This is a genomic window from Polaribacter sp. Z022 (assembly GCF_023555495.1).
Classification (GTDB): Bacteria; Bacteroidota; Bacteroidia; order Flavobacteriales; family Flavobacteriaceae; genus Polaribacter.
This window is the reverse complement of record NZ_JALCZO010000002.1, coordinates 57,672-519,044: the sequence shown is the minus strand read 5'-3', so window position 1 is coordinate 519,044 and position 461,373 is coordinate 57,672. Positions and strand designations below refer to the sequence as shown.

The 461,373-nt window shown below is 27.9% G+C and carries 397 protein-coding genes, 2 tRNA genes and 2 pseudogenes (2 of these 401 running past the window's edge); 198 read left to right on the top strand and 203 right to left on the bottom strand.

Translation table 11 applies throughout. The annotated features are described in order from the left end of the window. Positions 1–1,722: the 3' portion of a DUF3987 domain-containing protein gene (locus MPF13_RS06035; protein ID WP_249981433.1), read on the top strand. The gene continues 48 nt to the left of window position 1, outside the view; 1,722 of the gene's 1,770 nt are visible here — the last part of the coding sequence; its start codon lies beyond the left edge, outside the window; the stop codon is at positions 1,720–1,722. A 1,537-nt stretch (positions 1,723–3,259) separates the two neighbouring features. Beyond that, positions 3,260–4,009, top strand: a complete 750-nt coding sequence (locus tag MPF13_RS06030; RefSeq protein WP_249981432.1) for a LytR/AlgR family response regulator transcription factor — start codon at positions 3,260–3,262, stop codon at positions 4,007–4,009. Positions 4,010–4,128: 119 nt separating this feature from the next. On the opposite strand, the gene MPF13_RS06025 is transcribed toward MPF13_RS06030, so the two are convergent. From MPF13_RS06025 to MPF13_RS05970, 13 genes and pseudogenes are all read right to left on the bottom strand, one after another. Then, positions 4,129–4,335, bottom strand: coding sequence for a hypothetical protein (locus tag MPF13_RS06025; RefSeq protein ID WP_249981431.1), 207 nt, complete (start codon positions 4,333–4,335; stop codon positions 4,129–4,131). Between the two features lie 527 nt (positions 4,336–4,862). Then, positions 4,863–6,860 (bottom strand): tetratricopeptide repeat-containing sensor histidine kinase, encoded by a 1,998-nt coding sequence (locus MPF13_RS06020; RefSeq protein WP_249981430.1) that lies wholly within the window; start codon positions 6,858–6,860, stop codon positions 4,863–4,865. A gap of 393 nt (positions 6,861–7,253) precedes the next feature. After that, positions 7,254–8,597 (bottom strand): peroxiredoxin family protein, encoded by a 1,344-nt coding sequence (locus MPF13_RS06015; protein ID WP_249981429.1) that lies wholly within the window; start codon positions 8,595–8,597, stop codon positions 7,254–7,256. Between the two features lie 14 nt (positions 8,598–8,611). Next, positions 8,612–8,809: pseudogene (locus MPF13_RS15675) on the bottom strand (hypothetical protein); the annotation flags it as partial. Positions 8,810–9,013: 204 nt separating this feature from the next. Further along, positions 9,014–9,373, bottom strand: coding sequence for a four helix bundle protein (locus MPF13_RS06010; protein ID WP_249981428.1), 360 nt, complete (start codon positions 9,371–9,373; stop codon positions 9,014–9,016). Then, positions 9,337–10,545: an RNA-directed DNA polymerase gene (locus MPF13_RS06005; protein ID WP_249981427.1), complete on the bottom strand. Its 1,209-nt coding sequence runs from the start codon at positions 10,543–10,545 to the stop codon at positions 9,337–9,339. The genes MPF13_RS06010 and MPF13_RS06005 overlap by 37 nt, the downstream gene beginning before the upstream one ends. Before the next feature lie 36 nt (positions 10,546–10,581). Continuing rightward, complete coding sequence (locus MPF13_RS06000; protein ID WP_249981426.1) at positions 10,582–11,133, bottom strand: hypothetical protein; 552 nt, start codon at positions 11,131–11,133, stop codon at positions 10,582–10,584. 145 nt (positions 11,134–11,278) lie between these two features. Further along, the gene (locus MPF13_RS05995; protein WP_249981425.1) at positions 11,279–12,172 is read right to left on the bottom strand and encodes a phage tail-like protein; all 894 of its coding nucleotides are present in this window, start codon (positions 12,170–12,172) and stop codon (positions 11,279–11,281) included. 257 nt (positions 12,173–12,429) lie between these two features. Continuing rightward, positions 12,430–12,996, bottom strand: a complete 567-nt coding sequence (locus MPF13_RS05990; RefSeq protein ID WP_249981424.1) for an outer membrane beta-barrel protein — start codon at positions 12,994–12,996, stop codon at positions 12,430–12,432. A 27-nt stretch (positions 12,997–13,023) separates the two neighbouring features. Continuing rightward, on the bottom strand, positions 13,024–13,209 hold the full coding sequence (locus MPF13_RS05985) for a hypothetical protein (RefSeq protein ID WP_249981423.1): 186 nt from the start codon (positions 13,207–13,209) through the stop codon (positions 13,024–13,026). Positions 13,210–13,214: 5 nt separating this feature from the next. After that, a complete protein-coding gene (locus MPF13_RS05980) occupies positions 13,215–14,756 on the bottom strand; it encodes a T9SS type A sorting domain-containing protein (protein WP_249981422.1) in 1,542 nt (513 codons plus the stop codon). Between the two features lie 218 nt (positions 14,757–14,974). Continuing rightward, the gene (locus MPF13_RS05975; protein ID WP_249981421.1) at positions 14,975–15,721 is read right to left on the bottom strand and encodes a LytR/AlgR family response regulator transcription factor; all 747 of its coding nucleotides are present in this window, start codon (positions 15,719–15,721) and stop codon (positions 14,975–14,977) included. Positions 15,722–15,912: 191 nt separating this feature from the next. Further along, the gene (locus MPF13_RS05970; protein ID WP_249981420.1) at positions 15,913–17,214 is read right to left on the bottom strand and encodes an OmpA family protein; all 1,302 of its coding nucleotides are present in this window, start codon (positions 17,212–17,214) and stop codon (positions 15,913–15,915) included. Between the two features lie 291 nt (positions 17,215–17,505). Here MPF13_RS05970 and MPF13_RS05965 point away from each other — a divergent pair, with 291 nt between their 5' ends. From MPF13_RS05965 to MPF13_RS05905, 13 genes are all read left to right on the top strand, one after another. Then, a complete protein-coding gene (locus tag MPF13_RS05965) occupies positions 17,506–19,587 on the top strand; it encodes a Piwi domain-containing protein (RefSeq protein ID WP_249981419.1) in 2,082 nt (693 codons plus the stop codon). A gap of 282 nt (positions 19,588–19,869) precedes the next feature. Next, positions 19,870–21,603, top strand: coding sequence for a hypothetical protein (locus tag MPF13_RS05960; protein WP_249981418.1), 1,734 nt, complete (start codon positions 19,870–19,872; stop codon positions 21,601–21,603). Between the two features lie 59 nt (positions 21,604–21,662). Next, positions 21,663–24,698 carry a DUF8426 domain-containing protein gene (locus MPF13_RS05955; protein ID WP_249981417.1) on the top strand — a complete coding sequence of 1,012 codons (3,036 nt, stop codon included), beginning with the start codon at positions 21,663–21,665 and terminating at the stop codon, positions 24,696–24,698. Between the two features lie 2 nt (positions 24,699–24,700). Continuing rightward, positions 24,701–25,951 carry an McrC family protein gene (locus MPF13_RS05950; protein WP_249981416.1) on the top strand — a complete coding sequence of 417 codons (1,251 nt, stop codon included), beginning with the start codon at positions 24,701–24,703 and terminating at the stop codon, positions 25,949–25,951. A 1-nt stretch (position 25,952) separates the two neighbouring features. After that, positions 25,953–26,792, top strand: a complete 840-nt coding sequence (locus tag MPF13_RS05945; RefSeq protein WP_249981415.1) for a hypothetical protein — start codon at positions 25,953–25,955, stop codon at positions 26,790–26,792. 48 nt (positions 26,793–26,840) lie between these two features. Next, positions 26,841–27,164: an STAS-like domain-containing protein gene (locus MPF13_RS05940; protein ID WP_249981414.1), complete on the top strand. Its 324-nt coding sequence runs from the start codon at positions 26,841–26,843 to the stop codon at positions 27,162–27,164. Between the two features lie 8 nt (positions 27,165–27,172). Then, entirely contained in the window at positions 27,173–27,778 is a 606-nt protein-coding gene (locus tag MPF13_RS05935; RefSeq protein WP_249981413.1) for a PIN domain-containing protein, read from the top strand. Positions 27,779–28,541: 763 nt separating this feature from the next. Beyond that, positions 28,542–29,273, top strand: coding sequence for an SOS response-associated peptidase (locus tag MPF13_RS05930; RefSeq protein ID WP_249981412.1), 732 nt, complete (start codon positions 28,542–28,544; stop codon positions 29,271–29,273). Between the two features lie 508 nt (positions 29,274–29,781). Beyond that, positions 29,782–30,204 (top strand): DUF6943 family protein, encoded by a 423-nt coding sequence (locus tag MPF13_RS05925; RefSeq protein WP_249981411.1) that lies wholly within the window; start codon positions 29,782–29,784, stop codon positions 30,202–30,204. Between the two features lie 131 nt (positions 30,205–30,335). Then, complete coding sequence (locus MPF13_RS05920) at positions 30,336–30,977, top strand: DUF6266 family protein (RefSeq protein ID WP_249981410.1); 642 nt, start codon at positions 30,336–30,338, stop codon at positions 30,975–30,977. Positions 30,978–31,162: 185 nt separating this feature from the next. Beyond that, a complete protein-coding gene (locus MPF13_RS05915; protein ID WP_249981409.1) occupies positions 31,163–31,528 on the top strand; it encodes a YchJ family protein in 366 nt (121 codons plus the stop codon). 154 nt (positions 31,529–31,682) lie between these two features. Continuing rightward, positions 31,683–32,204, top strand: a complete 522-nt coding sequence (locus MPF13_RS05910) for a hypothetical protein (RefSeq protein WP_249981408.1) — start codon at positions 31,683–31,685, stop codon at positions 32,202–32,204. 31 nt (positions 32,205–32,235) lie between these two features. Continuing rightward, positions 32,236–32,595 carry a hypothetical protein gene (locus MPF13_RS05905; protein WP_249981407.1) on the top strand — a complete coding sequence of 120 codons (360 nt, stop codon included), beginning with the start codon at positions 32,236–32,238 and terminating at the stop codon, positions 32,593–32,595. Between the two features lie 104 nt (positions 32,596–32,699). On the opposite strand, the gene MPF13_RS05900 is transcribed toward MPF13_RS05905, so the two are convergent. The 3 genes from MPF13_RS05900 to MPF13_RS05890 all read right to left on the bottom strand — a co-directional run bounded on the left by MPF13_RS05900 (position 32,700) and on the right by MPF13_RS05890 (position 35,771). Next, entirely contained in the window at positions 32,700–33,368 is a 669-nt protein-coding gene (locus MPF13_RS05900; RefSeq protein ID WP_249981406.1) for a bifunctional 4-hydroxy-2-oxoglutarate aldolase/2-dehydro-3-deoxy-phosphogluconate aldolase, read from the bottom strand. Between the two features lie 20 nt (positions 33,369–33,388). Beyond that, positions 33,389–34,606, bottom strand: a complete 1,218-nt coding sequence (locus tag MPF13_RS05895; protein WP_249981405.1) for a 6-phosphofructokinase — start codon at positions 34,604–34,606, stop codon at positions 33,389–33,391. 118 nt (positions 34,607–34,724) lie between these two features. Continuing rightward, positions 34,725–35,771, bottom strand: a complete 1,047-nt coding sequence (locus MPF13_RS05890) for a sugar kinase (protein WP_249981404.1) — start codon at positions 35,769–35,771, stop codon at positions 34,725–34,727. Positions 35,772–35,927: 156 nt separating this feature from the next. On the opposite strand from MPF13_RS05890, the gene MPF13_RS05885 reads away from it, so the two are divergent. Beyond that, positions 35,928–36,956 (top strand): LacI family DNA-binding transcriptional regulator, encoded by a 1,029-nt coding sequence (locus tag MPF13_RS05885; protein ID WP_249981607.1) that lies wholly within the window; start codon positions 35,928–35,930, stop codon positions 36,954–36,956. A gap of 51 nt (positions 36,957–37,007) precedes the next feature. Further along, positions 37,008–37,658, top strand: a complete 651-nt coding sequence (locus MPF13_RS05880; RefSeq protein ID WP_249981403.1) for a peptidoglycan-binding domain-containing protein — start codon at positions 37,008–37,010, stop codon at positions 37,656–37,658. Positions 37,659–37,689: 31 nt separating this feature from the next. Here MPF13_RS05880 and MPF13_RS05875 read toward each other — a convergent pair whose 3' ends face one another. The 16 genes from MPF13_RS05875 to MPF13_RS05800 form a co-directional block, all read right to left on the bottom strand. Beyond that, a complete protein-coding gene (locus tag MPF13_RS05875; RefSeq protein WP_249981402.1) occupies positions 37,690–37,923 on the bottom strand; it encodes a hypothetical protein in 234 nt (77 codons plus the stop codon). A gap of 39 nt (positions 37,924–37,962) precedes the next feature. Beyond that, positions 37,963–38,247 (bottom strand): hypothetical protein, encoded by a 285-nt coding sequence (locus tag MPF13_RS05870; RefSeq protein ID WP_249981401.1) that lies wholly within the window; start codon positions 38,245–38,247, stop codon positions 37,963–37,965. A gap of 174 nt (positions 38,248–38,421) precedes the next feature. After that, positions 38,422–39,123, bottom strand: coding sequence for a peptide chain release factor H (gene prfH / locus MPF13_RS05865; RefSeq protein WP_249981400.1), 702 nt, complete (start codon positions 39,121–39,123; stop codon positions 38,422–38,424). Between the two features lie 253 nt (positions 39,124–39,376). Further along, the gene (locus tag MPF13_RS05860) at positions 39,377–40,768 is read right to left on the bottom strand and encodes an RtcB family protein (protein WP_249981399.1); all 1,392 of its coding nucleotides are present in this window, start codon (positions 40,766–40,768) and stop codon (positions 39,377–39,379) included. Between the two features lie 54 nt (positions 40,769–40,822). Beyond that, a complete protein-coding gene (locus MPF13_RS05855; protein WP_249981398.1) occupies positions 40,823–41,014 on the bottom strand; it encodes a hypothetical protein in 192 nt (63 codons plus the stop codon). A gap of 47 nt (positions 41,015–41,061) precedes the next feature. After that, entirely contained in the window at positions 41,062–42,177 is a 1,116-nt protein-coding gene (locus MPF13_RS05850) for a PcfJ domain-containing protein (protein WP_249981397.1), read from the bottom strand. An 861-nt stretch (positions 42,178–43,038) separates the two neighbouring features. Then, positions 43,039–45,153: a glycoside hydrolase family 97 protein gene (locus MPF13_RS05845; RefSeq protein WP_249981396.1), complete on the bottom strand. Its 2,115-nt coding sequence runs from the start codon at positions 45,151–45,153 to the stop codon at positions 43,039–43,041. A gap of 3 nt (positions 45,154–45,156) precedes the next feature. Continuing rightward, positions 45,157–46,818: an alpha-amylase family glycosyl hydrolase gene (locus tag MPF13_RS05840; RefSeq protein WP_249981395.1), complete on the bottom strand. Its 1,662-nt coding sequence runs from the start codon at positions 46,816–46,818 to the stop codon at positions 45,157–45,159. A gap of 12 nt (positions 46,819–46,830) precedes the next feature. Further along, entirely contained in the window at positions 46,831–48,708 is a 1,878-nt protein-coding gene (locus MPF13_RS05835; protein ID WP_249981606.1) for an alpha-amylase family glycosyl hydrolase, read from the bottom strand. 10 nt (positions 48,709–48,718) lie between these two features. Then, positions 48,719–51,145: a TIM-barrel domain-containing protein gene (locus MPF13_RS05830; RefSeq protein WP_249981394.1), complete on the bottom strand. Its 2,427-nt coding sequence runs from the start codon at positions 51,143–51,145 to the stop codon at positions 48,719–48,721. Between the two features lie 2 nt (positions 51,146–51,147). Further along, on the bottom strand, positions 51,148–52,116 hold the full coding sequence (locus tag MPF13_RS05825) for an alpha/beta hydrolase (protein WP_249981393.1): 969 nt from the start codon (positions 52,114–52,116) through the stop codon (positions 51,148–51,150). Positions 52,117–52,198: 82 nt separating this feature from the next. Continuing rightward, positions 52,199–54,130 (bottom strand): glycoside hydrolase family 13 protein, encoded by a 1,932-nt coding sequence (locus tag MPF13_RS05820; protein ID WP_249981392.1) that lies wholly within the window; start codon positions 54,128–54,130, stop codon positions 52,199–52,201. A 10-nt stretch (positions 54,131–54,140) separates the two neighbouring features. Beyond that, positions 54,141–56,447: a maltose phosphorylase MdxK gene (mdxK, locus tag MPF13_RS05815; protein WP_249981391.1), complete on the bottom strand. Its 2,307-nt coding sequence runs from the start codon at positions 56,445–56,447 to the stop codon at positions 54,141–54,143. A gap of 1 nt (position 56,448) precedes the next feature. Beyond that, positions 56,449–57,102 carry a beta-phosphoglucomutase gene (gene pgmB, locus MPF13_RS05810; protein WP_249981390.1) on the bottom strand — a complete coding sequence of 218 codons (654 nt, stop codon included), beginning with the start codon at positions 57,100–57,102 and terminating at the stop codon, positions 56,449–56,451. Between the two features lies 1 nt (position 57,103). Beyond that, a complete protein-coding gene (locus MPF13_RS05805) occupies positions 57,104–58,447 on the bottom strand; it encodes an MFS transporter (RefSeq protein ID WP_249981389.1) in 1,344 nt (447 codons plus the stop codon). A gap of 187 nt (positions 58,448–58,634) precedes the next feature. Continuing rightward, complete coding sequence (locus MPF13_RS05800) at positions 58,635–59,657, bottom strand: LacI family DNA-binding transcriptional regulator (RefSeq protein WP_249981388.1); 1,023 nt, start codon at positions 59,655–59,657, stop codon at positions 58,635–58,637. 199 nt (positions 59,658–59,856) lie between these two features. On the opposite strand from MPF13_RS05800, the gene MPF13_RS05795 reads away from it, so the two are divergent. The 7 genes from MPF13_RS05795 to MPF13_RS05765 all read left to right on the top strand — a co-directional run bounded on the left by MPF13_RS05795 (position 59,857) and on the right by MPF13_RS05765 (position 71,167). Then, on the top strand, positions 59,857–62,769 hold the full coding sequence (locus tag MPF13_RS05795) for a SusC/RagA family TonB-linked outer membrane protein (protein WP_249981387.1): 2,913 nt from the start codon (positions 59,857–59,859) through the stop codon (positions 62,767–62,769). A 10-nt stretch (positions 62,770–62,779) separates the two neighbouring features. After that, complete coding sequence (locus MPF13_RS05790) at positions 62,780–64,669, top strand: RagB/SusD family nutrient uptake outer membrane protein (RefSeq protein ID WP_249981386.1); 1,890 nt, start codon at positions 62,780–62,782, stop codon at positions 64,667–64,669. Between the two features lie 10 nt (positions 64,670–64,679). Next, the gene (locus tag MPF13_RS05785) at positions 64,680–66,002 is read left to right on the top strand and encodes a SusE domain-containing protein (RefSeq protein WP_249981385.1); all 1,323 of its coding nucleotides are present in this window, start codon (positions 64,680–64,682) and stop codon (positions 66,000–66,002) included. A 63-nt stretch (positions 66,003–66,065) separates the two neighbouring features. Continuing rightward, positions 66,066–68,849 (top strand): alpha-amylase family glycosyl hydrolase, encoded by a 2,784-nt coding sequence (locus MPF13_RS05780; RefSeq protein ID WP_249981384.1) that lies wholly within the window; start codon positions 66,066–66,068, stop codon positions 68,847–68,849. 16 nt (positions 68,850–68,865) lie between these two features. Continuing rightward, a complete protein-coding gene (locus tag MPF13_RS05775; RefSeq protein WP_249981383.1) occupies positions 68,866–69,279 on the top strand; it encodes a hypothetical protein in 414 nt (137 codons plus the stop codon). Positions 69,280–69,564: 285 nt separating this feature from the next. Further along, on the top strand, positions 69,565–70,974 hold the full coding sequence (locus tag MPF13_RS15650; RefSeq protein WP_249981382.1) for a DUF8693 domain-containing protein: 1,410 nt from the start codon (positions 69,565–69,567) through the stop codon (positions 70,972–70,974). 22 nt (positions 70,975–70,996) lie between these two features. Further along, entirely contained in the window at positions 70,997–71,167 is a 171-nt protein-coding gene (locus tag MPF13_RS05765; protein WP_249981381.1) for a hypothetical protein, read from the top strand. A 64-nt stretch (positions 71,168–71,231) separates the two neighbouring features. On the opposite strand, the gene holA is transcribed toward MPF13_RS05765, so the two are convergent. Beyond that, entirely contained in the window at positions 71,232–72,233 is a 1,002-nt protein-coding gene (holA, locus tag MPF13_RS05760) for a DNA polymerase III subunit delta (protein ID WP_249981380.1), read from the bottom strand. 17 nt (positions 72,234–72,250) lie between these two features. Between holA and MPF13_RS05755 the strand changes: the two genes are divergently transcribed. Both MPF13_RS05755 and MPF13_RS05750 read left to right on the top strand, forming a co-directional pair. Beyond that, a complete protein-coding gene (locus MPF13_RS05755) occupies positions 72,251–72,694 on the top strand; it encodes a type I restriction enzyme HsdR N-terminal domain-containing protein (protein ID WP_249981379.1) in 444 nt (147 codons plus the stop codon). A 67-nt stretch (positions 72,695–72,761) separates the two neighbouring features. Further along, the gene (locus MPF13_RS05750; RefSeq protein WP_249981378.1) at positions 72,762–73,760 is read left to right on the top strand and encodes a glycosyltransferase family 2 protein; all 999 of its coding nucleotides are present in this window, start codon (positions 72,762–72,764) and stop codon (positions 73,758–73,760) included. A 34-nt stretch (positions 73,761–73,794) separates the two neighbouring features. Here MPF13_RS05750 and MPF13_RS05745 read toward each other — a convergent pair whose 3' ends face one another. The 10 genes from MPF13_RS05745 to nusB form a co-directional block, all read right to left on the bottom strand. Next, the gene (locus MPF13_RS05745) at positions 73,795–74,358 is read right to left on the bottom strand and encodes a DinB family protein (protein ID WP_249981377.1); all 564 of its coding nucleotides are present in this window, start codon (positions 74,356–74,358) and stop codon (positions 73,795–73,797) included. A gap of 52 nt (positions 74,359–74,410) precedes the next feature. Continuing rightward, positions 74,411–74,947, bottom strand: a complete 537-nt coding sequence (locus MPF13_RS05740; protein ID WP_249981376.1) for a Crp/Fnr family transcriptional regulator — start codon at positions 74,945–74,947, stop codon at positions 74,411–74,413. A gap of 22 nt (positions 74,948–74,969) precedes the next feature. Further along, positions 74,970–75,590 (bottom strand): L-threonylcarbamoyladenylate synthase, encoded by a 621-nt coding sequence (locus tag MPF13_RS05735; RefSeq protein WP_249981375.1) that lies wholly within the window; start codon positions 75,588–75,590, stop codon positions 74,970–74,972. Positions 75,591–75,660: 70 nt separating this feature from the next. Beyond that, a complete protein-coding gene (locus MPF13_RS05730; protein ID WP_249981374.1) occupies positions 75,661–76,362 on the bottom strand; it encodes a response regulator transcription factor in 702 nt (233 codons plus the stop codon). 11 nt (positions 76,363–76,373) lie between these two features. Beyond that, entirely contained in the window at positions 76,374–77,942 is a 1,569-nt protein-coding gene (locus tag MPF13_RS05725; RefSeq protein ID WP_249981373.1) for a sensor histidine kinase, read from the bottom strand. Positions 77,943–78,045: 103 nt separating this feature from the next. Then, a complete protein-coding gene (coaE, locus tag MPF13_RS05720) occupies positions 78,046–78,642 on the bottom strand; it encodes a dephospho-CoA kinase (protein ID WP_249981372.1) in 597 nt (198 codons plus the stop codon). After that, the gene (locus tag MPF13_RS05715; RefSeq protein WP_249981371.1) at positions 78,643–79,581 is read right to left on the bottom strand and encodes a CdaR family protein; all 939 of its coding nucleotides are present in this window, start codon (positions 79,579–79,581) and stop codon (positions 78,643–78,645) included. A 104-nt stretch (positions 79,582–79,685) separates the two neighbouring features. Beyond that, positions 79,686–80,003 carry a preprotein translocase subunit YajC gene (yajC, locus tag MPF13_RS05710; protein ID WP_249981370.1) on the bottom strand — a complete coding sequence of 106 codons (318 nt, stop codon included), beginning with the start codon at positions 80,001–80,003 and terminating at the stop codon, positions 79,686–79,688. A gap of 2 nt (positions 80,004–80,005) precedes the next feature. Beyond that, the gene (locus MPF13_RS05705; RefSeq protein WP_249981369.1) at positions 80,006–80,470 is read right to left on the bottom strand and encodes a DUF1573 domain-containing protein; all 465 of its coding nucleotides are present in this window, start codon (positions 80,468–80,470) and stop codon (positions 80,006–80,008) included. Between the two features lie 51 nt (positions 80,471–80,521). Next, on the bottom strand, positions 80,522–81,460 hold the full coding sequence (nusB, locus tag MPF13_RS05700) for a transcription antitermination factor NusB (RefSeq protein ID WP_249981368.1): 939 nt from the start codon (positions 81,458–81,460) through the stop codon (positions 80,522–80,524). A gap of 144 nt (positions 81,461–81,604) precedes the next feature. On the opposite strand from nusB, the gene MPF13_RS05695 reads away from it, so the two are divergent. Both MPF13_RS05695 and MPF13_RS05690 read left to right on the top strand, forming a co-directional pair. Further along, complete coding sequence (locus MPF13_RS05695; RefSeq protein ID WP_249981367.1) at positions 81,605–83,359, top strand: ABC transporter ATP-binding protein; 1,755 nt, start codon at positions 81,605–81,607, stop codon at positions 83,357–83,359. 81 nt (positions 83,360–83,440) lie between these two features. Continuing rightward, the gene (locus MPF13_RS05690) at positions 83,441–83,800 is read left to right on the top strand and encodes a PUR family DNA/RNA-binding protein (protein ID WP_249981366.1); all 360 of its coding nucleotides are present in this window, start codon (positions 83,441–83,443) and stop codon (positions 83,798–83,800) included. A gap of 125 nt (positions 83,801–83,925) precedes the next feature. Here MPF13_RS05690 and MPF13_RS05685 read toward each other — a convergent pair whose 3' ends face one another. Beyond that, complete coding sequence (locus MPF13_RS05685; RefSeq protein ID WP_249981365.1) at positions 83,926–84,972, bottom strand: chorismate-binding protein; 1,047 nt, start codon at positions 84,970–84,972, stop codon at positions 83,926–83,928. A 13-nt stretch (positions 84,973–84,985) separates the two neighbouring features. Continuing rightward, on the bottom strand, positions 84,986–85,402 hold the full coding sequence (locus MPF13_RS05680) for a PaaI family thioesterase (RefSeq protein ID WP_249981364.1): 417 nt from the start codon (positions 85,400–85,402) through the stop codon (positions 84,986–84,988). Positions 85,403–85,473: 71 nt separating this feature from the next. Between MPF13_RS05680 and MPF13_RS05675 the strand changes: the two genes are divergently transcribed. From MPF13_RS05675 to MPF13_RS05650, 7 genes are all read left to right on the top strand, one after another. After that, on the top strand, positions 85,474–85,974 hold the full coding sequence (locus MPF13_RS05675; RefSeq protein ID WP_249981363.1) for an IS1096 element passenger TnpR family protein: 501 nt from the start codon (positions 85,474–85,476) through the stop codon (positions 85,972–85,974). 2 nt (positions 85,975–85,976) lie between these two features. Next, complete coding sequence (locus MPF13_RS15565; protein WP_284041147.1) at positions 85,977–86,108, top strand: hypothetical protein; 132 nt, start codon at positions 85,977–85,979, stop codon at positions 86,106–86,108. A gap of 134 nt (positions 86,109–86,242) precedes the next feature. Beyond that, positions 86,243–87,142, top strand: a complete 900-nt coding sequence (locus MPF13_RS05670) for an ABC transporter ATP-binding protein (RefSeq protein ID WP_249981362.1) — start codon at positions 86,243–86,245, stop codon at positions 87,140–87,142. 22 nt (positions 87,143–87,164) lie between these two features. After that, entirely contained in the window at positions 87,165–88,010 is an 846-nt protein-coding gene (locus MPF13_RS05665) for an ABC transporter permease (RefSeq protein WP_249981361.1), read from the top strand. 44 nt (positions 88,011–88,054) lie between these two features. After that, positions 88,055–90,934, top strand: a complete 2,880-nt coding sequence (locus MPF13_RS05660; protein ID WP_249981360.1) for a T9SS type B sorting domain-containing protein — start codon at positions 88,055–88,057, stop codon at positions 90,932–90,934. Positions 90,935–91,037: 103 nt separating this feature from the next. Continuing rightward, positions 91,038–93,026: an excinuclease ABC subunit UvrB gene (gene uvrB, locus MPF13_RS05655; RefSeq protein WP_249981359.1), complete on the top strand. Its 1,989-nt coding sequence runs from the start codon at positions 91,038–91,040 to the stop codon at positions 93,024–93,026. Between the two features lie 147 nt (positions 93,027–93,173). Beyond that, a complete protein-coding gene (locus tag MPF13_RS05650) occupies positions 93,174–94,403 on the top strand; it encodes a hypothetical protein (RefSeq protein WP_249981358.1) in 1,230 nt (409 codons plus the stop codon). 55 nt (positions 94,404–94,458) lie between these two features. Here the strand turns inward: MPF13_RS05650 and sucC are convergent, their stop codons facing one another. Further along, entirely contained in the window at positions 94,459–95,655 is a 1,197-nt protein-coding gene (sucC, locus tag MPF13_RS05645) for an ADP-forming succinate--CoA ligase subunit beta (RefSeq protein ID WP_249981357.1), read from the bottom strand. 243 nt (positions 95,656–95,898) lie between these two features. Between sucC and MPF13_RS05640 the strand changes: the two genes are divergently transcribed. The 8 genes from MPF13_RS05640 to MPF13_RS05605 all read left to right on the top strand — a co-directional run bounded on the left by MPF13_RS05640 (position 95,899) and on the right by MPF13_RS05605 (position 104,708). Further along, positions 95,899–98,322, top strand: a complete 2,424-nt coding sequence (locus MPF13_RS05640; protein ID WP_249981356.1) for a DUF5916 domain-containing protein — start codon at positions 95,899–95,901, stop codon at positions 98,320–98,322. Between the two features lie 92 nt (positions 98,323–98,414). Further along, on the top strand, positions 98,415–99,074 hold the full coding sequence (locus MPF13_RS05635; protein ID WP_249981355.1) for an ABC transporter ATP-binding protein: 660 nt from the start codon (positions 98,415–98,417) through the stop codon (positions 99,072–99,074). A 47-nt stretch (positions 99,075–99,121) separates the two neighbouring features. Then, on the top strand, positions 99,122–99,670 hold the full coding sequence (locus MPF13_RS05630; protein WP_249981354.1) for a CPBP family intramembrane glutamic endopeptidase: 549 nt from the start codon (positions 99,122–99,124) through the stop codon (positions 99,668–99,670). A 1-nt stretch (position 99,671) separates the two neighbouring features. Further along, positions 99,672–100,436: a TIGR02757 family protein gene (locus MPF13_RS05625; RefSeq protein WP_249981353.1), complete on the top strand. Its 765-nt coding sequence runs from the start codon at positions 99,672–99,674 to the stop codon at positions 100,434–100,436. A 76-nt stretch (positions 100,437–100,512) separates the two neighbouring features. Then, positions 100,513–102,462 (top strand): BatA domain-containing protein, encoded by a 1,950-nt coding sequence (locus tag MPF13_RS05620; RefSeq protein WP_249981352.1) that lies wholly within the window; start codon positions 100,513–100,515, stop codon positions 102,460–102,462. Continuing rightward, a complete protein-coding gene (locus MPF13_RS05615; protein ID WP_249981351.1) occupies positions 102,459–103,715 on the top strand; it encodes a dihydroorotase in 1,257 nt (418 codons plus the stop codon). The genes MPF13_RS05620 and MPF13_RS05615 overlap by 4 nt, the downstream gene beginning before the upstream one ends. A gap of 4 nt (positions 103,716–103,719) precedes the next feature. After that, positions 103,720–104,046 carry a DUF4870 domain-containing protein gene (locus MPF13_RS05610; RefSeq protein WP_249981350.1) on the top strand — a complete coding sequence of 109 codons (327 nt, stop codon included), beginning with the start codon at positions 103,720–103,722 and terminating at the stop codon, positions 104,044–104,046. 20 nt (positions 104,047–104,066) lie between these two features. After that, complete coding sequence (locus MPF13_RS05605; protein WP_249981349.1) at positions 104,067–104,708, top strand: alpha/beta hydrolase; 642 nt, start codon at positions 104,067–104,069, stop codon at positions 104,706–104,708. 64 nt (positions 104,709–104,772) lie between these two features. Here MPF13_RS05605 and carB read toward each other — a convergent pair whose 3' ends face one another. Together carB and rpmH are read right to left on the bottom strand one after the other, a co-directional pair. Further along, a complete protein-coding gene (carB, locus tag MPF13_RS05600; protein ID WP_249981348.1) occupies positions 104,773–107,628 on the bottom strand; it encodes a carbamoyl-phosphate synthase large subunit in 2,856 nt (951 codons plus the stop codon). Between the two features lie 107 nt (positions 107,629–107,735). Further along, the gene (gene rpmH, locus MPF13_RS05595) at positions 107,736–107,897 is read right to left on the bottom strand and encodes a 50S ribosomal protein L34 (protein WP_026775082.1); all 162 of its coding nucleotides are present in this window, start codon (positions 107,895–107,897) and stop codon (positions 107,736–107,738) included. Positions 107,898–108,125: 228 nt separating this feature from the next. On the opposite strand from rpmH, the gene pyrG reads away from it, so the two are divergent. The 4 genes from pyrG to MPF13_RS05575 all read left to right on the top strand — a co-directional run bounded on the left by pyrG (position 108,126) and on the right by MPF13_RS05575 (position 117,483). After that, the gene (gene pyrG / locus MPF13_RS05590) at positions 108,126–109,739 is read left to right on the top strand and encodes a CTP synthase (protein WP_249981347.1); all 1,614 of its coding nucleotides are present in this window, start codon (positions 108,126–108,128) and stop codon (positions 109,737–109,739) included. 139 nt (positions 109,740–109,878) lie between these two features. Then, entirely contained in the window at positions 109,879–111,765 is a 1,887-nt protein-coding gene (yidC, locus tag MPF13_RS05585; RefSeq protein WP_249981346.1) for a membrane protein insertase YidC, read from the top strand. Positions 111,766–111,980: 215 nt separating this feature from the next. Next, a complete protein-coding gene (locus MPF13_RS05580) occupies positions 111,981–115,502 on the top strand; it encodes a hypothetical protein (RefSeq protein WP_249981345.1) in 3,522 nt (1,173 codons plus the stop codon). 175 nt (positions 115,503–115,677) lie between these two features. Beyond that, entirely contained in the window at positions 115,678–117,483 is a 1,806-nt protein-coding gene (locus tag MPF13_RS05575; protein WP_249981344.1) for a hypothetical protein, read from the top strand. Between the two features lie 281 nt (positions 117,484–117,764). Here the strand turns inward: MPF13_RS05575 and MPF13_RS05570 are convergent, their stop codons facing one another. Further along, positions 117,765–118,946: a THUMP domain-containing class I SAM-dependent RNA methyltransferase gene (locus MPF13_RS05570; protein ID WP_249981343.1), complete on the bottom strand. Its 1,182-nt coding sequence runs from the start codon at positions 118,944–118,946 to the stop codon at positions 117,765–117,767. 164 nt (positions 118,947–119,110) lie between these two features. Here MPF13_RS05570 and MPF13_RS05565 point away from each other — a divergent pair, with 164 nt between their 5' ends. The 5 genes from MPF13_RS05565 to MPF13_RS05545 all read left to right on the top strand — a co-directional run bounded on the left by MPF13_RS05565 (position 119,111) and on the right by MPF13_RS05545 (position 123,874). Next, positions 119,111–119,836 carry a class I SAM-dependent DNA methyltransferase gene (locus MPF13_RS05565; protein ID WP_249981342.1) on the top strand — a complete coding sequence of 242 codons (726 nt, stop codon included), beginning with the start codon at positions 119,111–119,113 and terminating at the stop codon, positions 119,834–119,836. Beyond that, positions 119,833–120,510, top strand: coding sequence for a ZIP family metal transporter (locus MPF13_RS05560; protein ID WP_249981341.1), 678 nt, complete (start codon positions 119,833–119,835; stop codon positions 120,508–120,510). The genes MPF13_RS05565 and MPF13_RS05560 overlap by 4 nt, the downstream gene beginning before the upstream one ends. A gap of 104 nt (positions 120,511–120,614) precedes the next feature. After that, positions 120,615–121,283, top strand: a complete 669-nt coding sequence (locus MPF13_RS05555; RefSeq protein WP_249981340.1) for a hypothetical protein — start codon at positions 120,615–120,617, stop codon at positions 121,281–121,283. A gap of 4 nt (positions 121,284–121,287) precedes the next feature. Beyond that, a complete protein-coding gene (locus tag MPF13_RS05550; protein ID WP_249981339.1) occupies positions 121,288–123,171 on the top strand; it encodes a sensor histidine kinase in 1,884 nt (627 codons plus the stop codon). 61 nt (positions 123,172–123,232) lie between these two features. Next, a complete protein-coding gene (locus MPF13_RS05545) occupies positions 123,233–123,874 on the top strand; it encodes a response regulator (protein WP_249981338.1) in 642 nt (213 codons plus the stop codon). Here the strand turns inward: MPF13_RS05545 and MPF13_RS05540 are convergent. Beyond that, positions 123,871–126,054 carry an ATP-dependent DNA helicase RecQ gene (locus MPF13_RS05540; RefSeq protein ID WP_249981337.1) on the bottom strand — a complete coding sequence of 728 codons (2,184 nt, stop codon included), beginning with the start codon at positions 126,052–126,054 and terminating at the stop codon, positions 123,871–123,873. The genes MPF13_RS05545 and MPF13_RS05540 overlap by 4 nt on opposite strands. A 138-nt stretch (positions 126,055–126,192) precedes the next feature. Between MPF13_RS05540 and MPF13_RS05535 the strand changes: the two genes are divergently transcribed. From MPF13_RS05535 to lptB, 4 genes are all read left to right on the top strand, one after another. Further along, positions 126,193–127,161: a KpsF/GutQ family sugar-phosphate isomerase gene (locus MPF13_RS05535; RefSeq protein ID WP_249981336.1), complete on the top strand. Its 969-nt coding sequence runs from the start codon at positions 126,193–126,195 to the stop codon at positions 127,159–127,161. Next, positions 127,161–127,982, top strand: coding sequence for a twin-arginine translocase subunit TatC (tatC, locus tag MPF13_RS05530; protein ID WP_249981335.1), 822 nt, complete (start codon positions 127,161–127,163; stop codon positions 127,980–127,982). The genes MPF13_RS05535 and tatC overlap by 1 nt, the downstream gene beginning before the upstream one ends. Then, positions 127,966–128,313, top strand: a complete 348-nt coding sequence (locus MPF13_RS05525) for a carboxymuconolactone decarboxylase family protein (RefSeq protein WP_249981334.1) — start codon at positions 127,966–127,968, stop codon at positions 128,311–128,313. Before tatC ends, MPF13_RS05525 begins: the two co-directional genes overlap by 17 nt. A gap of 113 nt (positions 128,314–128,426) precedes the next feature. Next, positions 128,427–129,164: an LPS export ABC transporter ATP-binding protein gene (lptB, locus tag MPF13_RS05520; RefSeq protein ID WP_249981333.1), complete on the top strand. Its 738-nt coding sequence runs from the start codon at positions 128,427–128,429 to the stop codon at positions 129,162–129,164. On the opposite strand, the gene MPF13_RS05515 is transcribed toward lptB, so the two are convergent. Beyond that, complete coding sequence (locus tag MPF13_RS05515) at positions 129,161–129,535, bottom strand: VOC family protein (RefSeq protein WP_249981332.1); 375 nt, start codon at positions 129,533–129,535, stop codon at positions 129,161–129,163. The genes lptB and MPF13_RS05515 overlap by 4 nt on opposite strands. Then, entirely contained in the window at positions 129,513–130,268 is a 756-nt protein-coding gene (locus MPF13_RS05510) for a CDP-alcohol phosphatidyltransferase family protein (RefSeq protein ID WP_249981331.1), read from the bottom strand. The genes MPF13_RS05515 and MPF13_RS05510 overlap by 23 nt, the downstream gene beginning before the upstream one ends. A 92-nt stretch (positions 130,269–130,360) precedes the next feature. Here MPF13_RS05510 and MPF13_RS05505 point away from each other — a divergent pair, with 92 nt between their 5' ends. The 3 genes from MPF13_RS05505 (at position 130,361) to MPF13_RS05495 (ending at position 133,663) form a co-directional block, all read left to right on the top strand. Next, the gene (locus tag MPF13_RS05505; RefSeq protein WP_249981330.1) at positions 130,361–131,344 is read left to right on the top strand and encodes a YheT family hydrolase; all 984 of its coding nucleotides are present in this window, start codon (positions 130,361–130,363) and stop codon (positions 131,342–131,344) included. A gap of 70 nt (positions 131,345–131,414) precedes the next feature. Continuing rightward, the gene (locus tag MPF13_RS05500) at positions 131,415–132,485 is read left to right on the top strand and encodes a putative type IX sorting system protein PorV2 (RefSeq protein WP_249981329.1); all 1,071 of its coding nucleotides are present in this window, start codon (positions 131,415–131,417) and stop codon (positions 132,483–132,485) included. Between the two features lie 5 nt (positions 132,486–132,490). Next, entirely contained in the window at positions 132,491–133,663 is a 1,173-nt protein-coding gene (locus MPF13_RS05495; protein ID WP_249981328.1) for a lipoprotein N-acyltransferase Lnb domain-containing protein, read from the top strand. On the opposite strand, the gene MPF13_RS05490 is transcribed toward MPF13_RS05495, so the two are convergent. From MPF13_RS05490 to aroQ, 29 genes are all read right to left on the bottom strand, one after another. Further along, a complete protein-coding gene (locus MPF13_RS05490; protein WP_249981327.1) occupies positions 133,643–135,022 on the bottom strand; it encodes an exopolysaccharide biosynthesis polyprenyl glycosylphosphotransferase in 1,380 nt (459 codons plus the stop codon). The two genes, MPF13_RS05495 and MPF13_RS05490, sit on opposite strands and share 21 nt — an antisense overlap. Continuing rightward, positions 135,019–135,762 (bottom strand): glycosyltransferase family 2 protein, encoded by a 744-nt coding sequence (locus MPF13_RS05485; RefSeq protein WP_249981326.1) that lies wholly within the window; start codon positions 135,760–135,762, stop codon positions 135,019–135,021. Before MPF13_RS05485 ends, MPF13_RS05490 begins: the two co-directional genes overlap by 4 nt. Continuing rightward, complete coding sequence (locus MPF13_RS05480; RefSeq protein ID WP_249981325.1) at positions 135,755–137,044, bottom strand: phenylacetate--CoA ligase family protein; 1,290 nt, start codon at positions 137,042–137,044, stop codon at positions 135,755–135,757. The genes MPF13_RS05485 and MPF13_RS05480 overlap by 8 nt, the downstream gene beginning before the upstream one ends. Beyond that, positions 137,044–138,051 (bottom strand): glycosyltransferase family 4 protein, encoded by a 1,008-nt coding sequence (locus tag MPF13_RS05475; protein ID WP_249981324.1) that lies wholly within the window; start codon positions 138,049–138,051, stop codon positions 137,044–137,046. Before MPF13_RS05475 ends, MPF13_RS05480 begins: the two co-directional genes overlap by 1 nt. Beyond that, positions 138,041–139,369, bottom strand: coding sequence for an O-antigen ligase family protein (locus tag MPF13_RS05470; protein WP_249981323.1), 1,329 nt, complete (start codon positions 139,367–139,369; stop codon positions 138,041–138,043). The genes MPF13_RS05475 and MPF13_RS05470 overlap by 11 nt, the downstream gene beginning before the upstream one ends. Further along, complete coding sequence (locus MPF13_RS05465; protein WP_249981322.1) at positions 139,369–140,439, bottom strand: glycosyltransferase; 1,071 nt, start codon at positions 140,437–140,439, stop codon at positions 139,369–139,371. Before MPF13_RS05465 ends, MPF13_RS05470 begins: the two co-directional genes overlap by 1 nt. After that, on the bottom strand, positions 140,436–141,560 hold the full coding sequence (locus tag MPF13_RS05460) for a glycosyltransferase (protein ID WP_249981321.1): 1,125 nt from the start codon (positions 141,558–141,560) through the stop codon (positions 140,436–140,438). Before MPF13_RS05460 ends, MPF13_RS05465 begins: the two co-directional genes overlap by 4 nt. 19 nt (positions 141,561–141,579) lie before the next feature. Then, the gene (locus MPF13_RS05455) at positions 141,580–142,689 is read right to left on the bottom strand and encodes a glycosyltransferase (RefSeq protein ID WP_249981320.1); all 1,110 of its coding nucleotides are present in this window, start codon (positions 142,687–142,689) and stop codon (positions 141,580–141,582) included. Between the two features lie 69 nt (positions 142,690–142,758). Further along, complete coding sequence (locus MPF13_RS05450; RefSeq protein ID WP_249981319.1) at positions 142,759–143,901, bottom strand: glycosyltransferase family 4 protein; 1,143 nt, start codon at positions 143,899–143,901, stop codon at positions 142,759–142,761. After that, positions 143,901–145,313: a hypothetical protein gene (locus tag MPF13_RS05445; protein WP_249981318.1), complete on the bottom strand. Its 1,413-nt coding sequence runs from the start codon at positions 145,311–145,313 to the stop codon at positions 143,901–143,903. Before MPF13_RS05445 ends, MPF13_RS05450 begins: the two co-directional genes overlap by 1 nt. After that, a complete protein-coding gene (locus MPF13_RS05440; protein WP_249981317.1) occupies positions 145,310–145,972 on the bottom strand; it encodes an acylneuraminate cytidylyltransferase family protein in 663 nt (220 codons plus the stop codon). The genes MPF13_RS05445 and MPF13_RS05440 overlap by 4 nt, the downstream gene beginning before the upstream one ends. Next, positions 145,973–147,106, bottom strand: coding sequence for a UDP-N-acetylglucosamine 2-epimerase (neuC, locus tag MPF13_RS05435; RefSeq protein WP_249981316.1), 1,134 nt, complete (start codon positions 147,104–147,106; stop codon positions 145,973–145,975). Next, positions 147,099–148,139, bottom strand: coding sequence for an N-acetylneuraminate synthase family protein (locus tag MPF13_RS05430; RefSeq protein ID WP_249981315.1), 1,041 nt, complete (start codon positions 148,137–148,139; stop codon positions 147,099–147,101). Before MPF13_RS05430 ends, neuC begins: the two co-directional genes overlap by 8 nt. Positions 148,140–148,192: 53 nt before the next feature. Then, entirely contained in the window at positions 148,193–148,831 is a 639-nt protein-coding gene (locus tag MPF13_RS05425) for a CatB-related O-acetyltransferase (protein ID WP_249981314.1), read from the bottom strand. A 3-nt stretch (positions 148,832–148,834) separates the two neighbouring features. Next, complete coding sequence (locus MPF13_RS05420) at positions 148,835–149,851, bottom strand: glycosyltransferase (protein WP_249981313.1); 1,017 nt, start codon at positions 149,849–149,851, stop codon at positions 148,835–148,837. A 5-nt stretch (positions 149,852–149,856) separates the two neighbouring features. Beyond that, positions 149,857–151,005, bottom strand: a complete 1,149-nt coding sequence (locus tag MPF13_RS15645) for a glycosyltransferase (protein WP_249981312.1) — start codon at positions 151,003–151,005, stop codon at positions 149,857–149,859. Continuing rightward, positions 151,002–151,943, bottom strand: a complete 942-nt coding sequence (locus tag MPF13_RS05410; protein WP_249981311.1) for a glycosyltransferase family 2 protein — start codon at positions 151,941–151,943, stop codon at positions 151,002–151,004. The genes MPF13_RS15645 and MPF13_RS05410 overlap by 4 nt, the downstream gene beginning before the upstream one ends. A 3-nt stretch (positions 151,944–151,946) precedes the next feature. After that, positions 151,947–152,828 carry an FkbM family methyltransferase gene (locus MPF13_RS05405; protein WP_249981310.1) on the bottom strand — a complete coding sequence of 294 codons (882 nt, stop codon included), beginning with the start codon at positions 152,826–152,828 and terminating at the stop codon, positions 151,947–151,949. Positions 152,829–152,867: 39 nt separating this feature from the next. Further along, positions 152,868–153,863: a glycosyltransferase family 2 protein gene (locus MPF13_RS05400; RefSeq protein ID WP_249981309.1), complete on the bottom strand. Its 996-nt coding sequence runs from the start codon at positions 153,861–153,863 to the stop codon at positions 152,868–152,870. Next, positions 153,860–154,810: a glycosyltransferase family 2 protein gene (locus MPF13_RS05395; protein WP_249981308.1), complete on the bottom strand. Its 951-nt coding sequence runs from the start codon at positions 154,808–154,810 to the stop codon at positions 153,860–153,862. Before MPF13_RS05395 ends, MPF13_RS05400 begins: the two co-directional genes overlap by 4 nt. Then, positions 154,810–155,706 (bottom strand): glycosyltransferase family A protein, encoded by an 897-nt coding sequence (locus MPF13_RS05390; protein WP_249981307.1) that lies wholly within the window; start codon positions 155,704–155,706, stop codon positions 154,810–154,812. Before MPF13_RS05390 ends, MPF13_RS05395 begins: the two co-directional genes overlap by 1 nt. A 16-nt stretch (positions 155,707–155,722) precedes the next feature. After that, the gene (locus MPF13_RS05385) at positions 155,723–156,757 is read right to left on the bottom strand and encodes an acyltransferase family protein (RefSeq protein WP_249981306.1); all 1,035 of its coding nucleotides are present in this window, start codon (positions 156,755–156,757) and stop codon (positions 155,723–155,725) included. A 36-nt stretch (positions 156,758–156,793) separates the two neighbouring features. Further along, positions 156,794–157,747, bottom strand: a complete 954-nt coding sequence (locus MPF13_RS05380; protein WP_249981305.1) for a glycosyltransferase — start codon at positions 157,745–157,747, stop codon at positions 156,794–156,796. Continuing rightward, positions 157,740–158,843 carry a DegT/DnrJ/EryC1/StrS family aminotransferase gene (locus tag MPF13_RS05375; RefSeq protein WP_249981304.1) on the bottom strand — a complete coding sequence of 368 codons (1,104 nt, stop codon included), beginning with the start codon at positions 158,841–158,843 and terminating at the stop codon, positions 157,740–157,742. The genes MPF13_RS05380 and MPF13_RS05375 overlap by 8 nt, the downstream gene beginning before the upstream one ends. Then, positions 158,836–160,029 carry a formyltransferase family protein gene (locus MPF13_RS05370; RefSeq protein ID WP_249981303.1) on the bottom strand — a complete coding sequence of 398 codons (1,194 nt, stop codon included), beginning with the start codon at positions 160,027–160,029 and terminating at the stop codon, positions 158,836–158,838. Before MPF13_RS05370 ends, MPF13_RS05375 begins: the two co-directional genes overlap by 8 nt. After that, the gene (locus MPF13_RS05365) at positions 160,026–160,427 is read right to left on the bottom strand and encodes a sugar 3,4-ketoisomerase (RefSeq protein WP_249981302.1); all 402 of its coding nucleotides are present in this window, start codon (positions 160,425–160,427) and stop codon (positions 160,026–160,028) included. The genes MPF13_RS05370 and MPF13_RS05365 overlap by 4 nt, the downstream gene beginning before the upstream one ends. Then, on the bottom strand, positions 160,424–161,683 hold the full coding sequence (locus MPF13_RS05360; protein ID WP_249981301.1) for an ABC transporter ATP-binding protein: 1,260 nt from the start codon (positions 161,681–161,683) through the stop codon (positions 160,424–160,426). The genes MPF13_RS05365 and MPF13_RS05360 overlap by 4 nt, the downstream gene beginning before the upstream one ends. Before the next feature lies 1 nt (position 161,684). Then, positions 161,685–162,557, bottom strand: coding sequence for an ABC transporter permease (locus MPF13_RS05355; protein ID WP_249981300.1), 873 nt, complete (start codon positions 162,555–162,557; stop codon positions 161,685–161,687). A 155-nt stretch (positions 162,558–162,712) separates the two neighbouring features. Beyond that, on the bottom strand, positions 162,713–163,126 hold the full coding sequence (gene aroQ / locus MPF13_RS05350) for a type II 3-dehydroquinate dehydratase (protein WP_249981299.1): 414 nt from the start codon (positions 163,124–163,126) through the stop codon (positions 162,713–162,715). A 42-nt stretch (positions 163,127–163,168) separates the two neighbouring features. On the opposite strand from aroQ, the gene xerD reads away from it, so the two are divergent. Next, the gene (gene xerD, locus MPF13_RS05345) at positions 163,169–164,065 is read left to right on the top strand and encodes a site-specific tyrosine recombinase XerD (protein WP_249981298.1); all 897 of its coding nucleotides are present in this window, start codon (positions 163,169–163,171) and stop codon (positions 164,063–164,065) included. A gap of 50 nt (positions 164,066–164,115) precedes the next feature. Here the strand turns inward: xerD and rny are convergent, their stop codons facing one another. The 3 genes from rny to MPF13_RS05330 form a co-directional block, all read right to left on the bottom strand. Beyond that, positions 164,116–165,681: a ribonuclease Y gene (gene rny / locus MPF13_RS05340; protein WP_249981297.1), complete on the bottom strand. Its 1,566-nt coding sequence runs from the start codon at positions 165,679–165,681 to the stop codon at positions 164,116–164,118. Between the two features lie 232 nt (positions 165,682–165,913). After that, positions 165,914–166,204, bottom strand: a complete 291-nt coding sequence (locus MPF13_RS05335; RefSeq protein WP_249981296.1) for a cell division protein ZapA — start codon at positions 166,202–166,204, stop codon at positions 165,914–165,916. Between the two features lie 13 nt (positions 166,205–166,217). After that, positions 166,218–166,508, bottom strand: coding sequence for a coiled-coil domain-containing protein (locus MPF13_RS05330; protein ID WP_249981295.1), 291 nt, complete (start codon positions 166,506–166,508; stop codon positions 166,218–166,220). Between the two features lie 149 nt (positions 166,509–166,657). Between MPF13_RS05330 and MPF13_RS05325 the strand changes: the two genes are divergently transcribed. Both MPF13_RS05325 and MPF13_RS05320 read left to right on the top strand, forming a co-directional pair. Next, positions 166,658–168,361, top strand: a complete 1,704-nt coding sequence (locus tag MPF13_RS05325) for a M23 family metallopeptidase (RefSeq protein ID WP_249981294.1) — start codon at positions 166,658–166,660, stop codon at positions 168,359–168,361. Between the two features lie 62 nt (positions 168,362–168,423). Then, positions 168,424–170,817 (top strand): TonB-dependent receptor, encoded by a 2,394-nt coding sequence (locus tag MPF13_RS05320; protein ID WP_249981293.1) that lies wholly within the window; start codon positions 168,424–168,426, stop codon positions 170,815–170,817. 125 nt (positions 170,818–170,942) lie between these two features. Here MPF13_RS05320 and bcp read toward each other — a convergent pair whose 3' ends face one another. Beyond that, positions 170,943–171,395, bottom strand: coding sequence for a thioredoxin-dependent thiol peroxidase (bcp, locus tag MPF13_RS05315; RefSeq protein ID WP_249981292.1), 453 nt, complete (start codon positions 171,393–171,395; stop codon positions 170,943–170,945). A 115-nt stretch (positions 171,396–171,510) separates the two neighbouring features. On the opposite strand from bcp, the gene MPF13_RS05310 reads away from it, so the two are divergent. Then, entirely contained in the window at positions 171,511–172,164 is a 654-nt protein-coding gene (locus tag MPF13_RS05310) for an endonuclease III domain-containing protein (RefSeq protein WP_249981291.1), read from the top strand. A 504-nt stretch (positions 172,165–172,668) separates the two neighbouring features. On the opposite strand, the gene MPF13_RS05305 is transcribed toward MPF13_RS05310, so the two are convergent. Beyond that, the gene (locus MPF13_RS05305; RefSeq protein WP_249981605.1) at positions 172,669–173,253 is read right to left on the bottom strand and encodes an RNA polymerase sigma factor; all 585 of its coding nucleotides are present in this window, start codon (positions 173,251–173,253) and stop codon (positions 172,669–172,671) included. A gap of 219 nt (positions 173,254–173,472) precedes the next feature. Between MPF13_RS05305 and uvrA the strand changes: the two genes are divergently transcribed. The 7 genes from uvrA to MPF13_RS05270 all read left to right on the top strand — a co-directional run bounded on the left by uvrA (position 173,473) and on the right by MPF13_RS05270 (position 182,694). Then, positions 173,473–176,265 carry an excinuclease ABC subunit UvrA gene (gene uvrA / locus MPF13_RS05300; protein WP_249981290.1) on the top strand — a complete coding sequence of 931 codons (2,793 nt, stop codon included), beginning with the start codon at positions 173,473–173,475 and terminating at the stop codon, positions 176,263–176,265. Position 176,266: 1 nt separating this feature from the next. Next, positions 176,267–177,403 carry a MauE/DoxX family redox-associated membrane protein gene (locus MPF13_RS05295; RefSeq protein WP_249981289.1) on the top strand — a complete coding sequence of 379 codons (1,137 nt, stop codon included), beginning with the start codon at positions 176,267–176,269 and terminating at the stop codon, positions 177,401–177,403. A 106-nt stretch (positions 177,404–177,509) separates the two neighbouring features. Further along, positions 177,510–178,604 (top strand): hypothetical protein, encoded by a 1,095-nt coding sequence (locus tag MPF13_RS05290; protein WP_249981288.1) that lies wholly within the window; start codon positions 177,510–177,512, stop codon positions 178,602–178,604. Between the two features lie 86 nt (positions 178,605–178,690). Next, positions 178,691–180,664 (top strand): sensor histidine kinase, encoded by a 1,974-nt coding sequence (locus MPF13_RS05285; protein ID WP_249981287.1) that lies wholly within the window; start codon positions 178,691–178,693, stop codon positions 180,662–180,664. A 6-nt stretch (positions 180,665–180,670) separates the two neighbouring features. Continuing rightward, complete coding sequence (locus tag MPF13_RS05280; RefSeq protein ID WP_249981286.1) at positions 180,671–181,516, top strand: metallophosphoesterase; 846 nt, start codon at positions 180,671–180,673, stop codon at positions 181,514–181,516. Between the two features lie 2 nt (positions 181,517–181,518). Continuing rightward, on the top strand, positions 181,519–182,268 hold the full coding sequence (locus MPF13_RS05275; RefSeq protein WP_249981285.1) for a LytR/AlgR family response regulator transcription factor: 750 nt from the start codon (positions 181,519–181,521) through the stop codon (positions 182,266–182,268). A gap of 63 nt (positions 182,269–182,331) precedes the next feature. After that, positions 182,332–182,694 (top strand): helix-turn-helix domain-containing protein, encoded by a 363-nt coding sequence (locus MPF13_RS05270; protein ID WP_249981284.1) that lies wholly within the window; start codon positions 182,332–182,334, stop codon positions 182,692–182,694. Positions 182,695–182,913: 219 nt separating this feature from the next. On the opposite strand, the gene MPF13_RS05265 is transcribed toward MPF13_RS05270, so the two are convergent. After that, positions 182,914–182,989, bottom strand: a tRNA-His gene (locus MPF13_RS05265). Between the two features lie 54 nt (positions 182,990–183,043). Further along, on the bottom strand, positions 183,044–183,760 hold the full coding sequence (gene bshB1 / locus MPF13_RS05260; protein ID WP_249981283.1) for a bacillithiol biosynthesis deacetylase BshB1: 717 nt from the start codon (positions 183,758–183,760) through the stop codon (positions 183,044–183,046). 310 nt (positions 183,761–184,070) lie between these two features. Between bshB1 and MPF13_RS05255 the strand changes: the two genes are divergently transcribed. Next, a complete protein-coding gene (locus MPF13_RS05255; protein ID WP_249981282.1) occupies positions 184,071–185,909 on the top strand; it encodes an SLC13 family permease in 1,839 nt (612 codons plus the stop codon). A gap of 77 nt (positions 185,910–185,986) precedes the next feature. Here the strand turns inward: MPF13_RS05255 and MPF13_RS05250 are convergent, their stop codons facing one another. After that, on the bottom strand, positions 185,987–187,144 hold the full coding sequence (locus MPF13_RS05250; RefSeq protein ID WP_249981281.1) for a trans-sulfuration enzyme family protein: 1,158 nt from the start codon (positions 187,142–187,144) through the stop codon (positions 185,987–185,989). 74 nt (positions 187,145–187,218) lie between these two features. Between MPF13_RS05250 and MPF13_RS05245 the strand changes: the two genes are divergently transcribed. From MPF13_RS05245 to MPF13_RS05230, 4 genes are read left to right on the top strand one after another with little or no spacing between them, the layout of a single operon-like run. Further along, positions 187,219–187,914, top strand: coding sequence for a Rossmann-like and DUF2520 domain-containing protein (locus MPF13_RS05245; protein WP_249981280.1), 696 nt, complete (start codon positions 187,219–187,221; stop codon positions 187,912–187,914). Beyond that, complete coding sequence (locus MPF13_RS05240) at positions 187,904–188,431, top strand: KdsC family phosphatase (protein WP_249981279.1); 528 nt, start codon at positions 187,904–187,906, stop codon at positions 188,429–188,431. The genes MPF13_RS05245 and MPF13_RS05240 overlap by 11 nt, the downstream gene beginning before the upstream one ends. Position 188,432: 1 nt before the next feature. Next, positions 188,433–188,861, top strand: coding sequence for a DUF2147 domain-containing protein (locus tag MPF13_RS05235; RefSeq protein WP_249981278.1), 429 nt, complete (start codon positions 188,433–188,435; stop codon positions 188,859–188,861). A gap of 10 nt (positions 188,862–188,871) precedes the next feature. Next, positions 188,872–189,300, top strand: a complete 429-nt coding sequence (locus tag MPF13_RS05230) for a DUF2147 domain-containing protein (protein ID WP_249981277.1) — start codon at positions 188,872–188,874, stop codon at positions 189,298–189,300. A 124-nt stretch (positions 189,301–189,424) separates the two neighbouring features. Here the strand turns inward: MPF13_RS05230 and MPF13_RS05225 are convergent, their stop codons facing one another. Next, a complete protein-coding gene (locus MPF13_RS05225; RefSeq protein WP_249981276.1) occupies positions 189,425–190,066 on the bottom strand; it encodes a protein-L-isoaspartate(D-aspartate) O-methyltransferase in 642 nt (213 codons plus the stop codon). 184 nt (positions 190,067–190,250) lie between these two features. Here MPF13_RS05225 and MPF13_RS05220 point away from each other — a divergent pair, with 184 nt between their 5' ends. The 3 genes from MPF13_RS05220 to MPF13_RS05210 all read left to right on the top strand — a co-directional run bounded on the left by MPF13_RS05220 (position 190,251) and on the right by MPF13_RS05210 (position 192,901). After that, on the top strand, positions 190,251–191,210 hold the full coding sequence (locus tag MPF13_RS05220; protein WP_249981275.1) for a Gfo/Idh/MocA family protein: 960 nt from the start codon (positions 190,251–190,253) through the stop codon (positions 191,208–191,210). A gap of 158 nt (positions 191,211–191,368) precedes the next feature. Next, entirely contained in the window at positions 191,369–192,256 is an 888-nt protein-coding gene (locus MPF13_RS05215; RefSeq protein ID WP_249981274.1) for a 3-hydroxybutyryl-CoA dehydrogenase, read from the top strand. 3 nt (positions 192,257–192,259) lie between these two features. After that, positions 192,260–192,901: an acyloxyacyl hydrolase gene (locus MPF13_RS05210; protein ID WP_249981273.1), complete on the top strand. Its 642-nt coding sequence runs from the start codon at positions 192,260–192,262 to the stop codon at positions 192,899–192,901. Between the two features lie 53 nt (positions 192,902–192,954). Here the strand turns inward: MPF13_RS05210 and MPF13_RS05205 are convergent, their stop codons facing one another. Beyond that, the gene (locus MPF13_RS05205) at positions 192,955–193,425 is read right to left on the bottom strand and encodes a Dps family protein (protein WP_249981272.1); all 471 of its coding nucleotides are present in this window, start codon (positions 193,423–193,425) and stop codon (positions 192,955–192,957) included. 107 nt (positions 193,426–193,532) lie between these two features. On the opposite strand from MPF13_RS05205, the gene MPF13_RS05200 reads away from it, so the two are divergent. Continuing rightward, positions 193,533–194,474: a hydrogen peroxide-inducible genes activator gene (locus tag MPF13_RS05200; RefSeq protein WP_249981271.1), complete on the top strand. Its 942-nt coding sequence runs from the start codon at positions 193,533–193,535 to the stop codon at positions 194,472–194,474. A gap of 64 nt (positions 194,475–194,538) precedes the next feature. On the opposite strand, the gene MPF13_RS05195 is transcribed toward MPF13_RS05200, so the two are convergent. After that, the gene (locus tag MPF13_RS05195) at positions 194,539–196,158 is read right to left on the bottom strand and encodes an ABC-F family ATP-binding cassette domain-containing protein (RefSeq protein ID WP_249981270.1); all 1,620 of its coding nucleotides are present in this window, start codon (positions 196,156–196,158) and stop codon (positions 194,539–194,541) included. A 186-nt stretch (positions 196,159–196,344) separates the two neighbouring features. On the opposite strand from MPF13_RS05195, the gene MPF13_RS05190 reads away from it, so the two are divergent. Beyond that, complete coding sequence (locus tag MPF13_RS05190; protein ID WP_249981269.1) at positions 196,345–197,736, top strand: hypothetical protein; 1,392 nt, start codon at positions 196,345–196,347, stop codon at positions 197,734–197,736. Positions 197,737–197,868: 132 nt separating this feature from the next. Next, positions 197,869–199,692 carry a DEAD/DEAH box helicase gene (locus MPF13_RS05185; protein ID WP_249981268.1) on the top strand — a complete coding sequence of 608 codons (1,824 nt, stop codon included), beginning with the start codon at positions 197,869–197,871 and terminating at the stop codon, positions 199,690–199,692. Positions 199,693–199,748: 56 nt separating this feature from the next. Here the strand turns inward: MPF13_RS05185 and MPF13_RS05180 are convergent, their stop codons facing one another. From MPF13_RS05180 to MPF13_RS05160, 5 genes are all read right to left on the bottom strand, one after another. Next, positions 199,749–199,919, bottom strand: a complete 171-nt coding sequence (locus MPF13_RS05180; protein ID WP_249981267.1) for an Fjoh_0651 family PID-CTERM protein — start codon at positions 199,917–199,919, stop codon at positions 199,749–199,751. 169 nt (positions 199,920–200,088) lie between these two features. Beyond that, positions 200,089–209,628: a DUF8693 domain-containing protein gene (locus MPF13_RS05175; RefSeq protein ID WP_249981266.1), complete on the bottom strand. Its 9,540-nt coding sequence runs from the start codon at positions 209,626–209,628 to the stop codon at positions 200,089–200,091. 212 nt (positions 209,629–209,840) lie between these two features. Continuing rightward, complete coding sequence (capB, locus tag MPF13_RS05170; RefSeq protein ID WP_249981265.1) at positions 209,841–211,088, bottom strand: cysteate-C-fatty acyltransferase; 1,248 nt, start codon at positions 211,086–211,088, stop codon at positions 209,841–209,843. An 81-nt stretch (positions 211,089–211,169) separates the two neighbouring features. Then, a complete protein-coding gene (gene capA, locus MPF13_RS05165; protein WP_249981264.1) occupies positions 211,170–212,165 on the bottom strand; it encodes a cysteate synthase in 996 nt (331 codons plus the stop codon). Positions 212,166–212,290: 125 nt separating this feature from the next. Beyond that, positions 212,291–214,405, bottom strand: coding sequence for a S9 family peptidase (locus tag MPF13_RS05160; protein WP_249981263.1), 2,115 nt, complete (start codon positions 214,403–214,405; stop codon positions 212,291–212,293). Positions 214,406–214,536: 131 nt separating this feature from the next. Between MPF13_RS05160 and MPF13_RS05155 the strand changes: the two genes are divergently transcribed. Together MPF13_RS05155 and MPF13_RS05150 are read left to right on the top strand one after the other, a co-directional pair. Further along, positions 214,537–214,860: a YbaB/EbfC family nucleoid-associated protein gene (locus MPF13_RS05155; protein ID WP_249981262.1), complete on the top strand. Its 324-nt coding sequence runs from the start codon at positions 214,537–214,539 to the stop codon at positions 214,858–214,860. A 157-nt stretch (positions 214,861–215,017) separates the two neighbouring features. After that, a complete protein-coding gene (locus tag MPF13_RS05150; protein ID WP_249981261.1) occupies positions 215,018–217,612 on the top strand; it encodes an AsmA family protein in 2,595 nt (864 codons plus the stop codon). Positions 217,613–217,672: 60 nt separating this feature from the next. On the opposite strand, the gene MPF13_RS05145 is transcribed toward MPF13_RS05150, so the two are convergent. The 3 genes from MPF13_RS05145 to MPF13_RS05135 form a co-directional block, all read right to left on the bottom strand. Beyond that, positions 217,673–218,113, bottom strand: a complete 441-nt coding sequence (locus MPF13_RS05145; RefSeq protein WP_249981260.1) for a DUF5362 family protein — start codon at positions 218,111–218,113, stop codon at positions 217,673–217,675. Between the two features lie 107 nt (positions 218,114–218,220). Further along, positions 218,221–219,465 (bottom strand): ornithine--oxo-acid transaminase, encoded by a 1,245-nt coding sequence (gene rocD / locus MPF13_RS05140; RefSeq protein WP_249981259.1) that lies wholly within the window; start codon positions 219,463–219,465, stop codon positions 218,221–218,223. 140 nt (positions 219,466–219,605) lie between these two features. Continuing rightward, on the bottom strand, positions 219,606–219,980 hold the full coding sequence (locus MPF13_RS05135) for a DUF6768 family protein (protein ID WP_249981258.1): 375 nt from the start codon (positions 219,978–219,980) through the stop codon (positions 219,606–219,608). Positions 219,981–220,141: 161 nt separating this feature from the next. Here MPF13_RS05135 and rlmD point away from each other — a divergent pair, with 161 nt between their 5' ends. After that, positions 220,142–221,596 carry a 23S rRNA (uracil(1939)-C(5))-methyltransferase RlmD gene (gene rlmD, locus MPF13_RS05130; protein WP_249981257.1) on the top strand — a complete coding sequence of 485 codons (1,455 nt, stop codon included), beginning with the start codon at positions 220,142–220,144 and terminating at the stop codon, positions 221,594–221,596. Between the two features lies 1 nt (position 221,597). Here rlmD and MPF13_RS05125 read toward each other — a convergent pair whose 3' ends face one another. Further along, positions 221,598–221,909 carry a hypothetical protein gene (locus MPF13_RS05125; RefSeq protein ID WP_249981256.1) on the bottom strand — a complete coding sequence of 104 codons (312 nt, stop codon included), beginning with the start codon at positions 221,907–221,909 and terminating at the stop codon, positions 221,598–221,600. Between the two features lie 35 nt (positions 221,910–221,944). After that, complete coding sequence (locus MPF13_RS05120; RefSeq protein ID WP_249981255.1) at positions 221,945–222,289, bottom strand: hypothetical protein; 345 nt, start codon at positions 222,287–222,289, stop codon at positions 221,945–221,947. Positions 222,290–222,432: 143 nt separating this feature from the next. On the opposite strand from MPF13_RS05120, the gene MPF13_RS05115 reads away from it, so the two are divergent. From MPF13_RS05115 to MPF13_RS05065, 11 genes are all read left to right on the top strand, one after another. Next, positions 222,433–222,729, top strand: a complete 297-nt coding sequence (locus tag MPF13_RS05115) for a 4a-hydroxytetrahydrobiopterin dehydratase (protein WP_249981254.1) — start codon at positions 222,433–222,435, stop codon at positions 222,727–222,729. A 1-nt stretch (position 222,730) separates the two neighbouring features. After that, positions 222,731–223,186, top strand: coding sequence for a DUF6452 family protein (locus tag MPF13_RS05110; RefSeq protein WP_249981253.1), 456 nt, complete (start codon positions 222,731–222,733; stop codon positions 223,184–223,186). After that, positions 223,167–223,904 carry a DUF6048 family protein gene (locus tag MPF13_RS05105; RefSeq protein WP_249981252.1) on the top strand — a complete coding sequence of 246 codons (738 nt, stop codon included), beginning with the start codon at positions 223,167–223,169 and terminating at the stop codon, positions 223,902–223,904. The genes MPF13_RS05110 and MPF13_RS05105 overlap by 20 nt, the downstream gene beginning before the upstream one ends. A gap of 63 nt (positions 223,905–223,967) precedes the next feature. Further along, positions 223,968–224,915: an isopenicillin N synthase family dioxygenase gene (locus MPF13_RS05100; protein ID WP_249981251.1), complete on the top strand. Its 948-nt coding sequence runs from the start codon at positions 223,968–223,970 to the stop codon at positions 224,913–224,915. Positions 224,916–225,129: 214 nt separating this feature from the next. Next, the gene (locus MPF13_RS05095) at positions 225,130–225,453 is read left to right on the top strand and encodes a translation initiation factor (RefSeq protein ID WP_249981250.1); all 324 of its coding nucleotides are present in this window, start codon (positions 225,130–225,132) and stop codon (positions 225,451–225,453) included. A gap of 41 nt (positions 225,454–225,494) precedes the next feature. Further along, complete coding sequence (locus MPF13_RS05090; RefSeq protein WP_249981249.1) at positions 225,495–226,439, top strand: DUF1835 domain-containing protein; 945 nt, start codon at positions 225,495–225,497, stop codon at positions 226,437–226,439. Next, positions 226,440–227,309: a nucleoside phosphorylase gene (locus MPF13_RS05085; RefSeq protein ID WP_249981248.1), complete on the top strand. Its 870-nt coding sequence runs from the start codon at positions 226,440–226,442 to the stop codon at positions 227,307–227,309. Beyond that, positions 227,310–228,170, top strand: coding sequence for a substrate-binding domain-containing protein (locus MPF13_RS05080; RefSeq protein WP_249981247.1), 861 nt, complete (start codon positions 227,310–227,312; stop codon positions 228,168–228,170). Positions 228,171–228,188: 18 nt separating this feature from the next. Beyond that, on the top strand, positions 228,189–228,329 hold the full coding sequence (locus MPF13_RS05075; RefSeq protein WP_249981246.1) for a hypothetical protein: 141 nt from the start codon (positions 228,189–228,191) through the stop codon (positions 228,327–228,329). Between the two features lie 292 nt (positions 228,330–228,621). After that, complete coding sequence (locus tag MPF13_RS05070; protein WP_249981245.1) at positions 228,622–229,500, top strand: UDP-2,3-diacylglucosamine diphosphatase; 879 nt, start codon at positions 228,622–228,624, stop codon at positions 229,498–229,500. Positions 229,501–229,506: 6 nt separating this feature from the next. Further along, positions 229,507–230,520: a glycosyltransferase family protein gene (locus MPF13_RS05065; protein ID WP_249981244.1), complete on the top strand. Its 1,014-nt coding sequence runs from the start codon at positions 229,507–229,509 to the stop codon at positions 230,518–230,520. Here MPF13_RS05065 and MPF13_RS05060 read toward each other — a convergent pair. After that, entirely contained in the window at positions 230,504–231,169 is a 666-nt protein-coding gene (locus tag MPF13_RS05060; RefSeq protein ID WP_249981243.1) for a uracil-DNA glycosylase, read from the bottom strand. The genes MPF13_RS05065 and MPF13_RS05060 overlap by 17 nt on opposite strands. Before the next feature lie 36 nt (positions 231,170–231,205). On the opposite strand from MPF13_RS05060, the gene MPF13_RS05055 reads away from it, so the two are divergent. From MPF13_RS05055 to MPF13_RS05045, 3 genes are all read left to right on the top strand, one after another. After that, positions 231,206–233,413: an endonuclease MutS2 gene (locus MPF13_RS05055; RefSeq protein ID WP_249981242.1), complete on the top strand. Its 2,208-nt coding sequence runs from the start codon at positions 231,206–231,208 to the stop codon at positions 233,411–233,413. 105 nt (positions 233,414–233,518) lie between these two features. Beyond that, complete coding sequence (locus MPF13_RS05050) at positions 233,519–235,492, top strand: hypothetical protein (protein WP_249981241.1); 1,974 nt, start codon at positions 233,519–233,521, stop codon at positions 235,490–235,492. Next, a complete protein-coding gene (locus tag MPF13_RS05045; RefSeq protein WP_249981240.1) occupies positions 235,458–235,919 on the top strand; it encodes a helix-turn-helix domain-containing protein in 462 nt (153 codons plus the stop codon). The genes MPF13_RS05050 and MPF13_RS05045 overlap by 35 nt, the downstream gene beginning before the upstream one ends. Here MPF13_RS05045 and MPF13_RS05040 read toward each other — a convergent pair. From MPF13_RS05040 to MPF13_RS05025, 4 genes are read right to left on the bottom strand one after another with little or no spacing between them, the layout of a single operon-like run. Further along, the gene (locus MPF13_RS05040; protein ID WP_249981239.1) at positions 235,894–238,959 is read right to left on the bottom strand and encodes a type IV secretory system conjugative DNA transfer family protein; all 3,066 of its coding nucleotides are present in this window, start codon (positions 238,957–238,959) and stop codon (positions 235,894–235,896) included. The two genes, MPF13_RS05045 and MPF13_RS05040, sit on opposite strands and share 26 nt — an antisense overlap. A 4-nt stretch (positions 238,960–238,963) precedes the next feature. Then, positions 238,964–239,548 (bottom strand): hypothetical protein, encoded by a 585-nt coding sequence (locus MPF13_RS05035; protein ID WP_249981238.1) that lies wholly within the window; start codon positions 239,546–239,548, stop codon positions 238,964–238,966. A gap of 45 nt (positions 239,549–239,593) precedes the next feature. Next, the gene (locus MPF13_RS05030) at positions 239,594–240,472 is read right to left on the bottom strand and encodes a bile acid:sodium symporter family protein (RefSeq protein ID WP_249981237.1); all 879 of its coding nucleotides are present in this window, start codon (positions 240,470–240,472) and stop codon (positions 239,594–239,596) included. After that, positions 240,469–241,329 carry a sterol desaturase family protein gene (locus tag MPF13_RS05025; protein ID WP_249981236.1) on the bottom strand — a complete coding sequence of 287 codons (861 nt, stop codon included), beginning with the start codon at positions 241,327–241,329 and terminating at the stop codon, positions 240,469–240,471. The genes MPF13_RS05030 and MPF13_RS05025 overlap by 4 nt, the downstream gene beginning before the upstream one ends. A gap of 123 nt (positions 241,330–241,452) precedes the next feature. On the opposite strand from MPF13_RS05025, the gene MPF13_RS05020 reads away from it, so the two are divergent. Together MPF13_RS05020 and MPF13_RS05015 are read left to right on the top strand one after the other, a co-directional pair. After that, on the top strand, positions 241,453–243,471 hold the full coding sequence (locus tag MPF13_RS05020; RefSeq protein ID WP_249981235.1) for a tetratricopeptide repeat-containing sensor histidine kinase: 2,019 nt from the start codon (positions 241,453–241,455) through the stop codon (positions 243,469–243,471). Then, positions 243,468–244,139 (top strand): response regulator transcription factor, encoded by a 672-nt coding sequence (locus tag MPF13_RS05015; RefSeq protein ID WP_249981234.1) that lies wholly within the window; start codon positions 243,468–243,470, stop codon positions 244,137–244,139. Before MPF13_RS05020 ends, MPF13_RS05015 begins: the two co-directional genes overlap by 4 nt. 41 nt (positions 244,140–244,180) lie before the next feature. Here MPF13_RS05015 and MPF13_RS05010 read toward each other — a convergent pair whose 3' ends face one another. Further along, complete coding sequence (locus MPF13_RS05010) at positions 244,181–244,351, bottom strand: hypothetical protein (RefSeq protein WP_249981233.1); 171 nt, start codon at positions 244,349–244,351, stop codon at positions 244,181–244,183. A gap of 216 nt (positions 244,352–244,567) precedes the next feature. On the opposite strand from MPF13_RS05010, the gene MPF13_RS05005 reads away from it, so the two are divergent. Continuing rightward, positions 244,568–248,323 carry an NACHT domain-containing protein gene (locus MPF13_RS05005; RefSeq protein ID WP_249981232.1) on the top strand — a complete coding sequence of 1,252 codons (3,756 nt, stop codon included), beginning with the start codon at positions 244,568–244,570 and terminating at the stop codon, positions 248,321–248,323. A gap of 43 nt (positions 248,324–248,366) precedes the next feature. Here MPF13_RS05005 and MPF13_RS15670 read toward each other — a convergent pair. Further along, positions 248,367–248,687: pseudogene (locus MPF13_RS15670) on the bottom strand (IS982 family transposase); the annotation flags it as partial. A gap of 238 nt (positions 248,688–248,925) precedes the next feature. Here MPF13_RS15670 and MPF13_RS05000 point away from each other — a divergent pair. Beyond that, positions 248,926–250,026 (top strand): SDR family oxidoreductase, encoded by a 1,101-nt coding sequence (locus tag MPF13_RS05000; protein WP_249981231.1) that lies wholly within the window; start codon positions 248,926–248,928, stop codon positions 250,024–250,026. Here the strand turns inward: MPF13_RS05000 and MPF13_RS04995 are convergent, their stop codons facing one another. Next, the gene (locus tag MPF13_RS04995) at positions 250,027–251,859 is read right to left on the bottom strand and encodes a C25 family cysteine peptidase (protein WP_249981230.1); all 1,833 of its coding nucleotides are present in this window, start codon (positions 251,857–251,859) and stop codon (positions 250,027–250,029) included. Between the two features lie 157 nt (positions 251,860–252,016). On the opposite strand from MPF13_RS04995, the gene MPF13_RS04990 reads away from it, so the two are divergent. The 12 genes from MPF13_RS04990 to MPF13_RS04935 all read left to right on the top strand — a co-directional run bounded on the left by MPF13_RS04990 (position 252,017) and on the right by MPF13_RS04935 (position 262,546). Continuing rightward, entirely contained in the window at positions 252,017–252,898 is an 882-nt protein-coding gene (locus MPF13_RS04990) for a T9SS type A sorting domain-containing protein (RefSeq protein WP_249981229.1), read from the top strand. Further along, positions 252,895–253,659, top strand: coding sequence for a hypothetical protein (locus tag MPF13_RS04985; protein WP_249981228.1), 765 nt, complete (start codon positions 252,895–252,897; stop codon positions 253,657–253,659). The genes MPF13_RS04990 and MPF13_RS04985 overlap by 4 nt, the downstream gene beginning before the upstream one ends. Further along, positions 253,656–254,573 (top strand): matrixin family metalloprotease, encoded by a 918-nt coding sequence (locus tag MPF13_RS04980; protein ID WP_249981227.1) that lies wholly within the window; start codon positions 253,656–253,658, stop codon positions 254,571–254,573. The genes MPF13_RS04985 and MPF13_RS04980 overlap by 4 nt, the downstream gene beginning before the upstream one ends. A 182-nt stretch (positions 254,574–254,755) precedes the next feature. After that, the gene (locus MPF13_RS04975; protein ID WP_249981226.1) at positions 254,756–255,613 is read left to right on the top strand and encodes a hypothetical protein; all 858 of its coding nucleotides are present in this window, start codon (positions 254,756–254,758) and stop codon (positions 255,611–255,613) included. Further along, positions 255,614–256,399 (top strand): phosphoenolpyruvate carboxykinase (ATP), encoded by a 786-nt coding sequence (locus MPF13_RS04970; protein ID WP_249981225.1) that lies wholly within the window; start codon positions 255,614–255,616, stop codon positions 256,397–256,399. Then, positions 256,396–256,671 carry a PqqD family protein gene (locus MPF13_RS04965; protein ID WP_249981224.1) on the top strand — a complete coding sequence of 92 codons (276 nt, stop codon included), beginning with the start codon at positions 256,396–256,398 and terminating at the stop codon, positions 256,669–256,671. The genes MPF13_RS04970 and MPF13_RS04965 overlap by 4 nt, the downstream gene beginning before the upstream one ends. A gap of 16 nt (positions 256,672–256,687) precedes the next feature. Next, the gene (locus tag MPF13_RS04960; protein WP_249981223.1) at positions 256,688–257,107 is read left to right on the top strand and encodes a S24/S26 family peptidase; all 420 of its coding nucleotides are present in this window, start codon (positions 256,688–256,690) and stop codon (positions 257,105–257,107) included. After that, positions 257,085–258,158 (top strand): nucleotidyltransferase family protein, encoded by a 1,074-nt coding sequence (locus MPF13_RS04955; protein WP_249981222.1) that lies wholly within the window; start codon positions 257,085–257,087, stop codon positions 258,156–258,158. The genes MPF13_RS04960 and MPF13_RS04955 overlap by 23 nt, the downstream gene beginning before the upstream one ends. Then, positions 258,134–259,747, top strand: a complete 1,614-nt coding sequence (locus tag MPF13_RS04950) for an ATP-binding cassette domain-containing protein (protein WP_249981221.1) — start codon at positions 258,134–258,136, stop codon at positions 259,745–259,747. Before MPF13_RS04955 ends, MPF13_RS04950 begins: the two co-directional genes overlap by 25 nt. Positions 259,748–259,753: 6 nt before the next feature. Then, positions 259,754–261,130 (top strand): glycosyltransferase family 2 protein, encoded by a 1,377-nt coding sequence (locus MPF13_RS04945; RefSeq protein WP_249981220.1) that lies wholly within the window; start codon positions 259,754–259,756, stop codon positions 261,128–261,130. Then, positions 261,120–261,638 carry a hypothetical protein gene (locus MPF13_RS04940; protein WP_249981219.1) on the top strand — a complete coding sequence of 173 codons (519 nt, stop codon included), beginning with the start codon at positions 261,120–261,122 and terminating at the stop codon, positions 261,636–261,638. Before MPF13_RS04945 ends, MPF13_RS04940 begins: the two co-directional genes overlap by 11 nt. Beyond that, positions 261,635–262,546 carry an endonuclease/exonuclease/phosphatase family protein gene (locus MPF13_RS04935; RefSeq protein WP_249981218.1) on the top strand — a complete coding sequence of 304 codons (912 nt, stop codon included), beginning with the start codon at positions 261,635–261,637 and terminating at the stop codon, positions 262,544–262,546. The genes MPF13_RS04940 and MPF13_RS04935 overlap by 4 nt, the downstream gene beginning before the upstream one ends. 42 nt (positions 262,547–262,588) lie before the next feature. Here the strand turns inward: MPF13_RS04935 and MPF13_RS04930 are convergent, their stop codons facing one another. From MPF13_RS04930 to MPF13_RS04890, 9 genes are all read right to left on the bottom strand, one after another. Further along, positions 262,589–263,029 carry a hypothetical protein gene (locus tag MPF13_RS04930; protein ID WP_249981217.1) on the bottom strand — a complete coding sequence of 147 codons (441 nt, stop codon included), beginning with the start codon at positions 263,027–263,029 and terminating at the stop codon, positions 262,589–262,591. Further along, positions 263,016–263,684 (bottom strand): primase-like DNA-binding domain-containing protein, encoded by a 669-nt coding sequence (locus MPF13_RS04925; RefSeq protein ID WP_249981216.1) that lies wholly within the window; start codon positions 263,682–263,684, stop codon positions 263,016–263,018. The genes MPF13_RS04930 and MPF13_RS04925 overlap by 14 nt, the downstream gene beginning before the upstream one ends. 68 nt (positions 263,685–263,752) lie before the next feature. Next, on the bottom strand, positions 263,753–264,349 hold the full coding sequence (locus tag MPF13_RS04920) for a hypothetical protein (protein ID WP_249981215.1): 597 nt from the start codon (positions 264,347–264,349) through the stop codon (positions 263,753–263,755). Beyond that, complete coding sequence (locus tag MPF13_RS04915; protein WP_249981214.1) at positions 264,339–264,560, bottom strand: hypothetical protein; 222 nt, start codon at positions 264,558–264,560, stop codon at positions 264,339–264,341. The genes MPF13_RS04920 and MPF13_RS04915 overlap by 11 nt, the downstream gene beginning before the upstream one ends. A gap of 20 nt (positions 264,561–264,580) precedes the next feature. Beyond that, positions 264,581–264,862, bottom strand: a complete 282-nt coding sequence (locus MPF13_RS04910) for a DNA cytosine methyltransferase (RefSeq protein ID WP_349666021.1) — start codon at positions 264,860–264,862, stop codon at positions 264,581–264,583. A 165-nt stretch (positions 264,863–265,027) separates the two neighbouring features. Further along, positions 265,028–265,888 carry a DNA cytosine methyltransferase gene (locus MPF13_RS04905; protein ID WP_249981213.1) on the bottom strand — a complete coding sequence of 287 codons (861 nt, stop codon included), beginning with the start codon at positions 265,886–265,888 and terminating at the stop codon, positions 265,028–265,030. A gap of 1 nt (position 265,889) precedes the next feature. Continuing rightward, positions 265,890–266,687, bottom strand: a complete 798-nt coding sequence (locus tag MPF13_RS04900) for a DNA adenine methylase (protein WP_249981212.1) — start codon at positions 266,685–266,687, stop codon at positions 265,890–265,892. A gap of 46 nt (positions 266,688–266,733) precedes the next feature. Continuing rightward, the gene (locus MPF13_RS04895) at positions 266,734–267,201 is read right to left on the bottom strand and encodes a JAB domain-containing protein (RefSeq protein WP_249981211.1); all 468 of its coding nucleotides are present in this window, start codon (positions 267,199–267,201) and stop codon (positions 266,734–266,736) included. Between the two features lie 68 nt (positions 267,202–267,269). Continuing rightward, positions 267,270–268,448 carry a type IV secretory system conjugative DNA transfer family protein gene (locus tag MPF13_RS04890; RefSeq protein WP_249981210.1) on the bottom strand — a complete coding sequence of 393 codons (1,179 nt, stop codon included), beginning with the start codon at positions 268,446–268,448 and terminating at the stop codon, positions 267,270–267,272. A 176-nt stretch (positions 268,449–268,624) separates the two neighbouring features. On the opposite strand from MPF13_RS04890, the gene MPF13_RS04885 reads away from it, so the two are divergent. From MPF13_RS04885 to MPF13_RS04835, 11 genes are all read left to right on the top strand, one after another. Continuing rightward, positions 268,625–269,203, top strand: coding sequence for an ATPase (locus MPF13_RS04885; RefSeq protein ID WP_249981209.1), 579 nt, complete (start codon positions 268,625–268,627; stop codon positions 269,201–269,203). Beyond that, positions 269,193–269,369 carry a hypothetical protein gene (locus tag MPF13_RS04880; protein WP_249981208.1) on the top strand — a complete coding sequence of 59 codons (177 nt, stop codon included), beginning with the start codon at positions 269,193–269,195 and terminating at the stop codon, positions 269,367–269,369. Before MPF13_RS04885 ends, MPF13_RS04880 begins: the two co-directional genes overlap by 11 nt. Before the next feature lie 175 nt (positions 269,370–269,544). Next, positions 269,545–269,736, top strand: coding sequence for a hypothetical protein (locus tag MPF13_RS04875; protein WP_249981207.1), 192 nt, complete (start codon positions 269,545–269,547; stop codon positions 269,734–269,736). Between the two features lie 36 nt (positions 269,737–269,772). Further along, positions 269,773–270,069 (top strand): hypothetical protein, encoded by a 297-nt coding sequence (locus MPF13_RS04870; protein WP_249981206.1) that lies wholly within the window; start codon positions 269,773–269,775, stop codon positions 270,067–270,069. Continuing rightward, positions 270,062–270,823, top strand: coding sequence for a hypothetical protein (locus tag MPF13_RS04865; RefSeq protein WP_249981205.1), 762 nt, complete (start codon positions 270,062–270,064; stop codon positions 270,821–270,823). The genes MPF13_RS04870 and MPF13_RS04865 overlap by 8 nt, the downstream gene beginning before the upstream one ends. A 94-nt stretch (positions 270,824–270,917) precedes the next feature. Then, the gene (locus MPF13_RS04860; protein ID WP_249981204.1) at positions 270,918–271,862 is read left to right on the top strand and encodes a HamA C-terminal domain-containing protein; all 945 of its coding nucleotides are present in this window, start codon (positions 270,918–270,920) and stop codon (positions 271,860–271,862) included. After that, positions 271,859–274,039, top strand: a complete 2,181-nt coding sequence (locus tag MPF13_RS04855; RefSeq protein WP_249981203.1) for a DEAD/DEAH box helicase — start codon at positions 271,859–271,861, stop codon at positions 274,037–274,039. Before MPF13_RS04860 ends, MPF13_RS04855 begins: the two co-directional genes overlap by 4 nt. A 72-nt stretch (positions 274,040–274,111) precedes the next feature. Further along, the gene (locus MPF13_RS04850; RefSeq protein ID WP_249981202.1) at positions 274,112–274,360 is read left to right on the top strand and encodes a hypothetical protein; all 249 of its coding nucleotides are present in this window, start codon (positions 274,112–274,114) and stop codon (positions 274,358–274,360) included. After that, entirely contained in the window at positions 274,357–275,253 is an 897-nt protein-coding gene (locus MPF13_RS04845) for a hypothetical protein (protein WP_249981201.1), read from the top strand. The genes MPF13_RS04850 and MPF13_RS04845 overlap by 4 nt, the downstream gene beginning before the upstream one ends. A gap of 6 nt (positions 275,254–275,259) precedes the next feature. Further along, positions 275,260–275,838 carry a hypothetical protein gene (locus MPF13_RS04840; RefSeq protein WP_249981200.1) on the top strand — a complete coding sequence of 193 codons (579 nt, stop codon included), beginning with the start codon at positions 275,260–275,262 and terminating at the stop codon, positions 275,836–275,838. A 3-nt stretch (positions 275,839–275,841) separates the two neighbouring features. Beyond that, on the top strand, positions 275,842–275,988 hold the full coding sequence (locus tag MPF13_RS04835; RefSeq protein WP_249981199.1) for a hypothetical protein: 147 nt from the start codon (positions 275,842–275,844) through the stop codon (positions 275,986–275,988). A gap of 131 nt (positions 275,989–276,119) precedes the next feature. Here the strand turns inward: MPF13_RS04835 and MPF13_RS04830 are convergent, their stop codons facing one another. Next, the gene (locus MPF13_RS04830; RefSeq protein WP_249981198.1) at positions 276,120–277,841 is read right to left on the bottom strand and encodes a recombinase family protein; all 1,722 of its coding nucleotides are present in this window, start codon (positions 277,839–277,841) and stop codon (positions 276,120–276,122) included. Positions 277,842–278,239: 398 nt separating this feature from the next. Between MPF13_RS04830 and MPF13_RS04825 the strand changes: the two genes are divergently transcribed. The 3 genes from MPF13_RS04825 (at position 278,240) to MPF13_RS04815 (ending at position 280,095) form a co-directional block, all read left to right on the top strand. Further along, the gene (locus MPF13_RS04825; protein WP_249981197.1) at positions 278,240–278,689 is read left to right on the top strand and encodes a replication protein; all 450 of its coding nucleotides are present in this window, start codon (positions 278,240–278,242) and stop codon (positions 278,687–278,689) included. 582 nt (positions 278,690–279,271) lie between these two features. Then, positions 279,272–279,604 carry a hypothetical protein gene (locus MPF13_RS04820; RefSeq protein ID WP_249981196.1) on the top strand — a complete coding sequence of 111 codons (333 nt, stop codon included), beginning with the start codon at positions 279,272–279,274 and terminating at the stop codon, positions 279,602–279,604. A gap of 113 nt (positions 279,605–279,717) precedes the next feature. Then, positions 279,718–280,095, top strand: a complete 378-nt coding sequence (locus MPF13_RS04815) for a hypothetical protein (protein WP_249981195.1) — start codon at positions 279,718–279,720, stop codon at positions 280,093–280,095. 78 nt (positions 280,096–280,173) lie between these two features. Here the strand turns inward: MPF13_RS04815 and MPF13_RS04810 are convergent, their stop codons facing one another. Further along, positions 280,174–280,407: a DUF8108 domain-containing protein gene (locus tag MPF13_RS04810; protein ID WP_249981194.1), complete on the bottom strand. Its 234-nt coding sequence runs from the start codon at positions 280,405–280,407 to the stop codon at positions 280,174–280,176. 1 nt (position 280,408) lies between these two features. Beyond that, complete coding sequence (locus MPF13_RS04805; protein WP_249981193.1) at positions 280,409–281,155, bottom strand: hypothetical protein; 747 nt, start codon at positions 281,153–281,155, stop codon at positions 280,409–280,411. 116 nt (positions 281,156–281,271) lie between these two features. Between MPF13_RS04805 and MPF13_RS04800 the strand changes: the two genes are divergently transcribed. The 6 genes from MPF13_RS04800 to MPF13_RS04775 all read left to right on the top strand — a co-directional run bounded on the left by MPF13_RS04800 (position 281,272) and on the right by MPF13_RS04775 (position 295,531). Next, complete coding sequence (locus MPF13_RS04800; RefSeq protein WP_249981192.1) at positions 281,272–281,520, top strand: helix-turn-helix domain-containing protein; 249 nt, start codon at positions 281,272–281,274, stop codon at positions 281,518–281,520. A 119-nt stretch (positions 281,521–281,639) separates the two neighbouring features. Continuing rightward, positions 281,640–283,115, top strand: a complete 1,476-nt coding sequence (locus MPF13_RS04795) for a recombinase family protein (protein ID WP_249981191.1) — start codon at positions 281,640–281,642, stop codon at positions 283,113–283,115. A gap of 167 nt (positions 283,116–283,282) precedes the next feature. Continuing rightward, positions 283,283–289,735: a DUF8202 domain-containing protein gene (locus MPF13_RS04790; RefSeq protein ID WP_249981190.1), complete on the top strand. Its 6,453-nt coding sequence runs from the start codon at positions 283,283–283,285 to the stop codon at positions 289,733–289,735. 138 nt (positions 289,736–289,873) lie between these two features. Then, a complete protein-coding gene (locus MPF13_RS04785) occupies positions 289,874–294,820 on the top strand; it encodes a DUF8693 domain-containing protein (protein WP_249981189.1) in 4,947 nt (1,648 codons plus the stop codon). A 34-nt stretch (positions 294,821–294,854) separates the two neighbouring features. Further along, on the top strand, positions 294,855–295,058 hold the full coding sequence (locus MPF13_RS04780; RefSeq protein ID WP_249981188.1) for an Fjoh_0651 family PID-CTERM protein: 204 nt from the start codon (positions 294,855–294,857) through the stop codon (positions 295,056–295,058). Positions 295,059–295,084: 26 nt separating this feature from the next. After that, on the top strand, positions 295,085–295,531 hold the full coding sequence (locus MPF13_RS04775; protein ID WP_249981187.1) for a hypothetical protein: 447 nt from the start codon (positions 295,085–295,087) through the stop codon (positions 295,529–295,531). A gap of 52 nt (positions 295,532–295,583) precedes the next feature. Here the strand turns inward: MPF13_RS04775 and leuB are convergent, their stop codons facing one another. The 4 genes from leuB to leuC form a co-directional block, all read right to left on the bottom strand. Next, a complete protein-coding gene (leuB, locus tag MPF13_RS04770) occupies positions 295,584–296,639 on the bottom strand; it encodes a 3-isopropylmalate dehydrogenase (RefSeq protein WP_249981186.1) in 1,056 nt (351 codons plus the stop codon). 111 nt (positions 296,640–296,750) lie between these two features. After that, entirely contained in the window at positions 296,751–298,271 is a 1,521-nt protein-coding gene (locus MPF13_RS04765) for a hydroxymethylglutaryl-CoA lyase-like TIM-barrel protein (protein WP_249981185.1), read from the bottom strand. A 120-nt stretch (positions 298,272–298,391) separates the two neighbouring features. Further along, positions 298,392–298,991: a 3-isopropylmalate dehydratase small subunit gene (gene leuD / locus MPF13_RS04760; RefSeq protein ID WP_249981184.1), complete on the bottom strand. Its 600-nt coding sequence runs from the start codon at positions 298,989–298,991 to the stop codon at positions 298,392–298,394. A gap of 11 nt (positions 298,992–299,002) precedes the next feature. Continuing rightward, positions 299,003–300,403, bottom strand: coding sequence for a 3-isopropylmalate dehydratase large subunit (gene leuC / locus MPF13_RS04755; RefSeq protein ID WP_249981183.1), 1,401 nt, complete (start codon positions 300,401–300,403; stop codon positions 299,003–299,005). 399 nt (positions 300,404–300,802) lie between these two features. Here leuC and MPF13_RS04750 point away from each other — a divergent pair, with 399 nt between their 5' ends. After that, positions 300,803–301,429 carry a Crp/Fnr family transcriptional regulator gene (locus MPF13_RS04750; protein WP_249981182.1) on the top strand — a complete coding sequence of 209 codons (627 nt, stop codon included), beginning with the start codon at positions 300,803–300,805 and terminating at the stop codon, positions 301,427–301,429. Between the two features lie 67 nt (positions 301,430–301,496). Continuing rightward, positions 301,497–301,709 (top strand): YgaP family membrane protein, encoded by a 213-nt coding sequence (locus tag MPF13_RS04745; RefSeq protein ID WP_249981181.1) that lies wholly within the window; start codon positions 301,497–301,499, stop codon positions 301,707–301,709. A 52-nt stretch (positions 301,710–301,761) separates the two neighbouring features. Here MPF13_RS04745 and MPF13_RS04740 read toward each other — a convergent pair whose 3' ends face one another. Continuing rightward, positions 301,762–302,169, bottom strand: coding sequence for a DUF2721 domain-containing protein (locus tag MPF13_RS04740; RefSeq protein ID WP_249981180.1), 408 nt, complete (start codon positions 302,167–302,169; stop codon positions 301,762–301,764). A 104-nt stretch (positions 302,170–302,273) separates the two neighbouring features. Here MPF13_RS04740 and MPF13_RS04735 point away from each other — a divergent pair, with 104 nt between their 5' ends. The 10 genes from MPF13_RS04735 to MPF13_RS04690 all read left to right on the top strand — a co-directional run bounded on the left by MPF13_RS04735 (position 302,274) and on the right by MPF13_RS04690 (position 314,992). Continuing rightward, on the top strand, positions 302,274–303,689 hold the full coding sequence (locus MPF13_RS04735) for a hypothetical protein (RefSeq protein ID WP_249981179.1): 1,416 nt from the start codon (positions 302,274–302,276) through the stop codon (positions 303,687–303,689). Between the two features lie 41 nt (positions 303,690–303,730). Beyond that, positions 303,731–304,411: a tRNA (guanosine(37)-N1)-methyltransferase TrmD gene (gene trmD, locus MPF13_RS04730; RefSeq protein WP_249981178.1), complete on the top strand. Its 681-nt coding sequence runs from the start codon at positions 303,731–303,733 to the stop codon at positions 304,409–304,411. Next, positions 304,404–305,882 (top strand): ArnT family glycosyltransferase, encoded by a 1,479-nt coding sequence (locus MPF13_RS04725; protein ID WP_249981177.1) that lies wholly within the window; start codon positions 304,404–304,406, stop codon positions 305,880–305,882. Before trmD ends, MPF13_RS04725 begins: the two co-directional genes overlap by 8 nt. Positions 305,883–305,993: 111 nt before the next feature. After that, on the top strand, positions 305,994–306,344 hold the full coding sequence (gene rplS / locus MPF13_RS04720) for a 50S ribosomal protein L19 (RefSeq protein ID WP_249981176.1): 351 nt from the start codon (positions 305,994–305,996) through the stop codon (positions 306,342–306,344). An 857-nt stretch (positions 306,345–307,201) separates the two neighbouring features. Next, the gene (locus MPF13_RS04715) at positions 307,202–309,421 is read left to right on the top strand and encodes an NADP-dependent isocitrate dehydrogenase (protein ID WP_249981175.1); all 2,220 of its coding nucleotides are present in this window, start codon (positions 307,202–307,204) and stop codon (positions 309,419–309,421) included. Between the two features lie 147 nt (positions 309,422–309,568). After that, positions 309,569–311,947: a TonB-dependent receptor gene (locus MPF13_RS04710; RefSeq protein WP_249981174.1), complete on the top strand. Its 2,379-nt coding sequence runs from the start codon at positions 309,569–309,571 to the stop codon at positions 311,945–311,947. 4 nt (positions 311,948–311,951) lie between these two features. Then, positions 311,952–312,782 carry a DUF4249 family protein gene (locus MPF13_RS04705; RefSeq protein ID WP_249981173.1) on the top strand — a complete coding sequence of 277 codons (831 nt, stop codon included), beginning with the start codon at positions 311,952–311,954 and terminating at the stop codon, positions 312,780–312,782. A 158-nt stretch (positions 312,783–312,940) separates the two neighbouring features. Continuing rightward, positions 312,941–313,753 carry an N-acetylmuramic acid 6-phosphate etherase gene (gene murQ, locus MPF13_RS04700; protein WP_249981172.1) on the top strand — a complete coding sequence of 271 codons (813 nt, stop codon included), beginning with the start codon at positions 312,941–312,943 and terminating at the stop codon, positions 313,751–313,753. Further along, entirely contained in the window at positions 313,750–313,992 is a 243-nt protein-coding gene (locus MPF13_RS04695; RefSeq protein ID WP_249981171.1) for a DUF6095 family protein, read from the top strand. The genes murQ and MPF13_RS04695 overlap by 4 nt, the downstream gene beginning before the upstream one ends. A 4-nt stretch (positions 313,993–313,996) precedes the next feature. Then, the gene (locus MPF13_RS04690; RefSeq protein WP_249981170.1) at positions 313,997–314,992 is read left to right on the top strand and encodes a DUF6695 family protein; all 996 of its coding nucleotides are present in this window, start codon (positions 313,997–313,999) and stop codon (positions 314,990–314,992) included. Here the strand turns inward: MPF13_RS04690 and MPF13_RS04685 are convergent. Continuing rightward, positions 314,978–315,475, bottom strand: coding sequence for a DinB family protein (locus MPF13_RS04685; RefSeq protein ID WP_249981169.1), 498 nt, complete (start codon positions 315,473–315,475; stop codon positions 314,978–314,980). The genes MPF13_RS04690 and MPF13_RS04685 overlap by 15 nt on opposite strands. A 245-nt stretch (positions 315,476–315,720) precedes the next feature. Here MPF13_RS04685 and MPF13_RS04680 point away from each other — a divergent pair, with 245 nt between their 5' ends. Beyond that, positions 315,721–316,611 carry a hypothetical protein gene (locus MPF13_RS04680; RefSeq protein WP_249981168.1) on the top strand — a complete coding sequence of 297 codons (891 nt, stop codon included), beginning with the start codon at positions 315,721–315,723 and terminating at the stop codon, positions 316,609–316,611. A 176-nt stretch (positions 316,612–316,787) separates the two neighbouring features. Here the strand turns inward: MPF13_RS04680 and MPF13_RS04675 are convergent, their stop codons facing one another. From MPF13_RS04675 to MPF13_RS04600, 16 genes are all read right to left on the bottom strand, one after another. Next, positions 316,788–318,098, bottom strand: coding sequence for an OmpP1/FadL family transporter (locus MPF13_RS04675; RefSeq protein WP_249981167.1), 1,311 nt, complete (start codon positions 318,096–318,098; stop codon positions 316,788–316,790). 129 nt (positions 318,099–318,227) lie between these two features. Continuing rightward, positions 318,228–319,919, bottom strand: a complete 1,692-nt coding sequence (gene ettA / locus MPF13_RS04670; protein WP_249981166.1) for an energy-dependent translational throttle protein EttA — start codon at positions 319,917–319,919, stop codon at positions 318,228–318,230. A gap of 57 nt (positions 319,920–319,976) precedes the next feature. Beyond that, entirely contained in the window at positions 319,977–320,159 is a 183-nt protein-coding gene (locus MPF13_RS04665; protein WP_249981165.1) for a CAL67264 family membrane protein, read from the bottom strand. 93 nt (positions 320,160–320,252) lie between these two features. Further along, complete coding sequence (locus MPF13_RS04660) at positions 320,253–320,798, bottom strand: hypothetical protein (protein WP_249981164.1); 546 nt, start codon at positions 320,796–320,798, stop codon at positions 320,253–320,255. Positions 320,799–320,839: 41 nt separating this feature from the next. Then, positions 320,840–321,826, bottom strand: a complete 987-nt coding sequence (gene lpxD, locus MPF13_RS04655; RefSeq protein WP_249981163.1) for a UDP-3-O-(3-hydroxymyristoyl)glucosamine N-acyltransferase — start codon at positions 321,824–321,826, stop codon at positions 320,840–320,842. A gap of 100 nt (positions 321,827–321,926) precedes the next feature. Next, positions 321,927–322,514: a hypothetical protein gene (locus tag MPF13_RS04650; protein WP_249981162.1), complete on the bottom strand. Its 588-nt coding sequence runs from the start codon at positions 322,512–322,514 to the stop codon at positions 321,927–321,929. A gap of 82 nt (positions 322,515–322,596) precedes the next feature. Continuing rightward, entirely contained in the window at positions 322,597–324,621 is a 2,025-nt protein-coding gene (locus MPF13_RS04645) for an NADPH-dependent 2,4-dienoyl-CoA reductase (protein ID WP_249981161.1), read from the bottom strand. A 156-nt stretch (positions 324,622–324,777) separates the two neighbouring features. Continuing rightward, positions 324,778–325,044 (bottom strand): hypothetical protein, encoded by a 267-nt coding sequence (locus tag MPF13_RS04640; RefSeq protein WP_249981160.1) that lies wholly within the window; start codon positions 325,042–325,044, stop codon positions 324,778–324,780. Between the two features lie 64 nt (positions 325,045–325,108). Next, positions 325,109–326,089 (bottom strand): deoxyhypusine synthase family protein, encoded by a 981-nt coding sequence (locus MPF13_RS04635; protein WP_249981159.1) that lies wholly within the window; start codon positions 326,087–326,089, stop codon positions 325,109–325,111. Positions 326,090–326,220: 131 nt separating this feature from the next. Beyond that, positions 326,221–327,162, bottom strand: a complete 942-nt coding sequence (gene speB, locus MPF13_RS04630; RefSeq protein ID WP_249981158.1) for an agmatinase — start codon at positions 327,160–327,162, stop codon at positions 326,221–326,223. Between the two features lie 16 nt (positions 327,163–327,178). Beyond that, positions 327,179–328,627, bottom strand: a complete 1,449-nt coding sequence (locus MPF13_RS04625; protein ID WP_249981157.1) for an arginine decarboxylase — start codon at positions 328,625–328,627, stop codon at positions 327,179–327,181. 595 nt (positions 328,628–329,222) lie between these two features. Beyond that, entirely contained in the window at positions 329,223–330,092 is an 870-nt protein-coding gene (locus MPF13_RS04620) for a pirin family protein (protein ID WP_249981156.1), read from the bottom strand. A gap of 85 nt (positions 330,093–330,177) precedes the next feature. Continuing rightward, positions 330,178–330,615, bottom strand: coding sequence for a MarR family winged helix-turn-helix transcriptional regulator (locus MPF13_RS04615; protein ID WP_249981155.1), 438 nt, complete (start codon positions 330,613–330,615; stop codon positions 330,178–330,180). Positions 330,616–330,619: 4 nt separating this feature from the next. Then, the gene (locus MPF13_RS04610; RefSeq protein ID WP_249981154.1) at positions 330,620–331,153 is read right to left on the bottom strand and encodes an NADPH-dependent FMN reductase; all 534 of its coding nucleotides are present in this window, start codon (positions 331,151–331,153) and stop codon (positions 330,620–330,622) included. 105 nt (positions 331,154–331,258) lie between these two features. After that, entirely contained in the window at positions 331,259–331,666 is a 408-nt protein-coding gene (locus MPF13_RS04605) for an OsmC family protein (protein ID WP_249981153.1), read from the bottom strand. Then, a complete protein-coding gene (locus tag MPF13_RS04600) occupies positions 331,659–332,018 on the bottom strand; it encodes a DoxX family protein (RefSeq protein WP_249981152.1) in 360 nt (119 codons plus the stop codon). The genes MPF13_RS04605 and MPF13_RS04600 overlap by 8 nt, the downstream gene beginning before the upstream one ends. A gap of 158 nt (positions 332,019–332,176) precedes the next feature. Here MPF13_RS04600 and MPF13_RS15640 point away from each other — a divergent pair, with 158 nt between their 5' ends. Continuing rightward, positions 332,177–333,127 (top strand): bifunctional helix-turn-helix transcriptional regulator/GNAT family N-acetyltransferase, encoded by a 951-nt coding sequence (locus MPF13_RS15640; protein ID WP_349666020.1) that lies wholly within the window; start codon positions 332,177–332,179, stop codon positions 333,125–333,127. A 178-nt stretch (positions 333,128–333,305) separates the two neighbouring features. Here MPF13_RS15640 and MPF13_RS04585 read toward each other — a convergent pair whose 3' ends face one another. The 5 genes from MPF13_RS04585 to MPF13_RS04565 form a co-directional block, all read right to left on the bottom strand. Further along, positions 333,306–334,997: a hypothetical protein gene (locus MPF13_RS04585; protein ID WP_249981151.1), complete on the bottom strand. Its 1,692-nt coding sequence runs from the start codon at positions 334,995–334,997 to the stop codon at positions 333,306–333,308. Positions 334,998–335,157: 160 nt separating this feature from the next. Beyond that, positions 335,158–335,670, bottom strand: a complete 513-nt coding sequence (locus tag MPF13_RS04580; RefSeq protein WP_249981150.1) for a hypothetical protein — start codon at positions 335,668–335,670, stop codon at positions 335,158–335,160. 41 nt (positions 335,671–335,711) lie between these two features. Further along, on the bottom strand, positions 335,712–336,947 hold the full coding sequence (locus tag MPF13_RS04575; protein WP_249981149.1) for a DUF6638 family protein: 1,236 nt from the start codon (positions 336,945–336,947) through the stop codon (positions 335,712–335,714). A 1-nt stretch (position 336,948) separates the two neighbouring features. Further along, complete coding sequence (locus MPF13_RS04570; protein WP_249981148.1) at positions 336,949–337,536, bottom strand: NUDIX domain-containing protein; 588 nt, start codon at positions 337,534–337,536, stop codon at positions 336,949–336,951. Next, a complete protein-coding gene (locus MPF13_RS04565; protein ID WP_249981147.1) occupies positions 337,526–339,487 on the bottom strand; it encodes an AAA family ATPase in 1,962 nt (653 codons plus the stop codon). The genes MPF13_RS04570 and MPF13_RS04565 overlap by 11 nt, the downstream gene beginning before the upstream one ends. Before the next feature lie 231 nt (positions 339,488–339,718). Here MPF13_RS04565 and MPF13_RS04560 point away from each other — a divergent pair, with 231 nt between their 5' ends. Continuing rightward, positions 339,719–342,853 (top strand): hypothetical protein, encoded by a 3,135-nt coding sequence (locus MPF13_RS04560; RefSeq protein ID WP_249981146.1) that lies wholly within the window; start codon positions 339,719–339,721, stop codon positions 342,851–342,853. A 10-nt stretch (positions 342,854–342,863) separates the two neighbouring features. Next, positions 342,864–343,508 carry a T9SS type A sorting domain-containing protein gene (locus MPF13_RS04555; RefSeq protein ID WP_249981145.1) on the top strand — a complete coding sequence of 215 codons (645 nt, stop codon included), beginning with the start codon at positions 342,864–342,866 and terminating at the stop codon, positions 343,506–343,508. Between the two features lie 3 nt (positions 343,509–343,511). Here the strand turns inward: MPF13_RS04555 and MPF13_RS04550 are convergent, their stop codons facing one another. Both MPF13_RS04550 and MPF13_RS04545 read right to left on the bottom strand, forming a co-directional pair. Further along, positions 343,512–344,561 (bottom strand): hypothetical protein, encoded by a 1,050-nt coding sequence (locus MPF13_RS04550; RefSeq protein WP_249981144.1) that lies wholly within the window; start codon positions 344,559–344,561, stop codon positions 343,512–343,514. 154 nt (positions 344,562–344,715) lie between these two features. Next, the gene (locus MPF13_RS04545) at positions 344,716–346,056 is read right to left on the bottom strand and encodes a coiled-coil domain-containing protein (protein ID WP_249981143.1); all 1,341 of its coding nucleotides are present in this window, start codon (positions 346,054–346,056) and stop codon (positions 344,716–344,718) included. A gap of 203 nt (positions 346,057–346,259) precedes the next feature. Here MPF13_RS04545 and MPF13_RS04540 point away from each other — a divergent pair, with 203 nt between their 5' ends. The 5 genes from MPF13_RS04540 (at position 346,260) to MPF13_RS04520 (ending at position 357,831) form a co-directional block, all read left to right on the top strand. Further along, positions 346,260–351,806 carry an FIDD domain-containing protein gene (locus MPF13_RS04540; RefSeq protein ID WP_249981142.1) on the top strand — a complete coding sequence of 1,849 codons (5,547 nt, stop codon included), beginning with the start codon at positions 346,260–346,262 and terminating at the stop codon, positions 351,804–351,806. A 106-nt stretch (positions 351,807–351,912) separates the two neighbouring features. Next, entirely contained in the window at positions 351,913–353,541 is a 1,629-nt protein-coding gene (locus MPF13_RS04535) for an acyl-CoA carboxylase subunit beta (RefSeq protein ID WP_249981141.1), read from the top strand. A gap of 136 nt (positions 353,542–353,677) precedes the next feature. After that, positions 353,678–355,771, top strand: coding sequence for a phosphate acetyltransferase (gene pta / locus MPF13_RS04530; protein WP_249981140.1), 2,094 nt, complete (start codon positions 353,678–353,680; stop codon positions 355,769–355,771). Position 355,772: 1 nt separating this feature from the next. Then, complete coding sequence (locus MPF13_RS04525; RefSeq protein WP_249981139.1) at positions 355,773–356,957, top strand: acetate/propionate family kinase; 1,185 nt, start codon at positions 355,773–355,775, stop codon at positions 356,955–356,957. Between the two features lie 154 nt (positions 356,958–357,111). Then, positions 357,112–357,831 (top strand): YebC/PmpR family DNA-binding transcriptional regulator, encoded by a 720-nt coding sequence (locus tag MPF13_RS04520; protein WP_249981138.1) that lies wholly within the window; start codon positions 357,112–357,114, stop codon positions 357,829–357,831. A gap of 118 nt (positions 357,832–357,949) precedes the next feature. Here MPF13_RS04520 and lpxK read toward each other — a convergent pair whose 3' ends face one another. Beyond that, positions 357,950–358,963, bottom strand: coding sequence for a tetraacyldisaccharide 4'-kinase (gene lpxK, locus MPF13_RS04515; protein WP_249981137.1), 1,014 nt, complete (start codon positions 358,961–358,963; stop codon positions 357,950–357,952). Between the two features lie 76 nt (positions 358,964–359,039). On the opposite strand from lpxK, the gene MPF13_RS04510 reads away from it, so the two are divergent. Both MPF13_RS04510 and MPF13_RS04505 read left to right on the top strand, forming a co-directional pair. Next, the gene (locus tag MPF13_RS04510) at positions 359,040–360,134 is read left to right on the top strand and encodes a Nif3-like dinuclear metal center hexameric protein (protein WP_249981136.1); all 1,095 of its coding nucleotides are present in this window, start codon (positions 359,040–359,042) and stop codon (positions 360,132–360,134) included. Between the two features lie 2 nt (positions 360,135–360,136). Then, positions 360,137–360,910: a zinc ribbon domain-containing protein gene (locus tag MPF13_RS04505; protein WP_249981135.1), complete on the top strand. Its 774-nt coding sequence runs from the start codon at positions 360,137–360,139 to the stop codon at positions 360,908–360,910. Positions 360,911–360,980: 70 nt separating this feature from the next. On the opposite strand, the gene MPF13_RS04500 is transcribed toward MPF13_RS04505, so the two are convergent. From MPF13_RS04500 to MPF13_RS04485, 4 genes are all read right to left on the bottom strand, one after another. Next, positions 360,981–362,891, bottom strand: coding sequence for a DUF349 domain-containing protein (locus tag MPF13_RS04500; RefSeq protein WP_249981134.1), 1,911 nt, complete (start codon positions 362,889–362,891; stop codon positions 360,981–360,983). Positions 362,892–362,996: 105 nt separating this feature from the next. Continuing rightward, positions 362,997–363,755 carry a shikimate dehydrogenase family protein gene (locus MPF13_RS04495; protein ID WP_249981133.1) on the bottom strand — a complete coding sequence of 253 codons (759 nt, stop codon included), beginning with the start codon at positions 363,753–363,755 and terminating at the stop codon, positions 362,997–362,999. Next, positions 363,736–364,743 (bottom strand): DUF368 domain-containing protein, encoded by a 1,008-nt coding sequence (locus MPF13_RS04490; protein ID WP_249981132.1) that lies wholly within the window; start codon positions 364,741–364,743, stop codon positions 363,736–363,738. Before MPF13_RS04490 ends, MPF13_RS04495 begins: the two co-directional genes overlap by 20 nt. Next, positions 364,744–365,667, bottom strand: a complete 924-nt coding sequence (locus MPF13_RS04485) for a polyprenyl-phosphate transporter (RefSeq protein WP_249981131.1) — start codon at positions 365,665–365,667, stop codon at positions 364,744–364,746. Positions 365,668–365,853: 186 nt separating this feature from the next. Here MPF13_RS04485 and MPF13_RS04480 point away from each other — a divergent pair, with 186 nt between their 5' ends. Genes MPF13_RS04480 through MPF13_RS04465 form a run of 4 tightly spaced genes read left to right on the top strand, consistent with a single transcriptional unit; the run spans position 365,854 to position 367,813 of the window. Continuing rightward, the gene (locus MPF13_RS04480; RefSeq protein ID WP_249981130.1) at positions 365,854–366,159 is read left to right on the top strand and encodes an ArsR/SmtB family transcription factor; all 306 of its coding nucleotides are present in this window, start codon (positions 365,854–365,856) and stop codon (positions 366,157–366,159) included. 47 nt (positions 366,160–366,206) lie between these two features. Next, positions 366,207–366,443, top strand: a complete 237-nt coding sequence (locus tag MPF13_RS04475) for a thioredoxin family protein (protein WP_249981129.1) — start codon at positions 366,207–366,209, stop codon at positions 366,441–366,443. Positions 366,444–366,448: 5 nt separating this feature from the next. After that, positions 366,449–366,823 (top strand): rhodanese-like domain-containing protein, encoded by a 375-nt coding sequence (locus MPF13_RS04470; RefSeq protein WP_249981128.1) that lies wholly within the window; start codon positions 366,449–366,451, stop codon positions 366,821–366,823. Positions 366,824–366,835: 12 nt separating this feature from the next. Continuing rightward, positions 366,836–367,813, top strand: a complete 978-nt coding sequence (locus MPF13_RS04465) for a permease (protein ID WP_249981127.1) — start codon at positions 366,836–366,838, stop codon at positions 367,811–367,813. A 70-nt stretch (positions 367,814–367,883) separates the two neighbouring features. On the opposite strand, the gene MPF13_RS04460 is transcribed toward MPF13_RS04465, so the two are convergent. Then, positions 367,884–369,254 (bottom strand): tetratricopeptide repeat protein, encoded by a 1,371-nt coding sequence (locus tag MPF13_RS04460; RefSeq protein WP_249981126.1) that lies wholly within the window; start codon positions 369,252–369,254, stop codon positions 367,884–367,886. A 194-nt stretch (positions 369,255–369,448) separates the two neighbouring features. On the opposite strand from MPF13_RS04460, the gene pyrR reads away from it, so the two are divergent. Genes pyrR through MPF13_RS04430 form a run of 6 tightly spaced genes read left to right on the top strand, consistent with a single transcriptional unit; the run spans position 369,449 to position 373,290 of the window. Next, positions 369,449–369,988 (top strand): bifunctional pyr operon transcriptional regulator/uracil phosphoribosyltransferase PyrR, encoded by a 540-nt coding sequence (gene pyrR, locus MPF13_RS04455; protein ID WP_249981125.1) that lies wholly within the window; start codon positions 369,449–369,451, stop codon positions 369,986–369,988. Between the two features lie 2 nt (positions 369,989–369,990). Then, entirely contained in the window at positions 369,991–370,920 is a 930-nt protein-coding gene (locus MPF13_RS04450) for an aspartate carbamoyltransferase catalytic subunit (RefSeq protein ID WP_249981124.1), read from the top strand. A 3-nt stretch (positions 370,921–370,923) separates the two neighbouring features. Next, positions 370,924–371,256 (top strand): hypothetical protein, encoded by a 333-nt coding sequence (locus tag MPF13_RS04445; RefSeq protein WP_249981123.1) that lies wholly within the window; start codon positions 370,924–370,926, stop codon positions 371,254–371,256. An 11-nt stretch (positions 371,257–371,267) separates the two neighbouring features. Beyond that, positions 371,268–371,588, top strand: coding sequence for a T9SS type A sorting domain-containing protein (locus tag MPF13_RS04440; RefSeq protein ID WP_249981122.1), 321 nt, complete (start codon positions 371,268–371,270; stop codon positions 371,586–371,588). Further along, the gene (locus MPF13_RS04435) at positions 371,585–372,499 is read left to right on the top strand and encodes a ribonuclease Z (protein ID WP_249981121.1); all 915 of its coding nucleotides are present in this window, start codon (positions 371,585–371,587) and stop codon (positions 372,497–372,499) included. The genes MPF13_RS04440 and MPF13_RS04435 overlap by 4 nt, the downstream gene beginning before the upstream one ends. 20 nt (positions 372,500–372,519) lie before the next feature. After that, positions 372,520–373,290, top strand: coding sequence for a LuxR C-terminal-related transcriptional regulator (locus tag MPF13_RS04430; RefSeq protein WP_249981120.1), 771 nt, complete (start codon positions 372,520–372,522; stop codon positions 373,288–373,290). 170 nt (positions 373,291–373,460) lie between these two features. Here MPF13_RS04430 and MPF13_RS04425 read toward each other — a convergent pair whose 3' ends face one another. After that, positions 373,461–373,823 (bottom strand): CoA-binding protein, encoded by a 363-nt coding sequence (locus MPF13_RS04425; protein ID WP_249981119.1) that lies wholly within the window; start codon positions 373,821–373,823, stop codon positions 373,461–373,463. A gap of 98 nt (positions 373,824–373,921) precedes the next feature. Here MPF13_RS04425 and MPF13_RS04420 point away from each other — a divergent pair, with 98 nt between their 5' ends. From MPF13_RS04420 to MPF13_RS04405, 4 genes are all read left to right on the top strand, one after another. Beyond that, entirely contained in the window at positions 373,922–376,366 is a 2,445-nt protein-coding gene (locus tag MPF13_RS04420) for a TonB-dependent receptor (protein WP_249981118.1), read from the top strand. A 142-nt stretch (positions 376,367–376,508) separates the two neighbouring features. Next, complete coding sequence (locus tag MPF13_RS04415; RefSeq protein ID WP_249981117.1) at positions 376,509–378,923, top strand: TonB-dependent receptor; 2,415 nt, start codon at positions 376,509–376,511, stop codon at positions 378,921–378,923. Between the two features lie 671 nt (positions 378,924–379,594). After that, positions 379,595–382,411: a PQQ-binding-like beta-propeller repeat protein gene (locus tag MPF13_RS04410; RefSeq protein WP_249981116.1), complete on the top strand. Its 2,817-nt coding sequence runs from the start codon at positions 379,595–379,597 to the stop codon at positions 382,409–382,411. 81 nt (positions 382,412–382,492) lie between these two features. Continuing rightward, positions 382,493–384,088, top strand: a complete 1,596-nt coding sequence (locus MPF13_RS04405) for a sulfatase (RefSeq protein ID WP_249981115.1) — start codon at positions 382,493–382,495, stop codon at positions 384,086–384,088. Between the two features lie 65 nt (positions 384,089–384,153). On the opposite strand, the gene MPF13_RS04400 is transcribed toward MPF13_RS04405, so the two are convergent. Both MPF13_RS04400 and MPF13_RS04395 read right to left on the bottom strand, forming a co-directional pair. Next, a complete protein-coding gene (locus MPF13_RS04400) occupies positions 384,154–385,161 on the bottom strand; it encodes a 3-oxoacyl-ACP synthase III family protein (protein ID WP_249981114.1) in 1,008 nt (335 codons plus the stop codon). 89 nt (positions 385,162–385,250) lie between these two features. Further along, a complete protein-coding gene (locus MPF13_RS04395; RefSeq protein WP_249981113.1) occupies positions 385,251–386,678 on the bottom strand; it encodes an aldehyde dehydrogenase family protein in 1,428 nt (475 codons plus the stop codon). 269 nt (positions 386,679–386,947) lie between these two features. On the opposite strand from MPF13_RS04395, the gene htpG reads away from it, so the two are divergent. From htpG to MPF13_RS04375, 4 genes are all read left to right on the top strand, one after another. Further along, on the top strand, positions 386,948–388,852 hold the full coding sequence (gene htpG, locus MPF13_RS04390; RefSeq protein WP_249981112.1) for a molecular chaperone HtpG: 1,905 nt from the start codon (positions 386,948–386,950) through the stop codon (positions 388,850–388,852). Between the two features lie 142 nt (positions 388,853–388,994). Then, positions 388,995–389,357, top strand: a complete 363-nt coding sequence (locus tag MPF13_RS04385; protein WP_249981111.1) for a hypothetical protein — start codon at positions 388,995–388,997, stop codon at positions 389,355–389,357. A 72-nt stretch (positions 389,358–389,429) separates the two neighbouring features. Further along, a complete protein-coding gene (locus tag MPF13_RS04380) occupies positions 389,430–389,606 on the top strand; it encodes a hypothetical protein (RefSeq protein ID WP_249981110.1) in 177 nt (58 codons plus the stop codon). Between the two features lie 66 nt (positions 389,607–389,672). Continuing rightward, positions 389,673–390,062, top strand: a complete 390-nt coding sequence (locus MPF13_RS04375) for a hypothetical protein (RefSeq protein WP_249981109.1) — start codon at positions 389,673–389,675, stop codon at positions 390,060–390,062. A gap of 29 nt (positions 390,063–390,091) precedes the next feature. On the opposite strand, the gene MPF13_RS04370 is transcribed toward MPF13_RS04375, so the two are convergent. From MPF13_RS04370 to hemA, 14 genes are all read right to left on the bottom strand, one after another. Continuing rightward, positions 390,092–392,248 carry a DUF5916 domain-containing protein gene (locus MPF13_RS04370; RefSeq protein ID WP_249981108.1) on the bottom strand — a complete coding sequence of 719 codons (2,157 nt, stop codon included), beginning with the start codon at positions 392,246–392,248 and terminating at the stop codon, positions 390,092–390,094. A gap of 4 nt (positions 392,249–392,252) precedes the next feature. Beyond that, positions 392,253–392,681, bottom strand: coding sequence for a nuclear transport factor 2 family protein (locus MPF13_RS04365; protein ID WP_249981107.1), 429 nt, complete (start codon positions 392,679–392,681; stop codon positions 392,253–392,255). Between the two features lie 102 nt (positions 392,682–392,783). Then, the gene (locus tag MPF13_RS04360; RefSeq protein WP_249981106.1) at positions 392,784–393,887 is read right to left on the bottom strand and encodes a helix-turn-helix domain-containing protein; all 1,104 of its coding nucleotides are present in this window, start codon (positions 393,885–393,887) and stop codon (positions 392,784–392,786) included. Between the two features lie 32 nt (positions 393,888–393,919). Further along, entirely contained in the window at positions 393,920–394,663 is a 744-nt protein-coding gene (locus MPF13_RS04355; RefSeq protein ID WP_249981105.1) for a DUF6263 family protein, read from the bottom strand. Between the two features lie 106 nt (positions 394,664–394,769). After that, positions 394,770–396,104 (bottom strand): dihydrolipoamide acetyltransferase family protein, encoded by a 1,335-nt coding sequence (locus tag MPF13_RS04350; protein ID WP_249981104.1) that lies wholly within the window; start codon positions 396,102–396,104, stop codon positions 394,770–394,772. A gap of 530 nt (positions 396,105–396,634) precedes the next feature. Continuing rightward, the gene (locus MPF13_RS04345; RefSeq protein ID WP_249981103.1) at positions 396,635–397,912 is read right to left on the bottom strand and encodes a S41 family peptidase; all 1,278 of its coding nucleotides are present in this window, start codon (positions 397,910–397,912) and stop codon (positions 396,635–396,637) included. A gap of 187 nt (positions 397,913–398,099) precedes the next feature. Continuing rightward, the gene (gene hemF, locus MPF13_RS04340) at positions 398,100–399,005 is read right to left on the bottom strand and encodes an oxygen-dependent coproporphyrinogen oxidase (protein ID WP_249981102.1); all 906 of its coding nucleotides are present in this window, start codon (positions 399,003–399,005) and stop codon (positions 398,100–398,102) included. Further along, a complete protein-coding gene (locus MPF13_RS04335; RefSeq protein ID WP_249981101.1) occupies positions 398,986–399,741 on the bottom strand; it encodes an EI24 domain-containing protein in 756 nt (251 codons plus the stop codon). Before MPF13_RS04335 ends, hemF begins: the two co-directional genes overlap by 20 nt. Positions 399,742–399,751: 10 nt before the next feature. Then, on the bottom strand, positions 399,752–400,096 hold the full coding sequence (locus MPF13_RS04330; RefSeq protein ID WP_249981100.1) for a 5-carboxymethyl-2-hydroxymuconate Delta-isomerase: 345 nt from the start codon (positions 400,094–400,096) through the stop codon (positions 399,752–399,754). A 1-nt stretch (position 400,097) separates the two neighbouring features. Next, positions 400,098–401,126, bottom strand: coding sequence for a uroporphyrinogen decarboxylase (gene hemE, locus MPF13_RS04325; RefSeq protein WP_249981099.1), 1,029 nt, complete (start codon positions 401,124–401,126; stop codon positions 400,098–400,100). Between the two features lie 2 nt (positions 401,127–401,128). Further along, entirely contained in the window at positions 401,129–402,418 is a 1,290-nt protein-coding gene (hemL, locus tag MPF13_RS04320; RefSeq protein WP_249981098.1) for a glutamate-1-semialdehyde 2,1-aminomutase, read from the bottom strand. A 56-nt stretch (positions 402,419–402,474) separates the two neighbouring features. Beyond that, a complete protein-coding gene (gene hemB, locus MPF13_RS04315; protein ID WP_249981097.1) occupies positions 402,475–403,440 on the bottom strand; it encodes a porphobilinogen synthase in 966 nt (321 codons plus the stop codon). Positions 403,441–403,519: 79 nt separating this feature from the next. Next, positions 403,520–405,112 carry a hydroxymethylbilane synthase gene (hemC, locus tag MPF13_RS04310; RefSeq protein ID WP_249981096.1) on the bottom strand — a complete coding sequence of 531 codons (1,593 nt, stop codon included), beginning with the start codon at positions 405,110–405,112 and terminating at the stop codon, positions 403,520–403,522. 10 nt (positions 405,113–405,122) lie between these two features. Next, positions 405,123–406,358 carry a glutamyl-tRNA reductase gene (hemA, locus tag MPF13_RS04305; RefSeq protein ID WP_249981095.1) on the bottom strand — a complete coding sequence of 412 codons (1,236 nt, stop codon included), beginning with the start codon at positions 406,356–406,358 and terminating at the stop codon, positions 405,123–405,125. A gap of 205 nt (positions 406,359–406,563) precedes the next feature. Here hemA and MPF13_RS04300 point away from each other — a divergent pair, with 205 nt between their 5' ends. The 5 genes from MPF13_RS04300 to MPF13_RS04280 are packed head-to-tail and all read left to right on the top strand — an operon-like array spanning position 406,564 to position 410,926. Continuing rightward, positions 406,564–407,448: an AraC family transcriptional regulator gene (locus MPF13_RS04300; RefSeq protein ID WP_249981094.1), complete on the top strand. Its 885-nt coding sequence runs from the start codon at positions 406,564–406,566 to the stop codon at positions 407,446–407,448. 2 nt (positions 407,449–407,450) lie between these two features. Next, positions 407,451–407,954 carry a TrmH family RNA methyltransferase gene (locus tag MPF13_RS04295; protein WP_249981093.1) on the top strand — a complete coding sequence of 168 codons (504 nt, stop codon included), beginning with the start codon at positions 407,451–407,453 and terminating at the stop codon, positions 407,952–407,954. Between the two features lie 12 nt (positions 407,955–407,966). Then, entirely contained in the window at positions 407,967–408,983 is a 1,017-nt protein-coding gene (hemH, locus tag MPF13_RS04290; RefSeq protein WP_249981092.1) for a ferrochelatase, read from the top strand. Positions 408,984–409,037: 54 nt separating this feature from the next. Further along, positions 409,038–409,640 carry a CopD family protein gene (locus tag MPF13_RS04285; RefSeq protein ID WP_249981091.1) on the top strand — a complete coding sequence of 201 codons (603 nt, stop codon included), beginning with the start codon at positions 409,038–409,040 and terminating at the stop codon, positions 409,638–409,640. A 35-nt stretch (positions 409,641–409,675) separates the two neighbouring features. Then, positions 409,676–410,926 (top strand): TCR/Tet family MFS transporter, encoded by a 1,251-nt coding sequence (locus MPF13_RS04280; RefSeq protein ID WP_249981090.1) that lies wholly within the window; start codon positions 409,676–409,678, stop codon positions 410,924–410,926. Between the two features lie 494 nt (positions 410,927–411,420). On the opposite strand, the gene recR is transcribed toward MPF13_RS04280, so the two are convergent. Continuing rightward, the gene (gene recR / locus MPF13_RS04275; RefSeq protein WP_249981089.1) at positions 411,421–412,038 is read right to left on the bottom strand and encodes a recombination mediator RecR; all 618 of its coding nucleotides are present in this window, start codon (positions 412,036–412,038) and stop codon (positions 411,421–411,423) included. A 99-nt stretch (positions 412,039–412,137) separates the two neighbouring features. On the opposite strand from recR, the gene MPF13_RS04270 reads away from it, so the two are divergent. The 6 genes from MPF13_RS04270 to MPF13_RS04245 all read left to right on the top strand — a co-directional run bounded on the left by MPF13_RS04270 (position 412,138) and on the right by MPF13_RS04245 (position 417,366). Next, entirely contained in the window at positions 412,138–413,571 is a 1,434-nt protein-coding gene (locus MPF13_RS04270) for a sodium:solute symporter (protein ID WP_249981088.1), read from the top strand. Beyond that, complete coding sequence (locus MPF13_RS04265) at positions 413,568–414,056, top strand: hypothetical protein (RefSeq protein ID WP_249981087.1); 489 nt, start codon at positions 413,568–413,570, stop codon at positions 414,054–414,056. Before MPF13_RS04270 ends, MPF13_RS04265 begins: the two co-directional genes overlap by 4 nt. A 24-nt stretch (positions 414,057–414,080) precedes the next feature. Continuing rightward, positions 414,081–414,728, top strand: coding sequence for a pyridoxamine 5'-phosphate oxidase (pdxH, locus tag MPF13_RS04260; protein ID WP_249981086.1), 648 nt, complete (start codon positions 414,081–414,083; stop codon positions 414,726–414,728). Positions 414,729–414,762: 34 nt separating this feature from the next. Then, positions 414,763–415,251, top strand: coding sequence for a SixA phosphatase family protein (locus MPF13_RS04255; protein WP_249981085.1), 489 nt, complete (start codon positions 414,763–414,765; stop codon positions 415,249–415,251). Between the two features lie 7 nt (positions 415,252–415,258). Then, positions 415,259–416,155: a Ppx/GppA phosphatase family protein gene (locus tag MPF13_RS04250; RefSeq protein WP_249981084.1), complete on the top strand. Its 897-nt coding sequence runs from the start codon at positions 415,259–415,261 to the stop codon at positions 416,153–416,155. Between the two features lie 110 nt (positions 416,156–416,265). Continuing rightward, positions 416,266–417,366: an OmpA family protein gene (locus tag MPF13_RS04245; protein WP_249981083.1), complete on the top strand. Its 1,101-nt coding sequence runs from the start codon at positions 416,266–416,268 to the stop codon at positions 417,364–417,366. 58 nt (positions 417,367–417,424) lie between these two features. Here the strand turns inward: MPF13_RS04245 and MPF13_RS04240 are convergent, their stop codons facing one another. Next, positions 417,425–417,898 (bottom strand): thioredoxin family protein, encoded by a 474-nt coding sequence (locus MPF13_RS04240; RefSeq protein ID WP_249981082.1) that lies wholly within the window; start codon positions 417,896–417,898, stop codon positions 417,425–417,427. A gap of 288 nt (positions 417,899–418,186) precedes the next feature. Between MPF13_RS04240 and MPF13_RS04235 the strand changes: the two genes are divergently transcribed. Continuing rightward, entirely contained in the window at positions 418,187–419,449 is a 1,263-nt protein-coding gene (locus MPF13_RS04235) for a helix-turn-helix transcriptional regulator (RefSeq protein WP_249981081.1), read from the top strand. Here the strand turns inward: MPF13_RS04235 and MPF13_RS04230 are convergent. The 11 genes from MPF13_RS04230 to MPF13_RS04180 all read right to left on the bottom strand — a co-directional run bounded on the left by MPF13_RS04230 (position 419,444) and on the right by MPF13_RS04180 (position 429,570). Further along, the gene (locus MPF13_RS04230) at positions 419,444–420,487 is read right to left on the bottom strand and encodes an AMP-binding protein (protein ID WP_249981080.1); all 1,044 of its coding nucleotides are present in this window, start codon (positions 420,485–420,487) and stop codon (positions 419,444–419,446) included. The genes MPF13_RS04235 and MPF13_RS04230 overlap by 6 nt on opposite strands. Before the next feature lies 1 nt (position 420,488). Beyond that, positions 420,489–421,448: a CPBP family intramembrane glutamic endopeptidase gene (locus MPF13_RS04225; protein ID WP_249981079.1), complete on the bottom strand. Its 960-nt coding sequence runs from the start codon at positions 421,446–421,448 to the stop codon at positions 420,489–420,491. A 26-nt stretch (positions 421,449–421,474) separates the two neighbouring features. Further along, positions 421,475–422,524, bottom strand: a complete 1,050-nt coding sequence (locus tag MPF13_RS04220; protein ID WP_249981078.1) for an o-succinylbenzoate synthase — start codon at positions 422,522–422,524, stop codon at positions 421,475–421,477. A gap of 9 nt (positions 422,525–422,533) precedes the next feature. Next, complete coding sequence (locus MPF13_RS04215; RefSeq protein WP_249981077.1) at positions 422,534–423,049, bottom strand: SRPBCC family protein; 516 nt, start codon at positions 423,047–423,049, stop codon at positions 422,534–422,536. A 2-nt stretch (positions 423,050–423,051) separates the two neighbouring features. Then, positions 423,052–423,729 (bottom strand): metal-dependent hydrolase, encoded by a 678-nt coding sequence (locus MPF13_RS04210; RefSeq protein ID WP_249981076.1) that lies wholly within the window; start codon positions 423,727–423,729, stop codon positions 423,052–423,054. A gap of 18 nt (positions 423,730–423,747) precedes the next feature. Beyond that, positions 423,748–424,668, bottom strand: a complete 921-nt coding sequence (gene menA, locus MPF13_RS04205; RefSeq protein WP_249981602.1) for a 1,4-dihydroxy-2-naphthoate octaprenyltransferase — start codon at positions 424,666–424,668, stop codon at positions 423,748–423,750. After that, positions 424,668–425,276, bottom strand: coding sequence for a hypothetical protein (locus MPF13_RS04200; protein ID WP_249981075.1), 609 nt, complete (start codon positions 425,274–425,276; stop codon positions 424,668–424,670). The genes menA and MPF13_RS04200 overlap by 1 nt, the downstream gene beginning before the upstream one ends. An 8-nt stretch (positions 425,277–425,284) precedes the next feature. Further along, the gene (locus MPF13_RS04195; RefSeq protein WP_249981074.1) at positions 425,285–426,064 is read right to left on the bottom strand and encodes a (Fe-S)-binding protein; all 780 of its coding nucleotides are present in this window, start codon (positions 426,062–426,064) and stop codon (positions 425,285–425,287) included. Positions 426,065–426,133: 69 nt separating this feature from the next. Further along, positions 426,134–427,450, bottom strand: coding sequence for a 4Fe-4S dicluster domain-containing protein (locus MPF13_RS04190; protein ID WP_249981073.1), 1,317 nt, complete (start codon positions 427,448–427,450; stop codon positions 426,134–426,136). Positions 427,451–427,482: 32 nt separating this feature from the next. After that, positions 427,483–428,433, bottom strand: coding sequence for an MlaD family protein (locus MPF13_RS04185; protein ID WP_249981072.1), 951 nt, complete (start codon positions 428,431–428,433; stop codon positions 427,483–427,485). A gap of 54 nt (positions 428,434–428,487) precedes the next feature. Continuing rightward, complete coding sequence (locus tag MPF13_RS04180) at positions 428,488–429,570, bottom strand: N-acetylmuramoyl-L-alanine amidase family protein (protein ID WP_249981601.1); 1,083 nt, start codon at positions 429,568–429,570, stop codon at positions 428,488–428,490. 93 nt (positions 429,571–429,663) lie between these two features. Here MPF13_RS04180 and MPF13_RS04175 point away from each other — a divergent pair, with 93 nt between their 5' ends. From MPF13_RS04175 to MPF13_RS04165, 3 genes are all read left to right on the top strand, one after another. Continuing rightward, positions 429,664–432,342 carry a putative LPS assembly protein LptD gene (locus MPF13_RS04175; RefSeq protein WP_249981071.1) on the top strand — a complete coding sequence of 893 codons (2,679 nt, stop codon included), beginning with the start codon at positions 429,664–429,666 and terminating at the stop codon, positions 432,340–432,342. Positions 432,343–432,495: 153 nt separating this feature from the next. Next, a complete protein-coding gene (locus tag MPF13_RS04170) occupies positions 432,496–432,813 on the top strand; it encodes a hypothetical protein (protein WP_249981070.1) in 318 nt (105 codons plus the stop codon). Next, positions 432,810–433,190 carry a RidA family protein gene (locus tag MPF13_RS04165; protein ID WP_249981069.1) on the top strand — a complete coding sequence of 127 codons (381 nt, stop codon included), beginning with the start codon at positions 432,810–432,812 and terminating at the stop codon, positions 433,188–433,190. Before MPF13_RS04170 ends, MPF13_RS04165 begins: the two co-directional genes overlap by 4 nt. A 78-nt stretch (positions 433,191–433,268) precedes the next feature. Here MPF13_RS04165 and gap read toward each other — a convergent pair whose 3' ends face one another. From gap to MPF13_RS04150, 3 genes are all read right to left on the bottom strand, one after another. Beyond that, positions 433,269–434,270, bottom strand: coding sequence for a type I glyceraldehyde-3-phosphate dehydrogenase (gap, locus tag MPF13_RS04160; RefSeq protein WP_249981068.1), 1,002 nt, complete (start codon positions 434,268–434,270; stop codon positions 433,269–433,271). Between the two features lie 26 nt (positions 434,271–434,296). Beyond that, on the bottom strand, positions 434,297–435,280 hold the full coding sequence (gene pfkA / locus MPF13_RS04155) for a 6-phosphofructokinase (RefSeq protein ID WP_249981067.1): 984 nt from the start codon (positions 435,278–435,280) through the stop codon (positions 434,297–434,299). 230 nt (positions 435,281–435,510) lie between these two features. Continuing rightward, entirely contained in the window at positions 435,511–439,587 is a 4,077-nt protein-coding gene (locus tag MPF13_RS04150; RefSeq protein ID WP_249981066.1) for a translocation/assembly module TamB domain-containing protein, read from the bottom strand. A 538-nt stretch (positions 439,588–440,125) separates the two neighbouring features. Here MPF13_RS04150 and tsaD point away from each other — a divergent pair. The 3 genes from tsaD (at position 440,126) to MPF13_RS04135 (ending at position 444,221) form a co-directional block, all read left to right on the top strand. Then, positions 440,126–441,151 carry a tRNA (adenosine(37)-N6)-threonylcarbamoyltransferase complex transferase subunit TsaD gene (gene tsaD, locus MPF13_RS04145; RefSeq protein WP_249981065.1) on the top strand — a complete coding sequence of 342 codons (1,026 nt, stop codon included), beginning with the start codon at positions 440,126–440,128 and terminating at the stop codon, positions 441,149–441,151. A 4-nt stretch (positions 441,152–441,155) separates the two neighbouring features. Continuing rightward, positions 441,156–443,012 carry an LTA synthase family protein gene (locus MPF13_RS04140; RefSeq protein WP_249981064.1) on the top strand — a complete coding sequence of 619 codons (1,857 nt, stop codon included), beginning with the start codon at positions 441,156–441,158 and terminating at the stop codon, positions 443,010–443,012. A gap of 183 nt (positions 443,013–443,195) precedes the next feature. Next, on the top strand, positions 443,196–444,221 hold the full coding sequence (locus MPF13_RS04135) for a redoxin family protein (protein WP_249981063.1): 1,026 nt from the start codon (positions 443,196–443,198) through the stop codon (positions 444,219–444,221). A 77-nt stretch (positions 444,222–444,298) separates the two neighbouring features. Here the strand turns inward: MPF13_RS04135 and MPF13_RS04130 are convergent, their stop codons facing one another. From MPF13_RS04130 to MPF13_RS04100, 7 genes are all read right to left on the bottom strand, one after another. Further along, positions 444,299–445,252: an acetyl-CoA carboxylase carboxyltransferase subunit alpha gene (locus MPF13_RS04130; protein ID WP_249981062.1), complete on the bottom strand. Its 954-nt coding sequence runs from the start codon at positions 445,250–445,252 to the stop codon at positions 444,299–444,301. Between the two features lie 73 nt (positions 445,253–445,325). Further along, positions 445,326–446,240 (bottom strand): DMT family transporter, encoded by a 915-nt coding sequence (locus MPF13_RS04125; protein ID WP_249981061.1) that lies wholly within the window; start codon positions 446,238–446,240, stop codon positions 445,326–445,328. Next, positions 446,227–447,318 carry an LptF/LptG family permease gene (locus MPF13_RS04120; RefSeq protein WP_249981060.1) on the bottom strand — a complete coding sequence of 364 codons (1,092 nt, stop codon included), beginning with the start codon at positions 447,316–447,318 and terminating at the stop codon, positions 446,227–446,229. Before MPF13_RS04120 ends, MPF13_RS04125 begins: the two co-directional genes overlap by 14 nt. Positions 447,319–447,339: 21 nt before the next feature. Then, entirely contained in the window at positions 447,340–448,470 is a 1,131-nt protein-coding gene (gene tgt / locus MPF13_RS04115; protein ID WP_249981059.1) for a tRNA guanosine(34) transglycosylase Tgt, read from the bottom strand. A gap of 336 nt (positions 448,471–448,806) precedes the next feature. Next, entirely contained in the window at positions 448,807–449,697 is an 891-nt protein-coding gene (gene rluF / locus MPF13_RS04110) for a 23S rRNA pseudouridine(2604) synthase RluF (protein ID WP_249981058.1), read from the bottom strand. Between the two features lie 43 nt (positions 449,698–449,740). Next, the gene (gene bamG / locus MPF13_RS04105) at positions 449,741–450,985 is read right to left on the bottom strand and encodes a BamG family beta-barrel-assembly machinery protein (protein WP_249981057.1); all 1,245 of its coding nucleotides are present in this window, start codon (positions 450,983–450,985) and stop codon (positions 449,741–449,743) included. 1 nt (position 450,986) lies between these two features. Continuing rightward, positions 450,987–452,306 carry a DUF4270 family protein gene (locus MPF13_RS04100; RefSeq protein WP_249981056.1) on the bottom strand — a complete coding sequence of 440 codons (1,320 nt, stop codon included), beginning with the start codon at positions 452,304–452,306 and terminating at the stop codon, positions 450,987–450,989. Between the two features lie 230 nt (positions 452,307–452,536). Here MPF13_RS04100 and MPF13_RS04095 point away from each other — a divergent pair, with 230 nt between their 5' ends. The 3 genes from MPF13_RS04095 to MPF13_RS04085 all read left to right on the top strand — a co-directional run bounded on the left by MPF13_RS04095 (position 452,537) and on the right by MPF13_RS04085 (position 455,472). Continuing rightward, positions 452,537–453,559 carry a Kelch repeat-containing protein gene (locus MPF13_RS04095; protein ID WP_249981055.1) on the top strand — a complete coding sequence of 341 codons (1,023 nt, stop codon included), beginning with the start codon at positions 452,537–452,539 and terminating at the stop codon, positions 453,557–453,559. 150 nt (positions 453,560–453,709) lie between these two features. Next, entirely contained in the window at positions 453,710–454,768 is a 1,059-nt protein-coding gene (locus MPF13_RS04090; protein ID WP_249981054.1) for a sensor histidine kinase, read from the top strand. Further along, complete coding sequence (locus tag MPF13_RS04085) at positions 454,765–455,472, top strand: LytR/AlgR family response regulator transcription factor (RefSeq protein ID WP_249981053.1); 708 nt, start codon at positions 454,765–454,767, stop codon at positions 455,470–455,472. The genes MPF13_RS04090 and MPF13_RS04085 overlap by 4 nt, the downstream gene beginning before the upstream one ends. Positions 455,473–455,474: 2 nt before the next feature. Here MPF13_RS04085 and MPF13_RS04080 read toward each other — a convergent pair whose 3' ends face one another. The 3 genes from MPF13_RS04080 to MPF13_RS04070 form a co-directional block, all read right to left on the bottom strand. Continuing rightward, positions 455,475–456,077: an alpha-ketoglutarate-dependent dioxygenase AlkB family protein gene (locus MPF13_RS04080; protein WP_249981052.1), complete on the bottom strand. Its 603-nt coding sequence runs from the start codon at positions 456,075–456,077 to the stop codon at positions 455,475–455,477. 90 nt (positions 456,078–456,167) lie between these two features. Continuing rightward, positions 456,168–457,364 (bottom strand): glycine C-acetyltransferase, encoded by a 1,197-nt coding sequence (gene kbl, locus MPF13_RS04075; RefSeq protein WP_249981051.1) that lies wholly within the window; start codon positions 457,362–457,364, stop codon positions 456,168–456,170. A gap of 11 nt (positions 457,365–457,375) precedes the next feature. Beyond that, the gene (locus tag MPF13_RS04070; protein WP_249981050.1) at positions 457,376–458,332 is read right to left on the bottom strand and encodes an NAD-dependent epimerase/dehydratase family protein; all 957 of its coding nucleotides are present in this window, start codon (positions 458,330–458,332) and stop codon (positions 457,376–457,378) included. A gap of 167 nt (positions 458,333–458,499) precedes the next feature. Here MPF13_RS04070 and MPF13_RS04065 point away from each other — a divergent pair, with 167 nt between their 5' ends. Beyond that, positions 458,500–458,961, top strand: coding sequence for an Lrp/AsnC family transcriptional regulator (locus MPF13_RS04065; protein ID WP_249981049.1), 462 nt, complete (start codon positions 458,500–458,502; stop codon positions 458,959–458,961). 55 nt (positions 458,962–459,016) lie between these two features. Here MPF13_RS04065 and MPF13_RS04060 read toward each other — a convergent pair. Further along, positions 459,017–459,101: transfer RNA gene (locus MPF13_RS04060), tRNA-Ser, on the bottom strand. A 242-nt stretch (positions 459,102–459,343) separates the two neighbouring features. Here MPF13_RS04060 and aroC point away from each other — a divergent pair. Further along, a complete protein-coding gene (gene aroC / locus MPF13_RS04055; RefSeq protein ID WP_249981048.1) occupies positions 459,344–460,408 on the top strand; it encodes a chorismate synthase in 1,065 nt (354 codons plus the stop codon). A 37-nt stretch (positions 460,409–460,445) separates the two neighbouring features. On the opposite strand, the gene MPF13_RS04050 is transcribed toward aroC, so the two are convergent. Next, positions 460,446–460,757, bottom strand: coding sequence for a DUF3467 domain-containing protein (locus MPF13_RS04050; protein ID WP_249981047.1), 312 nt, complete (start codon positions 460,755–460,757; stop codon positions 460,446–460,448). 132 nt (positions 460,758–460,889) lie between these two features. Beyond that, positions 460,890–461,373 carry the final stretch of a DNA-directed RNA polymerase subunit beta' gene (rpoC, locus tag MPF13_RS04045; protein ID WP_249981046.1) on the bottom strand. It continues 3,791 nt past the right edge of the window, so only the last 484 of its 4,275 coding nucleotides appear in the window; its start codon lies beyond the right edge, outside the window; it ends in the stop codon at positions 460,890–460,892.

Sequence of the window (461,373 nt, the reverse complement as noted above, 5' to 3'; positions counted from 1 at the left end):
AATAATGCAGAAAAGGTAAGTAATAACAGGGCAACTCATAATAAAACACCCATTTTCTCAGATACTAATAACAATATAGAAAACTACATTACATTAATAGAGCAATCGGGTATAGATATTACAAACAACTATACAAATTGGCTAAATATTGGTTTTGCTATCGCAGATAAATACGGAGAATCAGGTAGAAATTATTTTTGTAGAATAAGTAAAAATCATCCTAATTTTAACCAAACAGAATGCAATACACAATTCACAAAATGTTTAAATGCTAAAGGACATGGAATTACTATTGCAACTTTCTATCATCTTGCTCATCAAGCAGGTATAAAAATTATAGACAATAATCTAGAATCTACAAATACTGCTTCTAATACTATAGAAACCGAACCAATAAAAGAGATACTACCTACAATTAACAATAAAGTATATAAAACAATACCAGAGTTTTTAAAGCAAATTGTAAAACCTGCTACAAGTTCAGAAGAAAGAGATATTTTACTATTAGGTGCACTCACTACTTTTAGTGCTTGTTTACCTAAATTATTTGGTATATACGACCAAAATAAGGTTTTTAGTAATTTATACCTGTTTGTAACAGCTCCTGCTTCTGCAGGTAAAGGAAGATTAAACAAAGTCAAAAACTTAGTAAACCCTGTTCATAAAATAAAACGAGAACAAGCAAAAGTTTTAAAACAGCAATACCAATCTGAAATGGCTACTTATAATTTTCAAAAAAAGAAAAATGACAATTCAGAAAAACCTTCCAAACCTCCAGAACAAATGTTATTCATTCCTGCAAACAATAGTGTAACTGGTGTGTATCAATTAATTGCAGACAATGAAGGTAGAGGATTAATATTTGAAACGGAAGGAGATACTTTAGCTCAAGCGTTTAAAAGTGATTATGGTAATTATTCAGATGGTTTTAGAAAAGCGTTTCATCACGAAACAATTAGTTATTACAGAAGAACCGATAGCGAATATGTAGATATAGAAAAACCTTGTTTATCTACAGTTTTGTCTGGTACTCCTAAACAAGTAGCTACATTAATTCCTAATGCAGAAAACGGGTTATTTAGTAGGTTTATGTTTTATTATATGAATATAAAACCTACTTGGAAAAATGTATTTCAAAATAGCAACAATATAAACTTAGACGATTATTACAACAACTTGGGTAATGATTTTTTAGAATTATACAAAACACTCAAACACAATCCTGCTATAGAAATTCGATTAACTCCAAAACAACAAAATCAATTCAATTCTTTTTTCGAAACGTTACAAACTAAATATCTAAACTTACAGCCTCAAGAATACATAGCAACTGTAAGAAGATTAGGACTAATTGCATTTCGCATCATAATGATTTTCTCTGTATTTAGAATTATGGAAGATGGAGATGTAAATACGATAAAACTTGCAGAAAAAGAAGATTTTAAGAATGCTTTATCAATAATCAAAACAATTGTAAAACACAGTAGTAAAGTCTTTAATGATTTACCTTTAGAAACTAAAGTCAATAAAAGAAAAAACAGAAAAGAACGTTTTTTAGAAACTTTAACTAAACATTTTACTAGGCAACAGTATTTACAAGTAGCTAAAAACTTAAACATCCCAAATAAAACAGCAGAAGGGTATATAACAGCTTTTGTAAAATCTGGCTTAATTCATAGAGAAAAACAAAACACATATACCAATACCACAAAAGAAGAATAAGGATACTCAGGTTATCAAGGATACTGAGGATAAAATGCCAACTCCCATTGTTATTTCCTCAGTTCCTTGAATCCCTCAAAAACCTGAAAGTTAATTTTGTAAATAAAATATTAAAAAAAGAGGGCTTTAAAATTTCGGGGGAAAGATTTAAAGAATTACAATTTAAAATCTTAAATGTAGAAAAGATTAAATCAACCTCTTTATTGAAAAAAAAAATACTTCTATATATAGATGTAACAAATAACAATTAACAACGAAAATCTATAATACATATTAACAATACAAAAATCAATCTTTTTATTCAATTTAAGAACAGCAAATAAATAAGTGAGCCTATATTAAAATAAATGATTCTTTTAATTACTGTTAAATATAAACTACAAATTATACACATTCTTAAATGCTAATTCTCTATTACATTTTTTTTTACACCTTTTAAATGAGACAATCAATAGTTTCCAAAATTATTTAATAATGTCACTGCTAAAACTTTAATATTTTGAACTAAAAAATTCTTAATACCAATTGCCAAAACCCATTATCAGGTATAATTATTCCTTCCTTATAATTTGTTATCTTTTTTTGGCAATTATAAATCTTACTTACATCAAAAGAAAAACATATTGTTGCATCTTTTTTTATCAAAAACAATTCAATATCTTTAAATTTCTGGGGTATAAATATTGTTTCTCCTCCTTTTAAATAACCCAAATTCTGTACATAAAACGCCATAAATAAGTTTAGTTATTCAATTCTTATATTCACTATTCCTTATTCTATAAGGTATAAACCAATAACACCATTTTAAATATTTAGATTCACAGTTATAACATTTATAAGCTTTACTAGAGTAAATTAATTTAAAAAAAAGTTTCTTTTAATTCTTGTTTGTAAAATTGATTTCCCTTTGCATACAGGACATTTCATTTTTAATGAGTTTTATTATTGTTTGTTTAATAGAGCTTATAGTACTCTTTAAGTAGTCTAATTAATATTGCGTTTTAATAGAGGTTACAAACTTTAGTCATTATACAGAACACTCTTTTAAAAGTAAATGGTGCTGATAAAGAACCTAATAATAATTAGAAAAGAACCAAGTAAATTGTAAGTAATACCTTTATATACTTATTGCGGTTTTGTTATAAAGCATAGAAAATTATAAACACACATAAGTATTGAATAATTGTAATACTTGTATCTTTTTAAAAAACTATAATTATTTTATAAAGTGTATAAAAAATTATAGTTAGATGTCTTCTTAAATATCTTTAACAATATTTGTTTTATCTTTTTAAAAAAAACACTTTACCCAGGTATTCTTTTAATTACCATCAAAGGGTAATAAATAAATTATGAATTTCATTTTTAGAATTATTTTTTTGTTTAACAGTAACAAAAGTCAACAATAATTTTCAACAAACACATTACAAATGAGCAAGTGTATAAATACAGGAATAAGTGATGATATATGGTGTTTTTTTTTTATTTTAGAAGTATTATTATAAGACTATTTTAATTCTTTATAAAAATATTTGCTTTGATTACTTATAAAACACTCATAATAGATGATGATACTGAGAATATAAATATTCTAAGTATATATTTAAAAAAATACCTCCCTATGATCAACATTGTTGCTGTGGCTAATAATGTAAATCAAGGAATAACAGAATACCTTAAAACACAACCAGATATTTTGTTGTTAGACATAGATTTAGGTAACGATACCATTTTTAGTTTTATAGATAACATTGGTTCTATTACTGGAGAAATTATTTTTATCAGTTCTCACCCAGAATTTGGTGTAAAAGCTGTCAATTACAATGTTACAGGTTTTATTGTAAAACCAATTAATGTTCTAGAATTACAAAAAACAATTAACAAAGCCATAACAAACATCCAAAACAAAAGAAGCATTTCAAATAATAGCACCCCTCAAAGTAATGCAATAATAAACTACCCAACAAACATTGCAATACCTACTGTAAATAAAATAGAGTTAATTCCTGTTTCTACAATAATGTACTTAGAAGCTAATGGCAAATACACTATTTTTCATCTTACAAATAATAAAGAAAAAATAGCTAGTAGAAACTTAGGAGAATTCGAAAAAATTTTAGACCCTATTATATTCTTTAGAGTTCACCATCGTTATTTGGTTAATATTAAAATGGTGTCTAATATTTATAAAACAGATGGTAATTATTGCGAGTTAAATAATGGTAAAAACATACCAATTGCAAAAAGAAGACAAGAACTGCTAAATAAATTTTTAAGGCTTAAATAAACCTATATTTAGGTTAATTGCAAAAATTCCATCAAAAAGTAAAATAATTTACAATTCCAGCAACAAATTCAATCAGTAATTCACATATATAAATAATAAGTTTAATCAAACTTTCTATATTATTTTATACCAATCTTAATAACCTTATCAGAAGTATCAAATTTAATATACAAATAACATTTAAATAAAAAAATTCTTCTTCGTTTACCAATATAATAAGTCCAAGTATCAGAGTTAATATCATTAAACTCAAAACCCAAAAGTTGTAAAACTTCAGTTTTTAACAACCCATCTAATAGTTTATGCTCTATAATCGAGTCAACCATATAAACACGTTGCTCCCTACAAATTAACCATTTTTGTTTATCAAATTTAACTTTTCTAAATTTTAAATTAAAAACCATAGTATTATATAAAAAAGATTTGAATCATAACACCTTTTAATTATCTAAATATATGAGAGAATATTCAAAGCTTATTACTTTTAATTTAATACATAAACTTTAAAATCACAAGGAATACAGTAATCTGAAATACCCCTAAATATATCAAAACCGCATTATACAATAGTATTGAGTAGAATGTATAAATAAATCCTTGTGATATAAAGTTTATTCCCAAACTTAATAATACTCAAATATGCATACTTAATTCTAATATCTAACAAGTAAATAAATAAATGCTATTAATTAAGAATAAGTGTTATAAAACAAAAGATGTAAAAGAAAATACACACAACCAATCCTACTAAGTAATTTAGTAATTTACAATAAATATAACAGAAATAAACTTATATTTAAACCTACTTAATTAAGTAATAAACAACTTAAAATTGTTAAAATACCAGATCATTTTAAGCAAACTCTAAAGAAACAGAAGTTCCAAAATTAGCTTTACTTTGTATTTTAAGATTACCCCCTGCAAGTTCTAAAAACTCTTTAGAGATTATCAAACCAAGTCCAGAACCTTTTTCATTATTTGTACCTTTAGTGGTATTAGATGTATTTAAATGAAACAATGTCTTCAATTTTTCTTTACACATTCCTACCCCTTCATCTTTAATTTCTATTGTTTTTATTTCATTAGTAATTTTAGAACTTATAAAAATGTTATGATTTGCTTTCGTAAACTTTACGGCATTAAAAAATAAATTTCCAATTACTGTTTTTAGAATATTCTGATCAGCATATAAATGGGTAAATTCAAAGTCATAAATAATTTTTATATTTTTCTTTTTTGCATATTCTAAATAAGGCGTTATAGCATTGTCTATTAAACTATTTATTGTTAGTTCTTCATTTTTTACAACAATTCTATTTTGTTGAGACCTAGACCAATCTAAAAGATTTTTAACCAAAATATGGTTTTTCTTAGAGGCTTCATTAATCACCTTTACTATTTCTATTTTTTCTTCTTCTGTAAAATACTCAAAATCTTCCAGTAATAAATTAGTGTAACCAATTACAGTATTAAATGGGTTTATTAAATCATGAGCAATAACTCCAAAAAGTTTTTCTTTTGTTTTATTAGCCAATTCTAGTTTATCATTAACTTGTTTAGAATAACCCAAAGCCTTTTGTAAATCTTCTTTTTGCAGCTCTATTATGGTGTTTTTCTCTGTTAAAACATTTTTAGTCCTAACGTTTTTTCGATACCTATAATTACCATATAACAACAATAGTAACGTTAAAAACAATACTAAATATAAATAACTCTTATACCTAGCTTCTTTTAAAAGAGTTAATTCTTTAATGCTAATTTCTTGTTTTAATATTTTATTCTCTTGGGCTTTTATCTCAGATTCATATTTTCGTCCATATTCTAAATAAGCATTGTTATGTTTTTGTTTGTTAACAGAATCTAAATAAACATGTTTCTTTTTTAAGTTAATATTAGCATTTTTAAAATCATCTAAAGCTTCATATATAGCAATTTTCATGTCTAATATTTCATTGATTCCTACAGATAAATCTACATTGTTTTTTTTGCAAAAACTCTCTAAAGAATCAATATACTTTAAAGAATAATCATAGTTTTCTATGGTTCCATAAACTCGAGCTAATTGAGTATAATTTTCTAATATTGAATGGGTATAGTTAACTTCTTTAGAAAGGAACAAAGATTTCTTATAAAACTTTAAAGCTTCATTATATTTTTTATTTAAAAATAATGTTCTAGCTTTAGATGATAAAGCTACAATATAACGCATACTTTTAATTCCGTCTTTCTTTGCATATACAACAGAACTATCTGCATATTTAATGGCTTCTTTTGCACTACTAGATGTCAAAGATAATCCTTCAAACATAGCATAAAGTGTTTTAGTACTAAGTATATTAGGGTTAGCTACATGGTATGCTAACACTTCTAATAATATACCTTTAGCCAATTCTGGTGTACCATTTTTGTGTTCTAAATATAAGGTCCCTAAATTTATTTTTGTAAACATTTTATCTTCAGGTTTCTTTGCATAGGTAATAGCTTTTTCATAATATTTAATAGCATTATTAAAATCTTTCTTCCTTCTATAACTAGCTGCAATAATTTTATTACCCATCATTTTAAAACCTGGTAAATCAATATTCTTTAAATAATCTAAACACTTATTCGCTATTATTGTTCCATTTTCAAAATCTTGTTTGTAAAAATAACCAAGCCCTAATGTGATATAAGAAGAAGATACTAAAGATGTATCTTTCTTAATCAAACTTAATCCTAAAGCTTTTTGGCTATAAAAAATAGTAGAATCCAAGTTATTAAATTTACTAGCTTTTATTAAAAGGGCTCCTATTTCTCCTTCTTTTGACAAATCAAAACCATAGTCTTTTGTTGAATTTTGACTATAATTCATCTGTATAAAAAAAAAGATCAAAACTATTGAAAAGAAATTCTTACTACTCATAATTATTTGGTATAAATTATAATTCAAAAATACAAAAACAACAAGCTAAATACCTTTATATCATTATAACAATTCAATTAAAATAATATTTAAAGAACAAGTGCCACATATACAGTATAACCGTTATCTTAATACTATTCCTACCCATTATAAAAAATTACTAAAATAAATAAGAGTCCTTTCTATTTCATTTAATATTGATGCTCCCTCTTAAATTACAGTATAACCTCTATTTAATTATTAAAAAATGACCAATTCGGTAGGATTTTTCATTTCTACAAGAACAATTTCTATGAGTGTGAGCTTTCAGCGTAACAGTTGGAATATTGATATCTAACACTTTTACATCTTATAATTAATCCAAGAATCTGCGTGAAGTAACGTTTTTGCCCTTACCAAGATTGTATTATTTGCATCTAATAAATAATAGGTGGGTGTACCTGTTATATAATAATCTTTTACAGCTTGAGTTTCCCAGCCTTTAAAATCGCAATATGTTTGTTGCCAAGGTAAATTTTTATAGGTATTTTTAAATGCAGCTTGGTCTGTGTCTATACTTATATACACAATTTCTACATTTTTATCTTTCCACTTTTTATAATTTTCTACCAATTTAGGAATCTCTTTTGTACAATGAGGACACCAACTTGCACCAAAAACTACCAATTTATTGGTTTTTATATCGCTTATTTTTTTATTGTTTTCAAAAACTATTTCTGGTGCTATATTGCCAGGTTTCATTTTTCTGTAGCTTTCTAATTTTGCAGCTACATCATCATTTAAAGCACATTGCTGTGTGGTTAATAATTGTATTGATAAATATTCTGATGCTTTTATTAAGCTACGTTTTTCAAAATAATTATATAAATTATCTGCTACTGTATTTAATAAACTATCGTTTTCTTGTAGGTTGTCTATAAGATATTTAGAGCTTAAATTCATTTGTACATTACTACTATCTAAAGATTGCCCCATGTTTTCTAGCAACATATAATGCCCTTCTACAAACTCTTTAAATAAACCACTGGTTTTAAAGTTAGGGTGGTTAAAATCTGTGCTTCTAAAAAAAGAAATGGCATTGGGTATTTGGGCTGTTTTTTTTCTGACAATAACTGGCATTTCTTGTACCATTTTACGGTAGGGTATAAACCAACGTGTATAACTCTCTTTATGCAAATTGGCAACAAATTGGGCGTCTTCTTTTTGTAAACGAGTTTGTTCTTTTTTAAGATTTTTTAAAAACTTTTTTTGTTTGGCAAACAACGGTTTGTTATTGTATAGTGGCTCTAAAAATGCAAAAGCAGATAACGCATTGCTACGCAAACTTTGGTCTTTGGCATATTTTAGAAAATTGATGTTTTCTTTACTATTTATAAATTGCAAACTATCTGTTTCATTTAAATGTGTACCTTTTATATGTATACTAGGTTCTGTTAAAACAAACACCAAGCTACTATTGTCTTGGGTGTTTAAAATTGCCATACCTTTGTAGTTTTTTGGGTAGTTTAGGCTAAAGTTACCTAGGCTGTCTGCCACAGTTGTAGCTAAATTTACTGTTTTGTAGTAGTTAAAACCTGTTAAGGTTATTTGTTGCCCTTTATGTTGCTTTAGTGTGCCGTTTAAGGTTTGGGCTTGGACTAACAGTATGTTTGTTAGTAAGAGTGTAATTAGTAATACGTTTTTCATTTTAATATTATTTGTTATTTAATAGCATAGCAAAAATTGTTTTCCTTAATGCAACGAACAGAGTTACCGTTAGCCCTATTGTTAGTATTGATGTTAGCATTACTACTATTGAAGTTGAGGTTACGTGCGTTAGTACCACTAACCGTACTTGACCAATAGTTGCCGTTACTACCAACATTGTTAAGCGTACCATTACTGTTGTTACGGTTACCTGCTGCGGTTAATTAAACACAAACTTGTATTTTACAAAAAATGTAAATGACCAAATAGTCTTGTCCTTATTTTATATTATTACTTATATGAGAATACCAATTTTAACTAAAAACGTTAAGTATTTATTACTTAAAGTAATTGCTAATAAATAAGGGCTGTGTTAGGAATAAAAAAGCACGCCTAATACCAAACCTTTTTTAGATTTATGCATTAGCTCTGGCTGTATATTTTTGCCATGCTGTTAATTGTTTAGATAGTTCTTCAATTTTTAAATTAATGTTTACATACGTTTTGCCTCCTATTACGTTTATATCTTTTGTTACCCTAAAGAGCAATCGTATTGTTTCTAGATGTTCTCTGGCTGTACCAATAGTGTTTAATCTAATTTCTTTTTTGCTTTTATTAGCCTTATAAACTTGTATTAACAATTGTATGCTCTCTTCTTTTAATTTTTCGCCCAAAGTATATTTATGTTCTCTTGTAAAAGATTTTGTTATTTTGTGTATTTGTATTAACACATCGTAACCTAATTTATAAACGGGTAAGCTAGTGAATAATGCCATTGCCAATAATCTGTTTTTATATAAGACTTAGAGTAACTTTTAGTAAAACCAAAAAAATAATGAAACTTACTGTTTAATTGTTGCAATGCTTTTACAATTAAATTGTATGTTTTTGCATGACTTAATGTACCTAAATAAGAGTTTAATGTTGCTCTTATTTGTTTCATTACTGTCCATTCTATTTTAAAAGTTGCATCTAATAACTTATTAATTTGTTTTATAGCTTTGTAGAAATTATTTTTTGTACGATTGCTAATATATGTACGATACGGTTTTATATAATGCCCTAAAAATAAAGCTCCTTTACTATAATGCTGAAGGTATATTTTTTTAGGGTGTATAGTTAAGCCTATTTTATTTAATTCTGCCTGTATTAAAGGTACTGCTTTTTTTAAAACATTTTTATCTTTATGTACAAACACCATATCATCTACATACCTGCCATAATACTGTATATTTAAACTGTTTTTTATATAATAATCTATTTCATTTAAAAAAATATTACCAAAAATTTGCGATGTTAAATTACCTATGGGTAAACCTATACCTTTTGGTTTACTAAATAAACTTTTGTCTTTAGGTAAGGTTTTCCAATTAGAACGGTTTCCTTTAATTTTACAATTTAAAGCTACATTAGTAAAAATAGTTTTTTGTAAAAGAAAATTTAAAGTAGCATAGTCTATACCCAAATACCGTATGTTTGGGTTTAAAAACTTAATTACTTTATTATATAGTATGCTATGACTCAGGTTCATAAAATACCCTTTAATGTCTAATTTTAAAATATAGGCATCTTGTGTATAATTGTTTGAACAAGATTTTATAAAATAATTTAACCTTTTTGCACCATGTAAAGTGCCTTTACCTTTACGACAACTATAACTATCTGGTATTAAAAAAGGATCTATGTGATCTTGATAAATACATCTATATATTAAGTGATGCACTACACGGTCTGAAAAATCTGCAGCAAAAATTTCTCGTTGTACCGGTTTATACACCATAAAAGCAATACTTGGTTTAGGTATATATGTTTTATTAACAATCTGTTTAGCTAATGTATATAATTTGCTTTCTACATCTATCTCGAAAGCTAATTGATTGTTTGTATTACGTTTATTTTTACGTGCTTCTAGGTAAGATAAATAAAGTTGGTAATATAGATTTTGCATTTGCTTTATGGCTTACTGTTTTATTTTCCGGTATTTTTATTGCTTACTCTTGTGTTTCTTACTCTTGTGTTTTTTACTCTTTGTTTCTTGCTCTTGTGTGAGACCTTTACAGGGTAACAAACAATACGCTTTTAATTTTGCTATAAACTCCATAGCTTGTAGCGGTGTTTTGTTTGCTAAATCAAAATTTTTAAGTTCTTGTTGTATTGTTAAACTACTACTAGGTTTTGTATTTTGTTTAATTATATTGCTATTAAGTGCTACTATTTTAGTACACCAATTTATAAATTCTTTTTCTTGGTTAATATTACTAATTTTATAGGCTGTAAAACTTTGTGTTTCTTCTATTTTTTGAAGTTGTTTGTTTTGATAACTTAAACCATTTTTTAAAATTAAACTGTATGGAAAACCTAAACTAAATACTTGTTGGTTTACAGCTTTAACAAATTTACTATTTACCTTATACCGTTTTATATGCTGTGTAAACCACATTGCATTTTGGTTATATACTTTGCAAAACATACCTTCTTTAAAACAATACAATTTATTGTTTTGGGTAGCTAGTGCTATTTTCTCTTTAGTGGTCATTACTAAACTTATTAGCGTTTTTAAGATGTAATAGTATAATATTTAAAAATTTTTTTGACCGCTTACGCGGTTTTAAAGTAAAAACCTGCCACCCTAAAGGGATGGCAGGTTAAAGTGCCAAAGTGCACAAATACATACAAAGTGTCTATTCCTTAATGCAACGAACAGAGGAACCGCGAGCCCTATTGTTAGTATTGACGAAAGCATTACTACTAAGAAAGTGGAGGCTACGTGCGTTAGTACCACTAACCGTACTTGACCAATAGTAGCCGTAACTACCAACAACGCTAAGCGCACCATTACTGCGGCTACGGCTACCTGCTGCGGGTAAAGCTAAAGCACTACTAGCTGCTCCAGCTGCATTGTTAGAGCTAAATGCTGAACGCTCGTTATCTAACTCTGTTTCTGTAGGTATTCTATAACCTGTTGGGCAAGGATCGTTTAAACCAGATTGCCATAAACCATCTTCACCTGCAAAGTTTGTCCAGTTATTATCTGTTGTAGCATCTGTTAAGATAAAGTCTCCATGTCCAGGGTCTGCACTTGTAACTGTACTTGGTGCTGCCACAGTAGAAGAAGTTCTAATTTGGTGTCCGTCTGCTGCTCTACCCCATTGGTATAAATCTCCGTAAGATGCAGCATCTGTACTACTTGTTGCTTGTTGTGTAGCGCCTAGGTTACGATCCATCCAAATTGTACCGTTTTGCCCTGCAACTTCTACTACTGTAGTTGTTGTATCACTAGGAGGTCCTGCTGCTGCAGATGCGCTAGCACCACTAGCAACATTAACAAACTCGTTACCATTGTTTACATATAATCCTTTTGTTGTACAGTCTAAACAATACACTATTAAACCTTCTGCTGGAGAGGCAATGGCATTCATTTGTACTTGTGTCATACGTGGTGGTAAAAAACCTTTTGTTGTGCTTTCTACATCTAAAGCTGCAGACGCATCTGGGTTTGTTGTACCTACACCTACTTGTGCAATACTTGTAAAACTTGCTGCAATAAATGCAACGCTTAATAATATTTTTTTCATAATTTTAATATTTGTATTAATGTTTAATTGTTTTTTTTAAAAACGTTTAATTATTTAATTGTGTTAATGTTTAATTGTTTTTGAGATTTCTCCGCAAGGTCGAAATGACATTGGTTTTAGAGTATTTCTCGTTTTTTTTTTGAGATTAATTACTCTTTATTAACAGATTGCTTTACTTCGACTTCGCTCAGCACAAGCTCAAGCCTCGCAATGACAAAAGCAGTGAGATTTCTCCACAAGGTCTAAATGACATTTTATTATAATTTATATCTAAGTCCTACCAAAATTTGGTTGTGGTTAACCATATAGTCACTCTCTACAAATTTGTAAGTGTCTCTAATAGTTAACCCAAAATTAGATTGGTTTAACCAAAAGATAAACCCAACTGTGGTATTAATAGAATAACTGCTGTCTGCATTTGGTAATGTGTTTGCAGCATTTATATAACTACCTCCAATTGCAACATAAGGCACTACAAAAGGTTTTGTAATTTCTTTTAATTTAAATCTATACCCAACATCTGCATTTACAGAAAAGTAGGTTAAAGGGTTTTCGTATAACTCACCTAATTCTTTACCAGAACTAAAACTTACCCCTGCATTTAAAAATAAATTGTTTTTAAATTTTCTAGTACCTTCTACTGTAAACCCTATATTAATGTTGTCTTGTACGTTAACAGTGGCAGTATTATCAAAATTAATAGAGCCAAATAAGGCGGCTATTTCCCAATTACCAGTATGTAAATCAAAAGATCTTTCTCTTTCTTGCGCCATTGCTAAAAAGCTAAATAGTACTGCACTTAGTGTAATAATTGTTTTTTTCATTTTTCTCATTTTTATTCCTAATTAATATTAGAAGAATCCACCGTTTGTACCTGGGTCATCTGCTACACTAGAAGCTTGCGCTTTTTGTGGATTTAAAATCATATACGTACCTAGTGCTGTTAGGGCTGCATATTTACCGTAAGTACCTATTTTTTTAATAGCATCTTTACGTGTAATGTCTTCGGCTTTCTTGTTTTTATCTGTTGTATTCATAAAAATTATTCTATAATTATTTTTTTAGTAAACTCAACTTTATCAGAAATAACATTCACAACGTAAATACCTGTAGCTAAGCTTTTTGGTAAAGCAATGTCTTGTACGTTTTGTGCACTAAATTGTTTAGCTAATACTTGTTTACCAGTTATACTATACATGTTAATAGTAGTATTTGCTTGGTTTTGTAAACCAATAACTCTAAGTGTACTATTGTTAGTTTTATAAAGATTTAAAGCATTTGTTAAAAGATTATCTTCTGTACTTAACACACTAGAAGCAGTATGTAAATAAAAACGACCAATTCCATTTAGTGCTTCTGTAGGTATAACATTGTAGGTACCTGTAGAAATATCTGTAATAGTATTGGTAACTTTATCTTCTATATATACATTAATACCTTCTGGCAAATTAGCTGTTGTTGTACTAAAAGCAAGTGTTTGGTTTGCTTTTGCAACTACAGATAATGGTACTACAGAAGATTGGTAATTAAAATTAGGTAAGCATTGTAAAGTAAAATTAATACCATTACTACCAGATACTAAATGAGTATCTAAAGCAAACGTAGGGTTTGAATCTTGGTATGTACCAGCATCCCAACCACTATCTAAACCAGTAGTTGTATTATTAAAATACTTAAGACTCGTTGTTTTAGTATCTTTACCACTCTTTAATTTTACAGTAATTTCTGGAGTTGCAGCTGTTCTGTAAAAAGTAGCAGTAGCTTCTTCTTGTATAGATTGTAAACTTTTAGTAAATGTAAAAGTTACATTATTTTGTGCAGGGTCTACCATAAAAGCTTGTCCTGGTGCAATTTTTGCAGGATTAGCAAAATTAACTACTTGGTAATCACTACCATTCCAAACATTTAATTGATTGTAGTTAGGGTCTAAATTACTTTGGTTTGCTGTTAAAAGGGCAGCACCATTTATAAAAGATGGGTAAGGATTACCAACAACACTCCATAAATGGTTGGTAGATACATCTGGTAAAATAGCATTTGCAGGTATGGTTATACTTACATCTGTAGTGGCCATTTCACCTGTAAAAGTGTAAATACCATCAGAATCTCTAAAGTTAGAATACCCTTTTCCACTTACAAAATCTCCAGCAGTAGAAGCTCCTAAAGCTCCAGCAGCTACTGTATAATACTGCCAACGAGTTCCTTGGGCATTGTCATTTTTGTAAAATGAAATCCCATAATTACCTGTACTACTTACACCAACATCATTGGCTGCCTCTGTGGCAAAATCACCAATTGCTTGGGTAGTTACAGGGGCAGATACAAAATGCCAACGGTTACCTGTTACATAGCGTTGGTAACTAATATCTCCAGAAGCAGAACCTGTTACCAAAAAAGAGCCACTATGGGTAGCATCAGAATTTATGGTGAGATCCCCACCACTTACAACGTCAACGTCATCGTCAACGTAAACATAACTTTCGGAAGACACATACATTGCTCCCCCAGAAGCTACGTGTAACTCTTGAGACCACCCCTGTAGGGCAATGGAAACAAAGAGCATAAAACACATAATTTTCTTCATAATTTTATTAATTTTATTTAATATTTAAAGCAAATCTCACAATATTAGTGGGGTTTTCAACGAGGAAATAAATAAGTGGTCGATATAAGGTATAAGTGAGTAGGCTTTCTTTTATAATTGATTGTAAAAGAGAATTAATGAATCATTTTAAGCAATAAATGTTTTTTGTAATGTAATTTTTAACAACCAACAAACACAGATAGGTCTGAGTAAAAAATTTATTTTAAATGCAAAAATTTCCTAAGATTGTCTATCCTTCTTTTGGCAATAGACAAAGATTTTCCGTTTTTCAACATACAATAATCGCCATCGGTTCTTTGAATACTAATTACCTTTTTAAGATTCACAATATATTTATGGTGTATTCTAAAAAATAAATGCTTAGGCAAATAAGTTTCATAATGTCCAATATTTTTAGACACAACTATACTTGTATCTTTCACTAAATGAAAAACAGTATATTTCCCATCGGCTTCTAAATACAAAACATCTTTAGCGTCAACAAGATTTACAGAATTTAGGTTAGGCAAAGCAATAATACTATCTAGTGGCTCAATATTTTGCAGTCTTTCAGAAAATGCTTTTTTATACTGTAGGTTTTTTATAACAGTTTCTACTGCTTTTTTCAACTTTATAGTACTAATGGGTTTTACAATATAACTAGATACATGATATTCATTAATGGCTTTTATAGCATAATCTTTATGTGAACTGGTAATAATAATTTCGCAATCTATTTCACCTATTTCATGTAAAATTTCTAAGGTGTTTCTTTTCTCTCCAATATCAATATCTAAAAAAAGAAGATCTGGTTTTAAAGCTAAAAGCCTATCTATAAACTCTATAGAATTTTTGGCTTCTCCTATAATTTCAATCTCTTCACAATACTTATTCAATAAAAGGGTTAGAAGCCTTATACTTACAGCATCGTCTTCAACAATTAAGGCTTTAATTTTTTCAGGCATATTATTCGAGTCTTAGATAATTTTTTATTTTAAAAAGGATACTTATTAGGGGCTTTTTACAAAAGTTCTAAAAACCAAAAAGCCAACCATCCAAAAAGGAGGTCACTTTAAAATACAGCTAAAAACACAACAATAAGAACACCATCTTCTTTACATTAAGAAAATGGTGCTTAACAATAGGAATTTTGATATTATTGAACTTTTAAAACTACTCTCCTATTTAATTTTCTTTGTGCTCTTGTTACATTAGCATTTATTGGTTGAGTTTCTCCATAACCAATTGCTTGTATCTTGTTGCTTTCTATACTGCTATTTTTAACCAAATAGGCTTTTATAGCATCTGCTCTTTTTTGGGAAAGTACTTTATTTACATGTGCAGCACCCACATTATCTGTATGTCCTTCAACTATAATAATGGCATTTGGGTAAGGTTTTAGCACAGTAATTACTTCTTCCAATATCAATAAAGTTTCTTTGGTAAATTCAAATTTCCCGGTTTCAAATAATACTACTTGGGCATAATCCTCTAAAAGGGTATTAATTGCATTTAAGTTTTCTTCTTTTTCCACTACAATTTCTTTAGGTTTAGGGCATCCTTTATAACTTAAATCTCCTATTACTTCAGGACAAGCATCATCTTTGTCTAACACACCATCCTTATCAGTATCTTTATAAGGACAACCATTATTTTCTTTTGGGCCAAATGTGTTTTTACAATTATCTAAAGAGTCTATTACACCATCTTTATCAGTATCTGGACAACCATTAAACGCCTTTAAACCTGCAACATTTGGGCAAGCATCTTCAGAATCTTTAATACCATCATTATCAGCATCAGGGCATCCTTTAAATGCTACCAACCCAAAAGTATTTGGGCATGCATCTTCTTTATCTACCACTCCATCTTTATCGCTGTCTTTTTTTCCAAGTCTAAAAGTAATTCCCGCAAAATGCTGAAAATGATTAGAATCATATTGTACATCATTTTCTGTAGTAAATTTCGCTACACTTTCTAAAGTAACACCAAAAGAATCGTTTAACCAATACACCAATCCTCCTCCAAAATTTAAAGACAGCGTATTATCTACTATTTTAAACATACCTACACCACCTGATAAATACATATTAAACCTATTTAATTCATTGGTTGCACTTCTTAAATAATATTTCATACTCAAGTCTGTGGCAAAATAATCCAAATCCATAGTAATAAATTCACCATCTAATTCAGCATCAGGTGCTTTAAATTTATTGATGCTTAAAAATAATCCTGCAGACCAATGTTTATGAAAACGATACTCCAAGCCTCCAGCAATATTGTTAGAAAAACCCATCTTCTTCAATTCAAAACCGTTAAAAGGGTTCGTATCTCCAGAATTATCCACAATATTTGCTCCTACTTTAAACAACCATTTACTGTAAGTTGTTTCTTTGTTTTGCGCCATAGATATTATGGAAAAAAAGCAAAACACTAAAATTGTAATTTTTTTCATTTTTTTTGTATTAATTTTTGTTTTTAATTTTTTGTTCAACAACCACAAAGAAAATGCAAAAAAAGACCTAACAACTAACCTAAGTAATAAGTGACCTTATTTAAAGATAAGTGGTAATATAAACCGCTTTTACTTTTAATTTATTCGATCCTACCCATTACTATTGTAAATAAGTATATTTGAAACAATTAAGCAACAAGCTATTAATAAGCGTTTTAAAAAACCTTTTATAGTAAATAGGGCTGCTATACCCTCTCAAAAAAAACATATGAACAAGAAAAAAAACACTGCATGTCAAAAAATCTATCCTTTAATATCTTATCTTTCAATTGGCCTAAAAAACAACCAATCTTCTATTTTACAATACAAGAAACGTTAAACAGCCATCCCATTCATAAATACAAATGGTCTTCAAAAATTTTAAATGCATTTCCTGAATTAAATAATACAGAAACAGAGCATATTTATACAACCTTTACAACTCAAACAAAAGGGGCTATTGCTATAGAAATAGAAATGTATAAGAAAGACTTGCTCATTTATAAGCAGTTCTTAAAACACCAAATAAGAAGCTATTTTAAAGAAAAAGGGTTCGTTGTTACTAAAAATTTCATCAGAGATACTCAAGTATGGTTACCTGCAAAAAAAGCAACAAATGCTTTATACCAACAGTATTATAAATTTTCACTAAAAATTCAATTTGCGAAAGTTTCTAAGCATCCAGAATTAATGATTTCTTTTGATGGCATTGCTAAAGTAATGAACATCCCTATTTCAGAAATAGAAGACACTACTTTAATAAAAAGAACAGTATATAAAAATTCGGTTTTCAATTATCAAAAATTAAACGACCCTAACAAACAAGACTTTTACAACAGTTTAGAGTTTAACAAAGCTTTCCCTTTATTGCGTAGAGAGTTAGCAAAAATTTACAATATACCAGATTCCAAACCTGAGCGTAGTAATAGATATCGTAAATATTTAGAGAATATTACCTCGTTTGCAAAAGCTTACATACTTACAGATCAATTTAAAGAAATCATTCCTATATACGGTAACGATTTTTTAAAAGTGCCTACAAAACTTTTAAATGGTATAAATGCTCAAAAAGGAGCCTTAGAATATGCCAATAAAAACAAAGGACTATTTCCAAAAAAAGAATTAGGAAAATTCAAACCTTATCGCAGACCAGAAAAACCAAACATCAAATTCTTTTTCATTCATCATAAAAGTCATCAAGAAAAAATAAAAATTCTCTATAATTATTTAACAAAAGGTACGGGTAATAAAACCTACTACCAAGGCTTAGAAAAGTATATCAATATAAAAGTAAAACTGTCTAACGAGCATTTTATCGAGTATCAAAATAGTTCAAACCCAATTCCAGAAATCATAAAACAATTAGAGCAAATGGAATTTGACCATGACAATGTGCAATATGCAGTTTTTTATATCAGTCCGTTTGATAAGTTTACCCCCAACAAAGAAGATAGAATGGTCTATATAAAAGTAAAAGAACTTTTACTCAATGAGAGCATTGTTACGCAAGCAATAGATTATAATAAAATGCAAAAAGAGGTAAACAAACCAAATAGTTATCAATATACATTACACAACATATCTTTAGCAATGCATGCAAAATTAGGAGGTGTTCCCTGGAAATTAGCAGTAACCGAAAAAAAAGAACTCGTAATTGGTGTAGGTGCATTTATGTTTCAAGATGAAAACAGAAGATACATTGCAAGTGCTTTTAGTTTTCAAAACAACGGACTCTTTAGAGGCTTCGATTATTTCTCAGAAAACAACAATCTAGATTTAGCAGGGAGCATTTGTAGAAAAATAAGAGAATTTTCGGCACAAATAGAACCCCATAAAGTAGTAATACATTTCTATAAAGACATGAGTGATAAAGAAATAAAACCCATAAAAGAAGGAATGCAAAAACTCGGTTTAAACATACCATTATATATTTTAAACATAAATAAAACAGAAGCACAAGACATCATTGCATATGACAAAGATTGGCAGGAGTTAATGCCAAAAAGCGGGTCTTATATTAGAATAGGTTATAATAAATTCTTGCTATTCAACAATGCAAGATATAGCAATCATAATAAATATTCAGCATCAGAAGGTTACCCCTTCCCTATTAAAATAGGTATATCAAGTCCAGACAAAGACGCATTTGAAGATGCAAACATCACTTTAGAATTACTAACACAAGTATATCAATTCAGCAGATTGTATTGGAAATCATTAAGGCAGCAAAACGTACCTATCACAATAAAATACCCAGAAATGGTAGCACAAATAGCCCCACGTTTTCAAGGAAATATACCAGATCACGCAAAAGATAAACTATGGTTTCTTTAAAAAAATCAATTAATATTTATACTTTTATATTTCTAAAAATTGCTAATTAGAATATGTCATTATATCAAACTTCAGTATTAAAAAGTTATATCAACTTACAAGAAGAAGATCTGAGTTAAATTAAAGTTGTTGAGAATTCTTAATGTCATTACCATTAAATAAGTCATTGCGAGGACAAAGGACAAAGCAATCTCAAATACAATTAGACAAACAAAAGTCATTGCGAGGACAAAGGACGAAGCAATCTCTTATAAATTAAAATAAAAAAAAATTGCTACTGCTATGGCAAAAGAAAAAAAAGAAGACTATAAAAGTGATTGGGCTTATTCAAAAAAACACAAAAAAAACATTCATATATCTGAAGCCGAAAGCGGTTTAAAAGGATATAGGTGTTTAGGATGTCACGCACAAATGGTAGCTAACATTCAAAAGAAAAACCCTAATTGGCTTTCTTATTTTAGTCATTACGCTTCAGATGTTAATAAGGAAAAAGTTGAATGTGTAAGAGCAAGTAAAACTTATCGTGAGATAATAGCACGTTCAATATTAAATGAACTAAAATACGTAAATGCTCCTGCTATATATAAATACCCTCCTTTAGGTTCTGATGAGAATTTATTTCCAATGAAAATTGAAAGTAAAAGGAAAATTGAAGCAACTTATACAAAAGCAGAATTATCCTTTTACGAAAATGAAGATGGTGTAATTAAGTGGGGTAAAAACCCTACGATTACTGCTAAAGATCTATTGATTAGACCAGATGTTACTTTTTTTAATAAAGATAATAAACCAATATTATTTATTGAATTTATTGTTTACAGTAAAATAAAACCAGATAAATTTTTAAAATTATCAAGATTAGGTATTGATACACTTCAAATAAATATTCCAAGAAAATCTGAAGCAGACATTGAAAAAGCATTAAAATCATCAAGAACATATAAATGGGTTTATAATGAAAAAGAAGCAAACAGAGAGTACATTCCAGTATTCAGAAAAGATACAGAAGACTTACCACAGATTAACGATAACGAAAGAATCTTTTTTGAAGAAGATTTCAAATGTAGACAAGCAGAAATTAATTGGCTCATACGTAGCATTAAAAGAAGTTTACAATCTGAACAATACAGAACAATTGAACTCGGACTTAACCAGCAAATACAAAAGGTTGAGAGAAATACAGAAACTGCAAACCAGAGATTGGGAGATTTGGAAGAATCAAATAGAAGAGACGCACTTGGAAGAAATTCAAACGAAGAAGACAAAGAGAATAAAGAATACGCAGATTTGGAAAAAAGATATTTTGCAAAAAAAAGAAGACTTGAAGATGCTATCAACAGCGCAAGTGTCGACCAAGAGTTTAGAGCAGAAATTATTGCAAATATCAAATCAGAAGAAGTTGAAATTAGAAGAATTGAACAAGAATCAATTGACTTTGAGACTAAAATTAGAGAAAGAGTACAAAATGAATTTAGCTGGCGTATTAGAGGAGAAAAAGAAGAAGTCGACAAACTTGAAGAAACAATACGAGACTCCATTAATAGAGAAATATTTGCTACAAACAGCACTATCTCATCACTTGGAGTATTGTACAATGATATACCAAGAGAAGTTTCAAAGAGCTTTAGATTTGAAGACATCCTTATTGAAGCAAAAATTGAAGCAGTTAGAAAAGAAGAAAGAGATCTTGAGGAAACCATTTGTAAAGGATTTGGAAGAAAAATCAAGTTTGAAGAATCAGAAATTAAAAGAATTAAACAAGAAGAAACTGAATTCTTGGAAAATACAGAATCAGAAAAAAAACGAATTAGAAAGGAAGAAGGAAATATTGAAGAATCAGCTAGAAAAGAATTTGAAAGAGAAATTAAAAACAATGCCAGAAGACTTCCCAAAGAATTTACAAATTTATTGGAAGTCCAAGGAGTGGGAAACAATTACAAAGAGCTTAAACTCCTTGAAAATAGATATAAAGCAGCACGAAAATTTCTTGCAAAGAGAACTTGGGAAAAAGAATAAAACTTTAGATTGGTTTATGGAAACTTATAAAGATGAAATAGAAAAAAATTTAGACAGCTATGAGTAACATACCTAATAATATTAATAAAGAACATATAATTTCTGCCATACAAGAAATAGATAATAAAGGTATCTATAATTCAAGAAGAAATGCTACAGAATATGCTTTATTGTTCAGTAATAAAGAATACCCTCCTAAATATGTAATTTCTATTGCAAATAAATACGTTAATAATGAAGAATTGAATTCTAATGATTTTAATTCTATTCAATCACGTACTTTTCTAACTAATTTAGGTTTTGAGTGTATTAAAAAAACTAATTCTCTTAAAAGAAATTTTGCGAAATGGTTATTAGATAAAGGGCAAACTTCTTACAAGCAATATTTAGGTGACACTATAAAAAGTGTAGAATTTAGATTAGATGAAATAGACAATTTCTTTCTTGAAAAGGATTTATTCTTACCTAATAAGAATAATTTTGATGAGATAAAAACATATATTTCTTATATTATCTACGGTAAAAGCAGAAGCATAAACGAAGCTTTTTTTGAATATAATGATAGGAATGGGAATGGAATTCCACAAGCTATTTTAGGCAGACAAAATTACTTTGCTTTTTTAAACGAAAGAACAATAAATAAAAGTGAAGATAAATTCACTTGGGTTAAAACACATTTGGCAATAGCTAATTATTTAAAAGACACAGAAAATGAACAACCTAAATTAATAGAGGTTTTAAAAGATGCAGGTGTAACTGGTTTTTCAGATAGAGATGCTAATAACGTTGATATAGATTTAGAGGTTATAGATCCTTTTACTTTCTTCTGCTACATAAATAAATATGGAGATAGTCGTAGATTACAAATATTACAAAACATTTCAGAACAATTAAATATTCATTATCCAAAAGATGAATTTGGAATTCCTTCTTCTAATGCTCAAAAAGTATGGATGTTTCCTTACAAAGAATTAAGAGTTAATAATGAAATTGAGCGTTTATGGTCTTTCTTCTTTCAAGTTTTAAATGATGAAATTAATAATGATTCTTTTGAAGACTTACTACAAATAAGAGGTATTGCAATAACAAAACTAACAGAAGCCTTATTTAATGTAAATCCAATAAAATACTTTCCAATAAATGGGCCAACAAAACCATATTTAAAAAGTGTATTTAGCATCAATCCTAAATTTAAAACATTCGATGATTATAAAAACATTTTAAAACAACTGCAATTAAAAACAGACAAACCTTTTTATCAACTCTCTTACGAGGCTTGGTTATGGAATGAAGAACAAAAAAATAACAATATAATGGAAGAGAATACAATTTCATCTTTAAAAGAAGAATATATAGAATATTTAGATGGTTACGCTGATTCAACAATAGATATATACTCTACTAATTTTGTAGCATATTTAGAATATTATGTAAAGAAAAAGAATATTTCAACATTCAATCAAGAAAACTTTATTGAATTATCAAAAGTAAGTAGGTTTGAATTTGGTAGAAGAACTTCTTTTGAACACAAAGGAAAAGGGTATTCTAATTTCATACCATTTTTTAATGAAAAATTAGCTAACAGTCAAGATTTAAATTCAGCACCAGTAAATCAAATTCTATATGGTCCTCCAGGAACTGGTAAAACTTACAAAACAAAAGAATTAGCTATAAAGATTATTGACAATACAACTCATAAAAGTAGAACAACTTTAAATAATAGATATAAAGAGTTGGTTGAACAAGGTCAAATTGTTTTTACAACATTTCACCAATCTATGAGTTATGAAGATTTTGTTGAAGGCATAAAGCCAAAAACAGAAAACAACAATGTTACTTATGAGGTTGAAGATGGTATTTTTAAACTTTTGTCTAACAAAGCAAAAGGGGTTGAAGGTACTATAAAAACAAACTTAAATAATGTAGATTTTAAGAACTGTAATTACTTTAAAATGAGTTTGGGTGGTAAAAATCGTAAAGACGTTCACGATTGGTGTATAGACAACAACCAAATTGCATTAGGTTATGGAGGTAATAATGATTTAAATAAAATTACATCAAAAGATTGGAAAAACTACAAAAAAGAGTTTCAAAACTTATTTCCAGAAGAAGTAGAAAAATCCTCCTATAGTTTAACAGCTACACACGCTTTTAAACATTGGATGAAAGAAGGTGATGTAGTATTAGTTTCTCTAGGAAATAACATTATTGATGCAATTGGAGTTATAGAAGGTGATTATGATTATAAAGAATCTTCAGATTTTCCATATCATCATTTTCGTAATGTAAGATGGATTGCAACAAACTTAAATGCAAATCCAAGTTTATTTGTAGATAAAAAAATATCTCAACAAACTATTTATCAATTTAATAATGATGATATTAATATTGATTATTTAGAAAATACGTTTACAAATAGAAATACAGAGGAGAAGAATTCTAATTATGTTTTAATTGTTGATGAAATAAACAGAGGTAATATCTCTTCTATTTTTGGTGAATTAATTACGCTTCTTGAAGAAGATAAAAGGTTAAAATCAAGAGAATCAATTACTGTAAAACTTCCATATTCTAAAGATGAATTTGGCATACCTAAAAATCTTTACATTATAGGTACAATGAATACTGCAGATAGAAGTGTAGAAGCATTAGACACAGCTTTAAGAAGAAGGTTTTCTTTTACAGAAGTCGCTCCAAATTCAACACTTTTAGAGGGTAAAAAAATTGAAGAGATAGAATTAGAAATACTATTAACAACTATTAATGATAGAATAGAAATCCTAATAGACAAAGACCATAAAATAGGACATTCATATTTTTTAAACATTGAAACTCTTGATGATTTAAAAGATACTTTTAAAAACAAAGTAATACCATTATTAGAAGAATATTTCTTTGGCGATTATGGAAAAATTGGTTTAGTATTAGGAGACAAATTTATTAAACTAAAAGAAGAAAGCGATAAAGTTTCATTCGCTAAAAACTTTACAGAAAAATATGAAGACGCTGAAAATTTAAGAGAGAAAGCGGTATATGCTTTTACAGATGAAGATAGTTGGAAAGCAAGTTCTTTTACTTCAATTTATGATCAATAATTGTGGGTAAGAAAAACCTCATACAAGTCTTTGAATATCAAAAATTAAAGTTTGATAGTAAAGAAAATGATTTTACAGAAAGTCATTTTAATGCTATGGTAAAGTTTAATGAAAAGAACGATAACAAATATTATACAATAATTCACAAAGGAATAAAATTCAATAGTTATGTTGGTGTAATACAAATTAACGGTTTAACAATTGAAATTCTACCTAAAGCAGATAAAGATACTTCCAATTCAGAAACCCAAAAAAAGACTTGGCAAAATGTCTTATTAAATATGCTTAAAGTATGTAAACATATCAATGTAGATAATATATCTGAAACTGCTTTAAAAAAGAGATACAACTCAATTTTAGAAGTGTATTTTGAAATGTATTTAAATGAAATTGAAGAACTCATTCAAAAAGGGTTGATAAAAAAATATAGAAGAGTTCAAGAAAATCAATTAGCTTTAAAAGGGAAGTTAGTTTTTACAAAAAATATTCAAAAGAATATTATACATAAAGAACGTTTTTATTGTGAACATCAAGTCTATGATAAAGATCACTTATTGCATCAAATATTATTTAAAGGCTTACAAATTTTAGATAGTTTTATTACAGGGATTTTAAAAGACAAATTAAATAGAATACTTTTTCATTTTTCTGATTTTAAAGAAGTAAATATTAATAGTATTCATTTTTCAAAAATAATACCAAATAGAAAAACACAACCTTATAACAAAGCAATTGATATTGCTAAAATGATAATATTAAATTATTCTCCTAATCTTAATTCTGGTAATGATAATATGTTAACATTATTATTTGATATGAATAAATTATGGGAAGAATATGTATATAGAATATTACAGAAACATAAGCCTAAAAATTATTATGTATCTCCACAAAACTCAACACAGTTTTGGGAAACTAAAAGAATAAAACCAGATATAGTAATTAAACATAATGAAGAAACCTATATCATAGATACAAAATGGAAAATAGTAAGTTCTTACAAACCATCTGACGATGATTTAAAACAAATGTTTGCTTACAATCTATATTGGAAAGCTGAAAAGAGTATGTTGCTATACCCTAAAATAGATCAAAAAGATAGTGAGTTCGGTAATTATCATCATACTCCAAATGAAAATAAAACGAATCAATGTAAATTAGGTTTTATAAATATTATTAATGATAATGGTTTAAGAGAAAGTAATAATATTGCAAATGAAATATTTAGTAAGTTTAAAGAGAAAGTAATTTAATATGGAGAGTAAGATTGTTTATGAATTATCAGGAAATATAAGTACCAATTTCGCTGGTACAAAAAAATTATTTGAATTTTATAAGTCAGCTTCAGACTATTATAACGAAACTATTTATTTAGACTTTTATCATTTAAACTGGTTTGACGCCAATTTAAGCGCATTATTTGGAAGTATTTTAACTAAACTAAACAAAGAAAATAATTTAGTTTTTTCAACAGACATAAACTATTTAAGAGAGCATTTTGATGTTTTATTTAGAAATGGTTTTTTTAAGAATGGCACTAAAATTGCTGATGAACAGCAGTCTACCATTAATTATAAAAGTATTTCTCCAAATGATAAAATTGGCTTTATTGATTATATCGAAAATGACTTATTAAATCATAGAGGTATGCCAAATTTTTCTGAAAAGGAAAAAGACGAAATTTTAGAATCCCTTATTGAGGTTTTTTGTAACATACAAATTCACTCAAAATCTACCGAAGACTTCTATGTATGTGGTCAATATTATCCAGAAAAGAAAATCTTAACTTTTTCGATGGTAGATATAGGTATTGGGTTTTTACCTGCAATAAAAGAAAGAACAGAAAATGTTATAAATAATGATTACGATGCAATAAAATGGGCTTTAAAGAAAAGAAATACAACTAAAAGCTCTCCAGGCGGTTTAGGTTTATATGATTTAAATTCGTACTTTAACCGAACAAAAGGTAATTTACAGATAATTACTGGTGATACTTTTTGGAGTACTGAATTAGAAAATGCTGTAATAAAAAAATTTACATTTCAAACCCCTTATGTTGGGTCAATATTAAATTTGTTTTTTAATTATAATTAAAATACTTTTGCACACCTTATTAAAATATTTTTTTAGTAACTTTACAATATGAATATCAATATTTTAGATATTATAAAATCAGATTTAGCAATAAATCTTACTGATGGCTCTTCCCTTTATAAAGCTATCAAAAACTACAAGCCATCAGAGATTGTCATTTCTTTTATTGGTATAAAACGTATTTCTACTGCTTTTTTAAACGAGTCAATTGGCTGTTATGCAATTAATAATTCAAATGAAATTCAATATTTAAAATTTGAATACCCTTCTGATAAAGAATTATTTTCGTACAAAGTAAATGATGTAATTGAGAACGCTTTAATGGGTGATGAGTATGATGCTTTAGTTGATAATGCTCTTCAATCTCTTTAAAAGCTAGTATGTCTTTTCATTATTCAAAAGCATCTTCTCATTCAATAAATAACAGTGAAAATTATTTCCTTGATGCAAATATTTGGCTAAAAATATTAGTTCCAAAGAATAATCAATCTTATAAAGATAAAAATTATCTCTTATTTTTTGATAAAATACTAAAGAACACAAAAGTTAGGATTGTTGTTTCTGCTCTTGTTATTTCAGAAGTAATTAATAGAATTATTAGAGATGTTTATTATGCTAAACACTTAAAAAAAACAAAACAATTACAGCCAAATTTTACACCTTCAAAAAGTTACTACAAAGATGTTTTTAGATGTTCATTAGAATATAAAATAGCTTACAATTTGATTTGTGACGAAATAAAAAATTACCATTCATCAATTGATTTAATTAATGATGAATTTGGTTCTACATTTAAATTTAAACATATCCTTAAAGACCCTCCAAAAAATTTAGATTTTAACGATTATTATTACTTTAATCTTTGCAAAAAAAAAGGATATTATTTAGTTACAGATGATAAAGATTTTTGGGTTGAAGATGTTAATATTGTAACAATGAGTCCTACACTATTAGATAAACACATTGCTACACTAATTAAAGTATAATTTTCCTTGTTGATATTAGTATTGGTTTTTAATAATCAAGCACAACACAAAACCCAGTTTTTTCACGACTCAAAACCCTCTGTCTTTTGTATTGTTCCGCTTTCCAATACTAGTTTAGCATTTTAATATTCTAGTGGTACTTGCATTTTACAGCTTGTTTCATTCGTAAATTCATTGCACAACTATAAAAAGCAATCTTTACTATTGTTTTCATAAAACACAAAACTCTCCAAAGCTATATTTACATAATGAGCAGTTATATACACATTCATTTAATTTCTGGTCTATAACGCCATTATGTAAAATAGCGGCTCATCCAACGCTCACGTAGTTACATAATAGGATACTATAGTTATTTAATAAAGATTCTAACACTGTTGCATTGTTTTTATAAGTGCTTTTATCGTCTTCATAAAACAAGGTAAACTATCATAATAAAGTTGAAGTATCTATAATAATTTCTAAGCACCTATAAAATCAAGAAAAGCCAATAAGAATATACCTGTTTATTTGTCAAATAATTACAAGTAAATTAGTCTCACTAAAAGCGGATGCTCATTTGGTTTTATTAATAGTTAGTAATAACATATAATAATACTTTAGGTAAAAGGTAATTTATAGCAACCGCTTTTAACAAAACCAATAATAAAAAAAGAACAATACAAATAAAAAGGCATACACTTATTTTCGCTTCTGCCAGCGCACTAGGTAATTTAATATTATTTTTTTATAGTATCTTTAAATAAAAAGTATTTCTATGTGTATGCATATTTCTTTAACTAAATCAAAAGAAGACATTGAGAAAAAGTCTAAAATGATTTTTAATTACCCCGATTCTTTTGAATCCTATTTTCATTTTAATGGATGGGAAAATAAAAATTTAGTGATTGCAAAACAAGACGACCCAGAGTTATTGGAGTTAGCAACTTGGGGTTTACTGCCAACTGAATACGATATAAATAAAAGAAAAGACTTTTTAATTAAGACAAATACTCTTAACGCTACTAAAGAAAGGCTATTTCATAGTAATTTATACAGTCAGTTTATAAATTGGCAGAGGTGTTTAATTTTTGCAGATGGTTTATTTGAACCACATACAATTTCGGGAGTAAAAAGAAAAGTGCCTTACTATTTTAAGGAAAAGAACCACGATTTACTCGCTTTTGCAGGTATTTATTCTGTTTTAGATGATAATTCACAAAGACCTATTTATTCAGCTTCTATTATAACAACAGAGGCAAATAAGATGTTTAAGGAAATTCACAATAAGCCAAATAAATTAGGGAGTTATAGAATGCCTTTAATATTAGATCCCTCAAATTATTGGGAATGGTTAAATGCAACAGATTTAAAAAATGTAAAAAGACTATTAAATTCGTTTACAAATCAAGAATTAGTAACCTATCCAGTTTCACAAGATTTATTTTCAAATAAAATTAATACAAATGTACCTAGTATAATAGAAGAAACTCCTACTCAAAAAAGTTTGTTTTAAAATAGAAAACCCACTTCTATGAGAGGTGGGTAAAAATTGCTATGAAAAAGAATGTGAGCGTAAACTCACAATAGAAAAGATATTAAATTTTAAAAAAACATTTTTAGTTTATTATTTCTTATCTCATTCATCTGCACAAAACCATCGCTAAAGCCTGTATTGAGCGTAGTCGAAATATCCAAGTATTCCTTATCTCAAGTCTTTGTTTGTTTCATTTCACTAAAAAAAATAATCCTAAAATAACAACATTTAGAACGGTAAAATAAAAAATAGCAAATATAAGTGCCTTGCATCACCCAACGCTTTAAGCCTGTAATGGTCAAGCCCTAAGGGTTTTGAATAAAACTTTTTCTAATATTTTTTTCAATTTCATTTTACCTTCTAACACAAAAAACTTTTACCCAAAAACCTTGACAACCTATCCAAAGGCACTAGTCTAAGGCATATCTCTTTTTACTTCCAAAAAAATGTGCGAAGCGCAGCGAAGCATAATTTTAATTGGATACCTATGTCAACTTTTGAAATCAAGACCCATCAGATTGGGCGCACTTACTCAAACCCTCACTTTTTTATACTAAACAAAGGATTAAACAGTGGAAAACCATTAGATCTCCCCTGCCCTAATTGTTTTGTAATAATGTTAAAAAATGAAGAAGATAAAAACACACTATATCATTTATCTATGATGCTTCAAATAGGCGGATTTTATGCATATTATTTAAAAGGCAGTGTTATTCCTTTTATTTCTATAAACGATTGTAAAAACACTTTATTAAAAGGTTTTGAATCAAGTAAAGATTTAGAAATTATTAAGCATATAAAAGCTGTCAGTATAATTTCTAAAAAAGAAAAAGAGTTACAGAATGTCATTAAAAAAATGTCACTTTTAAAAATAGCATATATCAAAAATGCCTTTAAAAACGCAAATTAGGGCAACAAAGGGCAACAAAAATGAAACGCTCTTTATTGCATAAAATTTGCGATATATTACTATAGTTGGTACAAGTTAAAACCAAATCCGTACCAACTCCAAATGTATATTAATATTTAAATCGAAGTAAAATGGGAAAAATTTCACAAGGTATTTTAGGTGGATTATCTGGTAAGGTTGGAAACGTTATCGGAGGAAATTGGAAAGGAATTGATTATTTAAGAATCAAACCTTCAAGTGTTAGGAATCCTCGAACAGAGGGACAAGTTAATCAACGTAATAGATTTTCTATTACATTGGAATATTTACAACCAAATTTAGGGTTCATTAAATTAGGCTATAAGTCGTTTGCAACAAAAAAGACTGAGTTTAATGCAGCAATGTCTTATGTATTGAATAATGCAGTTGGTGGTACTGCTCCAAACTTCACAATAGATTATTCTTTAGCATTATTAAGTAGAGGAAATTTATCAAGTGCTCAAAATGGATCAACTGATTTAACTACACCAGGTGAAGTTAATTTCACATGGGATGATAACTCTACTGACGGAAATGCTAATACTAATGACAAAGCTATGGTTTTAGTATATAACCCAAGTAAAAAAGAATCAGTATATATTTTAGATGGAGCTGATAGAACTACAGGAATACAAAATGTTTCAATACCAAGTTCTTATGCAGGAGATACCATCCATCAATTTATTGCATTTATTTCTGCTGATGGTAGTATAGTTTCAAATAGTACTTATTTAGGCTCTGGATTAGCTAATTAATAATTGTTATCTGTATTTAAAAACCGCTCATTTGAGCGGTTTTTTTTGTGCTATATTTGTTCTTTAATCTATTGTTATTTATTCTTTAGTTTCCTTTAATATGTATAATTTGTATCCTATTTGTTGCCCTATCACTTCAAACCCACTAAAATCAAGGATAGTTAAATATTGTATTGGAAAGTAAAATGAAATGTCCCTGTAATCCTACTAAACTTTATGAAGATTGTTGTAAAAAAGCACATCAGAATATACACTCTGTAACTACTGCAGAAATTTTAATGAGATCTAGATATAGTGCATTTGTTTTAGCTAATATTAATTATTTACAAAAAAGTCATTATAGTTTAACAAGACCTTCTAAACTAGAAAAAAAAGAAATATTATCTTGGACAAAATCTGTTGAATGGGTAAAATTAGAAATATTAAAATCAACAGAAAACTCAGTTGAATTTAAAGCTTATTTTTTTGAAAACACATCATTAAACTTTATACATGAAACTTCTTTTTTTATAAAAGAAAATGATCATTGGGTATATAAAAATGGTCTTTAAAATATATAATTCCAATTTTATAACCTTAAATAATTGTGTTTAAATTAAAAAAACAAAAGATAATTTTTCTTTTTAATAAAGAATAACATTTGTCATGTTTCTTAGATAAAAGTCAACATAAATTTGCTGCTTATTAATAACAAATTAAGTAGTTTTGAAAAAAATAATTCTTATAACTTCACTTATTCTGTGTAGTTATATTGCATCTTCACAAGAAAACAAACACGATCATTTTAAACATTTTAGAGTAAGCCCTGTAATTAGTCATACATATATACCTATGGCTACAAATGAAGGAGATAAAACTGTAATAGTACCTTCTATTGGTTTAGATTTAGAATATTGGGTTAATGAAAAATGGGGTTTTGGTTTCCATAATGATTTAGAATTAGAAACATTTGAAATAGAAAAAGATCATCAATTATTTGTTGAAAAAGAATTTCCTGTTGTATTAACTTTTGATGCTCTTTATAAATTAGATGAAAATTGGATTTTAGTATTGGGTACTGGAGTAGAATATGAAAAAACAGAAAACCTTTTTATAATTAGAGCAGGTATAGAATATGAAGTTGAATTTGGTAATCATTGGGATGTAGCTCCAACAGTTTTTTACGACCATCGTTCTCATAATTTTGGAACTTGGTCTATAGGTATTGGTATTGGAAAACGTTTTTAGTACATTTAAAAATTAATTTTTAAATGTACATATGACTATTAAAGATTTAGTTGGTAAGTTTTCTATTATTGGTAACAATCAAGATGAAAATAATGATTCTTATAAAGGAGAACTGCACTTAACTTTAAATGAAAATAACCGAATCAATGCCAAATGGATAATTAATAATACCCAAGAACAATTTGGTGAAGGTTTTTTTAAAAACAATATCCTTGTAATAAATTTTAAATACTATGGTTATGAAGATAAAACTTACAAAGGTGTAGTTGTTTATAAATGTTTAACTAAAGATATATTAGAAGGTTTTTGGTCTGAAGAAGAAGGAAACCCTCTTTATTTAGGAAAAGAAAATTGTTTTAGAATAACAAATGACAAAACTAATGTTTGCTAAAGTTAAAATATCTCTTTCTTTATTTAATTAATCTTTAAAAATAAAACATAAAAAACTCCAACTTAAAAAGTTGGAGTTTTTTTATTCAATTAATTTACTCTTATTTATTTTCTAACAGCTTTTACAATTGCTAAAGCATCTTTTACATCTTGCTCTAATTTTGCATAATCTTTGTTAGCTATAATTTCTTTAGAAATTAATTTAGATCCCATACCTACACAAGTTACACCTGCATCAAACCATCCTTTTAAGTTTTCTTCAGTTGGTGCAACACCTCCAGTTGGCATTACACTTGTCCAAGGTTGAGGACCTTTAACTCCTTTTACAAATTGAGGACCATAAATATCACCAGGGAATAATTTTACGATTTCACATCCTAATTCTTCTGCTCTAGTAATTTCTGTTAAAGTACCACATCCAGGAGACCATAATACTTTTTTACGATTACATGCAATAGCAATGTCTTCTCTTAATACAGGAGTTACAATAAAATTAGCTCCTAAAGCCATGTATAATGAAGCTGCACCTGCATCTGTTACAGAACCAACACCCATAATCATTCCTGGTAATTCAGCAATAGCATATTTAGTTAATTCACCAAAAACTTCGTGAGCAAAATCACCACGTGCAGTAAACTCCATTAAACGAGCCCCACCATCATAACATGCTTTTAAAACTTTTTTACTTAATTCTATATCACTATGAAAAAATAAAGGAATCATTCCTGTTTCTTTCATTACTTGTGCTACTTCTAATCTTGAAAATTGTGCCATAATATTATTTAATTTAATTTTTAATTCCAGTTTAATATTTTTTTGAAATCGTATGCTTCTGGGTTTGGTAAATATTTTTTTGCTTCACTATAATCCTTTTCTTTAATGTAAAAAAGGTTTTTAATAAACAATTGTGCCATGTCAGAATTTATATCAACTAATCTAGGAGGTATTTTTCCTTCATTGTCTTCAAAATCTTTTAAATATAATGGCATTATATCTCCATTAGAATTAGCACTTACAATACATCCTGAAACACCATCATCATATAATTTTTTTACACCTATACCTAATAAAGTACATAAAGTTAAGTCAAATGCAATTGGTTTAGAACATCTTAATTCATATCCTAATTCAACTGGTCTAGATTTTATTTCTAATCCTAGTTCTTTTAACTTAATTTGTAATAAATAATTAAATATATGTGATTTACTAACGTTTCCTAATTCTGGATGACCATGATCATCATAAGTAAAATTAATTCCAGAATTTATAATTTCATCTTCATCCATAAAGTGAAATACTCCTTCACTAACTAAAGCTACACCATATTCAATTCCTTGAATTTTACATTTAACAATAGATGAGATAATCATATTAATAATTTTCTCAAATGTAATTTTTGTTTTGTTAAACATTTCAGGTATAATCATCATTTGATAATGACATGCAGATGCAATACCAAAAGCCAAATGTCCTGCAGAACGTCCCATAGCTGCTACTACAAACCAATTTTCACTAGTTCTTGCATCTTCATAAATTGTATTCCCAATACGAACTCCTTCATCTTTTGCTGTATGAAACCCAAAAGTTGGATTTCTATCAGGTAATGGTAAATCGTTATCTATAGTTTTTGGTACATGAACATGAGCAACATCTAAATCTTGACTATTTACATATTTAGTTAATCTATTAGCTGTAGAAGCTGTATCATCTCCTCCTATTGTAACTAATAATTTTACATTATGTTTCTTAAAAAAGTCTGCCTTAAAATCACTGTCTTTAGGCTTAAATCTACTCATAATTAAAGTAGATCCTCCAAGGCTAAAAATTCTGTCTGCTCTATGAAAATCGAAAAAAACTATTGAAGGGTCCTCAGAAAGTAACCCTTTATAACCATGATGAACACCAATAACATTATAACCATCTTTTAAAAAAGTTTTGGCCAAAGTACTTATAACTGTATTTATACCTGGAGCAGGACCTCCACCACACATTATGGCTATTGATTTTTTCATTTTAATACTAATGTTTAAGGATTGGTTATAATATTTAATGAAACCTACAAGGTAAAAGCTAATAGAATTATCAGCATTAAACCTTGTAGGTTATTTACAAACTTAATTGTTTGTTATTTTATCTTGCTACTCTTCCAGATGCATCACCACCCATTAGTTTTTCTACTTCAGCAACAGTTGCTAAGTTAGCATCACCTTTAATAGTGTGTTTTAATGCAGATGCAGCAACAGCAAAATCTAATGCATTTTGGTCATCTTCTGGGAATTGTAATAATCCATAGATTAAACCTCCCATAAATGAATCTCCTCCACCTACTCTATCTACGATATCAGTAATTTGGTATTGACGAGTTTGGAATAAAGTTTTACCATCATATAAAACTCCTGCCCAAGTATTATGAGATGCAGAAATAGAACCTCTTAAAGTAGTAATTACTTTTTTAGCTCTTGGAAACTTTTTCATCATTTGCTCACAAACAGATAAAAACGCTTCAGCTTTAACATTATGTCCTTCAGTTTGAACTGAAATTCCTTCTGGTTTAATACCAAAGTGCATTTCAGCATCTTCTTCATTACCTAAAACAATATCACAGTAAGAAGTTAATTCTGTCATAATAGACTCTCTATGAGCAGCGTCACAGAAATTCCATAATTTTGCACGGTAGTTTAAATCTGTAGAAATAGTAATTCCTTTTGCGCTAGCAGCTTTTACAGCTTCTAAACACACATCTGCAGCTCCTTGAGAAATTGCTGGTGTAATACCTGTCCAGTGAAAAAACTCACATCCTTCAAATACAGCATCCCAATCAATCATTCCTGATTTTATTTCAGAAATTGAAGAATGAGCACGATCGTAAACAACTTTAGAACCTCTAGATACAGCTCCTGTTTCTAAGAAATAGATACCTAAACGATCTCCTCCATAAACAATTTTATCTACGTTTACACCTCTTTTACGCATTTCCATCATTGCACACTCACCAATATCATTCTTTGGTAAACGAGTTACGAAATCTACATCTACTCCGTAATTTGCTAATGAAACTGCTACGTTAGATTCTCCACCACCGTAAACAACATCAAAATTGTTAGCTTGTGAAAATCTTAAAAATCCCTGTGGAGCTAATCTTAACATGATTTCTCCGAAAGTTACTACTTTACCCATTTTAATTCTTATTTAATATTTTTAGTTAATTGCTTAAACGTTTAAGCGGTTTGATAAAATAAAATCAAAAGACTATATTTTGACTATCTTCTTTTGATTATAAAAAATATCGCACTATATTTGCTTTAACGATTAAGCAAAGATATAAAAAAAAATATTATCAAAAAAAAAACCACAATAAAAGATATTGCAAATGTTCTAAACATTTCACCAGCAGCAGTATCTAAAGCACTTCATAACGACTCAAGAATTAGTGAAAAAACTAAAACTGCAGTAAAACAGGTTGCTAAAAATTTAAATTATCAACCAAATCATTTAGCTAGTGCTTTAAGAAGTGGAAAAAGTAAATTAGTGGGTGTTATTGTTCCTAGAACAAATAGTAACTTTTTTTCTTCTGTACTTCAGAATTTAGAAGAAGTGTTGAATAAAGAAGGATATAATATTATAATTACGCAATCTAATGAATCTTATAAGAAAGAATGTGATAGTATTGATGCGTTATTATATACTCAAGTTGATGGTATTATAGCTTCTATGGCTAATGAAACTGTAGATTTATCGTATTATGAAAAAATTAAATCGAAAGGAATTCCTTTAATACTTTTTGATCGTGGAGAAAATGATTTAAACGTAGATTATATAGGAATTGATGATTATAATAGCAGTCATTTAATTGTAAACCACTTAGTTAGTCAAGGTTGTAAAAGAATAGCACACATAGGTGGTTTTAAACGTACTAGAATATTTAACAATAGAATTAGAGGATATATTAATGCTTTAGAAAAACATAATTTACCCTTAAATGATGAACTTTTAATTGAATGTAATTTAACAATTGATGCAGGTAGAGAAAAAATGTTAGAATTACTTTCTTTAGAAAATAGACCAGATGCAGTTTATGTTGCTGGAGATTATGCTGCATTAGGTGCTCTACAAGTTTTAAAGGAACAAAACATAAACATACCTAATGAAATTGCTTTAGTTGGTTTTGGAAATGAACCATTTAGTTCTATGGTTACCCCATCTATAACAAGTATAGAACAACATAGTAAAGATATTGGAAAAAAAGCAGCCATAGCATTTTTACAACACATAAAAAACAATACTGTAAAACAACAATTAACTAAAACTATTTTAGATGTTGAGCTTTTAATTAGAGATTCTTCTAACAGAAACAATAGTTAAGATTCTTTTTAGAAACTTTTACCTATTTTTGTTTTAACCAAACAAATTCTTATGAAACAACTAATCATTTTTCTTTTACTAATTATCGCATTTATAATTGGTTATGGAAAATACTCTCAATATAAAAGATATAATTCTCCTAACGTAGATTATAAAACGGACAAAAAAATAGATTTAGAATATCATAACCAAGAATTGGTTTTAAATTATTACAAAGCTATAGAAGATTTAAATAGCTATGTTATGATGCAATGGTCTACTAATGGTATTGATGTTAGAACTCCTGAAGATGATAATGAAGAAACTAAAATTGCTGTTAAAAAATATTCTAATAAACTAGCTACAATAAAATATTACGAATCTAAATTAGAAAAATCTATTTCTTTAAAAAATAAAGGAGCTTCTAATAAAGAAATAAAATTTTTAGAACAAACAGGTACTGATTTACAATCTCATTTAAAATCTATAGCTATAAAGAAAATTAAAAGTATGTTTGACCCTAAAGAAAAAATGATTTACGGTCAAAAAAATGCTTTGATTTTTGAAGTCCAAAAAAGATTAATTTCTAAAGGTATTATTGTTGTTAATGATGGTCTTTATAAAATCGAAACCTTAAATGCTATTAAAACTTTTGAAGAAAAAAACAATCTTTATCCTGATGGTATTTTAGATGTTTTAACCTTGGATGCTTTGTTTAAATAAAAAAGATGTTGATTTAAAACCAACATCCTTTTTAGAACAAGAAACCAAATCTTCTCTTAATATTTTCATTTGGAGCTTCAGTTTCTTTCTCATTTATTGAATCTTCTTTTATAAAACTTTTAGTTTTAATTCTTTCTTTTTCAGATTTTAAATATTCAATAAATTCATTATTAAAAGCATATATATGAGCTAATTTAATAGTTTCTAATGCTTTAGTATATTCTTTTGTGTGTTCATATAAATTTGCCTTTTTTAAATATAACATCGCTTTATCCGATCCTTTTACTGTTAATGCATAATTGATTTATTCTTCAGCTTCATTATAATTTTCATTCCATAATAAAGCATTTATATAATGAGATTGAACCTCTAAATTATTAATATTTTCTGCTAACACTAACTTGTAATTAGCAATTCCTTCTTCGTAATTGTTTAGAATCTCTGCATATACTCTTCCCATTAAACTCAATGCCATTTCATCGTTTTCATTATATGATAATGCATAATTTAATGCTTCTATACATTTTTCTAATTCATATGGATAAGCATCTAATGCTTTAAACACATAATTGCTATTTATTGTTGTCATTTTTTTTATTTTTTTTCATTGCGAACAGAGTGAAGCTAACTGCTCTTAATTAATGAGATTACTTCGTAAACTCGTAATAACTGTCTTTTTATTCCAATTGTTTTCGTTTGTCATTTCGACCTTGTGGAGAAATCTTAAAACAAGACCTTTCGACTGCGTTCAAGGTGACATTGGTTACTCTAATTGTTTTCTTAAATCATTTTTAAGTTGGTTTCTCTTACTTTTAAATGATTTGTCTTTTTTTACAGCTTTAAAATCTGTTCCTTTAAAAACTCTCACAGGATTTCCTCTTTCTAATGTTTGATGATTTTCCCACTGATTTTTTAATTGTTCTTTAGCTTGATCAACTGTAAATTCTTCCAACTTTTCTTGTAGCCTTTTTATAGCTGTTTTTTTATTCTGATGTTGAGATCTGCTGTCCATAACCAAAACTTGAATTCCTGTTTTTATGTGTTTTGCTCTAATTGCAGAACTTACTTTATTTACATGCTGACCTCCTGCCCCAGAACTTCTTATGGCTTGAAATTGAATGTCTTTTTCTAGGATTGTTTTTCCTGATAAATTAGTAACCTCATCAACATCAAAACAACCTATAAACCAGTTTTTACGTTTATGAAACTTTCTAAATGTTGAAGTACCAATCCATTGAATGGTGCCCAACCAGTTTTTTAAAAAATCAGCAGGTTGGTTTCCTTTTAGCTGAATACTTACAGATTGTATAGTGCCATTTTCTATTCCTGTTTCTCTGTTGAGAATTGTATAATCAATCTTATTGCTTATCAATTCTAACAAGAATATTCTGAACACTTTTGCTACTACATATTCACATTCTGCTGGTCCTTTTCCTGCTGATATTTGTATTATTTTAGTTTTCATTTTTTTCTATTTTCTGTCATTTCGACTTTATGGAGAACTCTCATAATCTTTTAAAAGAGATTTTTCGACTTCACTACGTTTCACTCAAAATGACAAACTTTTTAGTTTTTTAATATGCTTTTAGCTTTTGGCTATTTGCCTTTAGTTGACAAATACGATTGCGTTAGGGATTGAAGCATTTGTTTGAGCTCTTTTTTCTTTTTCAGAAAAAAAGCGAGTGCGTAAATCCCGACCTTTAGGGAACGCCCAAATATTACTTATCCATTCTTACAATTTTTGGTGTAAATGTGCCTAACACTTCTACCAATTCTTGCTGATTTGCCATCACTTTTCTGATATCTTTATAAGCCATTGGTGCTTCATCAATTCCACCACCAATTAGTGTAACATCGTTCATTTTTAATTGATGTTTGATATCACTTTTAGTGAACTTTTCTTTACACTTTCTGCGAGAATGTTTTCTGCCTGCTCCATGTGAAGCCGATTGCAAACTCGCCGAATTTCCCAAACCACGAACGATAAAACCTGGTGCTGTCATAGATCCTGGAATGATACCCAACTCGTTCTTTTTAGCGGGTGTTGCTCCTTTTCTATGCACAATGCATTCTTTATCATTTACGGTTTCTTTCCAAGCAAAATTGTGATGATTCTCAATTTTTGCTACAGGTTTTGAACCTATTAATTTTGCAATTCTGGAGTGAATATCATCGTGACAAGCTTTGGCATAATCGCCAGCTAAATTCATAGCTTGCCAATATTCTTGACCATCGTGCGTATTTAAATCTAACCAAGCCAAATGCTGCACATTTTTTGGTAAATGGCATTGTTTTGTTGCCAAATACGTGTAATGTTTTGCAATATTTGAGCCCAAACCACGTGAACCACTGTGAGATAAAACACCTATATATTCGCCAGTTTGCAATCCGAATTCATTGTTGTTTTCTGTGATAGCAATTGTTCCAAATTCCACAAAATGATTGCCACTTCCTGAAGTTCCTAATTGTTTATATGCTTTGTCTTTTAAGCGTTTTATCAACGGAATTTCTGTAAACTCTTCTCTATAAAATATTTCATGATCGTTTTTTTTAGCGTGCGTTTCTCGCATTCCGAATTTTGTATGATCTTTTAAAATATTTTCAAATTGATGTTGTTTCCCTTTCAAAAATGAAACCGGAATTGGATAAACCGTCAAACACATTCTGCAACCAATATCTACACCTACTCCATAAGGAATTACTGCATTATCTGTGGCTAAAACTCCGCCAATTGGCAAACCATAACCATAATGTGCATCTGGCATTAAAGCACCTTGCACAGCAATGGGTAATTTTAGAGCATCATACAGTTGATACTTTGCTTGTTCGTCAATTTCATTTTCGCCATAAATAGAAAAAGGCACTCTTGTATTTTTTAGTTGATGCATTTTAACTTCAACTGGTTTTACCAAACCTTCTGCAACTTTTCCCCAAATCGCATTTCCTTGAAACTTTTCAGGAGCTAATAAAACTTCTTTAGCTTCTTCTAAGATGCGCTCTTTCTTTTCTCTTTTTCTGTATCTATTAATTTGCCCTAAAGCAATATTGATACTATTATTCTTTGGAAAGCCTAATTTTATTAGGTCTTTTCCTTTTAGTTTATTTCCCATGATATTTTATCTTTTATTAAGAGAAGATGATATAAACTGTTATCACCTTCTCTTTTATCTACTTAATAGGATTGCTTTGATAATGAAAAATATAATCCAAAAAACGATTCTTGCTTTTGCATCGAAATCTTCATCTGAATTTACATGATTCGCATTTTCAATTGCTGCTGCATTCATATAATTTTCATATTCTACAGCATCATAACTCCCTTTTATTTGTGAATTATTAACCCACAAATCTATCATCTGTAAAGATTTTTCATCTGGCTCTTCATTAAATTTGGCTTTTGCTTCTATAATTTTTTTTTTCTTAAACCAACTTCAATTGTTGCCAAACGTTCTGTCAATTTATTTTCAGAAACTCTTTGTAAAGAAAAAATTGTACTTACACCTTCCTTACAATCTTTATCATAATCTGCAACACAGTGATGCATTGCATTACCTTCATCAAAAAGAGCAATTGAGTTTAATAATTCAATTGTTTTATAAACAACCTTCTCTCCATTTTCGTTTTTTTCTAGATTTAAAGGTGTAATTCCAGAAGTTTTCCAGTTTAAAATCTCTCCAATTTCTGCTTTATACACATTCTTCTCCCATTCTAAAGCCTGAAATATCAATGCTCTTTGCGTTCTATTTTTCATAGAGAATTTTTTATTTTCTCTATATTTATACATCAAAAACTCTAAGATTTTATCCAAATCTTTTGCATTTACATTTGTTTCTTTTGCAAAAAACAGAACTACAGTTTCCCAAAATTTTTCTTCGTTTTCATTTATGTTAGACAACTTAGAAAAACCGATAACTTTAGCCGTTTTTATAGAAGCTCCAAAACCTAAAGCTTGGGCAAAACGCAATGCTTCATTAGGTTTAAAAATATTAGGAGCATTTTTAAATTCGTGAGCCATTTTATTAGTTAAATGTATTGGCATTTGAGATAAATCTTTTACACTTTTCCCTTTACCTAATTGTAAATACCAAAGCATAAATTTTTTATCAAATTCAAAAAATGTGTTTTCTAAGAATACTGGTGTTTCATAAATTGCAAAACTGTGTCTAATTAAAGATCTTAATTGCTCTTCTTTGTCAAAACCTTTTCTTTCCCAACTTTCAATATTTCTAACCATTTGATTACCAAAAGAACTAATGTTGTGCAAAACTTCTACACTTTTATAATCTCTAAGTAATCCATAACATTTTTGTTTGTATGCATGGATTAATAACCTTTTAAAAGTTGCTCTTTTCCATATGTATTTCTTCTTACTTGTTTTTCCAAAAAACTCAAGAAGCATCGTTTCTATAGTTCCTTTATAACGTGTTGGTTTGTTATTTGATTTATCTATTTTATCAACAAGTTTTAAAAAACTATTTTCACGGATATTTATATTTTTTGTGTTCCAATTCGGTTTCATTTTAAAGTTCTTTACGAGGTGATTAACTCAGTAAAGCCTTATAATTTGGCAAATACTCTTTCTTTCAGAAAAATCAAGACAATTTGTATTTCTTAATTATTCTGTTGATAAATGCTGGTTAAACAGCATATTTATCTGTTTTTGAGTTTCGAACTTTTGTTTAGACTATTGTTGGTAAGACATAAAAAAATCCGAAACTTTAATTTAGCTTCGGACTTTTCATATATAATAAAATATTGCTATTTAAATTTGTGAAAGTCGCGAAGTAAACAAGAAACAAAACCTAGTTCTGTTTGTATGTTTTTGTTTAATGGATAACTGAACATTGTACTTCGTTTTTAAATTTAATTTGTTGCTTAATTGCGATGCAAACCTAAAACGTATTTTTGAATTACACAAATAAAATTTTAATTTATATTGTTGATAATCAGTAGTTTAAATAAAATTTAGGTAATAGATTTCTTATCCGCTTTTTAGCAGAAATAGTGAGTTTAGGTAACTCTTTGAAGTTGTGATATGTAACTAAAAACTACACTTTGAATTAGCATTTATAAATTTTTGAAAAAAATTATAAAAAAAACGTCCAAAAAATGAATTTTGGACGTTTTTACTATTTTATTTAAAGTTTCTAACTAGAATATATACTTCAATAGTCGCAAATTGCGTCCGTTTTTTATGTGATTACTATATATATTCATTCGTATTTTACTTTTTATTGTCTTATTTTGAGCTACAAAGATGCAAAAAAATAAACAAAAAAGCACTCAAATATAAAATTTGAGTGCTTTTTAAGGCTGTAAATAAGATTTATTTTTAAATTCAAATCTATTTAGAACACCAATATTGAGGGCTTTATATATTTTATTTCTTAATTAAACTTATTGCCAAACCACCACCTTCAGCTAAATTAAATTTTACTTTTGATTCCTTTTTTACAGTAAAAGTATCAAATTCTATATCTAGAGGATTTTTATCCCAATGAGCAGATTTTCCATCTTTATATACTTTTGCTTCATAAATAGCATTATCATCTAAAAAACTAAAATCTATATTTATTTCTCTTGATTTTTCATCAGTAATACTACCTAAGAACCAGTTTTCTGATTTTCTTTCTTTTCTTGCAATTGTAACAAATTCTCCTACTTCTCCATTTAAAACTTTGGTTTCACTCCAATCTACACCTACATCTTTAATAAATTGTAATGGTTTTGGATTTGCTTCATAATGTTCTACTAAATCTGCTGCCATTTGAACTGGACTATAAATAACAACATACAATGCCAATTGATGAGCTAATGTTGTATTTACTTGGTTATCTTTTTTATACTCATTAAACTTAATATTAAAAATACCTGGAGTAAAATCTACAGGACCTGCAAGCATTCTAGTAAAAGCAACTATTGATAAATGTTCTGGTGGATTTCCACCATCTCCAGACCAAGCATTAAATTCTTGTCCTCGTAAACCTTCTCTAGAAATTATATTTGGATATGTTCTTCTTAAACCTGTTGCTTTAATAGGTTCATGAGCATTTACAGCAACTTGATATTTTGCCGCTTTAATTGCAGCGTTATTATATTGATTCACCATATTTTGTCCATGATGAAATTCTCCTTTTGGTAAAATTTTGCCAACATAACCAGATTTAACTGCATGCATACCATATTTTTGCATTAATGCATACGCTTTGTCTTGTTGTTTTTCATAAGTTTTAGTTGCTGCAGAAGTTTCATGATGCATAATAATTTCTACACCTTTTTCTTTTGCATAAGCAGTAACCTCATTTAAATTATAATCTGGATAAGGAGTTACAAAATCGAATACTCCTTCTCTATCTTCAAAACCAATCCAACGTTCCCAACCAGTATTCCAACCTTCCACAAGAACACCTCCAATATTATTTTTTGCAGAAAAATCTATAAAACGTTTTACATTTTCTGTAGTTGCTCCATGTTTTCCATGAGCTTTTCCTGTATCTGTCCATTTTCCATTAACCATTTCCATTCCATAATCCCAAGAAGACTTTCCTAAATGCATTTCCCACCAAACACCAGTGTATTTCATTGGCTTAAACCAAGAAAGATCACCTAATTTATTAGGTTCATTTAAATTTACAATTAAATTAGATGCTATTAAATCTGGAGCATTATCTGTAATTTGAATTGTTCTCCAAGGTGTATGAAAAGGTAGTTTTCTTTTAACTTTATAAGTTGTATTTCTAGAGCCAACTAAATTACTTTTAAAAGATAAATTCTTAGGATCAACTTTTAATGTCATACCAGAGTAATCTACCAAGGCAGCTTCATGAAAACTTAAATGTATACCTTCTTTACCTACCAAAGTTACTGGTGTATTTACCGCATTTTCTGGGATACTTGTTTGTGCTAAAGCATCATTTACCTTGTAATTTAATGCGTCAATTTCTGATAGTTTTGTGGTACTATACAAATGTTCATAAATATCCCAATCTCCTGGAATCCAAAAGGTTTTATAATCTTCAGTTAAATTAAATTCTGTATTTTCTTCTTTAATTAAGGCTTCTTTAAAGTTTTTTTGTTCAGGAAATTCATATCTAAAACCTACTCCATCATTATAAACTTTAAAAACAATATTTAATTTTCTTTTCAATTCTGATTTTTCTTGAAGCTCTACTATCAATTCGTTATAATGATTGACAACATCTATTTGCTCTCCCCAAGGTTTTTGCCAAGTTTCATTAAACTCTTTTATTGAAGAATTCATTACTTCAAAATTATCAGAAAAAGGATTTGTATTTTCAAAATCAAAACCTAATGATGATTTTTTTATAATGGTAGAATTCTTATAAAAAACTTCATAATGAGGTTTGCCAGATTTATCTAAATAAAAATCTAACATTATATTTTCGTTTGGAGAAACTAACATCATTTCTTGTTCTATAAAACAAGAAGAAAATACCCCAAAGCACGCTATAATTAAAAAAAATCTAATTTTCATAACCTATTTTCCTTCTAATAAAACAATATCAAAACCTGAATTAACAACTACTTTTCCTTCTTTTACAATTAATTCTTGACCAGAATAAAAATCATTAATTTTTTGTCCATCTTTAAAAACTGATGATACATTTATTTCTTTATTTCCTATTGGTAAGTTAATACCAGCTATAATTTTATCGTTGTTTCTTAGTCTAGAAAAAACCAATCCTTTTTCATCAGAGATGATAGTGTGATTTCCTGAACCAACAGCCATATGATTGTTTCTAAATTGCCCCAATTTTTGCCAATGTTTTAATATTTTTTGAGTTTCTTCTTTTGCTTCAATGTCATTCCAATTCATGTTAGATCGTAAAGTAGCATCTCCAACTGTACCCTCTATTATTAAACTTCTTGCAGATTCATCTCCATAATATATTTGTGATGCACCTGAAGTTAACAACAACATTGTTGCAGTTTTATATGGTAATTTTCTTTCTTTATCAAAAGGCTGACCATCATCATGAGATGTTAAATAATTTAAAACACTAAAGCCTTTTAATTCATTTTGAAGTATAGCATCGTATTTAGTAAACACATCTTTTTCAGGCATTTGTTTCACATTCCACTTAAATTCAAAATTAATTTGACTTGTAAACATATTGTCAAAATAATTTACTTTTTTGTCTCCAAAGTCATAATATTTACCACCACTAATTCCATAATTATAAACTTCACCTACTAAATAAAAGGGATTATTATCTAATACTTTTTCTGGATTGTTTTTTTTGTATTGTGCAAAAGCATAATCGCATTCAGTTTTAAATTCACTCCAAACATTTTCTTCTGTATGCTTTACTGTATCTGCTCTGTAACCATCAATTCCAAATTCTGTTATATAATCTGTTAGCCATTTCATTATATAAAAACGAGGAGCTCTTGGATGTCCTGTTCTTTCAAAAAAGGCATCTAATTCTTTTACTTCTTGCTCATATCTTCCTTCAGCTTTCCATTTTGCAACTAATTGAGGAGGCAATTCTACGTTTTCATTACTTTCAGTTTTAATATCTGGTAAATTTTTAACTAACGTACAAGAAATAGTGTTTTCATAATTGCTATACTTACAATTAGGACTTGTTCTTACCCAATCTGATGGCCATACAGGATCTTCTTTTGTAACTGGACCTGTATGATTTATTACAGCATCTAAAAGAACTCTAATTCCGTTTTTATGAGCAATTGCAACCAACTCTTTTAAATCTTCTTTAGTTCCATAATTAGGGTCAATTTTAGTCCAATCTTTTGCCCAATAACCATGATAACCGTAAGAAACTCCTGTACCTTCATCTGTAGATCCATGAATTTGTTCTACAATTGGAGTCATCCAAATTGCATTTATACCAAGTTTTGTAAAATATCCTTCTTTTATCTTTTGAGTTATTCCTTTTATATCTCCTCCTTCAAAACCACGTAACTTACCTGTTTTGTTTGTTCTTTTTATATTAAAATCGTTTGAAGAATCTCCGTTATTAAACCTGTCTGTTAAAAGAAAATATACATTAGCTCCTTCCCAAACAAATTCTTTCTTTTCCATTTTATTTGCAGTTTTTGAAGATGTTTTATTGGTTGTTTTATTATTACAACTAAACAACATTACTAAACTGATTATTAAGATACTATTTTTCATAATTCCGTTTTTTTAGCTTTTAACTTTTAAAATAAACGATTCTAAAGGACTTAATTTTAAAGTTATAAATCCTTTTCCTTCAATTACATTAAGTTTAAATGATTCTTTATTATACAATTGATCAAGGGTATCATAATCACCATCATTTAAATTCCATTTTTTAATGATATCTGAAGGAATTTCTAAAACAAACCTATGATGATCATTTGCATCAAAGTTTGAAACAATTATTAATTTTTCATTTTCAGACCAACGTACAAAAGACAATACTTTGGTATTATAATTCAATGTTTTTTCTCTATTATATTGATGAATATCTTGATAATTGCCCATTAAAGCATCACTTTTAATTGTAAAGTTTAGCAAACGTTTGTAAAAATCTCTTAAATTTAATTCATCTGTAGTAGATTGACCACCATCAAATTGTTTGTTATTTACCCATCTTTGATGTGAAGGAACTCCTACATAATCAAAAATTGAAGTTCTAGAAGGTGTACCAAATCCTGCATTTTCAGAACCATCTTCACCAAATTCTTGACCAAAATAAATCATAGTTGGTGATGTAGATATAGTTGCAGAAACAACCATTGCAGGTTTTCCTTTTAATGAATTTCCTGCAAATTCTGGACTTGCAATTCTTTGTTCATCATGATTTTCTAAGAAATGTAACATATGGTGTTCTATATCTTTTAAATCTTCTTGTATTTGAGGAATGTTGTCTGTTAAGCCATGACCTTGCATTACGTGTTTTATAGTATCATATAAAGCTACTTTGTCATACAAATAATCCATTTTACCTTTTTTAATATAATCTCTATATAAATGAGGTTGATAAACTTCTGCTAAAAGAAAAGCATCTGGGTTTTTCATTTTTATAGAAGAATTCATAAAACTCCAAAACTCAACTGGTACCATTTCTGCCATGTCATATCTAAAACCATCAACTCCTTTATCTATCCAATACAGAGCAATATCTCTAAATTTTATCCAAGAATTTGGTACTTTTTTATCTTTCCAAAATTCAAAATGTTTTTTATAATTTTCATTATCAAAACCTTCTGGTAATTCATCAAAATCTTTTTTCCCTTCTGGTGATATTCCATAATTTACCTTTACAGTTTCATACCAATCATAAAAACTTGGTTTTACAGATCTTGAACCATTTCCTGTCCATTTTGCTGGATTTTCATCAAAAAATTTATCCGATAATGGATTCTTTTCTCCTCCTAAAGGTTTATAATCATTTAAAAAATCTGGTACTTGAAAAGCTTCATTTGGTGTATAGTAAAAATTGTTATCTACATTATAAACAACATTTTTATCATCTTCAGCACCAAAGTCTTTTGTTCCTTTTGGATTTGTTAAACTCTGGTAATTTCTAGCAACGTGATTGGGTACAATATCAATAATTACTTTTAAACCATTTTTGTGAGAACGCTCTATTAAAGCTTCAAATTCTTGCAATCTATTTTCTACATTTACAGCTAAATCTGGATTTACATTGTAATAATCTTTAACTGCATAAGGGCTTCCTGCTCTACCTTTTACAACATCTGGATCATCATTTGAAATGCCAAATTTTGTATAATCTCTAATTACATCATGATGAGGAACTCCTGTATACCAAATGTGAGTAACTCCTAAATCTTTAATTTCTGTTAGTGCTTTGTCCGTAAAATCATTAAATTTTCCAACACCATTTTCTTCAATAGTTCCCCAAGGTTTATTAGTGGTATTAGTATTACCAAACAAACGCGTAAAAACCTGATAAACCACTGTTTTTTTCTTTACTGTAGTACTCTTCATCTTCTTTTCTGATACTTTTTCTGATGTACAACCCATTACAATTGATAAAACTAGAGCTAATGAATATGCTTGAATTCTTTTCATCATTGATATCTTATTTTAAAGTCATTTTTATTTTTAATTCTTTCTTTGGATTCCATTTTAATGGAATTGTAAGTGTGTTTTCTTTGGATGAAATTCTCATTCTTTTTCCACCAACTTTTATCTTTTTAGGATTGTAATTGATGTTATGAATAATTAATTTGATTTCCTTTTCAGTTGGATTCCAATTATTTCCAAATTCAGCTTCAAAATCAATCTCTAAATATCTTTTTTTGAATGCTGCCTTAAATTCTAAAATTTCAAATTCTCCATTTTCAAAAGCATTTGCTGTTAATCCATTATCATTATAAAACTCCCTTTCACTATCTTTTTTTGATGCATTAAAATAATAATGTAGTTCTAATTTATCAGCTTTATAATTGTCTGTAGTTTGTACTAAATCAGACATTAAAATAAATGCACCTTCTCTTACATAAGTAGGAATAGAATTTTCATAAACTTTTACAGTTTTTATTTGTCCTCCTTGTATTTTTTTATCTGTATAAAAATCAATCCAATTAGCAGTTTTTGGGAAATAAACTTCTTTTGTTTTTACTGAATCTTTTAAAATTGGCGTTACTAAAAAGTCTTTTCCCCATAAATAAGTTGATGAATTTGTCATCAATTTAATATCATCTTCTTCAAAGAAAATTGGGCGCATTAATGGAGTTCCTTTTTGATTGTTTTTAAATGCTAAGTTGTAATTATAAGGCAATAATTTATAACGTAACTCAATAGATTTTTTTGCTAATTCTTTAGCTTTATCGCTTCTAAAAACGGGCTCACTTGCAACATCTTCTTGTGCATGAGGTCTGTAAATTGGCTGAAAAACACCATATTGCAGCCAACGTGTGTATAAATTATCATCTAAATTTGCACCTGCAAAACCACCTAAATCTGAGTGCATGTACCCTAAACCTTGCATCCCCATTTGTAAAGCAATTTCTGGTTGACTTTGTAAGCCTCCCCAAGTTCTATTAACATCTCCAGACCAAGGAATCATACCAAATCTTTGAGAACCAGCAGCACCTGCTCTCATTAAAATAAATGGTCTTTCTTTAGGAAATTCTTTTTGGTAACCTTCAAAAATTAAACGAGCCCAATCATGCCCATAAATATTATGAATTTCATCTGCTTTTTGATTGTTTCCAAAAGTTGCCCAAGAAGGCAATACTTCTGGCTCACCTAAATCGCCCCAAAGACCTTTTACTCCTAAGTTTAAAATATCATTATAAATGTTCCAAAACCACTTTTTACCTTCTTTTTTGTAAATATCTACAATACCTGTATTCCCAAAATAGAAATCATATTTGGCAGGATTACCAACAGAATCTTTTGCCAAAACATCTTTTTCTACAGCTTCTTTCCATTTTTTAGAGTTTGATAAAATAAATGGCTCTGTAATTAAAACTGTTTTAACTCCTTTGTCTTTTAAACGAGTTATCATTCCTTTCATATCAGGAAAAGAATCTTTGTCTACTTCTAAATTACCCATTGTTCCTTGTACAGTTTTTCCAAACCAATACAAATCTAATATTACAGCATCTACAGGTATTTTTTCTTCTTTAAATTTTGCAATTGTAGCTTCTGTCTCGTTTTGAGAATGATATCCAAATCTACTTGAAAAATTACCTAAAGTCCATCTTGGTGGTAAAGGTTGTTTACCTGTTAAACTTGTATAATTTTCAATCAAATCTTGCCAAGTATCACCTACAATAATTTGATAAGTTTTACGACCAGAAATAGTTTCATAAGTTAAAGAGTTATCTTTTTTACTGTCTAAATCTATATATCCAATTGGTACATTGTCAAAATGAATCATGTATTTTTTTGATGAAATTACTAATGGAATTGTAAAATTCATCAACTCAGAATGCGTTTCATAACCATAATGTGCTCTGTTGTATAATGGTAAACTATACCCTCTTCTATTCATACCTAAAGCTCTTGCTCCAGCACCAAATAAAACCTCATCATTGGTTAAATTGAATTCGATTTTTTCTGTTGTATCATAAACAATATTACCTTTAACCATATCTAAAGGAATGTGTTTTGATTTATAATACCCTTGTTTTTCTGAGGTAATTAAATCTCCTTCTTTATCTAAATACTTAATCTGAAAAGGTTTATGATTTATGCTTATTGATATCCCTTTTGAGTTTACAACAGTTTTATTTTTAGAAGAATTTACAATTAAATCAACTTTAAAAGGCTTTAAAACAATAGCATGTGAACTTTTTTTAAAAGTTTGATTTTCTGGAATAAACGAAGTTTCTATTATAGAATTAGAATAATACTTAATTTGATAAACGCCATCGTTTACATTAATGATGATTTTATTTCCATCTTGTTTTAATCCTTCTAGAAATCTAGAATTATTTTGAGCAAAAGAAAAAGATGTAAATAAAACAAATAGATAAAAGAATTTAATACGTTTCATGATTATTTTTTCAATAAAAAAGTTAGAGGGATATCAATTCTGTTTTGCCAAGAAATTTCTGAATGATCTGTGCCTTCAAAAAATAAATTTTTGAAATTCGTTTCTGTATAACCGTTCTTTAAGAAAATAGAATCTACTTTTGGTGCATGTATTGGATAAAACTGGTCTAAAGTTTTATTTCCATAATCAAAATACATTTTATGTGTTTTAGCATCAGGAACATTTTGTTCTAAATACTTAAAAATAGTTTTTGGTAATGGATTGTTTTTAATTGGTCTTGCACCAACCCAATGTGTAGAAATACAAGCAGCTCCTTCAAAAACTGTTGGATATTGAGAAATTGCATACATAGACATTAAACCTCCCATTGAAGAACCAGCTACAAATGTGTTTTCTTTATTTGTAAAAACTGAATATGTTTTATCTATATAAGGTTTTAATTCTTCAACCAAAAATTGTAAATATTCATCTCCTGTTAAATCCTTAAGAGAAACTTCATTGTTTGAAAAACTTTTTACAATTTCTAATTCTTCTTTTGTTAGATGTTTCATTGCTTTTTCTGGATATAAATCTAACCATCTAATTGCTGCAATATTATGAATACCAACTACTATAAAATCTTTGGTAACTCCATCATTCATTAACTTAGAAGCAACCTCATCAATTTTCCATTCTTGTTTGTTCCAAGTAGTAGTTTCATCAAACAACATTTGTCCATCATGCATATATAAAACAGCATATTTTTTTTCTGACGAATAATTTTCTGGTAACCAAACATCTACTGGTCTAGGTGTTATATATTTTGTAGGAAAAGAATCTACTCTTATTAATTTTCCTGCTGCTAAATTCACTGAGTTTAAAACTTCAGCAGTAATTTTTGGCTTTTTAACTTCTTCTTTTACCTTTTCTTGCTTAGTTTGTTTGCAAGAAACCAACAATACAATTGAAAATAATATGGATAAGTATTTCATAATTATTAATTTTTAAAACTGTTCTCGATACAATTTCGAAGAAAAATCGAAATCACTCGAACTGACAATACTGAAAATTTAATTAAAATTTTGTAGTTAAAATTACATTTCCTTTTTGGTTTAATTCAATTGCCTCATTCCAAAGAAATTCTTCTCCAGAAATTAGGTTTTTCAACGTTTTTCCTTCTAAACCAACTTCTTTATAACGTTTTAAATCTATGGTAATTGGTTTGTCATTTTTATTGATGATATGAACAACAGTTTCATCATTTTTAACTCTAAACAAGAAATAAGTATTCATAAAAGGTGCAAAATGAATTGTTTTTCCATCATGAATTGCTGCACTATTTTTACGATAATTTAAAACTTTACTTACAAAACTTTGCATCGATTTTTGATCATCAGACAATCCTAAACCTGTAAAAGCATTTATTGTATCATCTTTAAATCCACCAGGAAAATCGGTTCTAATCAAGCCATGATCTCCAGGTTTTGCAGTATCATTCATTAAAATTTCTGTACCATAATACACTTGTGGAATTCTAGGTAACATCAACATATAACCTAATGCCATTTTTGCATTAACAACATCTTCTTTTACCTCTGTAAACAATCTACTTTTATCATGATTGTCTAAAAAAACCATAATGTCTTTTGGGTTTGCATAATGGAAATCATTTGCCAAACCTTCGTATAATTTTACCAAACCTTTATCCCAAGATTCTTCTTCGTTAATTCCATCTATAATGGCTTTTTCCATTGGAAAATCCATAGTAGATTTTAAATTAGACTCATAACCATCTTTGTTGTTAGCTCCTTTTTGCCAATAACCAACCAATAATGGATTGTAACTCCATTCTTCTCCTACAATTGAAAAATTAGGATATTCATTCATTATTGCACCTGCCCAATTTGACATAAAAGCTTTATCTGGATAAGGATAAGTGTCTTGTCTAATACCTCCTAATCCTAAAGTTTCTATCCACCAAATACTATTTTGAATGATGTATTTTGCTAAAAACGGATTTCTTTGATTTAAATCTGGCATTGTTGCTACAAACCAACCTTCATTATTACCTTTTCTATCACTTTCTGCAGCGTACAAATCTTGATTTGTAGTTCTTCTATGATTAGAATTGATATTGGCTTTATAGTTCCAATTATCAATATTTTCTTCGTAATTTTTTTGATGATTTACCCAATCAGAAAATGGTAAATCTTTCATCCACCAATGTTCTAAACCACAATGATTTGCAACCTGATCCATTATAAGTTTCATTCCTTTTTCTCGTAATTTATCAGCTAATTTTTTATAGTCTGATAAATTTCCAAAACGAGGGTCTACTTTATAATAATCTGTTATTGCATACCCATGATATGAACCTTGATACATATTGTTTTCTAAAACAGGAGTTGGCCAAACAGCTGTAAAACCTAACTTAGAAATATAATCAATTTTACTTGTAATTCCCTTAATATCACCTCCATGACGTTTGTAATCATGAGTTCTATCTAAAACAGTTTCATTCATGTTTTTATTTACATCATTACTTTCATCTGCATTTGCAAAACGATCTGGAGTAATTAAATAAATTGCATCTGAACTATTAAAACCAACATAATCATCTGCTGATTTTTCTCTAGATTTTAACTCATAAGTATGTGTTTTTTTTGTTCCATTTTTAAATGAAAAAACGATATCAAATTTTCCTGCAATTGTAGATTTATCAATATTTAAATCGATAAATAAATAGTTAGGACTTTTTGCTTTGTTTACTTTGTTAATAGTAACACCTGTATAAGAAATAGTAGGTGTTGCATTGCTAATATTTTCTTCTTTCACCAATAATTGTAAGGACGTGTCTTTAAAACCAACCCACCAGTTTATTGGTTCTACTCTCTCTAAAAATGTATTAGAAATTGAAACCTCAGAAACATTCTTATTTGTTTCTGTATGGTTACAAGAAAAAAATGCTATGATAAATATTAAAAAAATGCTTCTGATAAGTTTCATAATTTCTGATTTATACTTTTAATAAATTATTTGGAGTTACAGTTATTTTTTCTCCATTCACTAATATGTTAATTTCTTGTTTTCCTTCTAGTTCAAAACGAGTACCATTTTGAGAAACGTTTACAGTAATTACTTGATTTCTAAAGTTTACTTTAAACGAGTAAGATTTCCATCCTTTAGGAATTTTAGGTGAAAAAGAAAGCGTATTATTTACAACTCTCATTCCTCCAAAACCTTCTACAATACTCATCCAAGTTCCTGCCATTGAAGTTATATGTAAACCTTCTTCTACTTCGTGATTATAATCGTCTAAATCTAAACGTGAAGTTCTTAAATAGAATGTATACGCTTGATCCATTCTATCTAACTTTGCAGCCTGAATACTATGTACACAAGGAGAAAGTGAACTTTCATGAACTGTAAAAGGCTCATAAAAATCAAAATGACGTTCTAATTCTTCTGTAGAAAAATGATCTTCAAACATATAGAAACCTTGTAAAGTATCTGCTTGTTTTATGTAAGGAGAACGCAAAATTCTGTCCCAACTCCATTTTTGATTTATTGGTCTTTGACTTTTATCTAGATCTGCTACAGTAATTAATTCTTTATCTAAAAAACCATCTTGTTGTAAGAAAATATTATGTTTTTCAGAAAAAGGGAAATACATATTATCTGCAACATCTTTCCATTTGGCTAATTCTTCATCTGTAAAATTAACTTTCTCTTTAATTCTGATATAATCAGAAATATGATCATTTTTAACTATTTCAATATTTTCTAGAGCATATTCTATACACCACTTAGCTATATAATTTGTGTAAAAATTATTGTTAATATTGTTTTCGTATTCATTAGGTCCAGTTACACCTAACATTACGTATTTGTTTTTATCTGTAGAAAAATTAACTCTTTGTTGCCAAAAACGAGCAATTCCAATTAAAACTTCTAAACCTTTTTCTGGAATATAAGAATAGTCGTCTGTAAAACGATGGTAATTATAAATTGCAAATGAAATAGCTCCATTTCTATGAATTTCTTCAAAAGTAATTTCCCATTCATTATGACATTCTTCACCATTCATGGTAACCATTGGGTACAATGCAGCTCCGTTTGTAAAACCAAGTTTGCCTGCATTTTCAATAGCTTTTTCTAAATGCTTATATCTGTATTCTAATAAAGTTCTTGCTACAGATTGATCTTTTGTAGCCATGTAAAAAGGAATACAATAAGCTTCAGTATCCCAATAGGTACTTCCACCATATTTTTCTCCAGTAAAACCTTTAGGACCAATATTTAAAGTTGCATCTGTACCTAAATAAGTTTGATTTAGTTGAAAAATATTAAATCTAATTCCTTGTTGTGCTTCTACATCTCCTTCTATTGTGATGTCAGACATACTCCAAATTTTAGCCCAAGATTGTTTTTGCATCTCTAAAAGAGCATCAAAACCAAAACTTACAGCTTTATCTAAAGCCTCTTTAGCAGCAGTTACTAATTCGTTTTTATTATGATTTCTATCAACCACATAACCACCAAATTTATGGATTGTAAATGTTTGATTTTGTTTAATTTCTTGTTGATAAGTGCAAGATGTGTAGTTTGATGATTCTTCTTTATTACAACCAGTAATAATTTCGCTATTATCTACAAATAATCTTGATTCCATAAAAGTACACGTATAAAAGTGTGTTTTCATGGTTCTTGCCTCTATAAATGATTGCTGGTTATTTTGAGAAACGTTTAACACATCCCAAAATTGATCATCCCAATTGGTATCTTCATTTGTTATACCTGCATCTATATATGGAATATAGGAAATTTTTGCATTAGAATTTAATGGTGTTACATTATAATTTATTACACCAACCTCATCTAACTCTAAACTTAAAAAACGTTTTGTATCTACTTTAATTTCTATACCGTTTTGTAAAACTGCTTTAAAACTTCTAGACAACCATCCTTCTTTCATGTTTAATTCTCTTTTAAACTCAGAAACTTCTTTACAGGTATGTAAATCTAATTTTTCTTCATTTATAAGAACATTAATACCAATCCAATTTGGGGCATTTAAAACTTTTGCAAAATACTCTGGATACCCATTTTTCCACCAACCAACTCTAGTTTTATCAGGATAATAAACTCCTGCAATATAACTTCCTTGAAATGTGTCTCCTGTATATTGTTCTTCAAAATTAGCTCTTTGTCCCATGGCTCCATTACCAATACTAAACAAGCTTTCTGAAGATTTTACCATTTCTGCATCAAACCCTTCTTCAAGGATTGACCATTCATCTGGCTTTATATATTTTTGATTCATTTTAATTCTCTATTAAATTTTTAATAAAATCGATATTGATTTCTGTAAAATCTGTGAAAATAGAATTTGCTTCTGTTAACACATTTTTATCTCCAATACCTATACTTATCATTTTTGCTGCATTTGCAGCTTCAACACCAGCAACTGCATCTTCAAACACCACACAATCTTCTGGTTTTACTCCCAATTGCTTTGCAGCTAGAAGAAAAACTTCTGGATCTGGTTTTGCTTTTGTAACATTATTTCCGTCTACAATTGTATCAAAATAAGGTAACAAACCAACTTTTTCTAAAATAGGTTGTGCATTTTTACTTGCTGACCCTAAAGCAATTGGAATATTATTTTCTTTTAAATATTGTAATACTTTAGGTACATCTGGAAGAATCTCTGATGCATCCATATTTTCTATATACTTTAAATAGTCTACGTTTTTTTCAACCATCCAAGTATCAAATTCTTCTTGTGTTGCTTCTCTTTTACCAATATCTAATAGAATTTCTAAACAACGTTTTCTACTAACGCCTTTAAATAATTCATTCTGTTCTACTGTAAATTCGAAACCTAATTCATTAGCTAATTTTTTCCAAGCTAAGTAATGATATTTGGCAGTGTCTACTATAACACCATCCAAATCGAATATAAATCCTTTTTTCATTTTAATTTGATTTTACTACATCATCTACATCTTTTACTTTGTAGACTAAAGCTGCAGCAATTAAGAAACTAAATCCACTAATAATTAAAGCGAATATGGCTTCATTATTATAAGCGTATTTTACTAATGGACCACCAATTAAGGCATTAATAATTTGAGGAATTACAATGAAAAAATTAAAAATCCCCATATAAACTCCCATCTTTTTTGCAGAAATAGATCCTGCTAAAATTGCATAAGGCATTGCTAAAATACTTGCCCAAGCAATTCCAACTCCTATCATAGAAACTATTAACCAATTTTCGTTTGGCATAATATAAATTGATAAAAGCCCTAAACCACCAATTATTAATGATATAGAATGTGTTCTTTTTCTACCAATTTTCTTTGCTATATAAGGCAATGCAAAAGCATAAAAAGCAGAAACTAAATTGTAAATTCCAAATAGAATACCAACCCAATCTCCAGCATCTTGATAAGTTGTACTACTACTATCTGTATGAGGTAAACCATAAATATGCTGTGCTATTGCTGGTGTAGCAAAAACCCACATTCCAAAAAGTCCAAACCAAGAAAAGAATTGCACCCAACTTAATTGACGCATAGTTGTTGGCATTTTTTTGAAATCTTCAAAAATATCCATTAAACTAGAACTCTCTTCTTCAACATCATCAGAATCATTATCAAAACTTGCTAACTCTTCTGGTGTGTATTCTTTTGTAGTAGTAACTGTTACTAATATTGAAATAATTAAAGCTGCTGCACCAATAATAAATGACCAAATTAAATTATCTGGTACTACTCCTTCTGAAGTTTCATTAGATACACCAAACCAATTTGTTAAGGCATATGGCAACCAAGAACCAACAACAGCTCCAAAACCAATTAAAGCAGTTTGAACACTAAATCCTTGTGTTCTTTGATCTGTTCTTAAATTATCTCCAACTAATGCTCTGAAAGGTTCCATAGCAATATTAAATGAAGCATCCATAATCATTAACATTCCTGCACCCACCCAAAGAGCTGGCAGAAAAGCTATAAACATATCTGCTTGTGGCATTAATATTAAACCTATAGATGCTAAAATAGCTCCTGCTAAAAAGTATGGTTTACGTCTACCAAATTTACTCCAAGTCTTATCACTATAATATCCTATAATAGGCTGAACTATTAACCCCATTAAAGGTGCTATAATCCAAAACCAAGATAGTTCGTGAACATCTGCTCCAAAAATTTGTAAAATTCTACTTGCGTTGGCATTTTGTAGGGCAAACCCCATTTGAATTCCTAGAAATCCGAAACTCATGTTCCAGATTTGCCAGAAGCTTAATTTATGCTTCTCCATTATCGTAATTATTTTAGTTATTACTACGATAAGTGTTTAGACTTATCAATTAATAAATTTTGTGGAATGTAATTTATTGATAAAGTCGAATTAATGATTCAAAGATATGAGATTTTTACTAATTTTATAAAAAGTAAATACAAAATCTACGACGACGGTTTCGTAAAAAATAGGAACCTAAATTAAGTTACGACGACGGTTTCGTAGATTCTCGAAGTTTTAAATCACTTGAAATTACTATTTTTTTAGGACTATAAGTTTCTGCTTCTTTATCTATCCTTTCTATTAAAAGTTCTACTGCTTGCTTACCCATAGTAAAACCATGTTGAGCAATTGTTGTAATTGATGGTGATGAATATTCTGATATTAAACCATCTGTAAAACCAATAACAGAAAGGTCTTGAGGCACTTTTAACCCTTTTTCTTTGGCAATTCTCATTGCATTAGCTGCATAAATTTCATTTACTGCAAAAACACCATCTATATCATCTTTAAAAACAGTTTCTATTTGTTTTTTAATATCTTGATTTTCATCAATTTCAACTATTATATTCGTATCCGTTTTTATGTATTCTTCAATTAATGCTTTTTCATAACCTTGTCTTCTTAAAGATCCTACATTTACGTGTTTAGGAGTAGTAATTAAAGCTATCTTTTTTCTACCATTATTTAATAAATGTTTTGTTGCTTTATAACCTGCTCCAACATCATCTACTACAACTTTATCGCACAAAATTTCATCTACTACTCTATCAAATAAAACCAAAGGAATCTCTTCTGACACCAAACCTTTAAAGTGATTAAAGTCTTTATTCTTAAGGGTTTCATTAGCTATAGATACAATTAAACCATCTACACTTCCATTAGACAAAACCTTTAGAGTTTCTACTTCTTTTTTATAAGACTCATTAGAAAAACACACTATAATATTATAGCCTTTTGCATTTGCACCTTCTTCAATTCCCATAATAACTGTAGAGAAAAAATGGTGTACAATTTTTGGTAAGATAACACCTATAACTTTTGTTTTTTGATTACGTAATTGAAGTGCTAAACTATTTGGTTTATAATTATAAAGATTGGCATAAGCTTGTATCTTATCTTTTGTTTCTTTACTAATTTCATGACTATCTTTTAATGCCTTTGAAACTGTAGAAGTAGAAACGCCTAATTCTTTAGCTATTGTTTTAATTGTAATTTTTTGCTTCATTATTTATTAAAAAGACAAATTTTAGTATTAATTTATTGAAAATATTAAAAATTACATGAAAAAGTTGTCAACACGAAACCGTTTTCGTGACTTTTATCATATTGAAAATGAACTACTACAACTTATATTTACATAGTGGAATGTAAATTTATTGTAAAGTCATAAATCAAATTTACAGTTATTATTTAACAAATTATACATGAAAAAATTTAAATTATTATTAATTGGAATTCTTTTAACTACTTCATTCAGTATGTTTGCTCAACAAACAGTTAATGGTGTAGTAAAAGAAAAAGCAACAGGCGAACCTTTGCCTGGTGTTAGTGTAGTAGTTAAAGGCACAACAAAAGGTGCTGAAACAGATTTTGAGGGGAACTTCTCTTTAGATAAAGTAAAAACAGGTGATGTACTTGTTTTTAGGTATTTAGGTTTTAAAGACCAACAAATTACTATTAGCTCTAATTTTAACATAACAGTTATATTAGAAGAATCTTCAGAACAATTAGAAGAAATAGTTGTTGTAGGTTATGGTACAGTAAAGAAAAAAGATTTAACAGGTACAACAGACTTATTAACGAGTAAAGATTTTAATAAAGGACCTATAGTATCTGCTCAATCTTTAATTAGTGGTAAAGTAGCAGGTGTTAATGTTATTGCAGGTTCTGGTGCTCCTGGAGATGGACAAACTATTAACATTCGTGGTACAGGTTCTTTATCTTTAACTAGTCAACCATTATATGTAATAGATGGTATACCATTAGATAATGGTGGAGTTGGTGGTTCTAGAAACCCATTAAACTTTATCAACCCAAATGATATTGAGACTTTTGTAGTTTTAAAAGATGCTTCTTCTACTGCTATTTATGGTTCTAGAGCTGCAAACGGTGTAATTTTAATTACAACTAAAAAAGGAAAAGACAGAGATTTTAAATTCAATATTAGCTCTCAAACTACAGTTTATAGTTTAAGAGATAAAATTGATGTAATGTCTGCAGATCAATTTAGAACTTTAATTAATAGTATTGGAACACCTAGTCAAATAGCTTTATTAGGTAACTCTAATACAGATTGGCAAGAAGAAATTTATACTACTGCTATTGGGCAAGACCATAACTTTAGTGCATTAGGTAACCTTTATGGTGTACCAATGAGAGCTTCTATAGGATACTCTGAACATGAAGGAATTTTAAAAGGTGATAATTTAGCACGTACAACTGCTTCTTTTAACTTGTCTCCTAAATTTTTTAATGAGCATTTAAAAATAGATTTCAACGTAAAAGGAATGTACACAGAAAATCAGTTTGCAGACAGAGGTGCAATAGGTGGTGCAGCAACTTTTGACCCTACACAATCTGTATATGATGCTAATTCTCAATATGGAGGTTATTTTGCTTGGTTAGATGCTGGTACAGGTAACCAAAACAATTTAGCACCTACAAATCCAGTTGCATTACTAAACTTAATAGAAGATACAGCAGAGATTAGAAGATTAGTTGCTAATGCAAAATTTGATTATAAAATTCATGGATTAGAAGATTTAACTGCTACTGTAAATTTAGGATATGATACTTCTAACAGTCATGGTAGAAAATATACATCTTCTAAAATACCTACATCTGATGCAACTTTTAATGGATCTTTAACAAGATTTGTTCAAAAATCAGATAATAAAGTTTTTGATGCTTATTTAACTTACAATAAAACTTTTAATGAAAAACATAACTTAACTGTTGTTGGTGGTCATGCATACCAATCTTTTGAATATGACAACTATAATTTTGATAGTGAAGCTAAAGAAGATGGAAACACTTATGAGTTTATAGATAAATCTAAAAACGTATTATTATCTTACTTTGGAAGAGCAAATTATGATTATGATGGTAAATACTATTTAACAGCTACTTTAAGAGCTGATGCTTCTTCAAAATTAAACCCTAATGATAGATGGGGAATTTTCCCTTCATTTGCTGCAGCTTGGAGTATTCATAAAGAAGATTTTATGGAAGGCTCTTTCTTTAATGAATTAAAATTAAGAGTAGGTTATGGTGAAATTGGAAACATTAATGGTTTAGGAGATTACCAATTTTTAACAAGATATAATGGTAGTACAGATACTGCTAACTATCAATTTGGTAGTGCTTTTTATCAAACATTTAGACCAGAACCAATTAATAAAGATTTACGTTGGGAAGTTGGTAAAACATTTAACGTTGGTATAGATTATGCTTTTCTTGATAGAAGAATTACAGGTTCTGTTAATGCTTATATAAAACAAACAAGCGACCTTATTGCTAGTTCTATTGTAGATCCATTTACAAATTTTGGAAACAGAATTAACGCTAATATTGGTGATATGGAAAATAGAGGTATTGAGTTTAATATTAATGCTTCTCCTATTAAAACAGAAGATTTAGATTGGTCTTTAAACTATAATATTTCTTTAAATGATAATACAATTACTAAGTTATCTGTAGATCAACCACAAGGAGGAATTTCTACTGGTGTTGGTAATAATGTACAAGTTCATAGAGAAGGAGAAACTGCTAATAGTTTTTATGTATTTCAGCAAGTTTATGATACAAATGGAATGCCATTAGAAGGTGTTTTTGTAGATAGAAATGGTGATAATAAAATTAATGATGATGATAAGTACATAAATGAAGATCCTTTTGGAGATATTTTAATGGGCTTAAACTCTAATCTTAGTTACAAAAATTGGGATTTATCAATACAAACTAGAGCAAGTTTTGGTAATTATATGTATAATGATATAGCTGCTAATAAAGGTGTTCAGGTTAATGCAACAAACAACAATATTTTATCAAACTTACATGCAGACTATTATAACAGTGGGTTTACTATTATTAGCGATAAAACTGCTTTAAGTGATCATTTTGTACAAGATGCTTCTTTTTTCAAAATAGATAACATTACTGTTGGTTATACTTTAAACAAAGTGGAAAACACAACTTTTAGATTCTATGGATCTTTACAAAATGTTTTAATAATTACAGATTATGATGGCTTAGACCCAGAGATTAATTTAGGAATTGATAATAACTTTTACCCAAGACCTAGATCTTTTGTTTTAGGTGTAAACATTAACTTTTAAATAAAATAAAATGCAACAAAAATTTAAATATTTAATTGTAATCATGTTATTCTCTTTAGGAGTAATATCATGTCATGAAGACTTAAATCAATCACCAATTGATCCAGATAGTTTTACAGAAGAAGATGTATTTTCAAATGCAACTGAAGCACAAGGTGCACTTGCTAAATTATATGCAAGTTTAGCTTTAACAGGACAACAAGGTCCTGCAGGACAAGCAGATATAGCAGATATTGATGAAGGTTTTTCTCAATACTCTAGAATGTTATTCAACTTAAACGAACTTACTACAGATCATGCAGTTGTTGGTTGGGGTGATGCAGGTTTACCAGATTTACACGGTTTATATTGGTCTGGAAGTAATGACTTTACAGAAGCAATGTATTACAGATTAGCTCAAGAAGTTTCTTTTTGTAACTCTTTTATAGATAATGCATCTATTTTAACAGATACAGAAGTTACAACTTATATTGCAGAAGCTAGATTTTTAAGAGCTTTTACTTACTATAATTTAATGGATTTGTATGGAAGCGTTCCTTTAGTTACATCTGTAACTACAGAATTACCTTCTCAAGCAACTAGAGCAGAATTATTTAATTTTATTGAAACTGAATTGTTAGATATTGCTGATAAATTAAAAGTAAGTGGTTCTAACGTATATGGTAGAGTAGATCAAGTTGCTGCTTGGGCATTATTATCTAAACTATATTTAAATGCAGAAGTTTGGACAGGAACAGCAAAATACAATGAAGCTGTTACTTATTCAAGTAAAGTTATGTCTTCTAGCTATTCTATTAATACTACAGATGCTAATGGAAATGGAAATGCTTATGATGAGTTATTTTTAGCAGACAATAATACTAATGGTGCTCAAAGTGGTTTTATTTTTACATTAAACTTCGATGGTCTTAGATCTCAAACTTATGGTGGTACAACTTTCTTAGTTCATGCTGCAATTGGTGGAAACATGAATGCTACCAACTTTGGTGTTAATGGTGGCTGGGGAGGTCTTAGAACCACAAAAAACCTAGTTAACAAATTTAATGTAGATGTTACTTCTTTAAATAATAGTTTAGGTACATTATCTAAATGGGGATTAGTTGGAGATGCAACTTTAAATCAATGGAATGGTCCAGATATGGAAATGTATGAAACTGGTGCTAATACGTACGCTTTATATGCAGATTTAAACGCAGGTGAAATGAAATTTAGATTTGATGAAGATTGGAACAATAATTTTGGAGATGATAATACTGATGGTAGTTTAGAAGCTGGAGGACAAAATATTCCTGTAGCAACTGCTGGTACTTATTTCATTACTTTAGATTTAAATACTTCTACATATTCAATTACTCCTTTTGTAGGAGACAGTAGAGGAATGTTTCATAAAGATGGACAAAGTTTAGAGATTGAAGAAATTCCATCTTTTGAAAATGGTTACGCAGTTACTAAATTTAAAAACATCGATTCAAATGGAAACCAAGGTTCTGATGCTGCAGGAGATTTTGTAGATACTGACTTAGCTTTAATTAGATTGGCAGAAATTTATTTAAACTATGCAGAAGCAACTCTTAGAGGTGGTGCTGGAGATTTAGGTTTAGCTGTTACCAAAATTAACGAATTAAGAGAAAGAGCTTATGGAAATACAAGCGGAAATATTTCTAGTGGAGATTTAACTTTAGAATTTGTTTTAGATGAAAGATCTAGAGAATTATACTGGGAAGGACAAAGAAGAACAGATTTAATAAGATACAACTACTTTACTTCTGATACTTATTTATGGCCTTTTAAAGGAGACTCTAAAGATGGTGTTGGTGCAGAATCTTATAGAAACATATTTCCTTTACCAAATAATATTATAACAACTAATCCTAATTTAATTCAAAATCCAGGATACTAAAAATAAAGATATGAGAAAAATAATAAATTCGTTATTCGCTCTAATAGTTGTATCAGTTGGTTTTACCAGTTGTGAAGATTTAAGTGATAGAGTAATAATAAACTCAGATGTTGCAACAACAACAGAACTTATTATCCAAGAAAGTACACCTATTGTACTTTTAGAAGCTAATCAAGATGTTATAGCTTTAAATACTAATTGGGCTGAACCAGATTTTGGTTTTGATGCAGCACCTACTTATAAAATATTAGTAGATTTAGCTACAGGAGATTTTAGTGGTGCAGTAACATTAGATGTTGGAGATAATTTAGAAAAAACCTTTACTACTTTAGAGTTAAACTCTATTGCATTAGGTTTAGGTGCAGAAGCAGATACAGCTTCAGATTTATCTTTAAAACTTCAAGGTTTTGTAGGTGGACAATTATTAATTGATTCTAGCCCAAAAACAGTAAACGTAACTCCATACTCAAGTATTTTAGATTTATCTACAAACTGGGGTGTTGTTGGTTCTGCTGCTAATGATTGGGGAGCAACTCCAGATTTACCTTTCTATACTACAAGTACAGCTGGTGTTTTAGTTGCTTATGTAACTTTAATAGATGGAGAAATTAAGTTTAGAGAAGATAATCTTTGGACAAACAATTATGGTGATACTGGTGTAGATGGTACTTTAGATGCTGGTGGAGATAACATTGCTGTAACTGCAGGTTCTTATAAAATTTTAATGAACTTAAATGATTTAACTTATACAATAGAAAGTTTTTCTATAGGTATTGTTGGTTCTGCTTATAATGATTGGGGTAACTCTCCAGATTTTGCTCTTACTTATGATTCTTACTCTGATCAATTTAGAGGAATTGTAAAATTATTAGATGGAGAAATGAAATTTAGAATGAATAATGATTGGGGAACTAATTATGGTGATACTGGTGTAGATAATGTTTTAGATTTAAATGGAGATAATATTGTAACTACTGCAGGTAGATATATTGTAACTGTAAATTTAAATGATTTATCATATTCTTTAGAACCTATAGATCATATATGGGGACTTGTAGGTTCTGCTTACAATGATTGGGGAAACACTCCTGATGCAATTTTTACAAGAGATTGGTCTCAACCTAATGATGATATTTGGGTTTTAAATAATGTTACTCTTTTAGATGGAGAATATAAATTTAGATCTAATGAAGCTTGGGCAGTAAATTATGGAGATACTGGTGCAGATGGTACTTTAGATGATGGAGGAGATAATATTGTAGCAGTAGCTGGTACTTATTCTTTCGTTTTAGATTTTTCAGACCCCGCTAATCCAACCTATACTATAAACTAATTTTAGTCTAAAATTTTACGAAGGCTACCCAAAAGGTAGCCTTTGTTTTTAATATTTTAACCTATGAAAAAAATTACACTACTATTCTTATTTTTAACTTCAATTGGTTTTAGTCAAGTTACTATAACACCAAATCCTTTTGAAATTTCACAATCTATTACTATTAGTTTAGATGCTAATAGTTCTGCAACAGATTGTAATGGATTAAACAACCCAACTAAAGTGTACTTACACTCTGGTGTTGGAGATGAAACAAATGCTTGGGGAACAAGTGTTGTTGGTAATTGGGGACAAGATGATGGCATTGGAGAAATGACATTAAACACTTCTAACAATCGTTGGGAAATTACTTTTGTACCAAAAACATATTATTCTTTAACAGACGCTGAAGCTGCAAGCATTACCAATATGGGTATGGTTTTTAGAAATGCTGCAGGTAGTCAAGAATTGAAAGATAATGGTTGTTCAGATTTTATTTTTAATGTTGGTTCTTTTCAAATAACATTAAACACTCCTACTACTTCTACTACTATTTTAAATTCAGGTGAAACTTTACCAATAAGCGCAACTGCTTCTTTAACTGCTAGTTTTGTTTTAAAAGCAAATGGTACTATTGTAAATCAAAAATCAAATTCTACTACTTACTCATACACACCAACTGTTACAGAAAATACAACTTATGTATTAGAAGCAACAAATAATGGAGAAACAAAAAGTGCGTCTTTTCAAGCAATTGTAAAACCTACAGTTACAGAGGCTGCAATACCAACTGGAATGAAAGATGGAATCAATTTAAATCCATCAGATAACACAAAAGTAACTTTAGTGTTTTATGCTCCTGGAAAAGAATTTATTCATGTTATTGGAAGTTTTAATAATTGGGAAATTAATGATGCGTATTTACTAAAAAAAGATTCATCTAAAAACCGTTTTTGGATAGAACTAACAGGTCTTACTCCTCAAACAGATTATTCTTATCAATATATTATTGATGCTAATTTAAGAGTAGCAGACCCCTACTCTACTGTTGTGTTAACTGAATCTAATGATCAATATATTAACGCAACTACGTATCCAAACTTACCAAGTTATCCTACAGGAAAAACAAATCATGCAGTTACTTTATTAAGAACTGGTGATGCAGATTATGTTTGGCAAACTACAAACTTTACTAAACCTAAAAAAACAGATTTAGTTATTTACGAATTGTTAATTAGAGATTTTGATGAATTACACAGTTATGATGCTGTAAAAGCAAGATTAGATTATTTACAAGAACTAGGTATTAATGCAATTGAATTTTTACCTGTAATGGAATTTGATGGTAATGAATCTTGGGGATACAACCCTTCTTTTCATATGGCATTAGATAAATATTATGGTAATACTACTTCTTTTAAACAATTTATAGACGAATGTCATAGAAGAGGTATTGCTGTTATTATTGATGTAGCTTTTAACCACGCTTCTGGTCAAAACCCTTATTATAGAATGTGGAATACAGACAATGGTGGTTATGGAGGTCAAGCTTCTACAGACAGTCCGTTTTTTAACCCAATTGCCAGACATTCTTACAGTGTTTTTAATGATTATAACCATAGTAAACAAGATGTAAAAGACTATGTAAAAAGAGTTTCTCAATACTGGATAGAAGAATATAAAGTTGATGGATTTAGATGGGATTTAACAAAAGGATTTACTCAAAATTGTACAGGTAGTGAAGCATGTACAAATGCTTATCAACAAGATAGAGTTAATGTTTTAAAAGAATATGCTGATTATCAATGGGAAATTGATCCAGATTTTTATATCATTTTTGAACATTTAGGTACAAACACAGAAGAATCTGAATGGGTGAATTATAGATTAGATGAAGGCAAAGGAATTATGGTTTGGGGTAACCACAATCATCAATACAACCAAGCAACAATGGGCTTTGGTAGCGATGCTGATTTTTCTTGGATTTCTTATAAAAACAGAGGTTGGTCTGTGCCAGCAAATGTAAGTTACATGGAAAGCCATGATGAAGAACGTTTAATGTACAGAAACTTACAATTTGGTAATTCTAGTGGAAGCTACAACATTAAAAACACAAGTACAGCTTTAGATAGAGAAGAATTGGCAGGAGCATTTTATTTTACAATTCCTGGACCAAAAATGATTTGGCAATTTGGTGAGTTAGGTTATGATATTTCTATAGATCAAAATGGAAGAACAGGGAATAAACCTATTCTTTGGAGCTATTTAGCAGATAACAATAGAAAAAAAATCTATGACACTTGGTCTAAATTAATTAAACTAAAACAGAAGTATGAAATTTTTGAAACTTCAGATTTTACTTTAGATCTTGGTAATTCTAACGGTTTAAATAAAATTCATTTAACAGATCCTTCTGCATCAGAAATTAAGAATGTTGTTATTATAGGTAACTTTGGTGTTACAACTCAAAGTATTTCTCCATTTTTTCAACAAACAGGTACTTGGTATAATTTATTAGAAGATAACTCTACAATAAATGTAACTAATACTACAGCTAATATTTCTTTAGCTCCAGGAGAATTCAGAGTTTATGCTAGTAGTCCTGCTACATTATCTACAGATGAAATTATAGCCAATGACAATCTTTTTAAAATTTACCCTAATCCTACAAAATCTCATTTTGCTCTTTCTAAAGAAGTTTTAGAAACTAACATCTATGATGTTACTGGAAAACGTGTAAAACAATACTCTAAAGAAATTATTAAATCTAATTTTTATGAAGTATCAGATTTAAAGCGCGGTATTTATTTTATTCAAATCAAGAATAAAAACAATCAAACACAAACAAAAAAATTAATTATTAACTAATCTAAAAATGAAAATTATGAAAAAAAATTATTTTTTAACAGTAATTAGTTTACTATTCTGCTTTGTAGTACAAGCACAAGTAACTTATTCTGGAAATGGAAATTCTGGTTTTGGAGATGTTTTTGGAGGATCTGGGAACATCCAAATAACAGACAATGGTACACAAATCTCATTTACTTTAAACAAAGGTTTAGGAGATCTTAATAATACTATGGTTATTTATATTGACTCTAAATCTGGAGGTTTTTCTAATACATCTACCTTTACAGATACTGCAGATGGATTAAGAAGAGGGGTTTCTGGTTTTGATGGTACAAATAGATCTACAGTAAATTTCCCTGCTGGTTTTGAAGCTGATTATGCAATAGCTTTCGATCAAAATTTTGCTGGTTTATGGTTATTAGATAACGTAAATAATTTTACTTATTAAACATCTGCTAACTTAAGTCCTACAGCAACTACAACTAGTGCTATTTATACTTTTGATGTAGATTTTTCTGAAATAGGTATAACAGCTAATGACAATTTTAAATTTGTTGTTACTTACTTAAACGACACTAATACATTTCGTTCTGATGAAGCAATTGGTGATGGTATTTCTAGTGGAAATCCAGGGACAACAGATGTAACTTTTAGTGGAGATAGAAGTTACCCAAATACTTGGACTGGTACTACAGATAATGATTGGGCTACTGCTACTAACTGGACAGAAGGTGTGCCTACAGCAACACATAATGTATACATACCAATGGTTACAAACCAACCAACAGCCTCTGCAGCTGTTACAATTAATAAAGCAACTATTAATTCTGGTGCATCTTTAATTGCTAATTCAACTTTTGCTGGTACAATAAACTATAATGTTCATGTTGGTGATACTGATTGGCATTTAGTTTCTTCTCCTGTTACTGGAGAACAATATGATGATACTTGGGTTGCTAATAATAATATTGCAACTGGTGTAATTAATACAGATAATAGAGCTATTGCTACTTATCAAAATGGAACTGCAGATGGTACAACTGGTCATTGGACATACTTTCAATCTGGAGGTTCTGCTACAACATTTGGTGATGGAGTTGGATATTCTTTAAAAAGAACTGAAAGTGGTAATTATACTTTTACAGGAACTTTTCCTACATCAGATGTATCTACAGCTATTTCTCAAGATGTTAATAAATGGAATATGATTGGTAACCCATACCCTTCTTATATTAATATTGCTACATTTATTTCTACAAATACTTCAAACTTATCTTCTGGTTTTCAGGCAATTTATGTTTGGAATGCATCTACAAGTTCTTATGATGATTTAACAACAGGATATATTCACCCTGGTCAAGCATTTTTTGTAAATTCTAATGTTTCTTCTGGAAATGCTTCAATTACAGAAGCTATGCAAAGTCATCAATCTATGATTCCTTTTTATAAAAACTCTAATCCTTCAATTGAATTAAAAGTAACAGATGGAACTAACAGTAAAAGTACATTTATTAATTATTTAGATGGAAAAACAACTGGATTAGATCCTAGATTTGATATAGGTATGTTTGATGGAGTTTCTTCAGATTTAAGAATCTATTCGAATTTAATAGAAAATAATGAAGGAATTTCTTTTAAAAGACAAGCATTACCTAATCAGAATTTAGAATCTATGATAATTCCTATTGGTGTTGAAGCTACTGCAAATACTGAAATCTCAATTTCTACAGAAACTTTAAACTTACCTACAGGAATTAAAGTTTTTATTGAAGATAAAGAAAATAATACATTTACACGTTTAGATGAAGTTAATAGCGAGTATAAAATTACTTTAACAGAAGCTTTAAATGGTGTTGGTAGATTTTATTTACACACTTCACAAAGTGCTTTATCAGTAAATGATATTACGTTAAATTCAATTAGTATTTTTAAACAAAACGCATCTACACTTAAAATAATAGGTTTACCTCAAGGAAAATCTACTGTTTCTATATTTAATATACTTGGTAAACAAGTTATGACTACTTCTTTTGAGACTAATGGTAATAAAGAAATTTCTTTACCAAAATTAGCTTCTGGAGTTTATTTTACAAGAATCTTAACAGAATCTGGTAAGGTTAGCAAAAAAATTATTTTAGAATAATAACATTAAAAAAAGAAACATCATGAATAAAAATATAGAAAATAAAAAACAAGACATTTCACGTAAAGATGCTCTTAAAAAAATTGGTAACTATGGTAAATACGCTGCTTTAACAGCTTTAGGAACCTACCTCATTTTAAATCCTCAAAAATCTCAAGCACAGAGTATAGAAGACCCAGGTAGCGGTTTTTAGTATTAATAAAAAAATCCAATCACTTAATTGTGATTGGATTTTTAATTTTAATAAGATTTATTTTTTAATGTAAAATTTTAAATAATAACTCTTTTAAAATATCTTTTTGAGTTTGATTTGCTCCTACTCCTTTACTTTTTACATCTGCATCTCTTAAGGTAGCTATAACCTGTGCAACCTTTCTCATTGGATAGTTTCTAGCAGCTAAAAAATATTCATCAACAAAGTAAGGGCTAACACCTAAAGATTTAGCAACAGAACTCTTAGATTTATCTTGTAAACCATGAAACATAAGTAACTGCGTAAAAAAATTATTTAATAATGAAATTGTCATTATTAATGGATTACTCTTTGGGTTTTGAGCAAAATAATTAATAATTCTATTTGCCTTTAAAATATCCTTCTCTCCTACCGATTTTCTAAGTTCGAAATTATTAAAATCTTTAGAAATTCCTATATTTTCTTCAATATGGGTGTCATTAATAATAGTTTCTTTTGGTAAAATTAATATCAACTTATCTAATTCATTAGATATTTTACTTAAATCAGTTCCTAAAAACTCTACCAACATTTGAGCTGCTTTGGGCTCTATTTGATATTTTTTTCCACTTAAAACTCTACGAATCCAATCTGATACTTGATTTTCATAAAGCTTTTTACTTTCATAAATTAAACCAGATTTTACAATTGCTTTATGCAACTTTTTACGTTTATCTAACTTTTTATATTTATAATTAAAAACAAGAACTGTAGTTGGTTGAGGATTTAAAGCATATGAAACTAGTTTTTCTATATTTCTACTTAAATCTTGAGCTTCTTTAACAATAATGACTTGTCTTTCTGCCATCATTGGATAACGTTTTGCTGCAGAAACAATATCTTCTATAGTTGCATCTCTACCATACATTACTTGCTGATTAAAACCTTTTTCAGCTTCATCTAAAACATTTTCTTCAATATAATCAGATATTTTATCAATATAATATGGTTCTTCACCCATTAAAAAATAAATAGGTTTTATGTTACCATTTTTAATATCTGAAACTATACTTCTTATTTCGTTCATTTTCTTACTTTTGATTGATGCAAAAACTCAATCTACCTAATTATAAATTCAAACTCAAAAGTAGCGAAAATAAGACGCTTATTTTTGATAATTTGAGAAAAAAATATTTGGTTTTAACTCCAGAAGAATGGGTTCGTCAGCATTTTGTACAATTTTTAATTTCTGAAAAAAAATATCCCACAACATTAATTGCTCTAGAAAAACAATTAACAATTAACAATCGTAAAAAAAGAACTGATATTTTAATTTTTAATAAAGAAGGTAATCATGATATTATTGTAGAATGTAAAGCTCCACAAATTAAAATAACACAAGATACTTTTGATCAAATTGCACGTTATAATTTAAAATTAAAAGCTAATTATTTGGTTGTTACAAATGGATTAGAACATTTTTATTGCAAAATGGATTTTGAAAACGAAACTTATATTTTCTTAAAAGAAATTCCGAATTACAAATAATAAAAAACCCTTTTTATTAAGACAACTTTATGCAAAAATGTAATTTTTAAAATGTAATTTTGCTCTCTTGAAAATAGCAATAGTCATATTAAATTGGAATGGAAAAAAACTGCTTGAACAGTTCTTACCATCTGTTGTAAATTTTAGCTCTAATGAAGCTGATATTTATGTTGCAGATAATGCTTCTTCAGACAATTCAATTTCATTTATTAAAGAATTTTATCCATCAGTAAAAATTGTTAAAAACAAGGTTAATGGTGGTTATGCTAAAGGTTATAATGATGCTTTAAAAGAAATAAAAGCAGATGTATATTGTCTTTTAAATTCTGATGTAGAAGTTACTAAAAATTGGTTAAAACCAATTATAGAAGTTTTTAATAGAGATAAAAACACTGCTATTATTCAACCTAAAATGTTAGATTTTAAGGATAAATCTAAATTTGAATATGCAGGTGCAGCTGGTGGTTATGTAGATTTATTTGGGTATCCTTATTGTAGAGGACGTGTTTTTAATCATTTAGAAAATGATGAAAATCAATTTAATGATGAAACCGATATTTTTTGGGCTTCTGGTGCATGTTTATTTATTCGTTCTAAAGTATATCATCAATTAGGTGGTTTAGATGAAGATTATTTTGCTCATCAAGAAGAAATAGATTTATGTTGGAGAACTCATAATATTGGTTATAATATAAAATATGTCGGTTCCTCTTCTGTTTACCATGTTGGTGGTGCTACTTTACAAGAAACAAATCCGCAAAAAACATTTTTAAACTTTAGAAATAGTTTATTAAACATTGTAAAAAATGTTCCAAAAAAATGGTTCTTATTTGTAGTTTTTTCTCGCTTAATATTAGATGGTATTGCTGGAATAAAATTTATGATAGAACTAAGACCAATACATACTTGGGCTATTGTTAAAGCACATTTTAGTTTTTATAAAAATTTCTTTAAATTTTTAGGTAAGCGTAAAAAATTATCAAAAAAACAAGACTACTATATACATACAAGTATTGTTTGGCAGTATTTTGTTTTAGGTATAAAGAAGTTTAAGAATTTAAAATAGTTATCTTTTTTATATTATTCTTTATTAGTTTTTTTTAAGACAGCTCACTAATAGATTTTAATAATGATTTTTGTGCTTGTTTTATATGCCTTTCATTATGAAAAATTAATACTCTAAAAGAATCTCCTAACCTCAATTTAATCCATTTAGAAATTGAAATAGCAGTTTTAGTTTTATCTAAATCAACATCTTTTGCCTTTTCTAATAATTTAATGATTTGGTTTTGTTGGTTTATAAATTTTTCTAATACATTAATATCTAGTTTAGAATTTAAAGGATTCATAGATTTAAATGTTTTCATTTTATTTAAACTTTCATTGTATGAAACCGATTTACTAAAATACTTTCCTAACCAATTACTAGTAAATTTTCCTGAACTTTTATAGTTAGAATTTTTAATTTTATTTTCTATTTCTGGAATATAAGAATCTCCATACCTATTTAGATGCTCAATACATTCTAAGACACTCCAACTTTTAAGATTCTCTTTCCAATTTAAAGAATTTATAGATTCACTTTTAAATTTATCTACGTCATTTAAATTTTTGTGAGTAAGGTCTAATAAATCTTGTATTAATTGTTTTGATGTAGATACCATTGTTTTTTTTTACAAATTACTAGATAAAATTTGAAAAAAAAATTGATTGAAATTAAGATTTTTTAATTCTAGATAAAGTTTCTGGAGTCATTCTTAAATAACAAGCAATGTACTTGCTTGGAATTTCTTGAAACAATTTTGGACTTCTTTTTAAAACTCGCCTATACCTTTCTAAGGGTGAAGATGTTAAAATATCTCTTTCTCTTTCCATTTGTTGTAAAACAAACTTTTCTAATATAGAAAGCCAAATTTCTTTGTATTCTTGAGATGAGTTTATAAATGATAAATACTTTTTTTTACTGATGGATTTTATTGTGGTTTTTTTTAGTGCTTGTATATAGAAATCTGAAGGCTGTTCATTTAAAAAGGAATCTAAGGATGCTATTAAATTATCTTTATAACCAAACCTAATAGTATGTTCTTCAAATTCATCTACAACAAATATTCTTAAACTTCCTGTAACTACTAAATATAGATTAGTATCTATAGTACCTTTTTCTTTTAAAAATTCGTTTCTCTGTAAAACAAACTCCTTATCCCAAAGATTATTAGCGGTAATTTTATCGATTAAAGTAGAAATTAAATTCACGTTAGTTTATGAATAAATAAGTTTACAAAACCTCTAAACTTCCTTTTCCTTCTCTAATTACTTCTGGATAACCTTCTGTAAAATCTATAATTGTAGATCCTTGGTTGTCACCATATCCACCATCAATAACAATGTCTACTAATTTTCCCCATTTTTCATAAATTAGTTCTGGATCTGTAGTATATTCTAAAATCTCATCTTCATCTCTAATAGATGTTGTTACAAGAGGATTTCCTAAATTTTCGATTAAAGAAATTGTAATATTATTATCTGGTATTCTAATACCAACTGTTTTCTTCTTTTTAAAAACTTTTGGTAAATTTTTACTTCCTGGTAAGATAAATGTATAAGGACCAGGTAAAGCTCTTTTAAGTATTTTAAAAGTAGAAGTATCTATTTGCTTAACGTAATCTGATAAGTGACTTAAATTATTGCAAATAAAAGAAAACTTAGCTTTTTCTAGCTTTACTCCTTTAATTTTTGCAATTTTTTCTAATGCTTTGTTGTTGGTAATATCACATCCTAAACCATAAACAGTATCTGTTGGATATATTACCAAACCTCCATTTTTTAAAACCTTAACAACCTTATCTATTGCTTTTTGATTAGGATTTTCTTTATATATTTTAATAAATTCTGCCATATTATAAATATACAAAAACTCAATCCGAAAATAATCAGATTGAGTTAATTTTTAAGGAAGTTAATGTTTTTTAAGATTTATCTACCATTCTAAACCCTTCTCCATGAATATTTAAAATCTCTACGTTTTCGTCTAATTTTAAATATTTACGAAGTTTAGCAATATAAACATCCATACTTCTTGATGTAAAATAATTATCATCTCTCCAAATCTTTGTTAATGCTAATTCTCTTGGCATTAAATCGTTTTTATGAATTGCTAACATGCGTAACAATTTACTTTCTTTAGGTGATAATTTTATTGGTTCTCCTGTTTCTCCAATAGATAAATGTCTTAATTTAGAATTAAAGAAAAAGTTTCCTATTGTAAACTCAAACTGTTCAGACTCTGTGCTTTTATCTGTATCTTTTCTTTGTAAAATTGCTTTTATTTTATGCAATAGTACTTCAGAATCGAAAGGTTTGTTTAAATAATCGTCTGCACCAACTGCATACCCTTTTAAAACATCTTCTTTTAATGTTTTAGCTGTTAAGAATATAATTGGCACTTCTTTGTTTGTTGTTCTAATATCTTGTGCTAATGAAAAACCATCTTTACGAGGCATCATAACATCTAATATACATAAGTCATAATCACTATTTTTAAACATGATTAATCCTTCTATACCGTCTTTAGCATGTGTTACATTGTAATCATTTAATGCTAAATAATCTTTTAAAACTGTTCCAAAATTTGGATCATCTTCAACTAATAAAATCTTTTTACTTCCCATTTTATATGTTTTTAAATTAAAGGTAATTTTACCGTAAATATACTTCCTACTCCTTTTTCACTTTCTACTAAAACTGATCCATGATGTTTGTCTACAATCTCTTTAACATAAGCTAAACCTAGACCATGCCCTTTTACATCATGTATGTTTCCTTTTTGTTCTCTGTAAAACTTATCAAAAACGTTTTTTTGAACAGCTTTACTCATTCCTATTCCTTCGTCTTTAATTTTTACAACAAAGTATTTATTTGTGCTTTCTGAATACACATCAATTTTTGGTTTTCCTTCAGAATATTTTAATGCATTTTCTAAAATATTAACAATAACATTGGTCAGGTGAAATTGATTTCCTGGAATTTCTGTTGTTATTGCTTCGAAATGTGTATTTAAACTACCTTGTCTATTTGCTATTAATAAACTTGTATGTGATATTGCATCATCTATAATGTCGTGCATATCTATAGTTTCCTTACTTATTTCTATTTGATTTTTTTCTAACCTAGAAATTCTTAATACATTTTCTACTTGAGTATGCATTCTTTTGTTTTCATCTCTAATCATTTGCACATAACGTAAAACTTTTTCATTATCTCCTATAATTTTAGGATTCTTAATAGAATCTAATGCTAAATTTATAGTTGCAATAGGAGTTTTAAACTCATGTGTCATGTTATTAATAAAATCAGTTTTAATTTCTGATATTTTCTTTTGTCTTATTAATTGATATAAAGAACTAGAAAAAGCTATAATTATAATTAATATAAAAAATAATGACAACCATAAAATGTTAGAAATACCAGAAAGAATATGCTCTTTTTTTGTTGGAAAAGTTACATACAATTCATGTTGCATATCTCCATTAGTATCAAATAAAATTGGGTATTTATAACCATCATTTTTATCAATTGTATAGTAACCAGATTTTAATTTTGTAGCTAATCCATCTTTAGAATAAACTCCGTATTTAAAATCTAACTCAATATTTCTTTTTACTAATTCTTCTTTTATAATTTCATTTAACTCTCTATTACTTATTCTTTGATGAACTGGTTTTGTTTTTTTATAAATACCAAAAGCTTGAGAAAAGTAAGTCTTTTCAATTTCAGAATATCTTTTAGTAAAAGAAGTTCGTTTTTCATCTGTTGCAGAAAAAATATTGTCTACACCTTTTATAAGTCTTGTATGAAAAAAATCTTGCTTACCAGAAACTCTTTTTACAATAAGAGAATCATTATCTAAAAAATCTGTTGGAAGCTTAAAATTTTCTTCTAAAAAAGTAGATCCAAAGGTAAATTTTTGTTTAGAAGTAGTATCAATTTCTTGAAAAAGGTAGTTTCTTATTTGAGCATCATTTGCCAAACCTACATTTTCCATAAAACCTTCTATCGTTTTTTCAAAATTAGTTTCTTCTTTTTCATTGATTCTTTGAGATACACTACCTAAAGATTTCTGAACATCATTCTTAAATTGTTCTTTCTTACTTTCTACTGCATTATTAATCCAATAAAGTTGTACTGTAATAATTCCTATCAAGGAAATACTCATTAAAGCAACAATAAGAATAAACATTTTTTTACCCATAAATCAAAGTTACGGCTTTCAAAAATTGATTTTATTGTTTTTAACCTAAATTAACGAGAAAAAATGAAATTTAAGAGTATTTTAACAATAACGTTGCATTTAATTAAATTCGATGTCTTTTTTGTGTTAAAATATTGTGGATATTAATAATCTGATTATGAGTAGCTTCTTTTGTTATATTATTTATAATATAATTTGATTGCAATAGCTTTTTATCTTCTTTCCATTGGCTATTTATCCTATTTTCTACATCTTTTTTAGCAATTTCATCTCTTAACATGGTTCTACTAATTCTTAGATTTAATGGTGCATAAACAGAAATAACAATATCGCATTTTAAATTACTTTTACTTTCAAAAAGAATTGCATTTTCATAAATTATATAATGACTTTTTTTATGCATTTTAATAAATTGTTGAAAATGCATTTTTACTTCTGGATGTACAATAGAATTTAATGTTTCTAATTTACTTTTATCATTAAAAACAATATTAGCAATATAAGGTCTGTTAAGTTGATTGTTTTTATAAGAATCTTCTCCAAATTCTTCAATCATTTTAGATTTAATTTTTAATGAAGTATTCATTAAGTTTTTAGCTTCTAAATCTGCATTATAAATAACAACATTATCAAATTTTGCAAAGATATTTGCAACTGTTGTTTTACCACTTCCAATGCCTCCTGTTAAGCCAACTACCATCTATTTTTGAATTAAAAAATCTATTTTACTTGGTACTACTTTTATACTTTTTATAAAACTAGGTTTTGTTACTATTTTAGGTAATAAATAACTTAAATTATTTTCTTTAGAAATATGGTAATCGCAAATTACTTCAAAAGAATTTTTATCAACTTTATTAAAATTAGAAAGCCCTACTACAAAAACTACTTCTACAGTATTATTTAAAGTAGTTAATTCTATTTCTTTAGGTAGGTTTATTATTTTAAAACGAATATCTAAAGTACCTTCTGTAAACTTTTCTACTTTACCACTTATTGTAGCTGTTTTTAATTTAACTTTTAAATTATTAGCGTTTTCTGGTAAAACAATTTTTACTTGTTTTTCAAAGTCAGATTTTACATCATCTAATTTTAATAATTCTAAATCAATTTTAGAAATCTTATTTATTTGAGCTTCTGGACCAGAAATTAAAATACTATCAGGGTTTATTTTAACAGTTTCTAAAACATCATAACCAATATGATAGTTAATATCTAAATTTGGTTTTAAAGGCACTTTTTTAGAAATTAAACTTCCAATTTCTAAATAAATAGTATCTAGAATTACTTGCTGTAACTCTACACCAGAGTATAATTGACTTTGTATATTATTTTTTTGATTTTTAGTTAAAAAGTAATATTTACTTGATGTTTTTCTATTTAAATTTTTAGCATTTAAAATAATTGGGTAATTGCTAAACCTTGATTTAATAATATTAAATCCTGATGATTTTACAATAACATCGATCTCTTTAGTTGGTTCTTTTTGAAGTAATTTATCTTGAGGAATATTATTGTATTGTACAGGATAACTTATTGTTGCAGTATATTCTTTAGACAAGGTAATTAGCAGCCAAATAAAAAATGAAGCCACTAAAAAACCAATAAAACTTTTCGATATTTTTTTATTCTTAATCAAGAGTTTATTTATTTTTTATGCAATCTACACAAAAGCTTGTAAACAAAAAAGTGAGCAGTATCTAAATAGACAAAGCTCACTTAATATTTTAAAAAACTAAGTTTTTATTTTTTAGCAGGAGCTAATTTTTTGTTACTTAATTCCATTGAAATTGCAGAACGTTCAAACTTAATTTTACCTGCTCCAGTTTCTATAGTAATTGTATTTTCTGCAGCATTAATTTCTGCAATTTTACCATGAATACCACTAGTGGTAACAACTTTTGCTCCTTTTTTTATTTCAGCTTGAAAAGCTTTTTCCTTTTTTTGACGGTTCATTTGTGGTCTTATCATAAAGAAATAAAACACTACAATAATTGCTAAAAAAGGTAACATACTCATTAAAGAACCAGCTGCTTCTTGTAAAAAAATTGCACTATACATAATTATAATTTTGTTTTTGGTATTACAGAACCTTTTAATGTTAATACTTCTCTACCAGATTCTGTGTTTGTAGTTAAAGTAATTGTTTTTTGTTGTCTATTTGGTTTTCCACTAGTATTAAACTTCACCTTAACTTCTCCAGTTTCTCCTGGTTTAATTGGTGCTTTAGGCCAAACAGGAACTGTACAACCACAAGAAGGTTGAGCGTTTGTAATAACCAAGTTTGTTTTACCTGAATTTGTAACTTTAAAAGAAGTTTCTACAATATCTCCTTCATTTACTGTTCCAAAATCGTATACTTTTTTGTCTAAAGAAATTAATGCTGTTCCTTTTTTAATTTCTATATCTCTAGAAGTTGCTTTTTCTAAATTTGCTTTGTTTATTTTAGAAGTTGCATTTCCACCATCTTTACATGCAGTAAAAGAGATAGTAAGTACTAAAGCTAATAAAATTGTTATGTTTTTCATTGTGTTTTAATTTTATGTAAAAATAATAAATAATTTTTCTAAACCTATTGTTTAAAGCAATCCTCTACCAATTTTAACGATTCTTTTGTTTTTAATAAATTCTTTAGAAATTTTATCTAAAACTCCATTAATAAAATAGCTACTTTTTTCTGTAGAATAGTCTTTAGAAATTTCAATATACTCATTAATAGTTACTCTTGTTGGTATAGATGGAAAGTTTATAAACTCTGTTATTGCCATTTTTATAAGAATCATATCTATATCTGCAATTCTATCAGTTTCCCAATTTGGAGTTTTATTTTCTATATCTACCTCATACTCTGTATGTTTTAAGATTGTTTTCTGAAAAATTTTAGAAACAAAATTCTCATCATCTTCATCTTTATAAAGACTACTTAAAACAAATGTTTTGTTTTCTTTAAATTTACTTAAACTTCTAACAACCCAAGTATTTACAAAAGGAATATCATCTACCCAAGAAATCATTTTATCTTCAAAATATTCTCCTAACTTTTCATTTGGAGCAATAATTTCTTTGAAAAAATCTAAAACAAATACTTTATCTATTTTAAACGAATCTTCTTTGGTTGCTAAATATTTTTTATATAAATCACTTTTTTGCAATTCATCATAAATTATTTTAACATACTCATCATTATCTTCCCAATAATTTAATTTATTAAGTTCTACATAGCCTTCCATACTAATGCTTTCTGCAAGAGTATTAATAACTTTGTTGTTTAAAAATTTGTTGTTAGGATTTAAATCTTCTTTAGTAGCAAGAATTTTCTTTTTAGAAAGTGCAATTTTTTTTGCAGCTAATTTTTGCACTTCTATTAATAACTGTAAGTTTAAAACGTACAAATCGTACATTTTTAAAATACTATGTTTTAAAAATTTTTCTTCTCTAATAATATCATCATTATGAGAATGTAACATAGCGTATACAGATTGCATTACTTTAACTCGAATATGTCTTCTGTTAATCATTTTCTAAAGAACTTATATAAATTGCGCTGCAAAAATAGTATTATTTTATTTTTAAGTCACCAAGTTTTTTAATTCTTTTTTAAGAATATTTTATATAGTTAATCTTGTATCTTCGTACTTTCTTTTTTGATAAAAAATACTCTTTTGAAAGAACTCAAATATATTAATAAATACTTTACAAAGTATAAATGGCGATTATTATTAGGCCTTTTAGCTACAATTTCATCTAAATTTTTAGCATTAAAAGTGCCTCAAATTATTGGTGACTCTTTAAATGTTGTTGAAGATTATCAAAACAATAAAGTAACAGATTTAGATTTTGTTCAGCATGAGCTATTAATAAACATTCTTATAATTATAGGTGCAGTTTTATTATCGGGTATTTTTACATTTATAATGAGGCAAACAATTATTGTAACTTCTAGGTTAATAGAATTTGATCTTAAGAATGAAATTTATCAACAATATCAAAGATTGTCTCTTAATTTTTATAAAAAGAACAGAACAGGAGATTTAATGAATCGTATTTCTGAAGACGTTTCTAAAGTTAGAATGTACGTTGGTCCTGCAATTATGTATAGTATGAACATGATTGTTTTGTTTGCAGTAGGTTTTACACAAATGATTAGTATAGATGTAAAACTAACCATGTATACTTTAATTCCTTTTCCATTATTATCAATTTCTATCTTTTTATTAAGTAAAGTTATCCATAAAAGAAGTTCTATTGTTCAAGAGTATTTATCTAAACTAACTACTTTTAATCAAGAGTTTTTCTCTGGGATGAATGTTGTAAAATCTTATGGTATTGAAGCTTCAATTATAAAAGATTTTGATAAAATTGCTGATCAAAGTAAAGAGAAAAACATTCACTTACACAAAGCAAATGCATTGTTTTTTCCGTTAATGATTTTACTTATTGGTATTAGTAACTTATTAGTAATTTATATTGGTGGACAACAATATATTAATGGCGAAATACAAATTGGTACCATTATAGAATTTATGATGTATGTAAATATTCTTACATGGCCAGTTGCTGTTGTTGGTTGGGTTACATCTATGGTACAACAAGCAGAGGCTTCTCAATTAAGAATAAATGAGTTTTTAAAACAAGTACCAGAAATTCAAAATTATAACGAAAATTCTACTGAATTAAATGGAAATGTTACTTTTAAAGATGTAACTTTTACTTATGATGATACCAACATTACAGCTTTAAAAAATGTTAATTTCTCAGTAAAATCTGGAGAAACTTTAGCAATTCTTGGAAAAACTGGTTCTGGAAAATCTACTATTATAGAACTAATTTCTAGACTATATGACACTAAGAAAGGAACTATTTTATTAGACAACAACCCTATAAAAGAAGCCAATTTAAATGATGTTAGAAATCAGATTGGTTTTGTACCTCAAGATCCATTTTTGTTTTCTGAAAGTATAGAAGATAATATTAAATTTGGTAAAGAAGATGCTACTCAGGATGAAATAATTACAGCAGCTAAAAATGCTGATGTACATAAAAATATTGTTGATTTTCCTGATGGTTACAAAACTATTTTGGGTGAACGTGGAGTAACTTTATCTGGTGGACAAAAACAACGTGTTTCTATAGCTAGAGCTATAATTAAAAAACCTAAAATTTTAATTTTTGACGATTGTTTATCGGCTGTAGATACTGAAACAGAAGAAAAAATCTTGTCGAATTTAGAACGTATTTCTAAAGATATTACAACCTTTATTATTAGTCATCGTATTTCTTCGGCTAAAAATGCTGATAAAATTATAGTTTTAAATGAGGGTAAAATAACACAACAAGGAACTCATAATCAATTAATAACACAAGAAGGCTATTATAAAGATTTATACGAACAACAACTTTTAGAAAAAGAAATTTAATCTTTAACATTGCTAAATAAAATATTTTGTTAGATTTGTTAAGTATAACAAACATTTTATAACGACTATTTAAAAAGAATTATGGCAGAGAGAGTTGAACAGGAAGAAATTTTTTCACAAGTATTAAGAGCAGGAAGAAGAACTTACTTTTTTGATGTTAGAGCAACAAAAGCAGATGATTATTACTTAACTGTTACAGAAAGTAAAAAGTTTACACATGATGATGGTTCTTTCCATTACCAAAAACACAAAATTTACCTATACAAAGAAGATTTTACTGATTTTAAAGAAATGTTAGGTAAAGCAACTGATTACATTTTAAACGAAAAAGGAAGTGAAGTAATTAGTGAACGCCACCAAAAAGATTTTAAGAAAGAAGAAACAACTGAAGAAACTAAATCTACAGAGAGTTTTACAGATGTATCTTTTGATGATATATAAAGGTAAATAAACCTTTTATTTATAAACTTTAAAGTAACTTATACTAAGTTTATATAATTACAATTTTAATTCAAATTCATTTTACTCTAAAAAGCCACAAGTGTTAAACTTGTGGCTTTTTTATATTATAATACTTGTTTAATAGTTTTACTTTTTGCTATAGTTTCTTCCCATTCTTTTTGTGGGTTACTTTCTTTTGTTATACCCCCACCAATATATAAAGTAGCTACTTTATCTTTTACATTCATACATCTAAGATTTACAAACAAAGAAGATTTCTTTTCAATATTTAACTCTCCTAAAAAACCAGTATAAAATGTTCTATTATAATGCTCATTTTTTAAAATAAAATCTTTTGCCTTTTCTCTTGGTAAGCCACATACTGCAGGTGTTGGATGCAAACCTCTTATTATTTGTTTTAAACTAGCTTCTTCATTTAAAACACCTTCAACCTTGGTTCTTAAATGCAATAAATTTCCAGCTTTTACAGTTTCTGTTTTCTCTATTTTAAGTTTAGATGATATATTTTTTAATTGATTATTTATAAAATCAGTCACTAATTGCTGTTCATCTAATTCTTTAGCCTTCCAAATTACCTCTTCATTAGTTTTATAAACTTGAGTTCCTGCTAAAGACATTGTTTTAAAATTATTATCAAAAATATTTAAAAGAGTTTCTGGTGTTGCACCTAACCACAACCCTACTTTAGGATGAAACCAAACGTAAACAAAAGCATTCGAATAAGTTTTTAGTAATTTTTTAAAAGTGATTAAAACATCAAACTTATGCAATTGTACTTCTTCTTTTCTAGAAACTACAACTTTTTTTAGTGCGTTCTTTTTAATTTCTTCAATCGTTTTTTCTACTAATTTAAGATGCTTTAACTTATCAGAACTATTAACAACACTATTACTAATATTAAGTGTTAATTCTTCATTTAAATTAAATTTTTCGTTTATAATTTCTGCTTTATCCGCAGAAAAAATTACTGCTTTTTCATCACTATTAAAAGGTGCAAAAACAAAACCAGATTCATTAATTTCAGATGAAAACTCTAAATCATCATCATTCATAAAAAACCCAGAAACCTCAACAGAATTAGGCTTTCTATAGGCTACAAAGGGTAATTTATTTTCAAAGCTCCCTTCAATTTTATTAGAAATAATATTCAATGTAAAGTCAGAATTATTTTTTGGTTAAAACAATATTTGTCATTTTAGCAACAGATATTAAATCATCATTTTCGTCTACAATAGTAACTTCCCACAAATGAGTACTTTTACCTTTGTGAATATTTTTTGCAGTTGCAAAAACAACACCTTGTTTTTTACTTTTTATATGATTAATTGATAATTGAATACCATTTACAAATTGACTTTTACTGTCTATAAAAAAGTTAGAAGCTGCACTACCAACGCTTTCAGCCAAGGCTGCTGTAGCACCACCATGTAATTGACCATAAGGCTGATGTACTTTAGAATTTACTGGCATTTTGGCCGTTAAAAAATCATTACCTACAGCAACATATTCTATATCAAGTGTTTCCATTAAAGTATTTTTAGAAGCCTCATTAAAGGCTTTTAAAATAGCAGTTGTATTCATATCATTAAGATTATAATGTAAAAGTACATATAAAAATTTGTATTTTTGCTTCAGAAAAATTAATCCATTTTATGTACAAAATACGCGTAATTTTAGACACCAAAGAAGATGTAATAAGAACTATTTTAGTAGACAACAAACTAAATTTAGAAGAATTACATTTAACAATTGCAAAATCTTTTGGTTTTGGAGGTCAAGAAATGGCTTCTTTTTACAGAACAGATGATGAATGGAACCAAGGTGAAGAAATTCCGTTATTTAATATGGCAGAAGCTGGAGAAGGAATTTCTATGCAATCTTGTATTTTAGATGAAACTTTACCTGAAGAAAACAACAAATTAATATACGTTTACGATTTCTTAAATATGTGGACTTTCTATGTAGAAGTAATTGAGGTTTCTTCTGAAACAAAAGAAGATTTACCTCAAATTATTTTAACAGTTGGTGAAATACCTAATGAAGCTCCAGAAAAAGAATTTGTTGCAGATAAGTTAGAAGATGGTTTTGGAGATGATGGAGATATAGATGATGAATATGGTCATTTTGATGATTTTGATTACAATGAATATTAATAATGAGTACCAAAAAGAAAGGCGTTCTAACATCTGATAACGAATGGCGCAAACATTTGCGAAAATTTGGAAAACGTTTTTTTTGGAAAGCAGAAAGAAAAGCTGGAAAAAACGAAATAAAAAAGCAATTGTAATTTTCCTCAAAATCCATAAAAAAGTTTTACATCCTACCTCTAACTTTCTTCTTCATTCATCATAATTCTTACTTTTTCAGTAACAAAATTGTAAATTAGTCGTCTTACAAACATAATCGACTAAATCAATTTCTTTGGAAACTATCTTATCACTTAAAAATCTCGATAAAAAATACGGAAAAGTTCATGCAGTAAACAATCTTTCTTTTGATATTAAAAGAGGAAATGTGTACGGAATTTTAGGACCAAATGGAAGTGGAAAATCTACTACATTAGGTATCATTTTAAATGTTGTAAACAGAACATCTGGAGACTTTTCTTGGTTTGATGGCAAATTATCTACGCATGAAGCATTAAAAAAAGTTGGTGCAATTATAGAGCGACCAAACTTTTACCCTTACATGACTGCCACTCAAAATTTGTCATTAATTTGTAAAATTAAAGGCATATCAACCGAAAAAATAAATGAAAAACTTACTACTGTTAACCTTTTTGAAAGAAGAGATAGTAAGTTTAAAACTTTTTCTTTAGGTATGAAGCAACGTTTAGCAATAGCTTCTGCCCTATTAAATGATCCTGAAATATTAATTTTAGACGAACCAACAAATGGTTTAGATCCACAAGGAATTCACGAAATAAGACAAATTATTAAAGAAATTGCTTCTAATGGAACAACTATATTATTGGCTTCTCACCTTTTAGATGAAGTAGAAAAAGTATGTTCTCATGTTGTAGTTATAAGAAAAGGTGTAAAGCTTTATAGTGGTAGAGTTGATGAAATGACTGCTTCAAAAGGTTTATTTGAATTAAAAGTTGATAATAATGAAGACGAATTGATTTCTATTTTAGAAAAACATTCGGATATAGCTAAAGTAACTAAAGAACACGATATTATTATTGCCACTTTAAACAACGCTATTTCTGCTACAGAAATGAATCAATATCTTTTTAACAATGGCATTGTTTTATCACATTTAATAAAGCGTAAACCAAGTTTAGAACAACAGTTCTTAGATTTAACCAACAACAACTAATCAACCTAAAATATTCAAAGTCATGTTAAGACTATTAACTATAGAATTTCATAAACTAAAACATAACAGAGCAAGCAAAGTATTGTCTTTAATTTACTTTGGCTTACTGACTTCTATTGCTCTAATTGCAGCAATAAAATTTGATATTGGTCCTATAAAGTTTCATTTAGCAGAAATGGGGATATTTAACTTTCCATATATATGGCATTTCAATACTTTTATGGCTTCGATTTTAAAGTTCTTTTTACTTCTGGTAATTGTTTCTATGATGGCTAATGAATACAGTTACAAAACATTAAAACAAAATTTAATTGATGGTTTAAGTAAAAAAGAATTTATCCTTTCTAAATTTTATACAGTTATTGCTTTTGCATTGACTTCTACAATTTTTGTTTTTGTAGTATCATTAGTATTGGGTTTAATTTATTCTGATTATAATGAGTTTGCAATTATAGTTTCAGATTTAAAGTATCTATTAGCATTTTTTATAAAATTAGTAGGTTTCTTTTCTATGGGATTATTTTTTGGAATTTTAGTAAAACGTTCAGCTTTTGCTGTTGGTGCTTTAGTAGTTTGGTTTATAGCAGAAAGTATGTTTAAAGGATATCTTTTTTGGTCATTTAAAGATGCAGAAAACACTACAAACACAGTAGATTCTATTATGCAATTTCTACCATTAGAAGCTATGGCTAACCTAATAAAAGAACCTTTTTCTAGATTAGGAGCTGTTAGATCTGTTGCTAATCAAGTAGGAGAAAATTTTACCAAGAGTTATGATGTAGAATTCACTTCTATACTTATTGTTTCTGTTTGGACTTTTGTTTTTATCTACCTTTCATTTGCACTGTTAAAAAAGAGAGATTTATAGTACTTTTTAGATATATTTGACGTTTAGTAATGAAATATCGTCAAATGAAGAAATTAATATCTTTTTTACTCTTATTTTTTGCATTAAATGTATTTTCTCAAAAAGAAGCCAATTTTTGGTACTTTGGTTTTAATGCGGGTTTAGATTTTACAGATTGTAACCCAGTTGCTTTAGAGAATGGAGAATTATGGACATATGAAGGATGTTCTACAATTTCTAGCTCAACAGGAGAATTAAGATTTTATTCTGATGGAACAACAGTTTGGGATAAAAATCATGATGTTATGCCTGGTGGAACTGGATTAAGAGGAAATTCTTCTAGTGCTCAATCAGCTTTATTTGTTCCAAAGCCAGATGATTCAAATATTTACTACCTCTTTGTTGTTGGTAACTCTCAAAACCCTGGTTTTTTTTACTATACTATCGATTTATCACAAAATGGAGGTTTAGGTAGTGTTGTTAGTGGCCCAATAGATTTAAACAACTCAGAAAGAAGCAATTGGACAGAAAGAGTTACCGCAATTCAATCTAACAAAAGCAATGAGTTTTGGATAATATCTGCAAGCAACACAAGAATCTATGCGTACAAAGCAACTAAAGATGGAGTTGAAACAAGACCTGTTATTTCTGCTGTAAATGGAGGCTTTATTGAAAACAGGGGAAGTTTAAAAGTATCTCCTGATGGATCAAAATTAGTAATAACAAGTCAAGATTCTGATTGTTTATTGTTTGATTTTAATACATCAACAGGTACAGCTTCAAATAGACAAGTATTAAATATTAGCTTTGGTAGTTATGGAGCAGAATTTTCACAAACAGGAAATAGATTATATATATCTACAGGTGGCCACAACCAGAGTTTTAACGCAACAAGAAATGATGCTTTTATTTATCAATATGATTTAACTCAAAATAACATTACAGATATAAACAATTCTAGAACCACTATTAATACATGGAATGGCTATAGAGGTGCTTTGCAATTAGGACCTGATGCTAGAATTTATTATGCAAAAAGTGACGAATCTAGTCTTGGTGTAATTAATAAACCCGAAGAATTGGGAAGCAATGTAGATTATGTTCATAATGGTATTTCCTTAGGTTCTAAAAAGTCTTCTGAAGGATTACCTCCATTTATACAATCATTTTTTAAAGTTGCTTTATTAGATATAGATACTGGGATAAAAATTGCAGGAGAATTATCAGTTTGTATTGGTGAAAGTAAAAATTTAGGAATAAATAATATTTTAGATTTTGACGATACTGCTGACCTAACCAAACCAATTACTTATAAATGGTATAAAGACGACACTCTTTTAACAGGAGAAACAAATAGTATAATTACTGTTGGTACAACTAATAAAGATACCAATGGAATTTACACTTTAAAAACTACATATTTTAACAATTGTGGTAGAGAAAGATCTTTAGAGGCTGTAGCAGATGTTCAATTCACCCCTAAACCTACTATTAATGATATAAATATTTACCAACAATGTGACTTTGATTCAAATCCAAACGATTTTATTACAAATTTTAATTTAACAATAAAAGAATCAGAATTATACACTGGAACAGACACTGTATCAATAGAGTTTTTCGAATTGTCTGATACTACTTTTTCTTCTCCAGTTAATAAAAACAATTATAGAAACTCAATTGCTACAACAGCAGTAAATGGAAATCATAAATTAGTTGTAAAAATTACCAATACAACAACAAACTGTCATCAAACAAAAGAAATTGAATTAAAAGTTAATCCATCTGGTGTTTCTTCTTATCCTGATATTTACGCTAGTGAATTGGATGTAAATATTGCTATTTTGAATAGTAGAAATAGTTTAGGATCAAGTGATTCTTATTATAACTTTGATACTAAAACACAAGATATAATTTCTAATTCTGGGGGTGCTTTAAATTTAACTACTCATAGTTTTAGTTATTTTAGGACCAAAGAAGATGCTGGTTTACAAAACAATGAAATTTTACCTCCTTATGAAAACCATTTATTTAATGATGGAGATGATATTTTTGTAAGAATTTCTCTTACAAATTCTAATTCTTGCGAAAGTATTGGTCAATTTAAATTTAATATTTTACAACTACCAATTCCTCAAGGCAATATTAATGAGCAAATATTATGCGTTAACAATCCTATTGATAAACCACAACTTATAACCTTAAATTTAGACGCAAATACTGGAAATAATTCTGATACATATAAATGGTATTTAGATAATCAATTAATATCTGGAGCAACAAATGCTACTTTTAACGCTAATAAAACAGGTACTTATAAAGTTGAAGCATTTAGAGAATATGAAAATAACCCAGCAATTAATTCAGATAATATTATAACTGTTGGTTATAACTCATTTACTGTAAAAGAATCAAATATAGCTTCTATTGAGACTGTTGAATTTGTTGATGATCAAGATAGTTTAGATGAAAATACATTAACCATAAAAGTATCTGGAATTGGTAATTACGAATTTGCTTTAAACAGTAATGATATAACAAAATTTGAAAAAGGTGATGATAATTTATCATATACTTTTACAAATGTTCCTCCTGGATTAAACAAAGTTTATATTAGAGATATTAATAACTGTGGTGAAGTTTCTTCGCAAGAAGTTTCTTTAATTTATTTTCAAAGACACTTTACACCAAATGGAGATGGGAATTTAGATACTTGGAATGTATTAGGAACCAATAATGCCTTTTACAGTGAAATAAATTTGAAAATTTTTGATAGATATGGTAAACTTTTAGAAGTGATAGATCAAAAATCACAAAATGGTTGGAATGGAATTTATAATGGTAAATTATTACCTTCAAACGACTATTGGTACAATGCAGTTTTAATTGATATTAACGGAAATGTAAGAACTAAAAATGGACATTTCTCTTTACTAAGAAAATAAAAAAGCTTCTATTATAGATTTAAACGACCAACTCATTGAAAAATCTGGCAACTTTTCATTAATTAGAAACTAATATTATTAATTCTATCCGTATTTTTACAACATGGAATTTAAATTGGTATCAGAGTTTTCTCCTACAGGAGATCAACCAGAAGCTATAAAAGAGCTTAAAAACAGTATTAATAGTGGAGAGAAATTTCAAACATTATTAGGTGTTACAGGATCTGGTAAAACTTTTACAGTTGCAAATGTTATTAAAGAAGTTAAAAAACCTACTTTAATTTTAGCTCATAATAAAACCTTAGCTGCCCAATTATATTCTGAGTTCAAACAATTTTTTCCAGAAAATGCTGTAGAATACTTTGTTTCTTACTATGATTACTATCAACCAGAAGCCTATATACCAGTTACAGGAACTTATATAGAAAAAGACCTATCTATAAATGATGATATTGAAAGATTACGTTTAAGTACTACTTCTTCCCTACTTTCTGGCAGAAGAGACGTGTTAGTAGTTGCTTCTGTTTCTTGTTTGTATGGAATTGGGAATCCTACAGAATTTAAGAAAAACGTAATTCCTATTCATGTAGATCAACAAATAGCAAGAACTAAATTTTTACATCAATTAGTTACCAGTTTATATTCTAGAACCGAACACGAAATAAAAAGTGGAACCTTTAAAGTAAAAGGAGATGTTGTTACAATTTACCCTTCTTATGGAGACAATGGTTATAGAGTCCATTTTTTTGGTGATGAAATTGAAGAAATTGAATCTTTCGATTTAGAAAGCAATACTGTTTTAGAAAAATTTGAAGAATTAACAATTTATCCTGCTAACTTATTTGTTACCTCTCCAGATGTTTTACAAAATGCCATTCATCAAATACAAGAAGACATGATGAAACAGGTAGATTATTTTAAAGAAATTGGCAAACATTTAGAAGCAAAACGTTTAAAAGAACGTACAGAATTCGATTTAGAAATGATTCGTGAATTGGGTTATTGCTCAGGTATAGAAAACTATTCTCGTTATTTAGATGGAAGACAACCAGGTACAAGACCTTTCTGTTTATTAGATTATTTTCCTGATGATTATTTAATGGTGATTGATGAAAGCCATGTAACAGTTCCTCAAACACACGCCATGTATGGTGGAGATAGAAGTAGAAAAGAAAATTTGGTAGAATATGGTTTTAGATTACCTGCAGCCATGGACAATCGTCCTTTAAAATTTGATGAGTTTGAAGCTATTCAGAATCAAGTAATATATGTTTCTGCAACTCCTGCAGATTACGAATTAGAAAAAACAGAAGGTGTTTTTGTAGAGCAAGTAATTCGTCCAACAGGATTATTAGATCCAATAATAGAAATTAGACCAAGTTTAAATCAGATAGACGATTTAATTGAAGAAATACAAACACGTGTAGAAAAAGACGAACGTACTTTGGTTACAACTTTAACCAAAAGAATGGCAGAAGAGTTAACAAAGTATTTAACAAGAGTAGATATTCGTTGTAGATATATACATTCTGATGTAGACACTTTAGAACGTGTAGAAATTATGCAAGATTTACGTAAAGGTTTGTTTGATGTTTTAATTGGTGTAAACCTTTTAAGAGAAGGTTTAGATTTACCAGAAGTTTCTTTAGTTGCCATTTTAGATGCAGATAAAGAAGGATTTTTAAGAAGTCATCGTTCTATAACACAAACTGTTGGTAGAGCTGCAAGAAATGTAAATGGATTGGCTATTTTATATGCAGATAAAATGACAAACAGTATGCAAAAAACCATTGATGAAACAGAACGTAGAAGAGAAAAGCAAATAGCATACAATACAAAACACAACATTACTCCTACTCAAATCAATAAAAAAATTGATGATACATTGTCTAAATCTGCAGTTTCTAGTTATCATTATGACAATGCAATAAATAAAGCAGCAGAACAAGATTTACAATATTTACCAAAAGAAGAAATAGAAAAAAGAATCCGTGAAAAGCGCAAACATATGGAAGCTGCTGCAAAAGAATTAGACTTTATTGTTGCTGCTAAACTTCGTGATGAAATTGCGGTTTTAAAAGAGAAAATGTAAAAAACTACAACAAAAAACTAAACACTTTTTATATAAATTACGCAGACATACTTTCTATGTACGCATTTGCTAATTATTAATGCATAGAAACTTAATTTTAAGCTTTGTTTTAATTCCATTATAAAACATTCCAACTTAAATAAGTTTATGAAAAAGTATCTTTTAAGCCTAATTATATTAATTTGTTTTCAATCATTTTCTCAATCTAGAAATTCTGATTTAAAGTTATCTTTAGATTGTTCTAAATGTGACCATGCTTATATAAAACAAAATTTAAGTCATGTAAACTTTGTTAGAGATCAAAAATTTGCAGACGTTTATATTCTTGTTAGAACTCAAAAAAATGGAAGTGGTGGTATAAAATACATGTTTGAATTTCAAGGTCAACACAAATACAAAAAAATGAGAAATCGTTTAAATTTCTCAACAAAAGCTGATGATACAAAAGCAGAAGTAAGAAATTTAATTTTTGAATATTTAAAACTAGGTTTAGTAAAGTTTTGGTTACGTAGTGGAAATGATGATTTTATTTCTGTAAAACTAAAAAAAGAAGATAATAATGTTGTTATTGAAGATATAAAAGATCCTTGGAACCAGTGGGTGTTTAATATTGGTTTTAGAGGAAATTTTAGAGGAGAAGAAATAAAACAAACTAAATATTTAAACTACAATACATCAGCAAAAAGAGTTACTGAAAAAAATAAAATATTTTTAAGGATTAGTAGAAGTTCAGACAAAAAGACCTTTAAAAAAGATGATGGTGATATTGTAAATATTCAAAAAGCAACTACTTTTTATTTTTCAGATGTATTTAGCTTAAATAATCATTGGTCTCTTGGTTTTTTTGGAGGAGCACAAGAATCTACTTACAGAAATTACAATTTATCAATGTGGGTTAAACCAGCTATAGAATATAATTTTTTCGATTACAAACAATCATTTAAAAAACAATTAGTTATTTCTTACAGAGCAGGTGCAATTCACAATAATTATATTGAAACTACAATTTTTAATGAAGATACAGAATTACTTTGGGAACATAGTTTAAATTTAGGTGGTGCAATTCAACAAAAATGGGGTAATTTTTCTGGTGAAATTTCTTACAGAAGTTTTTTACATGATACTTCTTTAAGAGCATTATCTTTTGATTTAGGAACCAATTTCAGACTTTTTAAAGGGTTTTCGTTAAGTTTAAACGGAAGTTATGACATAACAGATAACCAAGTAAATTTAGCAGGTGGAGATTTATCTTTAGAAGAATTATTGTTAGCGCAAAAACAAGCACAATCTGGTTATAAATATTCTTTTAGGTTTGGTCTAAACTATTCTTTTGGATCTATGTACAATACAATAGTAAACCCTAGGTTTAATTTTTAAAACAAAAAACGCCTCACAATTTGTGAGGCGTTATATATTTAAACTAAATTGCTTATTAAGCACTTAAAACTTCAGCAACTTTATCTGCAGCTTCTTGAAATTCTGTAGCAGAAATAATTTCCATACCAGAATTATCAATCAATTCTTTTGCTTCTTTAGCGTTTGTACCTTGTAATCTACAAATAATTGGCACAGTAATTTTATCTCCCATACTCTTGTAAGCATCTACAACACCTTGTGCAACTCTGTCACAACGTACAATACCACCAAAAATATTTACTAAAATTGCTTTTACAGCTGGGTCTTTTAAAATAATACCAAAAGCAGTTTCAACTCTTGCTGCATCTGCAGTACCTCCTACATCTAAAAAGTTAGCAGGTTCTCCTCCAGATTCTTTAATTAAATCCATAGTACCCATAGCTAAACCAGCACCATTTACCATACAACCAACATTTCCATCTAAATCTACATAGTTTAATCCTGCAGCTTTAGCTTCAACCTCAATAGGGTTTTCTTCTCTTAAATCACGCATTGCTGCATAATCTTTATGTCTATATAAAGCATTTTCATCTAAAGAAACTTTAGCATCTACTGCCATAATTTTAGAATCTGATGTTTTTAATACTGGATTAATCTCAAACATAGAAGAATCAGATTTAATGTATGCAGTATATAAAGCAGTAACAAATTTTGTCATTTCTTTAAAAGCAACACCAGATAATCCTAAATTAAAAGCTACTTTACGAGCTTGAAATGGCATTAAACCTAATAAAGGATCAATTTCTTCTGTAAAAATTAAATGTGGAGTTTCTTCTGCAACAGTTTCAATATCCATTCCACCTTCAGTAGAATACATAATCATATTTTTACCTGTAGCTCTGTTTAATAAAACAGACATATAGTATTCATCTGGTTCATTTTCTCCAGGATAATATACATCTTCTGCAATTAAAACTTGATTTACTAATTTTCCTTCTGCAGATGTTTGAGGTGTAATTAACATCATTCCTAAAATATCATCAGAAATACTTTTTACTTCGTCTAAGTTTTTAGCCAACTTAACACCACCTCCTTTTCCACGACCACCTGCGTGTACTTGAGCTTTAATTACGTGCCAACCTGTACCAGTTTCTTCTGTAAGTTTTTTTGCAGCATCAACTGCTTCAGCAGGAGTACTTGCAACAATTCCTCGTTGAATTCTAACTCCGAAACTATTTAAAATTTCTTTTCCTTGATATTCGTGTAAGTTCATTTGTAAGTGTTTATTAACGGATTCAAAAATACGAATTCAATTTAAAATCCTTGCATAGTTTTCAGTAAAAAATTAATAACATTGAATTATTCGAAATTTTCATTAAGATTTTTTTAACATTCATAGAGTGTAACACTTCAAATTTTATGATGTCTTTCTTATAATTAACACGATTTTAAGAATTATCCTTCTATAGGATAGATACTTTAGCACCGTGTTTACACATAATCAACCAAAAATTATATGTTAAAAAAAACCATTTTACTACTGTTTGCAATGATAATTACATTGCAACTAACCGCACAAAACAAAGAAAATCGGAAAACAATTAAAACTAACAGAATTAAAAAAGCTCCAAAAATAGATGGTCTTTTAAATGATGATGCATGGAAAAATGCTGAATTATGTACAGACTTTGTTATTTTAAGACCAGATAATGGTAAACTTGTTTCTTCAGAATACCAAACAACAGTTAAAGTTGTTTACGATGACAATGCAGTTTATATTTCTGCACAAATGAATGATCCAGACCCAGAAGGAATTCCTCAAGAATTTGCAACTAGAGATAATTTTAGTATTGCAGATTTCTTTTTGGTTACAATAAACCCAAATGATGATGGGCAAAACCCTTTTGAATTTGTAGTACAATCTACTGGAAACCAAGGTGACTCTAAAGTTTCTAACGGTAGAGAAGATTTTAATTGGAGTGCTGTTTGGAAAAGTGCAGCAAAAATTACAGATAAAGGCTGGAATGTAGAAATGGAAATTCCATACAGAGCAATTCGTTTTGCCAATCAACCTATTCAATCTTGGGGTTTTAATTTTCATAGAAGGTTAGAAAAATTAAACCAACAACACACATGGACGCATATTGATAATTCAGTTGGTAGATGGACACAATATGATGGTTTAATTACTAATTTTAGAGATATTAAACCATCAACAAGATTAAACCTTTATCCTTATGCTTCTGCAACAACCAATGTTTTTGAAGGTGAATCTGAATTTGATTGGAGTGTTGGAATGGATGTAAAATATGGCTTATCAGAAAACTTTACATTAGACGCCACTTTAATACCAGATTTTAGTCAGGTTGGTTTTGATGATGTAGTTTTAAACCTTGGTCCTTTTGAACAACGCTTTACAGAACAAAGGCAGTTTTTTACAGAAGGAACAGAACTTTTTAATATTGGTAGATTGTTTTATTCTAGAAGAATTGGTTCTTACCCAATAGATCAATTTGATGTTTATGGAAACCTTGGAGCAGATGAAGAAGTTACAGATTACCCAAATAAAGTAACCATGTTAAATGCTGTAAAAATATCTGGTAGAACAAAAGGAGGTTTAGGAATTGGTTTTTTTAATGCTATTACAGAAAAAACCAGTGCTACCATAAAAAACACAAATACTGGTGAAATTAGAAAAGAAGTTATTGCTCCTTTTACTAATTATAATATTATGGTTTTAGACCAACAATTCAACCAAAACTCAACAATTTCATTAATAAATACAAACGTTGCAAGAGTTGGAGAATTTAGAGATGCAAACGTTACTGCTTTAGATTGGCATTTAGAAACTAAAGACAGTAAATACAATGCTGATGGTTCTGTAAAAATGAGTACTATTTCTGATGATGTAAACAACCCAAATACTGGTTACACTTTTGATAATAGTTTTGGATATAATTCAGGTCATTGGAATTGGGAAGTTGGTTATAACTTCGAAAATAAAGACTTTAACCCTAATGATTTAGGCATTTTATTTAGCAACAATCAGCAAACATTATATAGTAGTGCAGGTTGGAGAACTTTACAACCAACAAAGAATTTTAATAGATATAATTTTAATTTTTATCAACAATTAAATTATCAACATCATTCTGATATTTATACTGGTTACAATGCAGGTTTAAATTATAATGCCCAAACAAGAAATAGATTTTCTTACGGAGCTAACTTTAATTATGGCTCTAGAGAAAAAGATTTCTTTGAACCTAGACAAGGTACTACAAGTGGAGTTTATTTTATGCAACCAGAAAGAAAAAACGCAAACATCTATATCTCTACAAATTCGCAAAAAAAATTAGAACTTAACTTAAATGGGTACATTACTAGCTATAGCAACAACCCAAAACAAGGATATGGCTATAGTTTTGCTCCACGTTATCGATTTACAAATCAATTTTCATTAAGATATAGATTGAACTTTAACAAAACGAATGATGATCAAGGTTATGTAGATGAAGATGGAACCAACATTATTTTTGGAATGAGAGACAGAAAAAGTTACACAAATACAGTTTCTGGAAAATATAATTTTAGTACAAATTCTTCTCTATCTTTAAGTTTTAGACATTATTGGGGTTCAGTAAATTATAACGGTTTTTACAATTTAAATTCAGAAGGAAATTTAGATCCTAACTTAACGTATAATGGAGACAATGTCAATTTTAATAGTTGGAATTTAGATTTAAATTACATCTGGCAATTTGCTCCAGGAAGCCAATTAATTGCTTTTTATAGAAATTCTATATTTAATGAAGACACAAACTCTAATCAAAGTTTCTTTAAAAATTTAGATAATTTATTTGATCAATCTCAAAGACATACTTTTTCAGTAAGGTTTGTTTATTTTATTGATTACAATAAACTTAAAAGTATTTTTTAAAGAATAATAACACTTTTTTGTTCATTAGAAATCAGAAAACAGTAATGTGTTTTCTGATTTCTTTTTTATACATTCGTTACAAAGTTATAAATATGATAATTGGTAAAAACATTCACAAATATTTTGGGGATGTACAGGTTTTAAAAGGAGTAAACTTACACATAAAAAAAGGCGAAATTGTTGCTATTGTCGGTCCTTCTGGAGCAGGAAAAACAACTTTACTCCAAATTTTAGGTACGTTAGACAAACCTATTAAAGAAGAAAACTTCGAATTATCTTTAAATGATATTTCTCTAAAAGACTTAGCAGACAAAGAATTATCTTCTTTTAGAAATAATCATATTGGTTTTATTTTTCAATTTCATCAATTACTACCAGAATTTACAGCATTAGAAAATGTATGTATACCTGCATTTATTGCAAAAAAATCAAAAAATGAAACTGAAAAAAAAGCCAAAGAATTATTAGCCTTTTTAGGATTGTCTCACAGAATAAACCATAAACCCAATGAACTTTCTGGAGGTGAACAACAAAGAGTAGCTGTTGCTAGAGCTTTAATTAATAACCCTTCAGTAATTTTAGCTGATGAACCAAGTGGAAATCTTGATAGTGAATCTGCAAAGAATCTACATGAACTATTTTTTAAACTTAGAGACGAGTTTGGACAAACTTTTGTTATCATTACACACAATGAAGAATTAGCTAATATGGCAGACAGAAAGCTAACCATGAAAGATGGAATAATAATTTAATGTGTAACATTTTTGGTTTTAAAACAACTAATCATCAAACATTAATTATGAAAGAAACTTTTTTTAACCTAGTTACTTATTTAAAAAACCCTATTTTAGAAAAGGATTCAAATACAGATTTAAAATATCGATTTAAAATATTTTTTCATATTCTTATTATATCTGTTGCAACAGGCTTAATCATCTCTCCTATTTTTGCATTAATACACGAATTACAATGGGTTAACATGGAAAACCATCAGGTGGAAGAAATGTTTAAAGGAATGGGGGTTTTTCAAATGATATTATTAGGAGCAATTATAGTTCCTATTATTGAAGAATTAATTTTTAGAGGACCTATTACTAGTTTTAAAAAGCCAAACTCTTTTAAATTTGGTTTTTATTTTTTTGCATTAGTATTCGGTTTTATACATATTTCTAATTTTGAAATGACTAAAAACGTATTAATATTATCGCCAATATTAGTTTTACCTCAATTACTTTTAGGAGGTTATTTTGGCTATATTAGAGTTCGTTTTGGTTTGCAATGGTCTATGCTAATGCATGGAACTTATAATGGTTTATTTATATTATTAGGAACACTCTCAGAATTTTAAAATGACAAAATCTGAACTTAAAGAATTTTTAGATGAAAAGGTTGTTTTATACAACAATCCTAAGTTTATAGAATCAGATCCTATTCAAATTCCACATCAATTTTCAAAAAAAGAAGATATAGAAATAGCAGCTTTTTTAACTGCAACCATTTCTTGGGGAAACAGAAAAATGATTATTAAAAATGCTTATAAAATGATGGAATTGTTAGATAATTCTCCTCATGATTTCATTTTAAACCATCAAAAAACCGATTTAAATACTTTTGATAGCTTTGTACATAGAACATTTAATTCAATAGATTTAAAACAGTTTATAAAGTCTCTACAGCACATATACTACAATTATAATGGCTTAGAAAATGTTTTAGCAATAAATCATAAAGAAACAACTTACAAAAATGCAATTCATAACTTAAAAAATGTGTTTTTTGAAGTAGAACATCAAACAAGAACTCAAAAACATATATCAGATCCTTTAAAAAACTCTGCTGCAAAACGTATTAATATGTTTTTACGTTGGATGGTAAGAAATGATAAAAGTGGTGTAGATTTTGGAATTTGGAAAACTCACAATCCTGCAAACTTATCTTGCCCTTTAGATGTACATTCTGGAAATGTTGCCAGAAAATTAAAACTACTTTTAAGAAAACAAAACGATTGGAAAGCACTTTCTGAATTAGATATTAATTTAAGAAAATTAGATAAAAACGATCCTGTTAAATATGATTTTGCCCTTTTTGGTTTGGGTGTTTTTGAAAAGTTTTAATTAGTAGTTAACAACAATATTGTTCTTTATTTTTTTTATGATAAATTAGTGTTTTTAAATTTATATATAAAAATAAATGCAGTTTAAAAATCCTGAAGTTTTATACTTTTTATCACTACTAATTATTCCGATTTTAGTGCATTTATTTCAGTTGCAAAAATTTGTAAAAACAGCTTTTACCAATGTTGCTTTTTTAGAAAAAATAACCCTACAAACTCGCAAAAGTTCACGCTTAAAAAAGTGGCTAATTTTAGCTTCTAGATTGCTATTATTTTTTGCGATAGTTTTTGCATTTTCTCAACCTTATTTTAGCAATAAAAAAGCAGATGAAAAACAACATAATTTTATATATTTAGACAATTCTCTAAGCACAAATACCAAAGGAGAAAAAGGTAATTTACTACAAATTTCTGCTCAAGAAATTATTGAAAATGTTTCAGAAAAAGATGTATATTCGCTTCAAACAAATTCTAATTTTTACAGTAAAATTTCTAAAAGTGAGTTAAAAAACATCTTACTAAACTTAAAAGAAACTACAAAAAAAATAGATTTATCTTCAGTTTTGTTAAAATTCAAGAACAAAACAACAGATAAAATAAAAGCTTCAAATAAAACAATATTAATTTCTGATTTTCAGAATACTTACAAAAACAAGTTTACAAATGTAACACCTCCTTTTTCTGCAATAAAACTAGAATCTTCTATAAAAAACAATATTTCTATTGATAGTGTTTTTATTACTAACACAAGTTCTAACAATTTTACTCTAAATGTAGTTTTAAAAAATCAAGGCAACTTAAAAAACAAAATTCCTATTGCCATTTACAACAACTCAAAACTAATAAGTAAACTTACCTCCTCTTTAAAAAAAGACTCTGAAAAAACAATTGAATTCAAAATTCAAAACCAAGAAGAATTTAACGGAAAAATTGAAGTGAATTTTAGCGATACTTTTTCTTTTGACAACACTTTTTATTTTACTATAAAAAACAACAAAAAAACAAATATTTTAACCATAGGAAATCAGGCAGATTTTTTATCAAAAATCTTCACTAAAAATGAATTTAATTTTACAAATTCTACACTACAAAACATCAACTATAATTCTCTCTTAAAACAGCAACTCATTATTTTAAATGAGCTTAAAAATGTTCCTGAAATTTTATCAAAAAGGTTAATTGAATTTTCTAACAATGGAGGTGATTTAGCAATTATTCCAAATGAAAATTTAAACCTAAAATCTTACAATTCATTTTTTCAAAAATTAAAAATCGGGAAATTAAGACCCCAAAAAAATGATAGCTTAAAAATTACAAACATCAACTTTAAGCATCCTTTTTTTACAAATGTCTTTTCAAAAAAAGTTACAAACTTCCAATATCCTTTTACTAAAAACCACTACCCTATTTCCCCTATAAAAAGTAGTAAAATAATTTCTTTTGAAGACAATAGTTCATTTATCAATTTAACAAAAAAAGGAGAAAGTAACATTTATTGGATTTCTAGTTCTTTAAATAAAAAGAACAGTAATTTTACAAATTCACCTTTAATTGTTCCTGTGTTTTATAATTTCGGAAAACAAAGTTTTAAACACTCTCAATTGTTTTACAGAATTAATTCTGACAATAAAATTGATGTAAACACAAAAATCAACAAAGATCAAGTTTTAAAAATATCTAATTCAGAGTACACTTTTATACCTCTTCAACAAAAAACACAAAGCAAAGTAAGTTTAACATTAGATAAAAAACACTTAAAAGCTGGATTTTATAATATTTTAAACGCTAATGACACCATTCAAAAAATAGCTTTTAATTACCCTAAAGAAGAAAGTTCTTTAAACTTTTTAGATTTAAACGAACTTAAAAAAGAAAACTCAAATATTACTATATCTTCTTCTATTGCAGATACTTTTAATAAAATCAACAAAAAAAATGAAGTTCATTGGCTTTGGAAATGGTTTTTAGCGTTGGCAATTGTATCTTTGCTTTTAGAAATTTTGATTTTAAAATTCTATAAACCATGACTACGCTTTTAAAATCGGCAACGATTATAGACACTTCAAGCCCTTATCATAACCAACAAAAAGACATTTTAATTCACAATGGAATTATCCAAGAAATTGCTGACTCAATTAATAGCAATGACGATTATAATGTTGTTAATTTAGAAAATTTACACGTTTCTTGTGGTTGGTTTGACACCAGTGTTTCTCTTGGAGAACCAGGTTTTGAAGAAAGAGAAACCATTAAAAAAGGCTTAGAAGTTGCTGCTAAAAGCGGTTTTACAACTGTTGCAGTTAACCCAAACTCTAACCCAATTATTGACAATAAAGCTTCTGTTGAATTTCTACTAAACCAAGCAAATGGTTTTGCTACAAACTTATACCCTATTGCTGCTTTAACGCAAAAAAGTAAAGGTGTAGAAATGGCAGAATTGTATGACATGCAACAATCTGGAGCAATAGCTTTTGGTGATTACAACAAACCTGTTGAAAACGATAATCTATTAAAAATTGCACTTTTATATGCTCAAAATTTTGATGGCTTAGTATTAAGTTTTCCTAAAAACAATTCTATTGCTGGAGAAGGAATTGCAAACGAAGGTGTAAATAGCACAAAATTAGGGTTGAAAGGAAATCCTGCTTTAGCAGAAGAAATTCAAATTGCAAGAGACTTATTTTTATTAGAATATACTGGAGGAAGACTACATATTCCTACAATAACTACAGGAAAATCTGTTGCCCTAATAAAAGAAGCAAAAAAGAAAGGATTAAACGTAACCTGTAGTGTTACTGCACATCATTTAACGCTTTCTGATGATGAATTACATGGGTTTGATAGCAACTTTAAAATAAACCCTCCATTAAGAACAAATAGCGATGTAAAAAGCTTGCAAGAAGGAATAAAATCTGGTGTAATTGATATAATTACTTCAGATCACAACCCAATTGATATTGAACATAAAAAATTAGAGTTTAGTGAAGCAAAAGACGGAACCATTGGTTTTGAAAGCGCTTTTGGTGCAATTAATTCTGTTTTAGAACTAAACGATTTTATAGAAAACTTAACAAGTAAACCTAAATCAGTATTTGGTTTAGAAAATTACTCAATTATAGAAAACAATAAAGCAGAAATTACTTTATTTAACCCAGAAAATTCATACGTTTTTACTAAAAAAGATATTTTATCTACTTCTAAAAACAGTGCTTTTTTAGATAAAAAATTAAAAGGGAAAGCTTATGGAATTTACGCTAACAATCAACTAATATTAAACTAAATACATGGAAAATCAAACAGTAAACGAAGGAAAAACTACAGCAATTATTAGTTATATAACTATTATTGGTACTGTAGCAGCATTAATTATGAATAGTAGCAAGAAAAATTCTTTTGCTAGTTTTCATATTAGACAAATGATAGGTTTAGTAGGTTTAGGCTTAGTTAACCAATATGTTATTACAAAATTTCTTGGAGGTACAATAGGAATGGTTATAGCTGTAATACTTTTTGTTTTATGGGTTATTGGTTTTATTGGAGCTGTAAAAGGTGAAGAAAAAAGCATTCCATTATTAGGAGACCAATTTCAAGAATGGTTTAAAAGCATATAACTACAAAACACCAAAATTTAATGAGCGATTTACACTACCTAGTAAGGCAACCAGTTAAAGAAGTTAAAAATCCGCCTTTATTAGTATTATTACATGGGTATGGAAGTAATGAACAAGATTTATTTTCGTTTGCAAGTGAACTACCAGATGAATTATTAATTATTAGCGCTCAAGCTCCATATTCTATGGGATTTGGTAGCTATGCTTGGTATGCTATTAATTTTGACGAAATTAATGGTAAGTTTTCTGATTTGGAACAAGCAAAAGAATCAATTGATAAAATTGTAGTTTTTATTGATGAAATAAAAACAAAATACAATACAAACCCTGAAAAAACATTTTTATTAGGTTTTAGTCAAGGTGCAATTTTAAGCTATTCTTTAAGTTTCTTTTATCCAAACAAAGTTCAAAATGTAATTGCTTTAAGTGGTTATATAAATTCAGATTTATTACCTACTTCTTTTTCAAAAGAAATAAAAACCGATTATTATTGTTCTCATGGTTCTGTAGATCAAGTTTTACCAGTAGAATGGGCTAGAAATTCTAAACCTTTTTTAGATAATTTAGGTTTACAAAATGTCTATTCTGAATATCCTGTTGGACATGGAGTTGCTCCACAAAACTTTTATAGTTTTAAAACCTGGATTGAAGATAGATTATAAAAAAATATTTAACACAAAAAAAAGCATCCAAAATTGGATGCTTTTTTTTATCATTAAATTTATATTACTTACTCAAGTACATTTTTCTTCTTGAATATAAGTCATAAAAATCATCATCTTTTAAACTATCTATAAATAAGATACTTTCTCCAGTAGATTTCATTTCTGGTCCTAGTTTCTTATTAACATTTGGAAATTTATTAAAAGAGAAAACAGGTTGCTTAATTGCAAAACCATCTAATTGAGGGTTAAAAGCAAAATCTGTTACTTTCTTTTCTCCTAACATTACTTTAGTTGCATAGTTTACATAAGGTTCTTTGTAAGCTTTAGCTATAAAAGGAACTGTTCTTGATGCTCTTGGGTTAGCTTCAATTATATAAACGGTATCATCTTTAATTGCAAACTGAATATTAATTAAACCTACAGTTTTTAACTCTCTAGCAATTGTATGAGTATGGTCTTTAATTTGTTGCATTACAAATTCACCTAAATTAAATGCAGGTAAAGTTGCATTTGAATCTCCAGAGTGAATTCCACAAGGCTCAATATGTTCCATAATTCCGATGATATAAACATTACCATCAGCATCACAAATTGCATCAGCTTCAGCTTCTATTGCACCATCTAAATAATGATCTAATAATAGTTTATTATTTGGCATTCTACCTAATAAATCAACTACATGTTTAATCAATTCTTCTTTATTAATTACAATTTTCATTCCTTGTCCTCCTAATACATAAGAAGGTCTTACTAAAATTGGGAAATCTAATTGATCTGCTAAAGCTAAAGCTTCATCTGCAGTTTCTGCGATTCCAAATTCTGGATAAGGAATTTTATTGTCTTTTAACATTGCAGAGAATCTTCCTCTATCTTCAGCAATATCTAAAGCTTCAAAAGAAGTACCAATAATTTTAATTCCGTAATTAGTTAATTTTTCTGCTAATTTTAAAGCTGTTTGCCCTCCTAATTGAACAATAACACCTTCTGGTTTTTCATGACGAATAATATCATAAATATGTTCCCAAAAAACTGGCTCAAAATATAATTTATCTGCAGTATCAAAATCCGTAGAAACAGTTTCTGGATTACAGTTAATCATAATTGTTTCATAACCACATTCTGCAGCCGCTAAAACACCATGAACACAACAGTAATCAAACTCAATTCCTTGACCAATTCTGTTTGGTCCAGAACCTAAAACAATAATTTTCTTTTTATCTGTAACTATACTTTCGTTTGCAATAGTTATTTCTCCATCTGCAGTTTCAATTTCACTTTCAAAAGTTGAGTAATAATAAGGCGTTTTTGCAGTAAATTCTGCAGCACAAGTATCAACTAACTTATAAACTCTCTGAACCTTTAACTCTTCTCTTTTAGTGTAAACTTCACTTTCTAAACACTTAAGCATGTGTGCAATTTGCCTATCACCATACCCTTTTTGTTTAGCTTCTAACAACAATTCTCTATCAATAGTATCAATAGTATATGTAGAAATTTCTTTTTCTAATTGGAATAACTCTTCATATTGTTTTAAATACCACATATCTATTTTAGTGATATCATAAATCTTACTTAAAGGAATTCCCATTGCTATAGCATCGTAAATTGCAAAAACACGATCCCAACTTGCATTGGTTAATTTGTCTATAATTTGATTATAATCTGTATAACCTTTTCCATCTGCACCTAAACCATTTCTCTTGATTTCTAAAGATTGAGTTGCTTTGTGTAATGCTTCTTGAAAAGAACGTCCAATTCCCATTACTTCTCCAACAGCCTTCATTTGTAAACCTAAAGTTCTATCTGAACCTTCAAATTTATCAAAATTCCAACGAGGTATTTTTACAATTACATAATCTAATGTAGGCTCAAATAAAGCAGAAGTAGACTTTGTAATTCCGTTTTCTAATTCATCTAAAGAATAACCAATAGCTAATTTTGTTGCAACTTTTGCAATAGGATATCCTGTTGCTTTAGAAGCTAATGCAGATGAACGAGAAACACGAGGATTAATTTCAATTGCAATAATATCTTCTTTTTCATCAGGAGAAACTGCAAACTGAACATTACATCCACCTTCAAAATCTCCAATAGAACGCATCATTTTTATAGCCATGTCACGCATTTTCTGAAAAGTAGTATCAGAAAGTGTCATAGCAGGTGCAACAGTAATAGAATCTCCAGTATGAATTCCCATTGGATCCATATTTTCGATAGAACAGATAATCACAACATTATCATTCTTATCTCTTAACAATTCTAATTCATACTCTTTCCATCCCATCATTGCTTTATCAATCATCACCTCATGAATTGGTGATGCTTCTAAACCTCTACTTAATAATTCGTCAAAATCTTTTGGGTCATATACAATTGAAGCTCCTGCCCCACCTAAAGTATATGAAGAACGAATTACTAATGGAAATCCGAATTCTTGTGCAATTTCTTTTCCTTTTAAGAATGATGTTGCTGTAGCTTGAGGCGCCATTGGCACATCAATCTTTAACATTAATTCTCTAAATTGCTCTCTATCTTCTGTAATATTAATAGCGTCAATATCTACACCTATTAATTTTACATTAAAATCTTCCCAAATTCCTTTATCATCTGCCTCAATACATAAGTTCAACGCAGTTTGCCCACCCATTGTTGGTAAAACAGCATCAATTTGAGGATGTTCTTTTAAAATTTGAATAATAGACTTTGTTGTTAATGGCAACAAATACACATGATCAGCCATTGATGGGTCTGTCATAATTGTTGCTGGATTCGAATTAATTAAGATTGTTTCGATTCCATCTTCTCTTAAAGATCTTAATGATTGTGAACCAGAATAATCAAATTCACAAGCTTGCCCAATAACAATTGGTCCAGATCCGATAATTAAAACTGATTTAAGGTCTTCTCTTTTTGGCATTGTAAGTTGTTGTGTTGTTTAGTGATACAAAAATAGTTAGTGGTTGGATATAAAAAAAGGTGTTACTTAAAAAAAGCAACACCTTATATTAACAAATTGTTAATCATTTATTTTTTATGTCTAGTTTCAGATGAAACAGAAATTTTCTTTCTTCCTTTTGCTCTTCTACGAGCTAATACTTTTCTACCATTAGCAGAAGCCATTCTTTCCATGAAACCATGTTTGTTTCTTCTCTTTCTCTTTGATGGTTGGTACGTTCTTTTTGGCATTATGTGTATTTTTAAAAGTCTTCTTTATTATTTTTTATTGCTCAACAAATTTTACCTCGTTTAAAGCGTGTGCAAATATACAACTGTTTTTAATTATGGCAAATACTATTTCAAAAAAAATTAAAATATTTTTTGCAGCTACAAAAATACATTTTTTATAAATCTTTTACCCTTTTTTATTTGACATAAATTTTAGAGTTAGTACTTTTGCGCAAACCTAAGAATACCATGAATAATACAAAGTACGTTTTTGTAACAGGAGGCGTAACATCATCACTTGGAAAAGGAATTATTGCAGCTTCTTTAGCTAAATTACTACAGCAAAGAGGTTTTTCTGTAACCATCCAAAAACTAGACCCATACATTAATATAGACCCAGGAACTTTAAATCCGTACGAACATGGAGAATGTTATGTTACAGATGATGGGGCTGAAACTGATTTAGACTTAGGTCATTATGAGCGTTTTTTAAACATTCCAACAAGTCAGGCAAATAATGTTACAACTGGTAGAATTTATCAATCTGTAATAAACAAAGAACGTAAAGGTGAGTTTTTAGGAAAAACGGTACAAGTTATTCCTCATATTACTGATGAAATTAAACGTAGAATTCAAATTTTAGGTGAAACTGGTGATTATGATATTGTAATTACTGAAATTGGAGGAACTGTTGGTGATATTGAATCTTTACCATATGTAGAGTCTGTAAGACAAATGTTGTGGGAAAAAGGAGAAGAAAACGCAATTGTTATTCATTTAACTCTAGTTCCTTATTTAGCTGCTGCAGGAGAATTAAAAACCAAACCAACACAACACTCTGTAAAAATGTTAATGCAAAGTGGTGTTAGTCCAGACATATTAGTTTGTAGAACAGAACATGAAATTTCTGACGATATAAAACGTAAACTAGCATTATTTTGTAATGTTAAGAAAGAAGACGTTATACAATCTATAGATGCAGACACTATTTATGACGTACCTAACTTAATGTTAGAACAAGGTTTAGATGAAGTTGTCTTGAAAAAATTTAACTTATCTACAGATAAACAACCAGAATTAAAAATTTGGAATGAGTTTGTAGAAAAACATAAAAACCCAAAAACTGAAGTAGAGATTGCTTTAATTGGTAAATATATTGAATTGCAAGATTCTTATAAATCTATTACTGAAGCTTTTATTCATGCAGGTTCTACTCATGAAACTAAAGTTAAAGTACGTTGGGTACACTCAGAAAGTTTAACTCCTAAAAATGCTGAAAAGAAATTAAAAGGTGTAAACGGTATTTTGGTAGCTCCAGGTTTTGGTGATAGAGGTATTGAAGGTAAAATTAGAGCTGTAAGATATGCAAGAGAAAACAATATTCCTTTTTTCGGAATTTGTTTAGGAATGCAAATGGCAGTAATAGAATACTCTAGAAATGTTCTTGGTTTAGAAAGTGCAAGTTCTACTGAAATGAACAAAAGCACTAAAGATCCAGTAATTAATTTAATGGAAAGCCAAAAAGATGTTACTGATAAAGGTGGTACAATGCGTTTAGGAGCATGGGATTGTGAGTTAAAAAGAGATTCTAAAATATATAAAGCTTATAATTCTGAATTGATTAGCGAACGTCATAGACATCGTTATGAATTTAACAATGCTTATTTAGAACAAATTGAAGCTGCAGGTCTTAAAGCTACTGGTATTAACCCTAAAACAGGATTGGTAGAAGTAGTAGAAATACCAGAACATCCTTGGTTTGTTGGTGTACAATATCACCCAGAATATAAGAGTACAGTTTTAAATCCACATCCATTATTTGTAGATTTTATTAAAGCTGCACTAAAACAATCAAAAAAATAATTTCGGAATACTATTTGAACTATAATAGGTTACTAAAATAAAGCAGTAAAAAAGAAAAAAAAACTGCTTTTTCACTACATTTGTCGCGTTTTTATCAAGAAATTTTTCTGATTTAATGACAAAATGACAATTAATAAATATGGAACAAAAAAAATTCGACCTCAATTCTTTTATTGGAATGATTTTATTAGCTGGTATCGCCTTTTGGTGGATAAACTCTAATAAACCTGATGAAACTATAGACACTTCTACAAAAACTGAACAAGTTGTAGACGCTACAAAAAACACTTCTAACACAATTACAGAAAAAACATTACCTGTTTTTGCTAACGATTCTTTAAAACAAGTTGCTTTTACTAATAAGTTGGGTTCTTTTGCTCAAAGTGCTATTAATGGTACAGAAGGAACTTCTGTTTTAGAAAACGAATTGGTAAAATTAACTATTAGCAATAAAGGAGGACAAATTATAGAAGCTCAAATTAAGAATTATAAAACTCATGATTCTTTACCTTTATATATGATAAAAGATAAAAATGCATCTTTTAACATTAACTTTAGTACTACAGAAAACAGAACTTTAAATACAACAGATTTATTTTTTGATCCAACAATTTCTAAAAACGGAGAAAACACTATAGTTTCTATGAAACTAAAAGTTTCTGATACTCAATTTTTAGAATATAGATATGAAATGAAACCAAATGAGTATATGGTAAATTTTGCTATACGCTCTCAAGGTTTAAGTAATATAATTAACTCTTCTACTCCTATTAATTTAGACTGGACTTTAAATGGTTACAGACATGAAAAAAGTATAAAAACAGAGAATACAATGTATTCTTATTATTACTTTAAATCTGAAGGAGAAGTAGATTACTTAAATGCAGGAAAATCTGATGTTATAAATGATGTAGATTGGGTAGCTTATAAGCAACATTTCTTTTCTTCAAACTTATTAACAGATACTCCTTTTAATAATGCTACTGTAACATCTACAGACTTAGTAAAAAATGAAGAGTTAGATACTATTTACACTAAAAAGTTTGAGTTAAAAACTCCTTTAGCACTTTCTAATGGAGAATTAAATTATAACATGAAATGGTATTATGGCCCAAGTGACTATAATTTATTAAAAACTTTTGAAGGGACAGATTTAGACCAAACTGCAGATTTAGGTTGGGGAATTTTTGGTTTCTTAAACAGAACTATATTTTACCCTGTATTTAATTTCTTAAAAGGATTTTTATCTAACTACGGATTAATTATAATTTTAATGACAATTGTTGTTAGAATTATTATGTCTCCACTAGTTTATAAATCATATTTATCTAGTGCAAAAATGAAGGTTATTAGACCTGAATTAACAGCATTAAATGAAAAATATCCAGGAAAAGAAAACGCTATGAAGCGTCAGCAAGAAACCATGGCTATTCAAAGAAAAGCTGGTGTTAGTATGTTATCTGGTTGTATACCTGCATTATTACAAATGCCTGTATTCTTTGCATTATTTAAATTTTTTCCAACAAACTTATCTTTAAGACAAGAAAACTTTTTATGGGCAAATGACTTATCATCTTATGATATGATTTACAAACTGCCTTTTAGCATTCCTTTTTATGGAGACCATGTAAGTTTATTTCCAATATTAGCTTCTGTAGCAATTTTCTTTTACATGAAAATGAATCAAAGTCAGCAAGCAAATATGCAAGCACCTACACAAGAAGGTATGCCAGATATGAGCAAAATGATGAAGTACATGATTTACTTCTCTCCTATTATGATGTTATTTTTCTTTAATAATTATGCAAGTTCTTTAAGTTTATATTATTTTATTTCTAACTTACTTACTATTGCAATTATGTTAGTTATTAAAAATTATGTAATTGATGAAGACAAAATTCATGCACAAATAGAAGAAAACAAAAAGAAGCCAGAAAAAGCAAAAAGTAAATTCCGTCAAAGAATAGACGATGCTATGAAACAAGCGCAAGAACAACAAGCACAACAGAAAAAAGGGAAAAGATAATTTTCTATACTTTTTATAAATTTATAAAACCGAAACTTAATTGTTTCGGTTTTTTTATTTATAAACCTTACATTCTATTAATTAATCCAAAATGGAAATGCTATTTATTGACTTTTAATAATAAAAACACGAACTTCGCTAACGACTGATATAAGTTATTTAAACCAAGGTTTATCAGTGTAAGTTGTGCCTAATATAGAAGAACATCCCCGAATATGATAGAAATCCTGAATAATCACTGTAATAAAGAAAACGGATTATTATTATTTAACCCACCTACTGGTTCTGGAAAAACTCATACAGTTCTAACTTGGATTTTTGAAAATTACAAAAATTATTGTAAAGAAAATAGAAAGATATTTTTTGTAACAAACCTCAAAAAAAATCTTCCTTTTGATGAATTAAGAGACGATTTTTTTATACCTCAAAAGAAGCTTCAAGAATTTGAGAAAGATATTTCGTTTTTAGACTCAAACTCTAATTGTTTAATTAAGCGTTTTCAAGATGTCGAAAACTCTATAAACGACTATTTCAAAAACCACAAAGTTTTTTATTCTATCAAAAGTAATGTTACTGAAATCAAAAACAACGAAAAGAATAATTCATTAAAAGTATATGTTTCAAAACTTAAAGATGAACTTAGAACCGATTTTGAACCAAAGTTTAGGAGAATAATTGAAAAGTATTTAAAAGACAATTTCAATAATAGACAAGAACGAATTAAAGCAATACAAACCAGTGATGACCTAAAATGGATTGGCGAACTTTATCCTGCTGTTTTTACATCAAAAAGAAAAGTATTTTTCTTAAGTATTGATAAATTCTATCATAAAAATAGTACGTTAGTAGAACCATCTTATTCTTTCTTAGAAAATGACTTGACAAAAGATGCAATTATTTTCATAGATGAATTTGATGCTACAAAAGACAACATTCTCAAAAATATTATTGAGAAAGGAAAAAAACAACGAATTGATTTCATTCATCTTTTTACAGAAATTTATTGGGCACTATCAAAAAATGTTTTCCCTCAAAAATTCATAACACACTCAGAAAAAAGACAAGAATTAATTGATAATAATTATGGCTTACCACTTCACGACATACAAGAAGTCTTATTAAAAAAATCAGAAGAAATTGTAACCAAATATCAACTTGACTACAGCTTTAAAACCCAAAATCACGAAAATGAAAACATAAATCAAAGAAATTTATTGTTTCACGATTTTCAATATCATTCTGTTTATCGAAACGATAAAAGATTTATTCGTTTGAATAAAAACAAATCATCTAAAACAAATGAAATAATTTTTGAAGACACAAAACCCAAAAGCGAAAGTATGGTTCATTTATTGAACCAAATAAAAGGCTTTGTAAATTATTTTAGTGGAGTGTTAAAAAGTATTGCAGAAAATTATCAGCAACTTGAAACACAAGAAAGAGAAAGCAACCCAAGAAGAGCTGAATTCACATTTGATTTAGCATTAAGCACTGTTATTGAGGAGTTTGGTTTAGATTCTAAATACAAGAACTTTTTAATCGATAATATTTTAAGTGCTAGAGAAAAACCAACAAAAAGCAAAAACGGAAAAACCGAACTTAATTATGATTTGAGTGTTTATGAAAATGGTTTTAGGTATTATGATTTTGTAGATGATGATTCTCATCAATCAAAAACAAAAACATTCATATACAGTTTCCAAAATACACCTGAAAAGTTTTTGTTAAAGCTTGCTGAAAAATCAAAGGTCATAGGAATTTCTGCAACTGCACTAGTAAAAACGGTTACAGGTAATTACGACATTACCTATTTTAAAAGACAACTTGGTTCAAAATTTATAGAACTAAATAATGAAGAAAATAAAATTCTAACTGATTTATTTAATGAACAGAATAAATACTATTCTAAAACAAAAATTCAAACAAAGTGGTTAGGATTTAACAATCTCGAATCAGATTTCGAAAATTTATTAGGGAGTAAAGAACTTTCAAGAGAAATTATTTCTAAAATAAAATCTAAAAACTCAAAAATAACTGAATATCTTTTTAACCGTTATTTAAAAATATCCTATGCATTCAAGCAGTTTTTAATTCAAGATGATATTAAAGGTTTTCTTTGCTTATTAAATAAAGAACCAAAATGGAACGACAAAGCTCTTGACTTATCTATTTTGGAAGAAATATTTGAAATACTAATTGAAGAAAACAATTTTGTTAACGAATTCATAATCAATGACAAATTTAAGGTTAAAAATGCCTACACTGTTATAAACAGTAACGACTTTGATAACAAAAAACAAGACTTTATAGAACGACTTGAAAGTGGAAAAAAAGTCTTTATAATCTCTATGTATCAAACTATGGGAGCTGGTCAAAACTTACAGTTCATAGCACCAAACCCAAACAAACTTATTAATGTTAGGAGTGAGAAATTATTCGACTGGAACACCAAAGAAAAGACTGATATTAATGCTATTTATTTAGACAAACCAACACATATTATACAGCAAGTTAATAAGGATTTTAATGAAGAAGGCTTTATTAAATATCTTTTTCAATTAGAATTTTTAACACAAGTTGGTATCATTTCCATACATCAATTAAACACAGAAGTTACTAGAGCCTTTAAGCATTTGTTAGCTTCTTTTAACACCAAAGAGGATTTAGGTAAGCCAAAAGTTAATCTTTATCAAGACGAAAACATAAAACAACACTACGCTAAATACATCATTCAAGCCATTGGAAGAATATGTAGAACTAATTTGAAAGCACCAAATATTTATGTTTATGCCGATAAAGAATTAGATAAGTTGATTTGCAATTTTGATACAGAAAACAATTTAGTCTTGAATGAATTTAAAGAGTTGGTTAACTCTAGTAAACAACAAATAAAAACACAACAGCAAACAGATTCAAAATTTAAAAATCTTGCTACTGCAACCAATAAAAAAGTTCATTCTATAATTCAAAAATTTATATCCAATGAAGGATGGGGTTGGAATGAAAAACGAGTAAAAGAATGGGAAAAGCTAAGAGAAATGTGTTTGCGTTTCCCAACAATATCAGAACAAGAAATAAATGATTTGAATTTAAATCGAATTTTAGATTTATATATTGAATTACCAAAAGCAACAAATAAATACCATTTTGAGCTAAAAAAATCGGATTACCCTAATGATTTCAAGAATATTATTGTTGATTTCAAGTCTAATAATGGAAGTCAAATTTCTTCTGAAACTGCAAGACTAAATGAATTATTAGAAATAGATGGAGTGAAAAACCTTTTTGATGAAAAGAAATGGGCAAAATCATTCAAAACCAATAAATATATCATTCCACCTGTTATGTTCAACAATATTTACAAAGGAGCTTTAGGCGAACAAATAGGTAAATTCATTTTTGAAAAACATTTTGGTATTCAACTTGAAGAACTGCCAACAGAGAATTATGAAGTTTTTGATTACAAAATATTAGGCACTAACATATATGTCGATTTCAAACATTGGAAAGAAACAACAGAAATTAGTTTTGATAATCAAGAATCTAAAATCAGAAAGAAACTAGAAAAAGTACAAGGTGATAAAGTATTTATTATGAATATTCTCTCTGCCAACGAATGGCAAACTGTTAAATCTACTGATGGAAAAATAGTTGAAGTTCCGTTCTTATGGAATTCACAAACAAAGGAGTTAAATCATTCAATTTTAAAAGAGATTAACACTTATGCAAACTTGTAAAACAAATCAATTAAACATACGATTTAACTTTCAACAATTATTGCAAGACTACACAGTTGTTAAATTTTCTACTTCTGAGAATTTTATAAAATATGGTGCGTTGGTACTTGATAAAATTGAACTTGAATTAAACGCTAAAAGTATCATTTTTGAAAGAGGAAAATCTTTTTATGCTTTGTTTGATAAAAATTATATTTCTAATGTTGATTTATCAAAACAACTTGAAAAAATTGAAGATGGCGACAAACTATCTTTTAAGTATTTAAATAAAACTGAACTTGAGCAGTTGGAAACTCATTCACTCGCTCAATTGTTAATTAATTCAACAGCAACACCAAATCATAAAAGGCTAACATTTAACAATCTAACTGGAAAACTCTATTTATTCAATCCAAATCATTTAAAAATTAGTAAATCAAAAGATAAAGAGCAGATTTTTAAAATTGTAGGTTTAGAGTTTTATATTGACCCAAATTGTTATTTACAATTAAATGTAAAAACATTTTCAAGTGTTTTACTTAGTAAACATATGGAGTTTTCGAAAAGGAAACTCAAAGAATATCCAAAGTATACTTTTGTTCATTCAACTAACACACTCAAACGTGTTTTACCTAGCGAAAGTATTAAAGGAGAAAATCTATACATTCTAAAACAGACTTCAAAAAAAGGTTCATTAGAAAAAAATAATATCCCTTTTTTAGATTTCAGTAATCTAAATGAGTTTAAAAACAGTAAAATAGGAATGCTGTCAGATATTTCTAATAGCATTAAAGAGAAACTATCCAACTATTTAAGCATTGATTTTAAAAGTTCTGATACAAATAGCGTAATTCGTCATTCAAATACTTTTGATTATTCTAAATTAAACAAAGACATTTTTTTGTTTGATGGTATCAAAGAAGAAAACTCTAATGAGCATCTTGAAAATGTAAAAAAAGAAATGGAGAATATTATTCCAAAATCAAAAATTGAATTATCTAAAAAAGAAAACAAAACAGGTTATAATGTTAAGCTAATCCATAATAAGAGTTTTTATCAAAAATACGAACAGAAAGACCCTTATAAACCATCAAATAGTATCCAGCATATAACTTCTGAAGATTTTAAACAAAATTCTAAAGCCAGTATCAAGGCAATTATTAAAGAATTGGTAATTAAAAATGATATTAACAACAAGAAAATATCAATAATTGATTGGTCGAAATATAACTACAATAACAAATGGATTTTTGGCATTAAAAATAATGTAGATTTCTACTTCTTGACCATTGAACCAAATGGAGTTTTGAGTTTTGAAAAATTTGAATCAGATTTATTTAACCAAAATGAATATGATGAACTATGTTCAATTTATGATAATGACAGTAATATTGAATTTATTATAAAAGACGATATTGAAAATATTAACATCATAAAGCGAACTAACAACTTTACTATTCCAGAATTTGAAAAATTAAATGATACTTTAATAAAAGAAAACTCAAAAATTAGCATCAAAAAGGATTTAGCATTATCTCTAATGAATGAAGTATTTGAAAATGAAAAAGTTAAAGAATTTGAAAACAAAATAAAACAAATTGAGAACTGGAATAAGAAAAATCTACTAAATTGTTTCAAAAACAGAAATGATAAAAAAATCTTTGTTGAAAAAGTTAAAGAGGAAACAGGAGAAGTATTAAAATCTTATTTTAGAGATAAGTCAAGGTATGAAATTTTAGACAGTCAGTTAGATATTCATTCTTTTAAGGAAAACGAAAGGAATTATTATTTTGTTGGTATAAAAGGAAAAGGAATTCAGCAGAGTGTTTCAAGGGCATCAGTAATCAGAGAAATTGAAACTTTTGGGAAATCTGAATATATTTTTGACAAATTACTTCCTCTTATGAATGTTGACTTTGTTAGGAATGGTGACTTGACAGTTTTGCCATTTCCTATAAAATATCTCAGAGAATGGAATAATACTAGGCACAACAATATATAAAAATAATAGCGGTTTAATCGCTAAAACGATATTATAAACATAAAACAAAGGTCAGTGCAAAACCGATAAGTTAGTGTGAAAAATTCCGCTACTATTCTTATACTGGACAGTTAGCGAAATAATCAAAAAAAAAATCTTATCACAAAAAGTTAGCAAACAAGTTTAGCCCTGATAGGAACATTTGTTTGAGCTCTTTTTTATTTGTTTTTCAGAATAAAAAAAGCGAGTGTGGATAGCAGGAAATAGCTACAAAAAAAAGATTTTTCCACAAGATCGATAACCTAATCTTCAGAATCTGGAATTGTTTTACGCTCTTTAAATTTACGAGTACCTTCGTACAATTCGTACTTTACAAACTTACAATCTAAATCTCCGTTTTTAAGCGCAATTCTTTTAGAAGTTCTTAAGCCTACACATTTTAAAGCTGCAATATCTGAGGTAATTAACCACGCTGTAGAACCTGGATAATTGTGTTTAAGTGTATCTCCTATTTTTTTGTAAAACTCTTCTGTATCTATGTTTAAACGCTCTCCATAAGGTGGATTGAACAAAATAGTTGTGTTACCAAAAACTTCTTTGGTAGAATTGAAAAAGTTTACATGATGCACACCAATAAATTCATCTAAATTGGCACTTACAATATTTGCTTTTGCCTTTTGTACTGCAGATGGTGCTTTATCAAAGCCCATAATTTTAAAGTGAGAGTTTCTTATTTTTTTTAACAAAGCGTCTTGTATGGTAAAATATAAGTCTTCATCATAATCTTTCCAATTTTCGAAAGCAAATAATTTTCTGTTAATATTGGCAGGAATATTATTGGCAATCATTGCTGCTTCAATTAAAATTGTACCAGAACCACACATTGGGTCTATAAAATTTTCATCGCCAGTATAACCCGATAATAAAACCATACCTGCAGCCAAAACTTCGTTAATTGGAGCAATATTAGTAGCTGTTCTGTAGCCTCTTTTGTGTAAAGAATCTCCAGAAGAATCTAAAGAAACTGTTAACCAATCTTTTTGAATATGCACATGTATTTTTACATCTGGATATTTTAAATCTACATTGGGTCTTTTATGATATTTATGACGAAAATAATCTGCAATTGCATCTTTAGATTTTAACGAAATATAATGCGAATTGGATGTAAAATTTTTAGAGTTTACTACTGCACCAATAGCAAAAGTGCCATCTGCTTCTAAATAGTTTTCCCATTTTATTTTTTGAATAGCTTCGTATAAATCTTCTTCATCATAAATTTTACACGTTTTAATTGGTTTTAAAATTCTAACAGCAGTTCTTAAAGCAATATTTGCTTTGTACATAAAACCTTTATCACCTCTAAAAGAAACGCTTCTTACTCCTTCTTTTACATCTTGAGCACCTAATTTCTTTAGTTCAGTAGCCAAAACACCTTCTAAACCAAAAAGTGTTGTTGCTGTCATTTTAAAATCTCTATTCATAGGTGCAAAGGTAGTTTTTAGTTGGTAATTTTTTGTAGTTTGTTTTAGGTTTATCGTTTTTTTTAAATAAAAGGATTAAACAAGAATAATAAACCTGTTAACTTTAAATAAAAACTATTTATTAAAGTGTAAGATTTGGTTACTTTTGCAGACTCTATTTACTTATGAAAACAAAAGATTGGTTTACAGATTGGTTTAATACTTCTTATTATCATATTCTTTATAAAGAAAGAAATGATGATGAAGCGCAATTGTTTATGAAGAATATTACTTCTTTTTTAAACTTGCCTAAAACCACTCATATTTTAGATTTACCATGTGGTAAAGGGCGTCATTCTGTTTTTCTAAATTCTTTAGGATATAAAGTTACTGGTGGCGATTTGGCTGAAAACAGTATAAAATCTGCTCAAAAATTTGCGAATGATACTTTAAAATTTAAGGTGCATGATATGCGTCAGCCTTTTAATAACAAGTATGATGCAGTTTTTAATTTATTTACAAGTTTTGGTTATTTTGAAGATGATAAAGAAGATATTTTAATTCTTCAAAATATTAAAAACGGTTTAAATAAAGATGGTTTTTTTGTTTTCGATTTTTTAAATGCAGAAAAAGTAAAGTTAAACTTGGTAAAAGAAGAGACTAAAATTGTAGATGAAATATCATTTGATATAAAAAGGGAAATAAAAAATGGATTTATTTTAAAACATATTTCTTTTAAAGCCAATGGTAAAAATCACTCTTATACAGAACAGGTAAAATATTTAGACCTAGAAAAGATGACAGCCTTTTTAAACGAAGTTGGTTTTTCTATTATAAATATTTTTGGTGATTATAATTTAAATGAATACAATACAAATACATCAGATAGATTAATTATTATTGCAAAATGAGTTACATACTATTAATAGCTTCTGTTCTTTTAGGTTCTATACTTGTTTTTGTTATAAAGCCTTCTCATAAAATTGTACGCTTGCTTTTAGCATTTAGTGGTGCATATTTATTATCTGTAACTATTTTACATCTTTTACCAGAGGTTTATGCTGAAACAACAGAATACAAAACAGTTGGTATATTTATATTAATAGGTATAATTATACAATCTGTATTAGAATCTTTTTCTAAAGGAGCAGAACATGGACATATACATGTACACTCAGACAAAAAAGACTTTCCAACATTACTATTTGTTAGTTTATGTTTACATGCATTTTCTGAAGGATTGCCAATTCATAACTCTGGAGACAATTTATTATGGGCAATTGTTGTTCATAAAATTCCGATTGCAATTGTATTAACAACGTTTTTTATCCACTCAAAATACTCTAAGAAAATAACCTTTATATTTTTAATTGCTTTTGCTTTTATGAGTCCTTTAGGGGTTTTATTGGGAGACAAAATTGCTTTTTTTACAATTTATGCTTCAGAAATTACAGCCTTAATTATAGGTGTATTCTTACACATTTCCACAATAATTCTTTTTGAAAGCACTGAGAACCACAAGTTTAACCTTAAAAAGTTTATCGCTATTATTTTTGGGGTCTTGTTAACCATTTTTACTTTATAATATTTTACTTATTTTTAAGAAGAAAATATACCTAATGGTAGGTATAAAAACTACTTTCCAAATTTTAGATATTTGGAGTATAACTAACTTAAAAACTAACTAAAATGCATGAAACTCTTAGATCATCTTTTAAACTACAAAAAGAAAATGCAGAATGGCAGAGAATAACTTCAGATTGTGCTAATAACACCTTTTTTAGTATTTATGCTAAATTTTATTATGAAGAAGATTCATTTACACCTAAATCTTGTGATGTAAGAATCCAAAACTATACAGGTAGTATTACTTATGGAATATCAAAAGTAGAATCTGAAATTAAATTTATATACGACAAAGACATTAAAGACTATGTTTTCTTTTTTGTAATAAAATTAAAACCTCTTTTTGCAAATGATGAAGTTAATAATGTTGCTCTAGATTTTATGAGTTTTAATAATAATCATTATAAAGAAATCAGCGAAGTTCCATCTAGTTTTTCTAATAAACATTTAATGTTTGTACATTTAGAATATGAAAATCATCATGAAGGAATTATAAATTCTGAAACAAATATTAATGAATTAAATTTTATAGATCAAAATCACTTTCTAAGAGATGGAGATCAAATAAAAGGAGTTTCATTTATAGACTTTTCTAGTGTTGATAATAAACTATATGATCCACATGAATCTCCTATAAAAGAAGAATTAATTATTCCAACTAGTGGAGAACAACAAACTGTCTTTTATGTTAGTAGCAGACCTTGTAGAGATATCTACGTGAGATTTTTCTAAATAAATGACTAAAAAAATTATTATTTTTCTGTTAATACAATCATCTTTTTTATTTGGAAACAATAAAAAGGATGATTTTTTAACTCATATTAGAAATGAGAATTACAGTCTAGCTAAAAATAGTATCAATAAATTCAATTTTGAAAATACAAATTGTAATGAAAAATATGAACTTTTAACTTTTATTGAACTTTCAAAAAACAAAGGCGTAAAATTTAAAAGCAATAAAAATGTTACAACTTACATTCAAAACAACTGTTCTAATGATCTTTTTATAAGAACAATATCAAAACTAAATTTTGCACTTTATAATTACTATTACAAAAAAAATTCTGATGTTTCTGTATTATCAATTTACTTAGAAGCATTAAATTCTTTAGATAAAACAAATTTAAATGCTTTAAAATCTGAAATTATTAGAAGAATTTTAGAATACCATAATAATATATTTATTCTTAAAGATTATTCTTATTTAAAGTATGTTAAGCTCTACAAAGAACTTGCTCAAGATAAAGTAGATGAATACATCTCTAATTTTTACAAACTTAGTATTGGTATTAAGAATTCAGATTTAGGTTTGTCTAAAGAGAACTATAATATCACATTAAAATTAATTGAGAATTTAAAAATTGACTCCTATAACAACAGGCTTTTAATTATTGCTGGTAATTATTTAGAAGAATTTGATGATAAAAAATTAGCTATTAAACTATATCAAAAGTCTTTAAATCAAATTAAAAATGATTCTTCTGGTATTAATATTCTTTCTAGGCTCGCATCAAAATTAAACATCGGTATTTATCATTTTTATAATAAAGAATTTGAGAAAGCAATTAATCAATTTAATTATATTCATAGTTTTGAAGGGAAATTAGTTAAAAGAAAAAAAATATATTATGATTATTGGCTCTCTTTAACTTATGAAGAACTAACAGATTTTAAAAGTGCTTACAAGTATTTAAAAACAAGTAGAAGAAATCAATTTTCTTTCAATCAAAGTAATCATTTAAAAGCAGTAAGAGAAATACAGGTTAAATACGAAACTGAAAAAAAAGAAAAAGAAAATCTTCAATTAAAAATTGATAAAGAAAAAAACAGAAACTACTTAATTGCTGCTTTGTTAACATTATTTTTAATAAGTATCATTGGTATACTTTCTTTTCAAAGTTCTAAAAGAAAACAAAAACTTGCAGAACAATTTAGCGCATTAGAAACTCAAAAAAACTTAACTCTTTTAAAAGAACAAGAACTTACTACTATTAATGCAATGGTAGATGGCCAAGAAAAAGAACGAAAACGAATAGCTGAAGATTTACACGATAATTTAGGTTCTGTTTTAGCTACCTTAAAATTGCATTTTGAAAACTTAAAAATGAATCGTGAAAAGAAAAAAATTGACCAAGAAACTTTATTTAATAAAACTGAAGGACTTATTGATGAAGCGTATTTAAAAGTTAGAAGTATAGCCCATGCAAAAAATGCAGGTGTAATTGCGAATCAAGGTTTATTAATGGCTATTAAATTAATGGCTGAAAAAATATCTTCAGCAGACAAAATTCAAATAGAGGTTGTAGATTTTGGTCTAAATAAGCCTTTAGATAACAGTTTAGAAATTAGTGTTTTTAGAATTATTCAGGAATTAATTACCAACACAATTAAGCATGCAAATGCTAAAAACGCAACAATAAATATTTCTTTATATGATAAAAATCTAAATATTATTATAGAAGATGATGGTATAGGTTTTAACATTGAGAAAGTAAATTTAAAAGAAGGAATGGGATTAAGCTCTATTAAAACTAGAATTGAACATTTATCTGGTAATTTAGAAATTGACTCAACTTTAGGAAAAGGAAGTTCTATTATTATAAATATTCCTATTTCTTAACTCCTTATTTGTAGGTAGTACTATTCACCTTTAAATCTGTATTTTTATAAAAAATAAAACTATGATTACAATTATTATGGCAGAAGATCATCAAATGTTAATTGATGGTGTAAAATCTTTCTTTGAATATGATGATGAAATTAATATAATTGGAACAGTTAATAATGGTGAAGAATTAGTAAAATTAGTTTCTTTAAAACAACCTAAATTAGTTATTACAGATATTAGAATGCCTAAAATGGATGGTATTGAAGCTACAAGAATTATAAAAAACAAACTACCACACATTCATGTTTTAGCGATGACAATGTTTGATCAACCAGAAGCAATTAAACAAATGTTAGATGCTGGTGCAAAAGGATATATATTAAAAAACTCGGGCATAAAAATGCTATCTAAAGCTATTGAAACAGTTGCTAAAGGTGAAACTTTTTTTGACCCCAATGTTGCTTTCAATTTTATGAACAGTTATATAGATGATAATGTTACCATTGGAGAAACAGACAAAGTTGTATTGTCTAAAAGAGAAAAAGAAATTTTAAATTTAATATCTACAGGAAAAACATCTAAAGAAATTGCAAAAACACTTTTTATAGCTAAAACAACAGTAGATACTCACAGAAAAAATATGATTAAAAAACTAAACTTATCATCTGGAAATGAATTAGTTAAATATGCAATTGACAAAAAATATCAATTTTAATTAGCTACTTCATTAATAAATTTAATACGCATTAAACGTAGTTCTTCTTCATCATAATCACCATCAAATTCATCAAGAGCATCTTGTATTCTATCAGTATCTGCTTCCATAAAATAATCATGTATTTCTTCTTGCTGATCTTCATCTAGTAAATCATCTATAGAATAATCGATATTTAATTTAGTACCAGAAAATATAATCATTTCCATTTCCTTAATTAAAACACTCATTTCTAAACCTTTTGCCTTGGCAATATCAATTAAAGGTAATTTTTTATCGGTATTTTGTATGATAAATAACTTTAAACCAGAATTAGTACCTGTACTCTTAACAATTAAATCATCTGGTCTTAAAATGTCATTTTCCTCTACATAATCTGCAATAAGTTTTACAAATTCCTTACCAAATTTTCTTGCCTTTCCTTCTCCAACTCCATGAACTTTAGATAATTCTGTTAATGTAATAGGATATTTTAAAGCCATATCATCTAAAGATGGATCTTGAAAAACAGCAAAAGGAGGCACACCTTGTCTTGTGGCTACTTTTTTACGTAAATCTTTTAATTGCTTAATTAAATTTTCATCAGCTACACCACCAGAAGATTTAGAATTCGTAATTATAGAATTATCATCATCTTCATTATAGGTATGATCTTCTGTCATCATAAAAGAAGTAGGTTTCTCAATAAAACTTTTTCCTTCTTCTGTTAATTTAATAACACCATATTGCTCAATTTCTTTTTTAATTAAATGTATTACTAAAACTTGTCTAATTAAAGCCATCCAATACAAAGAAGATTTATCTTTTCCAATACCAAAAAATGGCTGTAAATGTGTTTTATGAGAAGTTAATAACGCATTTTCTTTACCAACAAGTGTATTAACTATTTCTTTAGCTTTATACTTTTGTAAGGTATCTTTTACTACTTTTAATAACGTTACTACATCTTCTTTTGCTTCGTGTTTTTTCTTTGGATTTCTAGAATTGTCATCCATATCTGCACCATCACCATTTTCTACATCAAATTCTTCTCCAAAATAATGTAAAAGATATTTTCTTCTATTCATAGAAGTTTCTGCATAACCTACAACTTCCTGTAAAAGTGCATGACCAATTTCTTGTTCTGCAACAGGTTTACTTGCCATAAATTTTTCTAACTTTTCTATATCTTTATATGCATAAAAAGCCAAACAATACCCTTCTCCATCATCTCTACCTGCTCTACCTGTTTCTTGATAATAACTTTCTAAACTTTTTGGTATATCATGATGAATTACAAAACGAACATCTGGTTTGTCAATTCCCATTCCAAATGCAATCGTTGCAACAACAACATCACAATCTTCCATCAAAAACATATCTTGATGTTTAACACGTGTTTTGGCATCTAAACCTGCATGATATGGTACAGCTTTAATACCATTTACCTGTAAAATTTGAGCAATTTCTTCTACTTTTTTACGACTTAAGCAGTAAATAATACCAGATTTACCTTCTCTTTGTTTTACAAAACGAATTATATCTTTTTCTACTTCTTTTGTTTTTGGTCTTACTTCATAAAATAAATTTGCTCTATTAAAAGACGCTTTAAATCTATTAGCATTCGTAATTCCTAAAGTTTTTAAAATATCTTCTTGTACTTTTTCTGTTGCAGTTGCAGTTAAACAAATAATTGGCACATTATCTATAGCTTTTATAATGTGTTTTAAGTTTCTATATTCTGGTCTAAAATCATGACCCCATTCAGAAATACAATGTGCTTCATCAATAGCTACAAAAGATATTTTTTGCGACTTTAAAAAAGTAACATATTCTTCTTTAATTAAAGATTCTGGAGCAACATATAAAAGTTTTGTAATTCCGTTAGAAATATCTTCTTTTACTTGATTTACTTCTGTTTTATTTAAAGATGAATTTAACACATGTGCAACTCCATTGTGTTCAGATATACCTCTAATAGCATCTACCTGATTTTTCATTAATGCAATTAATGGAGAAACCACAATAGCAGTACCTTCAGACATTAAAGCAGGAAGCTGGTAACATAGTGATTTTCCTCCACCAGTTGGCATTATTACAAAAGTGTTGTTATTATTTACAATACTCTTAACTACTTGCTCTTGCAATCCTTTAAACTTATTAAATCCAAAGAATTTTTTTAGAGGACCATATAAATCCATTATATAAATATTTGTTTAATTTTATATTCAACTCACAAACATACTATAATTTTTGCTCTAACTATTTTTTATAGTAAATTTGCTCGTTTCTTAATCTAAAGATATAACTTTTTTTTATTCTGATAAAATACTAAACTATTGAAAAAAACAAACTCAATAATTAAAACTGCTAAAGAAACTATTTTAATAGAAAGTGATGCTATAGCTAATTTAGCAAATTTAATTGATGCTGACTTTGAAGATGCTGTTAATTTTATTTTAAATTCTAATGGAAGAGTTATAGTTACTGGTATAGGTAAAAGCGCAAACATTGCAAATAAAATTGTAGCTACTTTTAATTCTACAGGAACTCCTGCAATTTTTATGCATGCTGCAGATGCTATTCATGGAGATTTAGGTAATGTTCAAAAAGACGATGTAGTTATATGTATTTCTAAAAGTGGTAACACACCAGAAATAAAAGTTTTAGTTCCTTTAATTAAAAATTATGGCAACAAAATAGTTGCAATTACTGGAAATAAAGATTCTTATTTAGGAGAAAATGCTGATTTTACTCTAAATGCTTATGTAGAAAAAGAAGCTTGTCCCAATAACTTAGCACCAACAACTAGTACCACAGCTCAATTAGTTTTAGGTGATGCTTTAGCTGTTTGTTTACTTAATTTAAAAGGGTTTACAAGTAGAGATTTTGCAAAATATCATCCAGGAGGTGCTTTAGGTAAACGTTTGTATTTAAGAGTTTCAGATTTAGTTGAGAATAATGAGGTTCCTAAAGTAAATGAATCAGATAGTATTGCTAAGGTTATTGTAGAAATTTCTGAAAAAAGATTAGGTGTAACAGCTGTATTAAATAATGATAATTTAGTAGGTATTATAACTGATGGTGATATTAGAAGAATGTTATCTAAAACTACAGAAATCAATCAATTTTTAGCAAAAGATATTATGGGAAAAAATCCTAAAACAATATCTACTGAAGCAATGGCAATTGATGCTTTAAATACAATGGAAAACAACAGTATATCTCAAATGCTTGTTGTAGATAATAATAACAAATATGTGGGTGTTGTGCACTTACATGATTTAATTAAAGAAGGTATTTTCTAATGGCAGAAAAACAGAAAGAAATGTCCTTTTTAGGTCATTTAGAAGAACTTAGATGGCATTTAGTAAGAAGTGCTTCTGCAATATTTATCTTAGCTATAGGCTTTTTTGTATTTGCAGAACAAGTGTATGATAATTTCTTATTAGCGCATATTAAACCAGATTTTATCACATATCAATTATTTTGTGATTTTTTTAATTTATTAGGTTTGGATAGTGATTTTTGTAATGTAACTTTTGCAGATAAAAAATTACAAAGTATTAAAGTTACCTCACAATTAATGAACTCTATTTGGTCTTCATTAATATTAGGAATAATTTGTTCATTCCCTTATTTATTATGGGAAATATGGAGGTTTGTTGCTCCAGGATTAACTACTAATGAAGTTAAAAAATCTAAAGGTTTTATTTTTACAGCTTCTTTGTTATTTTTTATAGGTTTGGCTTTTAGCTTTTATGTAATTGCACCTATATCTGTACATTTCTTATATAATTATCAAATTTCAGAAAGCATTGTAAATAGCTTTACATTACAATCTCATATTGGTTTAATTACAAATATGTTATTAGGTGTTTCGATATTATTTGAATTACCTGTATTAATTTATTTTTTAACAAAAATTGGATTAATAACACCAGAGTTTCTAAAAAAATATAGAAAACACGCTTTAGTGGTTGTGTTAATTTTAGCAGCTATTATTACACCACCAGATATTGCTAGTCAAGTAATTGTAGCAATTCCTATTCTTATTTTATATGAAATAGGTATTAAAGTTTCGAAAAGAGTTATTAAAAAACAACAAAAAGATGCACAAAAAAGTTAAAGAATTTAAAGATTATCGTGAAAAAATGAACGATAAAATTTTAGATTCTGACAATAAAGTTATAAAAAGAATCTTCAATTTAGATACAAACGCATTTAAAGAAGGTCATTTACCTGTTAAAACTAAAGAGTTACTAGGTTTAGTAGCCTCTGCTGTTTTAAGATGTGATGATTGTGTACAATATCACTTAGAAGCAGCCATGAAAAATGGAGTTACTAAAGAAGAAATGATGGAAACCATGTCTATAGCTAATTTAATTGGAGGTACAATTATGATTCCTCATTTAAGAAGAGCTGTTGAATATTGGGAAGCTTTAGAAGAAAGCATTTAATTGTTTATTTGTTGAATAGTGTAATTGTTTAGGATTGTTTTAAGATTTTTATAGCGTTAATTAGATACATTTACACAGTTAATCAATATAACAGTTTAACATTTTTTTAATTTATGATTTTAAGAGCAGAAAATATTGAAAAAATCTACGGAAGTAGAAAAGTTGTTACAGGAATTTCTTTAGAAGTTCAACAAGGTGAAATAATTGGTCTTTTAGGACCAAATGGAGCTGGAAAAACAACTTCTTTCTATATGATTGTTGGTATGATAAAACCAAACTCAGGTCAAATATTTTTAAATGATGAAGAAATTACAGAAGATGCCATGTATAAGCGTGCCCAAAAAGGTATTGGTTATTTAGCACAAGAAGCTTCTGTTTTTAGAAAATTATCTGTAGAAGATAATATAATGTCTGTGCTACAATTTACAGACTTAACTAAAAAGCAACAAAAAATAAAATTAGAATCTTTAATAGAAGAATTTAATATTGGTCACGTTCGTAAAAATAGAGGAGATTTACTTTCTGGAGGAGAAAGACGTAGAACAGAAATTGCTCGTTGTTTAGCTTCAGACCCAAATTTTATTTTATTAGATGAACCTTTTGCTGGTGTAGACCCTATTGCTGTAGAAGATATACAAAGTATTGTAGCACAATTAAAAAATAAAAATATTGGTATTTTAATTACAGATCATGATGTACAAGCAACTTTAGCTATTACAGATAAAACGTATTTAATGTATCAAGGAAGCATTTTAAAAAGCGGAACTCCAGAAGAATTAGCTGCAGATGAAATGGTTAGAAAAGTGTATTTAGGTAAAGATTTTGAATTGAAGAAAAAGAAAGTTTTTTAATTTTTAAAATTACCAAAATGCCAAAGAATTCCAGATGAATCATGTAAAAAGAATTCTTTTCCCCATTCGTTTATTACAATTTCTGACAATCTAACATTTGAAAATTTCTCTGTAAGTTTTTTAGATTTCAGTTCTGTTAAATATTCTTCTAAATTCCCCACTTCTAAGAATAGCATTGAATTATCTACCCAATCTTTAACATAGGCTTTTTGAAGATAAAAACTCAGTTTTTCATCAATTTTAAAAAGCGACATATTTTCTGATAATACAACTTCAGAAAAACCCAATTCTTTGTAAAACTTTCTAGATTCATTAAAGTTTTTTGCTCCTATAAAACTTCTAACTGACTTAAACTGATGTTTTTTGTCCATAATTACTAATTACTGATAAAGCTACATAAAGTATAATTATTAAAGGTATAGAAATATACTCCAAGAAAGTAATCATTAATAAGGAAGCTAATAAAAACAAATACTTCATTAAATTATTTTTTACTGAAAAGTCTTTAAACTTTAAAGAAAATAAAGGTATTTCTGCATTCATTAAATAAGTTAAAACTACTGTTATTGCAATTAAAAAGTAATTATTTGTAATTAATTGATGTACAAATTCAATATCTGAATATTCTAAAATTAAGGGCAAAGAAATTACAAACAAACTCATTGCAGGTGTTGGTAATCCTATAAAAGAGTCTGATTGTCTAGTATCAATGTTAAACTTTGCTAATCTATAACATGCTCCTAAAGTTAATAATAAACCTAAAATTTGAATAGGTTCAAACTGAAATCCACTCCAACTCATAAACTCAGTATTTTCAGAAAAAGAACCTAATTTATTATTTGTAGATAATAATTTAAACATAATAATTCCTGGTACAACACCACTTGTAACCATATCTGCCAAAGAATCTAATTGTTTACCTAACTCACCAGTAACGTTTAGTAAACGAGCAGCAAAACCATCAAAAAAGTCAAAAATAATTCCTAAAATAACAAATAAACCTGCTCCTGTAAAGTTTCCGTTTACGGCTAAAATTGTAGCAATTGTTCCACAAAATAAATTACCTAAAGTTAATAAATTAGGAATGTGCTTTTTAATGTTCATGTTAAATTAATTGAAAAGCTAAAATAAGAAATCAAAATTTGTTGGTTTTCTAAATTGCAGTTTTTTTGTCATATTTGTAAGAAAGAATTTCTATGCCTGTTTTTACATCAGACTTCTCTCCTACTTTACCATTTAAAAATGGACATTTTAACACAATGTACAGACCCATTTTTATGAAAGATACTTGTAATTATTCTAGAAAAAGAATTACTACTTGGGATGAAGATTTTATAGATTTAGATTTTTCTATTGTAGGATCTAAAACATTGGTTTTATTAATTCATGGTTTAGAAGGTAGTTCAGAATCTAAATACATTGCATCCAACTCTAATCACCTAAATAAAAAAGGATTAGATACTGTTTGTTTTAATTTAAGAGGTTGTTCTGGAGAAGATAATTTACTTTTAAGCACCTATCATAGTGGTAAAACAGAAGATGTAGATTTTGTAGTAAATTATCTTTTAGAGAATTATAGTTATGAAAATTTAATTATTATTGGCTTTAGTTTAGGAGGAAATTTAACACTTAAATATATAGGTGAACAAGCTGAAAATATAAATCCAAAAATACAAGGAGGTATTGCAGTTTCTGTTCCTATAGATATTGCTTCTGCTGAATTAGAAATGGATAAACTAAAAAACAAATTATACATAGAAATGTTTTTTAAAACAATGAAAAACAAAGTTTTAGAAAAATCTTTTAAGTTTCCAGAATATAATTTAGATAAGAATCAACTATTTAAAGCTACAAAATTTAAACATTTAGAACATTTATATACTGTACCTATATTTGGTTTTGAAAGTCCAGAAGATTATTGGGAAAAAGCAAGTTCTAAACCTTTTCTATCAAAAATTACAAAACCAACGTTGCTAATAAATGCTAAAGACGATTCTTTTTTATCTAAAGAATGTTTTCCCTTTGATGAAGCTCATAATTCTGAAGTTTTTTTCTTTGAAGGTCCAAATTATGGTGGTCATGTTGGTTTTATGTCCTCTTTTAAACCTTCAGAAAATACTTGGTTAGAACTCAGAATAGAAAGATTTATTCGAGAAAACATTCAGATTAAACTATTGTAAACAATATCTTTAAAAAACTAGTGTTATTTTAGTATGTTTTTAGATATTTGTTATAGATAATTTTCGCCATTTGAAACACAAAATATTACTTTTAGTACTTCTCACTCCGTTTTTTTTATCTGCACAAGCATTTAGAAGTTATTCTAATGAATTTTTAACAATAGGTGTTGATGCTGCTGGATTAGGAATGAGCAAAAGCATTGTTGCAACTACAAACGATGTTAATTCTATTTATTGGAATCCTGCAGGTTTAGTTGGTATAGAAGATTATCAAGGTTCATTAATGCATGCTTCTTATTTTGCAGGAATTGCAAATTACAATCATGCTAGTTTTGCAATGCCAATAGATAAACAAAGTGCTGTAGGAATCTCTGTAATTCGTTTTGGTGTTGATGATATAATGAATACTACAGAATTAATTGATAGTAATGGAAACATAGATTTTAATAGAATTAGTCTTTTTTCTTCTGCAGATTATGCATTTAATTTTGCTTATGCTAGAAACTTACTTTTTAAGGATGTAAAATTTGGTGTAAATGCTAAAATTGTTAGAAGAATTATTGGTGATTTTGCTTCTTCTTGGGGTTTTGGTTTTGATGCCGGAATTCAATTTGAAAGAAATACATGGAAATTTGGATTAATGGCTAGAGATATTACTACAACTTTTAATAGTTGGGCTATTAATGAAGATGAGTTTAATAAGATAAAAGATGCTATTCCTGGTCAAAATCAAGAATTACCAGAAACAACAGAAGTAACAAAACCTAAAGTACAATTAGGAGTTGCTAAAATTTGGAAATTAGGTCTCTTTTTTAATTTGTTAACAGAAATAAATGCCAATATTCGATTTGCAAAAACAAATGATTTATTTTCTTCTGATGCTTTAAGTGTTGATCCTGCAGTAGGTTTTCAATTAAATTTTGATGATTTAGTGTATTTAAGAACTGGGGTAGGTAATTTTCAATACATAACAGAATTTGATAACACAAAATCTCTTTCATTACAGCCAAATTTTGGTATCGGTTTTAAGTATAATGGAATTAAATTAGATTATGCTTTAACAAATATTGGAAGCGTTGGTAATGCTTTATATTCTAATATTTTTTCTATTACAGTAGATTATAGTTTTTTTAGACGATAATAATTATGATTAAAAAATACATCTTCATATTTTTATTTTTTTCTATTTATTCTCCATTAAAAGCTCAAGTTCAGCTTTCTGTTTATTCTGAAATTAGTATTATAACTGCTGGACCTGGAGAAGAATTATATGAAGCATTTGGGCATTCTGCCATTAGAGTTAAAGATCCTGTTTTAAATTTAGACTTAATTTACAACTATGGGATGTTTGATTTTAATCAACCAAACTTTCTTTTAAATTTTGCTAAAGGAAATATGATTTATAGTTTGGCTCGCTACGAATTTAAATACTTTTTAGCAAGTTATAAAAGGGATAAACGTTGGTTAAAAGAACAAATATTAAACTTAACACAGCAAGAAAAACAAGACTATTTTATATTTTTAGAAACGAATGCAACTCCAAAAAACAGAAATTATCTTTATGATCCTTATTTTGATAATTGTGCTACCAAATTAAGAGATATCACAAAAAACATTTTAGGTTCTAAAGTTCATTTTAATGATAATAATAAACAAAAAGAATTAACTTTTAGACAACTAACCAATAAAGAAATTCATTGGAATTCTTGGGGCACATTTGGTTTGAATTTAATTGCAGGTATGTCTTTAGATAAAAAGGCAACTTTTAACGAATATATGTATTTGCCAGATTATGTTTATACATCTTTTAAAAATGCTACCTTATTAGATAAAAATAAATTAATAAAAAAAGAAAATACACTTTTAAGATTTTCAGAAAAAGAGCCTAAACCTTCAACAATCAGCCCTTTTTTAGTATTTACTATAATTGCATTTTTAGGGATATTTATAACCTATATAGATAATAAAAAAGGTAAAAGAACTAAAATATTAGATTTTATTTTATTCTTTATTACTGGATTAATTGGAGCAGTTATTATTTTTCTGTGGTTTTTCTCAAGCCATTCTACAGCACCAAATAATTTAAATTTTTTATGGGCATTTGTACCAAATTTAATAATAGCATTTTTATTACTTAAAAACAATCTATCAAAATGGATTCGAAGTTATTTATTGGTACTTTTAATTTTTATGGCATTAATTCCTTTAATATGGATTGCTAAAATTCAAGTATTTCCTTTAGCAGTTATACCTTTATTAGTATTACTTTTTACAAGGTATTTATACTTACACAAGAGTTTATTGGCCTCTAAAAAATAAAACTGTAGTTATTGTTTTTATTAAAATTTTAAAGTCTAAAAAAGCACTTCTTTCTTTAATATAATATAAATCGTAACGTAATTTTATTTCTTGTTCTTCTATAGTATTAGCATAAGGATAATTAACTTGATCCCAACCTGTTAAACCAGGTCTAACAACATTTCTTATAGCATAAAATGGTATTTGTTTTTCTAAATCACTAACAAATTCTGGTCTTTCTGGTCTTGGACCAATAATACTCATATCTCCTATTAAAATATTATAAAACTGAGGAAATTCATCTAATCTAGTATGTCTTAAAAACTTTCCAAAAGAAGTAATTCTATTATCATTTTTTACAGCCCAAACTGCTCCATTAGATTCGGCATTTTTAACCATTGATCTAAGCTTAAAAATTTTAAATTTTCTTCCATTTTGACCAACTCTTTCTTGACTATAAAATAGACTACCTCTATTACCTATTACATTTCCTATTAAAAGAAAAGGAATTAAAACTAAGAAAGCTATTAAGCCAAATACTGAAAACACAATGTCTGTAAATCTTAATCCAAATTGATAAAAACGACTGTTATTATTCTTACTAAAACTTAGGTGCTTATAAAAGTTATTTTTTAAATACTCTTTTGGGACTCTTAGTGTAATTTCTTCATAAAAAGTTTCAAAACTTACAATATTTACTCCTTTTTCAAATAATAAAACTAGTTCTTTATTTAAAGAGTTAATTATTTCAGAAGATAATCCTTTAATGGATACAATAACTTCTGTAATACTAGTATCTTCAATTAAAGATGATAACTTCACTTTATTAATATCATTAAACCCTTTAATATTATCTACTTTTTTATCAGATAAATAGGCAGATAAATTATGAATATTGTCTTTTTTTACATGTCTAAGTAACCCTTTAATCTTATCAGACTTTCCAATAAAAACTACACTTTTAAAATATTTTGGAGAAAATATTAACCACATATATAGAAATCTCCAAATAATAACCGGAAAAGAAAGTATCAAAAACAAATAAACAATTTGCAATCTATTACTAGGTAATACAGGCGAAATATATGGTGTAAAAATGTAAAAAATAGTTGTAAAAAAAGCAGTTAATGTTACACTTCTTACAACTGTATATCTATTATTAGAAACATTTAAATTATATAATTGAAAAATTTCCCCAAAAATTAAATGATAAAAAACTAATAATAATAACCAGTTTAAAATATATTCATTAGAAAAAATTATGTAATTAAAATTTAAAAAATTAGAAGCAAGAAAAAGACTAACAGTAAAAATTAAGATATCAAAAATTCTTAATAGTACTTTTCTTTCAGAAATATTATAATATGATTTTGAAATCATTTAAGCAATTTATTTATAACACAACTTAATGTATAATATGTAGCTCGAAAGTAAGATAATTTTTCTACATTTTTAAATAAATTCCAATTCCATTTTAACATTTCAATTTTATTGTTTGAAATAGATGCACTTCTGTCTCTGTACTGAGCTAAAACTTCTGTTAAACCAAAAGCGTAAGCTTCTGTTCTTAATATTTTTAACCACAAACCATAATCTTGTCTCTTTCTAACTTCAGGCATAAAAACTTTTCCTAAAATATCTTTATTGTAAACTGCAGTTAAACAACCAATTTCATTAGAATGTAACATTCTATTATAGTCTAACTTATTTTTACACATAATTGTTTTGTTAGTTAAAACTCCACTTTCATTTATCACTTCATAAGAAGTATAACATAATGAATAATTATTTTTAACCATAAAGTTTATTTGCAATTCTAACTTTTTAGGTAACCATAAATCATCACTATCTAAAAAAGCAATAAAATTACCAGTTGCCAATGATATAGCTTTATTTCTAGCTACAGCAGCACCAGAATTTTCTTTTAATTGATGCAATTTAATTCTAACGTCTTTTTTACTATAAGAATTAATAATTGGTACACTAGAATCTGTAGAAAGATCATCTACAATAATCATTTCCCAATTTTTATAAGTCTGATCTAAAACACTCTGAATTGTTTGAGAAATAAATTTCTCAGAATTATAATTAGCAGTAATAATAGAAACAAGATTATTCATTTATTTTTGAAATAAAATTTTTCAATTTTCCTTTATTATAAACAAAATTGGATTGCTGTTTAATTTCAAAATTAATATCTTTTTTAAAATATTTTACAATCTCATTAATTAATTTTTTTTCAACATCAATATTAATTTTACTTTCTATTAAAAAAACTAAATTTCCTTTTTTATACTGAATAACTTGATAGTTTAAAAATACTCCTTCTTTTTTTGATAAATTTTTAAATATGTAATAAAAGTATAAACTCGGATAAGTGTTTTTAAACCCGTAAACATTTTCACCAATTCTACCAGTAACTTCTTCTAAAATTAAGTGTTCTTTTCCACAAGAACATTTTTTATCTCTTGGAGCTAAAGAAATATAATCTCCTATTTTGTAACGTATTATAGGAAAAGAAAGCATTTGTAAATTAGTAACCAAAATTTCATCATCAACTTGTTCAACTACAACACCTTCCATATTTAAATGCATATTTCCATTTTTGCATTCGAAAGCAATTATACCTGACTCAGTTGCTCCATATTCACTAATAATATCAATACCAAAAGCTTTTTTTATCTCTGGTTTATAGCTATCAAAAACTTTTTCTGAAGTTCCTTTAATTAATTTAATGTTCTTTGGTTTTGATAAATTTAATTTATTAATTAAAACAGCAGTGTGATATATCATAGAAGAATACCCATGAATATATTTAGCTTTTTTAGATTTTTTAATAAAATTTTTAAGAGCTTTTTCTTCATAACTAAATATTCTAAATCTATTTTGAAGAAAATCTAAAAATTTATTTTTTATTTGTTTGGAAACAGAAAAATTAAATCCCCAAAAATATCCATTCCTTTCCCAAGGTTTAATACCAAACCAAGAATATCCTCTTTCTATTGAAGCCCTATTAAAAGAGTCTGCATGTTCATCTCTAAAAAATCGTAATGATTCTCCTGAACTACCAGAAGTAGTTGCCAAAAATGTCTTTTTAAATTTTAAATTAGTTTGAATTTTATCGGTAAAATTTATTAGATCATTTTTAGTAGTTACAGGAATTTTTTTTAGATCTTCTAATGATTTTATATCATTTATATCAACTTTTAATTCATCATATTTTAATCTATAAAATTCAGAATGCTTATAAGCTGTTTTTAAAAGCTTTTGCAACTTTTTAAGTTGATATTCTTCTAGTTTTTCTAAAGACCATTTTTCAGATTTTTTTAAAAACTCATAATTAGTTTTTAAAGATGGATTTCTATGGTTTTGTCCTAAAATGTAAATAACTTTTTTTATCATTATTTAAGAATTTCAAACCATTTACTTCTATTTTTTTCCCAACTAAATTGTTCTACTTTTTCTCTTGCATTAATTGATAAATGTGGATACTCATTTTCTAGTAACGAAATAATTGCGTTTTTCATTTCATCAGAATTTGATTTTGTTACTAATAATCCATCAACTCTATCTTCTATTAAAAAAGGAATTCCACCTACATTAGTTGTAACTATTGGTAGTCCTAAAGCCATTGCTTCCATTACACTTACAGGAGTATTGTCAAAATTTGTTGTATTGATAAAGATATCAAAATCTTCAGATTTTTTATGCCAATCTTCTTTTAATAAAACATTTGTAAATTCTACTGAATCATCAAGTTTTAATTCTGACACCAATTTTAATGCATCATTATAAGAATTGTCTACAAATGGACCAACCATACATAAAGTTGCATTTGGGTGTGTTTTTTTAAGTTCAAACAGAACATTTATTGCCATTGTAGGATTATAAATTTCTTTAAAAGCTCTAACCCAAAATAATTTTGGTTTTAATATTTCTCTCTTTTTAAATTGATAATTATCTATTTCTAAAATATTTGGAATAAATTCAGTAGAATATCCTTCAAATTCAAAAGCTGTTTTTAAATAATTTGAAGGAGCAATGTTTTTGTAAGAATTATTAAAAATTAAATTACTTAATTTTTTATTTTTTTTTAATCTATTAGGTAAATTTCCACCATGTAAAATTGGAATATATTTTACATTTAATAATCTAGCTAATTGAGATATAACAAAAGCATAATAAAAATTTACAGTACTAAAAGTATCTATTAAAATATAGTCCGATTTAAATCTAAAAACCGAAAAACACATATCAAGTAACCTAAGAATTTTATTAATTTTATCAGATGATACTTTTACATTATAACCTTCATTTTTTAATAAAGAAGATAAAACTATAATTGTAGAATTATACTTTGTCTTTTTTGTTAAATTATTACCTATATAAAGAATTCTGTTACTCTTCATCTGGAACAATTCTAATTAAACTTAAACCGTAAACAAATGCTGGAAAAGCAATTCTCATTGCAGAGTGGTTAATTGTTAAAAACCAAAATATGTAGAATGCACTTAAAAATGCCCGTTGATAATTATTTCCAAAATAAATATTTCTAATAGGCATTATTAATAATATTAATAATGATATAACTCCTAACAGTCCATGTTCTTCAATTAATCTACTAACTTCATTATGTGAGGCAGCTGTTATCTTTTTTCCACTTTCTAATCTTTTATATTTACCATTTCCAACACCAATTCCAAAAATTGGAGATTCATAAAAACTATTTAATTGCGAATCAATAATCTTAGTTCTACCTGCTGATATATCTTTTTTAGCTACTCCTGATGAATTTTTATTAGCATACCTATTGTCTATCATTCCTCCTGTAACATTTGAAGTGTAGAGCCAAATACCAAAAAATAAAATTATAGTTATAAAAATGTATTTAGAAATTTTTACAAGAGTAACTCTATTAAATAAGAACATAAAAAAAGCAAAAGAAGCAAAACCAATAGCTGCTGTAATCATCCCTCCTCTAGAAAAAGTTAGCAAACCTCTATAAATAAAGTATGCCAAAAATATTCCATCTAAAAAAATATATACTGAAATTTTTACTCTAACAAAAAGAAATACCCCCAAAATAAACACTCCAAAACCAAGCATAGTTGCAACTTGATTAGGTCCAAAACCTCCAGAAGTATCAAAATTAGATTGAGCATTAAATACTAATTCTTCTAAATTAGGAGTTCTAAAATAAATATAACTTATCATAGAAAACATTGGTAATAAGCAAAAAAACAGAAGTTCTTTTAATTGTGTTATAGATATTGTGCGGTTGTAACAATAAAAAGCAAAAACACCAAGTGTTAATGGTCCGCTTAAATTAAATACAATTGCTTTTCTAATTGACTCCCCCATAGGAACCTGAGTAAAAACTATACCTATCAATAAAAATAATATATATACTAAAAAAGAAACTGTTGATTTTTGTCTCACAGGGCCTAAAAAGAGCCCCATTAAAATAAACAATATTAAACCATACTTACCTGTTTCATATAGTATTGCTGCATTTGACATCCTCATGAAAACCTCTGTACCAACCAGGTAAGAAGCTAAATAAAAAGCTTCTTCGTTTTTATTTTTTGATTTATAAATAATTAATACACCTACAATAAAAAAAAGTAAAGAATATATTTTAGCAATTGGTAAAACAGTAACAAGAAAGCCTAAAGCTATGTGAATACCAATAATCAAAAATCTATTATTTAATATTTTTTCTATCATTAGTTTTTATACATTTTTTTTAAATCAGAAATAAAATTTTCTTTAGAAAATATTAAATTAATATTATCATTTAAAGCCTTAGAAATTTCAAATTTTAAAAAGTCATTTTCAATTATATCTAACAAAGCTAATGCAAAAATATCACTTCTTTTAGGAATTACAGTTGCTTTATCATGATTGATTACTTTTTTACATTCACCTACATTTGTTGTTAAAACTGGTAAATTTGCTAAACCGTATTCTAATAAAGAAATAGGTAAACCTTCATTTTTAGAAGATAATACTCCTATTTCAACTTGTTGTAAAATATTTTTAATATCTGAACACATCCCATATAGAAAAATAGACTTTTGTAATTTTTTTGTTTTGATAAAACTTTTAATTTTATTTGAATACTCATTATTATAATCTTTACCAACCAAATGTAGTGTCCAGTCTTTATGTTTTTCATGTATTATTTTAAAAGCATTTAATAACATTAAATGATCTTTCTCTGGCCTTAAAGCTGCTAAGCAAATTATTCGCTTATTATCTTCACCTGATAGCTTAGTTATTTTTTCTAAATTTTTAAATACAGGAAAGTTATTTAACTTAATAGTATTTTTATGTTTTAATTTAGCTTTACTCCATGTATTTAATTCTTCATTGACATTTATAATTCCATCTACAAATAGTGAAAGGAATTTAATTATTCTTAACCTTTTCCCTTTTAAAAAATAATTTGCCCCTGTATGATTATGCCAAAATAATTTTACATTTGGTAACAAAAATTTTAAACAACAAGAAAAAAACAAAGATGTAGAATGCGCATGAATTATATTAATTTTATTCAATTTTATATATCTACAAAGTTTTAACAAAGCTTTTATATCAAAAATCGATTTTTTATTTAAAAACAAGTAATTGACTTTTTTATTTAAAAAACTTTTTAAAAAACCTTGTTCTCGAGTACTACATAAATGAGAATCTATACTATATTCTAAAAAAGTATTAGCTATATTAACCGCCAATACTTCAGTCCCTCCAACATTTAAAGAATCTGTAATTTGTATGACTTTTAATTTACTCAATTTCTTAATAGATTTTTAATTTCAGTTTCAAACTTGTCTAAAGTATAACTTTGAGACCATTTAAATGCATTTAACACTTTTTCTTGATATTTATTTTCATTTTCTAAATAATTAATAACTTCTGATGTTACTTCATTTACGGTAATATCTGCTTTAAGAACACTTCCTCTATTATTATAATCTAACATTGAGTTAACACAAGAAACATTAGAAGAAATTGGAAGACACCTCCAAAACATAGCTTCAGCAACAACTTTAGGCCATCCTTCAGACTGAGAGATAAACAATAAGAAATGAGAGGTTTTATAGGCATGTTTCACTTCATTTTTAGGTTGATTTCCATATAGTGTAATTATTTTTTCTAAAGAATTATTACTGATATATTCCTTTATTTTTAAAAATTCTTCTCCTTCACCAAACATTTTTAAATGAACATTAACCCCCTTTAAATATAAATTTTCTACAACTTTCACACTTAAAAAAGGTTGTTTTCCTTTTGAAAAAGCACCAACAAACATAAATATAATTCTAGAAGAAAAAGTCTTTTTTCTCACAACTTCAATCTCATTTTTTTTATACGAAGCAGTAAAAAAAGGGATAATATTTTGAGATTGATTTTTCCAATGACCATAAACTAATACTTTACAATTTCTTGTTAAAAATGTATTTGATAAGATCCATTTTTGTATTCTATAACTCAATGGTTGTCTACTATTTGGATCCCAATTACCTGCATATTTAACCGTTTTAGGCTTAGAAGGAAATAATACCTGTATAAAGCAACCCAATAAACCAATATTACCAGGACAACGTATATGAATATGATCGACATCTTTCATAATTTTTAAAATTGAAAAACATATTTTGGGAATTACTAGCAGAGTCTTAATTATATTTTTTATAGATGTAATATTAAAATTTGATATTTCAAAAATTCTTAAATTAGAATGATTGTATGCTTTTTCAATATTTTCTATATTATTATTTGAAATTGGTGCTACTATTACTATTTCATCAACATATTTAGCCCATAAATTCATTTCACGAACATAAGGTTCGTAAGAATAGATTTGTTTTTCTTTTATTTTATGGACTGCATGTGTAATTATTCCAAACTTCATTTTTTTTTATTCTAGAATATTAATTAAAACAATTACTAATTATTTGAGTATGCTTATTAATATTATTAATAGAATAACAATTCTCAAAAGTGTGTAGGGCATTTTTTGAATAAAGTTCCCAATTATTTAATATTAACATAACTGTATTTGTTAAAGAATCTTCATCATTATGACTTATAAATAGACCATTATATTTAGGTTTTAAAATATCTAAACTTCCTGCTGTAATTGTGCAAATTAATGGAGTTCCTTCTCTTAAAGCCTCAATATTTACTAAACCATAAGCCTCTTCTATACTAGAAGATATATTTATCAATGAATTTGAAAAAACTTCTCCTATTTTTTTATGAGGAACTTTTCCTACAAATATAATATTGTTATAAATTTTTAAAAATTTTGCTAAATCAATAAGTTCTTGTTTTAAAGAACCACCTCCTATAATTTTTAATTTTAAGTTTGGATACTGAACAAGACATTTTTTAAATAAAAAAAATAAAGCTTTATGTCCTTTAGATAAATTTAAACGTCCAACAATACTAATACAATATTCTCTTTCTTCTTTTCTTTTATATGGTATAGTACTAGGTTTAAGTAATAATGGAAGTATATTTATTTTTTTTCTGCGAATGTTATAAAATTTAGATGTATCTTTTTTAGTTCCAATTGAATTTGTAAAAAGGTGAGTATTTATACCATAAACTAACTTTTTCCTATACTTTAAAAATATTTTTTTATAAAAACCTATTTTTGAATCAATATACAATTGTTTTGAGGTTGTATGGACATAGTTTACACGAGTTTTAACACCTAACAGATAACTTACTAAAGAAATAATATTAGTAGAACCGAAATTTGAAATACACATTATTGGTCTTTCTCTTTTTATCAGTTTAAATAAAAATAAAAAATCTTTATATTTAGTTGGTCTAACTGAAGGCCAGAATAGAACATTTTTTTTAACCGATTTCAATTGATAACATTCAATTAATTCTGGTGTTCCACCATCAAATATAAATATTATTTTAAAATTATTTTTAATAAATTCATCTGCTAAGAAGTTATAATAATCAGAAATTGAATTACCGAAAGGGGACATAGCAATAATTATTGTATTTTTTTCTTTCTTCATAATAAATTTACTTATCTAATTCTAATCTATAATTAAAAAATAATTATAATAGTTCTAATTAAATATTTATTAATTTGATATAATTTTTTGATAATAGAGAATATTTTCTTCAACTAAGAATTTAATATTAAATCTTTTTTGAGCATCTTTTCTTGCTTTTATCCCAATATCATTTGACAATTTAGCATTATTAAAAACCCATTTTATTTTTTCTGCAATAGATTTAGGCTCATAAGGGTTACATAACAAACCTGTAATTTTATCTTTAACAACTTCTTTTCCTGGTCCAGTTTCACTACCTATAAAAATTTTACCCATTGCTAAAACTTCTAACCATGCCAATGGCATAGCCTCCATATGACTTGGATAACAACAGACATTAGAAGACTCGATATAAATTGGTAATTCAAAATTAGGTAAAACACCTAAAAACTCTATATGAGATTCTATTTTTTTTGTTATACTAGATTCTAAAATTGGCCTATAAGGAGTATTTGTGCCCGGTAATGTAGAATCTCGTCCTGCAATTTTTAACTTTACCTTTGGAAACTCATCTACTAAATATTTTAACGATTCTATTAATTGTCTTATACCTTTTTTTTCTATTAATGTACCAGCAAAAAAAATACTATACTTTTCAATTTTATTATAATCCGATTGATAAAACCTACTTACATCAATTGGATTATAGATAACTTTAATTTCCCTTTCACCTAATTTAAGTAACTCTCTAGTAGTTTCGCCTACATAACTAGAAACTGCTATAATATGGTCTGATTTAAAAAAAGATTTTTTTTCCTGCCATACTTTTCTCCATTCTAATTTTCTTTTTTCTGCAAGTGAAAAATAATGATGCCCACCATGCATCCTAATTATATATTTGATTCCTTTTAATTTATTAATAAAAGCTAAACCTAATTCTGAAGTTTCAATTACATCAATTGTATTTTTGGAATTAATTTTTTTAATTGTTTTATTTATTATTCTAGAATTAAAAATAAAAGATAAAGGTAGTTTACTTTGAGGCAGAATATAAACTTCAATTCCTTCATCTATAATTAAATCATATTCTTGAACTTTGCTAATTCTTATAACTGTAACCTTGTGATTTTTTTTTACAAGTTCATACCCTAAATTCCTAACAAAAGTGCCTATACCTCCATGACTTAGGTTTAAAATTGGATACTCTGCTGTTATGTAACAAATATGCATTAATTAATATTTTTTAATTCTTCTAAAATTGTCTTAGATAATTCAATAGAATTATTATGTAGAGGGTGAAATATAATTCTTTGTAACCATTTTTTTCTATCTCTACCTACTTTATCTGGCGTCTCTATTGCCTTAATAACTTTTTTTATTATTTCTTCTTTATTATTTATCCATCCAACAGCTTCTATATTTTCCATACTTCTAAAGTGTTGAAATTTATATATATCTTCAACTTTATATTTTGAATTTTTAACAGGATTGTAATTTAAATATAAACATGGTTTATCAAAAACTGCAAAATCATGGGCCATAGTGCTACCTAAATTTATAACTACATCAGAATATTGAACTGTATTTATTAATATTTTATTATCGTTAAGTGTTGGGTAAATAGAAGCAAAAGAATCTTCTTGCTCTTTCTCAATTCTCCAATCTGGATCAATAGAATAAATAAGACCTTTATAGTTTTCTAATACTTTATCAAATCTATCAGATTTATCAACAGGACACCTTCTAAAAATAATTTGAGGTCTATCTTCCTCTTTAATTTGAGAAATAGATTCACAAATATCTTTTAAATAATTTGCTTCATATGGTGATGAACTATCATTTCCTGAATAACAAATCGTTCTTTTTCTAATATCAAGACCATATTTACTAAAAAATATTTTTTTATCTAAAAGATAATTGCTTTCATAATAAAATTCAAACTGTGGGGTACCTGTAACTTTTATTTGTTTTTCTATAATTTCAGGATATAATTCTAACAGTTCATTTTTCATTAATTCAGACCAAACAAAATAATAATTATATCTTGAAACTAATCTCGCTTTTGGAACATTATCCCAAGAAAATATAACAGTTCCTGTATTAATATTTATTTTTTTTGCAGATTCTACAATTAGTGATGCAATTGGAGCTCTTTGATGAAGGTTTAAAATAAAATCTGGTTTAATATCTAAAAGCTTCTTATTTATTAAGTTTGATTGGTTACTACTTTGTATTTCTTTTTCATATATTTTATCATAGATTTTTATAAGTTTTTTTGATTTTGATAAAAAATAACCTAAAAGTTCAGCTAAAAAATATAAAATTTTCTTTTTAATCCCTTTTTTATTAGGATTCCAAAACTTCATTATAGTTTTATTATTTAGCTTTTCTTTATTTCTTAACAGTCTTGCATATGCTAAACTTTCTCTAACAATTCTAACTTTTGGTTTTTCTATAAAATGTGGTATTTCTATAAAATTTTTAATCTCTGGTTTTACATTTTTAATTTCTTCAATTGCAGATTTAGATAGTTTATGATAAATAAAAACCTCATTATTTTCTTTAATTAAGTTACTTACAAAATTAGAAAACAAGTAATTTCTTACACCAACACCATCTGGAACTATAATTATTATTTTCATCCTTTATAATTTAAATCTTCTATTGTGTCAATATCTAAACTATTTTCTTTAGACATTTCAAAAAAAGTAGTTTCACTTGTTAGTAATATTTTTTTTTCAATAAAAGTTTCAACTTTAATTATATATATAGCTCCATTTGCTCTCACAGTTTTAGGTAATTCTTGTCTTGGACTAAAAGGAAAATCATTATTAATAATTCCTTCTAAAAAACCTTTTTCATTAATTCTAAAAGATTTATAAGGATGGTGTTCCATATTACAGACACTAATTAAAGAATTAGCATTTAATTCTTTTAACCTATAAAATGCTTTATCAATATGATTAGCATTTCTTAATGGAGACGTTGGTTGCAATAAAACTAAATAATCATATTTTATGTTCTTGATACTTTCTAATGCATGAATTAAAACTGGTTCTGTTCTAGAATCATCTTCTGCTAACTCCTTTGGTCTTTTTATAGTTTTAACATTTAACGTTTTTCTAGATAACTCTAATATTTCATCATCATCAGATGTAACAACAACATCCGTAATAATCTTAGAGTCTAAAGCTGCGTCAATAGACCATTGAATTAATGGTTTTCCTAAAAAAGGAATCACATTTTTCCTAGGAATTCCTTTTGACCCTCCTCTTGCTGGTATAATAGCTAAAACTTTCATTTAAAGATCTTGAAATTGTTTTTGACAATTAACTTTCCAAATTGAATTTGATTCTAATAATTTTAAAAAAAGTTTATCACTTTTTCCACTTCCAAATTCAGTAATATCAATAGTTTTTTGTTTTTTAAAATTTAGTTGTTTTATTGCTAATAAAATTTCATCTGAACTATAAGAAACATTAATAATAGAATTTGCTTGAGATCTATTATTTTGTCTAGAACCTACATCAATTGTTGGCACTTTATAATATGGTGCTTCTCTTACACCTGCACTTGAATTACCTATTATAAATTTTGCTTCTTTTAATAATCTTAAAAAGTATTCAAACCTTAATGATGGATAAATTTTAATTCTTGAATTATTTTCTAACCGTTTATACTCTTTTAATATTTCTACAGTTCCTAAATCATTATTTGGGTAAATAACAACAAAATTTTCTTCTGATTTTAATAATACATCTACAAAGTTTTTAGCATTTTTCTTTATATTTTTATAATCAGTTGTTACAGGGTGAAACATTACAATTGCATAATCAATAAAAGGAATTTCATAATATCCTTTTACTTTTTTTAAAGATGGCAAAGAATTTGGGTTCATTAAATCTAAATCTGGAGAACCAATTACATAAATAGAACTTTCTAATTCTCCCATTTGAATTAATCTTTTTTTAGCTTCTGTATTTGAGACTAAGTGCAAATGAGATAATTTACTAACAGAATGACGAATTAATTCATCAATAGTTCCTGAAATTTCACCACCTTCAATATGTGATACTAAAATATTATTTAAGCTTCCTACAATTGCTCCAGCTAAAGCTTCAACCCTATCTCCATGAACAACAATTAAATCTGGTTTTTGTTCAGATATAAAATTAGAAAAACCTGTTATTGTTTTTGCTAAAGTTCTGTCCATAAACTCTGTTGAATCCTGATTTTTATACGTATAAATATTTTTAAAACCGCTTTTATATATTTCATTTACAGTTGATCCATATGTTTCATCTAAATGCATTCCAGTAACAAAAATTTGAACATCAAAATTTATATTATTTTGAGTAATTTTTATTAAAGATTTTAATTTACCAAAATCTGCTCGAGTTCCTGTAAGAAAAACTATTTTCTTTTTATTACTCAATATCTCTCCAATTTAAATGTCTATCTTCTTCTATATAATTTTTAGCTTTCTTACCTAATATATTATTAAATTCTTCAGCTAAAATCTCTCCAGTACCAGGTCTTTTAACCCATAAATTGTCTTTTGTAAAAACTTCTCCTTTTTTAATTGGTTTAATTGAAACAACTGAAGCAAAGGCAAAATCTATAGTAACTTGCTCTTCTTTTGCTGGCTCCTTGGTACCACCTCGCATTTGCCAAATTAATTTACTTCCTTCAATAAGTTCATTACATTTTTTTTCATCCATAGAACAAACAATATCTGGACCTGTTCTTTCCATATAATCGGTAAAATGACGTTCTAAAATTGATGCTCCAAGAGCTACAGCACCAAAACACGCGTGATTAGATAATGTGTGATCTGACAACCCAAAAACATTTTTAGGAAATGCTTCTGACAATTCTTGCATTGCACCAAAACGTACTAAATGCACTGGTGTTGGATATAAGTTTGTTGTATGTAATAAGGCTAAAGGTACATTTGCTTTTTCAAAGATTTCAACTGCTTTTGTTACACTTTTAATAGTATTCATTCCCGTACTTAATATTACTGGCTTACCAAAAGTAGCTATATGCTCTAAAAGTGGATAATTATTACATTCTCCAGACCCAATTTTATAAGCTGCAACACCCATTTTTTCTAATCGTTCTGATGCTGCTCTAGAAAATGGTGTAGAAATAAAAATCATTCCTTTACTTTCTACATAATCTTTTAAAGCTATTTCATCTTTTTCATTTAGAGCACATCGTTTCATTATTTCGTAAATAGAAATATCTGCATTTCCTGGTATTACATTTTTAGCTAAACCGCTCATCTCATCTTCTACAATATGAGTTTGATGCTTAACGCATTCTGCTCCTGCTCTAAAAGCAGCATCTACCATTTCTTTGGCTACTTTTAGAGAACCTTCGTGGTTAATTCCTATTTCTGCAATTACAAAAGGAGGATAATCTCTTCCTATTTTTCTTCCATTTATTTCTATATAGTGATTCATTTATTTTTATAATTTTAAAAAACAATTTAATTTATCTGTTAAATTAATTTATTTTAATCTGATTCATAAATGCTTTTTTTGTTTAGAAAATTTTTAAAAAACAATGGTTTTATCTTAATCAAATCTTTTGTTGGTTTATCCCACCATTTTAACTCTTCTATTTCTTGGATGACATTTTGAGAGAATCTTTTTTTTATAAAGGTTGCTGGAACACCTCCAACTATTGAATAAGGTTCAATATCCTTAGTAACAACAGAACCCGCTGCTATTATTGCTCCATTTCCTATAGTAACACCTCCAACAATAATTGCATTATGTCCAACCCAAACATCATTACCTATTACTGTCTCCTTTGTTTCTTTAAATTTCTTTAATTCACCAGAAAAAAGGTTTTTATTAATATATGTACTTAAATAAGTAATTGGGTGATTAGACGTGTGTACTGCTACATCTGCTCCAAACTGACAATATTTTCCAATTCTAATGTTTCCATGAAAAAAGTTATTATATCCAAGTGTAGTTGCAAACCCTATTTTAATTTTTCCAGAAAAGTTACAACGATCTGGAACAGCATTATTACCTTCAAAACTAACATTTTTTAAACCTCTTGAAAAACCAGAAAACACTGTACTCTCTTTTTCATCAACATAATTTAAAAAATAATATAAAATTTTTTTAATAAGCTTTCTCATAAATTAATATTCGTTAACTTCAATTTTATTTAAACCCTTATATTTTAAAAATAATTTCCATAAAAAAGATTTACTAATTATTTTAGTAAACAAAAAAGAATTAATTTTTAAATTAATTTTTGAATTTGATATTGTTGATAAAATTGGGCTTTCAAAATCTTCTTTTATTTTTTTTAACTTTAACATCTCAACTTCCATCCACTTTTCTTTACAATTCCCCATATGATAGCAATAATTATCTTCCGTTGACAATCTCCATAAGCCAGAATCTGAAATTGGTTTATCTAAAAATTCAGTTTCACTATTACCTCCTAAATTATAATTAGAATAAGAGTATTTTATTGATTTAAAAACTGTTCCTCTATAAGTGGCAACAAAGTGGCCAGCACCAACTACAGCTTTTATATTATTCTTTTGAATCGTTAAGTTTTTCTTTAAGTGAATATTATTATAGAATTTTACATTTCCAATACTCTTAGCAAAATGAACTAATGCTTCAGGATTTAATACTTTAGTAAACTTTAATTTTTTTGAAAAAAAATTTTCTAAAATTATGTTATGTGTATAATGTTTTAACACTTTTGAAGATGGTACAGGAGAAACTAAGCCTGCTTTAGGGAAATTATCAAAAATTTTATATGTTTCTTCCTGCCAATTATTTAAAAATAATACATCTGCATCTGAAATAGTTATTAATTTAAATTTATGCCCATTTATACCTTTTAAAATTGCATTTAATTTCCCAATATTTGTTGTATGTATTAATTCATTAATTTTATTATCAATAAATAATTTCTGTAAATAATCTACAACTTCTTTACAACATCCATTATTTACAATAGTAAAAAAAGTTTTAGTGTGACTAGTTTTAAAAAGTGATTCTAAACTATGAACTAAAATTTGAAAACTATCCTTAAAATAACCATGTTTATTAGGAATATAAACAGGAATTATAACTTGATGAAAATATTCATCAACCTCTTTTATTTTATCTTTATTTGGATTAAACCCTATTCGCATAAATTTTAGCTTGTTGCTATTTTATTATATAAATTTACTATTTTTTGTTGATTAAATTCATATTCCAACCTTTGATTTGATATTTTTTTATTAATTTTTCTAGCTTTTTCAAAATCACCTTTTTTATCTAACTTAAGAGCTCTTTTAATTAGATATTTAATTTCACTAACATCGTTCGGATTATTTATCAACAATCCATTTATTCCATTATCTATAATTTCTGAGGTTACCCCACCTGGGTTAGACTGTATAGGATAAACTCCCATAATTATGGCTTCTAATAATGTATTTGGCATTCCATCAGAAATGCTATTACCAATATATATTTTGGATTTACCCATTAAACTAATAATATCAAAATGAGACAATTCATTTCGACTGTACACATCAAATACTAAATTATTCATTAATATAAAATTAATTATTTCTTGATGGGCTCCAAATACAACTATTTTATATGACTTTAACTCTGGTAATAGCAACTTTAAAGCTTTTAAGACATTTAAAGCCTTACCAAATTCATGTTCATATCCTTTTACAAGAATTATTTTTCGCTCTATAATTGGTTTTTGAAACTTTTCAAATTCAATTAATTTAAAACCACCTCCTCCAGGAATAACTCCTAAAAACTCTCCAACAAAACCTAAGTTTTTTGCTATTTTATAATCTCTAAAACAATCTGTATGCAAAAAATTAATTCTCTTTAAGGTCTTTTTTAATTTAACTTTTTCTTTTTTAAAGTTTTGGAAATAAAATAAATCACTACCCCAACAAGAATATAACCATTTTAATTTTGGATATTTTAACATTACATTTAAAATAGGGTAGGTACAATTTTGCATTTCAAAACTATGCAATATGTCTGGTTTTATTTCATTAATAATTTTTTCTAATTGTTGCTCAATAGTAATTTCTAAAAAGGGTTGAACTTTATAATAAAATTTAGGGTATTTTTTTCTTAATAAATACTCTCCTCTTATATATTTTATTTTTCTTTTTTTCCAATCTATAATTTGATTTATTTCTAGAGAAGTTTCTAATTTACCTCTATCTAAAATATCAAACCAAAATAATTCAAAGTCTGTATCTTTTAAGTTATCTACCCACCTTTTAACATGAACAGAATTCATTGAAATTAATAATATTTTTTTCACTTTAAAATTTTGTAGCCTCTGTTAAATAACATAAACACTATAAATGCAATAATCGTTTTTAAAAAACCTAAAAAATCGAGTAAATCTATTTGTTTAATTAATGTTTTCTTTAAAAAATAATATTTTTTTACATCTTTGTGAATTAGAGACTCTCTTAAAAAGTATTTATATCTATTTTTTATAAAAACTTTTAATTTTTTAGAATTTATAGTGTTATTTTTTTTTAATAATTCGAGATGTTTTTCTCTTGCTTTAAATTCTGATTGAATCTCTTCAAAATTTAACTTTTCTATTTCTTTTGACAAGGAATTATCATGAATTCGATATTTTATTAATGATTTATCTATGAAATTTATTTTTGGTTTTTTATATAACATTCTTAAATTAAAATCCCAATCATCTAGATTTGAAATAGATTCGTCAAATAAATATTTTTGAGATTCTAAAAAACTTTTCTTCCATGTTGGACCAGATACATAAAATGTTATTTTACCTATAAAATAATCTTCAATTAGATTCTGCGAATAAATGCTATTAACCTTATATTTTTTTAACTTTTCATTTGTAAAATATTCTAATTTAGATACACAAACATCAAAATCTTTAATTTTATTTACGATTTTCTCTAAGGCAAAATCATAAAACAAATCATCACTATCAAACCATTTAATATAATCTCCATTACATAAGTCAAAACCTAAATTCCTACAAGAATTTGCTCCTTTAACTTTACTAACAGGCCTCTTAAATAAACGAAACCTATTATCTGTTACACAATATGATTCTACTACCTTTAATGTATTATCTGTTGATCCATCATCAATTATTATGCATTCCCAAAATAAATAAGTTTGAGCTAAAATACTATTTAATGTTTCTGATATTAAATGCTCTCTATTGAAGACCGGTATTATTATAGAGATTAAAGGATTACTCATTAATTATTGTTTAACGGCATAAATAATACCAGAATTAAATGTAAATTTTTGAGAGAAGAACATAAAATTATTCTTTTTTAACAATTTTTCTATTGCAATAGCCCCTTTATCATGCCATTCAATCATAAATAAATCAATATTTTTTAAAACACCTGTTTCTTCTAAACTTTCAAATATTTCATATTCACTACCTTCGCAATCCATTTTTACACCAATTTTATATTTAGAATTATCTTTTAAAATTTTATTTATTTCATCTGAAGCATTTTTAATTATTACTTCTTTTTCTGAAACCAAATCTCTTCTAAAACTAGTACTTAAATCACCTCTAAGACCTGTGTTACCTTTTACATTAGGGTTAAAATTAAACACTTCTTTTCTTTCATTTTTACCTAATCCATAATTATAAATAGATTCAATTTTACTTATTTTTTCATTTCTACTTAAATTTTCAATTGCTAAATTAAAAGTAACATCAACTGGTTCAAAAGCATAAATTTTCTTTATATTTTCTTGTAAAGAAAAGAACAAAGATGCAATACCTATGTTTGCTCCAATATCTATTAAAACAATTTTATCTTTTGTAAAAAAATTATAATCTTTTTTAACAAATATTTCATTCAAAATTAAAATTTCTTCTACTGTTTCAACATATACCTTTAATTTATTAATTTTAAAGATTACTCCATTAGAATGATCTTCAATTTCTAGATTAGGGTATTCTTTTTTAAGACTATGAACAAATTGATATGATTTTCTAAGTAATTCAATATTTGTAATTACTTTAAAACTATTTAAATCTTTTATTATAAGTTTTCTTTTCTTTTTAATGTTTTCAATTTTAAAACCTAATTTTCTTAATAATTTATATATATACTTATTCATTTATTTATATTTTAGTCTAATTTGAAACTTTATATTGCTTTATTTAGTATTTACAAAAAAGTACTCTATGTATTGTGTTAATATATAATAACCTTTTTTATTAAAATAATATTTATTTAAATAAATCATCGATTTTAATAAAAACATCTCTTTTCTAGTTAATTTAATTTTATCTTTAAATAATGAAATAGTTCTATTAACATTTATTAAATTAGATTCTTTAGATATATTAAATCTAAGGATTGAAAAAAATTTTAAAATTAGTTTATCTCTGTTTTGAATAACTTGACTATTTTCTAAAACATAAAATATTGTTTTAGAATACTCAAAAAAACTATTTAATAAATTTTGTTTACCAACATTATTATTATATTTATTAATATTAGAGCTCTCCATTCTATAATATGAATCAGTAAAATCAATTGATTTATAATTTGGTTTTAAATTAGCCAAAACTCTAACATTAAATTCATCATCTTGAAAATTTTGAATATTTTCATTAAACCATATTCTATTCCTTATTAAACTACTTTTAAAAATTGGTCTACAAACATTCCATGGTAATCTTTTACTAAAAATAAATTCTTCAATAGTTTTTTTATTTGATAGATTTACTACTTTTCTATCTTTTAAAGGATAACAATTTGATTTTTTAATAAATCCTCCCATAGAAAACACTAAAAAATCATATTCAGAATATTTATTAAAAAAATTAATTCTATTCTCTAAACATATAGAGTTCATTAAATCATCACTATCAAAAAAAATTAAAAATTCTCCTTTAGATTGTTTAATACCGAAATTTCTACAAGAATTTGCTCCTTTTAAAACATTTATAGGTCTTTTAAATAATTTAAAACGTTTGTCTTTTTTTGAATAATTTTCAATCTCTAAAAAATTATTATAATCACTCCCATCATCTACAATAATACATTCCCAATTTCTATAAGTTTGATTAATAATAGAGTTTAAAGTTATTAAAACTAATGAAGACCTATTAAAGGTAGGTATTATTATTGATATTAGCGAGTTCATTTTAAATATAAAAATTTTAAAATTTTTTTTCTTTGACTAATTAGAGGAAAGCTTTTAATAAATACTATCGATTTCATAATAAATGGATATTTTTTTAAAATATACAACCAATACTTAATTTCACTGAATAAGGTGTTTTTTTCTAGTTTTCTTAATAAAAATAATGCATTAAAAACAAGTTCTATTTTTTTTATAGAATACTTTTCTTTACGCATCCAATTAAGAAGAGAATAATACATTTTATACCTAAATATCTTGTATAAATTTTCATTTGAAAAAGAATTTTCATCATGAACACCTCTAATTGCTAGTGGCTTATCTATAATACCACTAACTAGAGTTGTTTTTAAAGCCATTTTTAAAATAAGCTCAGTGTCTTCTGCTACTTTTAAATCTTCAGAAAAATAACCAGTTTTTATAAAAACTTCTTTTTCTACTGTTAAACCATCAATTGAGAAGTAACCTTTAGAACCTAATAATAAAATTTCAAATAAATTATTAGAATTAATAGGTTCTTTTACAGTTGTTAAATTTAATTGTTCTTTCTCTAATTTTGAAGTTCCTCTATAAAAATGAGCCCCTATAGCATTATAAACACCATTTATACTTTTATTATTCTTAAAAAGATGAAAATCATTTAAAAATCTATTTTTTAAATAATAATCATCTGCATCTAAAAAAGCAATATAATTTCCTTTAGATTTTTTAATTCCTAAATTTCTACTCGAAGAACGACCTTTATTTAATTTGTTATAGTGATGATAGACTTTTATTTTATCATTTAAAACAATTAAATTATCAAGAATTATTTGAGTTGAATCTGTGCTTCCATCATTTACTACAACTACCTCAAATACCTCTGGTTGTGAAATAGCAGAATTTATGGATTTTTCAATAAATTTTTCTCCATTATATACTGGTATTATTACAGAAACAGAAAAATTCATTATTTAATTTTAAGTTTAGCTATGAACATACGTTTTATAAATTTTAAAAATGATACAAAAGCACCTATTCTTAATAATTTAAAAATAATAAAAAGGAAATTATAAAAGCTAATTTTTTTCTGTTCCTTAATTAAAACACCATATTCTAATAGTAAGGTTTTTTGCTGATTTTTATTAAAAATGTTTAATTTTTCAAAAACTAAACATTTAATAAATAAATATCTAGCTTTTCTTTTTAAAAGTAAATTATCGTCTTTTCCAGAGATACTGAAATCAGAAATACGAACTCCAACACTAGCATTATTTATTGTATAAATATTCCCAGAATCTACAAAATCAATCCATGCTTTATCATCAGAATGCCATGCCAATGGATATTCTGTAAATCCTTTTTTATTATAAATAGATCTTTTAAAAACATGTTCTGACAAAGAACTTCTAGTTAATCCTAAAAAGTGTTTATAATAGGAATCTGAAACTTTTTGAATTTTAGGAAAAGTATATAATTTAGATTTTTTTTTACCTAAACCATCCATATAATAAGAAGAAAATCTTATTAAATTATTTGATTTTGGTGTATTAAAATAAAACTCTTCAATAAAGTTTTTACTTAAAACATCATCATCACCAAGAATCATTAGCCATTCTTCTTTATTGCTAAGCTTAATACATCTTTCCCAATGTTTCACTAGTGAAACACCTCCTAAATTATAATCAAATTTTTTATATGCAAAACTAAATTTTCCTTTGTAATTATCTAATAATAAATTTGGACTTTCATCACTAAAATCATCTCCAATATAAACTTTAAAATTTTTATTAGTTTGATTTGCTAACGATTTTAATGTTTCTTCAAAAAACTTAATTTTAAAATAAGGTATAATTATCGCTATCATAAAAAAATGAGTTAATCTAGTGTATTATTTTTTTAAAATATTTTTTATAAGATAACGCTTTTTTTTCTACTAAATACCAAGAAAAATATCCAAATAAAACAGATATAAGAACCGACCAAATAATTAAATAAAAAGTAGTTAATCCAAAAAAATACATTAAAGTTTGTTGAATGGGGAAACTGTAAATATATATACCATAGGATGGATCTCCTTTTTCTCCGAATGAAGAAATAAACTTTATTGGTTTTAATCCTATTGCTAAAACAATTAAAGGAAAAATAAGATGTTTAGAATATGTATAAACATCAAAATACAGGGTTGCTATTAAGATAAAAAACAATCCCCATATTAAGTAAGAGTTAACTCTTTTATCAAAATTAAATATTGCTAATAAACTACCTGCAACAAAATATGTTCCTAAATTTAGAAAATGAAGTCCATTTAATCCAAAAATCATTCTTGTAGAGAATTTATGTAAAAGAAAATTATAAGAAATATACATTAGTAAAAATGATATAACAATTAAAACTTGCAAGAAATATTTATTCTTTCTTATATAAAATAAAAAAGATAAAAATACATAGAGCGAAAACTCATACCAAATTGTCCAAAGAGATCCATTAATAGCATTTGGATATACGTTGTTTTCAAATACTCCTTCAATACCATACTGCAATCTATATAATGTAAGGTTTCTAAAAAAGTAAGAATAAATTTTTAAATTTTTAAAGTAGGGTATTGTATTTTCATAAACTAAAGGAGCTAAAAAAATTGTTAGCAATAATAAAACTATTAATGCTGGAAAAAGTCTTAATATCCTTTTCCAATAATATTCAAAAAAACTTGAACTTCTCTTTAAACTTAAAAAAATTAAATAACCGCTTATTGTAAAAAAACCATATAAACCAATTCCTGAAAGTTCAACTTGTCCATTTGTTAGTTTATAGACCCATTGATTACTAACATTATTCCCTGATAAAGGATATGAATGTGCAACAACTACTAATAAAGCAAATAAAAACCTTAAAAAATCGAAGTTATTTGATTTCATACCAATTGATTACTAATTAAAAGTTAGTTATATACTTTACTTATTCTTTTTAAGTGAATTATAACTTGAATAGATCTCTAGAGCTATCTTAACAAAAAAAGATGGGTAATTATTTTTAATAAAAAAATGAATTTTTTTTCTTTTTAATGTATTTATTTTAACATTTGCATAAAATTCATTAATAATACTTCTATTATTTGTATTAAAATACAACTCAATAACTTCCTTTTGCACTTTATTAAGAATATTTTTGTTTTTTATTTGTTTGATTCCTAATAAAATATTCGAAGATCTCCATCTATTTGAATTTGATTTTTTATGTAAATTTTCAGAATGTATCCTATATTTAACAAAAGTGTTATTCATATAATAAAATCTAAAATCTTTTGATGCTCTTAGCCAAAAATCATAATCTTCATAAATTAATCTTTCATCATACTTACCTATTTTATCATAAACTTCTTTCCTTATTAGCACAGACATCGCTGGTATAAAATTATCAATAGCTAAGTCTTCATAAATATTCCCTGATAAACATGGGGCTTTTCTATGCTTTGTATTGTAGTTAATAAATTTTAATTCAATTAAATTAGAGTTTTCATCAATTATATCTGCGTCTGAGTACACAATACCATAAGAGTTATCAATTTCTAAAAGCTTTTGAACTTGTTTTTCTATTTTATTTAAATAAAAAATGTCATCACAACTAACCATTTGCATGAATTCTCCAGTACAGAATTCAATTGCTTTATTTAAAGTTTTACAAATACCTAAGTTTTTTTCATTTTTAATAAACTTACAATTAACATTATTATGCTGAATCCAGTTTTCAATTTTTATAATAGAATTATCTAAAGACTTATCATCAATAATAATTAATTCAATATTCTTATAAGTCTGTAAATTAATACTTTCTAAAGTTTCAATACAGTATTTTTCATGATTATAACAAACTGCTATAATACTTACTTTAGGTTGATTTTTAGACATAATTGTTTATAGCATTAATTACTTTTTCCACTTCTTTATGTGTTAATACTGGACTTATTGGTAAACTCAAAACCTCGTTATGTATTTTTTCTGTTATTGGATAATTTATATTGTTTAGTTCTGAATAAGCTTTTTGTTTGTTTGGTGGAATTGGATAATGAATTAAAGTTTCTATATTTATTTTTTTTAAATATTTTTGTAACTTATCTCTTTCTTCACACCTTATAACAAACAAGTGCCAAACATGAGATTTAAATTCTTCTGGATACTCAGGAAGTATAATTTTTGAATTTTTAATATTGGCTATGTATTTTTTTGCAATACTTCTTCTTTTTGCATTACTATCATCCAAATAATTGATTTTTACATTTAAAACAGCTGCTTGAATTTCATCTAAACGACTGTTAACTCCTTTATAAATATTATGATATTTATAACTTGAACCATAATTAGCAATTACTGATACTACATCATATAGGTTTTTATCATTTGTTGATATTGCACCAGCATCTCCAAGTGCTCCCAAATTTTTACCTGGATAAAAACTAAAACCAGCTGCATCTCCTAAATTACCAGTTTTTACCCCTTTATAAACTGCACCAATTGCCTGAGCATTATCTTCAATAATCTTTAATTTATATTTATTTGCTAAAGATTTTAATTCATTAAAATTAGAAACTCTTCCATATAAATGAACTACCATTATAGCTTTTGTTTTAGTAGTAATTTTTTTTTCAATTTCATTTACATCAATTAAAAAAGTGTTCTTATTAGGTTCTACTAAAACTGGTTTTAAATCATTTTCTGAGACCGCTAAAAGAGATGCTATAAAAGTATTAGCAGGAACAATTATTTCATCCATTGGCTTAAACACACCTAATTCTAAGTATCCTCTTATGATTAGCCTTAATGCATCTAATCCGTTAGCAACAGAAACAACATATTTAACACCAATATATTTAGCCAATTTTTCCTCAAATTGGTTAACATAATTTCCTTTTAAATACCAGCCACTTCTAAAAACTGAAATAATTTCTTTTTCTATTTCATTTTGAAACTGTAAATTAATTTTTTTTAGGTCTAAAAACTTAATCATTTACATTAATAATGTTAATTAATAAATCTTGTTTATCTTTAATAGCATAATCTAATACAGACAAATTATTATCATCTCTCCATTCAATATCTATCTCTTTTGAATATAAAAACTTAAACATACTGTAATCTTTAGTATACTTACCTGCACTTCTAGCATACATTAAAAGATTGGTTCCTTTATAATTTGTTGCCAATATATTTGCCCCTAAATTAATTAAATACTTAACTAAGTTTAGGTGGTTATTATAAACTGCAATAATTATTGCATTCCACCCTTTTTTATTTTTGGTGTTTATATTTGGAATATAATTAAGAACAGATTTAACACCTTCAACATCTCCTTCCTCACAATATTTCCAAAAAATGTCATAATAATCTTTAAATAATTTAATATTATAATCTATAGTTGATATAATAAAACATTCATCATCTTCAAAAATTAGGGTATTAGGTTTTGTAAATGATTTTTCAGATAATATTTCACTTTTATAAATTTTTGATTCATTATAAAATGGCAATTGATACTCCCTAAAGGTAAAACCTCTTAAACTATTATAAATTTGATGAGCAGTTTTATTAAAATCTATTTCTATATTTAAAAAATCAATATAAGATTTAGAATAATAAGAAGAATTCATATGTGTTTGCTCAACTGCATTATAATTATTGATTAAAATTTTATCAACGTTTTCTATAAAAAGTTTTGTACCAAACTGTATGTATTTATTGTATAAATCTTTAGCAGAATCATTTAAACTTATGTCAATTTTTTGCTGAAATAAAATAGCTCCTGTATCTATCCCAATGTCAATTTTATGAAGTGTAACTCCTGATTGAGTTTTGTTTTTAAGTATTGGTAATACTGACGTATACATACCTTTAAATTCTGGCAGTAAAGAGAAATGCAAATTAAAAAGTTGATTGGATTTGAACTTTTCTACTTTAATAATTCTATCATATTCTAATGAAAAAAAAATTAAATCATGAATTAAATAAAGTTCTTCTAAATTGCAAATTTTAATTTTATTTTTTTTAGCGAAATAACCTAAAGATTTCTGCCAATTATTTTGAAAATTATCTGTTTTATTTAATAAAACACAAAGTTTTTCCTTTTTTATAAATGATAAAAGAAAGTTCAAAGAATCAACTGCAATGTTATTTTTACCAGCAATACAAATAATCATAAACCTGTGTGTTTAAAAACCTCATAATCTCTAACATAATCATCTTCCAAATATTTTTCAGAAGCCAAACATAATAGTACTGCATTATGAGAAAATTTAATATCTCGCCAAAATCCTTCAGGAATAAACAATCCTTGGTTAGGTTTTTTTAACTCAAAAGAATACTTTTTACCGAGTTTATCTTCAAGAGAAAACAAAATAATACCTGAAACAGCTACAATTACTTGTTGAAGTTTCTTGTGAGCATGTCCTCCTCTTTCTATATGATTTGGTGTATAATAAGTCCAGTAAACTCTTTTAAATTCAAAAGGAACTTGATCTCCTAGCTCAGCAACAGATATATATCCCAAATCTGGAGAGCCAATTTTCTTAAATTCAATTAACTGAGGCTCTTTCATTTATCTATAAATTTTACATTCCAATTAAAATTTGGATATAGTATTCCTGGTTTTTGAGGCAATACTTCCAAACCAACATCCTCAACGTCAAAAGAAACAATATTTTTTATCCCTAACAACAAATACTTTTGGTCTTTTCCAAAGATTAAATTTACTTTATAAGTGTTAGAGTTTAATAAAAATGGGGGGAAAGTTGTATTAATTTCATACAAGCCTTTTTTAGAATCATTATCTAATAACAAAAGTGCTGGTGTATGAAAAACAAGAACCTCATCTTGATTAACTAGCTCAATAGTACAATCTAAATTTATATTTTCTAATGTATTTTCAAAAGATAATTTAAAATGAATTTCAGAATCAATAGATATTACTGATTTATTACTTGAAGAAACTGAAATACTTTTTAATTTAATATTTTCATTTTTAAATTCTTTAAAATCAATTTTTTTGTTTTTAACGTTAGATAAATTTTTATAAACATCTAGTGCTTTATTAACCTTTCCTTCAAAAATTTTTGATCCATTATTTAATACAATTGCACTAGAACATAATTTTTTAACCGCAGTCATGTTATGACTCACAAACAATACAGTTCTCCCCTCTCCTCCAGAAATATCTTGCATTTTTCCAATTGCTTTTTTCTGAAACTCAGCATCACCAACAGCCAATACTTCATCTATTATTAAAATATCTGGCTCTAGATGTGCTGCTACTGCAAAAGCTAAACGAACTGTCATTCCACTAGAATAACGTTTTACAGGAGTATCAATATAACGTTCACAACCAGAAAAAGAAATGATTTCATCTAATTTATCAGAAATTTCTTTTTTTGTCATTCCTAAAATTGCACCATTTAAAAAGATATTCTCTTTACCTGTCATTTCTGGATGAAATCCTGTACCAACTTCTAACAAAGAAGCAATTCTTCCATTAGATTTTATAGAACCTGTTGTAGGTCCTGTTACTTTAGAAAGAATTTTTAACAAAGTAGATTTACCTGCTCCATTTTTACCAATGATCCCTAGAACCTCTCCTTTTTTTACTTGGAAATTAATATCTTTTAATGCCCAAACATATTCTGATTCGCCTTTTGAAGATCTATCATTTGATTCACCAATTTTTAAATAAGGATCTTCTTTTCCTCTAATTTTTGCTAAAAACCGATTTAAATCATGACTTAATGTACTAGAACCTACAGTTCCTAAACGATATTGTTTAGAAAGATTTTCTACTTTTAAAATTACTTCATTTTTCATATTAAATAGTATCGATAAAAGTTTTTTCTGTTTTATTAAAAATCAATAAACCTAAAAAGAAAACTATTAGAGTAAAAATTAGTGTATAAATAATTCCAAAAATTGAATAATTACCATCATTTAATAATATATATCGACTAAACTCTATTAAATGAGCAATAGGATTAGCATCTACTACCCATGAATAGTCTGTTCCTTCTTCAACATTAATAAGCTTTTCCCTCATTAAATCAAGTGGATACATCACTGCTGATAAATACATTAAAAGTTGAACTCCAAACGAAACTAAAAATGTTAAATCCCTATATTTAGTAACCATTGAGGAAATAATCATCCCTAAACCTAAACCAATCATTCCCATTGCTAAAACTAACAAAGGAAAAAACAAAAGATAAACATTTGGTTTTATATTGTATCCATTAAAATAATAGTATAAGTAAAAACAAATAAAGATAAATATCTGAATTCCAAATTTCAATAAATTTGAAACTACAATAGACATTGGCATAATTACTCTAGGAAAATAAACTTTTCCAAAAATAGCTTCATTTCTTTTAAAAGTATCTGAAGTTGCAGTTAAACACTCTTTAAAATAGTTCCAAGTAGTAACACCAGCCAAATTAAACAAAAAAGGAGGAACAGATCCTGTAGAAATTCCGGCAATATTATTAAATACTAATGTAAAAATTACAGAGGTAAATAAAGGTTGTATTAAATACCATAAGGGACCTAAAATTGTTTGTTTATAAAGTGTAACTACATCTCTTTTAACAAACAACAATAATAAATCTCTATATTGCCAAACTTCCTTAAGATTTAAATCTAATAAATTGTTTTTTGGTGTAATTTCAAAAAGCCACTTCTCTTTATTCATGAACTATAAAGTATATAAACAAATATAAATTATTTTAAGTACAATCATAGTAAAATTCGATGAATACACTTATAGTTTCGTCGAAATAAAATAACAATCAAAATTATTAAATAACAACTTTAATAATTAGTAAAAAAAAAAAAAAAAATCTTATGCTATAAATAACTCTGAATAGCCAATTCATAACCTTTTAAACCAAACCCAAATATTACACCTTTTGCAGCTGGAGCAATAAAACTATGATGTCTAAACTCTTCTCTTGCATGAACATTAGAAATATGCAACTCTACAACAGGTGTTGAAATTCCTTTTACAGCATCACCAATTCCAACAGAGGTATGCGTATAAGCTGCTGCATTTAAAATGACACCATCATAATCGAACCCAACTTCGTGTAATTTATCAATTATTTCTCCTTCAATATTAGATTGAAAGTAAGACAAATCAACTTCTTTAAATTTAGATTGTAGCACTTTAAAAAAATCCTCAAAAGTATCAGAACCATAAATTTCTGGTTCTCTTTTTCCTAATAAATTTAGGTTTGGCCCGTTAATTATAATTAGTTTCATAATTTTCTTTAAAGATGTAAATATATACTTTATTTTTAGCAAATGAAATGGCAAAATGCAATTAAAGATTATCAATTATTTTTAAAAATTGAAAGAGGCTTATCAAAAAACACAATAATTAGTTATACTAAAGATTTAGAAAAACTTTTATCATTTTTAAATAAAAATGAAATTGTTATTTCTCCTATAAAAATCAATAATGATATTATTAAGAATTTTATTTATGAAATTTCTAAAACTGTTTTACCTAGAAGTCAAGCTAGAATAATTTCTGGTTTAAGAAGTTTTTTTGATTATTTAATCTTTGAAAATTATAGAGAAACAAATCCAACTGATTTAATTGAGACTCCTAAAATTGGAAGAAAATTACCAGATACTCTTTCTGAAGAAGAAATTAGCGAACTGATAAATGCCATAGATTTAAGTCATTCTCAAGGAGAAAGAAACAGAACAATTTTAGAAACAATGTATAGTTGTGGTTTACGTGTAAGCGAGTTAATTACATTAAAAATTTCTGATCTTTTTTTTGAAGAAGGTTTTATAAGAGTTATTGGAAAAGGAAACAAACAACGTTTTGTACCCATTCATTATAATGCTCAAAAATACATTCTCTCTTACATTAAACTTAACAGAAGCTTAATTAAACCTCAAAAAAGTTTTGAAGATATTGTTTTTTTAAACAGAAGAGGAAAAGGGTTAACAAGACAAATGGTTTTTATTATTCTCAAAGACTTAGCTCAAGCTATTAATTTATCAAAAAAAATAAGCCCTCATACTTTAAGACATTCATTTGCCACACATTTACTAAAAAACGGAGCAGATTTAAGAGCAATTCAGCAAATGTTAGGACATGAAAGCATTACTACAACAGAAGTTTACGTTCATTTAGACAAAACTTATTTAAAAGAAATATTAGAGACTTACCATCCTAGAAAATAAAAAATCCCGCAAATGCGGGATTTTCTTTATAAGAATTTAATATATTTTTTTTATTTAGCTACGTTTACAGCTCTCGTTTCTCTAATAACAGTAACCTTTACTTGACCTGGATACGTCATATCATTTTGTATTTTTTGAGAAATTCCGAAAGATAATTCAGCTGCTTTAGCATCATTTACCTTAGTGCTTTCTACCATAACACGTAATTCACGTCCTGCTTGAATAGCATACGCTTTTTGCACACCACTAAATCCAAATGCAATATTTTCTAAGTCTTTTAAACGTTGAATATAAGAATCTAAAACTTGACGTCTTGCTCCTGGTCTTGCTCCAGAAATAGCATCACAAACTTGTACAATAGGAGAAATTAAACTTTTCATTTCTATTTCATCATGATGAGCTCCAATTGCATTACAAACATCTGGTTTCTCTCCATATTTTTGCGCCCATTCCATACCTAATAATGCGTGAGGAAGTTCGCTTTCTGTATCTGGCACTTTACCTATATCATGCAATAAACCAGCACGTTTTGCAACTTTAGAATTTAACCCCATTTCTGCAGCCATAATACCACAAAGATTGGCTACTTCTCTAGAGTGTTGTAACAAGTTTTGCCCATAAGAAGAACGGTATTTCATTCTACCCACGGTTTTAATTAATTCTGGGTGCAATCCATGAATTCCTAAATCAATAACTGTTCTTTTACCAACTTCTATAATCTCTTGTGTTATTTGTTTTTCGGTCTTTTTTACAACCTCTTCAATTCTTGCAGGATGAATTCTTCCATCAGTAACCAATTTGTGCATAGATAAACGTGCAATTTCTCTACGAACAGGATCAAAACAAGAAAGTATAATTGCTTCAGGAGTATCATCTACTATAATTTCAACTCCAGTAGCAGCTTCTAAAGCTCTAATATTACGTCCTTCTCTACCAATAATTCTACCTTTTACATCATCAGACTCTAAATTAAATACAGAAACACAATTTTCTACAGCTTGCTCTACTCCAACTCTTTGTATAGTTCCTAATATTACTTTTCTTGCTTCTTGTTCTGCGGTTAATTTTGCTTCTTCTATAGACGTTTGTACAAAAGCCATAGCTTCTGTTTTAGCTTCATCTTTTAAAGAAGTTACTAATTCTACTTTAGCTTCATCTGCAGATAAACCAGAAATTTGTTCAAGTAAATCTACATGACGTTTATGCATTTTATCAAGCTCTACTTCTTTATTTTCTAAGAAATCTAACTTTTTATTGAAATCGTTTTCTTTCTGCTCTAAAGATTTATTTAAACGCTTGTTCTTATCAACTTCAGAAGCTACTTGAGATTCTCTATCTCTAATACGTTTCTCTACGTCAGAGATTTTTTTCTCTCTTCCTAGAATTACTTTTTCATGTTCAGACTTAAGCTCAATAAACTTTTCTTTTGCTTGAAGTATTTTATCTTTTTTAATTGATTCTGCATCTATTTTAGCTTCTTTTAAAATTGTTGCAGCTTCTTTTCTTGTTCCGTTTAATAATTTTTTACCTTTAGCTTTTTCCATAGCTTTTGCTATTAAAAAACCAACTCCTATACCTATAATTGCTGCCAACAAAGGCAGTATCATTCCATCCATAATTTAAATTTATATATAAAAAAAAGCCTACATTAGTTTGGTTTTTTAAACTCCATTATGGTATTTATAGGACTAACTAATTGGTCAAGAATCCACTTGTTTACAGAATGATTTCTGTAAACTATGGCCTGCTTTTACAATTAAGACTCATCCTTCATAATTGAATCGTGTTGAGTTTAATAAACAATTTACTAACGTAGGCAGTGTGTTGTTAATGTGTATTTTAAAGAACTTATTCTAAATGCGAATTAACTAAATTCGTTAATTCTTTTATTTTATCTACTACTTCTCTACTTGTAGAATCCTTTTCTATTGATGCTATTTCTACTTTTGAAGCAAATTGTAATGCACACATAGCTAAAACATCTTGTTTATCACTAACTGCATAATTTTCTTCATACATAGAAATTAATTTATTAATAGCATTTGCGGCTTTTCTCATTCCTTCTTCTTCTTTAGTGTTATTAACACTTAAAGGATAGGTTCTACCTGCTATTACTACATTAATTTTAAGTTTTCCCACAATTTAAAGAACTTTATTCATGTAACTGTATGATACATTTATCGATTTCTCGAATTAAAGCGTTTATTTTGAGTTTTGTATCTCTTGTATTTGTACTACTGCCTTCAATAGTTTTTGCAATTTTAAGCAAATCATACTGTTTTTTCTGTTCTGCTATCAGTTGCTCTCTTTCAATTATTTGATGTTGCAATTTGGTGGTACTTTGAAGCAATATTTCATTTTCATTCTTTAAAAATTCATAATTAGAAAGTAAGCTTTGTAGCTTATCTTGCAGTAAATGAATTGCTTCTATTGTGTTACCCATCTAAATTTTAAGAATAAAACTATAAACACAAAGTTAACATTCTGTTTTAAACTTTACAACATTTTGTTGCTTTTTTAATAACCCCTTGAAATTTAACCTATTATCAAAAAAAATGATTTTCACTATTTTTGTAAAAAAAAAACTGCATTTTGAAACAATTATTTTTGTTATTTCTATTTTTTTCAAGCTTTATAGTTTCTAGTCAAGAAAAATACCCAAAAGATTATTTTAGAAATCCTTTAGATATACCAACAGTTTTAGCGGGTACTTTTGGTGAATTGAGAAGCAATCATTTTCATTCTGGTGTAGATATTAAAACTCAAGGTAGAGAAGGCTTAAAAATTTATGCAGCTGCAGATGGTTATGTTTCTAGAATTAAAGTTGCTCAATATGGTTTTGGAAAAGCGCTTTATATAACTCATCCTAATGGCTACACTACTGTTTATGCTCATATAAGTAAATATGCAGACAAAATTCAAAAATACGTAAAATCTGTACAATACAAAAAAGAAAAATATGCAACAGGTAATTTATTTTTTAAAAGTGATAAATTTCCAGTAAAAAAAGGAGAACTTATTGCTTATACTGGAGATACTGGTAGTTCTGGTGGCCCTCATTTACATTATGAAATTAGAAGCACAAAAACAGAAAACATTATTAATCCTTTGTTATTTGGCTTAAAACCTAAAGACTCAAAACCACCAACTTTTCAATCTTTAAAAGTATATACTTTAAACAATAGTTCAAGAATTAATAATCAAAAAAAGAACTTTATTCTAACATTAAAAAACACTGAAAAAGGTAAATATTTAGCAGATAGAATCTCAGCTTCTGGAATTATAGGTTTTGGAGTAAGTGTTTTTGACAGATTAAATGAAGCTCCTAATAAAAACGGAATATTTAGTTTAGAAATGTTGGTTAATGGCAAACAATTTTATTATCATGATGTAGAAACGTTTTCTTTTTCTGAATCTAAATTTATAAACTTACATATTGATTATAAACATTATAAGAAATACAAAAGACGCTATCAAAAGACATATAAAGAAACAAAAAACAAACTCTCTACGTATGAAAATTTAATAAATAATGGTAGAATTAATATTAAAAATGGATTGAATTACACCATAGAAATTATTGCCAAAGATTATAATGGAAATTCAAGTTCAATAAAAATTCCAATTGTAGGTAAAGAAAGTAACACTATTTTTTCTAAATCTAAAGACAGCACTAACTATAAAATTATTGCAAAGAATTTTCAAAAATTCACAAAAGAAGATATTACAGTAGCTTTCCCTAAAAACACTTTTTATAACGACCTTTTTTTAAATTTTAAAGTAGAAAATGGTGTCGCAAAAATTCACACACCAACTATTCCTTTAAATAAAAGTTTTACTTTAACATTTAATGTATCTAAATATTCTGAAGAAGAAAAACAACAACTATATATTGCTAATTTAGAATACCCAAAATATCCTAGATATCAATATACAAGAAAAAAAGACAGTACTTTTTACACAACCACAAAAACTTTAGGAACTTATTCTTTGGTTTCCGACAAACATAAACCCAAAATAAATATTCTATATTTTAAGAACAATCAATGGATTTCTAAACGAAAAACTATAAAAGTAAAAATTTCTGATATTGGATCAGGAATCAAAAATTATAGAGCAACTATTGATGGAAAATGGATTTTAATGGAGTTTAATCATAAAAAAGGGGTATTAACTTACAATTTTAGTGATAAAAAATTGCTTGGTAGCAAACATATCTTTAAAATTGTAGTCTCGGACAATGTTGGAAATACGAATACACTTTCTACAACGTTCTTTAAGAAACAGGTAAACTAATATTCGTGAAAAAAGTCTTTCTATTTTTATTCTTTCTCCCCCTTTTTGCTTTTGCTCAAAAAATGACAATTCTAAAAGGAACTGTTAAAAACAAAGACAAACAACCAATAGAAAAAGTTTCTATTAAATATAATAATACTGGTACAACTACAGATAAAAACGGAAATTACACTCTAAGAATTCCTTTTAAAGAAGAAATTACTTTAATTTTTAGCCACTTATCATACAAAACTTCAAAAAGAAAATATACTGCAAAAAGCAGAAATGGCGCTAGACTTTCTGTTATTTTAATTTCTAAAACTGAAGAATTAAATGAAATTGTAATTACCGACAACAATAGAAATGCAAAAGGAGTTAAAAAAATTGACATAGGTGTTGTAAAAAATGTAATTGGACCTAATGCAGGTGTAGAAAACATTTTAATGACTTTACCAGGTGTAAGTAATAATAATGAGTTAAGTACGCAATACAATGTTAGAGGTGGTAATTTTGATGAAAACTTAGTTTATGTTAACGGAATAGAAGTTTACAGACCGTTTTTAATTAGATCTGGGCAACAAGAAGGTTTAAGCTTTATAAATCCACATATGGTTCAGAACATCAATTTTTCTGCTGGTGGATTTCAAGCAAAATTTGGAGATAAATTATCTTCAGTTTTAGATATTACTTACAGAAAACCAACAGAAGTTGGGGTAAGTTTAGATTTAAGTCTATTAGGAGGTAGTGTTACCTTTGAAGCTCCAATTATTGAAGACAAACTAACTTCAATAACAAGTTTTAGATACAGAGATAACAGTTTATTTGTAAATAGTAAACAAATTGAAACTAATTTTAGACCTAAGTTTATAGATTTTCAAACACTATTTTCTTATGATGCTTCAGATTATTTAAGATTTAATTTTTTAGGGAACTTATCTTTAAACAACTACAATTACAAACCTATTTCTAGAAGTACACGTTTTGGAACAGTAGCAAATCCTTTAGAATTAAATGTTTATTACAGTGGTGAAGAACAAGACAATTACCTCACTTACTTTGGTGCATTTTCTACAGAATATGAAATTAATGATTACTTAACTCTTACAGGTACTGTATCTAGTTACAACACACAAGAAGAAGAGCATTTTGACATAGCAGCTTCTTATAGTTTAGGAGAAGTAGACTCTAATATTGGTTCAGAAAATTTTGGAGAAGTAGATTTTTCTGAAGGAATTGGTTCTCAATTAAATCATGCTAGAAATGATTTAGATGCTTTAATTAGTAACGCTCAAATTAAAGGTAAATACAAATTAGATAGAATGCAGTTTGATTTTGGTGTAAAATACCAAAAAGAAGATATAAAAGATAGAATTAGAGAATGGGAAGTTATAGATTCTTTAGGTTTTTCTATTAGACCACCAAATCAAATTGTAAACAATAATCAACCTTATGAACCTTTTGAAGGTCCATTAACTCCTTATCAAGATATTAGAGTAGATAATGAAGTTCAAATTAATCGTATATCTGGATTTGTTCAATTTAATGAAAGATTATATTGGGGAGATAATGAGGTATGGTATAATGTTGGTGTTAGAGCTCAAAATTGGACTGTTAAAGGAAATGGAATTACATCTAAAAATCAAACTATCATTAGCCCTAGAGCTCAATTTTCTATCAAACCAAGTTGGCAAGAAGACATCCTGTTTAGAGCATCTGGAGGCTGGTATTCTCAACCACCATCTTACAGAGAATTAAGAAATTCTAACGGAAACTTAAATATAGACTTAAAAGCTCAAAAATCTATTCATTTAGTAACTGGTTTAGATTACAGTTTTAAAATGTGGGAAAGACCTTTTAAACTTACAACAGAACTTTATTATAAAGACTTATCTAATGTAAATGCTTATACTATAGACAATGTAAGAATTAGATATAGAGCAGATAATAACACAACAGCTTATGCACATGGTTTAGATATTAGGTTAAATGGAGAATTTGTTCCTGGAAGTGATAGTTGGGTTAGTTTAGGATATCTAAAAACAGAAGAAAACATTGATAATAGAGGAAACATTGCAAGACCATCTGATCAGCGAATTAAATTTGGAATTTTATTTCAAGACTATGTACCTAATTTACCAAATCTAAAGGCGTATTTAAATTTAGTTTATAATACTGGTGTTCCTGGAGGTTCTCCTTCTTATTCTGATGTTTATCAATTTCAACAAAGATTAAGAGATTACAAACGTGCAGACTTGGGTGTATCATATGTTTTTGCTGGAGCAAAAAGACAATACAAAACAGGTTGGTTATCTAAATTTAAAGAACTAAGTGCTGGTATAGAACTTTTTAACATGTTCGATATTCAAAACTCAATTACCAATACCTGGGTAAGAGATGTTTATACTAAAACACAATTTGGCATTCCAAATTACATGACTGGTAGAGTTTTAAATTTTAAACTCTCTATGAAGTTATAAAAAAGTAAGTTGTTAAAACAACTCGCTTTTTTATAAAATACAATCTCTTTTTGTAATTACAAATTCAAAAAAACACACAAGAATTAATTAAGTTTGGAATACAAAAAGGACTAATTGTTTGTTAATTATTTTAATATTTGAGCAGTATGATCTTTAGTTTTAACTTTTAGAATGATATCTTCTATCACGCCATTTTCATCTATAACAAAAGTAGTTCTGTGTATACCATCATAAACTCTTCCCATAAATTTCTTTGGTCCCCAAACATTAAAAGCATTTATTACTGCCTTATCTTCATCTACCAACAAAGGGAACTGTAAACCATGTTTGTCTATCCAATTTTGTTGTCTTTTTGCAGAATCTGCACTAACACCTAAAATGGCATATCCTTTTGCCAAAAAAGATTGGTAATTATCTCTTAAGTTACATGCTTCTGCAGTACAACCAGGTGTACTTGCTTTTGGATAAAAAAACATAACAAGTTTTTTTCCTGAAAAATCTGTTAATTTAACTGTATTTCCTTTTTCATCTATAGCCTCAAATTGAGGTGCATTATCTCCTATTTTTAATGAAGTCATATTTTTCTTTTTTATACAAATATACAAAGTATAAAAACTATTTTAAAGACTTAATTAAAAAGGTATCAATTTAACTTTGTAAATTGCAGGTTCTCAACCTTTGTAATTTCAGTAAATGAACAAACAAGAAAAAGTACAATTTGTTATTGATACACTTCAAGAAAAATATCCAGAAATCCCTATTCCTCTTGACCATAAAGACCCTTACACATTATTAATCGCTGTTTTATTATCTGCACAATGTACAGATGTTAGAGTAAATCAAATTACTCCTTTGCTTTTTGCAAAAGCAGATAATCCTTTTGATATGGTTAAAATGTCTGTTGAAGAAATTAAAGAAATAATTCGTCCTTGCGGATTATCACCCATGAAAAGTAAGGGTATTCACGGTTTATCTAAAATTTTAATAGAAAAATATAATGGTGAAGTTCCTCAATCTTTTGAAGGTTTAGAAGAATTACCTGCTGTTGGTCATAAAACTGCAAGTGTTGTTATGAGTCAAGCTTTTGGGGTTCCTGCTTTTCCTGTTGATACACACATTCATAGATTAATGTACAGATGGAATTTAACAAATGGAAAAAATGTACAACAAACTGAAAAAGATGCAAAACGATTGTTTCCTAAAGAATTGTGGAATGATTTACACTTGCAAATTATTTGGTATGGAAGAGAATATTCTCCTGCTCGTGGTTGGGATTTAGACAATGATATAATTACAAGTACTATTGGAAGAAAATCGGTTTTAGATGAGTATTTTAAGACTAAATAAAAAGTAGGGAGTTTGAAGAAGGAAGTTTGTAATAGGGAGAAAAATAACTAAGCTTATAAATTATCTTTTAACTTTAGTTTTCTAAATATTGGCAAACAATTGCGTTAGGGATTGAAGTGGAAATCCTTTTTTATGTAAGTTAGAGTGAATTTTTGAAATTATAGAAATAAAAATATTTTACAGAAGATAGTAAGTTTTGAAAACTAATAAAAAAGATTGCAACGTAAAGCCCGACCTTTAGGGAACGCCCAAAAAATAATTCATAAAAAAAGCTCCAACAATTGTTGAAGCTTTTTCCACTCTTAATTCAAATTCAATTCAATGTAATCTTTTGATTTGGTTTTAACAATAGTTAGCGATTTGGAAAAATCAATCAAAAATTGAACTGTTTCTTTTGTAGGTTGCATCTGAATTTCAGACGACTTTCTTGAGTAAATTTGCATCATATGATATCTTTTATTCTTTGTGTTTCAATTAGATAACGATACAAATTTTACTTTATTGTTAGTTTACTAAAATAATTTTATGTTTTTCTATTAATTTACGCATATTTATTAATGCATATCGCATTCTACCCAAAGCTGTATTGATACTAACACCAGTGTTTTCGCTTATTTCTTTAAAGCTCATATCTTTATACATACGCATAACTAAAACTTCTTTTTGTTCTTCTGGCAACTCTTTTACAAGTTCTCTTACATCAGCAAAAATCTGTTCTTGTATAATTTGCTTTTCGGCATTTAAATTTCCATCACCTAAAACAGAAAATATATCAAATTCATCTGTATTTTTAAAGGTTGGCATTCTATTAGACTTTCTAAAATGGTCTATAACTAAATTATGAGCAATTCTCATAACCCAAGGTAAAAACTTACCTTCTTCATTATAATTACCTTTTTTAAGAGTTCTAATCACTTTTATAAAAGTGTCTTGAAAAATATCTTCTGTTATATCTCTATCTTGAACTTTACTATAAATAAAGCTAAATAATCTTTGTTGATGTCTTTTAATAAGAACCTCTAAAGATGCTTCATTTCCTTGTATATAATCACTAACTAAAGTACTGTCTGTAATTGAATTTTTTCGCATCATAACTACTTTTTAAAGAACAAGTTGTTCTTTTAGTTTAATATTAAATTAATATTTAAAAAAGTAATTTTAACCTATATGCGTCTAATTTTGTGGTTCTTATGAACGTCAAATATGATTAATATTTTTTAAATCAACAAATATTTTAACAAAATTCATTCATATTAGTTTTATAGTAGGTGAAAAAAAAAGTATTTTTATCCCTTATATTTTCAATGAATGAAGACTGACTTATCAACTATAAACCCTAAAGAAAACATCATAATTAAAGGAGCTAAACTCCATAATTTAAAAGACATTGATGTTGTTATACCAAGAAACAAACTAGTTGTAATTACGGGTCTTTCTGGTTCTGGAAAATCTTCACTAGCTTTTGATACTTTATACGCAGAAGGTCAAAGACGCTATGTAGAAAGCTTAAGTTCTTATGCAAGACAGTTTTTGGGTAAATTACACAAACCTAAAGTAGATTATATTAAAGGTATAGCACCAGCAATAGCAATTGAGCAAAAAGTAAATTCTACAAACCCAAGATCTACAGTGGGTACAAGTACCGAAATTTATGATTATATAAAGTTGCTATATGCAAGAATTGGTAAAACCTTCTCTCCTATTTCTGGTAAAGAAGTTAAAAAAGATACTGTTTCTGATGTTGTAAACTTTGTAAAAGAGTTTGAAGAACGCACAAAATTATTGTTATTAGCACCAATTACTATTGATGAAAACCGTGATTTAAAAACCGTTTTACAAGTTTTAGAGCAACAAGGGTATGCACGTTTAAAATGGAATGAAACAATTTATAGAATTGCTGATTTTCCTCAAAAAGAATACAAAAATGAAACTCTTTTTTTAGTTGTAGACAGAATCATTACTAAAAATGATGAAGATTTTTACAACAGATTAGCAGATGCTATACAAACTGCTTTTTTTGAAGGAAAAGGTGTTTGTTTTATCGAAAATTTAGGAGACAATAAAGTTGCAGAATTTAGTAATAAATTCGATTTAGATGGCATGTCTTTCTTAGAACCAAACACACATTTATTCAGTTTTAACAATCCTTATGGAGCTTGTCCTACTTGTGAAGGTTATGGAAATGTAATTGGTATTGATGCAGAATTGGTAATACCAAATACAGGTTTATCAATTATGGAAGATTGTATTTTTCCTTTTAAAACAGATTCTTACAGACATTACAAAGAAGACTTAATTGATGTTGCTTATCAATTTGACATTCCTATTCATAAACCTTGGTTTGAATTATCTGAAAAACAAAAAGAGTTGGTTTGGAGTGGCAACAAATCATTTAAAGGTATCAATCATTTCTTTACAGCTTTAGAAGAAAAAAGTTATAAAATTCAGAATAGAGTTATGCTTTCTCGCTATCGAGGAAAAACAAAATGTACAACTTGTAATGGAAAACGTTTAAGAGAAGAAACCAATTTTGTAAAAATAAATAATAAAACAATTTCAGATTTAGTTACCCTTCCTTTAGATGAATTAACAGTATTTTTTAAGAATCTAAAATTAAATAAATACGAAGAAAAAATTGGAAAACGTTTATTGACAGAAATTAACAATCGTTTGCAGTTTTTAAATGATGTTGGCTTGTCATATTTAACTATCAACAGAACATCAAACACTCTTTCTGGTGGTGAAAGCCAGCGAATAAACTTAGCGACTTCTCTAGGAAGTTCTTTGGTAGGTTCTATGTATATTTTAGACGAACCTAGTATTGGATTACACCCAAAAGACACAGAAAGATTAATTGGTGTTTTAAAAAACTTACGAGATTTAGGTAATACAGTTGTTGTGGTAGAGCATGATGAAGATATTATGAAAGAAGCAGATTATATTATTGATATTGGTCCTGAAGCAGGTACTTATGGAGGAAATGTAGTAGCAGAGGGTAACTTTAAAGACATTTTAAAATCTGACTCTTTAACCGCTAAATATTTAAATGAAGAATTAAAAATTGAAATTCCTACAAAACGTAGAACTTCAAAAAATAATGTACAAATAGTTGGAGCTAGAGAAAACAACTTAAAAAACATTAATGTTACCTTTCCTTTAAACTGTTTATCTGTAATTACAGGAGTTTCTGGCTCAGGAAAAAGTACTTTGGTAAAAAATATTCTATACCCAACAATGCAAAAAAAATTGATTAGTTATGGAGATAAAATTGGGCAGCATACAGAAATAAAAGGAAGTTACGACAACTTAAAGCATGTAGAATTTATAGATCAAAATCCTATTGGTCGTTCTTCTCGTTCAAATCCTGTTACCTATATAAAAGCTTATGATGACATTAGAATGTTATTTTCTAATCAAAAATTATCAAACATTAGAAACTACAAACCAAAACACTTTTCTTTTAATGTAGAAGGAGGACGTTGTGAAGTTTGTAAAGGTGAAGGTGAAGTTACAATTGAAATGCAATTTATGGCTGATGTGCATTTAGAATGCGAGGTTTGTAATGGTAAACGTTTTAAGAAAGAAGTTTTAGAAGTTAAGTTTGATGGAAAATCTATAGATGACATTTTAAACCTAACTATAGATGAAGCTGTTACTTTTTTCTCTGAAAATTTAGTTCCTAAAATTGCCAGCAAATTAAAACCTTTACAAGACGTTGGGTTAGGTTATGTGCAATTAGGACAGTCTTCTTCTACCCTTTCTGGTGGAGAAGCGCAAAGAATTAAATTGGCTTCATTCTTAGTCAAAGGAAACACAAAAGACAAAGCTTTATTCATTTTTGATGAACCAACTACGGGTTTACATTTTCATGATATTAAAAAATTATTAGCTTCTTTTAATGCTTTAATTGAAAAAGGACATTCTATAATAGTAATTGAACATAATATTGAATTGATAAAATGTGCAGATTATATAATTGATTTAGGTTTAGAGGGTGGAAAAAATGGAGGAAATCTTATCTTTGAAGGTACACCTGAAGAACTAGCCAATAATAAAGAATCTTATACTGCTAAATATTTAAAAGAAAAATTAGTGTTTTAAAATGATTGCAAATTTAACTGACAAACAAAAAATAAATTACGTAAGAATTTTAGCAATTCTTGGAGTTTTAATATTAATGGTTTATGCTCCAAAATTGTGGGTTACAACCAAAGTTTTTCCTGTAATTCCTTTGTTTGACTGGTTACCAATACCAACATATCCTTTTGATTATTTATTAGGTGGGTTCTTATTTATTATACAAATAGTCTATATTTTTCAAAATAAAAAATGGCAAGGTTGGACAATTATTTTATTGTATCTCTTTTTAGCTTTAGTAGATCAAAACAGGCTTCAACCCTACTTTTATCAGAGTTTTTTAACCATTTTTGCAATTGAAATTTTTGGCAGAAAAGCAGAAAGTAGAAAAATTTTATATGCCATTATTCTCATATTTTTTGCTACCTATTTTTGGAGTGGAGTACAAAAAGCAAATGAAGCTTTTTACATACAATGGCTAAGTGCCTTAAACAAACATTTTAGTTGTATAGATGGTTCTACAAACGCACTAATTTGTTTGCCTCAGTGGTTTTTAGAGATATTTACTTATGCTGTTCCTTGGTTAGAAGCTTTAATGGGTGTTTTATTATTGTTTAATAAAACAAGAAAATTTGGAGTCTTATTTATACTTTCTATGCATGGAATTATAACTTTCCTTTTATTTTACCTAGGTTATGGCTACAATGTTGTGCCTTGGAACATACAAAATATGTTAAGTGTAATAATTTTATTTTGGACTCTAAAAACTTCAAATGCATTTGAATTTTTCTTTAAATTCTTTAATAAACAAAAAGTAGCAATCTTAATTTTTACAATTATTTTACCTTTTTCTAATTGGACTACAGGTTTTTATGACAGCTTACTATCTTTTCATTTTTTTACAGCAGACTTAAATTATTACAATGTTTTTATAAATGAAGAATTAGAAGACAATTTACCAGATCATATTCATCATTTTTATCGTTTTGAAAACGGTAAAGCTTATTTACAAATGAACGAATGGGCACAGTATGACAATAAAGTATTATTCTATCCAGAAGAAAGAATTATAAAATATATGGATGTTTATTTGCGTTCTTTTGCCAAAAACCCTAATGAAGAAGGAATAACAAAACTGGTAGTTTACAATCAAAAAAAATAAATATTAACGAATTCTAATTCAAAAATTACGAATTCTAATACTCGTAAAATTTAACCTTACTTCTATTCTACTTTTATAGTGTATTAACATTAAAAAAGCAGAAATCATGAGAACATTCCTAAGTAAATCAGTATTAGTTGCAGGTCTAATTGTATTAAGCAGTCCTTTTATTAGTTGTGATAACAACGAAATAAAAAAAGAAAAAGAAACCATCATTTTAGCAAATACAGACACTGCTATAAGTGAAGAAGTAAAAATTGAAACAAAATCTAGAGAACCAATTGTATTCATTGCTGGTTTTGATAAAGGCAGTGAAACATTTTACGCTGATGCCAGAAATTATTTTAAAGAAAAAGGTTTAAAAGTAATTGACGGTCAATATTCTTTAGAAGAAATTATTGTTTGGATGAATACCCATGCAAATGTTAATCCTTATGGAGAAGTTCATATTGTAAACAAAAGTAATCCTTATAAAGGGATGAATTTAGAAACAATTGTAAGAGGAGATAAAATTACTTCAGAAACTTTAAGAAGAAGTATAACTCAAGGCACACTCCCTTCATTAAAAAATGTAGTAAACAACAATACAAAAATTGTTTTTCACGCTTCTGGATTAGTGGAAGATAAAGAACTTTTAAAAACATTAAAAGATGCTTTTTCAGCTCAAAGTTTACCTAAAGTTATTGCATCTCCATACTTTACAATCTTTGGTGGAGAGTTTTCTAATCACTACTTAGCACAACCATATTATGTTTTTTATCCAACTGCAAATTCTCCTGGAAAAACAGATTTATCTAAAGAAATTGCAAAAAAATATCCGCAAGAAAAAGATATAGATTGGTTTGAAGCCTTACATAATGAAGAAGAAAGATATGTAGGAGAAGCTTATACAGAACAATTTTCAATTCCAATTAAATGGGAATTTGGATATCATCATACAGATGATGAAATGCCAACATTCTCTTCTTCTGAAGAAGTAATGGATTGGATAGAACAACATGAAGAATTAATGGTAGAAATTAACCAATACAACATCCCTTTAGAAAAATTTAGATGGAAATGGAGTACAAAAAACAGCACATTAATAATTAGAGGTAGAACAACTGGTTTAGTAGTATTAAAACCTTTAATTAAACCTTATGGAGATCTAAAACATATAGAACCAGATACAAATAACAAACGTTTGTATGCTATGAAGTAAAATGGAATGGAGATTGTAGTTTGATAAACGTCATTACACAAATATATCTATAGTGTAATGACGTTTTAATTAGTAAATTTGTATAGATGACCAAATTATTAAAAATCATATTATTTTTAACAATACTTTCTTTTGAAGCTTATTCTCAAGAAAATAATTTAGAACATTTTTCAATTTCAGATGGACTTATAAACACATCAATAAATGATATTACCCAAGACAACACAGGCTATTTATGGCTTGCTACAGATAAAGGATTAATTAAATTTGATGGTACTTCTTTTAAAATTATAAATCTTCATACAAACTCTAAAGCAATTTCTTTATTTGCAAAAAACAAAACGTTATTTATTGGTCATGAAAAAGGAATTTTCAGCTTAAAAAATGGAAAATTTAATTATTTAGGAAAAGAGAAAGTTTTAAAAATTGTTTTAATAAGAAACAAAGTATTATTATGCACAACACAAGGCCTTTATGAATATTCAGAAACAAATATTCTTCCTTTAAAAATTAATTCTCAAATAGATTTCTCTGTTATACAGGATGTCATTCAACATAAAAATTCAATCTATATAGCTTCTAACAATGGTTTATGGAATATTGAAAAATTAAAAAATCCAGAAAATATTCAAAAAATTTCTGATGAACGGTTCTCAAACTTTTTAATAAATAACAACAAAATTATTGCTAGTTCTTTAGAAAATGAATTGAATATTATTGATAAAAGTAAGATTATCAATAGTTATAAAACCATTGAAAACATCTCTTCTATAGAAAAAATAAAAGATGAAATTTGGGTTTCTTCATCAGAAAATGGAATTGAAATTTTAGATGCAAATAATTACACTTTTAAAAGAAAAATAAATAAGTACAATACTGATATTTCTAATAAGATAAACAGTGTTTTTCTAGACAACCAAAACACAATTTGGATTGCAAGTAAAGACAGAGGTTTATATAAGTTTTCTGATGTTAACACTAAAAAAAAACCAACTATTTTAATTGAAAACATTTCTGTAAACTACAAAGATATTCCACATACATTCAACAAAGACCTACAATTAAATTCTACTCAAAATAACATTTCATTTTCTTTTAAAACTGTAGATTTAAAAAACTCTAAAAACATTCAATACCAATATACTTTAAATAAAAAAACATCTCCTTGGAGCTATCAAAACCAAGTAAATTTTGCAAATTTAAAAGCTGGTAAATACACTTTTAGTGTTCAATCTAAAAACAAAGAAACTTTAAGCAAAAAAACAACTTTAAGTTTTATAATAGATTCTCCTATTTATCAAAAAATTTGGTTTCAAATTCTATGTGGTGTTATAGTTTGTTTACTTTTAGCGGGTATTGTAGAAGTATATATAAGACAAGAAAAAAACAAGAATAAGAAAAAAATTGATAGCTTAAAATTAGAAAACTATCTTCTAAATTTAGAACAGAAAGCTTTACAATTACAAATGAATCCTCATTTTATTTTTAATGTTTTAAATGGAATTAAAGCTTTAGGTAACTCAGGAAAATCTATTGAATTAAACAAAACAATTTCTCAATTTTCTATACTTTTAAGAAGTGTTTTAAATAATTCTCGATTAGAAAAAATTAGCTTAAAAGATGAAATAATTACTTTAGAAACTTATTTGCAATTAGAACAACAAATGAGTTCTAAATCTTTTCATTTTTCAATTGAAACTTCTCTAAAAAATATTGATTCAGAAGAAATTTTAATTCCTCCAATGCTTATTCAACCTTTTGTAGAAAATTGTATTAAACATGCTTTCAATCAAATTACAGAAAAAGCTGAAATTAAAATTCAATTTGAAGTAAAAGACAAGTTTTTATATTTTAAAATTATAGATAATGGTATTGGATACAATCAAGAACAAAAAGAAAAAAAGATAACAACTCATAAATCAATTGCAGTAAAATTAACTAAAGAACGTATTCAAAATTTATCTAAGTACAATTCTTTTTCTATTGAAGAAATAATGTTAAACAATAAAATATCTGGTACAAAAGTTAGTTTTAAAATTCCTTTAATTACAGATTATTAAAAAACTATGGAAAGAAGAAAATTTATAAAAAAATCTATACTTACATCTATTGGAGCTAGCATTGTTGGAGGTCTTTATACTTGGCAAATAGAACCCTTTTGGCTTGAATTTGTAAATGTAAAAATGCCTATTAAAAATTTACCTAAAAACTTAATAGGTAAAACATTAATGCAAATTAGCGATGTTCATGTTGGTAATAAGTTTAAATATCAATACATAATAGATTCATTTAAAAAAGCAAGTTTATACAAACCAGATTTTGTTGTTTATACTGGAGATTTTGTTTCTTATGAAACAGCAGAACAGTTTAATCAATTAGAAGAAGTTTTTAAACATGCAGTAATTGGAAAACTAGGAACTGCTGGTGTTTTAGGTAATCATGATTATGGGGTAGATTGGTTAGAACCTAACGTAGCTAATACTATTTCATCAATTTTAAACAAAGCAGGAATTAACATTCTAAGAAATGAAGAAATAAATTTTGATGGATTAAACATACTAGGTATTGATGATTATTGGGGATCTAATTTTAACCCAGTAAAAGTTATGAGTAAATATGATAAAAACAAAGCTAATTTGGTTTTATGCCACAATCCTGATGTTTGTGATTTAAACGTTTGGAATAACTATAAAGGTTGGATTTTATCTGGACATACTCATGGAGGACAAGTAAAACCTCCTTTTTTAAACCCACCTATTCTTCCTGTAAAAAACAAACGCTATTCTTCTGGTGAGTTTGATCTTTATGATGGAAGAACTCTATATATTAACAGAGCTCTTGGAAATTTATACCCAGTTAGATTTAATGTAAGACCAGAAATAACAATTTTTAAATTAGAAGAAAAACTTTAATTATGGTAAAATTTACATCATTTGTGGTAGAAGATAATTCATTAGCTTTAGATATGCTGGTTAATGATCTATCTAATTATCATAAAGAAATTGAAGTAATAGGAACTGCAAAAAGCGTTATTGAAGCTGCAAAATTATTACAACAAAAACAACCAGACATATTATTTTTAGACATTATGCTTGGTGATGGAACTGGATTTGATTTATTAGAAATTTTTCCAAACTTAAAATCAAAAATTATTTTTGTAACTGCTAGTGATGAGTATGCTATTAGAGCTTTTAAATTTGCTGCAATAGACTATATCTTAAAACCATATTCTAATGATGATTTAAGCAGTTCTATACAAAAAGTAAAACAACAAATAGAACCTCAAAAAGAACAGTTAAACATTCTAAAAGAGGCAATTAACAATCAAAACAGCATTCTTAACAGAATATCATTATATACACAAGATAAAATAATTATTGTTAATACAGATGAAATTATTCGTTGTCAATCAGACAACAATTACACTACTTTTTATCTTAAAGACGCCTCTAAAATATTAGTATCAAAAACCTTAAAGTATTATGCAGATTTACTAAAAAATAATGGGTTTATAAGAGTGCATCAAAGCCATCTTATAAATAAACTAGAAATTAAAGAGTATATAAAATCTGATGGTGGCTACATCATATTAAACAACAATACTAATATCCCTGTTTCAGTAAGAAAAAAAGCAGATGTTATCAATTTTTTAAAATCGATTTAAAAAAATTTATTTAAAAAATCTTTGTTTGTAGTAAAATTTTACTACATTTGGATAATTATTAAAATGAAAATCGAAGATAAAAAACGAGCAGATAGAATAATTAAGGTTTTTAAAGATAGTGGATATAATCAAAGACAATTTTCAGAACTTATTGGAGTTTCACAGCAATTAATAAGTGCAGTAGTCAACTATACTAAAAAACCTAATGAAACCATTTTGCTTGCAATTATCGACAACATACCAGAAATAGAACCTATTTGGTTACTAACTGGTAAAGGAAAATATAACAATAACTATGCTCCCCTAATGAATGAGGTTCGATCCCCTATAGAATTTCAGATAAAACGCATGGTTAAGAAGCAGTTTGAAGAATTATCTAAAGATATTTTTCAAAGAATATCAAATATTGAAGAGTCTGTTAAATAGCAATTATTCCCCACGAATAATAAAACATAACAACTCATATTATAGTTTTTGTCCCCTAAAATAAGAAACTATAATCGTTGCAAGACCTTCAATATTTGATTAAGCTGCTTAAAATAGATCAAATAAAAAAATATCCTTTTCTAACGAAAAGGATATTTTTTTTTACTCAAATTTTAACCACAAAAAAATCCTTCTCTTTATGAGAAGGATCTTATTTTTGGGTGGAAGACCGGATTCGAACCGGCGACTTTCGGTACCACAAACCGACGCTCTAACCAACTGAGCTACAACCACCATGTAACTTGCGGGTGCAAATATAATTTAATTTTCAATATACAAAAAGAAAAAATCAAATTAATTTACTTAAATTTTCTACTGCCACATAACGTTCTGACGTAAAGCCTTCTGCAAAATCAACTCCAATCAATCTTCCTAAATCTCTTGCTCTATAATTAATACTTTCGGTAAAATTTTTACTAGTAATTGGGGTTTCTGGCTCGTTACTTTTTGGATCATAAAACTGAGAAGAATATGCCAAAACAGCTTTTTCTTTAACATCCATAAAACCAGTAACATTAACTACAAAATTTGGTTCAATATTTTTCCATTGAATGTAATGATATACTTGTTTAGGCCTCCATTTTTCTTGCTTTTCTCCATCTAATTTGGTTTCAATTTTCATTAAACCACTTAAAAAACAAGCATCAGAAACCAAACTACTTCCTTTTGGATGATCAATATGCCTATCATCTATAGCATTACATAAAACTACTTCTGGCTTATATTTACGTATCATTTTTATAACCTCTATTTGATGCTCTCTATTATTAATAAAAAACCCATCAGAAAACTGTAAATTTTCTCTAATAGAAACTCCTAATATTTTAGCAGCATTAGCAGCCTCAACATCTCTTAACTCAGCAGAACCACGAGTTCCTAACTCTCCTCTAGTTAAATCTATAATTCCTACTTTTTTCCCTAAAGAAACTTCTTTGGCTATGGTTGCTCCACACCCCAATTCTACATCATCTGGATGCGCTCCAAATGCTAAAATATCTAACTTCATAAAATTATTTACATGTTATATTATTTAAATAAAATACTTTGAAAGCTTTAAATTATATCAAAAAAGAATATAATTTATTTTATACAATTAATTATAAAAATCAAAAATAACCTTTTTAGAAAGATTATTTAGTAAGCTGGTATTTCTATTTCGATTTCGTATCTCTTTTTCTACAAAATCTTATACTATTTTTAAGATAATCATAAAAATTAACTGAATTTATACTGTATGATATATATCATATCAACGAGTTTTTAATGGTTTTAATTTTACTCCCGTAAACAAAAAAACTAAATCAAAATAGAAAACTATGGTTATAATGCTCGTTATTTTAACAATTACAATTGGATTATTTGTTTGGGGTAAATACTCTCCAGATGTTATTGCACTTGTATCTATGTTAAGTTTATTTTTATGTGGAATTCTAAATTTAAATGAAACACTTAGCGGTTTTAGTAATCCTACAGTAATAATGATTGCTTCACTATTTATAATTGGAGAAGGTCTTTCTCAAACTGGTTGGACTGCTTTAGCTGGTAAAAAATTAATTGAATTAGCAGGTAAAAGTGTTCCTAAACTTTTAGTAATAATTACACTTGGTTCTGGTGTTTTATCTGGTTTTGTTAGTAATACAGGTACTGTTGCTACACTATTACCAGCTACTATTTCTTCTGCATGGAGTATTGGTACAATGCCATCTAAAATTTTAATTCCTGTTGCTTTTGGTTCTAATACTGGTGGTTTATTAACTTTAACTGGTACACCTCCAAACATTATTGCTAACAATGCTTTAATTGATGCAGGTTTTGAAGGGTTTTCTTTCTTCGAGTTTGGCTTAATTGGTTTACCTCTTTTAATTATTGCAATTTTATATTTTAGATATGTTGGTTTTAAAATGCTACCAAAAAACAAAACAAATAACAAACCTATTAATATAGATTCTACTTTACACGAGTGGATTGAAGCTTATCAAATAGACAATGATTACTACAGATTAAGAATTCGTTCTATTTCTCCATTAATCAATACTAAACTTAGTGATTGGAATTTAGAAAAAGATTTTCACATTAATGTAATTCGTTTAAAAAGAAGACATCCTAACAGATTAAAAGGAACTCAACCTTTTATTGAATTTCCTGAAAATGATACTGAATTAAGATATCATGATATTATTACTGTAAAAGGAACAACCGAAGACATTAATAAATTAATGATTAAATTTAGATTAGGTTTATTGCATAAAGAATCTGCAAAAAGTGAATTAAGAAATAATTTAATTAACCAAGAAGTTGGTATGTCTGAAGTAATTATAACTCCTAAATCTCGTTTAGTAGGTAGAGAAATTAAACTTCAAGAATACTTTAAAAGATATGAAATTCAACTTTTAGCTACTTCTAGAAATCGTGAGCCTTTTTTAGAAGAAGAAATGAGAGTTAGTGCTGGAGATAGCTTTATCATTAGAGGTCCTTGGGAAAAAATTGAAAAATTAAAAAACCAACACAAAAATGTTGTTGTTGTTGGTAGTCCTGAAGAAATGTTAAAAGATGTTGATGAATTAACACCTAAATCTTACATAGCTCTTGGTGCATTAGTTTTAATGATTGCTTTACTTGTTTTAAAAGCAGTTCCTGGTGCAATAGCTGCATTAATTTCTGCAGGTATAGTATTATTTACAGGATGTGTTCCGTTTTCTAAAGCATACAAAAGTATTAGTTGGATTAGTGTAGTAATGATTGCTGCTATGATACCAATGGGAGTTGCAATTCAAAAAACTGGTGCAGCAGAAATGATATCTAATTCTTTAATTAGCTTTTTAGGTAAAGAAAACCCTACATTATTATTAGGTGGAGTTTTTCTATTAACTACAACTTTTAGTCAATTTATAAACAACTCTGCAACAGCAGTATTAATGACACCAATTGTAATAATGGCTGCAGCTACATTAAATGTATCTCCAGAACCTTTGTTAATTACAGTTGCTATTAGTGCTTCCACTGCATTTTTAACACCAATTGGAACAACTACAAACGCAATGGTTATGAGTTCTGGTGGTTATAAATTTATGGATTATTTAAAAGTGGGATTCCCTCTTTTAATATTATTTGTAATAACAACATTAATATTAGTGCCTATAATCTGGCCTTTTTAAGGTAGGTTTTTTTAATGATTGGTCTCATAATCCAATCTTAAATATTTTTTGTTAATTAGATTAAAGCAAAGAGAATATTAACTCTTTGCTTTTTTTATGGCCTGTTCTATATCTTCTTTTAAATCTTTTACTTCCTCAATACCCACAGAAAAACGTATCAATCCATTTTTAATTCCTCTTGCCAAACGTTCTTCTTCAGATAATAAAGCATGCGTTGTTTGAGTTGGACTTACTGTTGTACTTTCTAAACCTGCTAAACTCATTGAGGGTTTAATTAGTTGAAGATTATTTTGAAACTTCATAGCATCTATACCTTCTTTTAACTCAAAAGATAACATAGCTCCAAAACCTTTCATCTGTTTTTTTGCTAAATTAAATTGTGGATGACTTTTTAAACCAGGGTAATACACATTATCAACATCTTTGTTATCTTCAAGATATTCTGCCATTATTTGAGCATTTTTTGTTTGTTCTTTTACACGAAGATTTAAGGTTTTTAAACTTCTTTCTAACAACCAAACTGTTTGATCACTTAAATTTCCACCGAAATTTATTGCAGTTTTCCAAATCTGTTCTATATGAGTTTTTGAAGCTGCAATTGCTCCTGCAGAAATATCTGAATGACCACCCATATATTTTGTAGCAGAATGCAACATAATATCTATACCAAATTCTACAGGATTTTGATTTATTGGAGATGCAAAAGTATTATCTATCATTGTTAAAATACCATTTTCTTTAGCCAATGCAGAAATAGCCTTCATATCTGTTATTCCTAAAAGTGGATTAGAAGGAGTTTCTATATATAAAACTTTAGTATTCTTTTTTATTAGTGATTTAAAATCTGCAATTTTATCAGATTCAGTAAACGAATATTCAATTCCATATTTATCAAATTCAGAAACTATAAAATTATAAGTTCCTCCATAAATAACTTGTTGAACAACAACATGATCTCCTTTTTTTAAAAAAGCCATTAATGCAGCAGAGATAGCTGCCATACCAGAACCTAAAATTAATGCATCTTCCGTTTTTTCTAAAGCTGCAATTTTTTTATGCAACATTTCTTGGTTTGGAGTATTAAAATATCTTGGATAGCGTTTTACATCTACTCCATCAAAAGCATAAGAAGTTGCAGGATAAATTGGAGAAACTGCTCCTTTAAATTGTTCATCTTTCACCTCACCAACATGTACACAAGTTGTATTTATTCCAAGTTTTTTAACTTCTTTCATTTATAAATATTTTTATTCCTGCTAATTTAACAAAACTTAAATAAGTTCTTCTAAAATTTCAATATCTTCGTTTTATGATATCAGTATTAATTGTTGGAAAGGGAAATGTAGGCACTCATTTATACAAAGCTTTTTTAAATGCTGGTAACATTATAGTAACACAAATAAATTCTCGAAAATTAAAAAGTGTACCAAAAGCAGATGTTACTATTATTGCTGTTTCTGATGATGCTATTGCAGAAGTTTCTTCTAAAATAACCAATTCATTTGTTGTACATACTTCTGGTGCTTGCTCTATAAATGAACTTAAAAACCATTCTAGAAAAGGTGTATTTTACATGTTACAATCTTTTTCTAAAGAAAAACCTGTTAATTTTCTTGACATTCCTTTTTGCTTAGAATCAGAAAATAAAGAAGACTACAAATTATTAGAACAATTAGTCAATTCTATTGGAATAAAAATATTTAATATTAATTCTGAACAAAGAAAAGCACTTCATGTAGCTGCAGTGTTTGTAAACAATTTTACAAACCACCTTTATAAAATTGGGAATGATATTTGTAATACAAACAATGTACCTTTTGAAGTTTTGCAACCATTAATTACAGAAACATCTGAAAAAATCAAAGAATTATCACCAAAAAAAGCACAAACAGGTCCTGCAATTAGAAAGGATAAAAAAACAATAAAAAATCATTTAGAGTTGCTAAATAAAGAGCAACAAAAAATTTATAAAATCTTAACAAAATCAATCCAAAATGGAAATTAGTTTCAAACAATTATTACCAAATATTACTACATTAATTTTTGATGTAGATGGTGTACTAACAAACGGATTAGTTACAATAATGCCAGATGGACAACTCGTAAGAAATATGAACATTAAAGATGGTTATGCTTTAAAAACTGCAGTTGACAAAGGTTTAAATGTATGTATTATTTCTGGCGGAAAAAACGAAGGTGTTAGAACACGATTGGCAAACTTAGGTATAAAAGACATCTATTTAGGAGCTCATGATAAAATTAAACAATACAATGAATTGGTAGAAAAATATAATTTAAAACCAGAAAATGTATTATATATGGGAGATGATGTTCCAGATTTTCCTGTAATGAAATTAGTAGGTTTACCTTGTTGCCCAAATGATGCTGCAAGAGAAATACAACAAGTATCTAAATATATTTCAGACAAAAAAGGTGGTGAAGGTTGTGTAAGAGATATTATTGAACAAATTTTAAGAGTTCAAGGAAAATGGGATAATAATTTTAATGCTAAATACGATTAATATGAAAATAAAAATTTCTACATTACTATTATTGTTAATTACAGTTAGTATGAATGCACAATCAATTTTTGGAGAATGGAATAATAGAAATAGAAAAACAGGAGAGATAGACTCTAAAGTAAAAATCTATGAAAAAGAAGGGTTAATCTATGCAAAAATTATTCATATTATAGACCCAAAACTTAGAGATGAAGTATGCAAAAAGTGTAAAGGCAGTATGAAAAATAAACCAGTCTTAGGGATGAATGTATTATTCAAACTTAAACAAACTAAAGAAAATAAATGGACAGGTGGTTATGGTTTAGATCCTGAATCTGGTTTGTATTTTAATGCCTACATTAAGTTAATTAATCCTGACAAACTTAAAATTAGAGCCTATGCAGCTATTCCATTATTTGGTAAAACTGCATATTGGGACAAAGTTAAATAACAAAAATATTATGAAAAAAACTCTTATTACACTCGTACTTATAACCCTTACATTTTCTTTAAATGCTCAAACAATTTTAGGCAATTGGAAAACCGTTGATGATGAAACAGGAGAAACTAAATCTATTGTAAAAATTTACGAAGAGAATGGAAAAATTTACGGTAAAGTTGTTAAAGTACTAAACAAAGACCGCCAAAATGCTGTTTGTGATAAATGTGAAGGTGCTAAAAAAGACAAACTAATCTTAGGTATGGTTATTATTGAAGGCCTAAAAAAGAAAAATAACGAATATAAAGGAGGTACAATTCTAGATCCACAAAAAGGTAAAGAATATGATTGTAAAATTTGGTTAGATGAAGATGATTCTAATAAACTAAATGTAAGAGGTTATATTTCTTTTTTATATCGTACTCAAAATTGGTATAGAGCAGAAGAATAAAAAAACAGAACTTTAATAAAATAAAAACAGTCTTTGAATTTTAATGTAAAATTCAAAGACTGTTTTTTTTATTTAAAATTATACTTCATTGTTTTTAATAAAAAAAACACCAAATCACTAAAGCTTAATTTCTTTCTTCTAACATTGGCACAAAAGCAAAATCTCCTAATTCTTGTTTTTCAAATTCTTTTGCAGACTTTCTAATAAACAAAGTCATTATTTGAGTTTTATCTCCTACAGGTATCAACAACATTCCTCCTACTTTTAACTGTGCTAATAGTGGTTTTGGCACATAAGGAGCACCTGCTGTTACAATAATCTTATCAAAAGGAGCTTGCTCTGGCAAACCTTTATAACCATCACCAAAAATAAATTTTTTAGGCTTATACCCTAATTTAGGAAGAAAAAGAGAAGTTTTTTTAAACAACTCATGTTGTCTTTCTATAGAATATACTTCTGCTTTTAACTCAAGTAAAACTGCTGTTTGATAACCAGAACCAGTACCTATTTCTAAAATTTTATCTCCATTTTTAACCTCTAATGTTTGCGATTGAAAAGCTACAGTATAAGGCATAGAAATGGTTTGATCTGCAGCAATAGGAAACGCTTTATCTTGATAAGCATGAGATTCAAAACTACTATCTATAAACAAATGTCTTGGAATTTTACGTACTGCATTTAAAACATTTTCATCTACAATACCTTTTGCTAATAACACTTTAGCTAGTTGATTTCTAAGTCCTTGATGTTTAGAAGTATCTCTCAAATTTTATATTTTTTAGGAATCTAAAAATAGTAATTAATCTAATTAAATAAGCATAAAATTGTATCTTTGTTTTTGGCTAATTTTTAAAAAATTAGAATACACAAAACCAAAGTCTTAACGAAGAAGTTTACTTAATTTTTAAAAGATCATTTCGCTTTTTCTTCAAAGACCAAAAATATAATATATGCTTAAAGTTGGAGTATTAGGTGCTGGACATCTAGGAAAAATTCATTTACGTTTGTTAAATCAATCTGATAAATATGAATTGGTAGGGTTTTACGATCCATCAGAAGAAAATGCTAAAAAAGTTTCTGAAGAGTTTGGATATAAATCTTTTGAATCTGTAGATTCTTTAATTGATGTTGTAGATGTTGTAGATATTGTAACCCCTACTCTTTCTCATTTTGATTGTGCAAAACAATGTGTAGAAAATGGACGTCATATTTTTATTGAAAAACCAATTACCAAAACTGTTTTAGAAGCAGAAACTATACAACAACTTGCAAAAGAAAATAATGTAAAAGGTCAAGTAGGTCATGTAGAACGTTTTAATCCTGCATTTACAGCTGTTAAAGATAAAATTGGAAACCCTATGTTTATTGAAACTCATAGGTTAGCAGAATTTAACCCAAGAGGAACAGATGTACCTGTTGTTTTAGATTTAATGATTCATGATATTGATATTATTTTATCTGTAGTAAACTCTAAAGTTAAAAATGTACATGCAAGTGGTGTTTCTGTAATTTCTGAAACTCCAGATATTGCCAATGCAAGAATTGAATTTGAAAACGGATGTGTTGCCAATTTAACTGCAAGTAGAATTTCTATGAAAAATATGCGTAAATCGAGATTTTTTCAGAAGGATGCATACATTTCTGTTGACTTTTTAGAAAAAAAGTCTGAAGTAGTAAGAATGAAAGATGTTCCTAAAAATCCAGATGAATTTGCAATGATTTTACAAAACGCAGAAGGTGTTAAAAAACAAATTTATTTTGAAAATCCTGATGTTGAAAACAACAATGCTATTTTAGATGAATTGGAAACTTTTGCAGATGCTATTAACAATAATACAACACCAATTGTTTCTTTAGAACAAGGTACAGAAGCATTAAGAGTGGCACAAATGATTATAGATTGTTTTTAAATAAATACTAAAGTTTACAATTAGCACTAACCTTTTTAACAAGTGCGTTAGGGATTACAGTAGAAATCCTTTTTTGTCTCCTTGAGCGCAGTGAAAAGGTTAAGACAAAAAAGATTGGAACGTAAAGCCCGTTAAAACGCCCAAATAATTTTTACAACATGAAAAATATTGCAGTAATTGGAGCTGGAACCATGGGAAATGGAATTGCTCATACATTTGCACAATTTAATTATAAAGTAAGTTTAATTGATATATCTGAAGTTTCTTTAGAAAAAGGAATGTCTACAATAGCAAGAAACTTAGATAGAATGGTTGCTAAAGAAAAGATTTCTGAAGCTGATAAAAACCAAACTTTAAAAAATATTACCACTTTTACATCTATTAAAGAAGGTGTTTTAAATGCTGATTTAGTTGTAGAAGCTGCAACAGAAAACGCTGTTTTAAAAACGAAAATCTTTAAAGAATTAGATACTGTTTGTAACAAAAATACCATTTTAGCAACCAACACATCTTCTATTTCTATTACTCAAATTGCTGCAGCTACTAATAGACCAGAGAAAGTTATTGGAATGCATTTTATGAATCCTGTACCAATTATGAAATTGGTAGAAATTATTAGAGGCTACAACACTTCTGATGAAGTTATGGAAACTATTGTTTCTCTTTCTAAAGAAATTAAAAAAGTACCTGTAGAAGTAAATGACTACCCTGGTTTTGTTGCTAACAGAATTTTAATGCCAATGATTAATGAATCTATTGAAACTTTATACAATGGTGTAGCTGGTGTTGAAGAAATTGACACTGTAATGAAATTAGGAATGGCTCACCCTATGGGACCTTTACAATTAGCAGATTTTATTGGTTTAGATGTTTGTTTGTCTATTTTAAATGTATTGTATGAAGGATTTAAAAACCCTAAATATGCTCCTTGTCCGTTGTTAGTAAATATGGTTATGGCAGGTAAATTAGGTGTAAAATCTGGTGAAGGTTTTTATGATTATTCAGAAAGTAGAAAAGCTGAAAAAGTAGCCAAAATGTTTTCTTAGAAAATGAAAAAAATCTTAGTTATTTTATTGGTTTTATTTTATTGTTCTGCATTTTCTCAGGATAAAAAAAAGAGCTTTTTTAAACCTTATAAGTTAGGTTTTTTGTACAATTATGGTACAAATGAAAACTTTTTAAATGACGACCCAGATTACGACTATATAACTAAAACATACAAAGCTCAGGCTTTTTACAAATTAACAAATTGGAAAAGTTTTGAAATTGAATTGATTGTTCAACCTCAAGTTCAGTTTTTAAAACATCAATTATTAAATAAATGGTATGTAACTCCTGATCAAGATAATGTACAAGAAAAAATTGCTGAATTCACTCAATTAAAATCTATGAATTTATACGGAGTTGAATTTGGTTTTTCTGGAAAAAAACATCTTTTTAAAAAAGTTGATTTACATGGAACTATTAGTTTAGGTTTTAATTATATAGATACAAGAACAGAACGTTTAGCAAAAGGGTTTACTTTTAACGAAAACTTTTCAATTGGTTTATCTTATGAAACCTTTAAAAACTCTTATTTATATTTAGGAACAAATTTATTTGGTCATGTTTCTAATTTAGACTTTAAACTACCCAATGATGGCTACAATATTTTAGGTATTGAAATTGGGTATTCTATTCTATTAAAATAAAAAAAACGTCTTTCTAAATTTTAGAAAGACGTTTTTATTTTAACTCTTTTTGTTTAGCCTAACCAAGAATTTAACATCCATATTGTTTTTTCTTGTTCTGCAATAAAATCACTCATCATAGAGTTTGTCCCTTCATCTTCTGCTTCTCCAGCTAAATCTAAAATTTTACGTTCGTTTTTTAATAATTCTGAAAGTGAATTAACAACCAATTCTACAGCATCTACATCTTTAGATATATTTTTTCCTACAGATACTGTTGCTTTTGCTAAATAATCTTCGAAAGTGTGCAAAGGTGTACCTTGTAATGTTAAAATACGTTCTGCTATTTCATCAATCTTTATTTGAGAATCTGTATAAAACTCTTCAAACTTTACATGCAATTCAAAGAAATTTTTCCCTTTTATATTCCAATGTAATCCTCTTAAATTTTGATAATAAATTTGAAAATTAGCTAACAAACCGTTTAATTCTTCTACTAAATTATCTGATGCTTTTTGGTCTAAACCTAATATTGTTTTGTTCATTGTATTTCTGTTTTTTTTTGATAATTCAAAATTATTTAAAAATAAACGCAACAAACTATAATTATAATTGATAGTTTTAATATCTTTATCAAAAATTTTTATTTAAAATGACAATCACTCAATTAAAATACGTTTTATCTGTAGCAGAATATCAAAACTTTACAGTAGCAGCAGAACATAGTTTTGTTACTCAACCTACATTGAGTATGCAAATTCAAAAACTTGAAGACGAACTTGAAATTAAAATTTTCAACCGTTCGAAAAAACCTATTGAGCTTACTCAAGTTGGTGAAAAAATAGTTGAACAAGCTAAAGTTATTGTTGATGAAAGTAATAGAATTTTAGATATTGTACATCAACAAAAAGGTTATATAGGTGGAGAATTTAAATTAGGAATTATACCAACAATTATGCCTACTTTATTACCTATGTTTTTACAAAATTTCACAAAAAAGTATCCAAAAGTAAAATTGGTAATTGAAGAATTAACAACAGAAGAAATTGTTAGAAAACTGTCTGATGGACATATAGATGCAGCTCTTGCTGCAACACCTTTAGAAAATGAAGCTATTAAAGAAAGGCCCTTATATTATGAACCTTTTGTTGGTTTAATACCTCAAAATCATCGTCTTTTTAATCAAAAGCAAATAACTTCTGATGAACTGGAAATGGAAGATATTTTATTATTAGAAGATGGTCATTGTTTTAAAGACAGTGTTATTAATTTATGTAGAACTCATAAAATTGACAATAAAAAAGGATTTCAATTAGAAAGTGGAAGTTTTGATACTTTAATAAAACTCTCTAAAGAAGGATTAGGAATGACACTTTTACCTTATTTACACACCTTAGATTTAAATGATGTAGATAAAAGCCATTTACGTGAATTTACAAATCCACCACCAGCAAGAGAAGTAAGTTTAATTTATCATAAATCGCAATTAAAAATGCAATTAATTGAAGCGTTAAAGAAAACTATTGATGGTGTTGTTAGAGGTGCAATTTCATTTTCTGATGTAAAAATTATTAGTCCGTTACAAAAGAAATAACGAATTAACTCATAAAAAAAAAGGAAGCTAAATAGCTTCCTTTTTTTTTTATTTGTAAAGTATATTAAGAATACATTTTTTCTCTTAATTCTTTTATTTTAGGATCTGATAAATACTCATCAAAAGTAGCATATCTATCTATTACTCCTTTTGGAGTTAATTCAATAACTCTATTAGCAACAGTTTGCGCAAACTCATGATCATGAGTTGTAAATAACACTGTCCCTTTAAAATTGATTAAAGAATTATTTAACGCCTGAATTGATTCTAAGTCTAAGTGATTTGTTGGTTCATCTAACACTAAGATGTTAGCTCTTTTCATCATCATTCTAGATAACATACATCTTACTTTTTCACCTCCAGAAAGTACATTACTTTTCTTTAAAGCTTCTTCACCAGAAAAAATCATTTTCCCTAAAAATCCTCTTAAGAAAACCTCTTCTCTTTCTTCTTCAGTTTGTGCATATTGTCTTAACCAATCTACTAAGTTTAAATCTCCATTTTGGAAAAAAGAAGAATTATCTAATGGCAAGTAAGATTGTGTAGTAGTTACACCCCAATCAAATTTACCTTCATCTGCTTTTTCATTTCCATTAATAATTTGATAAAAAGCAGTTACAGCTCTAGAATTTTTAGAAATTACAGCAACTTTATCTCCTTTATTTAAATTTATATGAATGTTATTAAATAATTTTTCTCCTTCAAAATCTTTAGATAAACCTTCTACATTTAAAATTTGATCTCCTGCTTCTCTATCACTTTTATAAATAATTGCTGGGTAACGTCTACTAGAAGGTTTAATTTCTTCAACATTTAACTTATCAATCATTTTTTTACGAGAAGTTGCCTGTTTAGACTTAGCCATATTAGCAGAAAAACGACGAATAAATTCTTCTAATTCTTTCTTTTTCTCTTCTGCTTTTTTATTCTGTTGTGCTCTTTGTCTAGATGCTAACTGACTAGATTCATACCAAAAAGTATAATTACCAGAATAATGATTTATTTTACCAAAATCAATATCAGAAATATGTGTACAAACTGCATCTAAAAAGTGTCTATCGTGAGAAACAACAATTACACAATTATCAAAATTTGCTATAAAGTTTTCTAACCAAGCAATTGTTTCAAAATCTAAATCATTGGTAGGCTCATCCATAATTAATACATCAGGATTTCCAAAAAGAGCTTGTGCTATTAAAACACGTACTTTTTGCTTACCATCTAAGTCTTTCATTAAAGTGTAATGTAAATCTTCAGAAATACCTAAATTAGATAACATTGCTGCTGCATCAGAATCTGCATTCCAACCATTCATTTCTTCAAAAACAATTTGAAGTTCTCCTATTTTTTCAGCATTTTCATCTGTATAGTCTGCATATAAATCGTCTATTTGTTTTTTAATTTTAAAAAGATCTTTATTACCTCTTACCACTGTTTCTAAAACTGGATATTCATCAAAAGCATAATGATCTTGTGTTAAAACAGACATTCTTTTTCCTTTTTCTAAATGTACCTGACCAGATGTAGGCTCTTGCACACCAGAAAGAATCTTTAAAAAAGTTGATTTTCCTGCTCCATTTGCACCAATAATTCCATAACAATTTCCTGTTTGAAATTTTGTATTTACATCGTCAAACAAAACTCTTTTACCAAATTGTACAGATAAGTTAGAAACTGATAACATGTTATTTTTTTTAAATTTCTGCAAAAGTACAAATTTGATTTATCTTTCGCTCTTGATTTACAATGGTTTTTAATAAATATTATTCATTTTTTTTATGCCTTTTTTAAGAAGTATTTTAACAATGAATTAACAAGAATAGCTATATTGTATGCCTAACTTTGCTTCAAGGAAACATCCCCTGTGTATATGATTAAACATTTTTATCATTTTATTTTACTACTTACATTTACAACTTTTGTAAGTTGTGACTCTACCCTTAAAAATGATGCAACTTATTTTGGAGGTAAAATTATAAACCCTAAATCTAAGTACGTTTTGTTATATTCTATGGAAAAAGTTATTGATACTTTATTTCTGGGAGAAGACAATAAATTTTTAGGAAAGCTAGAAAATGCCAAAGAAGGTTTGTATTATTTTATTCATGGTAATGAAAATCAATATATATATTTAGAACCTCAAGATAGTTTAATGTTACGTTTAAATACTTGGGATTTTGATGAGTCTCTTGTATTTGCAGGCAAAGGTGCTGAAAGAAATAATATTTTAATTGATTGCTTTTTAGAGGACGAAAAAGAAAATCAAATGTTTTATAAATTTAATCATTTAGAACCTATTGATTTTCATAATAAAGCAGATTCTATATTAAAAATAAAAGAACAAACTTTTTTAGATTACACTTTAAAACATCAAGAAGAAACTGAAGGTTTTAAAAAAGTATTAAAAATTGCTTTGTCATTTCCTATTTATGCAAGGATAGAAAGATATCCTATAGCTCATGTAAAATATAGTAATAAAGAAGATTTTCATAAGTTTGATAATTCATTTTATACACATAGAAAATTGGTAAATATTAATAATGACACATTAATGTACTACCCACCTTTTTCTCAATATGTTAGAAATTTTCTTTACAATACAACTTACTCTTTGGGTCACAAACCAATGACTAGTGAATATTCTTCAAATTTTACAGTAGATTTACTAAAAACTATTGATGAGAATATAAAATCTAAAGATTCTAAAAATGCTTTCTTAAAGCAAACTGTTATAGGTCATTTTTATAAAAAATCTAGTTGTAATATTAATGAAAAAGCATTTGATACTTATTTTGAATTAAGTACTAATAATAAAGATAAAGATCATGTAAGACAACTATTATTAGATAGTAAAACTCTTCAAAAAGGACAAAAAATTGTTGAGTTTAATGTAAATGATCTTAACAATAGTTCTCGTTCAATAAAAGCAATTAGTAAAAACAAAAATACTTTCTTATTCTTTTGGAATCCAGAATATGTATCACCTGTGTATATTTCTTCTAGAGTAAATTATTTGTCGCAAAAATTTCCCGAAATTCAATTTATTCAAATAAGAATTGATGGAAATATTAAAGATAGAATTCATAAACTTGATATTAAAAACCAGTATTTTATAACTTCAAAAAGTAGTGCTAACAACTTCTTAACAAGTAAAATGCCTAGATCTATTATAGTTAATAAGAAAGGTATTATTACAAATGGTTTTGCTTCTATTTCTTCTAAAAAATTACATTCAGAATTAAAAGCATTAAGTAAACACTAATTATCATTCTCATTCTATTTTATTTTTGTAGCTTTGCACGATTTTTATATTGAGTATAACTCACTAATAATCAGGTCGAATTTTTAATCGGGTTTACAGGTGGGCGTTCTGTGAATCCAAAAAAACACAGTAATGTCAACATTTTTAGAATTAGGTTTAAAAGAACCGATTAACAAAGCATTAACGGATTTAGGTTACGAAAAACCTACTGTTATTCAAGAAAAAGCAATACCACAAATTATTGCATCTACAGACGATTTAAAAGCATTTGCGCAAACAGGTACAGGTAAAACTGCTGCTTTTAGTTTGCCTATTTTAGAACTTTTAGATCCTAACAACAGTAATGTACAAGCTATTATTTTATCTCCAACAAGAGAATTAGCTGTACAAATTGGAAACAACATTAAAGATTTTTGTAAGTACTTAAAAGGAGTTAAAGTAACTACTGTTTATGGTGGTTCTAGTATGGAAGATCAAATTAGATCTTTAAAAAAAGGGTCTCAAATTGTTGTTGGTACTCCTGGTAGAACTGTAGATTTAATAAACAGAAAAGCTTTAAAATTAGGAAACGTTCAATGGTTAGTTTTAGACGAAGCTGATGAAATGTTAAACATGGGCTTTAAAGAAGAACTTGATAATGTTTTAGATGCTACTCCAGAGACAAAACAAACTTTATTATTTTCTGCAACTTTTCCAAGAGAAGTTGAAGCAATTGCAAGAAATTATATGACTAAACCTGTAGAAATAACTTCAGGTGAAAAGAACCAAGGTTCTGACAATGTTAGTCATGAGTACTATTCAGTAACAGAAAGAACTCGTTATCCTGCTTTAAAAAGAATTGCTGATTTAAATCCAGATATATATGCTATTATTTTCTGTAGAACTCGTAGAGAAACTCAAGAAGTTGCAGACAACCTTATAAAAGACGGTTATAATGCAGATTCTTTACATGGAGATTTATCTCAGGCTCAGAGAGATTCTGTAATGGGTAAATTCCGTAAGAAAACAATTCAAATACTAGTAGCAACAGATGTTGCTGCACGTGGTTTAGATGTAAACAACCTTACACACGTTATTAACCATAAATTACCAGACCAAATAGAAAACTATAACCATAGAAGTGGTAGAACTGGTAGAGCTGGAAACAAAGGAATTTCTATTGTATTAGTTAATGGTAAAGAAAAAGGTAGATTAAGACCTATTGAAAGAATTATTAAAAAGAAGTTTATTGAAACGAAAGTGCCTTCTGGTAAAGAAATTTGTCAGAATCAATTAATGCACTTAATTGATAAAGTTCATAATATAGAAGTAAATGACTCGCAGATAAATGAGTTTTTACCAAGTATTTATGAAAAGTTAGAAGATTTATCTCGTGAAGAATTGATTCAAAAATTTGTATCATTAGAGTTTAATCAATTCTTATCGTATTACGAAAACGCACAAGATTTAAACGATTTATCATCAAGAAGTAATTCTAGAGCAAGGGCTACTGATGAAAACATGACACGTTTCTTTATAAATATTGGTAGAAAAGATAGCTTAAATCCTGCTAAATTAATTGGTTTAATTAACGACCAAAGAATTGGAGATAAAATAGAAATTGGGGCTATAGATATTTTAGATACTTTTTCTTTCTTTGAAATTGATAAAAATTTCGAAGAAAAAACTTTAGAGGCTTTTTCTAGCAATCAACCAGATTTTGATGGACGCTCAGTTAATGTAGAAATTACAAAGAAAGAACGTTCTGGTGGAGGAAGAAGAGGTGGAAGAAAACCATTTGGTAAAAAAGATGGTGGTTTTGGAAGACGCAGAAGTAATGAAGGTGGTTCTGGATCATCTTCTAGGAGAAGAGATGAAGGTGGAGGAAGAAGATCTGAAAGACGTTCTTCTGACAGACCAAAAAACTCAGGTGATAGAAAATCTGGAGGATTTGGTAGAAGACGTAGAGAGCGTTAAAATTTAGAATAAAAACTTTATAAAAAAAAACTCACAGAAATGTGAGTTTTTTTTTATTAAAATTTATTGATTTTTAAAAATATCTTTTTTGTTTTTTTTCGAATATTTATTTGAAAAAAACCATATAATACTGCTGTAATAATTAAAAACACTATTCCATTATCAATAGATAAACCAGGAGGAGGTGGTGGTGGTGCAGGAGGTGGAACAATTTGTATTAATGCCATTTTATTTTTTATTTAAAAAATTAGAAAAGGGTTTCATAAAAGCGGGGGGCATTTGAAAATTACGATAAGAGCAAAATGTTCTAAAAGAAAACCTCTTACTAACCTTTTCTATGTTATATTATTTATTTTAATGTGTATTTGCAAAATTTACAAATACACATTCTTGTTATTATTCTATTATTATTTTCTTAGAAACTTCTCCTTTATCTGTTTTCATTTTTACAATATAAAATCCTGTAGGAAGTTGTTCTTTTATTTTTAACTCTAATTTATCTTTTTGCTCTGTAATTTCCCATGAACTTACTTTTCTCCCTAAGATTGAATACATTTCAACTTGTTCAATAAAAATACTTTCCTTTTTAGATATTACTAATTGTTTATTTAAATTGTCAGCATAAATATTTGTAAATCCGTTTAAAATATCATCTTCTGTTGATAAAGCTGAACTAGGTTTAAAGGCTAATACAAAACGATCTGAATAAGTACCCTCCTCTAAAGTTAAATTAGCTTTATTGTTTATTATTTCATAAGATTCTCCTGATAGCTTATCTGTTATATAAACTTTATCAGTTATATTTTTCATCTCATCTACAGTGATACTTACTGAACCTGAATACCCCATTACAATCTCTAATGGTACTTCTAAATCATTTGATATAGATTGCACTCCTGAAATAACAAACTTTCTATCATCTGATGGAAATTTCCAATAGAAATCTGTGTTCCCAACATCATATATCTCTGCATCATAACCTTTATCATATCCAAATGTTTGATATGGACTAAATGAAATTGCTAATTGTCTGTGATAAAGTTTGTTTTCATTTGAAATAGAGTTAAAGTTCATTCCTAACTTTATTATTGACAACTCTTTAAATGAGTTTTTCTTATTTGACTTTAAGAAAACTGACTCTGTTGTTTCATCTTTATACTCTCTTTGACTATTGTTAAAGGTAATTGTTCCTCCATTTGAATCTCCTTCTACAAAGAAACCTTGACCTATAGAAATGTATGGTTTAGGTTCTGTGTATGTAATATCACTACCTCCTAAATTTGGAGCACATTTTGTACCTCCTCCTTGATCAAATAAATTTAAATAATCAATATCTATAAGATTTGTGTCTTTAGAAGTTATTGTTATATCATCATGAACCTCTACACAATAGTCTAATTCTATAATATTAAATTCATTTAATAATGTAGATTCTAATTCAATATCATATGTTTTAGTATAGTTTCCTTCAATTTTAAGTGTAATATTTTTATTATTAACAGAGCTATATCTTATTCTTAAGGTATCAACTCCTTTGGTTATATTTTTGAACTTAACAAATTCATTAATAGCATCCATTCTAACAACATCTATATTTTGATGATTTATTGGATCTGGATCACTTTCATCTAAAACTTGTTGAACATCTCCTAATATTTCAACTTTATTCGGATCTGAGTTTTCTGCTTCAATAGTATGATCTACAACACCTTCTGCTCCTGCTACATTTTTAGCTGAAACACCTGCGTTTATGGTTCTTGTAGCATAACCTCCAATATAACCAGTAAAATTATGTCCTGTTGTATCACCTTCAGTACTATTTTCACCTGCATGTTCCCAGAAATATAAAGTTCCAGTTATAGAATCATCATTGTCTTCTATAAATTCTTTTACACTTATTGCTGATGCAAAAGGATTGGCTATTAAATAAGATTGTTCACCTCCAATTGCTGTTGTTATATTACCATCTTTTGGAAGTCCTAAAAATGTATAATTCTGAACCCTTCCTGGTCCTTTAAATATAAAACCATCTGTATTTGGTATGGTTAAATGATCATATTTATGTGCCCACGTAGATCTTGTTCCTCCATTTGCAGCATATGTATAAACCCAATAATTTGCTAATGAAATTGGATCTGTTATATCCCCATCAAAACCTCCAACCCAGGTAATATCTTTTGCTATAGAAGTTCCAATATCACTATTAAAATCAGTGGGACTTGTTCCATCTTTTAAAACATCTCCTACTGTATAAGTAGAGTCTCCTGAACTTGCAACAACTGGTGATCCTATATAATTATATCTATATAGACTTGGAACAGTTGAATTTTGATCTACTAATAATCTTCCAGTACCTGTGACTAAAGAGGCTGACTCATGTGTTTGGATTAATTGAGCTTTACTTTCTCCTGAAACATCAATTAATCGAATATCTCCATTTAAAACAACATTATTTGTTACAACTAATAAATTATTAGTAATACCTAATTTGTTACTTGCATTTACTGTTAACTTTCTTGCACTTAATCTTGAACTTGTATGATTGTAATCTTCATCAATTACTACAAAACGTGATCTATCTGGCACTCCATTTGACCATGATCCAGCTGTTCTTGTTGTTATATCAATTCTGTGTAATCCTAAACGTGTGTTCATCTCTGTTCCAGAATTATCTATTTCTGAAATTAATGGAGCATGTGGATGCCTTTCTGCTCCTCCTGCTCCTAATAACCTATAGGGATCTAAATTATCATCTACAAATACAACCCATTCTGCAGAATCATAATTAATATTAGGTGATAATGTCTCATCTATCCTTACATAAGAAGTTTTATCTGAAATATTAGCAATTACATCATATCTGTTTTCCCAAGAAGAAGTATCATTTTTACTTGATAAAGTAATAATGTCATTATTATTTTCTAACCTTGTTAACTGATTGTTTTCTAGAACTACAGCACTATTATTTATATTTGAAATAACACTAGTAGAAGTTTTAAAAATTACAGATTGACCTGGTAATAAATCACTTAAAAGTGTAAAACTTGTATCTGGTAAGACACCTGTTTGATCTCCAGATTTATCTTTATAAAGCTGAATATTTATTAAATTTGAGCTAATAGAATTTGTGGTACTAATATTTGTAATTTCTATCCATCTTTCTGTTCCAAATTGATAAACTTGAGTTATCATTGGAATACCTTGACCTGCTAAAGTATCTCTATAATCTACATCTCCCAAAGGACTATTATAATCATTATCAGTGTCATCTAAATTACTTGGAGCTGGAGGATTATGGTTGTCATTTACAGTAAAACCATCTCCTGCTACATCTGTGTTATCATCAAAAATATCATATAATCCATCTCCATCTGCATCACCTCCAGAAAGTACATTATCTGTATCTCCATTTTCTGCTATGTCTAAAATTCCGTCATTATCAGAATCTGAATCTAAGTAATCTGGATTATCTACACTGTCTGTATTTTCTGGATTTAAACCAATTAATGTTGCTGTTTCATAGTTATCATCTAACCCATTTTCATTGACATCTACAACACTAGAGCCAGTTCCACTTGGTGCATTATATCCTTTTGTTGACTGTGCTTCTATATTATCTGGAATACCATCGTTATCAGAATCGATGTCTAAATAATTGTCAACCCCATCATTATCTACGTCTGTTGGATCATTTCCTGTACTTGCAGTACTTGGAATACCTTTAGTAGAAACTGTTGTACCAACAACACCATCTGCTCTACCATCATTGTTTAAGTCTATTCCTCCTGATTCAGTTACATCTGGAATACCATCATTATCTGCATCTATGTCTAAATGATTTGGAATACCATCTCCATCTGTATCATATACATCAGGAATACCATCTCCATTTGAATCTGTGTAATTAGTTGTAGAACCATCTCCAGAATTACCAGCATCTGCAGTGTCTTTGTAATTAGGTGTTCCATCTCCATCTTCATCTCCATCTGGATCATTTCCTCCAGATTCTGTAATATCTAAAATACCATCATTATCATCATCTAAATCTGTTGAATCTGGTATACCATCATTGTCTTTGTCTAATCCTGTGATATCTCTATAATCTAAATCTCCACCTGTGTTAATATCTGAATCTTCATCTCCTAAATTACCTGGAGCTGGTGGATTGTGGTTGTCATTAACTGTTGAACCTGAAATTCCAGAATCATTATTATCATCAAAAATGTCATACAAACCATCTCCATCTGCATCACCACCTGAAAGCACATTGTCTGTGTCTCCATTTTCAGCGATATCTGCAATTCCATCGTTATCTGAATCTGCATCTTTAAAATCTGGCTTACCATCAGTATCTGTGTCTGTTGGATCTAAACCTACGAATCCTCCTGTTTCGTAATTATCATCAACACCATTATTGTTAACATCTGTGATACCATTTCCAATACCACTTGGGGCAATGTAACCATTTGTGGTTTGCCCTTCAATATTATCTGGAATACCATCATTATCTGCATCTATATCTAAATAATCATTTATAGAATCGCCATCAGAATTAATTGGAGTTAAACCTGTATTTGCAGAACTTGGAATACCATTAGTAGTTACAGTTGTACCAACTGTACCATCTGCTCTACCATCTCTATCTACATCTATACCACCAGCTTCTATAACATCTGGTATTCCATCATTATCTGAATCTAGGTCTAATGAATTAGGAATACCATCTCCATCTGAATCTATACAAGCATAAACATCAACTCTCATTTGTCCAGTTGTAATAGCTCCTGGTCCACTATGGTTTGAATTACCAAATTGTACAGTTACTCCTGCAGAACAATCATAACTAAAGGAAGAACTAAATGTCCAATCTCCTGGAACGTTTGTTGGGTCCATAAAAGGTAATGCATCTTCTCTTCCTCCAGAATCAGTATCTACCATTAATTTTATAGAAGTACCTTGAATAATTAATATTGGGTTTCCCTCACCTGTCCAAGGTGTCCATAACCCATTTCCATCTGAATCAAATCTTGCACTTGCACCATTAAATTCAGTTGTTGAAGCACCTGTACCTGTATCCCAATGGTATTGATTAAATTCTAATATTTTACTTCCATTTATGCTAACTTGTAATCCGTCATCAAAATTAGCAGCAGTAAAAAATAATTCGCAAGTATCGTATACATCATTTGCTCCTAGAGTAGTTGCAATATTAAAAGTTCCTAATGTTTCACCTGCATTTCCATCTGTTGCAGTAACAGTTGCTGATATTGGGTATCCTCCTGTAGCGCTTGCTGTATCATCTCCTGTAATATTTAATTGAGTTGTATTTGCAGCGCATTCTATAGAATCTAATATTCCATCATTATCATCATCTAAATCATCTACATTTGCAATACCATCATTGTCTGAATCTAAACCTGGTATATCTCTGTAGTCTACATCTCCTCCATTTGCTAAATCACTATCTGAATCTCCAAGGTTGGAAGCATTAGGTGGGTTGTGATTATCATTTACAGTAAATCCATTTGTTCCTGAATCATCATTATCATCAAAATTATCATCTAAACCATCTCCATCTGAATCCGAATTAGCTAAAGTATTATCCGTATCTCCATTTTCTGAAATATCAATTATTCCATCATTATCTGAATCTGTATCTATATAATCTGGTTCATCTGTTCCATCTGTATTGATTTGGTCTAAACCAATATTTCCTCCTGTTTCATAATTGTCATCTAATCCATTATTATTAGAATCTGTCATATCTGAACCTACACCACTAGGTGCCACATATCCACTTGTGGTTTGTCCTTCTACATTGTCTGGAATTCCATCATTATCTGCATCTATGTCTAAATAATCTGGAATTGCATCTCCATCTACTGTTGAAGTTGGTGTATTTCCTGTATTTGCAGTACTTGGAATACCTTCTGTATTTCCAGCTGTACCAACAATACCATCTGCTCTACCATCTTTATCTGTATCTATTCCTCCTGATTCAATTACATCTGGAATACCATCGTTATCTGAATCTAAGTCTAAATGATTAGGTACACCATCTCCATCTGTATCATATACATCAGGAATACCATCACCATTTGAGTCTGTGTAATTTGTTGTAGAACCATCACCTGAATTACCAGCATCTGTTGTGTCTTTGTAGTTAGGTGTTCCATCTCCATCTTCATCTCCATTAGGATCATTCCCTCCAGATTCTACAGTGTCTAATATTCCATCATTATCATCATCTAAATCATCAGCATCTACAATACCATCATTGTCTGAATCTCCTGGTACATCTCTATAATCTACATCTCCACTAGTAGTTGCATCATTATCTGCATCGCCTAAATTAATAGCATTTGGTGGATTGTGATTATCGTTAACTGTAAAACCAGTTATTGAAGAGTCATCATTATCATCAAAAACATCTACTAAACCATCTCCATCAGTATCTGTTGCATTGTAAGCGTCTCCATCTCCATTTTCATTGATGTCTAAAACGCCATCATTATCTGAATCAGTATCGATATAATCTGGGTCTGCATCACCATCTGTATTTTCAGGATCTAAACCTACAATAGCTCCATTTTCATAATTATCATCTACACCATTATTATTAGTATCTGTAATTGATGTAGCAACACCACTTGGTGATACGTAACCATTTGTAGTCTGTCCTTCTACATTATCTGGAATACCATCATTATCTGCATCTATATCTAAATAATCTGGTAAACTATCTCCATCTACAGTACTTGTTGGTGTATTACCTGTACCTCCTGTTGTTGAACTTGGAATACCGTTTGTTAATGGAGTACTCCCTACAGTACCATCTGCCTTACCATCTCTATCTGCATCTGTACCTCCAGATTCTATAACATCTGGAATACCATCATTATCTGAATCTAAATCTAAAGAATTTGGTAGACCATCTCCATCTGCATCATTATAAGATGCTGGACATTGTAACATTCCGAAAACGATATTATCTAAACCAACATCATTACCTGCACTACCATTTGGTTGATCATTTATTAAGACTATATCTACAGAATTTGTTGTAGCAGTAAAGTTTAATATAACCCTTTCCCAAATATCATTGTTTGCTATACCTAATGATGCTGAAGATACACTATGTAATACTGTACCTATATTATTTTGTATTTCTAATCTAAAAATTGGTATATCTGCACAATTATTACATAAACCAGCCATATCAATTCTATATCTATAATCTGCACCAATTATTAAATTGTTTAAAGATTGTCTATAAAACTCTGTATTTCCAGTATTTATCATATTAATAGATAAATACCTTCCATTAGAAGAACCTCCTGAAGGACCTGAATATTGATCTATATTAGCATCTAAATTAGAATTTTGGTCTGTTCTATTATATTGTGCTAAACCAGTAGAAAGAGATGAAACAATTGCATAAGAACCATCTGGAATAGCATTTTCATTATCATACAAGTGGTTTTTAACATTATTGTTACTGTCCATTTCTCTGGCTGTTCCTGTCCCAAAATCTTCGCTATATAAAATATCTATTTCTTCTTTATCTGTAATATCACAATTTCCATTTTCAATAACATCAATAATCCCATCATTATCATCATCTAAATCATCTACATCTGCAACACCATCATTATCTGTATCAAAACCAGGTATATCTCTATAATCTAGATCTCCACCTGTACTTAAATCTAAATCAGAATCTCCTAAATTTAAAGCACTTGGTGGGTTTATACCATCATTAACAGTTGAACCGACCATACCAGAATCGTTTACGCTATCGAAAGCATCATCTAATCCATCATTATCTGCATCTGCACCTAAAGCTACGTTGTCTGAGTCTCCATTTTCTTCAATATCAGGAATACCATCATTATCTGAATCTAAATCTAAATAATCTGGATTGTCTATACCATCCGTATTTACAGGAATTAACCCTAAAGAGCCTGTTCCATCAGCATTTCCGTTTACAGTTGAATCGTAAGCATCATCTAATCCATCATTATCTGTGTCATTACCAGAAGGAGCAACATAACCACTAGTTGTTTGAGCTTCTATGTTATCTGGAATTCCGTCATTATCTGTATCTATATCTCTATGGTTTGGAATTCCATCTCCATCTGTATCATAAACATCTGGAATACCATTACTATCATTGTCTATATAATTTGTTGTAGAACCATCACCACTATCTCCATTATCAGTCGTGTCTAAATAGTTTGAAGTACCATCTCCATCTTCATCACCATCTGGGTTGTTACCTCCACTTTCTGTAATATCTAAAATTCCATCATTATCATCATCTATATCTGTACTTTCAGGAATACCATCTCCATCATAATCACAAAATGAACTTTCAATATTTGCATTTGTAGAACTTACATCTGATTGTCCTCCACTAACTGCATTTGGAACTCCATTTGAGTCTACACCTGTTATTGAAATATCTATTGCCCCAGTTGAATCCAATTGACTTGGAACAATACCTCCATTAGCCTCTAATGCATCTGGACATCCATCTCCATCTGCATCTGTATCTAAATGATCTGGTAATAAATCTCCATCTGTATCTTTATCTGTACATTTTTGAAATGGTTGAATCTCTAAATAAGAAACTTCTAATGTTCCTCCTGAATCTGCAGTCATTAAAATACGAATGTATTTTGTAGGTTCTGTTAATACATAATCTAAATCTTCTGCAGCAGTTGTTGTTTTTGTTATGGTTTCTGTATTTGTATTAGTTAATCCATCAAAAGTAGTTTGCTCTATTGTAATTGTTTTAGAAGCTGTATTACTTGCAAAATAATCGAATTTCAGGGTTGTTCCTGTTGGAATATATTCTCCTAAATCTATAATTATTTCATCATTTACTGCGTTAAATTCGGCTCCAATATTTAAATTTGAATCTAATATATCATTACTATTATTAACTCCGTTTTTATTAAAAACACTGTTTGCAGGTGCCGCAGTTGTATTTGAGCAGTTACGTTCTTCTACATCTAAAATACCATCATTATCATCGTCTAAGTCATCTTCATTATCTGCACCATCTCCATCTGAATTTTTATTTAACACAAACACTTTACCATCTCCATGGTCACTTGTAGCTGCTATAAATTCTATTTTAGTAATATTTGAACCAATTGGAACTATATTTTCCATTTCAAACAAAGCTATACCAGCTGTATTAGCATTACTTTCTACAACTCTATCTGCTAACCAATAATCAGACGCACCATTTGGAGCAGAAATAGCATTTGCAGTTCCTAAGTTACCACTACTCCCTGTACCACCAAACCCCCAACTTGTACTATCTTGAATTACATAAGTTGTTCCTAAAAGTTGCTCTGGTCCTCCTCCATTAGGAACCCCATAAATTTTTATATATAAACAGTTATTTGCATTTCTTTCTGTTACAACTAAAATTGAACTTTCACTAGTAATAGTATTTGTAAAAACTAGTGTTTGAATTTGTGTTCCCGACAAATCTGGGTTTAGATCATTACAAATGTTATCTCCATTTCCATTTGCTTCAAAATAATGCGTTAAGTTTCTATCTTGAAACGCTGTTAAAGCAGAGGCATTCCATGTAGCACTTGCACTTGTTGTTTCTAATTGTACTGAGTTTTCCCTTATATTATTACTGGCATCATTACCTGCTGGTCCTAATTGAGTTAAAACATAACTTGATGGGGCTCTAAAGTCATCATAAACATCGCCATTTATAGTAATACTTTTAATAGTGGCAGGTTGATTACCTGCAGTTTGAATATCATTCCATTGAAAAGTTACACCAGATTTAATACTCTGAGCACTTGAAGAAAATGCTAATAGAAAAACAAAAAGGGTTAATATATAATGTAATTTAAAACGAAGAATTCCCCCACAAATCTTCATTTCTTCTACATTTTTAAGCATAAGAAGTCATTTTTATTAGTTGCAAAAATAATATTTTTTTACTGTTATTTAATTTTATGACACTAATTTATTTAATTAGTCACAGTTGAGCATTTTTTTATCAACTAACAAAAATTGTTTATAATATTTTTTTTTAAAAATCATTTTAAATTTTTAAGAAAACAAAAACCTCGCAAAAAGCGAGGTTTTTAAGTTTATATTTTAATAAAAAATTACACTAATTCAGCTGCAATTCTTTTATAAGTACCATTTTCTAAATTTTCTCTAATTGCAGAAAAAGCAGTAATAGTTTCATCAATATCTTCTTGAGTATGTGTTGCAGTAGGAATTAATCTTAAAATAATTAATCCTTTAGGAATTACTGGGTATACAACTATAGAGCAAAATATTCCATGATTTTCTCTTAAATCATTTACCATAGCCATAGCTTCAGGAATATCTCCTTTTAAAAAAACTGGTGTTATACATGTTTGAGTTGTTCCTAAATCAAACCCAGCATTTCGTAAACCAGATTGTAAAGCATTGGTATTGTCCCATAATTTTGCTTTTAACTCTGGCATTGTACGCAACATATCTAAACGTTTTAATGCTCCTTTAACCATTGCCATTGGTAATGATTTTGCAAACATTTGAGAACGCATATTGTATTGTAAATATTGAATTACTTCTTTATTACCAGCAAAAAAAGCTCCTATACCTGCCATAGATTTTGCAAAAGTTGCAAAATACACATCTATTTCATCTTGAACACCTTGCTCAAAACCAGTTCCTTTACCTTCTTTTCCTAAAGTACCAAAACCATGAGCATCATCTACTAATAATCTAAAATTATATTCCTTTTTAAATGATACAATTTCTTTTAAACGACCTTGTTCTCCACGCATTCCAAAAACTCCTTCAGAAATCACTAAGATTCCACCACCAGTTTTTTCTGCCATCTTTTTGGCACGTTTAATATTTTTCTCAAAACTAGCCATATCATTGTGCTTGTAAACAAAACGCTTACCAGCATGTAAACGAACACCATCTATAATACATGCATGTGTATCCATGTCATATACTATAATATCATTTTTAGTTACCAAAGCATCTATAGCAGAAACCATTCCTTGATATCCAAAATTTACTAAATATGCTGCTTCTTTTTCTACAAACTCTGCACATTCTCTTTCTAATTGTTCATGATAAGGTGTATGACCAGACATCATTCTTGCTCCCATAGGGTAAGCCATTCCATGTTCTGCAGCTGCATCTCCATCTGCTTTTAAAACTTCTGGATGATTTGCTAATCCTAAATAATCATTTATACTCCAAGTAACAACTTTCTTACCATTAAAAGACATTCTGTTAGAGATTGGTCCTTCTAGTTTTGGAAAAACATAATAACCTTCTGCTTGTTTTGCCCATTTACCTAAAGGTCCTTTATCTGCTTCTATTCTTTCAAATAAATCTTTCGTCATTTTTCTATTTTTGAAATTTCTTCGAAATGCAAAGTAACCGCTTTTTTTGCAGTTTATCAAATTGTTAAGTACTCAATAATCTTAAAGAAAGTTGTTTTCTTTCATCCAATCATCGCTATAAATCTTATTCATATAACGTGATCCATGGTCTGGAAATATTAATACTACAAAACTATCTTCATTAAACATTCCTTTTTTATCATACTGTTTTGCTGCTTTCATTACAGCACCACTTGTATAACCTGGAAACATTCCTTCTTTTTTTACTATTTTTCTAGCTTCTAAAGCAGCATCTTTATCAGACACTTTTTCATAGACATCTATAATATCAAAGTCTGTTGCAGTTGGTATTAGATTTTTTCCTAGACCTTCTATTTTATAAGGACTTACTTCATTTAAATCTAACTCTCTTGTTTCATGGTATTTTTTAAGAACAGAACCTATTGCATCTACACCTAAAACTTTAATATTGGGGTTTTGTTCTTTTAAAAACTTACCTGTACCAGAAATTGTACCTCCAGTACCACTAGCTACTACTAAGTGCGTTATTTTACCATTAGTTTGTTCCCAAATTTCTGGTCCAGTAGTTCTATAATGAGCTTCTATATTTAATTCATTAAAATACTGATTTATATATACAGAATTATTTGTTTTTCTATGAATTGCTTTGGCTACTTCATAATAAGATCTTGGATCTTCTGGAGGCACATTTGCAGGACAAACATGTACCTCTGCTCCCATTGATTTTAATAAATCTATTTTATCTCTAGAAGATTTATCACTTACTGCTAAAATACATTTGTATCCTTTTACAATACTTATCATTGCCAAACTAAAACCAGTATTTCCTGAAGTAGTTTCTACAATTGTAGCTCCTTTTTTTAAGATTCCTTTCTTTTCTGCATCTTCTACAATATGAAGTGCAATTCTATCTTTTGCAGAATGCCCAGGATTAAAAGCTTCAAATTTTGCGTAATATGAACCAGTTAGATTTTTGGTTATTTTATGAAGTTTAATTAGAGGTGTGTTACCTACTAACTCTAAAATTGAATTTGTAATTCCTTTATTTCTAGTCATACTATCACTATTCTCAAAGTAAATGTCATTACAAGAAATGATCACATTAAACTTGAAATGACATTTATTTTTTCTTCGATTTCAATCGCAAAAGTACGTTTAATACTTTAAATATTTAAATTGATTTAAGACTTAATTTTAAGGTTGCTTATTTTACCTTCTAGCGCTAAAAAGAACGTGTACATTTTAGCAGTTTCTTTTAAAGAATCAAAACGTCCAGAAGCACCTCCATGGCCTGCCTCCATATTTGTATCTAATAAAAGTAAATTATTATCTTTTTTAACATCGCGTAATTTAGCAACCCATTTTGCTGGTTCCCAATATTGTACTTGAGAATCATGAAAACCTGTTGTAACCAAAATATTAGGATACTCTTTTGCAGTTACCTGATCATAAGGTGAATATGATTTTATGTACTCATAATATTCCTTTTCATTAGGATTTCCCCATTCATCATATTCTCCTGTTGTTAATGGTATACTTTCATCTAACATGGTAGAAATTACATCAACAAAAGGTACAGATGCTATAATTCCATTATACAATTCTGGGTTCATATTTACAATAGTTCCCATTAACAATCCTCCTGCAGAACCTCCCATAGCATATAAATGTTTTGGTGAAGTAAAATTGTTATCAATTAAAAAATGAGAACAATCTATAAAATCGTTAAAAGTATTTTTCTTGTTTAACATTTTACCATCTTCATACCACTCTCTTCCCAAATATTCACTTCCTCTAATATGTGCTAATGCATAAACAAAACCTCTGTCTAATAAACTTAATCTTGTTGATGAAAAACTATCTGGAATGGTATATCCATAAGAACCATAAGCATATTGTAATATTGGTGTGTTTTTATTTAACTTAGTTTCTTTATGATAAACTAAAGAAATAGCTACTTTTTTGCCATCTCTTGCTGTTGCCCAAACACGTTTACTTGTGTAGTTTTCTTTTTTAAACTTCCCTCCTAAAACTTCTTGTTCTTTTTTAACATCTTTAGTCTTTTTACTCATGTTAAAATCTATAACAGAACTTGGTGTTGTAAAAGAATTATAAGAATATCGAATGGTATCTGTATTAAAATTTGGATTTGCATAAACACCAACAGAATATGTTTCTTCTGTAAATGGTAAATAATAATCATCTGTTTTATCCCAACGTTTAATTCTTATTTTATTTAATCCGTTTGTACGTTCTTCTAAAACTAAATACTCTTTAAAAATTGAAAAATCTTCTAATAAAGTATCTTCTCTGTGTGGTATTACGTCTATCCAATTTTCTTTACCAGTATTATTAACTGGAGTTTTCATTAATTTAAAATTGGTAGCTTTATCTTTATTAGTTAAAAGATAAAAGTGATCTTTAAAATGAGAAACACTATACTCTAAATCTCTTTCTCTTGGCTGTATAACTGTAAATGAACCTGTAGGATTATCTGCATCTAAATATTGTGATTCTGTAGATACTGTACTATAAGAACCAATTAAAATGTATTTATTTGATTTAGATTTTGCTACATAAGTTCCAAATGTTTCATCTTTTTCATGATAAACCTCAACATCTTCAGAAGTTGGAGTTCCTAAAACATGTCTGTAAATTTTTACACTTCTAAGAGTTACTGGATCTTTTTTGGTGTAAAAAATTGTTTTATTATCATTTGCCCACACAGAACCTCCAGTTGTGTTTTCTATAACATCCTCATAAATCTCGCCAGTTTCTAAATTTTTAATACGTAAAAAATATTGTCTTCTACTAACAGTGTCTGTTGCAAAAACCACCAATTTATTATTTGGAGAAACATTTAAACCTCCTAATTGATAGTAATCGAAATCTTTAGCCATTTCGTTTACATTAAAAAGAACAACTTCTTCTGCTTTTAAATTTCCTTTTTTACGACAAAAAATTGGGTATTGATTCCCTGTTTCATAACGAGTAATATAAAAATAGCCATTATCTTCATAAGGAACAGAAGAATCATCTTCTTTAATTCTACCTTTCATTTCTTCAAATAAATCTTCTTGAAATGATTTAGTATCTTTTGTAATAGCCTTATAATACTCGTTTTCTTCTTCTAAATAACGTATTACTTTTTCTGTTTGGGCGTCTTTAATTTCAGCATTTTTTTGCTCATCAGATAAACGCATCCAAAAATAATTATCAATTCTTATATCTCCATGTTTTTCTAACTTTGTAGGCTTTTTATCTGCTATAGGAAATAAGGCATCTGTACTTTTCATGTTCTCGTTTTTAGAAGCGATTGCAAATGTAAGGCTTAAACCATAAATGAAATAACTATTCTTTTCATTTTTAAAGTAAATTAATTTCTATATAAAACACTAAATTTGCAAAAAATTAAAAAGACAAAATTATGTTTGGAGACTTATCTGGAATGATGAATAAATTAAAAGATGCACAACAAAAAGTTGAAGCAACTAAAGTTAGATTAAATTCTGTTTTGGTTGATGAAGCATCTACAGATGGAAAACTAAAAATAACACTTACAGCTAACAGAGAAATTAAAGCTATTTCTATTGACGAGTCTTTACTTGCTGATGCTGAAGAACTAGAAGATTACTTAATAATAGCCCTAAATAAAGCTATAGAAAAAGCAACTAAAATTAATGAAGTAGAAATGGCTGCTGCTGCCAAAGATGGAATGCCAAATATACCAGGAATGGATATGTTTAAATAATATTATTTAACATAAAACACATATTAAACACGGTAAATTCTTTAGATTTTACTGTGTTTTTTTTTATAGAATATTCTAACTTATTTAACGTTCTATAAACATTACAAAATATATAGATATTATATTTTTGCAAGCACATTAAATCAAGAAAACATCAATGATAAATTCCGAGAAAAAGAAAAAACCTATAGGCAAAAAAATCTTAAAATGGTTTTCTGTAATTGCCATTATTCTTGTAATTATATTGGTTTCAATTCCATATTTATTTAAAGATAAAATTGTACAAATGGTTAGCAACACCATTAATAATAATGTACATGCTAATGTTACTTTTAAAGATGCAGATTTAAGTTTACTTAAGAGCTTTCCTCTAGTAAGCTTAACCGTTAAAGATTTAGCTATTGCTAATAAATCTCCTTTTGTTGGAGATACATTATTTAATGCACAAACGTTGAGTTTAGACATGAAAATAATGGAACTTTTTAAAAAAGAAAATGAACCAATTTCTATAAAAAGTATTACCTCTAACAACGGAAATATCAATATTATTTTCGACAAAAAAGGAAATGGAAATTTTGACATTGCTAAAGAAAATAATGAAAAAACAAACACAACTTCAGATAGTTCTTTTTCTTTAAATATTGATGAATATTCTTTAGAAAACATCAACTTTTATTACATTGATAGAAGTACAAATACAAAGCTTAGTTTATCTAAAATTAATCATATTGGAAAAGGAAATTTAGCTGAAGATGTTTTTAACCTTGATACTAAAACAACTGCAGTTTTATCTTTTGATTTAGACAAAACCAACTACATTAATAATGTAAATATCTCTTTAGATGCTGTATTAGGAATCGATTTAAAAAACAGCAAATACACTTTTAAAGAAAACACAGGTTTTATTAACCAATTACCTTTAAAATTTAATGGCTTTATTCAATTAGTTGATGAAAATCAATTCTATAATCTTAGTTTTAAAACGCCAACTTCATCTTTTAAAAATGCGTTGGCTTTATTACCAAAACAGTATGCAGGAAATTTAAACACTATTAAAACTGAAGGGAATTTTGAAATTAATGGAAACGTAAAAGGAACTTTATCCGAAAACACAATTCCTGCTTTTGATATTAATATTGCATCAAAAAACGCACTTTTTAAGTATGCAGACTTACCAAAATCTGTAAAAAATATTAATATCAATTCTAAAATAATTAATAAAACAGGTTCTGTAAAAGACACCTATATTTCTATTAATAAATTAAACTTTAAAATTGATGAAGACCAATTTTCTGCAAACGGAAGTATCAAAAATATTACTACAAATCCTAATATAAATATAGCTGCTAAAGGAACTATTAATTTAGCCAATATTGGTAAAGTATATCCTGCTTCATTAAAAAAAGAATTGGCAGGAATTTTAAACGCAAATATTTCAACAAATTTTGATATGAATTCTGTTGAAAAAGGAAATTATGAAAAAATTAAAAACTCTGGAAAAATTTCTATGAGTAATTTTAAATACGAAGGTAATGATGTTGCTAACCCATTTTTTATAGATAAAACATCGGTTTCGTTTAACTCTAACTCTATTAAACTAAATGAGTTTGAAGCAAAAACAGGAACTTCAGACCTTTCTATAAAAGGAAATCTAAATAATTTCTATGGATTCATTTTTAAAGACGAAGTTTTAAAAGGAAATTTTAATTTAAGTTCTAACAATTTAATTGTTGCCGATTTTGTGGATGCAGAAAGCTCATCAAAAGAAGAAAACACAACAACTTCTTCATTAAAAATTCCATCTTTTTTAGATGTAAAATTAAATGCAAATGCTAAAAAAGTAGTTTATGACAACATTAATCTAACCAACGTTTCTGGAGATCTTTTTATTAAAAACGAAACTGTAGAGTTGCAAGATTTAAAGTCGGATATTTTTGGAGGTAATATTGCTTTAAACGGAACCATAAACACACAAGAAACTACCTCTAAATTTAAAATGGATTTAGACTTACAACAATTAAATATTGGCGATTCTTTTAGCACTTTAGACATGTTAAAATCTATTGCTCCTATTGCAAAAACTGTTGATGGAAAAATAAATTCTAAAATTACACTTTCTGGTTTTTTAAATGAAGATATGACACCAGATTTAAAAACTATTTCTGGTAATTTATTCGGAAAATTATTAAAACCAAAACTTAATAGCAATAACTCTAAAGTACTTTCTTTATTAGATAATAAAGTCGATTTTTTAAACATTGACAATTTAAATTTAGATGGAATTAATGGTGTTTTTTCTTTTAATAAAGGCTTGGTTACTGTAAAACCAATACCCTTAACTTACAAAGACATTAAAATGGAAATTGGTGGTACCCATGGTTTTGACCAGTCTATGAATTATGATATTATTTTTGATGTACCTGTAAAATATTTAGGTTCTGAAGTAACCAATTTAATATCTAAATTAACTCCTAAAGATGCTGCTTCAATAAAAAGTATTCCAGTAAAAGGAACCTTAAAAGGAAGCTTTACAAATCCTAATTTTTCTTCTAACCTTAAAGATGCTACAAGTACATTAATTAAAGATTTGGTAGCGAAACAGAAAGCAAATTTATTAAATCAAGGAAAAGATAAATTATTAGATTTAATTGGAAACAAAACCACTAAAAAAGACACAACAAAACAAAATAATACTACTAATAAAGTAAAAGATGTTTTAGGTGGTTTATTTGGCAAAAAAAAGAAAAACTAAATAATGTAAAATAAAAAAGGGAAGCAGTAAGCTTCCCTTTTTTATTACTTATACTTAAAATTATAATGCTCCAAAAGCAGAAACTATAAATAATAATACATAAAGAGATATTGTGATAATTGTAAATACTCCTAAAAACTTATAATGAGATTTTATCATCTCAAAAGCTTTGGCTAAAGTTTCATCATTTTTAGATGTTAATGCTTTTTTCATTTTTACAGAAAACTGTAATAAATAATAAACAGGAAAAAAATAAATTATTGCTAAAACCAAGTAAACTATAGTCATTGTTAAACCTAAATATTCAGGAACCCCAGGTTGCATTTTTGCTGCCATATCAAAAATTGTAGTTGCAAACATTGCAAAAACCAACATTAAACCAATTAATATAAAACCAATAATAGCTAAGAATTTTGCCCATCTTGCAGTTTCTCTTAAAAAATTTTTAGAAGCCTTTGTTAATGTTAATTGTTCTAATTGTGTAATAGGATTATCTTTCATAATAAAAATCTAACGTTTTGGTTTACATCAAAAATAAGCAAAAAAAAGAAGCCACAAAATCGCGAAATTAAATTCGGAAATTGTGGCTTCAAAAAAAATTAATATCGTTATTTTTTATACTCAGATATAGTTTTTGTAATTATAGAAATACAATCCATTAATTGTTCTTCATTCATTACCAAAGGTGGTGCAAAACGAATAATATTTCCATGAGTAGGTTTTGCTAACAAACCATTGTCTCTTAACTGTAAACAAATATTCCAAGCAGTATCACTATCTTCATCATCATTAATAACTATTGCATTTAACAACCCTTTACCTCTAACCTGGTTAACCAAATCAGAAGTTTCTATAAACTTATTTAATTCTTCTCTAAAAATCTTACCTAAACGTTCTGCATTTTCAGTAAGTTTTTCATCTTTAACAACAGTTAATGCTGCAATTGCAACAGCTGCTGCTACAGGGTTACCACCAAAAGTACTTCCATGGTTTCCAGGTCTAATTACATTCATTATTTCGTTATCTGCTAATACTGCAGAAACTGGATACACACCTCCACTTAAAGCTTTTCCTAAAATTAAAATATCTGGTTTTACTTCTTCATGATCTACAGCTAACATACAACCAGTTCTTGCAATACCTGTTTGTACTTCGTCTGCAATAAATAATACATTGTATTTTTTACACAAGGCTTTTGCTTTTGCTAAATACCCTTCACTTGGTACATAAACTCCAGCTTCTCCTTGTATTGGCTCTACCAAGAAACCTGCAATTTCAGATGAACTCTCTAAAGTTTCTTCTAAAGCAACTAGATTATCGTATTCAATTTTAATAAATCCATCTGTAAAAGGTCCAAAGTTTTTACGAGCAACTGGGTCGTTAGAAAACGAAACTATGGTTGTTGTTCTTCCATGAAAATTATTTTTACAAACTATTATTTTTGCTTTGTTTGTATCTATACCTTTTACTTCATAAGCCCATTTTCTACAAACTTTTAATGCAGTTTCTACTGCTTCTGCACCAGTATTTATTGGCAATACTTTATCAAAACCAAAATAATTGGTAATAAATTTTTCGTACTTACCTAGCATATCATTGTAAAATGCTCTAGAAGTTAGTGTAAGTGTTTGAGCTTGCTTATTCATTGCTTCCACTATTTTTGGGTGACAATGCCCTTGATTTACAGATGAATATGCTGATAAAAAATCATAATATTTTTTACCTTCTAAATCCCATACATGCACACCTTCACCTCTACTTAATACTACTGGAAGTGGATGATAATTTTGCGCTCCATACTTGTTTTCTAATGCCATCGCTTCTTGCGATGAAATGTGGTCTAAAACAGCCATTTTTATTGTTTTAAATTTATAAAATAACCATTCCTATTCTACCTTTATCCTTTCGAAAAGAAAAATCGAAAATTCAGCGTGGGAAAGAAATCATCCCCGAAGTTGCGCAAAAATAGTAAAATAATAATTGAACTAAAAAACTATTTAGATCTTGATGACAATAGCAATTCTAATCGCTTTATTTCTCTTAACAAGTTGTTATTATGCATTTGCATCCAAGAATATAATTTCATCATTACCATAAATATAACACATAGTAAACAAGCTCCTCCCCATTTTATTAATGCTACTAACTCTGTTGCATTTATAAAATTATTTATAGAATAAATTAACAGCATTAAAACAATTAAACTAAAAATCATCATAATTGTCATAACCCATTTTTGTTTACCTGTAAACAAGTTTAACATCTGAACAAAAATGTTTTTTTCTTCTAATTCTGCATATATTTTAGCTGTTTCTTTATCAAGTTTTCCTTTTATAAATTCATCTGAATTATCCATAAAGTTTTTCATAATACAAAAATTAAAATTTAATTCTACTAACATAAAACTCAAATAAAACCTATTTAAAAAGTCATATTTTCGTTCCTTTTAAAGATAATCAAAATATTACTTTTATTTCATTATTTTAGTCATCATTTTAGCTAATTTTGCAACCCAATAAACCAATTAGAATGCCACGTAGAGAACGAAATAAGTTTGTAAAAAAGAATCAAGTTTTAGAATTAAAAATTGAAGATTACGCCTTTGGCGGAAAAGGAATTGCAAGAATACATTCTGAAGAAGGTAGTTTTGTTGTTTTTATTCCAAATACGTTACCTGGGCAATTGGTTAAAGCACAAATTAGCAAGTCTAGTAAAAAATATGCTGAAGCTAAATTAATTGATGTTTTAGAGCACTCTACAGACGAAGTTGAAGTTCCTTATCAAGATATTCCTGGGGCTCCTTACATTCAATTACCTATTCATTTACAACATCAATATAAAAAAGAAAGCACTTTATCTTTATTTAAAAGAATTGGTAAAGTAGAAAACATTGAAGATTTATTTGATGAATTTATAGCATCACCAAACGTATTTCATTATAGAAACAAAATGGAATATGGTTTCTCTGCCATTGGTTATGATAGAATTAATAAAACCGATAAAGATGAGTTTACTTTAGGTTTTAAAAGACGTGGAGTTTGGTGGATGGGAGATAATTTAGAAAAAGATTCTGGTTTGTTTGATAAGCAAATGGAAGACAATCTAAAAAATATTCGTCAATATTGTAAAGATACAGGTTTACAACCTTGGCATGGACCAAGAAAAGAAGGTTTTTTTAGATATTTTGTAGTTAGAAAATCTTATAAAACAGACGAATTACTTTGTAATTTAGTAACTACATCTCCTGATTTAGAAAAATTTGATTTAAACAAATTTGCATCATTTTTAAAAGATATTTTTGGAGATAGGTTAGCAGGTTTATTACATACAATTAATGATGAAACTGGAGACAGAACTATTGCAACTGCAGGAAGTTTAGATCTAGTTTATGGTAAAGACAAAATTGTAGAAGAATTGTTAGGATTGAATTTTGAAATCAGTATGAAAAGTTTTTTTCAAACAAACCCAAAATGTGCCGAAAAACTATATTCTAAAGTAGTAGATTATGTTTTAGAAGATAAATCTAAAGTAGATAATACTGTAGTTATGGATTTATTTTGTGGAACAGGAACAATTGGTCAAATCGTAGCTTCTAGAAGTGAAAACGCAAAAATTGTTGGAGTAGATATTGTTGCTTCTGCAATTGCAGACGCTCAAAAAAATGCAAAAAGAAATAATATTGATGGTTTAAAATTTTATGCTGCAGATGTTGGTAAATTTTTATTTGCACATCCAGAGTATAAAAACAAAATTAAAACCATAATTCTAGATCCTGCAAGAGCAGGAATTGCACCAAAAACATTGAAAAAAATTATTGATTTAAATGCTGACAGAATGATCTATGTCTCTTGTAACCCTGCAACTCAGGCTAGAGATACAGAGTTATTAAGAGAAGCTGGTTATCTAATTAAAAAAATTAGTTTAGTAGATCAATTTCCACACACGAGTCATATAGAAACTGTGGTTTTGTTTGAAAGAAAATAAATTAGTGCCAATTACTGCAATAAACTGAAAACTTATATTTTGCTCCAGAATAGGGACTAGTATCGTAATAAGTAATATACTTTCCTCTATTTATATATTCTCTTTGTTTATTCTGGGCCCATCTTCTTTCTGATGTTGCCACATTTTTACCTTTTCTATTTACAACGATAATAGTTCCTGACTCATATTTACCTTCTCTCGAATTATAAGCATAAGTTGTAACAACATTTCGAGAACATTTACCTCCCATTCCAGTATTAGTTGATGACAAAGCACTTAATAATTCAGCACAACTTGTAAAAGTCAATGACATCAATAATATATAAATTTTAATCTTTTTCATTTTGTTTAATTAAAGGTAAAATCTATACATTCTTCCCCCAAAGACACACTTCCAGAAGCTAGTTCATCTCCATTAAAATTTTTCACCACATAATTCATTGAAGAAGCTGTACTATAAAAAGTAGCTAAAGCAATGTAATCTCCTCCATCACAAGCATTAATATTCCCTGCTTTATAAAGACTTTTAGTTACTCCATCTACAGTAATTTTTGCTACAGATACATCACTAGATTCATCAATATGAAAATGAACATAAGATCCTGAACTAACATCTTCTAAAAGTTCGCAGCTTGAAAAAAAAGTTGCTGTTAAAAATAAAAAAGCAACAAAAAGTTTTTTAAATAGTTTCATAATTATATTTGTTTAAGTTTAATATTGTAAAATTAAGTAGCTATTTCATTTTTTTTATCCCTACAAATAAGGATATTTAGAATATTTTAATTGTGTGTACGTTACATTATAATTACTTTTGATCACTAATATTTTTTGTTTCAATGAAAAAACTCACAGATTTCGAAATCAATAAAAAACTAGAATCTCTTCAAGATTGGGATTTTTATGATAATGCTTTACATACAGATTTTGAGTTCGATAATTTTAAAGATTGTATGTCTGCAATGAACAGAATTGCTTTTGAATGTGAAGCATTAAATCATCATCCAGAATGGACAAACATTTACAATGTTTTAGAAATAAAACTAACTACTCATGATGCAGAAGGCGTTACAGAATTAGATTTTAAATTAGCAAAAGCAATTAATGTAATTGTAGAAGTTGAAGAAGAAGATTAGTATGAAAAAAACATTGTTATTTATCGGAATAATTCTATTCGCTATTACTTCTTGCGAAAAAGATGATTTCTGTTTACAAAATCCAGTAACTCCAAATTTAATTTTACGTTTTTACGATGACGTAGATAAAACAACTACAAAAAGTGTAACAAAATTATATGTTTGGGCAGATGGTAAAGACACTATTTTTAATGGTGTAAGTTCAGATTCTATTTACATTCCTTTAAATAGTTTAGCAACAGAAACTGTATACAAACTTTCTAATGGAACAGATGTAGAAACTTTTACTATAAATTATACAACAGAAGAAGAATACGTTTCTCGTTCTTGTGGTTATAGAGTTCTATTTAACGATGTTACTTTTACCTCAGATAACACTTGGTTTACAGAATTTACACCAGCTACTTTAACAACAATAGACAATCAAGATGCAGCACATGTTAAAATATATTATTAGTATTTGTTTACTATTTGTTTTTGTTGATGGATTTTCTCAAGAACAAAAAAAAGATACATTAATAAATGCTAAAAAAGATTCAACTGTATATAAAACCAATTATGGTTTAAGACTTGGTGTTGATATTAGTAAACCTATTTTAGCTCAATTTAACAGTTCTTATAGTGGATTTGAAATTGTAGGAGATTACAGAATAAATAAAAACTTTTATGTTGCAGCAGAAATTGGTTTTGAAGAAGAAACTACAGCAGAAGACTATACAAACTCAACTGCTAAAGGAAATTATATTCGTTTAGGATTCAATTTTAATGCTTATCAAAATTGGTTAGACATGAATAATGAAATCATTTTAGGATATCGTTATGGATTTAGCCTTTTTGAACAAACTTTAAATAGCTATACACCAAATGTTTCTAATGAAAATAATATTACAGATATTACTTCCGGAAACTATTTCCCTTCAAACATCAATACCACTGCTGTTACAGAAACTGGTTTAAATGCTCATTGGTCTGAAGTTGTAGTCGGTTTTAGAACAGAAACATTTAAAAACTTCTTCTTAACTTTTACAGGTTCGTATAAAATTTTAATGAGTGTAAAAGATCAAGAAAACTTTAAAACCTTATATGCTCCTGGTTTTAATAGAATTTTTGAAAGTAATACAGGTTTTGGATTTAACTATACAATTACCTATTTAATTCCCTTTAAGAAAAAGTAAGAATTCAGTTTTATTGAATTTTTATTAACTTTAGCAACTCTATTTTTTAAAATTTAAAAAATCATGAATAAAATACCTAGTGTAAATTTAGCAGACTTTCTATCTTCAGATGAAAGCAGAAAACAAAAATTTATAGACGAAATTGGTCATGCTTATGAAAACATTGGTTTTGTAGCTTTAAAAGGTCATTTTTTAGATGATCAATTAGTTAAAAATTTATATGAAGAAATTAAAAACTTTTTTGATTTACCTATAGAAATAAAAGAAAAATATGAAATTCCAGGAATTGGAGGTCAAAGAGGATATGTTTCTTTTGGTAAAGAATCTGCTAAAGGAAAAAAAGAAGGAGATTTAAAAGAGTTTTGGCACTTTGGTCAATATGTAGATAGAGACTCTAAATATGCAAACGAATATCCAGAAAATGTTACTGTTAATGAATTAGCAAAGTTTAATGAAGTTGGTAAAAAAACTTACCAAATGTTAGAAAAAACAGCAAAATATGTTTTACGTTCTTTAGCTTTACATTTAGGTTTAGAAGAAACATATTTTGATAATTATATTAAAAACGGTAATAGTATTTTACGTCCAATTCATTACCCTCCTATTGCTACTGAACCAAAAGGTGCAGAAAGAGCTGCAGCCCATGGAGACATTAATTTAATAACGTTATTAATGGGGGCTCAAGGAAAAGGGTTACAAGTTCAAAACCATGAAGGAGATTGGATTGATGCAATGGCTGCACCAGATGAATTAATGATAAATGTTGGAGACATGCTTTCACGCCATAGTAATAACAAATTAAAATCTACAATCCATAGAGTTGTTAACCCTCCAAAAGAAATGTGGGGTACTTCTCGTTATTCAATTCCGTTTTTTATGCACCCTGTTTCTGACATGAAATTAGATGTTTTAGAAAACTGTATTGATGATGAAAACCCAAAACAATTTGAAGATATTACTGCAGGAGAGTTTTTAGATGAGCGTTTAAGAGAGTTAGGATTGAAAAAGTAATCAGTTTACAGTACAAAACTGACTGATTACTACTACTGAAACTATTTTTAGAAGTAGCTGTTTCCTGCTTTTCACTATATCTTTTTTTAAGAAAAATAAAAAAAGGATGCCGTTTCAATCAGGGCTAAACTTAATTGCCAATAAATAGAATAATAAATAATTAAATTTTACAATTAGTTACTCACTGAGAACTGAATACTGCAAACTAAACAAAATGGATTTAAAAGATCAATTAAAAAACCTGTTTCCTGATCATGAAGAAACAGTAGAACCTGTAAAAGAAAAATCGAATATTTGGCTACAAGACGATCCTATTATTTGTAAGTATGAAAAAAGAAAAGGAAAGCCAATAACAATTTTAGAAGGATATACAGGTGCAACATCAGATTTTAAAATTTTAGCTAAAGAAATTAAAACAAAACTTTCTGTTGGAGGAAGTTTTAAAGATGATAAAATAATTATTCAAGGAGATTATAGAGATAAAATAATGACAATGTTAAAAGACAAAGGTTTTAAAGTAAAACGTGTTGGAGGATAAAACACAATAAGTTACTAAAAAAAATCGTTGTTTCATAATTAATGAACTCTTCAATTTTACATATTACTAATGGAGATAGCACTACAAACTATCTTAAAAAACTAAAGTTCTCTGGAGATATTATTACCTGGAGAGAAATGTTGTGTGAAGGAAAAACTACTGCAGATGTTGGTAGTGAGGTATTTTGGAAACATAGATTTAATTTTTTAAAAAACTCTTATAGTGTTAGCAAAAAGAAATTTATAGACTATACATTAAAAGAATATAGAAGCCTCTGTAATAAAAAAGAAAGCAATGAAATTGTGTTATGGTTTGAGCATGATTTGTTTTGTCAAATTAACATGCTTGCTGTTTTAAGCTGGTTAAAAAAACACAGAAAAAATCACCATATATCTTTAGTTTGTAGTGGCAAAATAAAAGGCTCTAAAAAACTAAAAGGTTTGCCTGAATTAACAGAGATTCAAATTAAGCAGCATTATAAAAATCGAATAGATTTATCTCAAGATGACATTGAATATGCAGATTATATTTGGCAATTATATTGTGCCAACAGCCCATTAAGATTAGAAGTTTTTTATAAACTTAACACCAAGTCTCCTTTTACTTATTTAGCATCAGCAATAGAAGCACATTTATTAAGATTTCCATCTATAAATAACGGTTTAAATCAAATTGAAAATTCAATTTTAAAAACAGCTAGCTCAAACACATTACAATCTAAAAATCAACTAATTGGCAAACTTCTTAAAAACCAAAAAACACATGGTTTTGGAGACATTCAATATGAGTTTAGCATCAATCAACTTAAAAGCTTATTTACCTCTTTTAACCCTGTAAAACTTTCTAAAAAAGGAGCTAAAATATTAGACAATCAAATGAATTTTTATAGTGAAATTCGCAATGAAAATTCGTATCTTGGGGGAGCAAAAAAATATAGTTTTCTATTTAACAATCAAACAGAAAAACTATTACAAATTACATCGTAAATGTCTATAAAACAATCTGAACTTATCTTAAATCCAGATGGTAGTGTTTATCATCTTAATTTAAGACCCGAACACATTGCCAAAAATATAATTTTTGTTGGCGATCAAGATAGAGTTGATAAAATATCTAAACACTTTGATACAATTGAATTTACAACTCAAAAACGTGAATTTAAAACTACAACAGGAACCTATAAAAACAAACAATTTTCTGTAATGTCTACTGGTATTGGTCCAGATAATATAGATATTGTTTTAAATGAATTAGATGCACTTGTTAATATAAATTTAGAAACCAGACAACCTAAAAAAGAGCTTACCTCTTTAAATATAGTAAGAATTGGTACTTCTGGTTCTTTACAAGCAGATATACCTGTTAACTCTTTTGTAATAGGATCTCATGGCTTAGATTTAAATGGAATGCTACACTCTTACCAAATAGATGAAATTTCTAATTTAGATATGGAGAATGCATTTCTAAAACATACAAATTGGAGCTCTAAAAAAGCGCATCCTATTATTGTTAACAATAGTAAAGAGTTAGAAAATAAATTAAAATCTAGTAAAACTTTTCAAGGTATTACAGCAACTGCTGGTGGTTTTTATGGACCTCAAGGAAGAATACTACGTTTAGCTATACAAGACAATGATTTAAACCATAAAATTGATAGTTTTAATTTTAATGGTAACAGAATTACCAATTTAGAAATGGAAACTTCTGCTATTTACGGTCTTTCTAAATTATTAGGACACAATGCTTGTTCTATTAACGCAATTATTGCAAATAGAGCAAATGGTACATTTAGCGAAAATCCTGGTAAAGCTGTAGCAGATTTAATTGAATATACATTAGAGAAACTAATTCAATAAATGACAAACATAAAAGTTGGTGGTGTACCAGAGCATTTTAATTATCCTTGGAAAGTTACTTTAAAAAATAACGAATACAAAAAACACAATATTAATTTAAGCTGGCAAGATTTTCCTGGTGGTACAGGACAAATGTGTAAAGCTTTAAGAAATGGAGATGTAGATATTGCAATTGTGTTAACAGAAGGTATAATAAAAGATATTGCTGCTGGTAATCCGTCTAAAATTGTTCAAACATTTGTAAAAACACCATTAATTTGGGGAATTCATGTTGGTGCTAATTCTACTTTTCAAAAAATTGAAGATTTAGAACACGCAACAATTGCCATAAGTAGGTTTGGTTCTGGATCGCATTTAATGGCTATTGTAAATGCTTACAACCAAGGTTGGGATGTTTCTAAATTGAAGTTTAAAGTAATTGGCAATTTACAGGGAGGCATAGATGCACTTACAAATGGTGAAGCAGATTATTTTATGTGGGAACACTTTACAACAAAACCTTTGGTAGACAATGGTACTTTTAGAAGAGTTGATGACTGCCCTACTCCTTGGCCATGTTTTGTTATTGCTGTAAGAAATGAAGTTTTACAAAACAATTTTAAAGAAGTTAAAAAGGTTTTAGATATTATTAATAAGGAAACTACAAACTTTAAAAAAACTAAAAAGTTAGATTCTACTTTAGCAGAAAATTACGAACAACAATTAGAAGACATTCAACAATGGTTAAAAATAACTGAATGGAATGATGGAAAACCAATAACTAAAAATTTAATTACTCGTATTCAAAATAAAATGGTAAAGTATAACGTTATTGAAGAGAAGAAAAATTCTGGCGAGTTCATAAAAAATATGTACATTTAACCTATAAAACCCTTAACAATGAAAAAAGTAGTATTTATTGCAGTTTGTATTTTAGGAATTCTTTGTTTTTCTTCTTGTAGAAGTACGTCTAAATCTTGTGGTTTAGCAAACAATACAACAACTTTTCAAACAACATTAAATCAGGTAGACTTCTCTTAAATCTACTTGATTCTTAATTTCAAATTCAATGAATCCGCTTTATAGCGGATTTTTTTTATTAAAAACCTATTAACCAACACATTAACTTTACATTTAATAAACCTTTTTATAAGATTTTTCTTACTTAGAGTTTATTTTAAGTTTACTATTACAAAACATTGTCTTTTTACTTTTGATTAAACCCAGAAGAAAGAGTATTGTTTAGTAACACATTTTCATTTATTACAATAAAACAAATTGCAGAGAAATTCTTTTTTTGCAAATATCAACTCTTCTCTCTCAATTTAAAGAAATGAAAAAGCAAAAAAAACGTAAGTTAGATTATGTTGTAATATCTGACGTACATCTAGGCACTTATGGTTGTAGAGCAAAAGAATTGTTAAGTTATTTAAAAACAATACAACCAAATGTTTTAATATTAAATGGTGATATTATTGATATTTGGCAATTTAACAAACGTTATTTCCCAAAATCTCATATGAGCGTAATTAAACATATAACTGGTCTTTTATCTAAAGGAACAGAGGTATATTATATTACTGGAAATCATGATGAAATGTTACGAAAATTCAAAGGTTTTCAGCTTGGTAATTTTAAAATATTAAATAAGCTTATTATAAATTTAGATGGTAAAAAAGCATGGATATTTCATGGTGACGTTTTTGATGTTACTATGCAACACTCTAAATGGTTAGCAAAATTAGGTGGCAAAGGTTACGATTTATTAATTCTAATAAACACATTTATTAACTGGATAAGTAGCTTATTTGGTAAAGGAAAATTATCACTTTCTAAAAAAATTAAAAACAGCGTAAAAAGTGCTGTAAAATTCATAAATAATTTTGAATTAATAGCATCTGACATCGCTATTGAAAATAATTACGACTATGTAATTTGCGGACATATTCATCAACCAGAAATAAGAGAAATAGAAAATAACAAAGGAAAAACGGTTTATTTAAATTCTGGAGATTGGATTGAAAATTTAACATCCTTAGAATACAGCAACAAAAAATGGCGTTTATACGAATACTCAAAAGATAAGCTTGCTCAAAAAAATGAAGAACATCAGAAGAAACAAAAATCAAATTCATTAAAAAAAGAAGATACAACCAATTTCATTTTTGATGAATTATTAAAAGAATTTGACATTCAAAAACCTTTAAAATAACTGAATATGAAAATATTATATGCTTTTCAAGGTACAGGAAATGGCCATTTAACAAGAGCTAAAGAAGTAATACCTATATTACAACAAAAAGGTAATTTAGATATTTTAATTAGTGGAAATGAAAATAGTTTAGATTTAGATTTTGAAATAAAATATAAGTTACATGGATTAAATTTTACTTTTGGCAAAAAAGGAGGAATTGATTTTTTAGAAAGTTTTAAAAAAATGAATCTTTCATTATTTTATAAAGAAATAAAAAAACTACCAATAAAAGATTATGATTTAGTTATAAACGATTTTGAACCTGTTTCTGCTTGGGCAGCCAAACTAAATAATATTAATATTCTTTCTTTAAGTCATCAAAATGCTGTTTTAGATGAAGCGTCACCAAAATATGGGAAATACAAATTTGAAAAAATTATTTTAAAATATTATGCACCATCAAACAATCGTTTTGGCTTTCATTTTAAAAACTACAGTTCAAATACTTTTTCACCTATAATCAGAAAAAAAATAAGAACAACAAAAATAAGTAATAAAGGACATATTACTGTTTATTTACCATCTTACAACATTAATAAAATTGTAAAAGTACTTTCTCAAATTCCGATAGTAAAATGGCATATTTTTTCTAAAGAAGCTAAAAATTTAATGTTTAAAAAGAATATAACCATCTACCCTATCAATGAATTCGATTTTATAAAAAGCATATCTTCTTCAAATGGAGTTCTTTGTGGAGCAGGTTTTGAAACTCCTGCAGAAGCTTTATTTCTAAAAAAGAAATTAATGGTAATTCCCATGAAAAATCAATATGAACAGCAATGTAATGCTTTAGCGTTAAAAGAAATGGGAGTTTCTGTAATAAAAAAACTAAGTAAAAAAAACGTTTTTAAAATTTCTAAATGGATTCTTTCAGATAAAAAAATAGAAGTTAATTACCCAGATACTACTGAAGATATTATAGAAGCTTTAATTTTACCATATTACAATCAAACAGTTGTATCTACCATTCTATTTTAGGTTTTTGTAAGCTAGTTAAAAATTTATTGGTTTTAGAAAAATGTTTATTTCCAAACCAATAACCTCTATTAGCACTTAAAGGAGAAGGATGACCAGACTCTAAAATAAAATGCTTTTTTTTATTAATTAGTTTTGCTTTCTTTTTAGCAAAACCTCCCCAAAGTAAAAAAACAACATCTTTTTTTTGATGAGATATATGTTTTATAACCTCATCTGTAAACGTTTCCCAACCTTTCTTTTGATGACTTCCAGCCTCATGAGCTCTTACTGTTAATGTTGCATTTAACAATAAAACCCCTTGTTTAGCCCACTTTTCTAAATTGCCACTTTGTGGTATTTCTTTATTTAAATCCGTAGATATTTCTTTAAAAATATTAATTAATGAAGGTGGATGTTTAACTCCATCTTTTACAGAAAAACACAATCCGTTAGCTTGCCCTGTATCATGATAAGGATCTTGTCCTATAATTACTACTTTTAAACTTTCTAAATCACAATAATTAAAGGCAGCAAAAACTTCTTCTTTTAGAGGAAAACAAGTATTATTCGCATATTCATTATCAACAAATTTTAATAATTCTTTAAAATAAGGTTTATCAAATTCATCTTGTAAAATATTTTTCCAATCAGAATTAATTTTTACTTGCATACTTTAGTATTTTTGCTAAAAATCAAAGATACTATTTTGAACAAAAGTATATCAAATAAAACATTACAAGATTTAGAATTTACAACAGTTTTACAACATGTTGTAGAATTTTGTATTTCAGGTTTAGGAAAAGAAAAAGCATTAGAAATTCAACCAATTCACAATAAAAAAACTCTTTTTAAAGAATTAAACTTGGTTAATGAATACGTTTCTTCTCTTGAAAGTGAAAATAGAGTTCCAAATCATGGTTTCGATAATATTACAGAAAGTGTAAAACGATTGGCTATAGAAAATAGTTTTATTGAAACGGATGCTTTTTTAAAAATAGCAACAACATCTTTAACAGTTAATGAATTAATTAAATTTTTTAAAAAATTTAAAGTCCAGTTTCCAACTTTTTTTGAACTTTCTCAAGAAATTGAGTTTACCACTTTTATTGATGATGAAATAAAGAAAATTATTGATATCTCTGGCGAAGTTAAAAACAACGCTTCTCCTGTTTTAAAGCAAATTAGAAAAGATATTAATAATGTTAGAGGAAAAATTGGCGCTAGTTTTTCTAGTGCATTATCTAAAGCAATTTCATCGGGATATTTAGACGATATAAAAGAAACTGTAGTAGACAATCAAAGAGTTTTAGCAGTTTCTGCAATGCATAGAAAAAAGGTTGCAGGTAGCTTATTAGGTTCTTCTAAATCTGGTAATATAGTATATATTGCTCCTCAAGCAACATTATCTTATGCTAGAGAATTTCAAAACTTATTGTATGATGAAAAACAAGAAATTGTAAAAATTCTACGTAATTTATCTGAAACAATAAGACCCTCTGTTTATTTATTAGAAGATTATATTTCATTCTTAATTCATACAGATGTTATTGGTGCAAAAGCTAAATATGCACAAGAAATTAACGCTATTTTACCAAAAATATCTAGAGAGAAAAAAATCTATTTTAAAAACGCTTATCATCCTATTCTTTGGAGAAAAAATAAGCAGCAAAATTTAAAAACAGTTGCTCAAACAATCAACCTTAATGAGCAACAACAAATCATCGTTATTTCTGGTCCAAATGCTGGTGGAAAAAGTATCACTTTAAAAACTATTGGTTTACTTCAACTTATGTTACAAAGTGGAATTTTAATCCCTGTAGATGAGCGAAGTCAAACTTATATTTTCGATACTATTCTAACTGACATAGGAGACAATCAATCTATTGAAAACCAATTAAGCACATATAGCTATCGTTTAAAAAACATGCGTTACTTTTTAAGAAAATGTAATGATAAAACTTTATTTTTAATCGATGAATTTGGTACAGGGTCAGATCCTGAATTAGGTGGTGCTTTAGCAGAAATTTTTTTAGAAGAGTTTTACCATAAAAAAGCATTCGGAATTATAACTACACATTACTCTAATTTAAAAGTTTTAGCAAATGAATTAGAAAACGTTACCAATGCAAATATGCAATTTGACGAACGTTCTTTAGAGCCACTTTATAAACTCTTTATTGGGCAAGCAGGTAGTTCATTTACCTTTGAAGTTGCTCAGAAAAATGGCATTCCATTTAGTTTAATTAACAAAGCAAAAAAGAGAGTAGAAACAGAAAAAGTACGTTTAGATAAAACAATTTCTAAACTACAAAAAGAAAGAAATAGACTTCAAAAAAATTCAGATAACTTAGAAAAACAAAAATCTAAAGGACAAGAACATTTAGACAACTTAAAAGAAAAAGAGCAAAAAGTACAAGATAAATTATCTGGTTTTCAAGAACTATATGATCAAAATCAAAAAATGCTTTCTTTAGGTAGAAAAACAAATGAACTACTTAATAAATACTTTCAAACTAATAATAAAAAAGAGTTAAATACTAACTTTAACAAATGGGTTGCAGATGAAAAGGTAAAACATATAAAGAAAAACCCTATTAAACCAAAAACCAAAGCTCAAAAACAAAAAGCTAAAGTACAAGAAAAAAAGGTTCAAGAAATTATAAAGAAGGTAGAAAAAGAAGTCTTAGAAAAGGTTGTAGAGGTAAGAAAAGTAAAAAAGATTGAAGCAGCTAAAATTGCAAAAGAAAAATCTTTGTATGTATATAAAGTTAATGATAAAGTAAGAATTATTGACTCAAATTCTGTTGGAACCATAGATAAAATAGACAAAAAAAATGTTACTATAAACTATGGTATTTTTACAACAAAAACTACTGTAAATAAATTAGAATTGGTTCAAAAAGCTAAAGATTAAAAAAGTCTAATTTCATTTAACCTTAAAACAAACATAACTGCATATCTTTTATGTTTGGCTATTATCTTGTATATTTGTTTATCCTCCTATATATACTAAACAATTATGAAAACAAATGTTTTAACAATATTTGAGTTTTTGAGTGTTCAAAAGTTAAAGTACAATTTTTTACAAATTGTGTTTTTAATCGCTCTTACGTTTATCAGTTTTAATAATATATATTCTCAAACAATTCCAGGTACAAATTCTTCAGCTACAACTTGTGGAGATTGTACACCAGATGATTGGTATGATTTTTTTGGCACACCAGATATTTCAAACTCTACAAAAGCTGGTGGACATGGTTATATTGGTGGACAAGCAACATGGGCTAACTTAGGTGCTGCTTTTACACTACCACCACCACCAATTGGTGGAACTACTTGGATAACAATGAAAGACCTTGGTGGTAATGGTACAGAAGAATCTGTAACAACTACTTTGGGTGATATTGAGCTCGGTAAAATTTATAGATTAACTCTCTATACAATGACTGCAGTTACTCTAGAGGATGGTGGAGCAGGTTTAAATGGAGCAAATAATGATGAGTATTATGGAGGTTCTTATAAAGATAAGTTCGATTACCAAATGGGTAAAAATGTAGGAACTCTTTATGATAAACAAGTTGTTTCTGGAGTTACTCAAAACAAATGGGGAATAACTTATTTTTATTTTATAGGAGATCCAGACAATATTGTTGACGGAAAAGGAACAATGGTTTTAAACGTTTTTCCAGGAGAATACTCAGCTTATGATGGTGGTGGTAGTAATTTAACTGTAGAAATACTTCACTTAGCAGTAGAATTAAATGCTGTTGAAGAATTAGATTCAGATGGAGATGGTGTTGCAGATTCAGATGATGTAGATGATGATAATGATGGAATTTTAGATGACGATGAGTTATTAGATTTAGTAGATGGTGTAACTATATATGATCCTTTAGGTGATGAAGATGGAGACAAACTACCAAACTATTTAGATGTTAGAGATGATGATGGTACAGGAGATTTTTCTGAAACAGATTATAATGATATTAATGGAGATGGAATTCCTGACGTTTTTGATTTTGATAACGATGGAATTCCTAATCATTTAGATTTAGATTCTGACAACGATGGTATTCCAGATAATATTGAAGCACAAGCAACAGATAGTTATATTGCACCAAGTGGAGCTGTTGGAGCTGGTTTTACAGATGTAGATGGTGATGGTTTAGATGATAATTACGATGGCACAGTTTCAGGAGGAACTCCTGGAACAGATATAACTGCTGTAAATTCTGACAGTGCAACTGTTTCTGATAATCCAGATTATTTAGATCTAGATTCAGATGAAGATGGAAAAACAGACACAGAAGAAGCCAATATTAACTTAACTTATAATTTTGGTACAAACGGATTAGACAATGCTTTTGATAATGGAGATGGTTATACAGATGTTAATGGTAATTACGATAACACACCTTTTGGAGAATTTCCAAACACAAGCGCTGTTGATTCTCCTGATGATGTAAACTGGAGAGATATAGCTACAGCATTAGATAAAGATACAGATGGTGATGGTATTCCAGATTCAGCAGATATTGATGATGATGATGATGGTATTTTAGATACTGAAGAATGTGGTACAACTGCAGAAGCAGCTGCAGCTGCATTTGGTATAGAAGCTCATTTAGGTCTTGGAGGTACAGAAGCAAATGCAATTACATCTAACAATTTATATGCAACCTTAAATGACGTAGATGATTTTTTAGTTATTGATTTAAACAACGATTCAGATGTTGCTGCAAACACAATTATAAAAATTGAATCTAGTGTAACAACTAACATTAATCATACAATGAGAATAGAAGAATCTGTAAATGGAACAGATTTTTTTAATCAAAAAATTTATACTTGGACTACAATAAATACAGATGAAGATAAAGAATATAGGCTAGAATCTGTTGCTAGGTATATTAGAATTACTTTAGAAGTAGAAGATGAAGGTTCATTAAGAATACTCAATGATACCCATTTGCAGTTTTACTCTAAAGGCTAAAATACCTAAAAAAACTACACCAAAAATAAAACCTAAAACTTTAGGAGAGTATATAAAGAGAGAGAGACAACAAAGAAAACTATCTCAAGCTAAAGCATCTAAATTCTTTGGAGTAAACGGTATGTGTTTATCCAGTTGGGAGATAAACAAAAAAACAATTCATCCAAAATATTTAGAATCTATAATTGAGTTTTTAGGTTTCATACCAAAGCTAACATCTAACTTCGATAAAATTGGGATGAGAACAAAATTATGGAGAAAACAGCATTTTGTTTCAATGGATGATTTTTTGAGAATGGTAAATATTCCAAAAGAAGAAATTCTAAAAATAGAACAAGCCAGGTATTGTAAGATTGATAAAAAAATAGAATTAAAAATCAATTCATTTTTGAATAGCAACACTACTTTTTCCGTATGGCATCCATAATAATATTGGTAATAGATTTTTGCTTATTTATATCACCATCTTCAGTTTTGTAATTTACTTTCACGCGATAGCCACAAACACGTTTCTCTTTAACTATTGAAGTTGGAGTCAGTGCATCCAAGTATAGAGATAATTCTTTGGAAGGGAAAAAGTGTATTTTGGAATGTAACTTTTTTGGAATAACGTTTAAGGATTGCTCTTTAATATTTTGTAGGTGTTTTTCGTCATCAGAAATCATATAGACTAAAGAATAATTGCTATCTATACATTTCAGAATATTTTGAACTTCATAATCTACAGTATTGGTTACTGAAATTTCAATAGCAATACGAATCTCGTCTTTTAATAACCCAACATCAACACGTCCACCATTAATAGACTTTTCTTCAAGAGTTGCTTTAAAACCTCGCTGTACTGCCATAGTACGAACAAAATACTGTAAAGAACGATGTTTACGCAGTATTTCCTGTTCGTCAGCTTGTTTGAGATAAACTTCCTTTTGTTTTTCAAAATTAGTGAATACCTTTTTCTCTTTTTTCGGAATTAGCTTCTCCTCTTCTTTTACAATTTTAGGGAGGGTTTTTATTGTAACATCTATTTTATCATCAGATGATTCTTCTGAGATTTTAGTAGAAATAGGTTCTTCTTTTACGTTGGAGGTTTTTGGTTTAGGCTTAGGTAATAAACTATCCAGCAATATTTTTATTTCAGAACGATTCTTGGTGTATTTGCTTCGTGTATTTTGAATGATAAAATCTTTAACCTCAGAATTTATTTGATTTGATAATTTTGATGTAGCAAGACTAAAATCATTTGTACTACTTCCAACACGCATAATTACTTCTCCAGTCCCTAAGCTTTGTAAATCATTTTGTTCAAAAAAAGAAAAACCAGTTTCTAATTTGCGTGCATCATTATCTCCCAATCTAAAACAGATTCGTGTAAAAGGATTTGAAATCACAGAATTCAATACTTTTTGTTCTTCAATTTGAGCGAGTTCTTGGTGTGCTAATACAAGCCCAACTCCATACTTACGAACTCCAGAAAGCATTGCTGTAATTGAAGGCGTTATAAAGTTCTGAAATTCATCCATATAAATATAAAACGGATGTCTTTTTTCTTTAGAGATTTGTTGTCTTGATAATGCTACTTGATTGAATTTAGAAATAAATAAAGAACCTAATAAATACGAATTATCTTCTCCGATAAGTCCTTGTGAAAGTTTCAATAAAACGATTTTCTTTTTTTCAATACATTCTTTAAAATCAATACCATTTTTTTGCGCCAACATATACCTAATAATCTTAGGGCGTAAAAAGGTATCAATTCTTGTTAATAAAGGAGCAATACCTTTTTTAACAAGCGGATATTCATTTTTCCAGTAATAATGAATGGAATTATCATCAATTTTTTCTAAAAAAGCATTTCTAAATTTCTCCTCAATTAAAAAACGTTTGAGTTCAATCAATGTTCCACCACAACTACTTTCTAAAAAAGCATTGATGGCATTGGATAATACAGCAGTCATATTATCTCCCCAAGCTGTGGCGTGACGTTTGAATGCAGAAACTAAATCCGAACTGAGTACTATCTTTTCCGCATCGGTTGTTGCGTGTAGTAGGTTAAATCCGATCGGAAATTCACTATCTGAAGGATCAATAATGACAACATCTTCTTTTCTATGACTTGGAATCCGAATTAATATATCTTCACAAATATCACCATGAGGATCAAAAAGAGCGATACCATTGCCTTTTTCAATATCATCCAAGACCATATTGGCAATCAATGTTGATTTTCCAACCCCAGTTGCACCGATAATATGAATATGTTTCAGGCGTTGCTCTTTGGTTAAATGAACGGAATATTCTTCTTGTTGATGCGAGTTAATACCGACATAACAACCATTAGTATTTTGAAAAACCATTTGAGATGCTTTTTTCGTCTTTCTATCATTAAAACCTAATTTAGAAGATACAATACTTTCGTTAGGATAATGAACTAATGAAACTAATTCATCCGTATTCAAGAGCATTCCTAATCTGTTGGTTTGTCGGTAAAACAGATTTTCTATGTGGTGTTGATATTCATATCCTTCATTAGATAATCCAATCAACCGATTAAACTCGGATTTTGAAAAAGTAGAAATGGTTCGTATTATTTCAGAAGCTAAATATTGAGTCCGTTCCTTGAAAAGTGATTGTGCAGCCAAACGTACCACAACCGCAAACAAGGGCTTAGAAACCTTGTTTTTAGCCAACTGAAGCATTTCTGGAGCATCAACAAAGAATGAATTTCCACTAGAGTCAGAAACTGCTTTGATCATACTTTTCGACCAAGGGTTTTCAACCCCTTTAAATAGAACCTGATAGACAATAACATCACCTTGTTGTAAGTTTTCAAGTGTTGCAAAAATACTTGCAAAAGTATCAACACTAAAATTTTGGGGAGTTTGAATAGATCGCATAGATTCTTCTTCCAAACCGAAATCACAAACTGCGATATCATCATAACCATTAAAAGGGAGATCCAAGGCATTTACTTCTTTAAATAAAATGGATGAAAAATAGGCTTTACAATGTGAGATTATTCTCATTTTATCATTTTCACTGCAAACAATCTGAATGGTAATCTTCTCAAAAGTGCCAATAATTTCAAAAGAAATAGAATTTTCAGAATAGCCAAGCATATTCAACAATTCAACAAACAATGTTTTATCAATATATGGACGTTTTGGAAAAGAAATTTCCAAACCAACCAATATAGGTTTTGAGAGTACTTCTTTTGGTAAAAAAAGTTTCTCTATTTCTTTTTTTTCTTCTTTAACCTTGGGTATAAAAAGTGCTGTTAGCTGCTTAAAATAAGATGGTGCTCTTCCATCATCATATTCTTGAGAGTTGGTTTGTAAATGTTGATGATGAGAAAAATGGGTAAATGGTGGTTCTATATCCACACAAAAAGGGAAGTGGTAATAACCACGTCCCTTATAATCAAATTCATAAAAATTAATTGTTGCCTGTTCTGCTAATGATAGCTTCATCCCATTATCGTTTGAAGATATCTTGTAGTGTAGGCTTTCGTTCTAGTTCGGATAAGACTCTTACACCTTGTGATTTAGTAATATCTTCAATTACCTTTAAAACAGCAGCTTGTGCATAGGTCATAAACATTGAGGCAGTATCTATTTTATAATAAGTTACAGGATATAGTTTTCTAGAAAGCCACCTTCCAACAAAAGGAATCTTTGAAATAATAAGTTGGGCAATAGAATTTTTATACAACAACCACCAAGAGATAAAAAATCCTTTTCCAAAAGGTGCCGCACAAATATCGTATTGATATTCTTTCCAAGTAGCTCTTAAATAGCTTCTTCTAGATGAAAATGCATTGCCTTCTTTTAGAGAAACTTGTTCAATTTCAATACGTTTTATCCCTTGGTTTTGCAATTCTTCTTTGAGTAATTTGTAAAATTCTTGCGTTGAAAAATTGAAATTATCAATTAAGGTATTCCACTTTGAATGATGGCTTTTGAATGTCGCACTAAAAATAGATTTAAAAATTAGGAATGCTAGTAATCCTTGGATTAAGTATGTCCCGTAGCGGGTTAGATAAAATAAAATGTCGTTCATAATTAGTCGTTTTATATTTACTACTAATATATAGTGACCTAAATGTTAAATCAATAGGGATTTTCCCTTAAAAAAAGATTTCCTACTAAAGACAACAACTATTAATCCAGTAACTGTCATAACTACTCCATATATTATAGAAGGAAGAGCTGCAGTATCATTTCCAATTACTACTAAAGATATTGCAAATGCTAAATTATTATTCTGAAAAGCAGATTCAATAGCAATGGTTTTTGAATGAATTTGATTTATATAAAAAAATCTTGAAAAAAAATATCCAATACTAAACATTGATATGTTTAATATTAAACAAGATATAGTTAGTATTTTCCAATCAATTAATAATAGTTCTAAATCTCTTGTTAGAATAAGTATACCCATAATAATAACAACTATATAATATAGAATCAAGTATTTATCAAAAAGAGCATTTGCTTTTTTTTTAAAGTTAGGAAATACTTTTTTGAATATTAGAGCTAATAATATTGGTAGTATAACAACTAGAAATAGTTTGATCATTAAATCCAAGCTATTAATGGTAGTGCTAATACCTTCAATTGGTAAATATTTATAAGAATTATATAATATAAATGGGAGTGAAAAAAAAGCTATAAAAATTCCTCCAAGAGAAGTTAGACTTACACTTAAGGATACATCGCCTTTAGACCAATATGATATTATACCACTTGTAGTACCACCAGGTACGGCTGCGAGAAGTAATAAACCAATAGAATAAATATTATTTAGGTCTAAAAGAATTATTATGATAATAGCTATTAGTGGGGTAATAAAAATTTGTACGAATAAACCCAGTATAAGCTCTTTAGGCTTACTAAAGTGAAACTTCAGTTGATTAATATTCAGTTTTAGTCCTAGTCCAAACATTACAAGGCTTAATGCTAGACTTATTATTATATCTATCATAGTTTATTTATTTCTTTAAAAGGGTACTTTAATTGATCAATAAAATCTTTTGGTACTTTAGAGTTTTTAACACCAACATCTTTACATTCTTGCTCATTTATATTTGGCAAATAGTACGTTCCAAAAATTAAATCGTATATAATTAATACATGACCAAAATTATTCTGTGCCTTATTTTTTTCGCTAGAATGATGCCAGTGATGAAGAATTGGAGTGGCGAAAAAATAATTAAGCCTTTTTGTTTCTAATTCAAGGTTTGAGTGCTGTAAAAAAGATACAACTCCAGTAATAACAAGATATAATGATAAAACATCTTCTTTTATACCTAAAAAAAATACTATCATTAATGGTAATATAAGTCTATAAAGAATATCAATTGGATGAGATCTTGAAACATTAAGACTCCACATTTTATTTGGAGAGTGATGAATTTCATGAAATAACCATAATTTTTTTTGATTATGAGATAACCTATGAAGCCAGTAACTGAAAAATTCTACTATTAATAAATAAAATAAGATTTGAAAAAAAATATTAATTGAATGAGGGAAAAGAGAAAAATCTAGTATTTTTGAAAGCTTTTCGCCTAACCAAATTAATAAACCTGAAATAGTTATTTTTGTAATATGACCAACACCAATTCCAGATACCAGAGTATAAAAAACATCTAGTTTAATGTCTTTTTTCACTTCTCCCCATTTAAGAATTTTTGGATATTTTTTTTCAGCAAAAATAATAACAAATAAAGATGATAATAATAATATTGGTGTTAGGTAAGCTAAATATATTGTGTCTTTAAGTAATAAAAAAAGAAACACATTTATTATTAACAGGCTATGATAAAAATATTTTTTCAACAAAGTACGCATAATCTTTTTTTTTCAAAAATCCCTATTTATGACTCATTATTCAATAGGGATTTTCCCTTAATTTTAAACAATAGCTAATTATTTCAAAATAATTTAGATTACTTTTATTTTATGAATAACTGGTTTATATTTTCAATATTGAGTTTTACATTAATTTGTTTCAGCTTTAAAACTGTTTACAATAATGAAAAACTATATATTTTAATAAATAAAGCAAAACAGTTAGAGAAAAATAAAGATTTTGAAAACGCCTTAGAAGTATACAATGAATCCTTGAAAATTGCTTCAAGCAAGAATTTGATTTATAATGCCAGCTATATTTATAAAAAAATAGGATTAATTTATTACAAGCAGAAAAAGTATGAGGATTCAAAAATTCACTTTAAAAAAAGTATTTTAAGAGATTCAGTTACTAAAAATGCTGCGGACTCTTATTTTAATCTTGGGTTAATATATAGAAGAGTAAAAGAGAAAGACAGTCTGTTTTGGGCTTTAAATAATTCATTAAATATTTATAAGAATTTAGATGACAGTGCAGATAAATTTTCAACGTATTCAAAAGCAGGAATTCTATTTAAACAAGCGGGACAGTTTAATACAGCAATTACTTATTTATTATTAGCTTATGATGGTTTTTCAAAACAAAAAAATCTATTAAAAAATGCGAGTGTTTGTTATTCAATTGGTGAGACACAAAGACTACTTGGTAATTTAGAGATCGCTAGAAAATATTTAACAGAAAGCCTTAATATTAGAAAACAACTCTCTGATACATTAAAGACATCTTACGCTTATAATAATCTTGCGAACTTATATAAGAATGAAAAGAACTATAAATCTGCTATAGTAAATTATAGAGAAGCAATAAAAACTCAAAATGGCTTAAAAAAGAAAAAAGAGATTGGAAAAATGCTTAATAATTTGGCTACAGTTTATTTTTTAACTAATAAATACAAATTAGCCTTAAAAACATATAAAAAAGCACTTGCAGAAAAAAAACTAGAGCAAGATACTTTATCGATAGCCTATACCTATAATGAATTGGCATTGTTGGCAATAAAAAATAAAACCTATAATAAAGCGAAATCCTATTTAGATTCTTCAAAATTATACCTATCTACTATCTCCAAAAAAGAAGTTTGGCTGCGTTATTATGAGGTTCAATCTGAATATCATAAAAGTAGATATGGTTATAAAGTGGCTTTTGAATTTAAAGAAAAACAATATCAATTGTATAAAGAACTGTTTGATGAAAAGCAATCTAAAACGATACAAGCACTTCAAGAAAAATTTGAAAACCAATTAAAATTGCAAAAAATTTCAGAATTACAAACAAAAAATGAACAAAAAAAATCTGTTATAACAATTCAAAATCAAACCTTAAAGAACAAAAACTTATTACTCTTCTTGTTTGGTTTACTAATTCTAATTCTTATAGGTATTTACTTTTTTATAAAGCAAAAGCAGAGAGAAAAGCTGCAAATATTAGAAAATAAAAAATTAGAGGAAATCCTTGAAAGTAAAGAATTGGTTAAAAGTCATATTAGTAAAGATTTACATGATATTATTACCACATCCTATGATGGTATTCGACTTAAAATTTTAGCTTTAGAAAAAGCTAAAAATCCTAAGGAGATTAGAAAAACAATCATTTATGATATTAAAAATATCAATCATGAAATTCGTTTAATTTCACATCGTTTATCACCACTTGGAAATAAAATAAAGGAGGCATCACTAAATGATATTATCATTTCTCAATTATCAGAATTCCAACATTACAGACAAATTTTTGTTGCTGTACAATTACCATTGCCAAATGTATTAAATCAAATGATTTTAGAAGCACAAACTAATTTTTATGGAATCCTATTGGAAATATTAAATAATATTGAAAAGCATTCTAAAGCAACAAAAGTCGAAATTAAACACCATATTAAAAATAATAAAACGTTACTATTTGAATTTTGCGATAATGGTATTGGATTTAAAAATGAACAAGTTAAAGGGATTGGGCTGATGAATATTAAACAACGTACCAAATTACTTGGTGGAGACTTTATTATAATAGATACAGAAAACGGAACATCTATAAGCATCAATTTTCCAATTAAACAAAACTTAATATGAAAAATAGACTCAATATTCTATTAGTTGAAGATTCTATTTCTTTTGCACAAGGAATGGAGTTACTTCTTTTACAACACCCTAAAATAAATAAGGTATTGCATACAATAAACTATGAAGCCACATTGGATGTATTAAAAATAAATAGTATAGATATTATAATTTTAGATTTAAATTTTGAAACCAAACAATTTGATGGTTTTATGATTGCAAAAAAAGTAAAACAACAATATCCTGCTATTAAAATTATGATTTTAACCCAGCACACTAGAAAACATCATTACAATCGACTTTTAAACGAATGTAATATAGATGCTTATCTTGATAAACAGTTGGGGATAGAAGAAACGTATACCGCCATTGAAACAGTTATGAAGGGACAACATTATATAGATAAAAATATTTCCGAGATGTTAGACATTGAACACTGGATGCAGGCTTCTGTAAGAGAACAGGAAGTTATTATGCATTTAATGAAAGGAATTACACAAAAAGAAATTGCAGATAAACTTTTTATATCTCCTAAAACGGTTGAAGTTCATATAAGAAATTTATTTCATAAGTTTAAGGTTAAGAACACAACCGAATTGGTAAGTAAATATATTAGATACAAAAATGCAAATAGAGAAAATATAGATGAAAGTACATCACCTTTTAAATCTTTGGAATAAAAAAGCAGCGATATAATTATATCGCTGCTGGAAAGAACAAACTAATTGTTTGGTTCTAATTCATCTTCTTCACCTGCTCCTTCAGATGGAGGAGTGTCAGTTGCAGAATAATGAATTTGCTCAACATCTTTTACTTTATCATTACTGATTGAGTCAGATGTTTTCATTCCAATAGCCAAAGCTATTAAAATGAAAGGAAAGAACTGTATCATGTTTAAACGTTCTTGCCTCGATCGAGCTTAGTCTTACAATCGCCAGAAGACTAAGGTTTGTGTAGACGATTTCCTTGTACAGAGGATGTTACTTTTTGTAACACAAGTCAAATATCAGGGGAGATTGTAGTTTTTTAAATATTACGACCTAAAAAGACCTAAAGATTCCCATTCTGTCTTTCTAAGGTCTAAGTCACAAAGAAAATATTGAGTTATATGAAGGAGAATCCTATTATTATCACTTTTAAGAAAGCCAAGGAAGAAGGAGCTTTAGTTTATTTTAAAGATTTACAAAGGGCGCAGATTATGAATTGCCTTTTAGATTTTTTAAACAATCAAGACCTTAAGGAAAAGGAACAACCTCTTATCATTAATTATTTCCCTAGCTTAAAAACTATAAATGAAATTAAAACGAATTGCAAGCCAGCTGATTTTAGACCAATAGTCAATTTTTTAAAAGAAGGAACAAGTCCAAATAGACATGGGATATTTCCTTTAACAAAATTATTATTAGAGTTTGATATTTCTAAGGCTAAAAATTCAATTGAATTTATTCAACAAAAATTTGAAACCACAACTTCAAGTATAGATTTAATTAAGCATTTGAGAGAATTCTATTTAAATGATACTAATTTCAACAGCATCAAAGTAAATGGCAATATTGATAATAAATTAGGTGTTTTATCAATGGACGATTATTACATCCAACTTTCTTACACCTCCTATGAAGATATCGATAACCGAGATAGTCTATTAAAACTTGAAAAAGAGTGTGCGTATTCTAAGGTTAACAAAAGTAAAGCCAACAGTAGGAATTTATCAAAAGATTATATTTCTGATAGTATTCTTGCCAATAATAAAATAATTGTTAGTGGAAACCCAGGAGTAGGAAAATCTACCTACGCCAAATGGTTGTGCTACAAATGGGCAAAAGATGCTATTAGTATTAAAAAAGCAAAGCTTCTAATTTATATTCAATTAAGAGATGTCAATTTTAATAATGAAGATTTTATTTTAAGTTACATCAATCATCAATATTTTTCTGCTTTAGAAAGTGAATTGACCTCGTTGCAAAATTTAAGTGATTTTCAACTAATGCTAGATGGTTTTGATGAATTATCATTTGAAAACCGAATAAAACTCTCATCACAAATAAAAAACTATAATTATATCGTTTTGTCACGTCCTTATGGATTAATTAATCACGAATTAAATTACGATGTTTCATTGCAAATAGACGGTTTTAATGATATCTGTACTGAACAATATTTAGATGCTGTTCTTAACAATCAACAAAAAAAGGAAAAACTACTTAGATTAATTGATAAGAACAGAGTTTTAAAGGATTATTCCAGCAACCCTTTAATGCTGTCCTATATTGCATTAATATATGTAGTTAGTAAGTCGATTGAAAAAGATTTATCTTCAATTAAATCGATATATGATTTACAAGAAAAAGTTTACAGTTGGATTTTAGATTATTCCTTTAAAAAAGGAAGTATTAAACCTAAATTATTTCAAAAATCAAGTAAATTAATTGAGAAATTTTCTTACCAAATGCAAATAAATAAACAATTTGTTTATTCTGGCAGGTTAGATGACAAACATTCTAGCACAGTTGAAATTTTATCGTCAATAGGTTTAGGAAGTCAAAAGAGAAGTTTTGATGATCCATTTTCATGGCTGTTTAGTTTTCATACAATCACGTTTCAAGAATTTTTGGCTGCTCGTTATTTAAAAGAACAAAAATTAAATGTCGAAGCAATCGTTTATCTAGTTACCGATTCATTTTTCTGGAACTTATGTATTATGTTAGTTGGAATGCTATCTGATAATAATTCAAATTTTCAAAAGCAAAACAAACATTCAGATTTATTAATAAATGTCTTAAAGTTTTTATATCAATTTTATTCTAAACAGCATCATCAATATTATGGGTATGCCTATTATATGCTTTTGGCAGAATGTAATAATGACACCGTAGCAAAAATTATTGAAGAAAAAGACTTAAAATTAATGATAGACTTCTATAAAAGAGCCTATTTTGATAATTTTTGGAATACCATAATCTATGAATCTATTAATAAAATCATTTATAAATCATCTTATCAAATTCAAGCTAAATACATTGGTCAATTAAACATTGAATTAGCAAAAACTTTATGCAAGCCTGAAGAAAAAATTGATATTGAACAAAATTTATATTATTTGTCAGATCTTATAAAAATAGGAAGAAATTATGATGAAGGTTCAATTTTAAAATCATTCATTCCTGTTTTAATTAGTTTTAAAAACAAAATAAATTTATTAAGTAATGAGGCGTCATCTTTAAAATATGAAAATATTGAAAACACGAATGACCAAGCGTTGATTAATGATTTTGAGGTTCTAAATGACAATGAGGCTTGGGTTAGAAGTAATTTGTTATCATTTTTTAATGATTTAGAGTTTTTCTCATCAAGAAAATTACAACACCATAAAGATGAGATTACTACTTTATATAAAGAAGAGGTGACTTCTGTATCTATATTAAAAAATGTGCTTGTAAAAATAATTCCTGTACCTAGTTTAATTCAAATTGAAGAACAATATAATGAAATAGTAAGATTTAAAGAGAACAACAATATAGTCGAAAATGAGGAAATACAAGGTTTCTATTTTAGTTTAACACTAAAATTAGCTGAAAATCTTTTTATTCTAATAAATGATATATTACTTTTTTCAAATAGAGATTTAGAGAAAATTAACCTGTATTTAAAATTTCTTGTTAATGATGTCATAAGTTCTGAACATTATGAATGTATAAATCATTTTTATTTAGAGCATTTAATAGATATATTAATAGAAAACCTTACCATTATAAATAGTTCAAAGCTTTACGATTTACTTTTTTGTTTAGTTAAGAGGTTTGATGCCATAATTTTTAATAGAATACCTAATCAAACTATTTTCAATAAGTATCTTTTAGCTATTTTTAATGAAGTAAATAAAACTTTAGATTTAGCTTTAATAAACGAATTGATAGTTGTATTAAAATCTTCTCCAAATGCAAGACTTTATTTCTTTAATTATAGAGATTCCCTTTTTCATGTATTCAAATTATTAGTAGAAAAGAATATAATTTCATTAGAGAATAAAAATATAAAAGATGAAAACTACGATGAAGTTGTCTCTACTTTAGTTGAGATTACAGAAATATTTGAAAAGAATTATGATAAAAAGTTCATTTTGGAACAAATTGAACTAAATAATCTTTCTTCTTTATATCAATTTGAAGATGGAATTATACTACAAACGGTAGCAACTAATTTTATTTTTTATGAAGATAAGTATTGGGAATTATTCAAATTATTTTATGAAAATAAAGGTTGGAAAATTCATACCGTTCTTCCATTTGTAGCTAACGAAGAATTGTTTTTATTTAAATCGAATCATATTCAATTAGTGAATATTTTTATTAATTTATTTGAAAATAAAACTAATTTTTCTAAAATGACACTTTCAGATGAAGGGGGAGAAATTTTAGTTTTTATTTGTAATATTTTAAAATGTTTAAAGCACTTTGAGGATGTTGAAGTAAAACATAAAGCATTAAAATTAGTTGAAAAGCTTTTAGGAAATAAAAATATTTTAAATTTTTGTGATTATAAAGTTATTGATTTAACCCCTGTTGATTATTTATTAGCCTATATCCTCTTTGACTTTTACAATCCTAAGTATAAAAATTTCTTAATAAAATTAGATATAAACACTAAATTAAGCAAAGAAACAGGGGCAAAAATAATGTTAATGGACAGCTTAATTGAGTTTACTGAAAACAAAAATTATGGTATTGAAATTCAAGAAATAGAAAAGTTTAAGCCAGTTTTAGGAGATGTTTTTTATCAAGAGTTGATAAATTTAATAGACCAAAGACTTATTAATAAAAATGTTTTTGATGCTCATTATTTTGAAACGGTATTATTACCTTAACAGACATTTTTGTTTTAAAAAATTAATATAAATACTATTGGTTAACAGCTGTAGAATCTATAAAAGAAATACCTGAACATTTGCCTAATCCATAAGGTTTTAAGTAGACAGCTAAAGGCTGGATCACTTTCTTTTGGAGTTCTAAAAATCGATTATAAGAGACCAAATCTGGAAAGCAATCGTTCATATATTTACAAACATGGTAAAGGTAAAAGTGCTTTAAGTTTCGATAGGATTATAAGTGAAAAATAACCATAATGGTTATTACTTCACTTTTACTCATTTTTGATTTTCTTTTTCTTTTTTTAGGTTGAGAAGTGTCTGAAATACTATGTTTTGTTAAAATAGCATAAAATTCTTTCATAAAATCGTCTAGATTTCAATAATTTTATCATTAGAAATCATAAGCAGAATAATTTTAGTTTATTGGAATTTAGGACTTTAATACACTAAATTTTCTGCTTTTTTCTATTATAAAAACTAAATTTATTACGTCGAACTCACGTTAATTAAGTATAAAATTTTTTATTGTGTTTAAAAAATAAAGTGTTTTTCAAAATTCTATTTCCGCACATTTTTGTTACATTTAACAAAAACAATCTATGAATATAATTTTAACGGGTGTAACAGGTACTCTAGGCTCACAAGTTTTATTAGAATTTTTAAAAAAAGAGACAATAGAAAAAGTTATCTTATTGATTAGAGACAAGAAAAATTTATCAGCAGAACAAAGGTTTCAGAAAATCCTAAAAAGTGCTATTTTTAATAGTCAATCAGCAATACTTTCTAATTTAAATAAAAAAATTCAAGTCCTTAATTCGGAAGAGTTTTTTAACCCTTCAAAATATTTATTAGAAAAAGATAATAACTACTTTATTCATTCGGCAGGATATGTTAATTTATCAACGGACATTTCACAAAAGGAATTAATTTTTGAAGAAAACTTTTCATTTGCAAAGAAAATTTTTGAAACTTTTCATTTTTACATTAACAAGTTTACTTACATAAGTACAGCATTTGCTATTGGGGACATTGGAGGATTAATTGAAAACAATTACCACAATAATTTATCTCCTAACTATAGAAATTCTTATGAGGAATCAAAACATAAAACCGAAAAATATCTTTTAAAAGAAGGAGAAAAAAATAGTGTTCAAGTTCAAATATTAAGACCTAGTGTTATTGGAGGTAATATCATAAACAAACCTTTAAGTTATATTTCAAAATATATGGTTTATTATTTAGTAGGAAAATTCTTTAATAAAAACCCCCTATTAGAAAATAATACGATAAGGATTTCTGTTAATTTTAAAGCAGGTCTAAATATTATCCCTGTAGATTATGTTGCAAAAGTAATAGCAAAAGTTTTTCTTAAAGATATTCAACAACTAAATATAACACATAATAAATGTACTAATTTAGTTACAGGTTTAACAAGAATAATAGAAACTGCTGGATTTAAACAATTTTCTTTTTTAGACAATATCTTAACACATCATATTAAAGATAAGAATAAATTTGAAAATTTTTATTATTCTTCAATTGGAGATCACTTATCTCCATATACTTTATCTAAACCTTATGAATTTGATACTAAATACCTAGAGAGCATACTACCAATACCTCAATATAATTTAGAAGATTATTTAGAAGAAACCTTAAAATATGCAATAAAAAACAATTTTAGAAACGAAAAATGGTAGCTAATATTTTAAAGTTGAAATACCAAATAAATTATAAGCATGTATATCATCTAATGTTAACTCGTTCTTTTTAAAAAGTTCTTTTTTCATTTTAGTAATAACAGACCCTAAAGACTTATTTCTATTCTTAAGAAGATAATTAGTAATGTGTTTATAGTTACTAATTTGCGAATAACCAGAGACGGATAGGGAAGTTACAGACCCTTTATCTCTAAGGGCTAATAAATTTTCTGAAAACGAATTTCTTTTATGATAAGCAAATGTTCCTGTCCAACAAGATAAATCAATAAGTATAAATAAGTTATTCTTATTTAAATTTTTCATATCAGAAAATTCAACTTTCTTATTATCGCTCCAACCAGAAAAAGACGCATGCCCTGTAAATTGGAAAGTTTTCATATTTTTAATATTATCATTTAAATAATTAGGAATAAAATTAAAGCCCAAAAGCTTTTTTAATGCATTTTGTCTTTTAAATGATGTATAAGAAACTTTCTTTTTCTTTTCTATATCGTTTAAAACAGAAATATCGTCATAAATTACATAATTGTTTTTATTGTTTAAATTCAAAAAAGAAGTTGTTTTTTTAATATAACAATCTAATTCCAATGTTGTTTTGAAAGGTAATCTAGAAATAGAAAAAAGAGGAGATGCAGGGTCATTTTTATAAGTATAAATATAATCTGTCTCTATTCTAGTATTTCCTTTAAATTGAGTATAAAAAAATGTAGGTATTAAATCCTCTTTATTTTCTTTAATATTTGAATCTCCAACCAATAAAACATGTTTAGGTTTTATATAATGTAAATATTTCTTTAAAGCTTTAGGGTCAGCTGTTGAATAAGAATACTTATTATAGACATCTTGAACATTAATATAATTATATGATAAGTTTGGATTTATTATATTTAATAGCTCTTTTAACGCTTTAAGATTATTTTCAAACTCCTTATTATATAAAATTAAAAAATCTACTTTTTTATAACTAGGATGGATAACATTTATAAGTTTAACTTCTTCAATTTCAGTTTTCTTTTGAATGATTAGATTTGAAACTCTTTTATTTTTAAATACTCTTTCTAGTTTATTCTTTTTTAAAGTAAAATAAAAATAATGTTCATTAATCTCCTTTAAAGTTTTAGGAGAAGAAAAAGTGTTTTTTTCGAATTTATATTTTAATACTATTTCAATATCAGCAAAAGAATTTATTTTTATTGACTCAACACCTACATCATTAAATAACGAAATCAATTCTAAAGCAATCTTCTCACTTTTAATATTATTGATGGGGATATTTAAAAACTGATCTCCGTGACCTTCTAAAACGTAATGCTTCTCCATGTTGTTTATTTTAAGTATAATGGGGGCATTTGAACTTTTAAAATTATACAGGTTTAATTGTATTTCTTTAGAATAACCATTTGTTTTTTTTATAACCGTAAAGTTAGTTTTAAATGATTTTCCATCTGAAATAATATCTGTAAACCAATGTTTTTCATTTAATGAATTAGAAAGAGCATATTTATAATATTTTTTTTTCTTTATAATCTCCCAAGAAGAAACAACTATCGGCTTAATCTTTTTAGTTTCGATTCTAGATATTTGGTAGTTTCCTCTAGAGGGGCAATAAAAATATACATAATTCTTGTTTATATAAACTTGAGAACTTTTATTTTGATAATAAAGATATAGATTGTTACCTATTAAATTAGACGGAATTTTAGTTTTATAAACCCCTTCTTTTTTAACATTAAAATAAAAATCTTTAGTATTTGAAAAAGTAAAATTATAGCCAAAAAGAATAATTGATAATGATATAATTAATGATTTCATTTTTAATTTTTTCGAAATTTAGATTTTTTCTAAGGCAAAAAAAAGGAAATGCTATTTTTTTTATATATTTACAATGCAAATTTGTTATGATCTTTACTTTTCTTCGAAAAGTTGCTATTTAGAATACTTTATATTTAAATTATTAAAACTAAAAATTATGAAAAAAAAGTACTACCTTATTTTAGGTATTGCTGTTTTTTTTCTTGCAACAGCTTTTACAACATATATCGCTGTTAATCAAGAATACGAGACAAGCGATGTAAGTGATTTATCATTTCAAGAACGAGTGGTTTATCACGATGATGAAATTCATTCATTAGAAAATTATTATACAAATGTGACAAGCAACACAGCAGTAGTAAATGACTATAATTCAGTAATGACAGAATTTGAAGATGTTATTTTACAACAAAAAAAATATATGGAAGATAATAATATAACACTAGAACAGGTTAGAAATAACCCATCTATTTTACCTGTTAACTTTCAAATTTCAGATTTACAATATTCTAAAATAACGAATATCGTTAATACTGTTAAGCCTGATTCTTCTCCTCAACTCAGTGAATCATTAACTACGTTAAATGAATACGTTGGTTTAGCAAGAGAACCTAGTATTAAATACTCTCAATTAGAAATATACGAAGATGCTTCTGGTGAAGATTTATTAAATCCTTATGCTTTTAAAGGGACTTCAACTAAAAAGAAAGGACTAAAGTCTAAAGAAGCAGTTCGTAAGTTAAAAGACTTACTTAAAAAACCTTTAAAACTAACTGAGGGTCAAATTTCGGTTTACCCTAACCCTTTTAATGAATTCTCAAAAATATCTTTTATCAATTCTGTAAAAGGAAATGTTTTATTTACTATTTATGACTTAAATGGGAAAAAAATAGTTTCTGCTTTTAAAGAAGTAGAACAAGGTGCTGTAACTATTAACTCACAAGATATTTTAAAAGAGAAGCTTGCAAAAGGATTATTCATATTGAAGATTAAAAATTCGGAAGGAAAAGTATTAACCCACAAAATTTTATCAAAATGAAAAAGATAATAATAATTTTAAGTTTAATATTTAGTTATAATTCAGTTTTTTCTCAATTAAAAAACAAAGAAAAGCTTTCTAAAAAACAATTGTCAGAATATAAAATTGATTATTCTAAAAAAATGGAATCTTTGAATTTAAAACATTCAGCTAACTATTTCTTTGATAATAATATTAATATTTATAAATATAATGAATTAAAAAGCAAAGGAGTTGATTTAGTCAAGGTTGATAAATCTACCAAAAAAAATTATAAAAGTGCTCTTTTATTTTCTAATACTCATATTAAAGGAACTGTTATTAAGAGAGATTATATTGGGGATAAAGACTCCTACTTTCACACAGAGTTATCAATAAGAATTGATAATCCATATTATGGGACATATTTAAGTAAAGGAAAAATAATTAAATTAAAGTTAAGATCAGGTAAAATTGGAGATAAATATTTAAAAATGTCTAATGAACCTGATTTATTTTTAGGAGAAAATGTAATTCTTTATTTAACTTCTATTGATAGTGAAAAATTTAAAAACTCACTAAAAGGTATAAATAAAGTTAATGAGCATTATAAGTTAAAAGGAAATAAAGATTTAAATGAAATTTTTTTAAAAAAAAGTAGTAAAACTAGTAATTCCTATGTCATATACAAAAAATATACGGTTAAAAACAATATAGTTTTTGATAAAAACAAAAAAAGAATTGGTAATTTAGAAGATGTAGAAAAGAATATTAAAATAATTTCTAAAATAAATAAGTCATGAAAAGAAAAATAACAATATTTTCAGTTGCTTTTATAGCTCTTGCGACTTTGTGTTCATATGTTTTACTTCCATATACCATGAAATATAGAACTGGAACTGGGTATATAAATTTTAAAATTACTGGAATCATCGGTACGCCCACTTCAGGTTTGCCTTATCATGAATATGGACCTGTTTTGTACAATACCCTTATTTATGGAGGAGGTGGCGATATATTAAATAACAATAATTTACCTAAATTTAATGTAACTTACAGTACTAATGTACCAACTTCCACAATCGGAAATAATCAAGATGAATGTGGAGTAGGATATAATTCAGATCCTGATGCAATGATGTATACCCAAACCATGTATCAAGGATCTCATATAGTTGAAACCGACATAATGGTTAATACAAACTTTGGTAATATATCTTCAACAGGAGGAACTTATACTACTAATGTTGGGTCTAATGAATTTGATAGAGTTACAGCATCAAGACATGAAATAGGTCATGTCCAAGGTTTAGACCATAGTCTTGATAATAGATATTTAATGTATGAATCTATTTCTAGAGGACAAAGAAAAACATACGATGGAGATTATACAGCTGGATTAAATTGTATTTACAATGATAGTTGTGCTCCTTATACAGGTACTGGTGATATTACCATAGAAACAAAAGCACAAAAATCAAATTCCAATTTAAAAGAATTAAGTTGGAAAATCAGCAATGATAATTCAATTTTAGGTTTTAATATTTATTTTTCTAATAAGAAGTTAAATACAGAAAGTACTTATAATAATCAATTAATTAAAACCGAAATTGATTCTAGCAATGAATATAAATTTACAGTTATAAATAACTCTTCAAACACTTACTTTTTAGAGATTGTTTACGAAAATGGTTTAAGAACTTATAAGAATTTTTAAAATATACATTATGGAAAAAATAAAAAAAGAATATACCTGTCCTAAAATTATTTATCAACAACCATTAGAAACTAGAGCAGGAAGTTCTGGAGGTGGTCCAAGTTAAAGTGATAATGGAATAAAGCTCTATAGTATTAAAAGAGTCAACTTTGTTGACTCTTTTTTAATTCAATGTGAAAAATATGCTATCATTTTTTAAAGAAAAAAGAAAACTCTTTAATATTTTCAATAATACACCATTAGATTGGGATTATAATTGTTTCGTTTCTATTAAGGATTTTACTATTAAAATTAATACAAATAATTTAGAATTAAGCTCTTATATAAAAGATACTCTAATTGAATATCTAGCAGAAGGTAAATCAAAGTATGTTTTCAACTTTTTAACCTATGAAAAACATTCAAAAGTTGTCACAAATAAAAATAAAGATTTCATTATTAGTTATATTCGTTTTTTTGATACTTTCTTTTACTATAGGCAACATAAGAACTCTAATACTATAGATGTTTTATTGCCAAATAAATTTGAAAATTGGGAAGTTGAAAATTTTTTTAAAATATTTATCTCTAGTATTTCTTTAAACCACAATTGCCTATTAATTCATGCCAGTGCAATTATTATTGAAAATGAGATTGTATTATTTTCAGGTCAATCAACAGCAGGTAAATCAACAATCGCTAGCTTATCTGGTTATCCAATAATTCACGATGATAATATTTTAATCTCTTACTTAGGGAATGAAATTTTTGAAATTGAAGCAATACCTTTTAAAACACCATATAAAAAAAATACTTTTAGAGGAAAAATTAAAGGTTTTTATAGATTATTTCAAAGTAACCAAACTTATATAAAAGAGGTTGATGTAAATAAACAGTTAGTCCATTTGTTATTTGGTTTGTGGGCTTTTGATCATTTTAATAATGAAAACACCAATAATTACAATAAAGAAATTTTAAATTATTGTATGCAAATTTTACCTTTTTTAAAAGTAAAAGAATTATACTTTACAAAATCAAATGATTTTTTAAAACATATTTAAATGCAAAAAATTGTTTTACAAATAGCAGAAATTCAAATTCAAATTGAATCTAAAATTACTGGAATTACAAATAGGTTTAAAGAATTTTATCACTATTTCATTACTTATAATGACAATATTGAAATTGATCACACAATTGTTGTAATTGAAGAAAAAATTTATCCAAACCTTAATAACGAAAATTATTTAGGATTTAATTTTCAAGGATATGCATATAAAACAGAAAAAAACAAATCAACTTTAATAATTTCTTCTATCAAAAACTCTTACCAATATACTGAAGAATTTTTACTTTTTATGTTTTCCAAATTATGTTTAAATCAAAAAAAAATAATTTTTCATTCATCAGTATTAATAGATAAAAAAAATAATGCTTATGTTTTTTTCGGACCTTCAGGGATAGGAAAAACAACAATTTCTAAAAAACTTACAGAGTTTGAGGTTTTTTCTGATGACATGATTGTAATAGAAAAAAATAGTGAAAAATATAATTTACATAAAACCCCTTTTGAAAGAGCTAAAACATATAAAGACCCAAAAAAAGTTAATATAAAAGGATTTTATAGGTTAGTGCAATCTGATAAAATTAAGATAAAAAGGCTAAATTTAGCAAATTCTTTTAATTGCCTATTATCAAATTTATGGTTTAACAATTATGATAAAGAAAATATAAAACCTTATTTTAGAATCATAAAAGACTTAACAAACAATCTTCCTATTTTTGAATTTCACACTAATAAATTAACAACTCAAAAAGAAATAATAAATATTTTAAAGAAAGTATGAAAAAATTTAAATTAACCGAAGATGTTCTAATTCAGATAATTGACGAACAAGCTGTAATTGTTTCTCCTAGTGGAGGAATGATAACCACAGTTAATGAAACTGGGGCTTTTATTATAAGGTTTTTGAAAAACAACAAGGATGTTACTTTAGAAGAATTAGTAAGAGTTGTACAAGCAGAATTTGATGCACCAAAAAATATAATAACTAATGATGTTTTAACCTTTATTGAAGTTATGTTAACTAATAAAATAGTAGAGAAATTTGATATTTAAAGTTAATGGAAATAGTATGTGGCCATTATTAAAAAATGGAGACGAGATTTTAGTTTCTAAAAACTCATACGAATTAAGGAAAGGTGATATTATAACCGTCCATAACTCATATGGAAGAATCTTAACACATAGGATAATTGATGAAAAAAAGTTAATTACAAAAGGAGATAATAATGTTTTTCCTGAAAAAGCTCTTATTGGAAGCTCATATAAATTAATAGGAAAAGTGGCTTATGTTATAAAGAATGGGAAAAAAAATGATATAAATAAATTAAATACTATTTTTTTTAAATATTCATTTTTTGAGATGAAAATATATGCCAGTATAAAGAATTATATCCCCTTTAATACTTTTATATACTGTTTAAAAAAAATAACATACTCATCATTTATTTTTATTGTAAAAATACGTTATGGAAGAAGTTATTCAATTTAAAAAAAGTTTTTTTAACAATTCATTTCCTGCTTTTTTTAAAGAGTTTATAGAGAAAAAAAAAGAAGTTCAACATATATTTGTTGCTAATCTTAAAAAAATAAATCTTGATTTATTTTTTTACCAAGCTTTGAAAAAATATGACCTTATTAGAAATTTAGATGATGAATTAGTAAATAAATTAAAGCGAGAATTTCTAATTGAAAAAGGAAGGGATGAATTTTATAAAAATCAATTTGGTTGTATAATAAAAAGTGCTTCTTCCCCAATTGTCCTTTTAAAAGGATGGCAGCTAAGAGATTTAATAGGTTTTGATTTATACAAGAGAAGCTGTGATGTTGACCTTTTAGTTCGTGAAAAAGATTTTAAGAAGACTATTTCTTTTTTAGAAAAAGATTTTAATTTTTTTCAAAAGTCAAAGTATATAGCTTATGGACAACAATGTATGCTTAACGAAAATAGTATGTGTATTGATTTACATAAAAAACTTATTGCTTTCAAAAATTTTGATAGCATTCTAAATTTTAGTGCAAACGAACTTTTTAAAGAAACTAATGATGTAAATAATAATAATGGTGTAATTTACTATGTTTTTAAGTTGGAAATGGAACTTATTCATCTTTGTATTCACTTCTTATTACATCATGAGGGATATGGTTTTATTTTAGTATATGAGTTAATGTGTTTTATAAATAACCATTTTCTTGAAGTTAGTATAAATGAATTGGTCAGAATAGCTAAAAAACATAAATGTTTAACAATATTAATTTACACTTTTCTAATTATCCAAAATTTATGTGCTTTAGAACTAGAAGTTAACAATCAAATAACAGATTTTATTAGAAAATATGATTATGATTTGGGTTGTAAAAAATCATTTAAAAAAGAATTTAATAATGAAAATTTTTATAAAAATAAAGGAATACCTAATGAAGTATTAGAAAAGTTATTGGTGACTAATTATGCGGATAAAATTTCATTTGAAGGAGCAGGTCTTAATTTTAAGGTATATTGTTTTTTTAAATCTTTATGGAAAAACTTAAAAATTGCATGATAAAAAAAATACTTTCGCATAAACGTTTTTTTAAATTACTAAAAGAAAGTATGATTGGTTTTAAAAACCGAATAATTATACTACTTATTTTCATTCTGCTTTTAACACTTATTAATATTTATTTACCTCATTTATTTGGAAGGATGACAGACTTATACATCAAAAATAAATTTGAATCCTTATTGATATCGTTAACAATTTTTCTCTATATCATAAAACTTATTATTCAATATTTTGTGTCTTTTTATACAAATTATTTTTCTGGCGGCATTTCTCTTCAATTAAAATCACTTATCATAAAACAATATGTAAAATCAAGTAGTATTCATACTTCATTTATAAAATCAGGAGATTTTCATCAAAGGATATTTAATGAAACAGGTTTACTTCAGGGGAAATTAATTTTTGGAACAATTCATTTTGCAAAAGATGTTATTTTTTTCATTTTACTTCTAATCAATATTTTTTTAATTTCACCTATACTATTTGTTGACCTTTTATTTTTCTCTACCCTTTTATTTTTATTTCATAATAAAATTAGTAACAAAGTAGAATTTATTAATAATGATAGACAAATTGAAAATGCAAATCTTTCTAGTTTTTTTCTGGAAATATTACAAGGGAAAAATGACATCATAATTTTCAATCTTCTTCATAAAGTAGTTAAAGTAGTTTTTAATATTACAAAAAAAATAAAAAAGCAAATACGTTTAAGCGCAGTTTACCAAGGTTTGACAGATGTATTTTTAGAGATACTAATAATTCTTTTTATTGGATCTATTATATTTATTTTACAGCTAAAGAATATGCAAATTTCTACAATAGTTACAACTCTTGGTTTTATTGTTTTTTTGCTATGGCCACTTAAAAGTATTAATACTTATTTAATGTCATTACATATCGTACTGCCTTCGATTAATAGAGTTGAACAAGTGCTAAAAAAGATGGAAACTGATTCTTTAAAAGGAAATAGAAAAATTATTGAAAATTTAAATGATATTTCTCTAACAATTGAAAATTTATCTTTTAGTTATGATGGTCAAAATATCTTTAATAAATCAAATTTTTCTTTTAGGAAAGGAGTTTATTTAATTTCGGGAAAAAATGGCTCAGGAAAATCCACTTTAGCTAATTTAATCTCTGGCATTATTTCTCCCCATGAGGGCGAGATAATTATTAAAGTCCAAAAACAATCTAATGCAATTGGGTTAGTTTCTCAAACACCTTTTCTATATAATGATACCATAGCAGAAAATTTGATGATTGATGAGTTAATAACTCATGAAAAATTAAATGAAATTGTTCAGATATATCGATTAAAAGAAATATTTAAATTTAATTTAACAAAGAATGTTGGAGAAAATGGAAAAAATCTGTCTGGAGGTGAAAAACAAATAATTAGTATTTTAAGAGGAGTACTCAAAAATCCTGATATATTGATATTAGATGAAATAACAAATAACCTTCCATTGCAACTGTATGAAGGATTAATTGAAAAGATTATTTCGAAAAGAAAAAGTAAAATAACAATTATAATGTCTCATCACAAAATCGATCCACTCTTTTTTAATGATGTAATAAAAATTTAAAATTCTATGAAAATATTCTTTGGTTCTGTATTTACACTTGTTATTGTATTTTTTTGTGTGCATGTATTAATACAAAGCATAAAATATAAAAGAATTGTACCTTTTGCTATTCTAATAGGTACTGTTTGTTTTTATTTGCTTTGCTTTTTAAATGAATTTGTTTTTCATTTAGCTTGGAGTTTATTACTTATTTCGCAAATTTTATTTTTAACTTACGTCTTCTGTTTTATGATTGTTTCTTTGAAAAGAAAAAAGGTTGTATCAAACATTAAAACTGACGAAGATAAAAATGTTTTAAAGTATGTATCTATTGTTATTGCAGTTCACAATGAAGAAAATGTTGTGGATGATACTGTAAATAACCTTTTGAACTTAAATTATCCGAAAGATTACTATGATATAACTTTTATTGATGATTTTTCTAAAGATAAAACGGTTGAAGTTCTTATGAATTATAGTGACCAAATAAATGTTATTGATAGGTCACTTACCTCAGACACTAATGTTATGAGAGGAAAACCAGCTGCTATTAATGAAAATATTAATACATTTAAAGGAGAACTGATTTGTGTGCTCGATGCTGATTCAATTATCGAGAAAGATTTTCTCAAGAAATTAGTTCCAAAATTCAAAGATAAAAATATGGGATTAGTGCAAGCAAGGAATATTTTTTATAATAAGAATCGAAATTTTATAACTCGATTAACATCTTTAGATATTTACTCAATGCAACATACTATTTACATTCCGATAAGTAGTTTAGGTTTTGGAATGTTTGAAGGAAGAGCTGGTATTTTTAGAAAGGATCTTTTTAAAAAATTAAATGGGTATGATACATCGCTCCCTGGAGAGGATTTTGATTTCGGATATAGGGTGAGTTTGGAAGGATATACTTCTAATTACGAAGATAACGTATTTTCAAAAGAACAAATAACTGAAACATTTAATGAATGGTTAAAACAAAGAAAGAGATGGTTAGGAAATCATGTATTGTCATGTTTTAAAAATCTAAAACCATTATACACAAATAAAAATTTATCATTTTCAAGAAAGGTTGCTGCTTTTTTCTTTATGATAAATTTATTATATGCTTTTACATTTAATTTTTTTGGACCTTTAATGCTTATTAATGAATTTAAGTATCAATCATCATACTCATACGTATTTATAATCTCATTTAGTTTGACTGTTTTTTTCTTTTGTTCTTCCTACATTTTTCGTTCAACGAAGATTTGGCTAATTCCATTGATTCCAATAATGATAATATATTATTGGGGTTTTACTGTTATTCAGACATGGGTCTTTATTAATGAAAAAGTATTAAACATTAAGCTTTCCTATAAAAAAGCATTTCACAGAAAACCTTTAACAAATGAAATATAAAATTATTTTTTTATTAGTGTTTTTTAATGCAGTTAATTTGTTTTGTCAACAAAATAAATGGAGCGTAAATCTCGAAGGTATTTCAACAACTAAGGGGCTGTTTAATTATTCATCTGTTGGATATGATGTTAATAATTTAAAATTTCAAGCAGGAATTTTACTTGGAAAAGAATATGTAAATAATGAGACGGTATTGGGTAGTCAGCTAGATATTATTTATTTCCCAAATAAAAAGAGAAACGATGCTTTCAATTTATTATTCATAGGAAGTATTAACTATTTTAGAAATACAGTGTTACTTAATTTTTCAAAAGTAACAACTAATTTTATTCAAGGAACTTTAGGGTATGGTTTTATTTATTCAATTTCAGAAAAATTAAACTTTAAAAGCAATATAGGCCTTGGGATTCTTTTAGAAAAAAGAGTTTTTAATTTTGATACAAATGACCCTAATAATAAATGGGGGTTTGGAGGAATAGTATCTATGGGTGTAACGTATAAACTATGAGTAAAATAAAATATTTTTTAGCTCTGATATTATTTACTTCTTGTGAAGATTTTTCTCTTTTCCAAAGAGATCAAGAAAATATCTTATTTTCAAAGAATATCAAATCATCGTCTGTTTTTGACGAAAATATTCTCATTGCTACTTTCAATATGAAACTTGGGTTTTGTCAAAATTGCGACCCTTTTTCTGGAGAATTAGGAGGTAATCATCAGCAATTAGACAGAATTGTAGAGATGATAAATCAGATGAATCTAGACATTGTTACTCTTCAAGAAGTAGGATATGAATATGATACTTCAATTATTGAAAATCAAATTAAATATATAGCAGAAAAAACTAACATGAATTATTCATATGGAATGGGTAGAGTACTACAAACTGGAAATAATTTGTTTTTAAAAGGTTATATTGGAAATGCTATTTTATCTAAATATGAAATAACTGATATTGATAACCCTGCGGTTAGATACATTGATTATTATAATCAGAATCATTGCTTAAAAGTTAAGTTAAAACTTTCAGAATCAAAAGAAATAACAATTTTAAATACACATTTTGAGTCAGGAAGCACTAATGATGAAAAAATCTTACAAATTCATAGAATAAAAGAAATTGCTCAAGGTATAGATACTCCAATTATTTTTACAGGAGATTTAAATCTGCCTTATAGTATCAATAATTTTTATTTAGAAATGCTTAATTTTAGTTTTTTTAATTCTTTAGAAAAAATTGATACAAATGAAAGGCAAAGTGTAGTTAACACAGGGACATTTATCAACGGTTCTGTTTTAGATTACATTTATTTTGATAAAAATAATTTTACAGTTTTGTCTGGAAAATTAGCTCCACAAGAGTATAGAGATATTTCTGATCATTTTCTTTATAAATTACAATTAAAAATTAAATAAGAGTAATTTAAAAAACACTCAAATAAATGAGTGTTTAGGTATTCAATTGTTTTCTAGCCAAATCTCAAAAGATTTGCTAAAACCAACCCATCTGTGATTTTTATCAAAACCACGTCCAGCCAATTCAAATTGAATCAACTTTTCAATAGGGATTTTACTATGCAGGATAAATCGTAAAATCTCTCCATCCATTGTAGAAAAATGTCCTACCAACTCTTCTAGATGTGGTGAAGGTTCTCTATCCATTCGGATATGACGAATATCATCATAATTCATTTTCGAATAATCTTTAGGAAGAATATCTAGAAAATCCATTTCCAATTCTTGGGCAGTTGCTTCTTCGCAGACTGCCCAATTATTATCTGGGCCATGTATAACTCCAAAAGTTATTTTTGCAATTCGATATTTAAAATTCAACCAAAGGCAATGATGAATCGCTTTTTCTTGTTTTTCAAAAATATCTAGATAATTATCTTTTTCCATGATTTTGTTTTTTATTGTTTGCATTTTTCTTTTTCGCATCTACAGGCTTTTCTTTACCATCCAGCTTTTGTGTTTCTTTTTTATCGGTTTCTGTTGGTGTTTGTTTGTCTTTTGAAGATACTCTTCCTACTTCTTCCTTTGGAATTTCCGAATTCTTATCAGGGTTAGCTTTCTCTTTCGAAAGTACACGCCCATTCAAAGAAATCATATCTTCACGAGAAGAAGCACCGTTTAATGCTTTCTTACGAAAGAGTTTCTGCGTATTAAACAACGAACGACATTTAATATTAAAAGCAGAATACTTTTCAGCTTCCTCATTTTTGTCCTTACAAATCTTTACATAAGCATCGTATAATTCGCCATTGGTCATTTGATTGTCTTTTGCTTTTATAATAATATCAAAAGCAAAAGCAGCAATAGTATTCATACTTTTTTGAGGTTCAGAAATATCAAAACCTAATTCCGTAATTTTAGCTTGTTGTGCTTCATTAGCATATTTCAGCATTACGCTCACATCTTTTCGAGAACTTTTTAATCGTTCAAAAATGATAGATTTTTCACTTTTTAAAGCTTCTATTTTAGTTTCTACTTCTTGCAGTAACTGTTGGTCTGTTTTGATGTTTTCAATTAAGACATCTACAATACTTGTATTCATAATTATTTAGTTTTAGATGGTGAATTACCATAGATTAAGTGCAAGTTGCACGGATTTATATTTAATTTTTAGTTTATTTTCCAAAGTGTGTGAATCACAAAATCAGTTGCACTTTGTTTGGTTTCTTTACAGATACTTTCTACTTCTTGTTCAGCTTCTTCTTTAGTGTCAAAAAAGAAAGAAGGTTGAGTAGTCACTGCATACTTGTCTTCATCTTTTACATCTGATGTAAAAATGGCAAAGACACGTTTTGTCTTTCCTCGTTTAAACAAGATTGAATAATAATTACTGACATCGTAATCATCCCATTGTTCAACAGGTTTATGTCTCAAATAGTGAATATCGAGCTGTATCTCATCAAAAAAACTATTTACTTCTTCTTGTGTTAATTTCGGAACAGCACTAATGTTTTTTTTCCATTGTTCTATTATAAAAGAAAGTACATTTGCATCATCTCCAATGAGTTCTAGTAACTCTTCATCCGTTTTTTCAGACAGCATACTTTTGTCATAAATGGTAAAGAGCCACAAGACTATTTCAATTAATTCTTTTCTTGAAAATAGCTGAAGGAAAATAGGATTAATTGCTGTTACTTTTCTTCTTTCAAGTTGATACTCCAACATTTCTAAAAAATGAAGTATCAATTTTCGTTGTTTAATCGTCATTGTTTTCATCTTTAGGTTCACAATGGTTTTCAATCGTTGCTAAAAGATGGTTGTAATCACTGCTTTTTGCTTTTTCTAATACCAAGTCAATTTCTTCTTGACTCCAATCTTCTTTTTGGGCTTGTCTTTGAAATACACCCATAATCATAAATGCATTTCCGTTTACGCCAACCAATTCAAGATTGACGGTTTTGTTTACTGCTTTTTTCATTTTTTAAAATTTAAAGGTTACTATTTAATTTTGTTAACTGCTTTCGAAAGTTCTTTTCCTAACTTTTCAATTATTCCAATCACCAAAGCATTACCCTTAAAAAAGGCACGTTGGTTATCCATAATTCCATCACATTTTGTAAAATCATCAGGAAATCCGTTCAATCGTTCCAATTCTATGGGATGTAATCTGCGATAACGTCCATTTACTTTGACCACATGTTTTTCTCTGGCGATGTAAGTTCCACCCTTTCGAGTAAGAATCGTTCTTGAAGGTTTGTTTAATGCATCGGGGAATGCCACCTTACTTTCACGATAGAAATAAGGTTCTCCTGTTTTTTTATGAATTCGTGGAATTTGTTTTGCTCCCTTTTTTATCTTCCAACCAGCTAGATCTTTTTCTTGGATATAAAAAGATTCGGGATCTGATGTTCTTCAAGTAAAATATCTTTGAGGGTTCTTTTTTTGTTAAACATTTTTTGGAGTAACTTTTAACGAACAATAAGCACCGTGTAGCATCACTCTTGCTTTTTCTAAGCGAAAAATATTGGTATCCTTCTTTTGCAAAAGGTTTTCAATAGATGTCGGTAAAATACCTACTTTAATCTGCTCATTTGAATCAACAGGGAAGGCTTTGGTAGCAATACTCGTTTTTGTAATCCAATCACTTATTTTGGAAGTTTTTAAAGTTCTGTAAAGAGATGTGTTTTTATGAAATCCCAAAATAAAGACTCTTCGTCTTCGTTGCGGAAAACCATAATCAGCGGCATTAATCACTCGCCATTCTACAGCAAACTCAATAGCATTTAAGCAATGGAGTATTACCTCAAAATCTTTTCCATTTTGTCCTGCTAGTGATGTGAGTAATCTGTCCACATTTTCTAATAAGATATAGGAAGGTTGGTTCGCTTTTAGAATCGCTTGAATACTCCACCACAATTTTCCTTTTTTGCCTTCAATCCCCTTGTTATGAGAACGATTGGCAATAGAGAAATCTTGACAAGGGAAGCCACCCACTAACAAATCGTGCTTTGGGATACAATGCATCTTATTTTTTACAATATGTTCAATATCTTCCTCAGAATTATGTTTACTTCCAAAACGATTCTTATACACTATATTCGCGTGTTGTTTTTTGGTTCTTGGCTCGAATTGATTACTCCAAACCACTTCAAAATCTGCTTCCTTTTTCTTTGGATACCCTTCCAAGGCAATCCGAAACCCACCAACACCTGCAAAGAGTTCTATTACTTTGAGTTTGTTTTTGGTTGCTGGTTTTCGGTTGATGGAATTACTATGATTTTCATTCGTAATTTCTGCTCCACTCATATTACTTAGGCTCGCTAAGCGAGTAGTTGGCAGTTAAGACTTCTATTTTACGTTTTCGTTTTTCTCCAGCTACACTTTTTTTAGCAGTTAAAGGCTTATCAAAGTGCTTTGTATACCATCCATTTTTTTTGATGTGTTTGGTCAAAATTTCAGAAGGGTAAGAACTCAATAAGAATTTACCTTTGATACTTCCAAGTGTTACAAGAAGTTCTTCAAAATGTGCTTCAGAATAACCATTATAAAAAGATTGGCAGGAATTAAAATACGGAGGATCGATATAGTGAAACGTATCCACAGAATCTCTTGCTTTAATTACCTTACAAGCATCGTTACATTCAATCTGTGTGTTTTCTAATCGTTTAAAAACATCGCTATTAAAATTCATTTTCTTGTTCAATAATTTCTTGGCTTGTTTTCCGTATTTATCATAACCCCAAGAACCAATGGCACAGCCAAAACCAAAATTTGTTCCTACATAAAATGCCCAGGCTTGTTGTTTTTTATTGAATAAATGGGGCATTCTGTAGATGGTCAAAGCCACATTATAGGTTGCTCTTGAAAAGGCAGTTGCTTGAATTCTTGTCTTCAACCATTCGAAATTAGTTTTTACTACTTCATAGAAATTTACCACCATATTATTGGTATCATTGATGATTTCAGATTCCACAGGTTCTTTTGCAAAGAAAATTGCACCACCACCAAAAAAAGCTTCTGTGTATATGGAATGTTTTGGAATGAGAGGAAGTATGGTGGAAACCATATTTTGTTTTCCTCCGTAGTAGGCAATGGGTGTTTTCATAAGATCAGTTGGGGAATTAGGAAGTAATAAAGTTGAAGGGGAAGAATTACATCATTCCTTCGTTTGCAAAGGATAAAAAAGATTCAGAAGTTATGATGAGATGATCTAAAAGTTTTACATCAAATAAAACGACTCCCTCTGCTATTTTATTAGTGATTTTTTCATCTTTTTTAGAAGGGATTAGTTTTCCTGACGGATGGTTATGTGCCACTATAATTTGTGAAGCATGTGTGAGTAATGTTAATTGGAGAATCTCTCGAATATTAACTGTAACTCCATGAACATCTCCACAATTAATGGTAGAAATTCCAAGAACACAATTTGCTCTTGATAAGAAGACTACCCAAAAGAATTCTTTAACATCGATTAGTTTTGGATTAATGTAGCTTCTTAAAATGGTATTTACATCTTGAGCAGTAGCAATAGTTTTCATTTCTGAAAATAAAGGTCGTTTGTAGTGAATTTCTATTTCACTGCAACCCATAAGGCGGGTTGATAGATTTGTTGATATCATTTTTTATTTATTTAAAGGTTCTTTAAAAAGAGTATGAAGCAAAAATGAAAAGCTATATATACAGGATGCTATAAGAAGATATCTGCATAGCGAAGTGTTCTCGCAGAAAAGGCAACTGATGCTTTCCCTAAAATGAATAAACGTAGGTAAATTTCGTAATTAGATAGATTGGTAAAATCGGAAGCTTCAAAAATTGGATGAAACTCTTTGGTAAAATAATTGGCATCAGAAAACCCCAGTCGAAAACAAATCGTTGTTCCAACATTTCCTAAAATAGCTTCTTTTAATTTCGGTTCGATCATAGATAAATGTTGGCAAGCGAGAATTAAACCAACTTTGAACTTGCGTAATTCAGAAAGCATGACTCCAATATTTGGAGTCATATAGGATGGGTATTCATCTAGATAAATGAAAAAAGGTTTTCGTATATTTTCAGGAAGCATCACTCTTGAGAAGGATGCAGATGCAAACGAGTTGATAAAAAGAGAAGACAGTAAAAAAGAAGCATCTTGACCAATATCACCTTTGGCAATTCGTAGAATACATATTTTTTGAGTATTCATTATTGTTCCTAATCGTAGTTCTTTTGTATTAGAAATAAGTATTTTTTTTACAGCAGGATGTGCTAAAAAAGCACCTATCTTATTAAAGATTGGAATCAGGTCATTGGGCTTGTAATTTTTAAATTCTTTTTGCCAAAAATTGCGAAGTTCATCACTCACCAAATTAGATATACAAGTATCACGATAGTCTGGGTCTTGTAAAATTCGGATGATATCTGAAAAATGAGCTGAAGGTTGATCTAATAAAGAAAGTAAAACATAGCGTAGAATATGTTCTAATTTTGGTCCCCAAGCACTACTCCACAACTTTTTTAAAGTATCTAAAATATGTGAAGCTACTAAAGAACGTTTTTCATATGGAACAGTTCGAAGTGGGTTGTATTTCCATTGTAAGTTTGAATCCGACAAATTAATATACACCAGATCTTTTTTTCTATTTTCTGGAATTTGTTTTAAAAGAGAGGTACTCATATCGCCATGGATATCTACTAAAAAAATACCACGATTAGAAACAATATCTTGTAAGATTAGTGTTTCAATCAGTGTGGTTTTTCCTGCTCCTGTTTTTCCAAAAATAGCCGTATGAAACAAGCGATCTTTTTGATATATACCAAATAGTTTTCGTTCTTCTCGAAAGTTCGTTTCTGCAAAATAACTGATGTTGGGGTTTAGAAAAGGAAACATACTCTGATTTTAAATCAGGTTTGGAATTACTTATATACAGGGATAATTTTAAAACCAAAATTGTTGTAATTAACTACCTCACAAAATCCATATCAAAAAATAATGATACATTGTGCTTTTAAGAAAATATTGTATGCTTATATTAAATTTAAAAACAACTTAATATAAATTAGTTCATGAAAAACATATATATTATTGCAGGACCAAATGGAGCAGGTAAAACAACTGCCTCCTATACCATATTGCCTGAAATTTTTAATTGTGATGAGTTTGTAAATGCTGATGAAATAGCAAAAGGGCTCTCTCCATTTAATCCTGATGCTGTAGCCATACAATCTGGCAGAATGATGTTACAGAGAATTCATGATTTATTAGCAAATAATAAATCTTTTGCTTTAGAAACAACACTTTCTACAAAAAGTTATACTTCCTTAATTAGAAAGGCAAAAAACAAAGGATACACCATTACACTTCTTTTCTTATCTTTGGACTCAATTGATTTAGCAATCAATAGGGTAAGTATTAGAGTGAAAGAGGGAGGGCATAATATTCCAATTGATGTAATTAAACGGAGATTTATCAAAGGGCTTAAAAACCTTTTTAATTTGTATATTCCTATTGTAGATAAATGGTTATTAATTAATAATTCTGAAAAAGAATTTAGAACTATTGCTCGAGGTTCTATTAATGGAACATTTTTTGTAGAAAATAAAAGTATTTGGCAACAACTTAAAAAAACATATAATGACAATTAAAGAAGAATTAACGGATTTAGAAACAAAAGTTTCAAAAGGACTTAAAATTGCACATGCAAAAATGGTTGAATTTAAAAAGTTTAAAAAAACACCAATTGTAGTTTCTAGCAATGGTAAAGTAATTGAGGTACAACCAGAAGATATAGCGTTAACATCTGAAAAATAAAAAATAGTTTATCTTATTAAATTTAATAAAAGAAACCGATAGCAGTCAAGCTATCGGTTTTTATGATTTATAATAAGTGTATTTCTAGGTTCAAAGGAGATAAAGATTTCCAAAATAACAACCAAGATATAAAATTCTCATTTTAAAAATTTTAAGACCTATATAAATATTGATTATGATTTTAATACAAATAAAAATACTATTGAAGAAAGTAGATCTATGCGTTCTACTTTATGATTCAAAAGTATTATCAGAATATGTAAAAAAGTATAATTGGAAAAAGGTTAAGAAAAAAACAATTACAGTAAATTATTCAAAAGAAGCTAAAAGAAATTTTAAAATTGAACTAACAAACATCAATTATTAATTATAAAACTTATATTTATGAAACAAAATACAAAAAATGGAAGAAAAAGAATTATACAAAAAAGTAATTTCTAATTTAAAAATTGAAAAGATTCACCCATTACATAAAGCTATTATGGAAGAGTGTTGTGAAAATGCAATTAATAATTCAGAAAAAATAGTAGATGAAAAAATGCTAATGTATGCTGTTCACGTTGCATTTATTACCTCTTTAAATGCTTTAATTGGTTCATTGAAAGGAGGTTTGAAGTTAGCTAATGAAATAACTTTAAATTATAGAAATCAACAATTTATTATAAATAAAAATTCTCCATTGCTTAAAAAAAATGACTAAAAGAAAAATGCAAATTGGTATTTGCCGATTGTGTAAAAAAGAAAAGAAATTAAGTTTTGAACACATTCCTCCTAGAGTAGCTTTCAATAAGAATACTCGATATTATTCAATATCTCATAGTGATTTTGCTAATCAAAGTTTCCTTGATTACAAACCTACAGGAAGGGTTCAGCAAGGGGGACTAGGTTACTATACTTTATGTCGAGATTGTAATAGCTTTTTAAACAACAATTATGTTCGCCCTTTTTCTAAGTGGGCTAATGTTGGTATGGATATTAATTTAAAATATGATTTTCAGTATATTGAATTTGAAGCAAACAACCAAAATCCGTTAAGAATTTTAAAGCAAATAGTATCTATGTTTATTTGTATGAATGATGTTTACTTTACTGAACTTTACCCCGAATTACTTGATTTTACTTTAGATGTAAAAAAAACAGAATTACCTGATAGATACAAGATATATCATTATCTTAATAACGAAGGACAAATTAGGACGTTGGGCTTAACTTTTACCAATATGTATGGCGCTGTTTGTGAACTTACATTTCCACCATTTGGCTATGTATTGAATATTGATAATGAAAATGAACTCAATCATCTAACTGAAATTACTGGTTGGAGGAACTATGAAGATTCTCGAAATCATTCGTTTACTATTGGACTTTATAGGTATCCAACTCACATACCAATACCTTTAGATTTTAGAAGTAAAGAAGAAATAAAAAATGCTATTAAGAAAAGTAGGTATTGAGTTAATAGATAATAGTCTGATATTTAAAATGTTTTGATGTTATTCTTTATATACCTATCTTTATCAATGAAAAAAACTGTTATATGATAAAGCTATGCCAACTCCTTTTAATTCCCAATCGATAATTTCTCATAAAATTGATGAAAATGAACTAAGTACTTTTTTTGTAGGGTTTGATATAGACGACAATAATGAAAGTGTCTATAGAATCAAACCTCTTATAAATAAACTTACTCAAGTAATCCACGAATTTGCATTTGGTTTCCATGATGGAGAGGAAACAAGTAATACAGAAACACTTCCTGTTTTAATTGAAGCTGCAAAATCTTTGTATAAAATTGATTCTTTTAAGAATGCCAGAGATATTTATTTAAATAATCAAGACGAAATTGAGGATGATATTGAAGATAAATTTTTAAGACGAGGGGAATTTGGAGAATTAATATTGCACTTATTATTAAGGGATTTCTATAATACAATACCGCTATTATCAAAAATACATTTTAAAGACACAAGAGGTCATGCTGTACATGGTTTTGATTCTGTACATATCCAACCCAGTAATAATAGTTTGTGGTTAGGAGAATCAAAATTATACAAGTCAGGTAAAAATGGAGTAAAGGCATTAGTTCAGGATATAAAAGAACATTTTAATACTGATTACTTAAATTCTGAATTTACACTCATATCTAAAAAGATTAAATACTTTGACAATATTCCTCAAAAAGATGAATGGCTGGATTTACTCTCGAAAGAAAATAAATTGATTAACCAACTAAGTGCTATAAATATTCCTTTATTATGTACTTATAATTCTGAATTATTAAGTGATTCAAGTGTTGATGAATTTTCACAAGATTTCATTGATATTTATACAAAGGAGATGAGAGAACTAAAAGCTTATTTTGATGAAAAAAATGATCATCCATTAAAATCTAGATTAAATATTATTCTCATACTATTTCCAGTAAAAGATAAAAAAGAACTAGTTAAAGGTCTTCATGAAAATTTAAGTAAAATTCAATCTTTAGATTTATGATAGATCAAATAATAGAAAAAATAGAATCATCTGAATATCTAACTAATGATGAAACTTTTGATATTTATAAAGAGTGTAGTGTACTTATTATCGAAAACAGACACGATGCAGAAAAGCTAATCATTAATATCTTAAACAATAAAAATAAATTTGATATTAAATACGAAGAAATTCTTACTGATTTAGTTGAGTCCGTTGGTTTTTACCCATACTTAGAAAAGGAGAATTTAAATCCAGTAACCACTGATGCTCAGATTAGAAAAAATTATTACCATTCAGATTACCTTAATAAGTATTTTCATGAAGAACAAAAGTACTTATTATCTCTCTTAAAATCTGAAAAAAATATTATTGTAAGTGCTCCAACAAGTTTCGGAAAAAGCTTACTTTTTGAGGAGATAATATCTTCTAATAAATATAGAAATATTATTATCATTCAACCAACACTTGCTTTATTGGATGAAACAAGAAGAAAATTGCTAAAGTATAATAGTGATTACAAAATAATAATAAGAACTTCACAAGAACCATCCTCAAAAAAAGGTAATATCTTTCTTTTTACCGCTGAACGAGTTAATGAATATAATCAGTTTCCTAATATTGATTTTTTTGTAATTGATGAATTTTATAAATTAAGTGGTCAAAGAGATGATGAAAGGTCATCATCATTAAATAATGCTTTCTATTATATTTTAAAAAAATACAATCCAAAATTTTACTTACTTGGGCCTAATATAGATGGAATAAGTGAAGGATTTGAACAAAAATATAATGCTATTTTTTATAAGAGTAATTATTCATTAGTTGATTCAAAAGAGATTAATATATATGAAAAATATAATGGTGAATTTGGTACAAGAGGGAAAAAGGCAGCATTTAAAGAAAATGTATTATTTGAATTATTAGATGAATTAAGGCATGAACAAACTATAATATATTGTTCTTCTCCCAATAGAGTTAGAGGTATTTCAAAAAAATTCGCTCAATATTTAAAAGATAAAAATCAAGTAAAAAGTGAAGTCAATTATCCATTAAAAGAATGGGTTGAGGAATATGTAACTAAGGATTGGAGTTTATTAAAATGTTTAAAATATGATATTGGAATTCATGATGGAGCATTACAAAAACATATTACAACATCAATTATAGATTATTTTAATGAAGATAAATTAAAATACTTGTTTTGTACAAGTACTATTATTGAGGGAGTAAATACTAGTGCGAAAAATATAATATATTTTGATTCAACTAAAGGAGGTAGTGATGTTGATTATTTTGATTATTCAAATATCAAGGGAAGAGCTGGGAGAATGATGGTTCACTTTGTTGGAAATATTTATAATTTTAATCCACCTCCAGTTAAGCAACAAATAATAATTGATATACCATTTTATCAACAAGATCCAATAAAAGATGAAGTTTTAATTCAAATCGATAAGTCAGAAGTTAAGAATCAAAATTCTAGTCAATTTAAAGGTATTGATGGTATTCCTAATGATGAAAAGGATATTATAAAAAGAAATGGTGTTAAGGTTCAAGGTCAAAAGAACATATTTGATACATTACGTTCAGACATAGAGAATCACTATGAATTAATTTCTTGGGATAATTTCCCCAAATATGAACAGTTAAAATATGTTTTTGATTTAGCTTGGAATAACTTGATAGTTGAGGGTGAGACTACTAGACCAATGACTGCAAAAAGATTAACTTTTATGACTTTTAATTATGGTTTAGAGCAAAATATAAATCAGTTAATAAATAGTAATTTTTCTTACCTAAGAGGTATGGCTTCAAATAATAATAAGTCTGACGTTGATTTATTGGACATAGCAATTCAGGGAGTTTTTCAAATTTTGAAACATTGGTTTCAGTATAAAGTACCCAAATGGTTATCAGTTATAAATGAAATTCAAAAATTTGTTTGTCAAGAAAAAGGATTAAGACCTGGTAATTATTCTTTTTATTCTAACCACATAGAAAATGATTTTTTACCTGAAAATTTATCCATTTTATCAGAATATGGAATACCAAGAAGTGCCATAAAAAAATTAGGGGTTAATATTCCAAAAGATATGAATCAAGACATAATTTTAGATTTCATCAAAGAAAATAAATTACACCTTTCTAAATCTTTATTAAAGTATGAAAAAAACAAAATAAAAATGAATTTATAGAAATAAATACCTAATTGTAGGTATTTATTTTAATGTGAAGTGTAATATTTTTATAAACTAAAAATTAGAATTATGTATTATAAAGTAACTCATTTTAAAAAAGCTTTAAAGGTAGAAGCTACAAAGCCTTATGGAGTAATTACAGTTTTTTTTGGTAGTAAAAAATCTATGTGGAAAAAACGACTTTCTCTGACTAAATTTAATGCATTAACGCATCTTCTTGAAAATGATGATGTTGGGTATAATCCACAAACAAAAATTTTTGAAACTCCTGTTGAAAAAAGTAAGTTCGTCGTAGCACCTAAAAGACCAATTGTATGAGAAAACTAATAATATTACTCGTAACATTTGTTATCTTTTGTTCTTGTAGCTCAACAAGAACATTAGATGTCCAAAAATTATCAAAAGGAACCGTAATAACTACTTACAAAGAAAATATTGCTTCAACTGAAACGGTACGTTTTCATGATATTTATATATATAAAGCAGAAAAAAATGTTGATGTGAAAATTAAAATCGAAGATGATAAAATAAGATTCAAACCCTTAAATTTAAAAGATTTTAAGCTTCTTGATTCAATCAAAACAAATATAGATTTTGATACTGATTCTGATGGCTTAAGACTCGCTGATAGATATGCTTTTACTAAAAATGGTCTAAAAGCAGAAGAGTTAATAAAAATTGGAAAAGGTCAATTTTATACTGATGCAAAGGAATTAAAATCAAATAATAAGTTTATAAAAACAAAAGCAATTAAATACACTACAAATAAACCTGTCTTTCAGACATTAACAATACCTTTTAAAATTAGAAGTGAAAAAGGGGGATTATCTAGTACTGTTTCAACTAATTTTAACGCAGGTATAGCTTATGGTTATCAATGGAATAAAACAAGTTTAACTCCTATTTATAACTCGTATAACAAAGGCCAAGTAAAAATGGCTGGATATGATAAGAGAACATTGTCATTTTCTCTTTCACCTTTTTTAGGTCTAACACCAGTTACACTAAAAGCTTCAAATACCAATAACACAATTACTGAAGAAAAATCTGTTTTAGGATTAAGTTTTGGAGGAGCAGGGGTTTTTACTATAAATAGAGTAAATATTGGACTTGCCCTAGGGTTTGATTACGGTTTAAATGATTCCAAAAATTGGGTTTATCAAGGAGAACTTTGGACTGGTATTGTGCTGGGATTAGATTTGATAAAATAACTATAGATGATTGAAGGGTTAACCAATATAGATTTCTACAAAGATAGATATGATAAAGAATTACAAATTAAGTTACATATTAGTACGCAAGTCAGATTGCCAATAACAATTCTTAGTTTGCTATTTGCAGGAGCATTTTATCTTATAAAAGAATATTCAAGTATACTTTTAAACTCTAATAAATTGGCTTTGCGTGTTTTTATACTTTTTCAATCTCTAATTCTTGTTGGATTTTTCTTAATGGCTATTATTAATCTTATCAAAATGTATGATAATGGATTTAAAAAATATAAATATCTACCATTATCAAATGTATTTTATGAAAGAGAAAAAATAATTTTCGATGAATATTCTAGTAAATTTAAAAATATTGATGCTTTAAATGATGATGAATATAAAAATGCAGTATTAGAATATTCTAAAAAATATTTTCAAACTGAATTAGTTGAATATTATGTTGAATGTTCTTCTCATAATCAAAAGTTAAATGAGAAAAGATTTAAATATTATTATGCCTCTCGGAGATTAATATTTGTGTGTTTAGGTATATTAATAATTTTATGGGCGACGTTAATAAATATTTAAAAAATGGAAAATAACAAGAAGCAAACAAAACCTAAGAAAAAAGTAAATTTAGATGAAATCCCAGTACAAATCCCCTCAAAACCTCCAGTACGAACATACTTAGAAATAAGTAAGGATATTAATAAAAATAGGACTTTAAAAAAAGGTTAAAAATAGAACTACGAATTGAGTTTTATAGTCTCTATGAAAGTTTAAGGGATTTTTAAATTGTCAGTTTATCAAGTTAAAAACAACCTAATTAGATTGTTTTTATATATAATATATACGCACGAAGTATAATATTAAGCTACTAAAAGTAGTTCTGAGGTTCGAACGAACTTAAGACGGGGGAGCACTCTCGAAGTCACCGCTTCAAAATCACTAAAATCGAGGTTTTCGCCCTTTAAAATTAGGCTTTTTTCAGGTTCGAACCCTGCTATTTTAGAACAATATAGACGATGCCATTCTTGAATGATCTCAGATCGATAATCCCTTATAAAATAAAGCGATTTGTCCTTTAATCTCAGGTTCGAACCAAATTTAGACAATACTTCTTTTTTCTTGTTATTGTCTCCGTTTTTAAAAATTTCAATCGCTTTAAAATTAAATTTCAATGTTTCTTTGGCTTGCTCACGCCAAGAAAAAGTAGCGATTTCTATATCTTTTAGTTTACTTTCTAATTCTTCCATTTGCTCATTTATTTGAGATTTAGTTGCCTTCATTTCATCAGCACTAATTTCATTATTTAACCGAAGAGTAATCAAACCATCCAGCCTCGTAGAAAGCTCTGTTTTACATTTTAACAAACTTTGTTTTAGTTTTTGAGTTTCTACTACATCTTCTTTTTCTGTAGCGTCTAAACAAGCAATCGCAAGATTGAAAAAATCTTCATCAATACAAATATCTTGTAAATATTTCATAATAATTTCAGTAAGCTTATCTTGTTCTATATAAGGCTGACTACATTTCTTTTTTCGCTTGGTACAGCGATAATACACCTTTTCTGTAATCGTAGGTTTTTTCATTTCTTGAATCGGTAACTCACAGGATTTGCAAGAAGTTCTGTTTTTAAAAGAAAACTTGGTATTACAACGAGTACATCTAATTTGTAGTTTATGCTCCGCTGTAATTGGAGAATCACATTCTCCACAAGAAAGGGGACCACGATACGGAAAATTATAAGAATTAACTCGAGTAGGCCTACCTTTATTTTTTAGGATTTCCTGCCCTTTTTTAAATTCTGAATAGGTTATCATTCTTTTGTGTTTCCCTTCTAATTGAGTTAAAATCCCTTCATTATTCCTCCAACTGAAATAACCAGCGTAAAATTCATTTTCAAATAATTTCGCAAAGGTGTTTAGTGCGTAAGGTTTTCCTTTTCGATTTACAAGTCCCATCTTTTTGGCTTCACGTTTTAAATCGGATACAGAATAATTTCCTTTGAGTAATAACTTCCACAATCGCTGTACGATCGAAAATCGTTTTGGATCTGGAATAATTTCATCTTCAAATTGTTTTCCTACGTTATGAATGTAACCAATTGGTAATACTGCACAAGGATACCATCCTCTTTCTGCTTTTTGTCGCATTCCTCGTTTAACATCTACTGACAAATCATTTGAGAATTGATTGGACATTCCGAACTCGATATACATCATAATTACATTGTCAGTAGGGAGATATTCTTTTCCATACGTCTGAATATGTTTAATGGTGTTTTTTTGTAATAAATCAATCACGATTCCTCCATCTATGGGATTCCGTGCTAAACGATTTAATTTCCAAGTTAATACTCCTTGAGCTTCGTTGTTTCGAATCCGTGCAATCATTTCATTAAAACCATTTCTTCCTGGTTCTTTGGCAGATTTTGATTCTGAAATAATGTCCACTATTTCAAGATTCAATTGTGTTGCTAGTTTTCTAGCTTCTGCAATCTGGTCTTCAATGGAGGCCATTTGTTTGTCATCAGATTCTGTAGACTTTCGTGCGTATATAAAATATTTTATGTCTTTTTTAGTATGCATAATTATGAGACTCAAAAAGGGACAAAGGAAGTATTTAAAGCGCTACACCGTAAATCATCCTTTGCCCCTTGTTGGGTTTAAATATTTTATAGTTTTCCTTTTACGGTGTAGCTTTATAAGTATATCATAGCAATGAAAATTGAAAAATCACCTATAAACCACATGAATTAATTGCATTAGATATAAGCCCAATTCTTCACTTTGTTGTAAACTGATTGTTTTTCCATACTTTTTTAAATACAAATCTTGAAACTGTTTGATTTGTTCGTCAGATAATTTTGTGGGAAGTAGTGCAGTCATTGATAAACATCTTATCGGAATGTTACACCTCTATAAATACAGGATATTGCTAAATGCCCTGTATATATAGGGTTAAGGAGATTTGTTATAGTTCTAAAATGTCATATACCAATGTTCCGAATTATATATTCGATCAGTATTTAAAAATTCTAAAACCTTCAGAAATGTGTATTCTGTTGGTAATTATCCGACAAACCTATGGCTGGTATGATAAGCGAACCAAAAGTTATAAAAAGCGAGATTGGATTGCACAGCGATTTTTTGAAGAAAAAACGAATTTATCTATACGCACCATTTCAAGTGGTATTGAAGGATTGCTTGAAAAAGGAATCATCACTGTTACCAATGAGCAAGGTCATTTATTAGTATCTGCTGAACAACGGAGAGTGTCTTCTAAAATTTTCTATGGATTAAAACGGAAAGAAGCAAAAATAACTAGGCTTCCTTTATATAAATCAAAGAAGAAAGCACATTTTTTAACAGATAGTGAACGTCATCGAGAGATTATGAGACAGAGAAATTTGCATAACCCCAATGAAAACTATTAAAAAAACACCTAAAAAGTGTTTTTTTATTGCAAAAGTTGCATAAGAAATTTACTTTTTCACTCCATATTTAAAAAAGCTATGCAGCTTTATCCTGATATCAATGCAAAATCTACACACAACAAAATAAACACTACAAAAGAAAAAGACAGAAAGAAAACAGAAATAAAATTAAGGTTTTATCAATGAAAAATAAAATTTAGGGATATATACCCATCAGAAAAAACTAAAAAAGTTAATTTATTACACGAAAAACTATTATTTATGAGGTATTTATGTAAAAAATCAAGAAAAAATTGAGTAAAAACAGGGTATAAGAATCAAATGAGGTAAGTTAAAAAATAAACAGAAATCAGTTCTGTAATTCCAATAAAAAAGAATAGAACTAATGGAATTATGAGAATAGAAAAAGAAAGATGTAAACATCTTTCACAAAATACAATCGTTGCATTCATCATAAATTAAAAAATAGAACTTTTAAGGAGTTCCAGTATATAAATGGTTTGTATTATTGATAAAATAGAAAAAGACACTACAGAAATTATTATACCTAACCCTGTAGTGTCTTAATCATATATGAACAAATTGAATAATTTACGAACAGTTCGTAAACAAGCAACCGTCACCCAAGCAGATATCTCACATCTGCTCGGTGGGGTTGATAGTACATTAATTCATCAGATAGAGGAAGGTAAACATTCCATCAACCTTACTATAATTTTAACATACATCTTCCTATTTGGCAAGTCTATGGTTGACTTATTCCCTAAAACTGTGGATATGTTGAAATATCAATTTAAGGAAAAATTACCAGAGCTATTAATTTCATTAGATGAATTAGAGCCTACTACTGATGTAAAAACGAGAATAAAATTCTTTGAAAACCTATTTGATAACTTGTTGAAAGAAGAACGATGAAAAAGGGCGAGAAAATAGTGTGCGCATTATTTCCAAATGCGCTAGGTGTTGGCTATGCGATTTTTGAGAACCCTAAAAAGCTTTTGTATCAACAGTTAGTTCGCATACGTCCTATGTGTTCTAGAAAAAGCAAAGCATTTATTGAAAAAATAATTGACGAGTTGCAGCCAGATGTAGTGATTTTAGAAGATCCAAGTGCTAAGAACTCTAGAAAACGAGAACGGGTTAGAAAACTCATCAAAGATGTTGTATTGACTTGTAATGATAAAGATATTAATGTATATCAATATTCTAGAGAACATATACAAAATGTTTTTGAGCAATTTGGAAAGACCACAAAATATGGAATTGCAGTTAGTATTTCAGAATGGTTTCCGAAACTCAAATCACAATTACCTAGACCTTGGAAACTTGGACATAGTGAACAGCACCACCAAGGAATGTTTGATGCAATTAGTTTAGGAATGACACATTATTACTTAAGGGATTAGAGCAATACTGAAATCTTACTCATAAAAAAACTGCCTAAAATATTTATTAGGCAGTTTTTTATTTAAAAATATTTTCCCTTATTTCAATATCTTTTTCTTTTCCTTTTTAGAAAAATGATACACAATATTTGGTATAAATGCCATCCAAAAAAAGAAAAAGGCTAATAAAATATGCACCGTAGTTGATGACGTATTTCGAGTTAATAAAAAATACTCTGGTGTTTCTTCCTTTAAATTCCAATCATTTGCTAGATACATTTTCATATCTTTAATTGCTTCTTCTCTTTTCTGAGTTTGTTCTTGGTTTTCCATATTAATTTTGTTTAGATTTTTGGATTTCTTTTTTAATCATTTTCATTTCATTCACATCAATATGTCTATAGGCAGTTTTAATAGCTTCTTGGTAGTATTCCTCAAGTGCTTTAGCTGTTGGATTATACACTCCTGTATCTTCTGACATTAATTGCCTTGGTGTTGGTTTCCCTGTCCATATCTTGTTTCCTTGAGCCATAATTTCTTTACGTGGAAGTGCTATGGTTTTCTTCCAAAATTTCTCTCCAGTAAAAGGGTCAGTAGCTTCAATGATAATATTACCAAAGTGATAGAATGTTCCTGAAACCTTGTAATGGTTAGGGGCGTTTTTACTAATCATTTGCGACCAGTTTGTTTGTTGTTTTAACGCTAAATTTCCCTCGTCTTTTAAACTAATTCTAATCTCTAGCGCTATATCAGAGTTCTTTTTATCTCCATACACCATTTCATCACGATTTTTAAAAGGTCCACGTAATGAAAAACCTTTAGCAATCAGCATTTCTTCAAAGTCATCTGCCATATTTTCTATAAACGTAGAGTAAGGTTGCACTCTCAAATTTGGGTTTTTGTCAGCAAAAACAGGATTTAAAAGTGCAATGGTAATATCAGCACTTCTTGGGTTGGCTCTGTCTTGTGGCGTGTAATCAAAATTCGGGTTATACCTAGGTACTTCTTTTTGTACTACTTTAGAACTTGAACCACAACTTGTAAGAACTACAAGACTTAAAATAAATAAGATTTTTTTCATAATGTTTTGTTTTTTATGTGTTAAAAGGCAAACATAACAAATAAATTTTAAAACCCAACATATATGTTGGGTTGTTTGTTTTCAAATACATCTATTTTTCTATAAATTTTAAGGAAATGAAAGTATTTGAGGGAGAAGAGTTTATAAGACTTACTGGAAAACAAGTCAAAAAATTTCGGAAAGAACAGAATATGACTCAATTAGATTTAGCAGTTAAATCTGATATGGAAGAAAATGCATTACAACGTATAGAAACGGGTCGTACAAATGCTACTTTGAAAACTCTTCTTAAAATTGTTAATGCACTTGGAATTCAATTTAAAGATTTATTTGATTTTCAAAAAAGTATTTATTCAGAAAAGTAATAAAATTACATTGTCTATCATTGATTTTAATATTAAAAAAGCATACTTTTCAATTACTTATATTTTTAGTGTTTGAAACATTTGTGTTACTTTAGACATTGAATGTCAATAAGTAAACAATGAAAAAAAGAGTTGGAGTGTGGATTCGAGTGTCTACCAAGTTACAGCAAAATTCAGACAGTCCTGAGCATCATTTACAAAAAGCGAAAATGTATGCAGATTTGAAAGAATGGGAAATTGCAGAAGAATATCATTTAGAAGCAGTAAGTGGAAAAAGTGTAATGGCACATCATGAAGCTCAACGAATGTTAAGAGATATTCAAAGTGGACATATACAAGGCCTAATCTTCTCTAAAATTGCCCGACTTGCAAGAAACGTAAAAGAACTATTAGAATTTTCAGATCATTTTCAAGAATACAATGCCGATTTGATTTCTTTACATGAATCTATTGATACAAGTTCTCCTTCAGGAAGATTCTTCTATACTATCATTTCAGCAATGAGCCAATGGGAAAGAGAAAACATTGTTGAACGTATCAATTCTTCTGTAGAAGTACGAGCCAAAATGGGAAAAGTAATGGGTGCTATTCCTTTTGGATATAAACGAGTAGGGAAAGAAGAAATGGAACTTGATGAAAAAGAAGCTCCAATCCGCAAGATGATGTATACGCTGTATTTAGAACATCAACGTTTTGGAACGGTTGCCAAAATTTTAAATGATAAAGGATACAGAACAAAACGAAATAGCCTGTTTTCAGGAATAACAATTAAGCGTTTACTTAAAGATCCAACAACTAAAGGAATAAGGAGGTCTCATCATACTAAAATTAATAAAGAAGGAAAAACTGAAATACGAGATAAAAAAGAATGGTATATACATAAAGCACCAAGAATTGTTTCTGATGAATTATGGGATGAAGTAAATTTATTAATTACCAAACAAGAAAAAGGAAGAACTCAACCACTTAATAGAAAGGTACATTTGTTTACAGGCTATTTGTTTTGTGAATGTGGTGGTAAAATGTATATCCCATCTGGGAATCCAAAATACACTTGTAAAAAATGCAAACGTAAAATTGGAATCGAAGATATTGAAGAAATCTTTAAAGAACAACTCACAGAATTTATCTTATCTAAAGAAGAAGTAAATAGATATTTTGATGGAACCCATACTGTCATAAATGAGAAAAAAGAAGAAATAAAAATTATTGAATCAAAGATTGAAAAGCTAGAAGTTAAAATTGAAAAAATATTTGAGCTACACGAAAAAGGACAGATTGAAACAGATCGTTTTAATGAGTTTTATGACAAACCAAATAGAGAAATAAAACGACTTAAAATGAAAATTCCAGAATTAGAAGGAGAGATATTTGCATTAAACGATCAATTTAAATCTAGTGGATATATTATAGAAGAAGCAAGATCATTATATGAAAACTGGAGTAAACTTACCAAAATACAAAAACGAAAAATTATAGAAATTATTACTGAAAAAATAATAGTTGGAGAACAAGAAATAGCTATAAACCTTAACTATATTCTACCCAAAACCACTTCTTTTAAAACGACTGCAAATGGGTTACATAAACTATAGACCATGTTAGTATAGATGGATTTAAAGTTATTTGTGATCCAGATGGTGATGGAATTTCAAATGAATTAGATTTAGATTCAGATGGTGATGGAATTCCTGATAATATCGAAGCCCAAGCTACTGCAGATTATGCCCCACCTTTTGGTTTAGATAATGATGGAGATGGTTTGGATAATGAATATGATGACACACCAAATGGATTAGCAGATGGTACTGATTCTTTAGGAATTTCACCAAATAACCATGACACTATAGATACACCAGATTATTTAGACACAGATTCTGATAATGATGGAACTTTAGATAGAATTGAAGCAAATTTATCATTAACTGGTAATAATGGTAATAATGGTTTAGACGCAAACTCAGAAAATTCAGATAATTACTCAGATGCTAATGGTAATTTTGATGATTCTCCTTATGGAGATTTTCCAAACAATAATGCTTTAGATGTACCAAATGATGTAGATTGGAGAGATTCTACAACCGTTTTTACAGATAATGACAATGATGGTGTGCCAGATTCTACAGATTTAGATGATGACAATGATGGTATTTTAGATACAGAAGAAAGTGGTGGTTTTGATCCTTTAGGTGATGATGATGGAGATTCAATTTTAAATTATTTAGATATTTCAGATGATGATGTTGGAGGCATATTAACAACAGATTATACAGATGCAAATGGAGATGGTTTTCCAGATATTTATCACGCAGATTCAGATGGTGTTCCTAATCATTTCGATTTAGATTCAGAAAATGATGGTATACCAGATAATATAGAAGCACAAACAACTATAGATTATATTCCACCAAATGGTCTTTTTGATGGAACTGGTGTAGACACTGCTTATTCAGGAGGATTAACTCCACAAGACACTGATAGTGATGGTGATAATGATTATTTAGAAACAGATTCTGATAACGATGGTATTTTAGATAATACTGAAGCTGGAATATCTTTAAGTGGAGATTTTGGTACAAATGGATTAGATAACAATTATGATAATGGAGATAATTATACTGATGTAAATGGAAGCTTTGACAATTCTCAAACCGATAATTTTCCAGATAATGATACTGATGTTTTTGGAGGTGGTGATGTAGATTATAGAGATAGTACTTTTTCTACAGATAATGACGGAGATGGAATTAAAGATGAAGTAGATTTAGATGATGATAATGACGGAATTTTAGACACAGATGAAATGGGAAGCTGTGTTTCTGGTCCTTTTACTGCAGAAATAGATTGGGATACCCTTTATCCTACTGGAGGTGCAAACTCAGATGATGGTGATGACCCAAATAATAGTCCTGTTTTTACTACAAATGCAGTAGAAGTAACTTTTTCAAGAACTTCTAATGTAAATAGTGATAGTGATTTTTTAGTAAATGATTTTACAGAAGCTACTAGTTCTTATAACTTAAGACAAAATGCATCTTTTGGTGCATCTTCAAGACATATTTTTAACTTTAGTAGTCCAATTTATGGTTTAGGCTTTACCCTTTACGATTTAAATATAGACGTAACTACAACTGCTATAGATGAAGTTCAAATAATAATAACCAAACAAGATGGTTCTACATATTTATTACAACCTGCAGATTACACAGTAGATGGAACCGTAAATGAATATAGTGGTTCAAATACTTTTACTGGTTTAACTACAGGTAATGGAAATGTTACAATAGATTTAATTCCAGAATACGTTATCAAGCTTCAAATTGTATACAATAATGCTGGTTCAGGACAAAATGGAGATTTTAACAATTTAGCAATAGGAAATTTAAATTTCTGCACTCCATTAGATTCGGATGGTGATGGTGTTTTCGATTTTAAAGATTTAGATGCAGACAATGACGGAATTCCAGATAACATAGAAGCACAAACAACTGCAGATTATATTCAACCTTCAGGTAGTTACAATATTTTTGGAATTGACTTAGCATATGATACTGGCTTAACAGTGGTAAATACAGATGGTGATGCAAACCCAGACTATTTAGATTTAGATTCAGATGGAGATTTAACTAATGATATTGATGAAGGAATTATTAATGAATCGCTTCCTGCAAATTCTGGAGGAAGGTTTACAGGAGAAGTAGGTACAAACGGTTTATTAGATGCTTTAGAAGATGCAGATACAGACCAAGGTTATACAGATGTTAACGGTATTCATGTAGAACCAAAAACAGATGGTTTTTTAAATGATGCTTCTGATAGTGATGTTTTAATAGGTGGAGATTTAGACTACAGAGATGCTTTAGTTGGTATTGACACAGATGATGATGGCATTGTAAATGCAACAGATATTGATGATGATAATGATGGTATTTTAGACACTGTAGAAAGTGCTGGTTTTGATCCTTTAGGTGATGAAGATAATGATGGTACTTTAAACTATTTAGATATTTCAGATGATGGTAGTGGTGGTCCTGGTGGTAGTTCAGATTATACAGATGATAATTCTGATGGTTATCCAGATGTGTATCATGCAGATTCAGATGGCGTACCAAATCATTTAGATATAGATGCAGATAATGATGGAATACCAGACAATGTAGAAGCACAAAATACAAGAACAACAGGTGCAGGTACGTTATACATTGCTCCTACAGGAATTGTTGGCACAAACGGTTTTGACAACGCATATGAAACTGCATTAGACAATGGAGTTTCAATATTTACACCTGTAAATACTGATGCTACTCACCCAACAGAATCAGATTTAACTCCAGATTATTTAGATACAGATTCTGATGGAGATTTAATACCAGACATTCAAGAAAATGGAGATTCAGACAACGCAATAAGTGGTACAGATACAGATGGAGATGGTTTAGATGACAACTTTGAAGGTGTAGACAATAACGATGGTTATGACGTAAATGATGAAATTGACATTCCACAAGCAGATTTACCAGACGAAGATTCTGATGTAGCAACACAAGATGTAGATTATAGAGATACCACTACTGGAACTATTACCCCTGGAAGTGCAGGTAATATTCTGTGGTTAAGAGCAGACAGAGATGTTACTGACAATGCTGGTGATGGACAAGAAGTAACTTCTTGGATAGACCAAACCAATGCTTTTAATGCTACTTCACCTTCAGGTACAGCTCCAGATAAAATGGATGTAGGTCTAAACTTTAACCCTGTTTTAGATTTTGATGACGCTAATAGTGAAGATTTAAACATCATTGGTGGTATTCTAGGTAGTGGATCTACTTACGATAATTTATGGACATATGTAGTTACAAATCCTAACACTCATAAAAACTCTTTTATTTTTGTTGAAGCAGTATCAGGTTCAAGTCTTAATTTTCACGTTAAAATAAGTAATGATGCACCCAATGACCCACTTGTTTGGAGACAACGCTTTGGGGCATCTGGAACAATTTTTCAAGTAGACAATCCACCAAACTTCTTAAATAATTATTCATTATACACTTTCGGAACTTCAACTTCTACTAGTACTCCAACAGGTTTTGAACAAGCTAATCATCAATTAGGAGGTGTTATAAATACTACAAGTGGTAATACTATAGTAACCATAACTGGTGATGGTAATAATATGGGAATTGGTAGTAATGCTGGAGGTTCTAACAGATACTGGGATGGTCAAATAGCAGAAATAATGGTTTTTAATGAAACACCTACTGCTGCAAAACAACAACAAATAGAAAGCTATTTAGCAATAAAATATGGATTTACATTAAGCGCTATTTCCTACAGTGGAGATATCGTAGAAGGAGATTATGTTTTAGCTGATCAAACCACCAAAGTTTGGGATTATACTGCTAATAGTGCTTACCATAATGATGTTGCAGGTATTGGTAGAGACGATGCTATGGATTTTGCTCAATATCAATCTAAATCTGTAGGTGTTTCATCAGATGCAATTATTACAATCGGTTTAACTGCAATAGCAGACTCAAACGTTAACAATGTAAACTTTGCTACAGGATTTGATTCTAATAAAGATTTCTTAATGTGGGGTAATGATGATGGAAGTTTATTAAATGCTGATGTTACAGAAACAGAATTAATTTGTGCACCAGAAAAAACATTAGAACGAAAGTGGAAAATTGTTGAAAATGGTAGTGTAGGTTCTGTAGAAATAACAGCTACAAAATCTGATTTAGATCTTGCATTAAATACAGATTTTACTATAAAAGTTTTAAAAGTTGCAGATGATGCTGCTTTTACTACGAATGTAAAATATGCGCCATTAAAAGAAGATGGAACTGTATACACTACAGAATTTGATTTTAATGGAACTAAATATTTTACTTTCAGTGAAATAAATGGAATTTTTTGGAATGGTGGTGCAACTTTAGAAGCAGATAGATGGTTAGGAGGATATAACTCAGGTAAACCTACAACTAATCCAGCAGACTTAGATAAAGTTATGGTTATAGATGCTCAAGGCACTGATAATCATCCAACTTTAACAGAAGATGCTATTGTAGAGTGTGTTTGGATAAAATCTGGCTCTAAGTTAATGGTTGCTGATAATAAATACTTAGAATTTGATGAAGACTTTATTTTAGATGGAGAAATCAGATTAATTGACAATGGTCAATTAATTCAAACTCACTCAGGAGCTTCAAATGTTCAAGGAAATGGAAAATTGTATAGAGATCAAGCTGCTAAAGTACCAAGTATTTATAGATATCACTATTGGTCATCTCCTGTTAGAGAATTAAATTTAGATTCATTTAGAGTTGGTGAAGTAATGAAAGATGGAACTAATGCAACATCAGAAACATCAACAATAACAGAAATAAATTGGGTAGCTGGTTATGATGGTGCAATTGAAACTCCTATAGAAATTGCTCCATATTGGATTTATTCATATTTAAATGGAACCACTCAATCAGATTGGGCACAAAAATTTGAAACAGGTGTCATAGAAAGAGGACAAGGTTACACTATGAAAAGTACTGGAAAAACACTTCAAAATTTTACTTTTGTAGGTACTCCTAATGACGGTTCTATAACTTTTAATTTTATAGCAGATAAAAATGCTGAAAGTTTATTAGGTAACCCTTATCCAAGTGCTTTAGATGCTGTAGATTTTATTGGTACTAATTTAAGTGCCATTGATGGTACATTGTATTTCTGGGAACACACAGGTGAAGATGATTCTATTGCAACTGCAACTGAAGGGCATAATTTAAGAGGTTATCAAGGAGGCTATTCTCAAAGAAATATTTCTATGGGGATTGCAGCAAATAGTATTCCTGCAGAAAACTCTTATACTTTTGATTTTGAAGACGCTACTGATAATGCATCGAATATTACTCAAACTGTAGAAGGTACAACTATTACGTATTCTACTACAAATTCAAAACAAAACCTAAATACCTCTGAAGATGAAGCTGCTAATACTACTGGTAATTATTTAGATTCAGATGATGATATTGATGCATCTTTTACATCAACTTTTACCTTTGATAAAGATATAAATGTACAGAGTATTTATATCGCAAAAAAAGGAGCAGGTACATTAAATTTAACTTTTAGTACACCAGATGGAGCTAGTAATGATAATGTATTAAAAACACTAACTGATACTGATGGTGTTAAAGTAAATCTATTTTGGTCTGAAATAGCTTCTTTTACAATTACAGGAGACGTGCCCCTTAACTTAATTATAGATGACATTATATTTACAGAAGGTGGAAATATTACAGTTGGGCAAGGTGATTATCATGCTCCAAATAGATATATTGCTGTAGGACAAGGGTTCTTTGTTGCTTCTTCTGCAACAGGTGGTACTGTTAGATTTGAAAATTCGATGAGAAATTTTGAAACAGATGAATACGATGGTAATGATGGAGATGGAACAGGTACGTATTTTTATAAAGGAAATAATATAAAGACTAATGAAAAAGATCAGTATGATTTATTGCCAATTTTAAAATTAGGTTTTAATCACTTAGGATCTAACAATATTGATTTACATAGGCAAATTGGAATTTCATTTAGAAACACAAACTCATTTAAATATGACAATGGATATGATAGTGAAGTTTATGATATTGGATCTACAGATATTTACTGGCACTTCCCTAAATATTCAGATAAAAAACTAATTATTGCTGGAGTAAAAGAAATAAGTGATCGTTTAGAAGTACCATTAACAATTAAAATAGGACGTTCTAAACCAATTTCTATTGAAATAGATGCAATAAAAAATATTGATAGAGATATTTTTATTGAAGACAAACTATTAAATATGTTCTATCCACTTTCTAAAGAAACACCTATTATTTTAGATTTAGAAAAAGGAACTTATTCAGATAGATTTTATTTAACTTTTAACAATAAAGGAAATTCAACCTTAAATACAGAAGAAAATATTTTAAACACAAAACTTGCTGTTTTTATGAATAATAAAGACAATGAAATCACTATTCAAAATTTAAATAATTTAATTATTAATAAATTAGAACTATTTAACATTTTAGGTAAAAGAATTAATGTTTGGAATGATTTAAAAAATGAAAGTCAATATAAGTTTAAAGTTCAAGAATTATCTTCTTCAATTTATGTTATAAAAATTTCAACAGAAAAAGGTGTACTCACAAAAAAAATAATTATAGATTAATCTAAATAAAAAAAGAGCAGTTTAACTGCTCTTTTTTTATTTTTCTATTTACACAAACATATTGATATTTTTTAATTAAAAATAATTTAATATATTTACATCGTTTAAAAGACTATCTAGTTTTTTAATAACCCCTAAATGAATTACTTAATGACCCCTAAATCTATAAGTAAATGGCATTTATTGTCATTTTTTTTGTTTACCATACTAACGAATAGTTTTTCTCAAACTACAATTTTTGAAGAAAATTTTTCTACAGCTACAGGAAATACCCCACCAACTGGTTGGACTAATACTAATAACCCTGGAGGAAATGCTTCACAAATTTGGGATTTTAGCGATACAAACCCAAGTGTAACAGGTGGTGGTTTTAGCGGAACTTATGCAATTTTAGATAGTGATGGATATGGTAATGGTAATACTCAAAACACAACTTTAACATCGGTTTCCTTTGATGCAAGTTCATACACAGATCTTACTTTAAGTTTTAGTAATTATTTTAGGTTTTATGCCTCTGGAGAAAGTGGAACAATAGAAGTTTTTAACGGTTCTAGTTGGGTAAATGTAGATACATATACATCAAATACAAATTATCCTACTGCTGCTGAAAGAAGTTATGATATTAGTGCATTAGCTAATGGAGCTACAAATGCTCGAGTTAGATTTACCTATATAGGTTCTTATGGTTACTATTGGGCTATAGATAATGTTACAGTTACTGGTACTTCAGGTACACCTGTAAATACTTTAGGTTACAGTTTTGAGAATACTTTAGATGGATGGACTAATGCAGGGGGTGATGATTTTAATTGGACTAATGATTCTAATGGAACCCCATCTAATGGTACAGGACCTAGCAATGCTTCTGAAGGTTCTTATTATATGTATATTGAAACTTCTGGTGGCTCAAATGGAGATACTGCACATTTAGAAAAAGAATTCGATTTTACTGGAGAAATTAATGCCGAATTAGAATTTGATTACCATATGTATTCAGCAAATTCTAATTCAAACATGGGTACTTTAAATGTAATAATTATTAGCAACAGTGGTGCAACACTAACAAATGTATTCTCAATAGCAGGTAACCAAGGTAATTCTTGGCATACTGAAACAATAGATTTAAGCGCTTATGATGGTCAAACAATTACAATTCGTTTCGAAGGTATAAGAGCTAATAGTTGGCAATCTGATGTTTCTATAGATAATGTAATTATCTCTAGTACTACTGATAATTCTGGTATACCTATTACAGTAACTGCTAACCCTCATTCAAAAGAGGTTGGAGATGCAGATCCTACTCTAACATATTCTATTACTTCTGGAAGTTTAGAACCTGGAGACACTTTATCAGGTACTTTATCTAGAGATTCTGGTGAAACAGTTGGAACTTATAATATTAATAAAGGTACATTAGCAAATCCTGCTTATAGCATAACATTTGTTTCTGCTATCTTTACTATTACAGATAAAGATACAGATGGAGATGGATATCCTGACACTGTAGATATAGATGATGACAATGATGGAATTTTAGATACTGACGAAAATTGTATTATTCCTGGAGCAGTTAATCCACAAGGAGACCAAATTGCATACACAAATAATGGTTTCGAAATTTTTACAATAGGAAACAACACAAACAATGGTCTTGGTTATCAAGAATCTGGTTTTCAACAAGCGGCTTTCAATAAAGGACTAACATTAACTGTTTTAAATGGTTCAAATGATTTTAGCTCACTTCCTGCAGCTCCTGGTACAGATGGTAGTGCTGGTACAACTACAGGAACATTTTCTAATGGAACTTTAGTTTTTACAACAACTGCTGCAAATCCTACCACCAGAAGAAATCAATTTAGAAGAACTACGGGTTCTGAGTTTAGATCTGGAACTTCTGGAGATGCTATTTATGTAAAACCGTCAATTAATTTAGTTGCTGGTGAAGTTTATACAGTAGACATAGATTTTACAACTGCTGTACATGCTTTTAGTTTTGATTTAATTGATATTTTAGATACATTTAATGATGCTCCTTCAGCATTAATTAAATATGAAGTTTTTGCTGATGGTAATTTAGTAGCTTACTTCGAATCTAATTTTCTTGGAAATGATGCTACAGCAGTTGTAGACATTTATGATGCAAATGATGTAAGTCAAGGAACAATGATGATTGGTAACAATGTAGAAACATCTATTGGTTTTATTACAGCTACTGCTGTTTCTAATGTATCTGTAGTTCATAGTGTTGTTTCTGGTTCTATTGCTAATGATAGAGCAGATTTACATGGAATGGATAATTTTGTTTGGAGCACACAACCTCAATCTTGTTTTGCAGATGATTTAGATTTTGATGGTGATGGATTAACTAATGATAAAGATCTAGATTCAGATAATGATGGAATTCCAGACAATATAGAAGCACAAACAACAATAGATTATATAGCTCCTAATTATGTTTATACTTCAAGCGGATTAGATACAGCATATGGTTCTGGTTTATCAACAGTAAATACTGACGGTCTTGGTAATGGCGACTATACAGATTTAGATTCTGATAATGATGGATTATGGGATACTGATGAGGTAGGATTGTCTATTGATAGTGATGGAGATGGTAAAACAAATGGAACTGTTGGTGAAAATGGTATAGACAATACCTTAACTTCAGATAACTTTATAGATATAAACGCACATATAGATGACCCCACTTTATTAAATGATGCAGATAATGATGCTTTAACCATTGGAGATGTAGATTACAGAGATACTCACCTTTCTGGTACACCTATGATTACACAAATTCATCAAACTAGTTCTAACAAAACAATAGAACTTACAAATGTTCATCCAACAAATACAATATTAGCCAACAGTGTAAAGTTTTCACTTTTTACTGATAATGTCGGTAATCTAACAGATGTTACTCCTAATGAAGTTTATATTATTCCAACAGATTTAGCTCCAGGAGAAACAATTTTAATATCAAATACAAATATTATTAATATTGCAGATGGTAATGATGTTTTATTATTAACACACCCAAAAGGTTTGTCTAATGATGATGCATGGAAACATAGATACGAAACAACAAGTAACATCACTAATAACACATCATATGTAAGATCTGATGAAGTTTTAACAACAAACGAAGACTATACTGTTACAGAGTGGATTGCTTTTGTAGATGATAATTTAGACCCCTATAAAGATTTAGCAGAAGGAGGTCCAGAAAGGCACCCTCATGCTCCTCTTTTATCAGAAATTACTGGTGCTAATGTAGAATCTAATATGGCATTAGGTAAACACAGACTTAATCCAACAAATAGAACAGCTGGTAATTGGGATAATGGTGTACCCGATATTACAAGACGTGTAATTATTAATGAAAACTATGTTGTTTCTGATGTTTTAAGCGCTAGAAACTTAACAATAAACAGTGGTAATAAATTAACTATTACTGATAATTTCTTACGAATTTCAGATGACTTAACACTTACTGATGCTTCAAGTGAATTACGATTAGCAGGAACTTCACAATTAATTCAAATTCATACTGCCTCAGGAAAAATATCTGGAGGAGGTAAATTATTTGTAGATCAAAACTCAACTCAAGCAAGCATTTATAGATATAATTATATGAGTTCTCCTGTAGGAGGAGGATCTTTTACAGTTGCAAGTGTCTTAAAAGACGGTACAAACCCAACATCTTCAACTTCTAACCCTTCAGATATAGATTTTGTTGGTGGTTATGATGGTGCACCAGACTTTCCAATTAAAATTGCTGAACACTGGATTTACAGTTATGCAAGTGCAGATGGTTCATATTCTAATTGGATTCAAAAAGGAAGTACTGGACCAATACCATCTACTGATGGATTTTTAATGAAAGGCCCAGGAGTTCCTCAAAATTATACGTTTGTAGGAACTCCTAATGATGGAGAATTAATAACTTCAATAGGGTCTGAACAAACCTATTTAATAGGTAACCCTTACCCTTCTGCAATAAGTGCAAAAAAATTTATTGAAGACAATATTAACTCAATAACAGGTACTTTATATTTTTGGCAACATGTTGGTGAAGATGATACATCTAGTACTGCAGATGCTGGTCATTATTATAATGGCTATATAGGTGGTTATTCTGCAAGAGGAATTGATATGGGTATAGCTGCACAAAATGTTGCTAGTAATAATGATGCTTCTTTACCAGATTTAGGTGATGGAGAATATACAGAACCTGCAAATTACATTCCAATTGCTCAAGGTTTTATAATAAACGGAACTGTAGCTGGGGGTAATGTTGTTTTTAATAATAGTCAAAGAGAATTTGTTACTGAAGGTGCAAACTCAATTTTCTTTAAATCGAAAAAAGAAAAAATTAAAAACCCTCCAATTATTAAAATTGGAATGAATTATACTGCTTCAGATAATCGTAAAATGCATCGTCAAATAGGAATTTCATTTAATAAAAACAATTCATTTGCTTATGAACCAGGATATGATAGTCAAATATTTGATTTATCTAGTTCAGATATGTATTGGAAGTTCCCAGGTTATGAAGAAAAATATGTAATTGCAGGAATTGGTGAAATAAATTCAAAATTAAAGATACCTTTAGAAATAATACTTGATAAAAATGATGAAATTTCTATTGAAGTAGATGAATGGAATTTACAAAATCAAAGACTGTATTTATATGACAATTTACTACATAAATTTTATCCTTTACACGAAGATAAAGTAATATTAAACTTACAAAAAGGGAGTTATTCTGAAAGGTTCTATTTAACTTTTTCAAAAAAACAAGAACAGATATTAAACACCAATGATGCTTTTTTAAATAACAACTTAGCTATTTATTATGACAACATTTTAAAAGAAATAAATATTAATATCAGTAACAATTTAATAGTAACCAAAGTAGAATTGTACTCTATTTTAGGTCAAAAAATTAACACATGGAATTTTAAAAATCAAAATGAAAGTGAATTAAATTTAAAAATTAACTCAATATCAAAATCAATATACATTTGTAAAATAACAACAGATAAAGGAAAAATATCAAAGAAAATAATAATAAAATAAAGTAATAATAACCCCTAACACCCCTAATCCCCTAATGATTACTTTTATATTACCGAAGATAAACTCTTCGAGCCCACCTCCTGTACCTGGAGGTTTAGGAGGCCCAGGACCACCTGGACTTCCAATAGATAATGGACTAATACTACTGTTTTTTATGGCAATAGCTTTAGGAACGTATATGTACTATAAAAAAGTACAGAAAAAAGAAAAAGTAAATGCGAAAAACTCTCTTTATTAGAGAGTTTTTTTATTTTTACTAAAAAAATGAAAAAATCAATCATCTATTTATTATTTATTAGCTTATTCTTAACTAATTGCAAAAATGATTGCAATAAACTATGTTTTACGCCACCAGAACCTTTTCAATTTGAAATAGTAGATGCTAAAACTGGTATAAATGTATTTACTAATAATACTTATGAAAGCAGATATATTAAAGTAGTAAATCTTAAAGATGGAAGTAGAGTTGATTATAATTTTATTTCTGAAAACAATTACAATGTTTTAACAATAAACACAATAGGTTGGGAAACAGAAATTGTAAACTATTCTATTCAAATTGATGATAATGAAATATTTACGCTTTATGTTGATGCAGAATTTCTGAGTGAAAACTGCTGTTCTTTTTCACGATATAATGAAATTAAGATTGAAAATGCTCAATATAATTACGATAAAGAAAAAGGACTTTACACAATATTTATAAATTAAAAAAAAGCGCTCTAAAGAGCGCTTTTAAATATATTAAACTAGATTAAAAATTCTAGATATTTTCTGCTAACCAATCTCCTACTTCAGAAGTTCCATAAGCTTTTCCACCATCTGCTAAATCTTCAGTAACAATACCTTTAGCTAAAGCAATATTTACTACATTTCTAATTGCTTTTCCTTCTTCTTGTAAACCAAAGTTTTCAAACATCATTGCTGCAGATAATACAGTAGCCATTGGATTTGCAATATTTAAACCTGTAGCTTGTGGGTAAGACCCGTGTATTGGCTCAAACAAACCAATATCAGAACCTAAAGAAGCACTTGGCATTAATCCCATAGAACCAGAAATTACAGAAGCTTCATCAGTTAAAATATCTCCAAATAAGTTTTCAGTAATTAATACATCATAACTATTAGGCCATTGTACTAATCGCATTGCAACTGCATCTACAAATTCATAAGCTACCTCAACCTCTGGATAATCTTTTTCCATTGCTTGTACAGTTTCTCTCCAAAGTCTAGAAGTTTCTAATACATTAGCTTTATCTACACAACATAATTTCTTACCACGTGTCATTGCTAACTCAAAACCTTTTTTTGCTAAACGCTGAACTTCTGCTCTAGTATAAACACAGTTATCAAAAGCTGTTTCACCTTCATCTCTTCTACCCTTTTCACCAAAGTAAATTCCTCCAGTTAATTCACGTAAAAAAACCAAATCTGTTCCTTCAATACGTTCTCTTTTTAAAGGTGATTTATCTAACAAAGAAGGAAAAGTAAACGTTGGTCTTACATTTGCAAATAAACCTAACTTTTTACGCATTTTTAACAATCCTTGTTCTGGACGAACTTTTGCTGAAGGATCATTATCAAACCTTGGATGCCCAATTGCACCAAATAAAACAGCATCTGAAGAAGCACAAATTTCATGTGTTTCATCTGGATAAGGCTCTCCTACTGCATCAATAGCTGCAGCACCAGTTAAAGCTGGTCTCCAATTAATTTCATGATTGAATTTCTTTGCAATTGCATCAGAAACTTTTACTGCTTGGTCAATTACTTCAGGACCAATTCCATCTCCTGCTAATAATGCGATATTTAATTTCATATTTTTAAGCTTTTGGCTGTTTGCTATTGGCAATTCGCTCAATAGCCAGCTAATAATTTAATTGTTTTTATTTTTAAGCTAATAGCTAAAAAGCTAAAAGCAAATAGCGTTCTATATTATATTCAACATTTTCTCTGTAGCTTTAATTGCAGATACTGTTTGATCTGAATCTAAACCACGTGTTAAAAATTCTTTTTCTTCATTTTTCCAAGTAATAATAGTTTCACACAAAGCATCAGAATGACTTCCAGGAGGAATTCTAACTGCGTAATCTATTAAATCTGGTAAATCTTTTTTACTATGTGTTTTGTACAATTTACGTAATGCATTCATAAAAGCATCAAATTGTCCATCACCTTGTGCATGTGCCTCATACTGTACACCTTCTACTCTTAACTGTAAAGTAGTAGAGGGTTTCATACCTTTAGCATGTCCCAAAACATAATTTTCTACAACAACACGTTTTTCTATTGTGTCACTATCTAAAACATCAGAAATAATGTATGGCAAATCATCTTGTGATACTACTTCTTTTTTATCTCCTAATTCAATGATTCTTTGTGTAACCTTTTTAAGCTCTTCATCATTTAAACTTAAACCTAAATCTTGTAAGTTTTTCTGAATATTTGCTTTCCCTGATGTTTTACCTAATGCATATTTACGTTTTCTACCAAAACGTTCTGGCATTAAATCATTAAAATATAGATTGTTTTTATTATCTCCATCTGCATGAATACCTGCAGTTTGTGTAAAAACATTGGCTCCAACAACAGGTTTGTTTACTGGAATTCTAAATCCAGAAAAAGTTTCTACTAACTTACTAACTTTGTTTAAAGCAGTTTCATTAACAGTAACTTCTACATCTTTTAAAAAGTCATTAATAACAGCTATAACACTTGCCATTGGTGCATTTCCTGCACGTTCTCCCATTCCGTTTATGGTTAAATGCAAACCATTTACACCAGCTTTTACAGCTTCCATAACGTTTGCAACACCTAAATCATAATCATTATGACCATGAAAATCGAAATGAGTTGTTGGGTATTTTTCTCTTACTTCATTTATAAACTCAAAAGTTTCTGTATGAGTTAAAACTCCTAAAGTATCTGGTAATAAAATACGTTCTACATTTTGATTTACTAAGAAATCTAAATATTCAAAAACATATTCTTTTGAGTTTCGCATACCATTAGACCAATCTTCTAAATAAACATTGGTTTTAATATTATGTTTTGCTGCCAACTCAATGGTAGCTTTTATATCAGAAAAATGTTGAGCTGCTGTTTTTTTAAGTTGATGTGTTAAGTGATTTAAAGAACCTTTAGTTAATAAATTCTGAACTTTAGCTCCAGCATCTATCATCCAATCAATAGATTTTCCTCCGTCAACAAAAGTTAATACTTCTATTTTATCTAAAAAACTATTTTCAGCTGCCCAAGAAGTTATTTTTTTAACTGCTTGTAACTCACCTTCAGAAACTCTTGCAGATGCTATTTCTAAACGATCTACTTGTAATTCTTCTAATAATAATTTAGCAATTGTTAATTTTTCGGAAACTGAAAACGACACTCCTGATGTTTGTTCTCCATCACGTAGTGTCGTATCCATTATTTCTATCTTTCTTTGGGTCATTTTATAAATGTTAAAAACATAAATAATTATCTGTCATTTCGACTGGAATGGAGAAATCTTAAAATAAGATTTTTCGACTACATTTCATTTCGCTCAAAATGACACTTTTACAAAAAACTATTAAAACGGTCTTGTTTCTGCAAATGCAGAAATTTCGTTTTCGATGTTTTTTAAATAATCTATATCATCAAAACCATTTAACATATTGTCTTTTTTGTAAGCATTAATTACAAAAGATTCTGATTGTCCTGTTGCAACTAATGTTACAGTTTGATTTGGTAAATCAACTTTAATTTCTGTTTTTGGATCTGCCATAATTGCTGCAAACAAAGTATCTGCAAATTCTGCAGAAACTTGTACTGGTAAAACACCTACATTTAAACAGTTATTTTTAAATATATCTGCAAATTCTGATGATATTACACAACGTAATCCAAAATCATATACAGACCAAGCTGCATGCTCTCTAGAAGAACCAGAACCAAAGTTTCTACCACCCACTAATATTTTAGAACCTGCATAAATTTCTTTGTTTAAAGGAAAATCTGCTTTTGGTGTTCCATCTTGTTCAAATCTCCAATCACGGAAAAAATTAATATCAAAATCTTTACGCTCTGTTGCCTTTAAGAAACGAGCAGGAATTATTTGATCTGTATCTACATTTTCTGTAGGTAAAGGATAAGCTGTACTTGTTAGTACGTCAAATTTATCGTAAGCCATTGTTATCTTTATTAAGCGTTTATTAATGTTCTTGGATCTGTTACAACTCCTTCTACAGCAGATGCTGCAGCTACTAATGGAGAAGCTAATAATGTTCTAGATCCTGGACCTTGACGTCCTTCAAAGTTTCTGTTTGATGTTGAAACTGATAATTTCCCTGCAGGAATTTTATCATCATTCATTGCTAAACAAGCAGAACAACCTGGTTCTCTTAATACAAATCCTGCTTCAGTTATAATTTTATCTAAACCTTCTGCTTGAATTTGATCTACAACTTTATGAGATCCTGGAACTAACCATGCAGTAACATTGTCTGCTTTTTGTCGTCCTTCAACAATAGAACAAAATGCTCTAAAATCTTCTATACGTCCGTTTGTACAAGAACCTAAGAATACAAAATCTATTTCTTTACCAATCATAGAATCTCCTTCGTTAAAAGACATATATCCTAATGATTTTTTATAAGTTTCTACTCCACCTTCTACATTTTCTGCAAGTGGAATAGATTTTGTTACACCAATTCCCATTCCTGGGTTTGTACCATAAGTAATCATTGGTTCTATATCTGATGCTTCATAATTAAATTCTACATCAAACTCAGCACCTTCTTCTGTATATAAAGTTTCCCAATATTTCATTGCCTTATCCCAATCTGCTCCTTTAGGAGTTTGAGAACGACCTTTTAAGTATTCGAAAGTTTTTTCATCTGGAGCAATCATACCTCCACGTGCACCCATCTCTATAGATAAATTACACACAGTCATACGTCCTTCCATTGTCATATCTTCAAAAACATCTCCAGCATATTCTACAAAATATCCTGTTGCACCAGAAGTAGTTTGTTTTGCTATGATATACAAAGCCACATCTTTTGCAGTAACACCAACACCTAATTTACCATTTACGTTAATACGCATTTTTTTAGGTTTTGGTTGCATAATACATTGTGTAGACAATACCATTTCTACCTCAGAAGTACCAATACCAAAAGCAATAGCACCAAAAGCACCATGAGTAGAAGTATGAGAATCTCCACAAACAATTGTTGCTCCTGGTAATGTAATACCATTTTCTGGACCTACAACGTGTACAATTCCGTTATTTACATCTCCTAAACCCCAGTGAGAAATACCATGTTTTGCAGCATTTTGCTCTAAAGCATTTAACTGATTTGCAGATAATGGATCTTCAACTGGTAAGTGTTGATTTATTGTTGGTGTATTGTGATCTGCAGTAGCAAATGTACGCTCTGGATATACAACACTGTTTCCTCTACTTTCTAATCCTAAAAATGCTACAGGACTTGTAACTTCATGGATAAAATGACGATCTATAAAAAACACATCTGGTCCGTCTTTTACTTTACGAACAACATGTGAATCCCATACTTTGTCAAATAATGTTTTTGCCATTTTTTGGTTCTTTTACTATTGTTTATTTAATCAGCTATCAAAAATACATTTAATAGTATATTTTTTTAATTCACAAAAGTTTTCTTTTATTATATCCAACTGTTAAAGAATGATTTAAACCACTGTAAAACAAAAGATTAAGTCGTTTTAAAATACGATGTCTATTCTTTAAGTAAATTCTTATTTTTTTAACAAAAAACATGATTTATTTACTTTTATGCAGTATTATCTATTTTCTATTGACAATATCTCTTTAAAAATGGAAGTTTACAACTAGCAATTATAAACATAGTTTTTATTTTAAAAATGTAAAACAAATTAATCTCTAAAAATTACTAAAAAAATAAAATACATAAATCAATTTTTATAAATATATTTAGTCATAAAAAAATTTAAACTTTGGAAAACATACAACAACAACTTTCATTTTTAAGTCCTTCTCTAATTGAAGAATTATTAGCTCATGCTACCATTTGTGATTTCCCAAAAGAAACACAAATTTTAAGAGACGAACAATATGTAAAAGTTTTGCCAATAGTATTAGAAGGTTTGGTAAAAGTATTTTCTAAATTCGAAGAAAAAGAGCTTCTACTCTACTACATTCAACCTAAACAAAGTTGTATAATGTCTTTTTCTGCAGCATTAAAAAACACGCCTAGTAAAGTATTTGCAATTACAGAAGAAGATTCTAAAATATTATTAATTCCGGTTGATAAATTACCCAACTGGTTAAAAGAGTTTCCAAGTTTAAACACACTATTTTACAACCAATACGATTTGCGATATTCAGATCTTTTAGATACAATTCAGCACATTTTAATAGACAAAATGGACAAACGTCTTTTTGAATATTTAAAAAACAAGCTTCTATTAACCAATAATGTTTCTTTAAAAATAACTCATAGTCAAATTGCCAACGAACTAGGTACTGCAAGAGAAGTTATAAGTAGGGTTTTAAAGAAATTAGAAAGCGAAAAAAAGATTGAGCAAACTGCAAACGGAATTATTTTACACTCTGGTGACTAGAGTCACTGCACAATATTTTTATAGATTATAAATTTGCAATAGAAATTAACATCTATAAATATACATTATGAAAAAAAACATGGGAAATGCAGATAGAATTATCAGACTAATAATCGCTGCAATTATTGGCATTCTTTACTTTACAAATACTATTTCTGGTACTTTAGCTATTATATTTTTAGCAGTTGCAGCTATTTTTACATTAACAAGTATTATTAGTTCTTGCCCTTTGTATAGTATTTTTGGAATAAAAACTTGCCCTATAGAAAGTAAAAAATAATTAAATAATAAAGCCCTTAAAATCCCATTCAGATATTGTTTGGGATTTTTTTTTATTTTTTTTCTAAATGTTCTTCTATATCTGCAATATGATGCTGTAAAGCTTGTGTAGAAATTTGTATTTCTTTAATTAATAATGCTAAAGAAATAATTAATAATATTAAAGCAAAACCAAAAACCCAAATAGCGAATGTGTTAAAATGAACATATATTAAAAACATTGTTACTACACAAAACAACAAACTAGATATACCAAAAATTTGCATATACTTTGTTAAGTTAAGTCGCTTTTTTAAATTTGTAATTTGCCTTAATAAAGAGGCTTCTTTTCTTTCTAAATAAATAGCATGTAAATTTCTAATTACAGATGCATATGCCAAAAAACGATTGGTATAAGCAAGCATTATTAACGAAATTGCAGAAAATAAAAGAGCAGGTGTTGTAAGTGTTAATTCTTCCATATAGTTTACAAAATTAATATTTTTAATGAAATTAAATTGTACTTTATATTTCTATTTTACAGAGTACAATCTTAATTTTTAATATTTTTGATAAAAAATTACAAATGAAAAAAATAGTTTTTCTTTTAAGTTTACTTTTCTCAATTTTTAGCTTTTCTCAAAATTACGATTACATAAACTTAACAAAACCAAGACCAGATAATCTATTGTCAAATTATTTTAGAAATGCAGTTCCTACAAGGTTGCTAAAAAATGTTAGATACCCCAAATCAAATCATAACATAGTCTTATCCTTTTACATAAATAAATTAAACAAACCCTATAAAATAACATTTAACAACCTTTACAACAAAGAATTAAATAGCGCTATTAAAAAAGCACTATTAAACTATCCATTAAATAAATTAGGGGTTGAAAAATTTGAAGCTCAAAAAAAATATTCATTTCAAGTAGTAATGCGTAAAAACAAATTGGAAAGTATAATTAGTTGTAGTTCTTCTATTTTAACACATTCATTACCTATAAGTGAATCTTGTAATGATTTAGAGTTTTATGAAGATATTGATAAATGCATCAAATCTAAAATAAATGGTTATTTTAATAAAAACGTAGATTCTACAGCTATTATAATCGCTAAAAAAACTACAAAAAACTTAAAAGGAAAATTATTTATTGATAAAAAGGGAAAATTAAAACTAAAAAAAGGAAAAGGCTCAAAATTGTTTATTGAAGCAACTAATAATTTTCCTGATTTTATAGAACCTGCAACTTTAAATGGTTCTCCAACAAACTATTATTACACATTTTACCCTTTATCTAAAAAAACTGCAAATAGAGGTATTGTACACAAAAAGTTAGGTTATATTTCAAATACAACAAATGATTTTGCAAAATTTTTTAACGAAAGATTAGATTCTACAAATATTAAAAATGAAGGATTAAATAGATTAAACTGTACTATATCTCTTCATTTTGAACTTGATAAAAAAGGAAACCCTATTAATTTAAGAACAAATACACGTACTAAAGAGTTAGAAAATCAAATCTTTAGTATTTTTAAAGAATATCCTATTAATAAATTAAATCTAGGAGAAAAAAGTGTATTTTCTATGTATACTAATACAATTTTAAAGTTAAAAGAAGGTAAGATTACAATAGAAACATACCCTACTTTTTTTAATGAAAAAATACCAATATTTCCTGGATGTAAAAACTCTAAAAGTATTAAAGAAGCTAAGTCTTGTTTTAGTAGAGGTGTACAAAAACATTTTGTAAGAAAATTTGATGCTGATTTACCAAAAAAATTAAATTTAAGTAAAGGAAAAAAAAGAATTTTTATTGGTTTTAAAATTGGTAAAAGTGGAGATATAATAGATATAATGGTTAGAGCACCACATGAAGAAATAAAGGAGGAAGTTATAAGAGTAATGAAAAAATTACCCAAAGTAAAACCAGGTTTACAAGGAGGCAAATTAGTAAATGTAAAATATAGTATCCCTTTTACTATAATTGTAGACTAATTTTTATTTTAGACAAGTTCTAAAAAACTTACATTTGCAAAATGCGAATAGATATTATTTCAGTTGCTCCAAATTTATTAGAAAGCCCTTTTAATCATTCTATAGTTAAAAGAGCAAAAGACAAAGGTTTGGCAGAAATTGTTATTCACGACTTACGTGAATATGGTTTGGGTAATTACAAACAAATAGACGATACTCAATTTGGAGGTGGTGCAGGTATGGTTATGATGATAGAACCCATAGCTAATTGTATAAAAAAACTTCAAGCAGAAAGAACATATGATGAAATTATTTATATGACTCCAGATGCTAAAACATTAAACCAATCTACTGCAAATACACTTTCTTTAAAAGAAAATATTTTAATTCTTACTGGGCATTATAAAGGTGTAGATCAAAGAATAAGAGATAAATTTATTACTAAAGAAATTTCTATTGGAGATTATGTTTTAACTGGTGGTGAGTTAGCTGCAGCTGTTTTAGTAGACGCTGTTGTACGTTTAATTCCTGGTGTTATTGGCGATGAACAATCTGCCTTAACAGATTCTTTTCAAGATAATTTATTATCTCCTCCTGTTTATACAAGACCTGCAGATTTTGAAGGCATGAAAGTTCCTGATGTTTTATTGTCTGGAAATTTTCCTAAAATAGATGATTGGAGAAGTGAAAAAGCTTACGAAAGAACAGAACAAATAAGACCAGATTTATTAGAAAATGAATAAGTTTTCATCTTTCATAAAAAACAACAAAGCCATTTCTTGGGTTTTAGGATTTCAACTATTTAGATTGATATTATTACCTTTTATGGGCTTAATGCCACAAGATGCCTACTATCATTTATATGGTCAAAATTTATCACTTTCATATTTTGATCACCCAGGAATGATTGGCTATATTTTAAGAATATTTACAGATGTTTTTGGTCAATCTGTTTTTATTGTAAAATTTGCTGATTTTGTAATTACTTCATTCACAATTTTTAGTTTTTACAAATTAGCTTCTTATTTCCTATCAAAACAAAAACTACAAAAAGCCCTAGTTCTTATAGTTTCAACCATATTTATTTCCATTTTATCTTTTAATTCTACTCCAGATGTACCACTATTATTATTCTGGACACTCAGTTTAATTTGTTTATACAAAGCAATTTTTGAAGAAAAAAAATGGTTTTGGATTCTTGGTGGAATTGCTATGGGATTAGCATTTAATAGTAAATACACTGCTTTAGTTTTACAAATTGGTTTAATTGCTTTTCTTATTTTTTCTAATAAATACAGAAAACTATTATTATCTCCTTGGTTTTGGATGTGTATAATTATTTCTGTTGCTGTAACTTTCCCTGTATGGTATTGGAATTATCAAAACAACTTTGCCTCATTTGCTTTTCAAGGAGGAGAAAGAACTAGCACAATAACAGAGTTTAAATTATATCCAAATTATTTCTTTGGTGCCATAGGTCATCAAATGTTTTTATTACTGCCTGTATTATTTTTAATTTTTATTACATTTTCTTTTAAATACATTAAAAGAGCACTTTTAAAATTTAAAATTCCACAAGCAAAGACGTTATTTTTATTAGCCTTTTTTATCCCAACTTTCGTTGGATTTTTTAGTCTAACTCCTATTTATTGGGTTAAACTAAATTGGATGATGCCTTCTTACATTTCAGGTATAATTTTAGCTGCTATGTTTATCAGTAAGAAACAATTGAAAATTCAAGTAATCTTTTCAATTGTTTTTCATGTATTAGTTAGTCTTCAAATACTATTTAATTTAGCTCCAATTAAAAGTGATGATACCTGGATTGGTTGGGAAGAATTATCAGAAGAAATTGAAAACATTAAAAAAGACTACCCAAATACTTTTGTATTTTCAGAAGATCATTATAAAACTGCTGCTTGTTTAAACTTTTTTATGGATGAAAAAGTTTATTCTAAAAACATTATTGGTTTGCCTGCATTACATTTTGATTATTTAGGCGATGATTTAACTACTTTAAATAACAAAAACGCCATATTTATTGATTCTGATACACGTTTTAAAAACAAAGAGAAAAGAGGAAAATATCATGAACTGATAGATAACCATTTTGAAAAAGTAGTTGAATTAGAACCAATTATTATAAAAATTAATGGTAAAGAAGTTCGTAAGTTTTGGATTTTCTATTGTTCTAATTATCAAGCAAAAAAATAATGCATTTTAGTTTTTACAACAAAAAATAATGATTACTTTTGCAACCGCTAAATTAACCTCTGACGAAAAAATCGTGAATGTTGCTTTACAAAATCAATTAAATTAAAAGATATGGAATCTTTAGTAAAATTTGTTCAAGACGAATTTGTAACAAAAAAAGAATTTGCAGAATTTGCTGCTGGTGATACAATCACTGTTTATTACGAAATTAAAGAGGGAAACAAAACTCGTACTCAGTTTTTTAGAGGTGTTGTTTTACAAAGAAGAGGAGCTGGTCTTTCAGAAACATTTACAATCAGAAAAATGTCTGGTACTGTGGGTGTAGAAAGAATTTTTCCAGTTAACTTACCTTCTATTCAAAAAATTGAAGTTAACAAAAGAGGTAAAGTACGTAGAGCTCGTATTTTCTACTTTAGAGGTCTTACTGGTAAAAAAGCTAGAATTACTGAAAAAAGAAGATAATCTCTTTTACATAAAAGTATTTAAAAAGCGTTGTGATTTTTCACAACGCTTTTTTTAGTTAACAATTGTTAATAACCAAAGTTAATATCGTGTTGATTTCTAATTAGTTAAATAATTTGCATTTTTAAAAAACAGGTTTATATTTACAAAGAATTTACAAGCTAATTAAACTTATCAGTCTTCAAAAGCTAATAAAATTAACAAGTAAATACATAAAGTAACGTTCTTTAAATATTGTTTTTCTAATTTACTAAAAATTGGTTTTTTTATAAAAAGTATAAATTGAATACTTGCAGTTAATACTTAAAATTAAAAAAGAAGACTTTTAATAATGTAAAAGAATCTTAAACGAAAGTTTACAGAATCACTTATAATAATTAAAAGAAAACTTAATTAATAAAAAAGGTTATAGTAATTAAACATTTTAAAACTAATATAAATGTATAAATTGATATTAAGGTTAAATAGAAAACAATAGAAACATTCATAAAAATTATAACAAAGTAGAATGCTTATTGTAATTAAGGATGTTTCAAAACCAGAATTAGTAGAAAGTAACCTCATTGTAAAAAAAGAATTTTAAGGCAACTTTTAGTTTTTTAGAACAATATTAAGCTTACTAAATACTATTTCTAAGAAGCCATATCACTACAAGAAATTGTGTGATATGGCTTTTATTTTGCAATAAATTCATATTCACACCAATAACCTTAATTTATTATTAAATAAACAAAAATACCACCTAATTAATAACAATTTACCAATAAAAATATCATTATTAATTCATAAATTTGCCTCACTTTTTTTACGAAATCCATTTCGTAAATTACAATTAACAATATAAAATTTAACTAAAAATGAGTAAAATAGCTAAAATTGTATACACTAAGACTGATGAAGCTCCTGCTTTAGCAACAAGATCATTCTTACCTATTGTAAAAGCTTTTACAAAATCTTCTAATATAGAAATTGAAGTAAAAGATATTTCTTTAGCTGCAAGAATTCTTGCTAATTTTTCAGAATATTTAACTGAAGAACAAAAAGTTGAAGATGCATTGGCTATTTTAGGTGATTTAGCAAAAAAACCAGAAGCAAATATTATTAAATTACCAAATATTAGTGCTTCTGTTCCTCAATTAAAAGCTGCAATTACAGAATTACAAGCTTTAGGATATGCTTTACCAGATTATCCAGAAGAAGCAAATACTGACGAAGATAAAAAGGTTTTAGCTCTTTATAATAAAGTAAAAGGTTCTGCTGTAAATCCTGTTTTAAGAGAAGGAAACTCAGACAGAAGAGCTCCAAAAGCTATTAAAAATTATGCTCGTAAAAATCCACATTCTATGGGTGCATGGGGTGCAGATTCTAAAACACACGTAGCAACAATGAGCGAAGGAGATTTTGCTCATAATGAAAAATCTACTACAGTAGCAAAAGCTACTAACGTAAACATACAACACATTGCTAAAGATGGTTCTATAACTACTTTAAAAGAGAATTTAGCTTTAATTGATGGTGAAATTATAGATGCAACTGTAATGAGTAAAAAAGCTTTAGTTGCTTTTTTAGATGAGCAAGTAGCAGATGCTAAAGAACAAGACATTTTACTTTCATTACATATGAAAGCTACAATGATGAAAGTTTCTGACCCTATTATTTTTGGTCTTGCAGTAAAATCTTATTTCAAAGAACTATTTGACAAACATGGAGCAACTTTTGAAGAAATTGGTGTTGATGTAAATAATGGTTTTGGTAACTTATTAAGTAACCTTGATGAAGTTTCTGCAGAAAAGAAAGCAGAAATTTTAGCAGATATAGATACTATTCTTGAAGAAAATGCTGATTTAGCAATGGTAAATTCTGATAAAGGAATTACAAACTTACATGTACCATCTGACGTAATTATTGATGCTTCTATGCCAGCAATGATTAGAACTTCTGGTAGAATGTGGAATAAAGATGGTAAATTACAAGACACTAAAGCTGTAATTCCAGATAGTTCTTACGCAGGTATTTATGCTGCAACTATAGATTTCTGTAAAAAGAATGGTGCTTTTGATCCTACAACAATGGGTACAGTACCAAATGTTGGTTTAATGGCTCAAAAAGCAGAAGAATATGGTTCTCATGATAAAACTTTTCAAATAGCAACTGAAGGAAAAGTTGTAGTAACAGATGCTTCTGGAAACACTCTTTTAGAACATAATGTAGAAGAAGGTGATATCTGGAGAATGTGTCAAACTAAAGATTTACCTATTCAAGATTGGGTTAAATTAGCAGTTACAAGAGCAAGAGCTTCTCAAACTCCTGCAGTTTTTTGGTTAGATAAAAATAGAGCTCATGATGCAGAAATCATTAAAAAAGTAAATGCTTATTTACCAAACCACGATACTTCTGGATTAGATATTAGAATTTTATCTCCAATAGAAGCTACAAACTTTACTTGTGAAAGAATTGCAAAAGGTGAAGATACAATTTCTGTTTCTGGTAACGTTTTACGTGATTATTTAACAGATTTATTCCCAATCTTAGAAGTTGGTACATCTGCAAAAATGTTATCAATTGTTCCTCTAATGAATGGTGGTGGTTTGTTTGAAACTGGTGCTGGAGGATCTGCTCCTAAACACGTGCAACAATTTAATGAAGAAAACCACTTACGTTGGGATTCTTTAGGAGAGTTTTTAGCTTTAGCTGTTTCTTTAGAGCATTTAGGTACTTCTAACAATAACTCTAAAGCTTTAGTTTTAGCTGAAACTTTAGATGATGCAACAGATAAGTTCTTAGATAATGACAAATCTCCTTCAAGAAAAGTTGGTGAATTAGATAATAGAGGTAGCCACTTTTACTTAGCTATGTATTGGGCAGAAGGATTAGCAAATCAAGATAAAAATGCTGATTTAAAAGCTGAATTTTCTAGTATTGCAAAAGCATTAAAAGAAAATGAAACTAAAATTGTTGCTGAATTAAATGAAATTCAAGGAAGTGCAAATAATATTGGTGGTTATTACCAACCAAATGATGCATTAGCAGATGCAGCAATGAGACCAAATGCTACTTTAAACAGTGTTTTAAAATAATATTATAAAATTTTTAATTTTAATAATTATAAAGGTCGATGTTTATCATCGACCTTTTTTTATTAAAAAACATCTTAAATATTTAACATAATATTAAAATTTAGAATTGTACTTTTGTTTATCAAAAACATAAATTCATTAAACAAAATGATTGAAGTCAAAAAAATATTTTCTTTATTATTCTTTATTTCCTTTGTTACATATGGTCAAAATAAACAAACCATAAGTGGTACTGTATATGACTTCAGTAATAATGAAACCTTAATTGGTGTTTCCATATACTTTCCAGAAATCAATATTGGTACAACAACCAATGAATATGGTTTTTACTCTGTAACTCTACCAGAAAACACTTACAAAATTCAAGTAAGTTACTTAGGTTACTCTACAATAACAGAAACTATTAATTTAAACAAAAAACTAACTAAAAACTTTAATTTAAAAGAAGAAGCAGAAAGTTTAGATGAAATTATTATTGAATCTAATATTGAAAAATTGAATGTTAGAACACCTCAAATGAGTGTAAATAAACTTACTTCTTCTACCATAAAGCAAATTCCTGTTGTTTTAGGTGAAGCAGATATTATTAAATCTCTAATTTTATTACCTGGAGTTACAAGTGCTGGTGAAGGTGCTTCTGGATTTAATGTAAGAGGTGGTGCTGCAGATCAAAATTTAATTCTATTAGATGAAGCTACAGTTTTTAATTCATCTCATTTATTTGGTTTTTTCTCAGTTTTTAATCCTGATGTAATTAAAGACGTTAAATTGTATAAAGGAGGTATTCCTGCAAAATACGGAGGTAGATTATCATCTGTTTTAGATATATATCAAAAAGAAGGAAACAGTAAAGAGTTTAAAGCTACTGGTGGTATTGGTTTGGTTTCTTCTAGACTTTTATTAGAAGGTCCATTGAAAAAAGAAAAAATTTCATTTTTAGTTGGTGGTAGATCTTCATATGCTCATTTATTTTTACCATTATTTGATATAGATAATACTGCGTATTTTTATGATTTAAATACCAAAGTAAATTATAGAATTAATGATAAAAACAGTGTTTTCTTTTCTGGTTATTTTGGTAAAGATGTATTTGGAATCAGTGATAGTTTTGTAAATAAATACGGAAATACTGTAGCAAATTTACGTTGGAATCATTTATTTTCAGATAAACTTTTTTCAAATTTATCTTTAATTTATTCTGACTATTTCTATGGATTAATCTTAGATTTTGTTGGTTTTGAATGGGATTCTGGTATTACCAATCTTAACCTTAAATATGATTTTAAACATTACATTAATAGTAATTTTAAATTAAGTTATGGTATCAACAACATTCATAGTAAATTTAATCCTGGTGAAATAAAACCTAATAGAGAAGACTCTGGTATTGTTGCAGAAAAATTAATAGACAAATACGCTAATGAATTTGCAGTTTACTTAGATGCAGAACATAAAATTAATGATAAATTAAGACTACAATATGGAGTACGTTTTAGCAACTTTTTAAGATTAGGACAAGAGGAATTAAACATCTATACCAATGATGAAGCTGTTATTTATAATAGTGAATTTAAAAAATATGAATCTGCAAATGCAATTGGAGTAGAATCTTTTAATAAAAGTGATGTTATTACTAGTTTTAACAACTTTGAGCCAAGGTTTTCTATGTCATACACCTTAAATAATAATAGTTCTTTTAAAGCAAGTTATAATAGAATGTCTCAATATTTACATCTATTATCTAACACCTCTTCTCCTACTCCTTTAGATGTTTGGACTCCTAGTGGAAAATATATAAAGCCTCAATTGTTAGATCAATTTGCTGTTGGATATTTTAAAACATTAAAAGATGGAGATTATTCTTTAGAAGTAGAAGCTTATTATAAAGATATTCAAAACAGAATAGACTATATAAATGGAGCAAACCTAATTGCAAATAATGAAATTGAAACCGTTATTTTAAACGGAAAAGCAAGAGCCTATGGCTTAGAGTTATTGTTAAAAAAGAATGCTGGTAATTTTAAAGGTTGGCTTTCATACACTCTTTCTAAATCAGAGCAATTAACAGAAGGTAGAAACAGTAATGAACCTGGAATAAACAGTGGAGAATGGTACAATACTCCCTATGACAAAACACATGATTTTTCAATAAATGCAAGTTATGAATTAAACAAAAAATGGAAATTTAACACCAACTTTGTTTTTCAAACAGGGCAACCAACAAATTATCCTGTAGGTCAATATGAAATACAAGGTTTAAACGTACCCATTTATGATGATAATAGAAGAAATGCAGACAGATTGCCTAACTACCATAGAATAGATGTTTCTGCAACTTTAACTCCAGAAAAAAACAAAAACAGAAAATGGCAAGGAGAATGGGTTTTTGGAATTTATAATTTATATGGAAGACAAAATGCTGCTTCTATTAATTTTTCACAAAACAGAGAAACCTTTAAAAATGAAGCTGTACAAACTTCAATTTTTGGAATGGTACCATCTGTTACTTATAACTTTAAATTTTAAATCGATGAAAAAGATATATTTACTTCCAATTTTAGCAATATTCTTTTTTAACAGTTGCGAAAAAGTAATTGATGTTGATGTTCCATCAATAGAACCAAAATTAGTTATTGATGCTTCTTTTGAAGTTTTGTTTGATGAAAATCCTGTAGTAGCAAATACAGTAGTAAAACTAAGTTTATCTGCAGATTATTTTGAAGATGAAATACCTACTGTAAGTAATGCAACTGTGTTTTTAACAAATTTAACAGACAATTCAATCATCAATTTTTCTGATGTTAATTCTGATGGAAACTACACACCTAACATCAATTTTATACCTGCTGATGATATAGAATATGAACTAACTATTATTTATAATAACGAAACTTATAAAGGAAAAGCTACCAAAATTAAATCTTCTCCTTTTAAAGAAGTTATACAGGGTGATAAAACTTTATTTTCTGGTGAAGAAGTAGAAATTAAAATCACTTTTCAAGACATTCCAGTTATAGAAAACTATTATTTATTCGATTTTGATGACAACCTATTTTTATCTATAGATGACCGTTATTTTAATGGTTCAGAATATAATTTTTCTTATTTCTATAGAGATGAAGAACTTGAGTTACCAAAAACCGTAAACATTAAAATGTCTGGAATTACAAAGGAATATTATACTTATTTCGAAATTTTGGTAAGTCAAGGAGGACAAGAAGGTGGAGGTCCTTTTCAAGCAGTTCCATCTTCTTTATTAGGAAACATCATTAACACTACAAATGATGCTAATTTTCCTTTAGGTTATTTTCATATTTCAGAAACAGACACTTTTACTATTAACTTAGTAGATAAAAATTAAAACCTCAAATAATCTTACATTAACGTTAAAGACTTAAACCATTCTAATAACAATAGATATTAGAATGGTTTTTTTCAATAAAAAAATATAATTAAAAGCGTACTAAAACGTCTAAGAAATAATATAGAATTTAACATAGAATTCTGTATTTTTGATTGATGACTTTTATAAAAACTACAGAACAAGATTCTAAATACAATCATCTAGAAAAGATGTCTGTATCAGATTTATTAACCAATATTAATAACGAAGACAAAACAGTTCCTTTAGCTGTAGAAAAGTCTTTACCTCAAATTGAAGCATTAACAAATCAGATTGTAAATAAACTACAAAATGGAGGTAGATTGTTTTATATAGGAGCTGGTACTTCTGGTAGATTAGGTGTTGTAGATGCTTCAGAATGTCCACCAACATTTGGTGTTCCTCATGAATTGGTAGTTGGCATTATTGCTGGTGGAGATATTGCTATTAGAAAAGCTGTAGAATTTGCAGAAGATTCTACAAAACAAGGTTGGTTAGATTTACAAAATTATAAAATTACCAATAAAGATATTGTAGTTGGTATTGCTGCATCTGGCACAACTCCTTATGTAATTTCTGCCTTAGAAAAGTGTAATGAAAATAATATTATTACAGGTTGTATTTCTTGTAATAAAAACAGTCCTTTATCTAATACAGCACTATTTCCTATAGATGTAATTGTAGGTCCAGAGTTTGTTACTGGAAGCTCTAGAATGAAAGCAGGTACTGCCCAAAAATTAGTTTTAAACATGCTATCAACAGCAACCATGATTCAATTAGGAAAAATAAAAGGAAACAAAATGGTTGACATGCAACTATCTAATAATAAATTGGTAGAAAGAGGACAAAAAATGTTAGCTAAAGAACTAAATATCGACCAAGAAAAAGCTGCTAGTTTATTACAAGAATTTGGTAATGTTAGAAATGCCATTAAAAACTATGTAAAATGAGTACAGATGTAAATTTATTAAGTAAAGGATTAAAGTATTTAGGTATTTTAGTTTTTCTTTTTATTGCTTCTCCTATTACATTAACTATAGGCTTTAAAGCTTTAAAAAAGTTTAATGACACACCAAAAGAATTTATTTCTTTTATTATTTTAATCATTGCAGGTTTACTCATACTTTTTACAATTTACTTTGCTTTTAAAACTTTCAAAATTTTACTAAAAGCTTTATTTAATAATTAAACGAATGCAAAATTCTGATGGAATCATTGTTATTCTCTCTTACCCAGATACTGTTGTAAGACCTGCTTATTGGGAAAAATCTAGCAAGATTTGGCCAAAAATTGGTATTGGTGGTAAACATGCTGTACAAGCAGGACATGCTGCATTACTTTTAATTAAAAAAGAACATTCAGAAATTAATTATTTCGATTTTGGAAGATATATTACAACTTATGGAAATGGACGTGTACGTTGTAAAGAAACAGATCCAGATGTTGCTGTTACTTTAAAAGCAAATTTTAGTAATGGAGAATTAACTAATTTAAAAGACATTTTACTTTGGTTAGAAAAACACCCAGAAAAAACACACGGTGAGGGTAGATTGGTTGCAAGCATTAATGATGAAATTGATTATAATACAGCTAAAAATTTTATTCATCAATTAATAAATAAAAAAGAGATTCCTTATGGTGCTTTTATAAAAAACGGAACTAATTGTGCAAGATTTGTTACAGATACAATTATTGAATCAACAACAAATAAAAAAATTAAGAATTATTTAAAAAAATCTAATTTATTTACACCAAGTCCAATAGGAAATGTAATAAAAGGAACCAGTAATAATAAAATATATACTATTTATAAACAGCAATTATCTGAATATAAAAATAGATCTATCACAAAAGAATATAAGGCTTCATTTTTTAAAAGGTTTAAAGGAGAACCCAATTTAATAGGAACAGAACAACCAGACATTAAAGTATTTACATTAAATAAAGGAACTTGGTTAGGAGGTATTGGAAGTGGTGCTTGGTTTAATATTGAAGAAAAAATTGATGATAAATATTATAAAATTTCGAGATATAATTCTGTTGGAAATAAAGATTTTGAAAAATTATTTACAATTGATAAAACTTGTTTTAATCATTTAAATAATTACAAATTTATACATCCTACAAATTGCAAAGAAGCTATAATTGTTCAAAATAATAAAATTTATACTTTTCTAATTTCTTTGTAAGTTAACCTTTGGAGTTGATGGATTGAAACCAAAATCTGCATCTGGTAATTCTAATCCTAAATGGTAAATAATATATCCTACACTTGCAAAATGATGAATTGCATGACTATGTGCTTGCATTAAAATTGCTCCTAGAGTATAATTAGCAGTTTCAACTCCTAAACCTAAATCATCTGTAACTGCATAACTTTTTTCAAAATCTGATGCATCTAATTGCTTTAACTTGTTAATGATACTCTCAAAATAATCAATCCCTAAGTTCGTTTTTTGTTCTACTAACTGATTTCTATTTCTTTTATTTAAATAAATACTATTAGTTTCTAAACCATCAAAAACACAAGAAAATACATCTAATATGTGACGCATATGACAACCAATGCTAGAATAGTAAGGAGCTACAGAAGCATCTGCAAACTGATCATCAGAAATTTTATTTAATAAATTTATACCTCTTTGTAAGTTTTTTTCAATAGCATCAATCATAAATAAATAATTTCGTTTTTGGTCGTTAAAAGGTGAGTCAATTTACAAGATATTTCTCTTTTTTAAAACTTTTTTCACACAAATATAAATAACTAAAAAACAACACATTATATGTCAATAATTTAATATTAAATTCTAAAACATATAAATTAAATATTTTTTTGGCACACTCTTTGAAATTATGATAATCAAATACGGAAGCCGAAAAGTAATTAGAGTAGGCAAAACCCTTAAAACCATATATTATGAAAAAAGGTGTACTTATATTATTAGGAATGATCATGATGGTTTCTACTGTTGAAGCCAAAAATGGCAATGAATTACCAAACAGATTTGGGTTTAATTACTCTTATAACGAAGCCGTAAACTTTGTTGAACGTGGAATTGAATTTTTTGTTTTTACAAATGGAGAGTTTGATTTTAACACACATTATAATGATACCTATTTTAACAATGGTAGAGATAGAGGTGTTAGAATTGATAGAGATTACAGAGGTAGAATTAGCAGAATTGGAAATGCATTTATTAATTATGATAGATCAGGAAATGTAACTAGAATTGGAAACGTTTTTATAAGATATTATAGAGGTCAATTAACAAATGTGGGGAATTTAAGAGTAAGATATAATTATTGGGGAAATCCTATATTTTACGGAACTGTAAAGAATAACTACTATAATCATAATGGTTTCAGAATAAATTTAAATATTGGTGATATTTTTAATTATAATGACGCTTATTTCTATAGAAGTGACTTTAGAAGAAACTATTCTAAAATTAGAGAAGATAAAAATTACTATTACTATAGAGCAAATCCGAATGCAAAAATTGGTAAAAGAAGTAAAACTTTAAGAAGAAGAAAACCAGCTTCAACAATTTTAAAGAATACTCCTAAACAAAACACAAGAAGAAGCAATTCTACTTATAGAAAACCAACTTCTGTAAATACAGATAAAAAGATAACTAGAGAAAATACAAGTACAAGAAGAGCTACTGTTAAAACAAATAGAAACTCTAATACAATAAATAGAACTGAAAGAAATGTTAATAGAAAACCAAGTACAACTGGTAGAACATTAGATAAAAAAACTAAAAGAAAAGTAGTTAATAAAAATGAAAGAAAAAGAAGAAGTTAAAAAACAGGTATTTATACGTGGTTTATTTAACAGGTAGTTCTATATTTTTGTAATATCATAAAATGAAAAAGAACACCAACTAACTACTAATTAGTTGTGATAGAAAAAGTAGAAGTTAAAAGCCTCATTTCTTTATAGAAATGAGGCTTTTTATGTGTATTAATTAAAGTTATCTTTTATTTGCTAAAATTGTAACTAAAACCAAACATTAACATAGAAGTATTCATTTCATAAGAAACTTCGCTACCAGGAATAGCACCATACATATTTGTAGGACTTGCAAACATTGGGTTTAGTAACTGACCTGTAGTTTTTCCATTACTAGTTCCATAATGATAAACTCCATCTAAAGTAAATTTATCACTTATTAAATAACTAAATCCAAGTTGGTATGCATTTTTTATAATTGCAGTTGCAGGAATGTTATAAAAAGCTACTTCATTTTCTATAGGATTTTTACTAAAAGTATATCCTAAACGTAATGGCAACTTATCAATTCCTTTAAATTGTAATCCTGCAGAAATAATAGAAATATTTTTCCAACCAAAACCAGCTACAGAAGCTGTGTTTGTCCAACCCGTTTCTGAAAATCCATCTGTGTTTTCATAGTTTACATTTCTATAATCTAATGCAAAATCAAAATCATTTTTAGAATATCCTAAACCTAGCGATAAAATAGCAGGATAATCCATATTAAAACTATTAGTACCTGTTGTTGCGTCTAAATAAGTATTATCAAAATCAAAATCGCTAAAACTTTGAGTTGTTTTATAAGAAACACCCAATTTCAATCCCTTTTGTGAGTCGTAAAATGCACCAAGTTGAGCTCCAAAACCAGTTGCTGAAGCTTTATCTGTAGAAGGATATCCTGCTGCAGTTGGATTCGCTGTTGGGTTTGGCATTAACTCTAAAGCTGCATAATTAAAATTTGTTTGTACACCTAAAGATAATTTATCTGTTAGTTCATATGCCCAAGTTAACCCTACTTGCATTAACATATAATCTGATTCTATTCTACCAAAACCACCCATACTTTGTGGCATATTTATAGGGTTTGTTGTACTTTCTGGAAAAGTAACTCCAAATCCACTAATACCAAATGCTGATACTCCAAAAGTATGCTTACTATCTTCTTTACCCCAAACCATAGCTATTGCTGGCATAGGAGATACACCTCTATCATCTTCTGTTGAACCAGAAAAGAAATTTCCTGTTGGTTGACCCAAATTATCAAATTCTGGAACCGTAGAATATAATTTTGGAGAAGAAAAGAATAAACCTACATCAAGTTTTATTATTTTATCATTAAACGTTGAAATAGATGCAGGATTCCATTGTAAAGCACCAGAAATATCTAAAGGTTGTGCTGTTGCAGCTCCTCCCATAGACATATTAACGGCTCCAACACCTTGCATAACATGACCTGCTTGACCATAAACTAATGCAGAAAGCATTAGAAAAGAAAGTTTTAACAAATATTTTTTCATAATATTTCTATTTAATTATTATTGAAATTGTTCTTTTTGAACAACTATTAAAAATAAGTTTTACCTAAATTTTTAACTATGACTATTATCATAGCTCAATAAAAATTAAATAGAAATATATTTAGCTAATTATCTAATTAACTTCTTGTATTTAATACGTTTAGGCATTAAGTCTCCTCCTAAACGTTTCTTTTTATTTTCTTCATAATCAGAAAAAGAACCTTCAAAGAAATATACTTCACTATTACCTTCAAAAGCTAAGATGTGTGTACAGATTCTATCTAAAAACCATCTATCGTGCGAAATTACAACTGCACAACCTGCAAAGTTTTCTAAACCTTCTTCTAAAGCTCTTAAAGTATTTACATCTAAATCATTTGTTGGCTCATCCAAAAGTAAAACGTTACCTTCTTCTTTAAGCGTCATTGCTAAATGCAATCTGTTTCTTTCTCCTCCAGAAAGTGTATTTACTTTTTTATTCTGTTCACTTCCAGAAAAATTAAAACGACTTAAATAAGCTCTAGAATTAACCTGCTTACCTCCCATCATTACTAAATCTTGACCGTCAGAAAAGTTTTCCCAAATTGTTTTATTTGGATCAATATCTGAGTGTGCTTGATCTACATAGGCAATTTTTGCTGTTTCACCTACCTTAAAACTTCCATTATCAGGAGTTTCTTCTCCCATAATCATTTTAAAAATAGTTGTTTTACCAGCTCCATTAGGACCAATAATACCAACAATACCTGCTTGAGGAAGATTAAATTCTAAATTTTCATATAATATCTTATCATCAAAAGCTTTAGAAACCCCTGTAGCTTCAATAACATTGGTTCCTAAACGTGGACCATTAGGTATATAAATTTCTAATTTCTCATCAACTTGTTTTTGGTCTTGACTCATTAATTTGTCATAGTTTTTCAAACGCGCTTTTTGCTTTGTTTGACGACCTTTTGCTCCTTGACGAACCCATTCTAACTCTCTTTCTAATGTTTTTTGACGCTTAGAAGCTGTTTTGCTTTCTTGTGCCATTCTATTAGATTTTTGATCTAACCAAGAAGAATAGTTTCCTTTCCAAGGAATTCCTTCTCCTCTATCTAATTCAAGAATCCAACCAGCAACATTGTCTAAGAAATATCTATCATGCGTTACTGCAATTACAGTACCTTTATATTGTGCTAAATGATGTTCTAACCAATGTACAGATTCTGCATCTAAATGGTTGGTAGGCTCATCTAATAATAAAATTTCTGGTTCTTGTAATAATAATCTACATAGAGCCACACGTCTTTTTTCTCCTCCAGAAAGTACACCAATTTTCTTATCAGAATCTGGAGTTCTTAATGCATCCATTGCAATTTCTAATTTGGTATCTAATTCCCAAGCATTGGCAGCATCAATTTTATCTTGTAATTCTGCTTGTTGGTTCATTAGTTTTTCCATCTTATCTGCATCAGAATAGACTTCTTCTAAACCAAACATGTCGTTTATTTTGTTGTATTCATCTAAAATTGCAACTGTTTCTGCAACTCCTTCTCTTACAACTTCTATAACTGTTTTTTCTGGATCTAATTGAGGTTCTTGCTCTAAATACCCAACTTTATATCCTGGAGAAAAAGTTACATCTCCTTGAAAATTCTTTTCTACACCTGCAATAATTTTTAATAATGTTGATTTACCTGATCCGTTTAAACCAAGAATACCAATTTTTGCTCCATAGAAAAAACTTAAATAGATATCTTTTAATACTTGTTTCCCTGTTGATTGATAGGTTTTAGAAACCTTATTCATTGAAAAAATGACTTTCTTATCGTCTGACATTTTATTATATTTTATTTGAAAAATTAGTTTTGAAAATTGCTACTAAAAATGTAGACTTTATACTCTTCCTTTTAAGGCGTTAAAAACCCAGGCTATAGAAAAGAAACCAACACCAACAGCTGCAAAACCCCAAGCAGAAACTTCTCTATATTTAAAAATTCCAATTGCGATTAATCCAAGTCCTACAACTATCATTATTAATGTTGCCCAACCAAGGACAGTATTTTTATTCATTCCCATAATTCGTAATTAGTTTGTTGAATCGCAAATATCGTTATTTATTTTTTTTTAACATATAAGTAGCAAATAAAAAAAGTAGTTTAAGGTCTACTATTAATATTTTTTTGTTTGAACCATATATTTAAGGGTTCTTTTTACACCAATAGCAGGCAATCTTTTCTCTTTTTCTTTATTTTGAAATTTCAACCATTTTTTATTTTGCTTTTCAGAAAGTAAATTTTTTAGTTTTAAGTTTAACTCTTTTTCTAAAAGTTCAACTTCGCTTTTAATAGGTTTAATAAATCCTTCAACTTTTTTAAGAATTCTACTTTTAGTAGTTGGATCTTTTATACTTTCCATAGACTTTATTACAACATCTATGTCCGAAAAATTTTGTCTATTTGTTTGCGAGATTATTTTAATCTCTTCATTGTATTTTTTTAAAACCTCTTTTATTAAAGATTGTTTTTCAGCATCTTTAATTTTTACCTTTTTTATAACATTATCAATATCATAATAAAATATACCAGATGCATCACTTGCTTTAAACTTTACTGTTCCCATTGCAAGTATGTCTTTTTGAGAAAGATTTCTACTAGAATTTTGAGCTAAAATATTTAAGGAGCATAAAGTAATTAGGGTAAATAGTATTTTTTTCATTTTCTTTTTTCTCAAAAATAACAATAATACTTCTAAGAATTCTAATTTCTTCCTAGTTTACGTAAAGCTACCCATTGTTTCATTTTTTCTCTTGAGTCACAAGCAGGGTAACCTACAACAGTTTTACCTGCAGGAACATCAGCAATAACACCAGAACCTGCACCAACTTTAGCTCCAGAATGTATTGTAACATGATCTTTAATAGATGCACTTCCTCCTATAATTACACCATCTCCTAAAGTTACAGAACCCGCTAATCCACTGCTTCCTGCCATAATACAACATTTTCCTAAAACAGAATTATGACCAATTTGTACTAAATTATCTATTTTACATCCATCTCCTAAAATAGTTGAACTAAATTTTCCTCTATCTACACAAGAATTTGCTCCAATTTCTACAGCATTACCTATAACAACATTACCAATATGAATTATTTTAGTCAACCCTTTTTCACTAGGTCTGTAACCAAAACCATCTGCTCCAATACTTACATTTGTATGAAAAATGCAATTACTACCAATTACACTTCTTTCTCTTATAACTGTTCCAGACCAAATAATAGTTTTATTTCCAATTGTTGTATTATCAAAAATTGAAACATTAGGATAAATTATAACATCATCTCCTAAAACAACATTTTTACCAATAAAAGAATTTGCTCCTATTTTACATCCTTTACCCAATTTAACAGATTTATCAATAACTGCTGTTTCATGAATATCTGTTTCAAAAAAAGGTGCCTCTGGTTCAAAGGCTTCTAATAAAACTGCCATGGCTAAATCTGGATTTTTAACTTTAATAAATGCTTTACCTTCTCTTGGTATAATTTTTATTCCATCATAAACAATAGCGATACTTGCATTAGATTTTTCCCATAAACGAGCATATTTAGAGTTCCCAATAAAAGTTATATTTCCTTTTACTGCATTTTCAATTTGCTCTGGAGCATAAATGTTATCAGAACAATTACCAATTAATTCACCATTTAAAAGTGAGTTGATTTCTTTAACGGTGAATAATTTCATATTTAAGTTTTATAATTTTTCTAAAAATAGCTTTTTATATTTTAACAAATAATAGATTTCTTATAATTAAAAAATCCAACAAAAGTTGGATTCATTTTATTTATTGCCTTCTCATTCCTCTACCATTATTCATCCCCCCTTGTCTTTGTCTCTGACCTTGACCGTTTTGAGCTCTTTTGGGCATTAATTTTTCTCTTTGAGTTTTCTGGTATTTTAACCACTTTTTAAATTGCTTTTCAGTTAAAACTTCTTCTAAATTATTATTTAACTCCTTTTCAAGCTCATGAATTTCATCTCTTATTGGGCGAATAATTTCATTAACTTTTTTCCTCATTTTCATTCTTTCTTCTGGTAAAATATTTTTTGAACCAGAATTGACAACAAGATTTAAATCTGAAAACTTTTGAGAGTTTAAAAATGAAATTTCTTTAATTTTTAAATTGTAGTTTTTAATTATCTTTTTAATAGATAATTGCTTTTCTTCTTTTTTAACTTTTGTTTTCTTTATTGCTTTATCAATATCATAATAAAAAATTCTAGCTACATTACTAGCATTAAATTTTTGTGCTTTTTGATTATTATTAGATGAAGGACCTTGACCATCACCTCTTCTACCCCTTCCTCCAGGAGGTTGTGCAAAAACATTAAGAGTTAAAAAAGCTATTAAAATAAAAAGTATCTTTTTCATTATTGGATTTGTTTAAATTATACATCATATTTAGATGTACTTCTATTAAAAAACTTGTTATTAATACAAAGTTTTAAAAAAATTAAAGTTTTGCAGCTAATCTTGCTCCTTGATTTATTGCTCTTTTAGCATCTAATTCACTAGCAAAATCTGCACCACCAATTACATGAACATTTTTATTTACATCCAATAAAGGTTGATATAATTCTTTAAACGGAACCTGACCTGCACAAATTACAATATTATCAACTTCTAAAACTTTAGCTTCCTCATTTTGAATATAATGCAAACCTTTGTCATCAATTTTAGTATATGAAACTTCTCCAATAAATTGAACTTTTTTCTTTTTTAAAGTAGATCTATGAATCCAACCTGTTGTTTTTCCTAAGTTACCACCAAACTTCCCTTTACTTCTTTTAAACATAAAAACTTCTCTTGGTGATGGTTCAAATTCTGGTTGCATGTTTTCAATTCCTGCTCTTGCTTCTAAAGATTTATCAATTCCCCATTCTTTTAACCAAGCATCTATATTTTGAGAAGTTGCTTCTCCTTTATGTGTTAAATATTCTGAAACGTCAAAACCAATTCCTCCTGCACCAATGACAGCAACACGTTTACCAACTGGTTTTTTATGTTTTAAAACATCTATATAACTTAAAACTTTCTCATGATTTATGCCTTCTATAGTTAATTCTCTTGGTTTTATACCTGTAGCTAAAACTATTTCATTAAAATCTGAGTTTTTTAAATCATCAATCAAAACTCTTGTTTCTAATTTTAAATTGACATTATGAATTTCAATTTGTTTTTTAAAATAACGTAAAGTCTCATAAAACTCTTCTTTACCAGGAATTTGTTTTGCAATATTAAATTGACCTCCAATTTCTTTTTCTGCATCAAATAAGGTTACATTATGACCTCTTTGAGCAGCAATTGTTGCTGCAGCTAATCCTGCAGGACCTGCACCAACAACAGCAATTTTCTTTTTATTTTCTGTTGGATTGTAATTTAATTCTGTTTCATGACAAGCCCTTGGGTTTACCAAACAACTGGCTACTTTTTGTTGAAAAACATGGTCTAAACAAGCTTGATTACATCCAATACAAGTATTAATTTCATCTGCTTTTTCTTGTTCTGCTTTATTTACCCATTCTGGATCTGCTAAAAATGGTCTTGCCATAGAAATCATATCTGCATCTCCTTCTGAAAGGATTTTTTCTGCAGTTTCTGGCATATTTATTCTGTTAGAAGTTATCAAAGGAATTGATAATTTTTCTTTCATTTTTTTAGTTACCCAAGTAAATGCAGCTCTTGGAACCGAAGTTGCAATTGTTGGAATTCTGGCTTCATGCCAACCAATTCCTGTATTTATAATGGTGGCACCTGCTTTTTCTATTTCTTTACCTAGTTGAACAACCTCTTGCCAAGAAGAACCATTTTCTACCAAATCTAACATAGACAATCTGTAAATAATGATAAACTCTTTACCTACAGTTTCTCTTGTTTGTTTGACCAATTCTATTGGTAAACGCATTCTATTTGCATAATCTCCTCCCCAAGAATCTGTTCTTTTATTGGTTCTTTTAGCTATAAATTGATTGATTAAATAACCTTCTGAACCCATAATTTCTATTCCATCATAACCTGCTAGTTTAGATAGTTTTGCACATTTTACAAAATCTTTAATAGTTCTTTTAATACCAGATTCTCTTAATTTAAATGGTTTAAAGGGTGTTATTGGTGATTTAATTTTTGATGGGGCAACATTAAATGGATGATAACCATACCTACCTGCATGTAAGATTTGCATACAAATTTTACCTCCTTCTTTATGAACTGCTTTTGTTATTTTCTGATGGTGCTTTGCATGTTTTTTTGTAGACATTCTTGCAGAAAAAGGTGCTGTCCAACCTTGTATGTTTGGAGAAATTCCTCCAGTTACAATTAATCCTACTCCACCTTTTGCTCTTTCTGCATAATAGGTTGCAATTTTATCAATTCCGTTTTTTTCTTCTTCTAAACCTGTGTGCATAGAACCCATTAAAATTCTGTTTTTTAAGGTTGTAAAACCTAAATCTAAGGGCTCAAAAATGTATTTGTATTTCATAAAACTGGAATTAAATTTACTATGCATGCATAATATATTGCAAGATACAATTATTTATCAAAATAAATTTAATCAGTAATAAACGTATAAAAAGTTCTGATAATAAAAACTATCAGAACTTTTTTTAAAATCAATATTTTCTAGCTTTTACTTTGTTTATCCTTCATTTACATCAAAATCTTCATTATCTTCAAAGAAATCTTCATCTTCAGCATATTCTTCCATTGCATTTTCTAAACGATTACTAATTTTGACTAAATAACAAGTATCTTCTGTTTTTACTTCAACAGCTTTCACAGTTTCTCCTTTTGCATTTTTAAAGGAAATGATGTCTTCATAATCATAACCATCAGGATATTTTTCAATAAGCATGTCTAAAATATCTTTGGTTAATTTTGCGTATTCTACGATTACTCTTTTCATTTTTTTTTAATTTAATGTGATATTCCAAAATCGCTTAAAAAAGCTCATTTGAAATAACATTGTTTTACATATTTAACAAGTAAGCAAAAATTAATGGTGCTACAATGGTTGCATCACTTTCAATAATATATTTAGGAGTATCAATGTCTAGTTTACCCCAAGTAATTTTTTCATTGGGTACAGCACCTGAATAAGAACCATAGCTAGTAGTTGAATCTGAAATTTGACAGAAATAACTCCAAAAAGGAGTGTTTTCTCTTTCCATATCTTGATACAACATAGGCACTACACAAATTGGAAAATCACCAGCAATACCCCCTCCAATTTGAAAGAATCCTATTCCATTTTTCGAATTCTCTGTATACCAATCTGCTAAGAAAGTCATATATTCAATTCCAGATTTCATGGTAGCTGCTTTTAGTTCTCCTTTTAAAACATAAGAAGCAAATATGTTACCCATTGTTGAATCTTCCCAACCAGGAACTACCATAGGTAAGTTTTTTTGAGCTGCTGCATACATCCAAGAATCTTTTAAATCTATCTCATAATATTCTTCTAAAACACCAGACAATATCAATTTATACATAAATTCATGTGGAAAAAAACACTCTTCATTTTCTTCTGCATCTTTCCATATTTTAACAATGTGTTTTTGCAATCTTCTAAAAGCTTCGTCTTCTGGTATGCAAGTATCTGTAACTCTATTTAATCCTTTTAGTAACAAATCCCATTCGTCTTGAGGTGTTAAATCTCTGTAATTAGGAACTCTTTTGTAGTGAGAATGAGCTACTAAATTCATAATATCTTCTTCTAAATTTGCACCTGTACAAGAAACAATATGTACTTTATCTTGACGTATCATTTCTGCAAAAATCTTTCCTATTTCAGCAGTACTCATTGCTCCTGCTAAAGAAACCAACATTTTAGAGCCTTTTTCTAATTGAGTTTCATATGCTTTAGCTGCATCAACTAAAGACGCAGCATTAAAATGTAGAAAATACTTTTCTAAAAATTCTGAAATTGGTTTTGAGTTTGTATTGATCATTTTAATTTAATTTTTTATTTTTTTTCTTCAAAAATATCTGTTCTTCTATCTTTTAAATTGCGCACACTTCCAAATTGATTTAAATCTTTTAGCAATTCTATATTTTCAATATTTTCGACTTTCATAATTCCTTAAAAATCGTCGTCGTCATTTTTAAATTTTGATAATTTACTAAATGGATTCACCATTTCATCATCTCCATTATCATACGAAAAATCATTTTCTACAAATTTGTAACTCAACATTTTATAGAACAATTTTGCCGCTAAAAAATCAGAAGATTTTTCTGTTGGATTTGGGCATAGTTCAACCATATCAAAACCCACCACATTTTTTTCTTCAAAAACACGTTTTAAAAACTCTAACGTTTCATAATATAATAATCCACCAGGTTCAGGAGTTCCTGTAGATGGCATTATTGATGGATCTAAAGCATCTAAATCAAAAGTGATAAACACATTACTTGTTAATTGGTCTATAACATCATCCATCCAATCTTCATTTACAGCCATGTCATGTGCAAAGAAAACTTTGTCAGTATTCATTTCTCTTTTCTCACTAATATCCATACTTCTAATACCAACTTGCACCAAATTTGTTGTTTGGTTCGCTTCATATACTGCACAAGCATGGTTGCAAGAAGACCCTTCGTATTCTTTTCTTAAATCTGCATGAGCATCAATATGCAATACAGTTAAATTTGAAAAACATTCATTAAATGCACGAATTGTACCAATAGAAACTGAATGCTCTCCACCAAAGACAGTTACAAATTTGTTTCTGTTGATATACTTTTTAGTTTCCTGATGCACAGCATCTACCATAGCTTCTGGTGATGCATTTTCTGTAACTGCTTCTGCTAAAAAAACACCTTCTTTATAAACTTCAGAATCGGTTTCAATATCAAACAATTCCATGTTTTCTGATGCTTCTAAGAATGCTTGTGGCCCTTTGTCTGCTCCTTTTTGCCATGTGCTTGTTCCATCATAAGGAACAGGAATAATTACGATTTTTGATGTTGACAGGTTTCCATACTCTTGTGGAATTCCTGCATAAGTTTTTGTTGTATTCATTTTATAATTTGATGTGTTAAAACACTTCTTGTTGTATTAATTCTACTTCTTTTTGTGTTGTATCTGTAACTTCTCCATAACCTAAAATGGACAATAATTCGCTACTTTTTTGTTGCTCTTTAAATATTTTGGTTGTGATATTTCCTTGCTCATCTCTATCAATAATTAAATGTTTTGGATGTGGAATTAAGCAATGTTGCAATCCTCCAAAACCACCTATAGATTCTTGATATGCACCTGTGTTAAAAAAACCGATATATAAAGGTTTATCTTTCTCGTAAACAGGTAAGTAAATTCCGTTTACGTGCTGTTCAGAGTTGTAATAATCATCACTATCACAAGTTAAACCACCTAATAAAACACGTTCATATTGTCTGTTCCATTTGTTTATGGGTAGCATAATAAAACGCTTATTTATTGCCCAAGAATCTGGTAAAGTGGTTATAAATGATGAGTTAATCATATTCCAACGTTCTCTATCATTTTGTTTTTTCTGATACAATACTTCGTAAATCGCTGCCCCAGATTCTCCTACTGTAAAGCTTCCAAATTCTGTAAAAATATTAGGTACATCTACGTTACCTTCTTTGCACGCTTCATTAATTTGATTGATAATTTCATCAATCATATATTGATAATCGTACTCAAAAGCTAATGAGTTTTTAATCGGAAATCCACCTCCAATATTTAAGCTATCTAAAGTTGGACATACTTTTTTAAGGTTGATGTAGACTGTTAAGCATTTCATCAATTCATTCCAATAATAAGCATTGTCTTTAATACCTGTATTGATAAAAAAGTGTAACATTTTTAAATCAACCTGAGGATTTTCAGCGATTTCACGCTCATAAAAAGAAACAATGTTTTTATATCCAATACCTAATCTAGAGGTATAAAATTCGAATTTTGGTTCTTCCTCTGAAGCAATTCTAATTCCTACATTTAATTTTTGGTCAGTCTCATCCATTAACAAATTCAACTCCTCATAATTATCGATTATTGGAATACAGTTTTTATGTCCTGAATTGATTAAACCCCCAATATTTTTGATGTACTGATCTCGTTTAAATCCGTTGCAAATAACAAAAGTGGTGTCTTTTATTTTTCCTTCTTTCTTAAGATTGTTTACAATATCAATATCAAAAGCTGAAGAAGTCTCAATATGAATATCGTTTTTTAAAGCTTCATTTAATATGTGTTTAAAATGAGAACTTTTTGTACAATAGCTATAAAAGTATTTGCCTTTATAGTTATGTTTTTCCATACTATTTTGAAACCATCCTTTTGCTTTGTTGATGTTTTCTGAAATTTTAGGCAGGTATGTAAATTTTAATGGAGCACCATATTTCGCTGTTAATTCCATTAAATTTACTCCATGCCAAAATAATTTGTTGTTTTCTGTTTTAAATTCCTCTTGAGGAAAATCGAATGTTTGTTCGATTAAATCTATGTATTTTGTGTTCACTTTATTTAAATTAATTATAGGATAAATCTGTCCAGGCTAAAACTGAAAAAAGTTAAAGCATAGAAATTACAACTCTTAAAAAGAGATGATTATCACTGTAATATTTGCAAGTAAACTAAATGCAGTCTAAAATTACACTGCACTACTTTTAGAAAAGAAAACGGAGACACCTTAATTTTTTCGTTGCATTTCCAAAATGCGATATAACTTTCATTCTCCAATGGAAAGTTATTTCCGAAATAAGAAAAACTTAACAATTTTACTTAAAATAAGTGCAACAAATGTATATATTTTTTTAATACAAAAACAAAAAAGTATTTTTTTTTGAAAAAATACTTTATAATAAAAACTATTTAATTGTTGAACCTAAAATTATCTTTAAATATTAAATTTTAAAGAATCATTTTCTAAATAAATTATATTGTTATAGACAGTTTTTTTTAATGAGCTAAACACCTTTTAACAAGATTTTTTCTATCTTGAGTTTTTTGCGTTAGTGATTGAGGCTTTGTTGGAGCTCATTTTCTTTTTTCTGAAAATAGCGACTGCCGAAAGCACGACTTGGTCTTAAATGCTTTTAAGAGAAAGAAACGCCCTAATATAAATAGCCCATTTTACCAGCTTGATAATCTCTCATGGCTTCTAAAATTTCTGTTTGCGTATTCATAACATATGGACCATATTGAGTAACCTTTTCTTTAATTGGCTCACCAGATAAAATTAAAAGTGTACTATTTTTTTTGGCTTCAAAACTGATTAAATTTCCATCTTGATTGAATGTAACCATTTGATTATCTCCTTTTTGCAAAGTTTCTGAATTGTTTACCAAAATTTCTCCTTCTAAGAGATAAATTAATGATTGATGATTTTGAGGAATCTCAATTTCCATTTTACCTTCATTTTCTACAAAAGCTGTAAAAACATTGACATCTGTTTGTGTTTTTATCAATCCTGATTCTTTGTTTTGATTACCAGCAATGATATTCAATTGTACTTTTTTATCATTAGAAAACAACTTTGGAATCTGTTTTTCTGATAAATGCTGATAATTAGGTGTCATCATTTTGTCTTTTGCAGGAAGGTTTAACCACAATTGGATGCCTTCTAAATCGCCTCCTTTTTTTACAAACTCTTTGGTGGGTCCTTCTGCATGAATAATTCCACGTCCAGCAGTTGTCCATTGAACATCACCTGCTTTTACCAACATTTCATTTCCTAAAGAATCTCTGTGCAATTGTTCGCCTTTAAAAAGCAAAGTAATGGGTTCAAAACCTCTGTGAGGATGTGGGCCTAAATCGAAAGGATTGTTGAATTCTGAAATTGCATAAGGTCCATAATGGTGTAATAATAAAAATGGATCTACGTTTTCTATTCCTTGTGTTGGCAATGGTTGACGCAATCTTATAGCCCCCATATTTACTAAAGGACTTGTTGCTTTATGTTGTATTGTTTTATATGTTTTCATGATTTAATACATTTTAGAACCTTTTGATTGCGCTAAAGGTGACATTAACAATGTTATATTTTTTTAGCTTTTAAAGAGATATTACCTATCTAATTTTATCAAGAAGATTGCTTAATATTGTGGCTTCTTCTTCTGTAATTCTATCTAAAAAATTAAATTGTTGATTTTCATCAATTGTAGATAATAATTCTAAACCTTGTTTTTTTATTTTTACAAATACTACTCTTCTATCATGCTCACAACGTTCTCTTTCTATTAAGCTTTTTTCGCATAATTTGTCCATTAAACGTGTTGCATTTGGTGCTCTAACAATCATTCTATCTTTTACAATTTGCACTTTGATTTTTTCTTTTGCTCCTCTTAAAATCCTTAGAATATTATATTGTTGTGGAGAAATTCCATAAGGTTTAAAAAAATCTGTTTCCTTACTACTTAGCCAATTAGCAGTATATTTTATATTTATTAACGCTTTTACTTTATCGCTTATAAATTTAGAATTTATGTCTTTAGAAATATCACCCATATTATTATTTTAAAGAATCACTAAATGTATTTACTGCTACTTTTAAGGTGTCTAATAAATCTTCATTAACAACTTTTCCGTCTTTAAAATTATCGTAAAAACTAGGTAAAGAAAAATCTGAAACGATGTTACCTCCTAAATGTGGAAAACCGTTTTTTGCGATAGACAATACAGTAGCTCCACCTCTACCTCCAGGAGAAGTTGCCATTATTAACATTGGTGCATTATTCCATACTTCTTTATTGATTCTTGATGACCAGTCATAAATATTTTTAAAAGCTGCAGAAAAATTACCATTATGTTCTGCTAACGATAAAATGATACCATCTGAACTGTGAATATTCTTTAAAAACTCTTCAGCTTTTTCTGGAATTCCAAACTCATTTTCATCATCAATACCATAAACAGGAATTTCATAATCGTTTAAGTCTAAAACTTGAACTTCAACATTTTCTATTAAACTTGCTGTAAAAACTGCTAATTCTTTATTGATTGATTTTTTACTGTTACTACCTGCAAATACTACTATTTTTTTCATAATTTTTATATTTTTTTAATTGTTCTCGATACAATTTTTCAAAAAAGAAAAATCACTCTAACAAACTGCTAATTGACATACTTAAAACTAATACTGCCAATTAAATTATTGAATACTACTTTTTATTTCTGTTTCTCCTTTTACCATTTTTGCAACAGGGCATTTACCTGCAATAATTAGCAATCTTTTTCTTTGGTCTTCAGTTATTTCTTTTTCAAAAGAAATTTCTTCTTCTAACCACTTTTTTATTCCTTCTGATGTTTGTTTTTCTTTTTGATAAACATTAACAGTAATTTTACCTACATCCCAACCTTTTCTTTCTGCATACATTCTTAACGTAATTGAAACACACCCTCCAATTGCTGTTAGTAAATATTCTACTGGTGTTGGCCCATTATCATCACCTCCAGAAGCTACTGGTTCATCTATAGTTAAATAATGATTTCTTGTTTTTACTTCTGCCAAATAGTTTTTATTAGACAAAACTACAGCTGCTTTTTTTGTTTTATCCATTGTTAATTTTTTTATTAGTAATGTAAGAAGTAACTAAAAGAATCATAGCAACTACAGCTCCCATTTGTTCTCCATCACTAATCATAACATGTGCAAAAAAAGCTAAAATAAAGGCAAAGAAAAAACCAGCATAAGCCCATTCTTTTACAGGTTTATTGCCTAAAAACCAAATTGCAATAACACCTAATAATTTAGCAACTGCATATGGATAAATTATATATGTTGGGTATCCGAAATTGGTGAACATACCTGCTACTTCTGTATGATTAAAAAAATACATTCCAGCAGAAAAAAGCATTAATAAAGTTAATAATGCAGTAGATATGTAATAAATAATTTTTGTTGTTTTCATTTTTAATATGTTTTAAATTCTATACAAAGATAGTAAAAATTATTAATATATTCCAAGGAATATATTTTCAAGGAATATATTTGTTTTTATATAAATGTTTTAAAGTTTAAATAAATAATTATATTTTTACATAAGTACTTATATAATTATTTATTGATATGGATGCACTAAGAGGTTTTGGAGATTTAGGATTGGGTTCTAGATTAAAGAGAATAAGCGAGTTTATGATGAGAGAAACTCAATTGGTATATGATGAATTTAATATAGATTTTGACCCTTATCTTTTTGCAGTATTTAAAATTATAAAAAACAACAAAGGAGTTAATAACAATGATATTAAAAACAGTTTAAACACCTCACAACCTGCTGTAACACAAACCTTAAATAAACTATTAAAAAAAGGTTTGATAAAAATAACTGAAGACAAAAATGACAAAAGAAAGAAAAAAATACAACTCTCTAACAAAGGAAAAAAGTTAGTTACAGATATTACTCCTGTTTGGGAAAGTATAGAATTTACAATTAAAAGATATACAAAAATAACCTCTAATTCTTTGGTAGAGCATTTAAATATTTTAGAAAACAAATTTGAAGAAGAAAGGTTTAGTAAAGCTATAATTAATCATATTAATATGAATGCTAAAATAAAGTTGATAGAAATTATTTCGTATAAAAATGAATATGCACCTCATTTTTATGAGTTTAATATAGAATGGCTGCAAAAATATTTTTATGTAGAACCTTATGATGAAGAAGTATTAAGCAACCCAGAAAAGTACATTATTAATAAAGGAGGTTTTGTGTTTTTTGCAAAATTGAATAATAACATTGTAGGTACAGTAGCACTTATGCCAACAAAAGATGGATTATTTGAATTAACTAAAATGGCAGTGTCACCTAAATACAGAGGCTTTAAAATTGGGCAAAAATTAATGCAACATTGTATTTCTTTTGCTAAAAATAAAGGTTTAGAATCTCTTATACTCTATTCTAGTAGAAAACTTGAAAACGCCATATACATTTATAGAAAATATGGTTTTGTAGAGATTCCTGTTGAAAAAAACTCTCCATATGAAAGAAGTGATATTAAAATGGTTTTAAAACTTTAAAAACTCTTTTTGTTTGAATAGTATAATAAGTTAACAAACAAGTTTAGCCCTGATTGAATGGTGTGTTTGAGCTCTTTTTTGTTTTTTCAACAAAAAAAGCGAGTAATGAAAGCAGGAATAGCTGCTAATAAAATACACTATTTACTTAAAGAAATTGCTTTGTAAACTTGTAATAAAACTAGTTATTCTTTTTAAGAGAATCTATTTGTTTTTGCAGTTTCTCTATTTCTTGACGTTTCATTTCTTGTTTAGAAAGTAATTTTATTGAATCTAAAATTTGTTGGTTTTTTTCTAAAACTGTGTGCTCTTTTTCAAAGTAAATATTTGTGTTTTCACTAGTTCTCCAAGCTTCATTTAATTGAGAGTAAACCTCTTCATTCCAAGTACTTGGTTTTTTAGAATTGATCCAAACTACATCTCTATACTCACTATCTACCAATGCTAAATCTGGAGTAGCAGAACCATCAAATTGTTCTGGATTATCACTACTTATTGTAGAAACTGTACCTAAGAAAAACATACGTTTTCTACCTGCAATGTTTTTTATATAAGGTCTAAATTCTACAGGCGTATTTGCATTCCAATCGTATTCTTTTTTAGATTCTTTTACTTTTAAAGGCATAGCAGAAACACCTGCATAACCTTGTTTTTTTGCTGCATGATTGTAATAATATAACTTATCTGTACCATCTGCAGGAATAAAAACACTGTAACTTAAACTGGTTCTTTCGCTACCAACAGGTTCTAAACCAAACCAATGATACAAACCACTATACGCTTTTTCTTTACTATCAGAAAAATCGAAATCGGTTACATATGGTTGTTTATTTTGATCTTTAGGTGCATCTGGTATTTTTACTGCACTTTCCATATTCCAAGGAAGTGGATCTGAAAATCCTGCTAAAAACTTTAAACTTTCTGCTTGCAAACGAGAAACTCTTTCTGCCAAAGTATTCTGTCTTGTTAAGTAGTTATAGTTTTTCATTTCCTCTGGAGAAATATAGGTTCCTTTTCCAATAGTAATTCTCTCTAAATAGTCTTTTATATCATGCTCTCCATTATCAATAACCATTACTCCTCCAAAAGTTGGATAAGGAAAAAAGAAACCTTTCCATTTTATTAAACTGACAACCTCAACCCAAGCACCTTTATCATTTTTCATGTAATAAGTATCACTTGGTTCGTAATTAAATAACATCCAAGGATTTAAACGTTGTACAACTGCATTGTAAGTATTTCTACTAAACTTTAAAGATTCTCCTATAGAAAATGTAACTGGAATTCTGTTTTCTGATGAAAAACGCGGAAATGGTGTTGTACTTGAAACCGAAAAAACTTCTTCTGTGTTGTCTTTAATTCCTTGCCAAACATACTTTTCTGTTGGCTGAATTGCCATTGTCCATTGATTATGACCATCTACTCTAACTAAATGTGGCAAAGAAACATCTTTGGTTTCTCCAACAGATTCGTTTGCCATCGAAAAAATATTTCTTAAAGGTTGAATTCTCTCATTTTGAGTTAAAGGAAGTTCGTTTATTTCTACTTTATTTAAATCATTAAATACATTATAGGTTTTCATATAATCATAAAAATTCATACTCCAACCTACATAATATAAAGCTCCAAAAAAGAGTGATAGAAAAAATAAAATTCCTATTCTACCACCTGTACTAGCAGATTTTCTAAAATTTCTTAAGCCTAAAAACAGTACTACAAAACATAGTATAATTATGAAAATAAATTTTCTAAAAAACAACAATGCTGGTTGATAATCGTCTCTTAAAAAGAACAATAATCCTATTAAAATAACACCAAATAATAGTACTCTCTTTTTCTGTTTTGATCCTTTATTCCAATATGTTTTAATCATAGTTTATGGTTTGAAGTATGAAATTGGAAGTTTCCAATCACACCTATTTTTCATTGTATTTTTAAAAGTTTGAAGTTCTTACTGTTAAATATTTAAATGGTAATTAATTAAATATTTCTTTTTGGACATCTTTTTTTCCTACTTTCTTCTTCCAACTTTATTATAATAATCCTTTATCTTTTAATCTTTCTCTAGCACTTTTGGTTTCTTCCTTTGATTTTTCTTTAGGCAATTTAACCTCTTCTACTTCTTTTGTTTGAAAATCTTCTATAAAATCTTTTCCTTTTTCTATTACTTCTTCAAATTTTTCTTCTATAGATTCTGTTTGTTCTTCTATTATTTCTGACGATTTAAAAATAGCTCCAGCAATGTAAGTACCTATTAATGTACCTACAATCATTGATACAAATAATGAAACTGCAGCTATACCTATAGGCATTAAAAATTGTGTTATTAAAATTCCTACTAAGAAAAAAACAGAAATATAAACCAATCTTAAGATGAAGTTTTGCTTAAAAACAAAACCTTTTTTATCTGTAGGTATCATTTGTAATTCTTTAGAATTCATTAATTTATTAAACAATCGATAGATTTTATTTCCTTGAGATTCTCTCCAATAAATTACAATTCCTAATAAAATTGCTGCAATAAATATGATAATTTCTAATGTCATAATATTTGATTAAACTTCTTTATAAAATTAGTCTATTTTTTCTAAAAATTGTTACAAATTGTTTCAATTACCCAATCTTGAGTAGAGTCTTCTAGTGTTGTAAATAATTGATAAAACTGTTCTTTATCATACCAATACATAAATAACACATCTTTTGGAACAATGTTTACCAACAAACTCCATATTAAATCTTGATGATTTGGTTTTAATGATGAGTGTGGTTTGTGTAATGCTATGTATATTTCTTCTTCTATAATTTCTTTAGGATTAAGATTTTTAGATACTTTTTGTTTGTCTAAAAATCGTTCTAAACTCATCACTTTTTTTCTCGTAGAAATATCTACTTTATTTAAATAACTTTTAAACAAAATACCATCTTGTAATATTTCTTTTATAGGATATCTTGTTTCTTTTAAATAAGAAGAAAACATAAATTTCTGAATTCTATGATATCTATTTTTAGTTGTTTCTTCTTCTATTTCTAACTCTAAAACATTATAACTAACAAGTTTATCAATCATTTCTGTATGAGAAATATGATACATTAAAACATCATAAGTAGTATCTTTTATTGCTTCTTTATAGGTTTCTTCATCTTCAAATATTAAAATGGGTATTGCTAAATCTCTGAGTAAAAAAACACCCCCAAATGCTTTTGTATAAAAGGAATCTGTTGTAAAGTTAATTTCTTCAAGCGTTAAATTTCTTTCTCTTAAATCTCCATATTTTTTTGCAGAGATTAAAAGTTGTTTATGAATTTCTTCATCAATAAAATTATTTTCATAATTAAAAGAATCAATTAATTTTAACTGTTCTTCTTTTGCTTTATTAAGATTGTCTATTAAATGAAATTTAATAACAATATCTTTATACCTTAAAACGTCTAAAGGTTCATAAAATACATCAATTTTTTGGTCAAAATCTATACAAATTGCAGAATCTCTTGTAATATCATTAATGGTTTTTTCGTGTTTTTTAAACACTACTTTCATTAATTCTTTATCAAAAGAATGAAAAGGATTGTATACAGGTAAACCCTTTTGTTTGGGAGTAATAATTATTGCATGCGTATTTGCTTCTCCGTTATTTAAGTAAAAAGATTCTTCTTTTTCTTCTGCAATTTCAGGACTCCAACCAATACCATCTATGGTAAACTTTTTTAGTTTGGTTTCTGTAAAACCTAACTTTACTAAACATTTATTATAACGTTCTACCAATTTTCCGCTGATGGAAATTGATTCGCTTCTATATAAATTAGCTTTTATTAGTTTATCCATATTAATCTAACAATTGATTAATTTGTGCATATTGCAATAACAAAATAGTTCTTGCGTCTATAATTTCTTCAGTTTTAACCATATGCAAAGCATCGTTAAAATCTGTTTCTAAAACTGTAATTTCTTCACTTTCTGCTTCTAAACCTCCTCCTTTTTCAACCTTATCATCATCATTATATTTTGCAACAAATAAATGTACTTGTTCTTTCATTAATCCTGGTGATAAAAACAGTGTAGTTACTTTTTGTAACTCATTAACATTGTAACCTACTTCTTCTTTTGTTTCTCTAATAACAGTAGTTTCTGGAGATTCATTTTTATCAATTGCACCTCCACAAACTTCAATAGAAAACCCTTCTTTTACACCAGCAACATACATAGGAATTCTAAATTGTTTAGAAAGTATAACTTTTTTTGTTGAAGGATTGTATAACAAAATAGCTACTCCATCATTTCTACCATAAACTTCGTGGGTTAAACGTTCTGTTTTTCCGTTTTTAAAAGTAAAATCGAAACTAACTTGCTCTAATTTTGCCCAAATATTCGAAATTACTTTTGAGGTAACATTTTTAATTCTATTAATTTCCATTATCAAAGTTTCTTCTTGCTTCTAAATCTATATTCATTTGATTTACTCTTGCATCTACTTTACGTTTAAAATCTGTATCTGCAATTGTTGCAACATTGTCTAAATAACGTACAACTTCTTGCCTTCTTACTTCAGAAAAGTTTAAACCTTTCATGTTTGCTTTCATTAATTCTTGCAACATATTAAACTTGGTTTTATAATCTTTTTTGAAATAAATTTCTGGATTTTCAAACCAATCTTGTTCTAAATCAAAATCTGTTAATCGCAATGAAATTGCAGACTGAATGTTTCGTACATCTCTAGATGAAAAGAATGGAAATATTTTCTGAATTTCTTTATATAAAATTGCAAAGAATAAATGCTCATTAGATCTATGATTCTTTTCTGCTTTATCATAAGCTTCTAAAACTCTTGCTTCTGTAGGTTTTTCTATAGAACTTAAGATTTCTCCCATACTTTTTGTTAATCCCTGGTCTTTTAAAAACTCATAATTTGAAGGGTTTTGCATGTTCACAAAATCTGGCATTGTTTTTTCGAACTTTTTCCACCAAATATAATCTTGGTCTAAAAAATCATGTTCTGTTCTTGCTCCATCAATTTTAAACCTTCCTTGTACTCTAGATATTACAGCTTTGTCTAACATTTCTGGTAAATTGGTAAATAATCCAATTGATGAATTACCATAATTTACAGCATATGCGCCTTCTGTATAACGTAAGAAAACACCTATAACTTCTTTTACACCTGCAGAAACTCCTTGTGCAGTTCTTTCTTGTAAATTGTTTTCTGCATCATCTATGGGTGCAAAAATTAATTTTGAAGGATCTTGCATTGGCTTCATCCATTCTACCATTTTTTCTGCAGAACCTCCTTGAAAAGTAGAGATTAAAGTATCTGGCATTGGATGAAACAAAAACGGAATGTCTAAATTGTCTGAGTGTTCTTTTAAACGTGTTGCAATTGCTGCAATTAACATCGATTTTCCTGTTCCTGGAATTCCATATCCCATAAAAACAGGCATAAAACCACCTAATTCTTGAAATGGGTTTTTCTTTGCATCAAAATCATAACTTAACATTCGTTCTGTTAATCTTCTTGCAAAATGTTTTGCGTCTTTATTTCCTACAATTTGTTCAAACTGAATTTTATTAAACTCAACACTTTTTGCAGTTCCAGAAAATGCGTTTTCCCATCCAGAGACTGCAAATTCAGAATTTTCTAATTTATAAGTTCTATCTACAATGGTTTCTGTATACTCTAAACTACTTTTTCTAAGCTGAATTTCATCCAATAAGGCTTCATAAAAAACAACTGTAAAATCGATAACATCTTTGTCTGATTTTATAATTTCTGGATGCCCTAAATATTTATCATAATAAAACAAAGCACATGCAATTCCTTTTAAAGGTGATAGCAAAGAAACTTCTGGAATACCTGCAAATTTCTGTTTCATTACTGATAAATCATCAGAAGCGTGAGGTTTTAAATCGTGCAAAATTTTATACGATGTTGCAAACAATTGAAAAGCAGTTGCAGTTTGTATTTTACTTTCAAACTCTCTTTTTCCTTGAGAATCTAATGCAGATTTACGTTCGTTTAAAGAGGATAAACCAGATGAATCGTAATAATTATCTTTTATCCAAATTCCTAAAGTAATTCCTTCTTGAACTGCATATAAAGTTTGATTTAAATATACAGGAATGGCAATAGAGTCTGGCAACAACCTCTTTTTTAAAGCCAATATTGTTTTAGAAACCGAAGTTATTTCTACATTAGAACCAGAGTTTGCTCTAGATAAATACAATAATATAGAATCGTCTTTTGCATCTTTGTCTTTATTTTTAGCTCTATTACTTTGCTCCCATTGAACAGATTTTAAATATCCTGAAGCTTCATCACGAAGTATATCTAATTCATTCTTTTTAATTGGGAAAGTTGAGTTGTGTTCCATATTTTTTCTAGCAATTTATTGAAATCAACTTAATTATTATAGTTGACAATTATTAGTGTCTCAAAATTATATTTTGTTACATTAAAAATATAAATTTAATGAATCTTAGTTAAAGAAAAGTGTTCGCTAAAATATTTCTCTTCAATTTACCAATAGATACAAATTCTAAACAGACAAACACCTTTTTTATATAATTTGAATTTATTTTTGATGTAACTATACACTAAACTTATGCATAAGAATCTCAAAAGATGTAAATTTTATACATTTTTAATTTTACTTTTTATAAATGGAATTTTAAATTCTCAAGAAATAGTTGATCCAAAACAATCAAAAGGAAACTTAATTACAAATTCTTTTTATTACGGATTTGAAGCTGATGGAACAACAAGTAAATGGTTGACAAACCAAACAGAAAATTGGGAAAGTACTACTGATAAAAAATCGAAAGGAAGCAAGAGTTTAAAGTTTAGCAATGCAAATTCTGCAATTCAAAGTTTTGTAACTCCCTACACCATTTCTAAGGTAAATAATGCTATGAGAAATGGCGAATCTATTATCATTGCTAGTAGTTATGATGGTAGAGTTTTAGCTTTAGATTTTAACGGAAATATTCTTTGGGATGTAGGCTTAAAAGCAGGAAATAGTTCAGAAGATTCTCACGTTGGTAATAATGATATTTTTTGTTATGATTTAGATAATGATGGTAATGAAGAAATATTAGTAGCCAGTGCAGATGGTAAATTGTATTGTTTAGATTCTGCTGATGGTTCAAAAAAATGGGATACTTCTGCCATTACTCAAATTAGCGGAGTAACACCAATGTATGCTGTTTGTGTGGTTAAGAAAAACGGAACGCCATACATTGCTTGCGGAAATTTTGACAATAGCTTCTACTATTTAAATGCAAATGGTTCTTTTAACAAAGAAATTGTTTCTGATAATTATTCTAGCGCAAAAATTTTTGGTGATAAAACTTATGGTTTATTTCAAGCTAACAGACATATAGCTAATTTTTTAAGACCAATTCCTCAAGATGCAAATAATGATCATTTAGCAGTTTTAGCAACGAATAATAGTATGCAAGTTAAAGGTACTTTTTATCAATTTGAACCTTTAGAAAATTTACCAATTCAAATTTTTGGAGCCAACACAAATGAAGGTATTGAATTAAATACTGCAAAACCTGTAGGCTATATGAAATTGGTTACAAATCCATCAAACAATAAACCGTTAATTGTATTGGGTAATAGTGCACAAAGAAATGATTCTGGTACTTTTACCTTTAACCCAGATATTAATAACTACTCTTCTACATCAACTATAAATGGAGATGACATTCAAAAAGTGTTATTAGATTTAAAAAATAATGGTTACACTAATGTAAATGGTTATAGAGTTCCGCAAATTGAAGTTGTAGACACCAATGCTGGAAAAGTATTCATAACGCTATTTGGTTCTGATATTCTAATTCAAAATTCAACGCTTACTTCTCACAGAAGAATTCAATCTAACTTTTCTTTTAACGGATTATGGAAAGATACTTCTTCTGGAAAAATATTGTTAGCTGGAGCTCAATCTGGAGGTAGTGCTGTTCATGTTATCAATACTATGGATTCTAATTGGGAAACCGAATATCAAAATTTAGTTCCTCCTGGAAAAATAACAACTTTATTAGCAAATGTATCGAACATAAAAAGCAAATTGAATGGTTTTACAAGACCGAGTTATGAAGTTCCTTCAACACCAAATAATGTATATTTTGCCACAGGTTTAAAAAAGAATACAAGCGCAAGTGTGCAAACTATCATTTCGAATTTTGAAGCCATTGATCCTACAAACGGACCAAAGGTTTTAGAAAATGTATTCAATCAAAAATATAGAAATTGGGATAGAGCTTCAGATATTTCTAGTGTAGAATATCAAAATAAAAGAGATGGTAGATTTACGTATTTAGACTGTAATGAGCCTGATATTACTAATTGTAGTCAAGATTATCAAAATGTATCACTTTTAAGAATAGATGCTTTAAATAGAAATGCAAATGGTGTTTCTTTTTGGGGCGGTCATGGTAATGACCCTGCTCCTTTTGAGCGTTCTATTCTAGAAGAAATAATGAATACAAATTTGACCAAAAAGAAAATTTTTATTTATCCTGAAATTGAATCTAGAGGAGCAGAATTTGCAAGTTTTTTAAACGATTATATGTTTAAAATATCAGATTATATCAAAACAAACAACACCAACACCAATATGCATTTAAGAAACAAACACGTTTTTTGGCAAGGTGCAGTGCATACTTCTGAATGGAGCAGATTATTATCAGGAGAATTTGCAGATGTTTTTGTACCAACTATGGAAGAAACTCAAGACAAATCTATGGAGTTAAGTATTTCTGGAAGAATGGGTGTTTGGATGAGTGGCTCTGTAAATCAATGGGGTTCTAGAAGTGTGCCTGATAATGCTTCTTACGATAGATTACGTCAGTTTTCGCATTCAAGAACAGCCAATCATTATTTAAGACATACTATTTATTCTCTTGCAAATGGAGCAACTCATTTAAATAATTTTGAGACTTTAGAAACAGAATGGATGCAAATGGTTTTAGAAATGGTTGCAAAAGGAGTTATTTATGTACCAAAAAGGAATCAATTATTAAGTATTTCTCCTGTTCATTTAAGTATGATAAATCCTGATGAACGTTATATTAACAAATCATCTTCAGTTAAGTTTTTAACGGGTTTTAATAAAAGTGCTGGTGAAGAAAAATTTGTTTTCGGAAGAATGAGTGGTTCTTTTCCTGGAGCACAAAATACCCCCTATGATTTTTCTAGTTATGCTGCAGGTGTAAACGATAGAAGGTTGAATTTTATTCCACCATATAAAAACGGAATGGTTTTAATTACACCAACAGGAACCTCAGCTTTTAGAAATTCTATGGTGAGTTATATGCATCCTTTTTACAATGGTAAATTAAAAGAATACTTTACAGATGGAACAAAATATTATTCTGATGCGAATCAAACTAGTTCATTTGATCCAGACAGTAGTTATTATCAAACCATAAAAACAGATATTGAAAACAGTGCCAATTTATTACCTATTAAAGTTTCTGGTGATGTTGCTTGGGTAGTTTGTCAAACAGATAAAAGACATTTACGTTTGACTTTGGTTGATTCTGGTTACATAAATCCAAAAGGAGGAACTGCTAAAGTTACTATCAACTCTGGTGAAATTAGTGTTAGTTCTATAAAAGATATTTTAAATCCTTCAGATAATTATGCTACTTCTGGTACTATTGATATTGAAGTTCCTTTGGGTGGATTTAAGTTTATTGACATTACTTTAAATAATGACTATTACTAAAAAATTGAAAATGAAAAAATACATACACATCCTCATTTTAGTGTTCGGAATTACAACTTGTTTTGCTCAAACCGAATATGCGATAACATCAAATTCTGGAACACCAAGTTCTAGATATAATTTAGAAGCTAACAAAAATTATAGTATTCACTTAAGTGTTTTTATTGATGGCAACTCATCTCTCAAAGGTTTTAAAACTACATTTGATGATTTGCATGAATTAACTTGGGATTTAACAAAATTTGAAAAAAACAAATGGATAGAACTAAAACATAACTTTACTACAACTTCTCAAATGGTTGAACCTACTTTAAAAATTGATATGATAAATGAGGGTGCAACTGGCTTTGGAAATGGCATTTTTTATGTTGATGACATCAGAATCTATGATACATCTAGTTTATCTTTAGAAGATTTAGAAGCAAGAGTTCAGATATTACCAAACCCTGTTAAAAACCATTTAATTATAAAAAACATAAGCAACAACTCTAAAGTTAATATTTACAATGTATTAGGATCTTCATTTTTTGCAAAATTAAATTCTACAGGAAATGATTCTTATACTATTAATATGAGTAATTTACCTAAAGGAGTTTATTTTTTAAGGATAAAAGAGGATGATAAAATCTTAACAAAAAAAATATTAAAGCAGTAAAACCTATTTTAATTTTGATCTAAAATCTGCCATTAATATTGGCTTTTTTGCTAATTCATCTAATACTCTTGGTACTTGATTGTGTAATAATTGAATAATTCTGTGTGGAGCAAATACATATTTTTGTTTAATAACATCACTCCATTTTTGCATAGTTTGTTTAGAGAAAAAACCTCCTTCTTTAAATGTATCTCCAGAAAAAACCTCATCTATTTTAAGAGAAAACGCATAAGATTCTAAAGGAATTTCTTTTTTTGCTATACCTGCTAAAATTGCATGTGTTATTTCATTTTCATCTTTTGCAAATACATTATGAAAGGGTCCTAAATCTATTCTTTTAATATATTTAGGTTCTATTTTTGGTAACTTTCTATCTATAGAATATGCCATGGTATCTAATGCCATATCTCTATCTGCTGTTTCTTTTAATACTTTATAAATCCCTTCTTTTTCATCTAAAATTCGAGTTCCATCATAATTAAAATACATATAACAAATGTAGGGTCTGTTTGTACTTACATCATAAAAACTCCAACTTGTCATTAAATCTGCATGACTATTTTTTGGTGTTTCTACAATTTTACCTTGCACAAATTTGTTAAAAATATATCTTTGATTTACAGAGTTGTAATATACAATTGAAGCTGCTTGAAAAAGTTTATCTCTTTTAATAGGCTGCCTTGTTTTTAATAATGTATTTAAAAACTCTTTTTGTAAAGTTTCTTTACCTGTAAGTTTTTCTACATATTCATTTTTTAATTCTAAGTCATTATACAAATACCTAAACTCTAAATAGTTTGGAAAACCAGAATCTGTTAAATCTACCTTCATATTATCTTCTTCATCATACATATATTTAATACGCATTGCTTCTATAGAATATAATAATAAGTCTGAATATTGTTTGAAAATTAATAATTCTTGATGACTGCAAAGTTGCTCTTGCTGAACACTTACAATAAGTTCTTTTAACACAAAATCTACCATTTTATGATAAAAAACATATTGCTCTTTAGAGTTTAATATTGCAGAGTCTAAAGGTGTTGTAATCATTTTTTAATTGAGATAATCTTTTAGCTTTAATTGAATAGCTTTGGCAAGTAAGCTTGCGTTAAGGATTGAAATGGCATCCTTTTTTGAGGAACGAAAAAAAGATATAATGAAAAGCCTGACCCCGATTTTTCATCGGGGAAACGCCCTTATTATTTTAAGACAACAAATCGTCGTTAGAAGTATCTGCTTTTGGTTTTTCTGCTGGTGCATCATCTCCTTTTGGAGCATTTGCATCTGCTTTGTAATAGTCTTCAAAAATCTCTTTCATATCTATACCATACCTATCTGCAAAGTTTTTTTGAATATCTACATCTTTTTTACGAATTTCATGTAAAGCTTCTGCATACGTACTATACACACCTTTCATTACTTTTTCATGCACAGGAATATTGTCCATCATTTCTTGACGAGCTCTTGCACTTGCAGAATGCATAGATGCTAAAGTTTCTCCAATATGTTCATCTGTTTTTACTCCTAAATGTTCTAATATAGCAGCAAACTCTTGGTCTGTTCTTGCTTTTAATGCCACAACATAACCATCATAATACTTCAATCTTTCTTCAGTATCTGACTTTAATTTTGCTCTGTGCGTTTGTAAATTAGAACGTAAAGATGTTAATACTTTAATTGTTAAATTGTGCTTGTGCACAAAACTATCTTTACTGGCAGCTAGTGTTGTGTACGCGTTTTTAAGGCCTTCTAACTCCTCTACTTTTTGTTCTATAGCAGTCATTTTACCTATTGCTTCTGAATATGCTGTAGATTGTTTGTCTGCAATTTCATCTAATTCTTGACGAGATTGTTTTAATAAAGCATATTGCTCTTCTAATTTATCTTCTACTTCTTTTTTCTTTTCTAAAGCTTTGGTATGATTTTTAGAAGCTTCTACAATAGAGTCTTTTAATTTTTCTTCTACTTCTTTAATTTCTACTTCTCTATTTTTAAGACGTGTTACTGCTGCTTGAGATTTGTATGAAAGCTCGCTTAATAAAGTTTGAATATCTGCACTTTCTATACGTTCTTGAAACATTGCTTTTGCTTTATTATCTGCACCAGCTCTTACTTTTTCTGCTTCTTTAAACTCTGCTTGTTCTCTTTTTATTTTAGATTTTCTTCCCCAAAGATTATTCCACCAAGTGTCTGGTTTGTTTTCTGCATCTTCTAACTCTATTCTAGCTCTTTCTAAAGCTTTTTGTGCATCATCTATAACTTTTTGCTCTGTTGCATTTAAAGAAGAAAATTTTTCGAACATTATACCAACTTCATCTTGGTAATCTGTTAAGTCTTTAATTGCATCTAAAAGCGTAGTTCTATCTTTTTCTGCCATGTGCACAACATCATCTAATGTTGCGTTTAAAATTTTTTGGCGAGATTCTGGATCATCTTCTTGTGCTAATTTAGACTTCATAGTGTCTATAGCTTTCCCCCAGTTTACATCTACTTTTTCAGTTTTTTCGTTAGAACTAGTTTCTAGTAAATCAAAATCATCAGACATAGTTATTTTGTTTTTTTATAGTTGAACAATTTTTTAGACAAGCAATTTCGTTAAAAAAAATTAAATAAAACAAAATCGCATCTAAATATATGTAGTAATTAAACCTTATTTGTTACAAGAAGTCTAATAAATTTAAAACTTATATGAATATTCAGCGTTATTCTTGTTATTTTTAACAAATAATTTCCTTTTTGAAGTACTCTATGTTTAAATATAAATTTTCTTATATAATTTTAGCTTTAATTAGCTTTGTTTTTATTAAAAATGCAAATGCTCAACTGAGTAAAAAACATTTTATTCCTCCACTAACATATGCTGAAACTGGAAATGCAAATCCAGAAAATCAATATTTTTATATTTCTACACCAAGTACCCAAAATGTAAGTTTTACAATTAAACAAATAGGACAAACTGGCAATGATATAACTGGCATTGTTTCTAGTAATTCTCCTCAAGAAATACAAATAGGAAATGGAGATACACAACTTTTTGTAGATTCCAGAGTAACTAGTGTTGTTCATTCTGACAAAGGATATATTATTGAAGCTGATGATGTTATTTACGTTTCTATAAGAGTACTAGCAGGTGGAGGTGCCCAAGCAGGAGCATTAGTAAGCAAAGGTTCTTCTGCATTAGGAACAACCTTTAGAGCAGGTATGTTTACTAATGAAAATCCACAAACAAATTATTTAAACTTTATTTCTGTGATGGCTACAGAAGATAATACTTCTGTAAATTTTGACGATTTACCTACTGGAATTTTAATTAAAAACTATACTGGATCTATACCTATAAATAACATTCTTTTAAACGAAGGAGAAAGTTATGTTGTTGCTACTAATGCAGCAGAAAACACTATTAATAGAGATGGTTTAATTGGTACTTTAATAACATCTGACAAACCTGTTGTGGTAAATGCTGGTTCTGCAAATGGTAGTTTTCATAATGGTGGTGGTAGAGATTATGGAATAGATCAAATTGTTGGTATTGATAAATTAATTATTAAAGGACAAACTGGTAATGATTATATTTTTGTAAAAGGTGATGGTTCTAATGGTTGGGAAAACGTTTTAATAGTTGCTCATGAAGATGATACTTCTATACGTATTAACGGAAACACAAATTTAGCTACAACTCTAGATGCTGGTGAATATTATTTAATTGAAGGAGCTAGTTTTAATAGTAATGGAAATCTATTTGTACAAACCTCAAAACCCGCTTTTGCTTATCAAGGAATTGGAGCAAATAATAGTGAAGCTAATCAAGGATTGTTTTTTGTACCTCCTTTAAGTTGCGAAAACAGAGGAAAAGTAGACAACATACCTACAATAGAAAACATTGGATCTGTTACTTTTACTGGAGGAATAACAATAGTTACAAATAAAAACGCAACTGTAAATATTAACAACCAACCTATAGCAAACTTTTCTACTTCTGGCCCTTTTAATGTTGATGGAAATACAGATTACGTTACTTATAAAGTAACTAATTTAACAGGTGATATTTCTATAGACAGTAGTGGAGAGTTATATTGTGCTTACTTTAACCAAAATGGTGCAGCTTCTTCTGGTAGTTTTTATTCAGGATTTCCTTCTTCTCCAGAAATTAATTTCGATGCTAGTGTAACTACGCTCGGAAATTGTATTCCTAATGTAACATTAAAAGCTGCAAACACAGAACTATTTGATGAGTTTGAATGGTTTTTTGATGATGAATCTGGTGCTGGATTTGTTTCTACTGGAGACAAAAGTGCAACTTATACACCAACTGTTCCTGGAAGATATCAATTAGTTGGATTGATAATTTGTTCTGGGTCTACTTTTAAATCTATAGAAGTACCTGTTAGCATTTGTCCAGATGATTTTGATGGTGATTTAATTATAGACAATTTAGATGATGATTTAGACAACGATGGTATTTTAAATTGTGATGAATCTATAGGTAATACAAGTGTAAACATTTTAGATATCAACAATCCATCTATTACTTTTAAAGATGGTTCTACAAATACAACTATTACTTCTAGCATTTACACTAAAACAGAAGCTTCTAACTCTTTTACAGGTGATGTAAATGGTAATTTTCAATCTATCATTAATCCTGCATCAGATACTAAATTAGAGTATAAATTAAATTTTACCCAAAACATTAATTTTAAACTTACTCAAAATAAATCTTCTAATCACACAATAATAGATGATGAATTTTTCATTTTAAAAATTGGTCCTAATAATAAAAATGTTACACTAACTGACCCTGATGATCAAATTCTTGTAGACACAAATTTTGATGGAATTTTTGAAACTGGAGTAACTTATTTATCTGCTTCAGAAATCCATTTTAAATACGCAGCAAATACAACTGGTACTGCAAGCTCTTTTGAGTTTGTTTCAAATCAAGTTAATCAAATCGATTTTAAACATCAATCTACAGGTATCACTACAGCTTCCACTTTTAATGGAAATATTTCTCTAACATGTTTTTCTAGAGATTCTGATGGTGATGGAATTGAAGATGCTTTTGACTTAGATTCTGACAATGATGGAATTCCTGATTTTTATGAAACTGCTAATGACACAGATAATGATGGGGTTTTAAATTATTTAGATATAGATGCAGACAATGATGGAATTTATGACATTGTTGAAGCAGGAAAAGGTAACTTAGATACAGATTTAGATGGTACTATTGACAATGCTATTGCAACTATTGGTATTAATGGTTTAGTTGATGTTTTAGAAGCTACACCAGATGATAAATCGTTATCTATTAATTATACAATTGTAGATTCTGACGCAGATGGAATTTTCAATTTTTTAGAACTAGACTCAGATAATGACAACTGTTTTGATGTTATTGAAGCTGGTTTTACTGGTAATGGTTCTGGTGTTTTAGCACCAAACCCTTTAGATGTAACTTTTTTAGGAAAAGTTATTAATTCAGACGGTTATACAAGCCCTCATATTAATTATACAATAAGTGCTCCAATTAATATTAACACCCCTTTTATTGATGTTACTTTTTGTGAAAACTCAATTGAAACAATAACTATAGAATCTAATGCAGACGGATTTCAATGGCAAGTATCTACAGATAATATTACTTGGAATAACATCAACAATAATGCAATTTATAATGGAACTAACACAACAAGTTTACAACTAACAAATATCCCATTAACCTATAACAACTATCAATATAGAGTTGTATTATCTAAAAATGGCAACAGTTGTTCTGTAACCTCAAATGCCATAAAACTTACTGTTAATCCATTACCAATTCCTGTTGAAAATCCAACAGAATTAAAACAATGTGACTCTGATCCTGACAAACAAACTACCTTCAACTTAACTTTATCAGAAAGTAATATTTCTAACAACCCAAAAGACAAATTTCAGTATTTTGCTACTGAAGCAGAAGCTATTTCTGGTACACCACAAATTGCAGATAAAACAAGCTATTTTGTAGATACAACTGGTGAAGCTTGGGTTAGAATCATTTCTGAATTTGGATGTCATTCTATTACCAAAATTAACTTAACTGTTAGTTACACACCTAATGAACCTTATGAAGAAACGTTTATAGAATGTGATGACTTTTTAGATATAGATGGTAATGATACAGCAGCAAACTCTGATACAGATGGAATTACTTTTTTTGATTTTAGCAAAGCTCCTGCTCTAATTTCTACTGATACAGATATTAAAATTGAATTTTACGAAACAGAATTAGACAGAACACAATCTATAAATGAAGTTCAAGAAACTCAAAGTATAGCTCAATATAGAAACAAAAACATTCCAAATACATCAGGAAATAGATTTCCAATTTATTATAAACTAAAAAGTAAATCTAACAACGATTGTGAAGGATTGGGTCAAATTTATTTGCAAATAAACACAATACCAACTGCAAACACTCCAGATAATTTTGAACTTTGTGACGATGCTTTGTCTGGAAACACCACAGATGGAAAAAACGTAAATATTAATTTACGTTCTAGAGTTAATGACATCCTTGGAGCTACACAATCAGAAACCAATTTTAATGTAACATTTCACTCAACTGCAATTGGTGCTAATACAAATTCAGACATTATTTTTAACGATACAAACTATACAAACGAAGTTCCTGCTGGTTTTGTTACAGGAAATATTAGTTCACAAACAATTTATGTAAGAGTTCAAAACAAAAACTCTAACTGTTTTAATGATCATATTTCATTTAATATAAATGTAAACCCAATTCCTGTTGTTTCAACAACTATTACACCTTTAGCAGTTTGTGATAACGATATTACACCAAGAAATAGAATTACAAGTAATATCGATTTAACTTCTAAAACAGACGAAATTTTAAACGGAAGAACAAATCATAGAGTTGCATATTATGCTACTCAAATAGATGCTGAAAATGGAAATGAAATAATAGATCCAACTAATTTTCAAAACATTTCTAGCGAAACCACTTTTCCTACAAACTTTAATACAGATGACCCTGGAAATGAAACCATCTTTTTTAAAATATTTGATTTAGGTGGCAATATGTGTGAATCTATTTTTGCTACATTTCAATTATTAATATATCCAGAACCTAATATTCCTATAAATATTTCAGACTATTCTGATTGCGACAATAAAACAGATAGTTTTTCTAATGATGCAAATGGTATTAATGGAGATATTACTTTAAAAAATAAAATACCAGAAATTCTTGCCAATTATCAACCTTCAGAATATGGCGATTTTTCGATAACTTTTTACAACTCACTTGCACATGCACAATTAGGTAATTTGGCTAATGCTTTAGATGAAAACAAGTTTGAAAACACAAGCAACAATCAAACAATTTATGTACGTGTAGAAAACACAAAAAATACCCCTGTAGCTTGTGTTCATACAGGATTATCTTTTAAAATAAATATAGTTCCCTTACCTAATTTTATTGTTATGGGAGAAGAAAATATAGATACTCCTCAAATAGTTTGTTTAAATGATACACCTCTTAATTTAAAAGCAGAAAATCCTGCTGCAAATTATCATTACACTTGGACAAATGAAACAGGAAACCTATTAGGTACTGATAATAATTTAGATGTTTCTGAAGCTGGAAAATATACTGTTACTGCAACAGATCAATTTCCAAATGGTTGTGCTAGAAGTAGAACAATAGTAGTAGAAGAATCTAACAGTGCTACTTTAAGTAATAGTTTTATTACAATTATTGATGAAAGTAATAACATAGGCAGTCAAGATAAAATTTCTGTAAGTATAGATACATTAAGTAATAATTTAGGTCCTGGAAATTATCAGTTTGCTATCAGAAATGATGACAATGGAACTAGAATACCATCCATTGGTTTTCAAGACCAACCCCTTTTCGAAAACTTAGAAGGAGGTATTTATACTATTATTGTAAACGATAAAAATGGTTGTTCTCCAGATGCTACTTTACAAATTTCTGTAATACAATTTCCAAAATTCTTTACTCCTAATGGAGATGGAAGTAATGATACTTGGGTTATTAAAGGAGCAAATAAAACTTTTTACCCAAACAGTAGTATTAACATTTTTAATCGATTTGGAAAATTAGTTGCTCAAGTTCCTATTGATAGTCAAGGTTGGGATGGATCTTATAATGGAAAAACACTTCCTTCAGATGATTATTGGTTTAACATTCAACTAATTCCTGCAGATACAAGTAAATCCCCTATCAACAAAAAAGGTCATTTTTCTTTATTAAGAAGATAAAAATATTTTTAACAACTTAAGCTGAGACATTTATCTCAGCTTTTTTTTTATCATTTTATTCAGAAGAATATTTCTTAATTTAGCACAAACTAAGAAACCAATTCCAATGGATTTAAACTTCAATAAAAACGAAGATTATAACAAATTATTAGCTTCAGATTTACGTAAAAGATTCGCCAAAGTAAAATTAGGTGGAGGTCAAAAAAGAATTGATAAGCTTCACTCTAAAGGTAAAATGACTGCTAGAGAAAGAGTAGATTATCTTTTAGATAAAAATGCTAAATCTATAGAAATTGGTGCTTTTGCAGGTGAAGATATGTATGCAGAACATGGAGGATGCCCTTCTGGAGGAGTTGTTGTAAAAATTGGTTTTATAAAAGGAAAACAATGTATTGTAGTTGCTAATGATGCCACTGTAAAAGCAGGTGCTTGGTTTCCTATTACAGGAAAAAAGAATTTACGTGCTCAAGAAATATCAATAGAAAATAAATTACCTATAATTTATTTAGTAGATTCTGCAGGGGTATATCTGCCAATGCAGGATGAAATTTTTCCAGACAAAGAACATTTTGGTCGAATTTTTAGAAATAATGCTGTAATGAGTAGTATGGGAATTACTCAAATTTCTGCAGTTATGGGTAGTTGTGTTGCTGGTGGAGCGTATTTACCAATTATGAGTGATGAAGCTTTAATTGTAGATAAAACTGCAAGTATTTTTCTTGCAGGAAGTTATTTGGTTAAAGCTGCTATTGGAGAGAGTATAGATAATGAAACTTTGGGAGGAGCAACTACGCACTGTGAAATTTCGGGAGTTACAGACTATAAAGCAAAAGATGATAAAGACGCTTTAGATAAAATTAAATTTATTGTTGATAAAATTGGAGATTATGATAAGGCTGGTTTTAGTAAAACAGAAGCTTTTTCTCCAAAAGAAAACCAAGAAGATATTTTTGGTATTCTACCAAAAGAAAGAAACGCACAATATGATATGTTAGAAATCATAAAACGTTTGGTAGATAAATCTGAATTTGAACAATACAAAGAAGGTTATGGACAAACCATAATTACAGGTTATGCAAGAATTGATGGTTGGGCAGTTGGTATAGTTGCAAATCAACGAAAGTTGGTAAAAACAAAAAAAGGAGAAATGCAATTTGGTGGAGTTATTTACAATGATTCTGCAGACAAAGCTACTCGTTTTATAGCCAATTGTAATCAGAAAAAAATCCCATTAGTTTTCTTACAAGATGTAACAGGTTTTATGGTTGGTAGTAAATCTGAACATGGAGGTATCATTAAAGATGGTGCAAAAATGGTAAATGCAGTTAGTAACTCTGTTGTGCCTAAATTTACTATTGTTATTGGTAATTCTTATGGAGCAGGAAACTATGCAATGTGTGGTAAAGCTTATGATCCTAGATTAATTGTTGCATGGCCAAGTGCTGAACTAGCTGTTATGAGTGGTAATTCTGCAGCAAAAGTGCTATTACAAATAGAAAAAGCTTCTTTAATGAAAAAAGGAGAAGAAATTACTCCAGAAAAAGAAGCAGAATTATTTGATAAAATAAAATCAAGATATGATAATCAAATCTCTCCTTATTATGCAGCTGCAAGAATTTGGACAGATGCTATTATAAATCCATTAGAAACTAGAGATTGGATTTCTATGGGTATTGAAGCCGCAAATCATGCCCCAATAAACAAACAATTTAATATGGGAATTTTGCAGGTTTAACACCTTTACAATATTTTTATTAAATTTTCTATAACAAAATTACCTTTTTAGCTTAAAATTTATCTCATTTTAATGACTATTATCATAATTAATCATTTCTTTGCAATGTATTTTTGCCAAATAATTAATTAAAAAAATGAGTAAAGCTATTTATATTGCCGCAATTGAATCTGATAGTGGTAAATCTTTGGTTTCATTAGGTCTTTTAAGAATGATGTTAACCAAATCTTCAAAAGTAGGATATTTTAGACCTATTATAAATGATGTTATAGACAGTAAGATTGATGATCATACAAATACTGCTATTAATTTTTTTAACTTAGACATTAACTACAACGATTGCTTTGCTTATAAACAAAGTGAAGTTGTAGAACTTTTAAGTGAAGGAAAAGCAGATGATGTTATTCATAATGTTATAAAAAAATACAAAAAACTAGAAGCTAATTACGATTACGTTTTAGTAGAAGGTACAGATTTTTCTGGTGAAAACAATTTCACAGAATTAGACATCAATTTAATGATTGCCAAAAACCTTGGTATACCAGCATTAATTGTAGGTTCTGGAAATGGTAAGAAAAAGAAAGATTTTATAAACACTATGCAATTAACTTATAATTCTTTTATTCAAAAAGAAGTTGATGTAATAGGTGTTATTGCTAATAAAATTGAGGCTGATGAAATAGAATTCATCCAAAAGAATTTACAAAAAAGTTTCCCTAAAAAACTACAAATAGACATTATTCCAAAAGTAGATTTCTTAGCTTACCCAACAGTTAAAGAAGTTGTACAAGCTTTAGAAGGTAGAGTATTATTTGGAGAACAGTTTTTAGACAATGCAATTGGTAGCTACAGTACTGGTGCAATGCAATTACGTAATTATTTAACCAGAATTAAAGAAAATGCTTTAGTGGTAACTCCTGGTGATAGAGCAGATTTAATCTTAGGAGCTTTACAAGCAAACGCATCAACTAATTATCCTAAAATTTCAGGAATAATTTTAACTGGTTCTTTACTTCCTGAAGAATCAATTACTAAATTAATTGAAGGTGTACAATCTACAGTACCTATTATTTCTGTTGATGGAGGAACTTTTGCAATTTCAAATAAAATTGGAAATGTAAAATCTAAAATTTACGCAACTCATAATAAAAAGATATTATTATCTTTAGATACTTTTGATAAATATGTGAATGCAGAAGGATTAACAAATACATTAACGTCTTATCAATCAGACAAGTTAACTCCTAGTATGTTTCAATACAACTTGTTACAAAAAGCAAGAGCAAATAAAAAGCATATTGTTTTACCAGAGGGAGATGATGAAAGAATTATTAAAGCTGCAGCTCGTTTACAATTATTAGATATTGTAGATTTAACTTTATTAGGAGATCGTAACAAAATTCAATTAAAATGTGATCAAATTGGCTTACAAATTGATTTAGATAAAATAAACATTTTAGATCCTCAAGATTCAATTCATAATGATGATTTTGCCAATACTTTATATGAAGCTCGTAAACATAAAGGAATGACAGAAATTGCTGCTCAAGATTTAGTAGCTGATGTTTCTTACTATGGAACTTTAATGATTATGAATGGTTTAGCAGATGGTATGGTTTCTGGTGCTGTACACACAACAATGCATACTATTAAACCTTCTTTACAATTAATTAAAACAAAACCTGGTGTTTCTGTAGTTTCTTCTGTATTCTTCATGTGTTTATCAGATAGAGTTTCTGTTATGGGAGATTGTGCTGTAAACCCTAACCCAAATGCAGAACAATTAGCTGAAATAGCCATTTCTTCTGCAGCTTCTGCTGAAGCATTTGGTATTGAAGCTAGAGTAGCAATGTTATCTTATTCTTCTGGAAGTTCAGGTAAAGGAGAAGAAGTAGAAAAAGTTAGAAAAGCAACAGAAATTGTTAAAGGAAAACAACCTAATTTAAAAATTGAAGGACCAATACAATATGATGCTGCTGTAGATATGTCTGTAGCAAGAACTAAAATGCCAGATTCTGAAGTTGCAGGACAAGCATCTGTATTAATTTTCCCAGATTTAAATACAGGAAACAATACTTACAAAGCAATACAAAGAGAAACAGGAGCTTTAGCAATTGGACCAATGTTACAAGGTTTAAATAAACCTGTAAATGATTTAAGTAGAGGTTGTACTGTAGAAGATATCTTTAACACAGTATTATTAACAGCAATACAAGCAAACCAAGAGTAATATGAATATTTTAGTTTTAAACGCTGGTTCTTCTTCATTAAAGTACCAACTTATAGAAATGCCTGCAAAAACAGTTAAATGTGTAGGTCTTGTAGAAAGAATTGGTATGGAAGATGCCATTTTTAATCACGAAAAAGGAGATGATGAATATTCTGAAGTTTTACCAATTTTAAATCATGAAATTGGTTTAAAAAAGATAGCAGAAACTTTATTAGACGCTAAATTAGGTGTTATAAAATCTGTTGATGAAATTGTTGCTGTAGGACACAGAGTTGTACATGGAGGAAGCAAATTTAGTAGTACAGTTGTGGTTACTGAAGAAGTTAAAGACAGTATTAGAGAATTATTCGATTTAGCTCCTTTACACAATCCTGCTAACTTAACAGGTATAGAAATTGCTGAAACAATATTTACATCTGCTAAACAAATTGCAATTTTTGACACAGCTTTTCATCAAACAATGCCAAAAGAAGCTTATCAATATGCTATAAATAATTCTTATTTAGACGAGCATAAAATTAGAGCCTATGGTTTTCATGGTACAAGTCATAAATTTGTTTCTGAAAAAGCAATTGAGTATTTAGGTGAAAAATCTAAAAACATTATTACAATCCACTTAGGTAATGGTTGTAGTATGTCTGCAATAAAAGACGGGAAAAGTATTGAAAATTCATTAGGTTTTGGACCTATGAATGGTTTAGTAATGGGAACTCGTTCTGGAGATATAGATCAATCTGTTATTTTCTATTTAATGAAAAAATTAAATAAAACTGCAGATGAAGTTTCAAATTTATTAAACAAAGAGTCTGGAATGAAAGGCTTAACAGGATTTTCTGATTTAAGAGAAATTTCTGAAAAAGCAGAAAGTGGTGATGAAAAATGTCAAAATGCATTAGAGTTAGCAGCTTATAGAATTAAAAAATATATTGGTTCTTACACTACAGCATTAAATGGTTTAGATGCAATTGTTTTTACTGCTGGTATTGGAGAAAACTCTGCTTTAATGAGACAAATGTCTTGTGAAAACATGGACTTTTTTGGTATTGAATTAGATGATGCTAAAAATGCTATTCGTTCTAAAGAAATTAGAGAAATTCAAAAAGAAACTGGAAAAACAAAAATTTTAATTATTCCTACAAACGAAGAAATTGAAATAGCAAAACAATCTTACAATCTATTAAAATAGATTTTGTTTTATAAATTAAAAAGACCTTTAAGTACAGAAACTTAAAGGTCTTTTTTTTTGATTCTATTTTAGTAAAAAACCCTAATCAAAAAATTGTAAAAAAACATTCAAACTCTTACATTTGTAGGCATTTTAATTAAAACAATCATTAGAAATGGGTAGAGCATTTGAGTTTAGGAAAGCAAGAAAAATGAAACGTTGGTCAGCAATGGCAAAAACTTTTACCAGAATTGGTAAAGACATTGTTATGGCTGTAAAAGAAGGTGGTCCAAGTCCTGAAACAAATTCTCGTTTACGTGCAGTTATTCAGAATGCGAAAGCTGCAAACATGCCAAAAGATAATGTAGAACGTGCAATTAAAAAAGCAACTGACAAAGATACTGCCAATTATAAAGAAGTACTTTTTGAAGGATATGCACCTCATGGAATTGCTATTCTTTTAGAAACTGCAACTGATAACAACAACAGAACTGTAGCAAATGTTAGAGCTGCTTTTAATAAATGTGATGGAAACTTAGGAACTTCTGGTTCTGTAGTTTTTATGTTTGACCATACTTGTAACTTCACTGTTAAAAAAGAAGATATTACAATGGATATGGAAGAATTAGAATTAGAACTAATAGACTTTGAAGTAGAAGAAGTTTTTGATGATGAAGAAGGAATTATTATTTATGCTCCTTTTGAGCAATTTGGTGCAATTCAATCTTTCTTTGAAGAAAATAATGTAGAAATTTTGTCTTCTGGGTTTGAAAGAATTCCAACTACAACTACTACTTTAAGTGGAGAGCAACAAGCAGATGTAGAAAAACTATTAGAAAAATTAGAAGAAGATGATGATGTACAAAATGTATATCACTCAATGGTAATTGAGTAAATTAAAATATAAAAGTGACTTTTTAGATTTAGTTGTGTCACATAAAAGAAGTAAACTTATAAAAGATACTTCTAACAAAAATCAAAAAAAAAGAACCAGCGCCTAAAAACGCTGGTTTTTATTTTATATGATTTATTATAATTGAATTAAACTCTTCTTGCTTTTCAATAAAAGATGTTTGAATCCCTAAAAAAGAAAGTTCTTCTATACTATTTTCTAAACGAACATAATCTTTTTCTGTAGTTAAAATTAACTTTTTAGAAGATTTTAATTTTGAAAATTCGCCTTTAATATCTTCTATTTCATTTTCTGTAAAATGATGATGATCAGAATATTTTAAATGCTTAAAATTAACACCTTTTTCTTTTAAAAAAGATAATAAAGGAATAGGATTAGCAATACCAGTTATTAATAAAACTTCATAATTTTTCAATTCATCAATAGCAACTATTTTTGCCCCAGAAGTATTTTCATCATATGAAATACTTGTAAAAAAAACACTTTTATGATATTTTTTTAACTTAGATTCAATCTTATTTTTCTGACCTTTTGTTAAAAATTCTGGACATTTTGTAACCAATATTACATCTGCTCTTTTTGCCCCTCTTCTACTCTCTCTTAAATTACCTGTTGGTAACAAAAAATCATCCGTAAACAAATCATCAAATTTGGTTAGTAAAATATAAAAACTTCCTTTTACTTTTCTGTGCTGAAAAGCATCATCTAATAAAATTACTTCAGGAGATTTTCCTGCTAATAAATTTGTAATTCCTTCTACTCTATTGGCATTAACAGCTACATTAATAGTATTAAATTTTTTAAAATATTGCAAAGGTTCATCACCTACATCTTCTGCAGAATGTGTTTCATTTAACAAAACATATCCTTCAGTTTTACGTTTATATCCTCTACTTAAAACAGCTGTTTTAAACGTATCTTTTAATAATCTAATTAAGTATTCTATTTGAGGCGTTTTACCTGTACCTCCTACACTTAAATTACCAACAACTATTACTGGTGAATTAAAAGAAGTTTGTTTAAATACACCTACATTAAAAAAGAAATTACGAATAGTTGTTACTAAATCATAAATGATAGCAAATGGGTACAATAAATAACGTAGAAATTTCATTAACACGAAAATAAGTCATTTTTATGGATTGATGAACGGAAAATGTTAACTTTGATTTTCAATACAATTTTGTTTTATGATTATTAAAGACGTTACCAATTACTTAGAAAAATTAGCTCCTTTAAATTATGCAGAAGATTTTGATAATGTTGGTTTATTAGTAGGAAATTATAATACTACTGTTACAGGTGTTTTGGTAACTTTAGACACTTTAGAAGAAACTATAGATGAAGCAATTGCAAATAAATGCAACTTAATTATAAGCTTTCATCCAATTATTTTTGGAGGTTTAAAAAAATTGAATGGAAATTCTTATGTAGAACGTGTTGTTTTAAAAGCTATTAAAAATGACATTGCCATTTATGCAACTCATACAGCTTTAGACAATAGCAAAAACGGTGTTTCAGCAAAAATGTGTGAAGTTTTAGGTTTAGAAAACTACAAAATATTAATTCCTAAAAAAGGAATCATAAAAAAACTAACTACCTATGTTCCTTTAACCAATGCAGATGAATTAAGAGCTGCTCTTTTTTCTGCAAATGCAGGAAATATAGGCAATTATGATAATTGTTCTTTTAATACTGATGGAATTGGAACCTATAAAGGAAATGAAGATTCTAATCCGACTTTAGGAGAGAAAGGAAAAAATCATTCAGAAAAAGAAACACAAATTTCTGTAATTTTTGAAAGTAAAAATAAAGCCTCTATTTTAAAAGCATTGCAAAAAAACCATCCTTATGAAGAAGTTGCATACGAAATTGTAACTACAGAAAATGTGCATCAAAATATTGGAATGGGTATGATTGGAGAGCTTCCAACAGCAATGAATGAAATAGAGTTTCTATTATATTTAAAGAAAACTATGAAAACAGATTGCGTTCGTCATTCTAATTTCATCAATAAAAAAATAAAAAAAGTAGCTGTTTTAGGTGGCTCAGGTAGTTTTGCAATTTCTAATGCAAAAAGAGCTGGAGCAGATGCTTATGTGAGTGCAGATTTTAAATATCATGAGTTTTTTAAAGCTGAAAACAAGATTCTTTTGGCAGATATTGGTCATTATGAGAGCGAACAGTTTACAAAAAACCTTTTGGTTGACTATCTTACAAAAAAATTTAGTAATTTTGCAGTCATTTTATCAGAAAAAAGTACAAATCCTATATATTATATATAACCATGGCAAAGAAGAAAGAAATTTCGGTTGAAGCAAAATTAAGAGCATTATACGATTTACAATTAATTGACTCTAGAATTGACGAAATTAGAAACGTAAGAGGTGAATTACCTTTAGAAGTTGAAGATTTAGAAGATGAAGTTGCCGGATTAAATACGCGTATTGCTAACTTAAACCAAGATGCAGCTAATTTAGAAACTGACATTAACAACAAAAAATTAGCTATTGAAGAGTCTAATGCGTTAATGAAAAAGTATGATGAGCAACAAAAGAAAGTTAGAAATAACAGAGAGTTTGACTCATTATCTAAAGAAATTGAGTACCAAGAATTAGAAATTCAATTAGCTGAAAAGAGAATTGTTGAGTACAAAGCTAAAATTGCGCAGAAAAACGAAGTTATTACTGCTACAAAAGAAAAATTAGCAAAACAAGAAAAACACTTAAGTCATAAAAAAGCAGAATTAGATGCTATTTTAAAAGAAACTGAGAAAGAAGAAGAGTTATTAGCTCAAAAATCTGAAGAGTTTTCACAGACTATTGATGCTCATTTATTTGCTGCTTATTCAAGAATTAGAACTAAAGTTAAAAATGGTTTAGCTGTAGTTGCTATAGAACGTGGAGCTTCTGGAGGATCTTACTTTACAATTCCACCACAAGTACAATTAGAAATTGCAAATAGAAAGAAAATTACTATTGACGAGCATAGTGGTCGTATTTTAGTAGATGCTGCATTAGCTGAAGAAGAAAAAGCTAAAATGGATAAAATATTTTCATAATTCATTTATGAAAAATCATAAAAAAACTCGAAGCTTTGCTTCGAGTTTTTTGTTTTATATAGATTAAGTATTAATAATCTATCTTTTTTATATAAGAAAGTTTTTCTTTCCAAACAGCTAAATCTTCTTTAAATTCTGCTACTCGTTTTTTAACGTTTAAAACTAAAGGATTATCATCTTTAGCGTTAGAAAAGAAACCTAAATTATTTTCTAATTGCTGAATTTCTCTTATAACCTCATCTATTTTCTTTCTTACAAACATTTGTTCAGAATCTAACTTTCTAACATCGTTATCAGCAGCCAATCCATCTACAATATTTGTAAACTTTAACATTGATATTTCTTTTTTATCTAAAGATAATCCACCAAAAGCTCTATCTATTAACTTATTAAATTTACCTTCTAAATGTCTAGAGTTTCTAGGTAAAGACCCCATACTTCTCCAATCATTAATAATTTCTATAATTTTATCTTTTGTTGGGTCTTTTAATTCTTTAATTGTTTCTAAAAATTCTTTTTTAGTTTCTACAACTGCTTGTTGTTCTTTATTTAAAGAGTTTTTTTGTTCATGAAATCTATCAAAATAATGATTACATGCAGCTTTAAAACGTTTCCAAATATCATCAGAAAATTTACGAGGTACATGTCCAATTTTTTTCCAATCAGATTGAATTCTTTTAAGAGTATTGGTTGTAGTTTCCCAGTCTTCACTATCTTTTAAAGATTCTGCAAGTTCTATTAACTCCATTTTTTTCTTTAAATTCTCTTGCTGACCGCTTTTTTCTTGTTTGTAAAAAATATTTTTAGCGCTATTAAATTTCTTAGTAGCAGCTTTAAATTTTTGCCAAACTTCTTCACTTTTAGAATATGGTAATTTACCTGCACTAAAATACTCTTGTCTTAACTCTTCAACTATTTTAATGCTTTTTTGCCAATCATTATGAGATTTATTGTTTGATGTATCATAGTCATTTAACTTAGCTACTACAACTAACTTTTTTTCTATAATTTCTTGGTGTTTAGAACGCATTTCTCTAAAATGATCATGTCTTTTGTCATGAATTTTTTTAGTTGCTGCACTAAACTTTTTCCAAACATCTTCTCTATGTTCTTGAGATACTGGCCCAATATCTTCTTTCCAAATTTTATGAAGTTCTTGTAATTCTTTAAAAGCTAAATTTATATCAGCTTCTTCTGCCAAAGCTTCTGCTTTTGCAATTATTTTTATTTTTTCTTCTAAATTATGCTTAAAATCTAAATCTCTAAAATCATTACTTAAATGTAATAAATCATAAAAACGTTCTACATGATGATGAAAAGTTTTCCATGTATCATTATAATGATTTTTAGAAACTGGTCCTATAGATCTCCAAGTATCTTGTAAACCTTTAAAGCTTTTATACATAGTTGCTGTATCTGCATTTTCAATTAAATCTTTTAATTGTTCAATTACAGTAAGCTTCTTTTCTAAATTCTCAGACATTTGCTTTTCTAAGTCATTATAATAAGCATCTCTTTGTTTTTTATATTCAGATAATAAGCTGTTATATTCAGATTTTACAGGACTAGAAAACTGAAAATCTATAGAGTTTCCTCCAGCCTCTAAAAATGCCGCTTTTTTATTTGCTAACAAAGTTCCAAATTGTTGATTGAAAGCACTTTTTATACCTTCTACTTGGCTCTTTATTTTTTGAATAGGATTATTTGCAAGTGTTTTCTTAAGTTCTACAACAAGTTCTTCTAAAGATAATTTAGAATAATCAACTACAGCAGTTTCTTCTTCTTTATGAGCATCTTTTTCTGCATCTACAGCTATAGATTTCTCTATTTCTTCAACAGCTTCAATTGTATCATCAACTTTTACTTCTGACTCTTCTAAATTATTTTCAGAATTTTCAGTTTCAACTTTAGAAGTTTCATTAGTAACTTCTTCTATTTTGTTTTCCGTTTTTTCAACGTTTTCTTCGTTATTTTCTAACATATCTACAATGTTTAAGGTCTAAATATAATTGTAATATTATATATCTATAAAGATACTGACAACTTCGTAAATCTGCAAACTATCTAACTAATAAAAAACTATGGGTTATTCTTCATTCCAAATTCTCCAAGACTCTTCTGCTTGTAATTGCAACATTTCATAACCATTTTTAATAGTTGCTCCTTGTTCTTTTCCTTTAGACAAAAAAGTTGTTATTTCTGGATTGTAGATTAAATCATACAAAAGATGTTTATCCGTTAAAAATTGATAAGGAATGTCTGGAGATTTTTCTACATTAGGAGATGTACCTACTGGAGTAGAATTTATAATAATATGATATTTCTTAATTACATCTTTAGTTAAATCTTGATAAGATATTTCTTTTTTACCATTAGGATTTCTAGAAACAAATTTAAATTTAATGTTGTTCTTTTTTAAAGCATATGCAATGGCTTTTGAAGCACCTCCTGTACCTAATATCAATGCTCTTTTATGATGTTTTTTTATAAAAGGAAATATCGATTTTTCAAAACCAACTACGTCTGAATTGTATCCTTTTAAGTTTCCTTTTTTAGTAAATTTAATTGTGTTTACAGCACCTATTTCTTTTGCAGTTTTATCTAGCTTATCTAGATATTGCATTACATCTTCTTTGTAAGGAATTGTAACATTTATACCTCCTAAAAACGTTCCTCCTTCTTCAATTACAGAAGGAAACTCTTCAATATTTTGCAAATCAAAATTTACATATTTATGATTTTCTAAATCTAGTTTTTCAAACTTTTCTGTAAAATATCCTCTAGAAAAAGAATATTCTATATTTTTTCCTAGTAAGCCAAAAACTTTATTTTTTCTTTCTTCCATAAAAATCTATTACCAATATTAATAAGATACCTATTACTATATAAAATAAAGCAAACCAGGTTTCTGAATTTGAAAAATCTGGAATAAAACGTTCGTAATTTTCTATTATTTTATTCCCTTTTTTATCAATTAAAAAATTATTATTCTCTTTTAAATAAATTGCTTTTTTCCAAGGCCAAACTATACCTAAAGAACCAGTTATAAAACCTATAATTACTGCATTTACAATTTGATTCCATCGTTTTAAAACATAACCTAAAACATGACTTATTGATACTAAACCAAATGCTGAACCAACCGTAAAAACACTAATAATTTTTAAATACCTTACTTTAATTGGGTCTGACAAAACATTAAAATTACCAGACAAAAGACTGGTTATAACATTAAACAAAACGTTAACAGAATCTACCAACAAAAGCACATAATTTCCTAATAAGATTAAAATAAATGAACCTGAAAGACCTGGAAGAGTCATACCAGAAACTCCAATTATTCCACAAAGAAAAACAAACCAAAGATTATCGTTTTCTGTTGCTGGTGTTAAAAAACTAATTCCAATTCCAATAGAAGCACCAATTATTAAAGAAAATATATTTTTTAAATTCCAATCTCCAAAATCTTTTCCTATATAATAAATAGAGCCAATTATCATTCCAAAAAACCAACTCCAAACGTACAATTCATAGTTTACTAAAAAGTAATCTAATACTAAAGAAATACTAAAGTAACTAAAAATACTTCCTCCCATAATTAGGAGTAAAAACTGACCATTTATGTATCTGTAAAAACTTTTAAAACGACCATTAAAAAGTAATTTAAATGCCTTTAAATTTACTTTTCTAAACGAATAAATTAATTCTTCATAAAAACCAAAAACGAAAGAAACTGTACCTCCAGAAACACCAGGAACTTTATTTGCTGCACCCATTGCCAATCCTTTTAAAAAGAGATAAACTTTATCAATAAAACTTCTTTCTTTTTGCATTTACTTTTTATGAACAGCTAATTTTTCCATTCCTAAAATAATACCAAAACCAACAATAGCTAAAACTATTGCCATGGTTAATTGTGCTTCTCCATCAAAAGTAAAAGGAGAAACACTTTGTTGATTAAATGGTACTTCTACTCCATGAGAATTTGTTCTCCAAGTTAAGGTTTCTTTCCAAGGCCAAATTTTGTTTAAAGAACCAATTATAAAACCTGTTAATGCTGCAAGAGTATAATTTTTGTAATTAGCAAAAAGCCATTTTAATATTTTTGAAAAAGATAACAAACCAATTACTGCACCCACCATAAAAACGAGTATTGTTTTAATATCTTTATTATTTACAGCTTCTAAAACTGGTTTATATGCACCTAATAAAACTAAAATAAACGAACCAGATATACCAGGTAAAATCATTGCACAAATTGCTATGGCTCCTGCAAAAAGTATGTATAAAGAAGAAGAATCTTCAGAAACCATAGGATTTAGTGTTGTAATATAATAAGCTAAAAAGGCACCTAAGACTAGAGCTAAAATAGAAATGAAATTCCATTTTGAAATTTGTTTAGCAATATAAATTATACTTGCTAAAACCAATCCAAAAAAGAAAGACCATAACAAAATAGGTTCATTTTCTAATAAATATTTAATAGCCTTTGCAAGTGATATAATACTTACAAAAATCCCTATAAATAACGCCGCTAAAAAATTACCATTTACTTGTTTCCAAGCCGCTTTTAAACCTTCTGTTTTTAAAGTTTTAAGTAAACTTAATTTTACATTACTTATAGAACCTAATAATTCTTCATAAATACCAGAAATAAAAGCAATTGTACCACCAGAAACCCCTGGCACAACATCTGCAGCTCCCATTGCCATTCCTTTTAATCCAATAACGATGTAATCTTTTATATTTCTTCCCATTTTAAGTTTTCTTTTTGTTAAACGAAGATAGTTGAAATTTAAATAAAAAATAAATTCTCACTTTTAAAATAGTCTGTTTTTAATACTAATTATCAATAAAATTTACACTTTTTTCAAAAAAAACTCAAAACATGATAGAAGTCACTTTTTACACCAAAAACCAATCGCATATTTGCGATAAGAAATATGAAACGAAATACAGAACAAATAAATTATAGAGAAAATACTGAAGCTTTAGCAAAATTTGCAAAAGCTCTTGGTCATCCAACACGAATTGCAATTTTAAAACATTTAGAAAATCAATCTTGTTGTTTTACTGGTGATTTAGTTGATGTATTTCCATTAGCTCAGTCTACAATTTCTCAGCATCTAAAAGAATTGAAAAAAGTAGGACTAATTCAAGGTGAATTAAAACCACCAAAAATTAAATATTGTATTAATCAACAAAATTGGAACATTGCTAAAACTTTATTTCAGCAATTTTTTGATTGATAATTTTTTATTAAACAAATCGTCTATTGGCGATAAACTTAAAACAAATGAGTAAAGTAATTAAAGTATTAGGTACAGGTTGTACAAAATGTAAAATGATGTTAGAAACAGTAAATAATGTTGTTTCTGAAAACAATATAGATGCAACTATAGTAAAAGTAGAAGACATTATGGAAATTATGGAATATAATGTTCTTTCAACTCCTGTATTAGTAATAAATGAATTTATTACCATTAAAGGTAGAGTACCTTCTAAAGATGAAATTATAGAATTATTAAAATAATAAAAATGAAAGAAGCAAAACAAATATGCCCAACATCAACTTTAAAAAAAGTTAACGAAGGTGCATTAATAGTAGATGTTAGAAACTCTGAAGAAGTTGCAAAGGTTTCTTTTGATGTACCAAACTATTTAAATATTCCAATATCTGAATTAGAAAATAGATTACACGAAATCCCTAAAAACAAAGAAATTGTAATGGTTTGTTTAAGTGGTATGCAAAGTTTAAAAACTACTTACTTTTTAATGAATGCAGGTTTTGAAAATGTATATAATATGAAAAACGGAATTATTAAATGGGCTTCAAAAGGGTTTCCTACAAAAGGAGATGTTAATTCTTTAGAAATAACTACTTGTTGTTGTTCTAATTCTAAATGTTGCTAAAAAAATCATGTAATGTTTAATTGGATACAAAATATTGCAGATTGGTTCGTTTACGACGTTTTAAATCTAGAAAAAGGACAACATTTAGCTGAAGCATTAAATTTCTTTATTTACGATACTACTAAAATTTTAATTTTACTTTTAGTTGTAATCTTTTTAATGGGTATAGTAAATAGTTATTTTCCAATTGATAAGGTTAAAAATTTTCTTTCAAGAAATAAATTATATGGTTTAGAGTATTTAATGGCTAGCTTATTTGGAGTTGTTACTCCATTTTGTTCTTGTTCTTCTGTACCATTGTTTATTGGTTTTGTAAGAGGAGGAATTCCTTTAGGTGTTACATTTGCTTTTTTAATTACATCTCCATTAGTAAACGAAGTTGCAATTGGTCTTTTTATAGGTTTGTTTGGCTTAAAAACAACCTTAATTTATGTTATTAGCGGAATTTTATTAGGTACTATTTCTGGAGTTATTCTTCAAAAATTAAAATTAGAGCGCTTTTTAACTCCTTGGGTAAAACAAGTTTTAGCTAATGCACAAAAAGAACAAGATGTATTTATAGCCGAAAAACAAAGTTTAAAACAAAGATTACCAATAATTTGGGATGAAGTTCTTAATATATTAAAAGGAATTATTCCTTATGTGGTTATTGGTATTGCAATTGGGGCCTTAATGCATGGTTATATTCCAGAAGGTTTTTTTGAACAATATATGGCAAAAGACAACTTATTTGCTGTACCTATTGCAACTATTTTAGCTGTACCAATGTACTCTAATGCTTCTGGTATTTTACCTGTAGCTCAGGTTTTAGTTGCTAAAGGAATTCCTTTAGGAACTGCAATTGCCTTTATGATGGGAGTAGTTGGCTTGTCTTTACCAGAAGCAATGCTTTTAAAGAAAGTAATGACCTTAAAACTTATTGCAATCTTTTTTGGAGTAGTTACACTTTGCATAATTATATCAGGATATTTATTCAACATTATATTATAAACTTTTATTTATGTTAAATTAATTACCTTTCATTTGGAAAGTATAATAGTAAAAAAATGTAGAAAAATATTTATTCTGTAGCTTTTTTAAAATCTTTTAAAAGCTTTTGTACTTTTTCGTTTTCATAAACAATTGGATACAATTCTTTTAAAATTATATGATAATCAAAATCAATTTTTAAACCAGCAATTAAATGATTATAACTGTATACTTCTTTATTTAATATAAAAAACAAACCAGCTAATCTATATTCTATTTCTGCAAAGTTTTTATATATTTTTTGAGCATCTAACAACGTAGAAATTGCAGCATTAAATTCACCTAAAAATGATAAAACATCTGTTAAACCAATATATACTTCAAGAGAATCATCATTTAAGTTAAAACAATTTTTAAAACCAGTTACTGCTTCTTCATAAAAGTTTAATTTTAAATTTATTTCTGCATATCGTTTCCAATATAAAGAATTATCTTCTTCTATTTTTAAAGCTTTAGAAATATAATAAGAAGCTTTTTCATAGTTTGCATTCTCAAAATATAGGTTAGTTAACAACATCCAACCTTTATCTAACAAAGGGTCTTCATGAACTGCTTTTTTATAAAAAGAAATTGCAGCATCAAAATTTTCTAGTTTTTCATGGCACTCTCCTATTCTAATATAAACAAAAGCAGTTGCATCATCTAGTTCTAAAGTAACTAAGTAATTATCAATAGCTTCTTTATAACGTTTTAACTCTTCTAAAGTTTTTGCTTTTTCTAGATATCCACCAATAAAAGATTCATCTATAATAACAGCATAATCAAAAGCGTTTAAAGCTTTTTCATAATTTTCTAAAATAAAATATTGTCTTCCTAATTGATGCCATGCAACTTCACAATAAGGATTTATATCTATGTATGAAACTAAATATTCTATGGCTTCAGTATGTTTTTTTTCCATATCAAAGCAATACACAACATTGTATAATGCAGAATAGTCTTCAAAATCTGCTTTTACACATTTTAAAAATGTTAAACGGGCATTATTAAAATCGTCTAAATACAAATATTCCATTCCTAAGAGCGACCAAATATCTACCTTATCATCTGTAAGAGTTAGTGCTTTTTTAAAGTGCTCTATAGCCTCTTTATGATTTCTTTTCTTAGAACTTATTGTTCCTTTTTGTATATAAACTTCATCGTTATTTGGTTCTAAACGATCAATTATTTTAAGAAGTAATGATGCTTTATCTAACTCATCTTCAAAAATGTACAACTCTACTTGTAACAATTTTAAATCTACAGAAGCAGGGTGTTGTTGCAACCCAAGTTTCACTGCTTTTTTAGCCAAAGCATGTTTACCAGCATCTAAATAATGAATGATTATTTCTTCAAACTCTACCAAATCAAAAAAGTAAATTGAATTGGTTTTAAGCATGGATTCAAATTTTAATAGAGACATAACTATGAGATTTGAATTAGTACATTAAAAGTAATACAAGTCTTAAGCCACATTTAAAATTGGGCAATTTGTTTTCAACAATTTAATTAACATTTAAAGCAAATTCGTATTTAGTACTTATAAATTTTGCACATACATTTTTTTACAGTAATTTTGATTTTCAATAACTATCAAGCTAATTTGATAGCTTTCTTATGAGCAAAAAAAACTTACTTAACTCAAAAGATATTGAAATAATTCTACATCGATTGGCATGTCAGTTAATCGAAAATCATAACGATTTTTCTAATACAGTTTTAATTGGTTTACAACCAAGAGGAAGCTATTTAGCAAATAGATTGGCAGATTTATTAAAAAATAAATACCAAGTTAAAGATTTACAATTAGGCCTTTTAGATATTACTTTTTATAGAGATGATTTTAGAAGACGAGATGCACCTTTAGCAGCAACTGCAACTGAAATGGATTTTTTAGTTGAAGGCAAAAATGTAGTAATTATTGATGATGTTTTATATTCTGGAAGAAGTGTTAGAGCTGCATTAAGCGCAATGCAAGCCTATGGAAGACCCGAAAATGTTGAGTTATTAGTACTAATTGACAGACGTTTTAGTAGACATTTACCTATACAACCAGATTATAGAGGTAGACAAGTAGATGCTATTAATGAAGAAAAAGTTTTAGTAACTTGGAAAGAAACAAACGAAGAAGACGCAGTTTATATAGAATTTAAGTAATTATGTCAGAATTAAGTGTAGAACATTTATTGGGAATAAAATATCTAAAGGAAACTGATATTGATCTTATTTTTAAAACAGCAGACCATTTTAAAGAAGTAATTAATAGACCTATTAAAAAAGTACCTTCTTTAAGAGATATTACCATTGCAAATTTATTTTTTGAAAATAGCACACGTACAAAACTTAGTTTTGAATTGGCTGAAAAAAGATTATCTGCAGATGTAATTAACTTTTCTGCAGGACAATCATCTGTAAAAAAAGGAGAAACTTTAATTGATACAGTTAACAATATCTTAGCTATGAAAGTAGATATTGTTGTTATGAGACATGCAAGTGTTGGTGCTGGTGTTTTTTTATCTAAACATGTAGATGCAAAAATTGTAAATGCTGGTGATGGTACTCATGAACACCCAACACAAGCTTTATTAGATTCTTATTCTATAAGAGAAAAATTAGGAAGCGTAAAAGGTAAAAAAATTCTTATTGTAGGTGATGTTTTACACTCTAGAGTTGCTTTATCAAATATTTTTGCACTACAATTACAAGGTGCAGAAGTAAAAGTTTGTGGCCCAACAACTTTAATTCCTAAATACATTTCTAGCTTAGGTGTAGAAGTCGTTAACAACCTTAAAAAAGGTTTAGAATGGTGTGATGTTGCCAATGTTTTACGTGTTCAGCATGAAAGAATGGACATTAAATACTTTCCTTCTACTAGAGAATACACACAACTTTTTGGTATAAATCAAGAAATTTTAGACAACCTTGGCAAGAAAATTGTAATCATGCATCCAGGACCAATAAATCGTGGTGTAGAAATTACAAGTGATGTTGCAGATTCTAACGATTCTATAATTTTAAACCAAGTAGAAAACGGTGTTGCAGTTAGAATGGCTGTAATATATTTATTGGCACAACAAGTTAAAAGGTAACTTATGCAAATAGAAAAAAGAGATAATTATACACTTATTTTAAGTGAAACATCTTCATTTACCGAATTTTACAATTCCTTTTTAATTGAAGAAAAAAAACATATAGACAATAATATTGTCATTCAATTTTCCGATAATATTAACATTACTACAGAAGATTATTTGTTATTTTTGAATATATCTGTTACAAAAAAACAAAATGGCACATCATTTGTTATAATAAGTTCTGATATTGATATTGATGATTTTCCAGAAAACTTAAACATTGTACCTACTTTACAAGAAGCAGAAGATGTTATAGAAATGGAAGATATAGAAAGAGATTTAGGATTTTAAGCAACAAAACCATGATAAAAAAAATACTTTTTATTTTATTTTTAAGTATTACTACTTTAGGATTTTCTCAAGAAAAAACTATTGAAGATTTATCTGCTGCTCCAAATCCTTTTACAAATTATACCAATATAATTTTTACTTCTACAACGAACTCAGAAATTAATTTTACTGTTAAAAATGTTTTAGGAAAAACTGTTTTTAAACAAAAAGTAAAAACAAAATCTGGTAAAAACAAAATACCTTTTTACAAAAATAATTTGCCAACAGGAATGTACATTTACAGCATTCAAAATAACAAGAAAATTATTTCTAAACGTTTTGTAATTAGATGAGCATATCATTAACAATATTAGGTTGTCATTCTGCAACTCCAAGAATAAACGCTTTTCCTACCTCACAATATTTAGAGATTAACAACAGTCATTTTTTAATAGATTGTGGTGAAGGTACTCAACGTCAAATGCGTAAATACAAGGTTGGTTTTTCTAAAATAAATCACATTTTTATTTCTCATTTACATGGAGATCATTTTTATGGATTGGTTGGTTTGCTCTCTACATATGGTATTTTAAACAGAGAAAAAGAACTTCATATTTACGGTCCTGTAGGAATTAAAGAAGTTACTTTATTACAATTAAAAATTTCTCAATCTCATGCAAAATATAAAATGATTTTTCATGAGTTATCTTCTAAAAAAAGTGAACTTATTTTTGAAGACAACAAAGTTTCTGTACGCACAATTCCGTTAACACACAGAGTTTACACAAATGGTTACCTTTTTACAGAAAAAGAAAAACCAAGAAAATTAAACATGCTTAATATTAGCGGTTATCCAGAAATTGATAGAGCTGATTATTTAAATATAAAAGCTGGTAGAGATGTTGTTTTAGCTTCTGGTGAAATAATTTCTAATTCAGAATTAACATTAGATCCTCCAAAACCTTTAAGTTTTGCTTTTTGTAGTGACACTAGTTACAAGCCAGATATAGTTCCTATAATAAAAGAAGCATCATTACTTTATCATGAAGCAACTTTTTTAGCAGACAGAGAAGATTTGGCTAAAAAAACAAAGCATTCTACCTCAAAACAAGCTGCCCAAATTGCCAAAGATGCTAATGTTAAACAATTAATTGTTGGACATTATTCTGGGAGATACAAAGACATATCATTGTTTAAAAAAGAAGCTCAAGAAATCTTTAAAAACACTAACTTAGCTGAACCTGGTAAAGTATTTAGTATTTAACTTAAAAAATTAAATTTTATTTGGAAACCAACAATATCAACTCAGTTTATAATAAAATTTTTAATAGCTACCCTGTAGTAGAAATTAAAGAACATATTAAAAAACTGATTGAGCTGGATTTCTACTACCCACATAATGCTACATTTTATTGCATTACCAATACTGTAAATCAAGATTTTGAATACGTAAGCAAAAACTTTAAAGCTTGTACTGGCTTATCTAAAGAAAAAATGTTAGAAGGAGGTATGGATTATTTTTGGACACTTTTCCATCCTAAAGACATAAAACTTTGGCTTTCATCTTTAAAAGAACTCATGGAATTTACTATGAATGAACTTCATGATGAAAAAAGAAAAAGAATGAGTTATTCTTGGAATTATAGAATTAAAAATGCCCAAGGAAAATACATTAATATTATTCAAAACACTACTCCCCTTCAATTTGATAAAGATAACAAACCTATTATTGGTTTAGCTCATTATACAGTTTTAGATGGAGAAATGAATATGGACATTTGTGCCTGTGCAAAGTATTTAAATAATGATAATGAATACGAAACTTTGTTCTATAAAAATATGTCTAATACTAATTTGTTAGATGTAATAAGTAATAGAGAAAGAGATGTTATTCGTTTGTTACTTTCAAAAAAAACGAGTCAACAAATTTCTGAAGCATTAAACATTAGTAAACATACTGTAGATACTCATAGAAGAAATATCTTAAAAAAACTAAACCTTACTTCTACTTTTGAATTATTAAGCTATTTTAAAAATAATCCAAAACTCATATAAAAATTCAGAATTCTTTCAATCAAATACTCACAATGAGTATTGCCCAATTTTTACCAATATATTAATTTTGCATACAAGTAAATTGAGTTGGTTTTTAATAAACAAAAGAGATTTATTAAAACAATAAAGTATTTGAAAGGAAAGAGTTTTTTACCAACTCAATTTATTTTTCAATATTGATTTGTACTTAACAAAACCAAAGTACAAGCAACTTCTGCCTCAATATTATTTTCTACCAACAACCTTATAAATTCATCATTTTCTGTTCCAGGATTAAAAATAACACGTCTAGGTTTTAAACCTATAATATATTTATAATACGCTTCTTGTCTTTTAGGATTTAAATACAATGTAACAGTATCAATATTTTTGTAATCTTTTTTTTCGTCATCAATAACAACATCAAAGACTTTTCCTTTTCTAAGTCCTAAGGCAACAACTGCTTCGTTTTTATCTATCAACCTTCTAATAGCAATATTTGAATATCTATTTGGGTTTGTAGATGCTCCTACTACTAATGTTACTTTTTTCATATGTTAATAATACGTTAAACAAAGTTAATACCTGTAACAAATATAGAAATTGATGCGTCTATATATCACTCAACAATATAAACAAAATCAACCACAAAATGAAAAAATTAATACTATTTGCAATTCTATTAGTGTCTGCTAATTCCTTTGCACAAATGCCCAAAAGTGAACTCGCCAAACCTGGTGTTATTACAGGTAAAGTAGTTGACAAGAACTCTAAAGAAGCTTTACCTTATGTAAATATTGTTATTAGAGATTTTGCTAAAAAAATAATTACTGGTGGAATTACAGATGAAAATGGAAACTTTAAAATTGGAGATATACCTAAAGGAAATAGTTTAGTAGAGGTTCAATTTATTGGCTTTAAATTATATTCTAAAAAAATTAGCATAACTAATAAAAGCAAAAAACTAAATTTAGGTACTATTGCCTTAGAAGAAGATAGTGCTACTTTAGATGAAGTTGTAGTAAGAGCAGAAACCTCTACAGTTACTCAAAAAGTAGATAGAAAAGTAATAAATGTTGGAAAAGATTTAACTGCTGCAGGTACAACTGCTTCAGAGCTTTTAAACAATGTACAATCTGTAAGTGTAGATAGTCAAACAGGAGCTATTAGTTTAAGAGGTAATGATAATGTTCGTGTTTTAGTAGACGGAAAACCAACCAATATTTCTGCTGCTCAGTTGCTAAAACAAATTCCTTCTACTTCTATTAAAAGTGTAGAATTAATTACAAATCCTTCTGCAAAATACAACCCAGAAGGAATGAGTGGTATTATCAATATTATTTTAAATAAAAACGCAAACATGGGCTTTAATGGTTCTGTAAACACTGGTATTACAGCTGGTCATTATGTTCGTTACAATGCATCTACCAATGTAAATTACAAAACAGGAAAAGTAAATTTCTTTGCTAACTATGGTTACAATGGTGGTGATAATTTTAACTTTGGTTTTGTAGATAGACCATCAAATGATGTAAAACAAAACTTTCAGTTTATAAATAAAAATCAATCTCACTTATTAAAAGTTGGTGCAGATATTTACTTAAACGATAAAAACACTTTATCTTTTTATACCACTCAAAATAAATTTGATGGAGGTGGAAATGGAAGCACTTTAATTAATGGCAATGGTACATTACTTTCTAACGCTAGAAACATACAAGATCAAAAAAACACCTCTGGTACTTATAATGTAAATTATAAAATAGACTTTGAAAAAGAAGGTCATAATTTAGAATTTGAAGCAACGTATAGCAAAACAGATAATCCTGAAGACGCAATGAATACAGATGCTTTAAAATTAGTAACAGATTTAGACCATAAAGTTTTTAATTATACAAACGATATTGAAAACGACAGAAGTAATACTTTAATTAATATAGATTATACAAACCCAGTTTCTAAAGACGGAAAATTAGAATTAGGTTTAGAATATAGAACTAACAATACTGCAAACATTAATTTAACAGACCAAGAAAGAGAAGTTAGAGATTTATCAAATGCAATTATTGGTTATGAAAGAGTTGGTAATTCTTCTTTTAATTATGATAGAAAAATATACTCTGGGTATATAAATTATGGTCATAAATTTGGAAAATTAACCATGCAATTAGGTGCTCGTTTAGAACATTATGAAATTGAAGGAACTTTTAACCAAGAAACTGCTAGCACAGAAAAAGTAACTGACGAAATTTTCACAGTTTATCCTTCAGCATTTTTTACTTATGCAGCATCAGATAAAAATCAATTTCAATTAAGTTATAGTAGAAGAGTTGACAGACCAGGAATTGGACAATTAAACCCTATTAGAGAATGGAGTACTCCTTTAATTACTTCTGTTGGTAACCCTGAGTTATTACCTCAGTTCACTAATTCTTTCGAAGTTAATTATACTCGTAAAATTAAAAATGGTTCTGTTACTTTAGGAACTTTTTACAGAAAAATTAACGATAACATTTCACGTGTAACGTATGCAGACCCTTTAGACCCAGATGTAAAGCAAATATTATCATTTACTAACTTTGAAGATACAAGTTCTTATGGTTTAGAAATGTCTTTAAATTATAAGGTAAATAATTGGTGGAGAATAAACTCTAGTATGGATTTTTACTCTCAAAAGCAATTTGGAATTGTAGCTCAAAACTCACCAAGAATAGAAGTTACAAACGAAGTTTTTAATGCTAGAATAAGTAATAGTTTTAAAGCTTCTAAAAATTTAAGATTTCAATTATTTGCAATGTATAGAGGTCCTTCTCAAGACATTCAATGGAAAGTAGAAAACATGTGGATGGTAAATACAGGTGCAAGTTTAAATGTTTTAAAAGGAAAAGGAACAGTTAGCTTAAGAGTTAACGATATTTTTAGAGGAATGAAATTTGCTTTTAATTCTACAAATCCGTTTGTACAAAATGGTAAATTTAATTGGGAAAGCAGAACTGCATATCTTGGTTTTAACTACAGATTTGGTTCTGGAAAAAACAAAGCCAAAAGAAGAAGACAAAGAGATGACAACACTAAACAAGGTGGTGGTGCATTTTAATTAAAATAAACTTATTCTAAATAACAACCTCAAATATTGAATTTCAATGTTTGAGGTTTTTTGTTAACTAAAATTTAACTACTTTTATGGCTGTTTGTGTATTTTTTATATGCTATGAAAAGCACAGACTTAAAAAGAAAGTATGAAAAAGTATGTTCCCCTACTACTTATTTTTTTATCACTTCCTTTTTGTGCTCAAGACAAAGAAGAGGTTTTAAAAAAAGATGGTAGTTATAAAGGTAAAGTTGTAGACTCTAAAACTACAAAAGCATTACCTTTTGTTTACATTGTTTGCAAAGACAAAAACCAAACTATAATTTCTGGTGGTATTACCAATCAGCAAGGAAATTTTTCTATTAATAATCTTCCTTTACAATCTATTTTTGTTGAAATTACTTTTTTAGGGTACAAAACAATTAAAAAAACAATTCTCTTAACAGAAAAAAATCCTCATGTAAATGAAGATGTTATTTATTTTAATGAAGAAGAAAATAATTTAGATGAAATAGTTATAGAAACTAAAGCTACTAATATTGTTAATAAAATAGATAGAAAAATAATTAATATTGGTTCAGATTTAACTGCAACAGGTACAAACTCTTTACAATTATTAGAAAACATACCTTCTGTTCAGGTAAATTTTCAATCGGGAACAATAAACTTAAGAGGTAATAGCAATGTAAGTGTTTTAATAGATGGTAAACCCTCTAACTTATCTGCTTCTAAATTACTAAAACAAATACCTGCAACTGCTGTAAAAAGTGTAGAATTAATAACAAATCCTTCTGCCAAATACAATCCAGAAGGTATGAGTGGAATTATAAATTTTATTCTTAAAAAAAACACTGTAATTGGTTTTAACGGTACAGTAAATTTAGGAATAGAACATAGTATAAATACCAGACAAAACACTTCTTTTGATTTAAACTACAGAACAGGAAAAATAAATATTTATACAAATTACGCTTTAGATTTAGGCGATTTTGAAACTTTTTCAGATTTTTTAAGAAGTGATAAAAGTTTAAATCAAGACATAGATTATTTAGACAATTCAACAAGTAATTATTTTAAAGCAGGATTAGATTTTTACATCAATAATAAAAATACCTTATCTTTTTATACTTCTCAAAATTTTGCAAATACAGATTTTAGTGTAACCACAAAAGTATTAGAGAACAACACTCTTATTTTTAATGCTCCTAACGTATCACAATTTGATACCCATGAACAAGTGTATAATTTAGATTATAAATTAGATTTAGATGATAAAGGTCAAAATCTTGAGTTAGAAATTAACTATACTAAAACAACAGATCCACAAATAGGTTTCTTTTCAGAATTGATAAATCCAACTTCAAAAGTTTATAATTACACCAACAATATTAATAATAATGATGATACTTTTTTAGCCAATTTAGATTATACAAAACCAATTGCAAACGGAATTTTAGAAATAGGTTTTGAAGCCAGATTGCAAAACACCTACAATTCAATAAATACAGATCAAGAAATTGAAACTGGTAAAATACCAGCTACAAAATTAAAAGGGAACACCACTTTTAATTATGATAGAAATATTTATTCTGGATATTTAAATTACAGTAAAAAGTATAAAAAAATAGCTTTTCAAGGTGGTTTACGTTTAGAAAAATTTAAGGTTAATGGTTTGTTTACAAATACAGAACAACAAGAAATAGAGCCTTATAACAACAATATTTTCACTATTTATCCATCTGCTTATTTTACTTTTTACGCTTCTAAAAAAAATGAATTTCAAATTGGTTATAGCAGGAGAGTTGACAGACCAAGTATAGCACAAGTTACACCTATACAAGAGTGGACTTCTCCTCTTACAACTTCTATGGGAAATAGAATGTTGCAACCGCAATTTACCAATTCTTTAGAATTTAATTATACCAAAAACACTAAAAAAGGCTATCTTTCTTTTGGAGCTTTTTACAGAAATACTTCAGATAAAATTGGGAGAATTATAAATAAAGATAATGCAAATTTAGACAGACAATTATTGTCCTACACCAATTTTGAAACTGCAAAAAGTTACGGATTAGAGTTCTCTGCTAGTTTTAAATTTAACAATTGGTGGCGCTTTATACCAAGCACAAATTTATACGAACAAGATAGCCAAGGTTTAATTAACAATGTACAAGAAACAAGAAAAAACACTTTGTTTAGCATGCGTTTAAGCAATAGTTTTAAAGCTACTAATAAACTTAGTTTCCAATTAACAAGTGTGTACAGAGGTAAAAGTGAAGGTGTACAATTTGTTGTAGACCCATATTTTGTAATTAACACAGCTGCACAATTGTCTATTTTAGATGATAATGGGGCCATAACTTTAAGAGGAACAGATATTTTTGATGGTTATAAATTAAATTTTGCAGCTACAAACCCATTTCCTCAAACAGGACATTATACTTTAGAGTATAGTGCTGTTTATTTAGGTTTTTCATATGATTTTGGAAATGGAAAAAATAGATCTAGAAATAGGAAATATAGAGAAAATAATGAAACTCAAAGTAGTGGTGGTGTATTGTAAATTTTTTATTTATGAATTATTTTATAATAATAGTTATAATTGTAATGATATATTCTTTAATTAAAGGTTTTCTAGAAGCTAAAGAATATGATAAGAATATGTATGATTTTCCTTACAGAAAGATCTTTTTTAAAACAATTACATATGCAATAATATTAATAATATATTATGTAATAGAATATTGTGGATGAAAAATTTAATTAACAAAATTTTATTTTTATTTATTGCTTGTTTTATTTCGGTAATTGTGTGTGTTATCACTTATTTTGTTAAAAATGAGGATATTAATGATTTTGAAATTTATTCGGCTTTGATATTTGCATTAGTATTATGGCTTTATTATCTATTTACTGGAAAGTTAAACAAATGGTACATAATACCAAATAAAAAAATTAACCACCTAAAATAACTTGATTCTAAACTTTTAAAAATACAATTTCGCTATCTACGTTTGTAAAATATTAAAACGTTGCATAAACGTCTTTAGTTTAGCGAAACTCAATTTTTAACGGCTATTCCTTCTTTTTTAATGAAATTTAATATCGTAAAATAATAGCAAATCAACTAAAACATTTCTTTTTTACTAATAACAACACACTAAATACAAGTAACTACAATTTATTGACTTAAATATTTTTATTTTACTATGATAAATACTAAAATAAAAATAAATGAAATCCATTTCAGTCTATGTTTTTCTATTTGCATTTGTTTTTTTTACAAATGCACAGAGTTCAAATAAAATTATAGAAAAAGACGGCATTAAAAGTATAGATACAAAACACACTATTTCTAAAGTAAGAATTGCTAAGAAAAAAGGTAAAAACTATATAGTTAACAGTAGTTTTAAAGGAACTTTATTGGCTATAGATTATAATGGAAAAACGCTATGGAAAAATAAACTTTCTGGGTTCATGAACCAAGATGTTTGGTGTAGTGATATTACTGGTGATGGTAATGATGAAATTTTAGCAGCAAACGCAGATGGTACTTTGTACTGCTTAAATAAAAATGGAAAGTTATTATGGAAATTCAAAAAAAATGATGCACCAATGTATGCTGTTACAGCCATTAAAAAAGACAATAGTGCTTATGTGGTTTGTGGTGGATTTGATAAAAACATCTACTATTTATCATCAAAAGGAAAATTGGTTAAAACCTTAGCTTCATCTACTTATTCAAAAGAAAAATTTGGAAAATTAAATGGAAAATCAAAAACTCATATTGCAAATTTTTTAAGAGTTGCTAAACAAGCTGATGGCTCAGAAAATTTAGTTGTGGTGGCTGCAATAAACTCTATGCAACACAAAGGTGCTATTTATTTGTTTGAACCTTTAGCAGATAAACCTTACAAAAGAATCGTTTTAAAAAATAAAAAGCCAATTGGAGATGTTCGTATTTCTAAATATTTTGGAAATGGAAAAAATGAAATTTTAGCAGGTACTTCTACTATTCTAGCTGACACAAAATTTTTACGTTACAATTTAGAATCAGAAGTAAATCAAACTTTTGATGCTCGTAAACATAGAATGGCTTTAGGTAAAAATGCATATTTAGTGCCACAAACTACTATTATTTCAGATGGAAATAGTCACCAATATTTTACTATAGCTGGGAGCAGAATTGTATTGCTTGCTGATAATTTTACAAAACTCAATAAAATTTTAGTAAACAAATACACTTACAATGATATGTGGCATGATACTGCCAATAAAAAAATTATTTTAGGTAGTGTTCAAAGTGGAGGAAGTTGTATTCATATTATTGATTACACAAATAAAAAATGGAAATCTGCTTTTGAAAAATTAGAACCTCATGGAAAAATTGAAGCCATTTTAGCAAATACAGAAAAAGTAAGAAAAGATTTAAGAAAATTTAAAAAACCTTCTTGGGAGCGCAATGTAAAACCCATTTTCTTTGTTTCAGATTTACCTATTAACAAAAAAAATGTCTCATATCCTCATCCTGTAATTGATAAAGTCAATTCTAATTACGATTCACCTTCTTTTTTAGCCTTTAAGTTTTTCCCAACTGCACAAGATCCAAAAGATTGGAATAGAGATACAATTCCGAATCAATTTTACAGAGATAGAAGAGACAGACGTAAAAAATACACAATGACAGAAGCAGATGTGTTAGAAAAAACAACAGTTGCTTTCAAAGATCATAAAGGATTAGCAATGTGGGGTGGTCATGGAAACGATCCATTCTTTTACAGTTCTAGAACCAAAAGAAAACTAATTGATGCTTCTGGTGATAAAAAAATGGTTTTTATTTTCCCTGAATTAGAAAATCATACAAAAGATTTTAAGTATGTTTTAGATGACATGCTCTATCCATTAGCAAAATATGGGAAAAATAAAAATGTAAACATTCATTTACGTTGTAAAAATATTTTTTGGCAAGGACCTGCGTATATGCCAATGTGGTCTCGTTTACAATCTGGAGAATTTGCTGATATTTTTGTTCCAACTATGGAGGAAACTTCAGACAAATCTATGGATTTAAGTGTGGCAGGTAGAGTTGGTTATTGGTTAGGTGGTTCTGTAAATCAATGGGGAACACGTTCTATTATGGACAATGCATCTTACGATCGTTTGCGTCAATTTTCTTCTCAACGATTGCCAAATCATGCAATGCGTCAAATTATTTATGCAGCAGCAAATGGAGCAACACATTTTAACAATTTTGCAGTAGATCAAGATTATTTTAGTGTGGTTTGGGAATTAATAGCAAAAGGTGCTTTATATGTACCTAACAGAAATGAATTGTTGAGTTTATCTCCTGTGCATTTGAGTATGACTACTCCAGATCATCATTATTTAGAAAGTTCAAAAGTAAAAAGTATTATTGAATTTAGTCAGGAAGAAGAAAACAAGAACAAAATGGTTTTTGGACGTATAAATGGTTCTTGGCCTGCAGCTCCTGTTACAGAATGGGATTTCTCAAAGTATGCAGCTAATGAAACAGAACGTCGTTTAAATTTTATTCCTTCTTATAACAATGGTTTAGTTTTGATTACGCCTGTTCAAAATGGAACATTGGCTAAAAAAGATGAACCTCGTGGAAAATTGGTAGACAAATTACATCCTATTTATAAAAACATTTTAAAGGAATATATTACAGATGGTAGAAATTACATTTCTGCAGATGGAAAGCAAAAATTTCCTGCAGAAACGTATTACAAAACCATTAAAAAAGATATTGAAAAATCAGCAAAATTATTGCCTTTAACGGTTTCTGGAAATGTAGGTTGGGTAGTTGCTCAAACTGATAAAAAACATATTCGTTTAACTCTTGTAGATGGAGATTATATCAGTCCTAGTGATAAAGAAATTACTGTAACTTTTCATACTGCAAAACCTAAAAAAATGACAGATTTATTAAATGGCGAAAACTTTAGTTTAAAAAACACAAAAGCTGTTAAAGTAAAAATACCTTGTGGCTCTTATCGTTTTATTGATATCGAATTACAAGAAAAATTATAAAAACAATCTCAGTTCTATTGCTTTCTTTTAATTGAAAATGAAAAAGAAAATGTATCCAGAACTCGCTTAAAAATAATTAAAATGAAAACAAAAATTATAAAATTCGTATTGCCAATATTTCTATTAGCTTTATCTGGTATTGGTTTCAGTCAATCAGAAGAAAAACCGAATGTGGTTCTAATTATGTTAGACGATTTAAATGACTTTACAGGTTTTTTAGGCGGTCATCCACAAGTAAAAACACCAAACATGGACAAACTAGCCAAACAAGGAACAGTTTTTACAAATGCCCATTCAAATGCTCCAATTTGTGCACCTTCAAGATCGAGTATGTTAACAGGTATTTATCCACATGTTTCCCGTAATTTTTGGTTTTTTAAATGGACTAAAAATGAAGTTTTAAAAGATGTAAAAACCTTGCCAAATTACATGAGGGAAAATGGTTATAATAGTTATGGAACTGGTAAACTAATGCATGACAGAGTAGTATCTGAATGGACAGAATATGGAGTAAAAAACGATTTTGGACCATATCCATTTAATGGAAAAGGATATAAAAATGGAAAAGAATTTACACCTCACCCTTTAATGCCTATAGAGTATGCAACCAATAGAAATGACGGACTTTTTATGTCTTTAGATAAAGTTCCAAATGTGCCAGCAGATGCAAATTCTCCTGGTTATAATGGATGGTATAATCTTGCAGAAAGAAAACATTTTAAATATAATAGTGAAGATGATAGAGATTTAATGAATGATGAATTACATGCACAATGGGCTGTAAATAAAATTGAATCTTTAGAGAAAAACAACACAGATAAACCTTTCTTTTTAGCAGTTGGATTTGTAAGACCTCACACACCTTTAGTAGCTCCAAAGAAATATTTTGACATGTACCCTGTAGATAAAATTCAACTTCCAAAGATTAAAAAAAATGATACAGATGATACTTATTATAGAGAAACCTTTACTTGGGATGTTCCTTGGGGTAAACATTATCAAAACTTAGAAAAAGCATATAAAGGTGATATTAATTATGGTTTAAGAAAATATTTACAAGCCTATTTAGCTTGTATTACTTATGCTGATGAACAAGTAGGTAAAGTTTTAGATGCTTTAGAAAAAAGTAAGTTTAGCAAAAACACCATTATTATTTTAGCTAGTGACCATGGATATAATCACGGAGAAAAAGGTTTTTTATACAAAAACAATTTATGGGAAGAAACCACTAGAGTTCCATTAGTAATTAAAGCTCCTAACATGAAAAAAAGTCATGGAAAAACAATTGACAATCCTGTTTCTTTAATTGATATTTTTCCTACAATTACTGATTTTTGCGATATAAATGTTAGCAATATAAAAGGCAAAAACGGAAAACCTTTAAGTGGATTTAGTTTAAAACCTTTTTTAGAAAAACCTAAGTCTTCTAAATGGAATGGACCAGATGTAGCACTATCTGTTGTTAGAGGTTTTTTTAAAAATTCTGAAATAGATAAACAAAATTATTCTGTACGTTCTAAAAGATATAGATATATTTTATACACAAGTGGTAAAGAAGAATTGTATGACCACAAAAAAGATCCACATGAATGGACAAATTTGGCTAAAAACAAAAAATATTCAAAAATTAAAAAAGATATGAGAAGTAAAATGATGGATTTATTAAATCAATCTTAAGCTTACAAAAAAAAGAGGTTTCAAAATATTTTGAAACCTCTTTTTTTTAATCTTTAATTTTAATTTTACCAACGCATTATAACAGATCCCCAAGTAAATCCGCTACCAAAAGCAGCTAAAACCACCAAATCACCATCTTTTATTTTTCCTAATTCCCAAGCTTCAGTTAACGCTATAATTACAGAAGCAGCAGTAGTATTTCCATATTTCATTATGTTGTTAAAAACCTGGTCATCAGACAATCTAAATTTCTTTTGTATAAACTGAGCAATACGTAAATTAGCTTGATGAGGAATTAACATATTTATATCATCCTTCTGTAAATTATTAGCTTCTAAACCTTCTACTATAGCTTCAGAAAAACGAGTAATGGCATGTTTAAAAACAAACTGTCCATTCATATAAGGATAATAAGAAGTATCATCAGGATCATTTTTTTCTAAAATTTCAGGCACCCATCTTCCTGTAGAAGGACCTTCTAAAACCAATTCTTTAGCGTGTTTCCCTTCAGAATGTAAATGAGAAGATAAAATTCCTTTTCCTTCCTCTTCACATCTAGATAAAACTGCAGCTCCTGCTCCATCACCAAAAATAACTGTAACACCTCTACCCCTTGTTGATTTTTCTAAACCACCAGAATGATTTTCGGCACCAATCACTAAAATATTTTTATACATTCCTGTTTTTATAAACTGGTCTGCAACAGACATAGCATATATAAAACCAGAACATTGATTACGTACATCTAAAGCTCCAATTGTTGGCATTTCTAAAATATCTTGTACTTGCACTCCACCTCCTGGAAAATACATATCTGGACTTAAAGTGGCAAACACTATAAAATCGATATCATCTTTTGTTAAACCAGCTCTTTCTATGGCAATTCTTGATGCTTTTGCACCCATTACTGCTGTGGTATCTTCTGTTTTAGGATCAATCCATCTACGCTCTTTAATTCCTGTTCTTTCTTGTATCCATTCATCAGAAGTATCCATAAATTCCTTTAAATCATTGTTGGTTACAACATTATCAGGAACATAATACCCAAGTCCGGTAATTTTAGAATTGTACATATAATATATATTTTTAGTTAATTGTTAGTTTGTTCTTAGCTAAAATAAGCAATATTTAGCACCTTTACAATATTGTATAATAGGGCTTTTTAGCTTAACCATTTAATGGTTAAATTAATAATTTTTTCTTTAAAACTAGTGTATGGTGGTGTTAATATTTCTAACGCTCCAGGTATATTTTGCTTTAAAACACCTCTTGCATTCGAAAACTCTTGAAACCCAAAAAAACCGTGCGATTTTCCAATTCCACTATTATTAGAACCTCCAAAAGGTAAATTATTGTTGTAAAAATGTACACCATTATTATTTATACAAGAACCTCCTGCTCTAGTATTGTTTAAAATATATTGCACATTTTTGTTTTTCTTACTGTAGATATATAGTGCCAATGGTTTTTCATTAGCGTTTACACTTGCAATTACTTCCTCTATGTTTTCATAAGAAATTATTGGTAAAATAGGCCCAAATATTTCTTCTTGCATTACTCTAGAATCCATACTTACATTGGTTAAAACTGTAGGTTCTATTGCATCAGAATTTTTGTCTATTTTACCTCCATAAGCTATAGTTGCTCCATGTTTCTTAGCATCTTCAATAATACTTGAAATTCTACTTTTATGATTTTCATTTACAACACAAGCATAACTTTTAGACGTATTAGCATCATTGTCATAAAAACTATCCAAAACTTTTTTAAACTCTGTAACCAAAGCTTCGTATTTACTTTTATGAACGTAAATATAATCTGGCGCAATACAAATTTGACCTGCATTTACAAATTTACCCCAAGCAATTCTCTTGGCTGCACTTTTTATTGAAGCTGTTTCATCTACAATTGTTGGCGATTTTCCTCCTAACTCTAAAGTAACAGAAGTTAAATGTTTTGCTGCTGCAGACATTACAATTTTTCCAATTGCAGGAGATCCTGTAAAAAATATATGATTAAAAGGCAAAGACAATAAATCTGTAGATGTTTGTACTGCTCCTTCAATTAAAGCAACTTCGTTATTATTAAAAACTTCAGCAACTAAAGTTTTTAAAACCTTAGAAGTGTGAGGTGTCATTTCTGATGGTTTTAAAACAACAGTATTACCTGCTGCAATAGCACTTACCAAAGGTGCTAAAGTTAAATTTACAGGAAAATTCCAAGGAGCAATAATTAAACAAACTCCTTTTGGTTCGTATTTTATATATGATGAAGCCCCTAAAAATGCTATTGGAGTACTAACTCTTTGCTTATGAGTCCATGAATTTAAATGACTTAAAGTATGCTTAATCTCACTTGTAATAGGAAAAATTTCAGTCAGGTCTACTTCTGCACTTGGTTTTCCCATATCTTTAAAAAGAGCTTCTTTTATAGCATCTCTATATGTAATTTCTACAGCTTTTTTTAAAGCCAACAACTTCTTTCTTCTTTGTTTTATAGGTTGATTAGCAACTACAAATTGATTTGCTTTTTGTGCATTAAAAATAGCCGTAATTTCTTCTAAATTTAATTCATCTTTAATAGGCTCCATAATTTATAGTTTTTAATAATTGTAGGATTACAATTTACTAAAATATGAATTCTATTATAAAAGCCTAATTTGTTTACAAAATCTTGTAGTTATTCTTAAAACTACTATTTTTTGTCATTAAAAATGTCATCTTGTCACAAATCCATTTTTGGTATTTTTTTTGACAAATAGTAAACTATAAAAATAATTATAAATTGTTATTTGTAATTGTCATTTAGATTGAAATGACAAATTAGAATAACATCAACCAAAACAAAACATATATAAAAATGGCAAAAGGAAACATTAATGTATCAGTAGAAAATATTTTTCCGCTGATTAAAAAATTCTTGTATTCTGATCACGAAATATTTTTACGTGAATTAATTTCTAATGGAACAGATGCAACTTCTAAATTAAAACATCTTATTTCTATTGGTGAAGCTAAAACTGAATTAGGTGAAACTAAAATGGAAGTAAGCATTGATAAAGATGCTAAAACAATTACAATTAAAGATCGTGGTTTAGGAATGACTGCAGATGAAGTTGAAAAATACATCAACCAAATTGCATTTTCTGGAGCAGAAGAATTTTTAGACAAATACAAAGACAATGAAGCTGGTATTATTGGGCATTTTGGTTTAGGTTTTTACTCTGCATTTATGGTTGCTGATAAAGTAGAAATTAAAACAAAATCTTTTAAAGATGAACCTGCTGCACATTGGACTTGTGATGGATCTCCAGAATATACATTAGTAGAAACTGATAAATCTGACAGAGGAACAGAAATTATTTTACACGTAGCAGAGGATTCTTTAGAGTTTTTAGAAGATAGTAAAATTGAAGGTTTATTAAATAAATACAATCGTTTTAACCAAGTGCCAATTAAATTTGGAACTAAAGAAATTAACGATCCTGAGTTTACACCAGCAACCACTACAGATAAAGATGGTAAAGAAACTACAGAGCCTCATAAACAAATTACAGTTGATAAAATTATCAATAACACAAATCCTGCCTGGACAAAAGCTCCTGCAGATTTAAGTGATGAAGATTATGAAAACTTTTACAGAGAATTGTATCCTATGCAATTTGAAGAGTCTTTATTCCACATTCATTTAAATGTAGATTATCCTTTTAACTTAACAGGAATTTTATTTTTCCCTAAGTTATCTCAAAACATGGATATGCAAAAGGACAAAATCCAATTGTATCAAAACCAAGTTTTTGTAACTGATAATGTAGAAGGAATTGTACCAGACTTTTTACAGATGTTAAAAGGTGTAATCGACTCTCCAGACATTCCATTAAACGTTTCACGTTCTGGTTTACAAGCAGATGGAGCTGTTAAGAAAATATCTGGTTATATAACCAAAAAAGTAGCTGATAAATTAGCTTCTATTTTCAAAAAAGATAGAGCAGATTTTGAGAAAAAATGGAATGACATTAAAGTAATTATTGAATACGGAATGTTATCTGAAGATAAATTCTTTGATAAAGCTAAGAAATTTGCTTTGTATCCAACTGTTGCAGATTCTTACTTTACTTTTGATGAATTGATTGAAAAAACAAAAGATTCTCAGACAGATAAAGATGGAAACCACGTAATCTTATATGCTGCTCATAAAGAAGGACAACACAGTTACATACAAGATGCAACTGCAAAAGGTTATGAAGTATTATTATTAGATTCTCCTATTATTTCTCATTTAATGCAAAAATTAGAAGGTGCAGGAGAAAAAATAAAGTTTACTAGAGTTGATGCAGATCATATTGATAATTTAATTAAGAAAGACGATAACGTAATTTCTAAATTATCTGATGAAGAAAAAGAAACATTAAAGCCAATTATTGAGGCTGCTGTACCTAAAGAAACGTACACAGTTCAATTAGAAGCTATGGATTCTGATGCTTCTCCATTTTTAATTACAGTTCCAGAATTTATGCGTAGAATGAAAGAAATGCAAGCTTCTGGTGGTGGTGGAATGATGGGAATGGGTAATTTTCCTGACATGTACAACTTAGTTGTAAACACAAACAGTCCTTTAGTTTCTGATATCTTAAACAACAAAGATGAAGCAGCTCAAAAAGGATTAATTTCTCAAGCTTTTGATTTGGCAAAATTATCTCAAAACCTTTTACATGGAGAAGAGTTAACCAACTTTATCAAACGTTCTTACGAGTTGATTAAGTAATTATCATCATTGCTAGTAACAAAGCAATCTACTTTTAAGTAATGAGATTGCTTCTTTATATTCGCAATGACAAGTATATTTTAAAGCCTCTTTGTTTTTTATCAAAGAGGCTTTGTTTTTAAATTAAATAAATAGATTTTAAATGCAACTAAAACATTTCTTTGTTTTTTTATTGATTCTGATTCTATCTGTTGCAGATTCTTCTATTTATGTTCAACATAGTTCTTCTAGTTATTACCAGTCTTCAAAATCATATCAGCACAAAAGTTTTAGGGCTAAGAACATCAAATTCATCGTTTTTTATAAAACGAATTCTTACCATAATTATATTACATTTTTCTTTACAAGTATTCACGTTACAAGTGCTTTTGAAAACAGCACTCAACTAACACTAAAGTTACAGAAGCAATTGTATCAACAAATTGCTTTATCTAATAAAAAACATACTTTCTTAATTCCTAAAATTACTTCTAACAATTTAGTTTCTACTTTATACAGCGCTTAAAAATTCTTTTTTAAGCAAATGCTGAAAAGCAATAGATGATAAAAATAAGTTTCACTATTTATCATTCATAACATGTATAAAAAAAACAATTATTTAGCTAAAACTAAACTCTTAATACTTTGGTTAAAAAGGAAAACAATTTTAATTATAACAGCTTTTATGCTTGGGTTTTCTAACTCAATTAACGAAGAAGATAAATCTATTTTTAATAATAAACATCAAATAGAACAAAGAGATAAATGGAATTAATTTATTTCTTATTTTAAAATATTAATTGGTTTATATATCTTGTCATGAAATAAAATATTTTCGAAAATGAAAAAAGCCATATTAACTTTTATAACAATTATTGCTTTTACAAATGTTACTTTTAGTCAAGAATATGAAGAACATTTAACAACAATAAACTCTTTTCTAAGAACTTTTGATAGTGGCTACTATGGACCTCTTTCTGTTGATAACGACTATATTTATTGCAACATTAAAGGTGGTAAACAATCAAAAATTTTAATCTCAGAAATTTCTAAAGCTAATGTTGTAACTGAAAACAAAAAGGTTCAAATATTTTGTAAAAATGAAGATTGTGTAACTGGTGTTACTGGTGCTAAATATAAAACGATGTCTTTTAGTACTAATGATTCAGGTTTTAATACTACTGAATTTGCTTTTTTACTAAACTTATTAATCGATTCTTTAAGAGAATAAAAAAATAAGTTTAGTAAAATAATAATTAATTAAAAATCAAAACGATAATTCACTTTAAAAGCTACACCCCAATTTTGTCTTTTTATATGCTGATTAAAATTATCTGTAACAACCAAATACACATAAGATAAAGGCTTATACTCCCATTGTAATCTAGTATTTACATTAAAATTATCTCTTTGTGTGTTGTATTGTATATAAGTAGTCCAGTTTAAGCGATTATTAAAAAAAACTTCACCTGTAAAACGTGTTAAATGAAAAGTTTCTTTTCCTAAATTATGTAAGTCAATTTTATTTACATCGTACGTTAGTTCTAAGTTTGCAAATGGCAACAATTGATAATTTAAATATGCACCTGCAGTTGTTCTTTTCCCTGTATAATAAGTCCCTTTTTGTACATTAAAACGATATCTAAATTTTTGATTATTAGCAGAATTATACCCAACTTTTAAGATTCCGAAATTGTATTTTCCTGGTACTAATGCATTTCCATTCCCTAGAGGATCAAACCCATATTTTAAATCTATTTCATCATAATTTACAACATAGTAAACAGATGATAAATCTTTAAAAAAAACTGCAGAATTTAAAAAATGAGATACTTGATTTTTGCTTCCATTTTCATTGAAATAAATAGTATTGCTATAATTTAAGTAACGTACTGAATTTATTGTTGTAGAATGCTCATAAAATTTTTGATACTCAACACCAGCAGAAGTTTGTGTATATCCTTCTCTAACAACAATATTATTTATGGCATCAAAATTATAAAGTCTTGGAGTAAAACCCACATCTGTAAGATAGTTTTTACCTAGTTTTTTAACAGAAGCATTCCACTCTAAACCTCTTTTATTATAATAAACACCTACATTATAAAAACTATTATCTTTAGAAACTCCATCATTAAAACTTTTACCAAAATTTGCCAATCCAATCCACTTATTATTGTTGGATTTGTAGTTTAAATTGATTCCTGTAACTCTATTAAAATCATTCATAAAACTAAACCCATCTGTTTCTTGTTTGTTAATTATATATGCAGTACTCACAAAATTTTTAGAAATTTGATGTTCTGCAACTATGGTTCCAAAATTATGAGAAGCTACTCCGTTTTCTTTTCCTGTTTGTACATTTAAAATTCCAATTCTAGTTTTAGGAGAAATGTTTCCTGACAATTTTAAACCAAATTTAATGTCGGAATTTGAGCCAATTCTTCTAGAATAAAAAGGATTAACACCATCTACTCCTAAGTTAGAAAACAAGTCTGCATTTTCTAAGAAAAAATTTCTTCTTTCAGGAAAATTTATTGCAAATCGTGTTAAATTAGTTACTTGTTGATCTACGTCTATTTGCGAAAAATCAGGATTAATTGTGGCATCTAATTTTAAAGAAGAAGAAAGGTTGTACTGTACATCTAAACTTGGTTTAAAAGAAGTTTCTTCTATATTAGTTTGCACATTTTTTTCAAAATTTGTGGTAACTGATGGAATAACCGTAAACTTTGAATTAGATTTCTTTGGTAAATTGTTAACTTTAAACTTTTCTGTGAAGCGTAAATCTAAATTAGCAAAATTTCGTTTTACATTTTTTAAAACAGTCCAAGAATTGTTTTTAATATCTCTAACGTAAAACTGAATTCCGAATGTTGCATTATTATTATTAAAATTTAGAGACTTTAAAGGAATAGCAAGTTCATATTGTTTTTTAGTACCATTTAAAAATGCTTTAGATTGCCAAATAGCATTCCAACTAAAGCTTAAATTGTAACTATCTTTCACCCTTGCTACCAAACCATCTGTTTGATTACCAAGCGAATTTACAGCAAAGAAATATCCATTTTGTTCTTGATTTTGTGTATCTAAAATCATAACAAAAGCATCACTAAAAGCAATAGAAACATCTCTTTTTAAAGTACTTACAACAGTTTTATTTGTTGTATCATTATAAACAGCACTCACAAACAAATATTCTTTATTATGAAATAATTTTACTGAGGTTTGGTTTTTAGCCAAACCTATATCTGTTGGTAAATAATTGTAAAACCCTGTATATTCCTTTAAATTACTCCAAACATCCTCGTTTAATTTTCCATCAACTTTTATATCTGTATTAATAAATTTAATAGAAGATTGTGCGTAAATATTGGATAAAAAAAGAATACAAATAACAGCTAAAGTTTTTTTCATTCTATTAATTTTTATCGTCAACTCTTGTTGCTGTTTTGCTAATAATTTTCCATTCTTTATCAAATTTCTTTAATAAAAATAAATCCACATAAACCCATTTTCTATCTGGTCCAGCTATTTCTACTTTAGCAGTTGCAATATCTCTAATTACTTCTACTGCAAGAATTTTTGCTACTCTCCCATTAAATTCTCCTGTTTTTTTATTTTTAAAAAATGCTGAATATTCTTTAGGTGTATATCTTTTAAATCCGTTTTTACCAGTTAAATAAAGAGTTGCATCGTTTGTAAAAGCACTTTCTAAAAGTTTAAGTTTATTATAAGAACTCCCCTCCATATATTTAGATAAAGCGTTTGCTATTAATGAAGTTTCTGATTGTGCAAATGTTACTTGTAAACTAAATAAAGTAACCAATAGTAAAATAACTTTTTTCATGTTTTTAATTTTAAAGATTAAATCAAATCTCTAAAATCAATGAAAAAACAAAGTGATTTTTTATAATTTAAGTGTCCTGTATTATAAATTAGGAATATACATCTAAGAATATTGCTTCTTAAATTCTGATGGAGTTTTACCAACAATCTTTTTAAAAGTAGCGTAAAAGTTTGATTTTGAAGAAAATCCAGCTTCAAAACCAATAGCTTCTAAAGTAAATTGATTGTTTTCTTTTAATATTCTTTTTGCTTCATCAATTCTATACTCATTTATAAATAAAGCAAAACTTTTTCCTAAATTATCATTTAATAATTGCGATAATTGATGTGAAGATATCTGAATTTCTTTTGCAATATCATTCAATTTAATATTAGTGTTTTTATAAAATTGCTTTTCTAACATTACTTTATTTAAATTTTTAACCAAAATATTTGCTTCAGTTTCTTTTATTTTTTTTGAAGCATATTTTTCTGGAATATCTTTAAATACATTTTCTCTATTACTTTTAGATAATAAAAAAACTAACAATGCATAAAAGACTACAGAAAAAGTAATGGTGCCAATAAGGTATAAATAAAAGTAACCAATTATATACGCAGAAAAAATTAAAAGATTACCTATAAAAACCCACACTAACCATAACTCTGATGTTGTTAACACTACTTTTTTTGTGGTTAATCTTTTAAAAACATCTTTTAAACAAAAACCAGACATTAAAATGTAAAGTCCCCAAACTGCATAAATTGTATGTACAACATATTTGCTCCAAAGAGAAATATTTGTTTTATATGGAGCTATAATACCAATAGAAAATATTATAATTATTAAAGTAAGAATATGAATTTTCCAAAGACGAGGAATTACTTTTATATTATTAACAGACGATTTTATGTAATAAAATAGTGCAACACCTATTAAAAAGCAAGCTGATAAACCTATTTGGAGTATTAGTAAATTTCTTTCACTTCTTTCTGTAAATATCACATAAACAGATTTACCAATCCTTAAACTTAACATTAATAATAAAAAACCAAAAAATAAATTTTGAACTCTTTTTTCTTTGCTAAAAAACAAGAAATAAAAACTTGCTAAAAAGCCATTAAAAACCCCTATTGAGCATAAAAAAAATAAAATAGGATTATCAAAAGTCATAACAATTGGTGAATTAGGAAACCAAAGTAACAAAAAAACGCTTGGAATTTCCAAGCGTTTTGTTAAATCTATTTATAAATATGTATTTATTTTTTTCCCATTTTCATAGTAATCTTAGACTTTAATTCTTGTCCGCTTACAGACATATCCATATTAATTAAACTGTTAACAGGTATCCCAGAATCTTTTTCAATCTCCATTTTCCCAGTAATTTTTCCTGTAGCCATACCAGAAATGTTACCAGATAAATCTAAAACTATTTCGTTATCAATTATTGATTTTACTGTATAAATAAAATCCATTTTCATACCTTTTTCTTCTTTAGACATCGTCCAAGAACTACCAACTTTAATTGCTTCTTTAGGATAAATAACATTGTTAGATTGTTTTGCAATATCTTCCATACCAGCAATTGTTGGTTCTACTTTTGCTTCAATAACCTCTCCTAAATTATTTCCTTTTACAAAAATTACAGCACTTAACATTGGTCCCATTTGCTGTTTCATCATTTTACCAGTTTCATCTAACTCATCATCATTTTTGGTAGAGTCATAACTAATTAAGTTACCTCCTTGTAACATATCCATAGTCATTTTAGTAAACTTCATTTCACTATCATAAACATCACCTTTAACATCTAAAACTTTAATATCCATGTTTATGGTCATCCCCATAGACATCATTGTTCCCATTTCTTGAGTTACTTCCATAGCAACATCATAAGTTGCACCTTTTTCATAATTTAAACGCAGTAAGGTTTGGTTTTGAGAATCTTGAGCAATGGTTAGATTTACTGTGATTATTAATAGTAGGGCTAACAATTTTTTCATTCTAATATTTTTATTTAGTATTTAATTTATAACAAACGAATATAACTATTTACAACAAAAAAACGCTCACAAAAAGTGAGCGTTTTAAATTTAAAATATTCGGATTTTAAAAGTCTTGATTTACATCCCAAGATTCTAAAATTTCTTTTAAGGTTTTTATAAACATCCCTCCTAATGCACCATTTACAACTCTATGATCATAAGAATGAGATACAATCATCTTTTGTCTTATTCCTATAAAATCTCCTTCATTAGTTTCTATAACTGCAGGAACTTTACGAATTGCACCTAAAGCTAAAATTGCTACTTGTGGTTGATTTATAATTGGTGTTCCCATTATAGACCCAAAACCACCTACATTAGTAACTGTATATGTACCATCTTGAATTTCATCTGGCTTTAATGCATTATTTCTTGCTCTGTTTGCCAAATCATTTACAGATTTTGTCATACCAACTAAGTTCAATTGATCTGCGTTTTTAATTACAGGAACAATTAAATTTCCATCTGGTAATGCAGCAGCCATTCCTAAATTAATATTTTTCTTTTTAATAATAGAATCGCCTTTTACAGCTATATTAATTAAAGGATATTTTTTAATAGTTGTTGCAACTGCTTGCATAAAGATAGGAGTAAAAGTTAACTTTTCTCCTTCTCTTTTTAAGAAAGCATCCTTAACTTTATTTCTCCATTTTACAATATTTGTAACATCTATTTCTATAAAAGATTGCACATGAGCAGAAGTCTGAACAGAATCTACCATATGTTTAGCAACCAATTTACCCATTCTGCTCATTTCTATAATTTCATCTTCGCCATTTACAGAAACAGGTACTGCTTTTACTGTGGGTTTAGCAGCTTTCTTTTGAGCATCTACTTTTGTAGTAGTTTCGGTTTTTACAGGAATTTCAATTTTAGTTTCGTTTGAAGCAACACCTCTATTTTCTATATAAGAAAGAATATCTTCTTTTGTTACTCTTTGATCTTTACCAGAACCAATAATTGATTCTAATTCACTTAAAGTTACGCCTTCTTTTTGAGCAATATTTCTTACTAAAGGTGAATAAAATTTACCAGAGTCAGAAGTTTTTGCAATTGGAGTAGCAACAATTTCTATAGCTTTTTCAATTGTTTTCTCTACTTCTTTAACTTTATTTGGTAAAGCAGTAATTATTTGTTCTTCTTTATTAGAATCTTCTCCTTCAATTTCAATTACAGCAATAGTTTCACCAACAGAAACCACATCATCTTTTTCAAATAAAATTTCTATTAAAGTTCCTTCAACTTCAGATGGAACTTCAGAATCTACTTTATCTGTTGCAATTTCTACAACTGCATCATCTAACTCAATGGTGTCTCCAACTTCTTTTAACCAAGAAGTTATAGTTGCTTCTGCAACGCTTTCTCCCATTTTTGGTAACTTCAATTCAAATCTTGCCATTTCTTTCTGATTTTAAAGATTGCAAATTTACGAAAATTCGTTTGCTTTTCATCTATTTATGACATAAAATATTAGATTTAAAAAAACTAATAATTACATTATTCTTATAAAACAAGCAAATAAACCTACATAAACGATAAATAATATAAATAAATTAATGTTTTTATAAATATATTATAATTTTAAGAAGAATCAATATTTTAAACTTATAAGCTAAAATTATTTATTAATCTTATAATCTTTAATTATTTCATTATCATTTTAAAAAAAAGGATAAATAAACAAGTAACCACAAACAACAATTACCATATACATAATTAACACGCATTATTTATAGTTTATTTTTTTATATAAATAAAAAAACAATATGATTATTGTCATATTATTAAATTACCAAATATTATAAATTTGTAGTACAAAATAATAATAGTATGTAAAGAACAAAAGAATATATTTGAATTAATTATAAAGAGCAGAAATAATATTTCTGCTCTTTTATTTTAATAAAATGAAGGGACTCTTACTTCTAATTAGTTTTTAACAATACTATTTTTCTCTTTTCCGTTTACATTAAAATTTTGATCAATGTCAAATTTTAGTACAGAAAAAGCTTTTTCTAATACACCATCTGATAATGTATTTTCTTGAGTAACATTATATTGAGGGATAAATTTTTCTCTCAAAGTACCATTTAGTTGATACAATTTTTCTGTTGGAATTCTATAACCATAATTTCTATTATTAAAAGAATAATTTAATGTGGTTCCAGAAAATTTACCCATTTCTGTTCCTATAACTTTAGCTCTTTGCAATCCGTCAAAACCAATTGCTAAACTTTCTGCTGTATTATTAGTCCATCTACCAACTAAAACTACAACTGGTTTTTTATATTGTTTTCCTCTTGGAGTAACACTTTCTAACCTTTTTCTGATAATTACAGGGTTATTACCTAACTTTTCTTCTGTAACAAATTTTTGATAAGGCATTTCTGCATTAACAAATCTACTCATTATACCTCTTACGTTATAAGGTTTTCCTCCATCTACAGTATTTCTTAAATCTAAAATTAATCCATCAGTATCCATTAAAGATTCTAACTTTTTATCAAAAGCCAATAATAAGTTATCGTTTCCTAATGAGTTATTAATTTTAACGACAGCAATTCTATTTTTTTTGTAAACCGATAAAAGTTCTCTGTTTTCAGTAATTTTTATGTTGTCTATATTTAATGTAACTCTTTTATTATTTAATGTTTGAAGAGTTAAAATTCTAGCTTTATTGTTTCTTCCAGAAATAATTCTATTTGCAATCCATTCTCTAACTTCTGGTAAATTTTTATTTACACATTGTGTAGGATAATTATCTATTGCATTATTAAATTCTTTACTATTAAATCTTAAAACTTCTGCACCAACAATATTTTTACCATAATCTTTCATTTGCGAATACCAAATATCCTTAACATAAAATTTATCATCTTTTAGTGTTACATAAATTGGTGAATGAAAGCGGTATGAATGTTTTGTTTCTGTATTTAATTTTAGATTACTATCGTAAAACTCATCTAGTAAATACTCAAAAAACAAAATTCTTTGTTTATCAGTTTTTACCATGTTTATTACTTTAGAGTATTTTTCTTTTACACAGCTAAAATCTGTTTTCTTATCTTTTAAATAAATATAATTTGTAGATAAGTCTTCTAAAATTTGACCAAAATCTTGTTTAAAATGATAATCTTGATTTGCATTAAACTGCCCAAAATTTGACCAACATAAAAAAATAAATAATAACGTAAATAGGTTTTTCATTTTGAAGTTTTTAGAACTTAACCCATAAATTAATTTTGAGTTACAATTTTCTACTACTAAATTATTAATAAAAATTATCCAAAAACTACACAAAAACCATAGTTATTAACAAATTGTTAATAACAATAAATTGCTTTTGTTAACAAAAAAAAAGCAAAACTAAGTTTAGTTTTGCTTTAGATTTTTTTTATGAAACCCACTCTTTTGGGTTTGCTAATATTTTAATTAACTTTTCTTCTTCTGAATCTTTTTCTGGTACATGATTGTAGTGCCATTGTACTGTTGGTGGTAAACTCATAAGAATACTCTCAATTCTACCATTTGTTTTTAAACCAAATAAAGTTCCTCTATCATGAACTAAATTAAACTCAACATAACGTCCTCTTCTAATTTCTTGCCAATTTTTATGCTCTTTAGTAAATGAAATATTTTTACGGTTATTAACAATTGGCAAATAGCTTTCTAAAAAACTATCGCCAATTTCTGTCACAAAATTAAAACGCTCTTTAATTGAATATTTAGGTGTTTCTTTTAAATAATCGAAAAACAATCCTCCAATTCCACGAGCTTCATTTCTATGTGTATTCCAAAAATACTCATCACAAGTTTTTTTAAACTTAGGATAAAATTCTAAATCATGTTTATCACAAGCATTTTTACAAACAGTATGAAAATGAACAGCATCTTCATCAAATAAATAATAAGGAGTTAAATCTTGTCCTCCTCCAAACCATTGAGTAACAATATTTCCTTTGTCATCATACATTTCAAAATAACGCCAATTTGCGTGCACAGTTGGTACAAACGGATTTATAGGATGCAAAACCAAACTTAACCCACAAGCAAAGAAATTACCTTCTTTTACTCCAAATTGTTTTCTTAATGCTTCTGGTAATTCTCCAAAAACTTTAGAAATATTTACACCTCCTTTTTCAAAAACTGCACCGTTTTCAATAACACGTGTTCTACCTCCACCACCTTCTTTTCTTTTCCAAAGGTCTTCTTTAAAGTTAGCAGCACCATCAATCTCTTCTAATTTAGAAGTAATTATATCTTGTAAATTTTCAATGTATTTATAAAACTGTACTTTCATTTTCTTTACTTAATAATTCAACTGTTTTTACTGTTGCTGCAGTAACTGATAAAGGCAAAACCATAATAATCCCTAATACAGGAATTAATAAACACAGCATAAAAACAATTCCATTACCTATGGAAAAACCTTTGTTTTTACCTACAAAATGTATACTGTCTTTATAATTAAAATGGCGCTCTAAAGTATAATCCATATTACCAAAGCCAGCATAATAAGATTGTAATAAAAATAATAAAATAGTTGAAAATATATTTACAACAGGAATTAACTTTAACATTAAAATAGGAATCGTAAAAAACAATTCTTTTCCTAAATTTCTAACACTTAATTTAATTCCTCTAATAAGTTGCTCTTGAAACGACGTATTTCTATGCTGCAGTTTTAAATCTCCATTAATATGTTTCTCTATTTTTTCGGAAACTGGACTCATAAATGGAGCTGACAAAGCTAAAACAATATGCTTATAAAGGATTAAACCAATTACCAAAACAAATAGCGCTCCTATAAATGAGGTTATTGTAGTAACTGTATCTTTTCCCCAATCCCAAATCCATATTTTTGCTAAAAAAACACCAATATTATCTGACAAACCATAAGAGGTAATACCAATTACACTTGCTGTTACAACACTAATTAAAATAGGAATTGCAAAATATTTCCAGAGTTTTAATTGCGATATTAAATTGAAAGCTCCTACATAAGCTTTTAACCCAGAAAATATATCTTTAACCATTTTTACAACTTTAAATCATTGTTTTATTACAATAACTTGCCATTTCAAAATCTCTAATATTCATAGAAATAATTGGAACATTAGGGAATAAAGTATTTAAAGTAGCAACAATAGCATAAGAAAGTTCTGCTTTTTGCTCTTCTGATCTACCTTGCATAATGTTTCCAAAAACATGAATAAAATCGGATTCTCCACTCTGAACCAATGAATGTTTATATGGATTCATTCTCACTTTAATATCTTCTCTTTCAAACAAACCCGTAGAAAAAGCAGTTTCAAAAACTGCTTCTAATACTTTTCTAGGTTTTTGAATTTCTAAAATATTTTCTGAACAATCTAAAATAAAATGTGGCATTTTAGCTTGCTTTATACTCTTTTACAGCATCTATAAATGCTTTGGCATTATCTAAAGGAATATTTGGTAAAATACCATGACCAAGGTTTACAACCAATTTATCTTTACCAAATTCATCAATCATTTGATGCACCATTTTTTTAATTACTGCTGGTGGAGAAAACAATCTTGTAGGATCAAAATTACCTTGTAAGGTAATTCTACCTCCAGATAAATAACGTGCATTTCTAGGTGAACAAGTCCAATCTACTCCTAAAGCAGAAGCACCAGATTTAGACATTTCTCCTAAAGCAAACCAACATCCTTTACCAAAAGCAATTACAGGTGTAATATCTTTTAAAGCATCTATTATTTGTTGTATGTATTGCCATGAAAATTCTTGATAATCTGTTGGAGACAACATTCCTCCCCAAGAATCAAAAACCTGAACAGCATCTACACCAGCTTCTACTTTTGCTTTTAAATACGCAATAGTTGTATCTGTAATTTTTTGCAATAAACTGTGAGCTACTACAGGATTTGTAAAACACAATTCTTTTGCTTTGTCAAAGTTTTTAGAACCTTGCCCTTGTACACAATAACATAAGATTGTCCAAGGTGAACCTGCAAAACCGATTAACGGAATTTCGTTATTCAATTTTTCTTTAGTTGCTTTAATAGCATCCATTACATACCCTAAAGAATCTTGTATATCTGGAATAATAACAGAGTCTAAATCTTTTTGAGTTCTAATTGGGTTTGGTAAATAAGGACCAAAATTAGGTTTCATTTCCACTTCAATATTCATTGCTTGTGGAATTACTAAAATATCTGAAAACAAAATAGCAGCATCCATACCATATCTACGAATTGGTTGTACAGTAATTTCTGATGCTAATTCTGGAGTTTGACAACGTGTAAAGAAATCATACTTATGTTTGATTTCCATAAATTCTGGTAAATATCTTCCAGCTTGACGCATCATCCATACTGGAGGTCTTTCTACTGTTTCTCCTTTTAATGCTCTTAAAAATAAATCGTTTTTTATCATATCTACATTTTTGAAACTGCCAACATCGCTTTATCAGTTGCGTCTGCTATTTTTTTAATATCCTTGTCTTTTAAAGCTGATGATAAAAACCATGCTTCAAATTGTGATGGAGGTAAAAACACTCCGTTTTTAATCATTTCCCAAAAGAAAACTGCAAACTTTTCTGTATCAGAAGTTTGTGCTTCTTCAAAATTAGTCACTTTAGTTTTTGTAAAAAACGGGTTTAACATAGAACCAAACCTGTTTACAGTAATATCTACATTGTATTTTTTAGCAGTCTCAAGTAATATAACTTCTATAATACTCCCTATTTCTTCAAACTTTTTATAAGGATTTTGTTTCTTTAATTCTGTTAAAGTAGATATTCCTCCTGCCATAGCAATAGGATTTCCAGATAACGTTCCTGCTTGATACATTCCTCCTAAAGGAGCAACATTTTCCATAATTTCATTTCTTGCTCCATAAGCTCCCACAGGAAACCCACCTCCAATTACTTTTCCTAAACAAGTTATATCTGCTTCTACTCCTAATAATTCTTGAGCTCCACCAAATTTAGAACGGAAACCTGTCATAACTTCATCAGCAATTAACAATGCTCCTTTAGATTCTAAATATGTTTTTAATTCTTGCAAAAAGCTATTTTGAGGAATTACAACTCCCATATTTCCTCCAATTGGCTCAATAATTACACCTGCAATATCATTGTGCTCTTCAAAGTGTTTTTTTACACTTTCTAAATTATTGTATTCAGCAATTAATGTGTTTTTTACAGCTCCTTCAGGTACACCTTTAGAACCTGGTAAACTTAAAGTTGCTAAACCAGAACCTGCAGCAACTAGCAGTGCATCTTGATGACCATGATAACAACCAGAAAATTTGATGATTTTATCTTTTCCTGTAAATGCTCTTGCCAAACGAATTCCACTTAAAACAGCTTCAGTACCAGAATTTACAAAACGTACTTTATCCATTCCTGGAAAAGCATCACAAACTATTTTTGCTAATTTTATTTCGTTTTCTGTTGATGCTCCAAATGAATACCCATTATCTAATGCTTTTTCAACAGCTTTTTGCACTTTTTTATGTCTGTGACCTAATATCATTGGTCCATAAGAAAGTACTAAATCTACATAATCATTACCATCAACATCAGTAATTTTACTTCCTTTAGCTTTTTTGATAAATAAAGGATTTCCTCCTACAGAAGAAAATGCTCTTACAGGAGAATTTACTGCGCCTACAAGATTTTTTAATCCTTTTTTATATAGTTTTTGTGATTTTTTAAATTTCATAATTTAATATGTTATGGTGTATTTATTGAATTGTAACAATTCAACTATTAAACATTTTAACGTTTCAATAATAATTTTGCTGCTTCTTTAGCAAAATAAGTAATAATAATATCTGCACCTGCTCTCTTCATAGAAAGTAAACTTTCCATCATTACTTTTTCTCCATCAATCCAACCTTTTTCTGCGGCTGCTTTAACCATGGCATACTCACCACTTACATTGTAACACGCAATTGGTCTGTCAAAATTATTTTTTAAATCTCTTATAATATCTAAATAAGACAAAGCTGGTTTTACCATTAAAATATCTGCTCCTTCTTGATCATCAAAAGTTGCTTCACGCATTCCTTCATCTCTATTTGAAGGATCCATTTGGTAAGTTCTTCTATCTCCAAAAGTTGGTGCAGAATCTGCTGCATCTCTAAATGGCCCATAAAATGCAGATGCATATTTAACAGAATATGCCATAATTGGCAAGTTTGTAAATCCTGTATTATCTAAAGACTGACGAATCATATCTATGGTTCCATCCATCATACCAGAAGGAGCAACCATATCTACTCCTGCTTTTGCATGAGAAACAACTTGCTTTGCAATATTTACCAAAGTAGCATCATTATCTACATCATTATCATGGATAATTCCACAATGACCATGTGAAGTGTACTCACAAAAACAAACATCTGTAATTACATATAAACTTGGATAATTCTTTTTTATGAAACGAATTGCTTGTTGCATAATTCCATTATCATTCCAAGTTTCTGTTCCTTCATCATCTTTTTCTGAAGGAATACCAAACAATATTACAGAAGGAATATTTAAGGCTACAACCTCATCTAATTCTTTAGAAATTCTATCCAAAGAAAAACGTTTGATTCCTGGCATTGAAATAATTTCTTTTTCAATATTCTCACCTTCTTCTATAAAAAGAGGGTAAATAAAATCATCTACAGAAAGTTTAGTTTCTTTAACTAATCTTCTAATTCCTTCGTGTTTTCTAAGTCTTCTTGTACGAAACATAAATTTTATACTTCTGTCTGGTCGAGCGCAGTTGAGACCTAATTTTTAAAACTTCTCGACTGCGCTCGAGAAGACATATTTATTCTTTTGAAAAATAACTGTTTACCAATTCTAAAACACTATCTACACTTGGTAGGTTAGCAACTTGTACATTCTCAAAATGTTTTCTTGCTTCTTTTGCTGTAGTTTCTCCAATACAAAAAGCAATTTTATTTGCTGTATTTTCTGTTAAATAGCTTTCAATACCTGATGGACTGTAAAATAAAACTCCAGAAACTTCATCAGAAATCTTTTCTGAACTTAACATTGTTTTATAAGCTTCTACTTCATTAACAATAACATCGTGAGCTTTTAAAAATGCAGGTAATACATCTAATCTTACATTACTGCAAAAATAGGTTACTTCATCTACCTTTAATTCTTTAGAAAGGTAATCTGCTAATTTTTTAGCATTTTTAGCAACGTAAGTAACTTTTCCAATTCTATTTTCAATTAATTTTTTAGTTCTTCTACCTACACAAAAAATATTTTTGAAGTTCATTTCATCTTTTGTGAAAGAATTTAACAATGCTTCTACTCCATTTTGACTAGTAATAACAACGTTTTCAATTTCGTTTTTCATCACCTTTGGTGGAATTCTATTAAAACGAATTTTAATAAAATCGCTATCTTGAATTCCAATAGTATCAGACAATGTTTCCTTTTGAAACTCAGAAAGTTTTTTGGTAGAATATATGTTTTGTAATGGAGCAACAACCTCTTCATCTTCTGCCATTAACTCTTTACCTCCTCTATTAATTACATAATCTGCACAATCTTTTGCTAAATAACGATGACGTCCCATTTTTGCAGTTTTCTTAACTGTAATTTTTTTAGAACCATCTCTTTTTAATAAAACTCCTTGAAAATTTATTTCTTCAGTTTTATCATCTACATAGGCTAAAGCTCCTATAGGTGCTGTACAACCACCTTCTAAAAGGTTTAAAAATTCTCTTTCTATACCTACACAAACTTTTGTTTCATGATGATTTAATTGTTCACATGCATCTTTTACAAACTCATCATTTTCTAAAGCTGTAACCATAATTGCACCTTGTGCTGGAGCAGGAATCATCCAAGTTAAAGGTATTGCTCCTTTAGATCTCATTCCTAATCTTTCTAAACCTGCAGCTGCAAAAATAGCTCCATCCCAAGTTTCACTATCTTCTAATTTTTGTAAACGTGTATTTACGTTTCCTCTTAAATCTTCAACTTTATGAGTTGGATAACGATTTAACCACATGGCTTTTCTACGCAAACTACCTGTTGCAATAATTCCTCCTGGTTGTCCAAAAAACTCTTCATTACCTTTTAAAACTAACAAATCTGTATAATTTGCTCTTTTTAAAACGGCAGCTTGAATAATTCCTTCTGGTAAAACAGTAGGCACATCTTTTAAAGAATGAACAGCAATATCAATATCACCATTTAACATAGCAATATCTAAATTTTTAGTAAAAACACCTGTAACACCTAACTCATATAAAGGTTTATCTAAAACAATATCTCCCAAAGATTTTATAGGAACCAACTCAGATTCATAACCCAATTCAGTTAATTCTTTACGCACTTTATTAGCTTGCCAAAGCGCTAATTGGCTATCGCGAGTTCCTATTCTTATTATTTTCTGCATGAGTTGTTGTTTAAGATTGAAAAACCTTATTTATTACTTGTAGACTTTGTGAAACAGAAGTTTCTTCATCTTTTAAATGTTTCACAAACTGGGTTGTTATTTTTTGAATAAAACGTGAAGTTAAGATTTCTGCTTGACTTTCATCAAAATTAGTAATCTTTTTCTTTTGAAAATTAATTTCGTCGTTTTTAATATTTTCTAATGATTTTTTTAAAGCTGCTATTGCTGGTGTAAATCTTCTATGATTTAACCATTCATTAAACTCTGATTTATGAGTTTCTATAATAGCTTCAGCAACTGGAACTTCTTGTTGACGAACTGCTAAAGTTTCATCAGTTATTTTAGAAAGCTCATCTACATTTACTAAAGAAACACCTTCTAAATAAGAAACATCTTTTGCCACATTTTCTGGCATTGATAAATCTAAAATCAATAATTCTTTATTATTTGCTATGTGTTTTTTTGTAATTGTTGGCTTATTTGCTCCTGTAGAAACAATTAAAACATCAGCTTTTTGTACTTCTTCAGATAAATTTTCTATTAGAGCTTTTCTAATTGAAGTATGTTCTTTTATAAATTCTGTTGTTTTTTCTTCTGTTCTATTAATTAAGCAAACAGATTTATTTTGGGTATATTCTGCTAAGTTTTTACAGGTATGTTTCCCCATTTTACCCAAACCAAAAACTAATATATTTTTAGAGTTATAATTTGGTAAATTTTTAATTATATATTGAACAGCAGCATATGAAACAGAAGTAGTACCTGAACTTAATTTTGTTTCATTTTTTACTCTTTTACTTGCCTGCAAAACACTATTTAACAACCTCTCTAAATACGCATTTGTCGTTTTTAAAGATTTTGCCAATTTAAATGATTGTCTTAACTGACCTACAATTTCATAATCTCCTAAAATTTGACTTTCTAACCCTGTACCAATTCTAAATAATTGATGAATTGCTTCTTGGTTTTTATATACATTAGAAACTTTAGCAAATTCTTGAATTGTACCTTCAGAAAACTCACATAACAATTCTATTAATTGACAAGGACGTTCTGCAAAACCACTAATTTCGGTTCTATTACATGTAGAAATAATAAAAACTCCTTTAAAGTTTTTTTCTTTGGCTAGTTGTAACAACGCAGTTTGATTTTCTTTAGATAAAGAAAATTTTCCACGAGTATTAGCATCTGCTTTTTTATAACTAACCCCAATATTGTAAAAGTGCTCTTGCCTGACTTCTTGCATTTTATTATAAAAGTTGCACAAAAATAGAAACTTCAATTAGAAAAAAATGTCGCTTGAAGTTTTTTTTATAACGTTAAATGATTTTTAAATGATTTTTAACTAATAAAACCACGAAAAGCACTACTTTTGCTGACTAATCAGAGATTTTACAACATCTTATATAGAACAATTCTAAATAAGAAAAATCAATATAAAAAGAATATATATGTTCAAAAATGTCGGAGAAAGTACTTTTGAAGAAATTATATTAGACAAAGGGTTTTATCTCTTTCATTTTCAGAACGAAAGCAAAGAAGTTCAGGATTTTGAAAGAGAAATAAGTAGTACTTTTATACAAATTCATTTTTGCTTAAGAGGTAACTCTAAGTTTCTTTTTAACAATGGTTCTTATTCTTTTGATGTTTTAGACAACAGATCTATTTTACTATACAATCCACAAAGAATTTTACCAATTCATTTAGAAATACAACCAAAAACAACATTAGTTTCTTTATTAATTTCTATTGAAAAGTTTCATTCTTTATTTTCTAAAGAATCTGGTTACATTCCTTTTTTAAGCGATGAAAACAGCAACAAAAAGTATTATGATGACACTGAAATAAAACCAACAGTTTCTATTGTATTACAACAAATTATAAACGCAAACATTAATAGTTCTATAAGAGACTTATATATTAAAGGTAAAGTATACGAATTATTAAGTTTACATTTTCAACAAGAAGAAAATTCTGATGGAGAATATTGTCCGTTTTTAGTTGATGAAGAAAATGTTTTAAAAATTAGAAAAGCCAAAGAAATTATTATTTCTAGAATGGCAGAACCACCAACTTTACAAGAACTATCTACAGAAATTGGATTAAATTTAAAGAAACTAAAAGAAGGTTTTAAACAAATTTATGGAGACACTGTTTACAGTTTCTTGTTTGATTACAAAATGGAACATGCAAGAAAACTACTAGAAAGCAATCAATTTAATGTAAATGAAGTTGGTATTAAAGTTGGCTATAGCACAGCAAGTCATTTTATTGCTGCTTTTAAAAAGAAATTTGGAACAACACCAAAGAAATATGTAATGAGTTTAAAAAATTAAGTTTGGAACAATTAACACATTACGACATAGAAAACGAGCAAAAACAATTTCCTATTACTATTGTTTGCGATGCTATTAGAACTCCAGAAAACATAGGAATGTGTTTTAGAATTTCTGAAAGCTTTGGAGTGGAAAAAATTTATTTTCACGAAAATTCACCTACTACAGAAAATAGAATTGTAAAAAAAACAGCAAGAAATACTGTAAACCAAATTAAACACGAAACATATTCTAATTTTGAATCATTAATAAACCAGCTAAAAACTGAAGGAAATTCTATTATTGGAATAGAAATTACTGATAAGAGCATTAACATTCAAGATTTTAATTTTAAAAATCATCAAAAAATCGTATTACTTTTGGGGAGTGAAAGAAATGGTATTGAAAACATAAAATTATTAGACAACACTGTTGCAATACCAATGTATGGTAGAAATTCATCAATGAATGTAATACATAGTTTAGCCATTACTTTATACGAAGTAACTAATCAAATTAAAAAATAATTTCAATATATAATGAAAGGAATTTTATTAAACAATTTAGGATCTCCAGATTCTACAGATACAAAAGATGTTAAGAAGTATTTAGACGAATTCTTAATGGATGAACGTGTAATTGACATTCCTTATTGGAAACGTTACCTATTAATTAAAGCCATAATCTTAAGATTTAGACCTAAAAAATCTGCAGCAGCTTATAAAAAAATATGGTGGAAAGAAGGATCTCCTTTAGTGGTAATATCTGAAAGGTTTACTAAAAAAGTACTTAACAAAGTAGATATTCCTGTTGCTTTAGCAATGCGTTATGGAAGTATGTCTATGGAAAAAGGTATTAAAGAGTTGGTTGATAAAGGTGTTACAGAAATCTTTTTAGCTCCTTTATATCCTCATTATGCAATGTCTTCTTTTGAAACCGTTGTTGTAAAAGCAGAAGAAATTTTAGCTGAGAAATATCCAAATGTAAAATTAGATACTTTACCTCCATTTTACAATGAACCTGATTACATAAAAGCAATGAGTAACAATATTGCGAATCATTTAGAAGGATTTGATTATGATCATATTTTATTTTCATATCATGGAATTCCAGAACGTCATATTTTAAAATCTGATGTTACTAAAAACCACTGTAAAATTGATGGTTCTTGTTGTGAAAGAAACTCTGTTGCTCACCACACTTGTTACAGACATCAATGTTTTGAAACAACAAAAGCTATTGTTAAAGAATTAGATTTAAAAGAAGGCACTTATAGCAATTCTTTTCAGTCTCGTCTTTTAAAAGACCCTTGGTTAAAACCATATACAGATTTCGAAATTGAAAAATTTCCAGGAGAAGGAAAGAAAAAACTAGCAGTAATTACACCTGCATTTGTTGCAGATTGTTTAGAAACACTAGAAGAGATTGCCATGGAAGGTAAAGATGAATTTTTAAAATTTGGAGGAACAGATTACAAACACATACCATGTTTAAACGATAATGATGAATGGGTAGATGTTATGGTTAAATGGATAAATGACTGGAAAAACAAATAATTAAATTAATCTTTTCAGCTATCAAATAACAATCTTAAAATTTAATATAAAACTATGGATTTTTTATACGTAAAAGCATTACATGTAATTTTTGTCATCACTTGGTTTGCAGGTTTATTTTATATTATTAGGTTATTTATTTACCATGTAGAAGCAGAAAAAAAAGAAGAACCTGCTAAAGAAATTTTGCAAACACAATACAAATTAATGAGTAAGCGATTGTGGTATATTATTACTTGGCCATCAGCAATTTTGGCAAGTTTTTTTGCTATTTGGATGCTTTATAAAAATCCTTATTATTTAGAAATGCCTTGGATGCATGTAAAATTAGCCTTTGTATTAGCTTTGTATTTTTACCACTATTCTTGTCAAAAAATATACAAGCAACTACAAAATGATATTATTAAGTATTCTGCTTTTAAATTAAGAATATGGAATGAAGTTGCTACAATTATTCTTTTTGCAGTTGTATTTTTAGTAACACTACAAAGTGCAATTAATTGGATTTGGGGAGTTGTAGGAATCATCCTTTTTGGTGTTTTGCTTATGTTAGGTATAAGACTCTACAAAAAAATTAGAGAAAAAAAATCTTGGGAAAAAGCTGAGAAAGAAGTTTTAGAAAACACTGATAAAAAAGGTTCTTTTAACGAAAATTAAATAATTATCCTTTTATTTGATATTCAAACCACTTCATGAAAAAAAATAAAAAGCAAGCAGCTTTAGGTTTTATTTTTATTACCATGCTAATTGATGTAATTGGCTGGGGAATTATTATTCCTGTAATTCCTGGTTTAATAGAAGAATTGATACAAGGTGATATTAGTGAAGCTGCAAAAATTGGTGGTTGGCTAACCTTTGCATACGCAATAACACAATTTATTTTTGCACCATTAGTAGGAAACTTAAGCGATAAATTTGGAAGAAGACCCATTATTTTAATTTCGCTTTTCGGATTTACTTTAGACTATATTTTACTAGCCTTAGCACCAACAATTACGTGGTTATTTATTGGACGAATTATCTCTGGAATAACTGGTGCAAGTATTACAACTGCCTCTGCTTACATAGCAGATATTAGCACCCCAGAAAATAGAGCTAAAAACTTTGGATTAATAGGTGCCGCTTTTGGTTTAGGTTTTATAATAGGGCCTGTAATTGGTGGTTTACTAGGTCATTATGGTCCTAGAGTTCCTTTTTACGCAACTGCAGTATTATGCTTTGTTAATTTTCTTTATGGTTATTTTATTCTTCCAGAATCTTTATCCAAAGAAAAAAGAAGAAATTTTGATATTAAAAGAGCGAATCCTATTGGGAGTTTTATCAATTTAAAAAAATACCCAAAATTAATTGGATTGGCTTTATCCATGTTTATACTGTATGTAGCTTCTCATGCAATACAAAGTAATTGGAGTTTTTTCTCAATGTATAAATTTAATTGGGATGAAAAAATGGTTGGTCTTTCTTTAGGGATGATTGGTTTAATGGTTGCTTTAGTACAAGGAGTTTTAATACGATGGGTAAACCCAATATTAGGAAATGAAAAAAGTATTTATGTTGGTTTTTTTCTATATAGTATAGGTATGTTACTATTTACATTTGCTACAGAAAGCTGGATGTTATTTGTCTTTTTAATTCCTTATTGTTTAGGTGGAATTGCAGGACCTGCTTTACAAGCCGTAATTTCTATTCAAGTACCAGAAACCGAACAAGGAGAAATTCAAGGAACTTTAACAAGTTTAATGAGCGCTTCTGCAATTGTTGGGCCACCAGTAATGACAGGTATTTTTTACTATTTCACTAAAAAAGACGCTCCTTTTGAGTTTGCTGGTGCTCCTTTTTTATTAGCTGCTGTTTTAATGGTAATTAGTGCTTTTATGGCCTACTATTCTTTCAAGAAAAAAAATATTACAAAAAGTAAAACTGTTATTTTAGAGGAAGATTAAAGTATTTTTCTTACTTTAAATAGTCCTTTTTTAGGAATGTCAATAACGACAGTACTTTCAAAGATTTCTATTTTTAAAATACTAACTATCAGCACATTAAAAACATGTAAAATTTTTTATTATTTACAATAATCACAATTTTGTTAATAGGTTCATGGGTTTTGTGAATAAGTATGAGCTTCATTTTGAAGCAATAAAAACTACCTTTGAGATGTAGGATTTCGAAGGTAGTCTCATTAGCTATTTTAGAACGAGTTTAAAAACTCAATCTTTTGGAAGAAGCCTTTACAAAAAAATATAAAGGAGAAAAGGATTAGATTGAATATCATTAAATCAATTCTAAAAACTCTAAACTTCCAAATTAAAAGTCAGTTGTATCAGCAACTGGCTTTTTTTATTTATATAAATATATTGTATTAATAATAACATCACTATTATTAAAATTTTATTTACAAACAATAATTTGTTTATAAACAAAATACTCTTAAAAGATTTTAACTCCTTATACTTTGTTCAAAAGGAATTCTATTAACAATAGATCTACCTAAGGTAACTTCATCTGCATATTCCAACTCATCACCAACAGAAATTCCACGTGCAATTGTAGATGTTGTAATATCGTATTTTTCTATTTGCTTAAAAATATAAAAGTTTGTTGTATCTCCTTCCATTGTAGAACTTAGGGCAAAAATTAACTCTTTTACTTCTCCACTTTCTACTTTTTTTACAAGAGACTCAATTTGTAAATTTTGAGGCCCAATTCCTTCAATAGGAGAAATTTTTCCTCCCAAAACATGGTACAAACCATTAAATTGAGACGTACTTTCTATAGCCATTACATCTCTAATATCTTCTACAACACAAACAATTTCTGGGTTTCTTTTTACATTATTACAAATATCACATAAAACAGTATCAGAAATATTATGGCATTTCTCACAAGTTTTTACATCGTTTCTTAAATGTAATAAAGCTTCAGATAAATACTTAGTATTATCTGCTGGTTGTTTTAATAAATGCAAAACCAAACGTAAAGCTGTTCGTTTACCAATTCCTGGTAAACGAGATACTTCATTTACTGCATTTTCTAAAAGTTTTGATGAAAAATCCATAGTTTGCAAAATTATGAATTATGAATTATGAAACATCAATTAATCAATTTAAATTTTAAAAAAGTATATCTTCGTATTTAATAATACTCAATTCAATCAATGAAACCTCTATACATATTATTATTAATTGTTGCCTATTTTTCAGTTTTAATATTCATTTCTTATATCACAGGAAAATCTGCAGACAACAAAACATTCTTTAGAGCTAACAATTCTTCTCCTTGGTACTTAGTTGCTTTTGGTATGATTGGAGCTTCACTTTCTGGAGTAACATTTATTTCTGTCCCTGGTTGGGTAGAAGATCAAAGTATGAGTTATTTTCAGATGGTTTTAGGTTATGTTATTGGTTATGCAGTCATTGGTTTGGTACTACTACCACTCTATTATAAATTAAACTTAACCTCTATCTATACTTATTTACAAGATAGATTTGGTAATTATTCATACAAAACTGGAGCTAGTTTTTTCTTACTATCTAGAACAATTGGTGCAGCATTTAGATTGTTTTTAGTTGCCAATGTTTTGCAAATTATTTTGTTTGACAATTACGGAATTCCATTTTGGACTACAGTTTCTATTACTATTTTATTAATTTGGCTTTACACTTTTAAAGGAGGTATTAAAACAATTGTTTGGACAGATACTTTACAAACTTTATTTATGTTAATTGCTGTTGGAGTTTGTATTTATACCATTTCTGATGAAATGCAAATTGACAATTTATTTACTTATGTTTCTGATAGTAATTTTTCTAAAACTTTCTTTTTTGATGATATTAATGCCGGAAATTATTTTTGGAAACAATTTTTAGCTGGAGCTTTTATAGCAGTTGTAATGACAGGTTTAGACCAAGATATGATGCAAAAAAACTTAACTTGTAGAAACCTAAAAGATGCTCAAAAAAACATGTTTTGGTTTACTATTGTTTTAGTAATTGTAAATTTTTTCTTTTTAGCATTAGGAGTTTTATTAACAGATTATGCTCAACAAAATGGAATTGATGCACACAAAGACCAACTGTTTCCTATAATTGCAACCAAAGGTTCTTTAGGTTTAGCTACTGCACTATTTTTCTTATTAGGTTTAATTGCTGCTGCTTATTCTAGTGCAGACTCTGCTTTAACCTCATTAACAACTTCTTTTAGTATAGATATCTTAGAAATAGATAAAAAGAAAGACAAAAAATTACAAGAAAAAACTAGAAAGAAAATTCATATTGCTTTCTCATTTATATTAGTTGCAACTATTCTTATTTTTAAATACTTTATTGCAGACGCAAGTGTAATTGCAAAAATATTTACGTTTGCTGGCTATACTTACGGTCCGCTTTTAGGCTTGTATACTTTTGGAATGTTTACAAAATTAAACACTAAAGATAAACTGGTTCCTTTAATTTGTATTATATCACCAATACTAACCTATTTTATTAGTTATTACAGCAAAGAAAAATTAGGGTTCGATTTTGGCTTTTTTGTTTTAGTTCTTAATGGATTTTTAACTTTTGTTGGTTTATATTTGTTTAAAAGGAAATGAAAAGTCTATTAAAATTTTTAATCAAACAATATGGATTTCTTTTTGAAGATTATCCATTAGAATCTGGTATAGCTTTAATTATTATAAGTGCTTCTGCAATTTATTATTTAAGAAATAAAATCTTTTATTTAAAAGGAGAGTCAGTTTTAAGATATTTAATTAATTTTAGAACCATATCCTATCTAATTGGTTTTTTAGGAATCAGTCAATTATTAAGAGGTTTAAAAGTATACGATTCAATCTTGAGTGATTTTTTAATTGGTTTTGAAACTTTAACTACAGAACACCCAATTATTATGGGAAGCATAATAATAACATTTGGAATTTATCTAGTTTATGACAAATTAAAACCAATAGATGAAGAACCATTTAACAAAGACTTTTCCATAGTAAGAGATAATGATAAATTTTATGAATATAAACTATGGATATTTATTGCTGTTATAAATATAATTGGCATATCAATGATTATAAGAAACCTATAAATTAAACAAATCTTATTTAAAGAAATGTCAAAAGACCTAAGCAACTACCGTAAATCTTACGAAAAACAAGAACTTTTAGAAAGTAATTGTCCAGAAAACCCAATGGAATTATTCCAAACTTGGTTTTTAAATGCAGATAATTCTGAAATGGTAGATGAAAGTAATGCCATGACAATTGCATCTATAGGTTTGGATGGATTCCCTAAAAGCAGAGTAGTTTTATTAAAAAAATATACTTGGGAAGGATTTATTTTTTACACCAACTATAATTCTGAAAAAGGAAAAGCAATTAAAAACAATAACAATATATGTTTATCTTTCTTTTGGCCTGCTTTAGAACAACAAATTATTATTAAAGGAAAAGCAGAATTATTATCAGAAAATTTATCTGACGGTTATTTTGAGTCAAGACCAGATGGAAGCAAGTTAGGAGCTTGGGCTTCTAAACAAAGCTCTGTAGTTTCTTCTAGAAAAGAATTAGATGATAATTTAATATCCTTTGAGAAAAAATTTGAAGGCAAAGAAATTTTAAGACCTAAACATTGGGGAGGTTATTTAGTAAAACCTATTTCTATAGAATTTTGGCAAGGGAGACCCAATAGAATGCATGATAGAATAAGATATAATTTAGAGGAAGATTTTTCTTGGAAAATAGAAAGATTGGCGCCATAAATTTTTATATTTACAATTCAACAATTAAAATTGGATGAAAACTTTATATATTGTTAGACATGCAAAATCTTCTTGGGAATACTCTGGTATTGAAGATATTGACAGACCTTTAAAAAAACGAGGAATAAAAGACTCTCATTTAATGTCTAAATTCTTATCAAAGAAAATAGACAGACCTGACGTTTTTGTTTCTAGTAGTGCAAATAGAGCGCTTCATACTGCAATTATTTTTTGCGAAAATTTTGAATACCCATTATCTAACCTTCAAATAAAAAGACAACTTTACAGTTTTAGTGATGGTTATTTAGTGAAAACCGTTAATGCTTTAGATGATGGTTTTAATTCTGCTATTATTTTTAGTCACGATCATGGTATTAACACATTTGTAAACAAATTTGGTAATAAACCTATTTCTCATGTTACTACTTGTGGAGTTATTGGCATAAAATTTGACGAAAAACACTGGAAAAACATAAAAAAAGGGAAAACCTTTATGATAGAATTCCCTAAAAATCATAAATAAATTTAGTTTGTTAGAAATTAAGAAATATGGTGCTATAGATATTGGATCCAATGCAATAAGGCTTTTGGTTTCTAATGTTATTGTATCAAAAGAAAAAGAGCCTCAATTTAAAAAATCATCTTTAGTACGTGTACCTATTCGTTTAGGAGCAGACGCTTTTGTTAAAGGTACAATTAGTAAAGAAAATATTAATAGAATGATTAATGCTATTGAAGCATTTAAGCTATTAATGAATGTTCATGGTGTAGAAAGATACAAAGCTTGTGCTACCTCTGCTATGAGAGAAGCCAATAACGGTAATGAAGTTGTAGAAAAAATCTTAAATAAAACTGGTGTTCAAATAGATATAATTGGCGGAAAAGAAGAAGCTGCAATCATATCTTCTACTGATTTAAATCATTTAATTGAAGGAGACAGTTCTTACTTATATGTTGATGTTGGAGGTGGTAGTACTGAATTTACAGTGTTTTCTAAAGGAAAAATCATTGCTTCAAAATCTTTTAAAATGGGTACTGTTCGTTTATTAAACAACAAAAAATCTGTAAATAAAGAAATTTTTGCAAATGTTGAAAAATGGATTAAGAAAAACACTAAAGATTTAAAGAAAATATCTTTAATTGGTTCTGGTGGAAACATCAATAAATTATTTAAAATGTCTGGTAGAACAGAAGGAAAACCAATTTCTTACATCTATCTTAATGCTCAATATCAGTTCTTGAAACAAATGTCTTATAATGAAAGAGTTTCAGAATTAAGCTTAAATCCAGATAGAGCAGATGTTATTATACCTGCAACAAAAATTTATTTATCTGCCATGAAATGGAGTGGAGCTAGAAAGATTTATGTTCCTAAAATTGGACTTTCAGACGGAATTATTAAAAGCTTATTTTACAACAAATTATAACCTTATTAATATTTAATTTACATAACTAGTCTTTTTTTGATAAAAATTATGTGACCCTTAAAACAAGTTGGTGTCACATAAATGAACAAAAAATCAAAAACAGATTAATTATGAAAAAATTATTATTTAGTGGTGCTCTTTTAATGTTTGGAGCTGTAGCTTTTGCTCAAGACTTACCAGAAAACCCAGAACCAGGTAAATGTTATGTACGTTGTAAGACTCCAGAAGTTTGGAAAAACGAAGATGTTACAATTGAAATAGCTCCTGCTTACAAAAAAATCATTACTCATCCTGCACAATATGAAACTATTACAGAGAGAGTTTTAGTAAAAGAAGCTGGTCAACGTTTAGTAATTGTACCAGCAGTTTGGGAAACTAAAACTGTAACGTATACTGCAAAAGAAGATGCAAATAAATTAAGTGTTATTAATGCTACTTTTGCTCCAGATTCTGAAACAATTGAAACTAAAGCAGCTTCTGCAAATTGGGAAATGAGTGAAAAAGCTCCTGATTGTGAATCTAGTGATCCAAATGACTGTAGATATTGGTGTTACAAACCAGTACCTGCTAAATTTGTTACTGTTCCTTTAACAAAATTAGATAAAGATGCAACAACAGTTTCAAATACAGTACCTGGATATGAAAAAACATATACTAAAAGAGTTATGGTAACTCCTCCAACTACAAAAACAGTTGAAATTCCTGCAGTTTACGGAACAATTAAAAAAACTATTTTGAAAAAAGATGCTTGGAAAGAAGAAATTACTGTTGCTGCTAAATACAAAACAGTAACTAAAGAAATTTTAGTAAACAAAGGTGGCTTAACTACTTGGAAAGAAGTTGAATGTGAGTTAGTAAACAACACTCCATTACCAATTTCTTGGAACTTAGGTAGTGCTACATTAACTTCTGGAGCTAAAAGAATTATTGATGCAAGATTATTACCAATCTTAAAAACTGGAGTTGCAGTTGCAATTGAATCTCATACTGATGCAAGAGGAACTAAAGCTAACAATCAAGATTTATCTGAAAGAAGAGCTCAAGCAGTTACTAATTATTTAATTTCTAAAGGTGTTAACCCTAGCCAATTAACAGGTAATGGTTTTGGTGAAGCAAAATTAACAAATAGATGTGCTGATGGAGTTTCTTGTACAGAAGCAGAACACAGAGCAAACAGAAGAACTACTTTTAGAGTAATTAACCAAAAGTAAAATTATTCAACATTTTAGAATAATAAAAAACCGAAGCAATTTGCTTCGGTTTTTTTATTTAATAATTTTCAATGACTGATTGTATAAAAGGATAATAATACTCTGTAAGAATTAAACCTTTTTTATACCCTATCATTTTTCCCTTATGATTTACAAAAACCAAAGTAGGAAAAGACCGTACTTTATATTTTCTTTTTAAATCATTGGTTATTTCTAGTTTTTCTGGAGATACAATATCTTTATTTCTTGGAGTATCTGCTTCGTATAAAATTAAATCTTTGTCTGCAATTGCTTTGAACTTATCAGTATGAAAAAGGTTTTTATCTAAAACCTTACAAGGACCACACCAATCTGAACCTGTAAAATATATAAGTACAGGTTTTTTTTCTTTTTTCGACTTTTTTAAAGCTGCCTTATAATTAGTTACCCAATTTAAAGAATGAGACTCTACAGATTCTTCTATTTGCTCTTGAGCATTACTATTGGAAACAACTAAAAAACAAACAACAAAAAATAATACTATTTTTTTCATAAGAATTAATTTCTTCAAAAATATCAAAAATAATACCAAATAAAAAATTACTAATTTTTAAAAACAAAAAAGCCATGATTAATTAACCACGACTTCTTTTTAAGAATTCAAAATGCAATAAGTTAATCCCCCAATTATATTATTACATATTATTTTAAAATCTAATTCAAATATACTACAATATCAAAATGAAGACCTACTATTACAATCAACTAATCTACTACAAAAGCATAAAATTAGAAATATAACTACTATATTTACACAACAATTAAGATTTAATCACTTTAAATGAAAGATTTACGATTTATTAATTTTGTTATTGTTCTTATTTTAACAATCCAAACAAATAATCTTTTTTCTCAAGAAATTTTAATAAAAAATGAAGATTCTTGGCATTATTATGATAAAGGATATTTAGAAAATGATTGGATAAACATTACTGATTTTTCTAATTGGAAAAGCGGAAAATCTCCATTAGGTTATGGTGATAAAAAAAACAATACGACTCTTTATTATGGTGAAGATAAAGAAAAGAAACACATCTCAAAATATTTTAAAAAAAGAATCTTTATCAATAAAAAGTATGGTGGTTTTGAAATTAAAATACAAAAAGATGATGGAGCTGTAGTATATATAAATGGTAAAGAAATTATTAAAGACAATATGCCAAACTCTACAATTACAAATACTACATTGGCAATGAGTACTATTAAAAATGATGCCGAACATGAATTTACGCAACATTTCTTTGATTATAGTATTTTTAATGAAGGAGAAAACATTATAAGTGTTTCTATACATCAAGCATACGAAAAATCTAGTGATTGTATTTTTAGTTTAGAATTAATTGGTCATAATAATCCTGAGGTTTTATCTTTAATTTTAGATAAAAAAAATAAAACAAATGAAGAATTAGAACACAAAATAAAAGATTTAAATACAAAGTTTGAATACGAAAAAGTTTTACTTCAAAAAGAAAGTTTAGAAGGCACAAATTATAATTTAAAAATTCTTGTTACATTAATTTCAGTTTTATTTATTATCTCTTTATTTGGTTATTATTTCATAATAGATAACTCAAAAAAAAGGCGCTTGATAAAAAGAGAAAAAATAAAAATTTTAAATAAAGAAAATCAAGTAAAAGACAAAATAATAATATCATTGTCAACTAATTTATTACACAACAAGCAATACTTTAAAGAAATAAAAGCTGATTTAAAAGGATTAAAAACTTCAGAAAATTCTGCTCTAAAAAGTATTATTAACCAAATTGATCAGGTTTTAGAAAGAGATGAAGAATGGAATATATTAAAAAATCATTTTAATGCTGTACATGATAATTTTTATGATAAACTAATTGCCAAACACCCAGAAATAACTGAAACAGAATTAAGACATTGTATGTTTATAAAACTACATTTACATACTAAAGAAATTGCAAGAATTTTGCTAATAGATCCAAGATCTGTACAAACAGGAAGATATAGAATTAAGAAAAAAATGAATCTTGGAGAAAATGAAGACTTAAGAGATTATCTTTTAAATTTATAAAAAAGCTAAAATTGAATTCAATGTTTTAATACGATGAATTTTATTGGTTTCCGTTTCTATAAATTTTTCAATAAAATAAATATTTTTTGGTATTTCAAATTTAGATAACTTAGATTTTGAAAAATCTATTTTTTGTTTTTTCCCTTCTATAATTAGTACTAATTTTTGCCCTAACTTCTCATCAGAAACACCCGTTACAAAAAATCTACTATTTATAATTAAAGACAGTTTTTCTTCTATTAACTCAGGGTATAATTTTATAGTACCAGAGTTTATAATATTATCAAAACGACCTATCCATTTAAATTGTTTATCAGAATACAATTCTACAATATCATTTGTAAATAATACCTTATTAGAAACTTTAAAAGCATCTATTACTAAACAATTTCTATGATCCTTATAAATTTCTACATTTGGTAATGTTTCATAAAAATTAAATTTATTAGTAGTATTGTTTAATTTTTTAATGGCAATATGAGTAACAGTTTCTGTCATACCATAAGTTGCAAAAACATTACAATTGGTATTTGAAATTTTAGATTGCAATTTATTTGAAACTACTCCTCCACCAACAATTAAATTCTTTATTTGATTTAATTTTTCTAATGAATTTTCTAACTGTAAAGGCACCATTGCAACAAAATCAAACTTCTTCTTAACACCTTTTAAGGGATTAGAATTTATATTTGTTACATCTAATTTCCATCCTAAAACCAAAGCTCTTACAAGCATCATTTTACCAGCAATATAATTTACAGACAAACAGAGTAAAGAAGTTGTATTCTCTAATAATTTAAAATAACTTCCTGTTGCAAAAGCAGAGTTAATCATCTGCTTTTTAAGTATTTTTATTTCTTTTGGTTTCCCTGTAGAACCAGATGTATTAACTAAAATATAATCTTCTTTTGAAAACCAATTTTTAAGAAAATCATAAATTTCCTCGGAAAAACCACTGGTATAATTTAATAGTTCTTCAACAGAAGAAAATGAAACTCCATTTAATTTAAAGTCTGTATGAAATTTCTCTAAGCTCAATTTATAAAATCCTATAATTTTCTTTTAAATTAACAGGCTCTTCAATTTTTCCTGTTAATTTCTCTATCCAATTTTTCCATCCATATTTTTTTGAAAACACAAATAACATTAAAGGATACAATACTAAAACAGGAAAAAACATTTCCCAACCTACAGATGGTTCTGAAGTATCTACATACAATGCATCTGTTTGAAAAACGGTCCAATTTGTAGTTACAAAAAAGGCTGCTACAATGTTATTAATTGCATGCAAACCAAGTGCCAATTCTGTACCTTCGTCCATAAGTGTTGTTATACCGTAAAACAAACCTGTACCTATATAAAAAACCATAGAAATGGATCCCAATTTTTCAACCTCTGGATTTGCTCCATGCAATAAACCAAAACATACTGAGGTAAAAATTAAAGGTACCCAACTGTTTTTAGCTAAAATACCTAAACCTTGCATAAAATAACCTCTAAAAAGCAATTCTTCAAACGAAGTTTGAAAAGGTAAAAATAAAAATGATACTGCTAATAATGTAAAAAAGGGTTTTGCTTTAAAGTTCCAAACGTAATTTTCTGGCATTAAATAAATCCCAATAACAATTACAACAGAAGCTATAATTCCCCAAGAAATAAATCCAAATAAAAAACGATTCCAATCAATAGATTCTCTACTTGTAACCAATGATTTAACTGTTCTTTTATGCAAATATTTTACTCCAATTATTAAACTTATCAATCCAAAAATGAACATCAAAATCATAAAAAATAGAAATAGATTTTTATCAATTCCTAAAGTCATAAAGTTATCTTCTGCAGCTTTTGTAAATTCTGCTAAACCAGCAGAATAAGAAAAAGCCAGAGCCATTAAAGGCAATCCTCCAATAATTTGCCAACCAATAAAAACTATGAAAATAGTTAATACCCAATGAAACCACTCATTATTTCCTTTATATGCTTGCTGTATAAAATTCATATTTTTTATTAAAACCTTTATTTTTATTAAGGTAATGTGTTTAAATTAAAATTCCAGTTTTTCTCTGGGTTGTATTGTAATGTTCCGTTTTTTACGGTTAGCGGACTTTTAAAATTATTTGTAAATAAACCTCCTGTACCTAATCCTTGTGGCAAATTACTTTGCAAAGTATGCGTAAATTGAGCTATAGCATTTAAGCCAACATTACTTTCTAAGGCAGAAGTTATCCACCAATCAGCATTAATTTCTTCTGCAAACTTAATCCATTCTAAACTACCTGCAAAACCACCTATTAAACTTGGTTTTAAAATTATATATTGAGGCTGAATTGTAGTTAACAATTTCTTTTTCTCTTCAGAAGAAAACACACCAATTAACTCCTCATCTAAAGCTATTGGCAAAGGAGTTTTTGCACATAATTTAGCCATTTCCTCTATTTGACCTTGCTTTATAGGTTGCTCTATAGAATGAATATCTAATTTAGATAACCTTTCTAACTTTTTTAAAGCATTGTTAGGACTAAAAGCTCCATTTGCATCTACTCTAAGTTCTATTTCTTTAGAAGAAAACTCTTTTCTAATTGATTTTAAAAGTTCTATTTCAGTATCAAAATCTATAGCACCAATCTTCATCTTAATACAAGAAAAACCAGAGTTTAATTTTTCTTTAATTTGATTTTTCATAAACTCCTTCTCCCCCATCCAAATTAAACCGTTTATAGGAATCGCTTTGTTTCCTTTAGTAAATTCTGAAGGAAATAAATGAAATTTATTTTTACTCTTTAAAGATAAAAAAGCTTGCTCTAAACCAAATTGTATAGATGGGTACTGAACTAGTTGCAATAATAATTTATCTAAACCTAAGTTTATATTATTACAAACCCATATCAATTTTTCTTCATATGTAGTAACATCATCAATACTTAAACCTCTAAATAAACCAGTTTCACCAACACCTATTTTACCATTTTCTTCCAATAGAATAAACCAAGTTTCTTTGGTTCTTAAAATTCCACGTGAAGTTCCACTTGGGTTTTTAAAATTAAGGATGTATTTTTTATAACTAGCTTTAATCAAAAGAAAGGTTTATTGTTTTTCTATGTATGCTTTAAAATTATTTAAATACGATTGATCTTGCTCTCTAAATGTTCCTTTAAAATACGGAAACATACAAGCCATTATATAAGAATCGCTTTGGCAGCTAGAATTTAGAGTAATTGTTGTTACACCTTCTTTTGATGTAAAAACATAATCATCTCTTTTTAACATATTTTCTGCATCAAAAAACAAAGTAACTTTTTCATTTGGTACATATGCCAAAACTTTTTCTGTCATTGTAATTTCTTCTTCTTGAGTTTCTACAACTATTTTATAAATACTACCTGTTTTTCCTGGGTTTTCAGAAACAACATCAATAGATTTAATTTCAGGAATCCAGTTTTTTATATTCTTAGAATTATTAAATGTGCTAAAAACTTCTTCAATTGATTTATTTACAACAACTTCTGCAGTATAATCTGTTTTTTTTACAATTAAACCTGTTAAAAAGAAAGCAAGTGCAAATGCAGAAATGATTCCTATTATTATTTTTATTGTTTTCATTTTTAAATACTTAAATTTTCTCCAATTTCTAACAATACTAATTCTTTATTTTTAGAATTAAATTTAGTTTTGGCCTCATTAACATCAATTTCTATTGGTGGAAATGTATTATAATGACACCCAATTACTTTATTACACTCTACTAAATTACTAGCAATAATAGCATCATCAACTCCCATTGTAAACGTATCTCCTATTGGCAAAATAACAACATCTAATTTTACTGACATTGGAATTAATTTCATATCCATTGTAACTGCTGTATCACCAGCAATATAAACGTTTTTCTCTTTTGATGAAATTACAAAACCTCCTGGTTCTCCTCCATAAGTTCCGTCTGCAAAAGAAGAAGTATGAATTGCATTTACATATTTTGCTGAAAAATTTTCTGAAACAAATGTTCCTCCATGATTTAATGCAAATACATTTAAATCTTTTGCACCATAATACATCGCTATTTCGTAATTAGATACTACAACTGCTTTTGTTCTTTCTGCTATTAACTCAACATCTAAAACATGATCTTGATGTGCATGTGTCACTAAAATAAAGTCTACTTTTAAAGTAGAGATATCTATATGAGATGCTAAAGAATTTCCTGAAATAAATGGATCTACTAATATTGATGTTCCATTAATATCAATTAAAAAACAAGAGTGACCTAAATATTGTATTTTCATTTTTTATATATTTTGATTTTACAAAAGTTGACCTATACCAAAAAGTATTGCAAACAAAAAAGTACTTAAGGCTACTTTTTTTAATTCGCTATCTAATTCTGCAGGAATTTTATTTTGAGCAACCGTTTTTACATTTTTAAATAAAGGTAAAAAGGCTACTAGAAAAATAAGTTGATAAATTGTTCTAAAATCTAAAAACGAATAAATTAATGCAGAAACTAAAGCTCCAAAAATTAAAAGATAATGATATTTTTTTGCTTTTTTATTTCCTAGTTTAACTACTAATGTGTTTTTATTATTCTTTTTATCTTCTTCTCTATCTCTTAAATTATTCAAATTTAAAACTGCAGTACTTAACAATCCTACAGATATTGCTGGAAGAAAAACTTTTAAATTAATATGTTTTGTATATAAAAAATAACTTCCTACAACACTAAGTAGCCCAAAAAACAAGAACACAAAAACATCGCCAAAACCACTATAACCATAAGCAGAATTACCAACTGTATATTTTATTGCTGCTGTAATTGATGCAATTCCTAATCCAAAAAACAAGATTGAATACCCAAAGTTTTCTTTACCAAAAGAAACGTAAATTAATAATAAAGCAATTATTAAAGTTATAATTGTTGTTATTATCATTGCAGATTTCATTTGCTTAGGAGTAATTGCTCCAGAAGAAACCATTCTTTCTTCTCCTGTTCTATTTTTATCAGAACCTTTAACTCCATCACCATAATCGTTTGCAAAATTTGATAAAACTTGAAAACCAATTGTGGTTAGAATGGCTAGCCAGAAAATAGGAGTTCTCCATAAAGTAATTGTACTATCTGCATACATTACATCATCAAAACCTAATTTACAACCAATAATAATACCAGAAACAGATAAAGGTAACGTTCTTAAACGAGCAGCTTTAATATAATTTTTAAGCATTATCAATCTAAATACTCAATTTTTGAAATCTGTTTTCTTACAATATATTCTTTAAGTTTAGGGGAATATAATTCTACGTTTATGTATGATAATTTAACTTTTAAATTTTTATTTTTTTTAGAGTTAATTAATTTATCTGAACCTTCAAAATTATTTAACCAAACAAATTTTTGAGTTTTTCCATTTTCATCTTTTAATGAAACATAACTTAACTCATCTCCAGAAATTGATTTTAATTCTCCTACAACATTAAAATTAACTTCTTCTTCATTATCTGGAAAATCTTCAGATAATAGTAACAAAAGATCCAAACAATGATTTGCCATAGATATACCAACCTTTTGGCCAAATGCTTCTGTTGATGTATCATCACTTATATCTACTTCTATACCTTCAGCTTTTAAATCCACTTTATATTTATCGTATAATGATAGCATTTTAATTCCTAGTTTAGCAATTCTTTCATTTTTAGATAAACTCTCTAGTTCTTTTTTATTTTTTTGAAAATATTTACAAGTTTCTTTTCCTATTTTATCTATTGTTGTTTTACCTTGAGTAAAAACATTAAAAGATCCCAAAAAAAATATTAATATTAAAAAATTCTTTTTCATTTTTCTTTTTATAATTTATTAGCTTCCGCAATTAACTCTGCAATATCTTTTACCAAAACTTCTGCTTCTTTTTCTTTAAACTTTATACCATCTGTCATCATTGTATTACAATAAGGACAACCAGTTGCTATAATATTTGGTTTAGTTTCTAAAGCATCTTCTGTTCTTAAAACATTAATTTCTTTATCACCTTTTTCTGCATCTTTAAACATTTGTGCACCTCCAGCTCCACAACATAAAGCTGTAGATTTATTGCGTTTCATTTCTGTTAAATTAACACCCAATCTTTTTATTAATTCTCTTGGAGATTCATAAACATCATTTGCTCTACCTAAATAACAAGGATCATGAAAAGTAACTCTTTTTCCTTTTAAAATAGCGTTATCAATTTTTAAACGTCCTTCTGTAATTAAGTTTTGTATAAATTGTGTGTGGTGTAAAACTTCATATTTACCTCCTAAAGAAGGATATTCATTTTTTAAAGTATTAAATGAATGTGGATCACAAGTAACAATTTTTTTTATTTCGTAACCATTAAGAACCTCAATATTCATCATAGCTTGCATTTGAAATAAAAACTCATTTCCTGCTCTTTTTGCAGCATCACCAGTAGAAGATTCTTCAGTTCCTAAAACTGCGAAATCTACATTTGCTTGATGTAATATTTTTACAAAAGCTCTCGATATTTTTTTTGCTCTATCATCATAACTTCCAGCTGCTCCAACCCAAAACAACACCTCTGGTTGTTTACCTTGAGCCATCAAATCTGCCATTGTTGGTACGTTCATAAATTATAAATTTTAAATTATGAATTATGAATTGAATTCGTAATTAATAATTGTTAATTAAAAAATTGATTATTCTTCATTTGCCCAATTCAATCTATCTTGTTGATTGTATTGCCAAGGAGCACCATTATTTTCGATGTTAGTCATCATCATATTTAATTCTTGAGGTGCTGCACTTTCTTCCATTACTAAATATCTTCTCATATCCATAATAATAGATAATGGATCTATATTTACAGGACATTCTTCTACACATGCATTACAACTTGTACATGCCCATAATTCTTCTGGAGAAATATAATCGTTTAGTAATTGCTTACCATCATCTACAAAAGTCCCTTTGTTTTCATCTATATTTCTTCCTACTTCTTCTAAACGATCACGAGTTTTCATCATGATATTTCTTGGAGACAATTCTTTACCTGTTAAGTTTGCAGGACAAGATGATGTACATCTACCACATTCTGTACATGTATAAGAATTCATTAACTGAACCCAATTTAAATCTGCAACATCAGAAGCACCAAATTTTTCTGGAACAGCTTCTTCTTCTCCTTCTGCAGGCATTGCATAAGGGTCTGCATCTGGATCCATCATTAATTTTACTTCATTTGTAACTGATTCTAAATTATTGAATTGCCCTTTAGGATTAAGATTTGCATAATATGTATTTGGAAAAGCTAATAAAATATGTAAATGCTTAGAGTAGTATAAATAGTTTAAGAAAACTAAAATTCCTAAAATATGAATCCACCAAGCGCTTCTTTCTATAGTATGAAGTGATTCTGGTGAAAAGCCATCAAAAAGTGGTACTATAAACTGACTTATAGAGTTTCCTATTCCTGCTTGCTGAAAACTAACATCTGTAGCATTCATTACCAAGAATAATGTCATTAAAACCATTTCGAAATAAAGAATGTAGTTACCATCATTTTTAGGCCACCCTTTCATTTCTTTGCTTAAGAATCTTTTAATATTAGATACGTTTCTTCTTAACCAAAAAATAACTACAGCTATAAAAACTAATGCTGCTAAAATTTCGAATGTTCCTATTAAAAAACCGTAAAAATCTTCGCCTAAAACACCTAGAAAAACTCTATGTGTACCAAACAAACCATCAATAATAATTTCTAAAACTTCAATATTTATAATGATAAAACCTATATAAACTACAATATGTAAAAACCCAGATAATGGTCTTTTTACCATTTTAGATTGCCCAAGAGCAATCATTATCATATTCTTTAATCTTTCTTGTTTTTTATCTGATCTGTCTACATCTTTACCTAATTTAATGTTTCTAATAATTTTACGAATATTCATCGTAAAAAAACCGATACCTAATACTAAAACTATGGCAAATAATATATTTGGTAAGTATTGCATTTTATTTAAAAATTAAATGATTAAAGTACTTCTTATTCTGTTTCTTTTTTTGGTGTATAAGATTTTGCTCTTTTACCAAATAGAGAGAAATGTACAAAACGTTTTGGGTTTAATTTCATTTCTCTAAGTAAGTTTTCTAGCTCTTTAGACATTGTAGTAATGTTGTTGTACAATTTGTCATCTGTTGCTAATAAACCTAAAGTTCCTTTACCAGAATGAATTCCTTCTAAAAGTGAATTTGCAGAACTAAGAGTCATTTCTGCTTTTCTCATAATCTCACCAATATTAGCGTTTGCTATAGTATCTGAAACTTTAGAGAAATTCTCTGTTATTAACTTTGTGTTTTTTAAACTTTCTTTTAAATCTACAGATGTAGAATCTATAAATCCATTAATAGATAGCATTGTTTTTTTGACTTCGTTTAAAGTAACCTCTAAAGTTTTTACAGATGTTTTTAAACTATTTTGAGTTTTAACATCTAAAACGTTATTAATATTTTTAAATAAAGAGTCTGCACTTACAATTACATGTTCTAATTTTGATTGTAAGGGATCTAATTTTTCTCCAATTGAAGTAAATAAGCTCGATTCAATTTCACCTTTTAAAACATCACCAGAAACTGCATCTTCACCATCATAATCTGGTATAATTGCTAAATTTGAACCACCCAATGGGCTTGGAGAATAAATTTTAACTACACTTTTTTTAGAAAAAGTAAAATCATTATCAACAACAAAACTAACCACTAAATGCCCTTTTTTTGCTATATCTTGGTTAAACTCTATACTGGTTACCTTACCTACTTTTAAACCATTAATTGTAACTAAGCTAGAAGTACTTAATCCTGCTATATTACTATACTCTACATCAAAGTGGCGTGAATTTGTGTCAAACAAATTTTGGCCTTTTAAAAAATTATAACCCCATATAAATATGGCAATTACAACTATAGCAACAATTCCTGTTTTTACTTCTTTAGACATGAATAAAAATTTAATAACAATATTACTAATAATTTTTGGTTGACACTACCAAATCTATTGCATTTTAACAGCTTCCTTAATAGATAATTTTTTACCGTTTTTAAAAGCTACTATAAAAGCTGAAGTATAACCTTTTGATTTAGCCGTTTTTAAAGATTTTTTTACGTTTTCTAAATTTGTATTATTACCATAGTAATACTTAAAAAACTTACCAACTGCAACTCTTTCAACATTTTTTAAACCTTTAAAGTTGTATGATTTTGTAGCAATTTTATTTTTTCCAGAAGCAATTTGAACTTTAAACTCTATAGGTTCTTTTACAACTTTATTTGTGGTTACTGTATTTAATTTTAAATTGTTAACATATTTTAAAACTGCATCTGTAATAGCTTGCCCCATTTGTTCTTGTCCTTTTTTAGAGTTCAAAAACCTTCCTTCTTTTTTATTGGTTAAAAAACCTAATTCTACCAAAACACTTGGCATAATTGTTTCTCTTAAAACCTGAAAATTATCTTGTTTTACTTTTCTGTCTAATCTTTTAAGTTTTTTGGTAAAATTAGTTTGAATTAAACTTGCAATTGCTAAACTTTTATCTAAGTTTTCTTCTTGCATTAAAGATAAACCTATAACAGATTCTGCAGAATTAGAATCGAATCCTTTATATTTATTTTCATAATTATCTTCGTAAAAAATAGAAGCATTTTCTCTTTTAGCTATTTCTAAATTCTTTTTATTACCTCTTAAACCTAATACAAAAGTACCTGCACCATAAGCATTTGAAGTATGAGAATCGCAATGAATTGAAACAAATAAATCTGCTTTGGCATTATTTGCAATGTCTCCTCTTTTCCACAAATCTATAAAAACATCTTTTTTTCTTGTAAATAGAACTTTAATATCTTTATTTTTTGATAGTTTTTTTCCAACAACTAAAGCTACTTTTAAAGCAATATTTTTCTCTCTGTAACCGTTTCCTAAATTACCAGGGTCTTTTCCACCATGGCCTGCATCAAGAACAATTACATATTTTTTTTGAGCAAAAATTGATGGTGAATTCATCAAAAAAGAGAATGCACAGCATAAAATTAAAATAATTCTAATTTTGGTATTAATTTTGTTGTTTTCTTGAAATCGCATCAATAAAATTTAACTAATTTTGGCATCTTAAATTTGGTGCTTCAAATATTGAGCCATATTTTTAACCATTATACAAAAATAGTATTTATAGCATTGCAAACAAACCTATCATACATTCTTTTATTTTGTAGCATTTTTTTTATAGAAATTGGGTTTTCTCAAAAAATAAAGCCTATTAAAAACACTATTAAAAAAGACTCTACTATTTTAAAACAAATAGATACTCTTTTTAATAGCAAAAAAGATTCTCTAATTTTACAAAAAAAAGACACTATAGGTTTAGATACACTTAAACCCCAAGAAACTATTGAAGACATTATAGTGCATGTTGCAAAAGACTACACTATACAAAATGCTAAAGATAAAACTGTAACATTATATAATGAAGCTAACATTACTTATACAGATATAGACTTAAAGGCAGGTATAATTATTGTAGATTATAAAAAAAACACACTTTTTGCTAAAGGAATAATTGATAGTACAGGTTACGTTCAACGTCCGGTTTTTAAACAAGGAAACCAAGAATCTGAACAAGATTCTATGATTTACAATTTTAAAAGTAAACGCGCTTTAATTTATGGTTTAAAAACAAAACAAGGAGAAATGTTTACTTACGGAGATAAAACTAAACGTGTAAATGACTCTACAATTTATATTAGAAAAATTAAGTTTACAACTTCCGAAAAGAAAGTTCCAGATTATTATATAGCTACAGATAAAGCCAAACTTGTTCCTGGTAAAAAAATTATTGTGGGTACTAGTAATTTAGTGTTAGCAGACATACCCACTCCATTATTTATTCCTTTTGCATATTTTCCAATTACAGAAACGAGTGTATCTGGTTTTTTAATTCCTGCCTTTGATACAGGAAGTAGTTCTAGAGGTATAGGTTTTACAAATGGTGGATATTATTTTGCTATAAACGACTATATGGATTTAACTGTACAAGGTGATGCCTACTCTAATGGAAGTTGGGGTATGAGATTAAGTTCTAACTACAGAAAAAGATATCGTTTTAATGGTGCTTTTAGTTTAAATTTTGAAAACACAATTTCTGGTATTAGAGGTTTTGATGATTATAGTAAATCTAATAATTTTAACATAAGATGGACTCATAGTCAAGATTCAAAAGCAAGTCCAAATTCTAGGTTTTCTGCCTCTGTAAATTTAGGAAGCAGTAAGTTTTTTAGAGAATCTTTAAATCAATTTAACGTTTCTCAAACACAAACTAACACATTTAATTCTTCTATAAATTATAGCAAAACTTTTGTTGGTACACCATTTAACATGAACCTAACTGCTTCACATCAACAAAATACAAATACAGAAAAAATAACAATGACTTTACCATCATTAACTGTAAATATGAATAGAGTTTACCCTTTTGCAGGAAAAGATGGTGTGCAAAAAACCCCAATACAAAAAATGGGATTTAATTATACAATGCAGGGTCAGTATTTAATAAACACTACAGATGATGAGTTTTTTACAAGTAAAATGTTTGAAACTGCAAGGTCTGGAATGCAACATAAAACAGGTACAAATACTAACATAAAAGCTTTTAGATACTTTACTTTATCACCTAGTGTAAATTATGAAGAAACTTGGCAATTTGATTATATTCAAAAGAATTATGACATTACAGACAATGTAGTTGTAACAGATACCTTAAGAGGTTTTAAAAGTTATAGAGAATACAATGCAGGTTTAAGTTTATCTACCAATATTTATGGTACTTTTAATTTTAAAAAAGGAAGATTAAAAACAATTAGACACACTTTTAGACCTTCTATTTCCTACTCTTACAGACCAGATTTTAAAGACAAACACATTAAACAAGTGCAACAAAGTGCAGACGCTACAGATTTGTTAGATTATACTGTTTTTGATCAAGGTATTTATGGTGCACCATCTTCTGGTTTAAGCAATTCTATAGGTATTAATTTAAACAATGTTTTAGAAGCAAAAATAGCTCCTAAAGACCCTGATGATGATGAACAAGAAGATGAAAAAATAACTATTTTAAACAATTTAAACTTTAGCAGTTCTTATAATATTGCTGCAGATAGTTTACGTTGGTCTCCTGTTAGTTTTTCTGCAGGAACCAGATTATTTAAAGATAAATTAGCTGTTAATTTAAGCGGTTCTATGGACCCTTATAAAGTAAATAGCTCTGGTGTTAGAATAAATGAATTTAATGCTAATATATTTAGATTAACCAATGCTAGTTTAACAGCCAATTATTCTATTTCTAGTAAAGATTTTGAAAAAGGAAATAAAGGAAAGGCTAATAAAAGTAATGGTAATGGTGCACAAGGAGGTGTTGATGTAATTGGTGCAGATATAAATCCTACAGATAGTTTTGGGCAAAGACAAGGAATAAATACAAATAAAGAAGACCAAAATAAAAAAGCCAAATTATACAACTCAGATATACCTTGGTCTATAAATTTAGCATATTCTGCTAGTTACACCAATAATGGTGTAGACCCAGGAACAGTTGGTATACATAGTATAATGTTTAGCGGAAATTTAGAACTTTCTCCTAAATGGAAAATGGGCTACTCTTCTGGTTATGACGTAAAAGGTGGTGCTTTTACTTTTTCTCGATTTAATTTTACAAGAGATTTAGATAGTTGGCAATTCAATTTTAATTGGGTCCCATTTGGTACAAACTCTTCTTATACATTTTTTATCGGTGTAAAATCTTCTATGTTATCAGATTTAAAATGGGATAAAAACAAACCACCAGATAGAGTGTTGTTTTAATATGAGCGTTTTAAACTTTATTCTTACAACTATATTTAGTTTTTATATGATTTATAAAGCAATTATAAATCTTGATAAAATTTATAATGTAAAAAAAAAGGAATAAGAAAACAAGCTAAAGTTATAAAAATAAGAGAAGAAATAAGCCATCAAATGGATGAAGACGATGTAAGTTCAACTACTTATTATTATACAGTAAATTTTAAAGATAAAAATGGTAGTGAAATAGAAAAGGAAATTGAATTTGGTATTACTAAAAAACCCAAAAGAAATCCACCATTTTCTATTGATATAATTTACAAGGTTGATGAAAATAAGAAAATTGACATTATTCTTGAGAATAGTAAAAAAACAATTTTTGATGGATATTTTCTATTATCAGTTGGTCTTGCTTTTCTTGGGTTTATAATTTATAATTATGACAACCAAATAAATATTATAATAGAATTTTTAAATAACCTTTTTAAATGAAAAAAATAATAACAACAACAAAAGCGCCAGCTCCAATTGGGCCTTATAACCAAGCAGTTTTAACAGGAAACACGTTATATACTTCTGGTCAAATAGCAATTAATCCAGAAAATGGAGAACTTGTTTTAGACTCTCTTAAAGAAGAAACCATACAAGTTATGGAAAACCTAAAAGAAGTTTTAGCTGCTGCAGATATGACTTTTGAAAACGTAATTAAAACATCAATATTTATTTCTGACATGAATAATTTTGGAGAAATAAATAAAATATATGGTAGTTATTTTAATGAAGAAACTGCACCTGCAAGAGAAACTGTAGAAGTAGCAAACTTGCCTAAGTTTGTAAATGTAGAAATTAGTGCTATTGCTGTAAAATAATATATTTACTTACTTTTTAATCATAAAAAAAACCTGATAGCAAAACTATCAGGTTTTTAATTTTATATAAACTAAATACTATAAAGTATCTGCATATTCAATTAAATCTACAATCTTAGTTGAGTAACCCATTTCGTTATCATACCAAGAAACAACTTTTACAAAGTTATCGTTTAAAGCGATTCCTGCACCAGCATCAAAGATAGAAGTACGAGTATCTCCAACAAAATCTTGAGAAACTACTAAATCTTCAGTATATCCTAAAACTCCTGCCATTGGTCCACTTTCTGAAGCAGATTTCATTGCTGCACAAATTTCAGCATAAGTAGCTGGTTTGTCTAACTTTACAGTTAAATCAACCACAGAAACATCCATAGTAGGGATTCTAAAAGCCATACCTGTTAATTTTCCGTTTAAAGCTGGAATTACTTTTCCAACAGCTTTTGCAGCTCCTGTAGAAGAAGGAATTACGTTTCCGATTGCAGAACGTCCACCTCTCCAGTCTTTCATAGAAGGACCATCAACAGTTTTTTGAGTTGCAGTTGCAGCGTGTACAGTTGTCATTAAACCTTCTGAAATACCCCAGTTGTCATTTAATACTTTTGCAATTGGAGATAAACAGTTTGTAGTACAAGATGCATTAGAAAAAATCTTTTGGTCTGCTTTTAATTCAGTGTTGTTTACACCCATTACAAACATTGGAGTATGGTCTTTAGAAGGAGCAGATAATACTACTTTCTTTGCACCAGCTTCTAAGTGTTTCCCTGCAGTTTCTTCTGTTAAGAAAAAACCTGTAGATTCGATTACATACTCAGCACCAACTTCATCCCATTTTAAATCAGCAGGATTTCTTTCTGCAGTAATTCTAATTTCGTTTCCGTTAACAACTAATTTACCATCTTTTACATCAACAGTACCATCAAAAGCACCATGAACTGAATCATATTTTAACATGTATGCTAAATAATCTACATCTAATAAATCATTAATAGCTACTACTTGTACGTTATCTCTTAAAACTGTTTGTCTGAAAGCTAATCTTCCAATTCTTCCAAATCCGTTAATTCCTACTTTAATCATTTTACTAATCTTTATTTATTTATTTTTTATGTTGTTATAATATCAGAAACTCTTAAAAGCTCGTAATTTATAGAGTGACCTCCAGAAATTGCTTCTTTTATATCTGTACTGATAACTATATTATCTTTTAAACCTACCATTAGATTTGTTTTACCATCTAAAAGTAACTCTACTGCTTTTACACCTAATCTACTTGCTAAAACTCTATCAAAACAAGAAGGAGAACCTCCTCTTTGCATATGTCCTAAAATACTTACCCTAACATCATATTCTGGTAAATTTTCTTCTACATATTTAGCTAATTCATAAACGTTTTTTCCAGATTTATCACCTTCAGCAACAACTACAATACTAGATGATTTACCAGCTCTTCTACTTCTTTCTAAAGATTCTAGCATTCTATCTAAACCTAAATCTTCTTCAGGAATTAAAATTTCTTCTGCACCTGCACCTACACCAGCATTTAATGCAATAAAACCAGCATCACGTCCCATAACCTCAACAAAGAATAATCTATTGTGAGAAGAAGCAGTATCTCTAATTTTATCGATAGCTTCTACTGCAGTATTTAATGCAGTATCATATCCTAATGTATGAGATGTTCCAAAAATATCATTATCAATAGTTCCTGGAATTCCAATTACGGGGAAATTAAATTCTTCATTAAATTTTACAGCTCCAGTAAAAGAACCATCTCCTCCAATAACAACAAGAGCATCTACTTCTCTTTCTTGTAAATTTTCGTAAGCTTTTTGTCTTCCTTCAGCTGTTCTAAATTCTTTAGATCTTGCCGATTTTAAAACTGTACCTCCTTTGTTAACAATATTATGTACGCTTCTAGCGCTTAGATCTACAAGATCATTTTCTATAAGACCTTCATAACCTCTATATATACCTACACAACCTAAACTATAATAAGCACAAGACCTAACTACAGCTCTAATTGCGGCATTCATTCCAGGGGCATCTCCCCCAGAAGTCATAACTGCTATTTTTTTTATTTCTTTCATATTATTATGATGTAAAATTACTGCTTTATAACCATTTAAAATAATAAAACTACGAAATCGTTTTAGGCTAATTTTCACTACTATAAGTAGAAAAAACGCAAATTTTATTTGTAAAATTATTGAGTTTAAACTATTATTTTTTTATTAATTTTTGCAGTGCGAAATTAGAAGTTTAAAAAAAGTAAGCAAATGACATTAATCACTTTTTAAAATGATAAAAAGCAGAACGTTTAATTACCTTCAAAATTAATTAAATCATTTTTAGGAGTAATTATTGTATCTTTTTTTATGGTAGGTTTCTTTTTTTGTTTTCTACTTCTAATTTTCTTTAACAAGCCAGATAACGTGTTAAAATTAACTTGATAAGAAAGTCCAACTCCTTGTGTATACCCTTCTTCTTCTGTAGAATATTGAATTTCGTTTTGTCTATTAAAAATAACGCCTCTAAAATTACCTTCTTTATTTAATAAAACCTCTACTTTTACTTCTCCTACAACACTAGATTGAGTTTGTGCACCAACAGGCACCCCTACTTTTCCGTTAATTATTACCCTATCACTTACTTGTGTACTAACAGAAACATCTACCTGATTATCGATATTTAAACTCTCAATATCATTACCACTATTTCCTTGTTGATAATCTACCCCTAATTGAAATTTACCATCTGGATTGTTTAACAAGCTAGAAAACGCTGCTGCAACTGCACTAGATGCTGTGCTTGATATTGTTTCTCCAGCATTAAAATCTACTTTATCTGGATTTGCAAAATTACCAAATGCTAATAAAGAAATAAACTGTGTTGTTTTTTCATTAACGTTATTATCATTTAAAATAAACTCTAACTCACTTGCAATTGTTGGATCTACATTTGTTAATTGTATGTCTAAATCTTGCTTAGAACTAAATAAACCTCCTGTAATTTTAGTTACTAAATCTACTTCAATTTTTCTGTTAGAATTAAAGTTTTCTAATAAAACCCCTGGATTTGCTTTTGCTTTATAAATTGCAGTAACATCTAAGTTTGCTTCATAAGGATCTCCATTCCAAGAAACTGTACCTCCTTTTTGAATAAGAAATGGTTTATTTACAATACCTCCATATTTAAAGTCATATACTCCATTATCTATTGTATAATCTCCAAACATATTAAATTTACCACGTGTATTAATTTCTACTCTAAGATTTCCAGATCCACTACCTGTTAATTGACTTCCATAAACCTCATCAATAACTACTTGGGCTGTTGCATCTTTTGTTACTTCTAAATTTATATTTAAAGACAAACCTTTTATAGCTTCTAAAGCAATTTCTTCTTGAGTTACATCTTCTACTGTTTCTTTAGTTTTAAAGTGAATTAGGTTATAACTATCTACAGTTTCAATATCTTTTAGAGGAACAACAAATGTGGTTCCAGGCATTGTTTTAGCATTTATTTCTATAGTTAATTGTTCTGTTAAACCTGTAATACTTGCAGAACCATCTATAAAAGCAGAACCATAATACAATGCCTCATCAGAATCTTTTGTATCTAAAACTAAAACATTATCTCCATCTAATTCAATATTTAAAAACCATTTCTCAAAGTTTAAATGGGTGATGTCTCCAATTAATTTACCTCTAGTTTTATGTTTTGTATCAACCAAATCTACTTCTTCAAAAATAAATGATTGCTCTTGAAGTGTTATTGTAGATTCTCCTTCAAAATCATAATCTACATTTAAATAAGGAAATTTTAATCCTGCGTTTCTAAGCGTTAAAGTTCCTTCCATTTCTGGATTTCCTAAAAAACCTCTCAAAGAAAAATTACCAGAAGCAACACCTCTTATAGATGACAAAACATCTTGCCCTAAAGGACTAAAGGCATCTAACCCAAAATCTTCTAAATAAACATCTAAATCTATTAAAGGTCTTTGTTCAGAAAAATCTAAAGACCCAGAAGCTGCAATACTTTTTACTTTTTCATTATTTATAGATAAATCTACTTTATATTTTTCATAAGAATTATCACCTTTTACGTTTAAAACTAAATCTCCTTGTTTAAAATTATTAACTTCAAAATCTTTAATAGACATCAACGCCTCTGGACTATAAACACCTTCTCTTTGAACAAAATCTAAATTTCCAGAAAGTGTACCTTTTAAAGCCAAACTATCTATAACTGGTAAAAAACTTTGTAATTTTACTTTAGTAAAATCTGCTAAAAGCACTTTTTCTTCTGTACCAATTAAGCTTCCAGAAAATTCTACTTTTTGTTCTCCAGAAATTAGTTTAAACTGACTAAAATTAAATTCGTTTTCTTTTAAATCGAAAGTAACTTTATTTGTTTTTGATTCATCTGGATTAATTTCCCAAAGGTTTTCTTTAAATTTAAATGAAGATTTTTCTAAACCTACAACAGATTTTCCTTCTGGATTGAACGTATAGAAAAAATCTAAATTAAAATCTTCGTTTTTTTTCTTTCCTCCTGTAAAAACCGATTTAAAATATAGGGTGTCGTTTTGATTTAAACTTAAAAGGTTTAGTTTAGAAACCTTATAATATTTTGTATTAACTTCTGATGCTGTTAAGTGAGAATTATAAAGCGGATTTTGGTTATCTGTTCTTAGTAAAACATCTTTTATTTCATTCCCAAACGCATCAATTTTTGGAGATGACATTGTTAATCTTAACTGATTTTTATCTGCTTTAATTTTTCCTTTAATCTTTGTGTTATCATCTATAGAAATATCAGGAAAAAACACAGTTACAATTTGATTATAAATTGTAAAATTAAAATCTAAATATTGATGAGGAGCTACCTTATATGGTGTATAATTTGTGTAAATACTACCTAATGCATTTTGGGCAACAGGTAATAATTCTGAAAAAGAAAATTTACCAGAAAGATAACCATTAGCAATATCTTTAGATACTACTTCAATTTTTTTAATACTGTCTTTTACAGAAGACTTAACATTAAACTCTTTAAAATTATACTCTTTTTTCTGATTTGTATATAAAATATTATTAAAAGTAGCTTTACCAATTATGTCATCAAAAGTATTACCTTCTACATCTAACTCTATGTTTCCTTTTAAAATAGAAATACTATCTCTTTTAAATAATTTAGTTTCTTTTAAATTTAAATATTCTATTTCAGATTTAAAATCGAATTTATTTATTTGTGATGACAAATCTGCTAAACCATTAAATTCCATTTTAAAATTATCATCAGCTATTTTTAAATTTCCATCAAATTTGTTGTTTTGATATTGACCATTAGCTTTAATATTTTGATAATTATATCCATTAAACTCAAAATTAGACACTTCACCAAGAAATGAAGTATTTATATTTTCTAATTTAAAACCATTTCCTATAACATCTCCTTTTAAAGAAACTTTACCAAAAATTGGATTGTTAAAAAACTTACCAATATTAAATTTATTAAATTCTAAATCGCCATTATAACTAGCATAATCAATATCATTAATATTAGAAATTTGTAAATCTGAAATGATACTACCAATTTGAGATTTTAAATTTAAAGTTGCATCTATTTGTTTAGGTGTAAGGTTTACTTTTCCTTTTACTGTAAATTTTCCAAACTTTCTAAATTCTGTTGGTAATGTGTTTCCTAAAACATTTGGTAATATATTTTTTAATTCAGCATAAGTTGCTGTAACATTTTTTAGATCTCCTTTAAAATTAAATCCTCTTTCAAAATTTACAGAATTTACAAAATCTAAATCGCCAATTATTTTAAGTCCGTTTTTAGATTTTAAATTAAGATTATTTAAAGAAAAATTATTCAATTTTCCGTTTACAACACCTTTTAAATTAATTAAATCTTTACTACTTAATTCTTTGTAATAATTCTTTAAATCTGGTACATAAATACTACTATTATCAAAAACAGCTTTTATGTTTACTTTATCATTAAAAAATGGTAAATCTTCTACTTTATATGTAAAATCAATATTTGCTTTAATGTTAGAATTTAGTGTTTGTAGTGTAGTGTTTTTAAAACGCATTGCAGATTTGGTGTACGAAAAATCTGTAGTTAAACTGGTAACATCTAAACCTTTATTATCTGTAAAATATAGTCCTCTAATTTTTGCAGAAAAATTAGAACCATGAACAAGCATATCTTGTAAACTACCTCCTATGTTTTTTGCAGAAAAGTTAACTGAATCTTTTTTATTAGCATTTATTAATCTGTAGTTTAAGTTGCTAGCATATACATTAGAGGTTCTTAATATAAAAGGTTTTGCTAAAGAATCTTTAGGAGAATCACTATCAAAACTACTATAAAAAACAGACATATTATCGTTTGTTTCTCCTTTATAAGTTTTTGTATAATAATACACATCTTCTAAAGAAACACTTCCTAAATTAACTTCGCTATCAAGAACTTTTTTTGCACTTAAAATAGAAGTACTTAATTTGTTTACAAAGATTAATGTGTCTTTATGATGATCTCTAATTTCTATACCTTTTAATTGAACACTACCTAAATAAGATAAATCTATTTTATCTATTAAAATATTAGTATTAAAATCTTCATTTAATCTTTTAGTAGCATAATTACCAAGTTTAGATTGAATTGCTGGAACCGAAAGTAAAATACTAACTAACAGTAAAAAGAGTACAAAGTACCCTAACCATTTCAGTATTTTTTTTCCAACTTTTTTGATAACCTTTTCTATTTAAAATAAATGTAACAATATGATATATAAAAATCAAAAATATTACCAATTATTACAAAGAACGTGCAAATTTAACAAAGAATTAAATTTCTATTCTTAAAAAAGGAAGACAACATAAAATTATCCTTAATTTTGTCCTAAATTATCATTTTTAATGGAAAAACCAGTTTATATTTTAGGAATAGAATCTTCTTGTGATGATACAAGTGCTTCTGTAATTTGTAACGCAAAAGTTTTGAGTAATGTTGTGGCAAATCAAGAAATACATTCTAAATATGGAGGTGTTGTTCCAGAATTAGCTTCAAGAGCACATCAACAAAACATAGTTCCTGTTGTGCAACAAGCTTTAGAGCAAGCTAAAATTTCTAAAAAAGATTTAACTGCTATTGCTTTTACAAGAGGTCCAGGTTTAATGGGTTCTTTATTAGTGGGTACTTCATTTGCTAAATCTTTGGCTTTGGGTTTACAAATACCTTTGATTGATGTAAACCACATGCAAGCACATATTTTATCGCATTTTATTGAGGAAGAAAATAGCAAAATACCACCTTTCCCATTTATATGTTTAACAATAAGTGGTGGTCATACTCAAATTGTAAAAGTTACCAATCATTTTGAAATGGAAATTTTAGGTGAAACTATAGATGATGCAGTTGGTGAAGCTTTTGATAAATCTGCTAAAATATTAGGTTTACCTTACCCTGGAGGACCTTTAATAGACAAATATGCCAAATTAGGAAACCCAAAAGCTTTTCCGTTTACAAAACCAAAAGTTGGCGATTTAGATTTTAGCTTTAGTGGTTTAAAAACTGGTATTTTATATTTTGTTCAAAAACAAGTGAAATTAAACCCTAATTTTATTGAAGAGAATTTAAATGATATTTGTGCTTCAATACAATATACCATTGTAGAAATTTTAATGAATAAATTAAAAAATGCTGTAAAACAAACTGGTATTAAGCATATTGCAATAGCTGGTGGTGTTTCTGCAAATTCAGAAATTAGAGAACGTTTAAAATTAGCCGAGAAACATTTTGGATGGACAACGTATATCCCTAAATTTGAATACACTACAGACAATGCTGCAATGATTGCAATTACTGGGTATCTAAAATTTTTAAACAACAATTACTCTGATGTTTCAATTACTGCTAAAGCACGTTTAAAAGTTACAGAATAACTCTATGAAGACTTTTAAAAACAGACTTTTATTTAACCTAAGCTATTTCTTTTTATGGATTGCTTATTTTGTATTTGCTCGTTTATTTTTTCTACTTTTTAATTACAGTGAAACCAAAGAATTAAGCTTTTTAACAACTTTAAAAACATTTTTATACGGACTTCAGTTAGATTTAGCATTTGCAGCATATTTAGCTTTTATTCCTTTTTTATTAATTATTGGATCTGTTTTTGTTAATGCTAAAAAAATTGGAACATTTATAAAATGGTATTCTTATTTATTAATCATTTTTATAAATTTATTATTATTAATTGATGCTGGCTTATATCAATCTTGGGGAGTACGTTTAGACACAAGTATACTACCCTATTTAAACACACCAGAATTAATGATAGCTTCTGTTTCTAGCTTTCAACTAATTTCTGGAATTCTTTTTTGGCTTTTAATTACATTTATTATTATCAAATTATTTAAAAGAGTAATCAACAATAAAATTGAAAATATTTCTACTAGTTTTTGGTTACAAGCACCTGTTTTTTTAATAATAGCAGCAAGTTTAATTATACCTATAAGAGGAGGTTTCCAAACAATACCTGTTAATCAAAGTAATGTGTATTTTTCTAATAAAATGTATGCTAACCATGCATCTATAAATTTTATTTGGAATTTTTTCAACACATTAACTCACAAAACAGATGGTAAAAACCCTTATAAATATTTTGATACCGAAACTGCTAATAACATCATAAATAAAACTAAAGACAAACTTTTAGAAGCAAATACAGACAGTATTTTAAACATTAAAAAACCTAATGTTATTCTTATAATTTGGGAAGGTTTAACTGCAAAAGTTGTAGGTTCATTAGGAGGAGAACCTTTAGTTACACCAAACATTAATAAACTTTCGAAAGAAAGTATCTTATTTACAAATTTTTATGCAAATGGAGATAGAACTGATAAAGGCTTACCTGCTATATTGAGTGGTTATTATCCTCCTCCTATAAAAAGAATCATGAGAATGCCTAACAAAACTAGGAGCTTACCAATGTTACCTCAAAAAATGATTAATTTGGGTTATAATACTTCATTTTATTATGGTGGTGATTTAAATTTTGGGAATATGAATACCTATTTACGAAATGCTGGTATAAATAACTTTATTGATGGTAGTGAATTTGACAAAGATGATTGGAACTCTAAATGGGGGGCACATGATCATATTTTCTTAGAACGTTTTGCTAAAGATTTACAAAACAATCAACAAGAACCATTTTTTAAAATAGCATTAACATTAAGCAGTCATGAGCCATATCAATTTCCAGATGAATACAAATTTGGAAAGGATTCTGAAGACAATAAATTTAGAAGTTCACATTACTATACAGATAAGTCTATTGGTAAATTTATTGATTTTGCAAAAAAACAATCTTGGTATAAAAACACTATAATTGTTATTATGGCAGATCATGGACATAGCTCACCTAAACATGAGGGCCCTTATAATAATTCAAAAAGATTCAAAATCCCTATGTTATGGTTAGGTGGTGCAATACAAAAACCAGGTTTAAAAATTAATAATTTTTCTAGTCAAGTAGATTTTTCTTACACATTATTAGATTTATTAGGTGGTGAGAATAAAGATTTTGTTTTTAGTAAAAACATTTTTAATACATCAGACAATCAATATGCACATTATCTATTCAATAAAGGGTTTGGTACCATTACTAAAAACGGATTTTTTTTATATGATTATGTAAGTAAAAAACCAATTTTAATTGAAGGAAAACAAACCTCTAAATTAGATTCTTTAGGAAAAGCTATTTCTCAAAATGCATTTCAAGACTTTTTAAACAGAAAATAAATATTTACTTACTTTTTAAATTTGAATTACAAAATCAGTAGTTCTTGTATTAAAAAAAATACTTGTAAAAAACTTTTTTTGATCTTCTATAACTAATAAACGTTAAATTGTATTGTAATAATTTAACTATTTTTATTTAGGTATAAATCTTATATTTGTTTTCGAAATTTTAAGAAAATAAAAATGAAAAAAATTAGTCTAGCACTATTTACAATTCTATTAATTGCCTCTTGTTCTAACGAACATTCTAAAGATTATATTTCTTTATCTGGTAAATTAGAAAACAATAAAGATTCTATAATATCTATAACTGGTAGAAAAGGAGTTTTAAAAACCATTGCAATTAATAAAGATGGTTCATTTAAAGATTCTTTAAAAGTAGAAAAGGTAGATATCTATACTTTTCAAACAAGTAATACTAAAAGAACTCCTCTTTATTTAAAAAACGGTTTTGACATTACTATAACTGGTGATGCTGATAACTTTATGACTAGTTTTGAATATTCTGGAAAAGGTGCTTCTAATTCTAAATTTATTATTGCTCAGTTAAATAAAAGTAAAAGTTTAGGAAACCCTGCAACAATTCTTGCTTTAGAAAAAAATGCTTTTGAAGCTAAAATGAGTACACTAAAAAAGGAATATGACAGTATTTTATTTTCTTACAAAGACTTAGACAGTTCTTTAGTAGATATGGCTAAAAACCAAAACAAACAAATGTTTTCTTATTTTCATAAAACTTATGAAAACAATCAATTAATGGGAAAAGGTAAACCTTCTCCTAAGTTTGAAGGATATGTTGATATTAAAGGAGGTAAAAAATCTTTAGATTCTTTTAAAGGAAAATATGTTTATATAGATGTTTGGGCAACTTGGTGTGGACCATGTATTAGAGAAATTCCTTCTTTAAAAAGTATTGAAAAAGAATTCCATAATAAAAACATTGAATTTGTTAGTATTTCTACAGACGAATCTAGAAGAAGTGGTGGTTCTTGGGAAGCTGCAGAAAAAAAATGGAGAGATTTTGTTAAAGAAAAACAAATGACTGGAGTACAATTATGGTCTGGACAAGATTTTAGCTTTCAACAAGCATATCAAATTGCAGGTATACCAAGATTTATTTTAATTGATCCTAATGGAAATATTGTAGATGCAAATGCACCAAGACCTTCTGACCCAAGATTAAAAACTTTATTAAATTCTTTATTATAAGAATTAAATTCAACTCATAAAAAAAGCGAAATCTAAATTTAGATTTCGCTTTTTTTATAATATTAAGTTTACAAATATTACTCTTTATAAACTCCCATATCTGCATATTTATCCATTCTTTTAGATACTAAGTCTATTTCATTTAAGTCTTTTAACTCATCAAAAGCAGCAACTATTTGATCTTGTACAGCTTTAAATGCTTCTTCTCTATTAGAATGTGCTCCACCTACAGGCTCTTGTATAATTCCGTCAATTAATTTTAACTTCTTCATATCATTACCTGTTAATTTTAAAGCAGAAGCAGCTTGTTCTTTAAACTCCCAACTTCTCCATAAAATAGAAGAACAAGATTCTGGAGAAATTACTGTATACCAAGTATTTTCCATCATATATACTCTATCCCCTACTCCAATCCCTAAAGCTCCACCAGAAGCTCCTTCACCAATAACAACAGTTATGATTGGTGTTTTTAAACGAGTCATCTCTAAAATGTTTCTAGCAATTGCTTCTCCTTGTCCACGTTCTTCAGCTTCTAAACCTGGGTAAGCACCTGGAGTATCTAATAAAGTTACTACAGGAATTCCAAATTTTTCTGCCATTTTCATTAAACGTAAGGCTTTTCTATATCCTTCTGGATTAGCCATACCAAAATTTCTATACTGACGTGTTTTAGTATTATACCCTTTTTGTTGACCAATGAACATAAAAGATTGATCACCAATTTTACCTAAACCACCTATCATAGCTTTATCATCTTTTACGCTTCTGTCTCCATGAAGTTCCATAAAAGTGTTTCCACAAATGGCATTGATATAATCTAAAGTATAAGGCCTATTTGGGTGTCTAGATAATTGAACTCTTTGCCAAGGCGTTAAGTTCTTATAAATATCTTTTCTTGCTTTATCTAGCTTTTTTTCAATTTTTTTACAAGTAGCACTTACATCTACATCGCTTTCTTTACCAATAATCTGACACTTATCAAGTTGATCTAAAAGCTCTTTAATTGGCATTTCAAAATCTAAATATTCCATAATCTAGTTATTTGATTTTAGTTGTTTGGTTAGACAAACATACTATAAAATTAATAGTTTTTTAAAAAAGTTTTTACTTTTTTCTAACAGTCTTTTCTTTAATTTTATTTCTTATTACAGTTCTATTCTTAATTACCCCATTTAATAGAACTACAAATAATACTATAAATGCTCCTAAATAAAAGGCTGGATTCATTTTTTCTTTATCTCCAAATATAAAAATAGCTAAAATAATAGCATAAATTGGTTCTAAATTTATGGTTAGCATCACTGTATAAGGAGATAAATATTTCATAACTTTTACAGAAGCAATAAATGCATAAGCTGTACATATACTACTTAAAATGATAAGATATAACCAATCTGATTTTTGAACTTCAAAAAATGAAGTTGAAAATCCGTTATTAATCAAAAGGTAAATTGTAATAAAGAGTACTCCAAATAACAATTGATAAAGTGAAATTGTATCTGCTTCATATCTTTTAATAAAAAGGCCATTAAAAACAGAAAAAAGAGCACTTAAAAAAGAAGAAATTAAAGCATATATAATTCCTAATTTATACTGACTTTCAAAATTAAATATAATGTAAAGACCTAAGATTACTATTAATCCTAAGACAATTTCTAACGTTTTTATTCTTCGTTTAAAGAAAATAGGTTCTATTAAAGACACAAAAAAAGCACCAGTACTCATTGTAACTAAAGCAACAGAAACATTAGAAACTTTAATTGCTTTGAAGAAAAAAATCCAATGTAAAGCAATTATAACACCTGTAACTAAAAACTTAAAAACACCTTTTACATCTACTTTAAAAGATTTTTTTTTGAATAAAAAATAGAGTAAAATAAATACTACTGCAAGAGACATTCTGTACCAAACTAATGGTATTGCATCTAAACTAATTAATGCCCCTAAAATTGCTGTAAACCCCCAAATAAAAACTATTAAATGTAATAGTAGGTAATTTTTTAATTTACTTTCTTGCATTTAAGTACAGATAAATGGCCAAACCACCAAAAACAAAATTTGGCATCCAAACATAAACTAATGAGTTTACACCAGCTACACCTCCTAAAACTTCAGATATTTTCATTAAAAAAACATATACAAACATTACTCCAATACCTATAGCTAAATTTACACCTGTACCTCCTCTTCTTTTTCTAAAAGCTAAAGCTACTGCAATAATTGTTAATATATAAGATGCAATTGGTAAACTTGTTCTTTTATGAAATTCTACTAAATAAGCGTTTAAGTTTTTTACACCTCTTTTTTTAGAAATTCCGATAAACTCATTTAATTCTCCTGATGGCATTTCTTGTGATAATGCAGATTTATAAATTAAATCTTTTGCAGTAAAACTGAAGACTGTATCTAATTTACTACCAGAAGAAATACTATCTTTTTGTTTGTACAGTTTACGCATTTTCCAACTAGATAGTGTAAATGTAGAATCCTTATCGTTATACTTTATTCTACTTGAAACTAATTTAGATTTAAGTTTTATACCATCATATACTTCTGATGAAAAATCGTAACCAGATTTTGTTTCTGTATTAAAACTCCTAATATAAATATAAGTACTGTCTGATAATTGCAAGCTAAAATCAGTAACCCGTTTTAATTCGTTTTTTTGTCTTGCACTATTAATATACTCTCTCTCAAACTTTTTTCTTTCTTTACTACTACTAGGAACCACAAAATGATTCATTACTAAAGAAACAATAGTTATTAAAGTTGCACCTATAAAATAAGGGTATAAAAAACGTGTAAAAGAAACTTTAGCATTTGTAATTGCAATAATTTCTGTGTTATTAGATAATTTAGAAGTAAATAAAATTACAGCAATAAATAATGCCAAAGGCATAAACGTATTTGTGTAATAAATTATAAAATTCTTATAATACTCTTCAATAATTTGATAAGTACTTAAATTTGCATGTTCTAAAAAATTATCAATTTTTTCAGATATATCTATTGCAATAGCAATAGGTATTAAGATTAATAAGGTAAACAAGAATGTTACCAAAAATCGTTTTAATATGTACCAATCAATAATTTTCAAAAGAGTATCTGAATTTTACATTTACAAACGATTATCCATTTGTTTTACCATTTTATCTTTCCATTCTCTAAAATCTCCTGCTAAAATATGTTTTCTTGCTTCTCTAGTTAACCAAACATAAAAACCTAAATTATGTATAGATGCAATTTGCTTTCCTAACATTTCTTTAGCAGCAAAAAGATGACGTAAATATGCTTTCGAGTACATTGTATCTACCCAAGTTATTCCCATTTCATCTATTGGAGAAAAATCTTCTGCCCACTTTTTGTTTTTAATATTTATAGAACCATGAGCGGTAAACAACATTCCGTTTCTAGCATTTCTTGTTGGCATTACACAATCAAACATATCTATACCTAAAGCAATGTTTTCTAAAATGTTAATTGGTGTACCAACTCCCATTAAATAACGTGGCTTATCTTCTGGCAAAATTTCTGTTACAACTTCTGTCATTGCATACATTTCTTCTGCTGGCTCACCAACAGAAAGACCTCCAATTGCATTTGCTTTTTGACCTGAGTTTGCTATATATTCTGCAGATTGTCTACGCAAATCTTTATAAGTACTTCCTTGTACAATTGGCATAAAAGTTTGCTCAAAACCATATTTGTAAGGCAATTTATCTAAATGATTTATACATCTATCTAACCATCTATGTGTCATATGCATGGATCTTTTTGCATAATTATATTCACATGGGTAAGGTGTACATTCATCAAAAGCCATTATAATATCTGCTCCTATTGTACGTTGTGTTTCCATAACGTTTTCTGGCGTAAAAAAGTGCATAGAACCATCTATATGACTTTTAAATTTTACACCTTCTTCGTTAATTTTTCTTCTTCCAGAAAGAGAGTACACTTGGTAACCACCAGAATCTGTTAAGATATTTCTATCCCAATTCATAAACTTGTGTAAACCACCTGCTTTTTCTAAAATATCTAAACCTGGACGTAAGTATAAATGATAGGTGTTACCTAAAATTATATCTGGATTTATTTCGTTTTTTAATTCTGTTTGATGTACTCCTTTTACAGTACCAACAGTTCCTACAGGCATAAATATTGGAGTTTCTATTTCTCCATGATCTGTAGTTATTACTCCTGCTCTTGCCTGACTCTTTGGGTCAGTTAATTTTAAGTCGAATTTCAAGCGTTTAAATTTTGATGATTTTTGTAAAAAAAAAATTAATCATAAAATTAAGAACGCGTGTAACCACTTCGTTCTCTCATTTATTTATTTTTAAATTATTCTAATAAAATTTTAAAAAAATAAATTTTCGTTTCATTAGCAGCAAAGATAATACTATTTAAAGATTGAAAAATTAAAAGATTCTTAAAAGTATTTTTTTATGCTAGTTGTTGGCAAAAATGTGCGTTAAGGATTGAACGACTTGTTTGAGCTCTTTTTGTTTTTACAAAAAAGCGAGTAGTGAAAGCCTGACTTTAATACTGAACGCTTTCAGTATAAAGTAACGCCCTAAAGATTTTACCAACGTTTCTTTTTTGATGAAAAGCCCGTTTTTTTCTTTTTATTTTTGGGTGATGATTTTCTGAAAGAGGCACTTTTTTTATTGAAAGCGTTTTTAGTTGGGGCTTGTTTTCTTTTTGGTTTTTGTGCTTTTGGTTTTTCTTTAACAATAGAAGCTTCTTCGGTTTTAGATGATGTAGAAATCATTTTATTGATTTCTTTCATTTCTTCTTCTGTTAGTTCTCGCCAATCTCCTGCTTGTAAATAACCTAATTCTACATTCATGATTCGCGTACGTTTTAACTTAGTTACTTCGTAATCTAAGTATTCGCACATTCTTCGAATTTGACGATTTAATCCTTGTGTTAGAATGATTTTAAAGATTTTATCGCTTACTTTTTCTACCAAACAGTTTTTGGTAATTGTACCTAAAATAGGAATTCCATTTCCCATTTTTTGAATGAAACTATCTGTAATAGATTTGTTTACGGTTACAAAATATTCTTTTTCGTGATTGTTTCCTGCACGTAAAATTTTATTTACAATATCTCCATCATTGGTAAGAAAAATTAACCCTTCTGATGGTTTGTCTAAACGACCTATTGGAAAAAGTCTTTCTGGATAATTTATATGCTTTATAATATTTTTAGGTTCTCTTTCATCTGTGGTAGAAACGATACCTACTGGTTTATTTAAAGCAATATAAAGTGTTGTGTTTTTAGGTTTTACAACTCTACCATCTAATTTTACAACATCTTTTTTGCCTACTCTATTTCCTAATTGAGTGGGTTTACCATTTATTGTAACTCTACCTTCGTTTATAAATTTTTCGGCTTCTCTACGTGAGCAAATACCAGAGGAACTTATATATTTATTAAGGTTTATAGATTGTTTATTGTTAGTATCCAAAGAGAAATATTTTCTGCAAAAGTAAGGATAATTATACTGTTATTTAATCTATTTTCTTTTTGTTAAACCATTTACCCACAAAGTTTAAGTTTAATGTTAGCTTATGAAAATTTTCTTGAATTAACCTATTTTCTAAAGTACCTTCTTTACCATAAGAGTAAGAAATATTAAAATAATCGTTGCTGTATTTTCTCATAGGAAGCCCTAAACCAAAAGATACAAAATGACTGTCTATTTGTTTATTAGATATTTTTAAAAAGCCTGTATTATAGTTTAAACCAAATCTATATTTTATGTTAGAAGCGTATTTAAACTTGTCTTTTGCAGACATATATTCTATACCAAATGCATAAATAGATTGGTTTGCATAAGTTTCATTATTTTGATTTTGATTTGTATTATTCCATAATAATTGTCTAAAATCTAAGTTGGTTGTAATTTTTTTATTGATTACTGATGTAATTCCAACTCCATAAGAAAAAGGGAGTTCAAAATTATTTAATTCGTTTTCTACTTCTTCTTCAATATAAATAGAATTACCAGAAGAAGTTGTTTTATTAGAAGACCTTGTTTGTGTACCTCCTAAAGAGGTTGGCAAATCTAACAAACCCCCAATTGTAGTTTCAAACTTTTCTGTATCTATTATTTTGTATTGAAAACCTACTTTAAGTTTTGCTCCAGAATAATGATTTTTATCCATTATAGAAACATATGAGTCTGTATATACTTGTTTTTCTTGATTTATTGAACCAAAAAGAAATGAAACATCTATACCAAAAGTTACGTTTTTAAATGCCTTAAAACCAGTAGATAAATAAAACTTATTTAATCCACCTTCTCCAGTAACTCTTGTAATATAAGTTTCTGTGGTACCTTCTATAGCGTTTTCTAAATCTATGTTATAGCCTGTTTTTGTGTATGGTAAAAGACCAATACTCATACCCCAATCTTTTTTAATAGGAAAAGCAATTGCTATATGAGAAATATTACCATTACTAATAGTTTCTTGTTTAGAATTTGATTGTAATGTAGAATAGGTACCATTTAAACCAAACTCATATAAAAATGATTTTTGTAAAATATTACCCAAACTTGCTGGGTTATATATATTTATTTCAAATGGATTAGACTTTGCTATTCCTGTATTTCCTAAACCTGTTAAACCGCCTGTTGCTGTTTTATTTTCTACTCCTAAACCAAATAAAGAATAAGGTGTATTTGTGTTTGTTTGACTTAATAAAGTATTTATAAAAACTAATGATACTATTACAACTAATTTCTTCTTCATTTTAATAGTTTAAATATTTTACTGATAATTTTATTTCGTTATTGGTAACAGGATTATTTTCTATAGTTACACTATTAATGTTGCTTGTATAGTCTGTAAACTGAATCATTAAAGCATAGTTTAAATCTATTTCCGAAAACAATATTTGCTCTACAAAATCACTTAAATCTATAGAATAAGAAGTGTTTGCTTCAAACTCATCATCAGCTTTATTTAAAATAGCATAACTTGCATCTCCATCTACCGTTGTTAATTGCTGTATAATTCTGTTTTTTTGATCTACTATATATATAGATAAAGCTTCTGGTAAAGGCTTATTATCATCATAAGTTCCTTTTAATGGATTAAAAGTTAATTCTGCACTTAAGGTTGTTGCATTTTCATATAGTTCAGACAATTTTTTAATAGATGGTATTTCTATTCTTGCTGCAATACCTGTACTTGATTGAGCATATATTGCATTGTCTGTATCTTCACTTAATTTTATTTCTTCACTATCAATAAATCCTTTTAAAACGGTGTTTGATAAATCTGAATTAATTTTGTTAAACTGTTTTGCTGCATTAGAAATAATAAAATCTATATAATAACTATTGTCTTCACTATCACCATCATCAATTGTATAATACAATCGCATTTTAGAATTACCTGTTGTATTTTCTGTTGTTTGAGCATTAAACCCTAAAACGTGGCTATCTATTGTTGTGTTTGGTATTATTGCTAAACCTTTAAAGAATTGCAAAAAATCGTCTGAATTATTAATATCATTATCTACAATTTTATCAAAAATTTCTTTTCCTAAAGTATTATCCATTTTAATAAAAAGAGAATCTGTAGATTTATTTGGTTTTGCTGTAAAAGATAATTCTCCTAAAATTTGAGAATCATATGCTAATGTTGATGTGTTATAGAAACTATCTCCTTCTTCTGGCTCTACTGTTTCTATTATTCTATGCAGTTTATAGGTTTGAATTTTTGTTGTATCTCCATGATAATAATTATCATAATTTAAAATCATCCCAATAGAATCATAAACAGCATCAGAATCTATTACATAATTTGATGCTGTTAATTGCATAAAAGATTTAGATGATAAACTACCTAAACTTATATCATTTACGTTACCCAGCAATATTCTATTTGTACTAGATGTTATTAAAGAATCTATTTTAAAAGTTCCTGCTTTAATAGAAAATGTATCTATAATTCTAACTTGTATATTATTATCTATAAAGTCGTCTCCAACTTCATAAATAGAATTGTCTGTTGCACAAGAAGCATAAAAAACAAGACTTATAATGCTAATAATGAAATACCTCATTTTACTTTTTTTTACAAAAGTATAGGGGTAATTATTACATAAAATCATAAAATATATGAACAGTACTTTTTTATAGATTTATAGACCAAAAACACCTTTATACCCTATAATTAACACCTTTTAAGAAAATTAACAAATGGTTTACATGTTTATCTATAAAATACCCTTGTTTGTCTATTTCGTACTATTTTAAATTTAATTGATTTTAGGTTTGCCAAATATTTAAGCAAATGAATAAATTAAATCTAATGAGAAAAACAAATTTATTACAAAAGAGCAGTGTTTTATTTTTAGCTGCATTAATGTCTATATTTTTTATAAGTTGTAGTGATGATGACGATGATGATGAATATGGAAACTGGGTAGAAAGTTCTACATTCGATGGAAACTCAAGAGCAAACTCTGTAAGTTTTACTATTGGTAACAAAGGATATTTGGTAACAGGTTATGATGGAGATGATTATTTAAATGATACTTGGGAATATAATTCTGATGATGATTACTGGGTTCAAAGAGCAGCATTTCCTGGAACTCCAAGAAGTGGAGCTGTAGGATTTACAATTAATGGAAAAGGTTATTTAGGTACTGGTTTTGATGGCGATAATGAATTAAAAGATTTTTGGGAATATGACCCAACAACAGATTCTTGGACTCAAAAAGCAGATTTTGGTGGAACTGCTAGATATGGAGCTATTGGTTTTTCTATTGGTAATAGTGGTTACATTGGTACTGGTTATGATGGAAGTGAACAAAAAGATTTTTGGAAATATGATGTTGCAACTGACTCTTGGGAACAATCTGTTGGTTTTGGAGGACAAAAACGTAAAGATGCATCTGTTTTTGTTATAGATGATATTGCTTACGTTGGCTTAGGTATACATAATGGTGCTTATGAAGAAGATTTTTATTCTTTTAACGGTACTAATTGGACAAGGTTAACAGATTTAGATGATGATGATGATGATGATGACGATTTTGAAATTTTATTAAGTAGTGGTGTTTCATTTTCTTTAAACGGATTAGGTTACATAACAACAGGAATTTCTGGATCTATAACTACTGAAAGTTGGGTGTATGACCCTTCTTCAGATACTTGGGATGAATTACCAGAATTTGAAGGTTCTGCAAGACAAAATGCCTCTGCATTTACTTTTCCTAACAAAGCGTTTGTAGCTATGGGTAGAAGTGGAAGTTATTATTTTGATGATGTTTGGGAGTTTAGACCAGATGAATTAGAAAATGAGGATGATTAATTTCCTCTAAAAATTAAAACATTTCTAGGCTAAAATATAAATTACAAACATGTAGTTTAAATTTTAGCCAATTGTTTTTTTAAGAAAAATACAACAGTCTTTTGTGAGATTTTTAAGAAGCTTAACTTCTAATTTTGTACCATTCTAATAATGATTAAATTGAACATTTTTAACAAGAAAATATCTAGTTTTATTATTCATATTGTATCGTGGATATTAATTTTTGCAATAAGTACATCTCAAATCTATCTTAGAATTGGTTTTATTCCAAATGATATTTTTTATAGATCTAGTATTTTTTTAATCGTTTTTTATTTAAACTATTCCATATTTGTTCCTAAATTACTGCTAAAAAAAGAATTTCTATTTTACATTTCTACTGTTTTATTAGCTAGTGTTTTCTTTCTTTTTATTTTAGAATTTGTAATTCCAAAACCTTTAAATCTAAAACCTCTAATTGGAAACCCAAGAGATTTTCCAGAAGACTTTAATAGAGAACATTCTATTTTTAGAGCTTTTCCAATGTTTATTCTTTTACTCTTATTTTTTACTTTAAGTACAAGTATAAAATTAGGTATAGAATGGTATAAATCTGAAAAAGAAAAAGTGATTATTGAAGCTCAAAAAGTTAGTTCTGAACTTTCATTTTTAAAAGCACAATTAAATCCACATTTTTTATTTAATACTTTAAATAGTATTTACGCTTTAGCTAATAAAAAATCTGACAATACAAGTGAAGCTATTGTTACATTATCTGAGTTAATGCGTTACTCTATTTATGAAGCTAATGAAAATACAGTATCACTAGAAAAAGAAATTGAACATCTTAAAAATTACATTTCTTTACAGCTTTTACGTCTTAAAGATTCTAGTGGTGTTAGGTTAAATATACATGGTCTCTTAAACTATAATATAGAACCTTTATTACTTATTTCATTTATAGAAAATGCCTTTAAATATGGAACAGATTATAGAGGTAAAACAGACATAAGAATTAAAATTACCATAAAAGATAGCGAACTAAATTTATATGTTTTTAACACATCTTCTTACAAAAAAGAGAAAACAGAAAATTCTGGTATTGGGTTAAAAAACATAAAAAATAGATTGAATTTATTATACCCAAATACGCATTCTCTTATCATAAATGATGATAAAAAGTCTTATACAGTAAACTTAAATTTAAAATTAAAAAGCAATAAAAAATGAAATGCATAATTATAGATGATGAGCCCTTAGCTTTAGAATTATTAGAAGATTTTATTGCTAAAATTCCGTTTTTAGATTTAGTTGCCTCTTGTTCTAATGCTTTTGATGCTACAAACATCTTACAAGAACAAAAAATAGATTTGATTTTTACTGACATAGAAATGCCTGATTTTTCTGGTATAGATATGATTAAATCTTTAGATACTAAGCCAATGTTTATTTTTACAACTGCTTATTCTCATTATGCTGTAGAAGGTTTTAATTTAAATGCTATAGATTACTTAGTAAAACCTATTCCTTTTCATAGATTTTTAAAAGCTGCAACAAGAGCACAAAACTTATTAAAATTAAAAATAGAAGAAGAAACACCTGTTGTAAACCAAGAAAATAATCAACAATTTATTTTTGTAAAATCTGAATACGAAAACTTAAAAATAAATTTATGCGATATTAAATATATAGAATCTTTAAAAGATTATATTAAAATCTATACTAATAAAGAAAAACCAATTTTAACCTTAAGTAGCCTTAAAAACTTTGAACAAAAACTAGGAAATCTTAATTTTATTCGTGTTCACAAATCATTTATTGTTGCATTAAAACACATCTACTCTGTACAAAGAAACAGAATTATTATTGATGATAAATGGATTCCTATTGGGTTAAATTATAGAGATGAATTTATAAAAAAAATAGACAATTAACCTTACAGTTCTATTGTTCTAAAAGTTAAATTAATTCTAGGAGATTTTACTTTTTTGGTTGGTGGTAACCTATGAAGCCAATTGGTTTGAGTTCCTTTTTTCATTACTAACAAACTACCGTTTTCTAAAACAATGTCTATTCTCTGTTTGTTTTCTTTATGTTTAAAAGAAAATTTACGTTCAGCTCCTAAAGATAGAGAAGCTATTGCACCATCTTTTTTTAACATCTTTTCTCCATCAGAATGATAAGCCATCCCTTCTGCTCCAGAATGATATAAATTTAACAAACAAGAATTAAACGTTTCTCCTGTTTCTTTTTCTACAATAGTTTTTAATTCTAATAATTCTTTAGTAAAAATATTTGCTGTTTTAGTAACCTTAGAATACGTATAGGAATATTCAGATTCTCCATACCAAGCTACTTTTCTTTTAGTAATTATTTTTTTTCCAAAAATAACAGCTTCATCATTTTTAAATAAAATTGTTTCCATCAATTTTTGATAATAAAACGCACACTGTTTTTTATCAAGAATTAATCCATGATAATTGGTAATACCATCAAAAGGAAGAATATTTTTTATTGTTTCAGAAGAAAATAAATCCATTAATTAAAATTACAAATTAAACTTCTAATAATAAAAATTATTAGAAGTTTAAAAAGTAACTAAAAATTTATTCTAAATATAATTGGTAAATTAACTAATTACATTTAATTCTTTTCCAACTTTTACAAAAGCTCTTACAGCTTTATCTAAATGCTCTTTTGTATGTGAAGCAGATAATTGCACTCTAATTCTTGCTTTACCTTTTGGTACTACAGGATAAAAGAAACCTATTACATAAATACCTTCTAATAGTAATGCATTAGCCATTTCTTGAGCTAGTTTGGCATCATAAAGCATAACTGGTACTATAGCAGCATCTGCTCCAACCAAATCAAAACCAGCAGTTTCCATTTCTTTTCTAAAGTAATTGGTATTGCTTTCTAATTTATCACGTAAAGAAGTATCTTTTTCTAATATTTCAAAAACTTTTAAAGAAGCACCAACAATTGCAGGTGCTAAAGAATTAGAAAATAAATAAGGTCTAGATCTTTGACGAAGCATTTCTATAATTTCTTTTTTACCGGTGGTAAATCCACCCATTGCTCCTCCTAAAGCTTTTCCTAAAGTACCTGTAATAATATCAACTCTTCCTAAAACATTTTTTAACTCAATAGTTCCACGACCTGTTTTTCCTATAAAACCAGAAGCATGACATTCATCTACCATTACAAGTGCATCGTATTTATCAGCTAAATCACAAATTTTATCTAACTCAGCAACAATTCCATCCATAGAAAAAACACCATCTGTAACAATTATTTTAAAACGATGATTTTGCTTATTAGCTTCAATCAATTTCGCTTCTAAATCTTGCATGTTATTATTTTCATATCTAAAACGAGCAGCTTTACATAAACGAACACCATCTATAATAGATGCATGATTTAAAGAATCAGAAATTATTGCATCTTCTTTTGTTAACAATGGTTCAAAAACACCTCCATTTGCGTCAAATGCTGCAGCATACAATATAGTATCTTCACAATGAAAAAACTCAGCAATTTTAGTTTCTAATGATTTATGAATATCTTGGGTTCCACAAATAAATCTAACAGAAGACATTCCAAATCCATGGGTATCCATAGTATCTTTTGCTGCCTGAATTACTTCTTTGTTATTTGATAACCCTAAATAATTATTAGCACAAAAATTTATGACCTCTTCTCCTGTAGAAATAGAAATAACTACATCTTGAGATGATGTAATAATTCGTTCTTTTTTATACAAACCTTCATTTTTAATAGCTTGTAATTCATTTTGTAAATTTTCTTTAATTTTTCCGTACATAATTATTTAATTTAGGCTACTACAGAGTGGTATTGTGCTTTTAATTTTTGAATCATAATATTTGTCATACTATCCAAATCATAATTTGGTTTCCATCCCCAATCTTTTCTTGCTGTATTATCATCTATACTTTTTGGCCATGAATCAGCAATTTCTTGTCTAAAATCTGGGTTATAACTTATTTTAAAATCTGGATATGTTTTTCTAATAGAATTATATAGTTCATTTGGTGTAAAACTCATACCAGCAAGATTATATGAAGTTCTTATTGAAATAATTTTCCTTGGAGCATCCATTAATTCTAAGGTGGCTCTTATAGCATCATCTATAAAAATCATTGGTAACATAGTTGAAGCTTTTAAAAAACATTCAAAATCTTCATTATTTACTGCTTTATGATAAATATCTACTGCATAATCTGTGGTTCCTCCTCCAGGTAAAGATTGATACCCAATTACACCTGGGTATCTTAAAGATCTAATATCTAAGCCATACCTTTTATGATAATAATTTACCCAATTCTCACCAGCAACTTTACTCATTCCATATACTGTTAAAGGAGTTAAGTTAGGTGATTGTGGTGTGTTTACGCTTTCTATTTCATCTCCAAAAACCGCAATTGAACTTGGATAAAATATTTTATTAATATTACATAATCTAGATACTTCTAAAACATTAAAAAGTGTAGACATGTTAATATCCCATGTTTTTAATGGGTTTTTCTCTCCATTAGCAGATAAAATAGCAGCTAGATGATAAATTTGAGTAACATTATGCTTTATTACACATTCTTCAATCGCTTTAAAATTTGTAACGTCTAAAGTTTCAAAAACACCATTAAAATCAAAATTAGGTCTTAGATCTGTTGCTATAACAGAATTTATACCGTATTTTTTTTGAAGCTCATTTGTTAAAACAGTTCCTAATTGTCCAAGTGCTCCAGTAATTAAAATTTTTTCTGACTTCATTACAATAATTTATATAATACAAAATTAGAAATTTAATCCATATTTCAATTAAAAACACTTCATATCAACAACAAATAAGTAAATTATACTTTAATTAATTTTATTTAAAGATTTTTTTTCTATAACTTTAATTATTAAACTATTTAAAAAGTAATTTTATCTGCCTTATGGAAAAAATAGATGATGTTGATCTAAAAATTTTAAGAATTCTTCAAAACGATTCAAAAAAAACTACTAAAGAAATTGCGCAATTATTAAATCTTACTGCTTCTCCTGTATATGAAAGAATAAAACGTTTAGAAACAAAAGGTTATATTAAAAAATATGTTGCAATACTAGATAAAGTTCTATTAAACAAACCTGTAGTAGCAGTTTGTATGGTTTCATTACGTTATCACAATGAAGGATTTATAGATAAATTTGAAAAACAAATTAAAGAAATTAAAGAAATACAAGAATGTTATCATATGGCTGGAAAAGTCGATTTCATATTAAAAATAAACCTCGAAAGTTTAAATACTTATCATGAATTTGTAAGACTAAAATTATCTAAAATAGATAATATTGGAGTTTTAGAAAGCTCGTTTGTTTTAAAAGAAATTCATACAACAACTGAATTTCACATTTAAAAGAAAGATTTTATAAATAAAAAAAACCTTATAATCAAAAGATTATAAGGTTTTGCGGAGAAAGAGGGATTCGAACCCCCGGACCTGTTACAGTCAACAGTTTTCAAGACTGCCGCATTCGACCACTCTGCCATTTCTCCAAGAGTCTCATCAGGTATTCCCTGAATGCGGATGCAAATATAGAAAGGTTTTTCATTTATTGAAACAAAAAATGAATTATTTTTCATTTTTTTTGAATATAGTTTTTTACAAATCATATCTCCTTAATAATCAAGCATTCTAAGTAAAATTAAGTTTTTAGATATAATTACAATACAATATAAAATCCAATTTTTGTACAGTAGTTTATTATATTTGCATTCAAAATTATAATTTTAGAACAATGTCATTTAATTCTTTCGGAAATTTATTAAAAGTAACTACTTATGGAGAATCTCATGGTACCGCAATTGGTGGTGTAATTGATGGCTTTCCTGCAGGTTTAAAAGTAGATTTTGATGCTATTCAAGCTGAATTAGATAGACGTAAACCAGGTCAGTCTAAAATTGTAACTCAAAGAAAAGAACCAGATACTGTAGAATTTCATTCAGGAATATTTGAAGGAGTTACAACTGGTACTTCTATTGGTTTTGTTATTAAAAACACAAATCAAAAATCTAAAGATTACAATCATAACACCAATGTTTACAGACCTTCTCATGCTGATTATACTTATGATAAAAAATATGGAATAAGAGACTATAGAGGTGGTGGTAGAAGTTCTGCTCGTGAAACTGCCAATTGGGTAGTTGCTGGTGCTTTGGCTAAGCAATTAATTGCTAGCATGAAAATTAATGCTTTTACTTCTTCTGTAGGTGATATTTTTTTAGATAAACCTTATCAAGATTTAGATTTTTCTAAAACAGAATCTAACATCGTACGTTGTCCAGATGAAGTTTCAGCAGATAAAATGATTACTAAAATTCAAGAAATTAGAAAAGCTGGTGATACAATTGGTGGTACTGTTACTTGTGTAGCTCAAAATGTACCTGTTGGATTAGGAGAGCCTATTTTTCATAAACTTCATGCTCAATTAGGTAGTGCAATGTTATCTATTAATGCTGTAAAAGGTTTTGAATTTGGAAGTGGGTTTTGTGGAGCAAAAATGAAAGGTTCAGAACATAATGATATTTTTAATGCAGATGGTTCTACTCAATCTAATCTTTCTGGAGGAATACAAGGAGGAATTAGTAATGGAATAGACATATACTTTAGAGTTGCTTTTAAACCAGTTGCTACTATTATGAGTAATCAACAAACAATTAATTCTGAATACGAATTAACAGAAATTACAGGTAAAGGACGTCATGATCCTTGTGTAGTACCAAGAGCTGTACCTATTGTAGAAGCTATGACTGCTTTAGTATTGGCAGATTATTGGTTGTTAAATAGAACAAGAACAGTATAAAATAAAAAAAAGGCGAAACTAATAGTTTCGCCTTTTTTTATGCTTGTCCTGTTGGTCCAAAATTCATTGGAATAGGTGGAGTTTCATAATCTTTAATCTCTCCATGTTGTTGTTCAAACTTTCTAACATTATCTGCTAAAGCCTGTGTTAACCTTTTTGCGTGTTGTGGAGTTAGAATAATTCTTGATTTTACTTTAGCCTTAGGAACACCTGGCATTATATTAATAAAATCAACAATAAACTCTGACATTGAATGATTGATTATTGCTAAGTTAGAATAAGTTCCTTCTGCAATTTCTTGATCTAATTCAATATTAATTTGTCCGTCTTTGTTTTGATTTTCTTCCATAATTTAAATCGTGTATGTGTTTAATTGTGTATCTGTTAAATTGTAAAATAAAAAAAAAGTTGAATTGAATATTGTAATTAACTTACAGTAAACAATTCAACTTTATACTCTTAAACGTTTACACGTTATTTATTAGAAACTTTGCTCTATTTCGTCTTTTGGTCCTACAATTACTTTATCATAAGATCTCATACCTGTACCTGCTGGAATTTTCTTACCAACAATTACATTTTCTTTCAATCCTTCTAAAGTATCTACTTTACCACTTACAGCAGCCTCATTTAATACTTTTGTAGTTTCTTGGAAAGAAGCTGCAGAAATAAATGATTTTGTTTGTAATGATGCTCTTGTAATACCTTGTAAAACTTGTTCTGCTGTTGCTGGTTTAGCATCTCTAGCTACCACTAAGTTTTGATCATTTCTTCTTAATAAAGAATTTTCATCTCTTAACTGACGTGCAGAAATAATTTGACCTGCTTGTAAATTTTCAGAATCTCCAGCATCTTCAACAACCTTCATTCCGTAAATTGCATCATTGTCTTTGATAAAATCAATTTTATGAATTAACTGGTTCTCTAAGAATAAAGTATCTCCAGAATCAATAATTTTAACTTTA

What these genes read in the sequence shown, in the direction of transcription:
- MPF13_RS06025 (WP_249981431.1), bottom strand. Translation starts at nt 4,335, where the DNA reads ATGGTTGACTCGATTATAGAGCATAAACTATTAGATGGGTTGTTAAAA.
- MPF13_RS06020 (WP_249981430.1), bottom strand. Translation starts at nt 6,860, where the DNA reads ATGAATTATAGTCAAAATTCAACAAAAGACTATGGTTTTGATTTGTCA.
- MPF13_RS06015 (WP_249981429.1), bottom strand. Translation starts at nt 8,597, where the DNA reads ATGAAAAACGTATTACTAATTACACTCTTACTAACAAACATACTGTTA.
- MPF13_RS06010 (WP_249981428.1), bottom strand. Translation starts at nt 9,373, where the DNA reads ATGGCATTATTCACTAGCTTACCCGTTTATAAATTAGGTTACGATGTG.
- MPF13_RS06005 (WP_249981427.1), bottom strand. Translation starts at nt 10,545, where the DNA reads ATGCAAAATCTATATTACCAACTTTATTTATCTTACCTAGAAGCACGT.
- MPF13_RS06000 (WP_249981426.1), bottom strand. Translation starts at nt 11,133, where the DNA reads ATGACCACTAAAGAGAAAATAGCACTAGCTACCCAAAACAATAAATTG.
- MPF13_RS05995 (WP_249981425.1), bottom strand. Translation starts at nt 12,172, where the DNA reads ATGAAAAAAATATTATTAAGCGTTGCATTTATTGCAGCAAGTTTTACA.
- MPF13_RS05990 (WP_249981424.1), bottom strand. Translation starts at nt 12,996, where the DNA reads ATGAAAAAAACAATTATTACACTAAGTGCAGTACTATTTAGCTTTTTA.
- MPF13_RS05985 (WP_249981423.1), bottom strand. Translation starts at nt 13,209, where the DNA reads ATGAATACAACAGATAAAAACAAGAAAGCCGAAGACATTACACGTAAA.
- MPF13_RS05980 (WP_249981422.1), bottom strand. Translation starts at nt 14,756, where the DNA reads ATGAAGAAAATTATGTGTTTTATGCTCTTTGTTTCCATTGCCCTACAG.
- MPF13_RS05975 (WP_249981421.1), bottom strand. Translation starts at nt 15,721, where the DNA reads ATGCCTGAAAAAATTAAAGCCTTAATTGTTGAAGACGATGCTGTAAGT.
- MPF13_RS05970 (WP_249981420.1), bottom strand. Translation starts at nt 17,214, where the DNA reads ATGAAAAAAATTACAATTTTAGTGTTTTGCTTTTTTTCCATAATATCT.
- MPF13_RS05965 (WP_249981419.1), top strand. Translation starts at nt 17,506, where the DNA reads ATGTCAAAAAATCTATCCTTTAATATCTTATCTTTCAATTGGCCTAAA.
- MPF13_RS05960 (WP_249981418.1), top strand. Translation starts at nt 19,870, where the DNA reads ATGGCAAAAGAAAAAAAAGAAGACTATAAAAGTGATTGGGCTTATTCA.
- MPF13_RS05955 (WP_249981417.1), top strand. Translation starts at nt 21,663, where the DNA reads ATGAGTAACATACCTAATAATATTAATAAAGAACATATAATTTCTGCC.
- MPF13_RS05945 (WP_249981415.1), top strand. Translation starts at nt 25,953, where the DNA reads ATGGAGAGTAAGATTGTTTATGAATTATCAGGAAATATAAGTACCAAT.
- MPF13_RS05940 (WP_249981414.1), top strand. Translation starts at nt 26,841, where the DNA reads ATGAATATCAATATTTTAGATATTATAAAATCAGATTTAGCAATAAAT.
- MPF13_RS05935 (WP_249981413.1), top strand. Translation starts at nt 27,173, where the DNA reads ATGTCTTTTCATTATTCAAAAGCATCTTCTCATTCAATAAATAACAGT.
- MPF13_RS05930 (WP_249981412.1), top strand. Translation starts at nt 28,542, where the DNA reads ATGCATATTTCTTTAACTAAATCAAAAGAAGACATTGAGAAAAAGTCT.
- MPF13_RS05925 (WP_249981411.1), top strand. Translation starts at nt 29,782, where the DNA reads ATGTCAACTTTTGAAATCAAGACCCATCAGATTGGGCGCACTTACTCA.
- MPF13_RS05920 (WP_249981410.1), top strand. Translation starts at nt 30,336, where the DNA reads ATGGGAAAAATTTCACAAGGTATTTTAGGTGGATTATCTGGTAAGGTT.
- MPF13_RS05915 (WP_249981409.1), top strand. Translation starts at nt 31,163, where the DNA reads ATGAAATGTCCCTGTAATCCTACTAAACTTTATGAAGATTGTTGTAAA.
- MPF13_RS05905 (WP_249981407.1), top strand. Translation starts at nt 32,236, where the DNA reads ATGACTATTAAAGATTTAGTTGGTAAGTTTTCTATTATTGGTAACAAT.
- MPF13_RS05900 (WP_249981406.1), bottom strand. Translation starts at nt 33,368, where the DNA reads ATGGCACAATTTTCAAGATTAGAAGTAGCACAAGTAATGAAAGAAACA.
- MPF13_RS05895 (WP_249981405.1), bottom strand. Translation starts at nt 34,606, where the DNA reads ATGAAAAAATCAATAGCCATAATGTGTGGTGGAGGTCCTGCTCCAGGT.
- MPF13_RS05890 (WP_249981404.1), bottom strand. Translation starts at nt 35,771, where the DNA reads ATGGGTAAAGTAGTAACTTTCGGAGAAATCATGTTAAGATTAGCTCCA.
- MPF13_RS05880 (WP_249981403.1), top strand. Translation starts at nt 37,008, where the DNA reads ATGAAACAACTAATCATTTTTCTTTTACTAATTATCGCATTTATAATT.
- MPF13_RS05875 (WP_249981402.1), bottom strand. Translation starts at nt 37,923, where the DNA reads ATGTTATATTTAAAAAAGGCAAATTTATATGAACACACAAAAGAATAT.
- MPF13_RS05870 (WP_249981401.1), bottom strand. Translation starts at nt 38,247, where the DNA reads ATGACAACAATAAATAGCAATTATGTGTTTAAAGCATTAGATGCTTAT.
- prfH (WP_249981400.1), bottom strand. Translation starts at nt 39,123, where the DNA reads ATGAAAACTAAAATAATACAAATATCAGCAGGAAAAGGACCAGCAGAA.
- MPF13_RS05860 (WP_249981399.1), bottom strand. Translation starts at nt 40,768, where the DNA reads ATGGGAAATAAACTAAAAGGAAAAGACCTAATAAAATTAGGCTTTCCA.
- MPF13_RS05855 (WP_249981398.1), bottom strand. Translation starts at nt 41,014, where the DNA reads ATGATAGATTTGTGGGTTAATAATTCACAAATAAAAGGGAGTTATGAT.
- MPF13_RS05850 (WP_249981397.1), bottom strand. Translation starts at nt 42,177, where the DNA reads ATGAAACCGAATTGGAACACAAAAAATATAAATATCCGTGAAAATAGT.
- MPF13_RS05845 (WP_249981396.1), bottom strand. Translation starts at nt 45,153, where the DNA reads ATGAAAATTAGATTTTTTTTAATTATAGCGTGCTTTGGGGTATTTTCT.
- MPF13_RS05840 (WP_249981395.1), bottom strand. Translation starts at nt 46,818, where the DNA reads ATGAAAAATAGTATCTTAATAATCAGTTTAGTAATGTTGTTTAGTTGT.
- MPF13_RS05835 (WP_249981606.1), bottom strand. Translation starts at nt 48,708, where the DNA reads ATGAAAAGAATTCAAGCATATTCATTAGCTCTAGTTTTATCAATTGTA.
- MPF13_RS05830 (WP_249981394.1), bottom strand. Translation starts at nt 51,145, where the DNA reads ATGAAACGTATTAAATTCTTTTATCTATTTGTTTTATTTACATCTTTT.
- MPF13_RS05825 (WP_249981393.1), bottom strand. Translation starts at nt 52,116, where the DNA reads ATGAAATACTTATCCATATTATTTTCAATTGTATTGTTGGTTTCTTGC.
- MPF13_RS05820 (WP_249981392.1), bottom strand. Translation starts at nt 54,130, where the DNA reads ATGAAACTTATCAGAAGCATTTTTTTAATATTTATCATAGCATTTTTT.
- mdxK (WP_249981391.1), bottom strand. Translation starts at nt 56,447, where the DNA reads ATGAATCAAAAATATATAAAGCCAGATGAATGGTCAATCCTTGAAGAA.
- pgmB (WP_249981390.1), bottom strand. Translation starts at nt 57,102, where the DNA reads ATGAAAAAAGGATTTATATTCGATTTGGATGGTGTTATAGTAGACACT.
- MPF13_RS05805 (WP_249981389.1), bottom strand. Translation starts at nt 58,447, where the DNA reads ATGGAGAAGCATAAATTAAGCTTCTGGCAAATCTGGAACATGAGTTTC.
- MPF13_RS05800 (WP_249981388.1), bottom strand. Translation starts at nt 59,657, where the DNA reads ATGAAGCAAAAAATTACAATTAAAACAATAGCTAAAGAATTAGGCGTT.
- MPF13_RS05795 (WP_249981387.1), top strand. Translation starts at nt 59,857, where the DNA reads ATGAAAAAATTTAAATTATTATTAATTGGAATTCTTTTAACTACTTCA.
- MPF13_RS05790 (WP_249981386.1), top strand. Translation starts at nt 62,780, where the DNA reads ATGCAACAAAAATTTAAATATTTAATTGTAATCATGTTATTCTCTTTA.
- MPF13_RS05785 (WP_249981385.1), top strand. Translation starts at nt 64,680, where the DNA reads ATGAGAAAAATAATAAATTCGTTATTCGCTCTAATAGTTGTATCAGTT.
- MPF13_RS05780 (WP_249981384.1), top strand. Translation starts at nt 66,066, where the DNA reads ATGAAAAAAATTACACTACTATTCTTATTTTTAACTTCAATTGGTTTT.
- MPF13_RS05775 (WP_249981383.1), top strand. Translation starts at nt 68,866, where the DNA reads ATGAAAAAAAATTATTTTTTAACAGTAATTAGTTTACTATTCTGCTTT.
- MPF13_RS05765 (WP_249981381.1), top strand. Translation starts at nt 70,997, where the DNA reads ATGAATAAAAATATAGAAAATAAAAAACAAGACATTTCACGTAAAGAT.
- holA (WP_249981380.1), bottom strand. Translation starts at nt 72,233, where the DNA reads ATGAACGAAATAAGAAGTATAGTTTCAGATATTAAAAATGGTAACATA.
- MPF13_RS05755 (WP_249981379.1), top strand. Translation starts at nt 72,251, where the DNA reads ATGCAAAAACTCAATCTACCTAATTATAAATTCAAACTCAAAAGTAGC.
- MPF13_RS05745 (WP_249981377.1), bottom strand. Translation starts at nt 74,358, where the DNA reads ATGGTATCTACATCAAAACAATTAATACAAGATTTATTAGACCTTACT.
- MPF13_RS05735 (WP_249981375.1), bottom strand. Translation starts at nt 75,590, where the DNA reads ATGGCAGAATTTATTAAAATATATAAAGAAAATCCTAATCAAAAAGCA.
- MPF13_RS05730 (WP_249981374.1), bottom strand. Translation starts at nt 76,362, where the DNA reads ATGGGAAGTAAAAAGATTTTATTAGTTGAAGATGATCCAAATTTTGGA.
- MPF13_RS05725 (WP_249981373.1), bottom strand. Translation starts at nt 77,942, where the DNA reads ATGGGTAAAAAAATGTTTATTCTTATTGTTGCTTTAATGAGTATTTCC.
- coaE (WP_249981372.1), bottom strand. Translation starts at nt 78,642, where the DNA reads ATGGTAGTTGGCTTAACAGGAGGCATTGGAAGTGGTAAAACAACAGTT.
- yajC (WP_249981370.1), bottom strand. Translation starts at nt 80,003, where the DNA reads ATGTATAGTGCAATTTTTTTACAAGAAGCAGCTGGTTCTTTAATGAGT.
- MPF13_RS05705 (WP_249981369.1), bottom strand. Translation starts at nt 80,470, where the DNA reads ATGAAAAACATAACAATTTTATTAGCTTTAGTACTTACTATCTCTTTT.
- nusB (WP_249981368.1), bottom strand. Translation starts at nt 81,460, where the DNA reads ATGATTAACAGAAGACATATTCGAGTTAAAGTAATGCAATCTGTATAC.
- MPF13_RS05690 (WP_249981366.1), top strand. Translation starts at nt 83,441, where the DNA reads ATGGCAGAGAGAGTTGAACAGGAAGAAATTTTTTCACAAGTATTAAGA.
- MPF13_RS05680 (WP_249981364.1), bottom strand. Translation starts at nt 85,402, where the DNA reads ATGAATACAACTGCTATTTTAAAAGCCTTTAATGAGGCTTCTAAAAAT.
- MPF13_RS05675 (WP_249981363.1), top strand. Translation starts at nt 85,474, where the DNA reads ATGTACAAAATACGCGTAATTTTAGACACCAAAGAAGATGTAATAAGA.
- MPF13_RS15565 (WP_284041147.1), top strand. Translation starts at nt 85,977, where the DNA reads ATGAGTACCAAAAAGAAAGGCGTTCTAACATCTGATAACGAATGGCGC.
- MPF13_RS05665 (WP_249981361.1), top strand. Translation starts at nt 87,165, where the DNA reads ATGTTAAGACTATTAACTATAGAATTTCATAAACTAAAACATAACAGA.
- MPF13_RS05660 (WP_249981360.1), top strand. Translation starts at nt 88,055, where the DNA reads ATGAAGAAATTAATATCTTTTTTACTCTTATTTTTTGCATTAAATGTA.
- uvrB (WP_249981359.1), top strand. Translation starts at nt 91,038, where the DNA reads ATGGAATTTAAATTGGTATCAGAGTTTTCTCCTACAGGAGATCAACCA.
- MPF13_RS05650 (WP_249981358.1), top strand. Translation starts at nt 93,174, where the DNA reads ATGAAAAAGTATCTTTTAAGCCTAATTATATTAATTTGTTTTCAATCA.
- sucC (WP_249981357.1), bottom strand. Translation starts at nt 95,655, where the DNA reads ATGAACTTACACGAATATCAAGGAAAAGAAATTTTAAATAGTTTCGGA.
- MPF13_RS05640 (WP_249981356.1), top strand. Translation starts at nt 95,899, where the DNA reads ATGTTAAAAAAAACCATTTTACTACTGTTTGCAATGATAATTACATTG.
- MPF13_RS05635 (WP_249981355.1), top strand. Translation starts at nt 98,415, where the DNA reads ATGATAATTGGTAAAAACATTCACAAATATTTTGGGGATGTACAGGTT.
- MPF13_RS05630 (WP_249981354.1), top strand. Translation starts at nt 99,122, where the DNA reads ATGAAAGAAACTTTTTTTAACCTAGTTACTTATTTAAAAAACCCTATT.
- MPF13_RS05625 (WP_249981353.1), top strand. Translation starts at nt 99,672, where the DNA reads ATGACAAAATCTGAACTTAAAGAATTTTTAGATGAAAAGGTTGTTTTA.
- MPF13_RS05620 (WP_249981352.1), top strand. Translation starts at nt 100,513, where the DNA reads ATGCAGTTTAAAAATCCTGAAGTTTTATACTTTTTATCACTACTAATT.
- MPF13_RS05615 (WP_249981351.1), top strand. Translation starts at nt 102,459, where the DNA reads ATGACTACGCTTTTAAAATCGGCAACGATTATAGACACTTCAAGCCCT.
- MPF13_RS05610 (WP_249981350.1), top strand. Translation starts at nt 103,720, where the DNA reads ATGGAAAATCAAACAGTAAACGAAGGAAAAACTACAGCAATTATTAGT.
- MPF13_RS05605 (WP_249981349.1), top strand. Translation starts at nt 104,067, where the DNA reads ATGAGCGATTTACACTACCTAGTAAGGCAACCAGTTAAAGAAGTTAAA.
- carB (WP_249981348.1), bottom strand. Translation starts at nt 107,628, where the DNA reads ATGCCAAAAAGAGAAGACCTTAAATCAGTTTTAATTATCGGATCTGGA.
- rpmH (WP_026775082.1), bottom strand. Translation starts at nt 107,897, where the DNA reads ATGCCAAAAAGAACGTACCAACCATCAAAGAGAAAGAGAAGAAACAAA.
- pyrG (WP_249981347.1), top strand. Translation starts at nt 108,126, where the DNA reads ATGAATAATACAAAGTACGTTTTTGTAACAGGAGGCGTAACATCATCA.
- yidC (WP_249981346.1), top strand. Translation starts at nt 109,879, where the DNA reads ATGGAACAAAAAAAATTCGACCTCAATTCTTTTATTGGAATGATTTTA.
- MPF13_RS05580 (WP_249981345.1), top strand. Translation starts at nt 111,981, where the DNA reads ATGATAGAAATCCTGAATAATCACTGTAATAAAGAAAACGGATTATTA.
- MPF13_RS05570 (WP_249981343.1), bottom strand. Translation starts at nt 118,946, where the DNA reads ATGAATAGAGATTTTAAAATGACAGCAACAACACTTTTTGGTTTAGAA.
- MPF13_RS05565 (WP_249981342.1), top strand. Translation starts at nt 119,111, where the DNA reads ATGAAAACAAAAGATTGGTTTACAGATTGGTTTAATACTTCTTATTAT.
- MPF13_RS05560 (WP_249981341.1), top strand. Translation starts at nt 119,833, where the DNA reads ATGAGTTACATACTATTAATAGCTTCTGTTCTTTTAGGTTCTATACTT.
- MPF13_RS05555 (WP_249981340.1), top strand. Translation starts at nt 120,615, where the DNA reads ATGCATGAAACTCTTAGATCATCTTTTAAACTACAAAAAGAAAATGCA.
- MPF13_RS05550 (WP_249981339.1), top strand. Translation starts at nt 121,288, where the DNA reads ATGACTAAAAAAATTATTATTTTTCTGTTAATACAATCATCTTTTTTA.
- MPF13_RS05545 (WP_249981338.1), top strand. Translation starts at nt 123,233, where the DNA reads ATGATTACAATTATTATGGCAGAAGATCATCAAATGTTAATTGATGGT.
- MPF13_RS05540 (WP_249981337.1), bottom strand. Translation starts at nt 126,054, where the DNA reads ATGGATTTATATGGTCCTCTAAAAAAATTCTTTGGATTTAATAAGTTT.
- tatC (WP_249981335.1), top strand. Translation starts at nt 127,161, where the DNA reads ATGGCAGAAAAACAGAAAGAAATGTCCTTTTTAGGTCATTTAGAAGAA.
- MPF13_RS05525 (WP_249981334.1), top strand. Translation starts at nt 127,966, where the DNA reads ATGCACAAAAAAGTTAAAGAATTTAAAGATTATCGTGAAAAAATGAAC.
- lptB (WP_249981333.1), top strand. Translation starts at nt 128,427, where the DNA reads ATGATTTTAAGAGCAGAAAATATTGAAAAAATCTACGGAAGTAGAAAA.
- MPF13_RS05515 (WP_249981332.1), bottom strand. Translation starts at nt 129,535, where the DNA reads ATGGACAAAAAACATCAGTTTAAGTCAGTTAGAAGTTTTATAGGAGCA.
- MPF13_RS05510 (WP_249981331.1), bottom strand. Translation starts at nt 130,268, where the DNA reads ATGAACATTAAAAAGCACATTCCTAATTTATTAACTTTAGGTAATTTA.
- MPF13_RS05505 (WP_249981330.1), top strand. Translation starts at nt 130,361, where the DNA reads ATGCCTGTTTTTACATCAGACTTCTCTCCTACTTTACCATTTAAAAAT.
- MPF13_RS05495 (WP_249981328.1), top strand. Translation starts at nt 132,491, where the DNA reads ATGATTAAAAAATACATCTTCATATTTTTATTTTTTTCTATTTATTCT.
- MPF13_RS05490 (WP_249981327.1), bottom strand. Translation starts at nt 135,022, where the DNA reads ATGATTTCAAAATCATATTATAATATTTCTGAAAGAAAAGTACTATTA.
- MPF13_RS05485 (WP_249981326.1), bottom strand. Translation starts at nt 135,762, where the DNA reads ATGAATAATCTTGTTTCTATTATTACTGCTAATTATAATTCTGAGAAA.
- MPF13_RS05480 (WP_249981325.1), bottom strand. Translation starts at nt 137,044, where the DNA reads ATGATAAAAAAAGTTATTTACATTTTAGGACAAAACCATAGAAATCCA.
- MPF13_RS05475 (WP_249981324.1), bottom strand. Translation starts at nt 138,051, where the DNA reads ATGAAGAGTAACAGAATTCTTTATATAGGTAATAATTTAACAAAAAAG.
- MPF13_RS05470 (WP_249981323.1), bottom strand. Translation starts at nt 139,369, where the DNA reads ATGATAGAAAAAATATTAAATAATAGATTTTTGATTATTGGTATTCAC.
- MPF13_RS05460 (WP_249981321.1), bottom strand. Translation starts at nt 141,560, where the DNA reads ATGAAGTTTGGAATAATTACACATGCAGTCCATAAAATAAAAGAAAAA.
- MPF13_RS05455 (WP_249981320.1), bottom strand. Translation starts at nt 142,689, where the DNA reads ATGAAGAAAGAAAAAAATACAATAATTATTGCTATGTCCCCTTTCGGT.
- MPF13_RS05450 (WP_249981319.1), bottom strand. Translation starts at nt 143,901, where the DNA reads ATGCATATTTGTTACATAACAGCAGAGTATCCAATTTTAAACCTAAGT.
- MPF13_RS05445 (WP_249981318.1), bottom strand. Translation starts at nt 145,313, where the DNA reads ATGAAAATAATAATTATAGTTCCAGATGGTGTTGGTGTAAGAAATTAC.
- MPF13_RS05440 (WP_249981317.1), bottom strand. Translation starts at nt 145,972, where the DNA reads ATGAAAGTTTTAGCTATTATACCAGCAAGAGGAGGGTCAAAAGGAATT.
- MPF13_RS05430 (WP_249981315.1), bottom strand. Translation starts at nt 148,139, where the DNA reads ATGAATCACTATATAGAAATAAATGGAAGAAAAATAGGAAGAGATTAT.
- MPF13_RS05425 (WP_249981314.1), bottom strand. Translation starts at nt 148,831, where the DNA reads ATGAGAAAGCTTATTAAAAAAATTTTATATTATTTTTTAAATTATGTT.
- MPF13_RS05420 (WP_249981313.1), bottom strand. Translation starts at nt 149,851, where the DNA reads ATGCGAATAGGGTTTAATCCAAATAAAGATAAAATAAAAGAGGTTGAT.
- MPF13_RS05410 (WP_249981311.1), bottom strand. Translation starts at nt 151,943, where the DNA reads ATGAGTAATCCTTTAATCTCTATAATAATACCGGTCTTCAATAGAGAG.
- MPF13_RS05405 (WP_249981310.1), bottom strand. Translation starts at nt 152,828, where the DNA reads ATGAATAAGTATATATATAAATTATTAAGAAAATTAGGTTTTAAAATT.
- MPF13_RS05400 (WP_249981309.1), bottom strand. Translation starts at nt 153,863, where the DNA reads ATGAACTCGCTAATATCAATAATAATACCTACCTTTAATAGGTCTTCA.
- MPF13_RS05395 (WP_249981308.1), bottom strand. Translation starts at nt 154,810, where the DNA reads ATGAATTTTTCTGTTTCTGTAATAATACCAGTATATAATGGAGAAAAA.
- MPF13_RS05390 (WP_249981307.1), bottom strand. Translation starts at nt 155,706, where the DNA reads ATGATAGCGATAATTATACCTTATTTTAAAATTAAGTTTTTTGAAGAA.
- MPF13_RS05385 (WP_249981306.1), bottom strand. Translation starts at nt 156,757, where the DNA reads ATGAAATCAAATAACTTCGATTTTTTAAGGTTTTTATTTGCTTTATTA.
- MPF13_RS05380 (WP_249981305.1), bottom strand. Translation starts at nt 157,747, where the DNA reads ATGTCTAAAAATCAACCTAAAGTAAGTATTATAGCAGTTTGTTATAAT.
- MPF13_RS05375 (WP_249981304.1), bottom strand. Translation starts at nt 158,843, where the DNA reads ATGATTAAGTTTTTAGACCTAAAAAAAATTAATTTACAGTTTCAAAAT.
- MPF13_RS05370 (WP_249981303.1), bottom strand. Translation starts at nt 160,029, where the DNA reads ATGATTATTTGTATTGCTGGTAAAAATAACATTGCAGTTGATTCTTTG.
- MPF13_RS05365 (WP_249981302.1), bottom strand. Translation starts at nt 160,427, where the DNA reads ATGAAAGAGCCTCAGTTAATTGAATTTAAGAAAATTGGCTCTCCAGAT.
- MPF13_RS05360 (WP_249981301.1), bottom strand. Translation starts at nt 161,683, where the DNA reads ATGAAAAATGAAGTAATTTTAAAAGTAGAAAATCTTTCTAAACAATAT.
- MPF13_RS05355 (WP_249981300.1), bottom strand. Translation starts at nt 162,557, where the DNA reads ATGAATAAAGAGAAGTGGCTTTTTGAAATTACACCAAAAAACAATTTA.
- aroQ (WP_249981299.1), bottom strand. Translation starts at nt 163,126, where the DNA reads ATGAAACTAATTATAATTAACGGGCCAAACCTAAATTTATTAGGAAAA.
- xerD (WP_249981298.1), top strand. Translation starts at nt 163,169, where the DNA reads ATGAAATGGCAAAATGCAATTAAAGATTATCAATTATTTTTAAAAATT.
- rny (WP_249981297.1), bottom strand. Translation starts at nt 165,681, where the DNA reads ATGGATGGAATGATACTGCCTTTGTTGGCAGCAATTATAGGTATAGGA.
- MPF13_RS05330 (WP_249981295.1), bottom strand. Translation starts at nt 166,508, where the DNA reads ATGGGTAACACAATAGAAGCAATTCATTTACTGCAAGATAAGCTACAA.
- MPF13_RS05320 (WP_249981293.1), top strand. Translation starts at nt 168,424, where the DNA reads ATGACAATTCTAAAAGGAACTGTTAAAAACAAAGACAAACAACCAATA.
- bcp (WP_249981292.1), bottom strand. Translation starts at nt 171,395, where the DNA reads ATGACTTCATTAAAAATAGGAGATAATGCACCTCAATTTGAGGCTATA.
- MPF13_RS05310 (WP_249981291.1), top strand. Translation starts at nt 171,511, where the DNA reads ATGAACAAACAAGAAAAAGTACAATTTGTTATTGATACACTTCAAGAA.
- MPF13_RS05305 (WP_249981605.1), bottom strand. Translation starts at nt 173,253, where the DNA reads ATGCGAAAAAATTCAATTACAGACAGTACTTTAGTTAGTGATTATATA.
- uvrA (WP_249981290.1), top strand. Translation starts at nt 173,473, where the DNA reads ATGAAGACTGACTTATCAACTATAAACCCTAAAGAAAACATCATAATT.
- MPF13_RS05295 (WP_249981289.1), top strand. Translation starts at nt 176,267, where the DNA reads ATGATTGCAAATTTAACTGACAAACAAAAAATAAATTACGTAAGAATT.
- MPF13_RS05290 (WP_249981288.1), top strand. Translation starts at nt 177,510, where the DNA reads ATGAGAACATTCCTAAGTAAATCAGTATTAGTTGCAGGTCTAATTGTA.
- MPF13_RS05285 (WP_249981287.1), top strand. Translation starts at nt 178,691, where the DNA reads ATGACCAAATTATTAAAAATCATATTATTTTTAACAATACTTTCTTTT.
- MPF13_RS05280 (WP_249981286.1), top strand. Translation starts at nt 180,671, where the DNA reads ATGGAAAGAAGAAAATTTATAAAAAAATCTATACTTACATCTATTGGA.
- MPF13_RS05275 (WP_249981285.1), top strand. Translation starts at nt 181,519, where the DNA reads ATGGTAAAATTTACATCATTTGTGGTAGAAGATAATTCATTAGCTTTA.
- MPF13_RS05270 (WP_249981284.1), top strand. Translation starts at nt 182,332, where the DNA reads ATGAAAATCGAAGATAAAAAACGAGCAGATAGAATAATTAAGGTTTTT.
- bshB1 (WP_249981283.1), bottom strand. Translation starts at nt 183,760, where the DNA reads ATGAAGTTAGATATTTTAGCATTTGGAGCGCATCCAGATGATGTAGAA.
- MPF13_RS05255 (WP_249981282.1), top strand. Translation starts at nt 184,071, where the DNA reads ATGGTTATAATGCTCGTTATTTTAACAATTACAATTGGATTATTTGTT.
- MPF13_RS05250 (WP_249981281.1), bottom strand. Translation starts at nt 187,144, where the DNA reads ATGAAAGAAGTTAAAAAACTTGGAATAAATACAACTTGTGTACATGTT.
- MPF13_RS05245 (WP_249981280.1), top strand. Translation starts at nt 187,219, where the DNA reads ATGATATCAGTATTAATTGTTGGAAAGGGAAATGTAGGCACTCATTTA.
- MPF13_RS05240 (WP_249981279.1), top strand. Translation starts at nt 187,904, where the DNA reads ATGGAAATTAGTTTCAAACAATTATTACCAAATATTACTACATTAATT.
- MPF13_RS05235 (WP_249981278.1), top strand. Translation starts at nt 188,433, where the DNA reads ATGAAAATAAAAATTTCTACATTACTATTATTGTTAATTACAGTTAGT.
- MPF13_RS05230 (WP_249981277.1), top strand. Translation starts at nt 188,872, where the DNA reads ATGAAAAAAACTCTTATTACACTCGTACTTATAACCCTTACATTTTCT.
- MPF13_RS05220 (WP_249981275.1), top strand. Translation starts at nt 190,251, where the DNA reads ATGCTTAAAGTTGGAGTATTAGGTGCTGGACATCTAGGAAAAATTCAT.
- MPF13_RS05215 (WP_249981274.1), top strand. Translation starts at nt 191,369, where the DNA reads ATGAAAAATATTGCAGTAATTGGAGCTGGAACCATGGGAAATGGAATT.
- MPF13_RS05210 (WP_249981273.1), top strand. Translation starts at nt 192,260, where the DNA reads ATGAAAAAAATCTTAGTTATTTTATTGGTTTTATTTTATTGTTCTGCA.
- MPF13_RS05205 (WP_249981272.1), bottom strand. Translation starts at nt 193,425, where the DNA reads ATGAACAAAACAATATTAGGTTTAGACCAAAAAGCATCAGATAATTTA.
- MPF13_RS05200 (WP_249981271.1), top strand. Translation starts at nt 193,533, where the DNA reads ATGACAATCACTCAATTAAAATACGTTTTATCTGTAGCAGAATATCAA.
- MPF13_RS05195 (WP_249981270.1), bottom strand. Translation starts at nt 196,158, where the DNA reads ATGTTATCAGTTTCTAACTTATCTGTACAATTTGGTAAAAGAGTTTTG.
- MPF13_RS05190 (WP_249981269.1), top strand. Translation starts at nt 196,345, where the DNA reads ATGATTAAACATTTTTATCATTTTATTTTACTACTTACATTTACAACT.
- MPF13_RS05185 (WP_249981268.1), top strand. Translation starts at nt 197,869, where the DNA reads ATGTCAACATTTTTAGAATTAGGTTTAAAAGAACCGATTAACAAAGCA.
- MPF13_RS05180 (WP_249981267.1), bottom strand. Translation starts at nt 199,919, where the DNA reads ATGGCATTAATACAAATTGTTCCACCTCCTGCACCACCACCACCTCCT.
- MPF13_RS05175 (WP_249981266.1), bottom strand. Translation starts at nt 209,628, where the DNA reads ATGCTTAAAAATGTAGAAGAAATGAAGATTTGTGGGGGAATTCTTCGT.
- capB (WP_249981265.1), bottom strand. Translation starts at nt 211,088, where the DNA reads ATGACGAAAGATTTATTTGAAAGAATAGAAGCAGATAAAGGACCTTTA.
- capA (WP_249981264.1), bottom strand. Translation starts at nt 212,165, where the DNA reads ATGACTAGAAATAAAGGAATTACAAATTCAATTTTAGAGTTAGTAGGT.
- MPF13_RS05160 (WP_249981263.1), bottom strand. Translation starts at nt 214,405, where the DNA reads ATGAAAAGTACAGATGCCTTATTTCCTATAGCAGATAAAAAGCCTACA.
- MPF13_RS05155 (WP_249981262.1), top strand. Translation starts at nt 214,537, where the DNA reads ATGTTTGGAGACTTATCTGGAATGATGAATAAATTAAAAGATGCACAA.
- MPF13_RS05150 (WP_249981261.1), top strand. Translation starts at nt 215,018, where the DNA reads ATGATAAATTCCGAGAAAAAGAAAAAACCTATAGGCAAAAAAATCTTA.
- MPF13_RS05145 (WP_249981260.1), bottom strand. Translation starts at nt 218,113, where the DNA reads ATGAAAGATAATCCTATTACACAATTAGAACAATTAACATTAACAAAG.
- rocD (WP_249981259.1), bottom strand. Translation starts at nt 219,465, where the DNA reads ATGGCTGTTTTAGACCACATTTCATCGCAAGAAGCGATGGCATTAGAA.
- MPF13_RS05135 (WP_249981258.1), bottom strand. Translation starts at nt 219,980, where the DNA reads ATGAAAAACTTTATGGATAATTCAGATGAATTTATAAAAGGAAAACTT.
- rlmD (WP_249981257.1), top strand. Translation starts at nt 220,142, where the DNA reads ATGCCACGTAGAGAACGAAATAAGTTTGTAAAAAAGAATCAAGTTTTA.
- MPF13_RS05125 (WP_249981256.1), bottom strand. Translation starts at nt 221,909, where the DNA reads ATGTCATTGACTTTTACAAGTTGTGCTGAATTATTAAGTGCTTTGTCA.
- MPF13_RS05120 (WP_249981255.1), bottom strand. Translation starts at nt 222,289, where the DNA reads ATGAAACTATTTAAAAAACTTTTTGTTGCTTTTTTATTTTTAACAGCA.
- MPF13_RS05115 (WP_249981254.1), top strand. Translation starts at nt 222,433, where the DNA reads ATGAAAAAACTCACAGATTTCGAAATCAATAAAAAACTAGAATCTCTT.
- MPF13_RS05110 (WP_249981253.1), top strand. Translation starts at nt 222,731, where the DNA reads ATGAAAAAAACATTGTTATTTATCGGAATAATTCTATTCGCTATTACT.
- MPF13_RS05105 (WP_249981252.1), top strand. Translation starts at nt 223,167, where the DNA reads ATGTTAAAATATATTATTAGTATTTGTTTACTATTTGTTTTTGTTGAT.
- MPF13_RS05100 (WP_249981251.1), top strand. Translation starts at nt 223,968, where the DNA reads ATGAATAAAATACCTAGTGTAAATTTAGCAGACTTTCTATCTTCAGAT.
- MPF13_RS05095 (WP_249981250.1), top strand. Translation starts at nt 225,130, where the DNA reads ATGGATTTAAAAGATCAATTAAAAAACCTGTTTCCTGATCATGAAGAA.
- MPF13_RS05090 (WP_249981249.1), top strand. Translation starts at nt 225,495, where the DNA reads ATGAACTCTTCAATTTTACATATTACTAATGGAGATAGCACTACAAAC.
- MPF13_RS05085 (WP_249981248.1), top strand. Translation starts at nt 226,440, where the DNA reads ATGTCTATAAAACAATCTGAACTTATCTTAAATCCAGATGGTAGTGTT.
- MPF13_RS05080 (WP_249981247.1), top strand. Translation starts at nt 227,310, where the DNA reads ATGACAAACATAAAAGTTGGTGGTGTACCAGAGCATTTTAATTATCCT.
- MPF13_RS05075 (WP_249981246.1), top strand. Translation starts at nt 228,189, where the DNA reads ATGAAAAAAGTAGTATTTATTGCAGTTTGTATTTTAGGAATTCTTTGT.
- MPF13_RS05070 (WP_249981245.1), top strand. Translation starts at nt 228,622, where the DNA reads ATGAAAAAGCAAAAAAAACGTAAGTTAGATTATGTTGTAATATCTGAC.
- MPF13_RS05065 (WP_249981244.1), top strand. Translation starts at nt 229,507, where the DNA reads ATGAAAATATTATATGCTTTTCAAGGTACAGGAAATGGCCATTTAACA.
- MPF13_RS05060 (WP_249981243.1), bottom strand. Translation starts at nt 231,169, where the DNA reads ATGCAAGTAAAAATTAATTCTGATTGGAAAAATATTTTACAAGATGAA.
- MPF13_RS05050 (WP_249981241.1), top strand. Translation starts at nt 233,519, where the DNA reads ATGAAAACAAATGTTTTAACAATATTTGAGTTTTTGAGTGTTCAAAAG.
- MPF13_RS05045 (WP_249981240.1), top strand. Translation starts at nt 235,458, where the DNA reads ATGATACCCATTTGCAGTTTTACTCTAAAGGCTAAAATACCTAAAAAA.
- MPF13_RS05040 (WP_249981239.1), bottom strand. Translation starts at nt 238,959, where the DNA reads ATGAAGCTATCATTAGCAGAACAGGCAACAATTAATTTTTATGAATTT.
- MPF13_RS05035 (WP_249981238.1), bottom strand. Translation starts at nt 239,548, where the DNA reads ATGAACGACATTTTATTTTATCTAACCCGCTACGGGACATACTTAATC.
- MPF13_RS05030 (WP_249981237.1), bottom strand. Translation starts at nt 240,472, where the DNA reads ATGATAGATATAATAATAAGTCTAGCATTAAGCCTTGTAATGTTTGGA.
- MPF13_RS05020 (WP_249981235.1), top strand. Translation starts at nt 241,453, where the DNA reads ATGAATAACTGGTTTATATTTTCAATATTGAGTTTTACATTAATTTGT.
- MPF13_RS05015 (WP_249981234.1), top strand. Translation starts at nt 243,468, where the DNA reads ATGAAAAATAGACTCAATATTCTATTAGTTGAAGATTCTATTTCTTTT.
- MPF13_RS05010 (WP_249981233.1), bottom strand. Translation starts at nt 244,351, where the DNA reads ATGATACAGTTCTTTCCTTTCATTTTAATAGCTTTGGCTATTGGAATG.
- MPF13_RS05005 (WP_249981232.1), top strand. Translation starts at nt 244,568, where the DNA reads ATGAAGGAGAATCCTATTATTATCACTTTTAAGAAAGCCAAGGAAGAA.
- MPF13_RS05000 (WP_249981231.1), top strand. Translation starts at nt 248,926, where the DNA reads ATGAATATAATTTTAACGGGTGTAACAGGTACTCTAGGCTCACAAGTT.
- MPF13_RS04995 (WP_249981230.1), bottom strand. Translation starts at nt 251,859, where the DNA reads ATGAAATCATTAATTATATCATTATCAATTATTCTTTTTGGCTATAAT.
- MPF13_RS04990 (WP_249981229.1), top strand. Translation starts at nt 252,017, where the DNA reads ATGAAAAAAAAGTACTACCTTATTTTAGGTATTGCTGTTTTTTTTCTT.
- MPF13_RS04985 (WP_249981228.1), top strand. Translation starts at nt 252,895, where the DNA reads ATGAAAAAGATAATAATAATTTTAAGTTTAATATTTAGTTATAATTCA.
- MPF13_RS04980 (WP_249981227.1), top strand. Translation starts at nt 253,656, where the DNA reads ATGAAAAGAAAAATAACAATATTTTCAGTTGCTTTTATAGCTCTTGCG.
- MPF13_RS04975 (WP_249981226.1), top strand. Translation starts at nt 254,756, where the DNA reads ATGCTATCATTTTTTAAAGAAAAAAGAAAACTCTTTAATATTTTCAAT.
- MPF13_RS04970 (WP_249981225.1), top strand. Translation starts at nt 255,614, where the DNA reads ATGCAAAAAATTGTTTTACAAATAGCAGAAATTCAAATTCAAATTGAA.
- MPF13_RS04965 (WP_249981224.1), top strand. Translation starts at nt 256,396, where the DNA reads ATGAAAAAATTTAAATTAACCGAAGATGTTCTAATTCAGATAATTGAC.
- MPF13_RS04960 (WP_249981223.1), top strand. Translation starts at nt 256,688, where the DNA reads ATGTGGCCATTATTAAAAAATGGAGACGAGATTTTAGTTTCTAAAAAC.
- MPF13_RS04955 (WP_249981222.1), top strand. Translation starts at nt 257,085, where the DNA reads ATGGAAGAAGTTATTCAATTTAAAAAAAGTTTTTTTAACAATTCATTT.
- MPF13_RS04950 (WP_249981221.1), top strand. Translation starts at nt 258,134, where the DNA reads ATGGAAAAACTTAAAAATTGCATGATAAAAAAAATACTTTCGCATAAA.
- MPF13_RS04945 (WP_249981220.1), top strand. Translation starts at nt 259,754, where the DNA reads ATGAAAATATTCTTTGGTTCTGTATTTACACTTGTTATTGTATTTTTT.
- MPF13_RS04940 (WP_249981219.1), top strand. Translation starts at nt 261,120, where the DNA reads ATGAAATATAAAATTATTTTTTTATTAGTGTTTTTTAATGCAGTTAAT.
- MPF13_RS04935 (WP_249981218.1), top strand. Translation starts at nt 261,635, where the DNA reads ATGAGTAAAATAAAATATTTTTTAGCTCTGATATTATTTACTTCTTGT.
- MPF13_RS04930 (WP_249981217.1), bottom strand. Translation starts at nt 263,029, where the DNA reads ATGGAAAAAGATAATTATCTAGATATTTTTGAAAAACAAGAAAAAGCG.
- MPF13_RS04925 (WP_249981216.1), bottom strand. Translation starts at nt 263,684, where the DNA reads ATGAATACAAGTATTGTAGATGTCTTAATTGAAAACATCAAAACAGAC.
- MPF13_RS04920 (WP_249981215.1), bottom strand. Translation starts at nt 264,349, where the DNA reads ATGACGATTAAACAACGAAAATTGATACTTCATTTTTTAGAAATGTTG.
- MPF13_RS04915 (WP_249981214.1), bottom strand. Translation starts at nt 264,560, where the DNA reads ATGAAAAAAGCAGTAAACAAAACCGTCAATCTTGAATTGGTTGGCGTA.
- MPF13_RS04905 (WP_249981213.1), bottom strand. Translation starts at nt 265,888, where the DNA reads ATGAGTGGAGCAGAAATTACGAATGAAAATCATAGTAATTCCATCAAC.
- MPF13_RS04900 (WP_249981212.1), bottom strand. Translation starts at nt 266,687, where the DNA reads ATGAAAACACCCATTGCCTACTACGGAGGAAAACAAAATATGGTTTCC.
- MPF13_RS04895 (WP_249981211.1), bottom strand. Translation starts at nt 267,201, where the DNA reads ATGATATCAACAAATCTATCAACCCGCCTTATGGGTTGCAGTGAAATA.
- MPF13_RS04890 (WP_249981210.1), bottom strand. Translation starts at nt 268,448, where the DNA reads ATGTTTCCTTTTCTAAACCCCAACATCAGTTATTTTGCAGAAACGAAC.
- MPF13_RS04885 (WP_249981209.1), top strand. Translation starts at nt 268,625, where the DNA reads ATGAAAAACATATATATTATTGCAGGACCAAATGGAGCAGGTAAAACA.
- MPF13_RS04880 (WP_249981208.1), top strand. Translation starts at nt 269,193, where the DNA reads ATGACAATTAAAGAAGAATTAACGGATTTAGAAACAAAAGTTTCAAAA.
- MPF13_RS04875 (WP_249981207.1), top strand. Translation starts at nt 269,545, where the DNA reads ATGATTTTAATACAAATAAAAATACTATTGAAGAAAGTAGATCTATGC.
- MPF13_RS04870 (WP_249981206.1), top strand. Translation starts at nt 269,773, where the DNA reads ATGGAAGAAAAAGAATTATACAAAAAAGTAATTTCTAATTTAAAAATT.
- MPF13_RS04865 (WP_249981205.1), top strand. Translation starts at nt 270,062, where the DNA reads ATGACTAAAAGAAAAATGCAAATTGGTATTTGCCGATTGTGTAAAAAA.
- MPF13_RS04860 (WP_249981204.1), top strand. Translation starts at nt 270,918, where the DNA reads ATGCCAACTCCTTTTAATTCCCAATCGATAATTTCTCATAAAATTGAT.
- MPF13_RS04855 (WP_249981203.1), top strand. Translation starts at nt 271,859, where the DNA reads ATGATAGATCAAATAATAGAAAAAATAGAATCATCTGAATATCTAACT.
- MPF13_RS04850 (WP_249981202.1), top strand. Translation starts at nt 274,112, where the DNA reads ATGTATTATAAAGTAACTCATTTTAAAAAAGCTTTAAAGGTAGAAGCT.
- MPF13_RS04845 (WP_249981201.1), top strand. Translation starts at nt 274,357, where the DNA reads ATGAGAAAACTAATAATATTACTCGTAACATTTGTTATCTTTTGTTCT.
- MPF13_RS04840 (WP_249981200.1), top strand. Translation starts at nt 275,260, where the DNA reads ATGATTGAAGGGTTAACCAATATAGATTTCTACAAAGATAGATATGAT.
- MPF13_RS04835 (WP_249981199.1), top strand. Translation starts at nt 275,842, where the DNA reads ATGGAAAATAACAAGAAGCAAACAAAACCTAAGAAAAAAGTAAATTTA.
- MPF13_RS04830 (WP_249981198.1), bottom strand. Translation starts at nt 277,841, where the DNA reads ATGCATACTAAAAAAGACATAAAATATTTTATATACGCACGAAAGTCT.
- MPF13_RS04825 (WP_249981197.1), top strand. Translation starts at nt 278,240, where the DNA reads ATGTCATATACCAATGTTCCGAATTATATATTCGATCAGTATTTAAAA.
- MPF13_RS04815 (WP_249981195.1), top strand. Translation starts at nt 279,718, where the DNA reads ATGTGTTCTAGAAAAAGCAAAGCATTTATTGAAAAAATAATTGACGAG.
- MPF13_RS04810 (WP_249981194.1), bottom strand. Translation starts at nt 280,407, where the DNA reads ATGGAAAACCAAGAACAAACTCAGAAAAGAGAAGAAGCAATTAAAGAT.
- MPF13_RS04805 (WP_249981193.1), bottom strand. Translation starts at nt 281,155, where the DNA reads ATGAAAAAAATCTTATTTATTTTAAGTCTTGTAGTTCTTACAAGTTGT.
- MPF13_RS04800 (WP_249981192.1), top strand. Translation starts at nt 281,272, where the DNA reads ATGAAAGTATTTGAGGGAGAAGAGTTTATAAGACTTACTGGAAAACAA.
- MPF13_RS04795 (WP_249981191.1), top strand. Translation starts at nt 281,640, where the DNA reads ATGAAAAAAAGAGTTGGAGTGTGGATTCGAGTGTCTACCAAGTTACAG.
- MPF13_RS04785 (WP_249981189.1), top strand. Translation starts at nt 289,874, where the DNA reads ATGAATTACTTAATGACCCCTAAATCTATAAGTAAATGGCATTTATTG.
- MPF13_RS04780 (WP_249981188.1), top strand. Translation starts at nt 294,855, where the DNA reads ATGATTACTTTTATATTACCGAAGATAAACTCTTCGAGCCCACCTCCT.
- MPF13_RS04775 (WP_249981187.1), top strand. Translation starts at nt 295,085, where the DNA reads ATGAAAAAATCAATCATCTATTTATTATTTATTAGCTTATTCTTAACT.
- leuB (WP_249981186.1), bottom strand. Translation starts at nt 296,639, where the DNA reads ATGAAATTAAATATCGCATTATTAGCAGGAGATGGAATTGGTCCTGAA.
- MPF13_RS04765 (WP_249981185.1), bottom strand. Translation starts at nt 298,271, where the DNA reads ATGACCCAAAGAAAGATAGAAATAATGGATACGACACTACGTGATGGA.
- leuD (WP_249981184.1), bottom strand. Translation starts at nt 298,991, where the DNA reads ATGGCTTACGATAAATTTGACGTACTAACAAGTACAGCTTATCCTTTA.
- leuC (WP_249981183.1), bottom strand. Translation starts at nt 300,403, where the DNA reads ATGGCAAAAACATTATTTGACAAAGTATGGGATTCACATGTTGTTCGT.
- MPF13_RS04745 (WP_249981181.1), top strand. Translation starts at nt 301,497, where the DNA reads ATGAAAAAAAACATGGGAAATGCAGATAGAATTATCAGACTAATAATC.
- MPF13_RS04740 (WP_249981180.1), bottom strand. Translation starts at nt 302,169, where the DNA reads ATGGAAGAATTAACACTTACAACACCTGCTCTTTTATTTTCTGCAATT.
- MPF13_RS04735 (WP_249981179.1), top strand. Translation starts at nt 302,274, where the DNA reads ATGAAAAAAATAGTTTTTCTTTTAAGTTTACTTTTCTCAATTTTTAGC.
- trmD (WP_249981178.1), top strand. Translation starts at nt 303,731, where the DNA reads ATGCGAATAGATATTATTTCAGTTGCTCCAAATTTATTAGAAAGCCCT.
- MPF13_RS04725 (WP_249981177.1), top strand. Translation starts at nt 304,404, where the DNA reads ATGAATAAGTTTTCATCTTTCATAAAAAACAACAAAGCCATTTCTTGG.
- rplS (WP_249981176.1), top strand. Translation starts at nt 305,994, where the DNA reads ATGGAATCTTTAGTAAAATTTGTTCAAGACGAATTTGTAACAAAAAAA.
- MPF13_RS04715 (WP_249981175.1), top strand. Translation starts at nt 307,202, where the DNA reads ATGAGTAAAATAGCTAAAATTGTATACACTAAGACTGATGAAGCTCCT.
- MPF13_RS04710 (WP_249981174.1), top strand. Translation starts at nt 309,569, where the DNA reads ATGATTGAAGTCAAAAAAATATTTTCTTTATTATTCTTTATTTCCTTT.
- MPF13_RS04705 (WP_249981173.1), top strand. Translation starts at nt 311,952, where the DNA reads ATGAAAAAGATATATTTACTTCCAATTTTAGCAATATTCTTTTTTAAC.
- murQ (WP_249981172.1), top strand. Translation starts at nt 312,941, where the DNA reads ATGACTTTTATAAAAACTACAGAACAAGATTCTAAATACAATCATCTA.
- MPF13_RS04695 (WP_249981171.1), top strand. Translation starts at nt 313,750, where the DNA reads ATGAGTACAGATGTAAATTTATTAAGTAAAGGATTAAAGTATTTAGGT.
- MPF13_RS04690 (WP_249981170.1), top strand. Translation starts at nt 313,997, where the DNA reads ATGCAAAATTCTGATGGAATCATTGTTATTCTCTCTTACCCAGATACT.
- MPF13_RS04685 (WP_249981169.1), bottom strand. Translation starts at nt 315,475, where the DNA reads ATGATTGATGCTATTGAAAAAAACTTACAAAGAGGTATAAATTTATTA.
- MPF13_RS04680 (WP_249981168.1), top strand. Translation starts at nt 315,721, where the DNA reads ATGAAAAAAGGTGTACTTATATTATTAGGAATGATCATGATGGTTTCT.
- MPF13_RS04675 (WP_249981167.1), bottom strand. Translation starts at nt 318,098, where the DNA reads ATGAAAAAATATTTGTTAAAACTTTCTTTTCTAATGCTTTCTGCATTA.
- ettA (WP_249981166.1), bottom strand. Translation starts at nt 319,919, where the DNA reads ATGTCAGACGATAAGAAAGTCATTTTTTCAATGAATAAGGTTTCTAAA.
- MPF13_RS04665 (WP_249981165.1), bottom strand. Translation starts at nt 320,159, where the DNA reads ATGGGAATGAATAAAAATACTGTCCTTGGTTGGGCAACATTAATAATG.
- MPF13_RS04660 (WP_249981164.1), bottom strand. Translation starts at nt 320,798, where the DNA reads ATGAAAAAAATACTATTTACCCTAATTACTTTATGCTCCTTAAATATT.
- lpxD (WP_249981163.1), bottom strand. Translation starts at nt 321,826, where the DNA reads ATGAAATTATTCACCGTTAAAGAAATCAACTCACTTTTAAATGGTGAA.
- MPF13_RS04650 (WP_249981162.1), bottom strand. Translation starts at nt 322,514, where the DNA reads ATGAAAAAGATACTTTTTATTTTAATAGCTTTTTTAACTCTTAATGTT.
- MPF13_RS04645 (WP_249981161.1), bottom strand. Translation starts at nt 324,621, where the DNA reads ATGAAATACAAATACATTTTTGAGCCCTTAGATTTAGGTTTTACAACC.
- MPF13_RS04640 (WP_249981160.1), bottom strand. Translation starts at nt 325,044, where the DNA reads ATGAAAAGAGTAATCGTAGAATACGCAAAATTAACCAAAGATATTTTA.
- MPF13_RS04635 (WP_249981159.1), bottom strand. Translation starts at nt 326,089, where the DNA reads ATGATCAATACAAACTCAAAACCAATTTCAGAATTTTTAGAAAAGTAT.
- speB (WP_249981158.1), bottom strand. Translation starts at nt 327,162, where the DNA reads ATGAATACAACAAAAACTTATGCAGGAATTCCACAAGAGTATGGAAAC.
- MPF13_RS04620 (WP_249981156.1), bottom strand. Translation starts at nt 330,092, where the DNA reads ATGAAAACATATAAAACAATACAACATAAAGCAACAAGTCCTTTAGTA.
- MPF13_RS04615 (WP_249981155.1), bottom strand. Translation starts at nt 330,615, where the DNA reads ATGGGTGATATTTCTAAAGACATAAATTCTAAATTTATAAGCGATAAA.
- MPF13_RS04610 (WP_249981154.1), bottom strand. Translation starts at nt 331,153, where the DNA reads ATGAAAAAAATAGTAGTATTTGCAGGTAGTAACAGTAAAAAATCAATC.
- MPF13_RS04605 (WP_249981153.1), bottom strand. Translation starts at nt 331,666, where the DNA reads ATGGATAAAACAAAAAAAGCAGCTGTAGTTTTGTCTAATAAAAACTAT.
- MPF13_RS04600 (WP_249981152.1), bottom strand. Translation starts at nt 332,018, where the DNA reads ATGAAAACAACAAAAATTATTTATTACATATCTACTGCATTATTAACT.
- MPF13_RS15640 (WP_349666020.1), top strand. Translation starts at nt 332,177, where the DNA reads ATGGATGCACTAAGAGGTTTTGGAGATTTAGGATTGGGTTCTAGATTA.
- MPF13_RS04585 (WP_249981151.1), bottom strand. Translation starts at nt 334,997, where the DNA reads ATGATTAAAACATATTGGAATAAAGGATCAAAACAGAAAAAGAGAGTA.
- MPF13_RS04580 (WP_249981150.1), bottom strand. Translation starts at nt 335,670, where the DNA reads ATGACATTAGAAATTATCATATTTATTGCAGCAATTTTATTAGGAATT.
- MPF13_RS04575 (WP_249981149.1), bottom strand. Translation starts at nt 336,947, where the DNA reads ATGGATAAACTAATAAAAGCTAATTTATATAGAAGCGAATCAATTTCC.
- MPF13_RS04570 (WP_249981148.1), bottom strand. Translation starts at nt 337,536, where the DNA reads ATGGAAATTAATAGAATTAAAAATGTTACCTCAAAAGTAATTTCGAAT.
- MPF13_RS04565 (WP_249981147.1), bottom strand. Translation starts at nt 339,487, where the DNA reads ATGGAACACAACTCAACTTTCCCAATTAAAAAGAATGAATTAGATATA.
- MPF13_RS04560 (WP_249981146.1), top strand. Translation starts at nt 339,719, where the DNA reads ATGCATAAGAATCTCAAAAGATGTAAATTTTATACATTTTTAATTTTA.
- MPF13_RS04555 (WP_249981145.1), top strand. Translation starts at nt 342,864, where the DNA reads ATGAAAAAATACATACACATCCTCATTTTAGTGTTCGGAATTACAACT.
- MPF13_RS04550 (WP_249981144.1), bottom strand. Translation starts at nt 344,561, where the DNA reads ATGATTACAACACCTTTAGACTCTGCAATATTAAACTCTAAAGAGCAA.
- MPF13_RS04545 (WP_249981143.1), bottom strand. Translation starts at nt 346,056, where the DNA reads ATGTCTGATGATTTTGATTTACTAGAAACTAGTTCTAACGAAAAAACT.
- MPF13_RS04540 (WP_249981142.1), top strand. Translation starts at nt 346,260, where the DNA reads ATGTTTAAATATAAATTTTCTTATATAATTTTAGCTTTAATTAGCTTT.
- MPF13_RS04535 (WP_249981141.1), top strand. Translation starts at nt 351,913, where the DNA reads ATGGATTTAAACTTCAATAAAAACGAAGATTATAACAAATTATTAGCT.
- pta (WP_249981140.1), top strand. Translation starts at nt 353,678, where the DNA reads ATGAGTAAAGCTATTTATATTGCCGCAATTGAATCTGATAGTGGTAAA.
- MPF13_RS04525 (WP_249981139.1), top strand. Translation starts at nt 355,773, where the DNA reads ATGAATATTTTAGTTTTAAACGCTGGTTCTTCTTCATTAAAGTACCAA.
- MPF13_RS04520 (WP_249981138.1), top strand. Translation starts at nt 357,112, where the DNA reads ATGGGTAGAGCATTTGAGTTTAGGAAAGCAAGAAAAATGAAACGTTGG.
- lpxK (WP_249981137.1), bottom strand. Translation starts at nt 358,963, where the DNA reads ATGAAATTTCTACGTTATTTATTGTACCCATTTGCTATCATTTATGAT.
- MPF13_RS04510 (WP_249981136.1), top strand. Translation starts at nt 359,040, where the DNA reads ATGATTATTAAAGACGTTACCAATTACTTAGAAAAATTAGCTCCTTTA.
- MPF13_RS04505 (WP_249981135.1), top strand. Translation starts at nt 360,137, where the DNA reads ATGGCAAAGAAGAAAGAAATTTCGGTTGAAGCAAAATTAAGAGCATTA.
- MPF13_RS04500 (WP_249981134.1), bottom strand. Translation starts at nt 362,891, where the DNA reads ATGTTAGAAAATAACGAAGAAAACGTTGAAAAAACGGAAAACAAAATA.
- MPF13_RS04495 (WP_249981133.1), bottom strand. Translation starts at nt 363,755, where the DNA reads ATGGAAGAAAGAAAAAATAAAGTTTTTGGCTTACTAGGAAAAAATATA.
- MPF13_RS04490 (WP_249981132.1), bottom strand. Translation starts at nt 364,743, where the DNA reads ATGCAAAAAGAAAGAAGTTTTATTGATAAAGTTTATCTCTTTTTAAAA.
- MPF13_RS04485 (WP_249981131.1), bottom strand. Translation starts at nt 365,667, where the DNA reads ATGGGAAGAAATATAAAAGATTACATCGTTATTGGATTAAAAGGAATG.
- MPF13_RS04480 (WP_249981130.1), top strand. Translation starts at nt 365,854, where the DNA reads ATGAAACGAAATACAGAACAAATAAATTATAGAGAAAATACTGAAGCT.
- MPF13_RS04475 (WP_249981129.1), top strand. Translation starts at nt 366,207, where the DNA reads ATGAGTAAAGTAATTAAAGTATTAGGTACAGGTTGTACAAAATGTAAA.
- MPF13_RS04470 (WP_249981128.1), top strand. Translation starts at nt 366,449, where the DNA reads ATGAAAGAAGCAAAACAAATATGCCCAACATCAACTTTAAAAAAAGTT.
- MPF13_RS04465 (WP_249981127.1), top strand. Translation starts at nt 366,836, where the DNA reads ATGTTTAATTGGATACAAAATATTGCAGATTGGTTCGTTTACGACGTT.
- MPF13_RS04460 (WP_249981126.1), bottom strand. Translation starts at nt 369,254, where the DNA reads ATGTCTCTATTAAAATTTGAATCCATGCTTAAAACCAATTCAATTTAC.
- pyrR (WP_249981125.1), top strand. Translation starts at nt 369,449, where the DNA reads ATGAGCAAAAAAAACTTACTTAACTCAAAAGATATTGAAATAATTCTA.
- MPF13_RS04450 (WP_249981124.1), top strand. Translation starts at nt 369,991, where the DNA reads ATGTCAGAATTAAGTGTAGAACATTTATTGGGAATAAAATATCTAAAG.
- MPF13_RS04445 (WP_249981123.1), top strand. Translation starts at nt 370,924, where the DNA reads ATGCAAATAGAAAAAAGAGATAATTATACACTTATTTTAAGTGAAACA.
- MPF13_RS04440 (WP_249981122.1), top strand. Translation starts at nt 371,268, where the DNA reads ATGATAAAAAAAATACTTTTTATTTTATTTTTAAGTATTACTACTTTA.
- MPF13_RS04435 (WP_249981121.1), top strand. Translation starts at nt 371,585, where the DNA reads ATGAGCATATCATTAACAATATTAGGTTGTCATTCTGCAACTCCAAGA.
- MPF13_RS04425 (WP_249981119.1), bottom strand. Translation starts at nt 373,823, where the DNA reads ATGAAAAAAGTAACATTAGTAGTAGGAGCATCTACAAACCCAAATAGA.
- MPF13_RS04420 (WP_249981118.1), top strand. Translation starts at nt 373,922, where the DNA reads ATGAAAAAATTAATACTATTTGCAATTCTATTAGTGTCTGCTAATTCC.
- MPF13_RS04415 (WP_249981117.1), top strand. Translation starts at nt 376,509, where the DNA reads ATGAAAAAGTATGTTCCCCTACTACTTATTTTTTTATCACTTCCTTTT.
- MPF13_RS04410 (WP_249981116.1), top strand. Translation starts at nt 379,595, where the DNA reads ATGAAATCCATTTCAGTCTATGTTTTTCTATTTGCATTTGTTTTTTTT.
- MPF13_RS04405 (WP_249981115.1), top strand. Translation starts at nt 382,493, where the DNA reads ATGAAAACAAAAATTATAAAATTCGTATTGCCAATATTTCTATTAGCT.
- MPF13_RS04400 (WP_249981114.1), bottom strand. Translation starts at nt 385,161, where the DNA reads ATGTACAATTCTAAAATTACCGGACTTGGGTATTATGTTCCTGATAAT.
- MPF13_RS04395 (WP_249981113.1), bottom strand. Translation starts at nt 386,678, where the DNA reads ATGGAGCCTATTAAAGATGAATTAAATTTAGAAGAAATTACGGCTATT.
- htpG (WP_249981112.1), top strand. Translation starts at nt 386,948, where the DNA reads ATGGCAAAAGGAAACATTAATGTATCAGTAGAAAATATTTTTCCGCTG.
- MPF13_RS04385 (WP_249981111.1), top strand. Translation starts at nt 388,995, where the DNA reads ATGCAACTAAAACATTTCTTTGTTTTTTTATTGATTCTGATTCTATCT.
- MPF13_RS04380 (WP_249981110.1), top strand. Translation starts at nt 389,430, where the DNA reads ATGTATAAAAAAAACAATTATTTAGCTAAAACTAAACTCTTAATACTT.
- MPF13_RS04375 (WP_249981109.1), top strand. Translation starts at nt 389,673, where the DNA reads ATGAAAAAAGCCATATTAACTTTTATAACAATTATTGCTTTTACAAAT.
- MPF13_RS04370 (WP_249981108.1), bottom strand. Translation starts at nt 392,248, where the DNA reads ATGAAAAAAACTTTAGCTGTTATTTGTATTCTTTTTTTATCCAATATT.
- MPF13_RS04365 (WP_249981107.1), bottom strand. Translation starts at nt 392,681, where the DNA reads ATGAAAAAAGTTATTTTACTATTGGTTACTTTATTTAGTTTACAAGTA.
- MPF13_RS04355 (WP_249981105.1), bottom strand. Translation starts at nt 394,663, where the DNA reads ATGAAAAAATTGTTAGCCCTACTATTAATAATCACAGTAAATCTAACC.
- MPF13_RS04350 (WP_249981104.1), bottom strand. Translation starts at nt 396,104, where the DNA reads ATGGCAAGATTTGAATTGAAGTTACCAAAAATGGGAGAAAGCGTTGCA.
- MPF13_RS04345 (WP_249981103.1), bottom strand. Translation starts at nt 397,912, where the DNA reads ATGAAAAACCTATTTACGTTATTATTTATTTTTTTATGTTGGTCAAAT.
- hemF (WP_249981102.1), bottom strand. Translation starts at nt 399,005, where the DNA reads ATGAAAGTACAGTTTTATAAATACATTGAAAATTTACAAGATATAATT.
- MPF13_RS04335 (WP_249981101.1), bottom strand. Translation starts at nt 399,741, where the DNA reads ATGGTTAAAGATATATTTTCTGGGTTAAAAGCTTATGTAGGAGCTTTC.
- MPF13_RS04330 (WP_249981100.1), bottom strand. Translation starts at nt 400,096, where the DNA reads ATGCCACATTTTATTTTAGATTGTTCAGAAAATATTTTAGAAATTCAA.
- hemE (WP_249981099.1), bottom strand. Translation starts at nt 401,126, where the DNA reads ATGATAAAAAACGATTTATTTTTAAGAGCATTAAAAGGAGAAACAGTA.
- hemL (WP_249981098.1), bottom strand. Translation starts at nt 402,418, where the DNA reads ATGAAATTTAAAAAATCACAAAAACTATATAAAAAAGGATTAAAAAAT.
- hemB (WP_249981097.1), bottom strand. Translation starts at nt 403,440, where the DNA reads ATGTTTCGTACAAGAAGACTTAGAAAACACGAAGGAATTAGAAGATTA.
- hemC (WP_249981096.1), bottom strand. Translation starts at nt 405,112, where the DNA reads ATGCAGAAAATAATAAGAATAGGAACTCGCGATAGCCAATTAGCGCTT.
- hemA (WP_249981095.1), bottom strand. Translation starts at nt 406,358, where the DNA reads ATGCAAGAAGTCAGGCAAGAGCACTTTTACAATATTGGGGTTAGTTAT.
- MPF13_RS04300 (WP_249981094.1), top strand. Translation starts at nt 406,564, where the DNA reads ATGTTCAAAAATGTCGGAGAAAGTACTTTTGAAGAAATTATATTAGAC.
- hemH (WP_249981092.1), top strand. Translation starts at nt 407,967, where the DNA reads ATGAAAGGAATTTTATTAAACAATTTAGGATCTCCAGATTCTACAGAT.
- MPF13_RS04285 (WP_249981091.1), top strand. Translation starts at nt 409,038, where the DNA reads ATGGATTTTTTATACGTAAAAGCATTACATGTAATTTTTGTCATCACT.
- MPF13_RS04280 (WP_249981090.1), top strand. Translation starts at nt 409,676, where the DNA reads ATGAAAAAAAATAAAAAGCAAGCAGCTTTAGGTTTTATTTTTATTACC.
- recR (WP_249981089.1), bottom strand. Translation starts at nt 412,038, where the DNA reads ATGGATTTTTCATCAAAACTTTTAGAAAATGCAGTAAATGAAGTATCT.
- MPF13_RS04270 (WP_249981088.1), top strand. Translation starts at nt 412,138, where the DNA reads ATGAAACCTCTATACATATTATTATTAATTGTTGCCTATTTTTCAGTT.
- MPF13_RS04265 (WP_249981087.1), top strand. Translation starts at nt 413,568, where the DNA reads ATGAAAAGTCTATTAAAATTTTTAATCAAACAATATGGATTTCTTTTT.
- pdxH (WP_249981086.1), top strand. Translation starts at nt 414,081, where the DNA reads ATGTCAAAAGACCTAAGCAACTACCGTAAATCTTACGAAAAACAAGAA.
- MPF13_RS04255 (WP_249981085.1), top strand. Translation starts at nt 414,763, where the DNA reads ATGAAAACTTTATATATTGTTAGACATGCAAAATCTTCTTGGGAATAC.
- MPF13_RS04245 (WP_249981083.1), top strand. Translation starts at nt 416,266, where the DNA reads ATGAAAAAATTATTATTTAGTGGTGCTCTTTTAATGTTTGGAGCTGTA.
- MPF13_RS04240 (WP_249981082.1), bottom strand. Translation starts at nt 417,898, where the DNA reads ATGAAAAAAATAGTATTATTTTTTGTTGTTTGTTTTTTAGTTGTTTCC.
- MPF13_RS04235 (WP_249981081.1), top strand. Translation starts at nt 418,187, where the DNA reads ATGAAAGATTTACGATTTATTAATTTTGTTATTGTTCTTATTTTAACA.
- MPF13_RS04225 (WP_249981079.1), bottom strand. Translation starts at nt 421,448, where the DNA reads ATGAATTTTATACAGCAAGCATATAAAGGAAATAATGAGTGGTTTCAT.
- MPF13_RS04215 (WP_249981077.1), bottom strand. Translation starts at nt 423,049, where the DNA reads ATGAAAACAATAAAAATAATAATAGGAATCATTTCTGCATTTGCACTT.
- MPF13_RS04210 (WP_249981076.1), bottom strand. Translation starts at nt 423,729, where the DNA reads ATGAAAATACAATATTTAGGTCACTCTTGTTTTTTAATTGATATTAAT.
- MPF13_RS04200 (WP_249981075.1), bottom strand. Translation starts at nt 425,276, where the DNA reads ATGAAAAAGAATTTTTTAATATTAATATTTTTTTTGGGATCTTTTAAT.
- MPF13_RS04195 (WP_249981074.1), bottom strand. Translation starts at nt 426,064, where the DNA reads ATGAACGTACCAACAATGGCAGATTTGATGGCTCAAGGTAAACAACCA.
- MPF13_RS04190 (WP_249981073.1), bottom strand. Translation starts at nt 427,450, where the DNA reads ATGCAATACTTACCAAATATATTATTTGCCATAGTTTTAGTATTAGGT.
- MPF13_RS04185 (WP_249981072.1), bottom strand. Translation starts at nt 428,433, where the DNA reads ATGTCTAAAGAAGTAAAAACAGGAATTGTTGCTATAGTTGTAATTGCC.
- MPF13_RS04180 (WP_249981601.1), bottom strand. Translation starts at nt 429,570, where the DNA reads ATGCGATTTCAAGAAAACAACAAAATTAATACCAAAATTAGAATTATT.
- MPF13_RS04170 (WP_249981070.1), top strand. Translation starts at nt 432,496, where the DNA reads ATGGATGAAGACGATGTAAGTTCAACTACTTATTATTATACAGTAAAT.
- MPF13_RS04165 (WP_249981069.1), top strand. Translation starts at nt 432,810, where the DNA reads ATGAAAAAAATAATAACAACAACAAAAGCGCCAGCTCCAATTGGGCCT.
- gap (WP_249981068.1), bottom strand. Translation starts at nt 434,270, where the DNA reads ATGATTAAAGTAGGAATTAACGGATTTGGAAGAATTGGAAGATTAGCT.
- pfkA (WP_249981067.1), bottom strand. Translation starts at nt 435,280, where the DNA reads ATGAAAGAAATAAAAAAAATAGCAGTTATGACTTCTGGGGGAGATGCC.
- MPF13_RS04150 (WP_249981066.1), bottom strand. Translation starts at nt 439,587, where the DNA reads ATGTCTGTTTTTTATAGTAGTTTTGATAGTGATTCTCCTAAAGATTCT.
- tsaD (WP_249981065.1), top strand. Translation starts at nt 440,126, where the DNA reads ATGGAAAAACCAGTTTATATTTTAGGAATAGAATCTTCTTGTGATGAT.
- MPF13_RS04140 (WP_249981064.1), top strand. Translation starts at nt 441,156, where the DNA reads ATGAAGACTTTTAAAAACAGACTTTTATTTAACCTAAGCTATTTCTTT.
- MPF13_RS04135 (WP_249981063.1), top strand. Translation starts at nt 443,196, where the DNA reads ATGAAAAAAATTAGTCTAGCACTATTTACAATTCTATTAATTGCCTCT.
- MPF13_RS04130 (WP_249981062.1), bottom strand. Translation starts at nt 445,252, where the DNA reads ATGGAATATTTAGATTTTGAAATGCCAATTAAAGAGCTTTTAGATCAA.
- MPF13_RS04125 (WP_249981061.1), bottom strand. Translation starts at nt 446,240, where the DNA reads ATGCAAGAAAGTAAATTAAAAAATTACCTACTATTACATTTAATAGTT.
- bamG (WP_249981057.1), bottom strand. Translation starts at nt 450,985, where the DNA reads ATGAAGAAGAAATTAGTTGTAATAGTATCATTAGTTTTTATAAATACT.
- MPF13_RS04100 (WP_249981056.1), bottom strand. Translation starts at nt 452,306, where the DNA reads ATGAGGTATTTCATTATTAGCATTATAAGTCTTGTTTTTTATGCTTCT.
- MPF13_RS04095 (WP_249981055.1), top strand. Translation starts at nt 452,537, where the DNA reads ATGAATAAATTAAATCTAATGAGAAAAACAAATTTATTACAAAAGAGC.
- MPF13_RS04090 (WP_249981054.1), top strand. Translation starts at nt 453,710, where the DNA reads ATGATTAAATTGAACATTTTTAACAAGAAAATATCTAGTTTTATTATT.
- MPF13_RS04085 (WP_249981053.1), top strand. Translation starts at nt 454,765, where the DNA reads ATGAAATGCATAATTATAGATGATGAGCCCTTAGCTTTAGAATTATTA.
- MPF13_RS04080 (WP_249981052.1), bottom strand. Translation starts at nt 456,077, where the DNA reads ATGGATTTATTTTCTTCTGAAACAATAAAAAATATTCTTCCTTTTGAT.
- kbl (WP_249981051.1), bottom strand. Translation starts at nt 457,364, where the DNA reads ATGTACGGAAAAATTAAAGAAAATTTACAAAATGAATTACAAGCTATT.
- MPF13_RS04070 (WP_249981050.1), bottom strand. Translation starts at nt 458,332, where the DNA reads ATGAAGTCAGAAAAAATTTTAATTACTGGAGCACTTGGACAATTAGGA.
- MPF13_RS04065 (WP_249981049.1), top strand. Translation starts at nt 458,500, where the DNA reads ATGGAAAAAATAGATGATGTTGATCTAAAAATTTTAAGAATTCTTCAA.
- aroC (WP_249981048.1), top strand. Translation starts at nt 459,344, where the DNA reads ATGTCATTTAATTCTTTCGGAAATTTATTAAAAGTAACTACTTATGGA.
- MPF13_RS04050 (WP_249981047.1), bottom strand. Translation starts at nt 460,757, where the DNA reads ATGGAAGAAAATCAAAACAAAGACGGACAAATTAATATTGAATTAGAT.